At 72.6% G+C, this 450,573-nt stretch carries 408 protein-coding genes, 2 tRNA genes, 107 pseudogenes and 1 riboswitch (1 of these 518 running past the window's edge); of the genes and pseudogenes, 250 read left to right on the top strand and 267 right to left on the bottom strand.

Translation table 11 applies throughout. The features are described 5' to 3' along the window. The 31 genes and pseudogenes from MF408_RS22770 to MF408_RS22625 form a co-directional block, all read left to right on the top strand. A protein-coding gene (locus tag MF408_RS22770) for a hypothetical protein (RefSeq protein ID WP_345893798.1) crosses the window boundary here: on the top strand, positions 1–720 show its 3' portion. 528 nt of this gene lie to the left of the window's left edge; the window shows 720 of its 1,248 coding nt (coding positions 529–1,248); its start codon lies beyond the left edge, outside the window; the stop codon is at positions 718–720. A gap of 1 nt (position 721) precedes the next feature. Next, positions 722–2,436: pseudogene (locus tag MF408_RS22765) on the top strand (CTP synthase). Positions 2,437–2,473: 37 nt separating this feature from the next. Further along, on the top strand, positions 2,474–3,028 hold the full coding sequence (locus MF408_RS22760; RefSeq protein WP_240249522.1) for an NUDIX hydrolase: 555 nt from the start codon (positions 2,474–2,476) through the stop codon (positions 3,026–3,028). After that, positions 3,025–4,140, top strand: coding sequence for an alanine dehydrogenase (gene ald, locus MF408_RS22755; protein ID WP_240249521.1), 1,116 nt, complete (start codon positions 3,025–3,027; stop codon positions 4,138–4,140). The genes MF408_RS22760 and ald overlap by 4 nt, the downstream gene beginning before the upstream one ends. A 22-nt stretch (positions 4,141–4,162) precedes the next feature. Further along, entirely contained in the window at positions 4,163–5,086 is a 924-nt protein-coding gene (gene xerD / locus MF408_RS22750) for a site-specific tyrosine recombinase XerD (protein WP_240249520.1), read from the top strand. Next, positions 5,079–5,498 carry a DEAD/DEAH box helicase gene (locus tag MF408_RS27400; RefSeq protein ID WP_240249519.1) on the top strand — a complete coding sequence of 140 codons (420 nt, stop codon included), beginning with the start codon at positions 5,079–5,081 and terminating at the stop codon, positions 5,496–5,498. The genes xerD and MF408_RS27400 overlap by 8 nt, the downstream gene beginning before the upstream one ends. After that, complete coding sequence (locus MF408_RS27395; RefSeq protein ID WP_240249518.1) at positions 5,498–6,013, top strand: hypothetical protein; 516 nt, start codon at positions 5,498–5,500, stop codon at positions 6,011–6,013. Before MF408_RS27400 ends, MF408_RS27395 begins: the two co-directional genes overlap by 1 nt. Next, positions 5,959–7,044 (top strand): annotated as a pseudogene (locus MF408_RS27390) (DUF3516 domain-containing protein); the annotation flags it as partial. The gene MF408_RS27395 and the pseudogene MF408_RS27390, both read left to right, overlap by 55 nt. Before the next feature lie 221 nt (positions 7,045–7,265). Beyond that, the gene (locus tag MF408_RS27385) at positions 7,266–7,643 is read left to right on the top strand and encodes a DUF3516 domain-containing protein (protein WP_345893797.1); all 378 of its coding nucleotides are present in this window, start codon (positions 7,266–7,268) and stop codon (positions 7,641–7,643) included. Positions 7,644–7,992: 349 nt separating this feature from the next. After that, positions 7,993–8,808 carry a ParA family protein gene (locus MF408_RS22730; RefSeq protein ID WP_240252126.1) on the top strand — a complete coding sequence of 272 codons (816 nt, stop codon included), beginning with the start codon at positions 7,993–7,995 and terminating at the stop codon, positions 8,806–8,808. Further along, positions 8,805–9,149: a hypothetical protein gene (locus MF408_RS22725; RefSeq protein WP_240249517.1), complete on the top strand. Its 345-nt coding sequence runs from the start codon at positions 8,805–8,807 to the stop codon at positions 9,147–9,149. The genes MF408_RS22730 and MF408_RS22725 overlap by 4 nt, the downstream gene beginning before the upstream one ends. Before the next feature lie 10 nt (positions 9,150–9,159). Then, positions 9,160–10,055 (top strand): annotated as a pseudogene (locus MF408_RS22720) (ScpA family protein). Further along, a complete protein-coding gene (scpB, locus tag MF408_RS22715) occupies positions 10,052–10,714 on the top strand; it encodes an SMC-Scp complex subunit ScpB (protein ID WP_240249516.1) in 663 nt (220 codons plus the stop codon). Before MF408_RS22720 ends, scpB begins: the two are co-directional and overlap by 4 nt. Further along, positions 10,711–11,462 (top strand): annotated as a pseudogene (locus MF408_RS22710) (pseudouridine synthase). The gene scpB and the pseudogene MF408_RS22710 overlap by 4 nt, the downstream one beginning before the upstream one ends. Positions 11,463–11,477: 15 nt before the next feature. Further along, positions 11,478–12,734, top strand: a complete 1,257-nt coding sequence (locus MF408_RS22705) for a helix-turn-helix domain-containing protein (RefSeq protein ID WP_240249515.1) — start codon at positions 11,478–11,480, stop codon at positions 12,732–12,734. A 66-nt stretch (positions 12,735–12,800) separates the two neighbouring features. Beyond that, complete coding sequence (aroH, locus tag MF408_RS22700; protein ID WP_240249514.1) at positions 12,801–13,184, top strand: chorismate mutase; 384 nt, start codon at positions 12,801–12,803, stop codon at positions 13,182–13,184. Positions 13,185–13,230: 46 nt separating this feature from the next. Next, positions 13,231–13,914 (top strand): (d)CMP kinase, encoded by a 684-nt coding sequence (gene cmk, locus MF408_RS22695; protein WP_240249513.1) that lies wholly within the window; start codon positions 13,231–13,233, stop codon positions 13,912–13,914. After that, positions 13,911–14,675 carry a lysophospholipid acyltransferase family protein gene (locus MF408_RS22690; protein ID WP_240249512.1) on the top strand — a complete coding sequence of 255 codons (765 nt, stop codon included), beginning with the start codon at positions 13,911–13,913 and terminating at the stop codon, positions 14,673–14,675. Before cmk ends, MF408_RS22690 begins: the two co-directional genes overlap by 4 nt. After that, positions 14,668–16,065: a ribosome biogenesis GTPase Der gene (gene der / locus MF408_RS22685; protein ID WP_240249511.1), complete on the top strand. Its 1,398-nt coding sequence runs from the start codon at positions 14,668–14,670 to the stop codon at positions 16,063–16,065. Before MF408_RS22690 ends, der begins: the two co-directional genes overlap by 8 nt. A 272-nt stretch (positions 16,066–16,337) precedes the next feature. Further along, positions 16,338–17,144 (top strand): annotated as a pseudogene (locus MF408_RS27380) (hypothetical protein); the annotation flags it as partial. Between the two features lie 677 nt (positions 17,145–17,821). After that, positions 17,822–18,448, top strand: coding sequence for a hypothetical protein (locus MF408_RS22675; protein WP_240252199.1), 627 nt, complete (start codon positions 17,822–17,824; stop codon positions 18,446–18,448). A gap of 106 nt (positions 18,449–18,554) precedes the next feature. Next, the gene (locus tag MF408_RS22670; RefSeq protein WP_240252124.1) at positions 18,555–19,454 is read left to right on the top strand and encodes a phenylalanine 4-monooxygenase; all 900 of its coding nucleotides are present in this window, start codon (positions 18,555–18,557) and stop codon (positions 19,452–19,454) included. Between the two features lie 26 nt (positions 19,455–19,480). Then, the gene (locus tag MF408_RS22665; RefSeq protein ID WP_240249510.1) at positions 19,481–19,687 is read left to right on the top strand and encodes a hypothetical protein; all 207 of its coding nucleotides are present in this window, start codon (positions 19,481–19,483) and stop codon (positions 19,685–19,687) included. A 335-nt stretch (positions 19,688–20,022) separates the two neighbouring features. Further along, positions 20,023–20,334 (top strand): hypothetical protein, encoded by a 312-nt coding sequence (locus MF408_RS22660; protein ID WP_240249509.1) that lies wholly within the window; start codon positions 20,023–20,025, stop codon positions 20,332–20,334. Positions 20,335–20,461: 127 nt separating this feature from the next. After that, complete coding sequence (locus MF408_RS22655) at positions 20,462–21,013, top strand: hypothetical protein (RefSeq protein WP_240249508.1); 552 nt, start codon at positions 20,462–20,464, stop codon at positions 21,011–21,013. A 589-nt stretch (positions 21,014–21,602) separates the two neighbouring features. Next, positions 21,603–21,950 (top strand): hypothetical protein, encoded by a 348-nt coding sequence (locus MF408_RS22650; protein ID WP_240249507.1) that lies wholly within the window; start codon positions 21,603–21,605, stop codon positions 21,948–21,950. A gap of 48 nt (positions 21,951–21,998) precedes the next feature. Continuing rightward, positions 21,999–22,976: an alpha-L-rhamnosidase C-terminal domain-containing protein gene (locus MF408_RS22645; protein ID WP_240249506.1), complete on the top strand. Its 978-nt coding sequence runs from the start codon at positions 21,999–22,001 to the stop codon at positions 22,974–22,976. Position 22,977: 1 nt separating this feature from the next. Then, positions 22,978–23,127 (top strand): hypothetical protein, encoded by a 150-nt coding sequence (locus MF408_RS22640; protein ID WP_240249505.1) that lies wholly within the window; start codon positions 22,978–22,980, stop codon positions 23,125–23,127. Between the two features lie 113 nt (positions 23,128–23,240). After that, the gene (locus MF408_RS22635) at positions 23,241–23,378 is read left to right on the top strand and encodes a hypothetical protein (RefSeq protein ID WP_240249504.1); all 138 of its coding nucleotides are present in this window, start codon (positions 23,241–23,243) and stop codon (positions 23,376–23,378) included. Then, entirely contained in the window at positions 23,356–24,966 is a 1,611-nt protein-coding gene (locus MF408_RS22630) for a trehalase family glycosidase (RefSeq protein WP_240249503.1), read from the top strand. Before MF408_RS22635 ends, MF408_RS22630 begins: the two co-directional genes overlap by 23 nt. 718 nt (positions 24,967–25,684) lie before the next feature. Then, positions 25,685–26,110, top strand: coding sequence for a hypothetical protein (locus MF408_RS22625; RefSeq protein ID WP_240249502.1), 426 nt, complete (start codon positions 25,685–25,687; stop codon positions 26,108–26,110). 747 nt (positions 26,111–26,857) lie between these two features. Here MF408_RS22625 and MF408_RS22620 read toward each other — a convergent pair. Then, on the bottom strand, positions 26,858–27,034 hold the full coding sequence (locus MF408_RS22620; protein WP_240249501.1) for a hypothetical protein: 177 nt from the start codon (positions 27,032–27,034) through the stop codon (positions 26,858–26,860). 149 nt (positions 27,035–27,183) lie between these two features. Between MF408_RS22620 and MF408_RS26140 the strand changes: the two are divergent. The 9 genes and pseudogenes from MF408_RS26140 to MF408_RS27360 form a co-directional block, all read left to right on the top strand. Further along, a pseudogene (locus MF408_RS26140) lies at positions 27,184–27,363 on the top strand (family 16 glycoside hydrolase); the annotation flags it as partial. Positions 27,364–27,369: 6 nt separating this feature from the next. Continuing rightward, complete coding sequence (locus MF408_RS22615; protein ID WP_275693522.1) at positions 27,370–28,041, top strand: Ig-like domain-containing protein; 672 nt, start codon at positions 27,370–27,372, stop codon at positions 28,039–28,041. A gap of 399 nt (positions 28,042–28,440) precedes the next feature. Next, on the top strand, positions 28,441–28,905 hold the full coding sequence (locus MF408_RS22610; protein WP_240249500.1) for a hypothetical protein: 465 nt from the start codon (positions 28,441–28,443) through the stop codon (positions 28,903–28,905). Positions 28,906–28,957: 52 nt separating this feature from the next. Beyond that, positions 28,958–29,341: a hypothetical protein gene (locus tag MF408_RS22605; protein WP_240249499.1), complete on the top strand. Its 384-nt coding sequence runs from the start codon at positions 28,958–28,960 to the stop codon at positions 29,339–29,341. Further along, positions 29,271–30,287, top strand: coding sequence for a DUF222 domain-containing protein (locus MF408_RS22600; protein ID WP_240249498.1), 1,017 nt, complete (start codon positions 29,271–29,273; stop codon positions 30,285–30,287). The genes MF408_RS22605 and MF408_RS22600 overlap by 71 nt, the downstream gene beginning before the upstream one ends. Positions 30,288–30,296: 9 nt before the next feature. Beyond that, positions 30,297–30,800: pseudogene (locus MF408_RS27375) on the top strand (PHP domain-containing protein); the annotation flags it as partial. Between the two features lie 148 nt (positions 30,801–30,948). Then, entirely contained in the window at positions 30,949–31,851 is a 903-nt protein-coding gene (locus MF408_RS27370; RefSeq protein WP_345893973.1) for a hypothetical protein, read from the top strand. A 44-nt stretch (positions 31,852–31,895) separates the two neighbouring features. Next, positions 31,896–32,972 (top strand): annotated as a pseudogene (locus MF408_RS27365) (error-prone DNA polymerase); the annotation flags it as partial. An 85-nt stretch (positions 32,973–33,057) separates the two neighbouring features. Next, positions 33,058–33,447: pseudogene (locus MF408_RS27360) on the top strand (error-prone DNA polymerase); the annotation flags it as partial. Positions 33,448–33,570: 123 nt separating this feature from the next. Here MF408_RS27360 and MF408_RS22590 read toward each other — a convergent pair. Further along, a complete protein-coding gene (locus MF408_RS22590; RefSeq protein ID WP_240249497.1) occupies positions 33,571–34,038 on the bottom strand; it encodes a hypothetical protein in 468 nt (155 codons plus the stop codon). A 153-nt stretch (positions 34,039–34,191) separates the two neighbouring features. Here MF408_RS22590 and MF408_RS22585 point away from each other — a divergent pair. Next, positions 34,192–34,265: transfer RNA gene (locus MF408_RS22585), tRNA-Pro, on the top strand. Positions 34,266–34,539: 274 nt separating this feature from the next. Next, positions 34,540–35,679: pseudogene (locus MF408_RS22580) on the top strand (MFS transporter); the annotation flags it as partial. On the opposite strand, the gene MF408_RS22575 reads toward MF408_RS22580, so the two are convergent. Continuing rightward, a complete protein-coding gene (locus tag MF408_RS22575) occupies positions 35,676–36,125 on the bottom strand; it encodes a hypothetical protein (RefSeq protein ID WP_240249496.1) in 450 nt (149 codons plus the stop codon). The pseudogene MF408_RS22580 and the gene MF408_RS22575 overlap by 4 nt on opposite strands. Before the next feature lie 94 nt (positions 36,126–36,219). On the opposite strand from MF408_RS22575, the gene MF408_RS22570 reads away from it, so the two are divergent. Next, entirely contained in the window at positions 36,220–37,194 is a 975-nt protein-coding gene (locus MF408_RS22570; protein ID WP_240249495.1) for a hypothetical protein, read from the top strand. Here MF408_RS22570 and MF408_RS22565 read toward each other — a convergent pair. Genes MF408_RS22565 through MF408_RS22555 form a run of 3 tightly spaced genes read right to left on the bottom strand, consistent with a single transcriptional unit; the run spans position 37,191 to position 38,684 of the window. Continuing rightward, entirely contained in the window at positions 37,191–37,373 is a 183-nt protein-coding gene (locus MF408_RS22565) for a hypothetical protein (RefSeq protein ID WP_240249494.1), read from the bottom strand. The two genes, MF408_RS22570 and MF408_RS22565, sit on opposite strands and share 4 nt — an antisense overlap. Further along, complete coding sequence (locus tag MF408_RS22560) at positions 37,363–38,064, bottom strand: VOC family protein (protein ID WP_240249493.1); 702 nt, start codon at positions 38,062–38,064, stop codon at positions 37,363–37,365. Before MF408_RS22560 ends, MF408_RS22565 begins: the two co-directional genes overlap by 11 nt. 44 nt (positions 38,065–38,108) lie before the next feature. After that, positions 38,109–38,684, bottom strand: a complete 576-nt coding sequence (locus MF408_RS22555) for an NADPH-dependent F420 reductase (protein ID WP_240249492.1) — start codon at positions 38,682–38,684, stop codon at positions 38,109–38,111. A 99-nt stretch (positions 38,685–38,783) separates the two neighbouring features. Here MF408_RS22555 and MF408_RS22550 point away from each other — a divergent pair, with 99 nt between their 5' ends. The 17 genes and pseudogenes from MF408_RS22550 to MF408_RS22470 all read left to right on the top strand — a co-directional run bounded on the left by MF408_RS22550 (position 38,784) and on the right by MF408_RS22470 (position 54,658). Continuing rightward, a complete protein-coding gene (locus tag MF408_RS22550) occupies positions 38,784–39,311 on the top strand; it encodes a MarR family transcriptional regulator (RefSeq protein ID WP_240249491.1) in 528 nt (175 codons plus the stop codon). Between the two features lie 12 nt (positions 39,312–39,323). Beyond that, entirely contained in the window at positions 39,324–42,290 is a 2,967-nt protein-coding gene (locus MF408_RS22545; RefSeq protein WP_240249490.1) for an acetoacetate--CoA ligase, read from the top strand. Then, positions 42,235–42,852, top strand: a pseudogene (locus tag MF408_RS22540) (CNNM domain-containing protein); the annotation flags it as partial. The gene MF408_RS22545 and the pseudogene MF408_RS22540, both read left to right, overlap by 56 nt. 73 nt (positions 42,853–42,925) lie before the next feature. After that, positions 42,926–43,258 (top strand): annotated as a pseudogene (locus tag MF408_RS22535) (CBS domain-containing protein); the annotation flags it as partial. A gap of 220 nt (positions 43,259–43,478) precedes the next feature. After that, positions 43,479–43,658, top strand: coding sequence for a transporter associated domain-containing protein (locus MF408_RS22530; RefSeq protein WP_240249489.1), 180 nt, complete (start codon positions 43,479–43,481; stop codon positions 43,656–43,658). Then, entirely contained in the window at positions 43,651–44,742 is a 1,092-nt protein-coding gene (locus tag MF408_RS22525; protein ID WP_240249488.1) for a hemolysin family protein, read from the top strand. The genes MF408_RS22530 and MF408_RS22525 overlap by 8 nt, the downstream gene beginning before the upstream one ends. Position 44,743: 1 nt before the next feature. Then, positions 44,744–45,377, top strand: a pseudogene (locus MF408_RS22520) (CDP-alcohol phosphatidyltransferase family protein). Next, positions 45,370–46,236 (top strand): DUF881 domain-containing protein, encoded by an 867-nt coding sequence (locus MF408_RS22515; protein ID WP_240249487.1) that lies wholly within the window; start codon positions 45,370–45,372, stop codon positions 46,234–46,236. Before MF408_RS22520 ends, MF408_RS22515 begins: the two are co-directional and overlap by 8 nt. Next, positions 46,233–46,565, top strand: a complete 333-nt coding sequence (locus MF408_RS22510; RefSeq protein ID WP_240249486.1) for a small basic family protein — start codon at positions 46,233–46,235, stop codon at positions 46,563–46,565. The genes MF408_RS22515 and MF408_RS22510 overlap by 4 nt, the downstream gene beginning before the upstream one ends. Next, positions 46,558–47,304, top strand: a complete 747-nt coding sequence (locus tag MF408_RS22505) for a DUF881 domain-containing protein (RefSeq protein ID WP_240249485.1) — start codon at positions 46,558–46,560, stop codon at positions 47,302–47,304. Before MF408_RS22510 ends, MF408_RS22505 begins: the two co-directional genes overlap by 8 nt. 66 nt (positions 47,305–47,370) lie before the next feature. After that, positions 47,371–47,757 carry a glycine cleavage system protein GcvH gene (gcvH, locus tag MF408_RS22500; RefSeq protein ID WP_345893796.1) on the top strand — a complete coding sequence of 129 codons (387 nt, stop codon included), beginning with the start codon at positions 47,371–47,373 and terminating at the stop codon, positions 47,755–47,757. Positions 47,758–47,854: 97 nt separating this feature from the next. Next, positions 47,855–48,362: pseudogene (locus MF408_RS22495) on the top strand (FHA domain-containing protein). 4 nt (positions 48,363–48,366) lie between these two features. Continuing rightward, a complete protein-coding gene (locus MF408_RS22490) occupies positions 48,367–49,149 on the top strand; it encodes a MerR family transcriptional regulator (RefSeq protein WP_240249483.1) in 783 nt (260 codons plus the stop codon). Next, positions 49,131–49,598 (top strand): bifunctional nuclease family protein, encoded by a 468-nt coding sequence (locus MF408_RS22485; protein WP_240249482.1) that lies wholly within the window; start codon positions 49,131–49,133, stop codon positions 49,596–49,598. Before MF408_RS22490 ends, MF408_RS22485 begins: the two co-directional genes overlap by 19 nt. Before the next feature lie 153 nt (positions 49,599–49,751). Next, a complete protein-coding gene (locus tag MF408_RS22480) occupies positions 49,752–50,354 on the top strand; it encodes a MerR family transcriptional regulator (protein ID WP_275693269.1) in 603 nt (200 codons plus the stop codon). A 27-nt stretch (positions 50,355–50,381) separates the two neighbouring features. After that, a riboswitch (glycine riboswitch) is annotated at positions 50,382–50,472 on the top strand. 132 nt (positions 50,473–50,604) lie between these two features. Then, positions 50,605–53,375: pseudogene (gcvP, locus tag MF408_RS22475) on the top strand (aminomethyl-transferring glycine dehydrogenase). A gap of 20 nt (positions 53,376–53,395) precedes the next feature. After that, positions 53,396–54,658, top strand: coding sequence for a zinc-dependent alcohol dehydrogenase (locus MF408_RS22470; RefSeq protein WP_345893795.1), 1,263 nt, complete (start codon positions 53,396–53,398; stop codon positions 54,656–54,658). Positions 54,659–54,676: 18 nt separating this feature from the next. Here the strand turns inward: MF408_RS22470 and MF408_RS26135 are convergent, their stop codons facing one another. The 7 genes and pseudogenes from MF408_RS26135 to MF408_RS22440 form a co-directional block, all read right to left on the bottom strand. After that, a complete protein-coding gene (locus MF408_RS26135) occupies positions 54,677–55,030 on the bottom strand; it encodes a metallopeptidase TldD-related protein (protein ID WP_345893794.1) in 354 nt (117 codons plus the stop codon). 139 nt (positions 55,031–55,169) lie between these two features. Continuing rightward, positions 55,170–55,355: pseudogene (locus MF408_RS26130) on the bottom strand (TldD/PmbA family protein); the annotation flags it as partial. Between the two features lie 705 nt (positions 55,356–56,060). After that, a complete protein-coding gene (locus MF408_RS22460; protein ID WP_240249481.1) occupies positions 56,061–57,587 on the bottom strand; it encodes a TldD/PmbA family protein in 1,527 nt (508 codons plus the stop codon). A 13-nt stretch (positions 57,588–57,600) separates the two neighbouring features. Further along, on the bottom strand, positions 57,601–59,061 hold the full coding sequence (gene rmuC / locus MF408_RS22455; RefSeq protein ID WP_240249480.1) for a DNA recombination protein RmuC: 1,461 nt from the start codon (positions 59,059–59,061) through the stop codon (positions 57,601–57,603). Between the two features lie 67 nt (positions 59,062–59,128). Then, positions 59,129–59,308 (bottom strand): hypothetical protein, encoded by a 180-nt coding sequence (locus MF408_RS22450; RefSeq protein WP_240249479.1) that lies wholly within the window; start codon positions 59,306–59,308, stop codon positions 59,129–59,131. Between the two features lie 532 nt (positions 59,309–59,840). Beyond that, positions 59,841–61,589, bottom strand: a complete 1,749-nt coding sequence (locus MF408_RS22445) for a M1 family aminopeptidase (RefSeq protein WP_240249478.1) — start codon at positions 61,587–61,589, stop codon at positions 59,841–59,843. Then, on the bottom strand, positions 61,589–61,921 hold the full coding sequence (locus MF408_RS22440) for a peptidylprolyl isomerase (RefSeq protein WP_240249477.1): 333 nt from the start codon (positions 61,919–61,921) through the stop codon (positions 61,589–61,591). The genes MF408_RS22445 and MF408_RS22440 overlap by 1 nt, the downstream gene beginning before the upstream one ends. 62 nt (positions 61,922–61,983) lie before the next feature. Here MF408_RS22440 and MF408_RS22435 point away from each other — a divergent pair, with 62 nt between their 5' ends. Continuing rightward, entirely contained in the window at positions 61,984–62,121 is a 138-nt protein-coding gene (locus MF408_RS22435) for a hypothetical protein (RefSeq protein ID WP_240249476.1), read from the top strand. A 226-nt stretch (positions 62,122–62,347) separates the two neighbouring features. On the opposite strand, the gene MF408_RS22430 is transcribed toward MF408_RS22435, so the two are convergent. Genes MF408_RS22430 through MF408_RS22420 form a run of 3 tightly spaced genes read right to left on the bottom strand, consistent with a single transcriptional unit; the run spans position 62,348 to position 64,481 of the window. Next, positions 62,348–62,932 carry a DUF2231 domain-containing protein gene (locus MF408_RS22430; RefSeq protein ID WP_240249475.1) on the bottom strand — a complete coding sequence of 195 codons (585 nt, stop codon included), beginning with the start codon at positions 62,930–62,932 and terminating at the stop codon, positions 62,348–62,350. Next, positions 62,929–63,765, bottom strand: coding sequence for an MBL fold metallo-hydrolase (locus MF408_RS22425; RefSeq protein WP_240249474.1), 837 nt, complete (start codon positions 63,763–63,765; stop codon positions 62,929–62,931). The genes MF408_RS22430 and MF408_RS22425 overlap by 4 nt, the downstream gene beginning before the upstream one ends. Next, on the bottom strand, positions 63,765–64,481 hold the full coding sequence (locus MF408_RS22420; RefSeq protein WP_240249473.1) for a hemerythrin domain-containing protein: 717 nt from the start codon (positions 64,479–64,481) through the stop codon (positions 63,765–63,767). Before MF408_RS22420 ends, MF408_RS22425 begins: the two co-directional genes overlap by 1 nt. 527 nt (positions 64,482–65,008) lie before the next feature. On the opposite strand from MF408_RS22420, the gene MF408_RS22415 reads away from it, so the two are divergent. Further along, positions 65,009–66,316 (top strand): FAD-dependent monooxygenase, encoded by a 1,308-nt coding sequence (locus MF408_RS22415; protein WP_240249472.1) that lies wholly within the window; start codon positions 65,009–65,011, stop codon positions 66,314–66,316. Positions 66,317–67,226: 910 nt separating this feature from the next. Here MF408_RS22415 and MF408_RS22410 read toward each other — a convergent pair. From MF408_RS22410 to MF408_RS22390, 5 genes and pseudogenes are all read right to left on the bottom strand, one after another. Beyond that, positions 67,227–68,612, bottom strand: coding sequence for a glycoside hydrolase domain-containing protein (locus MF408_RS22410; protein ID WP_240249471.1), 1,386 nt, complete (start codon positions 68,610–68,612; stop codon positions 67,227–67,229). Positions 68,613–68,712: 100 nt separating this feature from the next. Further along, positions 68,713–71,097 (bottom strand): annotated as a pseudogene (locus MF408_RS22405) (excinuclease ABC subunit UvrA). Between the two features lie 128 nt (positions 71,098–71,225). Then, positions 71,226–71,681: a pyridoxamine 5'-phosphate oxidase family protein gene (locus MF408_RS22400; protein WP_240249470.1), complete on the bottom strand. Its 456-nt coding sequence runs from the start codon at positions 71,679–71,681 to the stop codon at positions 71,226–71,228. Positions 71,682–71,687: 6 nt separating this feature from the next. Then, on the bottom strand, positions 71,688–72,188 hold the full coding sequence (locus tag MF408_RS22395) for a VOC family protein (RefSeq protein ID WP_345893793.1): 501 nt from the start codon (positions 72,186–72,188) through the stop codon (positions 71,688–71,690). Further along, a pseudogene (locus MF408_RS22390) lies at positions 72,116–72,584 on the bottom strand (helix-turn-helix transcriptional regulator). Before MF408_RS22390 ends, MF408_RS22395 begins: the two are co-directional and overlap by 73 nt. 98 nt (positions 72,585–72,682) lie before the next feature. Here MF408_RS22390 and MF408_RS22385 point away from each other — a divergent pair. The 3 genes from MF408_RS22385 (at position 72,683) to MF408_RS22375 (ending at position 74,551) form a co-directional block, all read left to right on the top strand. Next, entirely contained in the window at positions 72,683–73,354 is a 672-nt protein-coding gene (locus tag MF408_RS22385; RefSeq protein ID WP_240249468.1) for an SRPBCC family protein, read from the top strand. Further along, positions 73,354–73,860 (top strand): metalloregulator ArsR/SmtB family transcription factor, encoded by a 507-nt coding sequence (locus tag MF408_RS22380; RefSeq protein WP_240249467.1) that lies wholly within the window; start codon positions 73,354–73,356, stop codon positions 73,858–73,860. The genes MF408_RS22385 and MF408_RS22380 overlap by 1 nt, the downstream gene beginning before the upstream one ends. 166 nt (positions 73,861–74,026) lie before the next feature. Then, the gene (locus MF408_RS22375; RefSeq protein WP_240249466.1) at positions 74,027–74,551 is read left to right on the top strand and encodes an META domain-containing protein; all 525 of its coding nucleotides are present in this window, start codon (positions 74,027–74,029) and stop codon (positions 74,549–74,551) included. Between the two features lie 5 nt (positions 74,552–74,556). Here MF408_RS22375 and MF408_RS22370 read toward each other — a convergent pair. Next, positions 74,557–75,574: pseudogene (locus MF408_RS22370) on the bottom strand (zinc-dependent alcohol dehydrogenase family protein). An 82-nt stretch (positions 75,575–75,656) separates the two neighbouring features. Here MF408_RS22370 and MF408_RS22365 point away from each other — a divergent pair. From MF408_RS22365 to MF408_RS22350, 5 genes and pseudogenes are all read left to right on the top strand, one after another. Beyond that, a pseudogene (locus tag MF408_RS22365) lies at positions 75,657–77,211 on the top strand (UDP-N-acetylglucosamine 1-carboxyvinyltransferase). A gap of 5 nt (positions 77,212–77,216) precedes the next feature. Beyond that, a pseudogene (locus tag MF408_RS27355) lies at positions 77,217–77,603 on the top strand (glycerophosphodiester phosphodiesterase family protein); the annotation flags it as partial. Positions 77,604–77,778: 175 nt separating this feature from the next. After that, entirely contained in the window at positions 77,779–77,997 is a 219-nt protein-coding gene (locus MF408_RS27350; protein WP_345893972.1) for a glycerophosphodiester phosphodiesterase family protein, read from the top strand. Then, positions 77,973–79,565, top strand: a complete 1,593-nt coding sequence (locus MF408_RS22355; protein WP_345893971.1) for an MFS transporter — start codon at positions 77,973–77,975, stop codon at positions 79,563–79,565. Before MF408_RS27350 ends, MF408_RS22355 begins: the two co-directional genes overlap by 25 nt. Positions 79,566–79,567: 2 nt before the next feature. Then, a complete protein-coding gene (locus MF408_RS22350) occupies positions 79,568–79,957 on the top strand; it encodes an RNA polymerase-binding protein RbpA (protein ID WP_240249464.1) in 390 nt (129 codons plus the stop codon). Between the two features lie 18 nt (positions 79,958–79,975). Here MF408_RS22350 and MF408_RS22345 read toward each other — a convergent pair whose 3' ends face one another. The 8 genes and pseudogenes from MF408_RS22345 to MF408_RS22315 all read right to left on the bottom strand — a co-directional run bounded on the left by MF408_RS22345 (position 79,976) and on the right by MF408_RS22315 (position 86,688). Then, positions 79,976–80,446, bottom strand: coding sequence for an FxsA family protein (locus MF408_RS22345; protein WP_240249463.1), 471 nt, complete (start codon positions 80,444–80,446; stop codon positions 79,976–79,978). 9 nt (positions 80,447–80,455) lie between these two features. Beyond that, positions 80,456–81,200, bottom strand: a pseudogene (locus MF408_RS22340) (polyprenol monophosphomannose synthase). A 207-nt stretch (positions 81,201–81,407) separates the two neighbouring features. After that, positions 81,408–82,772, bottom strand: a complete 1,365-nt coding sequence (locus tag MF408_RS22335; protein ID WP_240249462.1) for an apolipoprotein N-acyltransferase — start codon at positions 82,770–82,772, stop codon at positions 81,408–81,410. A 411-nt stretch (positions 82,773–83,183) separates the two neighbouring features. After that, a complete protein-coding gene (locus tag MF408_RS22330) occupies positions 83,184–83,570 on the bottom strand; it encodes a hotdog domain-containing protein (RefSeq protein ID WP_240249461.1) in 387 nt (128 codons plus the stop codon). Next, positions 83,567–84,313 (bottom strand): OAM dimerization domain-containing protein, encoded by a 747-nt coding sequence (locus tag MF408_RS22325; RefSeq protein ID WP_275693521.1) that lies wholly within the window; start codon positions 84,311–84,313, stop codon positions 83,567–83,569. Before MF408_RS22325 ends, MF408_RS22330 begins: the two co-directional genes overlap by 4 nt. Beyond that, positions 84,310–84,729, bottom strand: coding sequence for a lysine 5,6-aminomutase subunit alpha (locus MF408_RS26125; RefSeq protein WP_275693520.1), 420 nt, complete (start codon positions 84,727–84,729; stop codon positions 84,310–84,312). Before MF408_RS26125 ends, MF408_RS22325 begins: the two co-directional genes overlap by 4 nt. A gap of 76 nt (positions 84,730–84,805) precedes the next feature. After that, positions 84,806–85,840 (bottom strand): annotated as a pseudogene (locus MF408_RS22320) (lysine 5,6-aminomutase subunit alpha); the annotation flags it as partial. Positions 85,841–85,863: 23 nt separating this feature from the next. Beyond that, a complete protein-coding gene (locus MF408_RS22315) occupies positions 85,864–86,688 on the bottom strand; it encodes an L-erythro-3,5-diaminohexanoate dehydrogenase (RefSeq protein ID WP_240249460.1) in 825 nt (274 codons plus the stop codon). 345 nt (positions 86,689–87,033) lie between these two features. Between MF408_RS22315 and MF408_RS22310 the strand changes: the two genes are divergently transcribed. Together MF408_RS22310 and MF408_RS22305 are read left to right on the top strand one after the other, a co-directional pair. Then, positions 87,034–87,258: a hypothetical protein gene (locus MF408_RS22310; RefSeq protein WP_240249459.1), complete on the top strand. Its 225-nt coding sequence runs from the start codon at positions 87,034–87,036 to the stop codon at positions 87,256–87,258. Positions 87,259–87,879: 621 nt separating this feature from the next. Further along, positions 87,880–88,482 carry a hypothetical protein gene (locus MF408_RS22305; RefSeq protein ID WP_240249458.1) on the top strand — a complete coding sequence of 201 codons (603 nt, stop codon included), beginning with the start codon at positions 87,880–87,882 and terminating at the stop codon, positions 88,480–88,482. A gap of 25 nt (positions 88,483–88,507) precedes the next feature. On the opposite strand, the gene MF408_RS22300 is transcribed toward MF408_RS22305, so the two are convergent. Further along, a complete protein-coding gene (locus tag MF408_RS22300) occupies positions 88,508–88,972 on the bottom strand; it encodes an Lrp/AsnC family transcriptional regulator (RefSeq protein WP_275693267.1) in 465 nt (154 codons plus the stop codon). Positions 88,973–89,087: 115 nt separating this feature from the next. Between MF408_RS22300 and MF408_RS22295 the strand changes: the two genes are divergently transcribed. After that, on the top strand, positions 89,088–89,990 hold the full coding sequence (locus MF408_RS22295; protein ID WP_275693519.1) for a 5'-3' exonuclease: 903 nt from the start codon (positions 89,088–89,090) through the stop codon (positions 89,988–89,990). A 10-nt stretch (positions 89,991–90,000) separates the two neighbouring features. Here MF408_RS22295 and MF408_RS22290 read toward each other — a convergent pair whose 3' ends face one another. The 15 genes and pseudogenes from MF408_RS22290 to dop form a co-directional block, all read right to left on the bottom strand. Then, the gene (locus MF408_RS22290; protein WP_240249456.1) at positions 90,001–90,870 is read right to left on the bottom strand and encodes an alpha/beta hydrolase; all 870 of its coding nucleotides are present in this window, start codon (positions 90,868–90,870) and stop codon (positions 90,001–90,003) included. 66 nt (positions 90,871–90,936) lie between these two features. Beyond that, positions 90,937–93,716 (bottom strand): annotated as a pseudogene (locus tag MF408_RS22285) (DEAD/DEAH box helicase). Next, entirely contained in the window at positions 93,713–94,525 is an 813-nt protein-coding gene (locus tag MF408_RS22280; protein WP_240249455.1) for a diacylglycerol kinase, read from the bottom strand. The pseudogene MF408_RS22285 and the gene MF408_RS22280 overlap by 4 nt, the downstream one beginning before the upstream one ends. A gap of 77 nt (positions 94,526–94,602) precedes the next feature. Beyond that, positions 94,603–95,574: pseudogene (locus MF408_RS27345) on the bottom strand (twin-arginine translocase subunit TatC); the annotation flags it as partial. Positions 95,575–95,722: 148 nt separating this feature from the next. Continuing rightward, positions 95,723–95,797: pseudogene (locus MF408_RS27340) on the bottom strand (hypothetical protein); the annotation flags it as partial. Positions 95,798–96,030: 233 nt separating this feature from the next. Continuing rightward, positions 96,031–96,132, bottom strand: a pseudogene (locus tag MF408_RS27335) (twin-arginine translocase TatA/TatE family subunit); the annotation flags it as partial. Then, positions 96,129–96,914, bottom strand: coding sequence for a WYL domain-containing protein (locus MF408_RS22270; RefSeq protein WP_275693518.1), 786 nt, complete (start codon positions 96,912–96,914; stop codon positions 96,129–96,131). The gene MF408_RS22270 and the pseudogene MF408_RS27335, both read right to left, overlap by 4 nt. 97 nt (positions 96,915–97,011) lie before the next feature. Beyond that, positions 97,012–98,040, bottom strand: a pseudogene (locus tag MF408_RS22265) (WYL domain-containing protein); the annotation flags it as partial. Positions 98,041–98,220: 180 nt separating this feature from the next. Beyond that, positions 98,221–98,610 carry an FKBP-type peptidyl-prolyl cis-trans isomerase gene (locus MF408_RS22260; RefSeq protein WP_240249453.1) on the bottom strand — a complete coding sequence of 130 codons (390 nt, stop codon included), beginning with the start codon at positions 98,608–98,610 and terminating at the stop codon, positions 98,221–98,223. Between the two features lie 240 nt (positions 98,611–98,850). Next, positions 98,851–99,234, bottom strand: a complete 384-nt coding sequence (locus MF408_RS22255) for a hypothetical protein (protein ID WP_240249452.1) — start codon at positions 99,232–99,234, stop codon at positions 98,851–98,853. 42 nt (positions 99,235–99,276) lie between these two features. Further along, entirely contained in the window at positions 99,277–100,638 is a 1,362-nt protein-coding gene (gene pafA, locus MF408_RS22250; RefSeq protein WP_240249451.1) for a Pup--protein ligase, read from the bottom strand. Positions 100,639–102,154: 1,516 nt separating this feature from the next. Beyond that, positions 102,155–102,974 (bottom strand): annotated as a pseudogene (gene prcA / locus MF408_RS22245) (proteasome subunit alpha). Beyond that, positions 102,971–103,832, bottom strand: a pseudogene (gene prcB / locus MF408_RS22240) (proteasome subunit beta). Before prcB ends, prcA begins: the two co-directional pseudogenes overlap by 4 nt. 6 nt (positions 103,833–103,838) lie before the next feature. Beyond that, positions 103,839–104,042, bottom strand: coding sequence for a ubiquitin-like protein Pup (locus MF408_RS22235; RefSeq protein WP_240249450.1), 204 nt, complete (start codon positions 104,040–104,042; stop codon positions 103,839–103,841). A gap of 24 nt (positions 104,043–104,066) precedes the next feature. Next, positions 104,067–105,576, bottom strand: a pseudogene (gene dop, locus MF408_RS22230) (depupylase/deamidase Dop). Positions 105,577–105,636: 60 nt separating this feature from the next. Here dop and MF408_RS22225 point away from each other — a divergent pair. Both MF408_RS22225 and MF408_RS22220 read left to right on the top strand, forming a co-directional pair. Then, positions 105,637–106,158 carry a DUF1206 domain-containing protein gene (locus MF408_RS22225; RefSeq protein WP_240249449.1) on the top strand — a complete coding sequence of 174 codons (522 nt, stop codon included), beginning with the start codon at positions 105,637–105,639 and terminating at the stop codon, positions 106,156–106,158. Then, positions 106,092–106,457: a DUF1206 domain-containing protein gene (locus tag MF408_RS22220; RefSeq protein WP_240249448.1), complete on the top strand. Its 366-nt coding sequence runs from the start codon at positions 106,092–106,094 to the stop codon at positions 106,455–106,457. Before MF408_RS22225 ends, MF408_RS22220 begins: the two co-directional genes overlap by 67 nt. On the opposite strand, the gene MF408_RS22215 is transcribed toward MF408_RS22220, so the two are convergent. After that, the gene (locus MF408_RS22215) at positions 106,444–107,544 is read right to left on the bottom strand and encodes a hypothetical protein (RefSeq protein WP_240249447.1); all 1,101 of its coding nucleotides are present in this window, start codon (positions 107,542–107,544) and stop codon (positions 106,444–106,446) included. The two genes, MF408_RS22220 and MF408_RS22215, sit on opposite strands and share 14 nt — an antisense overlap. Before the next feature lie 85 nt (positions 107,545–107,629). On the opposite strand from MF408_RS22215, the gene MF408_RS22210 reads away from it, so the two are divergent. Then, the gene (locus MF408_RS22210) at positions 107,630–108,364 is read left to right on the top strand and encodes a hypothetical protein (RefSeq protein WP_240249446.1); all 735 of its coding nucleotides are present in this window, start codon (positions 107,630–107,632) and stop codon (positions 108,362–108,364) included. 362 nt (positions 108,365–108,726) lie between these two features. On the opposite strand, the gene MF408_RS26120 is transcribed toward MF408_RS22210, so the two are convergent. After that, positions 108,727–109,134 carry a BTAD domain-containing putative transcriptional regulator gene (locus tag MF408_RS26120; RefSeq protein WP_275693517.1) on the bottom strand — a complete coding sequence of 136 codons (408 nt, stop codon included), beginning with the start codon at positions 109,132–109,134 and terminating at the stop codon, positions 108,727–108,729. Positions 109,135–109,180: 46 nt separating this feature from the next. On the opposite strand from MF408_RS26120, the gene MF408_RS22200 reads away from it, so the two are divergent. Next, complete coding sequence (locus tag MF408_RS22200) at positions 109,181–109,540, top strand: hypothetical protein (protein WP_240249444.1); 360 nt, start codon at positions 109,181–109,183, stop codon at positions 109,538–109,540. Between the two features lie 39 nt (positions 109,541–109,579). On the opposite strand, the gene MF408_RS22195 is transcribed toward MF408_RS22200, so the two are convergent. Then, the gene (locus MF408_RS22195) at positions 109,580–110,320 is read right to left on the bottom strand and encodes a PIG-L family deacetylase (protein ID WP_240249443.1); all 741 of its coding nucleotides are present in this window, start codon (positions 110,318–110,320) and stop codon (positions 109,580–109,582) included. After that, positions 110,317–110,850 carry a hypothetical protein gene (locus MF408_RS22190; RefSeq protein WP_240249442.1) on the bottom strand — a complete coding sequence of 178 codons (534 nt, stop codon included), beginning with the start codon at positions 110,848–110,850 and terminating at the stop codon, positions 110,317–110,319. Before MF408_RS22190 ends, MF408_RS22195 begins: the two co-directional genes overlap by 4 nt. 461 nt (positions 110,851–111,311) lie before the next feature. Between MF408_RS22190 and MF408_RS22185 the strand changes: the two genes are divergently transcribed. Together MF408_RS22185 and MF408_RS22180 are read left to right on the top strand one after the other, a co-directional pair. Further along, positions 111,312–111,557, top strand: coding sequence for a hypothetical protein (locus tag MF408_RS22185; protein ID WP_240249441.1), 246 nt, complete (start codon positions 111,312–111,314; stop codon positions 111,555–111,557). 169 nt (positions 111,558–111,726) lie between these two features. After that, complete coding sequence (locus MF408_RS22180) at positions 111,727–112,359, top strand: class I SAM-dependent methyltransferase (protein WP_240249440.1); 633 nt, start codon at positions 111,727–111,729, stop codon at positions 112,357–112,359. Positions 112,360–112,380: 21 nt separating this feature from the next. Here MF408_RS22180 and arc read toward each other — a convergent pair. The 5 genes and pseudogenes from arc to MF408_RS22155 all read right to left on the bottom strand — a co-directional run bounded on the left by arc (position 112,381) and on the right by MF408_RS22155 (position 117,081). Next, positions 112,381–114,131: pseudogene (arc, locus tag MF408_RS22175) on the bottom strand (proteasome ATPase). A 74-nt stretch (positions 114,132–114,205) separates the two neighbouring features. Further along, positions 114,206–114,985: a glutamine amidotransferase gene (locus MF408_RS22170; protein ID WP_240249439.1), complete on the bottom strand. Its 780-nt coding sequence runs from the start codon at positions 114,983–114,985 to the stop codon at positions 114,206–114,208. Beyond that, positions 114,982–115,916 (bottom strand): annotated as a pseudogene (locus MF408_RS22165) (tRNA (adenine-N1)-methyltransferase). The gene MF408_RS22170 and the pseudogene MF408_RS22165 overlap by 4 nt, the downstream one beginning before the upstream one ends. A 10-nt stretch (positions 115,917–115,926) precedes the next feature. Next, positions 115,927–116,148 (bottom strand): hypothetical protein, encoded by a 222-nt coding sequence (locus MF408_RS22160; RefSeq protein ID WP_240249438.1) that lies wholly within the window; start codon positions 116,146–116,148, stop codon positions 115,927–115,929. A 6-nt stretch (positions 116,149–116,154) separates the two neighbouring features. After that, positions 116,155–117,081: a site-2 protease family protein gene (locus MF408_RS22155; RefSeq protein ID WP_240249437.1), complete on the bottom strand. Its 927-nt coding sequence runs from the start codon at positions 117,079–117,081 to the stop codon at positions 116,155–116,157. A gap of 63 nt (positions 117,082–117,144) precedes the next feature. Between MF408_RS22155 and MF408_RS27330 the strand changes: the two are divergent. Then, positions 117,145–117,402, top strand: a pseudogene (locus MF408_RS27330) (PD-(D/E)XK nuclease family protein); the annotation flags it as partial. Between the two features lie 136 nt (positions 117,403–117,538). Further along, positions 117,539–118,060: a PD-(D/E)XK nuclease family protein gene (locus MF408_RS22150; RefSeq protein ID WP_275693266.1), complete on the top strand. Its 522-nt coding sequence runs from the start codon at positions 117,539–117,541 to the stop codon at positions 118,058–118,060. On the opposite strand, the gene MF408_RS22145 is transcribed toward MF408_RS22150, so the two are convergent. Together MF408_RS22145 and MF408_RS22140 are read right to left on the bottom strand one after the other, a co-directional pair. Next, positions 118,029–118,733 (bottom strand): HAD family phosphatase, encoded by a 705-nt coding sequence (locus MF408_RS22145; protein WP_345893791.1) that lies wholly within the window; start codon positions 118,731–118,733, stop codon positions 118,029–118,031. The two genes, MF408_RS22150 and MF408_RS22145, sit on opposite strands and share 32 nt — an antisense overlap. A 48-nt stretch (positions 118,734–118,781) precedes the next feature. Beyond that, positions 118,782–119,639, bottom strand: a complete 858-nt coding sequence (locus MF408_RS22140) for a sigma-70 family RNA polymerase sigma factor (protein ID WP_240252111.1) — start codon at positions 119,637–119,639, stop codon at positions 118,782–118,784. A 92-nt stretch (positions 119,640–119,731) separates the two neighbouring features. Here MF408_RS22140 and MF408_RS22135 point away from each other — a divergent pair, with 92 nt between their 5' ends. Both MF408_RS22135 and MF408_RS22130 read left to right on the top strand, forming a co-directional pair. Continuing rightward, entirely contained in the window at positions 119,732–119,968 is a 237-nt protein-coding gene (locus MF408_RS22135) for a hypothetical protein (RefSeq protein ID WP_240249435.1), read from the top strand. A 12-nt stretch (positions 119,969–119,980) separates the two neighbouring features. Then, positions 119,981–120,445 (top strand): phage tail protein, encoded by a 465-nt coding sequence (locus MF408_RS22130; protein WP_240249434.1) that lies wholly within the window; start codon positions 119,981–119,983, stop codon positions 120,443–120,445. Between the two features lie 9 nt (positions 120,446–120,454). Here MF408_RS22130 and metH read toward each other — a convergent pair. After that, a pseudogene (gene metH, locus MF408_RS22125) lies at positions 120,455–124,200 on the bottom strand (methionine synthase). Positions 124,201–124,417: 217 nt separating this feature from the next. Here metH and MF408_RS22120 point away from each other — a divergent pair. Then, positions 124,418–125,269, top strand: a complete 852-nt coding sequence (locus MF408_RS22120; RefSeq protein WP_240249433.1) for a PAC2 family protein — start codon at positions 124,418–124,420, stop codon at positions 125,267–125,269. A gap of 9 nt (positions 125,270–125,278) precedes the next feature. Here MF408_RS22120 and mshC read toward each other — a convergent pair whose 3' ends face one another. From mshC to MF408_RS22100, 4 genes are read right to left on the bottom strand one after another with little or no spacing between them, the layout of a single operon-like run. Continuing rightward, entirely contained in the window at positions 125,279–126,517 is a 1,239-nt protein-coding gene (gene mshC, locus MF408_RS22115; protein WP_240249432.1) for a cysteine--1-D-myo-inosityl 2-amino-2-deoxy-alpha-D-glucopyranoside ligase, read from the bottom strand. Between the two features lie 31 nt (positions 126,518–126,548). After that, on the bottom strand, positions 126,549–127,292 hold the full coding sequence (locus MF408_RS22110) for an SCO1664 family protein (RefSeq protein WP_275693265.1): 744 nt from the start codon (positions 127,290–127,292) through the stop codon (positions 126,549–126,551). Positions 127,293–127,310: 18 nt separating this feature from the next. Further along, positions 127,311–127,901, bottom strand: coding sequence for a DUF3090 domain-containing protein (locus tag MF408_RS22105; RefSeq protein ID WP_240249431.1), 591 nt, complete (start codon positions 127,899–127,901; stop codon positions 127,311–127,313). Positions 127,902–127,934: 33 nt separating this feature from the next. Further along, positions 127,935–128,597 carry an MSMEG_4193 family putative phosphomutase gene (locus MF408_RS22100; RefSeq protein ID WP_240249430.1) on the bottom strand — a complete coding sequence of 221 codons (663 nt, stop codon included), beginning with the start codon at positions 128,595–128,597 and terminating at the stop codon, positions 127,935–127,937. A gap of 96 nt (positions 128,598–128,693) precedes the next feature. Here MF408_RS22100 and corA point away from each other — a divergent pair, with 96 nt between their 5' ends. Next, positions 128,694–129,674, top strand: coding sequence for a magnesium/cobalt transporter CorA (corA, locus tag MF408_RS22095; RefSeq protein ID WP_240249429.1), 981 nt, complete (start codon positions 128,694–128,696; stop codon positions 129,672–129,674). Between the two features lie 13 nt (positions 129,675–129,687). On the opposite strand, the gene MF408_RS22090 is transcribed toward corA, so the two are convergent. Continuing rightward, on the bottom strand, positions 129,688–130,530 hold the full coding sequence (locus tag MF408_RS22090; RefSeq protein WP_240249428.1) for an undecaprenyl-diphosphate phosphatase: 843 nt from the start codon (positions 130,528–130,530) through the stop codon (positions 129,688–129,690). Positions 130,531–130,665: 135 nt separating this feature from the next. Here MF408_RS22090 and MF408_RS22085 point away from each other — a divergent pair. Together MF408_RS22085 and MF408_RS22080 are read left to right on the top strand one after the other, a co-directional pair. Further along, positions 130,666–131,559, top strand: a pseudogene (locus MF408_RS22085) (aldo/keto reductase). After that, on the top strand, positions 131,556–131,759 hold the full coding sequence (locus MF408_RS22080) for a DUF5703 family protein (RefSeq protein ID WP_240249427.1): 204 nt from the start codon (positions 131,556–131,558) through the stop codon (positions 131,757–131,759). The pseudogene MF408_RS22085 and the gene MF408_RS22080 overlap by 4 nt, the downstream one beginning before the upstream one ends. A gap of 19 nt (positions 131,760–131,778) precedes the next feature. Here the strand turns inward: MF408_RS22080 and MF408_RS22075 are convergent, their stop codons facing one another. Genes MF408_RS22075 through MF408_RS22060 form a run of 4 tightly spaced genes read right to left on the bottom strand, consistent with a single transcriptional unit; the run spans position 131,779 to position 134,725 of the window. Continuing rightward, positions 131,779–133,098: a M20/M25/M40 family metallo-hydrolase gene (locus tag MF408_RS22075; protein ID WP_240249426.1), complete on the bottom strand. Its 1,320-nt coding sequence runs from the start codon at positions 133,096–133,098 to the stop codon at positions 131,779–131,781. Between the two features lie 40 nt (positions 133,099–133,138). After that, a complete protein-coding gene (locus MF408_RS22070) occupies positions 133,139–133,618 on the bottom strand; it encodes a YbaK/EbsC family protein (RefSeq protein WP_240249425.1) in 480 nt (159 codons plus the stop codon). Between the two features lie 4 nt (positions 133,619–133,622). Continuing rightward, positions 133,623–133,790 carry a hypothetical protein gene (locus MF408_RS22065; protein WP_240249424.1) on the bottom strand — a complete coding sequence of 56 codons (168 nt, stop codon included), beginning with the start codon at positions 133,788–133,790 and terminating at the stop codon, positions 133,623–133,625. Positions 133,791–133,831: 41 nt separating this feature from the next. Next, positions 133,832–134,725 carry a LysR family transcriptional regulator gene (locus tag MF408_RS22060; protein ID WP_240249423.1) on the bottom strand — a complete coding sequence of 298 codons (894 nt, stop codon included), beginning with the start codon at positions 134,723–134,725 and terminating at the stop codon, positions 133,832–133,834. A gap of 696 nt (positions 134,726–135,421) precedes the next feature. Between MF408_RS22060 and MF408_RS22055 the strand changes: the two genes are divergently transcribed. Then, a complete protein-coding gene (locus tag MF408_RS22055; protein ID WP_240249422.1) occupies positions 135,422–136,081 on the top strand; it encodes a nuclear transport factor 2 family protein in 660 nt (219 codons plus the stop codon). Between the two features lie 165 nt (positions 136,082–136,246). Then, positions 136,247–136,582: a hypothetical protein gene (locus MF408_RS22050; protein WP_240249421.1), complete on the top strand. Its 336-nt coding sequence runs from the start codon at positions 136,247–136,249 to the stop codon at positions 136,580–136,582. 79 nt (positions 136,583–136,661) lie between these two features. Here MF408_RS22050 and MF408_RS22045 read toward each other — a convergent pair. Continuing rightward, positions 136,662–136,747: transfer RNA gene (locus tag MF408_RS22045), tRNA-Leu, on the bottom strand. 280 nt (positions 136,748–137,027) lie between these two features. On the opposite strand from MF408_RS22045, the pseudogene MF408_RS27325 reads away from it, so the two are divergent. The 4 genes and pseudogenes from MF408_RS27325 to MF408_RS22030 all read left to right on the top strand — a co-directional run. Further along, positions 137,028–137,222: pseudogene (locus MF408_RS27325) on the top strand (BCCT family transporter); the annotation flags it as partial. 221 nt (positions 137,223–137,443) lie between these two features. Continuing rightward, positions 137,444–137,530, top strand: a pseudogene (locus tag MF408_RS26105) (BCCT family transporter); the annotation flags it as partial. Positions 137,531–137,615: 85 nt separating this feature from the next. Continuing rightward, entirely contained in the window at positions 137,616–138,695 is a 1,080-nt protein-coding gene (locus MF408_RS22035) for a BCCT family transporter (RefSeq protein WP_240249419.1), read from the top strand. A 73-nt stretch (positions 138,696–138,768) separates the two neighbouring features. Beyond that, positions 138,769–139,050 (top strand): Fe-S cluster assembly protein HesB, encoded by a 282-nt coding sequence (locus MF408_RS22030; RefSeq protein WP_240249418.1) that lies wholly within the window; start codon positions 138,769–138,771, stop codon positions 139,048–139,050. Between the two features lie 34 nt (positions 139,051–139,084). On the opposite strand, the gene MF408_RS22025 is transcribed toward MF408_RS22030, so the two are convergent. Next, a complete protein-coding gene (locus tag MF408_RS22025; RefSeq protein WP_240249417.1) occupies positions 139,085–139,546 on the bottom strand; it encodes an HNH endonuclease in 462 nt (153 codons plus the stop codon). 62 nt (positions 139,547–139,608) lie between these two features. Between MF408_RS22025 and MF408_RS22020 the strand changes: the two genes are divergently transcribed. Continuing rightward, entirely contained in the window at positions 139,609–140,202 is a 594-nt protein-coding gene (locus MF408_RS22020; protein ID WP_240249416.1) for a LysR family transcriptional regulator substrate-binding protein, read from the top strand. A gap of 14 nt (positions 140,203–140,216) precedes the next feature. On the opposite strand, the gene MF408_RS22015 is transcribed toward MF408_RS22020, so the two are convergent. Both MF408_RS22015 and MF408_RS22010 read right to left on the bottom strand, forming a co-directional pair. Continuing rightward, positions 140,217–140,744: a nucleosidase gene (locus tag MF408_RS22015; RefSeq protein WP_275693515.1), complete on the bottom strand. Its 528-nt coding sequence runs from the start codon at positions 140,742–140,744 to the stop codon at positions 140,217–140,219. Between the two features lie 23 nt (positions 140,745–140,767). Further along, positions 140,768–142,208: pseudogene (locus tag MF408_RS22010) on the bottom strand (GuaB1 family IMP dehydrogenase-related protein). Between the two features lie 17 nt (positions 142,209–142,225). Between MF408_RS22010 and MF408_RS22005 the strand changes: the two are divergent. After that, a complete protein-coding gene (locus MF408_RS22005; RefSeq protein WP_240249415.1) occupies positions 142,226–142,870 on the top strand; it encodes a galactokinase family protein in 645 nt (214 codons plus the stop codon). A 220-nt stretch (positions 142,871–143,090) separates the two neighbouring features. Here MF408_RS22005 and MF408_RS22000 read toward each other — a convergent pair whose 3' ends face one another. The 3 genes and pseudogenes from MF408_RS22000 to MF408_RS21985 all read right to left on the bottom strand — a co-directional run bounded on the left by MF408_RS22000 (position 143,091) and on the right by MF408_RS21985 (position 145,910). Next, on the bottom strand, positions 143,091–143,333 hold the full coding sequence (locus MF408_RS22000; protein ID WP_240249414.1) for a hypothetical protein: 243 nt from the start codon (positions 143,331–143,333) through the stop codon (positions 143,091–143,093). Then, positions 143,330–144,546: pseudogene (locus MF408_RS27320) on the bottom strand (acyl-CoA dehydrogenase family protein). Before MF408_RS27320 ends, MF408_RS22000 begins: the two are co-directional and overlap by 4 nt. Beyond that, complete coding sequence (locus MF408_RS21985) at positions 144,546–145,910, bottom strand: acyl-CoA dehydrogenase family protein (RefSeq protein ID WP_240249411.1); 1,365 nt, start codon at positions 145,908–145,910, stop codon at positions 144,546–144,548. Before MF408_RS21985 ends, MF408_RS27320 begins: the two are co-directional and overlap by 1 nt. An 85-nt stretch (positions 145,911–145,995) precedes the next feature. Here MF408_RS21985 and def point away from each other — a divergent pair, with 85 nt between their 5' ends. After that, positions 145,996–146,595 (top strand): peptide deformylase, encoded by a 600-nt coding sequence (gene def / locus MF408_RS21980; RefSeq protein WP_240249410.1) that lies wholly within the window; start codon positions 145,996–145,998, stop codon positions 146,593–146,595. Here the strand turns inward: def and MF408_RS21975 are convergent. The 3 genes and pseudogenes from MF408_RS21975 to MF408_RS21965 form a co-directional block, all read right to left on the bottom strand. Further along, positions 146,579–147,383 (bottom strand): annotated as a pseudogene (locus MF408_RS21975) (RNA methyltransferase). The gene def and the pseudogene MF408_RS21975 overlap by 17 nt on opposite strands. After that, positions 147,383–148,273, bottom strand: coding sequence for a uroporphyrinogen-III C-methyltransferase (gene cobA / locus MF408_RS21970; RefSeq protein WP_240249409.1), 891 nt, complete (start codon positions 148,271–148,273; stop codon positions 147,383–147,385). Before cobA ends, MF408_RS21975 begins: the two are co-directional and overlap by 1 nt. Then, entirely contained in the window at positions 148,188–148,643 is a 456-nt protein-coding gene (locus MF408_RS21965; protein WP_240249408.1) for an NAD(P)-dependent oxidoreductase, read from the bottom strand. The genes cobA and MF408_RS21965 overlap by 86 nt, the downstream gene beginning before the upstream one ends. 106 nt (positions 148,644–148,749) lie before the next feature. On the opposite strand from MF408_RS21965, the gene MF408_RS21960 reads away from it, so the two are divergent. From MF408_RS21960 to MF408_RS21950, 4 genes and pseudogenes are all read left to right on the top strand, one after another. Then, positions 148,750–149,277, top strand: a complete 528-nt coding sequence (locus MF408_RS21960) for a YbhB/YbcL family Raf kinase inhibitor-like protein (protein WP_240249407.1) — start codon at positions 148,750–148,752, stop codon at positions 149,275–149,277. 47 nt (positions 149,278–149,324) lie between these two features. Beyond that, a pseudogene (locus MF408_RS26100) lies at positions 149,325–149,552 on the top strand (GTP-binding protein); the annotation flags it as partial. Between the two features lie 73 nt (positions 149,553–149,625). After that, a complete protein-coding gene (locus MF408_RS21955) occupies positions 149,626–150,672 on the top strand; it encodes a GTP-binding protein (protein ID WP_275693264.1) in 1,047 nt (348 codons plus the stop codon). Next, positions 150,558–151,397 (top strand): hypothetical protein, encoded by an 840-nt coding sequence (locus MF408_RS21950; RefSeq protein ID WP_345893970.1) that lies wholly within the window; start codon positions 150,558–150,560, stop codon positions 151,395–151,397. Before MF408_RS21955 ends, MF408_RS21950 begins: the two co-directional genes overlap by 115 nt. On the opposite strand, the gene MF408_RS21945 is transcribed toward MF408_RS21950, so the two are convergent. After that, positions 151,346–152,272, bottom strand: coding sequence for a helix-turn-helix domain-containing protein (locus tag MF408_RS21945; RefSeq protein WP_240249406.1), 927 nt, complete (start codon positions 152,270–152,272; stop codon positions 151,346–151,348). The two genes, MF408_RS21950 and MF408_RS21945, sit on opposite strands and share 52 nt — an antisense overlap. Positions 152,273–152,300: 28 nt before the next feature. On the opposite strand from MF408_RS21945, the gene MF408_RS21940 reads away from it, so the two are divergent. Next, positions 152,301–152,579, top strand: coding sequence for a hypothetical protein (locus MF408_RS21940; protein WP_240249405.1), 279 nt, complete (start codon positions 152,301–152,303; stop codon positions 152,577–152,579). Between the two features lie 228 nt (positions 152,580–152,807). On the opposite strand, the gene MF408_RS21935 is transcribed toward MF408_RS21940, so the two are convergent. From MF408_RS21935 to MF408_RS26085, 10 genes and pseudogenes are all read right to left on the bottom strand, one after another. After that, positions 152,808–153,464 carry an FMN reductase gene (locus tag MF408_RS21935; RefSeq protein WP_240249404.1) on the bottom strand — a complete coding sequence of 219 codons (657 nt, stop codon included), beginning with the start codon at positions 153,462–153,464 and terminating at the stop codon, positions 152,808–152,810. Position 153,465: 1 nt separating this feature from the next. Next, a pseudogene (locus MF408_RS21930) lies at positions 153,466–154,607 on the bottom strand (LLM class flavin-dependent oxidoreductase). A gap of 89 nt (positions 154,608–154,696) precedes the next feature. Next, entirely contained in the window at positions 154,697–155,416 is a 720-nt protein-coding gene (locus MF408_RS21925; RefSeq protein WP_240249403.1) for a PP2C family protein-serine/threonine phosphatase, read from the bottom strand. A 10-nt stretch (positions 155,417–155,426) separates the two neighbouring features. After that, positions 155,427–155,972, bottom strand: a complete 546-nt coding sequence (locus MF408_RS26095) for a glycine cleavage T C-terminal barrel domain-containing protein (RefSeq protein ID WP_275693263.1) — start codon at positions 155,970–155,972, stop codon at positions 155,427–155,429. A 67-nt stretch (positions 155,973–156,039) separates the two neighbouring features. Next, positions 156,040–157,227: pseudogene (locus MF408_RS21915) on the bottom strand (FAD-dependent oxidoreductase); the annotation flags it as partial. Positions 157,228–157,318: 91 nt separating this feature from the next. After that, positions 157,319–157,453, bottom strand: a pseudogene (locus tag MF408_RS27315) (hypothetical protein); the annotation flags it as partial. 112 nt (positions 157,454–157,565) lie between these two features. Continuing rightward, a pseudogene (locus MF408_RS27310) lies at positions 157,566–157,781 on the bottom strand (FAD-dependent oxidoreductase); the annotation flags it as partial. Between the two features lie 147 nt (positions 157,782–157,928). Beyond that, positions 157,929–158,846: a phosphotransferase gene (locus MF408_RS21905; RefSeq protein WP_240249402.1), complete on the bottom strand. Its 918-nt coding sequence runs from the start codon at positions 158,844–158,846 to the stop codon at positions 157,929–157,931. Further along, a complete protein-coding gene (locus MF408_RS26090) occupies positions 158,847–159,377 on the bottom strand; it encodes an amino acid permease (RefSeq protein ID WP_275693262.1) in 531 nt (176 codons plus the stop codon). A 40-nt stretch (positions 159,378–159,417) separates the two neighbouring features. Then, positions 159,418–160,440 (bottom strand): annotated as a pseudogene (locus MF408_RS26085) (amino acid permease); the annotation flags it as partial. 153 nt (positions 160,441–160,593) lie between these two features. Between MF408_RS26085 and MF408_RS21895 the strand changes: the two are divergent. The 6 genes and pseudogenes from MF408_RS21895 to MF408_RS21870 all read left to right on the top strand — a co-directional run. Beyond that, positions 160,594–161,244, top strand: a pseudogene (locus MF408_RS21895) (GntR family transcriptional regulator); the annotation flags it as partial. A 104-nt stretch (positions 161,245–161,348) separates the two neighbouring features. Beyond that, the gene (locus MF408_RS21890; protein WP_275693261.1) at positions 161,349–162,734 is read left to right on the top strand and encodes a glutamine synthetase family protein; all 1,386 of its coding nucleotides are present in this window, start codon (positions 161,349–161,351) and stop codon (positions 162,732–162,734) included. Next, positions 162,731–163,075: pseudogene (locus MF408_RS21885) on the top strand (aldehyde dehydrogenase family protein); the annotation flags it as partial. The gene MF408_RS21890 and the pseudogene MF408_RS21885, both read left to right, overlap by 4 nt. A 58-nt stretch (positions 163,076–163,133) precedes the next feature. Beyond that, complete coding sequence (locus tag MF408_RS21880) at positions 163,134–164,090, top strand: aldehyde dehydrogenase family protein (RefSeq protein ID WP_240249401.1); 957 nt, start codon at positions 163,134–163,136, stop codon at positions 164,088–164,090. A 20-nt stretch (positions 164,091–164,110) separates the two neighbouring features. Then, positions 164,111–164,889 (top strand): annotated as a pseudogene (locus MF408_RS21875) (3-oxoacyl-ACP reductase). 7 nt (positions 164,890–164,896) lie between these two features. After that, positions 164,897–165,901: a gamma-glutamyl-gamma-aminobutyrate hydrolase family protein gene (locus MF408_RS21870; RefSeq protein ID WP_240249399.1), complete on the top strand. Its 1,005-nt coding sequence runs from the start codon at positions 164,897–164,899 to the stop codon at positions 165,899–165,901. Here the strand turns inward: MF408_RS21870 and MF408_RS21865 are convergent. The 7 genes from MF408_RS21865 to MF408_RS21835 all read right to left on the bottom strand — a co-directional run bounded on the left by MF408_RS21865 (position 165,817) and on the right by MF408_RS21835 (position 171,445). Continuing rightward, positions 165,817–166,098 (bottom strand): hypothetical protein, encoded by a 282-nt coding sequence (locus MF408_RS21865; RefSeq protein ID WP_240249398.1) that lies wholly within the window; start codon positions 166,096–166,098, stop codon positions 165,817–165,819. The two genes, MF408_RS21870 and MF408_RS21865, sit on opposite strands and share 85 nt — an antisense overlap. A 107-nt stretch (positions 166,099–166,205) precedes the next feature. Further along, positions 166,206–167,075: an IS3 family transposase gene (locus MF408_RS21860; protein ID WP_240249397.1), complete on the bottom strand. Its 870-nt coding sequence runs from the start codon at positions 167,073–167,075 to the stop codon at positions 166,206–166,208. Continuing rightward, the gene (locus MF408_RS21855) at positions 167,053–167,358 is read right to left on the bottom strand and encodes a transposase (protein WP_240249396.1); all 306 of its coding nucleotides are present in this window, start codon (positions 167,356–167,358) and stop codon (positions 167,053–167,055) included. The genes MF408_RS21860 and MF408_RS21855 overlap by 23 nt, the downstream gene beginning before the upstream one ends. Positions 167,359–167,416: 58 nt before the next feature. Continuing rightward, positions 167,417–167,611, bottom strand: coding sequence for a hypothetical protein (locus MF408_RS21850; RefSeq protein WP_240249395.1), 195 nt, complete (start codon positions 167,609–167,611; stop codon positions 167,417–167,419). A 128-nt stretch (positions 167,612–167,739) separates the two neighbouring features. After that, complete coding sequence (locus tag MF408_RS21845) at positions 167,740–169,362, bottom strand: hypothetical protein (protein ID WP_240249394.1); 1,623 nt, start codon at positions 169,360–169,362, stop codon at positions 167,740–167,742. A 105-nt stretch (positions 169,363–169,467) separates the two neighbouring features. Then, positions 169,468–169,968, bottom strand: a complete 501-nt coding sequence (locus tag MF408_RS21840) for a DinB family protein (RefSeq protein WP_240249393.1) — start codon at positions 169,966–169,968, stop codon at positions 169,468–169,470. Between the two features lie 34 nt (positions 169,969–170,002). Then, complete coding sequence (locus MF408_RS21835; RefSeq protein ID WP_240249392.1) at positions 170,003–171,445, bottom strand: MFS transporter; 1,443 nt, start codon at positions 171,443–171,445, stop codon at positions 170,003–170,005. On the opposite strand from MF408_RS21835, the gene MF408_RS21830 reads away from it, so the two are divergent. Continuing rightward, entirely contained in the window at positions 171,327–171,983 is a 657-nt protein-coding gene (locus MF408_RS21830) for a FadR/GntR family transcriptional regulator (protein WP_240252103.1), read from the top strand. The genes MF408_RS21835 and MF408_RS21830 overlap by 119 nt on opposite strands. A 15-nt stretch (positions 171,984–171,998) precedes the next feature. Here the strand turns inward: MF408_RS21830 and MF408_RS21825 are convergent, their stop codons facing one another. Beyond that, positions 171,999–172,415: a hypothetical protein gene (locus MF408_RS21825; RefSeq protein WP_240249391.1), complete on the bottom strand. Its 417-nt coding sequence runs from the start codon at positions 172,413–172,415 to the stop codon at positions 171,999–172,001. Between the two features lie 480 nt (positions 172,416–172,895). Between MF408_RS21825 and MF408_RS21820 the strand changes: the two are divergent. From MF408_RS21820 to MF408_RS21810, 3 genes and pseudogenes are all read left to right on the top strand, one after another. Next, a pseudogene (locus MF408_RS21820) lies at positions 172,896–172,964 on the top strand (hypothetical protein); the annotation flags it as partial. Between the two features lie 64 nt (positions 172,965–173,028). After that, positions 173,029–173,559 (top strand): hypothetical protein, encoded by a 531-nt coding sequence (locus MF408_RS21815; protein WP_240249390.1) that lies wholly within the window; start codon positions 173,029–173,031, stop codon positions 173,557–173,559. Between the two features lie 30 nt (positions 173,560–173,589). After that, positions 173,590–173,952 carry a DUF4267 domain-containing protein gene (locus tag MF408_RS21810; protein ID WP_240249389.1) on the top strand — a complete coding sequence of 121 codons (363 nt, stop codon included), beginning with the start codon at positions 173,590–173,592 and terminating at the stop codon, positions 173,950–173,952. Positions 173,953–173,956: 4 nt separating this feature from the next. Here MF408_RS21810 and MF408_RS21805 read toward each other — a convergent pair whose 3' ends face one another. From MF408_RS21805 to MF408_RS21785, 5 genes and pseudogenes are all read right to left on the bottom strand, one after another. After that, positions 173,957–174,439 carry a DUF4190 domain-containing protein gene (locus tag MF408_RS21805; protein ID WP_240249388.1) on the bottom strand — a complete coding sequence of 161 codons (483 nt, stop codon included), beginning with the start codon at positions 174,437–174,439 and terminating at the stop codon, positions 173,957–173,959. A 39-nt stretch (positions 174,440–174,478) separates the two neighbouring features. Then, positions 174,479–175,292, bottom strand: a pseudogene (locus MF408_RS21800) (sulfite exporter TauE/SafE family protein). Continuing rightward, entirely contained in the window at positions 175,289–176,368 is a 1,080-nt protein-coding gene (locus MF408_RS21795) for an SPFH domain-containing protein (RefSeq protein ID WP_240249387.1), read from the bottom strand. Before MF408_RS21795 ends, MF408_RS21800 begins: the two are co-directional and overlap by 4 nt. Positions 176,369–176,397: 29 nt before the next feature. Next, positions 176,398–176,865: an NfeD family protein gene (locus MF408_RS21790; protein ID WP_240249386.1), complete on the bottom strand. Its 468-nt coding sequence runs from the start codon at positions 176,863–176,865 to the stop codon at positions 176,398–176,400. A gap of 10 nt (positions 176,866–176,875) precedes the next feature. Next, positions 176,876–177,669, bottom strand: a pseudogene (locus MF408_RS21785) (ABC transporter ATP-binding protein). A 192-nt stretch (positions 177,670–177,861) separates the two neighbouring features. Between MF408_RS21785 and MF408_RS21780 the strand changes: the two are divergent. Both MF408_RS21780 and serB read left to right on the top strand, forming a co-directional pair. Next, entirely contained in the window at positions 177,862–178,404 is a 543-nt protein-coding gene (locus MF408_RS21780) for a hypothetical protein (protein WP_240249385.1), read from the top strand. 25 nt (positions 178,405–178,429) lie between these two features. Beyond that, the gene (gene serB, locus MF408_RS21775) at positions 178,430–179,794 is read left to right on the top strand and encodes a phosphoserine phosphatase SerB (protein ID WP_345893790.1); all 1,365 of its coding nucleotides are present in this window, start codon (positions 178,430–178,432) and stop codon (positions 179,792–179,794) included. A 123-nt stretch (positions 179,795–179,917) separates the two neighbouring features. Here the strand turns inward: serB and MF408_RS27305 are convergent. Beyond that, positions 179,918–180,151 (bottom strand): annotated as a pseudogene (locus MF408_RS27305) (histidine phosphatase family protein); the annotation flags it as partial. Positions 180,152–180,181: 30 nt separating this feature from the next. Here MF408_RS27305 and MF408_RS21765 point away from each other — a divergent pair. Continuing rightward, positions 180,182–180,601, top strand: coding sequence for a hypothetical protein (locus tag MF408_RS21765; protein WP_240249383.1), 420 nt, complete (start codon positions 180,182–180,184; stop codon positions 180,599–180,601). Further along, on the top strand, positions 180,577–180,894 hold the full coding sequence (locus MF408_RS21760) for a YwaF family protein (RefSeq protein WP_240249382.1): 318 nt from the start codon (positions 180,577–180,579) through the stop codon (positions 180,892–180,894). The genes MF408_RS21765 and MF408_RS21760 overlap by 25 nt, the downstream gene beginning before the upstream one ends. Here MF408_RS21760 and fabI read toward each other — a convergent pair. The 3 genes from fabI to MF408_RS21745 form a co-directional block, all read right to left on the bottom strand. After that, positions 180,839–181,633: an enoyl-ACP reductase FabI gene (gene fabI / locus MF408_RS21755; protein ID WP_240249381.1), complete on the bottom strand. Its 795-nt coding sequence runs from the start codon at positions 181,631–181,633 to the stop codon at positions 180,839–180,841. The genes MF408_RS21760 and fabI overlap by 56 nt on opposite strands. Position 181,634: 1 nt before the next feature. After that, a complete protein-coding gene (fabG, locus tag MF408_RS21750; RefSeq protein ID WP_240249380.1) occupies positions 181,635–182,345 on the bottom strand; it encodes a 3-oxoacyl-ACP reductase FabG in 711 nt (236 codons plus the stop codon). Positions 182,346–182,459: 114 nt separating this feature from the next. Then, positions 182,460–182,672 (bottom strand): dodecin, encoded by a 213-nt coding sequence (locus tag MF408_RS21745; protein WP_240249379.1) that lies wholly within the window; start codon positions 182,670–182,672, stop codon positions 182,460–182,462. Between the two features lie 167 nt (positions 182,673–182,839). On the opposite strand from MF408_RS21745, the gene MF408_RS21740 reads away from it, so the two are divergent. Together MF408_RS21740 and MF408_RS21735 are read left to right on the top strand one after the other, a co-directional pair. Beyond that, complete coding sequence (locus tag MF408_RS21740; RefSeq protein WP_240249378.1) at positions 182,840–183,070, top strand: DUF3099 domain-containing protein; 231 nt, start codon at positions 182,840–182,842, stop codon at positions 183,068–183,070. Beyond that, complete coding sequence (locus tag MF408_RS21735) at positions 183,060–183,269, top strand: acetone carboxylase (protein ID WP_240249377.1); 210 nt, start codon at positions 183,060–183,062, stop codon at positions 183,267–183,269. Before MF408_RS21740 ends, MF408_RS21735 begins: the two co-directional genes overlap by 11 nt. Before the next feature lie 223 nt (positions 183,270–183,492). Here the strand turns inward: MF408_RS21735 and moaA are convergent, their stop codons facing one another. Continuing rightward, positions 183,493–184,485, bottom strand: a complete 993-nt coding sequence (gene moaA, locus MF408_RS21730; RefSeq protein WP_240249376.1) for a GTP 3',8-cyclase MoaA — start codon at positions 184,483–184,485, stop codon at positions 183,493–183,495. 167 nt (positions 184,486–184,652) lie between these two features. Here moaA and MF408_RS21725 point away from each other — a divergent pair, with 167 nt between their 5' ends. After that, complete coding sequence (locus tag MF408_RS21725; RefSeq protein WP_240249375.1) at positions 184,653–185,333, top strand: SURF1 family protein; 681 nt, start codon at positions 184,653–184,655, stop codon at positions 185,331–185,333. On the opposite strand, the gene MF408_RS26080 is transcribed toward MF408_RS21725, so the two are convergent. The 7 genes and pseudogenes from MF408_RS26080 to glpK all read right to left on the bottom strand — a co-directional run bounded on the left by MF408_RS26080 (position 185,330) and on the right by glpK (position 190,646). Continuing rightward, a complete protein-coding gene (locus MF408_RS26080; RefSeq protein WP_275693260.1) occupies positions 185,330–185,566 on the bottom strand; it encodes an SDR family oxidoreductase in 237 nt (78 codons plus the stop codon). The genes MF408_RS21725 and MF408_RS26080 overlap by 4 nt on opposite strands. Beyond that, a complete protein-coding gene (locus MF408_RS21720) occupies positions 185,493–186,101 on the bottom strand; it encodes an SDR family NAD(P)-dependent oxidoreductase (protein WP_275693259.1) in 609 nt (202 codons plus the stop codon). The genes MF408_RS26080 and MF408_RS21720 overlap by 74 nt, the downstream gene beginning before the upstream one ends. Positions 186,102–186,111: 10 nt before the next feature. After that, entirely contained in the window at positions 186,112–186,666 is a 555-nt protein-coding gene (locus tag MF408_RS27300; protein WP_345893789.1) for a glycerol-3-phosphate dehydrogenase C-terminal domain-containing protein, read from the bottom strand. A gap of 106 nt (positions 186,667–186,772) precedes the next feature. Next, positions 186,773–187,216: pseudogene (locus MF408_RS27295) on the bottom strand (FAD-dependent oxidoreductase); the annotation flags it as partial. Continuing rightward, the gene (locus MF408_RS27290) at positions 187,140–187,862 is read right to left on the bottom strand and encodes an FAD-dependent oxidoreductase (RefSeq protein WP_345893788.1); all 723 of its coding nucleotides are present in this window, start codon (positions 187,860–187,862) and stop codon (positions 187,140–187,142) included. The gene MF408_RS27290 and the pseudogene MF408_RS27295, both read right to left, overlap by 77 nt. Positions 187,863–187,867: 5 nt before the next feature. Continuing rightward, positions 187,868–189,037: an ATP-binding protein gene (locus tag MF408_RS21710; protein ID WP_240249374.1), complete on the bottom strand. Its 1,170-nt coding sequence runs from the start codon at positions 189,035–189,037 to the stop codon at positions 187,868–187,870. A 78-nt stretch (positions 189,038–189,115) separates the two neighbouring features. Then, positions 189,116–190,646: pseudogene (gene glpK / locus MF408_RS21705) on the bottom strand (glycerol kinase GlpK). Between the two features lie 104 nt (positions 190,647–190,750). Between glpK and MF408_RS21700 the strand changes: the two are divergent. The 10 genes and pseudogenes from MF408_RS21700 to MF408_RS27280 all read left to right on the top strand — a co-directional run bounded on the left by MF408_RS21700 (position 190,751) and on the right by MF408_RS27280 (position 197,752). Further along, complete coding sequence (locus MF408_RS21700) at positions 190,751–191,329, top strand: hypothetical protein (RefSeq protein ID WP_240249373.1); 579 nt, start codon at positions 190,751–190,753, stop codon at positions 191,327–191,329. 132 nt (positions 191,330–191,461) lie between these two features. Next, entirely contained in the window at positions 191,462–191,902 is a 441-nt protein-coding gene (locus MF408_RS21695; protein ID WP_240249372.1) for a phage holin family protein, read from the top strand. Then, complete coding sequence (locus MF408_RS21690; protein WP_240249371.1) at positions 191,875–192,501, top strand: DUF3618 domain-containing protein; 627 nt, start codon at positions 191,875–191,877, stop codon at positions 192,499–192,501. The genes MF408_RS21695 and MF408_RS21690 overlap by 28 nt, the downstream gene beginning before the upstream one ends. Positions 192,502–192,561: 60 nt before the next feature. Then, positions 192,562–192,957: pseudogene (locus MF408_RS21685) on the top strand (SDR family oxidoreductase); the annotation flags it as partial. Between the two features lie 34 nt (positions 192,958–192,991). After that, on the top strand, positions 192,992–193,288 hold the full coding sequence (locus MF408_RS21680; protein ID WP_240252102.1) for an SDR family NAD(P)-dependent oxidoreductase: 297 nt from the start codon (positions 192,992–192,994) through the stop codon (positions 193,286–193,288). Between the two features lie 83 nt (positions 193,289–193,371). Then, positions 193,372–194,373 carry an S-adenosylmethionine:tRNA ribosyltransferase-isomerase gene (locus MF408_RS21675; protein WP_240249370.1) on the top strand — a complete coding sequence of 334 codons (1,002 nt, stop codon included), beginning with the start codon at positions 193,372–193,374 and terminating at the stop codon, positions 194,371–194,373. Between the two features lie 85 nt (positions 194,374–194,458). Beyond that, positions 194,459–195,206: pseudogene (locus tag MF408_RS21670) on the top strand (ABC transporter ATP-binding protein); the annotation flags it as partial. A gap of 52 nt (positions 195,207–195,258) precedes the next feature. Beyond that, positions 195,259–196,302, top strand: a pseudogene (locus tag MF408_RS21665) (FtsX-like permease family protein); the annotation flags it as partial. A gap of 106 nt (positions 196,303–196,408) precedes the next feature. Next, on the top strand, positions 196,409–197,155 hold the full coding sequence (locus MF408_RS27285; RefSeq protein WP_345893969.1) for an ABC transporter permease: 747 nt from the start codon (positions 196,409–196,411) through the stop codon (positions 197,153–197,155). Between the two features lie 213 nt (positions 197,156–197,368). Next, positions 197,369–197,752 carry an FtsX-like permease family protein gene (locus MF408_RS27280; protein ID WP_345893967.1) on the top strand — a complete coding sequence of 128 codons (384 nt, stop codon included), beginning with the start codon at positions 197,369–197,371 and terminating at the stop codon, positions 197,750–197,752. Between the two features lie 10 nt (positions 197,753–197,762). Here MF408_RS27280 and MF408_RS21655 read toward each other — a convergent pair whose 3' ends face one another. Further along, the gene (locus MF408_RS21655; protein ID WP_240249369.1) at positions 197,763–199,361 is read right to left on the bottom strand and encodes an ABC-F family ATP-binding cassette domain-containing protein; all 1,599 of its coding nucleotides are present in this window, start codon (positions 199,359–199,361) and stop codon (positions 197,763–197,765) included. A gap of 65 nt (positions 199,362–199,426) precedes the next feature. Between MF408_RS21655 and MF408_RS21650 the strand changes: the two genes are divergently transcribed. Beyond that, a complete protein-coding gene (locus MF408_RS21650) occupies positions 199,427–200,374 on the top strand; it encodes a neutral zinc metallopeptidase (protein WP_240249368.1) in 948 nt (315 codons plus the stop codon). 20 nt (positions 200,375–200,394) lie between these two features. On the opposite strand, the gene MF408_RS21645 is transcribed toward MF408_RS21650, so the two are convergent. Both MF408_RS21645 and MF408_RS21640 read right to left on the bottom strand, forming a co-directional pair. Then, positions 200,395–202,914, bottom strand: a complete 2,520-nt coding sequence (locus tag MF408_RS21645; protein WP_240249367.1) for a phosphotransferase — start codon at positions 202,912–202,914, stop codon at positions 200,395–200,397. After that, positions 202,911–203,812 (bottom strand): annotated as a pseudogene (locus MF408_RS21640) (ABC transporter ATP-binding protein). The gene MF408_RS21645 and the pseudogene MF408_RS21640 overlap by 4 nt, the downstream one beginning before the upstream one ends. 54 nt (positions 203,813–203,866) lie before the next feature. Between MF408_RS21640 and MF408_RS21635 the strand changes: the two are divergent. Next, on the top strand, positions 203,867–204,325 hold the full coding sequence (locus tag MF408_RS21635) for a GNAT family N-acetyltransferase (protein WP_240249366.1): 459 nt from the start codon (positions 203,867–203,869) through the stop codon (positions 204,323–204,325). A 90-nt stretch (positions 204,326–204,415) separates the two neighbouring features. Here the strand turns inward: MF408_RS21635 and MF408_RS21630 are convergent, their stop codons facing one another. Both MF408_RS21630 and MF408_RS21625 read right to left on the bottom strand, forming a co-directional pair. After that, positions 204,416–204,847, bottom strand: coding sequence for a hypothetical protein (locus tag MF408_RS21630; protein WP_240249365.1), 432 nt, complete (start codon positions 204,845–204,847; stop codon positions 204,416–204,418). Between the two features lie 351 nt (positions 204,848–205,198). Continuing rightward, positions 205,199–206,056, bottom strand: a complete 858-nt coding sequence (locus MF408_RS21625; protein ID WP_240249364.1) for a hypothetical protein — start codon at positions 206,054–206,056, stop codon at positions 205,199–205,201. A gap of 142 nt (positions 206,057–206,198) precedes the next feature. Between MF408_RS21625 and MF408_RS21620 the strand changes: the two genes are divergently transcribed. Beyond that, a complete protein-coding gene (locus MF408_RS21620; RefSeq protein WP_240249363.1) occupies positions 206,199–206,693 on the top strand; it encodes a hypothetical protein in 495 nt (164 codons plus the stop codon). 479 nt (positions 206,694–207,172) lie between these two features. Continuing rightward, positions 207,173–207,976, top strand: a complete 804-nt coding sequence (locus tag MF408_RS21615) for a GNAT family N-acetyltransferase (protein ID WP_240249362.1) — start codon at positions 207,173–207,175, stop codon at positions 207,974–207,976. A 59-nt stretch (positions 207,977–208,035) separates the two neighbouring features. Here MF408_RS21615 and MF408_RS21610 read toward each other — a convergent pair whose 3' ends face one another. From MF408_RS21610 to MF408_RS21515, 21 genes and pseudogenes are all read right to left on the bottom strand, one after another. Beyond that, positions 208,036–208,725 carry a haloacid dehalogenase type II gene (locus MF408_RS21610; protein ID WP_240249361.1) on the bottom strand — a complete coding sequence of 230 codons (690 nt, stop codon included), beginning with the start codon at positions 208,723–208,725 and terminating at the stop codon, positions 208,036–208,038. Between the two features lie 100 nt (positions 208,726–208,825). Continuing rightward, complete coding sequence (locus MF408_RS21605) at positions 208,826–209,431, bottom strand: acVLRF1 family peptidyl-tRNA hydrolase (protein ID WP_240249360.1); 606 nt, start codon at positions 209,429–209,431, stop codon at positions 208,826–208,828. Between the two features lie 27 nt (positions 209,432–209,458). Further along, positions 209,459–210,838: a nucleotide pyrophosphatase/phosphodiesterase family protein gene (locus MF408_RS21600; RefSeq protein WP_240249359.1), complete on the bottom strand. Its 1,380-nt coding sequence runs from the start codon at positions 210,836–210,838 to the stop codon at positions 209,459–209,461. Positions 210,839–210,859: 21 nt separating this feature from the next. After that, on the bottom strand, positions 210,860–212,026 hold the full coding sequence (eboE, locus tag MF408_RS21595) for a metabolite traffic protein EboE (RefSeq protein ID WP_240249358.1): 1,167 nt from the start codon (positions 212,024–212,026) through the stop codon (positions 210,860–210,862). Between the two features lie 87 nt (positions 212,027–212,113). After that, the gene (locus MF408_RS21590) at positions 212,114–212,899 is read right to left on the bottom strand and encodes a TatD family hydrolase (protein ID WP_240249357.1); all 786 of its coding nucleotides are present in this window, start codon (positions 212,897–212,899) and stop codon (positions 212,114–212,116) included. A gap of 1 nt (position 212,900) precedes the next feature. Further along, entirely contained in the window at positions 212,901–213,563 is a 663-nt protein-coding gene (locus MF408_RS21585; protein WP_240249356.1) for an EboA domain-containing protein, read from the bottom strand. After that, a complete protein-coding gene (locus MF408_RS27275; RefSeq protein ID WP_345893966.1) occupies positions 213,560–214,021 on the bottom strand; it encodes a TIM barrel protein in 462 nt (153 codons plus the stop codon). The genes MF408_RS21585 and MF408_RS27275 overlap by 4 nt, the downstream gene beginning before the upstream one ends. A gap of 91 nt (positions 214,022–214,112) precedes the next feature. Further along, positions 214,113–214,424 (bottom strand): annotated as a pseudogene (locus MF408_RS27270) (sugar phosphate isomerase/epimerase); the annotation flags it as partial. Continuing rightward, on the bottom strand, positions 214,421–215,281 hold the full coding sequence (locus tag MF408_RS21575; protein ID WP_240249355.1) for an SCO3242 family prenyltransferase: 861 nt from the start codon (positions 215,279–215,281) through the stop codon (positions 214,421–214,423). The pseudogene MF408_RS27270 and the gene MF408_RS21575, both read right to left, overlap by 4 nt. Next, the gene (locus tag MF408_RS21570; RefSeq protein WP_240249354.1) at positions 215,278–216,339 is read right to left on the bottom strand and encodes an inositol-3-phosphate synthase; all 1,062 of its coding nucleotides are present in this window, start codon (positions 216,337–216,339) and stop codon (positions 215,278–215,280) included. The genes MF408_RS21575 and MF408_RS21570 overlap by 4 nt, the downstream gene beginning before the upstream one ends. A gap of 240 nt (positions 216,340–216,579) precedes the next feature. Further along, the gene (locus tag MF408_RS21565) at positions 216,580–216,963 is read right to left on the bottom strand and encodes a metal-sulfur cluster assembly factor (RefSeq protein WP_275693257.1); all 384 of its coding nucleotides are present in this window, start codon (positions 216,961–216,963) and stop codon (positions 216,580–216,582) included. Continuing rightward, positions 216,956–217,425 (bottom strand): annotated as a pseudogene (gene sufU / locus MF408_RS21560) (Fe-S cluster assembly sulfur transfer protein SufU). The gene MF408_RS21565 and the pseudogene sufU overlap by 8 nt, the downstream one beginning before the upstream one ends. A gap of 2 nt (positions 217,426–217,427) precedes the next feature. Continuing rightward, a pseudogene (locus MF408_RS21555) lies at positions 217,428–218,683 on the bottom strand (cysteine desulfurase). 16 nt (positions 218,684–218,699) lie between these two features. Further along, a complete protein-coding gene (gene sufC / locus MF408_RS21550; protein WP_240249353.1) occupies positions 218,700–219,458 on the bottom strand; it encodes a Fe-S cluster assembly ATPase SufC in 759 nt (252 codons plus the stop codon). A gap of 38 nt (positions 219,459–219,496) precedes the next feature. Beyond that, positions 219,497–219,850: a Rieske 2Fe-2S domain-containing protein gene (locus MF408_RS21545; protein WP_240249352.1), complete on the bottom strand. Its 354-nt coding sequence runs from the start codon at positions 219,848–219,850 to the stop codon at positions 219,497–219,499. After that, positions 219,850–220,985, bottom strand: a pseudogene (gene sufD, locus MF408_RS21540) (Fe-S cluster assembly protein SufD). The gene MF408_RS21545 and the pseudogene sufD overlap by 1 nt, the downstream one beginning before the upstream one ends. A gap of 202 nt (positions 220,986–221,187) precedes the next feature. Beyond that, positions 221,188–222,556: pseudogene (sufB, locus tag MF408_RS21535) on the bottom strand (Fe-S cluster assembly protein SufB); the annotation flags it as partial. Between the two features lie 582 nt (positions 222,557–223,138). Continuing rightward, positions 223,139–223,306 carry a helix-turn-helix domain-containing protein gene (locus MF408_RS21530; protein WP_240249351.1) on the bottom strand — a complete coding sequence of 56 codons (168 nt, stop codon included), beginning with the start codon at positions 223,304–223,306 and terminating at the stop codon, positions 223,139–223,141. Positions 223,307–223,555: 249 nt separating this feature from the next. After that, positions 223,556–224,365 (bottom strand): carboxypeptidase-like regulatory domain-containing protein, encoded by an 810-nt coding sequence (locus MF408_RS21525; RefSeq protein WP_240249350.1) that lies wholly within the window; start codon positions 224,363–224,365, stop codon positions 223,556–223,558. Positions 224,366–224,436: 71 nt separating this feature from the next. Beyond that, the gene (locus MF408_RS21520; protein ID WP_240249349.1) at positions 224,437–224,889 is read right to left on the bottom strand and encodes a hypothetical protein; all 453 of its coding nucleotides are present in this window, start codon (positions 224,887–224,889) and stop codon (positions 224,437–224,439) included. Then, positions 224,882–225,244, bottom strand: coding sequence for a hypothetical protein (locus MF408_RS21515; protein WP_240249348.1), 363 nt, complete (start codon positions 225,242–225,244; stop codon positions 224,882–224,884). Before MF408_RS21515 ends, MF408_RS21520 begins: the two co-directional genes overlap by 8 nt. 80 nt (positions 225,245–225,324) lie before the next feature. Here MF408_RS21515 and MF408_RS21510 point away from each other — a divergent pair. From MF408_RS21510 to MF408_RS21495, 4 genes and pseudogenes are all read left to right on the top strand, one after another. Next, positions 225,325–225,663, top strand: a pseudogene (locus MF408_RS21510) (ATP-binding cassette domain-containing protein); the annotation flags it as partial. Positions 225,664–225,745: 82 nt separating this feature from the next. Continuing rightward, positions 225,746–226,222: an AAA family ATPase gene (locus MF408_RS21505; protein ID WP_240252197.1), complete on the top strand. Its 477-nt coding sequence runs from the start codon at positions 225,746–225,748 to the stop codon at positions 226,220–226,222. Continuing rightward, entirely contained in the window at positions 226,219–226,983 is a 765-nt protein-coding gene (locus MF408_RS21500) for an ABC transporter permease (protein ID WP_345893986.1), read from the top strand. The genes MF408_RS21505 and MF408_RS21500 overlap by 4 nt, the downstream gene beginning before the upstream one ends. Before the next feature lie 8 nt (positions 226,984–226,991). Then, a complete protein-coding gene (locus MF408_RS21495; protein WP_240249347.1) occupies positions 226,992–227,960 on the top strand; it encodes a COX15/CtaA family protein in 969 nt (322 codons plus the stop codon). On the opposite strand, the gene MF408_RS21490 is transcribed toward MF408_RS21495, so the two are convergent. Further along, positions 227,906–228,847 (bottom strand): heme o synthase, encoded by a 942-nt coding sequence (locus MF408_RS21490; RefSeq protein ID WP_240252099.1) that lies wholly within the window; start codon positions 228,845–228,847, stop codon positions 227,906–227,908. The genes MF408_RS21495 and MF408_RS21490 overlap by 55 nt on opposite strands. A 230-nt stretch (positions 228,848–229,077) precedes the next feature. Here MF408_RS21490 and tkt point away from each other — a divergent pair. The 4 genes and pseudogenes from tkt to MF408_RS21460 all read left to right on the top strand — a co-directional run bounded on the left by tkt (position 229,078) and on the right by MF408_RS21460 (position 234,540). After that, positions 229,078–231,151, top strand: a pseudogene (gene tkt / locus MF408_RS26075) (transketolase). A gap of 58 nt (positions 231,152–231,209) precedes the next feature. Beyond that, positions 231,210–232,313, top strand: a pseudogene (tal, locus tag MF408_RS21470) (transaldolase). A 6-nt stretch (positions 232,314–232,319) separates the two neighbouring features. Then, positions 232,320–234,004 (top strand): annotated as a pseudogene (gene pgi, locus MF408_RS21465) (glucose-6-phosphate isomerase). Continuing rightward, positions 234,001–234,540 (top strand): 6-phosphogluconolactonase, encoded by a 540-nt coding sequence (locus tag MF408_RS21460; protein ID WP_345893787.1) that lies wholly within the window; start codon positions 234,001–234,003, stop codon positions 234,538–234,540. The pseudogene pgi and the gene MF408_RS21460 overlap by 4 nt, the downstream one beginning before the upstream one ends. A gap of 670 nt (positions 234,541–235,210) precedes the next feature. On the opposite strand, the gene MF408_RS21455 is transcribed toward MF408_RS21460, so the two are convergent. From MF408_RS21455 to gap, 5 genes and pseudogenes are all read right to left on the bottom strand, one after another. Beyond that, positions 235,211–235,570, bottom strand: a complete 360-nt coding sequence (locus MF408_RS21455) for an RNA polymerase-binding protein RbpA (protein WP_275693256.1) — start codon at positions 235,568–235,570, stop codon at positions 235,211–235,213. Between the two features lie 64 nt (positions 235,571–235,634). Beyond that, positions 235,635–235,865, bottom strand: coding sequence for a preprotein translocase subunit SecG (gene secG / locus MF408_RS21450; RefSeq protein WP_240252096.1), 231 nt, complete (start codon positions 235,863–235,865; stop codon positions 235,635–235,637). An 80-nt stretch (positions 235,866–235,945) separates the two neighbouring features. Then, positions 235,946–236,740 carry a triose-phosphate isomerase gene (gene tpiA / locus MF408_RS21445; RefSeq protein ID WP_240249344.1) on the bottom strand — a complete coding sequence of 265 codons (795 nt, stop codon included), beginning with the start codon at positions 236,738–236,740 and terminating at the stop codon, positions 235,946–235,948. Beyond that, positions 236,741–237,941, bottom strand: a pseudogene (locus MF408_RS21440) (phosphoglycerate kinase). Positions 237,942–237,955: 14 nt separating this feature from the next. After that, positions 237,956–238,963 carry a type I glyceraldehyde-3-phosphate dehydrogenase gene (gene gap, locus MF408_RS21435; RefSeq protein ID WP_240249343.1) on the bottom strand — a complete coding sequence of 336 codons (1,008 nt, stop codon included), beginning with the start codon at positions 238,961–238,963 and terminating at the stop codon, positions 237,956–237,958. A 187-nt stretch (positions 238,964–239,150) separates the two neighbouring features. Here gap and MF408_RS21430 point away from each other — a divergent pair, with 187 nt between their 5' ends. Both MF408_RS21430 and MF408_RS21425 read left to right on the top strand, forming a co-directional pair. After that, positions 239,151–240,668 carry an ATP-binding cassette domain-containing protein gene (locus MF408_RS21430; protein ID WP_240249342.1) on the top strand — a complete coding sequence of 506 codons (1,518 nt, stop codon included), beginning with the start codon at positions 239,151–239,153 and terminating at the stop codon, positions 240,666–240,668. Positions 240,669–241,085: 417 nt separating this feature from the next. Next, positions 241,086–243,047 (top strand): hypothetical protein, encoded by a 1,962-nt coding sequence (locus tag MF408_RS21425; RefSeq protein ID WP_240249341.1) that lies wholly within the window; start codon positions 241,086–241,088, stop codon positions 243,045–243,047. 135 nt (positions 243,048–243,182) lie between these two features. Here the strand turns inward: MF408_RS21425 and MF408_RS21420 are convergent, their stop codons facing one another. After that, positions 243,183–243,704 (bottom strand): hypothetical protein, encoded by a 522-nt coding sequence (locus MF408_RS21420; protein ID WP_240249340.1) that lies wholly within the window; start codon positions 243,702–243,704, stop codon positions 243,183–243,185. Between MF408_RS21420 and MF408_RS27265 the strand changes: the two are divergent. Next, positions 243,694–244,068 (top strand): annotated as a pseudogene (locus tag MF408_RS27265) (FtsX-like permease family protein); the annotation flags it as partial. The gene MF408_RS21420 and the pseudogene MF408_RS27265 sit on opposite strands and share 11 nt — an antisense overlap. A gap of 1,888 nt (positions 244,069–245,956) precedes the next feature. Here the strand turns inward: MF408_RS27265 and whiA are convergent. From whiA to uvrC, 4 genes and pseudogenes are all read right to left on the bottom strand, one after another. Continuing rightward, the gene (gene whiA, locus MF408_RS21415) at positions 245,957–246,943 is read right to left on the bottom strand and encodes a DNA-binding protein WhiA (RefSeq protein ID WP_240249339.1); all 987 of its coding nucleotides are present in this window, start codon (positions 246,941–246,943) and stop codon (positions 245,957–245,959) included. A gap of 49 nt (positions 246,944–246,992) precedes the next feature. Further along, a pseudogene (gene yvcK / locus MF408_RS21410) lies at positions 246,993–247,984 on the bottom strand (uridine diphosphate-N-acetylglucosamine-binding protein YvcK). After that, positions 247,981–248,850 (bottom strand): annotated as a pseudogene (gene rapZ, locus MF408_RS21405) (RNase adapter RapZ). Before rapZ ends, yvcK begins: the two co-directional pseudogenes overlap by 4 nt. A gap of 22 nt (positions 248,851–248,872) precedes the next feature. Next, positions 248,873–250,823: pseudogene (uvrC, locus tag MF408_RS21400) on the bottom strand (excinuclease ABC subunit UvrC). Between the two features lie 165 nt (positions 250,824–250,988). Between uvrC and MF408_RS21395 the strand changes: the two are divergent. Continuing rightward, the gene (locus MF408_RS21395; protein ID WP_240249338.1) at positions 250,989–251,507 is read left to right on the top strand and encodes a hypothetical protein; all 519 of its coding nucleotides are present in this window, start codon (positions 250,989–250,991) and stop codon (positions 251,505–251,507) included. A 111-nt stretch (positions 251,508–251,618) separates the two neighbouring features. Continuing rightward, on the top strand, positions 251,619–252,323 hold the full coding sequence (locus tag MF408_RS21390; protein WP_240249337.1) for a hypothetical protein: 705 nt from the start codon (positions 251,619–251,621) through the stop codon (positions 252,321–252,323). On the opposite strand, the gene MF408_RS21385 is transcribed toward MF408_RS21390, so the two are convergent. The 4 genes and pseudogenes from MF408_RS21385 to uvrA all read right to left on the bottom strand — a co-directional run bounded on the left by MF408_RS21385 (position 252,289) and on the right by uvrA (position 256,241). Continuing rightward, positions 252,289–252,648 (bottom strand): Rieske (2Fe-2S) protein, encoded by a 360-nt coding sequence (locus MF408_RS21385; protein WP_240249336.1) that lies wholly within the window; start codon positions 252,646–252,648, stop codon positions 252,289–252,291. The genes MF408_RS21390 and MF408_RS21385 overlap by 35 nt on opposite strands. 258 nt (positions 252,649–252,906) lie before the next feature. Next, positions 252,907–252,956, bottom strand: a pseudogene (locus tag MF408_RS27260) (hypothetical protein); the annotation flags it as partial. Further along, positions 252,949–253,191: a hypothetical protein gene (locus MF408_RS21375; RefSeq protein WP_240249335.1), complete on the bottom strand. Its 243-nt coding sequence runs from the start codon at positions 253,189–253,191 to the stop codon at positions 252,949–252,951. The pseudogene MF408_RS27260 and the gene MF408_RS21375, both read right to left, overlap by 8 nt. A gap of 24 nt (positions 253,192–253,215) precedes the next feature. Beyond that, positions 253,216–256,241: pseudogene (gene uvrA, locus MF408_RS21370) on the bottom strand (excinuclease ABC subunit UvrA). A gap of 915 nt (positions 256,242–257,156) precedes the next feature. On the opposite strand from uvrA, the gene MF408_RS21365 reads away from it, so the two are divergent. From MF408_RS21365 to MF408_RS21345, 5 genes and pseudogenes are all read left to right on the top strand, one after another. Next, on the top strand, positions 257,157–257,903 hold the full coding sequence (locus MF408_RS21365) for a hypothetical protein (RefSeq protein ID WP_345893786.1): 747 nt from the start codon (positions 257,157–257,159) through the stop codon (positions 257,901–257,903). Positions 257,904–258,158: 255 nt separating this feature from the next. Then, positions 258,159–259,323 (top strand): annotated as a pseudogene (locus MF408_RS27255) (RtcB family protein). Between the two features lie 830 nt (positions 259,324–260,153). Further along, positions 260,154–260,717: an NYN domain-containing protein gene (locus tag MF408_RS21355; protein ID WP_240249334.1), complete on the top strand. Its 564-nt coding sequence runs from the start codon at positions 260,154–260,156 to the stop codon at positions 260,715–260,717. Positions 260,718–260,747: 30 nt separating this feature from the next. Further along, positions 260,748–261,740 (top strand): GMC family oxidoreductase N-terminal domain-containing protein, encoded by a 993-nt coding sequence (locus MF408_RS21350; RefSeq protein ID WP_240249333.1) that lies wholly within the window; start codon positions 260,748–260,750, stop codon positions 261,738–261,740. Continuing rightward, complete coding sequence (locus MF408_RS21345) at positions 261,653–262,690, top strand: GMC family oxidoreductase N-terminal domain-containing protein (protein ID WP_240249332.1); 1,038 nt, start codon at positions 261,653–261,655, stop codon at positions 262,688–262,690. The genes MF408_RS21350 and MF408_RS21345 overlap by 88 nt, the downstream gene beginning before the upstream one ends. Before the next feature lie 27 nt (positions 262,691–262,717). Here MF408_RS21345 and MF408_RS21340 read toward each other — a convergent pair whose 3' ends face one another. Next, entirely contained in the window at positions 262,718–262,921 is a 204-nt protein-coding gene (locus tag MF408_RS21340; protein ID WP_240249331.1) for a cold-shock protein, read from the bottom strand. A gap of 312 nt (positions 262,922–263,233) precedes the next feature. On the opposite strand from MF408_RS21340, the gene MF408_RS21335 reads away from it, so the two are divergent. Continuing rightward, complete coding sequence (locus tag MF408_RS21335) at positions 263,234–263,635, top strand: hypothetical protein (protein WP_240249330.1); 402 nt, start codon at positions 263,234–263,236, stop codon at positions 263,633–263,635. Between the two features lie 27 nt (positions 263,636–263,662). Here MF408_RS21335 and MF408_RS21330 read toward each other — a convergent pair. From MF408_RS21330 to MF408_RS26050, 4 genes and pseudogenes are all read right to left on the bottom strand, one after another. Continuing rightward, positions 263,663–264,683, bottom strand: a pseudogene (locus MF408_RS21330) (ferredoxin--NADP reductase). Positions 264,684–264,790: 107 nt separating this feature from the next. Further along, positions 264,791–265,093, bottom strand: coding sequence for a hypothetical protein (locus MF408_RS21325; RefSeq protein ID WP_240249329.1), 303 nt, complete (start codon positions 265,091–265,093; stop codon positions 264,791–264,793). Positions 265,094–265,099: 6 nt separating this feature from the next. Beyond that, a complete protein-coding gene (locus tag MF408_RS26055; RefSeq protein ID WP_345893965.1) occupies positions 265,100–266,035 on the bottom strand; it encodes a 3-ketosteroid-9-alpha-hydroxylase in 936 nt (311 codons plus the stop codon). Between the two features lie 70 nt (positions 266,036–266,105). Next, positions 266,106–266,252: pseudogene (locus tag MF408_RS26050) on the bottom strand (Rieske 2Fe-2S domain-containing protein); the annotation flags it as partial. 71 nt (positions 266,253–266,323) lie between these two features. Between MF408_RS26050 and MF408_RS21315 the strand changes: the two are divergent. The 3 genes and pseudogenes from MF408_RS21315 to MF408_RS21305 all read left to right on the top strand — a co-directional run bounded on the left by MF408_RS21315 (position 266,324) and on the right by MF408_RS21305 (position 268,628). Next, positions 266,324–267,511, top strand: coding sequence for an acyl-CoA dehydrogenase family protein (locus tag MF408_RS21315; protein ID WP_240249328.1), 1,188 nt, complete (start codon positions 266,324–266,326; stop codon positions 267,509–267,511). Between the two features lie 15 nt (positions 267,512–267,526). After that, positions 267,527–267,820, top strand: a pseudogene (locus tag MF408_RS21310) (acyl-CoA dehydrogenase family protein); the annotation flags it as partial. A 235-nt stretch (positions 267,821–268,055) separates the two neighbouring features. After that, positions 268,056–268,628, top strand: coding sequence for an acyl-CoA dehydrogenase family protein (locus MF408_RS21305; RefSeq protein ID WP_240249327.1), 573 nt, complete (start codon positions 268,056–268,058; stop codon positions 268,626–268,628). On the opposite strand, the gene MF408_RS21300 is transcribed toward MF408_RS21305, so the two are convergent. The 3 genes from MF408_RS21300 to MF408_RS21290 form a co-directional block, all read right to left on the bottom strand. Further along, positions 268,616–269,269 (bottom strand): SDR family NAD(P)-dependent oxidoreductase, encoded by a 654-nt coding sequence (locus tag MF408_RS21300; RefSeq protein ID WP_240249326.1) that lies wholly within the window; start codon positions 269,267–269,269, stop codon positions 268,616–268,618. The two genes, MF408_RS21305 and MF408_RS21300, sit on opposite strands and share 13 nt — an antisense overlap. A 42-nt stretch (positions 269,270–269,311) precedes the next feature. Further along, positions 269,312–270,010, bottom strand: coding sequence for a nitronate monooxygenase family protein (locus MF408_RS21295; RefSeq protein ID WP_240249325.1), 699 nt, complete (start codon positions 270,008–270,010; stop codon positions 269,312–269,314). 408 nt (positions 270,011–270,418) lie between these two features. Next, the gene (locus MF408_RS21290) at positions 270,419–272,098 is read right to left on the bottom strand and encodes an acyl-CoA synthetase (RefSeq protein WP_240249324.1); all 1,680 of its coding nucleotides are present in this window, start codon (positions 272,096–272,098) and stop codon (positions 270,419–270,421) included. A gap of 47 nt (positions 272,099–272,145) precedes the next feature. On the opposite strand from MF408_RS21290, the pseudogene MF408_RS26045 reads away from it, so the two are divergent. Both MF408_RS26045 and MF408_RS26040 read left to right on the top strand, forming a co-directional pair. After that, positions 272,146–272,556: pseudogene (locus MF408_RS26045) on the top strand (enoyl-CoA hydratase-related protein); the annotation flags it as partial. Between the two features lie 94 nt (positions 272,557–272,650). Next, positions 272,651–272,953 (top strand): enoyl-CoA hydratase-related protein, encoded by a 303-nt coding sequence (locus MF408_RS26040; protein WP_345893964.1) that lies wholly within the window; start codon positions 272,651–272,653, stop codon positions 272,951–272,953. A 141-nt stretch (positions 272,954–273,094) separates the two neighbouring features. On the opposite strand, the gene MF408_RS21280 is transcribed toward MF408_RS26040, so the two are convergent. Both MF408_RS21280 and fadD8 read right to left on the bottom strand, forming a co-directional pair. Then, positions 273,095–273,757, bottom strand: a complete 663-nt coding sequence (locus MF408_RS21280) for a cytochrome b/b6 domain-containing protein (protein WP_240249323.1) — start codon at positions 273,755–273,757, stop codon at positions 273,095–273,097. 213 nt (positions 273,758–273,970) lie between these two features. After that, positions 273,971–275,581, bottom strand: coding sequence for a fatty-acid--CoA ligase FadD8 (gene fadD8, locus MF408_RS21275; RefSeq protein WP_240249322.1), 1,611 nt, complete (start codon positions 275,579–275,581; stop codon positions 273,971–273,973). Between the two features lie 225 nt (positions 275,582–275,806). Here fadD8 and MF408_RS21270 point away from each other — a divergent pair, with 225 nt between their 5' ends. Then, positions 275,807–277,117 (top strand): PQQ-dependent sugar dehydrogenase, encoded by a 1,311-nt coding sequence (locus MF408_RS21270; protein WP_240249321.1) that lies wholly within the window; start codon positions 275,807–275,809, stop codon positions 277,115–277,117. After that, the gene (locus MF408_RS21265; protein WP_240249320.1) at positions 277,026–277,898 is read left to right on the top strand and encodes a PKD domain-containing protein; all 873 of its coding nucleotides are present in this window, start codon (positions 277,026–277,028) and stop codon (positions 277,896–277,898) included. Before MF408_RS21270 ends, MF408_RS21265 begins: the two co-directional genes overlap by 92 nt. Before the next feature lie 58 nt (positions 277,899–277,956). Here the strand turns inward: MF408_RS21265 and MF408_RS21260 are convergent, their stop codons facing one another. From MF408_RS21260 to MF408_RS26035, 7 genes and pseudogenes are all read right to left on the bottom strand, one after another. Continuing rightward, a complete protein-coding gene (locus tag MF408_RS21260) occupies positions 277,957–278,625 on the bottom strand; it encodes a HAMP domain-containing sensor histidine kinase (RefSeq protein ID WP_240249319.1) in 669 nt (222 codons plus the stop codon). A 10-nt stretch (positions 278,626–278,635) separates the two neighbouring features. Further along, positions 278,636–278,839 (bottom strand): hypothetical protein, encoded by a 204-nt coding sequence (locus MF408_RS21255; protein WP_240249318.1) that lies wholly within the window; start codon positions 278,837–278,839, stop codon positions 278,636–278,638. Between the two features lie 34 nt (positions 278,840–278,873). Then, positions 278,874–279,350 (bottom strand): cyclic nucleotide-binding domain-containing protein, encoded by a 477-nt coding sequence (locus tag MF408_RS21250; RefSeq protein WP_240249317.1) that lies wholly within the window; start codon positions 279,348–279,350, stop codon positions 278,874–278,876. Beyond that, positions 279,350–281,035 carry an FAD-dependent oxidoreductase gene (locus MF408_RS21245; protein ID WP_240249316.1) on the bottom strand — a complete coding sequence of 562 codons (1,686 nt, stop codon included), beginning with the start codon at positions 281,033–281,035 and terminating at the stop codon, positions 279,350–279,352. Before MF408_RS21245 ends, MF408_RS21250 begins: the two co-directional genes overlap by 1 nt. Positions 281,036–281,125: 90 nt before the next feature. After that, positions 281,126–281,509, bottom strand: coding sequence for a hypothetical protein (locus MF408_RS21240; RefSeq protein ID WP_240249315.1), 384 nt, complete (start codon positions 281,507–281,509; stop codon positions 281,126–281,128). Between the two features lie 27 nt (positions 281,510–281,536). Continuing rightward, on the bottom strand, positions 281,537–282,103 hold the full coding sequence (locus MF408_RS21235; protein WP_345893785.1) for an LLM class flavin-dependent oxidoreductase: 567 nt from the start codon (positions 282,101–282,103) through the stop codon (positions 281,537–281,539). A 110-nt stretch (positions 282,104–282,213) separates the two neighbouring features. Further along, a pseudogene (locus tag MF408_RS26035) lies at positions 282,214–282,441 on the bottom strand (LLM class flavin-dependent oxidoreductase); the annotation flags it as partial. Positions 282,442–282,633: 192 nt separating this feature from the next. Here MF408_RS26035 and MF408_RS21230 point away from each other — a divergent pair. The 4 genes from MF408_RS21230 to map are packed head-to-tail and all read left to right on the top strand — an operon-like array spanning position 282,634 to position 286,651. Beyond that, positions 282,634–283,611 (top strand): OB-fold nucleic acid binding domain-containing protein, encoded by a 978-nt coding sequence (locus tag MF408_RS21230; RefSeq protein WP_240249314.1) that lies wholly within the window; start codon positions 282,634–282,636, stop codon positions 283,609–283,611. 10 nt (positions 283,612–283,621) lie between these two features. Continuing rightward, complete coding sequence (locus MF408_RS21225) at positions 283,622–284,689, top strand: thiolase domain-containing protein (protein ID WP_240249313.1); 1,068 nt, start codon at positions 283,622–283,624, stop codon at positions 284,687–284,689. Continuing rightward, entirely contained in the window at positions 284,689–285,849 is a 1,161-nt protein-coding gene (locus tag MF408_RS21220; protein WP_240249312.1) for a thiolase domain-containing protein, read from the top strand. The genes MF408_RS21225 and MF408_RS21220 overlap by 1 nt, the downstream gene beginning before the upstream one ends. A gap of 34 nt (positions 285,850–285,883) precedes the next feature. Next, positions 285,884–286,651, top strand: coding sequence for a type I methionyl aminopeptidase (gene map / locus MF408_RS21215; RefSeq protein ID WP_240249311.1), 768 nt, complete (start codon positions 285,884–285,886; stop codon positions 286,649–286,651). A gap of 304 nt (positions 286,652–286,955) precedes the next feature. Here the strand turns inward: map and MF408_RS21210 are convergent, their stop codons facing one another. Beyond that, positions 286,956–288,194 carry a cytochrome P450 gene (locus tag MF408_RS21210; protein WP_240249310.1) on the bottom strand — a complete coding sequence of 413 codons (1,239 nt, stop codon included), beginning with the start codon at positions 288,192–288,194 and terminating at the stop codon, positions 286,956–286,958. A 156-nt stretch (positions 288,195–288,350) separates the two neighbouring features. Here MF408_RS21210 and MF408_RS21205 point away from each other — a divergent pair. Next, positions 288,351–289,061 (top strand): annotated as a pseudogene (locus MF408_RS21205) (steroid 3-ketoacyl-CoA thiolase); the annotation flags it as partial. 95 nt (positions 289,062–289,156) lie between these two features. Beyond that, entirely contained in the window at positions 289,157–289,513 is a 357-nt protein-coding gene (locus MF408_RS21200; protein WP_240252095.1) for a hypothetical protein, read from the top strand. Positions 289,514–289,521: 8 nt separating this feature from the next. Here MF408_RS21200 and MF408_RS21195 read toward each other — a convergent pair whose 3' ends face one another. Beyond that, positions 289,522–290,244 carry a helix-turn-helix domain-containing protein gene (locus tag MF408_RS21195; protein WP_240249309.1) on the bottom strand — a complete coding sequence of 241 codons (723 nt, stop codon included), beginning with the start codon at positions 290,242–290,244 and terminating at the stop codon, positions 289,522–289,524. Positions 290,245–290,309: 65 nt separating this feature from the next. On the opposite strand from MF408_RS21195, the gene MF408_RS21190 reads away from it, so the two are divergent. Continuing rightward, positions 290,310–290,945: an isochorismatase family protein gene (locus MF408_RS21190; protein WP_240249308.1), complete on the top strand. Its 636-nt coding sequence runs from the start codon at positions 290,310–290,312 to the stop codon at positions 290,943–290,945. Positions 290,946–290,954: 9 nt separating this feature from the next. Here the strand turns inward: MF408_RS21190 and MF408_RS21185 are convergent, their stop codons facing one another. Together MF408_RS21185 and MF408_RS21180 are read right to left on the bottom strand one after the other, a co-directional pair. Beyond that, the gene (locus MF408_RS21185; protein WP_240249307.1) at positions 290,955–291,839 is read right to left on the bottom strand and encodes an SDR family oxidoreductase; all 885 of its coding nucleotides are present in this window, start codon (positions 291,837–291,839) and stop codon (positions 290,955–290,957) included. Next, positions 291,836–292,612, bottom strand: a complete 777-nt coding sequence (locus MF408_RS21180) for an SDR family oxidoreductase (protein ID WP_240249306.1) — start codon at positions 292,610–292,612, stop codon at positions 291,836–291,838. Before MF408_RS21180 ends, MF408_RS21185 begins: the two co-directional genes overlap by 4 nt. A 41-nt stretch (positions 292,613–292,653) precedes the next feature. Between MF408_RS21180 and MF408_RS21175 the strand changes: the two genes are divergently transcribed. The 4 genes from MF408_RS21175 (at position 292,654) to MF408_RS21160 (ending at position 296,147) form a co-directional block, all read left to right on the top strand. Beyond that, positions 292,654–293,415 (top strand): enoyl-CoA hydratase family protein, encoded by a 762-nt coding sequence (locus tag MF408_RS21175; protein WP_240249305.1) that lies wholly within the window; start codon positions 292,654–292,656, stop codon positions 293,413–293,415. Positions 293,416–293,438: 23 nt separating this feature from the next. Next, positions 293,439–294,305 (top strand): CoA-transferase, encoded by an 867-nt coding sequence (locus tag MF408_RS21170; RefSeq protein ID WP_240249304.1) that lies wholly within the window; start codon positions 293,439–293,441, stop codon positions 294,303–294,305. Between the two features lie 405 nt (positions 294,306–294,710). Next, positions 294,711–295,070: a hypothetical protein gene (locus tag MF408_RS21165; RefSeq protein WP_240249303.1), complete on the top strand. Its 360-nt coding sequence runs from the start codon at positions 294,711–294,713 to the stop codon at positions 295,068–295,070. A 69-nt stretch (positions 295,071–295,139) separates the two neighbouring features. After that, positions 295,140–296,147 (top strand): nitronate monooxygenase, encoded by a 1,008-nt coding sequence (locus MF408_RS21160; RefSeq protein WP_240249302.1) that lies wholly within the window; start codon positions 295,140–295,142, stop codon positions 296,145–296,147. 22 nt (positions 296,148–296,169) lie between these two features. Here the strand turns inward: MF408_RS21160 and MF408_RS21155 are convergent, their stop codons facing one another. After that, positions 296,170–297,156, bottom strand: coding sequence for a GNAT family N-acetyltransferase (locus tag MF408_RS21155; protein ID WP_240249301.1), 987 nt, complete (start codon positions 297,154–297,156; stop codon positions 296,170–296,172). A 66-nt stretch (positions 297,157–297,222) separates the two neighbouring features. Here MF408_RS21155 and MF408_RS21150 point away from each other — a divergent pair, with 66 nt between their 5' ends. Then, a complete protein-coding gene (locus MF408_RS21150; RefSeq protein ID WP_240249300.1) occupies positions 297,223–297,573 on the top strand; it encodes a hypothetical protein in 351 nt (116 codons plus the stop codon). Positions 297,574–297,577: 4 nt separating this feature from the next. On the opposite strand, the gene MF408_RS21145 is transcribed toward MF408_RS21150, so the two are convergent. The 3 genes from MF408_RS21145 to MF408_RS21135 are packed head-to-tail and all read right to left on the bottom strand — an operon-like array spanning position 297,578 to position 299,790. Continuing rightward, positions 297,578–298,003: a hypothetical protein gene (locus tag MF408_RS21145; RefSeq protein ID WP_240249299.1), complete on the bottom strand. Its 426-nt coding sequence runs from the start codon at positions 298,001–298,003 to the stop codon at positions 297,578–297,580. 38 nt (positions 298,004–298,041) lie between these two features. Continuing rightward, a complete protein-coding gene (locus MF408_RS21140) occupies positions 298,042–298,986 on the bottom strand; it encodes a hypothetical protein (RefSeq protein WP_240249298.1) in 945 nt (314 codons plus the stop codon). A gap of 60 nt (positions 298,987–299,046) precedes the next feature. Next, on the bottom strand, positions 299,047–299,790 hold the full coding sequence (locus MF408_RS21135; RefSeq protein ID WP_240249297.1) for a hypothetical protein: 744 nt from the start codon (positions 299,788–299,790) through the stop codon (positions 299,047–299,049). Between the two features lie 1,003 nt (positions 299,791–300,793). Between MF408_RS21135 and MF408_RS21130 the strand changes: the two genes are divergently transcribed. From MF408_RS21130 to MF408_RS21115, 4 genes are all read left to right on the top strand, one after another. Beyond that, the gene (locus MF408_RS21130) at positions 300,794–301,369 is read left to right on the top strand and encodes a hypothetical protein (protein WP_240249296.1); all 576 of its coding nucleotides are present in this window, start codon (positions 300,794–300,796) and stop codon (positions 301,367–301,369) included. After that, a complete protein-coding gene (locus MF408_RS21125) occupies positions 301,366–301,788 on the top strand; it encodes an HNH endonuclease signature motif containing protein (RefSeq protein WP_240249295.1) in 423 nt (140 codons plus the stop codon). Before MF408_RS21130 ends, MF408_RS21125 begins: the two co-directional genes overlap by 4 nt. Before the next feature lie 358 nt (positions 301,789–302,146). After that, positions 302,147–302,656 (top strand): YfcE family phosphodiesterase, encoded by a 510-nt coding sequence (locus tag MF408_RS21120; protein WP_240249294.1) that lies wholly within the window; start codon positions 302,147–302,149, stop codon positions 302,654–302,656. An 11-nt stretch (positions 302,657–302,667) separates the two neighbouring features. Beyond that, positions 302,668–303,234, top strand: a complete 567-nt coding sequence (locus MF408_RS21115) for a hypothetical protein (protein ID WP_240249293.1) — start codon at positions 302,668–302,670, stop codon at positions 303,232–303,234. Here MF408_RS21115 and MF408_RS27250 read toward each other — a convergent pair. The 7 genes and pseudogenes from MF408_RS27250 to MF408_RS21080 form a co-directional block, all read right to left on the bottom strand. Next, positions 303,218–304,379 (bottom strand): annotated as a pseudogene (locus tag MF408_RS27250) (acetyl-CoA C-acetyltransferase). The gene MF408_RS21115 and the pseudogene MF408_RS27250 overlap by 17 nt on opposite strands. After that, positions 304,376–304,477 (bottom strand): hypothetical protein, encoded by a 102-nt coding sequence (locus MF408_RS21100; protein ID WP_240252094.1) that lies wholly within the window; start codon positions 304,475–304,477, stop codon positions 304,376–304,378. The pseudogene MF408_RS27250 and the gene MF408_RS21100 overlap by 4 nt, the downstream one beginning before the upstream one ends. A gap of 29 nt (positions 304,478–304,506) precedes the next feature. Further along, positions 304,507–304,980, bottom strand: coding sequence for a helix-turn-helix domain-containing protein (locus MF408_RS21095; protein ID WP_240249291.1), 474 nt, complete (start codon positions 304,978–304,980; stop codon positions 304,507–304,509). Beyond that, on the bottom strand, positions 304,973–305,290 hold the full coding sequence (locus MF408_RS26020; RefSeq protein ID WP_275693509.1) for an SDR family oxidoreductase: 318 nt from the start codon (positions 305,288–305,290) through the stop codon (positions 304,973–304,975). Before MF408_RS26020 ends, MF408_RS21095 begins: the two co-directional genes overlap by 8 nt. Before the next feature lie 97 nt (positions 305,291–305,387). Continuing rightward, positions 305,388–305,777 (bottom strand): annotated as a pseudogene (locus MF408_RS26015) (SDR family NAD(P)-dependent oxidoreductase); the annotation flags it as partial. Further along, complete coding sequence (locus MF408_RS21085; RefSeq protein WP_240249290.1) at positions 305,778–306,557, bottom strand: acyl-CoA dehydrogenase family protein; 780 nt, start codon at positions 306,555–306,557, stop codon at positions 305,778–305,780. A gap of 125 nt (positions 306,558–306,682) precedes the next feature. Beyond that, positions 306,683–306,949 (bottom strand): annotated as a pseudogene (locus MF408_RS21080) (acyl-CoA dehydrogenase family protein); the annotation flags it as partial. Between the two features lie 96 nt (positions 306,950–307,045). Between MF408_RS21080 and MF408_RS21075 the strand changes: the two are divergent. The 5 genes and pseudogenes from MF408_RS21075 (at position 307,046) to MF408_RS21055 (ending at position 311,620) form a co-directional block, all read left to right on the top strand. Next, a complete protein-coding gene (locus MF408_RS21075) occupies positions 307,046–308,548 on the top strand; it encodes a FadD3 family acyl-CoA ligase (protein ID WP_275693254.1) in 1,503 nt (500 codons plus the stop codon). Continuing rightward, a complete protein-coding gene (locus tag MF408_RS21070) occupies positions 308,548–309,696 on the top strand; it encodes an acyl-CoA dehydrogenase family protein (protein WP_240249289.1) in 1,149 nt (382 codons plus the stop codon). Before MF408_RS21075 ends, MF408_RS21070 begins: the two co-directional genes overlap by 1 nt. Further along, positions 309,693–309,884, top strand: a pseudogene (locus MF408_RS21065) (acyl-CoA dehydrogenase); the annotation flags it as partial. The gene MF408_RS21070 and the pseudogene MF408_RS21065, both read left to right, overlap by 4 nt. A 160-nt stretch (positions 309,885–310,044) precedes the next feature. After that, positions 310,045–310,632, top strand: a complete 588-nt coding sequence (locus MF408_RS21060; protein ID WP_240249288.1) for an acyl-CoA dehydrogenase family protein — start codon at positions 310,045–310,047, stop codon at positions 310,630–310,632. A gap of 1 nt (position 310,633) precedes the next feature. Then, complete coding sequence (locus MF408_RS21055) at positions 310,634–311,620, top strand: acyl-CoA dehydrogenase family protein (RefSeq protein WP_240249287.1); 987 nt, start codon at positions 310,634–310,636, stop codon at positions 311,618–311,620. A gap of 1,491 nt (positions 311,621–313,111) precedes the next feature. Here the strand turns inward: MF408_RS21055 and MF408_RS21050 are convergent. The 3 genes from MF408_RS21050 to MF408_RS21040 are packed head-to-tail and all read right to left on the bottom strand — an operon-like array spanning position 313,112 to position 314,391. Beyond that, positions 313,112–313,777 carry a flavin reductase family protein gene (locus MF408_RS21050; protein WP_275693253.1) on the bottom strand — a complete coding sequence of 222 codons (666 nt, stop codon included), beginning with the start codon at positions 313,775–313,777 and terminating at the stop codon, positions 313,112–313,114. A 21-nt stretch (positions 313,778–313,798) separates the two neighbouring features. Next, positions 313,799–313,954: a hypothetical protein gene (locus tag MF408_RS21045; RefSeq protein ID WP_240249286.1), complete on the bottom strand. Its 156-nt coding sequence runs from the start codon at positions 313,952–313,954 to the stop codon at positions 313,799–313,801. Beyond that, positions 313,951–314,391: a VOC family protein gene (locus MF408_RS21040; protein ID WP_240249285.1), complete on the bottom strand. Its 441-nt coding sequence runs from the start codon at positions 314,389–314,391 to the stop codon at positions 313,951–313,953. Before MF408_RS21040 ends, MF408_RS21045 begins: the two co-directional genes overlap by 4 nt. A 61-nt stretch (positions 314,392–314,452) precedes the next feature. Here MF408_RS21040 and MF408_RS21035 point away from each other — a divergent pair, with 61 nt between their 5' ends. Next, positions 314,453–314,719, top strand: coding sequence for a hypothetical protein (locus tag MF408_RS21035; RefSeq protein WP_240249284.1), 267 nt, complete (start codon positions 314,453–314,455; stop codon positions 314,717–314,719). Here MF408_RS21035 and hsaD read toward each other — a convergent pair. The 6 genes from hsaD to MF408_RS21005 are packed head-to-tail and all read right to left on the bottom strand — an operon-like array spanning position 314,695 to position 319,669. Then, the gene (hsaD, locus tag MF408_RS21030; protein ID WP_240249283.1) at positions 314,695–315,612 is read right to left on the bottom strand and encodes a 4,5:9,10-diseco-3-hydroxy-5,9,17-trioxoandrosta-1(10),2-diene-4-oate hydrolase; all 918 of its coding nucleotides are present in this window, start codon (positions 315,610–315,612) and stop codon (positions 314,695–314,697) included. The two genes, MF408_RS21035 and hsaD, sit on opposite strands and share 25 nt — an antisense overlap. Beyond that, positions 315,613–316,023, bottom strand: a complete 411-nt coding sequence (locus MF408_RS21025) for a hypothetical protein (RefSeq protein ID WP_240249282.1) — start codon at positions 316,021–316,023, stop codon at positions 315,613–315,615. Then, the gene (locus MF408_RS21020; RefSeq protein WP_240249281.1) at positions 315,906–316,793 is read right to left on the bottom strand and encodes an acyl-CoA dehydrogenase family protein; all 888 of its coding nucleotides are present in this window, start codon (positions 316,791–316,793) and stop codon (positions 315,906–315,908) included. Before MF408_RS21020 ends, MF408_RS21025 begins: the two co-directional genes overlap by 118 nt. A 52-nt stretch (positions 316,794–316,845) precedes the next feature. Next, positions 316,846–317,946, bottom strand: a complete 1,101-nt coding sequence (gene dmpG / locus MF408_RS21015; protein WP_240249280.1) for a 4-hydroxy-2-oxovalerate aldolase — start codon at positions 317,944–317,946, stop codon at positions 316,846–316,848. Beyond that, positions 317,943–318,860 (bottom strand): acetaldehyde dehydrogenase (acetylating), encoded by a 918-nt coding sequence (locus MF408_RS21010; RefSeq protein ID WP_240249279.1) that lies wholly within the window; start codon positions 318,858–318,860, stop codon positions 317,943–317,945. The genes dmpG and MF408_RS21010 overlap by 4 nt, the downstream gene beginning before the upstream one ends. A gap of 20 nt (positions 318,861–318,880) precedes the next feature. Further along, on the bottom strand, positions 318,881–319,669 hold the full coding sequence (locus MF408_RS21005; protein WP_240249278.1) for a 2-keto-4-pentenoate hydratase: 789 nt from the start codon (positions 319,667–319,669) through the stop codon (positions 318,881–318,883). Positions 319,670–319,703: 34 nt separating this feature from the next. Between MF408_RS21005 and kstD the strand changes: the two genes are divergently transcribed. The 4 genes from kstD to MF408_RS20985 all read left to right on the top strand — a co-directional run bounded on the left by kstD (position 319,704) and on the right by MF408_RS20985 (position 323,880). Continuing rightward, on the top strand, positions 319,704–321,389 hold the full coding sequence (gene kstD, locus MF408_RS21000) for a 3-oxosteroid 1-dehydrogenase (RefSeq protein WP_240249277.1): 1,686 nt from the start codon (positions 319,704–319,706) through the stop codon (positions 321,387–321,389). Continuing rightward, positions 321,389–322,267, top strand: a complete 879-nt coding sequence (locus MF408_RS20995; protein WP_240249276.1) for a MaoC/PaaZ C-terminal domain-containing protein — start codon at positions 321,389–321,391, stop codon at positions 322,265–322,267. The genes kstD and MF408_RS20995 overlap by 1 nt, the downstream gene beginning before the upstream one ends. Before the next feature lie 53 nt (positions 322,268–322,320). Then, complete coding sequence (locus MF408_RS20990) at positions 322,321–323,373, top strand: hypothetical protein (protein WP_240249275.1); 1,053 nt, start codon at positions 322,321–322,323, stop codon at positions 323,371–323,373. A 63-nt stretch (positions 323,374–323,436) separates the two neighbouring features. Next, complete coding sequence (locus MF408_RS20985; protein ID WP_240249274.1) at positions 323,437–323,880, top strand: OsmC family peroxiredoxin; 444 nt, start codon at positions 323,437–323,439, stop codon at positions 323,878–323,880. On the opposite strand, the gene MF408_RS20980 is transcribed toward MF408_RS20985, so the two are convergent. Both MF408_RS20980 and MF408_RS20975 read right to left on the bottom strand, forming a co-directional pair. Next, positions 323,852–324,142: a hypothetical protein gene (locus MF408_RS20980; RefSeq protein WP_240249273.1), complete on the bottom strand. Its 291-nt coding sequence runs from the start codon at positions 324,140–324,142 to the stop codon at positions 323,852–323,854. The two genes, MF408_RS20985 and MF408_RS20980, sit on opposite strands and share 29 nt — an antisense overlap. Positions 324,143–324,152: 10 nt before the next feature. Next, positions 324,153–325,922 (bottom strand): sodium:solute symporter family protein, encoded by a 1,770-nt coding sequence (locus MF408_RS20975; protein WP_240249272.1) that lies wholly within the window; start codon positions 325,920–325,922, stop codon positions 324,153–324,155. Positions 325,923–326,018: 96 nt separating this feature from the next. Here MF408_RS20975 and MF408_RS20970 point away from each other — a divergent pair, with 96 nt between their 5' ends. After that, positions 326,019–327,803, top strand: coding sequence for a DUF480 domain-containing protein (locus MF408_RS20970; protein ID WP_240249271.1), 1,785 nt, complete (start codon positions 326,019–326,021; stop codon positions 327,801–327,803). 282 nt (positions 327,804–328,085) lie between these two features. On the opposite strand, the gene MF408_RS20965 is transcribed toward MF408_RS20970, so the two are convergent. From MF408_RS20965 to MF408_RS20955, 3 genes and pseudogenes are all read right to left on the bottom strand, one after another. Continuing rightward, a complete protein-coding gene (locus MF408_RS20965; RefSeq protein WP_240249270.1) occupies positions 328,086–329,435 on the bottom strand; it encodes an HNH endonuclease signature motif containing protein in 1,350 nt (449 codons plus the stop codon). A 298-nt stretch (positions 329,436–329,733) separates the two neighbouring features. Next, a complete protein-coding gene (locus MF408_RS20960) occupies positions 329,734–330,282 on the bottom strand; it encodes a TetR/AcrR family transcriptional regulator (protein WP_240249269.1) in 549 nt (182 codons plus the stop codon). Positions 330,283–330,328: 46 nt separating this feature from the next. Then, a pseudogene (locus tag MF408_RS20955) lies at positions 330,329–331,325 on the bottom strand (PQQ-dependent sugar dehydrogenase). Positions 331,326–331,717: 392 nt separating this feature from the next. On the opposite strand from MF408_RS20955, the gene MF408_RS20950 reads away from it, so the two are divergent. After that, the gene (locus MF408_RS20950; RefSeq protein ID WP_240249268.1) at positions 331,718–332,209 is read left to right on the top strand and encodes a cupin domain-containing protein; all 492 of its coding nucleotides are present in this window, start codon (positions 331,718–331,720) and stop codon (positions 332,207–332,209) included. Between the two features lie 23 nt (positions 332,210–332,232). Here the strand turns inward: MF408_RS20950 and MF408_RS20945 are convergent. The 5 genes and pseudogenes from MF408_RS20945 to MF408_RS20925 all read right to left on the bottom strand — a co-directional run. Then, positions 332,233–333,387, bottom strand: a pseudogene (locus MF408_RS20945) (lipid-transfer protein); the annotation flags it as partial. A gap of 23 nt (positions 333,388–333,410) precedes the next feature. After that, a complete protein-coding gene (locus MF408_RS20940; protein ID WP_275693508.1) occupies positions 333,411–333,695 on the bottom strand; it encodes a MaoC/PaaZ C-terminal domain-containing protein in 285 nt (94 codons plus the stop codon). A gap of 99 nt (positions 333,696–333,794) precedes the next feature. Next, positions 333,795–334,190 (bottom strand): OB-fold domain-containing protein, encoded by a 396-nt coding sequence (locus MF408_RS20935; protein WP_240252092.1) that lies wholly within the window; start codon positions 334,188–334,190, stop codon positions 333,795–333,797. Positions 334,191–334,721: 531 nt separating this feature from the next. After that, complete coding sequence (locus MF408_RS20930) at positions 334,722–335,147, bottom strand: acyl-CoA dehydrogenase family protein (RefSeq protein WP_240252091.1); 426 nt, start codon at positions 335,145–335,147, stop codon at positions 334,722–334,724. Between the two features lie 253 nt (positions 335,148–335,400). Beyond that, a pseudogene (locus MF408_RS20925) lies at positions 335,401–336,834 on the bottom strand (acyl-CoA dehydrogenase); the annotation flags it as partial. 580 nt (positions 336,835–337,414) lie between these two features. On the opposite strand from MF408_RS20925, the gene MF408_RS20920 reads away from it, so the two are divergent. Together MF408_RS20920 and MF408_RS20915 are read left to right on the top strand one after the other, a co-directional pair. Next, positions 337,415–338,215 carry an alpha/beta hydrolase gene (locus MF408_RS20920; RefSeq protein ID WP_240249266.1) on the top strand — a complete coding sequence of 267 codons (801 nt, stop codon included), beginning with the start codon at positions 337,415–337,417 and terminating at the stop codon, positions 338,213–338,215. 21 nt (positions 338,216–338,236) lie between these two features. Next, positions 338,237–339,889, top strand: a complete 1,653-nt coding sequence (locus MF408_RS20915; protein ID WP_345893784.1) for a DHA2 family efflux MFS transporter permease subunit — start codon at positions 338,237–338,239, stop codon at positions 339,887–339,889. 61 nt (positions 339,890–339,950) lie between these two features. On the opposite strand, the gene MF408_RS20910 is transcribed toward MF408_RS20915, so the two are convergent. After that, a complete protein-coding gene (locus tag MF408_RS20910) occupies positions 339,951–341,948 on the bottom strand; it encodes an acyl-CoA dehydrogenase family protein (RefSeq protein WP_240249265.1) in 1,998 nt (665 codons plus the stop codon). Between the two features lie 53 nt (positions 341,949–342,001). On the opposite strand from MF408_RS20910, the gene MF408_RS20905 reads away from it, so the two are divergent. Next, positions 342,002–342,670, top strand: coding sequence for a class I SAM-dependent methyltransferase (locus MF408_RS20905; RefSeq protein WP_240249264.1), 669 nt, complete (start codon positions 342,002–342,004; stop codon positions 342,668–342,670). Here MF408_RS20905 and MF408_RS20900 read toward each other — a convergent pair. The 4 genes from MF408_RS20900 to MF408_RS20885 are packed head-to-tail and all read right to left on the bottom strand — an operon-like array spanning position 342,641 to position 345,788. Further along, entirely contained in the window at positions 342,641–343,786 is a 1,146-nt protein-coding gene (locus MF408_RS20900; protein ID WP_240249263.1) for a prenyltransferase, read from the bottom strand. The genes MF408_RS20905 and MF408_RS20900 overlap by 30 nt on opposite strands. Then, positions 343,779–344,549: a methyltransferase domain-containing protein gene (locus MF408_RS20895; RefSeq protein ID WP_240249262.1), complete on the bottom strand. Its 771-nt coding sequence runs from the start codon at positions 344,547–344,549 to the stop codon at positions 343,779–343,781. The genes MF408_RS20900 and MF408_RS20895 overlap by 8 nt, the downstream gene beginning before the upstream one ends. Next, positions 344,536–345,174, bottom strand: coding sequence for a glycosyltransferase (locus MF408_RS20890; RefSeq protein WP_240249261.1), 639 nt, complete (start codon positions 345,172–345,174; stop codon positions 344,536–344,538). Before MF408_RS20890 ends, MF408_RS20895 begins: the two co-directional genes overlap by 14 nt. Beyond that, on the bottom strand, positions 345,165–345,788 hold the full coding sequence (locus tag MF408_RS20885) for a glycosyltransferase family 4 protein (RefSeq protein ID WP_240249260.1): 624 nt from the start codon (positions 345,786–345,788) through the stop codon (positions 345,165–345,167). Before MF408_RS20885 ends, MF408_RS20890 begins: the two co-directional genes overlap by 10 nt. A 247-nt stretch (positions 345,789–346,035) precedes the next feature. On the opposite strand from MF408_RS20885, the gene MF408_RS20880 reads away from it, so the two are divergent. Then, positions 346,036–346,494: a TetR family transcriptional regulator gene (locus MF408_RS20880; RefSeq protein WP_240249259.1), complete on the top strand. Its 459-nt coding sequence runs from the start codon at positions 346,036–346,038 to the stop codon at positions 346,492–346,494. After that, positions 346,400–346,645, top strand: coding sequence for a hypothetical protein (locus MF408_RS20875; protein ID WP_240249258.1), 246 nt, complete (start codon positions 346,400–346,402; stop codon positions 346,643–346,645). Before MF408_RS20880 ends, MF408_RS20875 begins: the two co-directional genes overlap by 95 nt. 46 nt (positions 346,646–346,691) lie before the next feature. On the opposite strand, the gene MF408_RS20870 is transcribed toward MF408_RS20875, so the two are convergent. From MF408_RS20870 to MF408_RS20860, 3 genes are read right to left on the bottom strand one after another with little or no spacing between them, the layout of a single operon-like run. Further along, a complete protein-coding gene (locus MF408_RS20870) occupies positions 346,692–347,453 on the bottom strand; it encodes a hypothetical protein (protein ID WP_240249257.1) in 762 nt (253 codons plus the stop codon). Positions 347,454–347,511: 58 nt separating this feature from the next. After that, positions 347,512–347,829 carry a hypothetical protein gene (locus tag MF408_RS20865; RefSeq protein WP_240249256.1) on the bottom strand — a complete coding sequence of 106 codons (318 nt, stop codon included), beginning with the start codon at positions 347,827–347,829 and terminating at the stop codon, positions 347,512–347,514. Continuing rightward, complete coding sequence (locus MF408_RS20860; protein WP_275693507.1) at positions 347,819–348,304, bottom strand: sigma-70 family RNA polymerase sigma factor; 486 nt, start codon at positions 348,302–348,304, stop codon at positions 347,819–347,821. The genes MF408_RS20865 and MF408_RS20860 overlap by 11 nt, the downstream gene beginning before the upstream one ends. A gap of 282 nt (positions 348,305–348,586) precedes the next feature. Here MF408_RS20860 and MF408_RS20855 point away from each other — a divergent pair, with 282 nt between their 5' ends. Together MF408_RS20855 and MF408_RS20850 are read left to right on the top strand one after the other, a co-directional pair. Further along, positions 348,587–348,832 (top strand): hypothetical protein, encoded by a 246-nt coding sequence (locus MF408_RS20855; RefSeq protein WP_240249254.1) that lies wholly within the window; start codon positions 348,587–348,589, stop codon positions 348,830–348,832. Continuing rightward, positions 348,772–349,455, top strand: a pseudogene (locus MF408_RS20850) (TIGR03619 family F420-dependent LLM class oxidoreductase); the annotation flags it as partial. The gene MF408_RS20855 and the pseudogene MF408_RS20850, both read left to right, overlap by 61 nt. Here the strand turns inward: MF408_RS20850 and MF408_RS26010 are convergent. From MF408_RS26010 to MF408_RS20780, 15 genes and pseudogenes are all read right to left on the bottom strand, one after another. Next, positions 349,445–349,828 carry an SDR family oxidoreductase gene (locus MF408_RS26010; RefSeq protein ID WP_275693506.1) on the bottom strand — a complete coding sequence of 128 codons (384 nt, stop codon included), beginning with the start codon at positions 349,826–349,828 and terminating at the stop codon, positions 349,445–349,447. The pseudogene MF408_RS20850 and the gene MF408_RS26010 sit on opposite strands and share 11 nt — an antisense overlap. An 82-nt stretch (positions 349,829–349,910) precedes the next feature. Further along, a pseudogene (locus MF408_RS26005) lies at positions 349,911–350,231 on the bottom strand (SDR family NAD(P)-dependent oxidoreductase); the annotation flags it as partial. Between the two features lie 12 nt (positions 350,232–350,243). After that, positions 350,244–350,963, bottom strand: a complete 720-nt coding sequence (locus MF408_RS20840) for an SDR family oxidoreductase (RefSeq protein ID WP_240249253.1) — start codon at positions 350,961–350,963, stop codon at positions 350,244–350,246. 174 nt (positions 350,964–351,137) lie between these two features. Then, a complete protein-coding gene (locus MF408_RS20835; RefSeq protein ID WP_240249252.1) occupies positions 351,138–351,338 on the bottom strand; it encodes a ferredoxin in 201 nt (66 codons plus the stop codon). 23 nt (positions 351,339–351,361) lie between these two features. Beyond that, complete coding sequence (locus MF408_RS20830; RefSeq protein WP_240249251.1) at positions 351,362–351,829, bottom strand: pyridoxamine 5'-phosphate oxidase family protein; 468 nt, start codon at positions 351,827–351,829, stop codon at positions 351,362–351,364. Positions 351,830–351,832: 3 nt separating this feature from the next. After that, on the bottom strand, positions 351,833–352,810 hold the full coding sequence (locus tag MF408_RS20825) for an NAD(P)/FAD-dependent oxidoreductase (RefSeq protein WP_240249250.1): 978 nt from the start codon (positions 352,808–352,810) through the stop codon (positions 351,833–351,835). Positions 352,811–352,862: 52 nt separating this feature from the next. After that, entirely contained in the window at positions 352,863–353,384 is a 522-nt protein-coding gene (locus MF408_RS20820) for a hypothetical protein (RefSeq protein WP_240249249.1), read from the bottom strand. Positions 353,385–353,660: 276 nt separating this feature from the next. Beyond that, positions 353,661–354,323 (bottom strand): hypothetical protein, encoded by a 663-nt coding sequence (locus MF408_RS20815; RefSeq protein ID WP_240249248.1) that lies wholly within the window; start codon positions 354,321–354,323, stop codon positions 353,661–353,663. Next, the gene (locus MF408_RS20810; protein ID WP_240249247.1) at positions 354,320–354,526 is read right to left on the bottom strand and encodes a hypothetical protein; all 207 of its coding nucleotides are present in this window, start codon (positions 354,524–354,526) and stop codon (positions 354,320–354,322) included. The genes MF408_RS20815 and MF408_RS20810 overlap by 4 nt, the downstream gene beginning before the upstream one ends. Before the next feature lie 50 nt (positions 354,527–354,576). Beyond that, positions 354,577–358,173, bottom strand: coding sequence for an MCE family protein (locus MF408_RS20805; RefSeq protein ID WP_240249246.1), 3,597 nt, complete (start codon positions 358,171–358,173; stop codon positions 354,577–354,579). A 5-nt stretch (positions 358,174–358,178) separates the two neighbouring features. After that, the gene (locus MF408_RS20800; protein ID WP_240249245.1) at positions 358,179–359,156 is read right to left on the bottom strand and encodes an MlaD family protein; all 978 of its coding nucleotides are present in this window, start codon (positions 359,154–359,156) and stop codon (positions 358,179–358,181) included. Next, the gene (locus MF408_RS20795; RefSeq protein WP_240249244.1) at positions 359,156–360,277 is read right to left on the bottom strand and encodes an MCE family protein; all 1,122 of its coding nucleotides are present in this window, start codon (positions 360,275–360,277) and stop codon (positions 359,156–359,158) included. Before MF408_RS20795 ends, MF408_RS20800 begins: the two co-directional genes overlap by 1 nt. Beyond that, positions 360,274–361,596 carry an MCE family protein gene (locus MF408_RS20790; protein WP_240249243.1) on the bottom strand — a complete coding sequence of 441 codons (1,323 nt, stop codon included), beginning with the start codon at positions 361,594–361,596 and terminating at the stop codon, positions 360,274–360,276. Before MF408_RS20790 ends, MF408_RS20795 begins: the two co-directional genes overlap by 4 nt. Before the next feature lie 7 nt (positions 361,597–361,603). Next, positions 361,604–362,443: an ABC transporter permease gene (locus MF408_RS20785; protein WP_240249242.1), complete on the bottom strand. Its 840-nt coding sequence runs from the start codon at positions 362,441–362,443 to the stop codon at positions 361,604–361,606. A 1-nt stretch (position 362,444) separates the two neighbouring features. Further along, a pseudogene (locus MF408_RS20780) lies at positions 362,445–363,166 on the bottom strand (ABC transporter permease). A gap of 624 nt (positions 363,167–363,790) precedes the next feature. Between MF408_RS20780 and MF408_RS20775 the strand changes: the two are divergent. Further along, positions 363,791–364,090: an ion channel gene (locus tag MF408_RS20775; protein ID WP_240249241.1), complete on the top strand. Its 300-nt coding sequence runs from the start codon at positions 363,791–363,793 to the stop codon at positions 364,088–364,090. 18 nt (positions 364,091–364,108) lie between these two features. Here the strand turns inward: MF408_RS20775 and MF408_RS20770 are convergent, their stop codons facing one another. The 6 genes and pseudogenes from MF408_RS20770 to MF408_RS20745 form a co-directional block, all read right to left on the bottom strand. Continuing rightward, positions 364,109–365,398 (bottom strand): MFS transporter, encoded by a 1,290-nt coding sequence (locus tag MF408_RS20770; RefSeq protein ID WP_240249240.1) that lies wholly within the window; start codon positions 365,396–365,398, stop codon positions 364,109–364,111. Positions 365,399–365,421: 23 nt separating this feature from the next. After that, positions 365,422–367,561 (bottom strand): annotated as a pseudogene (gene uvrB, locus MF408_RS20765) (excinuclease ABC subunit UvrB). A 57-nt stretch (positions 367,562–367,618) separates the two neighbouring features. Beyond that, positions 367,619–368,188, bottom strand: coding sequence for a carboxymuconolactone decarboxylase family protein (locus MF408_RS20760; RefSeq protein WP_240249239.1), 570 nt, complete (start codon positions 368,186–368,188; stop codon positions 367,619–367,621). Beyond that, positions 368,185–369,075, bottom strand: coding sequence for an SDR family oxidoreductase (locus MF408_RS20755; RefSeq protein ID WP_240249238.1), 891 nt, complete (start codon positions 369,073–369,075; stop codon positions 368,185–368,187). Before MF408_RS20755 ends, MF408_RS20760 begins: the two co-directional genes overlap by 4 nt. A gap of 8 nt (positions 369,076–369,083) precedes the next feature. After that, positions 369,084–370,313: a phospholipase D-like domain-containing protein gene (locus MF408_RS20750; protein ID WP_240249237.1), complete on the bottom strand. Its 1,230-nt coding sequence runs from the start codon at positions 370,311–370,313 to the stop codon at positions 369,084–369,086. Between the two features lie 118 nt (positions 370,314–370,431). Next, positions 370,432–371,172: a DNA-3-methyladenine glycosylase 2 family protein gene (locus MF408_RS20745; protein WP_240249236.1), complete on the bottom strand. Its 741-nt coding sequence runs from the start codon at positions 371,170–371,172 to the stop codon at positions 370,432–370,434. 305 nt (positions 371,173–371,477) lie between these two features. On the opposite strand from MF408_RS20745, the gene MF408_RS20740 reads away from it, so the two are divergent. The 3 genes and pseudogenes from MF408_RS20740 to MF408_RS26000 form a co-directional block, all read left to right on the top strand. Continuing rightward, the gene (locus MF408_RS20740) at positions 371,478–372,071 is read left to right on the top strand and encodes a TetR/AcrR family transcriptional regulator (RefSeq protein ID WP_240249235.1); all 594 of its coding nucleotides are present in this window, start codon (positions 371,478–371,480) and stop codon (positions 372,069–372,071) included. Positions 372,072–372,312: 241 nt separating this feature from the next. Beyond that, positions 372,313–373,626 (top strand): ATP-dependent DNA ligase, encoded by a 1,314-nt coding sequence (locus tag MF408_RS20735; RefSeq protein WP_345893783.1) that lies wholly within the window; start codon positions 372,313–372,315, stop codon positions 373,624–373,626. A gap of 89 nt (positions 373,627–373,715) precedes the next feature. Continuing rightward, positions 373,716–373,865: pseudogene (locus tag MF408_RS26000) on the top strand (TetR/AcrR family transcriptional regulator); the annotation flags it as partial. Positions 373,866–374,948: 1,083 nt separating this feature from the next. Here the strand turns inward: MF408_RS26000 and MF408_RS27245 are convergent. Beyond that, positions 374,949–376,216 (bottom strand): annotated as a pseudogene (locus tag MF408_RS27245) (acetyl-CoA C-acetyltransferase); the annotation flags it as partial. A 97-nt stretch (positions 376,217–376,313) separates the two neighbouring features. Here MF408_RS27245 and MF408_RS20720 point away from each other — a divergent pair. After that, positions 376,314–377,660, top strand: a complete 1,347-nt coding sequence (locus tag MF408_RS20720; protein WP_240249233.1) for a 3-oxoacyl-ACP reductase — start codon at positions 376,314–376,316, stop codon at positions 377,658–377,660. Positions 377,661–377,670: 10 nt separating this feature from the next. After that, a complete protein-coding gene (locus tag MF408_RS20715; RefSeq protein ID WP_240249232.1) occupies positions 377,671–378,549 on the top strand; it encodes a MaoC/PaaZ C-terminal domain-containing protein in 879 nt (292 codons plus the stop codon). 29 nt (positions 378,550–378,578) lie between these two features. Here the strand turns inward: MF408_RS20715 and MF408_RS20710 are convergent, their stop codons facing one another. The 7 genes and pseudogenes from MF408_RS20710 to MF408_RS20685 form a co-directional block, all read right to left on the bottom strand. Continuing rightward, the gene (locus MF408_RS20710; protein WP_240249231.1) at positions 378,579–379,430 is read right to left on the bottom strand and encodes an acyl-CoA thioesterase II; all 852 of its coding nucleotides are present in this window, start codon (positions 379,428–379,430) and stop codon (positions 378,579–378,581) included. After that, positions 379,427–379,980, bottom strand: a pseudogene (locus tag MF408_RS27240) (PAC2 family protein); the annotation flags it as partial. The gene MF408_RS20710 and the pseudogene MF408_RS27240, both read right to left, overlap by 4 nt. A 73-nt stretch (positions 379,981–380,053) precedes the next feature. Then, positions 380,054–380,296, bottom strand: a pseudogene (locus tag MF408_RS27235) (PAC2 family protein); the annotation flags it as partial. Between the two features lie 148 nt (positions 380,297–380,444). Next, a complete protein-coding gene (locus tag MF408_RS20700) occupies positions 380,445–380,654 on the bottom strand; it encodes a hypothetical protein (RefSeq protein WP_240249229.1) in 210 nt (69 codons plus the stop codon). Between the two features lie 1,017 nt (positions 380,655–381,671). Further along, positions 381,672–383,592 (bottom strand): annotated as a pseudogene (gene dxs / locus MF408_RS20695) (1-deoxy-D-xylulose-5-phosphate synthase). Between the two features lie 18 nt (positions 383,593–383,610). Further along, the gene (locus MF408_RS20690) at positions 383,611–384,270 is read right to left on the bottom strand and encodes an SMP-30/gluconolactonase/LRE family protein (protein WP_240249228.1); all 660 of its coding nucleotides are present in this window, start codon (positions 384,268–384,270) and stop codon (positions 383,611–383,613) included. Beyond that, positions 384,252–384,977 (bottom strand): NUDIX hydrolase, encoded by a 726-nt coding sequence (locus MF408_RS20685; protein ID WP_240249227.1) that lies wholly within the window; start codon positions 384,975–384,977, stop codon positions 384,252–384,254. The genes MF408_RS20690 and MF408_RS20685 overlap by 19 nt, the downstream gene beginning before the upstream one ends. A gap of 189 nt (positions 384,978–385,166) precedes the next feature. Here MF408_RS20685 and MF408_RS20680 point away from each other — a divergent pair. Beyond that, positions 385,167–387,080, top strand: a pseudogene (locus MF408_RS20680) (AAA family ATPase); the annotation flags it as partial. A gap of 282 nt (positions 387,081–387,362) precedes the next feature. Next, positions 387,363–387,917, top strand: a complete 555-nt coding sequence (locus MF408_RS20675) for a LuxR C-terminal-related transcriptional regulator (RefSeq protein ID WP_275693252.1) — start codon at positions 387,363–387,365, stop codon at positions 387,915–387,917. A 28-nt stretch (positions 387,918–387,945) separates the two neighbouring features. Here the strand turns inward: MF408_RS20675 and MF408_RS20670 are convergent, their stop codons facing one another. Then, positions 387,946–388,350: a secondary thiamine-phosphate synthase enzyme YjbQ gene (locus MF408_RS20670; protein ID WP_240249225.1), complete on the bottom strand. Its 405-nt coding sequence runs from the start codon at positions 388,348–388,350 to the stop codon at positions 387,946–387,948. Between the two features lie 96 nt (positions 388,351–388,446). Here MF408_RS20670 and MF408_RS27230 point away from each other — a divergent pair. The 3 genes and pseudogenes from MF408_RS27230 to MF408_RS20655 all read left to right on the top strand — a co-directional run. Continuing rightward, positions 388,447–388,923: pseudogene (locus MF408_RS27230) on the top strand (rRNA adenine N-6-methyltransferase family protein); the annotation flags it as partial. 210 nt (positions 388,924–389,133) lie between these two features. Next, the gene (locus MF408_RS20660; protein ID WP_240252086.1) at positions 389,134–389,436 is read left to right on the top strand and encodes an MTH1187 family thiamine-binding protein; all 303 of its coding nucleotides are present in this window, start codon (positions 389,134–389,136) and stop codon (positions 389,434–389,436) included. A 134-nt stretch (positions 389,437–389,570) separates the two neighbouring features. After that, on the top strand, positions 389,571–390,209 hold the full coding sequence (locus tag MF408_RS20655) for a DUF3105 domain-containing protein (RefSeq protein WP_240249224.1): 639 nt from the start codon (positions 389,571–389,573) through the stop codon (positions 390,207–390,209). Between the two features lie 18 nt (positions 390,210–390,227). Here MF408_RS20655 and MF408_RS20650 read toward each other — a convergent pair whose 3' ends face one another. From MF408_RS20650 to MF408_RS20640, 3 genes and pseudogenes are all read right to left on the bottom strand, one after another. Next, positions 390,228–390,947 carry a hypothetical protein gene (locus MF408_RS20650; protein ID WP_240249223.1) on the bottom strand — a complete coding sequence of 240 codons (720 nt, stop codon included), beginning with the start codon at positions 390,945–390,947 and terminating at the stop codon, positions 390,228–390,230. A 35-nt stretch (positions 390,948–390,982) separates the two neighbouring features. After that, positions 390,983–393,555: pseudogene (locus MF408_RS20645) on the bottom strand (aconitate hydratase). Between the two features lie 444 nt (positions 393,556–393,999). Beyond that, entirely contained in the window at positions 394,000–395,718 is a 1,719-nt protein-coding gene (locus MF408_RS20640; RefSeq protein ID WP_345893782.1) for an ABC transporter ATP-binding protein, read from the bottom strand. A 326-nt stretch (positions 395,719–396,044) separates the two neighbouring features. On the opposite strand from MF408_RS20640, the gene MF408_RS20635 reads away from it, so the two are divergent. From MF408_RS20635 to MF408_RS20620, 4 genes are all read left to right on the top strand, one after another. After that, positions 396,045–396,854: an ABC-2 family transporter protein gene (locus tag MF408_RS20635; RefSeq protein ID WP_240249222.1), complete on the top strand. Its 810-nt coding sequence runs from the start codon at positions 396,045–396,047 to the stop codon at positions 396,852–396,854. A 108-nt stretch (positions 396,855–396,962) separates the two neighbouring features. Beyond that, the gene (locus MF408_RS20630) at positions 396,963–397,667 is read left to right on the top strand and encodes an ABC-2 family transporter protein (RefSeq protein WP_240249221.1); all 705 of its coding nucleotides are present in this window, start codon (positions 396,963–396,965) and stop codon (positions 397,665–397,667) included. Continuing rightward, a complete protein-coding gene (locus MF408_RS20625) occupies positions 397,664–398,620 on the top strand; it encodes an ATP-binding cassette domain-containing protein (protein WP_240249220.1) in 957 nt (318 codons plus the stop codon). Before MF408_RS20630 ends, MF408_RS20625 begins: the two co-directional genes overlap by 4 nt. Before the next feature lie 92 nt (positions 398,621–398,712). Further along, a complete protein-coding gene (locus MF408_RS20620) occupies positions 398,713–399,288 on the top strand; it encodes a dihydrofolate reductase family protein (RefSeq protein WP_240249219.1) in 576 nt (191 codons plus the stop codon). Positions 399,289–399,326: 38 nt separating this feature from the next. On the opposite strand, the pseudogene MF408_RS20615 reads toward MF408_RS20620, so the two are convergent. The 3 genes and pseudogenes from MF408_RS20615 to MF408_RS20605 all read right to left on the bottom strand — a co-directional run. After that, positions 399,327–399,617: pseudogene (locus tag MF408_RS20615) on the bottom strand (ATP-binding cassette domain-containing protein); the annotation flags it as partial. After that, a complete protein-coding gene (locus tag MF408_RS20610; RefSeq protein WP_240249217.1) occupies positions 399,506–399,886 on the bottom strand; it encodes an ATP-binding cassette domain-containing protein in 381 nt (126 codons plus the stop codon). The pseudogene MF408_RS20615 and the gene MF408_RS20610, both read right to left, overlap by 112 nt. Continuing rightward, the gene (locus tag MF408_RS20605) at positions 399,774–400,997 is read right to left on the bottom strand and encodes an ATP-binding cassette domain-containing protein (RefSeq protein ID WP_240249216.1); all 1,224 of its coding nucleotides are present in this window, start codon (positions 400,995–400,997) and stop codon (positions 399,774–399,776) included. The genes MF408_RS20610 and MF408_RS20605 overlap by 113 nt, the downstream gene beginning before the upstream one ends. A 381-nt stretch (positions 400,998–401,378) precedes the next feature. Here MF408_RS20605 and MF408_RS20600 point away from each other — a divergent pair, with 381 nt between their 5' ends. Genes MF408_RS20600 through MF408_RS20590 form a run of 3 tightly spaced genes read left to right on the top strand, consistent with a single transcriptional unit; the run spans position 401,379 to position 402,264 of the window. Continuing rightward, on the top strand, positions 401,379–401,741 hold the full coding sequence (locus MF408_RS20600; protein WP_240249215.1) for a hypothetical protein: 363 nt from the start codon (positions 401,379–401,381) through the stop codon (positions 401,739–401,741). Further along, positions 401,738–402,106, top strand: a complete 369-nt coding sequence (locus tag MF408_RS20595; RefSeq protein WP_240249214.1) for a family 16 glycosylhydrolase — start codon at positions 401,738–401,740, stop codon at positions 402,104–402,106. The genes MF408_RS20600 and MF408_RS20595 overlap by 4 nt, the downstream gene beginning before the upstream one ends. After that, positions 402,082–402,264 (top strand): hypothetical protein, encoded by a 183-nt coding sequence (locus MF408_RS20590; RefSeq protein ID WP_240249213.1) that lies wholly within the window; start codon positions 402,082–402,084, stop codon positions 402,262–402,264. Before MF408_RS20595 ends, MF408_RS20590 begins: the two co-directional genes overlap by 25 nt. On the opposite strand, the gene MF408_RS20585 is transcribed toward MF408_RS20590, so the two are convergent. Next, positions 402,234–402,602, bottom strand: coding sequence for a hypothetical protein (locus tag MF408_RS20585; RefSeq protein ID WP_240249212.1), 369 nt, complete (start codon positions 402,600–402,602; stop codon positions 402,234–402,236). The genes MF408_RS20590 and MF408_RS20585 overlap by 31 nt on opposite strands. A gap of 18 nt (positions 402,603–402,620) precedes the next feature. Further along, positions 402,621–402,899, bottom strand: coding sequence for a hypothetical protein (locus MF408_RS20580; protein ID WP_240249211.1), 279 nt, complete (start codon positions 402,897–402,899; stop codon positions 402,621–402,623). 1,106 nt (positions 402,900–404,005) lie between these two features. Here MF408_RS20580 and MF408_RS20575 point away from each other — a divergent pair. Further along, a complete protein-coding gene (locus MF408_RS20575) occupies positions 404,006–404,950 on the top strand; it encodes a peptidylprolyl isomerase (protein WP_240249210.1) in 945 nt (314 codons plus the stop codon). 542 nt (positions 404,951–405,492) lie between these two features. On the opposite strand, the gene MF408_RS20570 is transcribed toward MF408_RS20575, so the two are convergent. The 4 genes from MF408_RS20570 to mobF all read right to left on the bottom strand — a co-directional run bounded on the left by MF408_RS20570 (position 405,493) and on the right by mobF (position 409,020). Then, complete coding sequence (locus MF408_RS20570) at positions 405,493–406,713, bottom strand: hypothetical protein (RefSeq protein WP_240249209.1); 1,221 nt, start codon at positions 406,711–406,713, stop codon at positions 405,493–405,495. Between the two features lie 156 nt (positions 406,714–406,869). After that, a complete protein-coding gene (locus tag MF408_RS20565; protein WP_240249208.1) occupies positions 406,870–407,805 on the bottom strand; it encodes an AAA family ATPase in 936 nt (311 codons plus the stop codon). 143 nt (positions 407,806–407,948) lie between these two features. After that, positions 407,949–408,227 carry a relaxase domain-containing protein gene (locus tag MF408_RS25985; RefSeq protein ID WP_275693504.1) on the bottom strand — a complete coding sequence of 93 codons (279 nt, stop codon included), beginning with the start codon at positions 408,225–408,227 and terminating at the stop codon, positions 407,949–407,951. Beyond that, positions 408,211–409,020 (bottom strand): MobF family relaxase, encoded by an 810-nt coding sequence (gene mobF / locus MF408_RS20560; protein WP_275693251.1) that lies wholly within the window; start codon positions 409,018–409,020, stop codon positions 408,211–408,213. Before mobF ends, MF408_RS25985 begins: the two co-directional genes overlap by 17 nt. 777 nt (positions 409,021–409,797) lie before the next feature. On the opposite strand from mobF, the gene MF408_RS20555 reads away from it, so the two are divergent. From MF408_RS20555 to MF408_RS20485, 15 genes are all read left to right on the top strand, one after another. Next, on the top strand, positions 409,798–410,007 hold the full coding sequence (locus tag MF408_RS20555; RefSeq protein WP_240249207.1) for a hypothetical protein: 210 nt from the start codon (positions 409,798–409,800) through the stop codon (positions 410,005–410,007). Next, positions 409,992–410,954 (top strand): hypothetical protein, encoded by a 963-nt coding sequence (locus tag MF408_RS20550; protein ID WP_240249206.1) that lies wholly within the window; start codon positions 409,992–409,994, stop codon positions 410,952–410,954. The genes MF408_RS20555 and MF408_RS20550 overlap by 16 nt, the downstream gene beginning before the upstream one ends. A gap of 845 nt (positions 410,955–411,799) precedes the next feature. Continuing rightward, the gene (locus MF408_RS20545; protein WP_240249205.1) at positions 411,800–412,270 is read left to right on the top strand and encodes a hypothetical protein; all 471 of its coding nucleotides are present in this window, start codon (positions 411,800–411,802) and stop codon (positions 412,268–412,270) included. 150 nt (positions 412,271–412,420) lie between these two features. Next, positions 412,421–412,876 (top strand): hypothetical protein, encoded by a 456-nt coding sequence (locus tag MF408_RS20540; RefSeq protein WP_240249204.1) that lies wholly within the window; start codon positions 412,421–412,423, stop codon positions 412,874–412,876. Continuing rightward, positions 412,851–413,894 (top strand): CpaF/VirB11 family protein, encoded by a 1,044-nt coding sequence (locus tag MF408_RS20535; protein ID WP_240249203.1) that lies wholly within the window; start codon positions 412,851–412,853, stop codon positions 413,892–413,894. The genes MF408_RS20540 and MF408_RS20535 overlap by 26 nt, the downstream gene beginning before the upstream one ends. 143 nt (positions 413,895–414,037) lie before the next feature. Continuing rightward, on the top strand, positions 414,038–415,651 hold the full coding sequence (locus MF408_RS20530; protein WP_240249202.1) for a type II secretion system F family protein: 1,614 nt from the start codon (positions 414,038–414,040) through the stop codon (positions 415,649–415,651). Between the two features lie 29 nt (positions 415,652–415,680). Then, positions 415,681–415,875 carry a hypothetical protein gene (locus tag MF408_RS20525; RefSeq protein ID WP_240249201.1) on the top strand — a complete coding sequence of 65 codons (195 nt, stop codon included), beginning with the start codon at positions 415,681–415,683 and terminating at the stop codon, positions 415,873–415,875. Further along, positions 415,844–416,278, top strand: a complete 435-nt coding sequence (locus MF408_RS20520) for a TadE family protein (protein ID WP_240249200.1) — start codon at positions 415,844–415,846, stop codon at positions 416,276–416,278. Before MF408_RS20525 ends, MF408_RS20520 begins: the two co-directional genes overlap by 32 nt. Beyond that, positions 416,275–417,108, top strand: a complete 834-nt coding sequence (locus MF408_RS20515) for a TadE family protein (RefSeq protein ID WP_240249199.1) — start codon at positions 416,275–416,277, stop codon at positions 417,106–417,108. Before MF408_RS20520 ends, MF408_RS20515 begins: the two co-directional genes overlap by 4 nt. 6 nt (positions 417,109–417,114) lie before the next feature. After that, positions 417,115–418,299 (top strand): LysM peptidoglycan-binding domain-containing protein, encoded by a 1,185-nt coding sequence (locus MF408_RS20510; protein WP_240249198.1) that lies wholly within the window; start codon positions 417,115–417,117, stop codon positions 418,297–418,299. After that, the gene (locus MF408_RS20505; protein ID WP_240249197.1) at positions 418,296–419,714 is read left to right on the top strand and encodes a hypothetical protein; all 1,419 of its coding nucleotides are present in this window, start codon (positions 418,296–418,298) and stop codon (positions 419,712–419,714) included. The genes MF408_RS20510 and MF408_RS20505 overlap by 4 nt, the downstream gene beginning before the upstream one ends. 4 nt (positions 419,715–419,718) lie before the next feature. Next, the gene (locus MF408_RS20500; protein ID WP_240249196.1) at positions 419,719–420,153 is read left to right on the top strand and encodes a hypothetical protein; all 435 of its coding nucleotides are present in this window, start codon (positions 419,719–419,721) and stop codon (positions 420,151–420,153) included. A gap of 130 nt (positions 420,154–420,283) precedes the next feature. After that, positions 420,284–421,180 carry a hypothetical protein gene (locus tag MF408_RS20495; protein WP_240249195.1) on the top strand — a complete coding sequence of 299 codons (897 nt, stop codon included), beginning with the start codon at positions 420,284–420,286 and terminating at the stop codon, positions 421,178–421,180. Positions 421,181–421,793: 613 nt separating this feature from the next. Further along, complete coding sequence (locus MF408_RS20490; RefSeq protein ID WP_240249194.1) at positions 421,794–422,552, top strand: hypothetical protein; 759 nt, start codon at positions 421,794–421,796, stop codon at positions 422,550–422,552. Between the two features lie 167 nt (positions 422,553–422,719). Then, positions 422,720–423,151, top strand: a complete 432-nt coding sequence (locus tag MF408_RS20485; RefSeq protein ID WP_240249193.1) for a flagellar basal body-associated FliL family protein — start codon at positions 422,720–422,722, stop codon at positions 423,149–423,151. On the opposite strand, the gene MF408_RS20480 is transcribed toward MF408_RS20485, so the two are convergent. Together MF408_RS20480 and MF408_RS20475 are read right to left on the bottom strand one after the other, a co-directional pair. Next, the gene (locus MF408_RS20480) at positions 423,145–423,792 is read right to left on the bottom strand and encodes an isoprenylcysteine carboxylmethyltransferase family protein (RefSeq protein ID WP_240252084.1); all 648 of its coding nucleotides are present in this window, start codon (positions 423,790–423,792) and stop codon (positions 423,145–423,147) included. The two genes, MF408_RS20485 and MF408_RS20480, sit on opposite strands and share 7 nt — an antisense overlap. Before the next feature lie 64 nt (positions 423,793–423,856). Then, a complete protein-coding gene (locus MF408_RS20475; RefSeq protein ID WP_240249192.1) occupies positions 423,857–424,045 on the bottom strand; it encodes a hypothetical protein in 189 nt (62 codons plus the stop codon). Between the two features lie 357 nt (positions 424,046–424,402). On the opposite strand from MF408_RS20475, the gene MF408_RS20470 reads away from it, so the two are divergent. From MF408_RS20470 to MF408_RS20455, 4 genes are all read left to right on the top strand, one after another. Then, positions 424,403–424,885 (top strand): DUF3093 domain-containing protein, encoded by a 483-nt coding sequence (locus MF408_RS20470; RefSeq protein ID WP_240249191.1) that lies wholly within the window; start codon positions 424,403–424,405, stop codon positions 424,883–424,885. Beyond that, entirely contained in the window at positions 424,882–425,226 is a 345-nt protein-coding gene (locus MF408_RS20465; RefSeq protein WP_240249190.1) for a hypothetical protein, read from the top strand. Before MF408_RS20470 ends, MF408_RS20465 begins: the two co-directional genes overlap by 4 nt. Before the next feature lie 687 nt (positions 425,227–425,913). After that, positions 425,914–426,138 (top strand): hypothetical protein, encoded by a 225-nt coding sequence (locus MF408_RS20460; protein WP_240249189.1) that lies wholly within the window; start codon positions 425,914–425,916, stop codon positions 426,136–426,138. Between the two features lie 483 nt (positions 426,139–426,621). Next, on the top strand, positions 426,622–427,461 hold the full coding sequence (locus MF408_RS20455) for a hypothetical protein (protein ID WP_240249188.1): 840 nt from the start codon (positions 426,622–426,624) through the stop codon (positions 427,459–427,461). Between the two features lie 50 nt (positions 427,462–427,511). Here the strand turns inward: MF408_RS20455 and MF408_RS20450 are convergent, their stop codons facing one another. The 3 genes from MF408_RS20450 to MF408_RS20440 form a co-directional block, all read right to left on the bottom strand. Beyond that, positions 427,512–428,216, bottom strand: coding sequence for a DUF3152 domain-containing protein (locus MF408_RS20450; RefSeq protein ID WP_240249187.1), 705 nt, complete (start codon positions 428,214–428,216; stop codon positions 427,512–427,514). A 122-nt stretch (positions 428,217–428,338) separates the two neighbouring features. After that, entirely contained in the window at positions 428,339–429,823 is a 1,485-nt protein-coding gene (gene lnt, locus MF408_RS20445) for an apolipoprotein N-acyltransferase (protein ID WP_240249186.1), read from the bottom strand. Positions 429,824–429,941: 118 nt separating this feature from the next. Then, the gene (locus MF408_RS20440) at positions 429,942–430,502 is read right to left on the bottom strand and encodes a TlpA disulfide reductase family protein (RefSeq protein ID WP_240249185.1); all 561 of its coding nucleotides are present in this window, start codon (positions 430,500–430,502) and stop codon (positions 429,942–429,944) included. Positions 430,503–430,760: 258 nt separating this feature from the next. On the opposite strand from MF408_RS20440, the gene MF408_RS20435 reads away from it, so the two are divergent. The 10 genes and pseudogenes from MF408_RS20435 (at position 430,761) to MF408_RS20395 (ending at position 438,262) form a co-directional block, all read left to right on the top strand. Then, positions 430,761–431,300: a DUF3105 domain-containing protein gene (locus MF408_RS20435; RefSeq protein WP_240249184.1), complete on the top strand. Its 540-nt coding sequence runs from the start codon at positions 430,761–430,763 to the stop codon at positions 431,298–431,300. A gap of 51 nt (positions 431,301–431,351) precedes the next feature. Then, entirely contained in the window at positions 431,352–431,978 is a 627-nt protein-coding gene (locus MF408_RS20430; RefSeq protein ID WP_240249183.1) for a DUF305 domain-containing protein, read from the top strand. A gap of 110 nt (positions 431,979–432,088) precedes the next feature. After that, entirely contained in the window at positions 432,089–432,556 is a 468-nt protein-coding gene (locus MF408_RS20425) for a TlpA disulfide reductase family protein (protein ID WP_240249182.1), read from the top strand. Beyond that, positions 432,553–433,275, top strand: coding sequence for a cytochrome c biogenesis protein ResB (locus MF408_RS25980; protein ID WP_345893781.1), 723 nt, complete (start codon positions 432,553–432,555; stop codon positions 433,273–433,275). Before MF408_RS20425 ends, MF408_RS25980 begins: the two co-directional genes overlap by 4 nt. Continuing rightward, a pseudogene (locus MF408_RS25975) lies at positions 433,259–433,651 on the top strand (cytochrome c biogenesis protein ResB); the annotation flags it as partial. The gene MF408_RS25980 and the pseudogene MF408_RS25975, both read left to right, overlap by 17 nt. Continuing rightward, positions 433,635–434,162 (top strand): cytochrome c biogenesis protein ResB, encoded by a 528-nt coding sequence (locus tag MF408_RS20415; protein ID WP_240249181.1) that lies wholly within the window; start codon positions 433,635–433,637, stop codon positions 434,160–434,162. The pseudogene MF408_RS25975 and the gene MF408_RS20415, both read left to right, overlap by 17 nt. Before the next feature lie 5 nt (positions 434,163–434,167). After that, entirely contained in the window at positions 434,168–434,401 is a 234-nt protein-coding gene (locus MF408_RS20410) for a hypothetical protein (protein ID WP_240252195.1), read from the top strand. Then, positions 434,353–435,165, top strand: a complete 813-nt coding sequence (gene ccsB / locus MF408_RS20405) for a c-type cytochrome biogenesis protein CcsB (RefSeq protein ID WP_240249180.1) — start codon at positions 434,353–434,355, stop codon at positions 435,163–435,165. The genes MF408_RS20410 and ccsB overlap by 49 nt, the downstream gene beginning before the upstream one ends. Before the next feature lie 20 nt (positions 435,166–435,185). Next, on the top strand, positions 435,186–435,782 hold the full coding sequence (locus tag MF408_RS20400; protein WP_240249179.1) for a copper resistance CopC family protein: 597 nt from the start codon (positions 435,186–435,188) through the stop codon (positions 435,780–435,782). An 8-nt stretch (positions 435,783–435,790) separates the two neighbouring features. After that, the gene (locus MF408_RS20395) at positions 435,791–438,262 is read left to right on the top strand and encodes a cytochrome c oxidase assembly protein (protein WP_240249178.1); all 2,472 of its coding nucleotides are present in this window, start codon (positions 435,791–435,793) and stop codon (positions 438,260–438,262) included. Here the strand turns inward: MF408_RS20395 and MF408_RS20390 are convergent. The 6 genes from MF408_RS20390 to MF408_RS20365 all read right to left on the bottom strand — a co-directional run bounded on the left by MF408_RS20390 (position 438,195) and on the right by MF408_RS20365 (position 441,877). Next, complete coding sequence (locus MF408_RS20390) at positions 438,195–438,383, bottom strand: hypothetical protein (protein ID WP_240249177.1); 189 nt, start codon at positions 438,381–438,383, stop codon at positions 438,195–438,197. The genes MF408_RS20395 and MF408_RS20390 overlap by 68 nt on opposite strands. Before the next feature lie 45 nt (positions 438,384–438,428). Beyond that, on the bottom strand, positions 438,429–439,100 hold the full coding sequence (locus MF408_RS20385) for a M56 family metallopeptidase (protein ID WP_240249176.1): 672 nt from the start codon (positions 439,098–439,100) through the stop codon (positions 438,429–438,431). 337 nt (positions 439,101–439,437) lie between these two features. After that, entirely contained in the window at positions 439,438–440,334 is an 897-nt protein-coding gene (locus tag MF408_RS20380; RefSeq protein WP_240249175.1) for a cation diffusion facilitator family transporter, read from the bottom strand. After that, on the bottom strand, positions 440,334–441,086 hold the full coding sequence (locus tag MF408_RS20375) for a cation transporter (RefSeq protein WP_240249174.1): 753 nt from the start codon (positions 441,084–441,086) through the stop codon (positions 440,334–440,336). The genes MF408_RS20380 and MF408_RS20375 overlap by 1 nt, the downstream gene beginning before the upstream one ends. After that, the gene (locus tag MF408_RS20370) at positions 441,083–441,463 is read right to left on the bottom strand and encodes a metalloregulator ArsR/SmtB family transcription factor (protein ID WP_345893780.1); all 381 of its coding nucleotides are present in this window, start codon (positions 441,461–441,463) and stop codon (positions 441,083–441,085) included. The genes MF408_RS20375 and MF408_RS20370 overlap by 4 nt, the downstream gene beginning before the upstream one ends. Positions 441,464–441,520: 57 nt before the next feature. Continuing rightward, positions 441,521–441,877, bottom strand: a complete 357-nt coding sequence (locus MF408_RS20365) for a BlaI/MecI/CopY family transcriptional regulator (protein WP_240249173.1) — start codon at positions 441,875–441,877, stop codon at positions 441,521–441,523. A gap of 111 nt (positions 441,878–441,988) precedes the next feature. Here MF408_RS20365 and MF408_RS20360 point away from each other — a divergent pair. The 6 genes and pseudogenes from MF408_RS20360 to MF408_RS27225 all read left to right on the top strand — a co-directional run. Next, a pseudogene (locus tag MF408_RS20360) lies at positions 441,989–442,672 on the top strand (cytochrome c biogenesis protein CcdA); the annotation flags it as partial. A 268-nt stretch (positions 442,673–442,940) separates the two neighbouring features. Next, complete coding sequence (locus tag MF408_RS20355; protein ID WP_240249172.1) at positions 442,941–443,849, top strand: bifunctional DNA primase/polymerase; 909 nt, start codon at positions 442,941–442,943, stop codon at positions 443,847–443,849. Positions 443,850–444,291: 442 nt separating this feature from the next. Further along, positions 444,292–444,996 (top strand): serine/arginine repetitive matrix protein 2, encoded by a 705-nt coding sequence (locus MF408_RS20350; protein ID WP_240249171.1) that lies wholly within the window; start codon positions 444,292–444,294, stop codon positions 444,994–444,996. Positions 444,997–445,088: 92 nt separating this feature from the next. Continuing rightward, entirely contained in the window at positions 445,089–445,949 is an 861-nt protein-coding gene (locus MF408_RS20345) for a ParB N-terminal domain-containing protein (RefSeq protein ID WP_345893779.1), read from the top strand. Positions 445,950–445,995: 46 nt separating this feature from the next. After that, entirely contained in the window at positions 445,996–446,661 is a 666-nt protein-coding gene (locus MF408_RS20340; protein WP_240249169.1) for a hypothetical protein, read from the top strand. Positions 446,662–447,434: 773 nt separating this feature from the next. Beyond that, a pseudogene (locus tag MF408_RS27225) lies at positions 447,435–447,788 on the top strand (C40 family peptidase); the annotation flags it as partial. 9 nt (positions 447,789–447,797) lie between these two features. Here MF408_RS27225 and MF408_RS20330 read toward each other — a convergent pair. Beyond that, the gene (locus tag MF408_RS20330) at positions 447,798–448,793 is read right to left on the bottom strand and encodes a hypothetical protein (protein WP_240249167.1); all 996 of its coding nucleotides are present in this window, start codon (positions 448,791–448,793) and stop codon (positions 447,798–447,800) included. Between the two features lie 89 nt (positions 448,794–448,882). On the opposite strand from MF408_RS20330, the pseudogene MF408_RS20325 reads away from it, so the two are divergent. From MF408_RS20325 to MF408_RS20315, 3 genes and pseudogenes are all read left to right on the top strand, one after another. Beyond that, positions 448,883–449,059, top strand: a pseudogene (locus MF408_RS20325) (DUF6112 family protein); the annotation flags it as partial. A 147-nt stretch (positions 449,060–449,206) separates the two neighbouring features. Next, positions 449,207–449,512, top strand: a complete 306-nt coding sequence (locus MF408_RS20320; protein ID WP_240252082.1) for a DUF6112 family protein — start codon at positions 449,207–449,209, stop codon at positions 449,510–449,512. A 78-nt stretch (positions 449,513–449,590) separates the two neighbouring features. Continuing rightward, a complete protein-coding gene (locus tag MF408_RS20315) occupies positions 449,591–450,535 on the top strand; it encodes a type IV secretion system protein (RefSeq protein ID WP_240249166.1) in 945 nt (314 codons plus the stop codon). Positions 450,536–450,573: the final 38 nt, after the last annotated feature.

The raw sequence follows: 450,573 nt of genomic DNA, 5'->3' as shown, positions 1-450,573 counted from the left end.
GTGCTCCGCTCGAGGCTCGCCGACCTCGCCTCGGCGCTGACGGACGCCCGGTCGGAGGCCGCCGGGCGGCTCGCCGCCGCCGTCACCGACGAGCTCGGGCTGCTCGCGATGCCCGACGCCCGGCTCGAGGTGCGGGTGGCCCAGCGGGCGACGGCCGCACCCGGCGACCCGGCGCACCCGCCGCCCGACGCGCTCCTCGTCGGTGACCGCTGGCTGCGGTTCACCCGCCACGGCGTCGACGAGGTCGAGCTGCTGCTCGCCGCCAACACCGGCTCCGAGCCGCGGCCGTTGCACAAGGGCGCCTCCGGGGGCGAGCTGTCGCGGGTGATGCTGGCGGTCGAGGTGTGCCTGGCCGGCACCAACCCGGTGCCGACGTTCGTCTTCGACGAGGTCGACGCCGGCGTGGGCGGCGCCGCGGCCGTCGAGATCGGTCGCCGCCTGGCCGCCCTGGCCCGGCACGCCCAGGTGCTGGTCGTGACCCACCTGCCCCAGGTCGCCGCCTTCGCCGACCGGCACGTCGTGGTGCGGAAGGCCAGCGACGGGTCGGTGACCAGCTCCGGCCTGGCCACGCTCGACGACGCCGGCCGCGAGCAGGAGCTGTCCCGCATGCTGGCCGGCCTCGCCGGCTCCGACTCCGCGCTCGCCCACGCCCGCGAGCTGCTCGAGATGGCGCAGAACACGCAGCCGCCGATGGTGCCCGACCCCTCGACCGACCGATAGGGTGGAATCCCGTGAAGATGGCCCCCCGAGTGGAACGACCAAGCACCTGTTCGTGACCGGGGGCGTCGCCTCCTCGTTGGGGGAAGGGACTGACGGCCTCCAGCCTCGGTCGGCTGCTGCGCAGCCGCGGGCTGCGGGTGACGATGCAGAAGCTGGACCCCCTACCTCAACGTCGACCCGGGGACGATGAACCCGTTCCAGCACGGCGAGGTGTTCGTCACCAACGACGGGGCCGAGACCGACCTCGACATCGGGCACTACGAGCGGTTCCTCGACACCGACCTCAGCCAGATCGCCAACGTCACGACCGGCCAGGTGTACTCGCAGGTGATCGCCAAGGAGCGCAAGGGCGAGTACCTCGGTGACACGGTCCAGGTGATCCCGCACATCACCAACGAGATCAAGGACCGGATCCTGGCGATGGGCCGCGGCCCGGAGCCCGTCGACATCGTGATCACCGAGGTCGGCGGCACCGTCGGCGACATCGAGTCGCTGCCGTTCCTCGAGGCGGCCCGCCAGGTGCGCCACGACATCGGCCGCGACAACTGCTTCTTCCTCCACGTCTCGCTGGTGCCCTACATCGGCCCCTCCGGCGAGCTGAAGACGAAGCCGACCCAGCACTCCGTCGCCGCCCTGCGGCAGGTCGGCATCCAGCCCGACGCCGTGGTGTGCCGCGCGGACCGGGAGCTGCCGGAGTCGATCAAGCGCAAGATCTCGCTGATGTGCGACGTCGACCAGGAGGCCGTGGTCACCGCGGCCGACGCGCCGTCGATCTACGACATCCCCAAGGTGCTGCACAGCGAGGGGCTCGACGCCTACGTCGTCCGCCGGCTCAACCTGCCGTTCCGCGACGTGGACTGGACCGACTGGGACGACCTGCTCCGTCGCGTCCACCACCCGAAGGAGGAGGTCGTGGTCGCGCTGGTCGGCAAGTACGTCGACCTCCACGACGCCTACCTGTCGGTGGCGGAGGCGCTCCGGGCGGGCGGCTTCGCCCACGACACCATGGTCGACCTGCGCTGGATCCCGTCCGACGAGTGCCAGACGCCCGCTGGTGCCGCCCGGCACCTCCACGACGTCGACGCCGTCTGCGTGCCCGGGGGCTTCGGCGTGCGCGGCATCGAGGGCAAGCTGGGTGCCCTGCACTACGCGCGCACCCACGGCATCCCGACCCTCGGCCTCTGCCTGGGCCTGCAGTGCATGGTCATCGAGTACAGCCGCAACGTGCTCGGCCTCGAGTCGGCCGGCTCCACCGAGTTCGACCCGCAGACGCCGGAGCCGGTGATCGCGACCATGGCGGAGCAGAAGGACATCGTCGCGGGTGACGGTGACCTCGGCGGCACGATGCGGCTCGGTCTCTACCCGGCCCGGCTCGCCGACGGCTCGATCGTCGCCGAGGCCTACGGCTCGACCGCCATCGAGGAGCGGCACCGCCACCGCTACGAGGTCAACAACGCCTACCGCGACAAGCTCGCCGAGGCCGGCCTGGTGTTCTCGGGCCTCAACACCGAGCTCGACCTGGTCGAGTTCGTCGAGCTGCCCCGCGACGTCCATCCCTACTACGTCGCCACCCAGGCGCACCCCGAGCTCCGCTCGCGACCGACCCGCCCGCACCCGCTGTTCGCGGGGCTGGTGGGCGCCGCCCTCGACCGTCAGCGCGAGCTGCGGATCCCGCTCGACGAGTCGGTCCTCCACCCCGAGCCGGCCGAGCAGTGACCGACGAGCGGCTCGTCGACGCACCGGGGAGTGGCCGGTGGTCGGCTCCACCGACCTGCACCGCGACGACTGGGTGGTGGCGCTGCGCCGCGACCAGGTCCACCCGCCCGACGACGGCACCGAGCCGTTCGGGCGGCTGGTGCTGGAGCACCCGGGCGCGGCGCTTGTGCTCGCCCTGGAGGACCGGGACGGCGAGGAGCACGTCTGCCTGATCCGGCAGTACCGGCACGCCGCGGGCGGCACCTTCGTCGAGCTGCCCGCCGGGATCTGCGACGTGCCCGGGGAGGACCCGGTCGAGACCGCGAAGCGGGAGCTGCGCGAGGAGGTCGCCCTCGAGGCGGCCGAGTGGCAGCACCTGCTGACGGCGTACCCGTCGCCGGGGATCAGCAGCGAGGTCCACCACGTCTACGTCGCCCGCGGCCTGACCGCCGTCGACAACGACTTCGACCCCGAGCACGAGGAGGCACAGCTCGAGGTGCTCTGGGTGCCGTTCCGCGACCTGCTGGCCGCCGTGCTCGACGGCCGGGTCCGAGAGGCGCCGCTCGCGCTGGCCACGCTGCGGTACCACGCGGGTATATCGTCGCGCTCGTGAAGCTCGGCGTCCCGAAGGAAGTCAAGAACCACGAGTACCGCGTGGCGATCACCCCGATCGGGGTGCACGAGCTGGTGGCGCACGGGCACGAGGTGCTGATCGAGGCCGACGCGGGTGTGCCGTCGGGGATCCCCGACGAGGAGTACGTCGCCGCGGGCGCGCGGATGCTGACGTCGGCCGACGAGGTGTGGGGCGGCGCCGACCTGGTGCTGAAGGTGAAGGAGCCGGTCGCCGAGGAGTACCACCGGCTGCGCCCGGGGCTGGTGCTGTTCACCTTCCTGCACCTCGCGGCGGACAAGGAGCTGACCGAGGAGCTGGTCGCACGCGAGGTCACCGCCATCGCCTACGAGACCGTGCAGCTGCCCTCCGGCGGGTTGCCGCTGCTCTACCCGATGTCGGAGGTGGCGGGCTGCCTGGCACCGCAGGTGGGGGCGCACGCACTGCTCAAGGCCAACGGCGGCCGGGGAGTCCTCCTCGGCGGTGTCGGCGGGGTCGCCAACGCCAAGGTCGTCGTGATCGGCGCCGGGGTCGCCGGCCAGAACGCCGCCAACATCGCGCTCGGCATGGGCGCCGACGTCACCCTGCTCGACACCGACCTCGACAAGCTCCGGATGTCGTTCTGGCGCTACAACAACCGGGTGCACGGGCTGGCGTCGTCGAGGCTGGCGATCCAGGAGCAGGTCCGCGAGGCCGACCTGGTGATCGGGGCGGTGCTCATCCCGGGCGCCGCCGCACCCAAGCTGGTGAGCAACCAGCTGGTCTCGGAGATGAAGCCCGGCTCGGTGCTCGTCGACATCGCCGTCGACCAGGGCGGCTGCTTCGAGGACACCCGCCCGACCACCCACGCGGACCCGACGTTCGCGGTGCACGGCTCCACGTTCTACTGCGTCGCCAACATGCCCGGGGCGGTGCCCAACACCTCCACCTACGCTCTGACGAACGCGACCCTGCCCTACGTCGTCGCGCTGGCCGACAAGGGCTGGCAGCAGGCCTGCCGCGACGACCGCAGCCTCGCCCTCGGCCTCAACACCCACGCCGGCCGGCTCACCAGCGCCCCGGTCGGCGAGGCCGTCGGGATCGCGCCGGTGGCCCTCGACGAGGCGCTGGCCTGACCAGGTGCAGACTCCCGGCCCGTTGGACCGTGCGATCCGCACGTACCTCGACCACCTCTCCGTGGAGAAGGGCCTGGCCGCCAACACGCTCTCGTCCTACCGCCGCGACCTGCGCCGCTACCGGGAGCACCTCGCGGAGGCCGGGATCGACGCGCTCGACGCGGTGTCGGAGGCGACGGTGACCGACTTCCTGGTCCGGCTGCGGGAGGGCGACGCCCGGCACCCCGCGCTGAGCGCCTCGTCGGCGGCGCGCACCGTCGTCGCCGTCCGCGGCTTCCACCGGTTCGCGGTGGCCGACGGCCTGGCGACCGCCGACCCCGCCGCCGCCGTGCGGCCGCCCACCCCGGCCAAGCGGTTGCCGAAGGCGCTGCCCCTGGCCGACGTCGAGGCGATCCTCGAGGCCGCGGGCGCCCCCGGCACGACGCTCGCGCTGCGCGACCGCGCGCTGCTGGAGCTGCTCTACGGCACCGGCGCGCGCATCTCGGAGGCCGTGGGCCTCGACGTCGACGACGTCGACGTCGACGACGCCGAGGGGGTCGTGCTGCTGCGTGGCAAGGGCGGCAAGGAGCGGGTGGTGCCGGTCGGCTCCTACGCCCGCACCGCGCTGTCGGCGTACCTGGTCCGCGGCCGGCCCGCGTTGCTGGCCGAGGGACGGGGGACGCCGGCGCTGTTCCTCAACGCGCGCGGCGGCCGGCTGTCGCGGCAGTCGGCGTGGGCGGTGCTGGTCCGCGCCGCCGAGCGCGCCGGGGTCAGCAAGGACGTCTCGCCGCACACCTTGCGACACTCGTTCGCCACCCACCTGCTCGACGGTGGCGCCGACGTCCGTGTCGTGCAGGAGCTGCTCGGCCACGCGTCGGTGACGACGACCCAGGTCTACACCCTGGTGACGGTCGACAACCTGCGCGAGGTGTTCGCGACCGCCCACCCGAGGGCACGCCATGGCTGACGGCACGGTCGTCGACGGGGCCGACGCGGCCTACGAGCGGGTCCTCGCGCACGCCGAGGCGCGCGGCCTCGAGCTGTACCCGCACCAGGAGGAGGCGATCCTGGAGCTGCTCGCCGGCGACAACGTGGTGCTCGCGACGCCCACCGGCTCGGGCAAGTCCCTGGTCGCGCTGGCCGCCCACATGTTCGCGCTGGCCGAGGACCGGGTGTCTTTCTACACCGCGCCCATCAAGGCGCTGGTGAGCGAGAAGTTCTTCGACCTGTGCGAGGTCTTCGGCGCCGACGACGTCGGCATGCTGACCGGCGACGTGGCGGTCAACGCCGACGCGCCGATCATCTGCTGCACGGCGGAGGTGCTCGCCAACATCGCCCTGCGGGGAGGGGCACCCGCGCCGACGTCGGGCTGGTCGTGATGGACGAGTTCCACTTCTACGGCGAGCCGGGCCGCGGCTGGGCGTGGCAGGTGCCGCTGCTCGAGCTGCCCCAGGCCCAGTTCCTGCTGATGTCGGCCACGCTGGGCGACGTGACCGGGCTGGCCGCCGACCTCACCCGCCGCAACGGCCGGGCGACCGCCGTCGTCCACGACGCGGTGCGACCGGTGCCGCTGAGCTTCTCCTGGTCGCTCACACCGCTCGACGAGACCCTCGAGGAGCTGGTCACCACCGGCCAGGCGCCGGTCTACGTCGTGCACTTTCACCCAGGCGGCAGCCGTCGAGCACGCGACCGTGCTGCTCGCCCGCGGCCGGTTCCAGTCCCGGGCCGAGGCCCGCGAGGAGATCGCCGAGCGGCTGGCCGGCGTCCGGTTCGCGGCCGGCTTCGGGAAGACCCTGTCCAAGCTGCTGCGCAAGGGGGATCGGCGTCCACCACGCCGGCATGCTGCCGCGCTACCGGCGACTGGTCGAGCAGCTCGCACAGGCCGGCCTGCTGACCGTCATCTGCGGCACCGACACCCTCGGCGTCGGCGTCAACGTGCCGATCCGCACGGTGCTGTTCACCGGCCTGGCGAAGTTCGACGGCCAGCGGCAGCGGGTGCTCCGCGCGCGGGAGTTCCACCAGATCGCCGGCCGGGCCGGGAGGGCGGGGTTCGACACCGCCGGCTACGTCGTGGTCCAGGCGCCCGAGCACGTGATCGAGAACGAGAAGGCCAAGGCCAAGGCGGAGGCCCGCAACGCGGCCAACCCGAAGAAGAAGTCGAAGCCGCAGCTGAAGAAGCCGCCCGAGGGCACCGTGGTGTGGACCGAGCAGACCTTCGGGAAGTTGGTGGAGGGCAGGCCGGAGCCGCTGAAGTCGCAGATGAAGGTCGACAACGCGATGCTGGTCAACGTCGCGGCCCGCGAGGAGGACGCCTTCGGCGTCATGCGGCGGCTGATGACCGACAACCACGAGGACCGGCGCGGCCAGCTGCGGCTGGCCCGCCGGGCGGTGCGGCTGGCACGTACGCTCGTCGCCTCCGGCGTGCTCACCCGTCTCGACGAGGTCGACGAGCGGGGCCGGCGCTACGTGCTCACCGAGGCGCTGCCCGACACCTTCGCGCTCAACCAGCCGCTGTCGCACTTCGCGCTCGCGGTCCTCGACGTGCTCGACCCCGCGGTGCCGACGTACACCCTCGACGTCGTCTCCGTGGTCGAGGCCGTCCTCGAGGCGCCGCGGCCGCTGCTGATGGCGCAGCAGCACGCGGCGCGCGGCGAGGCGATCTCCGCGCTGAAGGCCGAGGGCGTGGAGTACGACGAGCGGATGGCGCTGATCGAGGACGTCACCTGGCCCGAGCCGCTCGCGGACCTGCTCGAGCCGCTCTACGAGACCTACCGCGAGCGCCAGCCGTGGCTCTCCCCGGACGCGCTGGTGCCGAAGTCGGTGGTCCGCCAGATGTGGGAGCAGGGCATGGGGTTCACCGACCTGGTCTCCCGCTACCAGGTCGCCCGCTCCGAGGGCCTGGTCCTGCGCTACCTCACCGACGCCTACCGGGCGCTGCGGCAGGTCGTGCCGGCCGCCCGCCGCACCGACGAGCTCGACCTGCTGGTGGGAGTGGCTGGACGAGACCGTGCGACAGGTCGACTCCTCCCTGCTCGACGAGTGGGAGGCGCTCTCCGACCCCGACCACGCCTCCCGCGCCGTCCGCGAGCACGCGCCGCCCCCGCCGCCGCGTCCCCCTGTCGCAGCAGGGCCGGGTGTTCGACGTCATGGTGCGCAACGCGCTGTGGCGCCGCGTGGAGCTGGTCGCCCGCGACGACCTCGACGGCCTGGTCGCCCTCGAGGCGGCCGCCGCCGAGTCCGCGGTGCACCCGCCCGAGACCCCCATGACGCGGGACCGGTGGGAGACCGCGCTCGACGGGTACTACGACGAGCACGACGAGGTCCTCACCGACGCCGACGCCCGCGGGCCGCAGCTGTTCACGTTCGAGGCGGCCGTCGACGGCGTCCGTCGCGCCACCCAGACGCTCCACGACCCCGCCGGCCACCACGACTGGGTCGTCGAGGCGGTCGTCGACCTCGCCGCGTCCGACGAGGTCGGCGAGGCGGTGGTGCTCGTCGACGCCATGCGCAGGCTGGGCGGCTGACCCGGACACCGAGGGTGGTCGCGACCGATCCCGACCGATCCCGACCGATCCCGATCGGCCCGGCGCGCCGCCGCAATGTCGCCGTGTCGACATTGTTGACTGGACGCATCAACTGGTCAGGGCTGTGGGGAAGCAGCCCGTGATGGGTCCGAGGTGGCATGCCGATGATGGGTGGGTTCTTCTAGGTTCGAGCGCGCCGGACATGCCGCCGCGAGCCAGGATCCCGGAAAAGAGCGACGTGACCGATCCCCTTCCCTTCCCTGCCGAGGGCCCGACCGCGACGACGGTCGCCGAGGAGCCCGCTCCGGCCGCCCCGGCCGAGGCGCGGCTCGGCCCGACCGGCCGGCCGATGCCCGAGCTGCCCGACCCCCGCCCGGTGACCGAGCACGGCCCGGCGCGGGTGATCTCGATGTGCAACCAGAAGGGCGGCGTCGGCAAGACGACGACCACGATCAACCTCGGTGCCGCCCTCGCCGAGTTCGGCCGCAAGGTGCTGCTCGTCGACTTCGACCCCCAGGGCTCGCTGTCGGTCGGTCTCGGCCTCAACCCGCACGAGATGGAGCTGACGGTCTACAACCTCCTCCTGGAGCGCGACGTGCGCATCGACGACGTGGTCGTGCCGTCCGGGGTGCCCGGCATGGACCTGCTGCCGTCGAACATCGACCTGTCGGCCGCGGAGGTGCAGCTGGTCCACGAGGTCGCCCGCGAGCAGACGCTGCAGCGGGTCCTGGCGCCGGCGATCGAGCACTACGACGTCATCCTCATCGACTGCCAGCCGTCCCTCGGCCTGCTCACGGTCAACGCGCTCACCGCGTCCGACGGCGTGATCGTGCCGCTGGAGTGCGAGTACTTCGCCCTCCGCGGGGTCGCGCTGCTCAAGAACACCATCGACAAGGTGCAGGAGCGGCTCAACCCCAAGCTCGAGATCGACGGCGTCCTCGGCACGATGTACGACGGCCGCACCCTGCACGGCCGCGAGGTGCTGGAGCGGCTGGTGCAGGCGTGGGGCGACAAGGTGTTCCACACCGTCATCCGCCGCACCGTGAAGTTCAGCGACTCCACCGTCGCCGGCGAGCCGATCACGTCGTACGCGTCGGGTTCCTCGGGGGCCGAGGCCTACCGCCAGCTCGCGAAGGAGGTGGCGCTGCGGTGCCTCGACGCGTGAGCCTGCCCACCGCCGACGACCTCTTCCGCCCCACCGCCGACCCCGGCACCGACCGCCCCGACCGCTCCGATCGCACCGTGCGGGCGGTGCCGGACGCCCCGGAGACCGACCGGTCGGGCACCAAGCGGCCGTCGGGCCGGATCCGGCACGACGAGAAGATGACGGTCTACGTCACCTCGGCGGAGCTGATGGAGATCGAGCAGGTGCGGCTGCGGCTGCGCGGCGAGCACGGCCTGGCGGTCGACCGCGGCCGGTTGGTCCGCGAGGCGCTGAGCCTGGTCCTGGCGGAGTTCGAGGTCAACGGGGAGGACTCCGCGCTGGTCAGGCGACTGCGTGAGTAATCATGCAGTCGTGACCGCAGCAGCCGACGAGACGCCCCGGGGCGGCTTCGAGGTGCGCCTCGACAACTTCGAGGGCCCGTTCGACCTGCTGCTCAACCTCATCTCCAAGCACAAGCTCGACGTCACCGAGATCGCGCTCTCGCAGGTCACCGACGAGTTCATCGCGCACGTGAAGCGCCTCCCCGAGGGCGACCTGGAGGAGACGACGTCGTTCCTGCTGGTCGCCGCGACGCTGCTCGACCCTCAAGGCGGCCCGGCTGCTGCCGCAGGGCGACGTGGAGGACGAGGAGGACCTGGCGCTGCTGGAGGCGCGCGACCTGCTGTTCGCCCGGCTCCTGCAGTACAAGGCCTACAAGCAGGTCGCGGCCGTCCTCGACCAGCGGCTCACCGCGGAGGCCCGGCGCCACCCGCGCGCGGTGGGGCTCGACGAGCGGTTCGCCGGTCTGCTGCCGGAGGTGTTGATCGGGATCGGGCTCGACCAGTTCGCCGCGCTCGCGGCGAAGGCGCTGGAGCCGAAGCCGGAGCCGGAGCTCACCCTCCACCACATCCACGCGCCGGCCGTGAGCGTGCGGGAGCAGGCGGCGATCGTGATGGACCGGCTGCAGCGCAGCGGCACCATGACGTTCCGCGCCCTCTGCGGCGACTCGCCCGACACCCTGACGACCGTCGCCCGGTTCCTGTCGTTGCTGGAGCTCTTCCGCGAGGGGGGCGGTCGCGTTCGACCAGGTGACCGCCCTGGGCGAGCTCACCGTGCGGTGGACCGGCGGCGACGACGTCGACGTGGACGAGATGATCACCGACGAGTTCGACGGCGAGCCGCTGCCGCTGGAGACCGAGCGGCCGGCCGACGACCCAGCCACAGGACCGGCCGACCCGGCCACCGAGGACCAGGAGGGCAGCGCATGACCGAGGAAGCACTCGCCGTACCCGTCGCCGACCTCCGTCCCGCGCTGGAGGCGGTGCTGATGGTCGCCGACGAGCCGCTCGACCAGCGCGCGCTCGCCTCGGCGGTCGGCTACCCGGAGGCCGAGGTGGCCGAGGCCCTGGCCGCGCTGGCGGCGGAGTACGACGAGCAGGGCCGCGGCTTCGAGCTGCGCAACGTGGCCGGCGGCTGGCGGTTCTACACCCGTGAGGAGCTGGCGCCGGTCGTCGAGGCGTTCGTGCTCGAGGGGCAGCAGGCGCGGCTCACCCAGGCCGCGCTCGAGACCCTCGCCGTGGTCGCCTACCAGCAGCCGGTGTCCCGGGCGCGGGTCTCGGCGATCCGGGGCGTGAACGTCGACGGCGTGATGCGGACCCTGCTCAACCGCGGGCTGGTGGAGGAGGCCGGGCAGGACGGCGAGCACGGCGCGACGCTCTACCGGACCACGTCGTACTTCCTCGAGCGGATCGGCGTCGTGTCCCTCGACGAGCTGCCCGAGCTGGCGCCCTACCTGCCCGAGATGGACGACCTCGACGACGAGCTGGAGCCGACGCCGGTCACGGAGGCCGAGCCTGAGCCGGAGCACACCGGGCCGGAGCAGACAGGGCCGGAGCACACCCCATCGCCCGCGGACGACCAACCGTGAGCCGCGACATCCAGACCGACGACGACGGGTTGGTCCGGCTCCAGAAGCTGCTGGCCCAGTCCGGCGTCGCCTCGCGGCGCAGGTGCGAGGAGCTGATGCTCGACGGCCAGGTCGAGGTCGACGGCGAGGTCGTCACCCGGCTCGGCACGAAGGTCGACCCCGCACCGCCGTGGTCAAGGTCGCGGGCCGGCGGCTGCCGCCGGTCTCGGAGCACGTCTACCTGGTGCTCAACAAGCCCCGCGGCGTCGTGTCGACGATGGCCGACCCGGAGGGGCGGCGGACGATCAGCGACCTCGTGGCCGACCGGCCCGAGCGGCTGTTCCACGTCGGCCGGCTCGACACCGACACCTCGGGCCTGCTGCTGCTCACCAACGACGGCGACTTCGCGCACCGGATGGCCCACCCGTCGTACAAGGTGGAGAAGACCTACGTCGCCGAGGTCAAGGGCCGGGTAGCCCGCGGCACCGTCGCCGACCTGATGGCCGGTGTCACGCTCGAGGACGGCCCGGTGCGGGTCCGGCGGGTTCGCGTGGTCGAGGCCGCCGCCGAGCGCTCGATCGTGGAGCTGGTCATCCACGAGGGACGCAACCGGATCGTCCGCCGGCTGCTCGACCAGGTCGGCCACCCGGTGCGGCAGCTCAGCCGCACCCGGTTCGGACCGGTCGAGCTCGGCACGCTCAAGGTCGGCGCCCTCCGCGAGCTGACCAACGACGAGCTCGGGGCGCTGCTGGAGCTGGTCGGTCTCTGACCGTAGGTTGGAGGGGTGGTCGCCCCGGTGCCCGCAGCCCTCCAGCCCTACGTCGTCGCGCGGATCGCCTACGACGTCGAGTTCGGCTCGCCCGGCGTCCACCGGGGCCTGCCCGGCACGACGCTGACCCTGGTGCTCCCGCTCGACGAGCCGCTTCGGGTGTCGTGGCCGCACGCGTCCGGCTCGACGCACAGCGGCTGGTCATCGGTGTCCGGTCTCCACCTGGCGCCCGCGGCCGTCCACCACGGCGGCGCCCAGCGCGGGGTCCAGCTCGCCCTGACCGCCGCCGGCGCGCGGGCGGTGCTCGGCCTGCCGGCCGCCGGCCTGGCGGGCGCGCTCACCGACCTCACCGAGGTCGACGACCTGCCGGCCGCTCTCCGCGACCTCCCCGAGCGGCTGCACGACGCGCCCGGCGACGCCGCCCGCGTCGCCCTCGTCGACCGCACCCTCGCGGGGCTCGTCGCCGCGTCCGAGGACCCCCGGCCGCGGGCCGAGGTCGGCCACGCCCTGGCCCGGCTCACCCGCGGCGAGCGGGTCGCCGCGGTCGCCGACGAGGTCGGCTACAGCCGGCGCCGGCTGAGCACGCTGGTGCGGGCCGAGACCGGGGTGACCCCGAAGGAGTACCAGCGGCTGGCACGCCTCGAGCGGGCTCGGCAGCTGCTCGGCCGGGCGCCGCTGGCGGAGGTGGCGGGCCGTTGCGGCTACGCCGACCAGGCGCACCTCACCCGCGAGTGGACGGCCCTCGCGGGTTGCACCCCCCACCGTCTGGCTGCGCGAGGAGTTCCCATTCGTCCAAGACCGGGACCCGGCGGAGGAGCCAGGATCGGTGGCATGAGCGAGACGACGACTGAGACGACAGGGACGACCGGGACGACAGGGACGACGGGGACGACAGCGGCCGCCGTCCGGGTCTGGCCCGCGTTCGCCTTCCGCGACGCCGACCGGATGATGGAGTGGCTGCGGGCGATCGGGTTCACCGAGCACGCGACGTACCGCGAGGACGACGGCCGGGTCGCCCATGCCGAGTGGCTGTGGCCAAGCGGCGGGGCGATCATGTTCGGCTCCCAGCGCGACGACAGCCCGCTCCACGAGCCGGGCAAGGCCGGCACCTACCTGGTCACCGACGACCCCGACGCGGTCTTCGACGCCGCGGTGCGGGCCGGGGCCACCGTGCAGCGGCCGATGCGCGAGGAGGACTACGGCGGCCGCGGCGGCAGCGTCCTCGACCCGGAGGGCAACCACTGGTCGTTCGGCTCCTACCAGCCCGGCTGAGCCCGACCCGGCGTCGAGCCGCTAACCTCGTGCCGCCGGTTCGGTGGAGCGAGGTGAGGAGCAGCGGTGGCGGTGCGGGCGGTGCGGGGTGCGACCCAGCTGGACGCGGACGACCGCGACCACATGCTCGAGCGGGTGACCGAGCTGGTCACCGACGTCATGGAGGCCAACGGGCTCGACGTCGACGACTTCATCTCCGTCATCTTCACCGCGACCTCCGACCTGGTCTCGGAGTTCCCGGCGTACGCCGCCCGCCGGCTGGGGTTCGGCGAGGTGCCGCTGATCTGCGCCCGCGAGCTGGAGATCGCCGGCTCGATGCCGCGGGTGGTCCGGCTGATGGCGCACGTCGAGACCGACCTGCCGCGCGCCGACATCACCCACGTCTACCTCCACGGTGCTGCGGCGCTGCGCAGCGACCTGACCCGGGTGAGCCGCACGCCCGACGAGTGAGGCGCACCGGTGGGCCACCGGTCGGCCACCGGTAGGGTGGTGGCTCGTGGACGCAGGTGACATCGGCTCGATCGTGGTGGCCGTCGACGGCACCTCGGGGTCGGGCAAGTCGAGCACCTGCCGCGCGGTCGCCGAGCGGCTCGGGCTGCGCTACCTCGACACCGGCGCGATGTACCGCGCCGTGACCTGGTGGATGCTGCAGCACGACGTCGACGTGCACGACGCGGAGGCGGTCGCCGCCCGGGCGGCGGAGCCGCGGCTCGAGTCCGGGACCGACCCGCGCCGGCCCACGATCAGCCTCGACGGCGTCGACGTCTCGGTGGAGATCCGCAGCGACGCCGTCAACGGCGCGGTGTCGCCGGTCAGCACGGTCCCGGCCGTCCGCGAGCGGCTGGTCGCCCTCCAGCGGGAGATCATCGGCGCCGGCGGCATCGTGGTCGAGGGCCGCGACATCGGCTCCGTGGTGTGGCCCGAGGCGGAGCTGAAGGTCTTCCTGACCGCCGACGCCGCAGCCCGCGCCGCCCGCCGCGCCGCGGAGGCCGGGAGCAGCGACGTCGCGGCCACCGAGGCCTCCCTCCTCAGCCGCGACCGGATCGACTCGGGGCGGGCGGTCGCCCCGCTGACCCGCGCCGACGGCGCCGTCCAGGTCGACTCCACCGACCTGACCCTCGACGAGGTCGTCGACCTGGTGGTGGGCCTCGCGACCGCTCCGGCCGACGCCGCACCATGACCCGGGCGTCCGCTCACGTCGAGCGGCCGCGCACCGACCAGGTCCCGCGACCGACGCGGTGGCTCCTCCACGGTGGACGCCCCGCGAGCCGGTGGCTGATCCGCCGCCGCTACGACGTCCACGTCCACCACGCCGAGCGCTTCCCCGCGCGCGGCCCGGTCGTCGTCGCTGGCAACCACGTCGGGTACGCCGACGGGCCGCTGATGGCGATCTTCTCGCCGCGGCCGGTGCACGCGCTGACCAAGGTGGAGATGTTCACCGGGCCGCTCGGCTGGTTCCTGCGGCTGGCGGGGCAGATCCCGATCGACCGGTTCCGCGTCGACCCGGGCGCGGTCCGCACCAGCCTGCGGGTGCTGCGCGACGGCGGTGCCGTGGGCGTCTTCCCCGAGGGCGCCCGCGGGGCCGGTGACCTCGACCGGTTCCACCGCGGGGCGGCGTACCTCGCCATGGTGACCGGCGCCACGGTCGTGCCGGTGACGTTCCTCGGCACCCGCGAGCCCGGTGGCCACACCGACTCGCTGCCGGCCAAGGGCGCGCGGATCGACATGGTCGTGGGGGAGCCGGTTCCCTTCGCCGCCGTACCCTGGCCCCGGGTGCGCGACGAGGTGACCGCCCGGTCGCAGGAGCTGCACCGCGCGATGCTGGCCGGGCTGAGCGCGGCGCTGGACGAGACCGGCCGCAGCCTGCCCGGGCCGCTGCCGCCCGGTGAGACCGAGCCGGACCCCGGCGACGACGTGACGGAGATGGAGCGACATGACTGAGAACGACGTCCCGGCGGAGCCGGCAGGTCCGGCAGAGGCGGGTGCGCCGGACGAGCACGGCGGGCGGGCGCTGGGGCCCGTGCCGGTGCTCGCGGTCGTCGGCCGGCCCAACGTCGGCAAGTCGACGCTGGTCAACCGGATCCTCGGGCGCCGGGAGGCGGTCGTCGAGGACGTTCCGGGTGTGACCCGCGACCGGGTCTCCTACGACGCGGAGTGGAACGGACGGGCGTTCACCCTCGTCGACACCGGCGGCTGGGACCCCGACGCTCGCGGCCTCGCCGAGCGGATCGCCGCGCAGGCGGAGGTGGCGGTCTCGCTGGCCGACGCGACCCTCTTCGTCGTCGACGCCACCGTCGGCATCACCGACGCCGACGAGGAGGTGGTCCGGGTGCTGCGCCGCTCGGGGAAGCCGGTGGTGCTGGCGGCCAACAAGGTCGACGACGAGCGCACCGAGGCCGAGGCCCACGGCCTGTGGAACCTCGGGCTCGGCGAGCCGCACGCGGTGTCGGCCCTGCACGGCCGGGGCTCCGGCGACCTGCTCGACGCGGTGCTCTCGGTGCTGCCCGAGCCGCCGCCGGTGACCGAGACGGAGGTGGGCGGCCCGCGGCGGGTGGCGATCGTCGGTCGCCCCAACGTCGGGAAGTCCTCGCTGCTCAACAAGCTCGCGGGCGAGGAGCGGGTCGTCGTCGACAACGTGGCCGGGACGACGGTCGACCCCGTCGACGAGCTGGTCGAGCTCGGCGGCCGGACGTGGCGGTTCATCGACACCGCGGGCATCCGCAAGCGGGTCAAGGAGGCGTCGGGCCACGAGTACTACGCCTGGCTGCGCACCTCGACCGCCATCGAGCGGGCCGAGGTGTGCGTGCTCGTCCTCGACGGCCAGCAGTCGATCGCCGAGCAGGACGTGCGGATCCTCCAGGCGGTGCGGGAGGCCGGCCGGGCGCTGGTCATCGCGTTCAACAAGTGGGACCTGGTCGACGAGGAGCGGCGCCACTACCTCGACCGCGAGATCGAGCGCGACCTGGTGCAGGTGCAGTGGGCGCCGCGGATCAACATCACCGCCCGCACGGGGTGGCACGTCGACCGGCTGGTGCCCGCGCTCGAGCGGGCGCTGGCGGGGTGGGAGACCCGGGTCTCCACCGGCGCCCTCAACTCCTTCCTCGGCCGGCTGGTGGCCGAGCACCCCCACCCGGTGCGCAGCGGCAAGCAGCCGAAGATCCTCTTCGGCACGCAGGCGCAGTCGGAGCCGCCGACGTTCGTGCTGTTCACCTCGGGCAAGCTCGACGCCGGCTACGAGCGGTTCATCGAGCGGCGGCTGCGCGAGGAGTTCGGGTTCGTCGGCACGCCGATCGTGCTCCAGCAGCGGCCGAGGGAGAAGCGCCGGCGCTGAGGTCGGCTTGATTCCTTCGAACATGTGTTCGAAGATGGCGGGGTGAGCGCGCAGCCCCTCGAGGTGGTCCGCGGGACCGACGGTCCCGCCGGGGTCGTCGCTGCGCTGCGCCAGCGGATCAGCGCCCTCGAGGGCGGGCCGGCCCGGCTCTCCGTGCCCGTGCACCCTGCGCTCGAGGGGCTGGTGCGGCTGCGCACGGGCGCGAGCTACACCGTCGACTCCGCCTCGCTCGCGCTCATGCTCGCCGCGGGCGCTTCGGCGGCGGGGAGTGGGTGGGGTTCGCCGGGTGGCCCGACTTCGGCGCCCAGGCCGCCAGCGACCTCGGGATCGAGCTGCGCCGCACCGTGCTGGTCCCCGACCCGGGCGACCTCTGGCTCGAGGTCGCCGCCGCGCTCGTCGACGTGCTCAAGGTGGTCGTGCTCAAGCCGGCCGGCCGGGTCGACCCCAAGTCCGCCTCGGTGCTCGACGCCCGCCTGCGGGCCAGGTCGGCGGTGCTCGTCGTGTGGGGCGACTGGCCGCGTCCGGAGGCGAGGCTGAGCGCGGAGCGGGTGGCGTGGCAGGGCCTCGACCGGGGGCAGGGGCCGGTTGCGGGCGCGCGACGTGCGGGTCGTCGTACGCCGTGGCGGCGGCGCCGCGGCCGCGAGGGAGGTGCGGTTCCCGGTGGCGGACGAGCGGCGGCCGGCGTGACGCGGGTGCTCGTCGCCTGGTGCCCGGACTGGTCGGTGGTGGCCGCCCTGGCCGAGGCGGCCGAGGCGGGTGCGACCGCCCTCAGCAGCGCCCAGCCCGCGGCGGTGCTGTCCAACAACGTCGTCGAGGTCTGCAACGGCCCGGCCCGGTCCGCGGGCGTGCGGCGCGGCCAGCGCCGGCGCGACGCCCAGGCCCGGTGCCCCGAGCTGGTGCTGCTGCCGGCCAACCCCGACCGCGACGCGCGCTACTTCGAGCCGGTGCTCGCCACGGTCGAGGAGCTCCGGCCGGGCGTGGCGCCGATCCGCCCCGGGCTGCTGGCCGTGCCCGCTCCGGGCCGCTACTTCGGCGGCGAGCCCCACGCCGCCGCCCTGGTCGCCGAGCACCTCGTGGCCGCCGGGGTGTGGGACTGCCGGTTCGGGGTGGCCGACGACCTGTTCACCGCCGAGCAGGCCGCCCGCCGGGCTGCGGTCCAGGACTGCGTCGTGGTGCCGCCGGGAGGCGCGGCGGAGTTCCTCCGCCCGCTGCCGGTGCAGGTGCTCGGCCACGCCTCCGACGGGGCCATCGGTGCCGCCGGGTCCGAGGCGGCCGAGGGCCGCGAGCTGGCCGACCTGCTCCGCCGGCTCGGCCTGCCGACCCTCGGCGACTTCGCCCGGCTCGGGGCCGCGGAGGTGAGCAACCGGTTCGGTGCCTACGGCCTGGGCGTCTGGCGGCGCCTCCACGGCAGTGCCGCCACCCCGCTCGGCTCCCGCACGCCGCCACCCGAGCTGGCGTGCGAGGTCGGTTTCGAGCCGCCCCTGGAGTCGGCGGAGGCGGTCTGCTTCAGCGTCCGCACGACCGCCGAGCGGTTCGTCCAGGGGCTCGCCGACCGCCAGCTGGTGGCCGTCGGGGTGCGGGTCGAGGCGGAGTTCAGCGACGTGGGCGGCGTCGGGGTCTCCTCCCGCACCTGGCTGCACCCGCGCTGCTTCACCTCCCGCGACCTGGTCGACCGGGTGCACTGGCAGCTGCAGGGGCGGGCGGAGCGCTCCGCAGCCGTCGCGACGCCGGGTCGGTCACGGCGCCGGTCGAGCGGGTGCGCTTCCTGCCCGAGGCGGTCGAGCCGGCCGCCGACCACGCCGATGCGCTGTGGGGCGGCGGGGCCGAGGAGCAGGTCACCCGTGGTGTGGCGCGGGTGCAGGCGATGGTCGGCTACGACGCGGTCCGGGTGCCGGTGCTCCAGGGCGGCCGCGGCGTCGCCGACCGGCAGGCCCAGGTGCCGTGGGGGCGACCGGTCGGCCTGCGGCCGCTCGACCGCCCGTGGCCGGGGCGGGTCCCCGGTCCCGCACCGGCCCGGGTGTTCGCCGAGGCGCTCCCGGCCGAGGTGGTCGACGCCGACGGACGGCCGGTCGGCGTCACCGAGCGGGGGGTGGTCAGCGGCGAGCCCGCCCGGTTCCGGGTCGACGCACGCGCCGACACGGCCCGCGACGCGCGCGCCGACACGGCCCGCGACGCGCGCGCCGACATGGCCCGCGACGCACGCGGCCGGCGGTGGTGGCCGGTCACGTCCTGGGCCGGCCCGTGGCCGGTCGACGAGGGGTGGTGGCTGGAGGAGGGCGACGGTGGACTCGCGGCCCGGTTCCAGGTCGTCGGCGTCGACGGGCGTGCCTGGCTGCTCGTGTGCCGCCGCAGCGGATGGGAGCTCGAGGCGGCCTACGACTGACGGCGGTTTTCCCGCCTGCGGGCCTCCTTGCCGGACATATTCCCCGGACGTAGCGTGGGAGCAGGGACGTCCACCGACGTACGTCGACCCACGGAGGCCACAAGCCATGTTCGAGGAAGCCCAGCTGTACTCCCCGGTCACCACCGGCGAGGACGGCAGCGTCACCGTCCACCTCGGTGACGACCACCCCGGGGTCAACGACCCCGCCTACCGCGCCCGCCGCAACGACATCGCGAGCGCCGCGCTCGCCTGGAGCCCGGGCCGGCCGGTGCCGCGCATCGACTACACCGACACCGAGCACGAGGTGTGGCGCACCGTGTGCGAGCACATCGCGCCGCTGCACGAGAAGTACGCCTGCCGCGCCTACCTCGACGCCGTCGCCGCGCTCGACCTGCCCCGCGACCGGGTGCCGCAGCTCGACGAGGTCACGGCCGGCCTGCAGCCGCTGACCGGCTTCTCCTACGTCCCGGCGGCCGGCATCGTGCCGCTGGAGGAGTTCTACGGCTCCCTCGAGGACGGCTTCTTCCACTCGACGCAGTACCTCCGCCACCACGCCGTCCCGCTCTACACGCCCGAGCCCGACCTGATCCACGAGGTGATCGGTCACGGCAACCTCCTCGCCGACCCGCAGGTCGCCGAGGTGAAGCGGCTCGCCGGCGCCGCCGCTCGCCGGATGCAGACCCGCGCGGGACTGCAGATGGTGGCCGACGTCTTCTGGTTCACCATCGAGTTCGGCGTGCTCCACGAGGGTGGGGAGCTGCGGGCCTACGGCGCGGGCATCCTGTCGTCGTACGGCGAGATCGAGGAGTTCCGCGGCATGCAGATCCGGCCGCTGGACTTCGCCGAGATGGCGACGATCGACTACGACATCACCCACTACCAGCAGGTGCTCTTCGCCGCGGAGTCCTTCGCGCACATGGTCGACACCGTCGGCGCGTTCTTCGCCGAGTGCGACGACGACACGCCGGCCCGGCTCGGCGTGCCCGAGAAGGCGAAGGCGCACTGACGGGCGGTCGACGCCACAATGGGCGGGTGATCCCGCACGTCGTGATGTGGCCGGTCGACGACTGGCCGGAGGCGGCCGCCGCGTGGCGGCGGGCCGAGGAGCTCGGCTTCGACACCGCGTGGGTCTACGACCACCTGGCGTGGGGCGGGCACACCCCCGTGGGACGACGCCTACGCCACCCTGGCCGCGGGTCGCCGCGACGACCACGACGATCCGGCTCGGCACGCTCGTGACCTCCGCCCAACTTCCGCATCGCCGGTGCCCACCGCCTCCGCGGTGCGGACGATCGACCGGATCTCCCAGGGCCGGCTCACCCCGGCATCGGCGCCGGCGGCATGGCGCACACCTCCGACGGCGACGTCCTCGACCGCGACTGGTCGCCGCGGGAGCGGGCCGACCGGTTCGTGGAGGGGTCGGCCAGCTCGACGCGCTGCTGACCGGGGGAGTCCGTCTCGGTGCGCGGCGACCACTGGTCGGCGCGCGACGTCACCATCGCGCCTCGGGCTGGTGCAGCAGCGGCCGCCGTTCTGGATCGCGGCCAACGGTCTGCGGGGCATGCGGCTGGCTGGTGCGCCACGGGCAGGGCTGGATCGCCAACCCGCAGACCGACGACCCGCTCGGCGAGGTGCGCGGCCAGGTCGACCGGCTCGGCGAGCTCTGCACGGAGGCCGGCCGCGACGTCGCCGGGATGCGCCGGCTGCTGCTGACCGGGTTCACCGACGAGCCGTGGCTCGCCTCGCCGGCGGCGTACGACGACCTCGCCGGCCGCTACGCCGGAGGCCGGGATCACCGACGTCGCCCTGCACCTGGCCGCGACCCGGCACCCGGTGGGAGTCGGACCCCCGACGTCCTCGCGGCGATCGCCGGCGCTGACCGCTGAGCCGGCGTTTCATACGGGTCGACCGGCGGCCGGATCCGGCCACCGTGGTTCCTTGCGGCGCGGGGCGAGGAGCGGATAGAAACTCTGGACCGGCCCATTGAATGGTTTCATCTCGGGAGGACCCTCGATGCCGTCACGCCGTCGTACCGCCATCGCCGCGGGATGCGCCGCGAGCGCTCTCGTCGCCGCCCTGCTCGGCACGGCCCCTGCCGCCAGCACCGCCGCCGCGGCCGCCGACGACGACGGGCCGATGCTCGGCCTGCCGTCGCCTCGGAGGCCCAGAAGTACGTCCTGGCGCCGCGCAGCCGAACGGTCCGCCCGCGGCGGGTCGCCGACGTCACCCGCCACAACCACGACTTCGTCACCGCGGCGTCGCGGACCTTTCGAGACCGCCGCCCACGGGCTGCGGTCCGGCACCAGCGACGTCGCTACCGTCGCCGGCGTCCCGGTGCGGCGGGCCGGGGCCGGCCGTCCGGGCGGCTGGTTCTCCTACGATGCTGCGGGTGCCGAAGCGGAAGGCGTTCCGCTGCGCGTCGAGGGAGGCCGGGAGCGCCGACGCGCGCTACGACGTGCTCGTCGAGGGGCGACGGGTGCACACGCGCCGGATGTCCTCTACGCCGCGCAGGCGCGCCCCATCGGCCTGACCCACTACGACGTCCAGGTGCCGGCGCGCTCGTGAGGTCGGGCCGGGTCACCGTGTCACCTTCCGCAACCGCCGCCAACCCCGGCGACGGTGCGCGGATCGCGAGCGTGTGGGCCAGTGGGGCGAAGGACGCCCGCCTCGCCCAGTACGGCGGCACCGTCCGCGCCCCGGCCGGCGCCTTCCGCGGAGTGAGCATCGACGCCCGGTCCGACTTCTTCGGACGGCCCTACGTGGTCTACGACTTCGGCCGCGAGGTCGGCGGCACGATCTCCCTCGACGTCCGCGACGTGAAGCGCCGGCCGCGCCTGGGGCTGGCGTTCAGCGAGTCCGACACCTTCCTCACCACGCAGTCCGACTTCAGCCAGGACCCCTCTCCGCATCGCCACCGAGACCCACTACTTCCGACCCACCAAGGCGGGCGAGCTGGAGGACCCGGTGATCCGCGGTGGCTTCCGCTACCTGATGGTGTTCCCTCGACGGCCGCGGCTCGCTGCGTCTCCGCCGACCTCGCCCTGGACTTCACCGCCGACCCGGCCAACCCCGCCCGGCGCGGTACGAGGGCGCCTTCCTCTCCAGCGACGACACCCTCAACCGGCTGTGGTACTCCGGCGCCTACACCACGCAGATGTCGACGATCCCGTCCGACACCGGTCGTCCCTACCCGGCGACGCCCGGCCCGGTCCGCAACGACGTGGTGGTCGCGCAGGGTGACGTCTTCCTCTCCGACGGCGCCAAGCGCGACCGCTACGACTGGGGCGGCGACAACGTCGTCTCCAACGTCGTCAGCTACCTCACGACCGGCCAGGACGGTGCCGGCCGAGAACGCCCTCGAGTGGTTCTCCGCCAACCCGAGCCCGGAGGGCCAGATCCCCGGCGTCTACCTGCCGGAGCCGAGCGGGTTCACCTACAACTGGGGCGAGTACGCCGCCTGGTGGATGCAGAACTACTGGAAGCACTACCTCTACACCGGTGACCGCGCGTTCCTCGAGGAGTGGTTCCCGGCGCTGCAGGACAACGTCGCGTGGGTGGAGTCCCCGCGTCGGCGACGACGGGCTGTGGGACGTGCCGGACGGGGCGTCGGGCCACTGGGGCTACGGCCAGGCCGGCAAGGGAGGCCTACGACAACATCGTCTACGTCCACACGCTGGCCTCGGCCGCCGACGCCGCCGAGGAGCTCGGCCACGACGACCTCGCCGAGGAGTGGCGCGGCTACGCCGACCGCACGGCGGACGCGGTGAACGAGACGCTGTGGGACGACGAGGCGGGTGCCTACGTCGCGATCGCCGGCTCGCCGGCCCACCCGCTGGACGCCAACGCGCTGGCCGTCGCCTCCGGCGTCGCCGGTCCGGACCGGGCCGAGCGGGTGCTCGACTTCATCCAGGGCGAGCTCGCACGCCGTACGGCGACGTCGCCACCGACACCACGGAGGGGGACCGCGGTCCCCCGACTACATCAGCCCGTTCGTCGCCGGCCACGAGCTGCAGGCGTTCGCCGCGGCGGGCGACACCGAGGGGGCGATGGACGTGCTCCGCCGCACCTGGGGCCACATGCTGCGGGGCGACAGCACCGGGACCTTCTGGGAGACCGTCTCGCCGGAGGGCGAGCTCGGCCTGGGGTCCCACACGAGCATGAGCCACGGCTGGGCGGCCGCGCCGACCAGCTTCCTGACCGAGCACACGCTCGGTGTGACGCCGACCGCAGCAGGCTACGAGTCCTTCGACGTCTCGCCGCAGCCCAGCGAGGGCCTGAGTGGGCGCAGGGCGCCGTGCCGACGCCGCAGGGCACCATCCGCACGGCCTGGCGGCGCACCGCCGACGGCGGCTTCCGCCTGGTCGTGGAGGCCCCGCCGGGGACCACCTACACCGCGACCGTGCCCGCAGCGGCCACCGCCGAGGTCCGGGTCGACGGCGAGAAGGCGGACCTGTCCCGCACGAGCGGACCGGCCACCCTCTCCGGACTGTCCCGCACGACGACCATCACCGTCGAGCCGAGGAGCTGACATGCACCGCACGACGTACCGTCTCCGTCTCGCCGCGGCGGCCTGCCACCGGCATCGCCGTCCTCGCCCCGCTGAGCGCCGGCGCCGTCCCGGGCGACGCCGCGAGCGCGGCGGCCGCCCCGACGGCGGTCACCGCCGCTGCGCCCTCTGAGCCCGCTGAGCCCGCTGAGCCCGCGCAGCGCTCGGCACCGTCGGCGCCCGGCAAGGGGGAACCCGTGGCGCGACCAGGGCTACCGGCCGGCCCGCGGGCAGTGGCAGGACTACGTGCTCGCGCCGGCCCGCCGCACCGTCCGCGCCGAGTCCGTCGAGCTGGCCCGCGCGCGGGGTGGGGGCATCGACGGCGCGGTCCGCGACGTGCTCCCGCGCCGACGGCGACACCGTGCGGATCACCAGCCCCGGTGACCGGACGCAGTCACCGATCGTGGTCGTCGACTTCGGCAAGGAGGTCTCCGGCCCGGTGCAGGTGCGGGTGACCGGCGCCTCGGAGGAGCGACCCGGGCTGCGCGTCTGCTACAGCGAGTCGCTGCAGTACCTCGCCCGCTTCCCCGGCCAGAACGACGGCCAGGCGGCGCACGCGCCCGGGTGCGACACCGCCAACATCTGGAACGGGTTCCCCGGCCAGCCCTACACCTACGACTCCGACAGCCACGCCCTGCCGCTCGCCGAGGCCGAGCTGCCTGCGCGGCTGACCGACCCGGTCCTCCGCGGCGGCTACCGCTACGCCACGTTGTTCCTCGACGGACCGGGCTGGGTCGAGGTCGACGAGGTCCGGATGCGGTTCACCGCCGCGCCGGGGCAGGGCGACCGCCTCCGCGACTACCGCGGTCACTTCCTCTCCAGCGACCACCTGCTCAACAAGATCTGGTACGCCGGCGCCTACACCGTGCAGATCAACACCGACCGGCCGGACACGGCCAAGAACTGGCCGTACGAGCCCGGCGAGCCGGACCACGCCGACGACGTCGTGCCGCACGCCGACCCCGACACCGACGTCATCTACGACGGCGGCAAGCGGGACCGGATCATCTGGCAGGGCGACCTCGCCGTCCAGGCGCCGGTGGTCTGGCTCTCGACCGGTGACGAGGCGGCGTTGAAGAACTCGCTGAGCTCGCTCGCCGCCCAGCAGCTCGACGACGGCTACGTCCCCGCGGCCAGCCTGGTCGGCCAGCACAACCAGAACGAGCTGCGCAACTACGGGGAGTACGTCACCTGGTTCGTCTCCAACATGGCCGAGCACCACCGCTGGACGGGCGACGAGCGCTACCTGCGCCGCTGGTGGCCGGCGATGGAGCGCGCGGTCGCGTGGTTGGAGGAGCAGCGCGACGACACCGGGCTGCTCTCGATGGAGGCGTCCGGGTCGTGCGGCCACTACGGCTACCGCAACTGCGGCCACGAGACCTACATCAACGCCCTCTACGCCAGGAACCTCGACCAGTTGGCCGCCCTCGCCCGGCCGGCGGGCGAGCGCGCCGCCGCGGCCGGGTACGCCGCCCGCGCCGACGAGGTGCGCCGGGCGATCAACGACCAGCTGTGGGACGCGGAGGCCGGCGCCTACCGGCTGTCGACCGAGATCCCCTCGGCCTACCCGCAGGACGGCAACGCGGCGGCGGTGCTGGCCGGGGTCGCGAACCGATCGAAGGCGCGCCGCGCGATGACCCACCTGCGGCGCAACTCGTGGGGCGACATCGGCTCGCTCACCGTGTCGCCGTCGACGCCGAACGCCTCGCTCAGCCCGTTCTACGCGCCGCTGCCGAGCTGGTTCGAGGTCGACGCCCGGCTGACCGCGCCCGGGAGCACGCCGCTGCAGCAGCAGAGCGCGTTCACGCTGATGAAGCGCTTTGGGGCTGGCAGCTGCGGCAGGACCCGGGCTCGACGTTCTGGGAGCACGTGCAGCCGAACGGCGACCCGAACCTCCAGCAGTTCTCCAGCCTCGCCCACGGGTGGGGCGCGGGGCCGACCGCGAGCCTGTCGACCCACGTGCTGGGCGTGAACCCGCTCGCTGACGGCTTCGCCCGGTTCCAGGTCGCGCCGCGGCCGGGCTCGCTGCGGTGGGCCGAGGGCACGGTGCCGACGCGGCACGGCAAGGTGCGGTTGGCCTGGACCAACCGCGGGCGGGTCTTCGACGCCCGGCTGCGGGTGCCGGCCGGCACCCGGCCGACGTTCGTCTCGCCGGTCGCCGGCAAGCGCGTGAAGGTGGTCGTCGACGGCCGCACCGTGTGGAACCGCGGGGAGCTGCGCGGGCGTGCGTCACTGGTCGACGGGAAGGTGGTCGTCAGCGGCCTCCGCCCGGGCCGGCACCGGATCACCGTGACCCGGCTGCGGACGCCGCGGCCCACCGCCGACGTGTCGCTGTCGCCGGCGAGCACGGTCGCGGAAGCAGGCGACGTGCTGGCCTTCGACGCGACGGTGACGGCGCGCGCACCGGGCAGGTTCACCGGCAGGCTGGTGTTCCAGGCGCCCGACGGCTGGGAGCTCAGCCGTGAGTCCGCCGCGGTCCGGCTCGACAGCAGGGGCCGGGTGACCGAGCGCAGCTACCGGTACTTTCGTGCAGGTGCCGGACGACGCGAGGTCCGGCACCAGCCGGGTGGGCGCACGGCTGAAGTGGCGTGGCGGCTCCGACTCCGACAGGTCGAGCGTGCGCCTGAGCCGCACCGAGACCATCTCGGACTTCGAGGGCGACACCGACGGCTGGGAGGCAGGGGGAGAACGTGCGGTCGGTCTCCAGCGTCGGCGCGTTCGCCAACGGCCCCGGCCGCCCGTACGCCGGCACCGGCGCGCTCGAGGCGGTCGCGGAGGCGGTGCCGGGGGAGGAGCCGCGGTGGGTCCACCTGGAGCCGGAGACGCCGCTCGACCTCGGCGACGCCCGGTCGCTGCTGGTGCGGTTCGACTCCTACGGAGGCGCCCCGGGTGCGTCGGGCTACGAGGTCGTCGTACGCCTGACCGGCGTGCAGGGCGAGCCGGTCGAGGAGTCGTTCGCGGTGTCCGCGGACACCTGGAACACCCTCGAGGTCGACCTGGCCGGCTGGGCGGGCAAGGACGCGGTCCGGCGGATCGACGTCGGCTTCCGCGCGGTGGGCAGCACGGTGCAGTGGCAGCCTCGGTTCCAGCTCGACCAGGTGGAGTGGGCCGGCTGACCGAGCGGCGGGTTCACACTCTTGAACTGACCCGTGGTTGTGTTCACGGTTCTGGACAGGGTTCTTGACTCTGTGTGACTGGCGCCATAGGTTCTGACGGCCAGCGCGGAGCCGAGCCGGCCTGCGCGCGCCGACCGAGCCGAGGAGCCCGATGAACCCCAGGTCCGCCCGAGGACGCACCACCGTGCGCCGCAGCTCACCCGCGCCGTCACCGCCGTCGCCGCCCTCGCGGTGGCGCTTCCCGCCCTCGCCGCTGCGACGGCGTCGCCGGCCACGGCGGCCCCCGGCGACGAGGTGATCGCCTGGGTCGAGGTGGAGGACGGCGTGATCAGCGGCGGCCCGGCCTTCAACTCCGGCGACCACGGCAACTACTCCGGCAGGGGCTCCTACACGTTCCGCGAGACCGGGATGATGTCGACGATGACGGTCACCGCCCCGGAGGCCGGCACCTACCCCATCTACGTCCGCTACGCGGCAGGTCCCCTGAGCCCCGGTGAGAACGTGACCCGCTCGATGGGCCTGCTCACCAACGGCGGCGACCGGCAGCAGCTGAGCTTCCCGATGACCAGCACGGCCGACTGGGAGGACTGGGACTTCCAGACGGGCCAGGTCACGCTCGAGGCGGGCACCAACACGATCGCCCTCGAGTGCGACCGGGCGATCGACTTCTGCCGGCTCAACTTCGACGCGATCCAGGTCGGCGGCCCGGCCCCCCGACCCGTGCGACGCGGTCGAGACCGAGGAGGGCTACACCAGCCTCTTCGACGGCACCTTCGCGTCCTTCGACGGCTGGCGCAAGGCCGGCGCCGGCGGCTTCGGCCGGCAGACCGATTGCACCATCGAGAGCGACCGGGGCCGCGGCGCGACCTGGTTCACCCAGCAGCAGGCGGCGCCGTACACGCTGCTCGTCGACTGGAAGCGCATGGGCGGCGACGACGACTCCGCCGTGCACGTGGCGTCCACCAGCCGCAGCGGCTCGGACCCGGTGGGCGGGGTGAGCGTCCGGATCGGCGCCGACACCGGCACCGGTCCGCACGGCCGCCGGCGTCGACCACGCCCCCGACGCGGCGGCCGTCGCGGCAGCCGAGAACCCGGCCGAGGAGTGGAACACCTTCCAGATCGAGGTCTCGACGACGCAGGTGGTCGTGCGGCTCAACGGCACCAAGGTCAACACCTACGAGGGTTCCGTCCCGGCGAACGGGTTCGTCGGCCTCGAGAACCGCAACCTCACCGACGAGGTCCGCTACCGGAGCATCCGGATGAAGTCCGGCATCGACCCGGAGGTCGTGCCCTCGACCACCACGCTGAGTGTCGACCCGGCCGCGGTGGCGGTGCGGCGCGGCACCGCGAACGTGTCGGTCGACGTCGCCTCGGAGGCTGGGACGCCCACCGGCGAGGTCGAGATCTACGTCGACAACGTCCTCGCCTCGACCGTCGAGCTCGCCGACGACGGCACGGCGACCGCCAGCGTCGGTCCGTTCCCCACCGTCGGCACCCGGTCGGTCAGCGCCCGCTACCTCGGCGACGCCACCACCGAGCCCAGCGCCAGCGAGGCCGCCACCGTGTCGGTCCGCAAGGCCACGGCGAAGGTCGCCGCCAAGGCCGCTCCGAAGAAGGTGAAGGCGGGCGTCACCAAGGCCCGGCTGGTCGTCGCGGTCCGCGCCCCCGGCTTCACGCCGACCGGCAAGGTGCGGGTCAAGATCAACAAGCTGATCGGCAAGAAGAACTACGTCGGCAAAGCTGCGCAACGGCAAGGTCACCATCCGGCTCGCCCGCTTCCAGAGGGCCGGCACCGCCAAGGCGACCGTGACCTACCTGGGCGACGCGCTCGCCACCAAGGGCTCCACCACCGTGCGGATCAAGGTGGTCAAGCGGGGTCGGCGGTAGGGATTCGTCCCAGGCTGCGCAGATTCATCAAGGTATGTCGGTGAACCGGCACTTCCCACGGTGGGTACGCCGTGGGAAGTGCGGTTCCGGCTGCATCCCTTGATGAACCTGCGGCAGGCGAGACGCGATCAGGCACGGCGCGGAGACTCCGGCGACACCTCGCGATCTGCCGCGTCGGGGCTTCACCACCGAGCTGACCCTCGACCGCGCCGGCCGCCGGGTCGCCTTCTCACCGTGCTGCCACCCGCGCCTGCCCACGCTGGTGGTCGCGGACGTGCGGAGCGGCAAGGTGCGGAAGCCGCTCGCCCGCCACCGCCGGATCGACTTCGTCGGCGGCATCGGCTGGTCGCCGGACGGCCGGCGGATCGCCTTCGAGGGGGACCACCGGGAGCTACCCCGATCGCTGGACCTGGCTGTGGACCATCCGCCCCGACGGCACGCGGTTGCGCCGCGTGCTGCGGCTGGGGCGGGTCGACGACGACACGATCATCAACGACGCCCTCGGCTGGACCCGGGCTGGAATCGTCTACTCCGACGGCCGGCACCTCCGGTCGGCGCGCAAGGGCCGGTCGCGGCTGGTCCTGCGAGGAGCGATCTCGGTCCGCATCTCCGGTGACGGCAGGCGCATCGTCACCGAGCGGTGGCTGGGCGGCCGCCGAGGATGGTGGATTGGCGATCCCGCTGGCACTCGTCAGCGGCGCCTCCCGGTGAGCGCCGCGGCCGGTCCTCGCGCCGCGGGGTACTACGACCTTACTCCCAACCACGACGGCACGGCACTGCTGGCCTGGCGCGCTGCGCCCGGCGACGACGGGGGAGACGCGGTCGTGACCTGGCCGGTCGGCGGCGACCCCGAGACGGACCACGTCGCGGCGCCGTTCGGGTACGCGCCGGTGGCAACGTGGAACTGAGCGACCGTCGCTCAGCCCTGTGTTCGAACACGCGTTCGACTAGAGTTGGTCCATGGACGCCACCCTTACCGCCGACAGCGTCCGGGGCCTGACCCGGAGCATCGCGGCGGGTGCGCGGCCGGACGACCCGGCCGAGCTCGTCGACCTGCTGGGCGCCCTGGAGGAGCTCAAGTCCGCGGCGTGCGCGGTGCAGGCGGAGACGGCGGTCGACTACGACGCGGCTCGCCGGCGGGCGGAGTCCGAGCAGGGCGTGCCCGCGCGTCGGCAGGGCCGCGGTGTCGCGGGGGAGGTGGCGCTGGCCCGGCGGGGAGTCGCCGCACCGGGGCCGGGTGCTGCTGGGGCTGGCCACGACGCTGTGCGGGGAGATGCCGCACACCCTGGCCCGGCTCAAGGACGGCACGCTCAACGAGTTCCGCGCCCTGCTGCTGGCCCGTGAGACGGCCTGCCTGACCGCGGAGCAGCGCGCCTTCGTCGACGACGAGGTGTGTGCCGACCCCGCCGCGCTCGACGGGCTCGGCACGCGCAAGCTGGTCGCGCGGGTCAAGCGGCTGGCCTACGAGATGGACCCGAAGAGCGTGGTGCGACGCTCGGCCAACGCCGAGTCCGACCGGCGCGTCACCGTGCGACCGGCGCCGGACACGATGACCTACGTGACCGGGCTGCTGCCGGTCGCCCAGGGAGTGGCGGTCCACTCCGCGCTCGGCCGTGACGCCGACGCGCTCCGTGCCCAGGGCGACCCGCGGTCCCGCGGGCAGCTGATGGCCGACCTGCTCGTCGCCCGGGTCACCGGAGCCGACCTGGTGCCCGACGCGCCGACCCCGGTGCCGGTCACCGTCAACCTGACCATGTCGGACGCGACACTGGCCGGTGGGCACGCCGCCGCCGAGGTCGGCGCCGACGGCGTGGTGCCGGAGGTGGTGCCCGCCGAGGTCGCCCGGCTGCTGGCCGCCCGCGCCCTGACCAACGGGCTCGCCTCCTGGATCCGCCGCCTCTACGTCGACCACACCGGCCGGCTCGTGGGGATGAGCAGCCGGCAGCGGTTCTACGCCGACGGACTGGCCGACTTCCTCGCCCAGCGTGACCTCGGCATCTGCCGCACCCCCTACTGCGACGCCCCCGTCCGCCACCGCGACCACGTCACGCCGACCGCCGAGGGCGGGGAGACCGCCGCCGACAACGGCCAGGGGCTCTGCGAGGCCTGCAACCACATCAAGCAGGCCACCGGCTGGCGACAACACACCGTCGCCGACGGGCTGCGCCACGAGGTCGTGACCATCACCCCCTCCGGCCACCGCTACCACAGCACCGCGCCACCACCACCCGGCTGGCGCGAACCCCGGTACGTCGAGACCCGCCCCGGGGTCTACTCACTCGTCGCCTGAGGCACCGCCATGGGATGGAGCAACCCCCCGGTCCCGTGGCGGGAGATCGAGCGCCGCCTGTCCGGCCGGACCCCCGGTGCCGAGGACGCGCCGGTGTCGCGCCGCAAGCGTGCCCGGCTCGACCCCGAGCCCGTGGAGCGGGCCGCGGCCGGCACGCCGTATGCCGAGCTCCACAGCCACAGCCACTTCAGCTTCCTCGACGGCGCCAGCTCGCCCGACGACCTGGTGCGGGAGGCCGCCCGCCTCGGGCTGAGCGCGATCGCCCTCACCGACCACGACAACTTCGCCGGCGCCCCGCTCTTCGCCGAGGCCGGCGCGGCGTACGGCATGCCGACCGTCTACGGCGCCGAGCTCTCCCTCGGCCTGACCGCGCCGCAGAACGGCGTCCCCGACCCCGAGGGCCGGCACCTGCTCCTGCTCGCCCGGGGCGTCGAGGGCTACCACCGGCTCGCCGCCGCGATGACCGACGCCCACCTGCGCGGCGACGAGAAGGGGCAGCCGGCCTACGACCTCGACGAGCTGACCGACCGCGGCCGCGGCCACTGGGTGGCGCTCACCGGCTGCCGCAAGGGGATGCGCACCCCGGAGGCGGTCGACGACCTGGTCGACCGGTTCGGACGCGACCACGTCGTCGTCGAGCTCTCCGGGGTCGGCAGGCCGGGTGACGACGAGGTCAACGACGCGCTGGCCGCTCTCGCTCGCGACCGCGGCCTGCCCACCGTCGCCACCGGCAACGTCCACCACGCCACGCCGGGCAAGCGGCGCCTGGCCGCGGCGATGGCGGCGATCCGGGCCCGCCGCAGCATCGCCGAGCTCGACGGGTGGCTCGACCTCTCCGGGTCCGCCCACCTGCGCAGCGGCGACGAGATGGCCCGGCTGTTCGCGCGGCACCCGGGAGCGGTGGCGCGGTCGGCGGAGCTGGCGGCGGAGCTGGCGTTCGACCTCCGCAGGGCCTCGCCCCCGGCTGCCCAAGCAGGGCATCCCCGACGGGCACACCCCCAGCAGCTGGCTGCGGGAGCTGACCGAGCAGGGCTTCCGGGAGCGGTACGCCGGCACCGACCACGAGCGGGCCGCCCGCGCGCGGGTCGACGCCGAGCTCGAGGTCATCTGCCGCAAGGACTTCGCCGGCTACTTCGTGATCGTCCACGACATCGTCGCCTTCGCCCGCAGCCGCGGCATCCTCTGCCAGGGGAGAGGGTCGGCGGCGAGCTCGGCGGTCTGCTTCGCGCTCGGGATCACCGCGATCGACGCGGTCTACTACCAGCTGCCGTTCGAGCGGTTCATCTCCGAGCACCGCGAGGAGGAGCCCGACATCGACGTGGACTTCGACTCCGACCGGCGCGAGGAGGTCATCCAGTGGGTCTACGACACCTACGGCCGTCACAACGCCGCCCAGGTGTGCAACATCGTGAGCTACCGCCCCCGGATGGCGGTCCGTGACGCCGCCAAGGCGCTCGGGTTCTCCACCGGCCAGCAGGACGCATGGTCCAAGACGGTCGACGGCTGGTCGAGCGTGGTCGAGGGGGGAGGGGATCCCCGACCAGGTGGTGACGCTCGCCGGTGAGCTGCTGTCGGCGCCCCCGCCACCTCGGGATCCACTCCGGCGGCATGGTGCTCACCGAGCGGCCGATCGGCGAGGTGTGCCCGATCGAACGGGCCCGGATGCCGGGCCGCACGGTGCTGCAGTGGGACAAGGACGGCTGCGAGTCGATGGGGCTGGTGAAGTTCGACCTCCTCGGCCTCGGCATGCTCGGCGCGCTCGACCACATGATGCGGCTGATCGAGGAGCACCTCGGCACCCGCTGGACCCTGGAGACGCTCCCCAAGGAGGAGCCCGAGGTCTACGACATGCTGTGCCGCGCCGACTCCATCGGCGTCTTCCAGGTCGAGAGCCGCGCCCAGATCGGCACCCTGCCCCGGCTCCAGCCGCGCACGTTCTACGACCTCGCGATCGAGATCGCGCTCATCCGCCCCGGCCCGATCCAGGGCGGCGCCGTCCACCCCTACATCCGCCGCGCCACCGGCAAGGATCCGGTGACCTACGACCACCCGTCGCTCGAGCCGGTCCTGGGGCGCACCCTCGGGGTCCCGCTCTTCCAGGAGCAGCTGATGGCGATGGCGGTCACGCTCGGCGACTGCACCCGTGACGACGCCGACCTGCTCCGCCGCGCGATGGGCTCCAAGCGCGGGGTCGAGCGGATCGAGAAGGTGAAGGAGAAGCTCTACGCCGGCATGGCCCGCCGCGGCATCGTCGGCGACCGGGCCGACGCCATCTACGTCAAGATCCTCTCCTTCGCCAACTTCGGCTTCGCCGAGTCCCACGCGCTCAGCTTCGCGCTGCTCGTCTACGCCTCGTCGTGGTTCAAGCTGCACTACCCGGCGGCGTTCCTCGCCGGCCTGCTCCGCAACCAGCCGATGGGCTTCTACTCCCCGCAGTCGCTGGTCGGCGACGCCCGGCGGCACGGCGTGACCGTGCTGCGCCCCGACATCCACCGGTCCGGCGCCCAGGCGGGTCTCGAGCCGTGCGAGCCGGCGGCGGACGACCCGCTGCGGTACGACGGCGCGCTCGCCGTCCGGCTCGGGCTCGACGAGGTGCGCGGCATCGGCAAGGAGCTCGCCGAGCGGATCGTCGCCGAGCGCGACCGGGCGCCGTACGCCGACATCCGCGACCTGTCCCGCCGCGCCGGCCTCACCTCCACCCAGCTCGAGGCGCTCGCCACCGCGGGGGGCGTTCGACGGCTTCGGGCTCGACCGGCGCGAGGCGCTGTGGATGGCCGGCTACGCCGAGCACGACGGCCAGCTGCCGGGCAGCACGCCCGCGCCGCCGCCGCCAACGCTGCCCGGGATGAGCGACGAGGAGCTCACCCTCGCCGACCTGTGGGCGACGAAGATCTCCCCGGAGCGGCACCCGCTGGAGCACCTGCGACCGGCGCTCGATGCGGTGGGCATCCTGCCGGTGACCCGGCTCTGGTCCACCGACGACGGACGCCGGGTGCGGGTCGCCGGCCTGGTGACCCACCGCCAGCGGCCCGGCACGGCGATGGGCATCACGTTCCTCAACCTCGAGGACGAGACCGGGATGCTCAACGTGGTCTGCTCCCAGGGCGTGATGGAGGCCGACGGCCGGGCCGCCCGCCACCGCAACGCGGTGATCATCCGCGGCAAGCTCGAGCGCAGCGACGGCGTCGTCAACCTGGTCGCCGACCGGGTCGAGCCGCTCGACGTGCTCGTCCCCGGCGCCGGCACCGCCCCTGCAGGCGCGGCAGACCTCCCGCGACTTCCGCTAGAGGTCGTCGGAGGTGAACGAGTCGCCACTCACCCGCCACGTGCCGTCGACGCGCATCAGCTCGTAGGTGACGCTGATGTTCGTCTCGACGTAGTCGGGGTCGGAGCCGAGCTCGGCGGTGGCCACGTCGCCCTCGACCACGATGTCGGTGACGGCGATGTCGTCGGCCTCGAAGGCCGGCTCGACGAAGAAGTCCTCGAGCTCGGTGCACGCCTCCGCGGGCGTCTCCGCGAGCAGCGCCCGCTCGACGAGGTAGTCGTCGGTCGCCAGGTCGCAGCGCGGCTCCAGCGTGAACGCCACCAGGGTGTCGCGGATCTCCGCCTCCTCACTGGTGGGCTCCGCCTCGTCCGGCGCTCCCTCCGCGGTCTCCCTCGCCGCCCCGGCGGGTTCGTCGCCGCCGTCGTCGCCGCACGCGGTCAGGACCAACGGCAGGGCCAGGACGGGGGCGAGCAGTCGCAGCTTCATGGGAGCAGTGAACTGGCTGCGGCCGTTGCGCGGGGGCCGAAGCATGAAGGTTCCCCCCGGAGGACGAGCGACTTCATCCCTCCGGGCGAGCCGGATTCGGGCCCGGCCGGGCGCTGCGGTAGTCTTCCGAGGCGCTCCGGGAGACCGGGGCATCGGGCTGTGGCGCAGCTTGGTAGCGCACTTGACTGGGGGTCAAGGGGTCGCAGGTTCAAATCCTGTCAGCCCGACCGAACGAAGCGGTGTCGGCGAGGAGCCGGCACCGCTTCGCCGTGAGTGGGTACCGACCCCTCATGACCGACACGGACGCTCCCTCACCACGAACCGTCCGCCGCGCGATCGCGGCCTCGGCGATCGGCAACGCGACCGAGTGGTTCGACTACGGCATCTACGCCTACGGCGTCGCCTACATCTCCGCCGCCCTGTTCCCCGGGGGAGGCCGCGGAGGCGACGTTCTTCGCGCTCGCCACCTTCGCCGTCTCCTTCCTCGTCCGGCCGCTCGGCGGCCTGGTCTGGGGGCCGCTCGGCGACCGGCTCGGGCGCAAGAGCGTGCTGGCGCTCACCATCCTGCTGATGTCGGCTGCGACGCTCGGCGTGGGCCTGATCCCGTCGTACGACTCGATCGGCATGCTGGCCCCGGCGCTGCTGGTGTTCCTGCGGATGGTGCAGGGGTTCTCCACCGGCGGCGAGTACGGCGGCGCCGCGACGTTCATGGCGGAGTACGCGCCCGACCAGCGCCGGGGCTTCCTCGGCAGCTTCCTGGAGGTCGGCACGCTGGCCGGCTACGCCTGCGGTGCGCTGCTCATGCTGACGTTCTCTCTCGTGCTCGGCGACGACGCGATGCACGACTGGGGCTGGCGGGTGCCGTTCCTCGTGGCCGCACCGCTGGGCATCGTGGGCCTCTACCTCCGCAGCCGGATGTCGGACACGCCGGTGTTCGAGGAGGCGTCCGCGACCGGGTCGACGGAGGACGAGACCGGGCAGCAGTTCCACGACCTGGTCGCGGGCTACTGGAAGCAGATCCTGCTGCTCGGCGGCCTGGTGCTCGCGCTCAACGTCTGCAACTACACGTTGCTCACCTACATGCCGACCTACCTCGACCAGCGGCTCGGCCTCACGACGAACGAGGCGCTGCTGGTGCCGGTGATCGGCATGCTGTCGATGATGGTGTTCCTCCCGTTCGCCGGCCACCTGTCCGACCGGGTCGGCCGCAAGCCGCTGTGGTGGACCTCGCTGACCGGGCTGTTCGTCATGGCGGTGCCGATGTTCCTGCTGATGGCCACCGGCCTCCCCGGCGCGATCGTCGGGTTCGCCGTCCTCGGCCTGCTCTTCACGCCCCAGCTGGCGACGATCTCGGCCACGTTCCCCGCGATGTTCCCCACCCAGGTGCGGTTCGCGGGGTTCGCCATCGCCTACAACGTGTCGACGTCGCTGTTCGGCGGCACGGCCCCGGCCGCCAACGACTGGCTGGTCGACCGGACCGGCCTCGACGTCGTGCCGGCCCTGTCGATGATGGTGGCGTGCCTCGCCGGCGCGGTGGCGATGCGGCACGTGGTCGAGACCTCCGGCAGCTCGCTGCGTGGCACCGAGCTGCCCGGCACCGAGGCCTCCGAGCGCGAGCTCGCCGAGCTCGACGCCCGCTAGTCGCCCTCGGCGAGCCGCTTGAGCGTGAGCAGCTGCTTGCGTGCCATCACCAGGTCGCCGACGGAGAACACCGGCGCCACCCATCGATTCGTCCGTGCCACCACCTTGAGGAGCAGGCGGGTCCCGGTCGGCCCCGGCCGCACGACGTACGACAGGTGGGCGCCGAGGATCGTGGCCGTGAGGTGCCGCTCCGGCTCCACGGCGAGGACCCGGCCGCGGTCGGCGCCGAGAGCGTGCGTGAAGGGGGAGCCGACCGTCGGTTCGGCCAGGTCGCGACGCTCCCGCGGCGAGCGTCTGCCGAGGTTGTCGACGAGGTCGTAGGAGTAGGGCGCGAGGCGGACCTGCCGGAGCCGCGCCCAGACGACCCGGGGGCTCGCGTCGACCGACACGCCGCGCCAGGCCTCGAGTGCCGGCTCACGGACGAAGTCGTCGCACGGGTAGTGCAAGCGCGTCTCCTCGTCCGTGACGCCCCACCGATCGCCGATCATGCAGCGATCATCCACCGCGACCGGTCGTGAGCGACCGGGATACGTTCGCAGCATGCCGCTCAAGGTCGCGCTCGTCGTGCTGCTCCTCGCCGTCGGCCTGGTCCCCCGCCGGCGGCGCGGGCCCCACCCCGCGCCGGTCGCCGCGAAGCCGGTGCCCGGCACGCGGTGCCCGGAGCTGCCTGCCGACAGCTGGTGGCACGCCGACGTCAGCGACCTCCCGGTCCACCGGCGCAGCGACGCCTGGATGACGCGCATGTCACCGGAGGCGAACCTCCACCCCGACTTCGGCCCGACGACCCGCTACGGGATCCCGGTGACCGTCGTGGGCCGAGACCACCCGCGGGTGCGGGTCCGGTTCCGCTACGCCGCCGAGAGCGACCGGGTCCGCTACCCGCTCGGGCGTCGTACCCGGATCGAGGGCGGCCGTCGCTCCGCGGGTGACCGGCACGCCGTGGTGGTCGACCGAGATCGCTGCCGGCTCTACGAGACGTGGCTGACCCGCAAGGTCGACGGGCGGTGGCGCGCCGGGTCAGGCGCGGTCTGGAGCCTGCGCTCGAACGACCTCCGGCCCGCCGGCTGGACGTCCGCGGACGCCGCCGGGCTGCCGATCCTCCCCGGGCTCCTGCGGTGGGACGAGGTGCGGACCGACCGCATCGACCACGCGATCCGCTTCACCACCGACGTCACCAGCCGCCACTACCTCTGGCCGGCACGGCACCATGCCGGGTCGCGGGCCTCGCTCCGGTTCCCGCCGATGGGCGCCCGGTTCCGGCTGGACCCGGCGTACCGGCCACGCGGGCTCGGGACGCTCGCCCGCCGTGTCGTGCGGGCCATGAAGACCTACGGCCTGGTGCTCGCGGACAACGGCTCCCCGTGGTACTTCCAGGGGGCCGCCAGCCGCCGCTGGCCGGAGCGGCTGGTCGAGGACCTGAAGCAGATCCCGGCCCGCCGGTTCGAGGCGGTCGACACCTCGTGCCTGATGGTCCACCGCGAATCCGCCGAGGCCGACCCGGCGCGGTGCCGCTAGGCAGCCCGTCCGCAGCCGGAGGTGACCGAGGTGGCGACCTCGTCCGCCCCGGGCACCGCGATCGTCCGGTCCTGGTCGCTCACCGGTCGGTAGGTGATCGTCATCTCGAGGGCGCGCGGCCCCCTGATCAGGAGCCGTACGCCGGCGCGGCGGACGGCGGCTGCGACGTCACCGCGCAACGCCTTGATGCCCTCGAGCCGGTCGTCGCGGAGGTCGACGGTGACCCTCGTCGGCGTGCGCGCCGCCTTCGGCGTGAGGGCGGTGCCGAGCCAGTGGTCCGGCACCATCGCGAGGAGGCTGCCCAGCGGGACGGTGGCCCCGCACCCGGGAACGGGTGCCGTCGGTGAACGCGCGGGTCAGCGCGCGCCCCTCGAGGGGGACGAGCTCGGCGGCGGTGCGGACGCCGGCCCAGCGGCGCACCTCGCTGGGGAGGTCGAGCCGGTCGATGGGGGCCGTGTTCTCGAATTCGCCCCACTGGGCCCTGGGCAGCATCCACATCACCTCGAACTCGTTGCCGTCGGGGTCCTGGCCGTAGACGCTCTTGGTCGCGCCGTGGCTCGACTCGCCGGTGTAGGCGCCGAGCTCGGCGAGGGTGTGGCGGGCCTCCTCGAGCTCCTCGATCGTGTCGACCTGCCAGGCGAGGTGGTAGAGGCCCAGGCTGCCGCGGGGGCGCGGCGGCTGCGCGCCCACCCCGAACAGACCGAGGTCGTGGTGGTTGCCCGAGCGCGGCAGCCGCAGGAACGCGGCGCTGGCGCGGGGCTCGCGCGCCATCACCGTCATGCCGAAGGCCTGGGAGTAGAACTCGATGCTCCGCTCCAGGTCGGCCACGAACAGGACGGCGTGGTTGAGGCGGACGGCGTGGACGGTCATGGTGCATTTCCTCCTGCGAGCTGGTGGGTGGGGGATGACAGGGGTCAGGCGACGACGCCGAAGCCGCCGGACCAGGCGACCTTCTCGCTGGCGGCGAGGGTGAGCTGCAGGAAGCCGACCGCCTCGAGCTCGCGGGCCCGCTTGAGGGAGCCGGCGTCGATGGCGGTCAGGCCGCCGGACGTGACGACGGCGGCCAGCTCCGACTTGGCGTCGACGTCGTCGCCGGCGATGAGCACGGTGGTGGCCAGCGGGCCGATCGTGCCCGTTGCGAGGGTGCCTGCGAAGTTGGTGTTGAACGCCTTCAGGACGCGGGAAGAGGGCAGGGCACGCGCGATCTCGGCGGCCGCGGACCCATCGGCGGGAACGACGAGGGAGTCGAAGGTCTCGAAGTCGAGCGGGTTCGTGATGTCGACGACGACCCTGCCGGCGAGCTGGTCACCACGCTGGGCGACGACGTCGGCGACGGCGGGGTAGGGGACGGCGAGGACGACGATGTCACCGGTGACCGGCGTGTCGACGTCACCGGAGCCGAGCTGCTGGACGGAGTGGCCGCCCTTGGCCGCGATGGCGGCGATGGCCTGGCCCATAGCGCCGGTGCCGAGGATCGAGAGGTTCGTCATGAGTGCTTCTCCTTCTGGGTTCGTGGCTATTGGTTGTTCTTTCAAGTAACACCCTATCGCAGATAGTTGTTCCTTCAAGTAATGCGCTACGCTGGATGCATGGACACCCAGTGGCTCGACCCGGAGGAGCGGGCGGCGTGGTTGCGGCTGGTCGCCGTGGTCGAGCTGCTGCCCGGCGCCCTCGACACCCAGCTGCGCGCCTCGGCCGCCCTGACGCACTTCGAGTACTTCGTGCTGGCGATGCTCTCGGAGGCGCCCGACCAGACCCTGCGAATGACGACGCTCGCCCAGCGCACGAACGCGACGCTGCCGCGGCTCTCCCACGTCGTGCGCCGGCTCGAGGAGCGAGGGCTGGTCCACCGGTTCCCGTGCCCCGAGGACGCCCGTGCCACCAACGCGGAGCTGACCGACGCCGGACGGGAGGCCATCGAGGCGGCCGCCCCGGGGCACGTCGCCACCGTGCGGAAGCTCGTCTTCGACCCCCTCGACCGCCAGCAGGTCGACCAGCTCCGCGCGATCGGGGAGGCGCTGCTGACCACGCTCGACCCCGACGGCCGGATGACCGCGATGTACGACCCCGCCCCCGAGCAGACCGACGGACCCGTGGCCGGTCACGGGCGCCCGTAGGTTGGAGACGTCATGAAGAAGATCGGTTTCCTGTCCTTCGGCCACTGGACCCCCTCGCCGCACTCGCAGACCCGCTCGGCCTCCGACGCGCTCCTGCAGTCGATCGACCTGGCCGTGGCCGCCGAGGAGCTGGGCGCCGACGGCGCCTACTTCCGCGTGCACCACTTCGCCCGGCAGCTGGCGTCGCCGTTCCCGCTGCTCGCGGCGATCGGCGCCCGCACCAGCCGGATCGAGATCGGCACCGGCGTGATCGACATGCGGTACGAGAACCCCCTCTACATGGCCGAGGACGCCGGCGCGGCCGACCTGATCGCCGGCGGCCGGCTCCAGCTCGGCATCAGCCGCGGCTCGCCGGAGCAGGTCGTCGACGGCTTCCGGTACTTCGGCTACGAGCCGGCCGACGGCGACCACGCCGCCATGGCGCGGGAGCACACCGAGCTGTTGCTCCAGGTGCTGACGGGGGAGGGATTCGCGGAGCCGAACCCGCGGCCGATGTTCCCCAACCCGCCCGGGCTGCTCCGGGTCGAGCCGCACTCGCCGGGGCTGCGCGACCGCATCTGGTGGGGCGCCGGGACCAGGGCGACGGCCGAGTGGACGGCGGAGCGCGGCATGAACCTGATGAGCTCCACGCTGCTCACCGAGGACACCGGCGTGCCGTTCCACCAGCTCCAGGCCGAGCAGATCCAACGGTTCCGGGACGCGTGGCGGGCGGCCGGGCACACCCGCGAGCCGCGGGTCTCGGTCAGCCGCAGCATCTTCCCGCTGGTGACCGACGAGGACCGGGCCTACTTCCTGCGCGAGACGCGCAGCGAGGACCAGGTCGGGTTTCTCGAGGGGCGGCGCGGCCCGGTTCGGGCGCTCCTACGCCGGGGAGCCGGACCGCCTGGTCGAGGAGCTGGCGGAGGACGAGGCCATCGCCGCCGCCGACACGCTCCTGCTGACGGTGCCCAACCAGCTCGGCGTCGACTACAACGCGCACGTGATCGAGAGCCTGCTCACGCACGTCGCGCCCGCACTGGGCTGGCGCTGACTAGGGTCTGCCCCATGGCAGCACCCGACTGGACACCGTCGCCGGGCGGCGACCGCCCGCACCGCATCGAGGAGTTCGCACGGCTGGCCGCGGAGCGCACCGGGCTCGCGCTCGCCGCCGCGACGACCGCCGACTACGACGACCTCCACCGGTGGTCGGTCGCCGACCTCGACACGTTCTGGCGCTGCGTCGCCGACTACCTCGGCTACGAGCTGCGCGGCCCCGCCCTCGCCGAGGAGCGGATGCCGGGCGCGGTGTGGTTCCCCGAGGCTCGGGTCAACTACGCCGCCGCGGTTCTCGACGGCCGGCCCGCCGACGAGGTGGCCGTCGTGGCGGTCACCGAGGCGGCCGCCGACGGGGAAGCGGTGGAGGTCACCTGGGGCGAGCTGCGGGCCCGGGTGGCCGGCCTCGCGGCGACGTTCCGCGAGCTCGGGGTCTCCGAGGGCGACCGCGTCGTCGGCTACCTGCCCAACACCCCCGACGCCGTCGTCGCCCTGCTCGCCGCCGCCAGCATCGGCGCGACGTGGTCGGTGTGCGGGATGGACTACGCGGCGTCGGCCGCGCTCGCCAGGTTCGGCCAGCTCCAGCCGAAGCTGCTCGTCCACGCGACGTCGTACGTCCACGGCGGCCGGCGGCACGACCGCACCGACGTCGTCGCCGAGCTGCGGTCGGCGCTGCCCTCGCTCGTCGGCACGCTGGAGACCGGGAGCCCGGCGTGGGAGGCGGCGACCAGCCGGCCGGCGGAGCTCGAGCCGGTGCCGCTGCCGTTCGACCACCCGCTGTGGGTGCTGTTCTCGTCGGGCACCACGGGCAAGCCGAAGGGGATCGTGCACGGGCACGGCGGGGCGATGCTCGAGCAGGGCAAGGTGGCGGCGCTGCACTTCGACCTCGGCCCGGGGGAGCGGCTGTTCTGGTTCACGACCCCGTCGTGGATGATGTGGAACTTCGTCGTCGGCGGCCTGCTCACCGGCGCCTCGATCGTCACGTACGACGGCAGCCCGGGCCACCCGGCCACCGACCAGCTGTGGGCACTCACGGCCGAGCACGGGGTGACCGCCACCGGCATGAGCCCCGCCTACGTCGCGGCCTGCCAGAAGGCCGGCGTCGGCCCCCGCGGCCACGACCTGTCCCGGCTGCGGCGGGTCGGCATCTCCGGCTCGACGTTCCCTGCCGTCAGCCACCGGGCCCTCGCCGCCGACCTGCCCGACGCCGTCCAGATCTGCTCGATCAGCGGTGGCACCGACGTGGTGAGCGCGTTCGTCGGACCCGCCCCCACGGTGCCGGTGTGGGCCGGTGAGCTGTCCCGCCCGTGCCTCGGCGTCGCCCTCGACGCCTACGACCCCTCGGGCGCACCCGTCCGCGGTGAGGTGGGCGAGCTCGTCGTCACCCGTCCGCTGCCGTCGATGCCGGTGGGGTTCTGGGACGACCCGGACGGCAGGCGCTACCACGACGCCTACTTCGACACCTTCCCCGGCGTCTGGCGGCACGGTGACTGGATCACCCTCACCGACCACGGCTCGGTCGTCATCCACGGGCGCTCGGACGCGACGCTCAACCGCAACGGCATCCGGATGGGCAGCGCCGACATCTACGAGCCGGTCGAGGCACTGCCGGAAGTGCGTGAGGCGCTGGTCATCGGCATGGAGGAGCCCGACGGCGGCTACTGGATGCCGCTGTTCGTGGTGCTCGCCGACGGCGTGACCCTCGACGACGCGCTCGAGCAGCGGATCAAGGACGCCGTCCGCCGCCACGCCTCGCCCCGGCACGTGCCGGACGCCGTGATCGCGGCTCCCGGCGTCCCGCACACCCGCACGGGCAAGAAGCTCGAGGTGCCGGTGAAGAAGGTGCTCGGCGGCCATGACCTGAGCGGTGCGCTCGACCCGGGCAGCGTGGATGCACCCGACCTGCTCGAGTGGTACGCGGAGGTCGGTAGGCTGCGACGACCATGACACCTGGTCGAAGACCATGACGACGTCCCTGCTCCTGCTCGCACTCGCCCTGGTGCTCGTGCTGGCCTGCGGGATGTTCGTCGCCGCAGAGTTCGCCTTCGTCACCGTCGACCGCAGCCAGGTCGAGCGGGCCGTCGCCGCCGGTGACGCCTCGGCCCAGGGCCTCCAACGTGCGCTGCGCACCCTGTCCACCCAGCTCTCCGGTGCGCAGGTCGGCATCACGGTCACCAACCTCGGGATCGGGTTCCTCGCCGAGCCGGCGATCGCCGACCTGCTCCGCGACCCGCTGACCGAGGCGGGGGTGGCCGCCGGCGCGGTCGGGCCGATCGCGGTGACCACCGGACTGGTGCTGAGCACGATCCTCACGATGCTGATCGGCGAGCTGGTGCCCAAGAACGTCGCGATCGCGCTCCCGCTGGCCACCGCCCGCGCCACGCAGCGGCCGATGCGGCTCTTCACCGGCGCGATGGCCTACCCGATCCGGCTCCTCAACAACACCGCCAACGCGATCGTCCGCTGGTTCGGCATCGAGCCGCAGGAGGAGCTGCGCTCGGCGCGCAGCTCCACCGAGCTCGCCTCCCTGATCCAGCGCAGCGCCGACGTCGGCACGCTCGACGCCGACACGGCGGGAGCTGATGGAGCGCTCGGTCGAGTTCGGCACCCGCACGGCGGCGGAGATCATGACGCCGCGGGTGCGGACCCGGACGCTGGAGGAGACCGACCGGGCCACGGCCGTCATCGAGCTCGCCCGGGAGACCGGGCACTCCCGGTTCCCGGTGCTCGACGACCAGGACCAGGTCGTCGGCACCGTCCACGTCAAGAACGCCGTCGCCCTGCCGGTGTCGGAGCGGGCGACGACCAAGGTCAAGCACCTGATGGTGCGGCCGATCATCGTGCCCGACACGCTGCGGCTCGACCCGCTGATGGCGCTGCTCCGGCGCAGCGGGTTCCAGATGGCCATCGTCCTCGACGAGTACGGCGGCCACGCCGGCATCGTGACCCTCGAGGACGTGGTCGAGGAGATCGTGGGCGACATCTCCGACGAGCACGACCGGCTCGGCACCCGCGGCCGGCTGCGCCGCGACGGCAGCTGGTCGCTGTCGGGCCTCCTGCGGCCCGACGAGGTCGAGGACCTCACCGGCATCCCGCTCCCCCGAGGGCGAGGACTACGACACGGTCGCCGGCCTCGTGCTCAAGGCCCTCGGACGGATCCCGCAGGCGGGGGACGAGGCGGTCGTGCCGCTGCCGCCGCCCGACCCCGAGGCGGAGGGGCAGCGGGTCGCCACGCTGACCGTCGAGCACATGGACGGCCTGCGCATCGACCGGCTCGCGCTGCGGGTCCGGGAGGAGGTGGCCTCCGATGAGTGACACCGCCGCCCTCGCGCTCGCCGTCGTGCTGCTGGCGGCCAACGCGTTCTTCGTCGGCGCCGAGTTCGCGCTGATCTCCGCCCGGCGCAGCCAGATCGAGCCGCGTGCCCTGGCCGGGTCGCGGATGGCGCGCACGACGCTGCGGGCGATGGAGCACGTGTCGCTGATGATGGCCGGCGCGCAGCTCGGCATCACGATCTGCTCCCTCGGCCTGGGCGCGGTCGGCGAGCCGGCCGTCGCCCACCTGATCGAGCCCGGCCTCGACCGGCTGGGCGTCCCGGACGGAGCGCTGCACCCGATCGCGTTCGTGATCGCGCTGACCGTGGTGGTCTACCTCCACGTCGTGCTCGGCGAGATGGTGCCCAAGAACATCGCCATCGCCGGCCCCGAGCGGGCGGCGCTGATCCTGGGTCCGCCGATGCTCGGCATCGTGACGGTGCTGCGCCCGCTGATCCTCGCGATCAACGCGATGGCCAACGGCATCCTCCGGCTCCTGCGGATCGAGCCCAAGGACGAGATCAGCAGCACCTTCACCCGCGAGGAGGTGGCGGCGCTGGTCGAGGAGTCCCGTGGCGAGGGGCTCCTCGCCGACGACGAGTACGACCGGCTGGCCGGCGCGCTCGGCTTCACCGAGAAGACGGTCGCCGAGGTGACGATGCGTCCCGAGACGCTGACGACGGTCCGTCGCGGCTCCTCGGCCGCCGACGTCGAGGCCGTGTGCGCCGCCACCGGGTTCAGCCGGTTCCCCGTCGTCGACGACGGGACCAACGGACCCGCCGGTCCCGAGGGCCCCGCTCTGGTCGGCTACCTGCACATCAAGGACGTCCTCGAGCCGGACGAGAGCCGGCGGAACCGGCCGATCGCGGACCGGTGGATCCGGCCGTTCGCGACGGTGCGCGAGGACGCCCTGCTGCACGACGTGCTGGAGACGCTCCAGCGCAGGGGCGCCCACATGGCGCGGGTGGTCGACCCGGAGGGCCGGACGATCGGCGTCGCGGCGCTCGAGGACGTCATCGAGGAGCTGGTCGGCGAGATCCGCGACGCCGCACACTCCGACGAGCCGGTGCAGGGTGGAGCCAACTAGGGTGTCCTCCGTGGCCGGCCCGACGACGCGCGACGTAGGGGGAGCGGGCGGGCGCGTCGTCACCGTGCCCAACGTGCTGAGCCTGTTGCGGCTCGCCGGCGTGCCGCTGTTCCTGTGGCTGGTGCTCGGCCCGGAGGCCGACGGCTGGGCGCTCCTCGTGCTCGCCGTGTCGGGCGTCACCGACTTCCTCGACGGCTGGCTGGCCCGCAAGCTCGACCAGCAGTCGGTCCTCGGCCAGATCCTCGACCCGGTGGCCGACCGGCTCTACATCCTCGCGGTCGTCGTGGGCCTCGCGCTGCGGGAGATCATCCCGTGGTGGCTCGCGCTGTCGCTGCCGCTGCGCGACCTGCTCCTCTGGGGCCTGGTGCCACTGCTGCGGACCCGCGGCTACAGCGCCCTCCCCGGTGCACTTCCTCGGCAAGGCCGCGACGTTCAACCTGCTCTACGCCTTCCCGCTCCTGCTGCTGGGCGACGGCGACAGCACCGCGGCCACGCTGGCCCAGGTGTTCGGGTGGGCGTTCGCGCTGTGGGGCATCGGTCTGTACTGGTGGGCGGGGCTCCTCTACGCCTGGCAGGTGCGCAAGCTGCTGGCGACCACCGAGCGTCGTCCGGGCCGGGCGGTGCCCGATGGCTGACACCGCCACCGACCCGGCCGAGCGCGTCCGCAAGCCGCTGCTGACCCTCATCACCGAGGAGTCGCTGGAGCGTGACTACCAGCTGGTGGCGCTGCGGCGCGCCACCAGCGGCGGCGAGGTCGGCGGCCACCGCCCGGTCGGCCGGCTGGGCGTGGTCGCGGTGGTGGCGGTGTTCGGGCTGATGGTGTCGCTCGCCGCGGTCCAGACCTCGCGCAACGCCGACACCGACAACGCCGGCCGGGCCACGCTGATCGACCGGATCGAGTCGCGCCGCGAGCGGGTGCAGGCCCTGCAGGCGCGGATCTCGGAGCAGCGCGAGGCCAACCAGAGGGCGGAGCGGATCCTGCTCGACCTCGGTGACCAGCTCAACGCGGTGGAGAGCGACCGCACGCTCCTCGAGACCGTGACCGGGTTCGTGCCCGTCACCGGCGAAGGGGTGCGGATCGAGCTCGACAACGCCGAGTTCGCCGATGCCTCCGAGCAGATCCGCGACTCCGACCTCGCCACCCTCGTCAACGCGCTGTTCACGGCGGGCGCCGAGGCGATCTCCATCAACGGCCAGCGGCTCACCGCCCGCAGCGCGATCCGGAACTCCGGGTCCGCGATCGAGGTCAACAGCGTCGGCATCGCGCCGCCGTACGTCGTGCTCGCCGTCGGCGACTCCGGCACGCTGGCCTCGCGGCTGCTCGACAGCGGCAGTGGGTTGGACTTCAGCGCGCTGGCCCAGCAGTTCGGCTTCGTCGTCGACGTGGAGAATGTCGACGAGCTGCGGCTGCCTGCTGCGCCGCCGCGGCTGCGGGAGCTACGGTCGGTCGCGCAACCGGTCGGAGGACGAGTGGAGGGAGATCTCACGCCGTGATCGCAGTCCTCGGCCTGCTGGTCGGCGTCGCTCTCGGGTTCTGGTTCCAGCCGGACATCCCGGTCGCCCTCGAGTACTACCTCCCGATCGCGGTGGTCGCCGCGCTCGACGCCGTGTTCGGCGCGCTGCGCGCCTACCTCGACGGCATCTTCGACGACAAGGTCTTCGTCGTCTCGTTCATCAGCAACGTCGTGATCGCCTCGGGGATCGTCTACCTCGGCGACCGGCTGGGGGTCGGCGGCCAGCTGTCGACCGGGGTGATCGTCGTCCTCGGGATCCGGATCTTCACCAACGTCGCCGCCATCCGGAGGCATGTGTTCCATGCCTGACACGCCGCCGGAGCGCGAGCCCGCCGACACCGGCCGCCGTCGGATCCGGTCGGCGCTGCTCAAGCCCTCCCGCAGCCAGGTCGTCGTCGCCGTGCTGCTGGCCCTGGTCGGCTTCGCGGCGGTGACGCAGGTGCGGGTCAACGAGGACGACGACCAGTACTCCGGGCAGCGCGAGCAGGACCTGATCGACATCTTCACCGCGCTGTCGGGCACGCGGCAGCGGGCCGAGGAGCAGCTCGCCGAGCTGCAGACGGTCCGCGACGACCTGCGCAGCACCACGAGCAGGCGGCAGGCGGCGCTCACCGAGGCGCAGGACGACGTCGACGAGCTCCGCATGCTGGCCGGGCTGGTGCCGGTCACCGGTCCCGGCATCCGGGTCACGATCACCGAGGAGACCGGTCGGGTCTCCCTGTCGTCGCTGCTCGACACGGTCCAGGAGCTCCGCACGGTCGGCGCCGAGGCGATGCAGCTCAACGCCGAGGCCCGGATCGTCGCCCAGACGTCCTTCGAGGAGACCGAGGGCGGCTTCCTCGTCGACGGCGAGCTGGTCGAGGCGCCGTACGTCCTCGACGTGATCGGCGACCCGTCCGTGCTGGCGTCGTCGCTGGAGTTCCTGCTCGGGCCGCGCAAGCAGCTGGAGGAGGACGGCGCCGCGCTCGACGTCGACGAGCTGGCGGCGCTCGACATCGAGGCGGTGCGCAAGCTCGACGAACCGGATTTCTCCGCACCCGACGAGTGAGGACAGTAGCCTTTCGGCCCACGGCGGGAGCCCCGCACGAGCCGCCCCACGAAACAGGAGATGGACGTGACCCCTGAGGACCTGAAGTACACCGTCGAGCACGAGTGGTTGCGCACGCCGGGAGACCAGCCGGGCTCGCTGCGGGTCGGCATCACCGACTACGCCCAGGACGCCCTCGGCGACATCGTCTACGTGTCGCTCCCCGAGGTCGGCACCGCGTTGACCGCGGGCAGCGCCTGCGGCGAGCTGGAGTCGACCAAGTCCGTCAGCGACATCTACGCACCGGTCAGCGGCGAGGTCGTCGCCCGCAACGAGGCGCTCGACGCGACGCCGGAGCTGGTCAACACCGATCCCTACGGCGCCGGCTGGCTGTTCGAGATCGTGCCGAACGACGCGGCGGAGGCCGACCAGCTGCTCGACGCGGCGTCGTACCAGGCGCAGCTCGACGGCTGAGGCCGCCCGCCCTGGGCTGGCTCCCCCGACGGCCGACTCTGTAGGTTCGAACCATCGACCTCGACCTCACGCTGAGGGAACTCCCTAAGGAGAACTGATGCCCTTCTGCACCGCTTGCGGGCGGCAGAACCCCGACGACGCGCGGTTCTGCTCGCAGTGCGGTACTCGTCTGGTCACGCCCGAACCGGCCGGCGAGCCCAGCGACGCCACCGCGACGATCCAGTTCAGCGGCGAGAAGGTGGAGACCTCGGACCGCCAGCTGAGCCCGATCGACGCCGCCGCCGTCGACGCGCTGCCGGTCGGCCACGCCCTGCTCGTCGTCCAGAAGGGCCCCGGCGCCGGCAGCCGGTTCCTGCTCGACCAGGACGTCGTCAACGCCGGACGGCACCCCCGAGAGCGAGATCTTCCTCGACGACGTGACGGTCTCGCGGCGGCACGCCGTGTTCAACCGCACGGCGGACGGGTTCACCGTCAGCGACGTCGGCAGCCTCAACGGCACCTACGTCAACCGCGACCGGATCGAGACGGTCGTGCTCAAGGACAGCGACGAGGTCCAGATCGGGAAGTACCGGCTGGTGTTCTTCGCCGGGCACGAGGGCCCCTGAGCCGGTGCCGGCCGCGTCCTCCGAGCGCCACGAGCAGGCGCTGCTCAACATCGGCCAGGTCGTCGAGCTGCTGCGGCCCGACCATCCCGACGTCACCATCAGCCGGATCCGGCACTGGGAGGACGAGGGGCTGGTCAAGCCGGAGCGGACGCCGGCGGGCTACCGCAAGTTCACCTACGCCGACGTCGACCGGCTCCGCTACGTGCTGCGGATGAAGCGCGACCACTACCTGCCGCTCAACGTGATCCGCGAGCACCTCGACGCCATCGACCGCGGCCTCGAGCCGCCGCAGCTCGACCCGGTCGTGCCGACGGTGCCGCGGGTGGCGCTCGCGGCCGACGGGCTGCCGGCGCCGGAGTCGTTCCGGCGCACCGACCGGTTCCGGCTCTCCCGCAAGGAGCTGCTCAAGATCGCCGAGGTCGACGAGGAGCTGCTGGGGGCAGCTCGAGGACTACGGCCTGGTGAGCCCCACGGCGACCGGCCACTACGACACCGACGCGCTGATCGTCGCGCAGACCGCCCGCGAGCTCGCCGGCTTCGGTCTCGAGCCGCGCCACCTGCGGGCCGTCAAGACCGCCGCCGACCGCGAGGTCGGCCTCGTGGAGCAGGTGGTCGCGCCCGTACGCCGCGGGCGCGACGCCGCCGCGGCGGCCCGGGCGGAGGAGGCCGTCAGCGAGATCGCGGCCCTCTCGGTGCGGCTCCACGCGACCCTCGTGAAGATCGGCCTGCGCGGGATCTGATCCTCCACCCCGGGAGTAGGGTTGGGGCATGCGCGAGGTGGACGTGATGGGGGTCAGGGTGGAGATGCCCTCCAACCAGCCGATCGTGCTGCTGAGGGAGGTGTCCGGCGAGCGCTACCTCCCGATCTGGATCGGGGCGGTGGAGGCGACCGCGATCGCGTTCGCGCAGCAGGGCGTGGTCCCGCCGCGTCCGCTGACCCACGACCTGATGAAGGACATCCTCGCGGCGACCGGCAACGAGCTCACCGAGGTCCGGATCACCGACGTCAAGGACGGGGTCTTCTACGCGACGCTCGTGTTCGGCTCCGGCGCCGAGGTCAGCGCCCGGCCGTCGGACTCGATCGCGCTGGCGCTCCGCACGGGCACCCAGATCTTCTGCTCCGAGGAGGTGCTCGACGAGGCCGGCCTCGCCGTGCCCGCCGAGCAGGAGGACGAGGTCGAGAAGTTCCGGGAGTTCCTCGACCACGTCTCGCCCGAGGACTTCGAGGCACACTGAGGGGCATTGGAGGGCATTGAAGGGAATGGAGGAGAGCACTGACCCTCGACCTGAGACTGAGGGTTTCGACACGCCGCCGATGTCTTTGACCCCCGCCGACGCGGGTCGTACCTTGAAGGCTCGACCCGTTCTGAGAGAGCTTCGGAGGACCGCGTGAACGAGCAGCAGCCTGACGCCGGCAGCCGGTCCGCCGACGTCGCCGCCGGCGTGGCCGAGGAGCAGGGCCTGCTCTTCACCGACGACGTGTCCCCGCTCCCGAGCGACATCGGCTACCGCGGGCCGACCGCGTGCAACGCCGCGGGCATCACCTACCGACAGCTCGACTACTGGGCCCGCACCGGCCTGATCGAGCCGAGCATCCGCGGCGCCAGCGGGTCGGGGTCGCAGCGGCTCTACTCCTTCCGTGACATCCTCATCCTCAAGGTCGTCAAGCGCCTCCTCGACGCCGGCATCTCGCTGCAGCAGATCCGCACCGCCGTCAGCCACCTCCGCGAGCGCGGCACCGACGACCTGACCCAGGTCACGCTGATGAGCGACGGCGCCTCGGTCTACGAGTGCACCAGCAACGACGAGGTCATCGACCTGCTCCAGGGCGGGCAGGGCGTGTTCGGCATCGCCATCGGCGGCGTGTGGCGCGAGATCGAGGGCACCCTCGCCGAGCTGCCGAGCGAGCACGCCGGTCCCGCCGCGCGCGACGCCGAGCCGGTGCCGGGCGACGAGCTGGCCGCCCGGCGCGCTGCCCGCAACGTGGGCTGACTGCTAGTCTGAACCTGCAGTTGCCGTAGATCCCGCACGGGAGAGTCAGGGCCCGACCCTGCGCCGAAGGGGCAATTCCTCCCCGGAACCTCTCAGGCGCCCGGACCGTGCGGACCAGGCGACTCTGGAGCCGCACCGACGCGGTGACAGAGGGGGAGGGGAACCGTGATCACCCCGATCCGAGGAGCCCCCGCTGTTCTCCGAATTCGTTTCCCGGCACATCGGCCCCGACGAGACCGCGGTCGCGGCGATGCTCGACCGCCTCGGCTACGCCTCGCTCGACGACCTGATGGAGGCCGCCGTCCCGGCCGGCATCCGCAGCAAGGCACCGCTCGACCTGCCCGCCGCGCTGGACGAGTCCGCGGTCGCGGGGGAGCTGCGCTCCCTGGCCACCGCCAACCGGCCGGGCGAGCCGATGATCGGCCTGGGCTACCACGCGACGATCACGCCGGCCGTCATCCGGCGCAACGTCCTCGAGGACCCGAGCTGGTACACCGCCTACACGCCGTACCAGCCCGAGATCTCGCAGGGCCGGCTCGAGGCGCTGCTCAACTTCCAGACCGTGGTCGCCGACCTCACCGGGCTCCCCACCGCCGGCTCCTCGCTGCTCGACGAGGGCACCGCCGCAGCGGAGGCGCTGGCCCTGGTGCACCGTGCCCGCCGCAACCTGACCGGCCCGTTCGTGATCGACGCGGACGCGCTGCCGCAGACCATCGACGTGGTGCGCACCCGCGCCGCGGCGATCGGCACGGAGGTGGTGGTCGCCGACCTCACGGACGGTCTCCCCCGACGGCGAGCTGGCCGGCGTGCTCGTGCAGTACCCCGGCGCGTCCGGTCGCGTGCGCAACCCGCGACCGGTGATCGAGGCGGTCCACGAGCGTGGCGGTCTCGCCGTCGTCGCCGCCGACCTGCTCGCGCTGACCCTGCTGGAGGCGCCCGGCGCGCTCGGCGCCGACGTCGTGGTCGGCTCGGCCCAGCGGTTCGGCGTCCCGCTCTTCTACGGCGGTCCGCACGCCGGCTTCATGAGCGTGACCTCGGGCCTCGAGCGGCAGCTGCCCGGGCGGCTGGTGGGCGTCTCGGTCGACGCCGAGGGCCGGCCGGCGTACCGCCTGGCCCTGCAGACCCGCGAGCAGCACATCCGCCGCGACAAGGCGACGTCCAACATCTGCACCGCCCAGGTGCTGCTGGCGGTGACCGCGGCCATGTACGCCGTCTACCACGGCCCCGACGGACTGCGGGAGATCGCGCGCCGGACCCACGAGCTGGCCGCCCGCGCCGCCGCGTCGCTCGCCGCGGCCGGGCACGAGGTGCTCACGGACGCGTTCTTCGACACCTTCCAGGTGCGGGTGCCCGGCCGCGCCGCCGACGTGGTCGCCGCTGCCCGGGTGCTCGGGATCCACCTGCGCCACGTCGACGAGGACACCGTGGGCCTGTCGTTCTCCGAGATGAGCAGCCCCTCGACCCTCCGGGCGCTGCACTCCGCGTTCGGCGTGACTCCCGCGCGGGTGGAGCCGGTCGACGCCCTTCCGGCCGGGCTGCGGCGCACCACCGCGTTCCTCACGCACCCGGTGTTCAACACCCACCACAACGAGACGTCAATGCTGCGCTACCTCCACAGGCTCAGCAACCGCGACTACGCGCTGGACCGCGGCATGATCCCGCTCGGCTCCTGCACGATGAAGCTCAACGCCACCACCGAGATGGAGCCGATCTCGCTTCCGGGGTTCGCCGACGTGCACCCGTTCGTGCCGGCCGACGACGCCGGCGGCTACCGCCAGCTCGTCGCCGAGCTCGAGGAGTGGCTGGCCGAGGTGACCGGCTACGACCGGGTCTCGGTGCAGCCCAACGCCGGGTCCCAGGGCGAGTTCGCGGGGCTGCTGGCGATCCGCGCCTACCACGTCGCGCGCGGCGAAGAGGCTCGTGACGTCTGTCTGATCCCGTCCTCCGCCCACGGCACCAACGCAGCGTCGGCCGTGATGGCCGGGATGAAGGTGGTGGTGGTCAAGGCCACCGACGACGGCACCGTCGACCTCGACGACCTGCGCGCCAAGTGCGAGCAGCACGCCGACACGCTGGCGGCGATCATGGTGACCTACCCGTCCACCCACGGGGTCTACGAGGAGACCATCTCCGAGCTGTGCGACATGGTCCACGCCCACGGCGGCCAGGTCTACGTCGACGGCGCGAACCTCAACGCGCTGCTCGGCTACGCCAAGCCGGGCGAGTTCGGCGGCGACGTCTCCCCATCTCAACCTGCACAAGACGTTCTGCATCCCGCACGGCGGTGGCGGGCCGGGCGTCGGGCCGGTGGCGGTGCGCGAGCACCTGGCGCCGTACCTCCCGTCGCACCCGCTGCACCCCGAGGACGCGAAGCGCGCCGGCGTGGGCCCGATCAGCGCGGCGCCGTACGGCTCCGCGGGCATCCTGCCGATCTCGTGGGCCTACATCCGGATGATGGGCGCCGAGGGCCTCACCCGGGCGACCGCGGTCGCGGTGCTGTCGGCCAACTACGTCGCCGCCCGCCTCGGCGAGCACTTCCCGGTGCTCTACCGCGGGGAGTCGGGCCTGGTCGCCCACGAGTGCATCCTCGACCTCCGCGAGATCACCAAGCGGACCGGCGTCACCGTCGACGACGTCGCCAAGCGCCTCATCGACCACGGCTTCCACGCGCCGACGATGTCGTTCCCCGTCGCCGGCACGCTGATGGTCGAGCCGACCGAGTCCGAGGACCTCGCCGAGCTCGACCGGTTCTGCGACGCGATGATCGCCATCAAGGCGGAGATCGACCGGGTCGAGACGGGGGAGTGGCCGCTCGAGGAGTCGCCGCTGCGCAACGCCCCGCACACCGGCCGGGCGTTGGTGGCGGACGACTGGCAGCGGCCGTACACCCGGGAGCAGGCGGTCTACCCCGCCGGCATCGACCCGGACAAGTACTGGCCGCCGGTCGCCCGCATCGACCAGGCCTACGGCGACCGCAACCTGGTCTGCGCGTGCCCGCCGATGGAGGCCTACGCGGAGTAGCGGATCCGGCTGCCGCGTGGATGGCCCAGCGGGGTGCGGGTACCTGCCGGAACGGCAGTGACACCGCGTACTCGACACGGAAGGCGGGCCGAGACATGAAGGCAGTGACCTGGCAGGGCGTCGGCGACATGCGCGTGGAGGAGGTCCCCGACCCGCGGATCGAGAAGCCCACCGACGCGATCATCCGGGTCACCTCGACCGGGTTGTGCGGCTCCGACCTGCACCTCTACGACCCGCTCGGCCCGTTCATGGAACCCGGTGACGTGGTGGGCCACGAGCCGATGGGCATCGTCGAGGAGGTCGGCGCCGAGGTCACCGGGCTCGCGGTGGGCGACCGGGTCGTGGTGCCGTTCAACGTGTCCTGCGGGTCGTGCTGGATGTGCGACCAGAAGCTCTACAGCCAGTGCGAGACCACCCAGAACCACGAGCACGGCACCGGCGCCAGCTTCCTCGGCTACAGCAAGCTCTACGGACAGGTGCCGGGCGGGCAGGCGGAGTACCTGCGGGTCCAGTTCGCCGACTTCCTGCCGGTCAAGGTGCCGCACGACCACCCCGACGACCGGTTCCTGTTCCTGTCCGACGTGCTGCCGACCGCCTGGCAGGCGCTGCAGTACGCCGCGGTGCCCGACGGCGGCACCGTGGCCGTGCTCGGTGCCGGGCCGATCGGCGACATGGCGGCCCGGATGGCGGTGCGGTCCGGGCACCGGGTGATCTCCGTCGACCGGGTCCCCGAGCGGCTCGCGCGGGTGGAGGCGTTCGGGGCGGAGGTGCTGAACCTCGACGAGGCCGAGCAGGTCGGCGGGGTGGGGGAGGTGCTGCGCGAGGCGACCGGCGGCCGCGGCCCGGACTCCGTCATCGACGCGGTCGGGCTCGAGGCGCACGGCTCGCCCGCCGCCACCGCGGCGCAGAAGGTGGTCGGGCTCCTGCCCGACGCCCTCGCCGAGCCGCTGATGAAGAACGCGGGGATCGACCGGCTCTCCGCGCTCCACACCGCCATCGACGCCGTCCGTCGCGGCGGCACCATCTCGATCTCCGGCGTCTACGGCGGTGCCGCCGACCCGATGCCGATGATGCAGCTGTTCGACAAGCAGGTGCAGCTCCGGATGGGCCAGGCCAACGTCCGTGCCTGGACCGACGAGCTGCTCGCGATGCTGGTCGACGGCGACCCGTTCGGCGTCGACACCTTCGCCACCCACCACCTGCCGCTGGAGGAGGCGCCCAGCGCCTACGAGCACTTCCAGAAGAAGGAGGAGGGGATGGTGAAGGTGGTGTTCCGGCCGTGAGCCGGGCTCACCGGGCTCTCACATGGCCTGCGACACGCTCGACATGTTGAAGTCCGGCACTCGCAGCGCCGGCGTGGCCGTCCGGCTGAAGTAGTCGTCGCCCCACTCGCGGCTGAAGCTCGGCACGGTCGCGCCGGCGTGGCTGAACCGCCGCAGCAGGTCGACCGGGCTCTCGTTCCAGCGGAAGTTGTTGACGGCGCCGGTGATCTCCCCGTCCTCGACGAGGTAGACGCCGTCACGGGTCAGCCCGGTCAGCAGCAGGCTCTGCGGGTCGACCGCGCGGATGTACCACAGACAGGTCAGCAGCAGCCCGCGCTCGGTGCCGGCGACCAGGTCGTCGACGGTGCCGGTGCCGCCGTCGACCGACAGCACCAGGTTGTCGACGTACGGCGTCACCGGCTGGTCGGTCATCGCCGCCGTCTGCCGCGTCTGGACGAGCGAGGTCAGCTCCCCCGTCGCGGATCCAGTCGGTGCGGTCGAGCGGCAGGCCGTTGTCGAACACCGAGCGCTCGGAGTCGGACGCGGCGACGACGGTGAACGGGCAGCAGGCGAGCGCCTCGTGCGCGGGGTCGGAATACAGGTGGACGCCGGTCCGGGCGATCCGGTCGCCGAGGCGGGTGCCGCTCGGGCGCCTGCTGTAGACGGACTGCCCCTCCCACGCGTCCCGCGCCCCGGCGTACCAGTACGCGTCGATCATCAGGTCGGCGACCGCCGTGGGCGGGAGGATGGTGTCGTAGCGCCCCGCCGGCAGGTCGACCCGCCGCGTGCTCCACGACAGCCGGCGGGCGAGCTCGTCGTCGAGCGCCAGTGGGTCGATGTCGGTGAAGTCGCGGGTGGCGACCCCGACCCAGGCACTGCGGGTCAGCGCGGCGTCCTTCGCGGTGCAGGCGAAGTGCCCGGTCGGCTGCACGTGGCGCAGCCGCAGGCCCGTGCTCGAGCCGAGGTAGAGGGTCGTGACGGCGTGGTCGACGAACCCGTAGAGAAGCCGGTCGTCGGCACCGGCCCGGCGGAACGCCTCGCCCAGCGCGGGCGCCACGGCGTCGTAGACGGTGATGTCGGTGGGCACCGCCGGCTCGTCCCAGTCGGGGGAGACCCGGTCGCGGACCAGCTCGGCCGCGTCCTCGGCGGGCTGCGCGGCGCGGGCGGCGGCATCCGCCGCGGTCACCAGGGCGACGACGTCGTCGCCCGTCGTCGCGCTGCCCGTCGTCGACGCCGCCGCGACCCCCGCCTCCCCGGGCGGCGAAGGACACGACGGTCACGTGCCGCCCGGTCATCTGGCCGTTGGTGGTGAGGGTGTTGCCGGCCCACCGCAGGTTGGCGCTCGTGGTGTCACGGACGATGACGACGCAGTCGTCGGCGGTCGAGGCGGCGAGCGCCTGCTCCACCAGGTCCTGGGGCGTGGTCACTGGCCACCCTCCTCGGCGGTGTTGAGAATCCGTACGTCGCGGAAGAGGGCCGTCGGGCAGCCGTGGCTCACCGCGGCGACCTGCCCGGGCTGGGCCTTGCCGCAGTTGAAGGCGCCGCCCAGCAGCCAGGTCTCGGGCCCGCCGACGGCTTCCATCGAGCCCCAGAAGTCGGTGGTCGTCGCCTGGTAGGCGACGTCGCGGAGCTGGCCGACGACCCTGCCGTCCTCGATCCGGAAGAACCGCTGCCCGGTGAACTGGAAGTTGAACCGCTGCATGTCGATCGACCACGACTTGTCGCCGACCACGTAGATGCCCCGCTCGACCCGGCCGATCAGCTCCTCGGTGGTCGGGCCGCCGGGATCGGGCTGGAGGGAGACGTTGGCCATCCGCTGGATGGGGATGTGGCCGGGGGAGTCGGCGTAGGCGCAGCCGTTGGAGCGGCCGTCCTCGCCACCGAGGTCGGGCATGAGGGCGGCCATCGGCCGGTCGAGCTGGAAGCCGACGAGCACGCCGTCGCGGACGATGTCCCACTGCCGGGTGGCGACCCCCTCGTCGTCGTAGCCGATCGTCGCCAGCCCGTGCTCGACGGTGCGGTCGCCGGTCACGTGCATGACCGGCGACCCGTAGCGCAGGCTGCCGAGCTGGTCGGGGGTGGCGAAGGACGTGCCGGCGTAGTTGGCCTCGTAGCCGAGCGCCCGGTCGAGCTCGGTCGCGTGGCCGATCGACTCGTGGATGGTGAGCCACAGGTTGGACGGGTGGACGACGAGGTCGTAGCGCCCGGCCTCGACGCTCGGCGCCTTCAGCTTGTCGGCGAGCAGGTCGGGGACCTCCGCCAGCTCGGCGTCCCAGTCCCAGGCGCCGTCGGCGGGCGTGCCGACGACGTACTCCCAGCCCCGCCCGACCGGCGGCGCGATGCTCGCCATCGAGTCGAAGACCTCCGAGGTCCCGCCCATCGCCTCGAACGCCGGCTGCAGCCGGACCCGCTGCTGGGTGGTGCGGGTGCCGGCGAGGTCGGCGTAGTACTTGTTCTCCTGCACCGCCAGCAGCGACGCGGTGGCGTGGTCGACCGCGGCGCCGCGGCGCAGCCGCTCGGTCCAGTCGGTCAGCACCGCGGTCTTGTCGGGGGTCGGGACGTCGAACGGGTTCACGGCGTACGACGACACCCAGGTGACGTCGTCGTGCACCGGCTCCGGCGCCAGCTCGACCGGCCGGGTGGTCATCGACGCCGCCACCTCCGCGACGGCGACCGCCGTCTCGGCGACCCGGCGGGCCTCCGCGTCGGTCAGCACCACCCCGGACGCGAACCCCCACGCCCCGCGGTGCACGACGCGGACGGCGAACCCGACGTCGTCGCCGTCGGCCGCTCCCTGGAGGGCGCCGTCGCGGACGAGGATCCGTTGCGAGCGGATCCGCTCGAACCGGAAGTCGGCATGGGTGGCGCCCAGTGCGGCGGCCCGGTCGAGGGCCACCTCGCCGAGCCGGCGGTGGGGGAGGGCGAGGAAGGCGGGGTCGATCCCGGGCATGCCGTGGAACGTATCAAGCGTGCTTGCGCTCGTCCTCCACGATCTCCGCCTCGACCGCCTCGACGGTGTGGCCGGGCAGCTCCAGGCCCAGGTCGAGCTCGTCGCGCTCGAGGTCGGCGATCACCTCGAAGTCACCGCTGGTGAGCGCACGGGGCGCCACGTCGTCGATCATCGCCGGCCGCGGGATCACGGCGGACTCGTCCATCTGGTCCAGCTTGCGGGCGGTCACCAGCACCCGGGTCTCGAGCGAGCCGGCGAAGGCGTTGTAGCTCTTGATCGTGCTCTCGAGCGAGCGACGCAGCTTGTCGGCGTGCTCGGCCATCGTCACGATCCGCCGGTAGAGCTCGCGCCCGAGGTCGAAGAGCTGCTTGGCGTCGTCGGTCAGGACGTCCTGGCGCCAGGTGAACGCCACGGTCTTGAGGATCGCCCAGAGGTTGGTGGGGGTCGCGAGCACCACGCCCTTGCCGAAGGCGTACTCCATCAGCGACGGGTCCGTCTCGAGCGCGGTGGCGAGCAGCTGCTCGTTGGGGATGAACGCGATGGTGAACTCGGGGCTGGCCTTGAGCCCGGTCCAGTAGCTCTTGCCCGCGAGCGCGTCGACGTGGGCGCGGACCTTCTTGGCGTGGTCGACCAGCAGCCGCTGCCGCTCGGCCGGGTCGATGCCGTCGCGGTGGGCGTCGATGAACGCGTTGTAGGGGACCTTCGCGTCGATCGCCATCTGCTTGCCGCCCGGCAGGTTGATGACCATGTCGGGGCGCCGGGAGCCGGAGTCGGCGGTGATCGTGTGCTGCAGCTCGAAGTCGACGCGGGAGAGCAGCCCGGCCGACTCCACGAGGGTGCGCAGCTGGGTCTCGCCCCACACCCCCCGCACCGCGTTGTTGGTGAGCGCGGCGGCGAGGGTGTCGGCGGCCTTCTTCGACTCCGCGACCGACTCCTGCGTGGACCGCAGCTGCTCGGCGAGCTGACCGTGCTGCACCGAGCGCTGCTTCTCCAGCTCGTCGACCCGGCGCCGCATCTCCTGCAGCGACTCCCGCACCGGCGTCAGCGTCTTGAGCACCTGGGTGTGCCCCGACTCGGTGCGCTCGCGCTCGGCCTGTCGCGCCCGCTGCTCCGCCACCAGCTCCCGGTGCTGCTCCCGTGCGGCGTCGAGCGCCTGCCGCAGCTCGTCCAGCGACGCCATCGCGGCGGCGAGCTCGGCCTGCACCTCGGCCCGCGCCTCGCGCTCCCGGCTCAGCAGGTCGGTGCGCTCCGCGGCCTGCTCGGCCTCGAGGCGGGTCAACTCGTGCTGGTGCTCGGCCTCGAGGCGGGTCAGCGCGTGCTGGTGCTCGGTCTCGAGCATGGTGAGCGCCTGCTGGTGCTCGGCCTCGAGGGTGGTGAGCGCCTGCGCCGCTGCCTGGGCGTGGTGGCGGGTTGCAACCACCCACGCCGTGACGGCGCCTGCCACCAGACCGACGACCAGCACTACGAGCTCCATGCCGCCAGTCAAACAGCCCTGCCCGACACAACCCCGCTGCCCACGCCGGGGGACGCCGGGACGTCCGTCACTGCTGCGGGTGGGCGGCCACGACCGCACGACGCCGGTCGAGCTCGTCGACCCGGTCGCGCAACCGGCGCAGCGCCGCCGGCGGCAGGTCGAGGTCGAGCGCCGTGTGCGCGGCGGCCGACGTGGCGTCGTCGAGGTGGGTGATCGGGAAGAACGCCTCGACCGCCACCGCCTGCACCCAGCCCCTGGTGGACGGAGACCACCTGCGGGAGCGCCTCGAAGTACGCCGCGACGTACGGCGCCGTCACCTCGCGCTGCTCCGGGCGCCACATCCCGATGCCGGCGGCCTCGATCTCGTAGTTGGCGACCGACACCCGGCCGGTCAGCCGGTCCCAGGCGAACGCCTTGGCCTCCGGCGTCGGCAGCGACGCGACCGCGCGGGCGTGCTCGACCCGGGCGTGGCCGGTCGGCTCGGCCTCGAGCGCCGCGTCGAGCTCGTCGCGGGTCGCCGCGCCGAGCTCGGCCCGCCGGCGCCTGCAGCCGCCAGCCGAGGTCGGCCTCGAGCTCGATCCCGTCGGGCAGCCCGGCGCCGGTCGACCAGCGGGCGAGCTGCTCGCCGTCGCTGCACGACGCGACCGCCGCGCGGAACGCCGAGAGCCGGAGCTCCGAGCCGGGCTCGGTGCGCTCGATCCTCGCCAGCAGGGCGAGGTGGAGGCGGTCCATCGTGCCCGGCGGCGCGAGCGGCACCGCGGTGTCGAGCACCCACGGCATCAGGTTCCGCACGCCGTCGGCGGTGTCCTCGACCGGCGGGGCCACGGCGAGCAGGTCGGCGACCGCAGCCGGGTCGACCATCGCGTTGTGGAGCCCGAGCCGGACGCTGTTCCACGTCGTCGCCCGCAGCTGCGGGTCGAGCGACGGCGCGAGGCGGGGAGCGCCGCCATCGTGACCAGGTCGGGCGGGGTGACCGCCCAGGTGGTCTCGTCGGCGTCGATCAGCACCGGCGTGTCGGCGGCGACCTCGAACGGGGTCTCCGGCCCGGCGAGCTCCAGCGGCAGGCGCTCCCAGCCGTCGTCGCCGTGGACCGCGACGTTGAGGCGGTGGTGCCGGTCGGCAGGGTGCTCGGCGGGCGGGGTGCGGCGGACGACGCCGGCCGCCCGGTCGAGCTCCAGCAGGTCCGGACCGGGGGTGCGCAGCCAGTCCCGGACGAAGCCGTCGAGGTCGCCGGCGCCGGCCCGGCTCCAGCTCTCGAACAGGTCGTGCATGGTGGCGTTGCCGAACGGGTGCCGGTCGAAGTGATCGCGGACGCCGGCCAGGAACACCTCGTCGCCGAGCCGGGTGGCGAGCTGGCGCAGCACGTTGGACCCGCGCGCGTAGGAGATCCCGTCGAAGTCCTGCAGCGCCGCCAGCGCGTCGACGGCGCCGTTGCCCGCCACCGGGTGGGTGGTCGGCCGCTGGTCGGCGGTGAGACCCCAGACGCGCCGCGAGTACGACTGGTCGACCCACGCGTCGTCGTACTCCGTCGCGTCGGCGGCGACCCGGTAGCCGACGTACTCCGCGAACGACTCGTTGAGCCACAGGTCGTCCCACCACTGCGGGGTGACCAGGTTGCCGAACCACTGGTGCGCCATCTCGTGGGCGATGAGCGCCGCGCGGTAGGAGCGGTCGGCCCGGGTGCTGGGCCGGTCGAAGAGCAGCGGGTCGCGGATGGTGACGCAGCCGGGGTTCTCCATCGCGCCGGCGTTGAACTCGGGGACGAACGCCTGGTGGTAGTCACCGAAGGCGTAGCGGCGCTCGAACAGGCGGTGCAGCTCGTCGAGGCTCTGCCGGGTGAGGGTGAACAGCTCGCCCGCCTCGCGCTCCAGGGTGCCGGCGAGGCTGGCCCGCGAGCTCAGCGAGAGCCGGATGCCGTCGTGGTCCTCGGCCAGGAAGTGGTAGGGCCCGGCGACCAGCGTGACGAAGTACGTCGACAGCGGCGGGGTCGGGCCCAGCCGCCACTGCCGCACGTCGCCCTCGGCCCCCACCTGCTCCGCCCGCGCGTTGCCGACGACGAGCCAGTCCGCCGGCGCCGTCACCGTCATCGTGTACGGCGCCTTGAGGTCGGGCTGGTCGAAGCACGCGAAGACCGTCGGAGCGGCGTCCATGAACGACATGCCGTAGACGTACGCCCGGCCGTCCGCCGGGTCGACGCTGCGGTGCAGCCCCTCGCCGTCGTTGCGGAACGGCATCGTGGCCTCGACGACCAGCTCATGCTCGCCGGCGGCGGGGGAGAGGGGCAGCCGGCCGCGGTCGAGGCCGGCGGGGTCGAGCTCCTGCCCGTCGAGCGTGGCGCGGTGCAGGGCCACCGGCTTGACGTCGACGAACGTGTCGCCGCCAGTGGTCGCGAAGCGGATGGTCGTCGTGGAGGAGAACGTCTCCTCGCTCGCAGCGAGGTCGAGCACGACGTCGTACGACGTCACCGTCAGCGCTCCGCCCCGCTGCGTCGCCTCGTCCCTGGTCAGGCTGCGCCACCGGTTGGTCATCAGCCGACGGTGACCGACTCGATGTCGACCTTGGTGTTGGGCGCGCCGTCGAGCTCGGGCGTCGTGCCGTCGGCGGCGACGTCGGTGATGGTCTGGACGGTGGCCTCGTCGACCGTGCCGAAGACCGTGTAGCTCGGCGGCAGCGGGCTGTCGTCGTAGACGATGAAGAACTGCGACCCGTTGGTGTCGGGGCCGGCGTTGGCCATCGCCAGCGTGCCGGGGCCGTAGGTCTCGGTGCCCTGCAGCTCGTCGGCGAAGGAGTACCCCGGGCCGCCCGCACCGGTGCCGGTCGGGTCGCCGCACTGGAGCACGTAGATGCCCTCGGTCGTCATCCGGTGGCAGGTGGTGCCGTCGAAGTAGCCCCTGCTCGGCGAGGGAGACGAAGGAGTTGACCGTGCACGGCGCGTTGTCGGCGTCGAGCGACAGGGTGAGGTCGCCGACCGACGTGCTGACGGTGGCCGGCACCTGGCCGGCGTGGGCGGCCTCGGTCGGCGGCGGCGTCGCGCTGGCCTCCGTCCCGTCGGGCTCGTAGCTGCAGGCGACGGGGTCGGCGGTGAGGGTCTGGGTGGCGCTCGTCGTGACCTCGGTCGACTCCGGGGACGACGACGTGTCGTCGCGCGCCTCGGTGTCGTCGGAGTCGTCCCCGCACGCCGCGAGGCCGAGAGCGAGGAGGAGGGCGGGGGCAGCGGTCAGCGCGCGCTTGAGCATGACCGGCATCGTAGACACCTCGTGGTCGGCCCCCGGCCGACGGTGCGTCGTCACCCGACGACGAACGCCGGGTGGTGGCTGCCGACCTTGCGGACCTGGGCGAGGTGGCCGCCGAGGTAGCCGCCCACGCCGACCAGCGCGGACGCGGCCCCGGCGAGCAGCGCGCCCCTGCGGTGGTGGCCGCGGCGCCGAGCGGCCCAGGAGCAGGTGTAGACGGCGAGGGCAGCGGCGTTGGCCGCGGCGTGGACGGCGCCGGTACGGCGGTCGCGCGGGGTGGCGTCGACCCACTCGGCGAGGCCGGTGACCGCGGAGGGGACAGCGGTCAGGACGCCGAGACCGGTGAGCGTGCACGCGGCCTCGCGGCCGGCGTCGTCGCCCAGGAGGTCGAGCACCGACGCGCTCGTCCAGGCGCCCAGCGGCACCATCACGAGGAGCGGGTGGAGGGCGTGGCCGAGCCACCGGCCCTGGAGCAGGTCGCGCACCGGCGGGGGACCGGCGACGGCGGCGGCCACCGGCTCCAGCGCGCGGACGGCCGGGTCGAGCGCCTCGTTCCGCTCCAGGGCGAGGGTCCAGCGGATGAGCGGGTTGCGGCGCTCGGCTCCGGCGGTGGAGTCGCCGGGATAGGTCGCGGTCATGTCGCTCCTCCGGTCGGGTCGTCGGTCGGCATCTCGGTCGGCTGGTCGGTCAGTGACACGCGCTCGCCCCGCTCCACCCGGCGTACCGACCCGATGCCGCGTCGCACGCACTCCGCCTCGAAGTCGGCGACCGGCGAGCGGAAGACGCCGTAGTCGTCGTGGTGGATCGGCACCGTCGCGTCGGCCGCGAGCAGCTCCGTCAGCCCGGCGCCCTGCTCGGCGTCCATCGTCACGAGGATGCCGAAGGCGCGGGTGCCGCCGAGGTGGAGCACGGCGGCGTCGAGGTGGCCGTGCCGCTCGGTGACCTCGCGCAGCCACGGGCGGAAGAGGGTGTCGCCGCTGATGTAGGTGCGGTGACGCACCGCGCCGGCCTCCCGCAGCTCCAGGACGGTGCCCATCACCGGCGGCATCACGTGCCGCATCGGACCCGGACCGTGGACGCCGGGCGCCGACGTCACCTGCAGCTGCCAGCCGTCGCGCTCGAGCACCCGTGACTCCCAGGTCCGCAGCCCCTCGGCAGCGCCGAAGCCCCAGCGGTCGAGCTTGCGGGCGGCCGCCGGCGTCGTCAGCACCGGCAGCGAACGGTCGAGCTGCTGCCGGGCGACCCGGTCGAAGTGGTCGCCGTGGAGGTGGGAGAGCACCACCGCGTCGAGCGAGGGAAGCTGCGCGGGCTGGAGCGACGGCTCGGTGAGGCGTCGTGAGAACAGGCCCTTGCCGAGGTAGACGAGCTGTCCGCGGTGGAGGAAGTTGGGGTCGGTCAGCAGGGTGAACGGTCCGAGCCGGAGGATCGTCGTCGCCGTGCCGACGAACTCCAGCGACGCGCTCGCGGTCATCAGGGCTCCGTCCCGGTCGACGGGTCCTCACCGCGGCGCAGCGGGCCGAACGTCTCGACGCGGCCGGCACCCCGGGCGAGCAAGGCGCTGGCGGTGCGGAACCGGTCGGCCGCCCCGCTGGGCACGCGGTCGGAGCGTGCGGCGGCATCGAGCCCGTCGCGGGCCCGGTCGAGGACCGTCAGGGGCAGTGCCGCGAGAGCGTTGCCCGGCGGCCGGCGCGACACCACCGGGTGCGGTCGGGTGGGGGCGGTGCGGCGCACGGCCTCCCAGGCGACGCCCAGCGCGCGCAGCCGTCGTACGTCGACCGCCTGCTGCAGGCGGGGGAGCAGCTGGTCCTCCTCGTCGCGCACGTCCTCGCGCAGCACCTCGACCAGGCGGCCGACGACCTGCTCGCGTTCCTCGCCGGTGAGGTCCGCCGACTCCAGCCGGGTCCACAGCTCGTTGACCTCCTGGTGCTCCTGCTCGACCTGGAGGGTGAGTGCCTCGCCGTCGGGGAGCGTGCGCCGCAGCTCGGGCCACAGCACCGACTCCTCGGCGAACGCGTGGGGGAACACCAGGCGCGCCACCCGGTGCAGGGCGGCGTCCTGCGCGGTGCCGCTCGTGGCGAGCACCTCCTCCAGCAGCCGGTCGAGCACGACGTGGTCGCGCTTCTGGCGCACCAGCACGCTCCACGGCCCGCCCAGCTCGTCCTCGGACTGGTCGGCGAGTGATCGCATTCGGGCTCCCTCCGTCGAGAGCGCGGTACCCCGACGGGCGTGGGACACGCGCCCCGTTCCGCGGCGATTCCGGACCGACGCGGTGGGTCTCGACCTGACCGGCACCGGCGCGTGAGGGGGAGTGTCCGCGAGCCGGTTCTGTGGAGGGCTACGGGGGCATGGAAGCGATTAACTTGACATAATGTCACTTATCGGCGACTTGGACGAGGGGTGAAAGCTCCTCGCGCCGGACGCCGCGCCAGGCCGGAGACGTCATACGAACCGTGGGTCATCGCCCACGGTTCGTATGACCTCCCGCGTGGTCGGCAGTCGGCCGCGCCGCGATCCCGACAACGTCATACGGACGGGGGCGCTATAGCCCACGATTCGCATGACGTCCCGCGCTGCCCGGCCCCCGAGAACGACGAAGGCAAGGAACCCGTCGGCCCCTTGCCCTCTCCAACGTATAGCGCACAGGGGGTCTTGCGGCAAGACCCCCGGTGGGGCGCAGACTGCTCGACCTTGCCCGTGCGAACGGAAGGTGGAGCATGACCGAGGTGATCGTCGTCGGGGCCGGCCCGACGGGACTGATGCTGGCCGGCGAGCTGGCGCTCGCAGGCGTCGACGTGACCGTTCTCGAACGCCGGACGAGTGCGGGTCTGGTCGGCACCCGGGCCCGCGGGTTCCATGCGCGGACGATCGAGCTCCTCGACCAGCGCGGGATCGCCGACCGGTTCCTCGCGGCCGGGCAGACCGTGCAGGCCCTTGCCTTCGACGGCACGCCGCTCCCGGTCGCCGACCTCCCGACGCGGCACCCCTACACGCTGGCCCTCGGGCAGAGCGGCGTCGAGGAGGTCCTGCTCGGCTGGGTCGAGGAGCTCGGCGTGCCGGTACGCCGAGGTGTCGAGGTCACCGGGTTCACCCAGGACGACGGGGGCGTCGACGTGCACGTCGCCGACGATGCGCCGCTGCGCACGGCGTACCTCGTCGGCGCCGACGGCGGGCGCAGCGTGGTGCGCAGGACGGCGGGCATCGAGCTGGTGGGCGCCGAGCCGACGCGGAGCCACCTGATCGCGGAGGTCGCCGTGACCGAGGAGGCGCCGCCGGGCATCCGGCTCGACGAGGTCGGCATCCACGCCGTCAACGCGGTGCCGGGTGCCCCGACCGTCGGCGTCGTGGTCACCGAGCAGGAGCTGCGGACCGGCGCCGAACCGTCGCTCGCGGACCTGCGGACCGCACTCGTGGCGGCGTTCGGCACCGACTTCGGTGCCCACGACCCGACCTGGATCTCCCGGTTCACCGATGCGGTCCGGCAGGCGAGCGCCTACCGCTCCGGTCGGGTGCTGATCGCCGGCGACGCCGCGCACGTGCACCCGCCGACCGGCGGCCAGGGCATCGGCCTGGGCGTGCAGGACGCGGTCAACCTCGGGTGGAAGCTCGCGCAGGTCGTGCGTGGCGACTCCCCCGACGCCCTGCTCGACACCTACCGGGCCGAGCGTCACCCGGCCACGGCGCGGGTGCTCGGCAACGTCACGGTGCAGGCGCTCCTGCAGCGCGGCGACGCCCGCACGGGCGCCGTGCGGGACACGTTCGCCGAGCTCCTCGCGTTCGACCAGCCGCGGCTCGCGCTCGCCGGTCTCCTCACCGGCCTCGACATCCACCTCGACCTCGGCGACGGCCACCCGCTGCTCGGCCGGCGCGTCCCGGACCTCGATCTCGTCACTCCCCGACGGCCCGACCCGCGTCTTCGAGCTCCTCCACGACGCCCGGCCGCTCCTGCTCGAGCTCGGCGCACCCGGCATCGACATCGCCCCCTGGGTCGACCGGGTGCGCCACGTTCGCGCCGCCCAGCGTGAGCAGGCTGTGACCTGGGAACTCCCCATTGTCGGCGCCGTCAGTCCCCCGGCCGCTCTCCTGGTCCGGCCCGACGGGCACGTGGCCTGGGTGGGCGACGGGACCACGACAGGCTTGGACGAGGCGCTGACGACCTGGTTCGGACCTCCTGTACGGTCGTACAGTACGAACGTATGAACCCGACCCCTGGAGGTAGAACGGTGGACAAACGGCGAGGAGGTATCGCCCTCGGCATCGGCATGATGCTCGTCGGGCTCGTGATGTACGTGATCTTCCGCGACACCGAGACTCCGGTGGTCGGTGTGCGCCAGGCCGGTGTGGTGATCGCCGTCCTGGGGAGCCGTCGAGCTCGCCGTCGTCTGGTGGGACGGCAGGCGCGCTCGGTAGGAGGCAGAGCCGATGACGAACGAGCGCCTCCTGACAGCGGTGTTGGACGTCCTGGCCGACCAGGGCGTCGCCGGGCTCAGCGTGCGGGCGGTGGCGCACGCGGCCGGAGTGTCGGCGGCGCAGGTCCAGTACTACTACCGCACGAAGCGGGACCTGGTCCGCGCCGCCTACGACCACGCCTGGACGGAGTTCGTCGGTGTCCTCGACGCGGATCAGCCGCAGACGCTGACCGACGTGGTCCTTCGCTGGCTGCCCCTGGACGACGCCCGCGAGCGGCGGGCGCGGGTGTGGCTCGCCTACGCCGAGATGGCCGTGCACAACCCTGCACTGGCGGCCGAGGCGGCGCGGCAGGACGCCGACCTGCGCGCGTGGTACGCCTCGACCGGCCTGCCGGACGAGCAGGCCGCCCAACTCTTCGCGGTCGTCGACGGCGTGACGGTCCAGTGCCTGGTGCTTCCCCTGGCGGAACGCCGCGCGCTCGTCGAGCGCACGGTGCTGCCCCTGGTCGATCGGATGCAGGCAGACCTACTCACCGCCGGATCGGCAGCGCCCTCCCCGGGCCAGCGCGTTCCACACCCGGTCGGTGACGACGCCCCTGTCGCCGATGCCCAGGCGCACCCGGTAGCGCTTCACCGCGCGGGCGGTCTCGCGGCCGAAGCTGCCGTCGACCCGCACGCCGGGGTCGCCCAGCGCCACGGCGAGCGAGCGCTGGAGCCGGCGCACGTGGTCGCCCCGGGCGCCACGCTCGAGCTCCGGGGTCGCGCCGCGGGAGAGCAGCGCCACCCAGGTGCGACGGTCGACCGCGCCGGTCACGGGCAGCCCGCGGCGCTGCTGGAAGGCGCGCACCGCGCGCGTCGTGCGGGCGTCGTACCGGCCGGTGGCCTTGGTCGGGTGGACGTCACCGGGCAGCAGGCACTGGACGGTGCGGACGGCGGCACCGCGGTGCCCCGGTCGTACGGCGTCCGGTCGCGCCCGGTCGGCCCGCTGGTCGCAGCCGACGGGGCGGTGCGGACGGCTGGTGGTGCCGAGGGCGACGAAGTTCCAGTCGATGTCCATCCCGATGCCGCCGAACTCGACGCGGGTGTCGAGGGCGTACTGGTGCACCCGGCTGTCGCGGTGGAAACCAGCGTCGGCGACGTGCTCACGCGGCAGGCTGCCCGGCCGGTCGATCCACGCGTACCAGACCGCGTCCGGCCGGGTGTACCCACGACCGGTACGGCTGAGGAGCGAGATGCCGGCGTTGACGTGGGAGTAGACGCCGGAGCGGTAGCCCTGCCGGTGCAGCTCCTGGGTCCACTCCTCGAGGAACGCGAGCGACGACTCCCGGCAGCGGGTCACGCCGGTGTCGAACGGCTCGATGTCGTAGAAGACCAGCGACCCGCGCGGCAGCCGGAGGTTCCGGGCGGCCGCGGCGGCCTGGCGGGCCTGCCGCACTCCCCCGACCCGCGCGGCGAGGTAGCGCTTCCGTGGGCCGGGCTTGCTCGCGATCCGGTGGTCGTAGCCGGTGCACGACGCCTGCGGGCCGACCCAGATGGGCAGCAGCTGCCAGCCGGCTCGGCGCTGGCGGGCGACCCACCGGGCGTCGAGGTGCCGCTGCTCGCACGCGCGGTGGATGCCGCCGAGGTAGATGCCGATCCCCGAGAACGGCGACGTGGTGCGCCAGCGGTCCATCACCCGCTGGCTCGGCGCCCGGCAGGCGTCGAACGCGTGGCCCGACCAGGTGGAGCCCGGCGGCGCCGCGGGCGGCGGTGGCGGCGGGGCGGCCGCCCGGCTGACGACGGCCTCGCGGACGGTGGGCGCCCGGGTCTCCGCCTCCGCGTCGGGCGGTGTCCCGCTCGGGTCGCCGACGACGGCGGCCGTCGAGAGGAGCAGGACCAGCAGTCCGAACGCGACGAGGACAGGGGCGGGCACGCGGCCACGGAGAGACATCAGCATCAACCAGGCGGAGGACAAGGTCCCACATGGTAGGCACAGTGTCCTGACCGGCGCATGTTCCCGAGAAGGGGCGCCCTCAACTGGCGGCGACCGGCTCGCCGACGTACTCCGCGAGGTGCCGACCCGTCAGCGTCGACCGCTGGGCGACCAGCTCGGCCGGCGGCCCCTCGAAGACGACCCGGCCGCCGTCGTGGCCGGCCCCCGGGCCGAGGTCGATGATCCAGTCGGCGTGCGCCATCACGGCCTGGTGGTGCTCGATGACGACCACCGACTTGCCGGCGTCGACCAGCCGGTCCAGCAGCCCGAGCAGGTTCTCGACGTCGGCCAGGTGCAGGCCGGAGGTCGGCTCGTCGAGGATGTAGACGCCGCCCCTTCTCCTGCAGGTGCATGGCGAGCTTGAGCCGCTGCCGCTCGCCTCCGGAGAGGGTGTTGAGCGGCTGGCCGAGCTTGACGTAGCCAAGGCCGACGTCGACGAGGGCGGCCAGGATCTTGGCGGCGGCGGGCGTCCGCGCCTCGCCCTCGGCGAAGAAGCCGTGCGCCTCGGCGACCGGCAGGTCGAGCACCTCGGCGATGTTGAGCCCGCCGAAGCGCAGCTCGAGCACGGCGGCCTGGTAGCGCTTGCCGCCGCAGACCTCGCACGGGGTGGACACGGTGTCCATGAACCCGAGCTCGGTGACGATGACGCCGGCGCCCTTGCAGGTCGGGCAGGCGCCCTCGGAGTTGGCGGAGAACAGCGCCGGCTTGACGCCGTTGGCCTTGGCGAACGCCTTGCGGATCGGCTCGAGGAGACCGGTGTACGTCGCCGGGTTGCTGCGCCGCGACCCCTTGATCGCGCTCTGGTCGACCGCCACCACGCCCTCGCGGCCGGCGACCGACCCGTGGATCAGCGAGCTCTTGCCGGACCCGGCGACGCCCGTCACCACGACCAGCACGCCGGTCGGGACGTCGACGTCGACGTCCTGCAGGTTGTGGGTGGCGGCGCCGCGCACCTCGATCACGCCGGTGCGCTCGCGGACGGAGTCCTTGAGCCGCGCGCGGTAGTCGAGGTGCTGCCCGGTGAGCGTGCCGCTCTTGCGCAGGCCGCCGACGGTGCCCTCGAACACGACCTCGCCGCCGCCGGACCCGGCCGCGGGCCCGAGGTCGACGACGTGGTCGGCGATGGCGATCGACTCGGGCTTGTGCTCGACGACGAGGACGGTGTTGCCCTTGTCGCGCAGGTCCTGGAGGAGGTTGTTCATCCGCTGGATGTCGTGCGGGTGGAGCCCGACGGTCGGCTCGTCGAAGACGTAGGTGACGTCGGTCAGCGGCGACCCGAGGTGGCGGATCATCTTGACGCGCTGCGCCTCCCCGCCCGACAGCGTGCCGGAGGGACGCTCGAGCGACAGGTAGCCGAGGCCGATGTCGACGAACGAGTCGCACAGGTGCAGGAGGTTGCGGATCAGCGGCGCGACGCCGGGCTCGTCGACGCCCCGCAGCCACGCGGCGAGGTCGGTGATCTGCATTCGGCAGACATCGCCGATGTGGAGGTCCTTGATCGTCGAGGAGCGCGCCGACTCGTTGAGCCGGGTGCCGTCGCAGGCGGCGCACGCCTTGAAGACGGCGGCCCGCTGCACGAACGCCCTGATGTGGGGCTGCAGCGAGTCCGGGTCCTTGCTGAACATGGACTTCCGGATCTTCGGGATCAGGCCCTCGTAGGTGATGTTGATGTTCTCGACCTTCACCTTGCGCGGCTCGGCGTACAGCAGCTCCTCGCGCTGGGCCTCGGTCAGCTTCCCGACGGGTACGTCGGGCGGCACGACGACCTTGTAGGGCGCCACCATCCACCCGTCCGCGGTGTAGCCCGGCACCAGGATCGCGCCCTCCACCAGCGACTTGCTCTCGTCGACGATGGCGGCCAGGTCGAGGTCGGACACGCTCCCCCCGGCCCTCGCACTCCGGGCACATGCCGCCGAGGTAGACCGCGTCGCGGACGACCGTCTTCTCCCCCGCCCTTGTCCGAGGTCATCACCCCGCTGGCGCGGGTGGTGGGGATGTTGAACGAGAACGCCGTCGGCGGCCCGATGAACGGCGTGCCGATCCTGCTGAAGAGCATCCGCAGCATCGCGTTGGCGTCGGTCACCGTGCCGACCGTCGACCGCGCGTTGGCGCCCATCCGCTCCTGGTCGACGATGATCGCGGCGGTGATGCCCTCGAGCAGGTCGACCTCCGGCCGGGCCAGCGACGGCATGAACCCCTGGACGAACGTCGAGTAGGTCTCGTTGATCAGCCGCTGCGACTCCGAGGCGATCGTGTCGAACACCAGCGAGCTCTTCCCCGACCCCGACACCCCGGTGAAGACGGTCAGCCGGCGCTTCGGGATGTCGACGCTGACGTCCTTGAGGTTGTTCTCGCGGGCACCGACGACGCGGATCAGCTCGTGGCTGTCAGCGGGGTGCGGTGACGTGCTGCCGGCCTGGCTCATGGATCTCCTCGGGAGGTGGGTCGGGCTGGTGGCCGCCGCTCATTATGGGGCCGGGCGCCGACACCGGGGCGGCGGCGGAACCGGCGGCGAGGTGCTCGCGCAGGCCCCTCATGCACATGGCGTCCTCCTCAGCCGAGCCAGGCGCCGTCGCGCATCAGCGTGCGCCCCGGGATCTCGTCGGCCTCGCGCCAGGCCTGCACGCGGCTGGGCCGGAGCACGACGAACACGTAGCCGGCGCTGCCCCGGGGGTCCCAGTCGGCCTGCGCGGCGTACCGCTCCCCCAGGTCGGCGTCCTCGTCGACGTCCACGGCCCGGTCGAGGACGGCGTCGATCATGACGACGTCCCGGGTCGGCCCGACGCCGAGCCGGGCGGTGCGCGTGGCCAGCAGGTTGCGTGCGGTGCGCGAGGTGCGGTCGAGCGCGATCACGACGTGCTCGTCCACCCACGCCAGCGACAGGGGCACGAGGTACGGCGTCCCTTCCGGCGAGGCGGTGGCGACCCAGACGTCGATCGCGGGGGTCGTCAGCGTCGCGAGCGCGTCGGTCCTGCGGGTGCCGCGGTCGCGCGGCGGTGCGGTGGTCATCCGGTCTCAGTCGACCTGCTGGATGCGGACCGTGTTGCCGGCGGGGTCGCGGAACGCGCAGTCGCGGCTGCCCCAGTCCTGGTCGGTGGGCTCCTGCATGACCTCGCCGACGCCGGCCGCCTGCACCCGGTCGAAGACCGCCTGCAGGTCCTTGGAGGCGAGCATGATGCTGGCGTAGGTGCCCTTGGCCATCATCTCGGCGATCATCTTCCCCTCGTCCTCGGTGATGCCGGGGTCGGCGGTCGGCGGGTACAGCACGACGTTGGTCTCGGGCTGGCGGGGCGGGCCGACGGTCAGCCAGCGCATCGTGCCCTGCCCGACGTCGTTGCGCACCTCGAACCCGAGCGCGTCGCGGTAGAAGGCGAGCGACGCGTCGGGGTCGGTGTGCGGGAGGAAGCTGGCGTGGATGGCGATGTCGATGTCGGTCATGCCGGTCACGTTAGAGGCGCCGCTGCGGCGCCGGCTTCTCGATTCCTGATCGGTCTGGTGACCCGCTTGGCGATGCACGGCGGCAGGTCGACCGGCGCGTCCGCCGCCCGTCGGCGGTAGCCGCTCGGCGACACGCCCACCAGCTCGCTGAACCGGGTGCTGAAGGTGCCGAGGGAGGAAAAAGCCGACCCGGAAGCAGACGTCGGTCACGCTCAGCTCGCTGTGCCGCAGCAGTGTCATTGCCCGCTCGATGCGGCGCGTCATGAGATAGCTGTACGGCGACTCGCCGTACGCCCGCTTGAACTCGCGGCTCAGGTGGCCCGCCGACAGGTGCACGCCCCGCGCGAGCGCCGGGACGTCGAGCGGCTGCGCGTACTCGCGGTCGATCCGGTCGCGCACCCGGCGCAGCAGCGCGAGGTCGCGCAGCCGCTCCGGCCGGACCGCGCTCTCCGCCGCCCCTGGTTCCTCCGCCATGGCGCCATCATCGCGCACCCTCGTGGCTCTTGCCCGGCGGCGGCGTCGCCGGCTACGGTGAAATATATAAGCCGCAACTTATGAGAGAGGCTCCGCCCATGTCCCTGATCTCCCATCCCGCCTCGCTCGCGGGCCTCGTCACCCGTGAGGTGCGCACCGGCAGCCGCGACGGCGTCGCGACCCGCGTCGCGGTCGCCCGCCGCACCTACCCGACGGACAGGGACGACCTCTGGGACGCGCTCACCAGCGCCGAGCGGCTGCCCCGCTGGTTCCTGCCCGTCAGCGGCGACCTGGAGGTCGGCGGCCGCTACCAGCTCGAGGGCAACGCCGGCGGGCTGGTCGAGCGCTGCGACCGACCGTCGTCGTTCGCGGTCACCTGGGAGTACGGCGAGATGGTCTCGTGGGTCGAGGTGCGCCTCCTCCCCGACGGTGACGGGACGGCCCTGGAGCTCCTCCACGAGGCGCCGGTGGACCCGGAGATGTGGGAGCAGTTCGGCCCGGGAGCGGTCGGCGTCGGGTGGGACCTCGCCCTCATGGGGCTCGGCGTGCACCTGGAGACGCGGGAGGCGGTCGACCCCGAGGCGGGCGCCTCGTTCGCGCTCACGCCGGAGGGCACCGAGTTCGTCCGGACGGCGGCGGCCGGTTGGAGCGAGGCGGCCGCCGCGGACGGCGACGACCCGGCGGTGGCCGCCGCTGCGGCCGAGCGGACGGTGGCCTTGTACACCACCGGGCCCGAGGGCGGCACTCCCGAGGACGGCGCCGACCGTTAGTGGACGCCTTCGACGCCCTCGGGGACCCGGTACGCCGGCTGATCCTGCTGGTGCTGTCGGCCGGCGAGCAGTCGGCGGGCGCCGTGGTGACCGCCGTGCGGGCGCACTCCCCGATCTCCCAGCCGGCGGTGTCGCAGCACCTGCGGGTGCTCCGCGAGGCCGGCCTGGTCGCGGTGCGGCCCGAGGGCGCCCGGCGGCTCTACCGGCTCGACGCCGACGGGCTCGAGGCAGCCCGCGCCTGGCTCGGCGGCCTGCTCGACCCCCTCGGCGGCCTCGGGCACGCGTTCGACGCGCTCGGCACCGAGGTGGCGCGCGGGAAGCGGGCCCGGGTCGCGGGGGTCGGCGGCGTCCGCAGCCGGCGCCACCGACGCGCGGACCGCCTGAGCGCGGGTCAGGCCCGCCCGTCCGGACGCTCGTCCGGGGTGGACGTCTGGTGGGACTCGTCGCCGGTCCGTTCGGGGTCCTCGGTGCGCTCGTCGGACTCGCGGAGGATCTGCTCGGCCTGACGCTCCTCGACCTCGCTGCCGGCTGCCTGCTCCTCGGGCAGCAGCTCGGAGCGGCTCTCGACGCGTTCGTCACCGGGGTGCTGGCTCATGCACCGCAGGTACCCCGCTCCTCGACGATGACCCGTCCGCGGCGGAACCGCGAGCGGGTCGCGCCCGTCCGACCGGCATGCCCCTCCCCCGCCGGCCCGTGCTCCCGGCCCTGCTGCTCCCGGCGGCGCTCCCGCTCTTGGCGGGTTGCGGCTCCGACACCGGCGCGGCCCGTGACGACCCGGCGGCGCTCACCCTCGACGCGCTCGACGGGCGCGCCTTCGAGGGCGACGACCTCGACAGCCCCGACCGCGCGCTCGTCCCCGGCACCACCGTGCGGCTGCGGTTCGACGGCGACGAGCTCTCCGCCGACACGGGCTGCAACCACCTGTTCGGGACGGCTGACGCCGACGACGGCTCCCTCGTCGTCACCGACATGGGCGGCACGGAGATGGGGTGCGACCCCGCCCGGCACGACCAGGACGCCTGGCTGACGGCGTTCCTCGGCTCCGGCCCGCGGGCCGTCCTCGACGAGGCGATCCTCACGCTGAGCGCCGACGGCACCACCCTGGTGCTGCGCGAGGCGCCGGTCGAGCACGGCGACGGCGACCCCGACCGGCCCACGAGCGACCAGGACGTCGGGTCCACCCGGTCCGCCGGGTAGTGCCGTCAGGGGCGGAGCAGCACCTTGATCGCACGCCGCTCGTCCATCGCCCGGTAGGCCTCGGCCGCTTCGTCGAGCGGCATCGTGGCGTCGAAGACCTTGCCCGGGTCGATCCGGCCGTCGAGCACCAGGTCGAGCAGCTCGGGCAGGTAGCGCCGGACCGGTGCCATCCCGCCGCGGAGGCCGACGTTGCGCTGGAACATCCGGCGCACCGGCAGCTCGACGCCGTGCGGCACCCCCGACGAAGCCGACCGTCGCACCGGGACGGGCGACGGAGAACGCCGTGTCCATCGCCTGGCCGGTGCCCACGCACTCCAGGACGGCGTCGGCGCCCACTCCCCCGGTGACCTCCATGACCTCCGCCACGCCCTCCTCACCCCGCGCGGCGACCAGGTGGGTGGCGCCGAAGTCCTTCGCGAGGACCTGTCGCGACTCGTGGCGCGACATCGCCACGATGGTCTCGGCACCCATCGCCGACGCGGCCAGGACGCCGCAGAGCCCGACCGCGCCGTCGCCGACGACCACCACCGAGCCGCCCTCGCGCACGCCGGCGCACACGGCGGCGTGCCACCCGGTCGGCATCACGTCGCTGAGCGTGAGCAGCGAGGGAAGCAGGGCGTCGTCGGGCACGCCGTCGGTGGCGACCAGGCTCCCGTCGGCCTGCGTGACCCGCGCGTACTCGGCCTGCCCGCTGACCGTCATGCCGAGGTTGGTGCACGCCGACTGCACGCCGGCCGCGCAGTGCGGGCAGGTGCCGTCGCAGTGGCAGAACGGCACGACCACGAAGTCGCCGGGCCGGAACCGGCGTACGTCGGCGCCGACCTCCTCGACCACGCCGACGCACTCGTGCCCGATCGTCGCGCCGGGCCGGATCCGGTTCTCGCCGCGGTAGGGCCACAGGTCGGAGCCGCAGACGCAGCCGGCGACGACCCGCACGACCGCGTCCGTCGGCTGCTCGACGCGGGGATCGGGGACGTCCTCGACCCGGATGTCGCGGGGGCCGTGGATCGTGGTGGCACGCATGGCGACCATCCTGCCGTACCCTGGTGACGCGCCGCGGGCCGCCCCGGCTTGCGATATCTCATATATGAGTTACCGTCGTAGCATGACGGTCACCAGCCACCTCGAGCACGGCGAAGTCGACTACAAGGGTCGGATCGGCAACCTCATCCGTGATGCCCGCAAGCACCGCGGCCTCACCCAGGCCCAGCTCGCCGGCCGGCTCGGCACCAGCCAGAGCGCGATCAACCGGATCGAGAAGGGGCACCAGAACCTGTCCCTGGAGATGATCGCCCGGATCGGCAGCGCGCTCGACTCCGAGATCGTCGCGCTCGGCGCCGGCCCGACCCACCTGCGGGTCAAGGGCCCGACGACGCTCTCGGGGAGCATCGACGTCAAGACGTCGAAGAACGCCGGGGTAGCGCTGCTGTGCGCCTCGCTGCTCAACCGCGGCCGTACGACGCTCCGAAAGGTCGCCCGGATCGAGGAGGTCAACCGGCTGCTCGAGGTGCTCGGCAGCCTCGGCGTCCAGACGCGCTGGATCAACGAGGACAACGACCTCGAGATCGTGCCCCCGCGCGAGCTCGACCTCACCCGGATCGACGAGGTCGCCGCGCGGCGTACCCGCTCGGTGCTGATGTTCCTCGGCCCGCTGCTCCACCGCTCGGACTCCTTCGAGCTGCCCTACGCCGGCGGCTGCAACCTCGGCACCCGCACCGTCGAGCCGCACATGTCCGCGCTCCGGCCGTTCGGCCTCGAGGTCAAGGCGAGCGACGGCTGGTACCACGGGCGCGTCGACCGGGCGATCGTGCCGGGCCGCCCGATCGTGCTCACCGAGCGCGGCGACACGGTCACCGAGAACGCGCTGATGGCCGCCGCCCTGCACCCCGGCACGACCGTCATCCGCAACGCCTCGTCCAACTACATGGTCCAGGACCTCTGCTTCTACCTCCAGGCGCTCGGCGTCCAGGTCGAGGGGGGTCGGCACCACCACGCTGACCGTCACCGGCAAGGAGTCCATCGACGTCGACGTGGACTACTCGCCCAGCGAGGACCCGATCGAGGCGATGTCGCTGCTCGCGGCCGCGATCGTCACCAAGTCGGAGATCACGATCCGGCGCGCCCCGATCGAGTTCCTGGAGATCGAGCTCGCTGTGCTGGAGGAGATGGGGTTCCGCTACGAGCTCTCCGAGGAGTACGTCGCCGCCAACGGCCGCACCCGCCTGGTCGACGTCCGCACGCTGCCCTCGGAGCTGGTCGCGCCCCGCGACAAGATCCACCCGATGCCGTTCCCCGGCCTCAACATCGACAACCTCCCGTTCTTCGCGGTCATCGCCGCCGTCGCCCACGGGCAGACCTACCTCCACGACTGGGTCTACGACAACCGGGCGATCTACCTCACCGACCTCAACAAGCTGGGCGGCCGGGTGAGCCTGCTCGACCCGCACCGGATCATGATCGAGGGCCCGACCTCGTGGACCGGCGCCGAGCTGATGTGCCCGCCGGCGCTCCGTCCGGCGGTCGTGGTCCTGCTGGCGATGCTGGCCAGCAAGGGCACGTCGGTGCTGCGCGGCACCTACGTCATCCACCGCGGCTACGAGGACCTCGCGGAGCGGCTCGGCTCGCTGGGCGCCGAGATCGAGACCTTCCGCGACATCTGAGCCGGATGTACCTCGAGCAGGGACGGATTCTCGCCTTCGCCCACCGTGGCGGGGCCTACCACCCCGAGATCGAGGGGCTGGAGAACACCCTGTCGGCGTTCCGCCACGCCGCCGCCCTCGGGTACGACTACCTGGAGACCGACGTCCACGTGACCCAGGACGGCGTCCTCCTGGCGTTCCACGACGCCGTGCTCGACCGGGTCACCGACCGGATGGGCGCCGTCGCCGAGCTCACGCTGGCCGAGATCCGCCGGGCGCGGATCGCGGGCCGCGAGGAGATCCCGACCCTCGCCGACATCGTGGACGCGTTCCCCGAGGCGCGCGTCAACATCGACATCAAGTCCGCCGGGGCGGTCGACGCCCTCGCGGCGTTCGTCCGGGAGCGCGACCTCTGGGACCGGGTGCTGGTCGGGTCCTTCTCCCCCGCCCGGGTCCGGCGGTTCCGCCGGCTCACCGGCGGCCGGGTCCCGACCGCCGCCCACCCCTGGGGAGATCCTCGCCTTCCGGCTGCTGCCGAGCGCCCGGCTCGCGGCCCGCCTGGCCGGTCGCGACTTCGCGGCCCTCCAGGTGCCGCACCGCCGGGGCCCGCTGCGGGTGGTCACCCCGGGGTTCGTACGACGGGCGCACGCGGCGGGCAAGCAGGTGCACGTGTGGACGGTCGACGACCCCGCCGAGATGGAGGAGCTGCTCGACCGCGGCGTCGACGGCCTGTTCACCGACCGCACCGACCTCCTGAAGGACGTGCTGGTCGCGCGCGGTCAATGGCGGGCCCGCCCCGCCCGGTAGGCCACACTGGTCGGCGACGGGAGGGAGCCCCGATGAGCACGCCACCGATCGCCGACCTCGGTCCGCTGGAGCGGGCCCGCGAGCAACGCGCCTGGTTCTTCTACGACTGGGCCAACTCGGCCTTCGCCACCACCATCGCCGGCGTCCTCTTCGCGCCTTACCTGATCACCGTCGCCGAGCGCGCGGCCTGCGGGTTCGTCAGCGACGACGACCGCGACTGCACCGGCAGCATCGACCTGCTCGGCCTCGCCATCTCCCCCGGCTCCCTGCCGTCGTACGTCATCACCTTCTCCACCATCCTCGGGGCGGTCCTCTACCCGCTGATCGGCGCGATGGCCGACCGCACGGCCCGCAAGACCGACCTGCTCGCCGGCTTCGCGTGGACCGGCGCCACGGCCGCCGCCCTGCTGTTCTTCCTCACCGGCGACAGCTGGGTCTTCGGCAGCGTCGTGTTCATCGTCGCCAACCTCTGCTTCGGGGCCTCGACGGTCGTCAACGACGCCCTGCTCAACCTCATCTCTGAGGAGCACGAGCGCGACCGGGTCTCCTCGGTCGGCTGGGCCTACGGGTACGCCGGCGGGGTGCTGCTGCTGGCCGTCAACTTCGGTGTCGTCACCTTCCACGACAGCCTCGGGATCAGCACCGAGATGGCGGTGCGGCTCAGCCTGCTGTCGGGCGCGGTGTGGTGGGCGGCGTTCACGTTCATCCCCTGGCGCGGCATCCGGCACCGGGCGCCCGTCGCCGTGGAGGAGGTCGAGGGCGGGCTGCTCGCCCGCTCGTTCGGGCAGCTGTGGGCGACGCTGCAGGACCTGCGCGGCTACCCGGTCGCGCTCACGTTCCTCCTCGCCTACCTGTTCTTCAACGACGGCATCCAGACCGTCATCGCGTCCGCCGCGATCTTCGGGGAGAAGGAGCTGGGGTTCAGCACGAGCACCGTCCTGGCGACCTACCTCCTCGTCCAGCTCGTCGCCGTCCTCGGCGCCCTCGCGTTCGGCAGGGTGGCGCGGTGGTACGGCGCCAAGCGGGTGATCCTCGGCGGCATCGGGCTGTGGATGGTGCTGGTCACGCTGGCGTGGTTCGTGCCGGAGAAGAGCCTGCTGCCGTTCCTCGCGCTCGGCGCCGGCATCGGGCTGGTCCTCGGCGGCACCCAGGCGCTGGCCCGGTCCTACTTCTCCCTGTTCATCCCGCGCGGCAAGGAGGCGGAGTACTTCAGCCTCTACCACGCCATGGACCGCGGCACCTCCTGGCTCGGCACCCTCGTCTTCGGCCTCGTCCACCAGTTCACCGACTCCTACCGGCCGGCCGTCTTCGCCCTGATTTTTCTTCTTCGCCGTCGGCGGCCTGCTGCTCCTCAAGGTCGACACCCGGCGCGGCATCCGGGAGGCGGGCAACCAGCAGCCCGCTGTGATCTGAGCCGCGATCTGCGGACGGTTGAAACCTTTCCGGCGCGGGTAGCGTTGAACAGATACAGGCGGTGCCGGGTCAGCACGGTCCGGGGAGATCCCCCGGCGGCCCCCACCGCCCTCGCCCCGGCACCCGCGGGGCAGGGACACGTGAGGCGGAGGTAATCATGGCTGAGCGCACGTTGCGAGGCGCACGACTGGGCGGGCAGTCCTTCGAGGACGAGCGCGGCATCGAGTTCGCGGCCCGGCAGCAGGTCGGCTACCGGTGCCCCCACGGGCACGAGTTCGAGATCACGATGTCCGTCGAGGCCGAGGTCCCGCCGGTGTGGGAGTGCCCCCGCTGTGGCGCCGAGGCCGACAGCACCGCCGGCATCGCCCGCGAGGAGAAGGTCGAGAAGCCGCAGCGCACCCACTGGGACATGCTGCTGGAGCGCCGCTCGGAGAAGGAGCTCGAGGAGATCCTCACCGAGCGGCTCGAGCTGCTGCGCGGCGGCGAGATCGGTCCCGCGCACCTGCACCGCGCCAACGCGCGCAAGCGCAAGGCCGCCAACGCCTGACGGCCCTCCCCCGCCGGCTCAGTCGTCGACCACCTCGCCGCGCACGACGTCGTCGCCGCGGCGGTGGTCGTTGCGTGCCCTCGCGGGGTGCCCGACGACCGCCGTCGTCACCCGGGAGCCGACGTACGCCGTGAGCAGCCGGCGGAACAGCGGACGGGTGAGCGGGAGGATCAGCAGGAGGCCGATCGCGTCGGTCGCGAACCCGGGCGCGAGCAGGAGCGCTCCGCCGACGAGGACGAGCGCACCGTCGGCGAGCTCGCGGGTCGGCGGCCGGTAGGCGCGCAGCGCGTCCTGGAGCGCCTGCCAGGCGCGCCGCCCCTCGCGCTTGACGACGACCGCCCCGACGACGCTGGCGACCACGAGCAGGAGGATCGTCCACCACGCGCCGATGACCTGCCCGACCTGGATGAGGACGTAGAGCTCGACGAGCGGCGCCACGACGAAGACCACGACCAGCAGCAGCGGCCACACCCGACGTCTCGTGCTCACGCACCGAGTCTAGGTCGGCGGCCGAGGCGGCCCAGCCGGCGGAGCAGGCGGCGCGCCTGCTCCCCACCGTTCGCGGAGACCCCACAGCGTGATCCGCTGGAGCGACTCGACGGCCACCGCGCCGCTCATCTTGGAGTCGCCGCGCTCGCGCTCGACGAACGCGATCGGCACCTCGCGCACCCGCAGGCCCGCGCGGAGGCAGCGGGTCACCAGGTCGGTCTGGAAGACGTAGCCGGTCGACCGCACCGAGCCGAGGTCGATCGTCTCCAGCGCCGTGCGCCGGAACACGCGGTAACCGGCGGTGGCGTCGCGGACGTCGATGCCCAGCAGCACCCGCACGTAGAGGTTGCCGCCTCGGGAGAGCGCGACCCGGAACCACGGCCAGTTCACGACGCTTCCGCCCGGGACCCAGCGCGACCCGATGACCAGGTCGGCGGCGGGGGAGGGCCTCGAGCAGCCGGTGCAGCTGCTCGGGCTGGTGGGAGCCGTCGGCGTCCATCTCGCCGACGACGTCGTAGCCGGCGTCGAGCGCCCAGGCGAAGCCGGCGAGGTAGGCGGCGCCGAGGCCGCCCTTGGCGGTCCGGTGGAGGACGTGGACCTGCGGGTCGGCGGCGGCCAGCTCGTCGGCCACCCGGCCGGTGCCGTCCGGCGAGTTGTCGTCGACCACCAGCACGTCGACCTGCGGCTGGGCCGCCCGGAGCCGCTGCACGACCGGCCCGACGTTGTCGACCTCGTTGAAGGTGGGCACGACCATGACGACCCGTCCCTGCTCAGGCAACGGGGGCCTCGCTCGGTGCCGGGGCCGTCGGAACCGCCGCCTCCTGGGCCTCGTCCGCTGCCCGGGCCCGGTTCCTCCCCCGCCGATGGGCGACCGCACCGAGCACCAGGCCGAGGACCGACAGGCCGGTCAGTGCCCGCCAGGACCAGGGCCCGATCCGAGTCGCGGGGGTGAGCCCGCTCATCAGGCCCACCCGCTCGACCAGCACCTCGGTGGTGCGAGGCTCCGCGGCGGCCACGACGGTGCCGTCGGGGGGCGACGACGCCGGAGACGCCGTTGGTGGCCGCCACGACCAGCCAGCGCCCGGACTCGATCGCCCGCAGCCGGGTCATGGCGAACTGCTGGTCGACCTGGTCGGTGAAGATGAACATCGCGTTGCTGGTCTGCACGGTCAGCAGGTCGGCGCCGCGCACGACTTGGTCGCGCAGGACGTCGTCGTAGGCGACGTCGAAGCAGATGGCGTCGGCCACCTCGATCCCCCGCCACCCGCAGCGGCTCCTCCCGCGTGCCGGCCTTCATGTCCCGGCGGATCTGCGCCAGGTCGCCGAAGCCCGGGTCCCAGTAGCGGCGGTAGGGGATGTACTCCCCGTAGGCCACCGGGTGCTTCTTCGTGTAGCGGTCGCCGGGCCCGGACACCGGGTCCCAGACGATCCCCTGGTTGAGCACGTGGTCGGGCCCGTCGTCGACCAGGCCGCCGACCACGACCGGGACGCCGATCGCGTCGACCGCCTCCCGGATCCCGCCGTTCACGTCGGCGTCGGAGAACGGGTCGACGGCCGTGGTGTTCTCCGGCCACAGCACGAAGTCCGGTTGCGGGGCCCGGCCGGCGGCGACGTCGTCGGCGAGGCCGGTGGTGGCCTCGACGTGGTTGCGGGTGACCCCCCGGTGGTCCCAGAGGATGTCGTCACCGGGGCCGGGCACGTCCCCCTGCACGGCCGCGACCACGGCGGAGCCGTCCTCGGCGAGCTCGTACGGCGCGACGGCGGGCACCAGCAGCAGCGCCGCGAGGACGACCGGCGGCGCGATCCGCACCAGGCCGCCGCGGTCGAGCACCGCCCGGGCCAGGAGGAACGACAGCAGCGCGAGCAGGAACGACAACCCGGTCATGCCGACGTACGCGAGCGCCGGGGCGAGCGGGGTGTCGGCGACGGCGAACGACAGCCGGCCCCACGGCATCCCGCTGAACGGCCAGGTGCTGCGGATGCCCTCCATCGCCGCCCACGTGGCCGCCAGCCAGACCGGCCACGCCGGCAGCCTGGTCAGGAGCGGCACGCAGAGCCCGACAGCACCGTAGAACAGCGCCTCCGCGGTCGACAGCGCCAACCACGCGTCCTGCCCGGGGGCGGTGCGCATCCAGTAGATGTGGGTGAAGTAGAACGCGACGCCGAAGGCCAGCCCCACCAGGCCCGCACGGGGCACCGACAGCCCGTGGGTGGCGAGCGCGAAGCACGCGGGCCCGACCAGGACCAGCGGGGCGAGCGTCAGCGGCTCGTACGCCGCGGTCAGCGCCAGTCCGCCGGCGATCGCGAGGAGGAGGCGCACCAGCACGGTCCGAGCGTAGTCAGCGGCCCCAGTGCGCCGGTGGTCGGGCAACGGAAGGGCCCCGGTCGCCTTCGGACCATCCCCACCACCGACTGGCGGCCGGCGCGGGGACGTTGTCTAGGGGGGACCGGGGCCCTTCCGTGTCGCTCTCGAGGGGCGAACCGACCTCCGCGAACCGTGACGGGCGGCATTGGCGCGACACCGCCGTCGTCGGCCACTCGGACGTCGGTCCGCCTTCCTCGACCTGCACGAGCGATCGGTCACGTACTCTGACGAGCCTCACCACGAGTGTCAACCACCGGCTGACCTGCGCAGACGCGCGTCGTCGCAGGTCAGGCCGGGGTGCGTCGGGCAGGAAAACCCGCGAAAATCTCAGACCGGTCCGGCGTGTCGCTTGCGGCACGCCGGAGCAACTGGTCATCCGGGGACGACGACGGTGCCGGTCGCCGTGGTCGCGACCAGCGGTGGGTCGAGGAGCGCGGCCGCGCCCGGCCGCTCCTCGGTCGCGCCGCCGCGCGCCACCACGACCAGCGCGAAGGCCATGACCCGCGAGCGGTTGCCCACCCGGATCAGCTCGGCCGTCGCCTCCACCACGTCGCCCGCCCGGACCGGCGCGAGGAACTGCACGTCGGAGTAGGAGGCGAAGAGCCCCTCGTCGCCGTCGGTGCGGATGCACAGCTCGGTGGCGACGTCGCCGAAGAGCGCCAGGCCGTAGGCGCCGTCGACGAGGTCGCCGGCGTAGTGAGCGTGGGAGTAGGGCACGTAGCGGCGCTGGGTCGCCCGGGCCCCCACCTCGGCGGTCACGACGCCATCCTCGCCGACCCCGCGATCCGGTGGACGAGATAGCTCGCCACCTCCCCCGGTGTCGTGCCCCGCCCGAAGATCCGGTCGACGCCGAGGTCCTCGGCCATCCCCTCGTCGAACCGCGGGCCGCCCACCACCAGCAGCGGACGCCGCTCCGGCGGGAAGGCCTCGCGGAACGCGGCGGCCATCTCGCGGGTGTTGAGCAGGTGGGCGTCGCGCTGGGTCACGACCTGGGAGACCAGCACGGCGTCGGCCCGCTCGGCCACGGCCCGGTCGACCAGGTGGGGCACCGACACCTGGGCGCCGAGGTTGACCACCTTGACCTCCCGGTAGTACTCGAGCCCCTTCTCCCCCGCGAACCCCTTGATGTTGAGGATCGCGTCGATGCCGACGGTGTGGGCGTCGGTCCCGATGCACGCGCCGATGACCACCAGCCGGCGCCGCAGCATGCGCTTGACGGCGGCGTTGACCTCCTTCGGCGTGAGCAGCGGGTAGTCACGCTCGACCACCTCGACCGCGTCCAGGTCGACGAGGTGGTTGACGCGCCCGTAGACCACGAAGAACGTGAAGTCCGGACCCATCGGCTTCGCGTGCACCACCAGCGCGGGGTCGATCCCCATCTTGGCCGCCAGCTGCTGGGCGGCGCCCTCGGCCCGCTTGGAGTGCGGGACCGGCAGCGTGAAGCTCACCTGCACCATCCCGTCGCCGGTCGTGTCGCCGTACGGGAGGACCAAGGTGCTCATGACTCCTCCAGGATCTCGGTGGCCGGGTTGTAGTAGGCATCGGACCTGCGGGCCACCCCGTCGAGGCCCTTGCCGCCGTCGGCGGGTCGTCGCATGAGGCCGAAGGTGCCGTCGGCGATGGCGTCGAGCAGTCCCTCGTCGGCGATCCGCTCGAGGAGGTCGACGGCCTCGCCGAGCACCTGGCGGGCGCGGGTCGCGATCAGGCCCTCGGGCGCGGGGTGGAAGTCCTCGCGCAGGCCGCCTGCGGCGTCGAGCACGTAGCGGACGTTCTGCAGCGCCAGGTCGCGGTCGGACAGCCACGGGGTGACGACCGCCTCGGTCATCATCCCGACCAGCAGGATCCCCTGGCCGGTCATCGCACCGGCGAGGTTGAAGAACCCGTCGAGCAGGTAGCCGCGGAACACGTCGCCCGTCATGTGCCGCGTCGGGGGGCATCCACTTCAGCGGCGCCTTGGGGAACAGCTCGCGCGCCAGGAGCGCGTGCGCCAGCTCCAGCCGGAACGACTCGGGCACGGCGGGGTCGATCTCGAACGCGTGGCCCAGCCCGAGCTGCCAGTCCTCGAGCCCTGCCTCCTTGGCGAAGTACTCGTTGAGCAGCTGGCTGGTGGTGACCGTGTGCGCGGCCTCGACCGCGTCGGCGGTGGTCAGGTAGTTGTCCTCGCCGGTGTTGATGATGATGCCGGCCCGGGCGTGCACCTGGCGGCTGAACCGCTGGTCGACGAAGGTGCGGACCGGGTTGATGTCGCGGAACAGGATCCCGTACATCGAGTCGTTGAGCATCATGTCGAGCCGCTCGAGGCCCGCGAGCGCCGCGATCTCGGGCATGCAGAGGCCGCTGGCGTAGTTGGTGAGCCGCACGTAGCGGCCGAGCTCCCGGCTCGACTCGTCGAGCGCGGCCCGCATCAGCCGGAAGTTCTCCTGGGTCGCGTAGGTCCCGGCGAAGCCCTCCCGGGTCGCTCCCTCGGGCACGAAGTCGAGCAGGCTCTGGCCGGTCGACCTGATCACGGCGATCACGTCGGCTCCCTCGCGTGCCGCCGCCTGGGCCTGCGGGATGTCCTCGTGGATGTCGCCGGTCGCGACGATGAGGTAGATCCAGGGCTGCCGGGGCGCGTCCCCGTGCCGCCGGATGAGGCGGTCGCGCTCCTTGCGCCGGCGGTCGACGGTGCGGATGCCCGCCCCGACGTCGCGGCGCGCTGCGCTGCGCGCGCGGGTGGCCTCGCGGCCCTCCGGGACCCGGAACCGCACCGACCCCGCCGACGCCTTCTGCGCGAGCGTGAGCAGGTCCTCGGCCTCCCTCCGCGCCAGCGCATCCCAGACGGGGAGCGTGACGCCGTGCGCCAGGTCGACGTCGGCCCGGACGGCGTCGAGCAGCCGGTTGACCCACGGCGTGCCCTCGGCGTCCGCGCCGCCGAGCCCGGCCAGGCGCAGGGTGGCGCGCTCGACCGAGACGGTCGTGTGCTGCTGCGCAAGCCGCACGATGGGCCGGCCCGCCCGGCGGGCGAGCGACCGGGCCTTCCGGACGGTCACGGGGTCGAGGTCGAGCTTGCGGTTCACGAGAGACGCTCCTCGAGGAGCCGGCGTACGCCGGGTTCGGTGCGGACCAGGTCGAGCGCCAGGTCGCTGTGGCCGGGCACGTAGCCGTTGCCGACGAGCATCGTCACGTCGGCGGCCAGGCCCTCCGCGCCGAGCGCGGCGGCCGGGAACGACGTCGCCATCGAGAAGAAGACCACCGTGCCGCCGTCGGCCGTCGCGAGGACCGCTCCGCCCTCGCACCCCGGCACGTCCACGCAGACCACCGTGACGTCTGCCGGGCCCCCGGCGGCCGCGACCGCGTCGCGCAGTCCGACCGGGTCGCGGGCGTCGGCCACCACCACCTCGTCCGCCAGGCCGGCCGCGCGCAGCCGGCGCGCCTCGGCGTCGACGGGCACCACGCCGATGGTCCGCCGGGCGCCCGCGCGCCGGGCGGCGGCGAGGCTGAGGCTGCCCGACTTGCCTGCTCCGCCCACCACGGCGACCACCGGGGCGTCGTGCTGCCGGACCACGCGGGAGGTCAGGGCGGGTGCGCCGCAGACGTCCATGACCGCGAGGCTCAGCGCGGTCGGGAGGTCGTCGGGCAGCACGGCCGCGATCGACCGGCCGAACAGCACGGCGTATCCCTCGCACGGCACCTGCTCGGAGCGCCCGTCCCACCGGGCCAGACCGTCGGTGACCACCAGCGGGGTGAGGGTCAGCGACACCAGGGTGGCCACGCGCTGGCCCACCCGGAGCCCGAGCGGCGAGTCGGGGCCCACCTCCTCGACCACCCCGACCAGCATGCCGCCGGAGCCGGTCACCGGGTTCTGCATCTTGCCCCGGGCGGCGACGATGTCGAGCACGGCCCGCCGGACGGCGGCGCCGTCGCCCCCCGTGGGCCTGCTCGAGCTGGCGGAACGACGCCGCGTCGAGGTTGAGCCGCTCGACCCGCACCCGCACCTCGTCGGGCCAGAGCTCCGGCCGGGTGTCGAGCCGCTCCGCGGCCTGGGGCAGGACCCGGTGCTCGTCGAGCACGCGGTGCAGGCCCGTCGGATCGCTGTGCTGGGTCACCGTCGACACACGGCCTCCATGTCAGTCGGCAGGAAATTCTCCGGTGTCGCAATCTTGCGACCGGATGATCTTCACGTAGTCTGGCACCGAGTCGGGATGTGACACAAACGACACCCCGGCGGGAGAGGAGTGCACCGATGACCGAGAACGCCGCCGTCGCGGCCGGCCAGCCCTACCCCTACCGGCAGGTCGAGCTGGTCGAGCCCGACTGGACCCGGTTCCCCGGGTGGCGCGACGTGACCGCCGCGGACTGGGCGTCGGTGCAGTGGCAGCGCGCCCACTGCGTGAAGAACCTCCGGCAGCTGCGCGGACCTCCTCGGCGACCTCGTCGACGACCGGTTCTTCACCGACCTCGAGCGTGACCAGGCGGAGCGGGCGACGATGTCGATGCTGGTGCCGCCGCAGATGCTCAACACGATGGTGCCGCACGTGCGTCCCTCCGGTCCCGGCTCGCTGACCGACGCCTTCTACGCCGACCCGATCCGCCGCTACATGCTGCCCGTGTTCTCCGACCGGCGCACCGACTGGCCCTCCCACCCCCCACGCCACCCGCGACTCGCTGCACGAGCACGACATGTGGGTGGCCGAGGGCCTCACGCACCGCTACCCGACCAAGGTGCTCGCCGAGCTGCTCCCGACGTGCCCGCAGTACTGCGGCCACTGCACCCGGATGGACCTCGTGGGCAACTCGACGCCGACGGTCGACAAGCTCAAGTTCGTCGCGAAGCCGGGCGACCGCCTCGAGTCGATGCTCGACTACCTGCGCCGCACCCCCACGGTGCGCGACGTGGTGGTCTCCGGTGGCGACGTCGCGAACATGCCGTGGCCGCGGCTGGAGGCGTTCCTGGAGTCGCTGCTGGCGATCGACAACATCCGCGACATCCGGCTCGCGACGAAGGCGCTGATCGGCCTGCCGCAGCACTGGTCGCAGCCCGACGTCGTCGAGGGCGTGGGGCGGGTGGCCGAGACCGCCCGCCGGCGGGGTGTCTCCCCTCGCGGTGCACACCCACGCCAACCACGCCAGCTCGGTGACCCCGTCGGTGGCGGCCGCGGCCGGCGCCCTCCTCGACGCGGGGCTGCGCGACGTGCGCAACCAGGGCGTGCTCCTCGACGGCGTCAACGCCGATCCGCACGCGCTGCTCGACCTGTGCTTCGCGCTGCTCGACGGCGCCCGGATCATGCCCTACTACTTCTACATGTGCGACCTGATCCCCTACAGCGAGCACTGGCGGATCTCGGTCGCCCAGGCGCAGCACCTCCAGCACCAGCTCATGGGCTACCTGCCCGGATTCGCCACGCCGCGGATCGTGTGTGACGTGCCGTTCGTCGGCAAGCGGTGGGTGCACCAGGTCGCCGAGTACGACACCGAGCGCGGGATCTCGTACTGGACGAAGAACTACCTGACCTCGATCGAGCAGGGCGACCCGGACGCGCTGGAGCGCCGCTACGAGTACTACGACCCGATCCACACGCTGCCGGCCGCGGGCCGGGAGTGGTGGGCCCGGCACGCCACCGACGACAGCGCGCTCCGTGCGGCCGAGGTCGCCGAGGCGTCGCGGCGCACGGCCGCCCTGCAGGCACACTGAGGCGCGCAGGGCCGCTCGGGGCGGGTCAGCCGGTGAGCGGACGGTTCTCGTAGTAGGTCTGCAGCACGATCGTGGTCCGCGTCGACACGTTGGCCGCCGCGCGGATCCGGGCCAGCAGCTCCTCGAGCTCCGAGGGCGCGCGTGTGCGGACCTTCAGCATGTAGGACTCCTCGCCGGCGACCGACCAGCAGGACTCGATCTCCGCGATGTCCTGGAGCCGCCGCGGGGCGTCGTCGGGCTGGGAGGGGTCGATGGGCCGGATCGCGATGAACGCCGTCAGCGGCAGGCCGATCTCGGCGTGGTTGACGGTCGCGCCGTAGCCGAGGATCAGGCCGCGCTGCTCCAGCCGCTTGACCCGCTGGTGGACCGCCGACGTCGACAGGCCGGTGGCCTTGCCGAGGTCGGTGTAGGACATCCGACCGTCCGTGGCGAGCAGCTCGAGGATCTGGCGGTCGATGGCCTCGACTGCGGGCGAACTGCTCTGGCTCACGCGGCAACCCTAGGGCATCGCCCGAGCCCGTCGCCGTGGCGAGCAAGGGCCGGACACCGACGCGGTGTACGTTCTGCGGCCATGAGCACGCTGAGCGACCGGTCCCCCGCGGCTGCTGCTCCTCGACACCGCCTCGATGTACTTCCGCGCCTACTACGGCGTCCCGGAGATCCTGGCGCCCGACGGCACCAACGTGAACGCGGTGCGCGGGCTCCTCGACTACATCGCCCGCCTCGTCGAGCAGTACCGCCCGACGCACCTGGCGTGCTGCTGGGACGAGGACTGGCGCCCGGCGTGGCGGGTCGAGCTGCTGCCGACGTACAAGGCGCACCGGGTGGTCGAGGAGGTCGAGGGCGCCGCCGACGTCGAGGTGGTGCCCGACCCGCTGGAGGTGCAGGTGCCGGTGATCCGCGAGGTGCTCGCCGCGTACGGCATCGCCGTGGTCGGCGCACCGGGCTACGAGGCGGACGACGTGATCGGGACCCTCGCCACCGACGCCGGGATGCCGGTCGACGTCGTCACCGGCGACCGCGACCTCTTCCAGCTCGTCGACGACGAGGCCGGCGTGCGGGTGCTCTACATCGGCAGGGGCGTCGGGCGCCACGAGCGGGTCGACGAGGCCTGGGTGCTGGAGAAGTACGGCGTCGCCGCCCGCCAGTACGCCGACTTCGCGACGCTGCGCGGCGACCCCTCCGACGGCCTGCCGGGGGTGCCGGGGGTCGGGGAGAAGACGGCCGCGTCGCTGCTGCGCAAGTACGACGACCTCGCCGGCGTCGTGGCGGCCGCCGCCGACCCGGACAGCGACCTCGGCGGCGGCCCTCGACTGAAGATCAAGCACGCCGCCGACTACCTCGCCGTCGCGCCGAGGGTGGTCGCGGTCGCCCGCGACCTCGACCTCCCGCGCGAGGGACTGGAGCTGCCCGCGGAGCCGGCCGACCCCGACGCCCTGGCGGCGTTGAGCGAGCGGTGGCGGCTCGACTCCCCCGTCGAGCGGCTCACCGCCGTCCTCGCCGGCTGACGCCGCCGCGTCAGCGGGCGGCGAGCACCTCCTTCAGCCGGGCGGCGAACGCGGCCGGGTCGTTGCCCGGTGACCACTCGTTGGCGACGAAGCCGCCGTGGTCGCCCGGGAACTCGACCGGTGCGACGCCGAGCAGCGCGGCGAGCGCCTCACTGCCCCGGCGCGGCAGCGCGGCGCCGCTCGTGGCCCCCACCGCGGGCACGATCCGCACGCCCGACGCGGCCAGCGCCGCGCCGTCGGGGTGGTAGGGCGCCATCCGCAGGTTGTGGCCCAGCAGCGGGTCGTCACGGCTGCCGTCGTCGTCGCTGGAGAAGCCGAGCTGCTCGGGCGGCGGCGCCGGCTGCTCCAGGAACTCCTCGGTGAAGACCCCGTCGTGCATCACGAACCGGACGAACTTCGCCATCGCCGGGCCGTGGCCGCTGCGCTCGTAGGTGGCCACGATGTCGTCGTTGACCCGCTGGACGACGTCGCGGTCTTCGAGCAGGGCGGTCAGGGGCGGCTCGTGGAGGACCGCCGTCGCGACCTCCGCGGGGTGGGCGAGGAGCCACGGCAGCGCGGCCACCGCCCCGCCGCTGGAGGCGAACACGTCGACCGGTCCGTGGCCGGCCGCCGCCACCACCCGGTGCACGTCGTCGCCGTGGATCTCGTAGGAGACCTCGCCACCCTCCTCGAGCTTGCTGCGCTCGGCCATCCGCGGGTCGTAGGTGATCACGGTGCGGTCGTCGAGGTGCGGCACCAGCTGGGCGAAGCCGGAGGCGCCCATCGGGGAGCCGAACACCACCAGCGGGCGGTGCGGGCCCGGTGTCGCGGGCTCGTGCACGTCGTAGGTCAGCACCGCCCCGGGGACGGAGAGCTGGTGGGTGGTCGTGGTCACGGTCATGGTCGCTCCTTCGTGTCGTCTCGCCTGCACCGACCGGCACGACGGCCGGAACTCATCGCCGCGGCGTCAGTCGGTCGACACGATCCCGCGACGCAGCAGGTCGACCGCCTTCCGCGCGGTCGCCCGCACCGCCGAGTCCCCCAGCAGCATCGGCGATCTGGCCGGCGAAGTCGACGAGCTGCTTCATCTGCCGGACGAAGTCCCCGGCGGTCAGGTCGGCGCGGGTGAGCACCTGGTCGAGGTCGTCGCCCTCCGCCCAGCGGTACGCCGTCCACGCGAAGCCGGCGTCCGGTGGGCGCAGGAACGCGAGCCGGTGGTCCTTCTCGAGCCGCTCGAGGCTCCCCCACAGCCGCACCATCTCGTCGATGGTCTCCGCGATCGCGCCGCCGGGGATCCGGGGGCGGTGCGTCCTCGGGCCGGCGCGCCTCGTAGACGAGCACCGACAGCACCGAGGCCAGCTGCGACGGGGAGAGCCCGTCCCACAGGCCGGCCCGGAGCGACTCGGCCGCGACCAGGTCGAGCTCGGAGTAGATCCGCATCAGGCCGCGGCCGCGGTCGGTGACCCGGTCCTCGTCGAGGTAGTCGAGGGCGTCGAGGACCTCGCAGACCCGGTCGAACTGGCGGGCGACGGTGTTGGTGCGTCGCTCGACCCGGCGGGCGAGGGTGTCGGTGTCGCGCTTGAGCTTGAAGTAGCGCTCGGTCCAGCGGGCGTGGTCCTCCCGGTCGGCGCAGCCGTGGCAGGGATGGGCGCGCATCTCGGTGCGCAACGCGCTGACCTCCGCCGCCACCGCCGGGTCGGTCCCCTTGTCGGCGCGCGGCCGGGTCACCGACGGTGGCAGGTCGGCGACCGCCTGGCGCACCGCCTCGGCGACCTGCTTGCGCTGCTGGGGGTTGCGGCCGTCGAACCGCTTCGGCAGCCGGATCCGGCCGACCGGCTCGACCGGCACCGGGAAGTCCATCATCGCCAGCCGCTTCGACTGCCGGGCCGCGGTCACGACGAGGGGGCGGTGGCCGTTGTCGGACAGGCCCGGGTCGACGACGACGGCGGGCCCGGAGAACTTGCCGGCGGGGACGACGATGACGTCGCCGGCGCGCAGCCGCTCCAGCGACAGCTGTGCGTCGTCGCGGCGGTCGGCGCGCCGCGCGCGGCTCGCCTCCTTCTCCAGCTCTCCGATCCGGCGGCGAAGGTCGGCGTAGGCCATGAAGTCGCCCAGGTGGCAGTGCGCCGCCTCGGCATAGCCGGCCAGCGCGTCCTCGGCCTTGCGCAGCTGGCGGGCGAGGCCGACGACGGCACGGTCGGCCTGGAACTGGGCGAACGACTGCTCGAGGAGCTCGCGGGAGCGGTGCCGGCCGAACTGGTTCACCAGGTTGACCGCCATGTTGTACGACGGCCGGAACGACGACCGGAGCGGGTAGGTCCGCGTCGATGCGAGGCCCGCGAGCTCGCGGGGGTTCATGCCCGGCTGCCAGAGCACCACCGCGTGGCCCTCGACGTCGAGCCCGCGCCGGCCGGCGCGCCCGGTGAGCTGGGTGTACTCCCCCGGCGTGATGTCGGCGTGCGTCTCGCCGTTCCACTTCGTCAGCTTCTCGAGGACGACGGTGCGGGCGGGCATGTTGATGCCGAGGGCGAGCGTCTCGGTGGCGAAGACCACCTTGACCAGGCCGCGCAGGTAGAGCGCCTCCACGCACTCCTTGAACGCGGGGAGCATGCCGGCGTGGTGGGCGGCGACGCCGCGGCTCAGGCCGTCGAGGAAGTCGGTGTAGCCCAGCACCTCGAGGTCGGCTCCCGGCAGGCTCCCGACGGTGTGCTCGACGTAGGAGATGACCTGGTCGCGCTCCTCGGGGGTGGTCAGCCGGAGGTTGGCGTCGAGGCACTGCTGCACCGCGGCGTCGCAGGCGGCCCGGCTGAAGATGAAGACGATCGCCGGCAGCAGCTGCTCGCGCTCCAGCCGGTCGATCACGTCGACCCGGCCCGGGATCCAGACCCGTCGGCCGTTGCCGACGGCGCGGGGGTTCTTCGACGAGCCCGGGCGGCCCTTGCGCGGCGACCGGCGGTCGCGCATCAGCCGGGTGCTGGCCCAGTCGTCGCGTGCGATCCGCATCAGCTCGTCGTTGACCGGCGCTCCCTCGCGCACGAACCCCGCCGCGGCGTCGACGTCGGAGGAGGCGAACAGGTCGAGCAGCCGCCGGCCCACCATGACGTGCTGGTAGAGCGGCACCGGCCGTCGCTCGGCCACGATCGTGCGGGTCGCGCCACGGACGGTCTCGAGCCACTCGCCGAACTCCTCCGCGTTGGAGACGGTCGCCGACAGCGAGACCACGGAGACCGACTCGGGGAGGTGGATGATGACCTCCTCCCACACCGCGCCGCGGGCCCGGTCGGCGAGGTAGTGGACCTCGTCCATCACGACGAAGCCCAGCCCGATCAGCGTCCGCGAGCCGGCGTAGAGCATGTTGCGGAGGACCTCGGTCGTCATCACGACGACCGGTGCCTCGCCGTTGATCGTGGTGTCGCCGGTGAGGAGCCCGACCTGCTCCGGGCCGTAGCGGGCGACGAGGTCGTGGTACTTCTGGTTAGAGAGGGCCTTGATCGGGGTCGTGTAGAAGCACTTGCGGCCGGTCTCGAGCGCGAGGTGGACCGCGAACTCCCCCACCAACGTCTTGCCGGCGCCGGTCGGCGCGGCGACGAGGACGCCGTTGCCGTCCTCGACCGCCTTGCAGGCCTCGACCTGGAAGTCGTCGAGCTCGAACTCGTAGCCGGCGACGAAGTCGCGGAAGACGGGATGCCCGCGGTCGCGCCGGTAGGACGCGTAGCGCTCGGCGGGCGACTGCTCCTCGGTGGTCACGTCAGCACCTCCAGTGCCTGCGGCACGCACTCGATGGTCAGCGGGAGCGCGCCGTACCGCTCGCCGTCGGCGTACCCGACGATGCCCGGGCAGGCGACGGTGACCCGCCGTACCCGGTGCCGGGCGAACTGCGGGTGGTGGACGTGGGTCCCTCGGAACAGCTTCGGATAGGTGCGCACCAGTTCCAGTTTGCTGACCGGGTGGATGACCACCACGTCGAGCAGCCCGTCGTCGGGCCGCGCGCCCTCCGCGATCCGGAGGCCGCCGCCGAACGACGCCGTGTTGCCGACCGCGACGAGCATGGCGTCGACCTGGCGCTGGTCGCCGTCGAGGTCGAGCACGTAGTGCAGCGGCTCGAAGGTGCGCAGCTCGGCGAGCGTGGCCAGGTTGTAGCGCATCTGGCCGCTCGGCCAACGCATCCGGTTGGCGCGCTCGTTGACGACCGCGTCGAAGCCGGCGGCGAGCACCGTGGCGAACCACCGGTCCCCCGCCCGCGCGAGGTCGACCCGCCGCGGCTGCCAGGCGAGGAGCCGAGCGGCGGCCGCCGCCGGGTCGCGCAGCGGCAGCCCGAGCTCGCGGGCGGCGTCGTTGCCGGTGCCGGCCGGCAGAATCCCGAGCGGTACGCCGCTGCCCGCCACCGCCTGCACGGCCAGGTGGACCAGGCCGTCGCCGCCGCAGACCACCAGGGCGTCGACCCCGTCCGCGACGGCCCCGCGGGCCAGGTCGAGCGCCTCGTCGGCGTCGCGGCCGACCAGCGACCGGGTGTGCCACCCCGCGCCGTGGAGACGCGGCAGCGCCTCGTCGCGCACGCGCCTGGCCCGTCCCCTCCCCCGCCACCGGGTTCGTCAGGACCGCGACGTCGCGGGTCACCGGCGTCCGCCCACGGTCAGCCTCCCCGGTCCCAGCCGGAACCGTCCCTCGCGACCCGCAGCCGCACCGCGAAGTGGTCCGGCGGCGCCCCCACGGCGCGGGCCAGCCGGGCCACCGCGTCGAGGACCCGCGGAGCGCCGAAGTCGACGCCGGGAGCGCCGAGGCTGAGCCGGCCGGCGCGGGCGACCAGGTGCACCTCGCCCCGTCGCCACGTCTCGTGTACGCGCACCCGCGTCTCCTGGTCGACGACGGGCACGGGGACGGCCACGTCGGCCGCCAGGAGGTCGCAGGGCAGCTGCGCACCGTCGCGGTCGCTGCTGAGCAGCCCAGGCACGATGCCGGCGGTCAGCCGGCCGACCGCCGACCAGGTCACCGGGTCGACGCCGAGCCACTCGGGCAGGTCGAACGGGTCGACCGGGGTCCACGCCCCTGGGTCCGCCATCAGATCGGGCTGATCTCGTCGGGGCTGAGCCCGGCGTTGACGCCCCGGCGCTCGCGGCGGCGGTCGTTGAGACGCGCGATCACCTCGGAGATGCCGAACAGGGAGCACCATGGGCACCGCCATGAAGGTCATCGTGAAGGGGTCACCGGAGGGGGTGGCGACGGCGGCGAACACGAACGAGCCGATGATGATCCACGGGCGGTGCGCACCCAGGCTGCGTCCCTTCAGGACACCGGCCAGGTTGAGCAGCACGACGAAGACCGGGATCTCGAACGCGATGCCGAAGACCAGCAGGGCGCGGGTGAAGAACGACAGGTAGTCGTTGAACTCGACCAGGTTGGTGAGGTCGGCGGGCGTGAACCCGATCAGGATCTCCAGGCCCAGCGGGAGCGTGACGTAGCCGAGCACCACCCCGGCCAGGAACAGCGGCCCGGCGATCGCGGCGAACACCGCCGTCCACCGCTTCTCGCTGCTGTGCAGGCCGGGCAGGATGAACGCCCAGATCTGGTAGAGCCACACCGGGCTCGAGCCGATCAGGGCCGCGAGACCGCAGAGCTTGAGGTAGAGCAGGAAGCCACCGGCCGCGCCGGCGGTGGTCGCCTCCGTGCGGCCGTCGGGCAGCTTCTCCTGGGCCTGGAGGTAGGGGTCGAGGGACCAGCTGGAAGAGCGGGTCGAAGAAGAAGAGGGCGACCACGAACGCCGCGACGATCGCGAGCGCCGCCTTGAGGACACGGGCGCGGAGCTCGCGCAGGTGGTCGGACAGCGCCATCCGCCCGTCGGGGCCGACGGGGTGGACCGGCTTGCCGACGAAGAGCTGGACGACTCCGGTGAGCGACAAGGGCGACCGGCGGTCAGGCGTTGCGCTTGTGCTCGTCGACGATCTCGCCCTCGGCGACCTCGTCGGCGGCACCGAGCCTCGCCCGCGGGGCCGCTCTTCGGCGCGTCGTCCTTGTCGTCGTCGCGCAGGCCCTTGGTCTCGGCCTTGAAGATCCGCAGCGACTGGCCGGTGGCGCGGGCGAGGTCGGGCAGCTTGGCGGCGCCGAACACGAGGATGACGATCGCCAGGATGACGAGCCACTCGGCACCCTGCGGGGTCCAGATCATCGGAGCCATTGCTTCACCAATCTCGAGTCGGCGGTTGAGACCTTCCGCCATCCTACGCCGCGGTCAGCGGTAGAGGGCGAGCGCCTCCCGCGCGCTGGCGGTGAAAGACTCGGTGAACTCCCGGGGGTGACACGACGCGCGCCCAGGGCGCGAGACGGAGCAGCAGGCGGAGCAGCCAGCGCGGGTCGGCGACGACGATGTCGACCTCGAGCGTGCCGTCGGCGTGCCGTCGTACGTCCCTCCACCGGGTAGTAGTGCGGGACCCAGTCGGCCTCGGGCTGCAGCACCAGCGTGGCCGTCGTGCCCTCCTCGGGTGCCTCGCCGCCCAGAAGACCGGTGGTGACCTCCCGCGGCGGGGCCGGCTCGGTGGCGACCGGCGAGTCGAGCGGATCGGCCCGGTCGATCCGGTCGAGGCGGAAGAACCGCATCGCGCCGGCGGAGTGGCACCACGCGTCGAGGTAGGCGAACCGACCGGAGGAGACCACGCCGCGAGGGTCGACGACCCGCTCCGACATCTCGTCGCGCGACGGCACGTAGTAGGTCAGGCGGACCTGTCGGCCCGCGTCCACCGCCGCCTGGAGCAGCGCGGCGAGCGCCGCCAGCCGCTCCTCGGTCGGCTCCTCGGCGATCGCCAGCGTCCGCTCCGCGACGGCGGTCGCCGCGGCCCGCTCCAGCTTGCCGAGCACGGAGTCGACGACCGCCCGTGTGGCCAGCGGCGAGGACTCCCGGAGAGCGTGCAGGGCGACGGTGAGCGCCGACGCCTCGTTGGGGCTCAGCCGCATCGGCCGCGCCAGGTAGTCGGCGTTGTCGATCCTGATCACCCCCGCCCGCCACGGGCCCGCCGTCCTCGGTCGCGATCGCGTCGAGGTCCACGTCGATCAGGTCGTCCGGGAGTCCGCCCGGCAGGCCGCACATGAAGAGCACCTTCAGGTCGTCGAGGACCTGCGCCGGGGTGGTGCCGAGCAGCTCGGCGGCGTCGTCGAGGCGCACCTCGTCGCGGTGGTGGAGGTAGGGCACCAGGGTCAGCAGCCGGGCGACCTGGTCGCGTGCACCCGGCGCGGCTCCCGCGGTCATCCGACGACCGCCCCGAGCCGCTCGACCAGCTCCGCGCGGGCAAGGAGCGGGCTCGACGAGGACGACGTCGGGCCCGTGGTAGAGCACCTCGTCGACCAGGCCGCGGGCCGGACGGTCCAGCTCGATCCGGTCCCAGTCGCAGGTCCCGTCGGGCCCCTCCGCCCCGGCGGTCACGCGGACGGCGCGGCGGCGGAAGCTGTGCCCGGCCTCCTTGCGGGCGAGGAGCACCGCCCGGTCGGCCGCCGGCTCCGGTGCCAGTCGCTGGACGACGGCGCGCAGGTCGGTGTCCGGGGGCACGGTGTAGGAGTGTGCCGGGCCCGTCAGCACGACGTCGCCGACCACCCGGTCGAGCCGGAACACCCGCTCGGCCCCGCGGTCGGAGTCGTGGCCCACGACGTACCACCGCCCGGCGGAGCGGACGACGCCCCAGGGCTGGACGTGGCGCAGCCGCGGCTCGGGCTCGTCGGGCCGGCGGTAGCGGAACTCGACCGGCCGGCGCTCGCACACCGCCTCCCAGGCCCGGGCGAACGCGGGCTCGTCGCTGAGCGCGGCGGGCGGTTGGGCGAGGTCGAGCGCGCCCAGGTCGACGTCGACGCCGGCCGCCGTCAGCTTGCGCACCGCGTCGGTCGAGGCCCGCGCGGTCGTGGCGTGCTGCCACAGCCGGGTCGCCAGCCCGACGACGGCCGCCTCCTCGGAGGTCAGCTCGACGTCGGGCAGCGCGAACTCCTCGGCCGGGATCCGGTAGCCGACCTCGTCGTCGAACAACGGGTCGACCTGCACGACCTCGACCGGCACGCCGAGGGCGCGCAGCTCCTCCTTGTCGCGCTCGAACATCTTCTCAAAGGCCTCGGGACGCGAGTCGGGGTAGAGCAGCTCGCGGATCCGGGACTTGGCGATCGGACGCCGCTGGACCAGCAGCATGATGAGGAGGTTGAGCAGTCGCTCGCTCTTCGGCGCGGGCATGGGCTCAGTCTCGCACCCCGACGGGGCTCACCGCCGGTGCGTTGTGGACGCTCAGGCGGCGGCGAGCACGTCGACGACGAAGTACATCGTGTCGGTGCCCTTGATGTCGCCGCTGCCCTGCTTGCCGTAGCCCAGCACCGGCGGGATCCGCAGGATCACCCGGCTGCCGACCGGCACGCCGACCAGGCCCTGGTCCCAGCCCTTCACGACGGCGCCGGCGCCGATCGGCACCTCGAACGGCTGCTTGCTGAACGACTCGTCGAACGGCTTGTCGCCGCCCCACACCTGGCCGAGGTAGTTGACGACGATCGTGTCGCCCTTCTCGACGGCCGGGCCGGTGCCCTCGATGAGGACCGCCTTCGCCAGCGCCTTCGCCTTCGGGTCGGGCTCCGGCAGGCCCTCGGTGTCGAGCGCGGTCGGGCCCGAGTCGTCCTTCACCACGCGCGGCGCCCAGGCCGGGGCCGGCTTCGGCGCACCCTGCGGGGGCGTCGAGCGGCACCGCCTCGAGGTCGGCCACCAGGACGAAGCCGTCCTCGTTGCCGATGCCGTACTGCACCAGGCCGAGCACGTGGTTGGCCAGCTGCTGGTCGCCGCCCCACTCCTCGTCGGCGTCGGCGGTCACCGCGATCCGGGTGCCGACGGTCGTCGTGCCGGGCTCGACCTGGTCGCGGATCAGGTTCATCAGCAGGTCGACCGGCGCCGGCGGCGCGAGGTCGGCTCGGCCGACAGGTCGATCGTGCTCGCAGGCGCGTCCTCGCCGTACGTCTCGCTGCCGATGGACTCGGTGTACTCGTCGGAGACGGCCCAGTTGACCAGGACCTTGTCGCCCTCCTCGATCACCGGGCCGTCGCCCTCGACGAGCACCTGGGCGTGCGGCTCCGAGGACTCGAGCATGGCGTTCCAGCTCACCTCGGGGACCTGGCCGAACTCGCCGGACACCTCCACGGCGTCGAAGCCCTCAGCCGTCTCCGTGGGCGCCTCCTCGTCACCGCAGGCGGCGAGGGTGGCGGCGAGGAAGAGGGGGGGCAGGACCAGGGCAGCGGGTCGGCGCAGGCGGTGAAGCACGCGCAAACCTTACAAGGGGTGCAAGGCCGCGGGAGACCCGCCTCACATGCCGTCGATGAGGCGCTGCACCCGCTCGTCGTGGGCGCGGAACGGGTCCTTGCAGAGGACGGTCCGCTGCGCCTGGTCGTTGAGCTTGAGGTGCACCCAGTCGACGGTGAAGTCGCGCCGCCGCTCCTGGGCCCGCCGGATGAACTCGCCGCGCAGCCGCGCGCGGGTGTTCTGCGGCGGCACCGACTTCGCCTCGAAGATCTTCAGGTCGCTGGTCACCCGGGCGACCGCGCCCCGCTTCTCCAGCAGGTAGTAGAGGCCTCGGCCGCGGTGGATGTCGTGGTAGGCGAGGTCGAGCTGAGCGACCCGCGGGTGGCTCAGCGGCAGGCCGTGCCGCGCGCGGTAGCGCTCGATCAGCTTCCACTTGATGACCCAGTCGATCTCGCGGTCGACGAGCCCGAGGTCGTCGGACTCGACGGCCTTCAGGCCGCGCTCCCAGAGGTCGAGCGCGCGCTCGATGACCGGGGTGCTGATCTCCCTCCGGTCGACGAAGTCGCGGGCCTTCTGGAGGTACTCGCCCTGGATGTCGAGGGCGCTGGCCTCGCGGCCGTTGGCGAGCCGCACCTTGCGCCGGCCGGAGACGTCGTGGGAGATCTCCCGGATCGCCCGGATCGGGTTCTCCATCGTGAGGTCGCGCATCACGACCCCCTCCTCGATCATCCGCAGCACCAGGTCGCACGACGCCACCTTGAGCAGCGTCGTGGTCTCGCTCATGTTGCTGTCGCCGACGATCACGTGCAGCCGGCGGTACTTCTCGGCGTCGGCGTGCGGCTCGTCGCGGGTGTTGATGATCGGCCGGCTGCGGGTGGTGGCGCTCGAGACGCCCTCCCAGATGTGCTCGGCGCGCTGGCTCACGGAGTACGACGTCCCGCGCGGGGTCTGCGTCACCTTGCCGGCGCCGCACACGATCTGCCGGGTCACGAGGAACGGGATCAGGACGTCGGCCAGCCGGCTGAACTCGCCGGCCCGGCTGACCAGGTAGTTCTCGTGGCAGCCGTAGGAGTTGCCGGCGGAGTCGGTGTTGTTCTTGAACAGGTAGATCTCGCCGGCGATCCCCTCGTCGTGGAGCCGCTGCTCGGCGTCGAGGAGCAGCCCCTCCAGCACCCGCTCCCCCGCCTTGTCGTGGGTGACCAGGTCGAGGACGTCGTCGCACTCGGGCGTCGCGTACTCCGGGTGGCTGCCGACGTCGAGGTAGAGCCGGGCGCCGTTGCGGAGGAAGACGTTGCTGGACCGGCCCCAGGACACGACCTTGCGGAACAGGTAGCGGGCCACCTCGTCGGGGCTGAGGCGCCGCTGCCCCTTGAACGTGCAGGTGACGCCGTACTCGTTCTCGATCCCGAAGATCCGGCGGTCCATGACCAAACCCTACGCGGTTCTGCCCACTCGGGGGTGGGTACCGCGCTGCCATGACGAGCGCGACCGACGACATGACGCCGCTCTGGCTCGACCGGCCCCGCGCGGAGCACCCGCGGCTCACCGGCAGGTCGACGTACGACGCCCTCGTGGTCGGCGCCGGGCTGACCGGGCTGATGACCGGGGTGCTGCTCGCCCGCGGCGGCTGCCGGGTGGCCGTGCTGGAGGCGCGCCGGGTCGGCGACGGCACCACCGGGCACACGACCGCGAAGGTGAGCCTGCTGCAGGGCACCCGGCTCAGCAAGATGGCCCGCACGAACCCGCCGTCGGTGGTCCGCGACTACGTGACCGCCAACCGGGAGGGGCAGGCCTGGCTGCGGCGCTTCTGCGACGACCACGACGTGCCCTACCAGGTGCGGCCCGCCTACACCTACGCGACCTCGCGCACCGGTGAGCTCCGGATCCGCGCCGAGCAGTCCGTCGCCGACCTCGCGGGCCTCGACGTCACCTGGGAGGACGCCACCGAGCTGCCCTACCCCGTGCGGGGAGCCGTCCGGCTCGCCGACCAGCTGCAGCTGCACCCGATGGACCTGCTCGACGCGCTCGTCGCCGAGCTGGTCGCCGAGGGCGGCGAGCTGTTCGAGGGTTCCCGGGTCGTCGACCTCGACCGCACCGCCGAGGGACTGCGCGTGCAGACCGAGGACGCCACCGCGGTCGCCGGCACCGTGGTGCTCGCGACGAACCAGCCGATCTTCCGTCGCCACGGGTTCTTTCGCGCGGGTCAAGCCGCAGCGGTCCTACGCCGCCGCGCTGCGCTCGCCGTGGGTCCCGACCGGCATGTACCTCTCGGCCGACAGCCCCACCCGGTCGGTGCGCTCGCACCCGGTGCCCGGCGAGAACGAGCTGCTGCTGGTCGGGGGGCAACGGCCACGTCACCGGCCGGCACCCGTCGCCGCAGGGCCAGGTCGACGACCTGGTCGCGTGGGCCCGCCGTACCTTCGGCGGGGAGGTCACCCACACCTGGTCGGCGCAGGACCACGCCACCGTCACCGGCCTCCCCTACGTCGGCCCGATGCTCCCCCGCGGCGAAGACGTCCTGGTCGCCACCGGCTTCGACAAGTGGGGCTTCGCCGCGATCCCCGCCGCCGCCCTGCTGGTCGCGAAGCGGGTCCTCCACCGGGACGCCGAGGACGACCCGCCGTGGCGCCGCGCCTTCACGGCGTGGACGCCGCGGGAGGCGGCCGGCGCCGTGCGGGCCGCCACCTTCAACGCCTCCGTCGGCATCGAGCTCACCAAGGACGTCGTCCGCCGCCAGTGGCGCCGGGCCGAGGAGTCCGATCCGCCAGCTGCGCGGCGTCTGCACCCACCTCGGCGGCCCGGTCCGCTGGAACGACGCCGAGCGCTCCTGGGACTGCCCCCTCCACGGCTCCCGCTTCGCCCCCCGACGGCGAGGTGCTCGAGGGCCCCGCCGTCTGCGGCCTGCGGCGGCTGGACGAGGGGGCGTGAGGGGCGCGGTCCGCTACAGCGGCGGCGCCACCGGCGGGTCCCCGCCCTCCCCGTCGCCGTCACCCGACGGTGTCGGCGGCTCGTCGGGGCCGTTGAGCGCCTGCGGGGCCGCCTGGGCGGGGCCGCGCTCGCCGAGGAGGGCCTCGAGGCGGGCGGGGAGGATCCGGGGCGAACTTGCGGGGCTGGACGCGGGTGCGGTCGAGCACCGCCACCTCGAGGTCGCCGGTCGGGATCACCCGGTCGGTGGTCTGCCCGCCCTCGGTGGCGTGGCCGAGCGCGGCGACGGCGACCCGCAGCGCCTCCTCGAGGGTGGCGCCCTCGGTGTAGTGCTCGCGGAGGTACGACGACACGGTCTCGGCGTCGCCGCCCATCACCGCGAAGCCGTGCTCGTCGCCGACCCGGCCCTCGTAGGTCAGCCGGTAGATCTGGTCGTCGGCCGGCACGTCGCCGATCTCGGCGACGAAGATCTCCACCTCGTAGGGCTTCTCGCCGCCGCTGGAGAAGATCGTGCCGAGCGTCTGGGCGTAGGCGTTGGCCAGCCCCCGGCCGGTGACGTCGCGCCGGTCGTAGGCGTAGCCGCGCATGTCGGCGAGCCGGACGCCGGCGATCCGCAGGTTCTCGAACTCGTTGTAGCGACCGACCGCCGCGAACGCGATCCGGTCGTAGATCTCGGCCACCTTGTGCAGCGCCTGCGACGGGTTCTCGGTCACGAACAGCACGCCGTCGACGTACTGGACGGCGACCAGGGACCGGCCGCGGCCGATGCCCTTGCGGGCGAAGTCGGCCCGGTCCTTCATCAGCTGCTCGGGCGAGACGTAGAACGGCATGCTCATCGGGACGCCTCCCCCTCGTCGGTTCCGGTGGTGAGCGGGGCGACCGGCCCGTCGGGCCGCAGCATCCGGCCGCCGACGACGCGGTCGGCGATCTCGGCCACCCCGCTCGTCGCCGAGCCGGCGACCACCGTCGGCGGTCACCACGTGCACGACCGGGAAGATCCGGCGGGTGAGGTCGGGACCGCCGGTGGCGGAGTCGTCGTCGGCGGCGTCGTAGAGCGCCTGCACCGCGAGCATCACGCACTCCTCCTCGGTGAGGTCGTCGCGGTAGAGCTTCTTCATCGCGCCCCGGGCGAACAGCGAGCCGGAGCCGACGGTGAAGAAGCTCAGCTCCTCGTGCCGGCCGCCGGTGAGGTCGTAGCCGAAGATCCGGCCGACGCCGCGGTCGAGGTCGTAGCCGGCGAACATCGGCACGACGGCGAGGCCCTGCATCGCCATGCCGAGGTTGGCCCGGATCAGCGCCGAGAGCCGGTTGGCCTTGCCGTCGAGGGAGAGGATGCTGCCCTCGATCTTCTCGTAGTGCTCGAGCTCGACCTGGAACAGCCGCACCATCTCGACCGCCAGGCCCGCGGTGCCCGCGATGCCGACGACGGAGAACTCGTCGGCGGGGAAGACCTTCTCGATGTCGCGCTGGGCGATCACGTTGCCCATGGTGGCGCGGCGGTCGCCGGCCATCACCAGGCCGCCGGGGAAGGTCGCCGCGACGATCGTCGTGCCGTGGGGCGCCAGCTCGCCGTAGCTGCCGGCGGGCAGCGAGCGGCGGGCCGGCAGGAGGTCGGGTGCGTTCTCGGCGATGAAGTCGGTGAAGGAGGAGGTCCCCGGGCGCAGGAAGGCGCCCGGGATGCGCGCGTCGCTCATCCGGGCCTACTCGCCGCCCTTCTGGATGAAGGACTTCACGAAGTCCTCGGCGTTGGTCTCGAGGACGTCGTCGATCTCGTCGAGGATCGCGTCGACGTCGTCGTCGAGCGCCTCCTTGCGCTCGGCGACGTCGGACTCGGGCGCGACCTCGGTCTCCTCGACCTCGGACTCCTCCGAGGTCTTGCGCGGTTGCTTGTGCTCCTGGGCCATGGCAAGAGCCTAGCCACCGCTCCGCTACCGCGTGAGTGCGTCCACCAGTGCCTCGGCCGTGTCGCAGGCGTCGATCAGCTCCCCCGACGTGCGCCCTGCTCCCCCGCAGCGGGTCGATGGTGGGCACCCGCTGCAGCGACTCCTTGCCGGGCAGGTCGAAGATCACCGAGTCCCACGACGCGGCGGCGACGTGGTCGGCGTACTTGTCCAGGCAGCGGCCGCGGAAGTAGGCCCGAGTCTGCTCCGGCGGCTCGTGCATCGCCCGCTCGACCTCCTCGTCGGTGAGCAGCCGCTGGATGCGGCCGGCCCCGGCGAGTCGGTGGTAGAGGCCCTTCTCGGGCCGGATGTCGGAGTACTGGTAGTCGATCAGCTGCAGCTTCGCGTCGTCCCAGGCGAGCCCGTCGCGGGAGCGGTACTGCTCCAGGAGCTTGAGCTTGGCCACCCAGTCGAGCTGGTCGGCCAGCGACATCGGGTCGCGCTCGAGCCGGTCGAGCACGTCCTCCCACCGGGCGAGCACGTCGAGGGTCTGCTCGTCGGCGTCGGCGCCCATCCGGTCCTCGACGTACTTGCGGGCGAGGTCGAGGTACTCCATCTGCAGCTGCACCCCGGTGAGCCGGCGCCCGTCGGCCAGGGTCACCGTCTGCTGCAGGGTGGGGTCGTGCGACACCGCGCGCAGCGCGGCGACCGGGGTGTCGACCGCGAGGTCGGCGGCGATGAACCGGTCCTCGATCATCGCGAGCACCAGCGCCGTCGTGCCGACCTTGAGGTACGTCGAGATCTCCGACAGGTTGGCGTCGCCGATGATGACGTGCAGCCGGCGGTACTTCTCGGGGTCGGCGTGCGGCTCGTCGCGGGTGTTGATGATCGGCCGCTTGAGCGTGGTCTCGAGACCGACCTCGACCTCGAAGAAGTCGGCCCGCTGGCTGATCTGGTAGCCGCTCTCCCGCCCGTCCTGGCCGCGGCCGACCCGACCGGCGCCGGTGACGACCTGCCGGCTGACGAAGAACGGCGTGAGGTGCCGGACGATGTCGGCGAACGGCGTGGAGCGCCGCATCAGGTAGTTCTCGTGGGCGCCGTAGGACGCGCCCTTGTTGTCGGTGTTGTTCTTGTAGAGCACGATCGACGGGTTGCCGGGCAGCTGCCGCGCCAGCCGCGACGCGTCGAGCATCACCAGCTCGCCGGCCTTGTCCCACAGCACCGCGTCGCGCGGCGTCACCACCTCGGGCGTCGAGTACTCCGGGTGGGCGTGGTCGACGTAGAGCCGCGCACCGTTGGTGAGGATCACGTTGGCCAGGCCGAGGTCCTCGTCGGTCAGCTGGCTGGGGTCGGCGACCTGGCGCGACATGTCGAAGCCGCGGGCGTCGCGGAGGGGCGACTCCTCCTCGAAGTCCCACCGGGCGCGCCGGGCGCGGACGGTCGCGGTGGCGTAGGCGTTGACCACCTGCGACGAGGCCACCATCGGGTTCGCGGTCGGCACCCCCTGGACCGAGATGCCGTACTCCACCTCGGTCCCCATCACCCGCCTCACGCTCATGCTCCGAGCCTACGCGCTTGGCCGCGGTGGTCGCGGGTACCTCGCAGGCGGAGGTGGGTGATGACGGTGGAGCAGCGCGCGCGGGACGCGGCCGAGGAGGCCCGGGACCACCCGGCGCTCGGATGGACGGCCCGGTTGGGGATGGTGGCGTACGGCGTCGTCTACGGCGTGATCGGCTGGCTGGCGGGCCACCTGGCGCTGGGCGAGCGCGCGGGCTCGGCGTCTGGCCAGGGAGCGTTGCACGAGCTGGCGCAGCAGCCGTTGGGTGCGGTCGCGCTGTGGGTGGCGGCGGTCGGGCTGGCCGCGCTCGTCGTGTTCGAGGTGTGCCAGGCCGCGGTCGGGCACCGCGACGTCGACGGCGGCGCCCGGCTCCGCGCCCGGCTGGGCTCGGCGGGCCGGGCGGTCGTGTTCGCCGTCCTGGCGGTCACCGCAGCGCAGATCGCCCTCGGCGACGGTGGTGGTGGCGGAGGCACCGACGGCTACACCGCGAAGGTGATGGGGCTCCCGTTCGGACCGTGGCTGGTCGCGGCAGCGGGCTCGCGGTCGTCGGCTACGGCGTCTACAGCGCCGCCAAGGGGCTGACCGACCGCTGGCGCCGCGAGGTCGACATCGGTGGCCGCACGGGTGACGTCGGACGGGTGATGTCGGTGCTGGCGCGGGTGGGGTTCGTCGCCCGTGGTGTCGCGTTCGGCGTCATCGGCGGACTGCTCGTGTGGGCGGCGTACACCCACGACCCCGAGAAGTCGGCCGGTCTCGACCAGGCGCTGGTGCGCCTGCGGGACGCGCCCGCCGGTCCGGTGCTGCTGATGGTGGTGGCCGTCGGCCTGGTGTGCTTCGGGGCGTTCAACGTGGGGAAGGCCTGGCACCTCAAGGAGGTGTGACCCGGGAGCCCTGTGCGGCCAGCTCCCGCAGCTCGGCCCGGGCCCGGTCCAGCACCTCCCCGGTGGTCAGCCGTTCCGCCTCGGCCCGGACGTCCGCCAGCTCGTCGGCGTCCACGACCTGCTCGGGCAGCACGAACACCCGCCCGCTGTGCCGCGCGATGGCCGGGCCGACCGCGGCCGCCCCCGGCTGGGCGTCGGCGACGACCAGCAGCAGCGCCGCCGTCCGCCGAAGCCCTGCCGCGACGAGCAGCCCGGCGGCGTTGCGGGCCGTGGTCCAGAGCTGGGTGGCGTGACCGGTGCGCTCCCAGAGCCCGAGCAGATCGGCGAAGCCGTCGGCCGCCCCCTCGACGTCGCCGAGCCGGGTCCGCGCCGACGCGAGCGCCACCCCGGCCACCCCCGCCACGAACATGGTGCCGGCGCTGCGGGCGGTGTCGATCGCGTCGAGGTAGAACGGCAGCGCCTCCTCCGGCGCCGCTGTCGCCCGCACCTCGCCCTCCACGTAGGAGAGGAACGCGGCGTGGGAGAGGCAGCCGCTGCCGCGGATCGCGGGCCCGGCGAGGTCGAGCAGCCGCCGCGCCTCCGCCGGGTCGCCGCCGTACGACGCCGCGAGCGCGGCCGAGGCGAACCACCCGCCGCTGATCACCCGGCGGCCCAGACCGGACCGGATCCACAGGTCGCGGGCGCTGGCGAAGTCGCCACGGAAGTGGGCGACCGAGCCGAGGGCACGGAGTCCGACGTGGACCTGCTCCGGCGGCGCGTCCTCGCCGGCGAGGGCCAGGGCCTGCTCGGCGAGCTCGACCGCCCGGTCGAGCTCGCCGGTCAGCCGGGCCGCCTCCGCGGCGGCCCCGAGCACACCGATGCGCTGCGGGTGGTCGTCGAGGCTCCGGTCGTCGGCCAGCTCGAGCGACCAGCTCCACAGCTCGCGGAGGTCGCGCCACAGCGCCGCCTCGTCGAGCGCGAGGGTCAGGCCGACCCGCACGTCCTGGCGACCCCGGAGCCCCGCCAGGTCGCGGGCGGCCCGGAGGTTGTCGAGCTCGGCCCGCAGCCGCCGGTCGGTCGCCACCTCCTCGGGGCCGATGATGCGCACCCCGATGTCCTCGGCGACCTCCAGGCACCGGTCGAGGAACCGCTCCTCCGCGGCGGCCAGCTCCCCCGCGTCGCACGAGCTCGTCGTGGAGGAACGCGCGCACGGTGAACAGCAGCCGGAACCGACCGCTCGCCGGCTCAGCGACGAGCAGCGAGGCGTCCACGAGCCGGTGCAGCACGTCGACCGGGTCGCCGGTGCACCCCACCGCCCCGGCCAGCGCCTCGGCCGTGCCCAGGTCCACGCCGCCGGGGAACGGGGCCAGCGCGCGGAGCAGCGCCTGGTCGTCGACGCCGAGGAGCCGGTAGGACGAGTCGATGGTGGCCCGCAGCGTGCGCTGGCGGTCGTCGTCGGTACGCCGCCCGGTCGCCAGGTCGAGCGCCCGGTCGAGCCGCTCCCGGACGGCACGCAGCGGCATCACCGCCACCTGCCGCGCGGCGAGCTCGATGCCGAGCGGGAGGCCGTCGAGGCGGTGCAGCACCTCGACCAGGTCGTCGGCGTCGGCGGCGGTCACCGCGAAGTCGGGACGCAGCCGACGGGCGTGCTCGGCGAACGCCCGCACCCCCGGCTGCCGCCGCAGCGCCCCTCGAGGTCGCCGGTCTCCCGCGGGACCGGCAACGGCTGCAACCGGACGACGTACTCCCCCGGCGCCTGGAGCGACGCCCGCGACGTGGCCAGCACGTCCACCCCGGGGCCGCCCGGCGCAGCGCCACCACGAGGTCGCGGCACGCGTCGACGACGTGCTCGCAGTTGTCGAGGACGAGGAGCAGCCGCGCATCGCCGAGCGCACCGGCCACGTCACCGGCGCCGACCGCGCCGGTGAGCCGCAGGCCGAGCGTGGACGCGACCGCCTGGCAGACCCGGGAGGCGAGGTCGACCGCCGCCAGGTCGACGACCGCCGTCGGCAGGCCGGGTGCGTGCGGCTCGGCCGCCACGTCGAGCGCGAGCCGGGTCTTGCCGACGCCGCCCGGCCCGGCGAGCGTCACCAGCCCGTGCGCGGCCAGCAGTCGCACGACCTCGGCGCGCTCGTGGCCGCGCCCGACCAGCGGGCCGTCGGGTCGCTCGGGGTGCGCCGGCACGGGTGGCGCGGGTCGGGCGGCCGACGGCGCCGGTTGCGAGGGGTGGGGGCGCACGAGGGAGCCGGTGGCCACCCGCTGCTCGAGCTCGCCGAGCGCCGGGCCCGGGTCAAGGCCGGTCTCCTCGGCCAGCCGGCGCCGGAACCCCTGGGCAGCGGCCATCGCGTCGGCGGGCCGGCCCTCGGCGGCCAGCGCGCGGACCTGGAGCAGCGCGGTGCGCTCGCGCAGCGGCGCGGCAGCCGCCGCCCGGGCCGCGTCGGCGGCGACGGCCCGGTCGCCCCTCGTCCAGGCGTGCCTCGAGCAGGTCGTCGGTCAGCCGCAGCCGCAGCTCCTCGACCGCCACCGCCTCGACCTCCAGGGCGGGCACCGCTCGGAACTCCTCGAGCGCCGGGCCGCGCCACAGCGCGAGCGCGGCCCGGACCGCCTCGGCTCCCCGCGGGAGCTGGGCGCCGTCCAGCTGCGCCGCCAGGCGGCGGGCCGCGTCGAGGTCGAGCTCGGCCGGCTCGAGCCGGAGCAGGTAGCCGCGCCCCCCGACGCTCCAGACGGTCGGCGAGCGGCCCGAGGTGGCCTCGCAGCCGGGACACGTGGTTGTAGAGCGCCTGCATCGCGTTGTCCGGCGGGTCGTCGGGCCACAGCTCGTCCACCAGCCGCTCCGCGCCCACCACCCGGCCCGCCTCCAGCGCGAGCAGCGCCAGCAGCGCACGCCGGCGAGCACCCGGCACCGCGACCTCCGCGCCCTGCACCCACAGCGTGAGCGGGCCGAGCACGTCGACCCGCAGCGGCAGCGCGGTGCGCTCGACCGGGAGGACCCGGTCGGCAGCCCGGTCCGCCTCGGCGCGCTGCGTGGTCACCCCACCAAGATGCCGCAGGACGGCGGGGGCGTCACCCGGATTGTCGGTCGTGGTCCCGCGTGCGGCCCCTAGGTCGCGCTCCACCGGCACCAGGTGCCGGCGCAGCGCACCTCAGGCCGGTTCCGCGAGCAGCTCCACCGCGACCCAGCGGCGGAACCGGTCCAGTCCGACGGCGCCGATCAGGCCGGCGGTCTGGGACTCCTGCCGGACGAGCGCGGCGACCTTCCGGTCGAGGAGCGGGCCGTCGAGGGTGAGGTGCACCCGCACGTCCCCGGGTGCCACGACGCGGGGGCGACCGAGCTCGTAGACGCCGAAGTCCTCGTCGAGGGCACGGTTGCGGCCCAGGGTCGCCTCGGTCTGCACGGGGTGCAGCACGAGCGGCGTCCCGTCCCAGGCGGCGAGCGCCTGGTCGACCCAGCGGCCCACCGCCTGGTGGTCGGGGTGGCCGGTGAACCCGTCGGGGCCGAACGTCACGACGGTGTCGGGCCGCACCTGGTCGAGGAGCTCGACCAGCCGGCCGACCGGTCCTGCGGCGTCGAGGCCGGCGCAGCCGCCGTCGGGATGGTCGAGCCAGTGGTGCTCGGTGACGCCGAGCAGCCCGAGCGCGGCGTCGAGCTCCACGGTGCGCAGTGCCGCGAGCGCCGCCCGCTCCGCGGCCGTGGCGTGCGGGTCGGCCGCCTCGCCGCGGGTGGCGGTGGCGCACACCGTCCGGTTGCCCGCGTCGGTGAGCGAGGCGAGCAGTGCGCCCGCGAGGTAGGTCTCGTCGTCGGGGTGCGCCCACACCGTCAGCACCGTCCCGAGCCGGGCGACGTCGGCGACGCCGAGCGGCGCCCGGGTCATCAGCCTGGTCATGCGGCGATCGTCACCGCACCGGCTGTCACGGTCCTGTCACCGCCGAGCGACGGTCCCCGACGGGATGACAGAGGCGTGGTACGCCGCTCCCCCACGGTGGTCGCACAGCGGCGCCACCCGGGCGCCACGGCACGAGAGGAACCTCCATGACCACCACCCTCCAGCAGGTCGACGGCGTCGCCGCCGCGCCCGACCCGACGGCCCTCGAGGCGTTCGCGATGCGCGTCGCCCTGGACCGGGCCGCCGCCTACAACGGCGTGCTCGTCTACCTCGGCGACCGGCTCGGCATCTGGCGCGCGCTCGCCGACGGCCCGGGGTCCCCCGCCGAGCTGGCCGAGCGCTGCGGCGTCGCCGAGCGCTACCTGCGGGAGTGGCTGTCGACGCAGGCCGCCGCCGGCTACGTCGCCTACGACGCGACCACCGGCACCTTCTCCCTCCCCGTCGAGCACGGCCTCGTGCTCGCCGACGAGAGCTCCCCCGGCGTCCGGCATCGCCGGCTTCGAGGTGATCGCCGCCGTCTGGGCGGCCACCGACCGGCTCGCCCACGCCTACGTGACCGGCGAGGGCGTCGGCTGGCACGAGCACGACCCGCGGCTCTACTCCGGGGTGGACCGGTTCTTCGGCACGCTCTACCGCAGCTCGCTCGTCCAGGAGTGGATCCCGGCGGTGGCCGGGCTCGAGCAGCGACTGGAGTCCGGCATCCGCGTCCTCGACGTCGGCTGCGGGCTGGGGACGGCCGACATCATCATGGCCGAGCGCTACCCGCGCTCGACGTTCAAGGGCGTCGACTACCACGTCGAGTCCGTCCGCCGGGCGATCGCCGCGGCCGAGGAGGCGGGCGTGTCCGACCGGGTCGTGTTCGAGCGCGACGACGCGACGTCGTACGACGGCACGTTCGATCTGGTCTGCTTCTTCGACGCCGTCCACGACATGGGCGACCCGGTCGGTGCGCTCAGGCACGCCCGGGGCCCGTCTCGCGCCGGGCGGGTCGGTGTTCGCCGTCGAGCCCTTCGCCCACGACGCGCTCGAGGCCGGGGTCGGCAGCCCGGTGGCGCAGACCTACTTCGCCGCCAGCTCCTGCCTGTGCGTCCCCCACAGCATCTCGCAGGGTGGCGAGGCGCTGGGCGCGCAGGCCGGGCCGGCCCGGCTGCTGCAGGCCTTCCGCGACGCCGGCTTCAGCGAAGCGCGGGTCGCCGCCGAGACGCCCTACAACCTGCTGATCGAGGCCCGGGCCTGAGCCCGGACGCGCGGAGGGGGTGGGCTGGTGCCCACCCCCCTCCGCGACCGGTCGCTCAGCGACCCTTGGCCACCTTCAGCGCAACGCCGACACCGGCGGCGACCAGGACGAGCAGCACGACCTTCTTCATGGGATCTCCTCGAGTGCGGATGTCGGTACCGTGGCCATCATGTCAGGCTGGTGGACCGATCGCGTGGTGCCACACCTCGCGGACAGGAGCCTTTCGAGCCCACAGGTCGCGCAGCTGCGGCGCGAGGTCTGCGCGGGGCTGACGGGCACCGTCCTCGAGCTCGGGGCCGGTAGCGGCCGCAACCTCCCGGAGCTCCCGGCGGCGGTGACCGCGGTCGACGTGGTCGAGCCGTCCGACGTCGGGTGGCGGATGTCGGAGCAGCGCCGCGACCGGGCGCCGTTCCCGGTGCGGCGGGTCGGGCTCGACGGGCAGCGGGTCGACGCCCCGGACGGGAGCTACGACCACGTGCTGTGCACGTTCACGCTCTGCACGATCCCCGACCCCGGCCGTGCCTTGTCGGAGGTACGACGAGTGCTCCGGCCGGGCGGCGGGTTCGCGTTCCTCGAGCACGGCCTCGCCCCGACCCCGCGGACGGCCGCCTGGCAGCGCCGGCTCGACCCGGTGCAGCGCCGGCTCGCCGGCGGTTGCCACCTGTCGCGCGACGTGCCTGCGCTGGTGCGCGACGCCGGGCTCGACCTGGTCGAGGTGCGCAGCGAGTACCTGCCGGGTCCCCGTACGCCGTGGACGTTCGGGCATCGCGGCCGGGCGGTGCGGCCGACGACGCCTCGATAGGCGCCGCCGCTCCGCACACCCTCAGAGGTACTGACCGGTGTTGGAGACCGTGTCGATCGACCGCCCGGGCTCGGTGCCCTGCTTGCCGGTGACCAGGGTGCGGATGAACACGATCCGCTCGCCCTTCTTGCCCGAGATCCGCGCCCAGTCGTCGGGGTTGGTCGTGTTGGGCAGGTCCTCGTTCTCCTTGAACTCGTCGACGCAGGCCTGGAGCAGGTGGGGAGACCCGGAGCCCCTTCTGGTCGTGCTCGAGGAAGTCCTTGATCGCCATCTTCTTGGCGCGGTCGACGATGTTCTGGATCATCGCGCCGGAGTTGAAGTCCTTGAAGTACAGGACCTCCCTTGTCGCCGTTGGCGTAGGTCACCTCGAGGAACCGGTTCTCCTCGGTCTCGGCGTACATCCGCTCCACGGTCGCGCGGATCATCCCGGCCACCGTCTCCTGCCGGTCGCCGCCGAACTCCGCGAGGTCGTCGGGGTGCAGCGGCAGGTCGGCGGTGAGGTACTTGCTGAAGATGTCGCGCGCCGACTCGGCGTCGGGGCGCTCGATCTTGATCTTCACGTCGAGCCGGCCGGGCCGCAGGATCGCGGGGTCGATCATGTCCTCGCGGTTGGAGGCGCCGATGACCAGCACGTTCTCGAGCAGCTCGACGCCGTCGATCTCCGAGAGCAGCTGCGGGACGATCGTGTTCTCGACGTCGGAGGAGACGCCCGAGCCGCGGGTGCGGAAGAGCGAGTCCATCTCGTCGAAGAACACGATGACCGGCGTGCCGGCGCTGGCCTTCTCACGCGCCCGCTGGAACACCAGCCGGATGTGGCGCTCGGTCTCGCCGACGTACTTGTTGAGGAGCTCGGGGCCCTTGATGTTCAAGAAGTAGGACTTGCCCTCGGCGCCGGTGCGGGCGGCCACCTTCTTGGCGAGCGAGTTGGCGACCGCCTTGGCGATCAGCGTCTTGCCGCAGCCCGGCGGGCCGTAGAGCAGGATGCCCTTGGGCGGGCGCAGCTGGTGCTCGGCGAACAGCTCCGGGTAGAGGTAGGGCAGCTCCACCGCGTCCTGGATCATCTCGATCTGGTTGCCGAGACCGCCGATCGACTCGTAGGCGATGTCGGGCACCTCCTCGAGGACGAGCTCCTCGACCTCCGACTTCGGCACCCGCTCGTAGACGTAGCCGGCGCGCGAGTCGAGCAGCAGCGAGTCGCCGGCCCGCAGCGTCTCGCCCCGCAGCGGCTCCGCGAGTCGTACGACGCGCTCCTCGTCGGCGTTGGCGATCACCAGCACCCGGTCGCCGTCGGCGAGCAGCTCCTTGAACATGACGACCTCGCCGACCGTCTCGTAGTCGAGCGCGGCGACGACGTTGAGCGCCTCGTTGAGCATGACCTCCTGGCCACGCCGGAGCTGGTCGAGGTCGACGTTGGGGCTGACGCTCACCCGCAGCTTGCGGCCGCCGGTGTGGACGTCGACCGAGTCGTCCTCGTTGCGCTGGAGGAAGGTGCCGAACCCGGCCGGCGGCTGGGCGAGCCGGTCGACCTCCTCCTTGAGCTTCATGATCTGGTCGCGGGCCTCCCGCAGGGTGCCGGCCAGCCGCTCGTTCTGCGCGGTGACCGCCGCCAGCGACCGCTGCGCGTCGGTGAGCCGCAGCTCGAGGGAGCGGGACCCGCCGGGTGACTCGGTCAGGCGGCGCCGCAGGTCGTTGACCTCGGCCTCGAGGTAACGGACCTGCTCCTCCAGCTCGTCGCGGCTCGGGCCGCCGCCGTGGACACCGGTGCTCGTCATCGGCACACCTCCTCGTCGACTCTGACACTACTCGGACGGGTGGAGCAGGACAGCCCTCCGCCGCGGAGCGTCGGTCACGATTGGGTTGCGTCCTCCCGCCCGGCGGCGCGGCAGATGGCGGCGAAGTTCCGCAGCACCCGCATCGGGTGGGTGACCCGGACGGCCGCGGCGGCGCGGCCGAGCGCGTCCTGCTCGGAGGGGTCGAAGTAGCCGTGGTGGGCGTAGACCGCGATCCGCGTCAGCAGCCCGTCGAGGTCGAGCTCGGGGTGGAACTGCGTGGCGTAGACGTTGCGGCCCACCCGGAACGCCTGCACCGGGCACGCGCTGGACGTCGCGAGCACCACGGCGTGGTCCGGCAGCCGGGAGATCGCCTCCTTGTGGCCGCCGTACGCTTCGAAGTGGGGCGGCAGTCCCGCCAGCAGCGGGTCGGCGGCGCCGGCCTCGGTGAGGGTCACCGACACCGGCCCGACCGGCTCGGGGAAGCTGCGGTCGACCACCGCGCCCTGGTGGCTGCCGAGGGTGCCGATGCCGTAGCAGGCGCCGAGGAAGGGGAAGTCGCGGGCGACGACGTCGTCCAGCAGGAGGACGAGGTCGGCCTCGGCCCGGAGCTGGGCGGGCGACTTCGCGTCGTCGGGGTCGGAGGCGGTGAAGGCGCCGCCGCCGAGGATGATCCCCGCCCAGTCGTCGAGGTCGATCGCCGGGAGCGGCCGGCTGCCGAGCTCCACCCGGTGCACCTCGTCGCGGCCGGCGCCGAGGAACCGCGCGAACGCGGCGTGCTCGTCGAGCGCCGCCCGCTCCTCGGCGCGGATCGAGAGCAGGAGGTAGGGCTTCGGCCGGCCGCCGCCGCTGGTCATTCCTCGTCCGCGTCCGGCTCGGGGACTCCCGGCGGCCGGGGTCCCGCGTAGTCGGGCCCGTAGGCGCCGGGCGCGGGCCGGCGCTTCTTGCGCGGCGCCCGCTCGCCGGGGGCCATCCGCCGGGCGGTGACGAGGAACGCCGTGTGGCCGATCATCTTGTGGCCGGGCCGCACCGCGAGCCCTCGACGTGCCAGTCGCGGACCAGCGACTCCCAGGCGTGCGGCTCGGTGAACCCGCCGTGGAGGCGCACCGTCTCCACGAACCGGGAGAGCTGGGTGGTCGTGGCGACGTAGGCGCAGAGGATCCCGCCCGGCAGCAGCGCGTCGGCGGCGGCGTCGAGGCAGTCCCACGGGGCGAGCATGTCGAGCACGATCCGGTCGCACCGCTCCCCCGCCGCCGGCAGCGCCTCGGCCAGGTCGCCGACGGTGAGGTCCCACGCGGGGTGGTCGCCGCCGAAGAACTGGGTGACGTTGCGGCGCGCGACGTCGGCGAACTCCTCGCGGCGCTCGTACGACGACACCCGGCCGTGCGGCCCGACCGCCCGCAGCAGCGAGCAGGTCAGCGCCCCCGACCCGACGCCTGCCTCGACGACGTGCGCGCCGGGGAAGACGTCGACCATGGCGATGATCTGCGCCGCGTCCTTGGGGTAGACGACCGCCGCGCCGCGCGGCATCGAGACGACGAACTCCGAGAGGAGGGGGCGGAAGACGAGGTACTCCCCGCCGGCGGAGGAGGTGACCGTGAAGCCCTCCTCGCGGCCGATCAGCTCGTCGTGCTCGAGGTGACCGCGGTTGGAGAAGAACCGCTTGCCGGGCTCGAGGCAGAAGTTGTGCTTGCGACCCTTGCCGTCGACCAGCCGCACCCACTCACCGGCACGGAGCGGCCCGCGGTGGACACCGGACCACGCCTCGGGGGTCACGTCTTCAGTCACGGGCGGGACCCTATCCAGCGCGGACCGCTCGCTCCACGTCGGCGGTGGCGAGCACGCCGTAGAGCCGGCCGTCGTCCTCCACCAGCAGGTACTCGTTGGCCGGCGTCCGCCGGATCGCATCGAGCAAGCTGCCGCCGTCGATCGACGCGGGCAGCCGCAGTCCCGGCTCCAGCGTGCGCGCCACCGCCGACACCGGCAGCCACGGTCGCCGCTCCAGCGGCGTGGCGCGCACGGCCGCCTAGTCGACGACGCCGACCGGCCGGCCGGCGTGGGTGACGGTGACGATGCTGCCCGCGCGCTGGTCGTTGGCCCGGCGGATCGCCTCGGCCAGCGGCAGGTCGTCGGGGACGGTGAGCGTACGCCGGGCCAGGTCGCGCGCGACGACGGTGGCCAGCCGGCCCCGCACCCGGCCGACGGCGATCGCCTGGCTCGCGCCCGACCACAGGAACATGCCGATGACCAGGAACAGGACGACGTCGAGCACGGTGGTCTCGACGCCGAACAGCGGCGCCTGGAGGAACGGCCAGCTGACCGCGACGACCGCCGTCACCCGACCGCCCCAGCCGGCGGCGACGATGCCGGTCTCGACCCGGCCGGTCACCCGCCACACCGCGGCCTTGAGCACCCGCCCGCCGTCCAGCGGCAGGCCGGGCACCAGGTTGAGCACGCCGATGACGAGGTTGGCGCCGGCCAGACCTCCGAGCGTCATGTGCAGCAGGCCGTCCGGGGTCACGAGCCACAGCGCCGCCGCCCCGGCCCCCACGGCGATGGAGGTGAACGGTCCGACCACGGCGATCCAGAACTCCTGGCGCGGCGTGCGGGCCTCGCCCTCGATCGCGGTGACCCCGCCCAGGAAGTGCAGCGTGATCGAGTGCACCCGGAACCCGTAGCGGCGCGCGGCGACCGCGTGGGAGGCCTCGTGGAGGAGGACCGCGAGGTAGAGGAGGACGGCGAAGACGAACCCGACGACGTACCTCCAGCCGCCCAGGCCGGGCACCTGCGAGTCGACGTACGGCGCCATCAGGAGCGCGATCAGGCCGGCGACGACGAACCACGACGACGACACGAGGACGTCGCTGCCGGCCACCGTGCCGATGCGGAACGTGCCCGGCGGACGCGGCGTGGGCCGGTCCTGCCGGTCGCTGGCCGGGTCGCTGGGTGACACACAGCGAGGCTACCCGCCGGCCGCCGCCGGGCAGTGTCGGAGGCCTGACCTAGGGTCGGCCTCATGAGCACCGGGACCGACACCGCCGCTGGCGGCGTCGCGCCCGCCGACCCCGCCGAGCGGGTCGGCACCGCCGTCGACGGCGTCGAGGTGCTGGGCGCGCTGTCGCCCTCCCGGGCCGGTGACTTCATGTCCTGCCCGCTGCTCTACCGGTTCCGCACGATCGACCGGCTGCCGGAGCCGCCGTCGGCCGACGCCGTCCGCGGCACCGTCGTCCACAAGGTCCTCGAGGACCTCTTCGACCTGCCCGCCGCCGACCGGACGCCCGAGCGGGCCGCCGCGATGGTGCTGCCCGCGTGGGAGGCGGTGCTCGAGGCCGAGCCCGGCCTGGCGGCGCTGTTCCCCGACCGCGACGAGGGGGGCGGCGGTCGGCGCCTGGCTGGCGTCGTGCCGCACCGTGCTCGCGCGGTACTTCTCGCTGGAGGACCCGCGCCGCCTCGAGCCGGCCGAGCGCGAGCTCTACGTCGAGACCCTCACCGACAGTCGGCTGCTGCTGCGCGGCGTGATCGACCGGGTCGACGTCGCCCCCGACGGCGCGATCCGGGTGGTCGACTACAAGTCGGGCAGCTCGGTGAGCGAGCGGTTCGAGGGCCGGGCGCTGTTCCAGCTGAAGTTCTACGCCCTGGTGCTGTGGCGCACCCGCGGCGTCGTCCCGGCGCGGCTCCAGATCGTCTACCTCGGCAACGGCGAGATCCTCACCTACGACCCCGACGAGCAGGACCTGCTGGCCACCGAGCGCAAGGTGCAGGCCGTCTGGCAGGCGATCCGGCGCGCCCAGGAGTCCGGCGACTGGCAGCCGAGCCGCGGCCCGCTCTGCAAGTGGTGCGCCCACCAGGCGCTGTGCCCGGCCTACGGCGGCACGCCGCCGCCGCTGCCGGAGCCGACCGTCAGGGACGGTGCGCAGGCGTCTCCGCCCTGATCGCGCCCAGGTCGGCGACGGTCAGGCCGGTGAGCGTGTCGACGAACGTACGCCGCGGCGCGGGCGGCACCTCGACGTGGTTGGGCACGACGAGGACGGCGCACCCCGCCGCCTCGGCCGACGTCGCGCCGGCGTCGGAGTCCTCGATCGCGACGCACTCCTCGGGGGCCACGCCGAGCGCGGCCGCCGCCGTCAGGTACGGCTCGGGGTGCGGCTTGCCGTTGTCGACCTGGTCGCCGGTCACGACCACCCGGAACGTCTCCGGCGGCAGGTGCTCGAGGATCGGGGCGACGAACCGCTGGTACGACATCGTCACCAGGGCGCACGGCACGCCCTCGTCGTGCAGCGCCTTCAGCAGCTCCCGCGCGCCCGGCCGCCACGGCACGGTGTCCTGCACGCGGCCCACGACGCCGTCGAGGAGCATCTCCACGATCTCCTCCGGGCTCTCGGCGAGACCCATCCGCTCCCGGATGTAGCGCCCGGAGTTGATCAGGCTGGTGCCGACCAGTCGCTCGGCGTCCTCGACCGTCCACGTGGCGCCGTTCGCCTCCGCGAGCGCGTGCTCCGTCTCCATCCAGTACGGCTCGGTGTCGACCAGGGTGCCGTCCATGTCCCAGAGGACGGCGGCCGGCAGTCTCCGACGAGAAGGCGCGGTGTTCAGGATGCCCTCCACAAGCTCCGTGCGACGTTCGATGCGACGACCCACCCTAGTTCGCGGGTCTCAGGGCCGGTCGCGCACCTCGGCGCCGTCGCGTCGTACGACGGCTTCGAGCACGTCGTCGGCCGCGCGGAAGGTGATGCTGGCGACCCGGCCTCCGGTGACCACGAAGTCGAAGGCGACGCGCGGCTGGCCGTGCTGGATCCAGGCAGCTCCCGGCCTGCCGTCGACGAAGACCGGGAAGGCCGCCTTGGCAGCGCCGTTGAAGAACTGGGCCACCTGCTCGGCGCCCTCGATGTGCGACGGCGTGCCCATCGTGACGGCTGCGGGGTCGGCACCGACGACGGCGCCGGGGGCGAGGAGCTCGAGGAGACGGCTGAAGTCGCCCTCGCGCGCGGCCAGCAGGAAGGCGTCGACCACCTCCCAGTCCGACAGGGCGTCGTCGGCAGGGGCGGCGACCTTGCCGCGGGCCCGGGAGGCCAGCTTGCGCGCAGCGGCCGGTGTCGTGCCCAGCATCGAGGCGATCATCGGGAAGTCGAAGCCGAAGCTGTCGTGGAGGACGAACGCGACGCGTTCGGACGGCGTCAGCCGGTCCAGCACCACCTGCAGCGCGATGCCGACGGTGTCGGCGAGGGCGAGGTCTTCGGCAGGGTCGGGGGCGGTGCCCGCATCGAGTGCCTCGATCGTCTCGACCGGTTCGGGCGTCCTGGCCCGCAGCTGGTCCAGGCACAGCCGCGACGTGACCGTGGTGAGCCAGCCCGGCAGGTTGTCGATCTCGGCATCGGTGCCGTGCAGCCGGAGCCACGCCTGTTGCACGACGTCCTCCGCCGCATCCGGCGCGCCCAGGATGCGCGTGGCGATCCGGACCAGCCGGGGCCGTTCGGCCTCGAACTGGGCGGTCAGCTGAGCTTCTTTCGGCATGGTGGTCACACTTTCGTCGTCTGGTCCGTCACCACGATGACGCACCCCACCACGGGGTGTGACCACAACGGACCAGAAGTGAGGAACCCGCCATGAAGACCATGACCTGCCAGGACCTCGGAGGCCCGTGCGACCTCACGCACGAGGGTGGCACCGCCGACCAGATCATCAAGCTGCAGGACAAGCACCTCAAGCAGGCCGTGAAGGCCGGCGACGACGCGCACGTCCCGGCCCGCGAGGCGATGAAGGGCCGGTGGCGCCGCCCCCGGCAGGCGATGGGCTGGTACACCGACGTCAAGCAGCGCTTCGCCGCGCTGCCCGAGGCCTGAGGGGAGCCGGCCATGACGTACCTCGTCGACTTCAAGGACGTCTCGACCACCGGTCTCGAGTCGTCGCCGGTCGCGGACGCGCTCGCCGGCCTGCGGGCCAACGAGGCCCGGTACTTCAAGAACAAGCACGACCTCGACTTCACGGTCGCGCCCGCCGCGGAGGTGCCGGATGTCGTCGACCGGGTCCACGACATCCTGAAGAACGAGCGCGACATCGTGATCGCCTCGAAGCCGCTGGAGGCCACCGAGCTCGAGGTCGACGGCGTCCGGTGGTCCTACGTGTTCTACGAGTCGGGCCTGTCGATCAACGTGCTCTACACGCTCGAGGACGGCGGCAAGCGTGCCGTGGGCTTCAAGCTCTCCGACGGGATGGAGGTGCCCGAGGAGCTGGCCGAGCGGTTCAAGTTCGTCCGGCAGCGGTCGAAGCTCGCCGGCACCATCCGGGGCAGCTACTTCGTGATCAAGGGCAGCTACTGACCGCGCGCATCAGTCCTCCGGGTCGTAGCCGAGGTTGGGCGAGAGCCACCGCTCGGCCTCGGCGAGCGTCCAGCCCTTGCGGTCGGCGTAGTCGGCGACCTGGTCGCGGCCGAGCCGGCCGACGACGAAGTACTGCGACTCCGGGTGGCTGTAGTAGAGGCCGGACACGGCGGCGCCGGGCCACATCGCCATCGACTCGGTGAGCTGGATCCCGGTGTTGGCCTCGACGTCGAGGAGCTCCCAGATGGTCTGCTTCTCGGTGTGGTCGGGGCAGGCCGGGTAGCCCGGGGCGGGCCGGATGCCGCGGTAGCGCTCGGCGATCAGGTCGTCGTTGCTGAGCTCCTCCTCGGCGTAGCCCCCAGAACTCGGTGCGCACCCGCTCGTGGAGCCGCTCGGCGAACGCCTCGGCGAGCCGGTCGGCCAGCGCCTCGAGCAGGATCGCGGAGTAGTCGTCGAGGGCCTCCCGGAACGCCTTGACCCGCTCGGGCAGTCCGATGCCGGCGGTGACGGCGAACGCCCCGACGTGGTCGGGCAGGCCGGAGCCGACCGGCGCGACGTAGTCGGCGAGCGACCGGTTGGGGATGCCCGAGCGGTGCTGCCCCTGCTGGCGCAGCTGGTGCAGCGTCGCCCGTACGTCGGCCCGGTCGTCGCCGCCGTAGACCAGGACGTCCTCGCCGGTCGAGGAGGCCGGGAACAGGCCGTAGACGCCGTGGGCCTTCACCCACTGCTCGGCGGTCATCCGGTCGAGCATCTCCTGGGCGTCGTCGTAGAGCTTGCGGGCCGCCTCGCCGGTGTGGGGGTTGTTGAGGATGTCAGGGAACTTGCCCTTCATCTCCCAGGCGTTGAAGAACGGCTGCCAGTCGATGTAGTCGCGCAGCTCGGCGAGGTCGTAGTCGCGGAGCACGTGCACGCCCGGCGTCCGGGGCTGCGGCGGCGTGTAGCCGGACCAGTCGACCGGCGTCGCGTTGGCCTGCGCGTCGGGGAACGTCAGCTGCGGGCGCTCGGTCTTCTGCGCGTGCCGGGCGCGGAGTGCGTCGTAGTCGTCCTTCACGTCGGCCAGCAGCCCGGGCCGCTGCCGGTCGTCGAGGAGGGCCGCCGCGGTCGGCACCGATCGGGAGGCGTCCTTGACCCAGACCACGGGGCCTTCGTAGCGCGGGTCGACCTTGACCGCCGTGTGCGCGCGGGAGGTGGTGGCGCCGCCGATGAGCAGGGGGGATCTCCAGGCCGAGCCGCTGCATCTCGGTGGCGAAGCCGACCATCTCGTCGAGGCTCGGGGTGATCAGCCCGGAGAGGCCGATCATGTCGGCGCCGACCTCCGCGGCGGTGTCGAGGATCTTCTGCGCCGGCACCATCACGCCGAGGTCGACGACCTCGTAGTTGTTGCACGACAGCACCACGCCGACGATGTTCTTGCCGATGTCGTGGACGTCGCCCTTGACCGTGGCGAGCACGATCGTGCCGTTGGTGTCCTTGGCGGTGGCCAGCTCGGGGTTGTCGAGCTTCTCCTGCTCGATGAACGGGATCAGGTAGGCCACGGCCTTCTTCATCACCCGGGCGCTCTTGACCACCTGCGGCAGGAACATCTTGCCCGCGCCGAAGAGGTCGCCGACGACGTTCATGCCGTCCATCAGCGGGCCCTCGATGACCTCGATCGGGCGGCCGCCGCGGGCGGCGATCTCGGCGCGCAGCTCCTCGGTGTCGCCCTCGACGTGGGCGTCGATGCCCTTGACCAGGGCGTGGGTGATCCGCTCCGCGACCGGCAGCAACCGCCACTCCTCCGCGGCCTCCTCGGCGGCCTTGTCGGTGCCCCGGTAGCGCTCGGCGATGCCGAGGAGCCGCTCGGTGGCGGCGACCGAGTCGTCCGTGCGGTCGAGCACGACGTCCTCGATGGCATCGCGCAGCTCGTCGTCGATCTCGCTGTAGGGAACCAGGGCTCCGGCGTTGACGATGCCCATGTCGAGCCCGGCCTCGACGGCGTGGAACAGGAACACGGCGTGGATCGCCTCGCGCACCGGGTTGTTGCCCCGGAAGCTGAACGACACGTTGGAGATGCCGCCGGAGACCTTGGCGCCCGGCAGGTTCTGCTTGATCCAGCGGGTCGCCTCGATGAAGTCGACGCCGTAGCCCGCGTGCTCCTCGATGCCGGTGGCGACGGCGAACACGTTGGGGTCGAAGATGATGTCCTCGGGCGGGAACCCGACCCGGTCGACGAGCACCCGGTAGGCCCGCTCGCAGATCGCCTTGCGTCGGTCGAGGTTGTCGGCCTGGCCGTCCTCGTCGAACGCCATCACGACCGCGGCGGCGCCGTACTTCTTGCACAGCCGGGCCTGCTCGACGAACTTCTCCTCGCCCTCCTTGAGCGAGATGGAGTTGACGATCGGCTTGCCCTGGACGTTCTTGAGGCCGGCCTCGATGACCTCCCCACTTCGAGGAGTCGACCATCACCGGCACCCGGCTGATGTCGGGCTCGGAGGCGACCAGCTTGAGGAACCGGTCCATCGCGGCGACGCCGTCGATCATCCCCTCGTCCATGTTGACGTCGATCACCTGCGCGCCGGCCTCGACCTGCTGGGCGGCGACCGACAGCGCGGTGTCGTAGTCGCCGTCCTTGATCAGGTTGCGGAAGCGGGCGGAGCCGGTGATGTTGGTGCGCTCCCCACGTTGACGAAGAGGCTGTCCTCGTCGACGGCGAACGGCTCCAGGCCGGAGAGCCGCAGCGCGGGCCGGACGACCGCCGGCTCGCGGTGCTTCTTGCCCTCGACGGCGCGGGCGATGGCAGCGACGTGCTCCGGGGTCGTGCCGCAGCAGCCGCCGACGATGTTGACGAAGCCGGCGTCGGCGAACTCGGCGACGACCGCCGCCGTCTCCGCGGCCGCCTCGTCGTACTCGCCGAACGCGTTGGGCAGGCCGGCGTTGGGGTACGCCGACACGAACGTGTCCGCGAGCCGGGCGAGCTCGGCGAGGTAGGGGCGCATCTCCTTGGCGCCGAGCGCGCAGTTGAGGCCGACGGCCAGCGGCCGGGCGTGCCGCACGGAGTTCCAGAACGCCTCGGTCGTCTGCCCGGACAGGGTGCGCCCGGAGGCATCGGTGATCGTGCCCGAGATCACCACGGGCCACCGCCGGCCGGTCTCGTCGAACAGCGTCTCGACCGCGAAGATCGCGGCCTTCGCGTTGAGGGTGTCGAAGATCGTCTCGACCACGAGCAGGTCGGCACCGCCGTCGACCAGGCCCCGGGCGGCCGTGAGGTACGCCGCGACCAGCTCGTCGAAGGACACGTTGCGGGCGCCGGGGTCGTTGACGTCCGGGCTGATCGACGCCGTGCGCGTGGTCGGGCCGAGCGCACCGGCGACGTACCGCGTGCGGCCGGTGGCGGCTGCGACCTCGTCGGCGACCCGGCGCGCCAGCCGGGCGGACTCGCTGTTGAGCTCGTAGGCGAGCTCCTGCATGCCGTAGTCGGCCATCGAGACCGCGTTGGCGTTGAACGTGTTGGTCTCGATGATGTCGGCGCCCGCGTCGAGGTACTCGCGGTGGATGCCGGCGATCAGGTCGGGCTGGGTGAGCGTGAGCAGGTCGTTGTTGCCCTGGACGTCGCTCGGCCAGTCGGCGAACCGCTCGCCGCGGTAGCCGGCCTCGTCGGGCCGGTCGCGCTGGATGGCGGTGCCCATGGCGCCGTCGAGGACCACGATCCGCTCCTGCAACAGCGCGGTGAGCTCGTCGGTCGCGTCCGGGCGCCAGTCGCGGTTGTCGCCTGCCATGCCCACTCCTTCCGTCACGGAAGGCGTCCTTGGAACCAGAAGGTCTCAGCCGAGCGTGGCGGACCACCCGGGTGCACGATCTCCAGGTGTCCGTTGCAACGCCTCTCGGCCCCTCGATCCTAACCGGCCGCACCGGTCGCACGACGATTTCCCGGATGGCGGATCCCCGTCGGCCCTGCGCCCGCGCCGGCACCGGCGCGCGGGCTAGGCTCGACGGGTGATGCAGATCGAGGACGCGCCCGACCTGGTCCGGCCGGTCGTCATCGCCGCGTTCGAGGGGTGGAACGACGCGGCCGAGGCCGCGTCGTCGGTCGTCGACCACCTGATGCGGGTGTGGGACGCCCGGGTCGTGGCCGCGATCGACCCGGAGGACTACTACGACTTCCAGGTCAACCGGCCGACCGTCGGCGTCGACGACAACGGGTTCCGCAAGCTGACCTGGCCGAGCACCCACGTGGCGGTGGCCTCCCCGCCCGGTCTCGACCGCGACGTCATCCTGCTCCGCGGGATCGAGCCCAACATGCGCTGGCGCGGGTTCTGCGCCGAACTGCTGGCGTCCGTCGACGACCTCGGCGGCGAGCTGGTGGTGACCCTCGGCGCGCTCCTGGCCGACACGCCCCACACCCGGCCGATCCCGGTGTCCGGCACCGCGACCGAGCCGGAGCTGGTCGACCGGCTCAAGCTGGAGCAGTCGAGCTACGAGGGCCCGACCGGCATCGTCGGCGTCCTGCAGGACGCCTGCGCCAAGCTCGACATCCCGGCGGCGTCGTACTGGGCCGCGGTGCCCCACTACGTCGCGCAGCCGCCGTGCCCGAAGGCCACCCTCGCCCTGATCGGCCGGCTGGAGGAGCTGCTGGAGACCAGCATCCCGCTCGGCGACCTCCCGGAGGACGCCCGGGCCTGGGAGCGCGGTGTCGACGAGCTCGCCGAGGAGGACGAGGACGTCGCCGACTACGTGCGGTCGCTTGAGGAGACCCGCGACACCGCCGACCTGCCCGAGGCGTCCGGGGAGGCGATCGCGCGGGAGTTCGAGCGGTACCTCAAGCGCCGCGGTGAGGGCTCGGCGTAGCGGTTCGCGCTAGACCAGGCTGAGCCCGAGCGCCGCGTCGAGCACCGGCAGCAGCGTCACCGCGGCCTCCCGGTCGCTGGTGTCGGCCAGGCCGTCGGTGCCGAGCGTCGCCGCCACCCAGCGGTCGACCGCGGCCGTCGCCCGCGGCGCGTCGAGGTCGTCGGCGAGCGCGGCGAGCACCTCCTCGACCACCGGCCCCGCCGGCGCGCCCGCGCCGAGCGAGAGCGCGCGGCGCCACTGCGCGAGGTCGTCGGCCGCCTGCCACAGCCCGTCGTCGGTCCACTCCCAGTCGGAGCGGTAGTGCTGGCGCAGCAACGCCAGCCGGATCGCCATCGGATCGATGTCGCTGTTGCGCAGTGCCGAGACGAAGACCAGGTTGCCGCGCGACTTCGACATCTTCTCGCCGTCGTAGCCGACCATGCCCGCGTGGACGTAGGCGCGGGCGAACGGCGCACCGGTGGCGACCTGCGCGTGCCCGGCGCACATCTCGTGGTGCGGGAACACCAGGTCGCTGCCGCCGCCCTGGACGTCGACGGTGGGACCGAGGTGGGTGAGCGCGATCGCGGCGCACTCGATGTGCCACCCGGGCCGGCCGCGGCCGAACGGGCTCTCCCACGAGGGCTCGCCCTCGCGCTCCCCGCGCCACACGACGGGGTCGAGCGGGTCCTTCTTCCCCGCCCGCTCCGGGTCGCCGCCGCGCTCCCCGAAGAGACGCAGCATGGTGTCGCGGTCGTAGCCCGACTCGTCGCCGAACGCGGGGTCGGCGGCGACGGAGTAGTAGAGGTCGTCCTCGACCCGGTAGACGGCGCCGGCCGCCTGCAGCCGCTCGATCATGTCGACCGCCAGCGGGATCGACTCCACGGCCCCGATGTAGGCGTCCGGCGCCAGCACCCGCAGCGCCTGCATGTCCTGGCGGAACAGCTCGGTCTCGCGCTCGGCCAGCTCCTCCCAGTCGACACCGACCTTCGTGGCGCGCTCGAGCAGCGGGTCGTCGACGTCGGTGACGTTCTGCACGTAGCGGACCTCGCGCCCGGCGTTGCGCCACGCGCGGTTGAGCAGGTCGAACCCGACGTACGTCGCCGCGTGGCCGAGGTGGGTGGCGTCGTAGGGGGTGATGCCGCAGACGTAGAGCAGCGCCGGCCCGTCGGAGGTGGTGGTCAGCGCCCGGCCGGAGGCGGTGTCGTGGACCGCCACCGGCGGTGCCACCACGGGCAGTGCCGGCATCTCCGGCGAGGTCCAGGCGCGCATGCGGCCGATGCTATCGGCGGGGTCCCACGGCTCAGAACGGCGGCCAGGGGATGGCGGGCCAGCCGTCGCTCGGGCCGGGCAGCACCCCGTCGGACAGCAGCCGGGCGGCGCGGCGCTCGAGTGCGTGCAGCTCGAGGTCGGTGAGGTGGGCCGACAGCTCCGCCCCCAGCTGGCCGCCCAGGGCGTCCAGCACCCGCTCGACCACCGCCCGCTCCTCGTCGAGCAGCGGGGACCCCGCCCACCCCCACAGCACGGTGCGCAGCTTGCCCTCGTGGTGGAAGGTGACGCCGTGGTCGACGCCGTAGCGGTGGCCGTCGGGCATCGCGAGCACGTGCCCGCCCTTGCGGTCGGCGTTGTTGGCCAGCACGTCGTAGACCGCGAGGCGGCGCAGCGTCGGCGAGTCCTCGTGGACCAGGGTGACGTCGCGGTCGCGGTCGTCGACGCCGTCGAAGACCGGGAGCCAGCCCTCGGGGGTGCGGCCGCTCAGCACCAGGGTGACCGCCTCGTCGTCGGGGTCGACCTGCTGCCACTCCTGCAGCATCCCCGGGCCGTGCGGGCCGTCGCCGAGCCAGGTGCGCGGCACCAGCCGCCAGCCGGTCGCCTCACTCAGCAGGTACGCCGCCACCTCCCGGCCGGCGAGAGTGCCGTCGGGGAAGTCCCAGAGCGGCCGCTCCCCCGCGATCGGCTTGTAGACCACCTCGCGGCCCTCGAGCTCGGCCAGGAACGTCGCGTTGGACGCGGGCATGATCCGCCCGCGCAGCTCGAGGCCGCTCACTCTCGGGTCACCGCCGGGTCACTCGGGCCGGCGGCGGAAGCCGTTGGCCCGGACGCAGAGGTGTCCGTCGGGGTCGATCGGCTGTCCGCAGAACGGGCAGTCGGGCCGACCGGCGCCGACGACCTTCGCCGCCCGCTGCACGAACGCCCGGGCGTGGGCGGCGTCGATCCGCACCACGAGCACCTCGGTGGGCTCCTCCTCGTCCTCCTGGTCGGGGGCGAGGTCCTCGGGATCGCCCTCCGACAGGCCGACCAGCTCCTCGCCGACCGGGAAGACCTCGATCACCACCCGCTCGCCGGCGGGGTCCCACGACAGCGTCATCGTCCCGGCGCGGAACTCCTCCTGGATCGGGAGGTCGAGCGGGTCCTCGTCGGTGAGCCCGAGCGGCGCGACCGCGGGGATGACGGTGCTGGTGCGCGCCTCGTTCATCACCTCGTCGAGGAGCTCGTCGATCCGCTCGGCCAGCGCCGCGACCTGCTGCTTCTCGAGGGCCACGGTGACGACCCGCGTGCCCTCGCGCGCCTGCAGGAAGAAGGTGCGGGCGCCCGGCTCGCCGACGGTGCCGGCGACGAAGCGCTCGGGCGGGTCGAAGGCGTGGACGATCGGCATGGGGCCAGCCTAGGAGCCCGGCCCAGCGAGCGCCTACGAGCCCTCGGTCACCGGGTCCGGCCCGGCTCCGCCGCCGACCGCGGCCCCGGTCTTCCGCGACCGCCGCCGCGTCGGCCGGGCCAGCCAGGAGAGGTCGCCGCCGCTGGTGTTGGTGGCGAGGACGTACGGCCGGTCGGGGGTGTACTGCACCACCGACACCGACGCCGGGTCGACGTTGATCCGCTGGAACAGGTCGAGGTGCATCCCCAGCGCGTCGGCCAGCACCGCCTTGATGATGTCGCCGTGGCTGACGGCCACCCAGACCGCGCCGGGGCCGTGCTCGGCCGTCACGGCCGCGTCGTGGCGGCGTACGGCTTCCACGGCCCGGTGCTGCATGGTCACCATGGCCTCGCCGCCCGGGAACACGGCGGCCGAGGGCTGGCGCTGCACGGTGGCCCACAGCTTCTCCTTGGCCAGCTCGCGCAGCGAGCGCCCCTGCCACTCGCCGTAGTCGCACTCGGCGAGGCCGCGCTCGGTGGCGGGCCGCACGTCGCCGGGCTGTGCCTTCGCGATGGCGCGGGCGGTCTGGCGACAGCGCTCCTGCGGGCTCGTGACGATCGCGGCGACCGGGACCGCCGCGACCCGTTCCGCGGTGAGCTGCACCTGGGTGTGCCCGGTGTCGTCGAGACGTACGCCGGGCAGCCGGCCGGCGAGCACCCCCGCCGGCGTTGGCCGTGGTGCGCCCGTGCCGCACGAGGATGACGGTCGCCATGCCGGCGAGCGTATCGGCCCGGGGCGCACTACCGTCGTGCTGTGATCGTCGCCAGCGCCGTCTACCGCCACGGCAAGCGGGTCCCGGTCGACTGCCCCTCCGACGACTTCGCGGCGCTGCGGGCGGCCGTCGCCGACGGGCAAGGCTTCGTCTGGGTCGGGCTCTACGAGCCCGGGCAGCAGGAGCTCTCCGGCGTCGCCGACGCGTTCGGCCTGCACCCGCTGGCGGTCGAGGACGCGGTGGTCGCCCACCAGCGGCCCAAGCTCGACGTCTACGAGGGCAGCCTGTTCCTGGCCCTCAAGACGCTCTGGTACGTCGACGAGGACGACGCGGTCGAGACCGGCGAGATCAACCTGTTCTGCGGCACGGACTTCGTCGTCACGGTCCGGCACGGCCGTGGCTCGGAGCTCAAGGACGCCCGGCACATGCTCGAGCACCAGGAGACGATCCTCAGCCACGGACCGTCCGCCGTGGTCTACGCCGTGTGCGACACCGTCGTCGACGGCTACCTCGCGGTCCTCGAGGAGCTGCAGACCGACGTCGACGAGGTCGAGGCCTCGGTGTTCTCCCAGCGGCGCACCAAGGACGCCAACCGGATCTACGTGCTCAAGCGGGAGATCGCCGAGGTCAGGCGGGCGGTGCTGCCGCTCCGCGAGCCGATGCGACGGTTCTCCGAGGGATCGGCACCCCACGTCACGCCCGAAGCCGCACCCTTCTTCAACGACGTCGCCGACCACCTCGCGGTGGCCGCCGAGGCGGTCGACACCCTCGACCAGCTGCTGTCGAGCGCCTTCGAGGCGCACCTCGCAGGGATCTCGGTGCAGCAGAACGACGACATGCGCCGGATCTCCGCCGGCGCCGCGCTGGTCGTCGTACCCACGCTGATCGCCGGGATCTACGGCATGAACTTCGAGCACATGCCCGAGCTCGGCTGGACCTTCGGCTACCCGTTCGCGCTGGTGCTGATGCTCGGCACGATGGCCGGGCTGTGGATCCTGTTCAAGCGGTCCGGCTGGTTCTGACCGACCTGACTCCTCAGGCGGTCAGCACGCCCGCGCCGAGCAGCACCAGGACCAGCCCGCCGAGCAGGACCCGGTAGACGACGAACGGCGTGTAGGAGTTGCGGCTGATGTAGCGCAGCAGCCAGGCGATCGCGGCGTACCCGACGACGAACGAGACGACGGTGGCGGTGAGCGTGGGTCCCCAGCCGTAGACGTTGTCGCCGTTCGGGATCTCCTTGAGCTCGAACAGCCCGGCGCCGACGACGGCGGGGATCGCCAGCAGGAACGCGAACCGGGTCGCCGCCTCCCGGTCGTAGCCGAGCAGCCGGCCCATCGAGAGCGTCGCGCCGGAGCGCGACACGCCCGGCACCAGCGCCATCGCCTGGGCGCCGCCCATGAGGGCCGCGTCGCGCAGGGTGAGCTGCTTGATCTGCTTCTCGGTGCCGCCGAGGCGGTCGGCGATCCCGAGGATGACGCCGAACACGACGAGGGTGGTGCCGATCAGCCAGAGGTTGCGGAAGTCGTCCTCGATTCGCGACTTGAACAGCACGCCGAGGATGACGATCGGCAGCGAGCCGATGATGACGAACCAGCCCATCCGTGCGTCGAGGTGGCCGCGGTACTCCGGCTTGAACAGCGACCGCAGCCAGGTCGAGGCGATCCGCCAGATGTCCTTGCGGAAGTACAGCAGCACGGCGACCTCCGTGCCGATCTGGATCACCGCGGTGAACGCCGCCCCGGGGTCGCAGGTCTCCGCGCCGTCGCACCAGCCGACGAGCTCGGGGAAGATCCGCAGGTGGGCGCTGCTGGAGATCGGGAGGAACTCGGTGAGGCCCTGGAGCACGCCGAGCACGAGGGCCTGCAGGTAGTCCGCCACGGGCAGGCATCCTACGGATCGGACACGCCTGGGCCGTACGCCGCCCCGGCGGCGCCGCCGACTAGGTTGGGGCCATGCAGCAGCGCCCCCGTCGGCAGCACCGGTCTGAAGGTGTCGCGCCTCGGGCTCGGCACGATGACCTGGGGGACGGCCACCGACGAGCACGAGGCCCGCGACCAGCTGCGCGCCTTCGTCGACGCCGGCGGCATCGTTCGTCGACACCGCCCACGTCTACGGTGCCGGCTCCTCGGAGGAGATGCTCGGCCGGCTCCTCGGCGAGGTCGTCCCGCGCGACGAGGTGGTGGTGGCGACCAAGGCCGGGTTCGGGCTCCCGCCGCGGCGAGCGGGTCTACGACACCTCCCGCGGCTACCTGCTGTCCTGCCTCGACCGGTCGCTGGAGCGGCTCGGCGTCGACCACGTCGACCTGTGGCAGATGCACGTCTGGGACGAGACGACCCCGCTGGACGAGACGCTCGCCGCCCTCGACACCGCCGTGGCGAGCGGCCGGGCGGCGTACGTCGGCATCTCCAACTACGCCGGCTGGCAGACCGCCCAGGCCGCGACCTGGCAGCGCGCGGTGCCCGGCCGGGCGCCGATCGCGTCCACCCAGGTGGAGTACTCCCTGGTCAACCGGGCCGTCGAGGACGAGGTGCTACCGGCGGCGCGGGCGACCGGGCTCGGCGTCCTCCCCTACTCCCCGCTCGGCAAGGGGGGTGCTCACCGGCAAGTACCGCACCGGCATCCCGGCCGACTCCCGGGGCGCCTCCGACGCGGCCGGGAAGATCGAGCAGTACCTCGACGAGCGCGGTCGCCGGGTCGTCGAGGCGGTGGTCCGCGCGGCCGACGGCCTGGGCTGGACCCCGCTGGAGGTGGCGCTGGTCTGGGTGCGGGACGCGCCCGGCGTGACCGCCCCGATCATCGGGCCCCGCACGGCCACGCAGCTCAAGGCCGCGCTCGACGCCGAGGACCGTGCGCTGCCGCCGGAGATCCGGCACGCGCTCGACGACGTCTCGGAGGGTGGTGCATGAGGCCGTCCCGCAACCCTGTGGAGTGGCAGTACGACAAGGTGACCTTCAACCGGGAGTTCCCGCGCGGCGTCGTGACCAAGCTGCTCGTCGAGCGCGCCGAGCAGGGCGGCTGGGAGCTCGACCGGGTGCGGATCACCCCTGACGGCACCCGCCGGGTGGTGCTGCGGCGCAAGATCATCCGCGCGGTGCGCACCGCCTGACCCGTCTCCGCGGGGACCGCTAGACCTGGTCGAGGAAGCGGTCCATCACCCGGCTGCCGAACTCGAGCGCGTCCACCGGCACCCGCTCGTCGACGCCGTGGAAGAGGGCGGTGAAGTCGAGGTCGTCCGGCAGCCGCAGCGGAGCGAAGCCGAAGCTGCGCATCCCGAGCCTGCGGAAGTGCTTGGCGTCGGTGCCGCCGCTCATCAGGAACGGCGCGACCAGCGCGTCCGGGTCCTCCGCCAGGAGGCTGCGGGTCATCGCGTCGACCAGCGCGCCCTCGTACGGCGTCTCCCACGGCTGCTGGTTGGAGACGTAGTCGATGCTCACGTCCTCGCCGCACAGCTCGGCGAGGGTGCGGAAGAACTCGTCCTCGTAGCCGGGCAGGAACCGGCCGTCGACGTACGCCGTCGCCTCGGTCGGCACGACGTTGACCTTGTAGCCGGCGTCGAGCATGGTCGGGTTCGTCGTGTTGCTGAGCACCGCGCCCAGCATCCGGGTGGCGCCGCCGAACTCCTCGACGAGGGTGCGGGCGTTGTCGGGGGTGACGTCGGTGCCGGCCAGCGCGCCGACGGTGCCGAGCAGCGTCCGCATCGTCGGCGTCAGCCGCACGGGCCACTCGTGGGCGCCGATCCGCGCGACGGCCTCGGCGACCCGGGTGACGGCGTTGTCGGGGTTGAGCATCGACCCGTGCCCCGCCCGGCCGCGGGCGGTGAGCCGCATCCAGGCCATGCCCTTCTCGGCGGCCTCGACCAGGTAGAGCCGGCGTCCGCGCACCGTGGTGCTGAAGCCGCCGACCTCGCCGACCGCCTCGGTGCACCCCTCGAGCTCCTCGGGGTGGTCGCGCACCAGCACCTCGGCGCCGAGGTGGCCGCCGGCCTCCTCGTCGGCGGTGAAGCAGAGCACGACCGGCCGGTCGGGCGCCCGCCCGGCCCGCTGGCGGGCCCGGACCACCGACAGCAGCATGGCGTCGAAGTCCTTCATGTCGACCGCACCCCGGCCCCAGACGTAGCCGTCCTGCACCTCGCCGCTGAAGGGGTGCACCTGCCAGTCCTCGGCCGCCGCGGGCACCACGTCGAGGTGGCCGTGCAGCAGCAGGGCGTCGGTGCGGTCGCCGCCGCCCCAGTGCGCGACGACCGAGGCCCGTCCCGGCTCGCTCTCGTAGAGGCGGGTCTCGATCCCGACCTCCTCCAGCAGCCCGGCGACGTACTCCGCCGCCTTCCGCTCCCCCGGGCCGTCGGACGACCCGTAGTTGGAGGTGTCCATCCGGATCAGGTCGCGGCAGATCTCGACCACCTCGCCCGCCGGGTCGGGCCCGCGCTCGCTCGTCACCTCGTCCATGGGCCCATCCTGGCACCCGGGCCCTGGGCCGCTCGGCGGGTCAGGCGGGATCGGTGACGTCCGCCCGGGTCGCGCCCAGCGCGGCGACGAGGGCGTCGGCGTCGACGGTGAGCGCGACGCCGTGCGCGCCGCCGCCGATCGAGATCGTCCCCGCGACGGCGAGGTCGGCCACGACCGGCAGCGTGGTGCGCGACCCGAGCGGGGTGATCGTGCCCCGCACGTAGCCCGTGACGTCGAACGCCGCCTCGGCCGACGGCATCGAGAGCCGGTTGACACCGAGGTGGGCGCGCAGCTTGGGCCAGGAGATCTCCCGGTCGCCGGGCACCAGCACGAACCGGTGGTCGCCCTCGGCGACCCGGACGACCATCGTCTTCACCACCTGGCGCGGCTCGACGCCGCGCGCGGCGGCGGCCTCCCCCAGTGACCGCACCGGCCCGTGCCGGGTCAGCTCATAGGACAGTCCGAGCCCGTCGGCGGCGGCGGTCGCCCGCGCGGACTGGTCGTGCTGCTCGTCGGGCACGACCTCAGCCGGCCTCGAGCCAGGAGCCCGTGCGCGAGACCGACACCCGCCGGTGCAGGTGGCACATCGGCGCGCCCGCGACCGGCTCGTGCTCACACCCGGGGAAGTCGCAGGCCGAGAGCCGCCACCGGGCGACGTCGGCACCACCTGCGGTCTGCGGTGAAGCGTCCATGGGTCCTCCCCTCCTCACCCTCTCGACGTCCCGAGCCCGGATCAGGTTGCACCGAGCTCCTCGACCAGCGCTGTGACAACACTCTCCACCAGGCCACCGACAGTCGGTGGGAGCGACGCCGGGCGCGTCACGTGGATCCCCCGTGTGGGCGGGTCGAGCAGGCGGACGACCGCGACGTCCGCCCGCAGGACGGGAACCAGCACCCCCGGCACCAGCGCAACCGCGTGGCCGGCGGCGACCATCGCGGTCTTGCCGGTGAGGTCCGGGGCGGCGTGGTCGACGTCCGGCTCGAAGCCCGCCCGGTGCGCGGCGGTCCTCAGCAGGGCAGCGGAGCCCTCGTCGTCCTCGACCCAGGTGGCGGTGGCGAACGCGGTGAGCGGCACCCGGTTCCCTACCGCCGTCGCGGGGTGGCCGGGCGGCACGACGACGCACATCTCGTCGACCCCGACCGGCTGGCGGACCAGGTGGGGCACCGGGCGCAGGCCGGGCGGGGCGTCGGTCACCACGGCCACGTCGAGCTCCCCCGCGAGCACGCGCTCCTCGAGTGTCGCCGTGAGACCGGTGTCGAGGGTCCACCGCAGGTCCGGACGGGAGCCGAGCACCCGCCGCACGGCGCCGGGCACGAGCCCGGCCGCGGTCGACGGCGTGGCGCCCACGGCCAGCCGCCGGGCGCCGGCGCCCGCCTCGCGTGCGGCGCGGACGGCTCGCGCGGCCTCGTTGACGACGACCCGCGCATGGTGCCGGAACGCCTCACCGGCGGGCGTCGGCACCACGCCGCGGGGGCGCCGCTCGAGGAGCGGTACGCCGGCCGCACGCTCCAGCGCCGCCACCTGCCGCGAGACCGCGGACTGGGTGTAGCCGAGCTCGGCTGCCGCGGCCGACAGGGACCCGAGCCGACAGACCTCGAGGAACGTCCGCCAAGCCGTCGGTGCCATGGATCCATGCTATGCGTGTGACGCATGGCGGCGCTGCGAGATCTGCGCTGGTCGACTGCCGGCTCCCGGGTCAGCATGGTTTCGTGACCAGCACCGACACCCCCGCCCGCTTCTCTCGTCCCTCGATCGCGGTCCTCGGCCTCGGCCGGATGGGAGCCGCCATCGCCCGGCGTCTCGCCGACACCGGTCACGACGTCGTCGGCTGGAGCCGGTCGGGCCGGGTCGTGGAGGGGGTCCGCCCGGCCCCCGATGCCGCGGCGGCCGTGGCCGGCGCCGACGTCGTGGTGCTGTGCCTCTTCGACGGCCCCGCCTGCCGCGAGGTCGTGGCCCAGGTCGGCGGCCGGGTCCAGCCCGGCGCCGTGGTCGTCTACACCAGCACCGTCGCGCCGGCCGAGGCGGACGCGCTCGCAGCCGCCGTCCGCACGGCGGGTGCCCGCTACCTGCACGCGCCGGTGATGGGCTCGGTGCCGGCCGCCCCGCGACGGCGGCCTCACCCTCCTCCTCGGCGGCGACCTCGCCGACGACGTACGAACCGTCCTCACCGACCTCGGCGACCCGCTGCCCTGCGGCTCGGTCGCCGACGCCGCCGCACTCAAGCTCCTGGCCAACGGCGCGCTCGGGAGCGCTCTCCTGTCGCTCCGCGACTGCCGGCGGCGGGCCGAGGAGCTCGGCGTCCCGGCTGCGGCCGCCTGGGACGTGCTGGAGCGGACCGCCCTGGGCGGCCTGGTCCGGATGAAGCGCGAGCGGCTCGAGGGCGCCGGCGGTGCGGCGGACTTCGCGGTCGCGGCGATGGCGAAGGACCTGGCCCTGCTGGCCGCGGAGGCGCCTTCGGCCGCCGGCCTGCGTGGCGCGCTGCTGGCGGCGTACGACGCCGGCGCGGTGGCCGCCGATGCCGACGTGGCCGAGCTCGTGGTGGTCGACGCTCCTGGCCGCGCGCTCTCGCCCGAGCACCGGTTGTCCCTCGCCCCCGGCGTCACGGCGCCGCCCGAGGTCCTCGAGCCGCTGTGCGCCTACGTCGCCGGGCACGCGACCGGCGACCCGGGCCACCACCGGGCGGCGTTCCTCCCGACCGCGCACGTCGAGGGCGTCCGCGACGGCCGGTTCGTGTCCTGGGGCCTGGACGACTTCTGCGCCCTCTTCACCGGCCGACCGGCCGACGACGAGGCCGACCGCCGGCGCACCGTCGACGAGGTGACCGTCCGCGGCACGGTGGCGACCGCCGCGATGACGCTCCACCACGGCCCCGACGTCTTCGGCGACCTGCTCCTGCTGGTCCGCACCGAGGACGGGTGGCGGATCGCCAACAAGGTCTACGACCGGCGTGCCGTCGAGGAGGACGCCGTCACCGTGGCATGACCTCGGAGGTCATCGACCCGGTCACCCCGAGCCGTGACGCTGTCGTGTACAGCCCGACGAGCAGAGGAGTGAGGACGATGACGACGACGAGGATGACGGGGACCACGGGGACCACGGGGACCACGATCAAGCAGGCCACCCGCGACCGGCGGTGGTTCGCGGCCGATGCGGTGGTCACCGCCGCCAACGCGCTCGCCTACCTGGCGGCGGCGAGCCTGCTGGTCGACGTGTTCGACGGCGACGCGACCACCTACCGATGGGTCGGCGGCTTCCCTCCTGGTCTACGGCGCCGCCGTCGCCGCCTACACCTGGGGCCCGGTACCGGCTCGCGCCGGCTGGGCGATCGTGGTGGCCAACGAGGGCTGGGTCGCCGCCTCCCTCGTCGTGGCCGCCGTCGGCGCCCTCGACCTCAACGGCATCGGCCGCACCTGGGTGGTCCTCCAGGCGGCCGTCGTCGGTGCGCTGGCGCTGCTGCAGGCTCGGTCGCTGCGGACGGGGTGAGCCTGCCCGGGGACGTCATACGGTCGGGGCCACCGGTGGCCCGGACCGTATGACGTCCGGCGCCCTTCGTCTTCTTCTGTGTCCGAGGGGGGACTTGAACCCCCACGCCCTAATACGGGCACTAGCACCTCAAGCTAGCGCGTCTGCCAATTCCGCCACCCGGACGAGTGCGGAGGAACCTTAGCAAAGGACTGCCGCACCTCCCGCATCCGGGGCGCGCTGACCGGGTACTGCCCCGGGGCCGGTTTGCGAGCGCTGCTCGTGGCTGGTTCGGTCGATGGTCGTTCGTGGACCCCGGACGCGCACCTCGGCGTGCGCGCAGACAGGAGTGACGTGACAGAAGGACTCGAGCAGGACCAGGCACGGGAGCGGACCCGACAGGTAGCCGACGCGGTCAGCGCGCCGGCCGGCGACGTCGTACCGCACCCGGCGCTCGACCAGCCCGGTGCCGGCGACGCCGTCAGGCCGCGCGGGGTGGACAAGACGGTGTTCGGGGGTGGCCGCCGCGGTGTCCGTCGCGTTCGTCGCGTGGGGCGTGGCCGACACCGGCAGCCTGGCGACGGCGTCGGGCAAGGCGCTGAGCTGGGTGCTCGACAACACCGGCTGGCTGTTCGTGCTCGCCGCGAGCGGCTTCGTCGTGTTCGTGATCTGGCTGGCGCTGAGCCGGTACGGCGCGATCCCGCTCGGCCGCGACGACGAGGGAGCCGGAGTTCCGCACGGTGTCGTGGGTCGCGATGATGTTCAGCGCCGGCATGGGCATCGGACTGATGTTCTACGGCGTGAGCGAGCCCATCCAGCACTTCACCGAGGCCCCGCCGAGTCACCGGGGGCGACGACGGCATCGGCGCTGCCGAGACGGCGATGGCGACGACGCTGTTCCACTGGACGCTGCACCCGTGGGCGATCTACGCCGTGGTCGGGCTCGCGATCGCCTACGGCGTCTACCGCAAGGGCCGGCTCCAGCTGATCTCCGCGGCGTTCACCCCCGGTGCTGGGGAGGCACGCCACCGGTCCGGGCGGCAAGGTCATCGACATGTTCGCGATCTTCGCGACCCTCTTCGGCTCCGCCACGTCGCTCGGCCTCGGCGCCCTGCAGATCCGCAGCGGGCTCGAGATCGTCGGCGGCATCGGCCCGCTGGGCAACGCGGCCCTGGTCGGCGTGATCGGCGTGCTGACCGCGGGTTTCGTGCTCTCGGCGGTGTCCGGCATCGCGAAGGGCATCCAGTGGCTGTCCAACATCAACATGGTGCTGGCGCTGGTGCTGGCCCTGTTCCTGTTCGTCGTCGGACCGACCGTGTTCATCCTCAACCTGGTGCCGACCTCGATCGGCAGCTACGTGCAGGACCTGGCGATGATGGGCGCGCGCACCGGCGCCGAGGGTGACCAGACCCAGGAGTGGCTCGGCACCTGGACGATCTTCTACTGGGCCTGGTGGCTATCGTGGACGCCGTTCGTCGGCATGTTCATCGCCCGGATCTCCCGAGGCCGCACGATCAGGCAGTTCGTCGCCGGCGTCCTGTTCGTGCCGAGCGTCGTCAGCCTGATCTGGTTCTGCATCCTCGGCGGCACCGCCATCGACCTGCAGGACGGCGGCACCGACATCGCCGGCGCCGGCGGGCTCGAGGCCCAGCTGTTCGAGACCCTCGACGCGTTCCCGTTGGCCACCGTCGCGAGCATCCTCGTCATGGTGCTGGTCGCGATCTTCTTCGTCTCCGGCGCCGACGCCGCGTCGATCGTGATGGGCAGCCTCTCCGAGCGCGGCACCACCGAGCCGACCCGGCCGATGGTCGTGTTCTGGGGCGTCGCGACCGGTGCCGTGGCCGCCGTGATGCTGCTGGTGGGCGGGGCCGAGGCCCTCACCGGCCTGCAGACGATCACGATCGTGGCGGCGCTGCCGTTCGCCGTGATCATGATCGGCCTCGTCGTCTCGCTGATGCGCGACCTGCGCAGCGACCCGATGGTGGTCCGGCGGCGGTACGCCGTCAACGCGGTCGAGCAGGCCGTGATCGCGGGCGTCACCGAGCACGGTGACGACTTCGCGCTGTCCGTCGAGCCCCGGGCCGACGACGACCCGGACGGCCCCGAACGCCCCCGCGCCGACGGCCGGCCTTGAGCAGCCGGCCTTGATCGCGGCGGGTCCGCCTGCAACGGTGGGAAGTCCTGACCTCGACGGGAAGGCAACTCCCATGCTCACGCTGACCGACAACGCGTGCACGATCGTCAAGCAGTTCACCGACCACCCCGACGTCCCCGCGGAGGCCGGCCTGCGGATCTCGAGCACGCCCGACGCGCAGCTCTCCGTGGCCGCTGCCGAGGCGCCGGCCGACGGGGACCAGGTCGTCGAGCAGGACGGCGCCAAGGTCTACCTCGACGCCGACGCGGCCGAGCAGCTGTCCGACATGGTGCTCGACGCCGGTCTCGACGAGACCGGCAACCTGCAGTTCGGCCTCATGGCGCAGGAGGCCTGAGACCCGTCCGGACCGCCGGCCCGGCCACCGCCGGTCAGCGCCGCCCCTCCCACCCGGCGAGCTGGATCCGAGTCGGCACCCAGGGCTCGAAGCGCAGCCGCATGCCCGCCTCGGCGGGCGTGCGGTTGCCCTTGCGGTTGTTGCAGCGGCTGCAGGCCGCGACGGTGTTGAGCCAGGTCCAGGTGCCGCCCCGTGATCGTGGCACCAGGTGGTCGACCGTGTCGGCTGGCCCGTCGCAATAGGCGCACCGGTGCCGGTCGCGTCGCAGCACCGCCTCGCGGCCGTACGCCGCCGGCCGGTACATCCAGGTCGCGACGACGTACCGCACCAGCCGGAGCACCTTCGGCCACGGGTGCGGTCCGATCCGCCGGTCGGCGTCGGCCTCGTGCACGACGGCCACCCCGCGGAACAGCATCTTGACCGCGTGGGGGAACGACACGACGTCGTGCGGCTCGTAGGTGGCGTTGAGGAGCACGACCGGACCGTGGCTGGCCATCGCATCGCCTCCTCGTGACGTTGCCGCACCCCCAGCATGACCCATCCCCTACAGTCGCGGCCATGGACCGGCTGCGGGTGGCGTTCGTGCCGGGGGTCACGCCGGACAAGTGGGCGCGCGTCTGGCGGGAGCGGCACCCCGGCATCCGGCTGGAGCTGCGGCCGGTCGAGGAGGCCGATCAGCGCGCCGTGCTCGACGCCGGCGCCGCCGACCTGACCCTCGCCCGGCTGCCCGTGGACCGCGAGCGGCCCACTCCCCTGCACTGCGTCGTCCTCTACGACGAGCGCCCGGTCGTCGTGGCCTCCCGCGAGCACTTCGTCGCGGCCGCGGACGAGGTCACGACCGCCGATCTCGCCGAGGAGCAGCTCGCGCTCCCCGAGCGGTCCGGGTGGCGGCCGGCGCCGCAGCTCGACTTCCCCCCGATGACCGAGCGCGAGGCCGTCGAGGTCGCCGCCTCCGGCACCGCGGTCGTCGTGCTGCCGATGTCGCTGGCGCGGCTGCACCACCGCAAGGACGTCGTCCAGGTGCCGGTCACCGACCTCCCGCCGACCCAGGTGGCCCTGGTGTGGCGGGTCGACGACGACGGCCCGGTTCACCAGGACTTCGTGGGCGTCACCCGCGGCCGTCGCGCCGGCAGCGGGCGCGGCCGGGGCTGACCGGTCCGCTCCGTCTAGAGGTGCTCGACGACCCAGTCGCCGAGCGCGCGGGCACTGCGGTCGACGAGGGTGGGCCAGTCCCGCGCGCCCTCGTCGGCGTGGTCGGAGACGTGCTTGACCAGCCGCACCGCCGCCCCGCACTGCTGGGCCGCGAAGGCGACGGCATAGCCCTCCATGTCCACGAGGTCGGCCTGCCGGGCCAGCCGGTCCCGCACGGCCGGGTCGGCGACGAACACGTCGCCGGTGGCGAGCACGACATCGCCGGCGCCGACGCGGAGCCGCTCGCGGGCGTCGTAGCCGAGCGACCGGATCGCGGCCGCGTCGATGTCGTGGTTGAGCACCACCCCGGGCTCGAACAGACCGGCGTGGTGGGCGTGCAGCGCGCCGGCCGTGCCCAGGTTGACGACGACCACGTCGGAGGGGTCGTCGTACGCCGCCAGCGCGCGGGCCACCGCGGTCGCTGCGGCGGTCTTCCCGATGCCGGTGACGAGCACGGGCAGGCTGCGCGGCACGTACGCCGCCTCGGCCTCGGTCGCCGCCACGACCAGGTGCCGGGGCACCCGCGTCACCAGCTCGTCGGCAGCGGGCGGCCCTCGTGGAAGCCCGCGGCCGACTGCACCCCGACCAAGGCCCGCTCGTGGAGCTCGGCGAGGGTGGTGGCGCCGGCGTACGTGCAGGCCGAGCGGACGCCGGCGCAGATCTGGTCGACCAGGTCCTCGACGCCGGGCCGGTCGGGGTCGAGGTACATCCGCGAGGACGAGATCCCCTCCTCGTAGAGCCCCCTTCCGGGCGCGGTCGAAGGCCGACTCGGCGGACGTGCGGCTGGCGACCGCACGCGCGGACGCCATGCCGAAGGAGACCTTGAACGGGCGGCCGTCCGCGTCCTCGAGCAGGTCGCCCGGCGACTCGTGGGTGCCGGCGAACCAGGAGCCGATCATCACCGCCGACGCCCCGGCCGCCAGCGCGAGCGCCACGTCGCGCGGGTGACGGACGCCGCCGTCGGCCCAGACGTGCGCGCCCAGCTCCCGGGCCGCGGCCGCGCAGTCGACGACGGCGGAGAACTGCGGCCGGCCGACGCCGGTCATCATCCGGGTGGTGCACATAGCACCGGGTCCCACGCCGACCTTGACGATGTCGGCGCCGGCCTCGACGAGGGCGCGGGTGCCGTCGGCGTCGACGACGTTGCCCGCCGCGACGGGGACGTCGGGGTCGAGCGACCGGACCTCGCGGAGCGCGTCGATCATCCGGTCCTGGTGGCCGTGGGCGGTGTCGACCACGAGGCAGTCGACGCCGGCGTCGAGCAGCGCCCGCGCCTTGGCCGCCACATCGCCGTTGACGCCGACGGCCGCCGCGATCCGCAGCCGGCCGCGGTCGTCGAGGGCGGGGCGGTAGAGCGTGGCGCGCAGGGCGCCGGTGCGGGTGAGCACGCCGACGAGCCGCCCGTCCCCGTCGACACCGACGGCGAGCGGCGCCCGGGCGTCCTCGAGCGCGTCGAACGCCTTCCGCGGCTCGGTGTCGGCCTCCACGGTGACCTCGACCGGACGCATCACCTGGTGCGCCTGCGCGAACCGGTCGACCTCGGCGCAGTCGTCGACCATCACCAGGCCGGCCGGACGGCCGTCCTCGTCGACCACGACCGCCCCGCGGTGCGAACGCTTCGGGATCAGCGAGAGCGCCTCGGCCACCGTCTGGTCCGGCCGGAGCTGGATCGGGGTGTCGAGCACCAGGTGACGCTGCTTGACGTAGGACACGACGTCGGCCACCACCGGTGCGGGGATGTCCTGGGGAACGACCGCGAGGCCACCGCGGCGCGCGACCGTCTCCGCCATCCGCTTCCCCGCGATCGCGGTCATGTTGGCGACGACCACCGGGATCGTCGTCCCCGTGCCGTCGGCGGTGGCGAGGTCGACGTCGTAGCGGCTGCCGACCGACGACCGGCGCGGCACCATGAACACGTCGTCGTAGGTGAGGTCGTGCGAGGGCACCCGGTCGTCGAGGTAGCGCATGGGTCCAGTATTGCCGGGTGACCACTGTGACCGCCCGCGCGCCCGGCCGGGTCAACCTCATCGGCGAGCACACCGACTACAACGGCGGGCTCTGCCTCCCGTTCGCCCTGCCGCTCACCACGACCGCGACGGTGCGGGCACGGGGCGACGACCGGGTGCGGCTGCGCAGCACCGCCGTGCGCGAGGTGTGGACCGGCCGGCTCTCCGACCTCGACCTCGACCTGCGGGAGGAGCTGCCCGGCTGGGCGCGGTACGCCGCCGGCGTGCTGTGGGCGGGGCTCCAGGAAGGCTGGCCGCTGCCGGGTGTCGACGTCGTCGTCGACAGCGACGTCCCGCTCGGGGCCGGGCTGTCCAGCTCCGCGGCCCTGGAGTGCTCCGTCGCCCTCGCGGCCGCACGGCTCGTCGACCGGCCGGTCGACCCGGGCAGCCGGATGGCGCTCGCCGAGCTGTGCCGCCGCGCGGAGACGGAGTTCGTCGGCGCCCCGACCGGCGGTCTCGACCAGCTCGCGTCGCTGCTGGCGCGGCGCGAGCATGCCGTGCTCATCGACTTCGCCGACACCAGCGTCAAGCAGGTGCCGCTGCCGCTGCAGGGCGCCGGGCTGGTGGTCCTGGTGACCGACACCGGCACGACCCACGAGCTGTCGGACGCCGAGGGCGGCTAGCGCCGCGCGGCGTGCGGAGTGCGAGGCGGCGGCACGGGCGCTCGGCCTCCCCCGCCTCGGCCTCGCCTGGCCCGACGACCTCGCCCAGATCGAGGACTCCACCCTGCAGGCGCGGGCCCGCCACGTCCTCTCGGAGAGCGACCGGGTCGAGGACGCCGTACGCGCCGTCACCGAGGGCGACTGGGGCGCGCTCGGCCGGCTGATGACCGCGTCGCACACGTCACTGCGCGGCGACTTCGCCGTCTCGACGTCCGAGCTCGACCTCGCCGTCGAGACGGCCCTCGGCGAGGGCGCCCTCGGCGCGCGGCTCACCGGCGGCGGCTTCGGCGGCTCGACGATCGCCCTCGTCCGCGAGGACCAGGTCGACGACGTACGGGAAGCCGTCGACGCGGCGTTCGACGTCTCCGGCCACCCCCCGGCCGACGCACCTGGTGGTGACGCCGGCCGAGGGCGCCGTGCTCACCTGAGCTCGGCGCTCGTCAGCCCGAGGACCCGACGGGCGACGATCAGCTGCTGGATCTGCTGGGTGCCCTCGAAGATGTCGAGGATCTTGGAGTCGCGGCCCCACTTCTCGAGCAGCTCGCCCTCGGAGTAGCCGACCGAGGAGCACAGCTCGACGCACGACAGCGTGACGTCGGAGCCCACCCGGCCGGCCTTCGCCTTGGCCATCGACGCCTCGAGCGAGTTGGGCTTGCGGTTGTCGGCCATCCACGCCGCCTGCATCATCAGCAGCCGCGCGCCCTCCCAGTCGGCCTCGAGCTGGAGGAACTTCGCGGCGGCCGCGTGCTGCAGGTGGGCGGGCCGGTCGTAGTCGACCTCGACACCGGCCTGGGCGAGCAGGTCGCGGGTCAGGTCGAGCGACGCCCGGGCGCACCCGACCGCCATCGCGGCCACCAGCGGGCGGGTGTTGTCGAAGGTCGCCATCGCGCCCGCGAAGCCCTGCTCGACGTTGATCTCCGGCGAGCCGAGGAGGTTCTCCTTCGGCACCCGGCAGTCGGTGAACGTGATCACGGCGGTGTCGGAGGCCCGGATGCCGAGCTTCTCCTCCAGCCGCTCGACCGTCATCCCCGGCGTGCCCTTCTCGACCACGAACGACTTGATCGCCGCGCGGCCGAGGACTTGTCCAGCGTCGCCCAGACGACGACGCAGTCGGACCGCTCACCGGAGGTGACGAAGATCTTCTCGCCGTTGATGACGTACTCGTCGCCGTCGAGCACGGCGGTGGTCGACACCGCCGCGGAGTCGGAGCCGAAGCCCGGCTCGGTGATCGCCATCGACGCCCACTTGCCGCGGAACCGCTCGAGCTGCTCCTCGTTGGCGACCGAGGCGATCGCGGAGTTGCCGAGCCCCTGCCGCGGCATCGAGAGCAGCAGCCCGACGTCGCCCCAGCACATCTCGGCGATGGACGTCACCGAGGCCATGTTGGAGCCGTTCCTGACCGCACCGTCGTCGGCGGCGCCGGCGTCACGGCGTACGCCGGCCGCACCGGCGCCCTCGCTCGCGCCGGACTCCGAGAGCCCGTCGATCATCGCCGCGAGCATGTCGAGCTCCTTGGGGTACTCGTGCTCGGCGACGTCGTACTTGCGGGAGATCGGCCGCAGCATGTTCATCGCGACCTGGTGCGCCTGCTCGATGAGCGGGCGGTGCTTCTTGGGAACCTCGAGGTTGATCGCCATCAGACCAGCACCGTCCCTTCCATGATCCCGATGGCCCGCAGGTCGCGGTACCACCGCTCGACCGGGTGCTCCTTCACGAAGCCGTGGCCGCCGAGCAGCTGGACGCCGTCGAGGCCAATCTGCATGCCCTTCTCGGCGCACAGCTTGCGGGCCAGCGCGACCTCCTTGGTGAAGTCCTTGCCGGCGGCGGCTCGAGCGGCCGCCCGGTAGGTCAGCAGCCGCATCGCCTGCAGCTCGATCGCGATGTTGGCGACCATGAACGCCACCGACTGGCGGTGGGCGATCGGCTCGCCGAACGCCTCCCGCTCCTTGACGTAGGGCGTGACGTAGTCGAGGACGGCCTGCGCGGTGCCGAGCGACAGCGCGCACCACGCCAGCCGGGAGAGGCGGACGCACTCGCGGTAGGTCGAGCCGTCGGTCTCGCCGAGGACCGCCTCGGCCGGCACCCGCACGTCGTCGAGGTGCAGCCGGGTCATCGACGCGGCCCGCACGCCCATCGCCGGGTCGCCCTCGATCGACAGGCCCGCGGTCGAGGACTCGACGAGGAACAGGGCCGGTCGGCCCTCGAGGGCCGCTCCGACGACGAACAGCTCCGCGCTGTCACCCCGGGCGACCAGGCTCTTGACGCCGTTGAGCACGTAGCCGTCACCCTGCCGGACGGCGGTGGTCGACGGGGTGAGCACGTCGAACAGCACCGCCGGCTCGTTGAGGGCGAGCGCCGCGGCGGGCACCGTGTCCCCGGTGAAGGCCGGCAGGTAGGTCTGCTGCTGCTGGTCGGTGCCCCACAGGCCGATGGCGGTGGCGACCGAGCCGGGCGCCAGCGTGGCGACCGCGAGCCCCATGTCGCCCTTCGCGAGCGCCTCCGCGACGAGCGTGCCGGCCATCGCGGAGCGCTCCTCGGAGATGCCGCCGAGCGACTCGGGCAGCCCGAGGATCGGCAGGCCGATCTCGAGGCCGGCCTTGAGCAGGTCGTCGGGGGCGGCGCACGCGGCGTCGGCCTCGGCGGCCGCGGGGCGCAGCACCTCGCCGGCCAGCTCGGACACGACGTCGACGAGCATCTGCTCGTCCTCGGTCGGGGTCAGGTCGAACGGGCCGGTGCCCGCGCTCGGAGCGGGACGGGCGCCCGGCTGGCCCTTCTTCCCCGCCCGGGCGAAGGTCCGGCTGGCGTTGGTCATCGTCTTGAACCCGGTGCGGGTCACCGAGAACACGACCTGCTCGGCCTGCTTGCGCAGGCCGATCCGGTCGACGAGGTCGCTCTGGGCGAGCCGGTTGAGGCCGGCGACGAGGTAGCCGATCGGATCACGGCTCTCCGTGCTCGGCACCCCGTTGCGGCCACCCGGCGTGAGGCTGCTGATCAAGGACATGAGGCAAATGTAACTGCGAGTTACACATCGCGCTACAGGCGACCGGCGTGCCGCGGGTCACAGCCGCTCCCCTAAGGTGCGGGCCATGTCCCCCACCGTGCACGCACCGTACGGACCGCTCCCCGAGGGTGGCCGGGTCCGCGCCATCACCCGTTGGGGCACGCCGGTCATGCACCGGCCGCAGCAGCAGGTGACGACGTACGACGACGACCTGCGGGCGCTCGCAGCCGACATGGTCGCCACCATGTACGCCGCCGACGGCGTCGGCCTGGCCGCCTGCCAGATCGGCGTCGACCTGGCGATGTTCGTGTTCGACTGCCCCGACGACGCCGGCGAGCGGTGGCTCGGCGTGGTCTGCAACCCCCGGGTCGCGCTGCCCGAGGGCCGCGAGCGGCGCCTCGACGACTCCGAGGAGGGCTGCCTCTCCTTCCCCGGCGCCTACGTCGCCTGCGCCCGCCCCGACCACGCGGTCGTCGAGGGCTTCGGCCTCGACGGCGAGCCCGTGCGGTTCGAGGGCGACGGCCTGCTCGCCCGCTGCCTCCAGCACGAGACCGACCACACCCTCGGCACCGTCTTCGGCGACCGGCTCTCCACCAAGGCCCGCAAGAAGCTCCAGAAGGCCCACGACCACGCGGCCGACGACTACCCCGACGACTGGCCCGCCACCGTCAGCGACGAGCGGTGACGTAGCAGGCGACGGCGGTGGCGGCGGCGACGTTGAGGGAATCGATGCCGGCGGACATCGGGATGACGGCGCGACGGTCGGCGGCCTGCTCCCAGCGGGGTGAGAGGCCGTGGCCCTCGGAGCCGAGGACGAGGGCGACCTTGTCGAGCCCGGCGACGGCGTCCTCGATCGGCACCGCGTCGGGAGCCAGGGTGAGGGCGACGGTGGTGAAGCCGGCGGCGGAGAGCGCCGGCAGGGCGCCGTGCCAGTCGGCCAGCCGGGTCCAGGGCAGGTGGAAGACCGCGCCCATGGCGACCTTGATCGATCGCCGGTAGAGCGGGTCGGCGCAGCGCGGCGCCAGCAGCACGGCGTCGAAGCCGAGGGCCGCACCGCTGCGGAAGATCGCGCCGACGTTGGTGTGGTCGACGACGTCCTCGAGCACGAGCACCGACCGGGCGCCGGCGAGCACCTCGTCGACCGGTGGGAGCGGCTGCCGGGCCAGCGACGCCAGCGCGCCGCGGTGCACGTGGAAGCCGGTGACCTCCTCGGCCAGGTCCTCGGCGACGACGTAGCAGGGCGCGTCCGTCGTGGCGAGCACGTCGGCCAGGCCGTCGAGCCAGCGGGGCGCCATCAGGAACGACCGCACCGGGTAGCCCGACGCCACCGCCCGCCGTACGACCTTCTCCCCCCTCGGCGAGGAAGAGCCCGTGCTCGGCCTCCAGGTGCTTGCGCAGCTGGACGTCGCGCAGGTCGCGGTAGTCGGCGAGCCGCGGGTCGCCGGCGGCGGAGACCTCGACGAGCCGGGCCATCAGTCGCTCGCGTCGGCCGACCGGCGGTCGGGTAAGACGGCCGGGAAGGCGTCCGGGAACGCGACGCGCACCACGTCGCCCACGACGATGACCGCGGGCGGCTTGACCGCCTCCTCGCGCAGCGTGGCGGCGAGGGTCCCGAGCGTGGCGAGGACGGTGCGCTCGGTCGGCATGGTGCCGTCGCAGACGACGGCGACCGGCGTCTCCGCGGCCCGGCCGCCGGCCACCAGCGCCGCCGCGATCGCCGGTGCGTTCTCGACCGCCATCATCAGCACCACCGTGCCCCGCATCCGCGCGAGGGCGTCGTAGTCGACGAGCGACTCCGGGTGCTCGGGAGGCAGGTGCCCGGAGACGACGGAGAACTCGTGGGTGACCCCGCGGTGGGTCACCGGGATGCCGGCGATGGCCGGGACGGCGACCGGGCTGGTGAGCCCGGGGACCACGGTCACCGGCACGCCCGCCTCGCGGCAGGCGATCACCTCCTCGTAGCCCCGGCCGAACACGAAGCTGTCACCGCCCTTGAAGCGCACGACCCGCTTGCCGGCGACCGCCCGCTCGACGATCAGGCGGTTGATCTCCTCCTGCTGGGCCGACCGGCCGCGAGGCAGCTTGGCGACGTCGACCAGCTCGACGTCGGCCGGCAGCTCGCCGAGCAGCTCACGCGGCGCGAGCCGGTCGGCGACGACGACGTCGGCCTCCATCAGCGCCTTGCGTCCCGCGACCGACATCAGCTCGGGGTCGCCGGGCCCGCCGCCGACCAGCACCACGCCGGGCTGCCGGTCGCGGTGGTGCGGTGCGGCGATGCTACCCTCCCGCAGGCCCTCGAGGACCTCGTCGCGCACGGCCGCCGAGCGGCGCGGGTCGCGGTTGCCGAGCACCGCCACCGTCACGCCGGCGTGCCGCCCGACCGCGGGGGTCCAGGCCGTGCCGAGGGCCGCGTCGTCGGAGCGGGACGCAGAAGACCCGCTGCTGCTCGGCGAGCGCGCTGACGCGGTCGTTGACGGCGGGGTCGTCGGTGACGGCCATCACGTACCAGGCGCCGTCGAGGTCGCCGTCCTCGAACGGTCGCCGGTGCCACACGACCTCGCCCGAGGCGACCAGTCCCTCGATCGCCGGCGTCACGTCGGGCGAGACCACCTCGACCGCCGCACCCGCGGCGATCAGCTGCGGCACCCGGCGCTGCGCCACGCCGCCACCGCCGACGACCAGCACACGGCGGCCGGCGAGCCGCAGGCCCGAGGGGTAGGGCGGGAACTCCATGCACCCATCATCGACGCGCGCGGCCGGCCTCCGTCGACGGCACTCACCTGCCGGACTAGATTCGCAGGCACACACCGGATGTGCTGTCACCCTCGAAGGAGCATCGATGACGCTGGACCGCCCGGTCGCCCCGGACCCCTACGAGTTGCTGCCCGCCGTGCCGTCGTTCGCCGTCACCAGCGACGACGTGACCGACGGCGAGCCGCTCGCCGACGCCCAGGTCGCCGCGAAGGGCGACACCTCCCCGCAGCTGTCGTGGGAGCCGGGCCCCGAGGGCACCAAGAGCTACGTCGTCACCTGCTTCGACCCCGACGCCCCGGTGGTCAGCGGCTTCTGGCACTGGGTCGTCGTCGACCTGCCCGCCGACGTGACCAGCCTCCCCGCGGGTGCGGGTGCGGGCGACGAGAGCCTCCCCGACGGCGCGTTCCACGTCCGCAACGACGGCGGCGGCCTCGGCTTCACCGGCGCCGCGCCCCCGGAGGGCGACCAGGTGCACCGCTACTACTTCGTCGTGCACGCGGTGAAGGAGGAGAAGCTCGGCGTCGACAGCAGCGTCACGCCGGCGGTCGTCGGGTTCAACCTCGCCTTCAAGACCCTCGCCCGCGGCATGGTGGTCGGCACCTACCAGCACTGACCCGGTTCCCTCTTGTGGTCTGCGTCACTTGAGAGTTACGTAGACCCATGGCGGACAAGCACGCGCGGAGGGCCGGCGACCAGGACCGGGCGGCGCCCGGGCCCGACCGGATCCGCAACGTCGTCCTGGTCGGGCCCACCCAGTCGGGCAAGACGACGCTGGTCGAGGCGCTCCTCGCCCGCACCGGCGCGGTCAACCGCCCCGGCTCGACCGCCGACGGCACGACGGTGTGCGACCACGAGGAGGCCGAGAAGGCCCACGGGCGGTCGGTGTCGCTCGCGGTGGCTCCCCGTCGTCCACGACGGCACCAAGGTCAACCTGGTCGACACGCCGGGGTACGCCGACTTCGTGGGCGAGGTGCGTGCCGGGCTGCGGGCGGCCGACTGCGCCCTGTTCGTGGTCGCGGCCAACGAGGGCGTCGACGACGGCACCCGGCAGCTGTGGCGCGAGTGCGCGGCGGTCGGCATGCCCCGTGCGGTGGTGGTGGCCAAGCTCGACCACGCCCGGGCCGACGCGGACGCGGTGGTGGCTGCCGCACAGGAGGCCTTCGGCGGGAAGGTGCTGCCGGTCCACGTCGCGACGGGCGGCGCCCTGACCAGCCTGCTCGACGGCGACACATCGGCCGACGACCCCCGCCGCGGCACGCTGATCGAGGCGATCATCGAGGAGTCCGAGGACGAGACCCTCATGGACCGCTACCTCGGCGGCGAGCGGATCGACGAGCGGCTGCTGGTCGATGACCTCGAGAAGGCGATCGCGCGGGCCGGCTTCTTCCCGGTGGTGCCGGTGTGCGCCGCGTCGGGCGTCGGCCTGGAGGAGCTGCTCGACCTCTGCGTCCGCGCCTTCCCGTCCCCGCCCGAGCACGTCCCGCCGGAGGTGTTCACGCCGGCGGGCCGTGCTGCCGACCCGGTCGTGTGCGACCCCGACGGCCCCCTGGTCGCCGAGGTGGTGAAGACGACGAGCGACCCCTACCTCGGCCGGGTGAGCCTGGTCCGCGTCTTCAGCGGCACCCTGCTCCCCCGACGCCGCGGTGCACGTGTCGGGCCACTTCGCCAGCTTCGGCGCCGCCGGTCACGAGGACCACGACGAGGACGAGCGGGTCGGCGCCCTCGGCTTCCCGTTCGGCGCCCAGCAGGTGACGGCGCCGAAGGTGCTGGCCGGCGACATCGCCGTGGTGGGCCGGCTCTCCCGCGCGGAGACGGGCGACACGCTCTCCGACCCCGAGTCGCCCCGCGTCCTCCGCCCCTGGGAGCTGCCCGACCCGCTGCTCCCCCGTCGCGATCGAGGCCGCCACCCGGTCCGACGAGGACAAGCTGTCCTCCGCGCTCGCCCGGCTGGCGGCGGAGGACCCCAGCCTGCGGGTCGAGCACCACGCCGAGACCGGCCAGCTCGTGATCTGGGTGATGGGCGAGGCGCACGCGGAGGTCGCGCTCGAGCGGCTCCAGCGCCGCTACGGCGTCGCCGTCGAGCAGCGGGAGGTCGTCATCCCGCTGCGCGAGTGCTTCACCACGCCGTCGAAGGGCCACGGGCGGCACGTCAAGCAGTCGGGCGGGCACGGCCAGTACGCCGTCTGCGACATCGTCGTCGAACCGCTCCCGGAGGGCTCCGGCTTCGAGTTCGTCGACAAGGTGGTCGGCGGCGCGGTGCCGCGGCAGTTCGTGCCGAGCGTCGAGAAGGGGGTCCGTGCCCAGATGGCGCGCGGCGTCCGTGCCGGGTACCCGCTGGTCGACGTCCGGGTCACCCTCACCGACGGCAAGGCGCACAGCGTCGACTCCTCCGACATGGCGTTCCAGACGGCCGCCGCGCTCGCGCTCCGCGACGCCGCGGACAACGCCGGCACCGCCCTGCTCGAGCCGTACGACGAGGTCCGGGTGCTGGTCGCCGACGACCTCGTCGGCCCCGTGATGAGTGACCTGTCCGCGCGACGCGGGCGCCTCCTCGGCACCGACCAGGTCGGCGACCGCTGCGTGGTGCGGGCGCACGTCCCGCAGCGCGAGCTGGTGCGCTACGCCGTCGACCTCCGCGCTGCGACCCACGGAGCCGGCACCTTCAGCCGCACCTTCGCCCACTACGAGCCGATGCCGGACGACCTCGCCCGCGAGGTCGCTCCCCGCGACTGACGGCCGGCGTAGGCCGCCGGGGCGACCCCCACCTGCGCGGTGAAGTCCCGGGTGAAGTGCGCCTGGTCGTACCACCCGAGCCGCGCGGCGAGCTCGGCGAGGTCGTCGCCCTCCCCGGCGTCGAGCATCGTCACCGCGTCGTGCAGCCGGTAGCGCTGGAGCACCCACTTGGGGCCGACGCCGACGTAGTCGCGGAACAGCCGCTGGAGGGTGCGCGGCGCGACGTCGAACCGCGCACAGACGTCGTCGACCGACACCAGCGTCGCGTCGGCGACCAGCCCGGCCACGATGGCGATCAGCCGCTCGTAGCGAGCGTCGGGCGCCGGCAGCCGCTCCGCGAGGGCCGCGTCGACCACGGCGGCCCGCCCGGCGTCGTCGGAGACGGCGAGCACCTCCCGCAGCAGCGCGGCGGCACCGGGGACGAGGTCGCCGGCCACCGCCACCCGGTCGACCCAGGTGGTCGCGTCGGCACCCAGGAACGCGGTGAAGCCGCCGGGACGGAACTTCACGCCGAAGACCCGGCCCTCGCCGGCGACGTCGAAGGTGAACCGGCTGGTGACCACCCCGTGCAGCAGCGCCGCGGGCATCGCGAACCCGTGGTGGTCGTGGCTGCCGGACTCGAAGGTCAGGTGGGCCGCCGGGTGCGGCACCACCTCGGAGCGGAACGGCTCGCCGTCGTCGACCTGCCACCGCACGGTCCAGTAGTGCTCCACCCACGGCTCCAGGGCGGGCGCGACCGGCAGCCGGTCGAGGACCACGCGCGTGGCGTGCTCGGCCGGCCGGAGGATCCCGGCGGTCGTCGAGGTCGCCGGGCGCCGGGCCTCGGGCGGCAGCGACCGGATCGCCCGGCGTGGCGGGTTCTTCCAAGACGACATGGCTGCAGGGGTAGGCACGATCGCCGACATGAGCACCGAGACGACAACCCAGGACAGCACCCAGCGACCCGGCGTGGCGCCGGTCCCGCCCGGCTACACGACCCTCACGCCGTTCTACTGCTGCAGCCCCGCGCGGGAGGCGATCGCGTTCTACACCGAGGTCCTCGGCGCCCGCGAGGTCTCGCGCAACGACGGCCCGGACGGCACCGTCGCGCACTGCGAGCTCGAGCTGCCGCAGGGCCGGATGCAGGTCGGCGACCCGGCACCCGACCACCACCTGGTCGCGCGCAGCGGGGCGACGACGTGAGCAGCTCGACGGTCGTCTACCTGCCCGACGTCGACGCGGCCCACGCCCGGGCGGTGGCGGCCGGCGCGAAGAGCTACGGCGACCCGGAGACGTTCGTCACCGGCGACCGGTACGCCGCGTTCCTCGACCCCCTTCGGGCACCGCTGGGCGGTGATGACGAGGGTCGAGGACGTGGACCCCGAGGAGGCCCAGCGCCGCGTCGACGCCTGGCTGGCCGAGCAGAACGGGTCAGCGGACTGAGTCGCCGCCGGCCTCGCGGAGCAGCTGCTCTAACGGCGTGACGTCGGCGACCGCGTCGTCGGCGTACGCCGGGCGGCGCGGCGCCGTCGGCGTTCCACCGCCGCCACCGGCGCCAGCGGCGACCAGCGCGGCGAGCTCGCCGGCGGCCCGGTCGACCCGCTTCTCCAGGGCGCCGTCGCCGCCGCCGAAGTCCTCGCTCGCCGCGAACACGCCCGTGGGCACGACGACGGCGCGCAGGTAGGCGAACAGCGGCCGCAGCGCGTGGTCGAGCACCAGCGAGTGGCGTGCCGTGCCGGCGGTGGCCGCGACGAGCACCGGCTTCCCGTCGAGCGTGCCGGGCTCCATCACGTCGAAGAAGGTCTTGAAGAGCCCGGAGTAGGAGGCCGAGAACACCGGCGTGACGACGACCAGCCCGTCCGCACGGGCGACCCGGTCGAGAGCGTCGGCGAGGTCGCCGGTCGGAAAGCCGGTCAGCAGGTGGTCGGCCAGGGCGTGGGCCAGCGGGCGCAGCTCGACGACGTCCACGGCGACCTCGGCTCCCCGGGCCTCGACCGCGCGCTCGGCGGCGTCACCGAGCAGGTCGGCGAGCAGCCGGGTCGACGACGGGACGCCCAGCCCGGCGGAGACGACGACGATGCGGACCATCTCAGACCTCCTCGCGGTCGCTGGTGCCCGTGGCCGCGTCGGCCTCGGCGTACACCGTGGAGTCCTTGGCGCCGCCGGCCTGCCGCGACCAGCGACGCGTGGGTGGGGGCGTCCGGCACGTGCGCCGGCCGGCCCTCGGCGAAGCCCTTGCGCATCTCCGGCAGGATCTCGCCGAGCAGGTCGAGCTGCTCGAGCACCGTCTTCAGCGGCAGTCCCGCGTGGTCGACCAGGAACAGCTGGCGCTGGTAGTGGCCGGCGTAGTCGCGGAACGACAGCGTGCGCTCCAGGACCTGCTGCGGCGAGCCGACGGTCAGCGGCGTCGAGGTCGAGAAGTCCTCCAGCGACGGGCCGTGGCCGTAGACGGGCGCGTTGTCGAAGTAGGGCCGGAACTCCTCGACGGCGTCCTGGCTGTTGCGGCGCATGAAGAACTGGCCGCCGAGCCCGACGATCGCCGTGTCCGCCGGTCCGTGGCCGTAGTGCTCGAACCGCTGCCGGTAGAGCCGCACCATCTGCGCGGTGTGCGACGCCGGCCAGAAGATGTGGTTGTGGAAGAAGCCGTCGCCGTAGTAGGCGGCCTGCTCGGCGATCTCGGGGCTGCGGATGGAGCCGTGCCAGACGAACGGCGGTACGCCGTCCAGGGGCCGCGGCGTGGAGGTGAAGCCCCTGAGCGGCGTGCGGAAGCGGCCCTCCCAGTCGACGACGTCCTCGCGCCACAGCCGGTGCAGCAGCGCGTAGTTCTCGATCGCCAGGTTGATGCCCTGGCGGATGTCCTTGCCGAACCACGGGTAGACGGGGCCGGTGTTGCCACGGCCCATCATCAGGTCGACGCGGCCGTCGGTGAGGTGCTGGAGCTTGGCGTAGTTCTCCGCGATCAGCACCGGGTCGGTGGTCGTGATCAGCGTGGTCGCCGTCGAGAGGATGATCCGCTCGGTCTGCGCCCCCGATGTAGGCCAGGGTGGTCGTCGGGGCGGACGCGATGAACGGCGGGTTGTGGTGCTCGCCGGTCGCGAAGACGTCGAGCCCGACCTCCTCGGCCTTCTTGGCGATCGCGATCGTCGCCTTGATGCGCTCGCGCTCCGTGGGTGTCCGCCCGGTCGTGGGGTCGGTCGTGACGTCACCGACGGTGAAGATGCCGATCTGCATGGCTCCGCTCCTGTCCCGTGCTGCCACCCCGGCGGGGCGCCGAGTAGTTGACATGGCAACCACATCGCACAACCGACCGGGTGAGCGGGCTATTCCCTGACGAGGACGAGCACCGCCCGGTCGTCGTCGCCGCGCTCGACCTGGTCGATGATCCGCCCCGGCGCGGCCGCGAAGCCCTCGGCGACGGCGTCCGCCGCGACCCGCTGCAGCCACGCGATCCCGGTGTCGATGTCGCTCCCGCGGGCCTCGACGACACCGTCGGTGTAGAACAGCAGCGCCTCGCCGCGGGCGAGCACGCCCTCGCTCACGTGCATCTCCGGCCGGTCGACGACGCCCAGCGCGGTGCCGCGCGCGGAGTCCACCACCCACTCCCCCGGTTCCCGCCGCCAGCGCAGCACCGGCGGGTGGCCGGCGCTGCGGACGACGTAGCGCCCGGTCGCGAAGTCGACGACGACCTGGACGGCGGTCGCGAACGACTCGGGGCACGGCAGGCGCAGCAGGAACTCGTTCGCCGCCGCCATCAGCCCGCTCTCCGGCACCGCGACCAGGAGCCCCTGGAGCGCTCCGGAGAGCTGGACCGCGTCGGGCACGGCGCCCTCGCCCTTCCCGCACACGTCGACCAGCACCATCTGCATCCCGGCCGCCCCGCTCGGGTGCGTGAGCAGGTCGGCGACGAAGAAGTCGCCGCCGTACTCGAAGCCGTACGCCGCCAGCATCGCCGACTCGCAGTGCCAGTCGGGCGGGAGCTGCGGGACCCTGCTCTGCGCCTGCAGGCGGTCGCGCAGACCGCTCAGCAGGTCCTCGTCCACGCCGGCAACCCTAGGGCAGCGGACGGCCGCCCGGTCGTGGTTCGGCGATCAGGCACGCGAGGCGTACGGCGCCCGCAGCGTGATCTCCGCCTCGTAGCGCTCCTCCCGCCACGTCGACCTCGAACCCGCCGGCTGCGAGGTCGTCCGCGCGCACCGGACCGTCGCTGCGCAGCAGCGCGAGCCCGACGCAGGAGCCCACCGTCGCGCCCCACGCGGCGCTGGTGACCTGACCGACCGGCGCACCGTGCCGCAGCACGAGCTCACCGCCCCACAGCATCGGCTCGGGCGAGCCGAGGGTCAGCGACACCACCCGCCGCCGCGGGCCGCCGCCCGCCAGCCGCTCCCGGTGCCGGCGCAGCGCGTCGCGGCCGAGGAAGTCCTTGCCGTCCTCGGTGCCCGCACCGCCGAGCGCGGTGGCGAACACCAGGCCCGCCTCGACCGGCGTCAGGTCCGGCGTCAGCTCGCGCCCGAAGGCCCGGTAGCCGGCCTCGAGCCGGCAGGAGTCGATCGTGTAGTAGCCGGCGTCGCGCACCCCAAGGTCGGCCCCCTCCGCCATCAGGGGCTTCGTGGACGCCCACGGCCAGCTCCACCGGCACCATCAGCTCCCATCCCAGCTCGCCGACGTAGGTCATCCGGGTGGCGCGCACGGTGCCGTCGCCGACGGCGAGCACCCGGCTGGTCGCGAAGGGGAACTCGTCGTCGGAGAGGTCGGCGTCGGTCAGCCGACCGAGCAGCTCGCGCGAGGCGGGGGCCCATCACCCCGAGCACGGCGTACGCCCCGCTGACGTCGTGCGCCCGGACACCGCCCCCCGCCGGCGCAGCCAGTCGAGGTCGCGCACGGTGGTCGCCGAGCCGGAGACGACGAGGAACTCGTCGGGGCCGGTGCGGGTCACGGTCACGTCCGCCTCGTAGGTGCCGCGCTCGTTGAGCCACGGGGTGTAGACCGCCCGGCCGACCGGCACGTCGACGTCGTTGGCGCACACCCACTGCAGCGCACGGACCGCGTCCTCGCCGCGGACGACGTACTTGGAGAACGACGTCTGGTCGAAGACCGCGACCGCCTCCCGGGTGGCGCGCTGCTCGGCCGCCGACCACTCCAGCCAGTCCGGCTTCCCCCAGGTGTAGCGCAACCGCGCCTCGTCGGCCGTCGGCGCGAAGACGTTGGGCCGCTCCCAGCCCATCTTGGAGCCGAACACCGCGCCGACCGTCGCCAACCGGTCGTGCAGCGGCGAGCGCCGGAACGGGCGGACAGTCTCCAGCTCTCGGTTGGGCCAGGGCACCGCGTAGTGCAGCCCGAGCACCTCGGTGACCCGGGCCCGCAGCCACCGGTTGTTGCCGTTGAACGGCGCGAACCGGCGGATGTCGACCGAGGTCAGGTCGGTCGTCGGCTCGCCCTCGACCACCCACTCGGCCAGCGCCCGACCGGCGCCGCCTGCCGAGGCGATGCCGACGGAGTTGAACCCGGCACCGACGAAGAACCCGTCGAGCTCCGGCGCCTGGCCGAGCAGGAACTGGTTGTCGGGGGTGAACGACTCCGGGCCGTTGTAGAACTTCCGGATCCCCGTCTCCGCCAGCGCCGGCACCCGGTGCAGCGCCTCGTCCATCAGCACCGAGAAGTGGTCCCAGTCCTCCTCGAGCAGCTGGAACTCGAACGGGTACGGCAGGTCGTCCGGCGATCGCCAGGGCTTCGCTTCGGGCTCGAACCCGCCGACGACGAGCCCGCCGACCTCCTCCTTGAAGTAGGTCCAGCCGTCGGGGTCGCGCATGATCGGCAGGTCCGGGTGGCAGCCCTCGACCTCCTCGGTGACCACGTAGAAGTGCTCGGCGGAGTGGAGGGGGGACGGTCACGCCCACGCGGTCGCCGATCGCCTTGGCCCACTGGCCCGCGCAGTTGACGACCACCTCGGCCTCGACGTCACCGTGGTCGGTCCGGACCCCGGTGGCGCGGCGGGCGGACCCGCGCACGGAGACCAGCACGTCGGTCACCCGGACGCCCTCGACCACCGTCGCGCCGCGGCTGCGGGCGCCCTTCGCCAGCGACTGAGTGAGGTCGCTCGGGTTGACCTTGCCGTCGCCGGGGAGCCAGAGGGGCGCCCAGCAGGTCGTCGACCTGCATCGCCGGCCACAGCTCGCGGGCCCGGGCCGGCGTCACCACCTCGCACTCCATGTCGTACGCCGCCGCGTTGGCCGCCGTGCGGCGGAGCTGGACCATCCGGTCCTCGGTGCGGGCGACGATCACGCCCCCGACATTGCGGTAGCCGGTCGCCAGGCCGGTCTCCGCCTCCAGGGCGGCGTAGAGCTCGGCGGAGTACTGCACCAGCCGGGTGCCGCTCTCGGACGCCCGCAGCGGGCCGACCAGCCCGGCGGCGTGCCAGGTCGTGCCGCTGGAGAGCCGCCCCTGCTCGAGGAGGGAGCACGTCGGTCCAGCCCAGGCGGGTCAGGTGGTAGGCCACGGAGGTCCCGATCACCCCGCCGCCGATGATCACGACGCGGGCACGGGTCGGCAGGTCGGTCACGGGGCGACGTCCTCCAGGAGCTGGCGGAGCCGGGGGCCGCGGAACGTCGCCTCGGCCTTCTCGAAGCGCTCCATCCCCCAGCCGGTGAAGTCGTGGTCGATCGGGCTGGTCGCGGCCTGGATGAAGCCCCACAGCGACCACCCGTACTCGCTGCAGAGCGCCTGCAGGCGCACCCGGGCCAGGTCGGCACGGCTCGGCGGCCGGTCCAGGTAGGCCTCGACCCACGCGTCGATCTGCTCCTCGGCGAAGCCGCACTCGGTCGCGGTGTTGCCGAGCTCGAAGAACGGGTCGTTGTTGCCGGAGTACTCGTAGTCGATCAGCCAGGTCCGGCGGCCGTCGTCGATGAAGTTGGCCGCGAGCAGGTCGTTGTTGCAGGGCACCGTGCGACCGCGGGCACCCAGCGCCGACCGCACCCGCGCCCACTGCGGCGCGTGGTCGTCGTACGTCGTCGGCAACCGGAATCCGTGCTCGCGCACGGTCGCGCGGTAGGCCGCCTGCCGCGCGAACATGTCGAAGTCACCGTGGAACCGCGGCCCGGCGTGCAGGCGGCGGCACGCCACCGCCGCTCGCCGCAGCACACCGGGGTCGGCGAAGTCGACGTTGGTGAGCGCGTGCCCGTGCAGGTAGGTGATGACCAGCATGCCGAGGTCGGGCCGGAACTCCACCACACCGGCGCCGACGCCGGCCTCGGCGGCGCGGGCCGTGTTGAGGTGCTCGGCCTCCCGGTCGATGCCCAGCAGCCCGGTGTCGCTGGTCGAGCAGCGCACCACCAGGTCGAGCGGCGGGCCGTCGTCGGTGGTGGTGACGCGGAGGTTGCGGTTGGTCAGCCCGCCGGGCAGCTCGGCCGTCCGCCAGGACCGCCCCGCCAGCACGGCGAGGCGGTCCAGGGCCGGAGCGGAGATCTCGGTGCCCACTCAGTCGTCGTACGCCTCGACGACCGCCTGGTCGATGGTGTGCTTCGGCCCGGTGAACCAGTTCTTGGCCGAGACGTTCCACCAGACCGTGAGCAGCAGCAGCGCGCCCAGGGTGACGATCGGCGCGTAGTTGACGTACTTCCACGCCAATTCGTCGCTGAACGGCACCGCGCCGGGGACGAACGGCATCATCAGGTAGATCGAGACGACGAGGATCTCGGCGACGGCGATCAGGTTCATCCACTTGTACTTGCTGCCGTTGTTCCACGTGCCGACCTCGAACCGGTCCCCGTGCTTCCAGCGCAGGAAGATGGGGATGGCGAACGACAGGTACAGCCCGATCACGGCGATCGAGGTGACCGCGTAGAACGCGACGGGCACAATCAGCGGCTCCGCCTCCGTGCCGAGGTTGACCTCGATCAGGGCGGGGAGCGTCACGATCGCCGCGACCACCGCGACCATCATCACCGCGTTGGCCGGCACCCGCTTGGCCGTGAGGCTGCGCAACCACGCCGACCCGGGGGATCGCACCGTCACGGCTGAACGCGAACGTCATGCGCGAGGCGGACGTCATGCACGCGGTGGCGCAGAAGAACTGAGCGGAGGCGGAGATGAACAGCACCAGCGTCGCCCAGTCCTGGCCCAGCGCCGCGTTGAAGATGTAGGCGACGCCGCCGGCGCCGACCCCTGCGTTGTCGGGGTTGCCGCTCGCGTCGTCCGGGATGGCGAAGACCACGCAGAGCAGCAGGATGTAGCCGCCGAGCACCGAGTAGAAGATCGAGCGCCAGATGCCCTTGGCGGCGGCCGTCGAGGCAGCGTCGGTTTCCTCGGACAGGTGGGCGCAGGCGTCGAACCCGGTGATCGTGTACTGCGTGAGCAGGAAGCCGAAGGGCACGATCGCGAACCAGAACCCGAGGCTCGACGTGCTGCCGTCGATGAAGCCGGAGTTGTTGAAGCGCTCCGTGAAGACGTAGCTGAAGCTCTGGTGCCGGTCCGGGACGAGGATCAGGATCAACACGATGATCGCGGCGCCGGCGACGTGCCACCAGACCGAGACGTTGTTCATGATCGCCATCAGGTGGCTGCTGAAGATGTTGAGCACCGACGCGAGCGCGAGCACCACGACGAAGATCAGGAACACCCGCGTGAGCGAGTAGTCGGCGGCGTAGTCCTCGGAGTAGGTGCTGATCGTGAGGTCGATGAACGTCGCGCACCCGTAGGAGACACCGGCGGTCACGGCGATCAGGCCGATCAGGTTGAGCCAGCCGGTGAAGAACCCGGCCGCCGGTCCTCCGAGCTTGGCCGCCCACCAGTAGATGCCGCCCGAGGTGGGGTACGCCGACACCAGCTCCGACATCGTGAACCCGATGATCAGGATGAAGATGCCGAGGATCGGCCACGACCACGAGATCGAGATCGGGCCGCCGTTGTTGAAGCCGGCGCCGAAGTTGGTGAAGCAGCCGGCGAGGATCGAGATGATCGAGAACGAGATGGCGAAGTTGGAGAAGCCGGACCAGGTCCGGTTCAGCTCCTGCTTGTAACCGAGCTTGGCGAGGTGGGCCTCGTCCTCGTTGTGGATCTGAGCGTCAGCCATGGCGCATCCTCCGTGGGAGCCAGTCGAGGGGCTTTCTGGAAGGTAGACCCGACGGAAGCGCGCTGTAAACAGTCTGGTATCGGATTGGCCTGATCTCAGACCTATACTCCTGCCACGATTGACAGCCGACCGACCCGCTCGGAGGATGGCGAAGTGACCGAGGCACAACACCCCCAGCTGCCGGAGGCGGTGCTGCGGCCGGTGCGGGGCCATCACGCGTTCGAGGCGTGCGTCGAGCAGCTCGCGACCGCGATCCGGCTCGGTGTCTACCCGCTGGGCTCGACCCTGCCCGCGGAGCGCGAGCTGGCCGAGCTGTTGGGCGTCTCGCGGGCGACCCTGCGCGAGGCGATGGCCGCCCTCCGTCAGGCCGGGTTGGTCGAGACCCGGCGCGGCCGCGGGGGCGGCACCGTCGTCACGCTCAAGCCGCGGACCCCGTCGGCGCGCAAGGCCGCCCGGGTGTCCGCCGCGGTGCGCCAGGACTGGCTCGACGTCCTGGAGTACCGCCGCATCACCGAGCCGGGCGCCGCCCACCTCGCGGCGCAGCGGCAGCTGGACCGCGAGCTGTCGGAGGAGCAGCGTGAGCAGCTGAGCACCGCCCTGGCCGAGGTCACCGACGCGCGCCGGCCCGCCCAGCACCGGCAGGCAGACTCCCGGTTCCACCTCACGATCGCCGCTCTCACCGGCTCGCCCCGGGTGGTCGCAGCGGTCACCGACGTGCAGCGGGTGCTGCACGAGATGTTGCTCGCGATCCCGGTGCTGGACGCCAACATCGCCCACTCCGACCGGCAGCACGCGGCCGTCGTACGGGCGGTCCTCGCCGGCAAGCCCGACCGGGCGCGCCGGGCCATGGAAGAACACTGCAGACGACACCGCCGCGCTGCTGCGCGGACTGGTGGGTTAGGAGACCGGTGCACCAGCAGCAGAGCGACGCACCGCTGCGCAACGACCGCCACCTCTCGGTGGCGCTGCTGCGAGCAGCCATCGACGCCGGCGAGGTCGACACCGTCGTCATCGCCTTCACCGACATGCAGGGCCGGCTCCAGGGCAAGCGGCTCCACGGACGCTTCTTCCTCGACCACGTCCTCGAGAACGGCGCCGAGGGCTGCAACTACCTGCTCGCCGTCGACGTCGACATGAACACGGTCGACGGCTACGCCATCTCGTCGTGGGACACCGGCTACGGCGACATGGAGTTCGTCCTCGACCTCCGCACGATCCGCCGGCTCACCCACCACCCGTCGACGGTGATGATCCAGTGCGACCTGGTCTGGCCCGACCACTCCCCCGTCCTGCAGTCGCCGCGGGGCATCCTGCGTCGCCAGCTCGACCGCTGCCAGGAGCACGGCTGGGTCGCCCTCGCCGGCACCGAGCTGGAGTTCATCGCGTTCGCCGACAGCTACGAGGCAGCCTCCGACGCCGGCTACCGCGACCTCACGCCGGTCAACCAGTACAACGTCGACTACTCCGTGCTCGGCACCAGCCGGATCGAGCCGCTGCTGCGCCGGATCCGCAACACCATGTACGACGCGGGTCTCGACGTCGAGGGCGCCAAGGGTGAGTGCAACCTCGGGCAGCACGAGATCGGCTTCGTCTACGCCGACGCGCTGACCACCGCCGACAACCACAGCGTCTACAAGACCGCCGCCAAGGAGATCGCCAGCCAGGAGGGCTGCTCGATCACCTTCATGGCGAAGTACGACGACCGCGAGGGCAGCTCCTGCCACATCCACCTGTCGCTGCGGGGCGAGGACGGGTCGCTCGTGTTCGCCGACGACGACGGCGGTCGCACGCCGCTCTACGACGCGTTCGTCGCCGGCGTGCTCGCGACCATGGCCGACTTCACGCTGCTCTACGCGCCCAACGTCAACTCCTACAAGCGGTTCGCCGACGGCTCGTTCGCTCCGACCGCGATCGCGTGGGGCCTCGACAACCGCACCTGCGCCCTGCGGCTGGTCGGCCGTGGCTCCGCGGCTCGGGTGGAGAACCGGGCGCCCGGCGCCGACGTCAACCCCTACCTCGCGCTCGCCGGGATGATCGCCGGCGGCCTCCACGGCATCGAGAACGGCCTCGAGGTGCCACCCGCCTTCGAGGGCAACGCCTACGCGTCGGACCTGCCGCGGGTGCCGTCGACGCTGCGCGCCGCGCGGGACGCGTTCGCCGGCTCCGCCGTCGCCCGGGCGGCGCTCGGCGACGAGGTCGTCGACCACTACGTCAACATGGCCGACGTGGAGCTGGCCGCCTTCGACGCGGCCGTCACCGACTGGGAGCTGCGGAGAGGGTTCGAGCGACTGTGAGTGGGACGCACGTCGTGGTCAACCCCGCCACCGAGGAGCCGGTGGCGGAGGTGTCGCTGGCCGGTGTCGACGAGACGGACGCCGCGATCGCCGCCGCGCACGAGGCGTTCCAGCGCTGGCGGACCGTCGCGCCCGGCAACCGCGCGGCGCTGCTGCGGCGGTTCGCCGCCGTCGTCGACGAGCACGTCGAGGAGCTGGCCGAGCTGGAGGTGCGCAACGCCGGCCACACGTGGGGCAACGCGCGCTGGGAGGCCGGCAACGTCCGCGACGTCCTCAACTACTACTCCGCGGCGCCCGAGCGGTTGCACGGCCGGCAGATCCCCGTCGCCGGCGGCGTCGACGTGACCTTCCACGAGCCGCTCGGCGTGGTCGGCGTCATCGTGCCCTGGAACTTCCCCCATGCCGATCGCCGGCTGGGGGTTCGCACCGGCGCTGGCCGCCGGCAACACCGTCGTGCTGAAGCCGGCCGAGCTGACCCCGCTCACGGCCGTCCGGATCGGCGAGCTGGCGCTCGAGGCAGGCCTGCCGGAGGACGTGCTGACCGTCGTCCCCGGCAAGGGCTCCGTGGTCGGCGAGCGGTTCGTCACCCACCCGCTGGTGCGCAAGGTCTGCTTCACCGGCTCGACCGAGGTCGGCAAGCGGATCATGGCCGGCTGCGCCGAGCAGGTGAAGCGGGTGACGCTCGAGCTGGGCGGCAAGAGCAGCAACATCGTGTTCGCGGACGCCGACCTCGAGGCGGCGGCCGCGGCGGCGCCGTACGCCGTCTTCGACAACGCGGGCCAGGACTGCTGCGCGCGGTCGCGGCTGCTGGTCGAACGGAGTGCCTACGACCGGTTCCTGTCCCTCCTCGAGCCGGCGGTCACCAGCATGCGGGTGCTCGACCCGGCCGACGAGGCGAGCGAGATGGGGCCGCTGATCTCCTCCGGGCAGCGCGACCACGTCACCGGCTTCCTCGGTGAGGCGCAGACGCTGTTCGCCGGCTCGGCCCCCGGCGGCGCCGGCTACTGGGTGCCGCCGACGGTGGTCTCGGTCGCCGACCCAGGCGAGCGGATCTGGCGGGAGGAGGTCTTCGGCCCGGTGGTCGCGGTGATGCCGTTCGACGACGAGGCGCACGCGGTCGAGCTCGCCAACGACTCCGAGTACGGCCTGTCCGGGTCGATCTTCACCAACGACCTCGGCAAGGGGCTGCGGGTCGCCCGCGGCGTCGAGGCGGGCAACCTCAGCGTCAACTCGAACTCCTCGGTGCGCTACTGGACGCCGTTCGGCGGCTACAAGCAGTCCGGCCTCGGCCGCGAGCTCGGTCCCGACGCGCCCTACGCGTTCACCGAGGAGAAGAACGTCTTCATCGCCCACTGAGTGGTCCGGACAGGAGAGAGATGGCAGGCAGGATCAGCGACCGGGTCGCGGTCGTGACGGGGGTTGCTCGGGCATCGGGCTCGCGACCGTGCAGCGGTTCGTGGCCGAGGGCGCCAAGGTCGTGATCGGCGACATCGACGACGAGCGCGGCAAGGCGCTGGTCGACGAGCTCGGAGGGGCCGACGTGGCGACGTACGTCCACGTCGACGTCACCGCCAAGGACGAGGTCGACGCCCTCTTCCGCACGGCGAAGGAGACGTACGGCGCGGTCGACATCGCGTTCAACAACGCCGGCATCTCCCCGCCCGACGACGACTCGATTCTCGACACCGACCTGGAGGCCTGGCGGCGGGTGCAGGAGGTCAACCTGACGTCGGTCTACCTGTGCTGCAAGGCTGCGCTCCCCCACATGCTGGAGCAGGGCCGCGGGTCGATCATCAACACCGCGTCGTTCGTCGCCGTGATGGGCGCCGCGACCTCGCAGATCTCCTACTCCGCCTCCAAGGGCGGGGTGTTGTCGATGAGCCGCGAGCTCGGCGTGCAGTTCGCGCGCCAGGGGGTGCGGGTCAACGCGCTCTGCCCGGGCCCGGTCAACACGCCGCTGCTGCAGGAGCTCTTCGCCAAGGACCCCGAGCGCGCCGCCCGGCGGCTGGTGCACGTGCCGGTCGGCCGGTTCGCGGAGCCGGAGGAGATCGCCTCAGCCGTGCTGTTCCTCGCCAGCGACGACGCGTCGTTCATCACCGCCAGCACGTTCCTCGTCGACGGCGGCATCAGCGGCGCGTACGTCACGCCGCTGTGAGGCCGCGATGACCCCCGTCGTCGGCCTCTCCACCTACCGCGAGGTGTCGCGGCACGGCGTGTGGACCGAGCTGTCCGACCTGCTGCCGAGCGAGTACGGCGACGCCGTCCGGCTCGCGGGCGGCGTCCCGGTGCTGCTTCCGGTCCCGGCCCCCGGGTGGCCCGACGTCGCGGCGGCGGCCGCGGCCGTCTGTGAGCGCCTCGACGGCCTGGTGGTCAGCGGCGGCGGCGACGTCTCCCCCGCGGCCTACGGCGCCGAGCCGCACCCCCGCACCGGCGGCGTGCTCGAGGCGCGCGACGCGTGGGAGCTCGCCCTCCTGGACGCCGCCGCCGCACGCGACATGCCGGTGCTCGGCATCTGCCGCGGCATGCAGGTGATGGCCGTCCACGCCGGCGGCTCGCTCCACCAGCACGTGCCGGACGTCGTCGGCCACGAGGAGCACAACCCCGGCGGCGACTCCTACGGCACCACCGAGGTCGAGGTCGCCGCCGGCACCCGGCTCGCCTCCCTGATCGGCCCCACCGCGAAGGCCAGCTGCCACCACCACCAGGCGGTCGCCGAGCACCCCGGCTTCGAGGCCGTCGCCCACGCCACGTCCGACGGGTCGCTGGAGGCCATGGAGGCCCCGGGCCCGCGGTTCTGCCTCGCGGTCCAGTGGCACCCGGAGACCTCGGACGAGGTGGGGCTGTTCACGGGGTTCGTGCGCGCGGCGCGGGATTCCGGGACGGCGGTCGGGGGTAGGGGCGCTTGGAGGGAGGGCGCTCAGGCCCAGGCGCTAGGCGCACGAGGTCCCAGCGCCACAGCGCGGTGCGAACGGGTCCGGGGAACCGCCTCCACCGTTGGAGGGCGGCCATGCGGAGGCATACCGGAGGCGGTTGAACAGCCTCTGCTTGGTGCCGGGCAGCTCCAACGACAGCGAGAGCGTGGTCAGTCGGCCAGGTGGGCGTACCGGCTCTCCTCGCGCAGGACCTGTGCGGCTTCCGGGGCTGCCGGCCAGAGCTCGACCAGGTAGTGCTCGAGCGGTTCCTCGTCCTCGGCGTCGTCCTCGTCGTCGCTGTCGGGATCCTCGTCCCGCGCGGCGCTCTCGGTGCGTTCGAGAGCGGCGAGCCGCATTCGGTAGGTCCCGTCGGGGCAGGCCAGGTCTTCCTCCGGCCCGTTGACGATCTCGCTGATCGTGACTCCGCCGCGAACTTCGACCGCGACCTCCACGACGTCCTCCCACCGGGTGTCCGGAGGTCCCGGGTCGGCATCGAGGAGCCGGACGACGACGCCGAACGGAGCCTGACCCGGTTCTCCGGACACGGTTGGTTGGGTGATCATGCCGCCGGGGTGGCGGTGGTGTGAAGGGCTTCGAACTCGACGGGGCTGAGCATGCCGAGGGAGGTGTGCCGGCGGCGCGGGTTGTACCAGGCCTCGATCCACTCAAAGATCGCTCCGCCGAGCTCGTCGATGGTCTGCCAGGACTGCTGGTCGAGCAGCTCGCGCTGCATGGTCGACCAAAACGACTCGATCATCGCGTTGTCCACCGAGGAGGCGACCCGGCCCATGGATCCGAGCAGTCCGGCGTCGCGGAGCCGGTGCCCAAAGACCCACGATGTGTACTGACTGCCCCGGTCGGAGTGGACGATGGTGCCCTCCGGACGGCGGCGCCAGGTCGCCATCTGCAGGGCATCGACGACCAGGTCAGATCGCATGTGGTCAGCGATCGACCAGCCCACCACGACGCGGCTGAACACGTCCAGGACCGCGCAGCAGTAGACCTTCCCGCCCCGGGTCGGGTGCTCGGTGATGTCGGTGCACCACAAACGATCCGGCCCCTCGGCAACGAACTTTCGTTGCACGAGGTCCTCATGGACCGCCGCAGCCGGCCGGTGCCGCTTCTTCGGCCGGTGGCTGATCCCGGCCACTCCTAGCATCCGCATCAGCCGCGCGACCCGCTTGCGGCCGACCTTGAGACCCATCCCGAGCCGTAGCTCGGCGTGGACCCGTGGCGAGCCATAAGAGCGGCGTGAGTCGGCGTGGATCGCCACGATCGTGTTCGCCAGGTAGGCGTCGGCGAGGTCACGCTCTGACGGCGGCCGCTTGACCCATTCGTAATAGCCCGACCTGGACACCCCGAGAACCCGGCAGGTCACCGCGACGTCGAACCCGTCGCCGGCGAGCTCACAGACCAGCCGGTACTTCATTTGGGAGCACGTTCTCCTTGGCGAACAACGCTGCGGCGCGCTTGGTGATCTCCAGCTCCATCTCCAAGCGCCGGTTCTCCCGACGCAGACGAACCAGTTCCTCACGCTCGTGGGTCGACAACCCTTCCTTGCGGCCGGCGTCGACATCGGCTTGGGCCATCCAACGACGCAAGCCGGACTCGCTGATCCCGAGATCCTTGGCGACCTGGGCAACCGACGCGCCCGGCTTGCGGGCCTGGTCGACCGCTCTGCGGCGGAACTCCGGTGGGTATGGTGCAGGCATCTACAGACTCCTCTCCTGCAGCGATCATCGCTACAGATCAGGTGTCCGGGCTACCGGGTCAGGCTCCGAACGGCCCCCACTGCGATCCGGTCTTGACCAGGAAGCCGTCGAGGTCGGGCTCGCTGTCGGGCCACCAGTCCAGCAGTGTGTTGACCGGCAGTGCAGGCGAGTCCGGACGCGCCGGCGCTGGCCCTTCGACCAGGAACCCGTGCTCGTCGGAGCCCAGCTCCACCGAGATCTCTCCCACGATCACGGGCTCAATCTAGGCGGACGCGTCGCGCGTCGGTGTAGATCTCGCCGATCACGGTGTGGTCGGGGCGGTCCGGTCCTCGTCGGTCAGCCTGCTCAGCAGGCGGCGGAAAAGCTCACCGAACGCCCACGTCAAGGGCGCGCGGACGAACGCGACAACGTCGATGTCGCACGTCGCTTCGACGTATTCACCCGCGGCTCGCTCTGCCCGACCCGCACCGTGCGGTGCTCGAGGCAGCGATCGCCGACGCGCAGTCGATGCAGGTGGTCGTCGAGAACGTGAGACGGCGCGGCGCAGCGCTCGCTAGGCGACGAGGTCGAGGTCGACCGGTCGCGTATCGGTGTAGATCTCGCCGATGATGGTGTGGTCGGGGCCGCGGATGGGTTCGAAGGTGGTGGTGCCGTGGGGGTGACGATGCGGCACAGGCCGTGGGGGGTGATCCAGCGGTAGGCGGCCAGGGCGAGCTGGTGGAGCTGGTAGCCGGTGTGGGTCTTGGCGCGGTGGTGGCGGCGGGTCAGGGGGGCGGCGTTGTGGTCGCCGGTCTGCCCGGGCGGGCCGTCGGGCTGGTAGGGGGTGGGGTGGTCGAGGTCGAGGCGTTTGGTGCCGCGGCTGGTGGAGTGGGGGAAGACGTCGCCGTGGGTGCGCAGCAGGGTGCGGCGTGCGATCCGGGCGGGGTGTTCGTAGCTGTTGACGGCCTCGATGGTGTTGAGGTCGATGACCGGTTGGAGGGTGATGTCGCGGTCGGGACCGAGCAGGTCCCTGAGCTCGCTGACCAGGACGGGGCCGTGGTCCTCCACGCGAGCCACACCCTTGCCGCAGCCGCACAGGGTCTCCGCGGCGAGGTGGACCACCAAGGTCGCCGGGTTCCGCTTCGGCCGCACCGGCGCCCCGGGCGCGGGCTCGGGCTCTTCCGCTACCGGGTCGGGGTCGGGAGCGGGGTTGAGGCCGTTGAGGAAGGCGATGGCGGTGTGGGGGTCGGTGGTGAGCATCTCGAAGGCCTGCAGCCGGGCCTCTTCCAGGCTCAGCTGGTCTCCGTCGGCCTCGGGGGTGGCGTGGGTGAGGAGGGCGTGGGCGAGGTCGTCGATGTTCTCCTGGCAGCGGATCGCGGTGCCGTTGGGCAGCTTGGCGGTGACCCGGCGGGTGGCCGGTTCGCCGGTGTCTTCCACGATCTCCCCGGGGCGGACCTTGGAGAGCCACACCCCGGTGCGCTGGGCGTCCTCGACCAGCTTGGCGTGGTGCAGGTCGGGGTCGGCCTCGATGATCTTGGCCTCCGCGATCCCCAGCAACCGGCCCGGGGCTTGGTGGCGGGCGTTGGTGACGGCCTCGTCCACCAACCCGACGTCGTCCTTGGAGAGTTTGCGGGAAAGGCGGGCGATCTTGCGGGCCAGCCAGCCCTCGACCTCCAGCGCCTGCACGGCGGTCCACAGCAGCGGGAGGCGGTGGCGCAGGTCGAGGCAGTCCGCGGCGTAGTTCTCCGTGGCCACCACGCCGGCCGCGCGGGCGATGGCGAGCTCGGTGAAGCACAGCTGCGCGACCGGCGGCGTACCTTCCCCGCCGAGCTGGAGCAGCCGGTCTCCACCCCGGGTCACCGGCACCGCACCGGGGAGGGTTTGAGGGTCGGTGGTGTGCAGGTCGCACCAGTGCAGCACCCGCTGCATCGCGCGGACCTCCACCGCACGGGCCAGGCGGACGTCGTCCTCCACACCGGCCAGCGTGGCCGCCGCGTCGAGGGTGGTGACGTCCTCTTCGAACATGTGTTCATCCAAACACACCCCACCGACACAACCCCGCGCGCGACCGGACCCGGCTGTGGAGATCTCGGTCGACACGCCGGCATCCCGGCGGCAGGTCGTGACCAGCTACTCCCGCGCCTGACCGTTCAGCACCTGCTCCCGCAGGATGTCGGCGTGCCCGCAGTGCTGCGCGAGCTCGCGGAGCACGTGCAGGTAGACCCAGCGCAGCGGCAGCGGCCCGCGCCGGTTGCCGTGCACGACGTCGTTCGGATCGAGGTCCGCGACGGCCCGGCGCGATGCCTCGCACGCCTCGCGATGGGCCCGGCGCACGGAGGCGATGGTGTCGGAGGGGTCGAGGTCGAAGGACTCGTCGGGTCCGGCGGGGATCCCGATCTCGTCCCGCGACCGGCAGGTGACGGCCTCGTCGAACCACACCTTCTCGACGAACACCGCGTGCTTGACCAGTCCGAGCAGTGTGGTCTTCGAGGGCACCAGCGACCGGCGTACCTGCTGCTCGGTGAGGCCGTCCAGGCAGTCGTTCAATGCCGCGCGGTGCTGGTCGAGGAACGTCTCGAGCTGGACCTTCTCCGGCGCGTCGATGACGTCCTCGGCGTTCGGAGGTGGCATCCGCCGATGGTCACAGATCGCCGGGGGCTCCGCCTCACGGCACGCCGACCCGCACGGGCTCCACCGCATCGTCGACGTAGCGAGGCCGGCAGGCGAACCAGCCGGCGACCACTCCGGGGATCGCGGTTGCGGCGAGCACGAGCAGCGGTGTCGTCCAGGAGCCGGTCGCTTCGCGCAGGAGCCCGAGGCTGACCGGGCCGGCGCAGGCGACACCGTAGCCGACGCCCTGCACGAAGCCCGAGACGGCCGAGGCGGTCTGCGGGCTCTTGGTCCGGCGGTTGATCAGCGTCAGGCACAGCGGGAACGTGCTGACCCCGATACCCAGCGCGCAGACCCAGAGCAGGGTGCCGTCCATCGGCGTGACGACCATGCCCAGGTAGCCGACGACCAGGAGCGCCGCACACGCGACCACGACGACGAACGGGTTGCCCAACCGGATGGCCAGCTGGGGAACGAGCAGGGCGGCGAGAACTCCCCATGCGGAGTACAGGCCGACCATCGAACCGCCCAGCGAGGTGCTGCCGCCGGCGTCGGTCAGCACCGCAGGCAGCCAGGTGATGATCCCGTAGTTGGACAGCGCCACCATCGCGAACAGGACGACCAGGCCCCAGGCGGTCGAGGACCGGCTCGGCCTCGACCGCGCATCGACCGCCGTCGCCGTGACAGGCGCATGGTGGTCGGCGGGCAGCCGGGCGGCCAGCACGAGCCAGACCACGGCGGCGAGGCCCGCCGGCAGCGCCCAGATCCCCACCGAGAGCCGCCAGGTCGTCGCGTCCGCCACCGGCACCGCCAGCAGGGGCGCGACGAACTGACCGGTCTGCAGCAGGAGCAGGTAGAACGAGGTCCACGAGGCGATGCGATCGGCGAACCAGGCCTTCACCAGGGGAACGATCACGACGTTCGCCGCCCCGATCCCGGCGAGGGCCAGCACGGTGGACAGCACGAGCACCGCGGACGCCGGCGAGATCGCGCGCAGCAGGAGCGAGAGCGCGGTCAGCCCCAGCGAAGCGGTGGCAGTGCGCTCGAGCCCGAACCTCCTCGTCACGACGGGCGCGAGGATGCCGAAGACGGCGAACGACGCCGCCGGCACGGTCCCGAGCAGCCCGGCCAGCGCCACCCCGAACCCGAGGTCCGCGCCGATGACCTCCAACAGCGGCGTGAAGCCGGTCACCGCCGTCCGCAGGTTGATCGCGGTCAGCGCGATGGCGACCCCGGCCCACAGCGTCAGTCGGCCGCGGCGCGCGGGGGCGAGGGAGGTCGGCGGGGTGGGCATGATGGACTCCGAGAGCGACAACTGATGGGATGATGGGATGAATCCTGAGCAGTCTGGCAGAGCGCGGCCGGTGCGTCGAGAGGGGCTGATCGACCAGGCTGCTGCCCGGTTCCAGGAGGAGATCGGCTCCGGCCGCTGGCCGGTCGGTGAGCGGATCCCGACCGAGGCCCAGCTGGTGGCGCAGTTCGGCGTCGGCCGCAACACGGTGCGCGAGGCGCTGCAGTCGCTGGTGCACGCGGGACTGCTCAGCCGTGAGCAGGGTCGCGGCACCTTCGTCATCTCCACCTCCGGCCTGACCGGATCGCTCGCCCGGGAGCTCGCCGGCGGCAGCCGTCGCGACTACCTCGAGCTGCGTCTCGCCCTCGACAGCACCGCGGCCTCGCTCGCGGCCGTGCGGCGGTCGGAGTCCGACGTCGAGCAGCTCCGGGAGCTGCGGGACCGGCGAGCGGCGAGCGGGTCGACGGGCGATGCGGACCTGAAGGCGAGCACCGACCTGGCCCTGCACCGGGCGATCGTCGCAGCGACGCACAACCCGCTGTACCTGCAGCTCTACTCCAGCATGATCGACGTGTTCGCCGGCCACATGCGCGACGAGGAGGAGGCCGACGAGGACCAGGCGCGCCGCCACCACCACGAGCTGGTCGAGGCGATCGCGGACGGGAACCCCGACCGGGCCGTCGCCGCGGTCGCCGCCATCTTCGAACCGTTCATGCAGGACCCGGGTCCGGGTGGCGCGAGGTGAGGCCGACCGGCCGGCTCACCGCACCCGGATCGGCACGGGCTCCATCCCGTCCGCGACCAACCGGGCGCGTCCCGGCCTCGCACCCTCGGGCACCCGGAAGGTCCACGTCACCCGGCCGAGCTCGTCGCCCGCCGTCCCTGCGTCGGCGACGCCCAGGTCCCAGGTGCGGTCGCGTTGGACGAGCTGGAGCCGGACATCCGCCATGGGCGTCGGAGGCGGCTCGTCGTGCTCGCACGCCCCGCATCCGACACCGCACCCCATGCTGTCCTGGCAGCCGTCGACGAACGACACGCCCTCCACGGTGAACGACGCCCCCGGCTGGAGGACGAGCCGCTCGACGCCCTCGAGGGAGGGCCCGGCGCACGAGGCGGTCGCCGGCGGCGGGGCGGACGGCACCACCGCGACGGCGAGCATCCCCGCGACCAGCAGCACCACCGATCGTCGTACCGTCCATCGCACCTGGAGTGGACGCGCAGCTCGCACCGGCGGTTCCCCACTGTCGGCGGCCATGGCCGAACGCTAGTGGGACCGAGCCGCCTCCGGAGGCCGGATCCGGCACACTGTCCCCCGTGACGGACGACATGACCGGCGACGTCGAGGACGTGAAGGCCGCGGTCGCGGAGGTCCACGACGTCCTGGGCGCACCGTGGCGGGCGGAGACGATCGACTGCGAGCCCGACGACGAGGGCGAGGTCGTCGCGACGCTCGTCAGCCGTCGCGCCGAGCCGACGACGGAGCGCGCGGTCCTGCACGTGCACGGCTTCGCCGACTACTTCTTCCAGCGCGAGTACGGCGAGTGGTGGCTCGACCGCGACCACGACGTCTACGCCCTCGACCTCCGCAAGTACGGCCGGTCGATCCGGGGAGCACCAGACGCCGACGTACGTCACCGACCTCGAGGAGTACTTCGAGGAGCTCGACGAGGCCTGGCACCGGATCACCGAGCGCGACGGCCACACCGACGTGGTGCTGTCGGCGCACTCGACCGGCGGCCTGGTGGTGGCCCTGTGGGCCGACAAGCGCCGACCTGCGCAGCTGGCGGGGGATGGTGCTGAACTCGCCGTGGCTCGACCTCCAGGGCGCGGCGTGGCAGCGGTCCCTTCCGGCCAACGCCCTGCTCGACCGGCTCGGCCGCACGCAGCCGATGCGGGAGATCCCGCGCGAGGTCAGCGGGCTCTATGCCCGCAGCCTCCACCGCGACCACGACGGCGAGTGGGACTTCGACCTCACGTGGAAGCCGCTCGCCTCCTTCCCCGTCCGCCTGGGCTGGCTCCGCGCCGTCCGCACCGGCCATGCCCGCCTCCAACGCGGGCTCTCCGTGCCCGCGCCGGTGCTGGTCCTCTCCTCCGACCGCAGCGCCTGGCCAGGCGAGATGGGCGAGGACGTGCACAGCGCCGACATCGTGCTCGACGTGAAGCAGATCCGCCGCTGGGCCACGGCGATCGGCACGCACGTCACCTACGTCGCCATCCCCGGAGCGCGCCACGACGTCGTGCTGTCGCGTGAGGAGCCGCGGCGACGGGCGTACGCCGAGATCGAGCGGTGGCTGCGGACGTACGTCGTGTCCGCGGGCTGAGCACAGCGGCCTACCGCTAGCCTCCCGCCCATGGATCCTGTGACCGGCCTCTCCCTCGGCCGCATCGCGATCGGCGTCGGCTCGATCGTCGCCCCCGCGCGGACTTCCCGCCTCTTCGGCCTCCACCCGGCGGCCAACCCCCAGCTGCCCTACTTCGCCCGGATGTTCGGCGTCCGCGAGATCGCGATCGGCGCGCTGACGCTGATGGCGAAGGGCGACGTGCGCCGCACCCTCGTCACTGCCGGGGTCGCCGTCGACGCCGGTGACGCGGCCACCGGGGCCATGGGCCTGGCGCGCAAGGACTTCCCGCTCCTCGCCGGCGGCATGCTGGTCGTGGCCGCGCTCGGTGCGGCGGCGACCGGTGCGGCGGCGCTGGGTTCCGGCGACGCCTGACGGCTCAGCAGAACGGGTAGTCCGGGTCGCCCGGCGAGCAGTTGGCGCCGTTCTCGGCGATCAGGATCACCACGACGAAGAACGCGATCGCCGCGAGCATCAGTCCGAACGCCACCCAGCCGACGATGATGCCGGCGAGCGCCATCCCGGCGCCGCCCTCGTTGTTCTCGCGGATCCTGCGCTTGGACACGTGGCCGAGGATCGCGCCGACCAGGCCGATGATGCCGCCGAGCCCGTAGCAGCACAGGCCGGCGATGCCGACGATGCTGGTGACCATCGAGGCCACGGCGAGCCCGTTGGTCGGCGGCGCGGGCTGGTACGGACCGCCGTAGGGGCTGCCGCCGTACGCGCCGCTGTAGGGGTTCGGCGTCCCGTAGGGCTGGTACGGCGGCGGGACCGGCTGGCCTGGCTGGTCCGGCTGGCCGGAGGGCTGCTGGTCCCCCGGCTTCTGGAAGGGGTCACCCTCACCCCATGGCGGTGTGCTCATCGTCCTTCTCCCCTCGCGGCGACGGCCGCATTGTTGCAGTCACGTCGCGAGCATCGACACGACGGCCACCAGGCCGACGACGATGATGACGGCGCGCAGCACCGGCGCGGGCAGCCGGCGCCCGACCGACGCACCGATGAAACCGCCGACCACGGCGCCCAGACCGATCACCAGCACGATGAGCCAGTCGATCTCCGCGCCGGTGTCGACGAGGTCGAGCTCGACGACGAGGACGAAGACGAGGCCGGCTACGGCGTTGACGCTGGCGGCGAGCACGTTCTTGACGCCGTTGAGGCGCTGCAGCGACTCGCTCACCCCGATGCCGAGCACGGCCATCAGCAGCACGCCCTGGGCGGCGCCGAAGTAGCCGCCGTAGACACCGGTCAGGAGCACCGCGGGCCAAATCCACCACGCGTCGGGCCGGCTGCCGCCGAGCTCCTCGCCGCGCCGCGCCGCCCGCCGCTCGGCCTGGGCGGCGACCGCCCTTGACAGCCGCGGCTGGAGGATGACCAGCACCACGCCGAGCAGGATCAGCACCGGTACGACGGCCTCGAAGGCCCCCGGCGGCAGCACCAGGAGCAGCCCGGCGCCGGCGAGTCCACCCACGAGCGACGCAGACAGCAGCCGGAGGACACGCCCCCCGCTGCCCGGCGAGCTCGCGCCGGTAACCCACGGCTCCCGCGGTCGACCCAGGGATCAGGCCGATGTTGTTGCTCATGTTGGCCGTCACCGGCGGCACGCCGATGGCGAGCAGGGTGGGGAACGTGATCAGGGTCCCCGAGCCGACGACGGTGTTGATGGTGCCGGCCCAGACGCCGGCGAGCAGGACGGCGACGACCTCGAGCGGACTCACTCCGCCTGCGGCGACGAGCCCGACTGCCCGGGCCGGGCTGCGCTCTCCGCCTCGGCGATGGCGTCACGGACCGCCTGGTCCGTGGCCCTCCGCTCGGTGTCGCCGGCGACGGACTGCGGCTCCGACGGGCCCATGTCGATGCGCGTGCGCGGCCCCTCGACCTCCTCCGGGATGCCCGGCAGCCGGTTGATCGTCGACCCGAGACCCTTCAGCGCCTCGCCGATCTCGCTCGGGACGATCCACAGCTTGTTGGCGTCGCCGTCCGCGATCCGCGGCAGCATCTGGAGGTACTGGTAGGCCAGCAGCGACTGGTCGGGCTGCCCGTCGTGGATCGCCTGGAAGACGGTCTGGATGGCCTGTCCCTCACCCTGGGCACGGAGGATGGCGGCCTCCCGCTCGGCCTGGGCGCGCAGGATCTGCGACTCGCGCTCGCCCTCGGCGTTGAGGATCGCCGACTGCTTGTTGCCCTCGGCCGTGAGGATCGCCGACTGGCGCTGGCCCTCCGCGGTGAGGATGAGCGCCCGCTTGTCACGGTCGGCGCGCATCTGCTTCTCCATCGCGTCCTTGATCGACGGCGGCGGGTCGATGCCCTTGATCTCCACCCGGTTGACGCGGATGCCCCACTTGCCGGTGGCCTCGTCGAGCACGCCGCGGAGGCCGGAGTTGATCTCCTCGCGGCTGGTCAGCGTCTGCTCGAGGTCCATGCCGCCGATGATGTTGCGCAACGTGGTCATCGTGAGCTGCTCGATCGCCTGGATGTAGTCGGCGATCTCGTAGGTCGCGGAGACCGGGTCGGTCACCTGGAAGTAGATGACGGTGTCGATGGAGACCACCAGGTTGTCCTCGGTGATCACCGGCTGCGGCGGGAAGCTCACCACCTGCTCGCGCAGATCGATCTGGTAGCGCACCTTGTCGACGAACGGCACCACGATGTTGAGGCCTGCGGACAGCGTCTGCTTGTACTTGCCGAACCGCTCGACCACGCCGGCGCGCGCCTGCGGCACGATCCGGACGGTCTTGGCGAGGGCCACGACGACCAGCAGGAACAGCAGGCCGAGCAGGATGAGCAGCTCCACGGGTTCTCCTTCGGTCTCCTGCCCGAGCGCTACTGCTCGAGCTCGGGCGGTGCGACGGGACGGACGTAGGCGGTGGCGCCCCGGATCTCGACGACCTCGACCGCCTGGCCGGGCGCGATCGGCTCGTCGGTCTCGTGGCCGGCGGCGCTCCAGATCTCCCCGGCGAGCCGGACCCGGCCCGGGCCGAGGCCGGTGATCTCCTGGGTCACGACGGCGCGCTGGCCGATCAGGCGGTCGGCGCCCAGCGTCAGCTCGGGGCCGCCGTGGAAGCGCTTGGCCAGCGACGGGCGGACGAACGCGAGCATGCCCACCGACACGGCCGCGGCGACGAGCGCCTGCACCCAGAAGGCGTCGGTCACGAACGCGGTCGCCATGCCGCCGAGGGCGCCGGCGGCGAGCATGACCAGGAACAGGTCGAGGCTGAACATCTCGGCGACGCCGAGCACGATCGCGACACCGAGCCAGGTCTCCCAGAGGTGGTCGCGCAGCCAGTCCATGGCACCGACCCTATCCTCGGTGCAAGCGTCGACGCGCGGCGTAGCGCCCGTCGTGGTGCTCCAGCACCAGCGGCATGCCGAACGTCGCCGACAGCGCCTCGGCGGTGAGCGTCTCCTCGATCGGCCCCGCGTCGACCACCGCCCCGTCGCGGAGCATGAGCACGTGCGTGAACCCCGGCGGGATCTCCTCGACGTGGTGCGACACCAGCACCGTCGCCGGCGACAGGGGGTCGTAGGCGAGCACCGACAGCGTGGAGACGAGGTCCTCCCGGCCGCCGAGGTCGAGGCCGGCGGCCGGCTCGTCGAGCAGCAGCAGCTCGGGGTCGACCATCAGGGCGCGGGCGATCTGCACCCGCTTGCGCTCCCCTCGCTGAGGGTGCCGAAGGTGCGGTCGGCCAGCCGGTCGGCCCGGACCTCGCGCAGCAGCGCCTCGGCGCGCGCGTGGTCGACCTCGTCGTAGTCCTCCCGCCAGCGGCCGACGACGGCGTACGACGCCGACACCACGACGTCGCGGACCTTCTCGTGCCGCGGGATCCGCTCGGCGAGCGCGGCGCTGGTGAGCCCGATGCGTGGCCGCAGCTCGAACACGTCGACGGTGCCGATCAGCTCGCCGAGCACGCCCACGGCGCCGGAGGTCGGGTGCATCTGGGCGGCGGCGACCTGCAGCAGCGTGGTCTTGCCGGCGCCGTTGGCGCCGAGCACCACCCAGCGCTCGCCGTCCTTGACCACCCAGGTCACCCGGTCGAGCAACGTCGCCTGCCCGCGGCGCACGGTGACCTCGGCGAGCTCGAGCACGGCGGACATGCGTGCAACCCTATCCACCCGTGGAGACAGAACTTCCGGTAGCCGGTCGGGTCGCCTGGTGGGCCACCGCCTGCCTGCGCGGCCGGGTGCCGCCCGACGACTACGTCACCGCCGCCACCGGCCGGCACGGCGTGCCCACCGGACTGCTCGACCTGCTGGCGGCCTGCCGGTCGGTGGGGGCGACCGCGGTGGGTGCGGCGTTCCCCCGCCCCAGGCGACCCGGTCGGGGTCGCCGGACCGCCGCCGCTGACCGGCGCCGCCGCCGACGCCGGGCAGGCGGTGCTCGCGCTCGGCTCGCCGCTCGAGCCCGGCCGCGCGTGGGTCCCGCAGGAGGTCGGCCGGGCCGTCGAGTGGATGCCGTACGACGCCCGGCGGCGGCCGCCTCCGGACGTGGGCGAGGCCGACCGCCGGCTCCGCGCCGCGCTGCTGTCGGGCGTCGACGCGCTGGCCCGGCTCGACGTCGCCCGGTGGCGCCCGGAGGTCGCCGACGCGCTGCACGACCTGCGTGCCGGCGAGCCGCTGCCCGCGCCGCCGGGGGTGCCGGCCCGGTGCGCCGACCTCGCCCGGCGGGCGGTGCACCTGCTCGCGGTCGTCGACCTGGCCCTCGACGACGAGGGCGGGGCGGTGAGCCTCGGCGAGGTCACGGCCCGGCGGGAGGCGCTGCTGCCCCTCGGCGCGGCCGCCCGGCACGCGCTCACGGCCGCCTGCTCCCCGGACGGCTGGCCGGAGGAGTGACCCGATCCCCTAACCTCGTCGCGAGATGACCGCCACCCAGGACACGCTGCTGATCACCCTCACGGGCAAGGACCGACCGGGGGTGACGTCCGCGGTCTTCACCGCGCTGGCGCAGTCCGGGGTGTCCGTCATCGACGTCGAGCAGATCCTGCTCCGTCGCCGGCTGCTGCTCGGCGTGCTCGTCAACGCACCGCGCGACCCCAAGAAGCTGCGCCGCGCCGTCGAGCAGGTCGCCGCCGAGCTGGAGATGTCGGTGGAGGTCGAGACCGGCACCGGCGACAACCGGACCCGGCGCGCCGGCCGCTCCCACGTGACGATCATCGGCGCACCGCTGCGCGCGTCCGCGATGGCGGCGATCGCGGGCCGGATCGCCGACTGCGGCGCCAACATCGACCGGATCGAGCGGATGGCGCGCTACCCGGTCACGGCGATCGAGCTCGACGTCTCCGGTGCCGACCCGCTGCGGCTGCGCACGATGCTCGCCCGCGAGGCGGCGGCCCGCAACGTCGACGTCGCCGTGCAGCCGGCCTCGCTGCTGCGGCACGCGGTGCGGCTGATCGTGATGGACGTCGACTCCACCCTGATCCAGGGCGAGGTCATCGAGATGCTCGCGGCCCACGCCGGGTTCGAGGCCGAGGTCGCGGCCGTCACCGAGGCCGCGATGCGCGGCGACATCGACTTCGAGGAGTCGCTGCGACAGCGGGTGCGGCTGCTCGCCGGGCTCGACGAGAGCGTGCTCGGCGAGGTCTACGACGCCATCGTCGTCAACCCGGGCGCGCGCACCATGGTCCGCACGCTCGGCCGGCTCGGCTACCGGTTCGCGATCGTGTCCGGCGGGTTCACCCAGATCACCAACCGGCTCGCCGCCGACCTCGGCATCCACTTCTCCCGGGCCAACACCCTGGAGATCGTCGACGGGCGGCTGACCGGCGAGCTGGTCGGCGAGGTCGTCGACCGGGCCGGCAAGGCGCGCGCCCTGCGCGAGTTCGCCGCTCGGGCCGGCGTACCGGAGGCGGCCACGATCGCGATCGGCGACGGCGCCAACGACCTCGACATGCTCGAGGCGGCCGGTCTCGGCATCGCCTACAACGCCCGCCCCGTCGTGCGGGAGGCGGCCGACACGGCAGTCAACGTGCCCTACCTCGACGCGATCATGTACCTGCTCGGCATCAGCCGGGAGGGAGATCGAGGCGGCGGACGCCGAGGCGGGGATCGTCACGCCCGCTCCCCCGGTCTAGCCCCGGCCGACGTCCATCAGCGCCAGCCGGCCGCTGCCCCGGCCCACCCCCGCCCAGCCGACGGGCAGGTCGAAGACCGCCACCGCGCTGGTGGAATAGCCCTGCAGCAGGCGGGTGGTGGCGGCCGGGTCGCCGTCACCGTCGTCGAGTAGGTGCGCCAGGCTGCCCATGGTGGGGTTGTGGCCGACCACCACCAGGGTGCCGACCGACTCCTCCGTCTCGCCCACCAGGTCGAGCACCGTGTCCTCGTCGGCCGAGTAGAGCGACTGCTCCACCTGCGGCTCCGTCGTCCAGCCGGCCGCGTCGGCCAGCACCTGCCAGGTCTGGCGGGTGCGGGTGGCGGGCGAGACCAGCGCTGCGTCCGCGGACACGCCGGCGGCTGCGAGCAGCCGGCCGGCGGCTGCTGCGTCGGCACGCCCCTGCTCGGTCAGCGCGCGCTCGACGTCGGAGGGCGCGACCGGCTCGGCCTTCGCGTGCCTGATGACGACCAGGCGGTGCGCAGTGACCATTCGCGCAGCCTAGTGCGGGATCCTGGACCCGTGCCGTCGTACGGGCTCACCCACCTGGTGCCGCTGGCGATCTTCGCCGCCGGCCTGGTCACCGTCGTCGTCGTCGGCGGCCGGCACCGCGCCGCCGAGGGCCCGACGACCTCCAGCCGGGTCGCCGCGCTGCTGATCCCGGCGGTCACGGTGCCGTTCCAGGTCTACGACGTCCTCGTCAACTTCGACATCGACGTGACGCTGCCCCCTGCACCTGTGCGACCTGGCGTGGGTGGCGGCGGCCTGGGCGCTCTGGACGCACCGCCCGGTCCCCGTGGCGCTGACGTTCTTCTGGGGGCTGACGCTGACCGTCCAGGGCGTCGTCACGCCGTCGCTGGGCGAGGACTTCCCCCCACCCGCGCTACTTCGCCTACTGGGCGCTGCACCTGCTCGTCGTGTGGTCGGCGGCCTACCTCGTGATCGGCCTGCGCAAGCCGCCCCGGTGGCGCGACTACGGCGCTGCGCTCGCGGCGACGCTCGCCTGGGCGGTCACGGCGTACGCCTTCAACGTGGTCGCCGACACCAACTACGGCTACCTGGTGCGCAAGCCGAGCGGCTCGGTCCTCGACTACTTCGGGCCGTGGCCGTGGTACGTGCTGCAGGAGGTCCTGGTGGTCGCGGCGGGGTGGGCGCTGCTCACCTGGGCGACGCAGCGGGCTATGCGCCCATCGCGTGGAAGCCGCCGTCCACGTGCACGATCTCGCCTGACGTAGCGGGGAACAGGTCGGAGAGCAGCGCGCAGACCGCGCGTGCGGTCGGCTCGGTGTCGGTCTGGTCCCAGCCGAGCGGCGCGCGGGTGTCCCAGAGCGACTCGAGCTCCTCGAACCCGGGGATCGCCTTGGCGGCGAGGGTGCGCAGCGGGCCGGCGGAGACCAGGTTGACCCGGATCCGGTCGGGTCCCAGGTCGCGGGCCAGGTAGCGCGCGGTGGACTCCAGCGCCGCCTTGGCGACACCCATCCAGTCGTACGCCGGCCACGCCACCGTGGCGTCGAAGGTGAGGCCGACGACCGACCCGCCGCCGGTCATCATCGGCCGGCAGGCGCCGGCCAGCGCCTTCAGCGAGTACGCCGACACCTGCACGGCCTGCGCGACGTCGTCCCACGGGCCGTCGAGGAACTTCCCGCCGAGCAGGGTCTCGGGGTTGCCGTAGGCGATGGAGTGCACGACGCCGTCGAGCGTCGCACCCTCGCCGAGGTGCTCGGCGACCTTCGCGGGGAGCGCCGCGAGGTGGGACTCGTCGGTGACGTCGAGCTCGAGCACCGGCGGCGTCTCCGGGAGCCGCTTGGCGATCCGCTCGGTCAGCCGGAGCGCCCGACCGAAGTTGGAGATGAGCACGGTCGCACCCTGCTCCTGGGCGAACCGGGCGATCCCGAAGCCGATGGAGGTGTCGTGGGTGACCCCGGTGACCAGGATCCGCTTGCCGTCGAGGAGCGAGGACTTGTCCAGCGCCATGTCAGTGCCCCATCCCGAGACCGCCGTCGACAGGGATCACGGCCCCCGTCACGTAGGCCGCTCCGTCACTCGCCAACCAGGTCACCGCGCTCGCCACCTCCGCCGGGTCGGCGTACCGCCCCAGCGGGATCCGGCCGCGGATCCCCTCCTTCAGGTCCTCGTCCAGCACCGCGGTCATGTCGGTGTCGACGTAGCCGGGCGCGACCACGTTGGCCGTGATCGACCGGGACCCGAGCTCGCGCGCCAGCGACCGGGCCATGCCGATCAGGCCGGCCTTGGACGCGGCGTAGTTGACCTGGCCCGGGGAGCCGAGCGTCGCGACCACGCTGGACACGAGGATGATCCGGCCTCGGCGCAGCCGGAGCATGCCCTTCGCCGCCCGCTTCGCGAGCCGGAACGAGCCGGTGAGGTTGGTGTCGAGCACCGACGACCAGTCGTCGTCCGACATCCGCAGCAGGAGCGTGTCGGCCGTGATGCCCGCGTTGGCGACCAGCACCTCGACCGGGCCGTGGGCCTCCTCGGCGGCCTTGAACGCCGCGTCGACCGCGGCGGCATCGGTCACGTCGGCCTTGAGCTCGAGCGCGCCGTCGGGCGCTCCCCCGCTCCGGGTGGTGACGGCGACCTTGTCGCCCTGGGCCAGGAACGCCTCGGCGATCGCGCGGCCGATGCCGCGGTTGCCGCCGGTGACGAGGACGGATCGGGAGTCGCTCACGTCCCACGACGCTAGTGGGCGGCGCCGCCGCCTCTCGCCGCCGACGCGCAGCAAACTCGCGCGGATTCTTTGTGGGGTCCGCACAAAGAACCGGGCCGGCCGCTCAGGCCGCGGTCACTCGTCCTCGAGCCGGAAGCCCACCTTCATCCCGACCTGGAAGTGCTCGACCTGGCCGTCCTTGATCTGGCCCCGCACCTGCGTCACCTCGAACCAGTCGAGGTGACGGAGGGTCTGCGAGGCCCGCTCGAGCCCGTTGCGGACGGCCTGGTCGATGCCGTCGGGCGAGGTGCCGACGATCTCGGTGACGCGGTAGGTGCGGTTGCTCATGGGGTCAGGGTAGACCGGGCGCGAGGGCGCGGGGGGCGAGCGACGGTCGCACCACGGGAGGGGGGCGTAGGCTGACCCCATGTCCGACGCGCCGATCCGGATCACCACGGTCGGGTCCACTCCCCCAGGCCGACCTGGCCCGGCGCCAGCGTCGCTACATCATCTCGATGTCGATCCGGACGCTCTGCTTCATCGCCGCCGTGATCGCCGGCGTCGCTGGCCTCAACTGGCTGTGGCCGTTCTTCATCCTGGCCGCGGTCGTCCTGCCCTACGTGGCGGTCGTCAACGCCAACGCCGCCAACACCCGCACCGACGCCCTGCCGCTGACCGGCGGCGGCCGTGCCGACCGCCAGCTCGGCGCCGGCAGCCGCGCTGACGAGGAGACCGGTGAGCGCTGACCCCGGCGGTGGCCCCGACCTCTGCTCGGCGAAGGGCTGCCGCACCCCGGCCGGCTGGCAGCTGCGCTGGAACAACCCCAAGATCCACACGCCCGACCGGCGGAAGGTCTGGCTGGCCTGCGACGAGCACCGGGAGTCGCTCGAGAAGTTCCTCGGAGCCCGCGGGTTCCTGAAGGAGACCGTCGCGCACGAGGAGTGAGGGGCGGAGCGCCCCCCGCCGGGCCCACCGCCCCACCGCCCGACTCATGTGCCGCTGCCCGCCCCACCTACCGCAGATTCATCAAGGGATGCAGGCGAGCTCGCACATCCCACGCCGTACCCACCATGGGAAGCGACGACTGACCGACATACCTTGATGAATCTGCGCCCACCGGGACGAGCAACCGCCCACCGGGACGACCCCGCCCACCGCGCCGCCCCCCTCAGCCCCCGATCGCCGACATCGGCCGGTCCGGCTGGAGGAACGTCGGGTCGTCGATGCCGTGGCCGGCGGCCTTGCCGCGCATGGCGGTGAGCCAGCGGTCGGCGAGGTCGGCGTCGGTGGCGCCGGCGCGCATCGCGTGGCGCAGGTCGGACTCATGGCGGGCGAAGAGGCAGTTGCGGACCTGGCCGTCGGCGGTGAGGCGCACCCGGTCGCAGTCGCCGCAGAACGGGCGGGTGACGGAGGCGATCACGCCGACGGTGGCGGGGCCGCCGTCGACGAGGAACAGCTCGGCGGGGGCGCTGCCGCGGGGCTCGGTGGCGGGCGTGAGGTCGTAGGCGCGGTCGAGCGCGGCGAAGATCTCGTCGGCGGTGACCATCTCCTCCCGCGACCAGCCGTGCTGGGCGTCGAGCGGCATCTGCTCGATGAACCGCAGCTGGTAGCCGCGGTCGAGGCACCAGGCCAGCAGCTCGGGCGCCTGGTCGTCGTTGACGCCGCGCAGCAGCACCGCGTTGACCTTCACCGGGCCCAGCCCGGCAGCGTCGGCGGCTGCGAGGCCCTCCACCACGTCCGCGAACCGGTCGCGCCGGGTGATCTCGAGGAACGTGTCGGGGCGCACCGTGTCGAGGCTGACGTTGACCCGGTCGAGGCCGGCGCCGGCGAGGGCGCCGGCGGTGCGGGCGAGGCCGATGCCGTTGGTGGTGATCGACAGCTCCACACCGGCGTCGAGGGCACGGGTACGACGCACGATGTCGACCAGCCCGCGTCGTACGAGCGGCTCCCCGCCGGTGAACCGGACCTCCCGCACCCCGAGCCGGGTGACCGCGACGCCGATCAGCCGCACCACCTCGTCGTCGGTGAGCTGGTCGTCGCGCGGCAGCCAGTCGAGGCCCTCGGGCGGCATGCAGTAGGTGCAGCGCAGGTTGCAGCGGTCGGTCAGCGAGACCCGGAGATCGGTCGCGACCCGGCCGTAGCGGTCGATGAGCGGCTGCACCCCGCCAGCATAGGCCGGGTCCGGGTTGGCGACCGGCTGGTCATACGGTGGTGCCGTGCGTGAGTGGCTGGACCGGACCCTCGGTCCGTGGCGGTTCCTGGTGAGCCGCCGGTGGCTTCTCTTCTTCCTGTCGATCATCCTCATCGGGGTCGGCACCTGGTGGCTCGGTGAGTGGCAATTCGGCCGGCTCGACGAGCGGCGGGACAAGAACGCCGTCGTCGAGGCCAACGCCGACCGCGACCCGGTGCCGGTCGAGGAGGTGCTGGCGCCGGGCGACCCGGTCGCCGCCGACGAGGAGTGGACGGTCGTCACCGCCACCGGGGGAGTACGACGCCGCCGACTCTGTCGTCGTCCGCTACCGCACCCGCGACGGCGTCGGCGGGGTCGACGCGGTGGTCCCGCTGGTGACCGCCGACGGGACCGCGCTCCTCGTCGACCGCGGCTGGATGGCGACCGACAACCGGGCGGTCGAGCCGGAGGAGCTGCCGGCTCCCCCGGCCGGCGAGGTGACGGTCACCGGCTGGGTGCGCGCCGACGGCACCGGCGACAGCACCGAGGTGGTCGACCGGGGGACGCGGGCGATCTCGAGCGTGGCGATCGGCGAGGCGCTCGGCCGCGAGGTGTTCGGCGGGTTCGTCGACCTGCGGTCGGAGGACCCGCCGCCCGCCGAGCCGCTCGAGGCCGCCGAGCCGCCGGACCTCGGCGAGGGGCCGCACTTCTTCTACGGCCTGCAGTGGTGGTTCTTCGGCGTCCTCGCGCTCGGAGGCTTCGGCTACCTCGCCTGGGACGAGCGCCGGAACGGGCCCCGCGGCGAGCGGCGCCGGCGTACTGCCGCGACCGACGCCTAGAGGGCGCGGGTCATCCCGCCGTCGACCGGCACCATCGCGCCGGTGACGAACGATGCGGCCGGGGAGAGCAGGAACGCCGCCACTCGCCCGAACTCGGCCGGCGCGCCGTAGCGACGCAGCGGGATCCGCTCGCTCCACGCGGCCCGTGCCTGGTCCGCGTCACCGGTGGCGGCGTCGAGCTCGGCGACCCGCTCGGTGCCGACCCGGCCCGGGAGCAGCCCGTTGACCCGCACGCCCCGCGGGCCGAGCTCGTCGGCCAGGGTCTTGGCGACCATCGCCAGCCCGGGCCGCAGGCCGTTGGAGATGGCCAGGTTGGCCAACGGCTCCCCGCACGCTGGTCGAGAGGACCAGGGCGAGCGCGCCGTCGGCGCCCAGCTCGGTGCCGATGTCACGCGCCAGCCGGACCCCGCCCAGGAACACCGACTCGAAGGCACCCGTCCACTGCTCGTCGGTCGACCCGAGCACCGGCCCCCACGGCGGACCGCCCACGCTGATCAGCGCACCGTCGAGCCGGCCCCAGTGGTCACGCGCGGCGGCGACCAGCCGGCCCGGCGTCGCGGGGTCGGCGTTGTCGGCGACGACGCCGACCGCGCAGTCGCGCCCGTCGACCTGGCGGAGCGTCGTCACGGCGGCGTCGACACTGTCCTGGCTGCGCCCGGAGACCACGACGCAGGCGCCGCCGGCGACCAGCTCGTCGGCGGTCGCCCGGCCCAGGCCGCGGGTGCCGCCGGTGACGATGAAGACTCGGTCGTGCAGGTGGAGGTCCATGCCGTCGAGATTACGGCGCGCCCTCGATCGCCTCGGCGACGTGGGACACCGGGACGACGTCGGGCGCACCCTTGCGCGCGGCGTCGGCGGTCTGGTCGTCGGGCTGCCGCTGGCTCTCCCGCTCGGCCTCCACCCGCTTGAGGTAGTGGTCGATCTCCCGGTCGCGCTGCGCGGCGTCCCAGCCCAGGTGGCCGCGCACCAGGTCGGCGACGTGGGGCGCCGCCGCCACCCCGCGGTCGAACGTCTCGATCGAGACCCGCAGCCGCCGGGTGAGGATGTCGTCGAGGTGGCGCGCGCCCTCGTGGGTGACGGCGTAGACCGCCTCCACCCGCAGGTAGTCCTCGGCCCCCGGCAGCGGCTCGCCGAGCTCCGGCTCGGCCGCGACGATGTCGAGCACCTCCAGCACCAGCGACCCGTAGCGGTCGAGCAGGTGGTCCACCCGGTTGACCGCCAGCCCGGACCGCGCGGCCAGGGTCCGCCGCTGGTTGCGCAGCGCCTGGTAGCCGTCGGCGCCGACCAGCGGGACGTCCTCGGTCACGCACGGCCCGGGCTTGCGCCCGAGCACGCTCGAGCCCGTGCACCGCCTCGTCGACGGCGTCCTTCGCCATCACCCGGTACGTCGTGTACTTGCCGCCCGCGACGACCACCAGGCCCGGCACGGAGTGGGCGACCGCGTGCTCCCGGGAGAGCTTGGAGGTCGCGGCGTCCTCCCCCGCCAGCAGCGGCCGGAGGCCGGCGTAGACGCCTTCGACGTCGTCGCGGGTGAGCGGCACCGCGAGCGCCTCGTTGACCTGGCCGAGCAGGTAGTCGATGTCGCGCGAGCTGGCGGCCGGGTGGTCCTTCGACAGCTGCCAGTCGGTGTCGGTGGTGCCGATGATCCAGTGCCGCTTCCAGGGGATCACGAACAGCACGGAGGTCTCCGTGCGCAGGATCAGACCGGTCTCGCCGCGGATCCGGTCGCGCGGCACGACCAGGTGGATGCCCTTGCTCGCGCGCACCCGGAACTGGCCGCGCTCGCGGGCCATCGCCTGCGTCTCGTCAGTCCACACGCCGGTCGCGTTGATCACCTGGGCGGCGCGGACGGCGAACCGGTGGCCGGTCTCGAGGTCGACCACGTCGGCTCCGACGACCCGCTCGCTCTCCTTGAGCAGGCCGAGGACGCGGGTGCGGGGAGGCGACGTGGGCGCCGTACGTCGCCGCGGTGCGGGCGAGGAACATCGTGTGCCGCGCGTCGTCGACCTGGGCGTCGTAGTAGCGGATCGCCCCCACCAGTGCGTCCTTGCGCAGCGACGGGAACGCCTTGCGGGCGCCGTGGCGGGTCAGGTGCCGGTGCAGCGGCGTGCGGTCGCCGAAGCCGCCGGCACGCGACATCGCGTCGTAGAGGGCGACCCCGGAGCCGGCGTACCACCGCTCCCAGCCGCGCCGCTTGAGCGGGTAGAGGAACGGCACCGGCCGCACCAGGTGCGGCGCCAGCCGCTGCATCAGCAGGCCGCGCTCCCGCAGCGCCTCGGCGACCAGACGGAAGTCGAGCATCTCGAGGTAGCGCAGGCCGCCGTGCACCAGCTTGGAGCTGCGGCTGGAGGTCCCGGACGCGAAGTCCCGGGCCTCGACCAGCCCCACCTCGAGACCTCTAGTGGCGGCGTCGAGGGCCGCACCGCAGCCCACCACGCCGCCGCCGATCACCAGCACGTCGAGCTCGCGGTCCGCGAGGCGTCGGAGGGCGGCGCTGCGGGCCCGGGGCGAGAGGGCGGCCGGCTTCATGGAGGTCAGTCTTGCCGATCCTGGTCGAGGATCCACCTGCCCATGCCCGGGGTGATGAAGTGGAGCGCTCCCCCGGCCTCGCGGTAGATCGTCCCCTTGCGGAGCAGCCGGGCCCGCAGGTAGGACACGCTGGTGACCGGTACGCCGAGCTCGGCGGCGACGGCGCCACCCTTCGGCACCTCGCCCCTCGCGGCGACGGCGGCCATCGCCTGCAGGTACTCCTGCTCGCGTGGGCTGGCGTCGTCCCAGCGGCTCCGGAACAGGTGGGCGAGGTCGGCCTCGATCCGCGGCACGGCCTGCCGCGCGTGGTCGACGCCGATCGAGCGGCTGCCGTGGGAGGCCCGCCAGGCGAAGTGGCCCGCGACCTGCAGGGCGTAGGGATAGCCGCCCGCGTGGCCGAGCAGCAGGTCCGCGGCGTCGGGCGTCATCGGGCGGCCGGCCTGCTGGGCGGGACCGACGAGCGCCTCACGGGCCTCGGTGGGCGGCAGGGTGTCGAGGTCGTGCCACTCCGCCCGCTCGAGGTAGGTCGGCAGCCGCCGCCGACCCCGGTTGTTGCGCAGGGTCGGGAGCGCCGCGAGGGCGAGGACCACCGGCCACCCCTGCGGCACGTGCTCCTGGAACGTGCCGCACAGCAGCGCGAGCTCCTCGGGAGCGGCGTTGTGCACCTCGTCGACCGTGATCACCAGCCCGGCACCGGCGTCGACGGCTGCGGCCATCGTCGTCCGGAGCACCGCGTCCAGCCCGTCGTCCGACCGCGCGTCCGCGGCTGCCTCGAGCTGCACCTCGCCGCCGATGCCGAACGCGTGCGCCTCGACCTTCCCGCCGGTGACCCGGGGCCGGCGCCGCGGCTCCCGCGGCTCGGTCCCGGCGAGCAGCTGGGCAGCGTCCCGCAGCCGCGACCCCAGCTCGACGAGCATCCGGCCGCCGACCTTGACCTCGACGTGCACCGCCGGCCACGAGTGGCGTTCGGCAGCGAGCTCGGCGATCTCGCCGAGGGTGACGGTCTTGCCCACGCCCCGCGGACCGAGCAGGATCAGCGGCCGCGGTGTGCGGCCGTCGTACGCCGCGATCTCCAGCGCCTCCGCCGCCCCGTCGAGCACGTCGGAGCGGCCCGCGAAGACGACCGGCGGCTGGTTGAACCCGGGCCGGTAGGGGTTCGGCTGACGATCGGCCACGACGGTCTCCTCCGGCTCTGGCACGTTGGAGCAACTATAGCCAACCCCTCCGCTTTATAGCGCGTTATAGCAGGAGGTTCAGTCCTCCAGCTCGGCCCAGCCCAGCGTCCGCTCGACCGCCTTCTTCCAGCGCCGGTAGCCGTCCTCGCGGCGCGCCTCGTCCCACCGGGGCTCCCAGCGGCGGTCCTCCGACCAGTTGCGGCGCAGCTCGTCGGTGTCGCTCCAGAACCCCACCGAGAGCCCGGCGGCGTACGCCGCTCCGAGCGCGGTGGTCTCCGAGACCACCGGCCGGCTCACCGGCACGCCCAGCACGTCGGCCTGGATCTGCATGCAGAGCTCGTTGGCGGTGACCCCGCCGTCGACCTTGAGCACCTCCAGCTCCACACCGGAGTCCGCGCACATCGCCTCCGCCACGTCGCGCGACTGGTAGCAGATCGCCTCCAGCGTCGCCCGCGCCAGGTGCGCGTTGGTGTTGTAGCGCGACAGCCCCACGATCGCGCCGCGGGCGTCGGAGCGCCAGTAGGGCGCGAACAGGCCCGAGAAAGCGGGCACGAAGTAGACGCCGCCGTTGTCGTCGACCTGACGGGCCAGGCTCTCGGACTCGCTCGCCCCGCTGATGATCCCGAGCTGGTCGCGCAGCCACTGCACCGCCGAGCCCGTGACGGCGATCGACCCCTCGAGCGCGTAGACGCAGGGCTGGTCGCCGAGCTGGTAGGCCGGCGTCGTCAGCAGGCCCGACCTCGAGCGGACGATCTCGGTGCCGGTGTTGAGCAGCATGAAGTTGCCGGTGCCGTAGGTGTTCTTGCCCTCCCCCGGCGCGAAGCAGACCTGACCCACGGTGGCCGCCTGCTGGTCGCCGAGGATGCCGGCCAGCGGCACTTCGCCGCCGAACGGCCCGCGGGTGCGGGTGAGGCCGTGCGGTCCGCTCGCGGTCGACGCCGAGGACTCCCCGGATCGCCGGCAGCATCGCCCGGGGCACGTCGAAGAAGCCGAGCAGCTCCTCGTCCCAGTCGAGGGTCTCCAGGTCCATCATCATGGTGCGGCTGGCGTTGGTGACGTCGGTGACGTGCACCCCGCCGTCGGTGCCGCCGGTGAGGTGCCACAGCAGCCAGGTGTCGGCCGTGCCGAAGAGCGCGTCGCCCCGCTCGGCCGCGTCGCGCACGCCGTCGACGTTCTCCAGGATCCACTGCAGCTTGCCGCCAGCGAAGTACGTCGCCGGCGGCAGGCCGGCGCGCTGCCGGATCACGTCGCCGCGGCCGTCGCGGTCGAGCGCGGCGGCGATCGCGTCGGTGCGGGTGTCCTGCCACACGATCGCGTTGTGGAGCGGCCGCCCGGTGCGGCGGTCCCAGACGAAGGTCGTCTCGCGCTGGTTGGTGATGCCGACGGCCACCAGGTCGTCGGCCGACAGCCGGGCCTTCCCGAGCGCGGTCTGCACCACCGCCGAGGTCCGCTCCCAGATCTCGACCGGGTTGTGCTCCACCCACCCGGCTCGCGGCAGCACCTGCTCGTGCTCGAGCTGGTGGCGGGCGACCTCGGCGCCGTCGTGGTCGAACACCATGAACCGGGTGCTGGTCGTGCCCTGGTCGATCGCTCCGACGAACTCCGCCATGGGGGCCACTCTGGCAGATCGCGGGCGGGCGCCGGCGGTTCCGGTGTGGCAGGGGGGATGCGGGGGGTACCGGACCACTTTCCCACCCCCGAGCTGGAGGCAACATGACCACGAGCGACTACGGGGCGGCCGGCTCCGACAGCGGCGTCACCGACAAGGCACAACAGGCAGCGAGCACAGCCACCGAGCAGGGCAAGCACGTGGCGGGCGTGGCCAAGGAGGAGGCGCAGGGCGTCGCCGCCGAGGCGGCCGAGCACGCGTCCGACCTGTTCCAGGAGGCCCGCTCGCAGATCGAGGAGCAGTCGCGCACCCAGCTGGACCGGTTGGTCGGCACCTTGCAGTCGCTGGCCGACGACCTCGAGCAGATGGCCCGGGGAGACGGCGCGGGCGCCGGCATGGCGCAGACCCTCGTGACCGAGGTCAGCGACCGGGCGCGGACGCTCGGCTCCCAGATGGAGGGCCGCCAGCCCGGCGAGGTGCTCGACCAGGTCCGCGACTTCGCGCGGCGGCGCCCCGGCACGTTCCTGCTGGGCGCCCTCGCCGCCGGGGTCGTCGCCGGACGGCTCACCCGGGCGGCGAAGGACGGCGGCGGGTCCAGCGGCACCGGCGGCACCGGGAGCACCGGCGGCACCGGCAGCACGGCCGGTGGGACCACCGGCGCGCCCCCTCACCGCCCCCGGTGACCTGCCCAGCTCCGGCCCGGGCCTGACCGACCCGGTGCAGCAGACCGGCACCGCGGCCGACGACCCGCTGAGCGGCACCGGCGCCCCGCCGACCGACGTGGTCTACCCCGAGGGCAGCGGCAGGGGGACGGCATGACCGCAACGCCGTCGGGACCGCCGCCGGACGGGGCCGGCGTCGGCGATCCGGGTGCAGCCGGCGACCGGTCGCTCGGCGAGATCGTCGGCGCCGTCGCCGACGACCTGACCACGCTCGTCAAGCAGGAGCTGGAGCTGGCCAAGTCCGAGGCGAAGGCCGAGGCGGCCAAGGCGGGGAAGGGCGCCGGCCTGCTCGGCGGCGCCGGGGCGGCGGGCTACCTGGCCCTGCTGTTCACCTCGCTGGCGCTGATGTTCCTGCTCGACAGCTGGATGCCCGTCGGGTGGGCGGCGCTCATCGTCGGCGCCCTCTGGGGCGTGGCAGCGGCGGTGATGGCCATGAGCGGGCGCAAGGAGCTCAAGTCGATGAACAAGCTCGAGTCGACGCAGCAGACGATCAAGGAGGACGTGGCATGGGCCAAGCAGCTGAAGAACGGATGACGGAGGAGATCGCGACCACGCGGGAGAGCCTCACCCGCGACGTGGACGCGCTCTACGACAAGGTGAGCCCCGGCCGGGTGGTCGAGCGCCGCAAGGCGGCGGCCCGCGACCGCGTCTCGTCACTGAAGGACCGGGTGATGGGCACCGCCCGGAGCGCCCAGGACTCCGCCCAGGGTGCGGCCGGATCGGTGACCGGCTCCGCGTCCGACGCGGTGTCGAACGTCGGCGGCACCGCCCAGCAGGCGGCCGGCGCGGTGCACCGCCAGACCGTGGGATCACCACTGGCTGCCGGCCTCGTCGCGTTCGGCGCGGGCATGGTCATCTCGGCGCTCATCCCCGCCAGCGAGAAGGAGTCGCAGGCGGCCCAGCGCCTGGTCGACACCGCCAAGGAGCACGGGCAGCCGGTCGTCGACGAGGCCAAGGCGGTCGGACAGGACGTCGGCCAGAGCCTCAAGGACAAGGCCACCGAGGCGGCCGAGGACCTGGAAGTCGTCGGCGCAGGAGTCGGCGAGGAACGTCGGCCAGGAAGGCCAGTCCGCCGCCGGCACCGTCAAGGAAGAGGCCCGGCCCGGCAGCTGATCGCCTGCCGCTTGACATGAAGTTAACTTGAAAATTGACCATGGGTGGGTCAACCCGATCTCCACCGGAAGGACCCACCCATGGTCAACGTCGCACTCGTCACCGGCGGCAGCGCAGGCCTCGGCCGCGCCCTCGTCGCAGGCCTCACCGCCCGCGGCTGGCAGGTGATCACCGACGCCCGGGACGCCGACCGCCTCGCCACCCTGTCCGACCTCCCCCGCGCCGACCTCGTCACCGCGGTCGCCGGCGACGTCACCGACGCCGATCACCGGGAGGCGCTGCGGGCGGCGGTGCAGGCGCACGGGCGGCTCGACCTCCTGGTGCACAACGCCGGGACGCTCGGCCCGGCGACCGGCGACTCGGCGTACCGCCTGCTGTCCGACGTCCGGCCCGAGGACCTGCAGCACGTCCTCCGCAGCAACGTCGGCGCACCGCTGGTGCTGACCTCGCTGCTCCTCCCCCAGCTCACCGCGTCCGGCGGCGTGCTGATGTCGATCTCGTCCGACGCCGCTGTCGACCACTACCCCGGGTGGGGGGCTCTACAGCGCCTCGAAGGCGGCGCTCGACCACGTCACGCTCACCTTCGCCGCGGAGAACGAGGCGATCACGGCGTACGCCGTCGACCCGGGCGACATGCGCACCGACATGCACCAGCGGTGGTTCCCGGGCGAGGACATCTCCGACCGACCGCTGCCCGAGACCGTGGTGCCCAGGCTGCTCGGCCTGCTCGAGCGCCGGCCACCGTCGGGCCGGTACCGCGCAGCCGACGTGCCCGCCGTCCGTGACGACGTCGAGGCGGGTGTCTGACGTGCCGCTGCTCGCCGAGCGCCCGACGACCACGTTCACCGCCCCGCAGCGCCGGTTCGCGCCGGCCCCGCCCGAGCGACGCGGTGTCGCGCGCGACGGCGTGCGGCTGCTCGTCGCCGGCGGGCGGGGGGCTCACACACACGACCTTCGCCCATCTCGGCGACCACCTGCGCGCGGGCGACGTCGTCGTGGTCAACGACTCCGCCACCGTGGCCGGACAGCTCGACGCGACGTCGACCCGGCACGGGCCGGTCGTCGTGCACCTCGCCACTCCCCTCGACGACGGGACCTGGGTGGTCGAGCTGCGCACCGCGCCGGACGCCGACCGTGCGGTCCTGGACGCCCGTGCCGGCGACCGGATCGACATCGCCGCCGGGACGGCGTCGCTGCGCCTCTCGGCGCCCTACCCCGAGCCGGGTTCGTCGCCGACCGGCCGGGGCGACCGGCTCTGGCGCGCCGAGACCGAGTACGACCTCGCGGCGGTCGCGGCGCGCTACGGCCGTCCGATCTCCTACGGCTACCTGGCGGACCGCTACCCGCTGGCCGACTACCTGACCGTCTTCGGGCGCCGGCCGGGCAGCGCCGAGATGCCGTCCGCCGGGCGCCCGTTCACCACCGAGCTGGTCACCGGGCTGGTCGCCCGGGGCGTGCACGTCGTGCCGGTCACGCTCCACACGGGGGTCTCCTCCCAGGAGGCGGGCGAGGCTCCGCAACCGGAGCGGTTCGAGGTGACCGCAGCGAGTGCGGCGGTCGTCAACGCCGCGCGGGCCGACGGGGGGCGGGTCGTGGCCGTGGGCACCACGGTGACGCGGGCCCTGGAGTCGGCGGTGGAACCGGCCGACGGCGGCGGTGGCTCCCCGCGGATGGTCGCGCGCCGCGGCTGGACGACGCGGGTCGTGACACCGGCCGACCCGCCGCAGGTCGTCGACGGGCTGGTCACCGGGTGGCACGACCCGGAGGCGTCGCACCTGCTGCTGGTCGAGGCCGTCGCCGGCGCCGACCTCACCCGGCGGGCCTACGCCGCGGCGGTCGAGGAGGGATACCTGTGGCACGAGTTCGGCGACTCCTGCCTCCTCCTTCCGTAGGGGGTGGCCTCGGGGAGATTCCCGATGGCACCTTGTCGGTGCGTTCGGGCAGGCTGGTCGCATGACGACGGCTACTTCTGCCCCGGCCGCGGCCCGGGCGGTCGACCTCCGCAAGACCTACGGCGCCGGCGACTCCGCCGTGCACGCGCTCGACGGCGTGACCGTCGAGCTCGCGAGCGGGCAGTTCACCGCCATCATGGGCCCGTCGGGCTCGGGCAAGTCGACGTTGATGCACTGCCTCGCGGGCCTCGACTCCCCCGACCTCGGGCGAGGTCTTCGTCGGCGAGACCGCGCTCGGCCACCTCGGCGACAAGGAGCTCACCCGGCTGCGCCGCGAGCAGGTCGGCTTCGTCTTCCAGGCGTTCAACCTGATCCCCACGCTGACCGCCCGCGAGAACATCGTGCTCCCGCTGAGCCTGGCCGGTCGCAAGCCCGACCCTGCGTGGTTCGACACCGTGATCGACGCCGTCGGGCTGCGCGACCGGCTCGGGCACCGCCCCAACGAGATGTCGGGCGGCCAGCAGCAGCGCGTCGCCTGCGCACGCGCGCTCGTCACGCGACCGTCGATCGTGTTCGCCGACGAGCCCACCGGCAACCTCGACAGCACGTCCGGCGCCGAGGTGCTGTCGTTCCTGCGGCGCAGCGTCGACGACTTCGGGCAGACGATCGTGATGGTCACCCACGACGCCGTCGCGGCGTCGTACTGCGACCGCGTGGTGTTCCTGGCCGACGGCCGGGTGGTCGACGAGATCACCTCCCCCGAGCGGGAGCAGATCCTCGAGCACATGACCTCCCTCCAGGCCGCCGCGGCTGCGCGCTCCGGGGCGGTCTGACGTGCTCCGACTGACCCTGCGCAACCTGTTCGCGCGCAAGCTGCGCCTGCTCATGAGCGGGCTCGCCGTCGTGCTCGGGGTGGCGTTCCTGTCGGGCGTCCTCGTCTTCAGCAACGGCCTGTCCAGCACGTTCGACGGCATCATCAACGGCTCGACGCCCGACGGGATCGTCCGCTCGGAGGTGTCGCAGGAGCTCGCCGAGTCGGCGCTCTCCACCAGCGCGGCCACGCTGTCGCCCGAGCTGGTCGACGAGCTCGAGACGCTGCCCGAGGTCGAGCGCGCCGACGGCGACGTCGTCGGCTTCGGCATGAGCCTGCTCGCCGACGACGGCACGGTCGTCGGCGGCACCGGCGCCCCGACGTTGGCCTTCAACTACCACGACGCCCCCAACATGGCGGGCGAGCCGATCCTCGAGCTCGAGAGCGGCCGGTGGCCCGAGGCGCCGGGCGAGGTGGTGCTCGACTCCGGGGCGGCCCACAACGGCGGCTACGAGCTCGGCGACGAGGTCGGGCTGCTGGCCCCGTTCGGCGACCCGCAGCGGAGCGCGACCCTCGTCGGCACGGCGGAGTTCAACGGCGGCGGCACCGCCGGCGCGACGCTCCTGATCTTCGACACCGAGGGCGCGCAGGACCTGTTCCTCCAGGGCGAGGACCAGTTCAACCAGATCACGCTGACCGCCGCCGACGGCGTCAGCCAGCGCGAGCTGGCCGATGCCGCCGCGGCCGTGGTGCCGGCCGGCTTCGAGGCGGTCACCGGCGACAAGGTGGCCGACGAGCAGCAGGACGCGTTCGGCGTCTTCCTCGACGTCATCGAGATCTTCCTGCTGGTGTTCGCGATCATCGCCGTCATCGTCGGCGGGTTCATCATCGTCAACACCTTCTCGATCCTCGTCGCGCAGCGCACCCGTGAGTCCGCGCTCCTGCGGGCACTCGGCGCGTCACGGGGACAGGTCACCCGGTCCGTCATGGTCGAGGCGCTCGTCCTGTCGGTGCTCGCGTCGACGCTCGGGATCGCGCTCGGCCTGCTGCTCGCCCGCGCCCTCGCCGCGACCTTCCGCGCCGTGGGCCTCGACATCGCCGGCGACGCCCTGCAGCTCACCACCGGAGCGGTGGTCACCAGCTACGTCGTCGGCATCCTGGTCACCGTGGTCGCCGCCTTTCGTGCCGGCCCGGCGGGCCGGCCGGGTCGCGCCCGTCGCCGCGATGCGGATGGACTCCGCGACGACCCGCGGCTCGATGCGGAGGCGCACCCTGATCGGAGCCGTGGTCCTCGTGATCGGCGCCGGCCTCGTGGCGGTCGGGCTCGGCGACGCCCCCAGCTCCGACGCCGCCTGGATCGGCGCCGGCGCCGTGCTGTGGATCCTGACCATCGCGGTGATCAGCCCCGTGGTGGGGCGCCCCGTCGTCGTCGCCTGCCGCGCGCTCTTCTCGCGGGCGTTCGGCGCACCGGGCCGGCTCGCCGGCGAGAACGCCCTCCGCGACCCGCGCCGCACCGGGGCGACGGCCTCGGCACTGATGATCGGCCTCGCGCTGGTGTCGACGATCGGCGTGCTCGCCGCCTCCCTGAACAAGTCGGTGACCGACCTGGTGGACGAGCAGTTCACCGCCGACTTCCTCGTCCAGACCACGACGTTCACGCCGTTCACGACCGAGATCGGCGACTCCTTCGAGGACGTCGAGGGCGTCGAGGTCGTCAGCCGGCAGCAGAGCCTCGGTGCCCAGCTCGACGGCGACGGGGTGAGTGTGGTCGGCAACGACGAGTCGTTCGCCGAGATCTACGACCTCGACGTCGTCGAGGGCCGGGCCGTGCCGCGGGGGCCGAGGCCGTCCTCGACGACTGGTTCGCCGAGGACAACGACCTCGCCGTCGGCGACCGGCTCGACCTCCGGCTCGCGGCAGCGGGTCGGCTCGACGTCGAGGTGGTCGGCATCGTGGGGTCCAGCGAGGTGACCGGCCCGATCACCGTGCCGCTCGACCAGCTCACGAAGGCCGGCGTGCCGCGCCAGGACTCCGCGATCAGCATCACGGTCGAGCCGGGTGCCGACGTCGACGCGGTCGGCGAGGCGCTCGACGACGCCGCGGCGTCGGTGCCGATCGTCGGCGTCTACGACAAGGGAGGAGTTCGGCGACGAGATCCGCGGGCAGGTCAACCAGCTGCTCTACATGATCTACGGCCTGTTGGCGCTGGCGATCGTGATCGCCGTCATCGGCATCGTGAACACGCTCGGCCTCAGCGTGATCGAGCGCACCCGCGAGATCGGCCTGCTCCGTGCGATCGGCATGAGCCGGGCCGCGCTGCGCCGAATGATCACCCTCGAGTCGGTGGTGATCGCGGTGCTCGGCGCCGTGCTCGGCCTGGTGCTCGGCCTGCTGATCGGGGTCCTGCTGCGCGAGTCGCTCAAGGACGACCTCACCAGCCTCGGGCTCCCGCTCACCCAGCTCGTGCTGTTCCTCGCCGTCGCCGTGGTCGTGGGCGTGCTCGCGGCGGTGGTGCCCGCGATCCGTGCCTCCCGGCTCAACGTGCTGGAGGCGATCGGCACCGAGTAGCGGTCTCGCGTCAGGCGAGCGCGACCAAGTCGGCGTACTCCACGTTCCAGAGGTCCTCGACGCCGTCGGGCAGGATCAGCACCCGGTCGGGCTCGAGCGCGTGCACGGCGCCCTCGTCGTGGGTGACCAGCACGATCGCGCCTTCGTAGGAGCGGATCGCGGCGAGCACCTCCTCGCGCGAGGCGGGGTCGAGGTTGTTGGTGGGCTCGTCGAGCAGCAGCACGTTGGCCGAGGACACGACGAGCGCCGCGAGTGCGAGCCGCGTCTTCTCACCGCCCGAGAGGACCCCTGCCGGCTTGTGCACGTCGTCGCCGCTGAACAGGAACGACCCGAGCACCGAGCGGGCCTCGGTGTCGGTGAGGTCCGGGGCCGACGACCGCATGTTCTCGAGCACCGTGCGCCCGACGTCGAGCGTCTCGTGCTCCTGCGCGTAGTAGCCGAGCTTGAGGCCGTGGCCGGGCACGACGCGGCCGGTGTCGGGCTGCTCCAGCCCGGAGAGGATGCGCAGCAGCGTGGTCTTGCCCGCGCCGTTGAGGCCGAGGACGACCACCCGGGTCCCCCGGTCGATGGCCAGGTCGACGTCGGTGAACACCTCGAGCGAGCCGTAGGACTTCGACAGCTCCTCGGCCGTCAGCGGCGTCCGGCCGCACGGTGCCGGCTTGGGGAACGCGATCCGCGCGACCCGGTCGCTCTGCCGCTCCGCCTCGACCCCCGCGAGCATCCGCTCCGCCCGCTTGAGCATCGACTGCGCCGCCTGCGCCTTGGTGGCCTTGGCGCGCATCTTGTTGGCCTGGTCGGTGAGCGACTTGGCCTTCGCCTCGGCGTTCGCCCGCTCCCGCTTCCGGCGCTTCTCGTCGGTCTCGCGCTGCTGGAGGTAGGCCGTCCAGCCCATGTTGTAGGCGTCGATCACCGCGCGGTTGGCGTCGAGGTGGAGCACCCGGTTGACGGTGGCGTCGAGCAGGTCGGTGTCGTGGCTGATCACGACCAGGCCCCCCGAGAACGCCTTGAGGAAGTCGCGCAGCCACACGATGGAGTCGGCGTCGAGGTGGTTGGTCGGCTCGTCCAGCAGCAGCGTCTCGGCGTCGGAGAACAGGATCCGCGCCAGCTCGACCCGCCGGCGCTGGCCACCCGAGAGCGTGCGCAGCGGCTGGCCCAGCAGCCGGTCGGTGATGCCGAGGCTGTGCGCGATCGTCGCGGCCTCGGCCTCGGCGGCGTACCCGCCTCCGGCGTGCAGCTCCGCGTCGGCCCGCTCGTAGCGGCGCATCGCGCGCTCACGGGTGGTCGGGTCGTCGCTGCCCATCTCGACCTCGGCCGCACGCAGGCGGCGTACGACGTCGTCGAGCCCGCGCGCGGACAGGATCCGCTCGCGGGCGAGCTGGTCGGGGTCGCCGGAGCGGGGGTCCTGCGGGAGGTAGCCCACCTCCCCCGTCGACGTGACCGAGCCACCGGCGGGCAACGCCTCGCCGGCGAGGATCTTGGTGAGGGTCGTCTTCCCCGCGCCGTTGCGACCGACCAGGCCGACCTTGTCGCCGGCGGCCACACGGAAGGTGACGTTCTCCATCAGGAGCCGGGCACCGGCCCGGACCTCGAGCTGGTGGACCGTGATCATGACCGCACCAGTCTCCCACGGGCGTCGGTCCCGCCCGAAAAACGCCGGTTGTCTAGGCTCCGAGCATGGTGCGGTTCAACCCGAGGGCCCGGCTCGACCGGTCACGTGTCCGGGACACCGGCTCCCGCGGCGGCGGGTACGGCGGCCGGGGCATGCGGCTGCCGATCCCGGGCGGAGCGGGCGCCAAGGGTGGCCTCGGCGGGATCGTGCTCGTGATCGCGTTCGTCGTGCTCGCCCAGGTCACCGGCATCAACCCGTTCGCCGGCGCGGCGTACGACCCGAGCCGGCTCGCCGACGCCGACGACACCGGTCGCTACGACCACTGCGAGACCGGTGAGGACGCCAACGCCGACCACGACTGCGCCCGGGTGGCCGTCGAGAACTCGCTCACCGACTTCTGGGAGGGAGCCCTCGGCGGCGACTTCCGGCCGATCGAGAGCCTGACCACGTTCGGTGGGTCGGTCGGCACGCAGTGCGGCGGCGCCGACTCCTCGGTCGGGCCGTTCTACTGCCCGGCGGACGAGTCGGTCTACCTCGACACCACGTTCTTCGACCAGGTCCTCGAGCGCCAGCTCGGCGGGCCCGACGGCGGGTTCGTCGAGTTCTACGTGCTCGCCCACGAGTACGGCCACCACATCTCGAACCTGCTCGGCTTCATGGGGCAGGTGCGCACCCAGGAGACCGGCCCCACCTCGCCGGGCGTCCGGCTCGAGCTGCAGGCCGACTGCTACGCCGGCCTCTGGACGCAGCACGCGACCACCACCGAGGACGCCGCCGGCGAGGTGCTGCTCGTCGACCTCAGCGAGCGCGACATCGACCTCGCCATCAAGGCCGCCGAGGCGGTGGGCGACGACTCCATCCAGCGCAAGACCCAGGGCCAGGTGACCGAGGAGTCGTGGACACACGGGTCCGCCGCCCAGCGCAAGCACTGGTTCCTCGTGGGCTACGAGCAGGGCGACGTGCAGGCGTGCGACACGTTCGCCGCGTCCGAGGCCGAGGTGCTGGGGCGGTAGCGCTCCCGCGCCGCCCCCCGCTATAGCTCGAGCAGCGCCTCGATGTGGGGGAACTGCCGCTGCAGCGCCCGCAGGTGCGGCGCCACCGACGGGTGGCGGTACTTGGCCGCGAGCGCACCCTCCCCCGCGGCCGCGCGGGCGAGTGCCCACTCGGCGCGGCTGAGCGCGGTGTAGACGGCGACCACCCTCGCCCCGAGCACCACCTCGTCGCGGCCGGCCGCGTCGTCGGGCAGGCCGAGCAGGAAGGCGTCGAGCAGCGGCTCGAACTCCTCCCGCGCCGACAGCGACAGGTAGCCGAGGTCGCCGCCGACCGGCCCGGTCCCGAGCGTCCCCCAGTCGATCGCCACCGCCTCGTCGCCCTCGCGTCCGGGGATGTTCGTGGCCGTGGGGTCGCCGTGCTGCGGCACCTGCGGGAGGCCGTCGAGCAGGTCGAGCATCGTGCCGCGGTGACGCCACAGGTGGTCGGCCACGTCGGCGACGCTCGTGCGAGCCAGCGTCGGCCAGCCGCCGCGGTCGGCCACCCGCTGCAGCCGGTCGCGGAGCAGGTGGCGGGCGAGGAACCGCGGCCGGGGCAGGTCGGCACCGGCGAACCGGCCGAGGGACACCGCGAGGAACAGGCCGCTCGCGGCGGCGTCCTCCACCCAGTCCCGCACGATCGTGATGCCGTGCGGGTCCTCCTCGACGGACGCGCGGGCGCCGCGCAGCCCGGGCGTCGCGTCCACGAGCCCGGTGGAGACCACGTCGGCCTCCCGCCGCCAGTAGCCGACGTGCTCGGGGTCGGACAGGGCTGCCGGGTCGCCGGGCTCGGGCGCCGCCAGCCGCTTGACGACCACCGGCCGGCCGCCGAGCGCCGTGCGCCAGACGCCCACGGTGGACGTCCCGGTGCCTCCCGGGAGCGCCACCCAGCCGGGCTCGGGCTGCCACATGGTCAGCGAAACTAGCCGATGTCGCGCCGGCGGAACGCCATTTGGCCCGCCACGGAGAGGCCTGCGGCGACCGCGGCGACCGTCGCCACGGGCACCGGGTCGACGTCCTCGGCCGGCACCAACGGCATCCACTCGAACGGCGACAGGTCGCGCAGCCACCCCGGCAGCTGCAGCGCCTCCCCCGAAGACCAGGACGACCACGGCGAGCACGAGGGGAAGCCAGGCGAGCAGCAGCAGCCGCGGGAGAAGCCCGTGGAGCAGCCGGGCAGCCGCGCTGAGCACGAGGACGGGCACGACGTACGCGAGTGCCGGGAGGCCGAGCCGCACGACGGCGCCACCGTCGCCGGTGACGAGCGCGTAGCCGGCGCCCAGGCCGAGGCCGGCACCCGCGAGCACGACGACGGTGCCGAGCACGGTCACGACGACGTGGCCGGCCAACCAGGCGGTCCGCGGGAGCGCGGTCGCGAGCAGCACCTCGGCGTGGCCCGCTTCCTCCTCGGCCCGGGGACGGAGGGCCGAGGACACGGCGAAGCCGGCGCTGATCAGGGCGAGCATCACCAGTGCCGTGGCGTAGAACCCGTCGACGAGCCCGCCGGTGCCCCCGCCGGCCATCACGTCGCGGGCCAGTCCGCCGTCACCGAGGACGTCCTCGACGCTGTCGCCGATCGAGCCGTAGCCGAGCCCCAGCACCAGCAGGCCCAGCGTCCAGCCGGCGACCGACCCGCGTTGGAGCCGCCACGCCAGGCCGAGCCCCGACCGGAGGTCGCGTCCCGCGGTGGCGGGGCCGGGACGGGCGGCGAGGACACCGGACCCGACGTCGCGGCGCCCGAACAGGAGGTACGCCGCGGCAGCCGCCGCCACCGTCGCGGCCAGCAGGAGGAGGAGCGGCCACCAGCGCAGACCGGAGTAGGCCTGCATGGCCTGGTACCAGCCGATCGGCGAGAGCCAGCTCAGGACGCCGTTGCCCACGTCGCCCACGGCACGCAGCCCGTAGGCCACCCCGAGCACGGCGCCGGCGATGCCGTACATCGCGCGCGTGCTCTGGGTGAGCTGGGCAGCCACCAGGGCGGTGCCGCTGAACGCCCAGCCGCAGGCGGTCAGGCCAAGGCCGGTCGCCAGGCTGTCGGCGACGGGCAGCGGCATGCCTGCGAGCGGCGACTCCTGGCGGAGGGTGAGCAGGCTCAGCGCGGTGAGGAGGCCGAGCAGGAGGTTGGCGAGGAGCGAGACCAGCAGCGCGGCGGTCAGCGGCGCGTGGCGACCGATCGCCGTGCTGCGGACCAGCTCGTCGCGCCCCGACTCCTCCTCGGCCCTGGTGTGGCGGCCGACGAGGAACATGCTCATCAGCCCCGCGACCACGGCGCCGAACGCGCTGACCTGCCAGAAGACCTGGCCGCCGACGGTGTCGAGCGCCCGGGTCGGGCCGAGCATCGCGACGAACGCGGCGTTGGCGCCCATGCTGGCGGCCGCCCGGTCGAGCTCGTCCTGGGTGGCGTACAACCCGGCGAGGCTGGCGCCCTGCGACCAGTAGAGAAGCGTGCCGCCGAGGCACCACCAGAGGATCATCCAGCGGTCGCGGCGCAGGTGGCCGCGCAGCAGCGTCGCGACGCCGGTCATCCCTCGACCCGGTCGCCGTAGTGCCGCAGGAACAGCTCCTCGAGGGTCGGCGGCTGGGCGACCAGGCTCCTGATGCCGACCCGGTGCAGGGCTCCGACCGCCTCGTCGATCCGGTCGGTCTCGACCTGGAACCGGACCCGGTGTCCCTCGACCGCGAGGTCGTGCACGCCGGCGAGCCGGGCCAACCCGTCGGGCGGGGCGACGAGCTCGGCGTCGACCGAGGTCCGGGTCAGGTGCCGCAAGTCCGCGAGCGTCCCCGCCTCGACCACCCGGCCGGCGCGGATGATGCTCACCCGGTCGCACTAGCTTCTCCACCTCGGCCAGGATGTGGCTCGACAGCAGCACTGTGCCGCCGCGCTCGCGGAACCGGCCGACGTACTCCTGGAAGGTCTCCTCCATCAGCGGGTCGAGGCCGCTGGTCGGCTCGTCGAGGAGGAGCAGCTCGACGTCGGAGGCCAGCGCCGCCACGAGGGCGACCTTCTGCCGGTTGCCCTTGGAGTAGGTGCGACCCCCGCTTGGTCGGGTCGAGCTCGAAGCGGTCCAGCAGCTCGGCCCGGCGGCGCGGGTCGAGCCCTCCCCGCAGCCGGCCGAGCAGGTCGATCGCCTCGCCGCCGGTCAGGTTGGGCCACAGGCTGACGTCGCCCGGCACGTAGGCGAGACGACGGTGCAGCTCCGCCGCGTCGCCCCACGGGTCGCCGCCCAGCATCCGGACCGTGCCCGAGGTCCGGCGCAGCAGGCCGAGGAGGACCCGGATCGTCGTGGACTTGCCGGCGCCGTTGGGACCGAGGAAGCCGTGCACCTCCCCCGGCGCGACCGTGAGGTCGAGGCCGTCGAGGGCGCGGAACGAGCCGAACTCCTTGACCAGGTCGTGGATCTCGATGACGGGTTCGTTCGTCACTCGAGCGACGGTACAGCCCGGGGCAGGTCCGCGGCGGCTGGCAGGATTCGGCGCGTGCGGATCCAGGTCGACGACCCGCGGCGCGCCGACGTGCTCGCCCTGCTCGAGGAGCACCTCGCCGACATGCGGGCCACCTCGCCACCGGAGAGCATCCACGCCCTCGACCCCGACGCACTGGCGGTGCCGGCGATCTCGTTCTGGACGCTCCGTGACGACGGCGCCGTCCTCGGCACCGCGGCCCTGAAGGAGCTCTCCCCCACCCACGGCGAGATCAAGTCGATGCGCACGGCGTCGGGCGCCCGTCGCCGCGGCGTCGCCGCGCGCCTCCTCGACCACGTGCTCGCGGAGGCTGTGGCGCGTGGCTACGAGCGGCTCAGCCTGGAGACCGGCTCCCAGGACTTCTTCGCGCCGGCCCGGGCGCTGTACGCGTCGCGGGGCTTTGCTCCCTGCGGGCCGTTCGGGGAGTACGTGCTGGATCCGAACAGTGTGTTCATGACGGTGGAGCTGGGGTAGGTCGGCTTTCCGGACCAGGGCCGCGGTGGACGGGCGAGAGAGTCGAACCGGTCGGCCGACGCCGACGACCTACCGCCGCAAGGCCAACGGTCACGCGGGCGCGTCAGCGGCAGACCTTCCGCACACTCGCGCGGCATGCCCGCTGCTGTTGAAACCGGCGCGGAGCGCGATGCGCTCCGCACGGTCCATGTGCTCGTCGGCCTCGAGGAATCCGAACGTGCCATCGCTCAGTGCGAGAGCTGCCTTGTTGAGCGCCACCATGACGTCGACCGCGGTTCGGCAGGCGTGCAGCGACTTCTTGTTGTCCCCGTTCTCCCGTTGGAGGTCAGCGTTGTCCCGGTTGAGGGCCTCGGTGTCTTCCTTCGCGTGGTCAAGGTCTCCTTGGAGCGCCGCTGCTTCAGCACGCGCTTCGTCCCGTTCGTCCTCAAGATGAGCCTTGGTACTCGATCCGATCACAACCAGGACGCCGATAGCCACCAAGGCGAGCAGGAGCGCGACGGCAAGCGAGGCCTTGAGAACCACCTGTGGACGGTGTCGCTGGACGGGCTTCGGCGTCCACGAAGGCGGTGGGTTAGACGGCTGGGTCGTGTCGCTGCTCATTGAAAATCACTCCTGATCGGTTCGACGCTTTGCCTCGCAAGTGTTGGCAAGTGCGTGTCACACCGCCTGGCGATTGGTCGAAGCCGGTCCGAACAGCTAAGGCAACGGAGTATCCGTAGTCAGAACGGACTAGGCGAGAACCTCTGCCCCGACGATGCCGTGCTGTTGCGCTCTTCAACGTGCGGCATTCAGTGATGCACCCGAACCAGCAACCGGGTCTGTCGTACTTCGAGGGCATCAAGCTCCGCGGAGCATCTCCACAGCCGGGTCGGCTCACCCTCGGGTTGTGTCGGTGGGTTGTGTTTGTATGAACACATGTTCGAAGAGGACGTCACCACCCTCGACGCGGCGGCCACGCTGGCCGGTGTGGAGGACGACGTCCGCCTGGCCCGTGCGGTGGAGGTCCGCGCGATGCAGCGGGTGCTGCACTGGTGCGACCTGCACACCACCGACCCTCAAACCCTCCCCGGTGCGGTGCCGGTGACCCGGGGTGGAGACCGGCTGCTCCAGCTCGGCGGGGAAGGTACGCCGCCGGTCGCGCAGCTGTGCTTCACCGAGCTCGCCATCGCCCGCGCGGCCGGCGTGGTGGCCACGGAGAACTACGCCGCGGACTGCCTCGACCTGCGCCACCGCCTCCCGCTGCTGTGGACCGCGGTGCAGGCGCTGGAGGTCGAGGGCTGGCTGGCCCGCAAGATCGCCCGCCTTTCCCGCAAACTCTCCAAGGACGACGTCGGGTTGGTCGATGAGGCCGTCACCAACGCCCGCCACCAAGCCCCGGGCCGGTTGCTGGGGATCGCGGAGGCCAAGATCATCGAGGCCGACCCCGACCTGCACCACGCCAAGCTGGTCGAGGACGCCCAGCGCACCGGGGTGTGGCTCTCCAAGGTCCGCCCCGGGGAGATCGTGGAAGACACCGGCGAACCGGCCACCCGCCGGGTCACCGCCAAGCTGCCCAACGGCACCGCGATCCGCTGCCAGGAGAACATCGACGACCTCGCCCACGCCCTCCTCACCCACGCCACCCCCGAGGCCGACGGAGACCAGCTGAGCCTGGAAGAGGCCCGGCTGCAGGCCTTCGAGATGCTCACCACCGACCCCTACACCGCCATCGCCTTCCTCAACGGCCTCCAACCCCGCTCCCGACCCCGACCCGGTAGCGGAAGAGCCCGAGCCCGCGCCCGGGGCGCCGGTGCGGCCGAAGCGGAACCCGGCGACCTTGGTGGTCCACCTCGCCGCGGAGACCCTGTGCGGCTGCGGGAAGGGTGTGGCTCGCGTGGAGGACCACGGCCCCGTCCTGGTCAGCGAGCTCAGGGACCTGCTCGGTCCCGACCGCGACATCACCCTCCAACCGGTCATCGACCTCAACACCATCGAGGCCGTCAACAGCTACGAACACCCCGCCCGGATCGCACGCCGCACCCTGCTGCGCACCCACGGCGACGTCTTCCCCCACTCCACCAGCCGCGGCACCAAACGCCTCGACCTCGACCACCCCACCCCCTACCAGCCCGACGGCCCGCCCGGGCAGACCGGCGACCACAACGCCGCCCCCCTGACCCGCCGCCACCACCGCGCCAAGACCCACACCGGCTACCAGCTCCACCAGCTCGCCCTGGCCGCCTACCGCTGGATCACCCCCCACGGCCTGTGCCGCATCGTCACCCCCCACGGCACCACCACCTTCGAACCCATCCGCGGCCCCGACCACACCATCATCGGCGAGATCTACACCGACGCGCGCCTGGTCGACCTCGACCTCGTCGCCTAGCGAGCGCTGCGCGCGGCAGCTCATCCGATGGTCGTGAACCGCCGGGTCCGGGGTACCAGTCCGTGGTGAACCCGTCCTACCCCCTTCGATCCCGACCTGCACCCGCCCGGATCGGTGGCTGCCCGAGGACGATGCTCGTGGCACGAAGAGGGATGCGGGAGCGAAGCGGTTGTGTCCTTCGAGGACCATCACGGCCAGTGGCAGTCCGGTTGCCAGCAGGCTCTGGACGAGCTCGTGTCGCGCCAGGAGATCCAGCCGCTCGGCCAGGGCGCATGAGCACGCCGACGCCGGCGGGCTCGGAACCGAACGAGCTCGAGCTCTTCGACAGGCTGCCGGACAGCCTCCCGGACGGGCTGCTCGCCTGCCGCGTGTGCGGAGCACTCGTCCCAGGTCAGGGTGAGTACGCGCGCGCCCACTGGGACTGGCACGAGGCCTCCAACGGCGCGTGACGCCGAAGCCCGCCACTATGCTCCGGCACCGTGGAGATCCGCTCGCTCGCGTTCCGCACGGACCTGGCCCTGCTGCGGCTCGCAGGCTCGACCGTCGAGGACCGCGGGCAGTACGTCGCCGTGCGCACGCAGGCCAACCCGACCTTCCGCTGGGGCAACTTCGACCTGCTCGCCGTGCCGCCGGCGGCCGACGAGGTCGCGGACGTGCTGGCGCGCTACGACGCTGACCTGCCCGACGGCGACTTCCGGACTTTCGGGGTGGACGGCACCACTGACCAGGCCGCGGCGCTGGCACCGATGCTCGAGGCAGGGCTTCGGATCGACGCAGCGACGGTGATGACGGCGACGTCGGTGCACGCCCCGCCGCGCCCGAACCGGTCCGTGCAGTGCCGGACCCTGGCGACCGACGACGACTGGGCGCAGCGGGTCGAGCTGTCGGTCGCGGTCGACGCCGCCGACCCCGACGGCTCCGAAGGCGCGGGCTACCGCACCTTCGCCGAGCGACGCGCGGACGCCGATCGGGCGCTGTGCGAAGCCGGCCACGGCACGTGGTGGGGCGCCTTCGCCGGCGACCGCCTCGTCGCCTCGATGGGGCTGGTCGACGCGGGCAGCGGGCTGGCGCGCTTCCAGAGCGTCGAGACCCACCCCGACCACCGCGGACAGGGAATCGCCGGGACGCTCGTGCACCGGGTGGCGGCCCACGGGTTCGACGAGGTCGGCGCGCACACGTTGGTGATGGTCGCCGACCCCGACTATCTCGCGATCCGGGTCTACCGCTCGGTCGGCTTCACCGACACCGAGACACAGACGCAACTGGAGCAGCGTTCCCGCTGACCTCCGTGGGTCCGCGAGAACGGCGACCTGGAGCCGGTCTCGCCGCGAGAGTGCCGCGGCTATGCGTCCAGCGCCTCCGCGAGTGCGAGCAGATTCTCGAAGTGCCCGTCGAAGGCGTCGGAGTCGACGGGCGGATCACCGACCGGTCGCTGCACGTAGGCGGTCCTCATGCCGAGCGCCTGTGCTCCACGGAGATCCCAGGCGTGCGCGGCGACCATCAGGATCCGGTCTGGCGGGCACCCAGCTGCGTCGACGGCTAGTTGGTAGACCTCAGGCGCGGGCTTGTAAGCCCCGGCGTCCTCGGCTGACAGGACGAGATGCCAGCGGAGCCCGGCGTGGGCGTCGAGACGGAGGAGCGTCGCTCGACTGGCGTTCGAGAGGCCCACCACTGGGAACGCTCGACCGATCCGTTCGAGCCCCGCGACCGAGTCCTCCCACGGCTCCATGCGCTCGGCCGCGGTCGACAGTCGGTCGAGGGCGGCCGGATCAACCAGACCGATCTGGGCCGCCGCGTGTCCGGCCGCTTCGCGATCGATGACCACCGTGCTCGCGAACGGCCGATCGCCCGCTGCGATGCGTCGCTGCTCCTCGCGGACATGCGCCTGCCACACGCCGAGCATCTGGTCGACTACGGCGTCGTCGGCGCCGGGCCTCGCGTCACGGAAGGCCGCCCGTAGCCCGGCCGGCTCGTCGACCATCGTCCCGAGCACGTCGAACACGACGACGTCGATGCTGGTGGCTTCGAGCATTCGCTCTCCTCATCAAGTGGTGGCCGGAACCGGGCGCTGATGTGCCGGGTCCCAGGAGGCCTGCAAGTGTTTCCTCGTCAACATCTTCTGCACGTGTCCGTCACACGTTCTCGACGACCACCCGCACCGACTGCGCGTCCGCGATCGCCGCCTCGAGCACCGCACGCCGCGGGTCGGGGACCGCGAGCCACGGGCCGACGACCGTCACGCCCGCCAGCCGCGGATCGGCGAGCACCTCGGCGACGGCGGACCGGTTGCCGCCCGTCACCACCACCGGTGCACCCTCGAGGACCCGGGCCGCGTGGTCGGCTGCCGCGCGGTAGGCGTCGCGCGCCTGGTTGCCGCGGCGACGGGCGAACCGCTGCTGCGACTGGCCACCGGCCTTCGTGCGGCCCTGGACGTGCCGCTGCCCCACCTTCGACCCCACCAGACGGTCGCCGGCGAGGCGGGCGACGGCGAAGCCGCCCTTGCGCACCAGCAGCACCCCCCAGGCCGGGGGCGGCGCGGCGGTCGCGGCGAAGGCAGCGACGTCGGGCGGGCCGTCGTACGCCGCGTCGAACGGGAGGCCGGCCGCGAACCACGATCCGTCGGCCGCGCTCCCCCGCAGCCGGCCGTCCACCACCGTCAGCTCCGTCGCGCCGTGCCGCCAGGTGAAGTTGTCCACCCACCGTGCCCACCGCGGGACGGGCACGAGGACGTCAGGCACGGGCCGACGGTAGCCGGTCGGCGCCGCTCAGCCGTCGACCCCCACCAGCCCCAGCAGCAGGTCGCGCACGTCGGTGGCGGCGACCCGGTCGCCGAACGCCCCCGGCCGGTCGCAGAGGATCACCGGGGCGTCCTCGTCGCGGGCAGGGAGCCGGCCGTGGGTGCCGCGCACGGGCGCCGGGTCGAGCGGCACCACCTTCATCGCGTAGCGCAGGCCCGCCATCTTCCGGGCCAGGGTGAGCGCGGCCTTCACCTTCACCGCGCGGTCCTCCGGGTCGAAGAACAGCTCCGCCGGGTCGTAGCCGGGCTTGCGGTGGATCTCGACACCGCGCGCGAAGTCCGGCGCCCGGTCGTCGTCGTCCCAGTAGTAGTAGGTGAACCAGGCCGTCGGCTCCGCCACCAGCACCAGCTCGCCGGACCGCTCGTGGTCGAGGCCGTACGCCGCCTGGCCCTCGCGGTCGAGCACCTCGGCCACCCCGGAGAGCCCGGCGCACAGCTTGCGCACCTGCTCGAGGTCGGCGGGGTCGTCGACGTAGACGTGGGCGACCTGGTGGTCGGCGACGGCGAACGCGCGCGACGTCCACGGGTCGAGGTACTCCATGCCGTCCTGCGTGTACACCTCCAGCAGGCCCTCCGCGCGCAGGGCGCGGTTGACGTCGACCGGCGTGTCGGCGGCGGTGATGCCGTACTCCGACAGCACGACGACTGTCGCGCCGGCGGCCTTCGCGTCGTCGAGCAGCGGGGCGAGCGCGGCGTCGACCTCGGCGGCGGCACGGCGCGCCTCCGGTGCATCGGGGCCGAACCGCTGCAGGTCGTAGTCGAGGTGCGGGAGGTAGACCATCGTCAGGTCCGCCCGCGGCAGCAGCCTACGAGCCGCGCCGACGATCCACTCGCTGGACTTGATCGAGGCCGTCGGGCCCCAGTACTGGAACAGCGGGAACTCACCCAGCTCGCCCACGAGCTCGTCGTGCAGTGCCGGCGGGCGGGTGTAGCAGTCGGGCGCCTTCTTGCCGTCGGCGTAGTAGATCGGGCGCGGGGTGACCGTCCAGTCGGTCGTCGCGCCCATCGCGTACCACCAGCAGACGTTGGCCACCTTGTAGTCCGGCCGTGACCTGCGGATCGTCTCCCACACCTTCTCGCCCTGCACCAGCTTGTTGTGCTGACGCCAGAGGAAGACCTCGCCGAGGTCGCGGAAGTACCACCCGTTGCCGACGATGCCGTGCTCGGCCGGCGTGGTCCCGGTGAGGATCGTCGACTGCACCGAGCAGGTGACGGCGGGCAGCACCGTCTCGAGCACGGCCTGCGAGCCGGCCTGCGCGAGGCCGCGCAGGCGGGGCATGTGCTGGAGCAGGTCGGGGGTGAGGCCGACGACGTCGACCAGCAGCAGCTTGGGGGTGGGAGCGGGCACGGTTCCTCCTCGTGGCGGTGCTCAGCAGGGGGTCAGGCCGAGGGCCACGAGCTCGTCGCGGACCCAGGCGAGCTCGGCGGCCAGGCCGGCGGCCAGGGCGTCGTCGTCGGCCGGTGCGCCGTCGGGCAGCACCGACCAGGTGTAGGTCTCGACCTCGAGGTGCCGCACCCGCGCGGTCGCGCCGCCGAGCAGCGCCCGCAGCGACGCACGCAGGTCGTCGCGGCTGTTGGTCAGCGGCTCCTGCGGGTCGGCGTGCACCGGCACGTGGAAGTGCACCCGCCACGGCGACGTCGGCCGCAGCGGGCGGACGCCGTCGAGCGCGTCCGGCAGGTCGTCGCGGGCCATCAGCCGGCCGCGCCCCTGCTGGCGCACCTGGTGGAGGAACCGGTCCTCGGAGTACGCCGCCAGCGCGGCGCGAGCGGCCGGGTCGGCCGGGTCGTCGACCACCAGCGCCGCGGCCGGCTGTGCCTTGACGACCGCCAGCCCGGCGTCGTCGAGCCGGCGGAGGGCGTCGGCGGCGTCCTCGAAGCCCACGGCCAGGTGGCACAGGTCGAGGCAGACGCCGATCCGGTCGCGGTCGACCTCGGCCAGCCGGCGTACGGCGTCGTCGATCGTCTCGATCGCGCAGCCCGGCTCGGGCTCCATGCCGACGACCACCCGGCGGCCGGTCGCGGCCTCGAGCTTCTCGAGGCCGTCTGCCAGCTCGGTCAGGTGCTCCATCGCGGTCCGTTGCCGGTCGCCGAGCCAGGAGGCGTGCCAGGCCAGCGGCAGCGTCGAGATGCTGCCCTCCGCGGCGTCGTCGGGCAGCAACCCGGCGAGGACCCGGGCGGCGGCGAGCGTGTAGTCCAGCCTCGACCGCTCCGCCCAGGTCGGGAGGTAGACCGCCTTCTTGACCGGACCGCTCTGGAAGTCGGCGTAGGGGAAGGCGTTGAGGGTGACGATCTCGACGCCGTGCGCCGCCAGCCTCTCGCGCACCTGCGCGACCGCCGCGGGGTCCGCGTCGAGCCGGTGCGCCGCCTCCGCCGGCAGCCACAGGCCCAGGCCGACGCGGTCGACGCCGAGGTGCGCGCGGAGCCGGTCGCCGAAGCCGGTCGCCTGCGCCACCAGGCCGTCGACGTCCTCGGCGGGGAGCGCGTTGGTGCCGTAGCCGAGGTGGACGGTGCTGCCGTCCGGGTGCCGGAACCGCACCTGCTCAGGCCCGCGCGCCGCGAAGGATCGAGTTGCCCTCGAACGTCGCCCCGGCGTCCGGCGCCGCCTCGGCGGCCTCGTCGATCATCAGCCGGCCGGACTGGCCGAAGAACTCGACCGGGTTGCGCCACAGGACCCGGTCGACGTCGTCCTCGGTGAACCCGGCCTCGAGCATGGCCCGGCCCGTCTTGGCGGTCTTGAGGGGGGTCGCTGCGACCCCAGTCGGCGGCGGAGTTGACCAGCACCCGGTCGAGGCCGCGGTCCTGGAGGATGCGAACCATCCGGTGCTCGTCCATCTTGGTGTCGGGGTAGATCGAGAACCCCATCCAGCAGCCGCTGTCGTCGACCTGGCCGACGGTCACCTCGTTGAGGTGGTCGACGACCACCATCCCCGGCGCCAGACCGGAGGCCTCGACCAGCTCGAGGGTGCGCCGGGTGCCGGCCTCCCTTGTCGCGGTGGGGCGTGTGGACCATCGCCGGGAGCCCGAACTCGACCGCCAGCTCGAGCTGGCGCGAGAACGCCTTCTCCTCGGCCTCGGTCATGGAGTCGAAGCCGACCTCGCCGACCGCCACGACGCCGTCCTTGTCGAGGTAGCGCGGCAGCAGGTCGAGCACCTCGACGCAGCGCGGGTCGTTGGCCTCCTTGGGGTTCAGCGCGATCGTGCAGTGGTGCGCGATGCCGAACTGCGCGGCCCGGAACCGCTCCCAGCCCACGAGCGAGTCGAAGTAGTCGAGGAACGAGCCGACGTTGGTGCGCGGCTGGCCCAGCCAGAACGCCGGCTCGACCAGCGCCCGGACTCCGGCGGCGTGCATGGCCTCGTAGTCGTCCGTGGTGCGCGACGTCATGTGGATGTGCGGGTCGAAGATGCGCATCTCAGGCCTCCGTGGGCTGGTGCTGGGGCTGCTCGTGCTGGGGCTGGGGACAGGCGGCGATCACGGTCGCGACGTCCGCAGGGACCTCGCGGCCGGCCGCGCGCCGTTCGCGGGCGTAACGCTCCGCCATCGCGCCGAGCTCGGCGTCGGCGCGGTCGGCCAGGCCGGCGACGTGGTCGACCGGGACCCCCGTGAAGAGGCACTTGAGCACCCCGTGGCGCCACTGGTCGATCGGCAGCCGCCGGGCGTGCTCGCCCATCGCCGCGGCGACCAGCCGGGTGTCGTTGGTGCGGAGCGCGTCGAGCAGCAGCTCCGTGCCGTCGACGCCGGCGTCGGCGGGCAGCCGGCCCAGCGCGAGCAGCACGGCCCGCTTCTCGTCGCTGTCGCCGAACCGGTAGAGCGCCGCCAGCTCGGTGCCCAGGCGGTCGGCGTCGAGCTGCTGCGCGGCGGCCGCGACCAGCTCGACCCGCACGGCGTCCTCGACGAGCACCTCGTCGCCGGGCAGCGGGCCGCGGGCGGTACGCCGGGCAGCGCCGGCGAACAGCCGGCCGATCCTGGCCGGGTCGGCGGCGACCTCGGCGAGCATGGCGTCGAGGACGTCGGCGGCCGGGCCGAGGTGACGGCGTACGTCGTCCGGGGGCGCGAGCGGACGGATCTCGGTCATCGTGCTCCTAGGGACTGGTCGAGGCGGCTGAGGGAGGCTTGCAGGGCGGCCATGCTCGACCGGGCGACCGCCGGCGCGGCGTGGGAGTGCCGCGGAAGCTCGACGCTCGCGAGCCCGGTGTAACCGGTCGCGAGGAGCGCGGCGAGCACGGCGTCGAGGTCGAGCTCGCCGGTGCCGAGCTCGAGGTGCTCGTGCACGTCGCGGACCATGTCGTCGACCTGCACGTTGCCGATCAGGGTGCCGGCCGCCGCCACCGTGTCGGCGGGCGACCGCGGCTCGTTGCACACCAGGTGCCCGAGGTCGAGCGTGATCCGCAGGTGCTCGGGCTCGCCGAGCCGCCGCCGCAGCTCGAGGGCGTCGTCGAGGGTGGCGACGAACATCCCGGGCTCCGGCTCGAAGCAGACGGTCGTGCCGAGCCCGGCAGCGAGGTCGAGGACCGGGCCGAGGCCGTCGACCACCCGGCGCCACCCCCTCGTCGGGGGCGGTGCCGGCAGGAAGGGTGCCGGACCAACACGACATCGCCTCGGCCCCGAGTTCGTGCGCGATCCGCACGGCGCGGCTCAGCAGCTCGACGCGCCGCTCGCGACCGGCGTCGCTGACCAGCGTCGGCTCGTGCTTGTGCCACGGGTCGAGGACGTAGCGGGAGCCGGTCTCGACCACCACGGCCAGCCGGTGCTCGGCGAGCGCCCGGCCGGCGCGCTCGACCTGAGCGGCGACGTCGTCGGCGAACGGGTCGAGGTGCGGCTGGTCGAGCGTGAGCGCGACGCCGTCGTAGCCCAGGCCGGCGACGACGGCGCACGCGTCGTGGAGCCGGTGACCGGCGAAGCCGTTGAGGCCGTAACCCAGCCGGAGGGCGCTCATGTCGCGCTGACCTTGCGGGTGGCGCGGCGCAGCAGCGGCCCGGCGGCGGCGACGGCGGCACCGAGGAGCGGGCGCCCGCGTTGGGCCAGCCACGCAGCCTGCAGCAGCGGGAGACCGCCGATGCCGATGCCGGTCGCCGACCGGACGGTGCCGGCGTCGGGCGACGTGACCGCCCGCGCCTGGGCACGGACGACGACGGCGGCGTAGGCGCCGTGCAGCGCCGCGGCCGCGACCCGGTCCCGGGCCCGACCGCCACGGTCGAGCGCCGCGGCCGCGATGCCCGCGGCGGCCACGGCGCAGGTGGTGGCGACGACGGCGCGCGCGACCGACGGGCTGGTGCCGTGGACCTCGCCGCGGCTGAGCGCGGTCACACCGACGGTGTGGGCGGTCATCGCCGCCGCCGGGGCCAGCGCGCCGCCCGGAGCGGCCGCGGCGCCGAGGAGCACGTCGAGGCCGCGGGTCGAGCCCATCACGAGCGGCCCGACCACGGCGTCCTTGGCCACGGTGTCGTAGGTGACGACGAGGGCGGCGAGCGGCACGCTCACGCGGAGCGCCGGCCGGCCGCCCACGACGGCGGACGCGGCCACGCCGGCGCCGAGCAGGCCGGTCGCGACGCCCAGGGCGGCCGCGGCCGGGACCCGCCCGGACGGGACAGGGCGCTCGGGCCGCTCGACGGCGTCGACCTCGCGGTCGGACCAGTCGTTGAGCGCCATGCCACCCCAGTAGAGGAGCACCGACGAGACGGGCGCGGCCCACGAGCGGCCGCCCGCGACCGACGCGGCACCGGCCCAGGCGTCACCCGGGACGGTCAGCGCGGCGGGGAGCCGCACCAGCTCGGCGAGGTCGGCCGCCCTCACGACCTGGCCCGCTCCGCACAGCGGGCCGACCAGGCGGTCAGCGCCTCCCACTGCTGCGCGAGGCGGTGCTCGTCGGAGTCGAGCGGGGACTTGAAGAAGAAGCCGAGGGCGTCGAGCACGCCCGACTCCCCCACGTCCTGGGCACGGCCGACCAGCCGGGCCAGGTCGAGCACCAGCGGAGCGGCGAGCGTGGAGTCGCAGCCCTGCCAGGTGAACTGGAGGGTCATCCGGGTGCCGAGGAAGCCGTCGAAGCGGACGTGGTCCCAGGCGGTCTTCCAGTCGCCGAGGTCGTCGACGTAGTCGATGTGCATCGGGCCGTCGACCGGGTGGCCGATCATCGCGTCGAGCCCGCTGCGCTTGGCCTGGGTCTTGGAGCTCGCCGCGGCCGGGTCGGCGAGGGTCGCGCCGTCGCCGCCGCCGAGGAGGTTGATCGAGGTCCACGACCGGACGGCGAGCGCCCGGGTGGCGAACATGGGCGCCAGCGCCGACTTGACCAGCGTCTCGCCGGTCTTGCCGTCGCGGCCGGCGTAGGGCAGGCCGCGGCGGTCGGCGAGCTCGCGCAGCGCCGGTACGTCGATCCCCGGGCTCGGTGTGAAGGCGACGTAGCCGCAGCCGGCGAGCAGCGCGGCGCAGGCGTAGACGGAGCTCGCCGCTAGCGGCGCGCGGCCGGCGTCCCACGCCGCCTCGAGCGCGGCGTACGACGCCCCGTCGGCGCCGGCGTCGTGCGGCTGCTCGGTGCTGGAGACGTCGACCACGACGACCCGGTCGACGCCGGCGGCGAACTCCTCGATGTCACGCACCAGGCGCTCGACGTCGGCCCGCTGGCCGCCCGCGGCGGGGCCGTCGGACCCTCGGGTGCCGAGGCCGGGACGCAGCCGCTGCTCGGTGCGGTCGAGCTCGGCCCGCACCGGCTCCAGGAGGGCCGCCGGCACCACCCCGCCCGCGACGAGGTCCTCGGCCCGCTTGGCCAGTGGCGTGTCGACCACGTCGTGACCGCCGACGACGATCGCGTCGAACGGCGCCAGGCCGGTGCTGTCGAGGTCGGGGAGCTCGGTCACGCAGCCGGTCGGGGCCGTGAGCCGGGCAGCAGAGCGCCGAGACCGATCGTCGCCGTGGTGGCGAGCGACCCGCGCGCGCCGATGAACCAGATGCCGAGCCGCGCCATGGGTGTCCAACGCCTCCGAATCACATGTGACGGCGGTTACCGTCAGGTGGAAACCTAGGCCTCTTCCGGACGACTTTCAACGGCTTGACGTCATACTTTCGGCGGATTGTGGGCAGAAGTCCGCCGACGCGTCTCAGACGTTGAAGCCGAGCGCCCGCAGCTGGTCGCGGCCGTCCGGGGTGATCTTGTCCGGCCCCCAGGGCGGCATCCAGACCCAGTTGATGGCCACGTCGTTGACGAGGCCCTCGAGAGCCGTCTCGGTCTGGTCGGTGATGACGTCGGTCAGCGGGCACGCCGCCGAGGTCAGGGTCATGTCGAGCACCGCGTTGCTGTGCTCGTCGACGTGCACGCCGTAGACGAGGCCGAGGTCGACCACGTTGATGCCGAGCTCGGGGTCGACGACGTCCTTCATCGCCTCGGTGATGTCGTCGACGGTCGCCGTGGCCGTGCCTCCACCGGCGGCCTGCGCCTCCGGCACCTCGGGCAGGTCGCTGTGGTCGGTCTGCTGGTCAGTCATCGTTTCCTCCGGCTTGAACGGTGGCGTCCTTCCAGGCCATCCACGACAGGAGCGCGCACTTGACGCGCGCCGGGAACCGGGCGACGCCCGCGAAGGCGATCCCGTCCTCGAGCACGTCCTCGTCGGGCTCGACGGCGCCCTGCCCTGCATGAGCGTCAGGAACTCCTGGTGGATGCGCATCGCCTCGTCGACGGGCTTGCCGACGACGAGGTCGTGCAGCACCGAGGCCGACGCCTGGGAGATCGAGCAGCCGAGCGCGTCGTACGACACGTCGCTGACGACGGTCCCGGTGGCGTCCTCGGTCAGGTGGACCCGCAGCGTGACCTCGTCGCCGCAGGTCGGGTTGACGTGGTGCACCTCGGCCTCGTGCGGCTCCCGCAGGCCCTTGCCGTGCGGGTTCTTGTAGTGGTCGAGGATGATCTCCTGGTACAGAGCATCCAGGTCGGGGGTCTGTGCGCTCATCATCACCCCAACTTGAAGTACGAGCGGGTGTATTCCAGTCCGTCGACCAGCGCGTCGATCTCGGCCGGCGTCGTGTAGAGGTACGACGACATCCGGGTCGAGCTCTGCACGCCGAAGCGGGCGTGGGCGGGCTTGGCGCAGTGGTGACCGGCCCGCACCGCGACCCCGCGGGAGTCGAGCACCTGCGCGACGTCGTGGGGGTGGACGCCCTCGATCTCGAAGGCGATCGCGCCGCCGCGGGACGCGGCGTCGGTGGGACCGAGCACGGTCAGGCCCGGCACCGAAGCCAGGCCCTCGAGGGCGTACGCCGTGATCGCCTGCTCGTGGGCGTGGACCGCGTCCATGCCGAGGTGACCGAGGTACTCGACGGCGGCACCGAGCCCGACCGCCTCGACGATCGGCGGCGTGCCGGCCTCGAACTTGTGCGGGATCGGCGCGAACGTGGACCGCTCCATCCGCACCGTCTCGATCATCTCGCCGCCGCCGAGGAACGGCGGCAGCTGGTCGAGCACGGCGCGGCGGCCCCAGAGGACGCCGATGCCGGTCGGCCCGACGACCTTGTGGCCGGTGAACGCCATCAGGTCCGGCCGCTCCTCCTCCGGCATCGACGCCAGGTCGATCGCCAGCTGCGGCGCGGCCTGCGAGGCGTCGACGACGACGAGCGCACCGACCTGGTGGGCGCGGCGGGCGATCTCGGCGACCGGGTTGATCGTGCCGAGCATGTTCGACACCCAGGTGAGGGACACCACCTTCGTGCGCTCGGTGATCAGCTCGTCCACGGCGGACAGGTCGAGCCGGCCGTCGTCGGTGAGCCCGAACCAGCGCAGCGTCGCGCCCGTGCGCTCGGTCAGCAGCTGCCACGGCACGATGTTGGAGTGGTGCTCCATCTCGGTGATGACGACCTCGTCGCCGGCACCGACCTGCCGCTCCCCTGCCAGGCGAGCGTGTTGGCCACCAGGTTGAGCGCCTCGGAGGCGTTCTTGGTGAAGATCACCTCGTCGCGCTCGGGCGCACCGATGAAGGTGGCGACCTTGTCGCGGGCACCCTCGAACGCCTCCGTCGACTCCGCGCCCAGCTGGTGCATGGCACGGGCGATGTTGGCGTTGTGGCGCTCGAGGTGGTCGACCATCGCGTCGATGACCACCTGCGGCTTCTGGGAGGTGTTGGCGCTGTCGAGGTAGACCAGCGGCACGTCGCCCGCGAGCAGGCGCTCGAGGATCGGGAAGTCCTTGCGGACCACCTCGAGCTCGGGGAGCAGGCCGGGGAGCGTCATGTCAGACCGCTGCGCCGAGGTACTTCTCGTAGCCGTTGGCCTCGAGCTCCTCGGCGAGCTCCGGGCCGCCGGACTCGGCCACCCGGCCCGCGACGAAGACGTGGACGTGGTCGGGCTGGATGTAGCGCAGGATCCGGGTGTAGTGCGTGATCAGCAGCACGCCCTTGCCCTCGCGGGAGCGGAACCGGTTGACGCCGTCGGAGATCACCTTGAGCGCGTCGATGTCGAGACCGGAGTCGGTCTCGTCGAGGATCGCGACCTTGGGGTCGAGCAGCTCGAGCTGGGCGATCTCGTGGCGCTTCTTCTCACCGCCGGAGAAGCCCTCGTTGACCGACCGCTGCGCGAACGACGCGTCGAGGTCGAGCTCCTGCAGCGCGGTGTTGACGTCCTTGACCCAGGTGCGCAGCTTCGGCGCCTCGCCGTCGACGGCGGTCTTGGCGGTGCGCAGGAAGTTGGCGACCGAGACGCCGGGCACCTCGACGGGGTACTGCATGGCGAGGAACAGGCCCGCCCGGGCCCGCTCGTCGACCGACATCGCCAGCACGTCCTCGCCGTCGAGGGTCACCGTGCCGCCGGTGATCTCGTAGCGCGGGTGGCCGGCGACGGAGTACGCCAGCGTGGACTTGCCGGAGCCGTTGGGGCCCATGATCGCGTGCGTCTCGCCGTCCTTGATGGTCAGCGTGACGCCCTTGAGGATCTCCTTCGGGCCGTCCTCGGTCGACACCTGGACCTTGAGGTCCTTGATCTCCAGGGTGGTCATCTCTCGTCTCTCCAGTCTCGGAATCCAGAAGTTCGTGGTCACTGCGGGGTGACGCCGTTGAGGGTGCGCCCGGTGTCGACCCAGACCTCGGTGCCGGCGGCGCCGTCACGGACCTCGACCGGGAAGGTCGCCACCGGCTCGGTGGCCGGGAGGCCGGTCGGCTTGCCGGTGCGCAGGTCGAAGCGGGAGCCGTGCAGCCAGCACTCGACCGTGCAGTCGGCGACCTCCCCCTCCGACAGCGGGACCGCGGCGTGGGTGCAGAGGTCCTGCACCGCGAACACCTCGTCGCCGTCGCGGGCGATCGCGACGTCGTACTCGCCGACGGTCACGCCGAGCGCCTCGTCGGTCGGGACCTCGTCGAGCGCGCACGCCCGCTCGTAGGAGTCCGTCATCAGTCGAGCTCCGCCAGGACGTGCCGCTTGAGCTCCTCCTCGACCTGGCCGCTCAGCTTCTCGGCCAGCTCGGGGACGGTGACCTTGCGGATCAGGTCGTCGAAGAACCCGCGGACGACCAGCTTGCGCGCCTCGGCCTCCGGCACGCCGCGCGAGCGGAGGTAGAACAGCTGCTCGTCGTCGAAGCGGCCGACCGCCGACGCGTGGCCCGCGCCCCTCGATCTCGCCGGTCTCGATCTCCAGGTTGGGCACCGAGTCGGCCTGGCAGCCGTCGGTGAGCACCAGGTTGCGGTTCTCCTCGTAGGTCTCGATGCCCTCGGCGACCTTGCGGATCAGCACGTTGCCGATCCACACCGTGTGCGCGCCCTCGCCCTGCAACGCGCCCTTGTAGACGACGTTGGACGTCGTCTTGGGCGCGTTGTGGTCGACGAAGAGCCGGTGCTCGAAGTGCTGGCCGGCGTCGGCGAAGTAGAGGCCGAACAGCTCGGCCGTGCCGCCGGGGCCGGCGTAGTCGACGTTGGTGCTGGTGCGCACCAGGTCGCCGCCGAGGGTGAACTCGAACTGGCGCAGCGTCGCGTCGCGGCCGACCCGCACGTTGATCTGCTCGGCGTGCACGGCGTCGTCCGCCCAGTCGTTGACGTGCACCAGGTCGACCTGGGCGCCGTCGCCGACGAGCACCGAGGTGAACGCGTCGTACGTCGTGCTGCCGGTGTGCTCGACGAGCACGACGGCGCGGGGCGTGCCGCCCGACCCGGACCACGACGTGGCCCCACACGACGTCGTCGACCGACGAGCCGTGCAGCTGGACGCGCACCGGCCCGTCGAGCTCGGCGTCGGCCGGGACGTCGACGAGGATCGCGCCGGCGGCGTTCTCGACCGCGAGCGCGCCCAGCCGGTCGAACGCCGCCGTCACGCCGAGCGCCTTGGCCTCGTCGGTGGAGATCGTCGACACGGTCACCCCGGCCGGCAGCTCCTCCCTGACGTCGAGGTGGGCGTCGGAGGGCGCGCCGTCGAGGAGGCCACGGAGCCGCTTCAGCGGCGTGAACCGCCAGATCTCCTCACGCCCGGTCGGCTTGGGGTGCGCCGCGACGTCGTAGGTCGGCTCGGGGTGGAGGTGGCTCTCGACATGGTCCATCTCCACCGCAGAGCGGGCGCTTTCAGTCAATGTCACGATTCCTTGCTTTCGTCTTTCGTACGTCTACGTGGAGGCCCTGACCACGGAACGACATCTGGCGCACCTGATGGTCAAGGGGGCCCGCGTGGCGGAGCGCAGCGACGACACGCGAGTCCTCGTGGGCCGGCGTGGCGGAGCGCAGCGACGACACGTCAGCCCACGGCCCCTCCATCTGGAGTTCGATGAGGCGGTTGAGCTCGAGGGCGTACTCCATCGGCAGCTCCTTGGCGATCGGCTCGACGAAGCCGCGCACGATCATCGCCATCGCCTCGTCCTCCTCCATGCCGCGGGACATGAGGTAGAAGAGCTGGTCGTCGGAGACCTTCGAGACCGAGGCCTCGTGGCCCATCGAGACGTCGTCCTCGCGGATGTCGACGTAGGGGTAGGTGTCGGAGCGGCTGATCTGGTCGACCAGCAGCGCGTCGCAAAGGACGTTGCTCTTGGAGCCGTGGGCGCCCTCGTTGACCTGGATCAGGCCGCGGTACGACGTCCGGCCACCGCCGCGGGCGACGGACTTGCTCAGGATCGAGCTCGACGTGTGGGGGCGCCGCGTGCACCATCTTGGCGCCGGCGTCCTGATGCTGGCCCTCGCCGGCGAACGCGATCGACAGGGTCTCGCCCTTGGCGTGCTCGCCCATGAGGTAGACGGCGGGGTACTTCATCGTCACCTTGGAGCCGATGTTGCCGTCGACCCACTCCATGGTGGCGCCGGCCTCGCAGACCGCGCGCTTGGTCACCAGGTTGTAGACGTTGTTGGACCAGTTCTGGATGGTCGTGTAGCGGCAGCGGCCGCCCTTCTTGACGATGATCTCGACGACCGCGGAGTGCAGCGAGTCGGAGCTGTAGATCGGCGCGGTGCAGCCCTCGACGTAGTGCACGTAGGCGTCCTCGTCGACGATGATCAGCGTCCGCTCGAACTGGCCCATGTTCTCGGTGTTGATCCGGAAGTAGGCCTGCAGCGGGATGTCGACGTGCACGCCCTTCGGCACGTAGATGAACGAGCCGCCCGACCACACCGCGGTGTTGAGCGCGGCGAACTTGTTGTCGCCGACGGGGATCACCGTGCCGAAGTACTCCTGGAAGATCTCCGGGTGCTCCTTGAGCGCGGTGTCGGTGTCGAGGAACAGCACGCCCTGCGCCTCGAGGTCCTCGCGGATCGAGTGGTAGACCACCTCGGACTCGTACTGCGCGGCGACGCCCGCCACGAGGCGCTGCTTCTCCGCCTCCGGGATGCCGAGCTTGTCGTAGGTGTTGCGGATGTCCTCGGGCAGGTCCTCCCAGGAGGCGGCCTGCTTCTCGCTGGAGCGCACGAAGTACTTGATGTTGTCGAAGTCGATCGCCGACAGGTCCGAGCCCCACGTGGGCATTGGCTTGCGGTGGAAGAGCTTGAGGCCCTTCAGCCGCAGGTCGAGCATCCACTGCGGCTCGTCCTTCTTGGCGGAGATGTCGCGCACGACGGCCTCGTTGAGGCCGCGCTGGGCCTGGGCACCGGCGACGTCGGGGTCGGCCCAGCCGAACTCGTAGCGGCCGATCCCCCTTCAGCTCGGGGTTGAGGTCTTCGATGGAGGTCATGGAGTGACCTGCTCCTTCTTCTCGTGGATCGGGCCTGGGGTGCTGCTTGCGTCGGCGATCGGGATGCGGGAGATGTCGGGGGATCGCGGTGGTGCACACGCCGTCGCCGTGGGCGATCGTGGCGAGCCGCTGGACGTGGCGGCGGAGGACCCGGCTGATCGCCTCGGTCTCGGCCTCGCACAGCTGGGGGGAACTCGTGGGCGACGTGGGAGACCGGGCAGTGCTGCTGGCACAGCTGCTCCCCCACCGGCACGTCCCGCACGGTGGCGGCGTAGCCCTCGGCGGTGAAGACCATCGCCAGCACCTCGGCCGGCGAGGCCTCCGGGTGTGCCTTCGCCACCTCGGCGAACCGGTCGCCGATGAACGACGCCCGGCGCTCGGCGAACGCGCGTACGCCGTCCTCGCCGGCGGTCTCGGCGAGGAACCGCAGCGCCTCGCTGGCGAGGTCGTCGTACTGCTGGTCGAAGCCGTCGCGCCCTCGCTCGGTCAGCGCGAAGACCTTGGCCGGCCGCCCCCGGCCGCGGGTGCCGACGTGGCGCGGCTCACGGACCTCGACGGCTCCCCTCCTCGACCAGGTGGTCGAGGTGCCGGCGGACCGCCGCCGGCGTGAGGTCGAGCCGCTCGGCCAGTGCCGCCGCCGTGGACGGGCCGTCGACCAGGATCGACCGCGCGACGCGCTGCCGCGTCGGCTGGTCGGTGTCGATGCCCATGCTTTCCACAACAACAGTGTTGCGTTAATGATTCCGGGGGTTCAAGCAAGGCCAGCCTTAGTTGCCGCCGGCGCGAGACCCGGGTCACAACCCGGGTGCGAACGGCGGGTCAGCGCCGGCGCGCGGGCGTCCGGAACCGCGGCGACCACGGGGGAGAACGGGCTCCATCCTGCCTCGTTCCGCGCCCGCACCCGGCACCGGTACGCCGTCCGCGGGCGGAGCCTGGTCACCACGACCGGCGACGACCGGTCACGCGCGCCGCGCAGGGCGGCGCCGCGGTGCCGGCACTGCGCCTGGAACGCCGTCGGGGCACCGCCGGCCGCCGGTCGCTGGAACCGCACCACTGCACGGCGGGGACCGACCGAGCGAACGACCTTCATCCGCGGTCGACTCGGCCGGTGCGCCCGCGGGTCGGCTTTGCGGACCGGCCGGGGCGAGCGTCCAGTCCCAGGTCTGCGGCCCCGGTGCCGGAAGGTCGACATCCCGGTCGAGGACCCTGAAGCCGTCCGCCTCGACCTGCACGCGGAAGGTGGCGCCAGGAAGCAACCGCACTCGGTACTGCCCGGCGTCGTCCGTCACCAGGCTTCCCTCCTTGCGAACCTCCAGGTCGGCGAAGGCGACGGTCGCGCCGGGCACCGGGTTGCCCGAGGGGTCGCTCACGGTGCCGGAGACCTCGGCGAGCTCGGGGACCACGAGGTCCATGTCGTGGACCGCCCCCGGCCGGTACGGCGCTCCGTCCCCCACCAGGTTCGCGCCGTAGTAGTGCAGGTCGCCCAGCAGGCCGACGCCGAGGTAGACCGGGCCGTCCTGGTCGTCCTCATCGTCCAGGTCGAGCTCCACGCGGTAGTCGCCGTGGTCGTCGGCGCGGCCGACCTCCACCCAGCGTCCGGCGGAGAGCTCGGCGAGGATCGCGACGTCGGGCACCGGCGTGCCGGCGCGGTCGACGACCCGGCCGGTCACGACGACCGGCTCCTGCCCACCCGTCGCGTGAGCGGGCGCGACCGCGAGCATGGCGGCAGCGACGAGCAGCGCGACGAGAGCGCGCGCGACGGTGAGCAACCTGTTTCCCCCTGGAGCATGGCGTTCCCCCCAGAACGCCCTGGCATGCAACCACGGGAGGGCGTAGTCCGTTACGGCTCCGGCGTCGCGGTGTGATCGGTTCCGGTAGCAGCGTCGTCCGTCAGCACCCCGCTGCGGGTGTGCCAGAGCCAGGCGAGGCCGGCGAAGGGGAGCACCAGCGGCAGGAAGCCGTAGCCCTGGCCGAAGTGCGACCACACCGTCTTGTCGGGGAACAGGTCGGTGGCGACGAGGCTCAGCGTCCCGACCGACAGCACTCCCACCAGCTCGACGGTGACGGCGAGTGCGGCGAGGCGCCAGCCGGTGCGGCCGCCGAGGAGCAGGCAGGTGGTGGCGACGAGGTAGACGACCGCAGCGAACAGCGACAGCGAGTACGCCAGCGGGGCGCGGCCGGCGTCGGCGCCGAGCTGGACGAGGGAGCGGCCGGTGGCCGCCACGGCGAACACGCCGTAGGTGAACACCAGGGCCCGGCCCCAGCCGGACGAGAGCTCGGCGGGCTCAGTCACCGGCACCCCAGACGTCCCAGAGCCGCACCTCGAGGCCGGCGACCGTGGCGACGGCCAGCAGCAGGATCGTGGTGCCGACCCGTGACCGCTCGGCGAGGGAGAAGAACGCGCCGACGACGGGTACCAGCGCCACCGTGACCAGGTAGCCGACGAAGGTGACGCCGTCGACGTCGCGGTCGGTGCGGGCGAGCGCGACCGAGCCGGCCACCAGCTGGACGAGCACGACGAGCTCGAGCGCGGCGAGGGCGACGAAGTGGGAGTCCTGGGCCGCGCGGTCGCGCACCAGGTCGACGACGAGGACGACGGCGGCCGCTGCGCAGAGCACCAGGACGGCGCCGTAGACCCACGGACTCACGCGCGACAGCGTAGTGAGAGACTTTCGAGGTGCCTGCACAGCGTCACCCGTCGGCCGCCGTGCGCGTCGACGGACTGGTGATGCGGTACGGCGACAAGACCGCTGTCGACGGTCTGTCGCTGGAGGTCGAGGAGCACACGATCACCGCCGTGCTGGGGCCCAACGGCGCCGGCAAGACCACCACCCTCGAGACCTGCGAGGGCTACCGCCGGCCGCAGGCCGGATCGGTGCGCGTGCTGGGCCTCGACCCGGTGCGCGACCGGCGGGGGCTCCTCCCCCGCATCGGCGTGATGCTGCAGTCCGGCGGCGCCTGGAGCGGGGCCCGCGCCGAGGAGATGCTCACCCACCTGGCCCGGCTGCACGCCCACCCGCTCGACACCGGGCTGCTCATGGAGCGGCTCGCGCTGCACGAGTGCGGCCGCACGCCGTACCGCCGGCTCTCTGGCGGCCAGCAGCAGCGCCTCGGGCTGGCGATGGCCCCTCGTCGGGCGCCCCGAGCTGGTGTTCGTCGACGAGCCGACCGCCGGTCTGGACCCGCAGATCCGGCGCACCGTGTGGGAGCTGCTGGAGGAGCTGCGCGGCGACGGCGTGACCGTGGTGCTCACCACCCACTACCTCGAGGAGGCCGAGCGGCTGGCCGACCGGGTGCACATCCTCGACCACGGCCGGTTGGTCGCCAGCGGGTCGCCGCTCGAGCTGACCCGCGGCGGCACCGTCGCCACGATCCGGCTCGTCGTCACCCAGCCGTTCCCGCCCGGCTCCCCGCAGGCGCTGGCGCGGGCGCTCGGGCCGGCGACCGAGCTGCGGGTGCTCGACGAGCTCAGCCTGCAGGTGTCCGGCCCGGCCGACGGCTCGACGCTGTCCGTGGTCTCCCGGTGGTGCGAGGACCACTCCGTGCTGCCGGAGTCGCTCGTGCTCGGCCAGCGCAACCTCGAGGACGTCTTCCTCGAGCTCACCGGGCGGGAGCGGGCGTCGTGAGCACCGGCACCTTCGCACCCGCCCCGGGAGCGGCGCCGGTGGCCCGCCAGGTCGCGGCCCAGGCCGCGATGGAGGCCCGCCTGCTCCTGCGCAACGGCGAGCAGCTGCTGCTCGCCGTGGTGATCCCGCTGATCGTGCTGGTCGGGGCCGTGCAGGCGGCCGACCGGTTCGGCCTCGACTTCGACGACCCCACCGTGGACGTGCTGACACCCGGCGTGCTGGCGCTCGCGGTGATGTCGACGGCGTTCACGTCGCTGGCGATCGCCACCGGCTTCGAGCGCCGGTACGGCGTCCTCAAGCGGCTGGGCTCGGCCCCCTCTCCCGCGGCGCGCTGCTGGCCGGCAAGGTCGGTGCGCTGCTCCTCGTCGAGCTCCTCCAGCTCGCGGTCATCGGGGCCGCCGGGCTGGCCCTCGGCTGGTCCCCCGTCGCTGTCGGTGCCGGGCATCCTGCTCGCGGTCCTGCTCGGCACGGCGGCGTTCGCCGGCCTCGGGATGCTGCTGGCAGGCACGCTGCGCGCCGAGGCGACGCTGGCGGCGGCCAACCTGGTCTACCTCCTGCTGCTGGCGGGCGGTGCGGTCGTCGTGCCGGCGTCGGCGTACGGCGGCCTCGGCGAGGTCGTGCGCTGGCTCCCCTCGGGGGCGCTCGGGGAGGCGATGCGGGCGGCGTCCTCCGGCGACGTCGCGCTGGTGGAGCTCGTGGTGCTGGCGGCGTGGGCGGTCCTCGGCGGGCTCGCGACGGCCCGGTGGTTCAAGTGGGAGTGAAGGAACAGATGGACAACGCGGCGAAGCGGCTCCTGGTGCCGCTCGCGATCGCCAACCTGGTGGTCAACATCGGGATCGTGGTGACCGGCGGGGCCGTGCGGCTCACCGGTTCCGGTCTCGGCTGCCCGACCTGGCCTCGCTGCACCGACGAGTCCTACGTGCCCCACGGCGAGCTCGGGATGCACGGCGCGATCGAGTTCGGCAACCGGTTGCTGACGTTCGCCGTCGCGGCCGTGGCGCTGCTCACGTTCCTCGCCGCCTGGCGCAGTGGCGACCGGCGCGCCCGCCTGCTGGCGCTGCTCGTCGGGCTCTACATCCCCGCGCAGGCGGTCATCGGCGGCATCACCGTGCTGACCGACCTGAACCCCTGGGTCGTGTCGCTCCACTTCCTGTCGTCGATGGTCATCATCGGCCTCTGCGTCGTGCTGCTCGACCACCTCCGCGGCCCCGTGCGCACCGCCGCGGCGCCGCGGGCGCGGCAGCTCGCGTGGGGGGCGTTCGCGCTCGGGTGGGTGGTGCTCTACCTCGGCACCGTCGTCACCGGGTCGGGCCCCCACTCCGGCGACCTCGACTCCCGCCGCACCGGCCTCGACCCGCAGGTGATGTCCCACGTCCACGCCTGGGTCGTCTACGCACTGGTGGCGGTGACGCTGGCGCTGGTCGTGGTCGCCGTCCGCGGCGGGCACCGCCACCTGCTCCACGCCACCCTCGCCCTGCTGGCCGTGGAGGTCGCGCAGGGCGTGATCGGGTTCGTCCAGTACTTCAACGACCTGCCGGAGTGGCTGGTGCTGCTGCACATGCTCGGCGCGGCGCTGACGGCGGCGGTGATCGCCTGGGTCGTCCTCGCGGCCCGCGCCCGGCGCCCGAGTCGGGCAGGTCGACCGGGCGGAGCCGGTCGACCAGGTCGTCTGAGCGGGGCGGCTCAGCCCCAGATCAGCGCGTCGACGGCGACCGCGACGAACAGCAGCGAGAGGTAGAGGTTGCTGCTGTGGAACAGGTGCATCGGACGGATCACCGCGAGGTCCTCGGTGCCGCGGGCGCGACGCTCCAGCTGGTGGGCCTGTACCAGGAACACCGCGCCGAGCACGGCGGCGGCGGCCGGGTAGAGCACACCGGTGCCGGCCACGGGCCACAGCAGCAGGCTGGTGGCCACCATCACCCAGCTGTAGGCGACGATCTGGCGGGCGACGGTGCGGGCCGGCTTCACGACCGGCAGCATCGGGACGTCGACGTGCGCGTAGTCCTCGCGGTAGCGCAGCGCCAGCGCCCACGTGTGCGGCGGGGTCCAGAAGAACACGACGCCGAACAGCACGACCGGCGCCCAGGCCAGCTCGCCGGTGACGGCCGTCCAGCCGATCAGGGCCGGGAAGCAGCCGGCGATGCCGCCCCAGACGATGTTCTGGGTGGTGCGCCGCTTGAGGAGCATCGTGTAGCCGAACACGTAGAACGCGTTGGCCGACACCGACAGGACCGCGGACAGCGGGTTGACCCACAGGTAGAGGACCACGGTCGACAGCACGCCCAGCACCAGCCCGAACAGCAGGGCGGCCCGCGGGGTGATGATGTGCCGCGGGAGCGCCCGGCGCCGGGTGCGGCGCATCTGCTCGTCGATGTCGCGGTCGTAGACGCAGTTGAAGACCGACGCCGAGCCCGCCGACAGCGCGCCGCCGACGACGGTGGCGGCCACCAGGCCGAGGCCGGGCACGCCGCGGGCGGCGAAGAACATCACCGGCACCGTGGTCAGCAGCAACAGCTCGATGACCCGCGGCTTGGTCAGGCCGACGTACGCCAGGACGACGTCCTTGACCGAGGCGCGGGGCTGGTCGGCGCCGCGCTCGACCACTCCGTTGACCCCCACGACCAGCCGGGCTGCGGTGCGGTCAGGGTCGACGTACGTCACAGGTTCCCCAGGCTGGTCGAGGTCGCGGAGCGAGCCGGGCGGTCAGAACGGAGCCGAGTCTATCGGTGCGGGCGCCCGCTCGTGGCATCGCCTCCCCCGCGGTGAGTAGGCTCGACCGAGTGACGACAAGGATCCCTGACCTGGACTGGACCGACCTCGACCGGAAGGCCGTCGACACCGTCCGAGTGCTGGCGATGGACGCCGTGCAGAAGGTCGGCAACGGCCACCCGGGCACGGCGATGAGCCTCGCCCCCGCGGCGTACCTCCTGTTCCAGAAGGTGATGAGGCACGACCCCGCCGACCCGGACTGGATCGCCCGCGACCGGTTCGTGCTCTCCTGCGGTCACACGTCACTGACGCTCTACCTCCAGCTCTACCTCGGCGGCTGGGGCCTCGAGCTCGAGGACATCAAGGCGCTGCGCACCTGGGGCAGCAAGACCCCCGGCCACCCCGAGCACGGCCACACCGCCGGCGTCGAGACGACCACCGGCCCCCTCGGCCAGGGCATCGGCAACGCGGTCGGGATGGCGATGGCGGCGCGCCGCGAGCGCGGCCTGCTCGACCCCCGACACCGCCGCGGGCGAGTCGATCTTCGACCACCACGTCTACTGCCTGGCCTCCGACGGCGACATCGAGGAGGGGGTCAGCGCCGAGGCCTCGGCGATCGCCGGCGTGCAGCAGCTCGGCAACCTGACCCTGATCTACGACGACAACCAGATCTCGATCGAGGGCGAGACCGACATCGCGCTCGGCGAGGACGTCGCCAAGCGCTACGAGGCCTACGGCTGGCACGTCCAGACCGTCGACTGGCGCGGGGGGAGCAAGGACGACGGCCAGTACGACGAGGACGTGCCCGCGCTGCACGAGGCGCTCCGGGCCGCCGAGGCCGTGACCGACCGGCCGAGCCTGATCGTCCTGCGCACGATCATCGCGTGGCCGGCGCCCAACGCGCAGGGCACCGGCAAGGCGCACGGCGCCGCCCTCGGCGAGGAGGAGGTCGCGGCCACCAAGGAGATCCTCGGGTTCGACCCCGAGAAGAGCTTCGAGGTGCCCGACGAGGTGATCGCCCACACCCGCAAGCTGCTCGAGCGTGGTGCCGCCGCCGGCAAGGCGTGGGACGCGGAGTACGCCGCGTGGGCGGAGGCCGAGCCCGAGCGCGCCGAGCTGCTGCACCGGCTGCGCGCCCGCGAGCTGCCGCAGGGCTGGGACGCCGACCTGCCGGTCTTCGACGCCGACCCCAAGGGCGTGGCGACCCGCAAGGCGTCGGGGGCCACGATCAACGCGATCGCCCCGCGGGTGCCCGAGCTGTGGGGCGGCTCGGCCGACCTGGCGGAGTCCAACAACACCACCATCGAGGACGCCCCCCTCGTTCATCCCGGCCGACCGGTCGACCAAGCAGTGGCAGGGCGACCCGCTCGCCGGCCGGGTCCTCCACTTCGGCATCCGCGAGCACGCGATGGGCTCGATCATGAACGGCATCGCCCTCCACGGCGGCACCCGGGTGTTCGGCGGCACCTTCCTCACCTTCTCCGACTACATGCGACCCGCCGTGCGGCTGGCCGCGCTGATGAAGCTGCCGGTCACCTACGTGTGGACCCACGACTCCATCGGCCTCGGCGAGGACGGCCCGACCCACCAGCCGGTCGAGCACCTCGCCGCCCTGCGGGCGATCCCCGGCCTCGACGTGGTCCGGCCAGGCGACGCCAACGAGGTCGCGGCCTGCTGGGCGCACGTCCTGCGGAAGGCCGACGCCCCCCGCCGGCCTGTGCCTCTCGCGGCAGAACCTCCCCGTCTTCCCCCGCGGCACCGACGACGACGGCGAGACCTGGGGCCCGGCCGAGGACGCGGCCCGGGGCGGCTACGTGCTGCTCGACGCCGACCGCAGCGAGGGCGGGCTGCCCCGACGTGGTGCTCGTCGCCACCGGGTCGGAGGTCCAGATGGCCGTCGCCGCGCGCACGCTCCTCGCCGAGGAGGGCGTCCGGGCCCGGGTGGTGTCGATGCCGTGCCGCGAGTGGTTCGACGCCCAGGACGAGTCCTACCGCGACTCGGTGCTCCCGCCCAGCGTCAAGGCGCGGGTGGCCGTCGAGGCCGGCATCGCCCAGGGCTGGCGGGAGGTCGTCGGAGACCACGGACGGATCGTCTCCATCGAGACGTTCGGCGCCTCCGCCGCCTACCAGCGGATCTTCGAGGAGTACGGCATGACCGCCGAGGCGGTCGCCCAGGCCGCCCGGGACAGCCTGGAGAAGGCGGCCGCGGCCGCCGGCTGAGCGCCACCCACGCGACCGCGGCGCCGACCGGCCCGCGGCAGACCCCCAAGGAGGACTCATGAGTGACCGACTGAAGGCCCTCGCCGACGCGGGGGTGTCGATCTGGCTCGACGACCTGTCGCGCGAGCGGATCGAGACCGGCAACCTCGCGGAGCTGGTCAAGGAGAAGTCCGTGGTCGGCGTGACCACGAACCCGACCATCTTCGCCTCGGCGATCGCCGACGGCGAGCGGTACGACGAGCAGGTGCGGCGCCTCGTCGCCGACGACGCCGACACCGCGCGGGTGATCTTCGAGCTCACCACGGACGACGTACGCAACGCCTGCGACGTGCTGGCGCCCGTCTACCAGGGGAAGCCCGCGGACGGGCGGGTGTCGATCGAGGTGGAGCCCGCACTCGCCCACGACACCGACGGGACCGTCGAGTCCGCCCGTGCCCTGTGGGCAGCGGTCGACCGGCCCAACGCGCTGATCAAGATCCCCGCCACCGTCAAGGGCCTGCCCGCGATCGAGACCGCCATCTCCGAGGGCATCAGCGTCAACGTCACCCTGATCTTCGGCATCGAGCGCTACCGCGGCGTCATGGAGGCCTACATCGCCGGGCTCGAGAAGGCGAAGGAGGCCGGCCGCGACCTGTCGGAGATCCACTCGGTGGCGTCGTTCTTCGTCTCCCGCGTCGACAGCGAGATCGACAAGCGGCTCGAGGCGATCGGCAGCGACGAGGCGCTCGCGCTCCGGGGCAAGGCGGCCGTCGCCAACGCCCGGCTCGCCTACGCCGCCTACGAGGAGGTCTTCTCCGGCGAGCGCTGGGAGGCCCTGCGGGCGGCGGGGAGCCCAGACGCAGCGGCCGCTCTGGGCGTCGACGGGCGTGAAGAACCCCGACTACCCCGACACCCTCTACGTGACCGACCTGGTCGTCGCCGACACGGTGAACACGATGCCGGAGAAGACGCTGGCGGCCTTCGCCGACCACGGCGAGGTCGAGGGCGACCAGGTGACCGGCCGCGCCGCGAGGCGCAGCAGGTGTTCGACCGGCTCGCCGCGGTCGGGGTCGACTTCGACGACGTGCTGGCGGTGCTCGAGCGCGAGGGCGTCGAGAAGTTCTCGGCCTCGTGGGACGAGCTCGTCGAGACGGTCGAGGGCCAGATGGCCCGCGCCCGGTAGCCGCCGATGGAGGCCGCCGCGACCGCCCCGGTCGACCCGACGACGACCGAGGCCTGGCGCCGCCTGGGCGAGCTCGCCGCGTCGTACGAGCCCGACCTGCGCGGCTGGTTCGCCGCCGACCCCGGCCGGGCCGAACGGCTCACCTTCGACGCCGCCGACCTCCACGTCGACCTGTCGAAGAACCTGGTCGACGACGCCGTGCTCGAGGCGCTGCTGCAGCTCGCCGAGCAGGTCGGTGTTACGGCCCGCCGCGACGCGATGCTGGCCGGTGAGCGCATCAACGTCAGCCGAGGACCGCGCCGTCCTCCACACCGCGCTGCGGCTGCCGGCCGACGCGACCCTGGAGGTCGACGGCCACGACGTGGTGCCCGACGTCCACGACGTCCTGCGGCGGGTCTACGCCTTCGCCGAGAAGGTCCGCTCGGGAGCCTGGACCGGGGTGAGCGGGCAGCCGATCCGCACGGTGGTCAACATCGGGATCGGCGGCTCCGACCTGGGGCCGGTGATGGCCTACGAGGCGCTCCAGCCCTACGTCCAGGACGGGCTGGAGTGCCGGTTCATCAGCAACATCGACCCGACCGACGCGGCCCAGGAGCTGGCCGGGCTCGACCCGGAGTCGACGCTGTTCATCGTGTCCAGCAAGACGTTCGGGACCTTGGAGACGCTCACCAACGCCCGGCTGTGCCGGGCCTGGCTGCTCGACGCGCTCCGCGACCGGGGCGTGCTCGGCGACGACGGCGAGGCCGAGGCGGTCTCCCCGGCACTTCGTCGCCGTCTCCACCGCCCTGGACAAGGTGGCGGCGTTCGGGATCGACCCCGACAACGCCTTCGGGTTCTGGGACTGGGTCGGCGGTCGCTACTCCGTCGACTCCGCGATCGGCACCTCGCTGGTGATCGCCGTCGGGCCGGAGCGGTTCGCCGAGCTCCTCGCAGGCTTCCACGCCGTCGACGAGCACTTCCGCACCGCGCCGCCGGAGGCCAACGTCCCGCTGCTGATGGGCCTGCTCAACGTCTGGTACGTCAACTTCCTCGACGCCCGCACGCACGCCGTGCTCCCCTACGCCCAGCTGCTCCACCGGTTCCCCGCCTACCTCCAACAGCTGACGATGGAGTCCAACGGCAAGGGCGTGCGCTGGGACGGCAGCCCCGTCGGCACCGCGACCGGCGAGGTCTTCTGGGGCGAGCCTGGCACCAACGGGCAGCACGCCTTCTACCAGCTCATCCACCAGGGCACCCAGCTGGTCCCGGCCGACTTCATCGCCGTCGCCAACCCCGCCCACCCGCTGCGTGACGGCGACACCGACGTCCACGAGGTGTTCCTGGCGAACTTCTTCGCCCAGACCAAGGCGCTCGCGTTCGGCAAGACCGCCGACGAGGTGCGCGCCGAGGGCACCGACGAGGCGATCGTCCCGGCCCGGGTGTTCACCGGCAACCGGCCGACGACGTCCATCATGGCGCCGGAGCTCTCCCCGTCGGTGCTCGGCCAGCTCATCGCCCTCTACGAGCACATCACGTTCGTGCAGGGCGCGGTGTGGGGCATCGACAGCTTCGACCAGTGGGGCGTCGAGCTCGGCAAGCAGCTCGCGCAGCAGATCGCCCCCGCCGTCACGGGCGACGAGGACGCGCTCGCAGCGCAGGACCCGTCCACCCGCTCCCTGATCGACTACTACCGGAGGCACCGACGCCCGTGATCGAGCCCCTGATCGAGGTCCACGACGACGACCGCGCACTCGCCACGGCGGTCGCCGGCGAGCTGCTCAACCGGCTCGCCGACGCCCAGGCGGCCGGCCGGGTGCCGCACATCAGCCTCACGGGCGGCACGATCGCGGTGAAGGTCCACGAGGAGGTCGCCCGGCTGGCGCCCTCCTCCGGGGTCGACTGGGACGCCGTCCACGTCTGGTTCGGCGACGAGCGGTTCGTCGCCCGCGACTCCGCCGACCGCAACGCCGGGCAGGCCCGGGCGGCGTTCCTCGACGCGGTCGGCGTACCGGACGCCAACATCCACGAGGTCCCGGCGACCGGCGAGGCCGCCGACGTCGACGCCGCGGCCGCCGCCTACGCGGCCGAGCTCGAGGCCCACTGGCCCGGGCGGTTCGACGTGATGATGCTCGGCGTCGGCCCCGACGGCCACGTCAACTCGCTGTTCCCCCGGCCTCCCCCAGCTGCACGCCACCGGTCTCACCGCCGGAGTCACCGGCTCCCCCAAGCCCCCCGCCGGAGCGCGTGACCCTGACCTTCGAGACCACCCTGCGCCGCCGCCTCGGTCTGGTTCCTCGTCAGCGGCGACGGCAAGGCCGACGCCGTCCGCCGGGCACTCGCCGACGACGGCACCATCGACGAGACCCCCGCCCGCGGCGCCTTCGGCCTCGAGGAGACGGTCTGGTTCCTCGACCACGACGCGGCGTCGAGGATCTGAGGGGGCCGGCGCCGGAGGTCGAGCTTGCGAGGCCCCGGGCGGACGGTCTCGGCGGTAGGGCTTGGGAAGTGTCGATCACGGTGCGGGCGGCGGGTCCTGCGTGGTTGCGACCGCAAGGGCAGCGACGAGGGAGGTGGGCGTCGGTGCCGGGTGATCGGTCGGGCTGCAGGCGCCGGTTGCTGATCGATCGGCGCTACCTCGGTGTTCGGGGCACTCCCTCGGCGCTGTGACTGGCAAGAGCACCCTGGTAGCAGCAGCAACACCGAGGTAGTCGCGGCGGAGACCGCTACCTCGGTCTGCGTGCTGTTCGACCCTCGCGGCGACCGTAGGGCCGAGGCCCGAGAGCGCGCAGATTCATCACGGTATGCAGACGAACCAACGCCTCCCACGACGGGTACGCCATGGGGAGCGCCAACTCACCGACATACCTTGATGAATCTGCGGCGCCCGAGGCGCAGCGTCTGCGACACGCTCGGGCAGACTAGAAGATGATCTCGCCGCTCTTCCGCCGCGACCGCAGCAGCTGGATGGCCTCGTCGAGGATCAGCTCGGCCTCCTTGTCGGAGCGCCGCTCCTTCACGTAGGCGAGGTGGGTCTTGTAGGGCTCGATCTTCGGGGCCGGCGGGGCGTTCTCGGAGTCGAGGCCGGCGGGGAGGCCGCACTTGGGGCAGTCCCAGGAGTCGGGGATCGCGGCCTCGGTCGAGAACGTGATCACCGACCGGTGCCCGTGGGCGCAGAAGTAGGTGACCGCCTGGCGCGGTGCGGCCTCGCCCCGCTCGGCCTCGCCCATCGGGCCTGCACCGACGCGACTGCCGCGGATCGCGTTCCCACCACCAGCCAACGCAACTCTCCTCAGCTCAGACCGGCCGTGGTGACCGGGGTCAAGATCGAATCAGGGAACGGGTCTAGTAGGCGAGCAGCAGCCCGAGCGCGATGACGCAGGCGAACCAGATCACGCCCATGCCGATCGTGAACCGGTCGAGGTTGCGCTCCGCCACCGACGATCCGCCGAGAGAGCTGGAGACGCCGCCGCCGAACATGTCCGAGAGTCCGCCGCCGCGCCCCTTGTGGAGGAGGACGAGGAGGATCAGGATCAGGCTCGTCAGCACGAGCAGGACGGTGAACAGGGTTTCCAGCACGGTCGGAATCCTACGTCAGCGGCGGCGGTACGCCGCACCCGGTGCGGCGCCGTGGACGAGCGCGTTGCCCGTGCGGGTCACAGGACCGGCATGTCGTAGTAGCGGCAGATGCCTCCGAACTCGTCGGCCTGGAGGCTGGCGCCGCCCACGAGGCAGCCGTCGATGTCGGGCTGGGCCATGATCCCGGCGACGTTGGCCGCCTTGACGGAGCCGCCGTACTGGATCCGCACGGCGTCGGCGGCCGCGTCGCCGTAGGACTCGCGGACCTGCGCGCGGATCGCCCCGCACACCTCCTGCGCGTCCTCGGGGGTGGCGACCTCGCCGGTGCCGATGGCCCACACCGGCTCGTAGGCGATGACCAGCCCGGCGACCTGCTCGGCGGTCAGCCCGGCGAGCGAGCCGACGACCTGCGAGGTGCAGTGGGGCACGTGGGTGCCCTCCTGCCGGACCTCCAGCCCCTCGCCCACGCAGACGATCGGGGTGATCCCGGCACCGAGTGCCGCCTTGGCCTTGCGGGCGACCAGCTCGTCGGTCTCGCCGTGGTGCTGCCGGCGCTCGGAGTGGCCGACCGCCACGTAGGAGCAGCCGAGCTTGGCGAGCATGCCGGCGGAGATCTCGCCGGTGTAGGCGCCGGAGGCGTGCACCGAGACGTCCTGCGCGCCGTACTTGATCGGCAGCCGGTCACCGTCGACGAGGGTCTGCACCGACCGGATGTCGGTGTAGGGCGGGAGGACCGCCACCTCGACCTTGCCGTGGTCGTGCTTCTTGTCCGACAGCGTCCAGGCGAGCTTCTGGACCAGCACCACCGCTTCCTGGTGGTTGAGGTTCATCTTCCAGTTGCCCGCCATCAGCGGGACCCGTGTGTTGCCCATTCATCCCTCCAGGACCGTGATGCCGGGGAGCTCCTTGCCCTCGAGGTACTCGAGGCTGGCGCCGCCGCCGGTGGAGATGTGGCCGAACGCGGCCTCGTCGAACCCGAGCGACCGGACCGCCGCGGCGGAGTCGCCGCCGCCCACGACCGAGAGCCCGTCGACCTCGGTCAGGGCCGCCGCGACCGCGCGGGTGCCGCCGGCGAAGGCGGCGACCTCGAACACGCCCATCGGCCCGTTCCAGAAGACGGTGCGGGCACCGGCGAGCGCGGCGGCGAACGCAGCACCCGACTCGGGACCGATGTCGAGGCCGAGCGCGTCGGCCGGGATCTCGGAGGCGGCCACGACGGACGGCTGCGGCTCGCGGTCGCCGGACGGGAACGCGGTGTCGACCACGATGTCGGTCGGCAGCACGATCTCGACGCCGGTCTCGCGGGCGCGGTCGAGGTAGGCGCGGCAGGTGTCGAGCTGGTCCTCCTCGAGGAGGCTCTTGCCGACCTCGTGGCCCTGGGCCTTGAGGAAGGTGAAGACCATGCCGCCGCCGATGAGCAGCTTGTCGGCCTTGCCGAGCAGGTTGTCGATCACCCCGAGCTTGTCCGACACCTTCGACCCGCCGAGCACCACGACGTAGGGGCGCTCGGGGTCGACGGTGAGCCGGCGGAGCACGTCGATCTCGGCGGCGACGAGGCCGCCCATCGCGTGCGGCAGCCGCTTCGCGACGTCGTAGACGCTGGCCTGCTTGCGGTGCACCACCCCGAACCCGTCGGACACGAAGGCGTCGGCGAGGCCCGCCAGCTGGTCGGCGAACGCGCCGCGCTCGTCGTCGTCCTTGCTCGTCTCCCCCGCGTTGAACCGGACGTTCTCGAGCACGGCGACCTGCCCGTCCCCCGAGCGCCGCCACGGTCTCCTGCGCGGCCGGGCCGACGGTGTCGGTCGCGAACGCCACGTCCCGGCCCAGCAGCTCGCCGAGCCGGGCGGCCACCGGCGCCAGGGAGTACGCCGGGTCCGGCGCGCCCTTCGGCCGGCCGAGGTGGGCGGTGACGACGACCCGGGCGCCGGCGTCGGCGAGCGCCGCGATGGTCGGGACCGACGCGCGGATCCGCCCGTCGTCGGTGATCGTCGTGCCGTCGAGCGGCACGTTGAGGTCGGACCGGACGAGGACGCGCTTGCCGGCGACCTCGCCCAGCCCCTGGTAGTCAGCCAACTCCCGGCCCCGGCTCAGAGCGAGGCGCCGACGTGGACGATCAGGTCGGCGAGGCGGTTGGAGTAGCCCCACTCGTTGTCGTACCAGCCGGCCACCTTGACCTGGTTGCCGATCACCTTGGTGAGCGGCGCGTCGAAGATGCAGGAGGCCGGGTCGGTCACGATGTCGGTCGACACGATCGGGTCCGTCGAGTAGCGCAGGATCCGGCCGTCGGCGGCCGCCTTCACGATCTCGTTGACCTCCTCGACGCTGGTCTCGCGACCGGCCTCGAAGGACAGGTCGGTCAGCGAGCCGGTCGGCGTGGGCACGCGGAGGGCGTAGCCGTCGAGCTTGCCCTTCAGCTCGGGCAGCACCAGCCCGATCGCCTTCGCGGCGCCGGTCGAGGTCGGCACGATGTTGAGCGCGGCGGCGCGGGCGCGGCGCGGGTCCTTGTGGATGTTGTCCTGCAGGTTCTGGTCCGCGGTGTAGGCGTGCACCGTCGTCATCAGGCCCTTGTTGATGCCGAGGCCGTCGTTGAGGGCCTTCGCCATCGGCGCGAGGCAGTTGGTGGTGCACGAGGCGTTGGAGATGACGGTGTGCTGCTCGGGGTCGTAGAGCTCGTGGTTGACGCCCATGACGACGGTGAGGTCGTCGTTCTTGGCGGGCGCGGAGATGATCACCTTCTTGGCGCCGGCGTCGACGTGCGCGCGGGCCTTGGTGGCGTCGGTGAAGAAGCCGGTGGACTCGACGACCACGTCGACACCGAGGTCGCCCCACTTGAGGGCGGCCGGGTCGCGCTCGGCGAACGCCCGGATCTCCTTGCCGTCGACGATGATCGCGTCCTCGGTGGAGGAGACGTCCGCGTCGAGGCGGCCGAGGATCGAGTCGAACTTGAGCAGGTGGGCGAGCGAGGCGTTGTCGGTGAGGTCGTTGACACCGACGATCTCGATGTCGGCGCCGCCGTCGGCCGACAGGGCGCGGACGGCGCGGAAGAAGTTGCGGCCGATCCGGCCGAATCCGTTGATACCTACGCGAACGGTCACTGCATCGCTCCTGCGGGTTGGGACGAGAGGGTCGGACTCAAACGCCTCCGACCCTACCGCTGCGGTGGTGCCGGCCCCGTGCGGTGTCCCGCCGTACGTCCAGGTAACAAAACGGGGCAGGCCGGGCGTCGACGGGACGGCCAGCAGGCATGATGGGCGCCCGACACCGCACGAGGGAGGAGACGCGATGAGGGACGCCGGCGGGATCGGTGTCCGCTGCTCCGGTGTGGTGCACCTCTACCGGACCTTCGAGGGCCACGACGTGGTCGCGCTGCAGGGCGTCGACCTCGAGATCCAGGCCGGGGAGCGGGTGGCGTTCCTCGGCCCCAGCGGCTCCGGCAAGTCCACTCTCCTCGCCCTGCTCGGCGGCATCCAGCGGCCGAGCGCGGGGCGGATCCTGCTGGGCGAGGACGACATCTCCCGGATGAGCGAGCGGCACCTGGCGCGGCTCCGCGCGCGGCGGGTGGCCACGATGCTCCAGGGCGCCACCCGCAACCTGCTCCCCTACACGACCGCCCGCCGCAACATCGCGTTCGCCCGGGTCGGGATGCCGGCCGACGAGGTCGCCGACGCGCCGACCGCGATCGAGCTGCTGGACCGGGTCGGGCTCGCCGACCAGGCCGACCAGGTCGTGACCACCCTCTCCGGCGGGCAGCGGCAGCGCCTGGCCCTGGCGTGCGCCGTCGCGACGCAGCCCCAGCTGCTGCTCGCGGACGAGCCGACGAGCCAGCTCTCCCACGCCGACCGCGACGCGGTGGTGGCCCTGCTCCACGAGCTCAACCGCGACTTCGGCACCACGGTCGTCGTCGTCACCCACCAGCCGGAGGTCGCGGCCACGTTCCCCCGCACGGTCACGATGAAGGGCGGCCGGGTGGGGTCGGAGGGGCCGCGACGGGGCGGAGTACGCCGTGATCGGCGCCGAGGGGGTGCTTCACCTCCCGACGCACCTGGTGCCGCAGTGGCCACCCGGCACCCTGGTCCGGATCGACGCCGAGGCCCGCCGGATCGTCGTCAGCCATCCCGCCGACGAGGTCGGCATCCCCCAGGACGAGGTCCGATGACGGGCCCGCTGCCCGACCTGGTCCTCGACCGGGTCTGCTACCGGCCGGGGCCGCTCCTCCTCGACGACGTCTCGCTGACCTTCCCTGCGGGCCGGGTGACCGCGGTCGCCGGGCCCAGCGGCTCCGGCAAGACCACCCTGCTCTCGGTCGCCGGTGGGCTGGTGCCGCCCACGACCGGCACGGCGACGTACGCCGGCGCCGCGACCTGGCAGGGCAACGGCGACCCGCGGCCCGAGATCGCCTTCGTGCTCCAGGTCTACGGCCTGGTGCCGATCCTCTCCGCCCGGGAGAACGTGGCGATCGCGCTGCGCGCCCGCGGGACGGCCTGGAGCGAGGCCAACGACCGGGCCGAGTCGGCGCTGGCCCGGTTCGACATCGCCGACCTCGGCGACCGCCAGGTCGAGGAGCTGTCGGGCGGCCAGATGCAGCGGGTGGCCTGTGCCCGGGCGCTGGTCGTCGACGCCCCCGTCGTCCTGGCCGACGAGCCGACCAGCGAGCTCGACCAGGTCAACGTGCAGGTCGTGCTCGACGCGCTCCGGCAGGAGGCCGAGCGGGGAGCCGTCGTCGTGATCGCGACCCACGACGCCGCGATCGTCGACGCCGCCGACCACCACGTCGTGATCGACGAGGGCCGACTCGGATGAGGTCCCGGCTGCTGGCCGGGTTGTGGGAGCGCCGCGGGACGCACCTCGCGCTGGCCGCCGCAGTCGCGGTCGTCACCTCCGGCGCCGTGGTGGTGACCGGTGAGGACGTCGACCTGGCGCTGCTGGTCCCGCTCCTCGCCCTCGCCGCCGGCGTGGTCCCGTCGGCCGGCCTCGCGCTCGGCGCCGTACGCCGTCGGGAGGCGGCGCTGCTGCGACTGCGCGGCCGGCACGGCGCCGGGTGGGTGTCGCCGCTGCTGGTGGAGCCGCTGGTCAGCCTGGTCGCCGGCGGGGCGGCCGGGGCCGCGGCGGCGCTGGCCGTGGGACCCGGTCGGTGGCCGGTCGTGGCGACGGTGTGGCTGGGCGCCACCGTCGTCGTGCTCGGCGCGATGGTGACCGCCCTGCGCACCCCCTCTCCCGGTGCTCCTGCGCGACCGCTCTGCCCGTTTGGCGCCGGGCGCCGCGACGACGTTCGTGCAGGTGCTCGTGCTGGTCGCGGCCGGCGTCGCTCTCACCCGCACCGGCGCGGACGAGCCCGACTGGGTGGCCTTCGCCGGGCCCACGGCGGTCGGGCTCGCCGCCAGGCTCGGCGCCGCCTGGCTGCTGCTCGGGTGCGGTCGCTGGCTGGCCGGCCGGGACGACCTCGCCTCGTTCCTCGCGGGCCGTCGGCTCGGCCTGCGGCGGGCGACGAGCGGGCTCCCGCTCGTGGTCGCGGCAGGTGCCCTGCTCGGGCTGGCGCTCAACACGATGCTGGCCGCACAGGACTGGGAGGCGGACACCACGGCCGTGACGACCGGCACGCCGCTGGTGGTTCCCGTCGAGGGCGACGCCGCCGCCGTCCTCACCGCCACCCACGAGGCCGACCCGGACGGCCGCTGGCTGATGGCCGCCGTGCGGGTGCTCGGCGACGACCGGCCGGGCTCCCGACGGGTTTTCGTCGACAGCGAGCGCTTCGCCCGGGTGGTCGGCGACGGTCTCGCCGGCACCCCGGCCGCCGAGGGGTCGGCGGCCGTCGACGACCTCGCCGCGGCGGCTGCCGACTGGCGTCCCGAGCCGACCGCGACCGGCGGCCGGCTGACCGCCCGCGTCGCCACCGACGCCGACCGTGCGGCGTTGGTCGAGATCGCCGTGGAGACCATCGGGCCCGACGGCGCGGGGCTCCAGTCCGTCCTCCTGCGGGTCCCGCCGGGCGGCTCGAGCACGGCGAGCGCCGACCTCACCCGGTGCGGGAGCGGCTGCCAGGTGGTCGGGCTCGACGTCGCCGTCGGCCGCCCCTGCGCCTCTCGGTACTGGGCGCAGCCATCGTGCCGCCGCCCGCGGCTCGACGTCGACCGCCTGGACCTGGGCGGCCTCGACCTCCTCGACCGCGGCTGGACGCTCGACGAGGGCGATGAACGGCCGCCGGGCGAGCTCCGCGCGACACCCGACCGGCTGCGCATCCGGCCCAGCTCCGCGGGCCGGAGCTACCTGGCCGTCGACCGCAGCCCATGGGCGGTCCCGGTGCTCAGCACCCGCTCGGTCGACCGGGAGTCCGCCGCCGCCGCGCCCACGACCAGCGGTCTCGACCGACCGGCCGACGTGCTGGGCCGCTACGACGCGCTCCCTCTCGTGGGCACCGGCGGGACCCTGCTCGACCTCCGCACCGGGCTCGTCCGCGGCTCGCACACGGTCGCCTCCGCCGACGCCTGGGTGCTCGCCCGCGCGGACACGCCGGCCGACGTGCTGGCGGCCGTGGGCCGCCCGACGACCGCGGAGCAGCTGGTCGCACCCGCCCTCGAGGAGGCCGGCAGCGACGTCGCGGGCGTGCTGGTCGTCGTGGCGGCCGGCGGGGTCGCCCCTCGGGCTCGTCGGGATCCTGCTGCCCGCCGCCCGGGAACGTCGCCGACGTGCCCAGGAGCGGGCCGCGCTCCGGCTGGTCGGCGTCCCGGCGGGCGTCCAGCGGCGCGCCGGACGGCTGCAGGTCCTCCTCGTCGCGGGCGCCGCCGCGCTGGCGACCCTCGCAGCCACGGTGGTCACCGTGCTGGCGTTCGGGGACGCCGTACCGGTGCTGGCGCCGCAGCCGTCCCAGCTGCCGCTCGACGTGGGCCTGCGCGCCCTGCCGCTGGTCGTGGCCCCGACCCTCGCCCTGCTCGCCGTCGGGGCGGTGGGCGGATGGGTCGAGCGTCCGTCCGAGCCGGACAGCCGCCCGGCGGCGCTGCGCGAGGAGGAGACCTGATGCTGCGGCTCGCCCTCGACGGCCTGCGCTCCCGTGCCCTGCTGTCGGCCGGCACCCTCCTCCTGCTCGTGGTCGCGGTCGGGTCCGCGGTGCTGGGGCCGGCGTTCACTGCGGCCGTCGGCGACAGCTATGCCGTCACCCGGCTCGCCGAGGCTCGAACCCGCTGACCGGACGCACCTGGGAGTTCCGTCCCGACGGATCCCGCAGCGACCCGGCCGAGGTGCTCGCGGACGCGACCGCCGCCGTCGACCTGCCACCCGGGCAGGCGGACGTCTCGGTGCAGCTCGAGACGTTGCGGGTCCTCACCCCGGGCACGCTCGGGGGAGGTGCAGCTGGTCGCGCGGGAAGGCGCCTGCAGCCACCTGACGGTCACCGGGCGGTGCCCGCGCCAGCCGGGCGAGGTCGCGCTCCTGGCCGGCGACGCCGAGGAGGACGGGCTGGCGCCGGGCGACCGGATCGACCTGCCGGCGCCCCTGGGACCGCTGACCGTGGTCGGCACCTACAGCTACCCCACCGGTCCGGAGGTCGACGACGACCGGCGCGAGGAGCTCGAGGACTTCTGGTTCGAGGTGCGCCGCCTCGCCTCGCTCCCGCCCCAGGTGCTGGGCGACGACCCGCTCCCCCGCCGCCCCGCCCCCTTCCTGGTGACCGTCGACCACTTCGCCACGGTGCCGAGCGACCTGTGGCTGGCGCGGGTGGACAGCCGGGTCGACGCACGCCCCGACCTGTCGGCCGAGGAGCTCGAGGAGCTCGGCGACCGGGGCGCGGCCGACCCGGCGCCGCAGCAGGCCCCCGACCGGGACCCTCGCGGAGGTGTCGATCAACGACCTGGGCGGCGTGGTCGACGACGTCCGGTCCGAGCAGCGCGCGGCGGTCGCGTCGGTGACGCCCGCCGTGGCGTCGCTGGTGCTCGTGGCGCTCGTGCTGCTGAGCCGCCTCACCGCGGCGGCCGGCGACCTCCGGCTCCCCGACCTCGCGCTGGCCTCGCTCCGCGGCGCCGGACGGCGCCGGGTCTGGCTGCTCGCCCTGAGCGAGCCGCTGCTCCTCGTCCTGCTGGCGGTGCCGCTCGGCGTCGCGGGTGGGCTGGCGCTCACGGCGGTGCTGGTCCGGGCGTGGCTCGAGCCGGGACTGCCGCTGCCGTTCCCGGCGTCGGCGTTCGTCGCCGCGGCCGTCGTGACCGCAAGCGCCGTCGGCGTGTGCGTGGCGACGACCCGCACCACCCTCGCGCGCACCCTCGCCGACCAGCTCGCCGGGCAGGGGCGGCCGCGCGGTGCCGGCCGGCTCGCCCGGCTCGGGCTGCTGGCCCTGGGGGCGCTGACCGTGGTGCTGGTGACCGCGGCGGTCACCCGGCCGGCCGGCGGGGCGACCGACGTGGGCGACCTGGTGCTGCCGGCGCTGGCCGCGGCCACGCTCGGTGCGGCCGCCACGGCCACCACCCGCTCGGCGACGGCCCGGCTGGCCCGGCGACGGGCCCGCGGGCTGGTCGGCTTCCTCGCCGTGCGGGCCGTCGCCCGCCGGGCGGTCGGCACCCTCGTCGTCCTGCCGCTGACGGTCGCCGTCGCGGTGTGCACGTTCGGCCTCGGCATCGCCGACGCTGCCGCCACCTGGCGGTCCAGCGTGGCCGCCACGCAAGCGCCGGCGGACACGGTGTGGACGACCGAGCTGCCGATGGTGGAGGCGGTCGCGCTCACCCACGAGCTGGACCCCGACGGACGGTGGCTGATGGCGGCCGCCACCCTCACCACCCAGGAGCACCGGGTCGCGGTGGTCGACGCGCCGCGCCTCGCCAGGGTCGCCCGGTGGCCGGGCACGTGGACCCCCGGCACCGGGCCCGACGAGGTCGCCGCCGTCCTCGCGGCGCGGCCGCTGCCGACGGTGACCGGCCGCCGGCTCGAGCTCACCGCCACCGTCCCTGACGGCTCCGCCGACGTCACCGTCGAGGTGCAGCTGCGCGACGCCCGCGGCCGCGTCGGCGCCTCCTACCTGGGGCCGTTCGGCCCGGGGACGTCGAGCAGCGGCGAGCGGGTGCCGTGCGCCGCCGGGTGCACCGTCGAGGGCCTCGCCGTCGCCGGTGCCGCCGGGCTCCCCACCGAGCTCGACGGCGACTACGCGTTGGGCCCGCTGACGGCGGACGGGACCGATGCGACGGCCGTGCTCGGCGACGAGGGCTGGCGGCTGTCGTCGGGCGCGGACCTGCAGCAGGTCGCCGAGCTGGTCGAGACCGGCGCGGACGGGATGACGGTCACCGCGTCGGGGCCGGGCATCGCCGGCCTGACGGCGGGCGGCATCCCGCCCGAGCGCCCGGTGGTGGCCGGCCGCGAGGCGGTCGGCACCCTCGACCGGTACGACCTCGGCGCCGCCCGGTCGTCGGCCGGCGGACCGCCCGAGGTCACCGCCGCCCTGGTCTCCGAGAGCGTGCCGTTCCTCGGTCCGCGGGCCTACCTGATCGACCACACGATGATGACGGCCAACCGGAGCGTCTTCGAGGAGGGCACCGAGGTCCGGGTGCTCTCCCGCGGCGACACCCCCCGCCGGCGTGACCGACGCCCTGGCCGCGGCGGGCCTCGCCGTGACCACGACGTACGCGCAGGAGCGCGACCGGCTCGACGAGACGGCGTACGCGCTCGCGCTGCGGCTCTACGTGGTCGCGGCCGCGCTGGTGCTGCTGATGGCGATCGCCGGGCTCGCGGTCACCACCGCCGTGCAACTGCCGTCCCGCCGGGCCGACGCCGCGTCCCTGAGCGTCGTGGGGGTGCCGCGCCGCACGGTGCTGGCGGCGGTCGCGCTCGAGCAGGCGGTCGTGCTCGGCGCCGCCGCGCTCGCGGGCCTGTCGGCGGGCGCCGGCACCCAGCTGGTCGTGCTGCGGAGGATCACGCTCGGCGCCGCGGAGGGGTCGTCGTGGCCGCGGGTGACCGCTCGCGTCGACCCGGCGCTCCTCGCCGGGGTGGCAGCGTCCGTCGCGCTGGTGCTGGCCAGCGTCGCCGTGGTCAGCGCCTGGCTGGCGGTCCGCCGGGCCCGCGGGGCGTCGCTGCGGGAGCGGGGCCGCTGACCGTCCGGACGGGTGGGGGCGCGGCCGTCAGGCGTCGCCGGCGAGCATCTCGGGGGTCAGCACCGCTTCGGTGTCGGGGATCCCCAGCTCCTCGGCACGCTTGTCGGCCATCGCCAGCAACCGGCGGATCCGGCCCGCGATCGCGTCCTTGGTGAGCACCGGGTCGTGCAGCTGGCCGAGCTCCTCCAGCGACGCCTGCTTGTGCTCGAGCCGCAGCTGGCCCGCCAGCCGCAGGTGGTCGGGCACGTCGTCGCCGAGGATCTCCATCGCGCGCTCCACGCGGGCGCCGGCGGTGACCGCCGCGCGGGCCGAGCGGCGCAGGTTGGCGTCGTCGAAGTTCGCCAGCCGGTTGGCGGTCGCACGCACCTCGCGGCGCATCCGCCGCTCCTCCCAGGCCATCAGCGTCTCGTGCGCGCCGAGGCGGGTGAGCAGCTGGCCGATCGCGTCTCCGTCGCGGATCACCACGCGGTCGACGCCGCGGACCTCGCGGGCCTTCGCCTGGATGCCGAGCCGGCGGGCGACGCCGACCAGCGCGAGGGCCGCCTCCGACCCGGGGCAGGTGACCTCGAGCGACGACGAGCGGCCGGGCTCGGTGAGCGAGCCATGGGCGAGGAAGGCACCGCGCCAGGCCGCCACCGCGTCGCAGCCGCCGCCGGAGACGACCGCCGGCGGCAGGCCCCGCACCGGCCGGCCACGCTGGTCGAGCAGCCCGGTCTGGCGGGCGAGCGCCTCGCCGTCCTTCACCACCCGGACGATGTAGCGGCTGCCCTTGCGCAGACCGTTGCCCTGGACGACGACCACGTCGGAGCCCTGGCCGTACATGTCCTGGATGTCCTTGCGCAGCCGCCGGGCGGCGGCCCCGGTGTCGAGCTCGGCCTCGACGACGATCCGCCCGCCGACGATGTGCAGCCCACCGGCGAACCGGAGGGTCGAGGCGACCTCGGCCTTGCGGCAGCACGCCTTGGTGACCGGGGTGCTGGCCAGTTCCGCCTTGACCTGAGCCGTCATCGCCATGGGCCGATCCTGCCACGGAGGTCAATCACCCGCGGAACCTCCGCAGGCATCAGGAGTCCTGCATCACACGGGCGTACGTCGCGGCCAGCCGCACCGGGTCGTGGCGCGGCGTGCCGTCGCCGAGGGCCACGTCGTCGACCACCAGCCGGGCGCCCAGCGCGGCGACCACCTGCTCCAGCTCCTCGACGTCGTCGCCGACGCTCTCGCGGTCGGCGACGACCGTGTGCACGGCCAGGTCGGGCGCGTGCTCGGCAAGGGCGGCGAGGTGGTCGGCCGGCCCGAAGCCGCCGGTCTCGCCCTGCTGCTCGGCCAGGTTGAGCACGACGATCACGCGGGCGTCGGTGCGCACCAGGGCCTCGCGCAGCTGGGGCACCATCACGTGCGGGATGACCGAGGTGAACCAGGACCCCGGCCCGAGCACGGCCCAGTCGGCCTCGGCGATCGCCCCGAGCACGGCCGGGCTGACCTCGGGATCGGGCGGGTCGAGCGCGATGGACGCGATCACGCCCTCGGTCGTCGCGACCTCGACCTGTCCGCGGACGGTGACCAGCTCGCCGGGGTCGTCGGGGTGCTCGCCGATGCCCCGCACCTCGGCGGTGATGTCCATCGGCGTCATCGCCATCGGCAGGACCCTCCCCTTGGCGCCCAGCAGGCGGCCGACCCAGTCGAGGGCGTCGACGTGGTCACCGAGCAGCTCCCAGAGCCCCACGATCAGCAGGTTGCCGACCACGTGGCCGCGCATGTCGCCGTCACCGGCGAACCGGTGCTGCAGCACCTTCGCCCAGGTGTCACCCCACTCGTCGTCGCCGCAGAGCGCGGCCAGCGCCATCCTCAGGTCGCCGGGCGGCAGGACGCCGAACTGGCCCCCGCAACCGCCCCCGACGAGCCGCCGTTGTCGGCGACGGTGACGATCGCGGTCAGCTCGTCGACGGTCAGGTCGTCGACCAGGAGGCGGAGGGCGGTGAGCGAGGCGTGCAGGCCGTGGCCGCCCCCCAGCGCCACGACGGCCTGCGCGCGGTCGCGCGCCGAGAGGGGCGTCACTCCCGCCCCAGGTCGCGGTGGAGGGCGCGCGCGACGTAGCCCTGCTCCTGCATCCGGCGCGCGACCTCCTCGCTCATCGCGACGCTACGGTGCTTGCCGCCGGTGCAGCCGACGGCGACCCGCATGAACCGCTTGCCCTCGCGGAGGTAGCCCTCCGCGACCCCGGAGAGCAGCGGCACGAACTGGTCGAGGAACTCCGTGGCCCCGGGCCGGCCGAGCACGTAGTCGGCGACGTCGGCGTCGCGCCCGGTGTGGGGGCGCAGCTCCGGCACCCAGTGCGGGTTGGGGGAGGAACCGCATGTCGGCGACGTAGTCGGCGTCGACCGGGATGCCGTACTTGAACCCGAAGCTGATCACCGTCACCCGCAGCCGGGTCGCCTCGGGCGTCCCGAACGCCTCGGCGATCCGGTCGGTGAGCTGGTGGACGTTGAGGTTGGAGGTGTCGATCACGAGGTCGGCGTCGCCGCGCAGGTCGGCCAGCACCACCCGCTCCCGCTGGAGGCCGTCGAGCAGGCGGCCGCCCTCCTGGAGCGGGTGGGGGACGGCGGGCGGCCTCCTGCCGGCGGACGAGGACCTCGTCGACGGCGTCGAGGAACACCAGCGTCGTGTTGCGGCCGGTGACGCCGTGGGCGAGGGCGCTGCGGGAGGCCGTGGAAGAACGAGCCCGAGCGCACGTCGACCACCACCGCCATCGGCTGCGACCGGCCCTGGCTCTCGTCGACCAGCCGGACGACGTCGGGCAGCAGGCTGGGCGGCAGGTTGTCGACGACGTAGAAGCCGAGGTCCTCCAGCTCCTTCGCGGCGGTGCTCCGGCCGGCGCCGGTCATCCCGGTCACGACGACCAGCTCGCCGGGTTGCTGCGTCATGCCACGACCCCCTGGAAGCGCCTCATGGGGCCGTAGTCTTCCGGTCGACGGGGTCGGCGGCCACCGCCTCCTTGATCACCGCCGCCGTGCGCGGACCGATGCCGGGCACCGCCGCGATCTCCTCCACGGTGGCCTGCCGCAGCTTGCGCAGCGAGCCGAAGTGACGGAGCAGGGTGCGCCGGCGCACCTCACCGAGGCCCGGGACGTCGTCGAGCAGGCTCTCGACCATCGACTTCGACCGGCGGCCGCGGTGGTGGGTGATCGCGAACCGGTGGGCCTCGTCGCGCACCCGCTGCAGCAGGTAGAGGCCCTCGGAGGTGCGGGGGCAGGATCACCGGGTCCTCCTCCCCCGGCAGCCACACCTCCTCGAGCCGCTTGGCGAGACCGCACACGGGGATGTCGTCGATGCCGAGCTCGTCGAGCGCGCGCTGCGCCGCGGCGACCTGTGGCGGACCGCCGTCGACCACCACCAGGCCCGGTGCGTAGGCGAACTTCCGCGGCCGGCCGGTGTCGGGATCGACGAGCATCGGCCCGGACTCCCCGTCGCCGGGCCGCAGCTCGCTGCGCGCCTGCTCGTCGAGCAGCCGGCGGAACCGGCGGGTGATCACCTCGTGCATGGAGGCGACGTCGTCCTGGCCGCTGACCCCCTTGATGACGAACCGCCGGTACTCGCTCTTGCGGGCGAGGCCGTCCTCGAAGACGACCATCGACGCGACCACCTCGGTGCCCTGGAGGTTGGAGACGTCGTAGCACTCGATGCGCAGCGGCGCGTCGTCGAGGTCGAGCGCCTCGGCGATCTCGGCCAGCGCCCGGTTGCGGGTGGTGAGGTCGCTCGCGCGCTTGGTCTTGTGGAGCGCCAGGGCCTCGACGGCGTTGCGGGCGACGTTGGCCTGGAGCGCCTTCTTGTCGCCGCGCTGGGGCACCCGGATCGAGACCCGGGTGCCGCGCAGGTCGCTCAGCAGCCGCTCGAAGGTCTCGGTGTCCGGCGGCAGCTCGGGCACCAGGATCTCGCGGGGCACCGCGTCGCGCGCCTCGTCGGCGTCGAGGCCGCCGTAGAGCTGGAGCAGGAAGTCCTCGACCAGCTCGGGAGTGCCGCCGTCGTCGGTGCGGTCGGCCACCCACCCGCGCTGACCGCGGATCCGGCCGCCGCGCACGTAGAAGATCTGGACGGCGACCTCGAGCGGGTCCTCGGCCAGGGCGATCACGTCGGCGTCGGCGCCGTCGCCGAGCACGACGGCCTGCTTCTCGAGCGCCTTCTGCATGGCGCCGAGGTCGTCGCGCAACCGGGCGGCCTTCTCGAAGTCGAGCGCGTCGGAGGCGGCGTACATCTCCTGCTCGATCCGCCGCATGAACGGCCGGGTGCGGCCGGCCATGAACTCGCAGAAGTCGTCGACGATCCGGCGGTGCTCGTCGGCGGAGACGTTGCCGACGCAGGGAGCGACGCACTTGTCGATGTAGCCGAGCAGGCAGGGCCGCCCGATCTGGCTGGACCGCTTGAACACGCCGTTGCTGCACGACCGCATCGGGAACACCCGGAGCAGGATGTCGACGGTCTCGCGGATCGCCCAGGCGTGGCTGTAGGGCCCGAAGTAGCGGGTGCCGCGTCGCTTGGCGCCGCGCCCGACCATCACCCGGGGGAACTCCTCGCCGTAGGTGACCGCCAGCCACGGGTAGGACTTGTCGTCGCGGTACTTCACGTTGAACCGCGGGTCGAACTCCTTGATCCAGGAGTACTCCAGCTGGAGCGCCTCGACCTCGGTGCCGACCACCGTCCACTCCACCGACGTCGCGGTGGTGACCATCGTGGCGGTGCGCTGGTGCAGGTTGGAGACGTCCTGGAAGTACGACGACAGGCGCGCGCGGAGGTTCTTGGCCTTGCCGACGTAGATCACCCGGCCCTGCTTGTCGCGGAAGCGGTAGACGCCCGGCTCGGTGGGGATCGACCCCGGCTTCGGGCGGTAGCTCAGCGACACGCCCCCAACCCTACGGAGCGCTGCCGACAGGTCGTGACGGGGCGGGCCAGGTACCTCTTCCGCGACCGAAATCGGTTCCCATCGCGCCGGAGGGCGCGCACACTCGACGGGGACACACGGTCGACGTGCTTCGGCACGAGCAATCTGGAGTGGTCTACTAGAGAAATGGGCTGTCGGGACGACTACGGCTACCCGCTGACCGCGTCGGACGACGCGGCAGCGGCGTACGTCGGCGGGGTGCGCGACCTGCTCCGGCTCCGCGCGGGCGCCCAGGTGGGGATCGCCGCCGCCCTCGCGCACGACCCCACGTTCGCCGTCGCCCACGCCGACCTGGCGCTCCTCGGGCACGAGATGTGCGTGGACGTCGACACCGGCGCCCGCCTGGCCGACGCCCGGCGGCACGCGGAGCGGGCCACCGACCGGGAGCGCAGCCACGTGCACGCCGTGGAGCGCCACCTCCGGGGCGACGACGCCCCGCTCCTCGCGCACCTGGCCGCCTACCCCCGCGACGCCGTGCTGCTCTCGGTCGCGATGCCGACGATCGCGTTCGCCGGCGTCACCGACGTGCCGGCCGAGGCCTGGGCGATCGTGGAGCGGGCCGCGCCGGCGTACGGCGACGACTGGTGGTTCACCGGGCTGCTCGCCTTCGTCCGCCAGGGGAGCAGCGGCGCTTCGACGAGGTGATGGAGCTCTCCCTGTCGGTCGCTGACGCTCGAACCCGCAGCCGGCCACTCGGCGCACGCCCGGGCGCACGCGCACTACGAGACCGGCGACCACGCGGCCGGCCTCACGTGGATGGACGCCTGGGTCGTCGGCGACGGCGCCCGCACCGAGAGCCTCACCCACTTCTCCTGGCACGCGGCACTCCACGAGCTGTCGCTGGGCGACCTCGACGCGGTCCGCCGGCGCTACCTCCAGCAGCTCCAGCCGCGGCACGCCGTCGGCTGCCGGGCCCTCGTCGACACCGGCTCGCTGCTGTTCCGGTGGGCCCTGACGCCCGACGCCGAGGACGTGCCGTCCCTGGACGAGGTGGTCGGCATCAGCGGGCGGGACACGCTCGAACGACCGGCGACGCCGTTCCTCGCGCTGCACGCCGCGGTCGCGCTGCTCGCGACCGGCGACCGGGGCGGGCTCGACCGGCTCGCGGCCTGGTGCGACCGGCACGACCACCCGACCCACCGCGAGGTCTCGGCGCCGCTCGCCCGCGCCCTCTCGCTGCTCGCCGCCGGTCGGGCGTCGGTCGCCGCCGACCGGCTCTCCCAGCTCGCGCCGGTCTGCTGGCGGCTCGGCGGCTCCGACGCGCAACGCGAGATCCTCGAGGAGGCGCGGATCGCGGCGCTGCTGCGGGCCGGGAGGTACGACGACGCCGTGCTGGTCCTCGACCGGCGTCTCGACCGGCGGCCCTCGCCCCGGGACCGCCGCTGGCGCGACCGGGCCGCCCAGCAGCCGGTCGCCGCCGCTGCCGTCAGACCGCCAGGATCCGGTCGTCCTCGACCGTGACCTCCACCGGCGCCAGCGCCGCGGGGGCCGGGCCCTGCACGGGCTCACCGCTGTCGGCGTCGTAGACGCTGCCGTGGTTGGCGCAGTGGATCTGCCCGTCGGCGACCGAGGTGACCAGCAGGCTCTGGTGCGTGCAGACCGCGGTGAAGGCCCGGAACTCCCCCTCGGTCGGCTGGGTGAGCACGATCTTCTCGTCGGAGAGGATCAGCCCGCCCCCGACCGGGACGTCGGCGGTGGACGCGAGCTCGGTGCCGGCGTCGACCGCCGGTCCGCCCCCGTCGCCGCCGTTGCCGTCGTCCCCACCCCCGCAGCCCGCGAGCGCCACGGCGACACCGAGGGCGCCGAGGCCCCGTGGAACACGATCCGGCGCGACGCGCGCACCTCGCCGAGGCCGCTCACCGGAGCACGATCCGATCGCCCTGCACGGTGACCTCCACCGACGCGAGCGGCGTCGAGGCCGGCCCCGCGGTGGGGGCCCCGTCGGTGATCGAGAACCGGCTGCCGTGGCACGGGCACTGGATCTCGCCGTCGGCGACCCGCCCCCACCAGGCACCGCTGGTGGGTGCAGAGGGCCGAGAACGCCCGGAAGTCGCCCTCCTCGGGCTGGGTGACGACGACCTCCTGCTCACCCACGACCAGGCCACCGCCGACCGGCACGTCGGCGACGGCGATCCCGCCGGCCGGCGGTGCGGCAGTCGTGGAGCCGGACGTCGCGGACGAGGTCGGGGACGAGGTCGGCGTCCCGGGCGCGGAGGTCGACGGGTCGCTCCCCCGTGGAGCCGCCGTCGTCGCCGCACGCGACCAGCACCGGGGCCCCGAGACCGGCGGCCGCCGCACCGAGCGCCCGCCGCCTGCTGATGGTTGACATGTAAATCAGCGTACGGCGTCGGCGTCAGCGCCGCGCGGTGCTCTTCGCCGTGGCGCGGGCCTTTCCGTTGCGCGGCGCCGCGGCCGCCGCCCGCTTGCGCTTCGCCGGCGGCTTGGCCGGCTTCTTCGGCTGGCTGGCCTCCCGGCCGTCGAGCAGCGGCCGGAGGAACTCGCCGGTGAAGCTGCCGGGCGTGGCCGCGACGTCCTCGGGCGTGCCCTCGGCGATCACGGTGCCGCCGCGGGAGCCGCCCTCGGGCCCCCATGTCGATGATCCAGTCGGCCGTCTTGATCACGTCGAGGTTGTGCTCGATCACCAGCACCGAGTTGCCCTTGTCGACCAGCGAGGACAGCACGCCGAGCAGCTTGCGGATGTCCTCGAAGTGCAGGCCGGTGGTGGGCTCGTCGAGGACGTAGATCGTGCGACCGGTCGAGCGCTTCTGCAGCTCCGTGGCCAGCTTGACCCGCTGCGCCTCGCCTCCGGAGAGCGTCGTCGCCGGCTGGCCGAGCCGCACGTAGCCGAGGCCGACCTCGACCAGCGTCTTCATGTGCCGCGCGATCGCGGGCACGGCGGCGAAGAAGTCGAGCGCCTCCTCGATCGGCATGTCGAGGACCTCGGCGATGGTCTTGCCCTTGTAGTGCACCTCGAGCGTCTCGCGGTTGTAGCGCGCCCCGTGGCACACCTCGCACGGCACGTAGACGTCGGGGAGGAAGTTCATCTCGATCTTGAGCGTGCCGTCGCCGGCGCACGCCTCGCAGCGGCCGCCCTTGACGTTGAACGAGAACCGCCCCTGCTGGTAGCCGCGGATCTTCGCCTCCGGCGTCGACGCGAACAGCTTGCGGACGTGGTCGAAGACGCCGGTGTAGGTGGCCGGGTTGGACCGCGGCGTGCGCCCGATCGGCCCCTGGTCGACGTGGATCACCTTGTCGACCTGGTCGAGGCCGGTGATCTTCTGGTGCCGCCCCCGGGATCGTGCGGGCGCGGTGCAGCTCCTTGGCGAGCGAGGTGTAGAGGATGTCGTTGACCAGGGTCGACTTCCCGGACCCGGAGACGCCGGTGACCGCGACGAACTGGCCGAGCGGGAAGGTCACGTCGATGTTCTTGAGGTTGTTCTCGCGAGCACCGTGGACCTTCAGCTCGCGGCCCTTGGTGCGCGGACGGCGTACGGGCGGCACCGGGATCTCACGACGGCCGGAGAGGTACTCGCCGGTGATCGAGTCGGCGTGGGCCAGCAGGTCGGCCACGGTGCCGGAGTGCACCACCTGGCCACCGTGCTCGCCGGCCCCGGGGCCGATGTCGACGACCCAGTCGGCGACCTTGATCGTGTCCTCGTCGTGCTCGACCACGATCAGGGTGTTGCCGAGGTCCTGAGCCGGACCAGCGTCTCGATCAGCTTCTGGTTGTCGCGCTGGTGGAGGCCGATGGACGGCTCGTCGAGCACGTAGAGGACGCCGACGAGGCCGGCGCCGATCTGGGTGGCCAGCCGGATCCGCTGCGCCTCACCGCCGGACAGCGAGCCCGAGGGCCGGTCGAGCGAGAGGTAGTCGAGCCCGACGTCGAGGAGGAACTGCAGCCGCTCCTCGATCTCCCTCAGCACCCGCTCGGCGATCTGCCGCTCCCGGCTGGAGAGGTCGAGGTTGCGGAGGTAGTCGGCCGCCTCGTTGATCGGCAGCGAGCAGACCTCGGCGATGTTCTTGCCGCCGCGGTCGCGCGGACCGAGCGTCACCGCCATCGACACCGGCTTGAGCCGGGTGCCCTGGCAGACCGGGCACGGGACCTCACGCATGAAGCCCTCGAACCGCTCGCGGCTCACGTCGCTCTCGGCCTCGCGGTGGCGGCGCTCGACGTAGGTGCGCACACCCTCGAACTCGGCGTAGTAGGACCGCTGGCGGCCGTAGCGGTTGCGGGTGACGACGTGGACCTTGGTCGGGTGGCCGTCGAGGATCGCCTTCTGCGCCTTCTTCGGAAGGTCCTGCCACGGGGTGTCGACGTCGAAGCCCAGCTCCTCCCCCAGCGCCTGCAGCAGCTTGCCGAAGTAGTCGGCCACGTGCGCGTGGCTCCACGGCTGGAGCGCGCCCTCGGCGAGGGTGGCGGTCGGGTCGGGGACGACCAGCTCGGGGTCGACCTCCATCCGGGTGCCGAGGCCGGTGCACGCCGGGCAGGCGCCGAACGGCGAGTTGAACGAGAAGGAACGCGGCTCGAGCTCGTCGGTGTCGATGGCGTGGTCGTTGGGGCACGACATCTTCTCGCTGAACCGCAGCTCGCGGTGCGGGTCGCCCTCGGGGAGGTCGACGAAGTCGAGCAGCACCAGGCCACTCGCCAGCCCGAGCGCGGTCCCGACCGAGTCGGTCAGCCGCCGCTTGGCCGACTCCTTGACCGACAGCCGGTCGACGACCACCTCGATCGTGTGCTTGATCTTCTTGTCGAGCTTGGGCGGGTCGTCGAGCGAGTGGGTCCGCCCGTCGACGCGTGCCCGGCTGAAGCCCTGGGTCTGCAACTGCCGGAACAGCTCGACGTACTCACCCTTGCGGCCGCGGACGACCGGGGCGAGGACCTGGAACCGGCGGCCCTCCTCGAGCGTGAGGACGCGGTCGACGATCTGCTGCGGCGTCTGCCGCTCGATCGGGGGCGCCGCAGGTCGGGCAGTGCGGGCGACCGGCGCGGGCGTAGAGCAGACGGAGGTAGTCGTAGACCTCGGTGATCGTGCCGACGGTGGAGCGCGGGTTCTTCGAGGTGGACTTCTGGTCGATCGACACCGCCGGCGAGAGGCCCTCGATGAAGTCGACGTCGGGCTTGTCCATCTGCCCGAGGAACTGACGGGCGTAGGCCGACAGCGACTCGACGTAGCGCCGTTGGCCCTCGGCGAAGATCGTGTCGAACGCGAGGCTGGACTTCCCGGAGCCGGAGAGGCCGGTGAAGACGATGAGGGAGTCGCGCGGGAGGTCGAGGGAGACGTCCTTGAGGTTGTGCTCGCGGGCGCCGCGGATGATGAGCTGGTCGGCCACTGGGGTCCTAGGGTGCGTCCTGTCGGGGTTCGAACTGGTGTTCGCCATCGTACGGCGCGCGCGCAAGGCCGCGCCGTCGGAAGGCGTCACCCGCCAGACTCTCACGCGCCACCGACAACGGCCGTCTCGGCGATGATGGGACGGTGACCACACCGCTGCTCCCCCGACCTCCCCCGACCTCCCCAGCCGGGTCGCCGCCGCGACCGAGCGGCTGCTCGCGACCGCCGACGCCCTCCCCGACGACGCGTGGACCGCCCCCAGCGTGTGCGCCGGCTGGGACCGGGCCCACGTGCTCGCCCACCTCGCGCTCAACGCGGACGGACTCGCCGGCGTGGTGCGCGGGCTGGCGGCCGGCGAACCCCGCCCCGATGTACCGCTCCGACGCCGCGCGCGACGCCGACATCGAGGACCTCGCGGCGCAGGCACCGGCCGTCGTACGGGAGCGGCTCCGCTCGTCCGCGGCGTCGCTCGCCGAGGCGCTCCCGCGGCTGCGGACGGTCGCCGCCGACGCGGAGTTCGACCGCACGCCCGGCGGCCGGGTGATGCCGGCGTCGCTGGTGCCGATGCTGCGGCTGCGCGAGGTCGAGATCCACCACGCCGACCTGGAGGCGGGGTACTCCCACCGCGACTGGCCGGAGGAGACGGTCGTCGCGTTCCTCGACATGGACGCCGGGCGGCACCTGGGCGGCCCCCTACACCGGCGAGGCCACCGACCTGGGCCGCACGTGGCGGTTCGGAGAGCCCGGGCCCGGCGACCCCGTAGTGTCGGGACCGGGCTCCGCCCTCGCCTGGCTCGAGACCGGCCGCGACCCGGGCGACGCCCTCACCAGCTCGACCGGCCGGCTGCCCACCGTGGAGGGACGATGACCGACACCTACACCGGAGCCGTCACCGTCGGCGGCGGCCCCGACGTCCGCGAGCTCGAAGCACCTCACGATCACCAAGGTCGCCGTCGACGAGCAGATGTCCAACAACGCCTACCTGCTCCGCTGCCGGCACACCGGCGAGCAGCTCCTCGTCGACGCCGCCGCCGAGCCCGACACCCTGCTCCCCTGGCCGGTGACGCCGGGCTCGCCACGGTCGTCACCACCCACCAGCACTGGGACCACCACCGAGCCCCTGTCCGCCGTGGTCGTCGCGACCGGCGCCGCCGTGCTCGCCGGCGGCCCCGACGCCGACGCGATCACCGAGCAGACCGGCGTCGAGGTGACCCGGCGCCTCGACGAGGGCGACACCGTCGCCGTCGGCGACTGCTCCCCTCGAGGTCATCCGCCTCACCGGCCACACCCCCGGCTCGATCGCCCTGCTCTACGACGACCGGCCCGCCGGCGGCGTACCCCACCTCTTCACCGGCGACAGCCTCTTCCCCGGCGGCATCGGCAACACCTTCGGCGACGCCGAGGCCTTCCAGCAGCTCTACGCCGACGTCGTGGCCAAGGTCTTCGACCGCCTCCCCGACGACACCTGGTTCTACCCCGGCCACGGCGACGACTCGACCCTCGGCGCCGAGCGGCCGCACCTGGAGGAGTGGCGCGACCGGGGTTGGTGAAGGGGGCCGGCTGGCGCGCACCAGACTCTCGGGTGCGCTCCACCGGCACCAGGTGCCGGCCCAGCGAACCCCAACGCCCCTTTCGCTCCTCCGAACCCGCTCCACGACGACTTCTTCTCGACCCCGACCACAGGGGTCGACCCGAGACCACCCGGCATTGACCCGCGGACCGCAACCAGGTGCCTCGACCCCGGCGGCGAGCGCCCACGCCCGTCCGTTCGTCCCCACCACGACCCGACGACGACCCGGCGCCCCCCGACGACAGCGACCCCAGGCCACCAGACGCCTAACGTGCGCTCCACCGGCACCAGGTGCCGGCCCAGCGCACCCTTGAACCCGGCCGCCCCGCAGGTGCTAGACCCCGTCCAGCCCGGGTACCGGACCCGGACACAAACCGGACGCGCCGAGGTGGACACATGGAGCAGATCAGCGAGCGGCTGTTGAGCTGGGCCTCGATCCTGGACGAGCAGACGCGGGCGCAGGCGGTGAAGACGAGCTCGATGCCGTTCGTGAAGCCGCACGTCGCGCTGATGCCCGATGCCCACCTCGGCAGGGGGTGCGACGGTCGGCAGCGTGATTCCCACGCGGGAGGCGATCATCCCGGCTGCCGTGGGGGTGGACATCGGCTGCGGGATGATGGCGGTGCGCACCACCCACCGGGTCGACGACCTGCCGGCCGACCGGAAGGCCCTGCACGCGGCGATCAGTCGCAGCGTCCCGCTGTCGGCGGGGGCGGTACAACAAGACGCTGTACTCGGAGGCGACCCGGGAGCGCGTCGCCGAGCTCGAGGCGACCGACGGCTACCAGCAGGCAGAGGCGGTCGCGCCGAACTGGCGGATGCAGCTGGGGTCGCTCGGCTCCGGGAACCACTTCATCGAGGTCAGCCTCGACGAGGACGACCACGTGTGGCTGTTCCTGCACTCCGGCTCGCGAGGTGTGGGCAACAAGCTGGCCATGAAGCACATCCGCGTCGCACAGCGGCAGTGCGAGAAGCGCCGGACCGACCTCCCCGACAGGGACCTGGCCTACCTCGTCGAGGGCGAGCCGGAGTTCTGGTCCTACCTGGAGGCGCTGCGGTGGGCTCAGCGCTTCGCCTACCTCAACCGCGAGGAGATGATGCAGCGGGTCGTCGACCGGTTCGAAGAGTGGGCCGGGCCGATCGAGCGGGTCGAGGAGATCAACTGCCACCACAACTACACCGCTCGCGAGGAGCACTTCGGCGAGGACGTGTGGCTCTCCCGCAAAGGGTGCCATCGACGCCGCCGAAGGGGTCCGCGGGCTGATCCCCGGCTCGATGGGCGCGAAGTCGTACGTCGTGACGGGCAAGGGGAACCGCCTGGCCCTGCGCTCCGCGCCCCCACGGCGCGGGGCGCAACCACTCGCGCACCGCGGCGAAGCGGCTGTTCACGCGGGACGACCTCGACGCCCGGATGGCCGGGATCGCGTGGGGCGACTCCGACGCGTTCCTCGACGAGCACCCCGACGCCTACAAGGACATCGACGTCGTGATGGCCGACGCCGCAGACCTGGTGAGCATCGACCACACGCTGCGCCAGGTCGTCAACGTCAAGGGCGACTAGTCCCTTCGATGAGTTCCGGCCGATGAGTTCCCGGCCGTCCCGGGGTCTGTCGTCCTGACACGTCCCGACGTCCTGACACGTCCCGACCACCACCGGAGGCACCCTTGCGGCTCTTGCTCACGTCAGGCGGCGTCACCAACCCGACCATCCGGGCGGCGCTCGAGGAGCTCCTCGGCAAGCCGGTGGACGAGTCCAGCGCGCTGGTCGTCCCGACCGCGCAGTGGGGCCATCCGCTGTGCGGGCCGGCGTCGGTGCGAGGCCTGGTGGCGGCCGAGCCCGACTTCCGGCACTTCTCGGGCCTGGGCTGGGGCTCGCTCGGCGTCCTCGAGCTCACCGCGCTCCCCACGATCGGCGCCGAGCGCTGGGTGCCCTGGGTCGAGGCGGCCGACGTGCTCCTCGTGGACGGCGGCGACGCGACGTACCTGGCCCACTGGGTGCGGGAGTCCGGCCTGGCCGACCTGCTGCCGTCGCTACCCGACCTGGTCTGGGTGGGGGGTGAGCGCCGGGAGCATGGTGATGACGCCCCGGATCGGCGCGCACTTCGTCGAGTGGAGGTCCGCGCCCGACGACCGCACCCCTGGGGTTCGTCGACTTCTCGATCTTCCCGCACCTCGACGCCTTCCCGACCAACACCCTGGCCGAGGCGGAGCGGTGGGCCGCCGACATTGGAGGCCCCGCCTACGCCATCGACGAGCAGACGGCCATCACGGTCGTCGACGGCTCCGTCGAGGTGGTCTCCGAAGGTCGGTGGACGCGGTTCGGGTAGGCGCCCCGGGAACGGCGCCGTCGCGACCCGGTGCAATTGCGCCGTTTCGCCGTACGCTCCTCCTATGGGCGACGCCTCCCGCACCACCTACGTGCTCGTCGACGGCGAGAACATCGACGCCACGCTCGGTACGTCGATCCTGGGGCGGCGGCCCCGGCCCGAGGAGCGGCCGCGGTGGGAGCGGTTGCTGCAGTTCGCGCGGGAGCGGTGGGGGCAGCCGGCCTCCGGGTTGTTCTTCCTGGCGGCCAACAGCGAGCTGCCGATGGCGTTCATCCAGGCGCTGCTGGCGATCGGCTACAAGCCGGTGCCCCTGTCCGGCGGCCCCGGCCAGAAGGTCGTCGACATCGCGATCCAGCGCACCCTCGTGGCGCTGGGCGAGCGCCCCGACGACGTGCTGCTCGTCAGCAACGACGGTGACTTCGTCGAGCAGGTCGGCGGCCTCCTCGACGGCCGGCGCCGGGTCGGCGTCGTGGGCTTCGTCGAGTTCCGCAACCACGCGTTCGTCCAGCTCGCGGAGCAGGGTCTGGAGTCCTTCGACCTCGAGCACGACGTGAAGGCGTTCAACGAGCGGCTCCCCCGCGTGCGGATCATCCCGATCGAGGAGTTCGACCCCGCGCAGTTCCTCTGAGGCCGGCGCCGGCACCACTAGCCTCTGCCCATGACGTTCACCGACCGGCAACGGCGGGCGATGCGACTGATCGCCGACACCTTCGCACCGGGCGGCGACGGCGTACCGTCCGCGCACGAGGCGGGGGCGGTCGACCTGGCGCTCGAGATCGTGGCCGGCAACCCCCGCCGGGCGGAGGCGACCCAGGTGCGGCGGCTGCTGGACGTCTGGGACACACGCGGCTTCGCGCTCGCCGTGACCGGCCGGGGCCGGCGGTTCTCCGAGCTCGACCGCGCCGGACGTGAGCGGTTCCTGCTCGGACTGGCCGGGTCGGGCATCGCCCAGAAGCGGGTGCTGTTCGCGGCGCTGAAGACGGCGTCGGTCTTCCCCTACTACATGGCCGGTGGCCCCCGGCTGTGGGAGAGCATCGGCTACCCCGGCCCGCTCGGCGTCCGGGACGACCCGCCCGAGCCGGTGATCCGGCCGCTGCGGGCGACGAGCGACACGGAGGTCGACTGCGACGTGGTCGTCGTCGGCTCCGGGGCCGGCGGCGGGACCGCCGCGGGCGTGCTCGCCGCGGCCGGCCTCGACGTCGTCGTGCTCGAGGCGGGCGACCTCCACGACGAGCGCCACTTCGACGGTAGCGAGCGCACCGGCTTCCTCGAGCTCTACGCCCTGGCCCCGCAGGCGACGGCCGACGGGCAGGTGTCGCTGCTCGCCGGTCGTGGCCTGGGCGGCGGCACGGTCGTCAACTACTCGACGTCGTTCCGCACGCCCGACCACGTCCGGCAGGAGTGGGCGGCCCACGGCGCCCGCCAGGTCGCCACCGACGAGTACACCGCGTCGATGGACGCCGTCTGCCAGCGGCTCGGCGTCAACACCGACCACGACAAGGCCGCGCCGCGCGACGCGATCCTCGAGCGCGGCGCGCGGGCGCTCGGTGGGACGTGGCCGCCATGCCGCGCAACGTCCTCGGGTGCGACCAGGACGTCGAGTGCGGGCGCTGCGGGCTGGGCTGCCGGCTCGGGGCCAAGCAGTCGGTGACCAAGACCTGGCTCGAGGACGCGTACGCCGCCGGCGCCCGCATCTACACCGGCGTCACGGCGCGTCGGGTGACCTCGGCCCGCGGCCGGGCCACCGGTGTCGAGGCGGTGTCGGCGGAGGGCCACCGCGTCGTCGTACGGTCGCGGGCGGTGGTGGCCGCGGCGGGCGCCCTCCAGACACCGGCGCTGCTCAAGCGCAGCGGCCTCGCCAACCCCAACATCGGGCGTCACCTGCGGCTGCACCCGGCGACCGCCGTCCTGGGCCTGATGGACGAGCCGGTCGACGGCTGGGTGGGCTCGATGCAGAGCCGGTACGTCGACGCGCTCGCCGACCTGGACGGCGACGGCTACGGCGTGCTCCTCGAGACCGCGCCGGTCACCCCGGCGTTCGGCGCCAACTTCGTGCCCTGGGAAGGGGCTGCGCCGTTCCACCGCCGGATGGCCGACCTGCGCCGCTCGCTCGGGGTGGTCGTGCTCGTCCGCGACCGCGACTCCGTCGGCACGGTCGACGTCGACCGCACCGGTGAGCCGGTCGTGCGGTACCGGTTGTCGGCCCACGACACCGAGCACCTGGTGCAGGGCCTCGTGGGCGCCGCCCGGGTCGCCGAGGCCGCGGGCGCCCGTCGGGTCGAGACGACCCACCACCTGCCGCTCGGCTTCGAGCCGGGCGTGCGCGGGTCGGTCGCTTCGTACGAGGCCGACATCCGGGCTCGGGGCCTCGGCCCTGGGCGGCTCGCGCTCGCCTCGCTCCACCTCATGGGGTCCGCGCGGATGGGCGGCTCACCCGTCACGTCGGCGGTCGACCCGGACGGCCAGGCGTGGGACCTGCCGGGGCTCTACGTCGCCGACGGTTCGTGCTTCCCGACCGCGTCGGGGGTCAACCCGATGATCTCGATCGGGTCCATCACGCACCTGACGGCCAGCCGGCTCGCCTCGCGGCTCGCCGACTGACCGTCAGTCGTTCAGTGTGCTCCGCGCTCAGATGGCGCGGACGTTCTCCGCCTGCAGGCCCTTCGGGCCGCGGGTGACGTCGAACTCGACCTTCTGGTCCTCGGCGAGAGACTTGAAGCCCGAGCCGGCGATGCCGGTGTGGTGCACGAAGACGTCGCTGTCGCCGCCGTCCTGCGCGATGAAGCCGAAGCCCTTGGTGTCGTTGAACCACTTGACGGTGCCAGTAGCCATTGCTGTCTTTCCTTTGTCCTGACGGGTCCGCGTCGACACCGCGCCGACGCGGGCTGAAACCACACTGCACCGCGCCTCTGGACTGACCGGAAGTACAACTACAACAGTGAACCGCGACCCTCGCGGGCCCCGGGAGAAACCGGTGCGTGACCGGATCTCTTCAACGGCTCCACCCTACGCCTCCCGGGGCCCGAGGGCACCATCGCCGACGCCGGATCTCTGTTCCGTTCATGTAACGCGGCGTCCCGCCGACGACAGGTAGGGGTGTACGCACGCACCGGCCGCGAGGCCACCACGTTCAGGAGGAACCGCATGAACCGGATCCGCACCACCGCGGCGGCGTTCGCCGTCTCCCTCGGCGCCGCCACGCTCGCCGTACCCACCCTCGCTGCCGCGGCGGCGGACGAGCCGACCGGCCCCTGCGCCGTGCGTCAGGCCCAGGTCGACCGGGCCGAGGACGCGCTCGCGCGGGTCACCGCCGTCTTCGAGCGGCAGCAGGACCGGGTGGCGAAGGCGAAGAAGCGAGTCGCGAAGGCCGACACCCGCGCCGAGAAGCGGTCGGCCAAGGCGGTCCTCGCCCGCGCGAAGGACAAGAAGTCCGACGTCGCGAAGGACCGGAAGGCCCAGAAGATGCGGCTCACCAAGGCCCTCGAGCGCCTCGAGGACTGCCTCGCCGCGCCCACCGAGCCGACGGAGCCGGCCCCGGCCGAGTAGAACCGCGCCGGACCGGCACGGTGGGGGTCAGCTGTAGGTGACCTTCACCGTGTCGGTCGCGGGGAGCGACTGGCAACCGAGCCGGATGCCGTCGGCGAGGTCCTCGTCGTCGAGGACGTCGTTGTGCAGCATCCGCACCTCGCCCTCGAGCAGGCGCACCGCACACGCCGAGCACTCCCCCCTCGCGGCAGGAGTACGGCGCCCGGACGCCCTTGCTCTCCAGGAAGTCGAGCAGCTTGGTGCGCGGGTCCCAGTCGTCGAAGGTGTGCTCCTGGCCGTCGAGCTCCACCTCGACCTTGACCGGCCCGACCGGGCCCTCCGCGAACACGTCGGCCGCCGCCCCGTCGTCGTCGGCCTCGGCGGCAGCGATCTCACGCTCGGTCTCCTGCAGCTCGGCCAGGTCACCGAACGGGTTGCCGCCCAGGGAGACGAACTTCTCCTGGTGCCGGCGGTTGCGCGGGAAGTCGAGCTCCTTGAGGGCCGCGACCGTCAGCTTCATGAACGGCGCCGGCCCGCAGACGAAGGCGTCGTGGGAGAGGTACTGCTCGGCGAAGGCACGCACCTGCTCCTGCGTCGGCAGGCCCTGCACCGACTCGAGCCAGTGCACGACCTGGAGCCGGTCCGGGTTCTCCGCCGCGAGCCGCGCGAGCTCGGAGGCGAAGATGACCGACCGCTCGTCCCGGTTGGCGTAGAACAGCACGATCCGCCCCTTGCCCTCGGCGAGCGCGGTGCGGGTGATGGACATGACCGGCGTGATCCCGGAGCCGCCGGCCAGGAGCAGGAGGTCGGCGTCGAGCGACGCCGGTGTGAAGATCCCCGACGGCGGCAGCACCCGCAGGGTGTCGCCGACCGCCAGGTTGTCGCAGATCCAGCCCGAGGCGTACCCGCCCGGGGTCCGCTTGACAGTGACCGTCAACGGCCCGCCGTCGTGCGGGCTGCTGGACAGCGAGTAGCACCGTGCCACGATGCCCGTGCGGTCGCTCGGGACCGCCACTGTCAGGAACTGACCGGGCTTGTAGGCGAACTTCTCCTCCGCTCCCGCGGGCACGGCGAAGCTGATCGACCGGGCGTCGGCCGTCTCCTCGACGACGTCCACGACGTCCAGCAGGAAGGACTCGATGTCCAAGGTCTCCCCTTCGGGGTCGGGCGGGCGGCTCAGTAGCCGTCGTGGGCGCCGACCGGGACGTCACCGGCCCGGACGGCGGCGTCGATGCTAGCCATCAGCCGCGGGCAGGCCCGGTGCACGTCCCGCCTACCGGCCGACGGGTCGTGCCCGCAGAGCTCGGGGCAGGCTCGGAGCGCCGCGGAGCTCCACTGCACGGACGTGTGGTGCTCGCTGTTCTTCTTCACGCCCACCGTGGCCGTGCAGTCCAGGCACGCGACCTCGACCAGGCGCGCCTCGGTGTAGAGGCGCTGGTCCTCGAGGGTCTCCGGGCGGGTGGGGACGAAGGACGACATGGCGGCTCAGGTGCCCGACATGATCTGCGGGTCGCCGGCCGGGGCGTCGCCCTGGTCGCCCTCCTCGGCCATCCGCCTGAGGTTGTCGGCCACCTCGGCCTGCCAGAACTCGTTGGCCTTGGTGGTGTCGACCTCGAACTCGAAGCGGTCCCGCATCTCCGGCCTGACGTCGGCGACGTCGACGTAGAACTGCTCGTACCAGCGGCGCAGCTGGTAGACCGGGCCGTCCTCCTCGCACAGCAGCGGGTTCTGCACCGGCACCTTGTTCTTCCAGATGTGCACGTCCTGGAGGAAGCCCTCGCCGAACATCGTGGCGTACTTCTTCGCGATGTAGTCGGCCGTCTTGTCGTCGAGTCCCTCGGGCTTCTTGACGGTGATGCCGTACTGCAGCAGGAACGAGTCCGGCCCGGTCGGGACGTGGCAGTTGACCAGCACCACCTCGGTGCGGAAGCCCTTGTAGTCGGTGTCGAGCCAGTTGATCATGTACGCCGGGCCGTAGTAGGTGGCCTCGGACTTGAGGAACAGCTCGGCGTCGCCGTAGCCACCCGCCTTGTCGGGCCGGCCCTTGGACTCCATGAACTGCGTGGCCGTGTGGTCCTCGAACACGTTGCGGAAGCTGGTCGGGAACGCGAAGTGCACGTAGTAGAAGTGCGCCATGTCGACGACGTTGTCGATCAGCTCGCGGCAGTGGGAGCCGTCGATGTGCTCCGCGTTCCAGACCCAACGGGTGTACTCGCCCTCGGCCAGGCCCGGCAGCTGCGGCGGGAGGATGTCGCGGTCGGCGGCGGACCCCTCGGGGTCGTGCCAGACCAGCAGCTGGTCGTTGACGATCGCGGTCTCGTAGCGCTGGGTGCGCGCCCGCAGCGGGACCCGCCGGGCGTAGGGGATCTGCTTGCAGCGGCCGTCGCCGCCCCAGCGCCAGTCGTGGAACGGGCAGGCGATCTGGTCGCCCCTTCACCTCGCCCTGGGTGAGGTCGCCGCCCATGTGGCGGCAGTAGCCGTCGAGCACGTTGAGCTCGCCCTGGGTGTCCGCCCACACCACGAGCTGGGTGCCGAAGCACCGCACCGCGTGCGGCTTGCCGTCCCGGAAGTCGTCGGCGAGCCCGAGGCAGTGCCAGCCGCGCGCGAAGCGCGTGGGGATGGTCCCCTGGTCGAGCATCCGCGTGTCGCTCATGTAGAACACGTTATAGTTTTGCCTCGCCGCAGACAAGCCGACCCCCGGGAGCACACGTGCACATCGACCTCGAGCCGCACCAGGTCGCCCTGCGGGAGGAGCTCCGCGAGTACTTCACCGCACTGGTCACCCCCGAGGTGCGGGCCGGACTCGCCGCCGCCACCGGCGAGTTCGGGGAGGCGGGCGTCTACAAGGACGTGATCCGTCGGATCGGCCGGGACGGGTGGCTGGGGATCGGCTGGCCGAAGGAGTACGGCGGCCAGGACCGCTCGATGGTCGAGCAGCTGATCTTCACCGACGCGGCCGCCGTGGCCGGCGTACCGATCCCGTACCTGACGCTCAACACGGTCGGACCCACGATCATGCGGTTCGGGACGCCCGAGCAGAAGGAGCACTTCCTGCCGCGGATCCTGGCCGGCGAGCTGCACTTCTCGATCGGCTACTCCGAGCCCGGGTCCGGCACCGACCTGGCCTCGCTGCGGACGAAGGCCGTGCTCGAGGGCGACGAGTGGGTGATCAACGGGCAGAAGATGTGGACCTCGCTCGTCCAGTACGCCGACTGGATCTGGCTCGCCTGCCGCACCGAGCCCGACCAGCCCCGGCACAAGGGCCTCTCCATGATCCTCGTGCCCGCCGACGCCGAGGGCTTCTCCTACACACCGGTGCACACCGTGGCCGGCGTCCACACCTCGGCCACCTACTACGCCGACGTGCGGGTGCCGGCCGGCAACCTGGTCGGCGAGCGCGGCGGCGGCTGGGCCCTGATGACCAACCAGCTCAACCACGAGCGGGTCGCGCTCACCTCCGCCGCGCCGCTGACCCACTCGTTGCAGCTCGTCCGCGACTGGGCGGCCGAAACCCGCCAGCCGGACGGCCGGCGGGTGATCGACGCCGAGTGGGTGCAGGCAGCGCTCGGCCGCGCGCACGCCCGGGTGGAGGCGCTGAGCCTGGTGAACTGGAAGCTCGCCGCCGACGCCGACCACGGCGTACCGCTCTCCCCCGCCGAGGCGTCGGCCACCAAGGTCTACGGCTCCGAGCTCGCCACCGAGGTCTACCGGACGCTGATGGAGGTGGTGGGGCCGCACGCCGGCATCACCGGCGACTCCCCCGGCGCCGTGCTCGCCGGTCGGCTCGAGCGGTACCACCGGTCCTCGCTGGTGATGACCTTCGGCGGCGGCACCAACGAGATCCAGCGCGACATCATCGGCTACGTCGGCCTCGGCCTCCCGGCCGCGAAGCGCTGACCAGGAGGACGACCCATGGACTTCTTGTTCACCCCCGAGCAGGACGAGGCAGCCGAGCTCGCGGCACGCATCGTCACCGACAAGGCGACCAGCGAGCGGCTGCAGCCCCTCGAGCGCGGCGAAGGAGACCGGTTCGACGAGGAGCTCTGGGCCGAGCTCGGCGCCGCCGGGCTGCTGTCCCTCGCCGTACCGGAGGAGCACGGTGGCGCGGGTCTCGGGCTCGTCGAGCTGGCCCGGGTGCTGGTGGAGGTCGGCCGCCGGGTCGCCGCCGTGCCGCTGGCCGTGCACGGCCCGGCCGCGCTGCTCCTGGCCGAGCACGCCGACGAGGCGCTCCGGCGCGCGTGGTTGCCCGGGGCGGCGGCCGGGGACCGGCTGCTGACGGCGGCCGTCGCCGAGGAGCGGGCGCACCTGCCGGCCACGCCGTCCGTCACGGCGTCGGGGTCGGCCGCGACGTGGACCCTCAGCGGCACGAAGACGCTGGTGCGGGCGGGCATGCGGGCCGATGCCTTCCTCGTCACCGCCACCACCCCCCGACGGCACCGGCGTGTTCCTGGCGGAGGCCGCCACCACCGGGGTGGAGCGCCTGGCCCAGCACACCAGCGACGGCGACGTCACGGCGCTGGTGACGTTCACCGACGCACCGGCGACGCCTGTCGGAGAGCCGGGCGAGCCGGCCGAGCGGCTGGCCCTGCTGCTGACCGCCTGCGCCGCCGCCGAGCAGCTCGGGGTGACCGAGGGCGCCCTCGACCTCACCGCGTCGTACGCGAAGGAGCGGGAGCAGTTCGGCCGGCCGATCGGCACCTTCCAGGCGGTCTCCCAGCGGCTGGCCGACGGGTTCATCGACGTGCTGGCCCAGCGGCTGACCCTGTGGCAGGCCGTGTGGCGACTGAGCGAGGAACTCCCCGCCGCCACCGAGGTCGCCGTGGCGAAGCTGTGGGCGGCCGATGCCGGGCACCGGCTGGCGCACACCGCGGTGCACGTCCACGGCGGGGTGGGGATCGACCTCGACGGCGAGGCGCACCGCTACTTCACGGCCGCCAAGCGGTTCGAGTTCCACCTCGGCGGCGCCACCGAGCAGGCGCTGGCGATCGGCCGGGCGCTGGCTCAGCCGGCGTAGGGCACCTCGGTCCGCCAGGCCGCCTCGTCCTGGTCGATCGCGGCTCGCAGCGCCTCCGCCACCCGGGCGGGCGCGAACGGCCCGTCCGCGGCGAGCGTGCCCCGGACGGTGACCGACACCGCCCGGATGCCGTCGCCGCGCAGCACCGCGTCGAGGCTCTGCACCAGGTTGCGGATGCCCGCCTTCTGCACGCCGAGCGAGGCCGCGCCGTACCACGGCTTGTCGGCCGCCATGCTGCCGGTGACGCTCACCCGGCCGCCGGCGCCGAGGAACGGCCGGGCCGCCTGCACGACCGTGAGCAGGGCGCCGACACCGAGCCGGACGTCCTCGAGCAGCTCGTCGGGGGTCAGGGTGAGCGGGTCCTTCTCGCGGTAGGCGCTGGGGTTGAAGTGCACGAGGTCGAGGCTGCCGAGCTCCTCGCCGACCGCGGCGACCGTACGCCGGGTCGCGGCGTCGTCGGTGAGGTCGACGACCGCGGTGCGCGCCGAGCCGCCCGCCTCCGCGACCTCCTCGGCGAGCCGGGCCAGGACCTCCTCGTCGACGCCGAGCAGCGCGACCCGGCAGCCTTCACGAGCGAGCAGCCGGGCCAGGGAACCGCTCACGCCCGGCCCGGCGCCCGCGATCAGCACGTTGCGCGACATGGCGACAACGTACCGTCCGCGGGCAGGCGAGCAGCGGCTCGCCTAGATCCCGGCGATGCCGTCGAGCTTCTTCACCGTCGCCTCGAACTCCGCGACCAGGTCGGCCATCACCTCGGCCACCGGGCGCACCTCGTTCATCCGGCCGACGATCTGGCCCACGGGCATCGAGATCACGTCGGGGTCGCCGCTGGCGTTGATCCGGTTGTGGGCGTCGGCGACGAGGAGGTTCTGCAGCGGCATCGGCAGCGGCTGCGGCGCACCCTCCTCCTCCCAGGCCTGGGTCCACCGGGTCTTCAGCAGCCGGGCCGGCTTGCCGGTGTAGATCCGGGTGCGCACGGTGTCGGAGGACGTCGCGCGGAGGAAGGCCGTCTCCCAGCCCTGGTTGCCGGCCAGGTTGCGGTACTCCTCGGTGCCGAGCCAGATCGACCCGGTCCACACGCCTTGAGCGCCGAGCGCGAGCGAGGCCGCGACCTGGCGGCCGGAGCCGATGCCGCCGGCGCCGAGCACCGGCACGTCCGGTCCGACGGCGTCGACGATGTCGGGCGTGAGCACCATGCTCGCGATCTCGCCGGTGTGGCCGCCGGCCTCGTAGCCCTGGGCGACGATGATGTCCACGCCGTTGGCCACGTGGCTGAGCGCGTGCTTGGGCGCTCCGGCGAGGGCGGCCACCTTGAGGCCGGCCTCGTGGCACTGCTCGATGACGTCGACCGGCGGCGACCCGAGCGCGTTGGCGATGAGCACCGGCCGGTGCTGGAGCGCGACGTCGACGTGGGAGCGGGCGACGGAGTGCAGCCAGCCGAGGACGCCCTCCCGGCCCTCGCCCTCGGGGGAGCGGCGGCACGCCGAGCTTGCGCAGGGTCTCGTCGACGAACGTCTTGTGCTCGTCGGGGATGTACGACGACAGGTCGGTCGAGGTGCCCTCGGTGGGGATCTTCATCGGCATGACGACGTCGACGCCGTAGGGCCGGCCGTCGGTGTTGTCGTCCATCCAGGTCAGCACGCGGTCGAGCTCGTCGGCGTCGTTGAAGCGCACGCAGCCGAGGACGCCGAGGCCGCCCGCGCGGGAGACCGCGGCCGCCACGTGCTCGGAGGGGGTGAACGCGAAGACCGGGTGGTCGATCCCGAAGGCGTCGCAGAGGGAGGTGCGCATCAGGCGGGGGCTCCGTCCTGGACGTGGGTCGGGGTGCTCGTCTGGGCGGTGCCCGCGATCTGCGCGCTGAGCGCGAGCTCCTTGGCACGGGGGTACTGGGCCTTGCCGGTGGCGTTGCGCGGGATCTCGTCGACGATCGTCAGCACGCGCGGCAGCTTGTAGCCGGAGAGGTGGGCACGGAGGAAGGTCCGCAGCTCCTCGAGGTCGACCTCGTGCCCCTCGCGCGGCTGCACGACGGCGGCCACGGTCTGGCCGTAGCGCTCGTCGGGCAGGCCGACCACGAGGACGTCGTAGACGGCCGGGTGGGCCTTGATCGCCTGCTCGACCTCTTCGGGGTAGACCTTCTCGCCGCCGGTGTTGACGCAGTTGGACCCCCGGCCGAGCAGCGTCACCCGGTTGCCCTCCTCGATGCGGGCGTAGTCGCCGGGCACGGAGTAGCGCACGCCGTCGATCTCGAGGAACGTGCGCGCGGACTTCTCGGGGTCCTTGTAGTAGCCGACGGGCACGTTGCCCGCCCGGGCGGTGCGGCCGACCTTGCCGACGTCGGCGGCGGGGTCGAGCACCCGGTTGTCGTCGTCGATGAGCACCGTGCTGGGCCCGATCGACACCACCGGCCCGTCGGTCGACAGGGCGCTGGCGTCCTGCAGGCCGGTGCCCTGGAAGCCGGTCTCCGAGGAACCGATCGAGTCGGTGAAGATCGCGTTGGGGAACGCCTTCATCCAGCGCTCCTTGACCGACTTGCTGAAGATCGCGGCACTGGAGGCGATCGCGAACAGCGACTGGCCGCTGAACCCGCCCGCCTCGTAGGCCTCGATGAGCGGGCGGGCCATCGCGTCGCCGGTCATGAACATCAGCACGACCTGCTCACGGTCGACGATCTCCCAGGTGCGCACCGGGTCGAACTTCGGCTCGAGGATCGTCAGGTGGCCGGCGAACAGGTGCATCAGCAGGCTCGCCTGGGCGCCGCCGTGCATGAGCGGGCTGAGCGGGAACGTCACCAGCCGGTCGTCCTGCTTGGCCTGCTCGGACTGGTCGTGCTCCGCCAGCTGCTGGCCGGTCATGAAGTCGATCCCGCCGCCGAGCACCCGCCAGAAGTCCTCGTGGCGCCACATCACGCCCTTCGGGTACCCGGTGGTGCCACCCGTGTAGATGATGTGGATGTCGTCGGCGCTGCGCTCGCCGAAGTCGCGAGCGTCGCTCTGCTCGGCGACGGCGTCGGCGAGCGCCACCCCGCCGTACGTCGCCATGGCTGCGGTGTCCTCGTCGGTCTCCGGCTCGAGCGGGTCGGGCAGCACCACGAAGGTCTCCAGCCGAGGGTGCCGCGGCGCCACCTCGGCGACGAGGCGGCTGTAGGACCGGTCGTGCACGACGCCCTTGAGGTCGGCGTTGTCGAAGATGTAGTCGAGCTCGCCGGCGACGTACCGGTAGTTGACATTGATCGCCACCGCCCGCACCTTCAGCACCGCCAGCAGCGCGACCACGTGCTCGACGCTGTTCTTGGCGTAGAGCCCGACGTGGTCGCCGGTGCCGATGCCGCGCGAGCTCAGGAAGTGCGCGAGCCGGTTGCTCTCGGTCTCGAGGTCGGCGTAGGTGACCACCCGGTCCCCCACCTTGACGGCTGGTTTCTCCGGTGCGGCGTCGACGGCGTGCTCGAACAAGTCGGCGATGTTGAGGGCCACGCCCGGCAGACTAGAACACGTTCTCGTTTCGCGCTACCGTCCGCGCCATGACCTCCAACGGCGTCGCCACCGAGCCCCACTGCCTCGTCGAGCAGGACGGGCACAAGCTGATCGTCACCATGAACCGGCCGGAGAAGCGGAACGCGCTCTCCGGGGAGATGCTGCGGATCATGGAGGCGGCGTGGGACCGGGTCGACGAGGACCCCGAGATCCGCGTGTGCATCCTCACCGGCGCCGGCGGCTACTTCTGCGCCGGGATGGACCTCCAGGCGGCCGACGACAAGCCGCCCGCCGAGAGCCTCGAGTCGGGGGCGTTCGACCCGTCGGTGATCAAGGGGCTGCTCAAGGGCTTCCGGCTCACGAAGCCGCTCGTCGCCGCGGTCGAGGGACCGGCCATCGCCGGCGGCACCGAGATCCTGCAGGGCACCGACATCCGGGTCGCCGGCGCCTCGGCGAGGTTCGGCGTCGCCGAGGCCCGGTGGGGCCTCTACCCGCTCGGCGGGTCCGCCGTCCGGCTCCCCCCGGCAGGTCCCCTACACCGTCGCCGCCGAGCTGCTGCTCACCGGCCGCACGCTCGACGCCGCCGAGGCCAAGGAGATCGGCCTCGTCGGCCACGTGGTGCCGGACGGGCAGGCGCTCGCGAAGGCGCACGAGCTCGCCGACATGGTCGCCGCCAACGGCCCGCTCGCCGTGCAGGCCATCCTGCGCACCGTCCGCGACTCCGAGGGCCGGCACGAGGAGGACTGCTGGAAGGACGACGCCCGCGTCGGCGCCGCCGTCTTCTCCTCCGCCGACGCCAAGGAGGGCCCGCGGGCGTTCCTCGAGAAGCGCAAGCCGGTGTTCAACGGCCGCTGACCCGTCGAATCGGGTGTCGTGGTGGGTCGAATCGGGTCTCGTGGTTGGTCGAATCGGGTCTCGTGGTGGGTCGAATCGGGTGTCGTGGTTGGTCGAATCGGGCCTCGTGGCGCGTTCGTTCCGGCCTCGTGGCGCCGGTGTTCAACGGCCGCTGACGCGCGGCGGCCCTCCCCACGGCAACATCCGCGGGAGCAGCCGACGGCCGAGCACCATGCTGAGATGCGCCGCCAGCGCGACGAAGAACGCGACGTGGGTGGCCACGTGGACGGCGACCAGGTCGTCGGCGCCCACGACGAGGAGGAGACCGGACAGCGGGATCGCGAACAGCAGGGCGAGGAGGGCCACCTCCGTCGCGTGCACGATCCGCTGGTCGCGGGTCGTCAACCGCGGGTCCCACGGCGGCAGCGGGGTGGTACGCCGCCACAGCACGCGCGCGACACCGAGGGCGAGCACGAGCAGTCCGAGGAGGACGTGCGCCTCTGCGAGCCCGAGTCCGCCGTCGGCCAGGCCACCGGACCACAGGCCGTCCCACGCGGCGCCGACGAGGTCGTCGTACTCCTCCTCGACCCGGTCGACGTCCGCCTCGCACCGCTCCTCCATCCGGTCGAGCCGCTCCTCCTCGGCGTCGGATGTGTCACCGCCGCTGCTTCGCTCGCCGGGAGGGTCGCAGTCGACGTCGGGCCCGTCGCGCTCGGTCGCCATCGTGTAGCCGACGACCAGCTGGCCGGCCAGCACGAGGACCGTCAGCCAGTGCAGGGTCTTGGTGACGACCCCGTAGCCGTGCTCGCCGTTGCGGAGGCGCATGCCGCGGTTCTACCAGCCGGGCGCCACGAGGCCGGACTCGACGCACCACGAGGGCCGATTCGGCCAACCACGACACCCGATTCGACCAACCACGAGGGCCGATTCGACCAACCACGACACCCGATTCGACCAACCACGAGGGCCGATTCGACCAACCACGACACCCGATTCGACCGACCACGAGGCCCGATTCGACCAACCACGACACCCGATTCAACCCACGGTGCGGTCGAGCCCGTCCCAGTACTGCGCGCGGAGAGCCTTCTTGTCGGGCTTGCCGAGGGCGGTGAGCGGGAGGGCGTCGGTGGCGACGACCTGCTTGGGGACGTGCACGGAGCCCTTGCGGTCCTTGACGAGCCGCTGGATGTCGGCGACGAGGTCGTCGGTGAGCTCGCCGCCGTCGCGCAGGACGACGACCGCGGTGACCGCCTCCCCGAACTTCTCGTGGGGCGTGCCGATCACGCCGACCTGCGCCACCGCCGGGTGCTCGGCGACCACGTCCTCGACCTCGCGGGGGAAGACGTTGAAGCCGCCGGTCACGATCATGTCCTTGGTGCGGTCGACGATGTACCAGAACCCGTCCTCGTCCTCCCGCGCGACGTCGCCGGTGTGCAGCCACCCGCCTCGGAACGTCTCGGCGGTCGCGTCGGGGAGCTGCCAGTAGCCGCCGGCGAGCAGCGGCCCGGCGACGCAGATCTCGCCCGGCTCGCCCGGGGGCACCGGCCGCCCGTCCTCGCCGAGCAGCGCGGTGCGCACGTACGCCGACGGGCGGCCGCACGACGTCAGCCGCCGCTCGACCGGCCTGCCGTCGGCGTCTACGTGGTCGCCCTTCGGGAAGTAGCTGATCACCATCGGCGCCTCGGACTGGCCGTAGTACTGGGCGAAGATCGGGCCGAACCGCTCGATCGCCTCCTTCAGCCGGACCGGGTTGATCGCCGAGGCGCCGTAGTAGACCGTCTCGAGCGACGACAGGTCGCGGGTGCGCGAGTCGGGGTGGTCGAGCAGGGCGTAGAGCATCGTCGGCACGACCATCAGCGAGTTGATGCGCTCCTCCTCGATCGTCCGCAGCACCTCCGCCGGGTCGAACCGCGCCGACACGAAGAGCGTGCCGCCCTTGATGACGACCGGCACGAAGAACGCCGCGCCCGCGTGCGACAGCGGCGTGCACATCAGGAACCGCGGCTGCTCGGGCCACTCCCACTCCGCCAGCTGCACCTGCGCCATCGTCGAGAACGAGCGCACCAACCCGACCACGCCCTTCGGCTTCCCGGTCGTGCCGCCGGTGTAGGTGACGGAGGTGATGTGGTCCGGCTCGAGCAGGGCGGCCTCGAGCGGGCGCGGCGCGAACGACGCGGCGACCTCGGTCAGGTCGCGGCCGACGTCGGCGAGCTCGTCGGGCACCGGGCCGATCGTCAGCACCTGCTCGAGTCCCGGGCACCTCTCCAGCAGCTCGACGGCGCGGCCCGCGAAGTACGGGTCAATCGTGATCGTCGTGATCCCCGCGTCGTTGATGACGTAGGCGTGGTCGTCGGCCGAGCCGAGCGGGTGCAGCGACGTACGACGGTAGCCCTGTGTCTGTCCGGCGCCGAGGACGAACAGCACCTCCGGCCGGTTCAGCGCGAGGAGCGCGCCGGCCGTGCCGCGCCCGGCCCCCAGGGACTCGTAGGCCTGCGCGTACTGCGAGATCCGGTCGGCGGTCTCCCGGCCGGTGAGGGTGACTCCACCCAGGTGCACGATCGGCCGGTCGGAGTGCCGCTTGAGCGCGGCGACCATGAGGTGCCCGTTGTGGGCGCCGATCCGGAGGGTGTCGTCGCGCTCGGCCATGGGCGTCACACTAGAACGTGTTCTAGTCACGGGGCAACCGAGGTGCAGTCGGCGACCCGGTCCGGATTTGCAGAAGTGTGAGGCAGCCGGTTCCTTGACGTGACCGCGGTCACATTCATACGTTCCGCCCATTCTCGCCCCCCACCGACTGCGAGAAGAAGGGAACGGATCGTGCGCAGAATCGCTCTCGGGAGCGCAGCGGCCAGCCTCGTCGCGGGGCTCCTCGTGTCGCCCCTGAACCCACCCGGCCAGGCAGTCGCCAGGCCGGACCACGGCGGCTCCGAGCCGCCCCCGGACCGGGCCTTCCAGAAGGTCACCCTCAACGACCGGCCCGGCGAGCCGATGGACCTCGCCGTGCTGCCCAACAACGACGTCCTCCACACCACCCGCGAGGGTGCGATCTGGCTCAACGACGCCTCGACCGGCGTCAACCGGCAGGTCGGCCAGATCGACGTCTACCAGCACGACGAGGAGGGCCTGCAGAGCATCGCCCTCGACCCGCGCTTCGACGGCAGGAAGAACCGCTGGGTCTACCTCTACTACTCGCCGCCGTTGAACACGCCCGTCGACGACCCGACCACGCCGGACGTCAACGAGGGCGACGCGCCGTTCACCGGCACCCCTGCCGACTTCGAGCCGTTCAAGGGCCTGATCCGGCTCTCCCGGTTCCAGTACAACCGCGGTGAGATCGACACCAGCACCGAGCAGCAGATCCTCGACGTCCCCGTCGACCGCGGCATCTGCTGCCACGTCGGCGGCGACATCGTCTTCGACTCCAAGGGCAACCTGCTGCTCGCGACCGGCGACGACACCAACCCGTTCGAGTCCGACGGCTACGCCCCGCTCGACGACCGGGCGGACCGCAACCCCGCCTTCGACGCCCGCCGCACCTCCGGCAACTCCAACGACCCGCGCGGCAAGATCCTGCGGATCAAGCCCAAGCCGGGCGGCGGCTACGCGATCCCCCGGGGCAACATGTTCAGGCCCGGCACCCCGGGCACCCGCCCCGAGATCTACTCGATGGGCTGGCGCAACCCGTTCCGGATCGAGATCGACCCCCGGACCGACCACCTGTACGTCGCGGACTACTCCCCCGACGCCAACGCGCCGGACCCGGAGCGGGGCCCGGCCGGTCACGGGAAGTGGACCGTCGTGACCGAGCCCGGCAATTACGGCTGGCCCCTACTGCGCGACGGCGGAGCTGCCCTACCAGGACTACGACTTCGCCACCGAGACCTCGGCCGGGGCCTTCGACTGCGCCGCGCCCACCAACGACTCGGCGCACAACACCGGGCTCACCGAGCTGCCGCCGACGGTGCAGCCCGACGTCTGGTACAGCTACGAGGAGTCCGAGGAGTTCCCCGAGCTCGGCACCGGCGGGATCGGTCCGATGGCCGGGCCGGCGTACGACTTCGACTTCCGCAACCTGTTCACGCCGCGTCGGGTGGCCTGGCCGAAGCACTACGACGGCGTCCCGCTGCTGGCGGAGTGGACCCGCGACTGGGTCAGGGCGATGCACCTGGACCGGCGCGGTGACGACGTCGAGCGGATCGACCCCGTGCTCGAGTCGCTGGTTTTCGACAACCCGATGGACCTCGAGTTCGGTCCGGACGGAGCGCTCTACGTGCTGGAGTACGGCGACGGCTACTTCGCCGAGAACCCGGACGCCCAGCTGAGCCGCTTCGACTACATCGGCGTGCACGGCAACCGCAGCCCGGTGCCCGTGGTCAGCGCGGAGCCGACTGCCGGCACCGAGCCGCTGACCGTCACCTTCTCGAGCGAGGGCACCGCCGATCCCGAGGGTGACCGGCTGAAGTACCGCTGGGACTTCGAGGGCGACGGCGTCTTCGACTCCTCGAGGCGCAACCCGACCTTCACCTACACGGAGCCGGGGGCCTACCGGGCCACGCTGACCGTCACCGACAAGGGCGGCTGGGGCCGCGGCCGGCACGCCTCGGCCGACGTCGACGTCGTGGTGGGCAACGAGCGGCCGCAGGTGACGCTGGTCCAGCCGACGGAGGACCTGTCGTTCACCTTCGGCGACACCGTGACCTACGAGGTCGAGGTGACCGACGACCAGCCGGTCGACTGCAACCGGGTGACGGTGACCTACGTGCTCGGCCACGACACCCACGGCCACCCGCAGACCACGGCCACCGGCTGCACGGGCTCGATCACGACCACCGTCCCCGGCGGTCACGACCCCGAGACCGACGACCTGCACGCGGTCTTCGTCGCGGAGTACACCGATCCCGGCGAGGAGGGCGTGCCCGAGCTCACCGGGTCCGCCGAGGTGGTGATCGAACCGGCCCAGTGACCCGCTCGTGACCACCCCGCGGGGGTGCGCCGGTCCGCCGGCGCGCCCCCGTGGCGCGTCAGGGCGCCGGGGTCGACGAGCAGGGCAGGCGGACCCGGAACACGGTCTCGCCACCCGAGCGCTCGACATCGATCGAGCCACCGTGCCGGTCGACCACGATGCGTCGCGAGATGTCGAGGCCCAGGCCGGTCCCGTGCCCGACCTCCTTCGTCGTGAAGAACGGTTCGAACACCCGAGGCAGCACGTCGGCCGGGATTCCCGGGCCCGTGTCGGCGACCTCGACCACCACCGCGCCGTCGGCAGACTGCGCCGCGACCCGCAGGGTGCCCGAATCGCCCATGGCGTCGGCGGCGTTGGAGATCAGGTTCGTCCACACCTGGTTCAGCTCTCCCGCGACGGCCTCGATCCGCGGCAGGTCGGGCTCGTAGTCGCGGACGACGGTGATCCCGCGCAAGGCGTGGCCCAGCACCATCAGCGTGCTCTCCAGGCCGTCGGTGACGTCGGTGCTCTGCATGGAGGCCCGGTCGAGCTGGGAGTACGACTTCACCGCGGCGACCAGTGACGACACACGTCCCGTCGCCTCCTTGACCTCGGCGAGGAGCGCGTCGGTGGCGAGCGAATTGGCGACCCAGTGCAACGCGGGATCGAGCGCGGCCGCGCCGGCGATCCCGAAGACCTGCTCGCACCACGCGAGGTCGGCGCCAGCCGCGGCCAGCACCGGCGCCACCTGCCACTCCTCACCGACGTCGCGCTCGGCGAGCCAGTCGGCCAGCTTCTCCTCCCGGTCCGCCAGCAGCAGCGGCGTCCCGTCCCCCGAACGACGGCCGGAGCTCCCGGCGGAGGGCGTCGAGCTCGACGAACTGGTGCGCCGAGATGCCTACCTCAGCGAGCCGGCGGAGCGACGACATCAGGCTCTCGCACGTCTGGTGGAGTCCGTCCACGGCCCGCGTCGCGGCGGACGCGGGGTTGTTGATCTCATGGGCGAGTCCAGCGGCGAGGGTTCCCCAGGGCGACAAGCGCCTCCCGCTGCCGAGCGGTCGCCTCGACCTTGCGGACCGTGTTCATGAGGCCCTGGATCAGGTGCACCCCGAGCGGGAACCACGACCGCGCCATCTCACCGAGCGACTCGGCCGGCACCCGGAGCAGCCGCCCGGGCGATTCGGTCCGCCCCGTCGCCATGTAGACCCCCTCCGGGTCCCAGGCCCGGAACCCGCCCGCCCACTGCCCCGGGGTCGTCATCCTGCCGACGACCACGTCTTCCTGGCCGACGTGGCGGACCAGCTCGACCCCGCCCTCGAGCAGGATCCACCACACGTCGGCCGGCTCACCGGCACGGAACAGCACCGTGCCGGGGGTGAAGGACATCTCGTCGGCCGCGGTCAACAGCTCACCGAGCTGCTCGGTGTCCAGCCCGTCGAGGAGGCCCAGGCCGCGGAGCTCGTCGATTGACATCAGACGGTCGCCAGGTAGCGGTGGACGAGGTAGACGGCCATGGCGCCCTCGCCGACGGCCGAGGCGACGCGCTTCATCGAGTCCAGCCGCACGTCCCCCGCTGCGAAGACGCCGGGCACGCTCGTCTCGAGGGCATACGGCGAGCGGGTCAGCGGCCAGCGGCCGCCGTCGCGCCGAGCGGCCATCTCCTGGCCCGTGACGAGGAAGCCGTTCGGGTCGCGGACCACCGCGCCCTCCAGCCAGTCGGTCCGCGGAGAGGCGCCGATGAAGACGAACAGCCAGTTGGTGGCGACCTCCTCCACGTCGCCGGTGGCCGTGTCGCACAGCTCGAGGCGCTCGAGGTGGTCGTCGCCGTGCGCGCCCACCACCTGGGTCCGCACTCGCACCTCGATGTTCTCGGCGGCCTCGATCCGGGCGACGAGGTACTGCGACATGGTGTCGGCCAGCCCCGGCCCGCGGACGAGGAGCACGACCTTCCTGGCGAACCGAGCGAGGTTGAGGGCCGCCTGGCCGGCCGAGTTGGCCGCACCCACGACGTACACGTCCGCGCCCACGCACTGGCTCGCCTCGCTGGCCGTGGCGCCGTAGTGGACGCCGCGAGCGCCGAGCGACCCGAGTCCCCGCGCGTCGAGGCGGCGGTAGGACACGCCGGTCGAGACGAGGACCGAGCGGGCCTCGACCTCGTTGCCGTCGGCGAGCCTGACCGCCCGGACCGGACCGCGCTCCTCCAAGCCCGTCACCTCGCACGCCAGCACCATCTCGGCGCCGAACCGCGACGCCTGGGCGACCGCGCGGTGGGTGAGGTCGGCTCCGGAGAGCCCGCGCGGGAAGCCCAGGTAGTTCTCGATCGAGGCACTCTGGCCCGCCTGCCCGCCCGGGGCGTCCCGCTCGACGACGACGGTCCCCGCAGGCCCTCCGACGCGGCGTAGACCGCGGCCGCCAGGCCGGCCGGCCCCCGCGCCGACGATGCAGAGGTCGTACAGCGGCTGCTCGGCCCGGGTCCGGAGGCCGAGGGCCGCGGCGAGCTCGACCGCGGAGGGCGCCCGCAGGTCACGGTCGTCCGGGAGCAGGACGAGTGGCAGCTCCTCGACGCCCGCTCCTGCCGCCTCCACCAGGAGACGCGCCTCCTCGTCGCGCTCGACATCGAGCCATCGATACGGCACGTGGTTGCGCGCCAGGAACGTCTTGGCCTCCAGCGTCGCGTCCGACCACCGGTGCCCGACGACGCGGACCTCGGTCGACCGGTCGGGGTGCTGGTCCTGCCAGTCACCGAGCAGGTCGTCGACGACCGGGTACAGCCGGTCGACCGGCGGGTCCCACGGCTTGAGCATGTAGTAGTCGAGCCCGATGTCGTTGATCGCCCTGATCGCCACATCGGTGTCCGCGTAGGCGGTCAGCAGCAGCAGCTTGGTGTCCGGCGACCGTTTGCGTACCTCCGCGAGGAGCTCGATGCCAGTCATGCCCGGCATCCGTTGGTCGGACGCCACCAGGGCGACCGCGCGGCCGCGCAGGACCAGCTCCGCGAGGGTCTCCAGCGCTTGCGCGCCGGAGTCGGTGCTGACGACCCGGAACTCCCGTCCGTAGCGGGTCCGGAGGTCGCGGGTGATCGCTCGGGCGACGGCCGGGTCGTCGTCCACAGTCAGGATCGTCGGCCGGGCGCTCGCCGGTCCGTCCTGTCCCGTCACCCGTCCACCGTGCTCGGGGCGGCGCGTCCCGGGGCGCCGGGACGGCGGATTTCCTCGAATTCCGGGCAATCCAGGCGACGGCCGCCGGCGTCAGCCGTCGACCTCGACCGGCACCTGCAGCGGGCGTACGCCGCCCAACCGGCGGTGGTAGCGGACGTCGGCGCCGTGCCGATCGAGGGCGGACCAGAGCGTCGCGTGCGCTGCCCACGGCAGGGGCTCGTCGCCGTGGTACCAGCTCTCGCCGAAGCTGATCCACACCGGGACCCAGCTCGCGGCGACGTCCCATGCGCCGCGCTCGCGCATCACCAGCCGGCGGCGCAGCTGGAACGCCGTGCGCGGCCCGTCGACGCAGATCGGCGCGGTGGCGACCGGCCACACCCGCAGGTCGAGCTCCATCAGCTCGAGCTCGAGGTCGGCGAGCACCGTCGGGTCCACCAGGACCGTCGCGACGTTCTCGTGCCGGGGGCGCCTCATGCAGGCACGGTAGCCGCCGGTGCCGACTCAGGCGAGGAGCTCGGCGACGCTCCGGACCTCCTCGGGCGACCGGCAGCTGAGCAGCAGCGTCGTCACGCCGGTCTCCGCCCACTGCGCGACCCGGTCCACCACCTCGGGCGCGGTGCCGATGATGTGCATGTCGTCGACGAGCTCGTCGGGGACCAGCGCGGTGGCCTGGTCCTTGCGCCCGGACAGGTAGAGCTCCTGCACCTGCGCCGCCAGGTCGGCGTACCCCATCCGCTCGAAGACCTGCTTGTGGAAGTTCTGCTCCTTGGCGCCCATGCCGCCCATGTAGAGCGCCACGACCGGCTTCATCGCCTCGACGACCCGGCGCTTCTCGTCGGCGTCGGCGACGACCTGGAGGTGGCAGGTCGCGGCGATCTCGAAGTCGGCACGCGTACGGCGGGCGCCCGGGCGGGCGAAGCCCTCGTCGAGCCACGGCTGGTACATGCCGGCACTCCTGGGCGTGTAGAAGATCGGGATCCAGCCGTCGGCGATCTCGGCGGTCTGGGCGACGTTCTTGGGTCCCTCTGCGCCGAGCCAGATCGGCAGGTCGGGGCGCAGCGGGTGCACGATCGGCTGAGCGGCTTGCCGAGGCCGACCGACCCGGGGCCGGCGTAGGGCAGCGGGTGGTGCGGCCCGTCGTTGGTGACCGGCCCCTCGCGGGCGAGCACCTGGCGGATGATCGACACGACCTCCCGGGTGCGGGCGAGCGGCTTGGCGAACGGCTGGCCGTACCACCCCTCGACGACCTGCGGCCCGCTGACGCCCATGCCGAGCACCACCCGGCCGCCGGTGAGGTGGTCGAGGGTGAGCGCGTGCATCGCGATCGACGTCGGGGAACGTCCCGACATCTGCACGATCGACGTGCCGAGCCGGACCCGGCTCGTCCCGCGGCCCCACCAGGCCAGGGGCGTGAACGCGTCGCTCCCCAGGCCTCGGCGGTGAAGACGGCGTCGAAGCCGGCCTCCTCGGCGGCGGCGACGAGCTCCGCGGTGCCCTGCGGGGCTGGGCGCCCCAGTACCCGAGCTGCAGTCCCAACTTCATGCGCTCATCCTGCCCTGCCTTGAACACCAAGACTAGAACGTGTTTCACTTTCGGCCATGAGCCGCACCCTGCAGGCACCGGTGACGGTGGCCTTCGACTACACCCGCTCCGTCGGTCCGGTGCTCGGCCGGTTCTTCACCGGCCTCCAGGAGCGACGCATCGTCGGCGCCCGGCTCTCCGACGGCCGGGTGGTGGCACCGCCGCCGGAGTTCGACCCGGTGACCCACGCCCCCACGACCGACTTCGTCGACCTGGGCGACACCGGCACGGTGACCTCGTGGACCTGGGTGAGCGAGCCGGTCGCGGGCCAGCCGTTCGACCGGCCGTTCGCGTTCGCGCTCGTCACCCCCGAGGGAGCGACCGAGCCGATGCTGCACGCGCTCGACGTCGCGTCCCCCGAGGAGGTCGCGACCGGGCTGCGGGTGCGCGCCCGGTGGGCGGAGGAGCCGAAGGGCGGGATCACCGACCTGGTCTGCTGGGAACCGGCAGCGAGCGGTCCGGACGCGCCCCGGTCCGGTGCCGCTGACCGGGCGGTCGGTGGCACGGAGGACGCGGGCGTGACCGGGATCGTCACACCGGTCAGCCTCGACTACACCTACGCCGCGTCGCCAGAGGAGTCGTCGTTCTTCCGCGCGCTCGCCGAGGGGCGCATCATCGGCCAGCGCTGTCCCGCGTGCGGCAAGGTCTACGTCCCGCCGCGCCCGGCCTGCCCGGTCGACGGCGTGCCCACCGAGGAGGAGGTCGAGCTCTCCGACACCGGCACCGTGACCACGTTCTGCGTCGTCAACGTGCCGTTCCTCGGGCAGAGGATCACGCCGCCCTACGTGTCGGCGTACGTCCTCCTCGACGGCGCCGACATCGCGATCCAGCACCTGATCCTCGACATCCCGGCCGAGGAGGTCCGGATGGGGCTGCGGGTCCGGGCGGTGTGGAAGCCGCGCGCGGAGTGGGGCACCACGATCGAGAACATCAGCCACTTCGCCCCGACAGGTGAGCCCGACGCCGACTACGAGACCTACCAGCACCACCTCTGAGGAGCGGTTCATGAGAGACGTCGCCGTCGTCGGCTTCGCCCAGCGGCAGATGCAGGACTACGACGGGTCGCCGCAGTGCGCCGAGCTGCTGGTCCCGGTCTTCGCCGAGTGCTACGAGCAGACCGGCTGGACCAAGAAGGACGTCGGGTTCTGGTGCTCCGGCTCCTCAGACTACCTCGCCGGCCGCGCGTTCTCGTTCGTCTCGGCGATCGACTCGATCGGGGTGCTGCCTCCGGTCAACGAGTCGCACGTCGAGATGGACGCCGCCTGGGCGCTCTACGAGGCCTGGCTGAAGATCCAGACCGGCGAGGTGGACACCGCCGTCGTGTTCGGGTTCGGCAAGTCCTCGGCCGGCGTGCTGCGCCGGACGCTCGCGCTCCAGCTCGACCCGTACACGATGACACCCCTGTGGCCCGACACCGTGTCGCTGGCGGCGCTGCAGGCCCGGCTCGGCATCGACCGCGGGCTGTGGGACGAGGCCGCGATGGCCGAGGTCGCCAACCGGTCGCTGACCGACGCCGAGAAGAACGAGTACGCCGTCCGCGCGGGCGGCTCGTCCGTGGCCGACCTGCTCGCCCGCCCGGTGTTCGCCGACCCGCTGCGCAAGCACGACTGCGCGCCGGTCACCGACGGTGCCGCGGCGCTGGTGCTCGCGGCCGGCGACCGGGCCCGCGAGGTGCGGGAGCGGCCGGCGTGGATCACCGGGATCGCGACGTTCGCCGACGGGCTGCACCTCGGCACCCGCGACCTGACCCGCTCGGTCTCGGCCGCGCGCTCGGCCGCCGCGGTCGGGGGGCTCGACGGCGTGGAGGTCGCCGAGCTGCACGCGCCGTTCAGCCACCAGGAGCTGGTGCTGCGCTCCGAGCTCGGGCTCGCCGACGACGTACGGGTCAACCCCTCCGGCGGACCGCTGACCGGCAACCCGATGTTCACCGGCGGCGCGATCCGGATCGGCGAGGCGGCCCGGCGGGTCTGGGACGGCACCGCCGACCGGGTGGCTGCGCACGCCACCAGCGGCCCCGCGCTGCAGCAGAACCTCGTGTGCGTCATGGAGGGCCGGGAGAAGGGGCAGAGCTGATGGCGAAGATTCCTGCAGCGGTGATCGGCGTGGGCCAGACCCACTACCGCGCCAAGCGCGAGGACGTCTCGATGGCGGGCCTGTGCCGCGAGGCGATGGACCGGGCGCTCGAGGACGCGGGGCTCGGCCTCGACGAGGTCGACGCGATCGTCGTCGGGAAGGCGCCCGACCTGTTCGAGGGCGTGATGATGCCCGAGCTCTACCTCGCCGAGGCGCTCGGCGCCGCCGGCAAGCCGCTGCTGCGGGTGCACACGGCCGGCTCGGTGGGCGGCTCGACCGCGATCGTCGCCGCGTCGCTGGTGCAGGCCGGCGTGCACCGCAAGGTGCTCACGGTGTCGTTCGAGAAGCAGTCGGAGTCCAACGCGATGTGGGCGCTGTCGGTGCCCGTGCCGTTCGTCATGCCGGTGCACGCCGGCGCGGGCGGCTACTTCGCGCCCCACGTGCGGTCCTACATCCGCCGGTCGGGCGCGCCGACGCACATCGGGGCGATGGTCGCGGCCAAGGACCGCACCAACGCGCTCCGCAACCCCTACGCGCACCTGCGGGAGGAGAAGACCGTCGAGCAGGTGCTGTCGTCGACGATGCTGTGGGACCCGATCCGCTACGACGAGACCTGCCCGTCCTCCGACGGCGCGTGCGCGCTCGTGATCGCGTCCGACGACGTGGCACAGGGCTCGGCCGACCCCGCGTGGATCCACGGCACCGTGATGCGTTCGGAGCCGACGACCGCCGCGGAGCGCGACCAGGTCAACCCGCAGGCCGGGCGCGACGCCGCGGCGGCACTGTGGAAGCAGGCCGGCATCACCGACCCCGCCGCCGAGATCGACGCGGCGGAGATCTACGTCCCCTTCTCGTGGTTCGAGCCGATGTGGCTGGAGAACCTCGGGTTCGCCGACGAGGGCGAGGGCTGGCGGCTCACCGAGGCCGGCGAGACCGGCATCGACGGCCGGATCCCGGTGAACTGCTCGGGCGGCGTGCTCTCGTCGAACCCGATCGGTGCGTCCGGGATGATCCGGTTCGGGGAGGCCGCGCTCCAGGTGCGCGGCGCCGCCGGCGACCACCAGGTGGACGGCGTACGCCGTGCCCTCGGGCACGCGTACGGCGGCGGGTCGCAGTTCTTCTCGATGTGGGTCCTCGGGGTGGACCGGCCCGCGAACTGAGGGGTGGGCCGGGTCACGCCGTACCCTTGACCTCGTGATCGAGCTCCGCACCCCGACCCAGATCGAGCAGATGCGTCCCGCCGGACGCTTCGTGGCCTCGGTGATCAGCGCCCTCGCCGAGAAGGCCGACGTCGGGGTCAACCTGCTGGAGCTCGACGAGCTGGCGCACCGGATGATCAAGGACGCCGGGGCGGAGTCGTGCTACATCGACTACCACCCCTCGTTCGGCGCGATGCCGTTCGGGAAGGTGCTGTGCACGTCGGTCAACGACGCGGTGCTGCACGGCCTGCCGTTCGACTACACGCTGCAGGACGGCGACCTGCTGAGCGTCGACTTCGCGGCCGCTGTCGACGGCTGGGTCGCCGACTCGGCGCTGTCGGTCGTGGTCGGCACCCCGCGGCAGGAGGACCTGTGGCTGATCGACGTGGCGCAGCGTGCCCTCGACGCCGGCATCGACGCCGCGCGGGCCGGCAACCGGCTCGGCGACATCTCGCACGCGATCGGCTCGGTCGCCCGCGGCGAGGGCCTGTCGGTCAACCTGCAGTTCGGCGGGCACGGGGTCGGCCGGACCATGCACGGCGACCCGCACGTGGCCAACGACGGCCAGCCGGGCCGGGGGCTGAAGCTGCGCCCGGGCCTGGTGATCGCGATCGAGCCGTGGTTCCTCCACAGCACCGACGAGATCCGGTTCGACCCGGACGGCTGGACCATCCGCAGCGCCGACGGCTCCCGCGGGGCCCACGTCGAGCACACGGTCGCGATCACCGACGGCGACCCGCTCGTGCTGACGGCGCGCGCCTGAACCCGCGCCCGCTGAGCCCGCTCGAGCCCGCTGGGGACTACTGGGCGAGCCCCCCAGAAGAACCCGAAGAGCCCGGCGGCCACGCCGATACCGACGATCAGCCACAGCGAGATCCACGCCAGCGTGTGCATCGTGTGCTGGTAGCGGTTCTCGGAGAACCCCTGGAACTGCTCGGCGTCGGTGTGGCTCATCGGATCGGATCTCCTCCTGCCCGGGACGGCTCTGCTCGACAGGGATCGGTCGACAGACTGGCGTCCCGAAGACTAGAGCACCCGGTCGCGGTCTCGGCGGGCCGACCCGGAGGTCACTGGTAGGTGACCTGCATCTCCTTGATCGCGTTGAGCCATCCCGAGCGCAGCCGCCGCGGCTCCCCGGCCTGGCTGATGCCCGGCGCGATGTCGGCGAGCGCCTCGAAGATCAGCTTGACCTCCATCCGGGCGAGGTTGGCGCCGATGCAGTAGTGGGCGCCGTGCCCGCCGAAGGCGACGTGCGGGTTGGGGTCTCGGCGGATGTCGAACCGGAACGGGTCGTCGAAGACGCTCTCGTCGAAGTTCGCCGACGCGTAGAACAGCCCGACCCGGTCGCCCTTGGCGATCGCCTGCCCGGCCAGCTCGGTGTCACGCTTGGCGGTGCGCTGGAACACCGTCACCGGCGTCGCCCACCGGATCACCTCGTCGACCATGGTCTCCGGCCGCTCGGTCCTCCACAGCTCCCACTGGTCGGGGTTCTGGAAGAACGCGTGCATGCCGTGGCTGATCGCGTTGCGGGTGGTCTCGTTGCCGGCGACCGTCAGCAGGATCACGAAGAAGCCGAACTCGTCGTTGGTCAGCGCGCCGTGGTCGTCGTCCTGGCCCACGCTGACTAGCTTGGTGACGATGTCGTCGCGGGGGTTCTCCCGGCGGTCGTTGGCCAGCGCGTCGAAGTAGCCGAGGATCTCCATCGACGCGACCGCCGGGTCGACGTCGAAGTCGGGGTCGTCGTAGGCCATCATCTGGTTGGACCACTCGAAGAGCTTCTTGCGGTCCTCCTGCGGCACCCCGAGGAAGTCGGCGATCGCCTGCAGCGGCAGCTCCGCCGCCAGGTCCTCGACGAAGTCCCCGCTGCCCTTGGCCACCGCGTCCTCGACGATCCGGTGGGCACGCTCCCGCAGCGCGTCCTTGAGCGACGCGATGGCCCGCGGGGTGAACCCCCGGGAGACGATGCCCCGCATCTTGGTGTGGTCGGGCGGGTCGTGGTGGATCAGCATCGCCCGCTGCACCTCGACCTGGTCGCGCGTCATGTCCGGGGCGAACCGGATGATGACGCCGTTCTCCGCCGTCGACCAGTCGTCGTTGTTCTTGGAGACCTCGCGGACCTCCTGGTGGCGGCTCACCGCCCAGTAGCCGCTGCCGAAGAACCCGGCGCGGGCCTCGGGCACCTGCTCGACCCAGTGGATCGGCGCGTTGGCGCGGAGCGCCCGGAACTCGTCGTGCGGGAACGACTTCTCGTTGATGTCCGGGTCGGTGGGGTCGAACCCCGGCGGGAGCAGGTCGAGGTTGGTCACGTCGGAGGAGCCTTTCGGTCGCCCAGGGCGGCGGCACGCCTGGATGGAACACGTTCTACAGCGAGACTACAGACCCTCCCTGGAACATGAAAGGCTTTCGTGCGGCGATTCGGGAGCAAACAAGAACGTGTTCTAGTTCGGTGCTAGATTGCCGCCATGGGCACTCCCGTGATCGTCGACGCCGTCCGCACGCCGCTCGGGAAGCGGAAGGGATGGCTCGCCGGCGTCCATCCCGCCGTGCTGCTCGGTCTCGTGCAGGCCGAGGTGCTGCGCCGCGCAGGGATCGACCCCACGCTCGTCGAGCAGGTCGTCGGCGGCTGCGTGACCCAGGCCGGCGAGCAGTCCAACGACATGGTGCGGCGGGCGTGGCTGCACGCCGGGCTCCCCCAGCACACCGGCGGCACCGTCATCGACGCCCAGTGCGGGTCGGGGCAGCAGGCCGCGCACCTGGTCAACGACATGGTCGCCGCGGGCACGATCGCGGTCGGGATCGCGTGCGGCGTCGAGGCGATGTCACGGGTGCCGCTCGGGGCCAACGTGCCGCCGGGGCTCGGCAGCCCACGCCCGGCCGACTGGACCATCGACATGCCCGACCAGTTCGAGGCGGCCGACCGGATCGCCCGTCACCGGGGCTTCGGGCGCCGCGACCTCGAGGAGCTCGGAGCCACGTCGCAGGCCAGGGCGAGGATCGCGACCGACGAGGGCCGCTTCAAGCGCGAGATCGTGCCGGTCGAGGCGCCCGTCCTCGACGAGGAGGGCGGCCCGACCGGGGCCACCCGGGTCGTCGACACCGACCAGGGGCTGCGCGAGACGAACCTCGAGGGGCTCGCCGGGTTGCGGCCCGTGCTCCCCGACGGCCTGCACACGGCAGGCACGTCCTCGCAGGTCTCCGACGGCGCCGCGGCCCTCCTCGTCATGGACGAGGACCGGGCGCGGTCCCTCGGGCTGACCCCCGGGCGCGGATCCGGTTCCACTGCCTGGTCGGCTCCGACCCCTCCTTCCACCTCGACGGCCCGGTCGACGCCACCCAGCGGGTGCTCGACAGGACCGGCATGGCGATCAGCGACTTCGACCTGTTCGAGGTCAACGAGGCGTTCGCCTCGGTCGTTCTCTCCTGGGCCGGCGCGCACCGCGTCGACATGGAGCGGGTCAACGTCAACGGCGGTGCGATCGCGCTCGGCCACCCCGTCGGCGCGACCGGCGTGCGGCTGATCACCACCGCCCTGCACGAGCTCGAGCGGCGCGACGCCACGACCGCGCTGATCTCGATGTGCGCCGGCGGCGCGATGGCCACCGGAACGGTGCTCGAGCGGATCTGACCCGTCCGTCACGTCCCGGCGAGGGAGAACCGCTGGCGGTACGACGTCGGCGTGGTCGCGTACGCGCTGACGAAGTTCTGGCGGAAGGTCACGGCGCTGCTGAACCCGCAGGCCTCCGCGATCCGGGCGACCGGCCAGGTCGTCGACTCCAGCAGCCGGCGCGCCTCGTCCAGGCGCCGCGCGAGCACCCAGCGCGCCGGGCTGGTGCCGGTGACCTCGGCGAACCTGCGGATGAAGTGGCGCCGGCTCATCCGCGCGTGCGCGGCGAGCGCGTCGACCGCGAGCGGCCCGCCGAGGTTGTGCAGCGCCCAGTCGATGGTGGGGCCGAGGTGCCCCGCGCCTCCCGGGTCCCCGACCGGCCGGTCGACGTACTGAGCCTGGTCGCCCTCGCGGTGCGGTGCGACCACCAGGTGGCGGGCCACGGTCGCGGCCGCCGAGGAGCCGAGGTGCGAGCGGACGATGTGCAGGCACGCGTCGATCGCCGAGGCCGTGCCGGCCGAGGTCAGCACGTCGCCGTGGTCGACATAGAGCGCGGCGGCGTCGACGCGGGTGCCGGGGTGCCGGCGGTGGAGCTCGTCGACCGCGGCCCAGTGCGTGACGACCTCCCGCCCCTCGAGGACGCCGCTGTCGACGACCGGGAAGGCGCCGAGGCACAGCCCGGCGACCTGGCCGCCGCGGGCCCGGGTCGCGCGCAGCCGCCTCGCCAACGCCTCGTCCTGCGTGCCACTCACCGTAGCGGAGCCCGACCCGCCAGAGTGGTGCTCGTCTCCGCCCCGTCCGACCACAGGAGCAGATCATGACCGCACCGCGCCGCGCACTCGTCGTCGTCGACGTCCAGCAGGAGTACTTCTCCGGGATCCTCCAGGTCCAAGCGCCCGACCGGGAGCGGTCGCTCGCCAACGTCGTCGCGGCCCTCGACGTGGCGGAGCAGCACGACCTCCCCGTCGTCGTCCTGCAGCACCAGTTCCCCGAGGGGGCGCCGGTCTTCGCCGTCGGCAGCGAGAGCTGGGCGCTCCACCCCGAGGTCGAGCGGCGGCTGCGGCCGTCGTGGAAGCTGGCCACCAAGGACAAGGCGAGCGTCTTCGCGGGCACCGACGTCGCCGCCTGGCTGGCCGAGCACGACGTCGACACGATCACGATCGTGGGCTACATGACCAACAACTGCGACCTCGCGACGGCGGCCGCCGCGGAGGAGCTGGGGCTCGCTGCCGAGATCCTCTCCGACGCGACCGGCGCCATCCACCTGGCCAACGACGCGGGGAAGGTCTCCGCCGAGCAGCTGCACGAGACCCTCCTCGTGCTCCTGCACTCCAACTTCGCGGCCGTGGCCACCACCGAGGCCTGGACGGCGGCGGTCACCGCGGGCGAGCCGCTGCCGAAGGGCGACCTCGGCAGCTCCGCGATGCAGGGCCGGGCGGCGTTCGCCGGGTGACCCCGGGGCTCAGCCGGCGCCGTAGACCGGCTCGGGCGCGGGCGCCCGGGCGATCAGCGCACGGAGGGCGGCGCCGACGTCGGCGGCCGCCCACCGGGAGCCGTTGTCGTGGGCGGGGCCGTGGGTCCAGCCGTTCTCGACGGTGATCGTGCTGCCATCGATCTCGACCACCCGGCCGGTGACGTCGCCGGCCTCCTCCGACGCCAGCCACGCCACCACGGGCGAGTTGTCCTCCGGCAGCGGCATGGCGGAGGTGTCGAAGGCACCCTCGGTCATCCGGGTGCGGGCGACCGGTGCAATCGCGTTGACGGTGACGCCGTACCTGCCCAGCTCCGCAGCGGCGACCAGCGTCAGCGCCGCGATGCCTGCCTTCGCGGCGGAGTAGGTCGCCTGCCCGATCGAGCCCTGCAGGCCGGCGCCGGAGGAGGTGTTGACGACCCGGGCCGCGCGCTGCCGGCCCTCCTTCGCCTCGCTGCGCCAGTACGCCGCCGCGTGCCGGAGCGGCGCGAAGTGGCCCTTGAGGTGCACCCGGACGACGGCGTCCCACTCCTCCTCCGAGGTGTTGACGAGCATCCGGTCGCGGACGAAACCGGCGTTGTTGACGAGCACGTCGAGCCCGCCGAACGTGTCGACCGCCTGCCGGACCATCGCGGCGGCCGCGTCGAAGTCGGCCACGTCGGCGTCGTTGGCCACGGCCTCGCCGCCCAGGGCGCGGATCTCCGCGACCACCTCCTCGGCGGGCGACTCGCCCGTGCCCTCCCCCGCGAGGGAGACCCCGCGGTCGTTGACCACGACGCGGGCGCCGTGCCGGGCCAGCTCCAACGCGTGCGCGCGGCCGATCCCCCGGCCCGCGCCGGTGACGATGGCGACCCTGCCCTCCAGCAGTCGACTCACGGTGCGTGCTCCTTCATCCGTTGCTGCGCGATGTAGAGGAAGACCGGCTGCTCCCCGCCCCCGTGGCACGCGACCCGGGCGCCCGAGACGTAGGACGCCAGGTCGCTGGCCAGGAACGCGACGACCCGCCCGACCTCGGCGGGTTCGGCCATCCGTCCCAACGGGATGGTGCGCTCGATCTCGGCGACCGTGGCGTCGCTGCCGTAGTGGTCGGCGGCGTCGGCCGTGCGCACCATGCCGACCTCGACCGCGTTGACCCGCACCCGCGGCCCCCACTCCTGGGCGAGCGAGGTCGTGAGCGAGTCCAGCCCGGCCTTCGCCGCGCCGTAGGCGGCCGTGCCGGGTGACGGGCGGGTGCCGGAGAGCGAGGAGATGTTGACGATGCTGCCGCCGCCGTCCTGGCGCTGCATGACGGCGTTGGCGGCCCGGGCGCAGCCGAGCGCGGCCGTCAGGTTGAGCCCGACCACCTTCTCATGGAACCGCGACGACGCCTCGGCGGCCGGGACGTACGGCGCCCCGCCGGCGTTGTTGACGAGGAGGTCGAGCCGACCGTGCCGCGCGACCACGCCCGCGACCATCGCCGTCACCGCGTCGGCGTCGCGAACGTCGCACACGACGTGCTCGACAGGGCCCTCCGGCGCGGCCTCCGACCGGGCGCAGGTGACCACGGTCGCCCCCGCGGCCGCGAGCACCTCTGCGATGCCGCGCCCGATGCCGCGGGAGCCGCCGGTGACCAGGGCGACGCGGCCGGCGAGGTCGACGGACAGAGCCATGCAAGCACCCTACCAAGCATTTGCTTGGTAAGGTGCCGGGCATGACAGTGCGCAGCGAGCTGCGACCCGACGGGATCCGCGTCGTCACCATGGACGCCCCGCCGGTCAACGCGCTCACCGTCCAGGGCTGGTTCGACGTGGCCGCCGCGCTCGACGAGGCGGGCCGCGACCAGGGGACGCACGTGGTGGTGCTCCGGGCGGAAGGCCGCGGGTTCAACGCCGGCGTCGACATCAAGGAGATGCAGCGGACCTCCGGCTTCGAGGCGCTGCTCGGCGCCAACAGGGGCTGCTACGCCGCGTTCAAGGCCGTCTACGAGTGCGCGGTGCCGGTCGTCGCGGCGGTCCACGGGTTCTGCCTCGGCGGCGGCGTCGGCCTGGTCGGCAACGCCGACGTCGTGGTCGCCGGCGACGACGCCTACTTCGGGGTGCCGGAGGTCGACCAGGGGGCGCTCGGCGCGGCCACGCACATGGCGCGACTGGTCCCGCAACACCTGATGCGCACCCTCTACCTCACCGGACGCACCGTCCCGGCGGCCGACCTGGTGCGGTTCGGCTCCGTGCTCGAGGTGGTGCCGCGGGACCGGCTCGACGAGGCCGCGCTCGCCGTCGCCGGCGAGATCGCCGCCAAGGACACGCGGGTCGTCCGTGCGGCCAAGGAGGCCCTCAACGGGATCGACCCGGTCGACGTCAACAAGAGCTACCGGTTCGAGCAGGGGTTCACGTTCGAGCTCAACCTGATGGGCGTGAGCGACGAGCTGCGCGACCGGTTCGCCGGCACCAGCAAGAGCGAGGGAGCGAAGTGAGCCGCAGGCCGCGTGACAAGCGGATGTCCGTCGACGAGGTGGTCGCCGGGCTCGAGAGCGGGATGACGGTCGGCATCGGCGGCTGGGGCTCGCGCCGCAAGCCGATGGCGCTCGTGCGGGCGCTCTACCGCTCCGACCTCACCGACCTCACCGTCGTCAGCTGGGGCGGCGCCGACGTCGGGCTGCTCGCCCGCGCCGGGAAGATCCGCAAGCTCGTCTTCGCGTTCGTGTCGCTCGACTCCGTCCCGCTCGAACCGAGCTTCCAGCGCGCCCGGCAGGAGGGGACGATCCCCGAGGTGGTCGAGCTCGACGAGGGCATGTTCCAGACCGGGCTCCGCGCGGCCGCGCAACGGCTGCCGTTCCTCCCGACCCGCGCCGGGCTGGGCTCCGACGTGATGGTCAACAACCCGTGGCTGCGCACCGTCACCAGCCCGTACGACGGCCCCGACGGCGTCCCCGAGGAGCTGGTCGCCGTCCCCGCCCTGCGGCTCGACGTCGCCCTCGTCCACCTCAACCGGGCCGACGCGCACGGCAACGCGGCGTACCTCGGACCCGACCCGTACTTCGACGACCTCTTCTGCCTGGCGGCCGACCGTGCCTACGTGAGCGTGGAGCAGGTCGTCGACACGGCAGGGCTGACGGTCGACACCGCCGTCCAGCGGGTGCTGCTGAGCCGGATGATGGTCGACGGGGTGGTCGAGACCCCCCACGGCGCGCACTTCACGACCTGCACGCCCGACTACGAGCGCGACGAGCGGTTCCAGAAGGCCTACGCCGCCGCCGCGGGCGGCACCGAGGAGGCGTGGCGGGCGTTCCACGACCGGTTCCTCGCCGGGGACGAGGACGACTACCAGGCCGCGGTGCGGGCCTTCCACGAGGAGCAGTCATGACCGACGTCACCCGCGCCGACGTCTGCGCGGCCGCGATCGCCGACGCCTTCAGCGAGGACGGTGAGGTCTTCGCCAGCCCGATGGGGCTGCTGCCCACGCTGGGGGTGCGACTGGCGAAGCTCACGTCCAACCCCGACCTGGTGATCAGCGACGGAGAGGCACTGTTTTTCGGCGGCGTGCCTCCGCTCGGGGGCACCGACGTCGTGGAGGGGTGGATCCCGTTCCGCCGGGTGTTCGACGTCATCGCGTGGGGCCGGCGGCACGTGATGATGGGCGCCACCCAGATCGACCGCGACGGCAACCAGAACATCTCCGCGATCGGCGAGTGGGCGCAGCCGCGACGAGCAGCTGCTGGGCTCGCGGGGCGCCCCCGGCAACACCGTCAACAACCGGACGTCGTACTGGGTGCCGCGGCACTCCCCACGGGTCTTCGTGGAGCAGGTCGACGTCGTCTCCGGCGTGGGGCCGAGGCGGGCGCGGGCGGCCGGCGCCGCGGCGGCGCGGTTCAACGACATCCACCGCGTGGTCACCAACCTCGCGGTGCTCGACCTCGGCGGTCCCGACGGGACGATGCGGTTGCGCAGCGTCCACCCCGGCGTGACCGTCGACGACGTCGTCGCCGCGACCGGCTTCGGGCTGGCGCCGCCCGACGAGGTGCCGACGACGCGGGAGCCGACGTTCGAGGAGCTGGTGCTGATCAGGGACCTGCTCGACCCGAAGGGGCTGCGGTTCCGCGAGGTGCCGGTGCCGGAGGACGCGCGGTGATCGAGCAGCGGATCCGCACCCCCGTTCACCGACCTGGTCGGCGTCCGGCACCCCGTCGTCCAGACCGGCATGGGGTGGGTCTCCGGGCCGCGACTCGTGTCGGCGACCGCCGAGGCCGGCGGCCTCGGGATCCTCGCGTCGGCGACGATGACGTTCGCGGAGCTCGAGCAGGCGATCGTCGAGGTCAAGAGCCGCACCCGGCAGCCGTTCGGGGTGAACCTCCGGGCCGACGCCGGCGACGCCGCCGCACGGTGCGACCTCCTCGTCGAGCACGGCGTGAAGGTGGCGTCGTTCGCGCTCGCCCCCAAGCCGGAGCTGATCGCCCGGCTGAAGGACCACGACGTCGTCGTCATCCCGTCGGTCGGCGCGGCCAAGCACGCGCGGAAGGTGGCGTCGTGGGGCGCCGACGCGGTCATGGTGCAGGGCGGTGAGGGCGGTGGCCACACCGGGCAGGTGCCGACCACGCTGCTGCTGCCGACGGTGCTCGATGCCGTCGACGTGCCGGTCGTCGCTGCCGGCGGCTTCTACGACGGCCGGGGCCTCGCCGCCGCCCTGTCCTACGGGGCGGCGGCCGTCGGGATGGGCACCCGGTTTCTCCTCACCAGCGACTCCGCGGTGCCCGATGCGGTCAAGCAGCTCTACCTGTCCCAGGGCCTGACCGACACCGTCGTCACCACCAAGGTCGACGGCATGCCGCACCGGATGCTGCGCACCGACCTCGTCGCTGAGCTCGAGGAGTCGAGCCCGGTCCGCAGGGTCGGCCCGACCGTGCGCCGCACCCTCGACTTCAAGCGTGAGGCGGGGATGTCGTGGGCGCAGCTGGCCCGCGACGGACGCGCGATGCGCAAGCAGCAGGGCCGCAGCCTCGCCCAGACCGCGCTCGCCGCCAACACGCCGATGATGCTGAAGGCCGGCCTCGTCGACGGTGACACCTCCGCCGGCGTGCTCGCCAGCGGGCAGGTCGTCGGCGTCATCGACGACCTGCCGTCGTGCGAGGAGCTGATCGACCGGGTCGTCGAGCAGGCGGTGCGCGAGCTGCGGCGGGGCGCGTCGTACGTCGTCGACCGGCTCCTCTAGCTGCTCCCCTGACGCCGACGGCTCACAGCGTGCGCTGGAAGGCCAGCTCCCGCCCCATCACCCGGTAGCCGAGCAGCTCGTTGACGCCGATCATGTGGTCGTTGGACTCGGCGTTGAACGTGTCGATCTCCTCGAGCTGCGGCTCGGCCTCGGCCAGCCACCGCAGAAGCTCGACCTTGAGCAGCAGCCCGAGGCGGTGGCCGCGGTGGGCGCGGACGACCGACGTGTCGTGCTGGTCGCCGCGGGTGGGGTGCTCCGACTGCACGACGACCACGGTCTGGCCCGCCAACTGCCCCGTCGGCAGGTGCCGAGCCACCACCCGGTAGCCGCGTTCGCGCCGGAACGCACAGGCGGCCTCGTAGCTGCGCATCCGCTCGGCGCTGAACACCTCGTCCTCGATGTCGAGGTCGTCGGTGGGCGCGTCGTTGATCGCCGACGCCATCTCGGCCAGGTCGTCGAGGCGGTCGTCGGGGGTCGGCAGCGACCAGCGCTCGAGCGCGTAGTCGGCCGCCCGCGGCAACGCCTCGTCGTACCTCCGGTCGAGCTCGGCGCGGTCGACGTCGGCGAGGTGCTGCCGCCGGTTGATCGCCTGGTGCGCCCTGGCGTAGCCGTGCCTCGCGGCGAACGCGACGCAGGCCTCGGACTCCCAACCGCCCATGCCCACCGTCGTGCGCCCCATCGCCGCGACCTCGCCCTCGAGGTGCGCCAGGATCGCGGAGCCGTGGCCGCGGCGGCGGTGGTCGGGGTGGACCTGGAGTCCGAGCCAGGCGAGGTGGAGGTTGTCGTACTCGCTCACGGCGATGGTGCCCCCGCCGACGACCTCGTCGTCGACCCGGGCGAGGTAGGGCACGGCCGGCTCGCCGTCCCAGCCGTGACGGAAGCGCGCCTCGGCGCGGAGGAGGGTCGGCTCGTGCTCCCAGGGCGAGTCGGCGAGGCGTACGGCGTCCTCCAGCGCGACCCACTCCTTGAGCTCGGCTGCGTCGTCCGGCCCGAACCGTGTGATCTGCATGACGAACAAGCATCGTCCTGCTCCGAGGGCACCGCCACCGAGTTTCCGCGCCGGTAGGCTGGCTGCATGAGCCAGGAGCCGGTGACGACCCGCCGTCGGCACCTCATCGACCCCACCCAGCCGCGCAAGCAGCCGACCGCCGAGGACCTCGCGCGGCTGCACCGGGTGCAGCGGCGGGTGGCCTCCGTGCTCATCCTCACCACGATCTTCCACCTCACCGTCGGGTTCGTCGTTGCGGCGAAGTTCGACGTCGCCGGCGACCGCGCCGACGCCAAGGTCGCGCTGGTCCTCCTGGGTGCCGCGTTCTTCGCCTGCGGCATCGCCGCGTCGCGCGCCCTCAACCGCCGGCCGCTCCTCACCTGGTGGTTGGCCACCGCGCTGATCCCGGCAGTGGTGGGCACCTGGTGGGTGCTCTGAGCCCTCAGCAGAGGCCGCACGCGAGGAACGTCGAGCCCGCGACCCGCCACCGGCCCTGCGCCCGGTCGAGCGCGAAGTAGGCCCGGCGCCGCTCGCCGGCGCGCACCAGGTCGACGTAGACGACCGGCTTCTCCGCGAACTGCTCGGTGACGAGGGGCCGGCGGGCCGCCCAGCCTCGGGCCTCCGCCCACCGGCGTACGGCGGCTAGCGCGGCCGGCGGGACGGTCGGGGTTTGCGCGGCGGTGGCGGCCGGGGCGGTCGTGGTGACGGCGGCGGGGCTGCCGCGCTCGGCCGGGCCGGTCGCGGTGACTGACGAAACGGAGCTGGCGGCGTCCTGCGCCGCGCACGAGGTGACGGTGAGGAGGAGCGCGACCAGGAACGTGGCGGCCAGGCCGCCGGCCGCGCCGGAGCGGTCGTTTCGGAGCGTCATCGCAGGTCCTTTCCCGAGACACCTGGTGCTCCACGACGCTAGGGATCCTCGGCCGGCGCCGCCACCGTCAGCCGGCTGCCTGTGGAGAACTCGCGGCGAGGAGCACCCGCTCCCCCCGCCGGCGCGAAGCCGACCCGGGCCAGCCGCTCGAGCGCGTCGGCGTCCACGGCCGGCGCGAGGGCGAGCACCGTCGCTGCCTCCTCGGCCGCCGCCGCGCAGGCGGCGGCGAGCAGGTCGCCCTCGGCCGCCGGGTCGCCGGACGGGGAGTACGTCAGCCCGATCCTCGTCATCCCTGCGACCACGGGCGTCCGCGAGCACATCGCGACCGGCTCCTCCCCCACCTCCCACAGGAGCACCGCACCGTGCGCCAGCGGGTCGTCGACGACGAACGCGAGGTCGCTCGGGTCCTCCGGGTGGGCCCGCCGGAACCGCCCGAACCAGTCGGCGAGCAGCTCCCGGTCAGCAGCGGTCGCGACCCGCGGCCGGCCGGCCGTCGCCGGCGGGTGAGCGACCAGGCCGGCGAGCCGGAGGACACGGATCCGTGCCCGCGGCGCGAGGTCGTGCCCGGCCGCGCCCCACGCGGCGACCGCGCGGTCGACGTACCGGCCGTCGACGCCGATCGCCGGCGGACGCGGCAGCACGGCCGGCAGGGAGCGGAGCGCGGCCTCCGGCGCCGGCGAGACGAGCGGCGCGTGGCGCGGCGCCTGCAGGAACGCCGCGGTCACGGCGCCTGCCTCGTCCGTCCACCAGCCGTAGCGCTGCTCGGCGCGCGGCTCCGGGTGCCGGCGCAGGTACGTCGCCTCGGTCAGCAGGACCGTGCCGGCCACCGGGTCGGCCGCCAGGAAGCCGAGGGCACGGTCGCAGAAGGTCGTCACGTCGGTGGTCGTGTGCCAGGTGCGCGATGCAGCCGCCCCGGAGCGACCCGCGGCTACCTCGCCGACCGCCGCCCGACCTGGCTCGGAGGCCTCGGGGTCGCGGGGCACGGCGGGCTCCTCGGGGCGGGATGCCCATTGTCGCACCGCGCGCTGGTTCGCACCTCGAGCTCAGCCGGGTGGCGGGGGCGTCCAGACCAGACCGGTCGTGGACTTGTCCTCGAAGTCGCTACCCCAGACGAACAGCGTCTCACCAGCCCACACCGCAAGGTCCGGTCGGGCCGAGCGACGCCGCAGGGCCGGGCACGGAGGCAGTGGCCTGGTGTCGTCGAGGGCAGCGGAGACGAGCTCACCCCCTCCGCCCGACAACCAATCCGGTCCGGGGCCGGCGGCAGGGGGCTGGCACGTGACGTCCTCGCGCGACGGCAGCGCGGCCCACGTGCCGGTGGCCGGGTCGTAGGCGCGGCTCGAGCCAAGGCGCTCACCGACCGCCACGACGAGGCGCTCGCCGTGCCACCACAGATCCTGCTCGTACGTGACGGGCGGCGTCTCCTCCTCGACGACCCGCCACCTGCCGTTCTCGAGGACCGCCAACCGCGAAGGCGCCCCCTCGTACGCCGCGCCGTGGTTCTCGACCGCCATCGACAACAGCCAGAGCCGTTGTCCGTCCCATGCCATGCTGCGGTCGTAGGACTCGCCGAACGGGTCTCGGGGCAGCGCGGACCACTGGCCGGTGTCGGGGTCGAGCAACCAGTCGACCGGCTTCCTCCCCGGGTGCTGCTGGTACGCGACGAACACAGGACCGTCGTCCGTGGCGATCAGGAAGTCACCGACGCCGGGGCTGGGCTCCAGGTGCCGCCAAGCGCCGGTGTCCGGGTCGAGAGCGAACGTGTGCCGGCCGCCGACGACGACCACCTCGTCGCCTGTCCACCAAGCCCGAGCACCGACGAGGGCGGCGGGCGCGTCGGGGGAGGTCCCGCCACCTGTCGGCCACCGGGTCGTAGGCCACGACCTGTGCACTCGGTCGGGGGTGGTAGGCGCAGTCGGCGCCCGGCGGACACGGGGGGCCGGGTGTCACCCCCGACGATGACGACCTCGCTCCCGGTCCACGCGGCTGCAGCGCCGTGCCGAGGGGTGATCGGTGCAGGCGCCACTCGCGCCCAGCCGGAGCTGCCGCCGGGCGCGGACGGAGCAGCACGAGATTCGCTTCCCTGCCCGCCCTCGCGGTCGTCGCCCACTCCGCAAGCCATGAGGGACGCGACCAGCAGTACGGCAGCTCCCGCGACCATCGACCTCACAGAAGGATGACGGCCTCGGCGCAGAGGAGGTTCCGTGCCCGTCGAATCCGCGGTGGTTCGGCGGTCTGCTCGATCGCGGCGAGGGTCCGCGGGATTCGGGTTGCTCTCGTGCCGCTGCCGACGCGGGATGAGCCACTTGTCGTCCACAGGCTGATTTTCCGGTGCGAGTTGTCCACAACCCCCGTGGTTGAGCGGGATTCTCGACGGGGTGGTGTCGGTGGCGGGTGCTTCGATAGGAGCATGTTCGAAGACCCGCCCGGCACCGGTGCTCCCTCGGGGATGCACCCGATCCAGGCGTGCGCCCGCCAGGTGGGTGCGGCGCTCGACCGGGTGGCCGGGGTGGAGGCGACGTTCATGCCCACCGGCGCGAAGGCGGCGGCGATCAGCGAGCTGCACCGGGCCGAGCAGCGGCTCAAGGCGCTGCGGCTGAAGGTCATGGCCGCCTCCAGTGACGTCGCGGCCGAGAACGCCGCCGCGGACGTGGGGTCGTGGTTGGCGCACGAAGTCCGGGCTGACCTGCGCGACGCCCGGGCCGACCAACGCCTGGCGAAGGCGTTGGACGACCGGTTCCCCGTCGTGGCGGCGGCGTTCGCCGCCGGCCGGGTCTCGGAGGAGCAGGCGTGGGTGATCGTCCGCGCCGTCGACGCCCTCCCCAGACGGGTCGGAACCCAGGTCAAGGCCGACGCCGAGGAGACCCTCGTCGACTGCGCCGCCCAGTTCACCCCCACCCAGCTCCGCATCCTCGGCCGCCACATCCTGCACGTCGTCGCACCCGAGATCGCCGACGCCGAGGACGCCAAAAGCTCGCCGAGGAAGAAGCCACCGCCGAGGAACGGTCCCGGCTCTCGATCCGCGACCTCGGCGACGGCACCTCGCGGATCTCCGGCATCATCCCCACCCCCGCGGCGAATCGACTCGACACCTACCTCGACGCCCTCACCAGCCCCCGCCACCGCGACCCCGACACCGTCGAGGACGAGAACCAGACGACCGAAACCGGCGATGCGGAGCCGTTGGAGCCGACCACCACCGAGCTGCCCGACGGGACCGAGATCCTCGGGTGTCACGACGAGGGTGACCGGATCCCCCTACCCCAAGAAGCGCGCCCTGGCGTTCTGCGCCCTGCTGGAGCGGCTCGACCCCCACCGGCTCCCCGAGCACGGCGGGGGACGCCACCACCGTCCTCGTCACGGTGACTCTGGAGGACCTGCGCTCCGACCTCGGTGTCGCCGGCCTCGTCGAACCCGACCTCGAGCACGGCCCCAACCTGACCGCCGCCGAGGCCCGCCGCCTGGCCTGCAACGCCGCCATCATCCCCATCGTCCTCGGCAGCGACAGCGAGGTCCTCGACCTCGGCCGCACGAGACGCCTCTTCACCCCAGCCCAGCGGAAGCTGATCCGAGTCCGCGACAAACGATGCCGCGCCAAAGGCTGTCGAGTGAAACCCCAGTGGTGCGAGATCCACCACCTCCACCCCTGGCGCAACGGCGGATCCACCGACCCCGACAACGGGATCTGCCTGTGCGCCTACCACCACCGCCTCATCGAGAACCCGGCCTATGAGCACCGACGCCTGCCCGACGGCGACCTCCACATCACCAAACGACGAACCTGACCCCCGCCCCGCGAAGCGCCAGGGCGCCGGAACCTAGAAATCACCTTCTCCTCCCGGACCGCAACCACAAGGGTCGACCCGACACAACCCGGCAGCGACCCGCGGACCGCAACCAGGTGCCTCGACCCCCGCGGCGAGCGCCCACGCCTGGCCGTTCGTCCCCACCGCAACCCACCGGCGACCCGCCGCGCCCCCCGACAACGGCGACCCCAGGCCACCAGGTGCCTAGCGTGCGCTCCAACGGCACCAGGTGCCAGCCCAGCGCACCCCAACAGCGACCCGGCGGCCCCCGCGGGATCTGCAGGCGCGGCAGCCGGGTCGCCTTGTCCGCCACCCCTCCCGCCGGTTCACTGGCGGCATGCCGACCACGCTGCTGCTCACCGCCGACACGCACGTGCCGAAGCGGGCCCGGGACCTGCCGGCCCAGGTGTGGGCGGCGGTGGAGGCGGCGGACGTCGTGGTGCACGCGGGTGACTGGGTGGACGTGGCGCTGCTCGACCGGTTCGAGGAGCGGGCCCGGCGGCTGGTTGCCGTCTACGGCAACAACGACCACGGTGAGCTCCGGCGGCGGCTGCGCGAGGAGGAGCGGGTGGAGCTCGACGGTGTCCGCATCGGGGTCGTCCACGAGACCGGCTCCGCCAAGGGCCGGGAGGAGCGGTGCAGCGCGCGCTACCCCGACCTCGACGTGCTGGTGTTCGGGCACAGCCACATCCCGTGGGACACCACGACCGACACGGGCCTCCGGCTGCTCAACCCCGGCTCCCCCACCGATCGCCGACGGCAGCCGCACTGCACCTACCTGACCGCGGTCGCCAACGGCGGGGAGCTCCGTGACGTCGAGCTCCACAGGGTGGTCAGGGAGCAGTAGGGTCGCGGCCCATGGCCATCCTGCACGCCGCGACCATCACGCCGACCAAGCCGGAGCTCCTGGCGTCGTGGCTCGGCGGTCCGGTCGAGGTGGTCGCCTCCTACCGCTTCGACGACCCCGCGGGCGAGGTGGGCGTCGAGGCGTTCGTGGTGCGGTACGACGACCGGCTCCGCCACGTCGTCCTGACCTACCGCGGCGCCCCGCTTCCGGAGACCGGGCCCGGCGCCGACGACGCCCGGATGGTCGGCGCCATGGAGCACTCGGTGCTCGGCCGGCGGTGGGTCTACGACGGCACGACCGACCCGGTCGCCGTCGACTGCTTCCGCCGCGCGGTGCTCGGCGACCAGCACCAGGCGGTGCTGGAGGTGTGGAAGGACGGTGAGCTGGTCGCGACCCGCGAGCCGACCGCGCGGCTCCACAGCACCGCGCCGACCGCCACCACGCCACCCGTCCCCGCCGACGCGACCCTCCGGATCGTCCGCGACCTGGGTGAGCCGCTCCCCGACCCGGCGCTCGTGGTGGCGTGGGACGGCGGCGAGGCGGCGGTCGCGACCCTCGGGGTCAGAGCCGCTCGATGATGGTGACGTTGGCCTGGCCGCCGCCCTCGCACATCGTCTGCAGGCCGTAGCGGCCGCCGGTGCGCTCCAGCTCGTTGAGGAGCGTCGCCATGATGCGGGTGCCGGTGGCGCCGATCGGGTGGCCGAGGGCGATACCGCCGCCGTTGACGTTGACCTTGTCGTGCGGCACGCCGATCTCCTGCATCCAGGCCAGGACGACGGAGGCGAACGCCTCGTTGCACTCGAAGAGGTCGATGTCGTCGACGGTCAGCCCGGTCCGCTCCAGCGCGTGCCTCGTCGCACCGATCGGGCCGGTCAGCATCCACACCGGGTCGTCGCCACGGACGGACAGGTGGTGCACCCGGGCACGCGGCGTGAGGCCGTGCTCGGTGACCGCCCGCTCGGAGGCGATCAGCATCGCCGACGACGCGTCGCAGATCTGCGAGGCCACCGCGGCGGTGATCCGGCCGCCCGGAGCGAGCGGGTCGAGGCCGGCCATCTTCTCCAGCGACGTCTCCCGCGGGCACTGGTCGACCGTCAGCGACGCACCGTCCGGCAGCGGCACCGGCACCACCTCGCGGTCGAACCGCCCCTCGGCGATGGCCGTGTGGGCGCGCTCGTGGGAGGCCAGCGCGAAGGCCTCCATCGCCTCGCGGGAGATGTCCCACCGCTCGGCGATCATCTCGGCAGGCGGAACTGGCTCACCTCCTGGTCGCCGTACCGCTTCTGCCAGCCGGGCGACTCCGCGAACGGCGTGGAGAAGCCGTACTGCTGCCCGACGACCATCGCGGCGGAGATCGGGATCGCGCTCATGTTCTGCACGCCGCCGGCGACCACGAGGTCCTGGGTGCCCGACATGACACCCTGGGCGGCGAAGTGGACGGCCTGCTGCGACGACCCGCACTGCCGGTCGATCGTCACGCCGGGCACGTGGTCGGGGAGCCCGGCCACCAGCCAGGCGGTGCGCGCGACGTCGCCGGCCTGGGAGCCGATCGTGTCGCAGCAGCCGAGGATCACGTCGTCGACGGCGCCCGGGTCGACGCCGGTCCGGTCGACCAGCGCGGCGATGGTGTGCGCCGCGAGGTCGGCAGGTGGACGCCGGCGAGGGCGCCGCCGCGCTTGCCGACCGGGGTGCGGACGGCGTCGATGATGTAGGCGTCGGTCATGAGCTGATCCCGTCGAGGAGGATGCGGACGTACTGGTCGGCGACCTCGGTGTGGGTCAGGCCGCGGCCCGGGCGGTACCACCGGACGGCGACCCACACGGTGTCGCGGATGAAGCGGTAGGTCAGCGTCACGTCGAGGTCGGGCCGGAGGCACGCCGGAGCGCACGCCCTCCTCCAGCAGGGTCACCCACACCTGGCGCGACTGCCGGTTGCGGTCGGCCAGGTAGCCGAACCGCTCGAACCCGCCGAGGTAGTCGGCCTCGTTCTGGTAGATCGCGACCTCGTGCGGGTGCTTGTCGATCGCGTCGAACGACACCCGTACGGCGCGCTCCAGCTTGGTGCGCGCGTCGTCGTCGCTGCCGAGGATCTCGTCGTACTGCCCGAACAACTCGGCCTGGAAAGTCGACAGGATCTCGTCGATCATCGACTCCTTGGAGTCGAGAGTGGTGGTAGAGGCTGCCCGACAGGATGCCGGCGGCGTCGGCGATGTCGCGGACCGTCGTGTTCTTGAAGCCCTTCTCGGCGAAGAGCCGGGCGGCGATCGCGAGCAGCTCGCCACGCCGGGTGCCCTCGCCGGCGGTGCCCCCGCTGGGCCTAGGCATGCTGGCTGCTCACCGAGACCACCTCGCCGGTCAGGTACGACGAGTAGTCGCTCGCCAGGAACACCATCACGTTGGCGACCTCCCACGGAGCCGCGGCGCGACCGAACGCCTCCCGCTGCTTCAGCTCCTCGAGCAGCTCGGGCGAGGTCACCTTCTCCAGGAAGGGGTGCATCGCCAGGCTCGGGGAGACCGCGTTGACACGGATCCCGTGCGGCGCCAGGTCGCTCGCGGCGCAGCGGGTCAGCGCCATCACGCCGGCCTTCGCCGCCGCGTAGTGCGCCTGCCCCTCCTGGGCCCGCCATCCGACCACGGACGCGTTGTTGACGACCACGCCCCGCTTCCCCCGCCGCCACCATCCGCTGCCCGGCGGCGCGCACGCACCGGAAGGTGCCGGTGAGCGTGATGTCGAGGACCTTCGCCCACTGCTCGTCGGTCATCTCGAGGATGCCGGCGGTGCCGCCCAGGCCGGCGTTGTTGACCATCACGTCGACCCCACCGGCCTCGTCCGCGGTGTCGAGCAGGGCCTGCACCTGGGCCTCGTCGGTCACGTCGCAGAGCCGGCTCCGCACCCGGTCGGCGCCGAACTCCGCGGCGAGGCCCTCCTCCGCCTCGGCCACCCGGCGCTCGTGGGTGTCGCTGAGCACCACGGTCCGGGCGCCCTCCTCGAGCGCCCGCCTGGCGACCGCGGCGCCGATGCCGGCACCGGCGGCGGCGGTCACCACGACCACCTTGTCGGCGAGCAGGTCGTGGCCGGGCACGTAGGCGGGCACCGGCTGCTCGGGTCGGGTCGCGGTCATTCAGGGTCCTTTCGGCTCTCGGGGCAATTCGAGCACCCGCTCGGCGAGGATGTTGCGTTGGACCTCGTCGCTCCCGCCGTAGATGGTGTCGGCGCGCGAGAACAGGAACAGTCGCTGGTGCTCGTCGAGGTCGTAGCCGCCGTCCGGGCCGCCGTAGCCGCGGGTGACCAGACCCTCCGCCCCCGCGACGTCCATCGCCACCTCTCCGAGCCGCCGGTGCCAGCCGGCCCACGCCAGCTTGAAGATCGAGCCCGCTCCCCCGCCGGCCGCCGAGTCCTGACCGCCCTCCACCAGGGCCAGCGCCCGCAGCGCGAAGCTGCGGATCGCGCTCAGCTCCACCTTGAGCCGCGCCAACCGGTCGCGGACGACCGGGTCGTCGATGCTGCCGTTGGCCCGTGCCCGCGCGACGACGCCGTCGAGCTCGCGCCCGAAGCCCACGGTCTGGCCGAGCGTGGAGACGCCGCGCTCGAACCCGAGCAGCCCCATCGCCACGGCCCAGCCGCGCCCCGGCTCGCCCACCACCAGGTCGGCCCCGGTGCGCGCGCCGGTGAGGAAGACCTCGTTGAACTCCGACCCGCCCGTCAGCTGCTCGATCGGGCGGACCTCGACGCCCTCCTGGTCGAGCGGCACCAGCAGGAACGACAGTCCGTGGTGGCGCTGCGAGCCGGGCTCGGTGCGCGCGAGCACGAACACCCAGTCGGACAGGTGGGCGTTGGACGTCCACACCTTCTGCCCGTCGACGACCCACTCCTCGCCGTCGAGCCGGGCGCGGGTCTGCACGTTCGCGAGGTCGGAGCCGGCACCGGGCTCGGGTAGCCCTGGGCCCACAGCTCGTCGACCGCGCGGATCGGCGGCAGGAACCGCTCCCGCTGCGCGTCGGTGCCGAAAGCGAGGAGCGTCGGCCCCAGCAGGGTCTCGCCCAGGTGGTTGACCGTCGCAGGGGCGCCCGCCCGCGCGTACTCCTCGTGGAAGACCACCTGCTGCCACAGCGACAGCCCGCGGCCGCCGTGCTCCTCCGGCCAGCCCACGCAGGTCCAGCCGTGCTCGGCGAGCAGCCGGTTCCACGCCCGGCGCTCCTCGAACGCCTCGTGGTCGCGGCCGGGGCCCCCGCGACCCCGGATCGCACGCCACTCCCCGACCAGGTGGTCGCCGAGCCACTCCCGCACCTCCATGCGGAACGCGCGGTCGGCTGCGCTCTCGGTCAGGTCCACGTCCCGACCATACCAAGCAAATGCTTGGTAGGGTGCCCGGAGGCGACGACTCCGGAGGTGAGATGGACACGATCCCGGCGGTGCTGCGCGACGCCGCGCGACGGCTACGGCGACCGGCCGGCGTACGTCGAGGGTGGCCGGTCGGTCTCCTTCGCGCAGCTCCTCGACCTGGTCCGCGCCACCGCCCGCGGCTACGTCGCCGCCGGCTTCGCGCCGGGCGACCGGCTCTGCCTCTGGGCGCCCAACAGCATCGACTGGGTGGTCGCCGCCCTCGCCGCGTCGTACGCCGGCGGCACGCTGGTGCCGGTCAACTCCCGCTACACCGGGCACGAGGCGGCCGACCTCGTCGACCGCACCGGCGCGAGCCTGGTCGTGGTCGCCGACGGGTTCCTCGGCCGCACCCAGGTGGCCGACCTGCGCGCCGCCTCCCCGCTCGACCGGGTGCGCGAGATCGTCGACGTCGCCGACCTGCCGGGGCTCGCCGACCGCGGGGCGGGCGTCGACCCCGACGCCGTCGAGCGGCGCGCGGACCAGGTGTCCCCCGACGACGTCGCCGACATCCTGTTCACCTCCGGGACGACCGGCCGCCCGAAGGGTGCGATGAGCGTTCACCGGCAGACGGTGGGTGCCGCCCGGGTGTGGGGCGACCTGGGTGGGGTGACGGCCGACGACCGTTACCTCGTGGTCAACCCGTTCTTCCACTCGTTCGGCTACAAGGTCGGCCTCGTCACCGGCCTCACCGCCGGCTGCACGCTCTACCCGATGGCGACGTTCGACGTGAGCGCCCTGATGCGGCTGGTTCAGGACGAGCGGATCACCGTCCTCCCCGGGGCGCCGGCGATCTACCAGTCCGTGCTGGCCGCGCCGGAGCGGGCCGACCTCGACCTGTCGTCCCTCCGGCTCGCCGTCACCGGCGCCGCGGTCGTGCCCGTCGTGCTGATCGAGCGGATGCGCGACGAGCTGGCGATCGACACCGTGGTCACCGCGTTCGGCATGACCGAGGCGGTCGTCGTGACCATGTGCCGTGACGGCGACCCCGCCGAGCTGGTCGCGCGCACCTGCGGCCGGGCCGTCCCCGGCATGGAGACCCGGGTCCTCGATCCCGACGAGACCGGTGCCGGCGAGCTGCTGGTCCGCGGCGACCTGGTGATGCTCGGCTACCTCGACGACCCGCAGGCCACCCGGGCCGCGATCGACGACGACGGCTGGCTGCACACCGGCGACGTCGGGGTGCTCGACGAGCAGGGCAACCTCCGGATCACCGACCGGCTCAAGGACATGTACATCTCCGGCGGCTTCAACGTCTACCCCGCCGAGGTGGAGCAGGCGCTGCTCCGGTTGGACGGCGTGCAGGACGTCGCGGTCGTCGGGGTGCCCGACGAGCGGCTCGGCGAGGTCGGCAAGGCGTTCGTGGTCGGTACGGCGAGCGCCGACGAGGTGGTCGCGTTCGCCCGGGAGCGGCTCGCCAACTTCAAGGTGCCGCGCCAGGTCGAGGTCGTCGACGCCCTGCCCCGCAACCTGTCCGGCAAGGTGCTGAAGACCGAGCTGAGAGGCACGTGATGGACCTGGATCTCTCCCCCGGTGAGCTGGCGTTCCGCGACGAGGCTCGGGCGTGGCTGGCCGCGAACGTGCCCGCCGAGCCGCTGCCGTCGATGGACACCCCCGAGGGCTGGGCCGCCCACCAGGAGTGGGAGGCCCGGCTCGCCGCCGACCGCTGGTCGGTGGTCTCCTGGCCCCCGGAGTACGGCGGCCGCGGCGCCTCGCTCGTGGAGTGGGTGCTCTTCGAGGAGGAGTACTACCGCGCCGGCGCACCGGGCCGGGTCTCCCAGAACGGCATCTTCCTGCTCGCCCCGATCCTGTTCGAGCACGGCACGAAGGAGCAGCAGGACCGCTTCCTGCCGACGATGGCGACCGGTGAGCGGGTCTGGGCCCAGTGCTGGAGCGAGCCCGAGGCCGGCTCCGACCTTGCCTCGCTGAGGTCCGCCGCGCGGCGGGACGACGAGCGCGGCGGCTGGGTGCTGACCGGGCAGAAGATCTGGTGCTCCCGCGCGGCGCTGGCCCACTGGGGCTTCGGCCTGTTCCGCAGCGACCCGGCCGCCGAGCGGCACCGTGGGCTGACCTACTTCCTGTTCCCGCTCGACGCCGCGGGCGTCACGGTCCGGCCGATCGCCCAGCTCGACGGCGAGGCGGGGTTCGCCGAGGTGTTCCTCGACGACGTGTTCGTCTCCGACTCCGACGTGCTCGGCGCACCCGGCGACGGCTGGCGGGTCGCGATGAGCACGGCCGGCAACGAGCGCGGCCTCTCGCTGCGCTCGCCGGGCCGGTTCACCGCCGCCGCCGACCGGCTGGTGCGGCTCTACGCCGAGCGGCCCGACGACGCCCGGCGCGAGGCGGTGGCCGACGCGTGGATCAAGGCCGAGGCCTACCGGCTCTACACGTGGGGCACCGTGTCGACGCTCGCTGCCGGCGGCGACCTCGGCCCGGCCGGCTCGGTCAACAAGGTCTGGTGGAGCGATCTCGACGTCGCGCTCCACGAGACCGCGCTCGACCTGCTCGGCCCGGACGCGGAGCTGGAGTCGGCCTGGCTCGACGGCTACACGTTCTCGCTGTCCGGCCCGATCTACGCCGGCACCAACGAGATCCAGCGCAACATCGTCGCGGAGCGGATCCTCGGTCTGCCCCGGGAGCCGAGAGGAGAACGGCGGTGAGGTTCGCCCTCTCGGAGGAGCAGCGCGCGTTCGGGAAGGCGCTCGACGCGCTGGTCGCGGGCAGCGACCCGGTCGCCGTCGCCCGCGCCTGGCCGGAGGGCGACCCGGCGCCCGGCCTGCGGCTGTGGTCGCGGCTGGCCGAGCAGGGCGTCCCCGCGCTGCTGGTTCCCGAGGACGCCGGCGGGCTCGGCGCCACCCCGGTCGAGGTGGTGGTGGCGTTCGAGGTGCTCGGGCGGCACGCGGTGCCGGGCCCGTGGGTGGAGTCGGCCGCCTACCTGCCAGTGGCGCTCGGCCGGGAGGTGGCGGGCGTCGCCACCGTGGCCGTGCCGCCCCCACGTCCCGCACGCGGTGGACGCCGACGCGGCCGACCAGGTCTACGTGGCGACCGACGACGGGCTCCAGGAGGCGGCGGTGGTCGCCGGCCCGAGGTCGTCGGTGGACCCGGCACGACGGCTGTTCGACGTGGCCGCCGTCCGGCCGGCGACGACGGACCGCACCGCCGCCCGCCCCGCGTTCGACCACGCCGCCCTGGCGGCCGCGGCGTACCTCCTCGGCGCCGGCGAGAGGGTGCTCGCCGACACGGTGGCCTACGCCGGCCAGCGCCGGCAGTTCGGCCGCGAGATCGGCTCCTACCAGGCGGTCAAGCACCGGCTGGCCGACGTACGGATCGCCCTCGACTTCGCCCGTCCGCTCGTCCACGGCGCCGCGCTCGACGTCACGCCGCGCTCGGTGTCGGCGGCGAAGGTGCTGGCCGGCGACGCCGCCTACCTGGCCGCCCGCACCGGCCTGCAGGTGCACGGGGCGATCGGCTACACGCGGGAGCTCGACCTCAGCATCTGGCTGACCCGGATCCGGGCCCTGGTCGGCGCCTGGGGCACGCCGTCGTTCCACCGGGCGCGGGTCCTGGAGTCGCTGCTCGAGCCGGCGGAGGCCTGAGGTGGAGTTCGCGCTCAGCGAGGAGCAGGCCGAGCTGGCGGCCACCGTCCGCGCGGTCTTGGCCAAGCAGGCGGACTCGGCGGCGGTGCGGGCGGCGGCGGCCTCCGACCGCGGGTACGACGACCGGCTGTGGGCCACGCTCTGCGACCAGGTCGGCGTGGCCGCGCTGGCCGTTCCCGAGGAGCACGGCGGCGCCGGCGCCACGTTCTTCGAGACCGCCGTCGTGCTGGAGGAGCTGGGGCGCTCCCTGGCGCCCGCGCCGCTGCTCGCGACCGTCGTGGCCGCCGAGGCGCTGCTGGCCGGCGGGACCGAGGAGGCGAGGCAGCGGTTGCTTCCCCGGATCGCCGCAGGCCAGGTCGCGACGATCGTGCTCGACGCCGGCCGGCCGGTCCTCGACGCCGCCGGCGCGGAGGTCGTGCTGACGGTCACCGGCGACGACCTGGTCGAGGTGGAGCGGCCGCGCACCGAGCCGGTGGGGACGATGGACCAGACGCTCCGGATGGCCCGCGTCGACCTCGCCGGAGCGCGGACGACCGTCGTCGGCGACGGCACCGTTGCCCGCGCCCGGGCCGAGCTGGTGGGCAGCGCCGCGGTGGCCGCGATGGCGGTCGGCCTCTGCGACCGGGCGCTGCGGATGACGGTCGACCACAGCAGGCAGCGGGTGCAGTTCGGTCGCGCGATCGGCTCCTTCCAGGCGCTCAAGCACCGGATGGCCGACCTGCTCGCGGAGCTCGAGATCGCCCGGTCGGCGTCGTGGGCGGCGTCCTACGCCCTCGCCACCGGCGCGCCGGACGCCGAGCAGCTCGTGCACACGGCCGCGGCCTACGCGCTCGAGGCCGCCGCCCACCACGCCGCCGAGTGCGTCCAGCTCCACGGCGGGATCGCCATCACCTGGGAGCACGACGCCCAGCTCGTGCTCAAGCGGGCCCACGCCCTCGGCCGGCTCTTCGGTCCACCGCACCGGCACCGGGCCGCCGTCGCGCTCTGAGCGCCCTCAGCTGCGGACGCTCGCGTACCCCAGCGCCGCCGCGAGCCCGAGCGCGCTGCGGGGGGCTCGTACGCCGCCCGCCACAGGCCGCCGTGCACGGCGGCGTACGCCTCGTCCTGCCACGGGTGGTCGTGCCGCGGCTGCTCGGTGCTGAGGTCGTGGACGAGCAGGGCCGCCATCAGCGTGTTGGCGGTGTCGGGCTCGAAGACCTCGACGCCGAACCGGTGCGCGCCGGCGAAGGCCGCGGCGAGCGCCCGGCTCTTGACGACCGATCGGGTGCGGGTCGACGGCGCGACGTGGAACGAGACCAGCCGGCCGTCGCGGCGGGCCGCGGTGGCCCGCCACCGCTGGATGCGCTTGGCCAGCGCGTAGTTGGGACCCTGCACCGGCACGATGCTGTCGTTGATGCCGGGGTCGGCATCGGGCGGGTAGGCGCGGTGGAGCAGCCGGCCCCGGGACGCCCACCGCAGCGGGCGGCCCACGACCTTCGCTGTCGCCGAGCGCTCGCGGTAGGCACGGGTGGAGTGCTCGACCGCCTCGTGCGGCACGGCGAACGCGTCGGTCGGCGTCGCCAGGAAGGCGAGCGCCGCGTCGGGTCGCGCCGCCGCCAGCCGTACGGCGAGCACGTCGGCCGCCGCGGCCACGCGGACGTGGGTGCCGCCGTCGGCGTAGAGGTAGTTGCCGAGCACCAGGTCGCCGTCGAGCCCCGTCAGCCAGTCGGCGACCTCGGGCACCTCGGCGAGCAGGTCGGCTCCGGCGCCGCGGACCGCTTCATCGCCGCTGTCGGCACCGTCGGCACCGTCACGGACGGGCAGCAGGAGCCGTCCGGCGCCGGCGCGCGCGGTGGCCGCCACGCGCTCCCAGAGCGCGGGACGCGGGAGGTCGACGGCGGCGACGGTGGCGCCCCACCGCAGCAGCGGGCCGAGCGGGCCCATCTCGGCCCCGGCACCGAGGGCGACGACGGTGCGGCCGTCCAGCCGGAGCCACTCGGGGTGGTCGGCCACGCGGCCGACGGCGTCGGCCGCGGAGGGCTCCATCACGCCGCGCCGGACCCACTCCGCGAGCTGGCCGACCAGGTCGCGACCGTGGAGCGTGCGGCCGCGGTAGGGCAGCCGGAGCTCGGCCTCCGCCGCCCCGAGTCCCTTCACCTCGAGCGTTTGCAAGGCCGCCTGCGCGGGCGCCGTGGTCAAGGAGCCGAGCGGGCGGTCGCCCCCGTCGGGGCCATCCGGGCCGGCGACGACGAGGGTGCGGTGGACGGCCTCCAGGCCGGCGTCCGCGATGGCGTGCCAGTCGTCGGGCCGGGCGACCCCGGCTTCGACGAGGCGGCGGAAGTGGAGCAGGTAGCGGCTGCGCCATGCGGTCTCCTGCTCGGCTCCGAGCGCGCCGGCGGGGTCGACGGACCGCAGGGCGTCGGCGACGATGGTGCGCCCGGCGCGGGTGGTGCTGCGCCGGCCGTCGGGCGTGGCGGCGAACGAGACTCCGTGCGTCATCTCAGGCGTCGGTCGTGCGGTAGCGGCCGCGGAAGTAGAGCAGCGGCTCGGTCACGTCGCGCTCGGTGGTCGCGAGGTGCTCGACGCGGCCGATGACGACGTAGTGGTCGCCCGCCTCGTGGACCGCGTGGATCGTGCAGTCGAGGTGGGCGAGCGACCCCTCGACCACGGGTGAGCCGGTCACCTCCGCCGGGTGCCAGTCGATGCCGGCGAACTTGTCGGCGCCCTTGCTCGCCATCTGTGCCGACACGTGCTCCTGGTCGGCTGCGAGCACGTTGACGCAGAACCTCCCGGTGCGCTGGATCAGGGGCCAGGCGCGCGAGGTCCGCGCCGGGACGAAGAGCACCAGCGGCGGTTCCAGCGAGACGCTCGAGAACGACTGACAGGTCATGCCCACCGGTTCGCCGCCGCTGATGGTGGTGACGACCGTGATCCCGGAGGCGAAGCAGCCGAGCACGTCGCGGAACCGGCGGGCCGCGGCCTGCGCCTCCGGGTCGTCGTGGACGTGGACGTCCTCGCCGGGCCGGAACTCGAAGTCGACCTCGGCGTCGCCGAGCCAGGAGTCGATCAGGGTGGGGCTGGGCCAGGTCTCCCGCGCGTCGGAGCTCACGCCCTCCAGCAGCTTGTCGCCATGGGGTCGGGGCTCGGGGCTCTGTGGCGCAGGCATGCTGGCCAAGGTACCCACTCCTCAGCTTCCACCACTGAAGTCGTGCCCCCAGTAGGAGACCGCGGTCGACTCGCGCGCGACCCACTTGGCGTCGTCGACCCGCAGGCCCTCGGTGCCGAACTCGACGTCGAACCCGCCCGGCGAGCGCACGTAGAACGAGATCATCTCGTCGTTCATGTGCCGGCCCAGGGTCGCCGACAGGGGGCGCCGTGCTTCTTGACCCGCTCGAGCGCCCGGCCCACGTGGTCGAGCTCGTCGACCTCGAACATGATGTGCACGCACTTGCTGGGGTTGGGCATCGGCAGGAACGCCAGCGAGTGGTGTCGCGGGTTGACGCCGAGGAACCGGAGCCACACCTTGCTCCCCGGCTCCTTGCCGACGAACTCGCCGGGCATGCTCATCGAGTCGCGCAGCCGGAAGCCGAGCACCTCGGTGTAGAACCGCAGCGCCTCGACGTCGTCGAGCACGGGCAGCACGATGTGGCCCATGCCCTGGTCGCCGGTGACGAACCGGGCGGCGTACGGCGTCACCACGGGGCGCGACTCGTAGGTGATGCCGTGGAACAGCTCGAAGACGTTGTCCCACGGGTCGCGGAACCGGACCAGCTCCTGCACACGGCGCTCGTCGACCTCCCTCGCGGGTGCCCTCCTCGAACTCGACCCCGGCCTTCTGCAGGTGCTCGCGCGCCTCCTGCAGCGCCTGGTGGTCGGCGACCTCCCAGCCGGAGCAGTCGAGGTGGTCGGCGTCGGAGGGGACGACCACCAGGCGGGCCGACACCTCGTCGATCCGCCAGTACTGGTGGTCCGGGTGGGGTCCCCGGCCCTCGGCGAGGCCGAGCACCTTGCCGGCGAAGGTGCGCCAGGCGTCGAGGTCGGTGCTGGCGACGCGCACGTACCCCATGGACTTGATGTCGATCGTCATCGGCTGCTCCTCGGCTGGTGACGGTTGAGGAAGGCGACCGCGACCTCGCGGAACTCGTCGGCGGCCTCGATCTGCGCCCAGTGGCCGCAGCGCGGGAACACGTGCAGCTGCGCCCGCGGGATCAGCTTGAGCGCCGCGACGGCGCCGTCGAGGGGGTTGACCCGGTCCTCGCGGCCCCACGTGAGCAGGGTGTGGTGGCGCAGCCGGTGCGCCTCGCGCCACAGCATCCCGTCCTCGGCGGTCTCCGGGTCGTAGAACGACCAGCCCATCGACGCCATCGCCTCGCGGGCGCCGGGCGCGGTCGCGTCGGCGTACCGCTCCTCGACGAGCTCGTCGGTGACCAGCGCCTGGTCGACGACCATCGTCGAGATGAACGCCCGCAGTGCCTCGCGGCTCGGGTCGGCGGCGAAGTCCATCAGCCGCTGGACGCCCTCGGTCGGGTCGGCGTGGAAGAGGTTGAGGGAGAGGCCGCCGGGGCCCATCAGGACGAGCCGGCCGACCCGGTCGGGGTACGACAGGGCCAGCCGCATCGCGGTGCCGCCGCCGAGGCTGTTGCCGAGCAGGTGGACCTGCGGGATGCCGAGGTGGTCGAGCAGCGCCACGACGGCGTCGGCGGCGAAGCGGTAGTAGTTGCCCACCACCGCGGGCTTGTCGGAGCCGCCGAAGCCCGGCTGGTCGACCAGCAGGGTGCGGTACTCCGCGGCGAACCCGGGCAGCGCCGGCCCGAAGTTGGACCACGAGGACGCGCCGGGACCGCCGCCGTGGAGCATCACCAACGGCAGTCGGTCACCGGACGCGCCTCCCTCGCCGCCCCCTTCGTGGTAGCTCAGGGTGATCTCGCCGGCCGCCTCGGTCTTCACCTGGGCGGTGCGGCGGGTGGCTTCCCTCGAGAAGACCTGGTCGTCGTTCGTCACTCAGTACATCCCCGGGTCGACCTTGTGCCCGAACTGCTGGGCGCCGTACATCTGGAGCGCGCGCTCGGGGTCGTTGGCCGCGTGCACCCGGCCGGCGTGGGCGTCGCGCCAGGCCCGCTGCAGGTAGGTGCCCTCGGCGAGGGCGCGGCCACCGGAGGCCTCGAAGAGCGTGTCGATCGCCTCGATCGCCCGGGCGGTGCCGAGCACCTGGTCGCGGCGCACGCGCAGCCGCAGCTCGAGCGGGATCGTCTCGCCGCGGGCGACGTGCTCCTGCTCCTCGCGGATGTTGCTCATCAGCAGCGCCCAGGCGGCGTCGATGTCGGAGGAGGCGCGGGCGATCCGCACCGCGGCGAACGGGTCGAGCGACGCCTTCTCGCCGAGGTACGCCGCCCGCACCCGCTTCTGCTGCATCTCGACGTGCTCGGCGTAGGCCCCCTCGCCATGCCGATGATCGGGGTGGCGATGGTGCTGGTGAAGATCGAGTGGAACGGCAGCCGGTAGAGCGGCGCGTCGTTGACGGCCTGACCGGGGCCGCGGCACTGGCCGGTCTCCCCCATCGACAGGGTGAACGCCTCGGGGACGAACGTCTCCTCGACCACGATGTCGTTGGATCCGGTGCCGCGCAGACCGACGACGTTCCAGACGTCGACGACCTGGTACTTCTCCCGCGGCAGCAGGAAGGTGCGGAAGTCGACGACGTTGCCGGCCTCGTCGAAGACCAGCCCGCCCAGCAGCACCCACTGGCAGTGGTCGCAGCCGGAGGAGAAGCTCCACTTGCCCGACAGCCGGAAGCCGCCCTCGGCGAGGACCGCCTTGCCGGTGGGCGCGTACGACGAGCTCAGGCGGACGCCCGTGTCGCTGCCCCAGACGGCCTCCTGGGCCTCCTCGGCGAAGAGCGCCACCTGCCACGGGTGCACGCCCACCACGCTCGACACCCAGCCCGTCGACCCATCGGCCGCGGCGATGTCGCGGACCGCGGTGTAGAAGTCGACCGGGTCGGCCTCGACGCCGTCGTACCGCCGCGGCTGCAGCAGCCGGAAGAACCCGGTCTCCTCGAGCTCCTTCACCGACGCCTCCGGGACGACGCGCAACCGCTCGGCCTCGTCCGCCCGCTCGCGGAAGGTCGGCAGCAGGTCGCGGACGCCGTCCAGGACGGCCTGGACCTCGGGCGGACGGTTCATGTGGGAGCTCCTGTCGGGACGATCACTGCTCCATACTAGAACACGTTCTAGTTCAATGCACGGATCGGGCGCCCGGACCGACCGCCTCGTCCGCCCTCAGCTGCAGCGCGATGTCGATCAGCTGGTCCTCCTGACCCCCGATCAAGCCGCGGCGGCCCGCCTCGAGCAGGATCTGCGCGCCGGAGACGCCGTAGCGGTCGGCGGCGTTACCGGCGTGCTTGAGGAAGGACGAGTAGACGCCGGCGTAGCCCATCATCAGCGTCATCCGGTCGAGCCGGCACTCCTCGGGCATCGCCGGCCTGATGACGTCCTCGGACGCGTCGACGATCCGGAGGAAGTCGACGCCGGTGGTCCAGCCGAGCTTGTCGCACACACCGATGAACGCCTCCAACGGCGTGTTGCCGGCGCCCGCGCCGAACCGGCGGACCGACCCGTCGATCTGGGTCGCGCCGGCGCGAGCGGCGATGATCGTGTTGGCGACGCCGAGGCCGAGGTTCTCGTGGCCGTGGAAGCCGACGTCGGCCTGGTGACCGATCTCGGCGACGAGCGCGGCGACCCGGTCTGCTGTCTGCTCCATGATCAGCGCACCGGCGGAGTCGACGACGTAGACGCACTGGCAGCCCGCGTCGACCATGATCCGGGCCTGCTGCGCGAGCACCTCGGGCGGCTGGGTGTGGCTCATCATCAGGAAGCCGACCGTCTCGAGGCCGAGCTCGCGGGCGAGGCCGAAGTGCTGCACCGACACGTCGGCCTCGGTGCAGTGGGTGGCGATCCGGCAGATCTGGCCGCCGTTGTCCTGCGCGGCGCGGATGTCGTCCTTGGTGCCGACGCCGGGCAGCATCAGGAACGCGATCTGCGCCCGGCGGGCGGTCTTCGCCGCGATGCTGATCAGCTCCTGCTCGGGCGTCCGCGAGAAGCCGTAGTTGAAGCTGCTGCCGCCGAGCCCGTCACCGTGGGTCACCTCGATGACGGGGATCCCGGACTCGTCGAGGGCGCGGACGACGTCCTCGACCTCCTGCGTCGTGAACTGGTGCCGCTTGTGGTGCGACCCGTCGCGCAGGCAGGTGTCGGTCAGCCGGAGGTCCAGGTGGCCCCACGGCTCGTCGCCGTGGGTGCCGGACCACGTGCGCTGCAGGGTGTCGATCTCGGTCATCGGTTGCTCCCCACGAGTGAACGGGCGATGCCCTCGCCGACTCTGGCGGCCGCGGCGGTCATGATGTCGAGGTTCCCGGAGTACGGCGGCAGGTAGTCGCCCGCGCCCTCGACCTCGACGAAGATCGAGACGCGCACCTGCCCGAGCGTCGCGTCGGACGGGCCGTCGTACTGCGGCTCCTGGAGCAGCCGGTAGCCGGGGACGTACTCCTGCACCGCCTGCGCCATCCGGTGGACCGACGCGGTGACGGCGTCGGTGTCGGTGTCGGGCGGCACGGCGCAGAAGATCGTGTCGCGCATGATCATCGGCGGCTCGGCCGGGTTGAGGATGATGATCGCCTTGCCCCGCTCGGCGCCGCCGATCGTCTCCACCCCGCGCGCCGTCGTGCGCGTGAACTCGTCGATGTTGGCGCGGGTGCCCGGCCCGGCGCTCACGCTCGCGACCGACGCCACGATCTCGGCGTAGGACACCGGCGCCACCCGGGAAACCGCGGCCACCATCGGGATGGTGGCCTGGCCGCCGCAGGTGATCATGTTGACGTTGGGTGCGTCGAGGTGATCCTCGCCGTTGACCGGCGGGATGACGGCCGGCCCGACCGCGGCGGGGGTGAGGTCGACGGCCCGGATCCCGGCCTCCTCGTAGCGGGCGGCGTACTCCCGGTGCACGTAGGCGGAGGTCGCCTCGAAGACGAGGTCGGGCAGCTCGTCCTGCTCGAGCAGCCAGTCGACGCCCTCGTGGCTCGTCTCCAGCCCGTGGGCGGCGGCGACCCGCAAACCCTCGCTCGTCGGGTCGACGCCGACCATCCAGCGCGGCTCGACCGCGCCGCCACCGTCGCGGAGGCGCAGCAGCTTGTGCAGCAGGTCGGTGCCGATGTTGCCGGGGCCGACGATGGCGGCGGTGGCCGTGCGGGTCACTGGGGGCTCCCTCGTGGTGCTCAGTCGGTGAAGGACAGGTGGACGGAGCCGAGCCCGTCGAACGTCGCGGTGAAGTCGTCGCCGGGCGTGGCGTCCACGGCGCGGTGGACGCTCCCGGGGAGGACCACGTGACCGGCCTCGAGCGTGACCCCGAACGACGCGAACTTGCGCGCGAGCCACGCGACGGCGGTGACCGGGTTGCCGAGCACGGCGTCGGACCGGCCGGACGCGACCTGCTCGCCGTTGCGCACCAGGCGGGCCTCGATGCTGCGCAGGTCCACGTCGGCCGGCTTCACCCGGTCGGGCCCCAGCACGTAGCCGGCCGAGCTGGCGTTGTCGGCGATGGTGTCGCCGATCCGGATGTCCCAGTCGGCGATCCGGCTGTCGATCAGCTCGATCGCCGGGGCGACCGCCTCGGTGGCGGCCAGCACGTCGTCCTCGGTGCAGCCCTCACCGGGCAAGGGGCTGCCGAGCACGAACGCGACCTCGACCTCCACCCGCGGCGAGCAGTACTCCCCCACCCGGACCGGCACGTCCTCCTTGACCTGCATGTCCGACAGCAGGTGGCCGTAGTCCGGCTCGTCGACGCCCATCATCTCCTGCATCGCCCGCGAGGACAGGCCGACCTTGTGGCCGTGGATCGTCGCCCCCGCCGCGAGCCGCCGACGCACGTTGAGGAGCTGGATCTCGTAGGCGTCGACCACGTCGAGCCCCGGGTAGGTCTCCCGCAGGGGCGGGACCGGCCGGCGGTCGCGCTCGGCCGCGGCGAGGGCCGCGGCGGCGTCTCGTCGTACGTCGTCGGAGAGCATGCCACCATGCTAGAACCTGTTACAGTTTTGTGCCATGAGGGCTGACACGACGGGCGCCCTGCCCGCCGCCGCGGACGTCGTCGTCGTGGGTGCCGGGGGCGCCGGGATGAGCGCCGCGCTCGCCGCCGCCGCGCGGGGCCTCGACACCGTCCTCGTCGAGAAGAGCGGCTACTTCGGCGGCTCGACCGCCCGGAGCGGGGGCGGCGTCTGGGTGCCGGGCAACTACGCCCTGCGCGCGGCCGGCCAGGTCGACGACGGCGACGACGACCGGGCCCGCACGTACCTCGACGCGATCGTCGGCGACGACGCGCCCAAGGCCAACCGCGACACCTACCTCGACCGCGGTCCGGAGGTGATGGAGTTCCTCCGCGACCACACGCCGGTCCGGTTCCGCTGGGTCCCCGACTACGCCGACTACCACCCCGAGGCGCCGGGCGGTCGCGCCGGAGGCCGCAGCGTCGAGCCGGTGCCGATGGACGCACGGTTCCTCGGCGACGAGCTGGAGCGGCTGCACCCGCGGTACTCGAAGACGCCCGCCAACCTGATCGTCACCCAGAAGGACTTCCGGAGGATCAGCCTCGGCACGCGCACGGTCAAGGGACCGGTCACCATGGCGCTCGTCATGCTGCGGCGGCTGCTCGCGGTCGCGCTCGGTCGCCGGATGTTCGCGATGGGCAACGCGATCGCGATCGGCCTCCGCAAGGGGCTGGTCGACGCCGGCGTACCGGTCCACTACGACACCGAGCTGACCGGTCTGGTGATCGAGGACGGTCGGGTCGCGGGCGTCCGCGTGACGCGCGACGGGCAGGAGCACGTCGTGCGCGCCCGTCGCGGGGTGGTGCTCGGGTCCGGCGGCTTCGAGCGCAACCTCGAGCTGCGCGAGAAGTACCAGCCTCAGCCCACCTCGGTGGAGTGGACCACCGGCTCCCAGTTCAACACCGGCGGCGGCATCCTCGCCGGGATCGCCGCCGGCGCGGAGACGGCGCTGATGGACGACGCGTGGTGGGGGCCGACCATCCCGCTGCCCCGCGGGCCGTGGTTCTGCCTCGCCGAGCGCAACCTCCCCGGCTCGATCATCGTCAACCAGGCCGGACGGCGGTTCATGAACGAGGCGCTCCCCTACGTCGAGGCGACCCACGCCATCTACGCGGGCGAGGCGACCGGCGTCGGCCACGTGCCGAGCTGGATGATCATCGACCAGCGCTACCGCAACCGCTACCTCTTCGCCGGGCTCGGGCCGCGGCAGCCGTTCCCCGGTGGCTGGCTCAAGGCGGGCGTCGTCCGCAAGGCGTCGACGCTCCGCGAACTCGCCGACCGGATCGACGTACCCGCCGACGCCCTGGAGGCGACCGTGACCCGCTTCAACGGCTTCGCCGTCACCGGGGTCGACGAGGACTTCCACCGCGGCGAGTCGGCCTACGACCAGTACTACTCCGACCCGACGGTGAAGCCCAACCCGTCGCTCCACGCGATCGACAAGGCGCCGTTCTACGCCGTCAAGATCGTGCCTGGCGACCTCGGCACCAAGGGCGGCCTGCTGACCGACGAGCGGGCGCGGGTCCTGCGCCCCGACGGCTCGCCGATCCCCGGCCTCTACGCCGCCGGCAACGCGTCGGCAGCCGTGATGGGCCGCACGTACGCCGGCCCCGGGGCCACCATCGGACCCGCCCTCGTCTTCGGCTACCTTGCCGCCGAGGACCTCGCGGACGGACCGGCCTGATGCCCATCGACCCCGCCGTCGCTGTCGGAGCCCACGTCGGCTCCACGACGTTCAGCTGGACCGAGAGCGACGTCCTGCTCTACCACCTGGCGATCGGCGCCGGCCGCCGACCCGGCGACCACCTCTCCCCCGTTGCGCTCCGCTACACCCTCGACGGGCCGTCGCTGCAGGTGCTGCCCTCGTTCGGCGTCGTCGCCCCGACGTTCCACGCGACCGACCCGCCGCCGCTCGACCTGCCCGGCTGCGACATCGACCTCGCGCAGGTCGTCCACGGGTCCCAGTCGATCTCGCTCAGCGCCCCGCTGCCCACGTGTGGCACCGCCACCGTGTCCACGACCCTCACGGACGTGTGGGACAAGGGCAAGGCCGCGGTCATCTGGCAGGAGGGCGTCGCGACGACCGGCTCCGGGGAGGAGCTGTGGCGGGTGCGCTCGTCGATCTTCGTCCGCGGCGAGGGCGGCTTCGGCGGCGACCGCGGCACGTCGACCACGGTCGACCTCCCCGACCGGGCGCCCGACCTGGAGACGACGTACGCCGTCACCGAGCAGCAGGCGCTGCTCTACCGGCTGTGCGGCGACCGCAACCCGCTGCACGCCGACCCCGGTTTCGCGAAGGCGGCCGGGTTCCCTGCGCCGATCCTGCACGGCCTCTGCTCCTACGGCGTCGTGCTGCGCGAGCTGACCGACGGCCTGCTCGGCGCCGACGCGACCGCGGTGCGCGGTTTCGGCGCCCGGTTCGCCGGTGTGGTGTTCATGGGCGAGACGATCCGGGTCCGCGGCTGGCGCGAGGACGGACGCGTGGTCGCGTCCGCCACCATCGCCGGTGGCGACCGGGACGGGTCGCCGGTCCTCGGCGACTGCGTGCTGACCACCGCCTGACCTGGAGTCCCGGCGTGCCGGTGATCCCGGGCGGCGCGGGGTACCGGTCCGGCGTGAGCACCCTCCGGCTTCGCATCGACGACCTCGTCGGACGGCACCCGACGGTGCCGCTGGCGCTCCGCGCGGCGGTCGCTGCCCTGGTGGCCTGGCTGGTGGTGTCGCGGATGGGCGGCCTGGCCCAGGACTACCCCTACTACGCACCACTCGGAGCGGTGGTGTCGGTGTCGACGACCGTGCTCGCCTCCCTGCGGGCCGCGGCGCAGGTCACGCTCGCCCTGCTGGCGGGATCCGCCCTCTCGGTCGCCGCGCTCCTCAGCCCGTTGCCCGTGCCTCTCGCCCTCGTGCTGGTCGTCGGGATCGGCACCGTCGTCGCCGCTTGGCGATGGCTCGGGTCGGCCGGCAGCTGGGTGCCGGTCTCGGCCATCTTCATGCTCGTCCTCGGCCACCAGGACGGCAGCCGGTTCGTCGTCGGCTACCTCGCCCTCACCTGCCTCGGTGCTGCCATCGGGGCGGCGATCAACCTCGCCCTGCCGCCCGTGCGGTTCGCCGCCGTCCACCGGGCGCAGGACGAGCTGCGCTCCGTCGTCGTCGACCAGCTGCGGATGCTGGCCGACGGTCTCGAGCAGGACCCGTTGCCGAGCGCGGAGGACTGGAGCGGCCGGCGGCGCGACCTCGAGCCGCGGGCCCGGGCCGTCCACCAGCTGGTCGGTGACGCCACCGGCGGCCCCCAGGTCAACTGGCGGGTACGCCGCCTGCCCGACCGGAGCGACCGGGTGCGGGCGCACGGCCGGGCGCTCGCCGACCTGGCCTACCTCGTCGGTGAGCAGGCCGACCTGCTGCGGCTCGAGCGGGCCGAGCACGAGGAGGTGCCGCTCGGCCCGGGGCTGCGGCCGGCTGCGGCGCGCGCCCTCCGTGCCCTGGCCGTCGCCCTCGACTCCGTCGAGGTGTCCACCGCCCGCCCGGACGACCTCGACCGGGCGTGGCGCGAGCTCGACCGCCTGGCCGAGGCGGTCCGCGAGCGGCGGCGACGTACGGACGAGGACCTGTTCGAGGCCGGCACCGTGGTCGCCGGCATCCGGCGCACGTTGCTGACGGTCAGCCCCTGACGACCCCACCACGCCGCCGCTACCGTGAGACCCGTACCCCGCCCCGACGGACAAGGACATCGCATGCCCACTCGCACAGCACGCACCGCATGGAACGGCGGACTCCAGGACGGGTCCGGCCAGGTCGAGCTCACCTCCTCGGGGGTCGGCACCTTCGACGTGTCCTTCCCGAAGCGCGCGGCCGACGACGCCGGCGGCACCACCAGCCCCGAGGAGCTCGTCGCTGCCGCGCACTCGTCCTGCTACTCGATGGCGCTGTCGAAGATCGTCGCGGACGCCGGCGGGACCCCGGTCGCGTTCGACGTGAAGGCCGACGTCACCCTGGGCGCCGACCCGGCCGGCGGCAACCGGATCACCGCCATCAAGCTCACCGTGCGCGGCGAGGTCGAGGGCCTCGACGACGCGGCGTTCAAGGAGTGCGCCGAGAAGGCGAAGGCCGGCTGCCCGATCAGCAAGGCGCTCGCCGGCGTCGACGACATCACTCTCGACGCTGCTCTGGAGAGCTGACCGGCTCCTCCGGCACCACGATCGGGCGCAACCGCGCCCACAGCACGAACGCAGCGGCGGCGGCGAGCAGCCCGAGACCGGCCCACAGGTTGGCGTCGAGGTCCCCGGTCTGCTCGCCGGTGTCGTCGCTGACCAGGTCGAGCACGACCAGCACGATCCCGTAGAGGCCCAGCAGCGCCCCGATGACGTTGCGGATGTCGAACGCGCCTGCTGTGTGCCGGTGGCGCCGCTCGGCGTCGGGGTCGGGCACTTCGTGGCTCATCACCGGCTCCTTAGAAGATCACGTTGAGGACGACGACGATCACCAGCGCGACGCCGGCGAGCGGCACCGTGCGCTGGTACCAGGGGTAGGACGACTCCTTCGGGTCGGTGCGCATCTCCGCAGGCGTCTCGGAGTACACCAGCCCGACCAGCTGCTCGGCCGGCTTCGGCCGCGTCACCAGCGACACGAGCACGCTGAGGACGATGTCGACGACGAACGCCGTCGACGCCGACACGAACGCCGCCCCCTGGCCGCTCAGCGGCAGCACGCCGAGGCTCCACGACCCGAACGCGTCCTCGCTGAGGAACGCGACCAGCACGGCCGACGCCGTGCCGGCGACGAGACCCAGCCAGCCGGCGGTCGGTGTCATCCTCCGCCAGAACATGCCGAGGATGAACGTGGCGAACAGCGGCGCGTTGAAGAAGCCGAACAGCGTCTGCAGGTAGTCCATCACGTTCGTGAAGCTCGCTGCGAGCGTGGCGGTCAGGATCGCGATCAGGGCCGCCGCCACCGTGGCGATCCGGCCGACCCAGAGGTAGTAGCGGTCGGACCGGTCCTTGACGACGTAGTCGCCCCACAGGTCGTAGCTGAAGACCGTGTTGAACGCCGAGATGTTCGCGGCCATACCGGCCATGAACGACGCCAGCAGGCCGGTGATCGCGATGCCGAGCAGGCCGTTGGGCAGCAGGTCGCGCATCAGGAACAGCAGCGAGTCGTTGTAGGTGATCTCGTCGCCGGTCGCGGTGCCGGTCGGCGTCCCGCCGCCCTTGAGGTCGGCGATCTCGACCACCAGGACCGCCGCGATCATGCCCGGGACGATCGTGATGAACGGGATGAACATCTTCGGGAACGCGCCGATCACCGGCGTCTTGCGCGCCGAGGAGATCGAGTCCGACGCCATCGCCCGCTGCACCTCGACGAAGTTGGTCGTCCAGTAGCCGAAGGACAGCACGAAGCCGAGGCCGAAGACGATGCCGACGACCGACAGCAACGACGAGTCGAACCCCGTGAGCGCCTGCCCCGGCCACGACTCGGTCTGCTGCCCGGGCGTCGCCGTGGTCGCGCCGTCGGCGACCGTCGGCTGGACCTTGTCCATCAGGCCGTCCCAGCCGCCCACCTGGTAGAGACCGATGATCGTCAGCGGCAGCAGCCCCGCCACGATGACGAAGAACTGCAGCACCTCGTTGTAGATGGCCGCCGACAGCCCGCCGAGCGTGATGTAGGACAGGACCACCGCAGCTGCGACGACGAGCGACACCCACAGCGGCCAGCCGAGGAGCGCCCGGATGATCGTCCCGAGCAGGAACAGGTTGACGCCCGCGATGAGCAGCTGCGCCACGGCGAACGAGATGGCGTTGACGAGATGGGCGCCGGGACCGAAGCGGCGGAGCATGAACTCCGGCACCGACCGCACCTTGGAGCCGTAGTAGAACGGCATCATCACGAGGCCGAGGAACAGCATCGCCGGGATCGCGCCGACCCAGAAGTAGTGCACCGTCGGCAGGCCGATCTCGGCCCCGTTGGCCGACATGCCCATGATCTCGACCGCGCCGAGGTTGGCGGAGATGAACGCCAGCCCGGTCACCCACGCCGGCAGCGCCCGCCCCGACAGGAAGAAGTCGACGGAGTCCGACACCTGCCGCTTGGCGAGCCACCCGATGCCGAGGACGAACAGGAAGTACGTCGCCAGGATCACGTAGTCGACGACGCTGGCGTCGATGATCGTGTCCGAGGCGAGGGGCGTGAGGCCCGGCGCGAGTCCGGCAGACCCTGCGAACATCGCCACTCGCTTTCTGTCGGGGATGAGCACCGGTTGACTACCCACATGGGAGGAGTGCAACCGGTTCTCCCCCGCCGGCCCCACTACGCTCGGCGCGTGACCCAGCTGCCTGTGCTGAGCGCCGTCGACCAGCGGATCCTGGGCTCGCTCCTCGAGAAGGAGCGGACCGTGCCGGCGTCGTACCCGCTCACGCTCAACGCCCTCCGGACGGCCTGCAACCAGTCGTCGAGCCGCGATCCCGTGGTCTCCTACGACGACGCGCTCGTCGAGCAGACGTGCCGCGACCTCAAGGAGCGCGGCCTGCTGCGGATCGTGTGGGCCGACCGCGGACCGCGGACCCTGAAGTACCACCAGGTGGTCGCCGAGCTGCTCGACCTCGCCGAGGACGAGCGCGCGTTGCTGACCGTGCTGCTGCTCCGGGGCCCGCAGGCCGCCGGCGAGCTGCGCACCCGCTCCGAGCGGCTGCACCCCTTCGCCGACCGCGGCGACGTCGAGACCTGTCTCGAGCGGATGGCGTCGGCGTCGCCGCCGCTGGTGCGGCAGCTGCCGCGCCGGGCCGGCGAGCGCGACCCCCGCTGGGTCCACCTCCTCGGTGAGACACCGGGCTCCACCGCGGGCGAGTCGGCCACGCCCGCGGTCGACATCGACCCGGCGCGGCGCGACGAGCAGGTGCGGACGGCGTACGCCGACGCCGCCGTCGCCTACGCCGACGCCCTCGTCGACGAGCTGGACGCGCTGCCCATGGAGCGGTGGCTGCTCGACCGCGTGGTCGGGCTCGCCGACGGCGCCCCGATGGTCGAGGTCGGCTGCGGCCCCGGCCACGTCACGGCGTACCTCGCCGGCCGGGGAGCGACGGCGACCGGCCTCGACCTGGTGCCGGCGATGGTCGAGGAGGCACGGCGACGGTTCCCGCACGCGACGTACGACGTGGGCGACCTGCGCCGCCTGATGCGGCCGCCGGCCGCGGACGGCTGGGGTGCGGTGCTCGCGTGGTACTCCCTCGTGCACACGCCCCCGGCCGAGCTGCCCGAGACGCTCGCGGCGCTGGTGCGGCCGCTGCGGCCGGGCGGCTGGCTGGTCTACGCCGGTCACGCGGGCCGCGAGGTGCAGCACCACGACGAGCTGTTCGGCGTGGACGTCGACCTCGACGTCGTGCACCACGAGCCGGCGGACGTCGCCGCGCTGTTCGCGCAGGCCGGCCTCGCCGACGTCGAGTGGTATCGCCGCAGCCCGGTCGCCGCTCGCGGCGAGTCGACCGAGCGCGGCTACGTGCTCGGCCGGCTCCCCCTCCTGAACCACCTCGTCACCGACCGCGATCGTCCCGCCCTCGAGCACCCGGAACACGGTGCCGCCGCGGCGCCGCAGCGCCTCCTGCGCGCCGGCTCCGATGGTGTCGTCGAGCAGCTTGCACAGAGCCGCCACCCGCACGACCTCGAGCAGCACGTCGCCGATCCGGAGCCGGGTCCCGGGGTCGCGCGGCACCGATCCGTGGCTGAGCGTCACGTTGCGTCGCGTCAGGTGGCTCGGCACCTCCGCCCCGAACACCGCCGCGGCCTCGTCGAGGTCCTCCCGGCTCTGCACGGTGACGTGGCGGTGCTTCGTCCCGTGGTAGCGGTCCCCCCACGATCCCCTTCCCCGCCTCGACGTTCACCCGCTCCTTCGCCTGCATCGGCAGCCGCCGCCCCTTCGCGACGTGGATGGCGACGACGGTCGGGGACACGAGAGGAGTATCCCCGAGCGGTGGTCGCGGCGGCTGGCCGATGGCTCCGACCGGGTGCCCGGTCGCTTGCGGTCGACGTTCGGTGGCCGGGGCAGGAGCGAGGGGTTGTGCGGTTGATCGCGTCACTCGGTGACGGTGATCCACCGCTACCTGTCGTCTAGCGGAAAGCGGCGGGTCGGTCATTGGCTTCGTTGGCACCGGTCCCAGTCGCGATCCGATCGATCTTGAACTCGGGGAACTCGACACGATCGCCGTCGCGCCTTCCGCGGGGCGTCACGGCGCCTCCGTCATGATCTGACCGAGTGACCGCTCATCGCTACCCGTTCCGTTGACGAGGACCGGCGCCTTGCCGCCAATCTTGGACGCACCCAGTTAGGCCGCCGAGGCGGTGCCTGGGCATGCCGTTGGCCCCGCCGGTTGGGGCGGGGTGCGGGGCACGGGCGCTACAGCTCGGGTGGGTCGGCGCCGGGCTCGCCGTCGTCGGGATCGAGTGCCCGGGTGCCGGCGGCGGTGACGAGGTAGCGGTGCTGGGAGGGGCTGGTCCACAGGTAGACCGTCGGGGCGAGGCGTTCGTAGCTCCAGCCGGCATGGGTCTTGGCCCGATGATGACCGCGGCACAGGGCGGCTTCGTTGCACGGACACGTCACCCCGCCCTGGGCGTGGGGGACGATGTGGTCGACGTCGCAGCGTTCGGCGCGCTTGGTGCAGCCGGGGAACACGCAGTGGTGGTCGCGCTGCACGACGATCCTGCGGTGGCGGTCGGGGACCTCGTAGGCCTCGATCGGCTCACAACCGGCGAGGTCGAGGACCGGGCGGACGATGATCCGCCCCGCCGCACCACACCAGGCACGGATCTGCTCGACGGTGATCGGGACCTGCAGGTTCTGCAGTCGGCCGACGCAGGCACCCTCGTCGGCGACCGCGTCATCGGTCAGGGCGGTGTCGGTGAGGTGGACGAACAGCTCGACCCCACGTCCCGTGCTCGCGCTCGGTCGGCCCGTCTCTTCCTCGTCGGAGTCCAGGGTGGTGAGGTCGAGGGTGAGCTGGTCGCGGGCGATCTCGCCCACGGCCTTCGCCCGACGCACGTCGAGGGAGTCCTCATCACCCAGGCCGGCGAGCTCCCTGGCCTTGGTGCTGACCGCGCGTTCGAGGTCGAGGGCGTCGGCGGTGTCGAGGACCCCGTCAACGGCCACGACGCCGTCGGTGCCGGCGTGGTCGAGGTCGATGTCGAACCGTCGCGTCTCCTCCGCGCGCCGGCGGCGGGCTTCGGCGAGGTCGGGCTGGAACCGGGTGATCGCCTCCTCGACGAGCCGGTCGATCTGCGCCCACGAACACCCCGCCACGAACGGAGCGAGGTGGTGGTCCACGAACCCGACCGCTTCGTGGTTGAGGAGGCGGGTCTGGTCGGCGATCCGCAGCGCCTTCCACACCGGGACCAGCCCTTCCTCGGCCTTGGCCCAGATGTTCGGCAGGCGGTGGCTCAGCTCCACGACGCAGCCCACGTAGGAGCGGGCGGAGTCCAGGGAGCGGCCGAGGATCGGGGCGAGCTCGATGATCGCGAAGTCACTGATCAACGGCGCCCCCTCACCCGCGACAGGGAGGCCGGTGTCGAGCCCGCGCTCGGTCAACGTCGCCGCGCCCTCAGCGGAGCTGATGGTGTTGAGGTTGGCCCAGTGCGCGACCTGCTGGACCTTGGCCAGCTCCAGCTCCGCGAGGGTGTGGTGGGTCTCGGCGATGCCGTCGAGGAGCTCGTGCGTGAGCGTCCTCTCCGGTGCGTCGATCCCGAGTTCCATGAGACCTAGTCAACACGTCGCCACCGACAACGCCCGATGTCCAGAACCCGCCTGTGGACAAGGAATCAGCTCATCCGGCGCTGTGGACGGCAAGTGGGCCGAGCACCTCTCTGCCACCCTCGGCGTCGCCGGCCGACCGTGGCGCGCAACCCCTCGTCCTACCCCTCTCGACGGCGACCACAGAACGACGACCCCAAGCGGCTTGGCAACCGGTCGGAGCAACCAGCCAACCGCCGCGACCACCGCGGCGAGCAACTGCGTCTCCTCGTCCCTCCTCAGCCGCCGCTCGAACAGGCCGTCAGGGCCGGGGACGGGCGCCGTCGAGCGCGTGGTCGACCAGGCGCTCGACGATCGACTCGTCGAACGGCACCCGCAGGACGAGCAGCCGGTGGTAGCACGCGCCCCAGAGCTGGTCGACGATCACGTCGAGGTCGGCGTCGTCGCGGAGCTCGCCGTTGTCCCGGGCGATCCGGAGCCGCTCGCGAGCGAGCTCGCGGCGGGGAAGGCCGTAGCTCTGCGACCACGCCTCGGCGACGCTCGGGTCGAGCTGCGCGGCGCCGATCAGCTCGGCGACCGGCTTCTCGGCCCCCTCCTCCTTCAGCCACCGGACGAACGAGCGGAGCTGGGTGACCAGGTCGGCGCGCAGGTCGCCGGTGTCGGGGAATTCCAGGACACGCCGGCTCTGCGCGAAGTACGCCTCGGCTGCGAGGGCGCCCGGCGACGGCCACCACTTGTAGAGGGTGGTCTTGCTGACGCCGGCCTGCGCGGAGACCCGGTCGAACGTCACCGCCGACAAGCCGTCGTGGAGCAGGATGCGTCCCGTCGCCGCCAGTGCGTCGGCCCGCACCTCGTCCGCGGGTCGCCGGCCCCTGCCGCGGCGGGGGTGCTCTCGGTCATGGCTGGACGACCTCGACGCGCAGGATGCGGTCGTCCTCGGGCCGGGCGTCGGTGCCGCCCCAGGTGGCGCCGTCGGTGTTGGAGGTGACGAGCCAGAGGGCACCGTCCGGGGCGACCTCGACGGTGCGGATCCGGCCGTACTCCCCCACCAGGTGGTCGACGGGGTCGGCGGTGGCGGCGCCGCCCTCCACGGGGAGCTGCCACAGCCGCTGACCGCCGAGTGCACCGATCCACAGCGACCCCGCGGCGTAGGCGACGCCCGACGGGCTGGCCTCGTCGGGGTGGATGGTGGCGATGGGGGGCTCGCCCGTCGAGCCCGCGATGCCCTCGGTCTCGGGCCAGCCGTAGTCGGCGCCGGCCCGGAGCACGTTGACCTCGTCCCACGTGCGGTGGCCGAGCTCGGAGGCGTACGCCGTGCCGTCGGGTCCAAAGGCGATGCCCTGGACGTTGCGGTGCCCGCTGGAGTAGATCGGCGAGTCGCCGGGGTTGTCCTCGGGCACCGACCCGTCGAGGGCGATGCGGAGGATCTTGCCGTTGAGGGAGTCGTCGGTCGCGGCGTTCTCCGGCTCGAACGCGTCGCCCGTGCCGATCCAGAGGTGGCCGTCAGGGCCGATCGCGAGGCGACCGCCGTGGTGCCGGTCCGCGGTCTGGATGCCGTCGAGCAGCACCCGGTCGACGGTGAGGGGAGCCGAGGTCGTCGGCGATGGTGAGCGCCACGACGCGATTCTGGTCCTCGCCCGAGACGGACGCGAACACGGTCCGGTCGGTGGCGAACTCGGGTGACGCGACGATGCCCAGCAGACCGCCCTCCGAGCTGACGGCGACGTCGGGCACCTCCCCCACGACGGTCGCGTCGCCACCCTCGGCGGGAACCCGGAGGATCCGGCCCGTCAGGCGCTCGGAGACCAGGGCCGACCCGTCCGGGAGGAAGGTCAGCCCCCAGGGCGAGGTCAGCCCGGTCGTGAGCTCGACCGGTTCGCCCAGGGCCGCCATCGGCCCGGCCGGTGCATCACCCGCGTGCGGACCGGTCGTCGGTGTCGCCCGGTGGGTCGTCGCCTCCGGTCGGTCCGCCTCGCTCGAGCAGGCGGCCAGGACCAGCGCGAGCGAGATCGCCGGCGCTGCGCCTCGCATCATCGGGCCACCCCTGCGTCGACCTGGATGACCGGGCGGTGACCCGGCGGCCTGACGTCGTCCATGACACCCACCTCCGAATATGAACTGCTCGTCCACTTCCACCGTACGTCGAAGTGCACGCGATGTCCATATCCCCAGGCGGGTCGGCCAGCGTGATCCAGCGGAAGCCGGCGCCGCCACGCTCGCCGAGGTCGGTGGCGCCGGCGGCGACGAGGCGGTCGGCCTCGCGCCCGGGCGTCGTACGGTGAGGCATGTCCTACCCGCCCCCGCTCTACGACGGCGACCGCGGCGAGGTGTCGGCGACCATCAAGCCGGCCGGCGCCGAGCCCGACCTCGTCTACCCCAACGGCAACCGCGTCACCTACCTGGCCACCGGTCACGGCACCGGCGGCCTGTTCGGCCTCTACCGCTGGGAGTTCTCCGAAGCCGTCAGCGGGCCCGGCGCGCACTTCCACCGCACGATCTCGGAGTCGTTCTACATCCTCACCGGCGAGGTGAGCGTCTACGACGGCCGCGCCTGGGTGACCACCCGGCCCGGCGACTTCCTGCACGTGCCGCCCGGCGGCCTGCACGGGTTCCGCAACGAGTCCGGCGCGCCGGCGTCGATGCTGCTGCACTTCGCGCCCGGCGCGCCGCGGGAGGCCTACTTCGAGGGGCTGGCCGCCCGCGCCGAGGGCGAGGAGTGGTCGCAGGAGCAGTACGACGCGTTCATGGCCGAGCACGACAACCACTGGGTCGACTGACCCCGGCTGCGGTCGGGCACGGCTCAGGCGTCGGCGGCGAGCACCAGCCCGCTGGTCGGCACGCCGGTGCCCGCGGTGACCAGCACGTGGTGGGCGTCCGGCACCTGGTTGACCGACACGCCGCGGATCTGGCGCACCGCCTCGGCGACGCCGTTCATGCCATGGATGTAGGCCTCGCCGAGCTGACCGCCGTGGGTGTTGAGGGGCAGCCGCCCGCCGATCTCGATCGCGCCGTCCTTGACGAAGTCCGGCGCCTCGCCGCGCCCGCAGAAGCCGAGCTCCTCCAGCTGCATCAGCACGTACGGCGTGAAGTGGTCGTAGAGCACGGCCGTCGGGATGTCGGCCGGGCCGAGCCCCGACTGGCGCCACAGCTCGCGGGCGACGACGCCCATCTCCGGGATGCCGATGTCGTCGCGGTAGTAGGAGGTCATCACGAACTGGTCGCGCCCGGAGCCCTGCGCGGCCGCGGCGACGTACGCCGGCAGCTGGGCCAGGTCGCGCGCCCGTTCCGGGGACGTCACGACGAGCGCCACCGCCCCGTCGCTCTCCTGGCAGCAGTCGAGCAGGTGGAGGGGGTCGACGATCATGCGTGAGGCCTGGTGGTCCTTGAGCGAGATCGGCCTGCCGTAGAAGAACGCGGCCGGGTTGGTCGCGGCGTGCCGTCGGTCGGCGACGGCGACGCGCCCGAAGTCCTCCGAGGTGGCGCCGTGGTCGTGCATGTAGCGGCGGGCCTGCATCGCGACGGTCGCGGCGGGGGTACCGAGCCCCATCGGGTAGGTCCAGGCGTTGTCGAGGCCGTTGGTGTTGACCTGCGTGGCGGCGGCGACGGAGACCTGCCCGAAGCGGGAGCCGGAGCGCTCGTTGAACCCGCGGTAGGCGACGACGACGTCGGCGACCCCGGTGGCGACCGCCATCGCTGCCTGCTGCACGGTGGCGCAGGCGGCGCCGCCCCCGTAGTTGATGCGGCTGAAGAACCGCAGCTCCGGGATGCCGAGCTCGCGGGCGACCGCGATCTCCGAGGACGTGTCCATCGTGAACGTCGTCAGCCCGTCGACGTCGGCGGGCGTCAGGCCGCAGTCGGCCAGCGCGTGCTGCACGGCCTCGACCGACAGCTGCAGCTCGGACCGGCCGGACTCCTTGGAGAACTCGGTCGCGCCGATGCCGACGATCGCCGCCTTCCCGCTGAGCCCGCTCACGCCGTTCACACCGCCACCCGCACCGTGCCGGTCACGTGGGCACCGAGCGACACCGTCCCGACGACCTCGATCGTCGCCACGTCGTCGGCGACGTCGGTGACGGTGCCGGTGAATGTGAGCGTGTCGTAGGGGTACGCCGGCGCGCCGAGCCGGATCGCGATGCCCCGGAGCCGGCAGTCGTGCCCGACCCAGTCGCTGACGAACTTCTCGACCAGCCCGTTGGTCGTGAGGATGTTCATGAAGACGTCCTTCGACCCCGCCGCCTGCGCGGCGTCGCGGTCGTGGTGCACGTCCTGCCAGTCCCGCGTCGCGATCGCGCTGCTGACGATCGTCGTGGGGGGTCAACGGCAGGCTCCACGCGGGCACCTGCTGCCCGGCCGCCAAGGTCCTCATGCTCGCCTCCACACCGGAAGGGTCAGCTCGTCGTCGACCCTGTCGAAGTCGACCCGCAGCCGCATCCCGATCTCGATCGCCACGTCGTCCTGGTCCGCGACCCCGGCCACCTCGCCCACCATCCGCACTCCTTCGTCGAGGTCGACCAGCGCGATGACGATCGGCAGGTCCTTTCCCGGCACCGGTGGATGGCGGTGGACGACGTAGGAGAAGACGGTGCCGAGCCCCGAGGCGACGACGTAGCCCCGGTCGAGCGCGCCGCAGTCGGGGCAGGCCGGTCCGGGCGGGTGCCGCAGCACTCCGCACGCGTTGCAGGTCTGGACCCGCAGCTCGCCCTTCTGCGTGCCCTCCCAGAAGTACGCCGAGTCGCGGTTGACCACCGGCCGGATCATCGGCGCTCCCCGGGACGAACTTGAGGACGCGGAAGAGCATGGTCGCCACCAGCTCGCTCGTGCCGTCGGCGTGGTCGACGTACCAGCGGTTGCGGGACGTGACGAAGTAGCCCACGCCCATCGCGGTCCGCTTCGGTCCGACGACCGCGTCGAGCGCGGTGGTGACCCGCGGGTGCTCGCCGACCCGGAGGTAGCGCTCGTAGGTCTGCTCGCAGTTGGTGCCGAGCACCGCGGTGAAGCCCTCGTGCGTGAGGACCTCCATCATCGCGTGCAGCGGGTCGTCGTCCGGTCGTCGCCGGCCGAGGCCGGGCATGGTCCACACCTGCGCCATCGAGGGCGGCGCCTCGCCGTTGCGGAAGCGTTCGTTGTCGTAGCCGATCGCGTCCAGCCAGGTTCCGATCGTCGGCTGGTTGACGGGGTACGGCGCGACCGTCTCCGACGCCTCGCCGAGCGCGCTGATCCGCTCGGCCTCGGCCATGATGCGCGCGTGCCGCTCGGCCTCGACGAGCTCGACCACGGGGTCCGCCGCGCTCACCGCGGCACCCTCGGCAGGCCGAGGCCGAACATCGCGATCAGCTCGCGCTGGACCTCCTGGACCCCGCCGCCGAAGGTGAGGACGAGGTTGCGCTTGGCCTGGGCGTCGAGGTAGTCGAGCAGCTCCTTGGTCGCCGGCTCCCCCGGGTCGCCGTGGCGGTGCACGAGCGCGATCAGGTCGGCCAGCAGGTGCTGCACCTGGTCGGAGGCGAACACCTTGGTCGACGAGGCGTCGGCGACGTCGAGGTCGCCCGCCGCGCCGGCGCGCGCGACCGCCCAGTTGAGGAGCTCGTTGACCCGGACGACGGCGGTCGCCCGGCCGAGCAGGCCGCGGACGTCCGGCTCGTCGCGCACGCCGGCCGCGTCGGCCCACCGCACGACGCGGTCGCGCAGGCCCTCGATGCGGCCGGCCGGCCCGAGCATCACCCGCTCGTGGTTGAGCTGCGTGGTGATCAGCCGCCACCCCTGGTTCTCCTCGCCGACGAGCATGTCGACCGGCACCCGCACGTCGTTGAAGTACGTCGCGTTGACGTGGTGCGAGCCGTCGGCGGTGATGATCGGTGTCCAGCTGTAGCCGGGGTCGGTGGTGTCGACGATCAGGATCGAGATCCCCCTTGTGCTTGGGGGCGTCGGGGTCGGTGCGGCAGGCCAGCCACACGTAGTCGGCCTGGTGGCCGCCGGTGGTCCACAGCTTCTGGCCGTTCACGACGTAGTGGTCGCCGTCGCGCCGCGCCGTGGTGCGCAGCGAGGCGAGGTCGGTGCCGGCGTCGGGCTCGCTGTAGCCGATCGCGAAGTGCACGTCGCCGGCGAGGATGCGTGGGAGGAACATCGCCTTCTGCTTCTCGGTCCCGTGCCGGATGAGCGTCGGTCCGACGGTCTGCAGCGTGACGGCGGGCAGGTGCACGTCGGCGTACTGCGCCTCGTTGGCGAAGATCGTCTGCTCCACCTCGCCGAGCCCGTGGCCGCCGTACTCCGTCGGCCAGCCGACGCCCATCCAGCCGTCGTCGCCGAGCCGCTTGACGAGCTTCTGGTACGTCGGGCCGTGCCGGTCCCAGGCACCGGTCGGGTCGGGGTCGGCGATGTCGTGGAACTCCTCGGCCACGCCGCCGAAGTAGTCGCGCAGCCGCGCCTTGAGCGCCCGCTGGTCCTCGGTCAGCTCGAGGTTCTTCGACGCAGGGTCCTCGACCGGCACCTGCGCGGCCGTCGTGTCGAGCGCGTGCGCGAGGTCGGTGCCCCAGGTGGTGTAGCCGACGAGCGGGTAGGTCACGTCGACGCCCATCCCGCCGTGCAGGTGGTGGCAGGTGCGGAAGGCGACCGGAGCGACCTGGCTGGCCCAGTACGCCGCGACCGCGAGGTCGTCGGTCGCCGGGAGGCCACCGGCGACGCGCCACACGGCGTTGTCGGCGGCGAGGTCGAGGGTCCGGCTGACGACGTAGACGTCGGCCATCTGCAGGGACACGGCCTGGAACTCCGCGAGAGCGCGGCCGAACTGACGGCGCTCCTTGACGTAGCCGGCGGTGAGGTCGCGGGCGCCGGCGAGCACGCCGGCCGCCGTGACGGCGAGACCGGCCCGGGCGACGTCGGCCAGGTGGGCGGCGGCGCCGTCCTCGAGCGGCTCGGCCGGGGCGCCGTCGAGCACCACGGTGAAGATGGGCGTGTTCGACGCCGAGCTGGCCGGCAGCAGCGTCACGCCGGGGCCGTGCGGGTCGACGACGGCGACGACCTCGCGGTCGCCGGCGCGGGCGGTGACGAGGAGCCGGGCGGCGGTGTCGGCGTAGGAGACCGCGGTCTTGCAGCCGCTCACGGCGCCGTCGGACCACGTCGTGGCCGCACCGCGCACGTCGCGCAGCGCGGGCGTGAGCACGGCGCCGTCGACGACGGCCGGCAGGAGCTCGTTGCGCTGGGCCTCCGTGCCGTGCGCGGCGAGCGTGAGGGCGGCGCAGCAGAGGGTCTCCCAGGCCGGCAGCCGGGCGGCCCGGCGGCCGGCCTCGCGCAGCAGCACGGCGACCGCCTCGAGGCCGAGCCCGTCGCCACCGAGGTCCTCGGGAACGGGCAGCGCCGTCAGCCCGGCTGCCTGCCACGCCTCCCAGTCGCCCCCTCGGTCGAGCACCTCGGTGACGACCGACCGCACCGCGCTGATCGTGTCCGCGTCCACGCCCAGAACTGTAACGTGTTCTAGAACGGACCGCAGCGGGCGCGTCGGTGGCTGGTCGTTAGCCTTCGTCGCATGGGCAAGGGCTTCCTCGCACGCCAGGCCGTGACCGCGGCGCTGACCGCCAACGCGATCCGGCCGCTCAACGGTCCGCGGAGCGGCATCCCGGCGTTCGTCGCCGGGTGGCTGACCGGCGAGCTGGCGCCGCAGGTCCTCGGCCTCACGGTCGCCGACGCCGCGGCCCACGCGGTCGGCCGGCGGCGCGACGTGCCCGGACTCGCGCTGGCGGGACTGAGCATCGCCGGCCTCGGCTACTTGGTCGCGCAGAGCCGCCGGGCGGTCGACGTGGCCGAGCGGAGCCTGGTCGAGGGCCTCGGCGTCGACTACGTCGAGCAGCTCGACGCCAAGCCGACGCCGGCCGACCTCGCCGTGCCGCTGCGCAGCGTCGCGAACCCGTTCGCCTTCCGCCGCTCGGCCCGCCGGCTGGGGGTGACCGTGCGCAAGGACATCTCCCTACGCGCCCTGGGGCAGGCGCGGCATGCTCGACGTCTACACCTCCGACCGGACGCCCACCTCAGGCGCGCCGGTCCTGCTCCAGGTGCACGGCGGCGCCTGGGTGACCAGCAGGAAGGAGGAGCAGGGCCTCCCCTCATGCAGCACCTGGCCGCCAAGGGGCTGGGTCTGCGTCGCCGTCAACTACCGGCTCGCACCGCGCGATCCCTGGCCGGCGCAGATCGAGGACGTCAAGCGGGCGATCGCCTGGGTCAAGGACAACATCGCCGACCACGGCGGCGACCCCGACTACCTCGCGATCACCGGCGGCTCCGCCGGCGGCCACCTCGCCGCCCTCGCCGCGCTGACTCCGAACGACCCGGCTCTCCAGCCCGGGTTCGAGGACGCGGACACCTCCGTCCAGGTCGCCGTCCCGCACTACGGCGTCTACGACCTCGCGGGCGCCAGCGGCATCCGCCACGTCGAGGTCATGCGGGACACCCTGCTCGCCAAGCACGTCATGCAGGTGCCGTACGCCGAGGCGCCCGAGGTCTACGAGGCGGCGTCGCCGCTGCTGCGGGTCACCGCCGACGCGCCCGACTTCTTCGTCGTCCACGGCGCGGTCGACACCCTCGTCGGCGTCGACCAGGCCCGGCAGCTGGTCGCCCGGCTGCGCGAGGTCTCGAAGCGGACGGTGGTCTACGCCGAGCTGCCCGGCACGCAGCACGCGTTCGACGTCTTCCCGTCGATCCGGTCGCAGCACGTCGTCCACGCGATCGACCGCTACCTGCACTGGCACTGGAACACCTGGCGGCGCGAGCAGACGAGCACGCCTGCCTCCTCCTGACCGCCGCCCGCGGCGCGGCAGGTGATCGAGAGCACACCTCGTTCCGACGAAAGTCGGATGCCCGGCGTCGGTGGCCTTCACTACCGTTGCCCGGTGACTTCGGCGCCTCCTCATCCCGACTCCCCCGCGACCCCCGACAAGCTCGACAAGGGCGTCCTGCTGACCGCAGGCGTGGTCGTGCTCGGCGCGATCATGTCCATCCTCGACATCACCGTGGTGTCCGTCGCCCTGGAGACCTTCCAGCGCGAGTTCGACGCCACCTCCGCCGAGGTGGCCTGGACCATGACCGGCTACACGCTCGCGCTGGCGACGGTGATCCCGTTGACCGGCTGGGCTGCCGACCGGTTCGGCACCAAGCGGCTCTACCTGCTCGCGGTGCTGCTGTTCGCGGTCGGCTCCGCCTTGTGCGCGGTCGCCGACAGCCTGGCGACGCTCGTGGCCTTCCGGGTCGTGCAGGGCCTCGGCGGCGGCATGCTGATGCCGCTCGGCATGACGATCCTCACCCGGGCCGCCGGCCCCGAGCGGGTCGGCCGGGTGATGGCCGTGATGGGCATCCCCATGCTGCTCGGCCCGATCTTCGGCCCCATCCTGGGCGGCTGGCTGATCGACGCCGCCAGCTGGCACTGGATCTTCCTCATCAACCTGCCGATCGGCCTGGCGGCGATCGTCTACGCCGCCGTGGTGCTGCCGCGCGACCACGTCGAGCCGTCGGAGACCTTCGACTGGCTGGGCGTCCTGCTGCTCTCGCCCGGTCTCGCGGCGTTCCTCTACGGCATCTCCTCCATCCCGGCCGCCGAGGAGGAGCACGGCACCTGGTGGACCACCGAGGTCGTGCTGCCGGCCGTGCTCGGCCTGCTGCTGGTGGCGGCGTTCGTGCCGTGGGCGCTCAGCGGGCGCAACCGGCACCCGCTGGTCGACCTGCGCCTGTTCCGCAACCGCACGATGACCGTGGCGGTGGTGGCGATGTCGCTGTTCGCGATCGCCTTCTTCGGCGCCGGCCTGCTGTTCCCGCTCTACTTCCAGCAGGTCCGGGGCGAGGACGCGCTCGCCGCCGGCGCGCTGCTGGCCCCGCAGGGCATCGGCGCGATGCTGACGATGCCGGTGGCAGGCGCGCTCGTCGACCGGATCGGGCCGGGCAAGATCGTGCTGGTCGGCATCGCCGTGATCACCGCCGGCCTGGGCCTGTTCTCGACGCTCGACCACGAGACGTCGTACCCGTTCCTGCTCGGCGCCCTGTTCATCATGGGTCTCGGCATGGGCTGCACGATGATGCCGATCATGACCGCGGCGCTCGCCACGCTCCGCGAGCACACGATCGCGCGCGGCTCGACGCTGATGAACATCGTCCAGCAGGTCGCGGCCTCGATCGGCACGGCGGTGTTCGCAGTGCTCCTGACCAACGGCATCAAGGACCGGGTGGACCCGGCGGCGCAGGCGCTCGCGGCGGCCGGCGACGACCCGGAGGCGCAGGCAGCGGTGCTGGCCGAGCTCGGCATCACCCCCGAGCAGGCGGCCGAGCTGGTCTCCCAGGTGCCGGTCGACTCGGCGATCGCCTACGGCGACGTGTTCCTCGTGGCGACGGTGATGACGGCGGTCGTGCTGGTGCCCGCGCTGTTCCTGCCGCGGACCAAGCAGGTGCACGCGGCCGGCGCCCCGGTCGTCCCGACCCACTGACCCGGCCCACTGACCCGGCGCTCCGACCGAGCGTTGGCCGGCCCCGCACCCGCGGGGCCGGTCAGCGCGGCAGGCCGAGGATCCTCTCCCCTGCGACGTTGCGCAGGATCTGGGTGGTGCCGCCGGCGATCGAGAGGCAGCGGGTGTTGAGCAGCTCCCACACGTCGGCGGCGACGCCCTCGTCGTCGCGGTCGGGCGCGCCGGCCGTCGCGATCGCGTCGCCCTGGAGCTCGACGACGAGCTCGGCGGCCGACTGACGGCTCCGGACGCCGAGCAGCTTGGCCACGCTCGACTCCGCGCCGGGACCGTGGCCGCCGAGCGCGCGCAGCGTGGTCCGCACGCCCAGGAGGCTGCAGACGGTCGAGAGGGGCGACCGCGTGGCCGACCCGTGCCGCCACCACCGGCTCGAGGCCGGCTGCGGCGAGGGCGACCGCGCGTTCGACGCTCTTGCCGAGCCGCGCGCTCGCCATTGCCACCCGTTCGTTGGCCAGGGTCGTGCGGGCGAGCCGCCAGCCGTCACCGGGCCGACCGACGACGCAGTCGTCGGGCACGAGGACGTCGTCGAGGAACACCTCGTTGAAGAGCGCCTCCCCGTGATCTCGCGCAACGGCCGCACCTCGATGCCGGGCGAGCGCATGTCGACGAGGAAGTAGGTGATCCCCTGGTGCTGCGGGACGTCGGGGTCGGTGCGGGCGAGGCAGATCGCCCAGTCGGCACGCTCGGCCATCGACGTCCAGACCTTCTGCCCCGACAACGACCAGCCGCCGTCGACCCGGGTCGCCCGGGTGCGCAGCGACGCCAGGTCGGAGCCCGAGCCGGGCTCGGAGAAGAGCTGGCACCACAACAGCTCCCCGAGCAGCGACGGCCGCACGAAGCGCTCGCGCTGCGCGTCGGTGCCGTGCTGCAGGATCGTCGGCAGCGCCCAGCCCGCGATGACGAGGTCGGGCCGCTCGATCCCGGCGCGGGCGAGCTCCTGGTCGATGACCAGCTGGGTCACCGGGTCCGCGCCGAGACCGTGGGGCGCGGGCCAGTGCGGCGCCAGGTAGCCGGCCTCGGCCAGCGCCGCGCGGCGCGCCTCGTCGGGCAGCGCCGCCACCCGCTCGACCGTGGCCCGGACCTGCGGGCGCACGTGCTCGTCGTGCCCGCCGAGGTCGACCTCGACCCGGCGGCGTACGCCGGCGACGGCCGCCGCGGTCAGCCGGGCGGCCGCCACGTCGGAGGGTCCGACCAGCGACCGCAGCGACAGGGCGCGCCGCAGGTAGAGGTGGGCGTCGTGCTCGAACGTGAAGCCGATGCCCCCGAGGACCTGGATGCACGACTTCGCGACCTCGACGGCACCGTCGAAGCAGACCGCCTGCGCGACGTCGACGGCGTAGGACCACTGCTCGGTGTGCCCGTCGGCCGCGCACGCCGCGTCCCAGGCGGCCGCGGTGACGGCCTCGGCGGTCTCGAGCATCTCCGCGCACAGGTGCTTGACCGCCTGGAACGACCCGATCGGCCGGCCGAACTGCTCCCGGACCCTGGCATGCTCCACGGCGGTGTCGAGACACCACCGCGCCACGCCGGACGCCTCGGCGGCCGCGAGCGTCACGGCCGTGAGCCGCACCCGGTCCGCCTCGCCGCCGGACGAGCCCGGGCCGACGGTGGCGGCGGTCGCTGCGGCGTCGGCGTCGGCGTGCCGCGCGCTCAGGTCGATCCCCAGCGTCCCGCCGCCGTCCCACACCGCACCACCGGGGCGCACCTGCACGGCGTGCCGTCCGGGGACGCCGCGGACCAGGGAGCCCACGGCCGCGCCGAGCAGCCCCCCGGGCAGCAGCTCGTGGGCGCAGGCCTCGAGCGCGACCGCCTGGTCGAGCACCGTGCCCCCGCCGCCCCCGGCGGCCTCGGGCACGCCGATCGCGTGGACCCCCATCTCCTCGATCGCGCCCCACACGTCGTCGAACCGGGCGTCCGGGTCGCCCTCCGCCGCGCGCACCGCCGTGAGCGGCGCGAGGCTGGCCGCCCACTTGCGGGTGCTGGCGGCGAGCTCGACGTGCTCGTCGGTGATCCCGATGGACATCGCGCTCCTCGGTCGAGAACTAGAACGTGTTCTAAGACTACTAGAGTCGACGGGTGACCGACACGATGCCGGACGACCTGCTCGCGCACGCCCTCGCGGCCAAGGGGTTCATGCCGCCGGACGAGGGCGCGCTGCTCCACCGCGTCGCGCGCGAGCGGCTGCCGTTCGGCCCGGCGCTCGAGGTCGGCACCTACTGCGGCAAGTCCGCGATCTACCTCGGCGCCGCCGCCCGTGAGGTCGGCGGCCCGCACGGCACCGTCTTCACCGTCGACCACCACCGCGGCTCGGAGGAGAACCAGGCGGGGTGGGAGCACCACGACCCGTCCGTCGTCGACCCCGAGCTCGGGCTGATGGACACACTGCCGACGTTCCGGCGCACGATCGCGCGCGCCGGCCTCGAGGACCGGGTCGTCGCCGTCGTCGGCCGGTCGACGACCGTGGCGGCCCACTGGCGGACGCCGCTCTCCCTGCTCTTCATCGACGGCGGGCACGGCGAGCAGCCGGCGCGCGACGACTACGAGTCCTGGGCGCACTGGGTCGTGCGGGACGGGCTGCTCGCCGTCCACGACGTCTTCCCCGACCCCGCGGACGGCGGCCGGCCGCCGTACGAGCAGATCTACCTGCCGGCGCTGGCGAGCGGTGCGTTCGAGGAGGTCGACGCGGTGGGCTCGATGCGGGTGCTGCGGCGGGTGTCAGGCGCCGCGGGCGACCGACTCGGCTGAGCACGCGCACTCCAGCGCGAGCTCCTCGAAGTGCGGGGCCAGCGACGTGCCGCGCATGATGCCCGACCCCGGCGTGCTGTGGCCGAACGTCTCCCCCAGCGCGTCGACGGCCAGCACGACCGCGGCGGCGGTGTACGTCGTGTGCTCGTTCGGCCAGTAGACGTCGCGCGCCTCGCCCTCGGGCCGGGGCCGCGCGGGATCGTCGTAGACCCAGCCGGTCCAGTACCTGCCGCCGTCGCCACGCAGGTGCTGCACGTCCGCGAGCAGCCGGCGCGCGCGCCGGTGGTCACCGATGGCGTCGAGCGCCATGACGAGCTCGCAGGTCTCCGCGCCGGTGACCCAGGGGTTGGTGTCGACGCAGTGGATGCCGAGCCCCGGGACGACGAAGTCGTCCCAGCGCGACTCCAGCAGCTCGAACGCGTCGCGGCCGCGCACCGGGCCGCCGAGCACCGGGTAGTACCAGTCCATGGAGAACGTGCTCTTGTCGGCGAACAGGTCGCGGTGGACCCGCACCGCGTGGCCGAGCCGGCCACCGGCCAGCTCCCACTCCGGCTGCGGGTCGCCCATCAGGTCGGCGAGGGCGACGCCGGCCCGCAGCGAGTGGTAGATGCTCGCGTTGCCGGTGAGCAGGCAGAAGTCGTCGACCGGCGTCCACCGGATGCCGCCGAACGGCTCCTGCAGCGACACCACCCAGTCGAGGGCCGCGCGCACGGTCGGCCAGAAGCGCTGGACGAACGCGAGGTCGCGCTGCACCAGCCAGTGGTGCCAGAGGCCGACGGCGAAGTACGCCGACATGTTGACCTCGCCGCGGTCGTCCTCGACCGCGCCGTCGACGATCTTCATCGGGAACGACCCGTCCGCCCGCTGCATCGTCGGGATCCACGCGTAGGCCCGCTCGGCCGCGGCGACCTGGCCGCCCACGAGCATCGCCATCGCGGCCTCGACGTGGTTCCAGATGTCGACGTGCTCGCCGACGGTCCACGGCACGGCGCCGCACGGCTCCTGCATGGCGGCGATCGAGGCCGCGGTCTCGGCGACGTCGACCGCGGTCAGCACGCCGTCGACGTACGGCAGCCGCGCGAGTGGCACCTCGCAGGCCTCGGCCACGTCAGGCACTCTGCGCCGTCTCCTCGGCGGCGTGGGGCTTGCGGAAGTACAGGACCATGCTCTTGCCGATCAGCGGGTCGAGCACCTTGCCGGCGAGCCGGAGCGGGAGCGGGTTCTTGACGATCTCCCACACCAGCAGCCGGTGGTAGGCCTTCGCCAGCGGATGACCGTCGTTGTCGACGCCGACGGCGCACTTGATCCACCAGTACGGCGAGTGCAGGCCGTGGGCGTGGTCCTTGCCCTCGAAGATCATCGCGTCGCCCGGCGTGCCGTCGTTGGGCCGGCCGCCCTTGGTGACCTTGTCGACCAGCTCGTGGTCGGTGTAGATGCGGATGTGACCGCCCTCGGCGTTGTGGTAGTCGGCCGAGAGCTTCCAGTTGATGACCTCGGGGAGCCAGCGGGGCACCGAGATCGCGAGGGTCCCGCCGGGACGCAGCACCCGGACCAGCTCGCGGATCGCGTCGACGTCGTGCGGGATGTGCTCGAGCACCTCTGCCGCGACGACGCGGTCGAACTCACCGTCGCCGAACGGGAGCGCGAGCGCGTCGCCCTGCTTGACGTCGGCCTCCGCCCCGGCGGGTACCTCGCCCGCCTCCCTCATCGCCGCGAACAGGTCGCTCACCTTGGCGAGCTCGTCGGCATCCATGTCGAACGCCACCACGTCGGCGCCGCGGCGGTAGAGCTCGAAGCTGTGGCGACCGGCGCCGGCGCCCATGTCGAGCACCCGGTCGCCCGGCCGCAGCCCGAGCCGGTCGAAGTCAACGGTCAGCACGGGCGCGCTCCTCCTCGAAGTCGTCGATGACACTCTGGTAGGCCGCCGCGACCTTCTGGGCGACGGCCCGCCAGCTGAACAGCTCCTCGACCCGCCTGCGTCCGGCGGCGCCCATCCGGGCTCGTCGCTCCGGGTCGTCCAGCATCCGCTCGAGCGCGGCGTAGAGCTCGCCGACGTCTCCCGGCGTGACCTGGTCGGCGCACTCGCCGTCGGGACCGACCACCTCGGGGATCGCGCCGGCGCGGGAGACGACCAGGGGCGTGGCGCAGGCCATCAGCTCGGCGGTGGGCAGCGAGAAGCCCTCGTAGAGCGACGGGACGCAAGCGACCTCGGCGGACCCCATCAGCGCGACCAGCTCGTCGTCGGTCAGCCCGCTGGCGAACCGGACGGAGTCGGCGATGCCGAGCTTGTCGATGAGCTTCTCGGTGCGACCGCCCCGCTTGGGGCTGGTGACCAGCACCAGCTCGACGTCGCGCTCGACACGGAGCTTGGCGAACGCCTCGAGCAGGGTGCCGATGCCCTTCATCGGCGCGTCGGCACTCGCCATCGCCATGATCCGGCCCGGGACGCGCGGTTGGGTGGGTGGCACGAAGTTGTCGTCGACGCCGAGGAGGATCACCTGCACGCGCGCGGGTCCACCCCGAAGTCGCGCACCATGTCGCGCTTCGAGGCCTCCGACGGCGTCAGGATCCAGCGCGCCTTGCGCGCGACGTGCTTCTGCATCCGGAGGAAGCCGTACCAGCGGCGCAGGGTCAGCTTGCGCCACGGGTTGCGGGTCTGGGCCAGGTCGATCCGGCGGTCGAAGGTGATCGGGTGGTGGATCGTGGTCAGCATCGGCAGGCCCAGCTTCTCGATCTCGAGCATGCCGTGGCCGAGGACCTGGTTGTCGTGGACGACGTCGAAGTCGTCGACCCGGTCGCGCAGGAGGCGGGCGACGCGTCGGCTGAACGTGCGCGGCTCCGGGAACCCGGCCGTGCACATGATCGCGAACTCCTGGACGTCGATCAGGTCGCGGAACTCGCGCAGCCCCGGCACCCGGAACGGGTCGGGCTCCCGGTAGAGGTCGAGGCTGGGCACCTTCGTGAGCCGCACGCCCTCGTCGAGCTCGGGGTAGGGCTGGCCGGAGAACACCTCGACCGTGTGGCCCAGCCGCGCCAGCTCCCGGCTCAGGTGACGCAGGTAGACGCCCTGGCCCCCGACGTGCGGCTTGCTGCGGTAGGACAGCAGTGCGATCCGCATGCCCCCACTCCTCTCCCTCATCCCGGCGCTGGCTCGTGGCGCTGAGTCGCGGCGCCGAGCTCCGAGGCGGAGCGCGGCAGGTCGAACTGGAACGTGTTCCTATCATGGTCGACGTCCCAGTAGCCTATAGAGGGCGGCCCCACCACCACCGACCGGTGAGCCGTCCGACCCCACCAGCGGGCTCGGGTGCGCATTCCAGCGACGTGACGCCCACTCCGACCGCGAAACCCGTCGTACAGGAGAGGTAGTGACCACCCCTCAATCGCTGACGACCGACGAGCCCGGGAGCGCCGCACAGCGCGACCGCCGCAAGCGGATCCTCGACGCCACCTACCAGCTCGCCAAGGAAGGCGGCTTCGACGCCGTGCAGATGCGCGCGGTCGCCGAGCAGGCCGACGTCGCACTCGGGACGCTCTACCGCTACTTCCCGTCCAAGATCCACCTGCTCGTCTCCGCCCTGGCCCGCCAGCTCGGCGAGGCGCAGCAGCGGCTGCAGAGCCGCGAGATCCCCGGCGACACGTCGGCCGACCGGGTGCTCTACGTGCTCAAGCGTCTCACCCGCGGCATGCAGGGCGACCCCCCGGCTGACGGAGGCGCTCACCCGCGCGTTCATGTTCGCCGACAGCACCGTCGCCGCCGAGATCCACACCGTCGGGATGTCGATGACGTCGATCGTCACCCACGCCATGCACGGCACAGCGGCTGACGACGACGCGATCACCGACGAGGACGTGGTGCTCGCCCGCGTGATCGGCGACGTCTGGCTCTCCGCCCTCGTCGCGTGGGTGACCGGCCGCTCCACGGCTCCCGAGACGGCGCAGCACATGGAGACCGCGGTCCGGCTGATCCTGCGCTGAGCTCGGCGCTGGCGATGCGCCACGTTGCGGCACCCGCGGGGCTCGCTCAGCGCGTCGGCACGACGTCGTCCGGCCCGAGCCCGGCCGCGACCTCACAGCTGAGGGTGCGGACGTGGCAGCGCACCCAGGCCCGCCGCCCGGCGTCGTCGGTCGCGTCGACGAGGACGGTGGTGCGCTCCTCCCCCACGACACCGTGGACGCGGAGGCCGGCGGGCAGCTCGAGCTCGGCGGACTGACCGGTGGGCGCACGCCACGCATGTCCGACGCCGTCGTACCGGACACGGGTCCTGAGCACGACCAGCCGCCCGCCCGGCTCGACGGCCACGACCGCCGGCAGAGTGAGCCAGACCCGCTCGGCCGTGACCCGCTCCTGCTCGCGGTAGCGGACCGGAGCGTCGCTGCCCGGGTCGCGCGGCCCGCCGACGTACCCCCAGCCCCAGCGACCGCCCGGGTGCTCGACGAGGACCTCGGACCCCGAGCCGGTCGCGACCAGCCTGCCGCGCAGTCCGCCGACCGGCCACACCCACTCGTCGGTGTCAGGCGGCGGCGCGACCGATCCCTCGCGGCCCTCGTACGTGTCCCACAACCAGGCGCCGTCGGCACCGGCGACGAGGACGTCCGGATCCATGTCCACGTCGACCCCCACCACCTCGGCGTCGTCGCAGCACCCGGCCGGGAGCGGCTGGCGCTGCTGCCGGCGGCCGGTGCCGCGCACGACCTCCTCGCCCTCGAGCCAGGTGGTCGTGCTGTCCGTCACCGGCGGTCCGGTCGCGTCCGCGGCGACCAGGACCACGCCGTCGGCGCGCACCCGGTGGATCGCACCCGTGTCGGCGTCCCAGACCAGGTTGCCGTGGATCGCCTCGACGTCATCCTCGAGCTCGATCGCGCGGTCCCCCCTCGACGACGGACGTGCCGCCAGCGGCGTACGGGACCCGCGGCGGCGGACCCGTCGGCAGGCCCGCGAACGGCGGCGCCGGCCGCTCGACAGGCCGGTCCGCGTCGTCGCCGAGCACGGCAGGGACGACCACGGCGGCCGCCACCGCCGCCGCGGCGACGGCGACGACTCCCGCCCGCCGGCGGGCGCCGTGCGCCGGCCGAGGCAGCTCGGGGACGGGAGGGACGTCGGTCACACGGGCGACCCGGCGCAGCGTCTCCCTCACCTCCCGCTCCAGCTCAGCGGTCACGGCTCTCCCCCTTCCCGACCGGAGCGGCGGCGAGCGCCTGCCGCAGCTTGGCCATCGCAGCGGCACCCTGCGACTTCACCGTGCCAGGACGGCACCCGAGGACCGCGGCGATCTCGCGCTCGGACAGGTCCTCGTAGAAGCGCAGCACCACCACGGCCCGCTGGCGAGGTGGGAGTGCCGCGACCAGCGGCCAGAGCTCACCGCGAGAGTCGACGTCGAGCGTCGGGTCGTGCGCGTGGTCGGTGCCGTCGGCCCGCTGCTCCCGCCGGCGCCGGGCCGCGCGGGCCGCCTCGTCCACCGCCGTGGTGGTGACGATGCGGCGCAGGTAGGCCACCGGCGCGTCCGCTGCCAGCACGGCGCGGTGCGACCTGACCGCCCTCAGCAGCGCCGCCTGGAGCACGTCGTCCGCGGTGGTGTCCGCCCCGGCGAGCAGCCGTGCCAGGCGGTACAGCGCGTCCCACTGTGCCGCCACCAGGCGCTCGAGCTCGTCCAGGGCCCACCTCCACCTCAGTCCCTACACCCTTCCTGACCGGTTCGCGGCGATTCCGGTTCGTCCGGCAGCCGCTCCTCGTCCGATCCTCCGACGTCGACTCGCTCACGGACTCGGTCTGGCACACCCCGAGGGCGCCCGGGAACGTCATGCGTTCCGAGGGCGATCGCCCACGGGACGTATGACGTCCTCAGCTCCTCGCGCGTGCCGCGTGCGCACCACCTCGCGCGTTTCTAGAACACGTTCTACACTGACGACGCCCCTCCGGTGACCGAAAGGCTCGGCATGCGCAACGGGATCGTCCTCTTCACCTCCGACCGCGGCATCCGGCCGGCCGCGCTCGCGAAGGCGGCGGAGGAGCGCGGGTTCGACACGTTCTACGTGCCGGAGCACACGCACATCCCCGTGCGCCGCGACGCGCTGCACCCGACCGGTGGGGAGCAGTTGCCGGACGACCGCTACCTGCGCACCCCCTCGACCCGTGGGTCGCGCTCGGCACCTGCGCCGCCGTGACCGAGCGGATCGGACTGGCGACCGCCGTCGCACTGCCGGTCGAGTCCGACCCGATCACGCTGGCCAAGACCCTCGCCACGCTCGACTTCCTCTCCGGCGGGCGGCTGACGATCGGCGCCGGGTTCGGCTGGAACACCGACGAGCTCGCCGACCACCACGTCCCGGCCGACCGGCGGCGCACCGTGCTCAGGGAGTACCTCGAGGCGATGCGCGCGCTGTGGACGCAGGAGGAGGCGGCGTACGACGGCGAGTTCGTGTCGTTCGGTCCGAGCTGGGCCTACCCCAAGCCGCCGCAGGGCCCGATTCCCGTGATCGTCGGCGCCGGCGGTGGTCCGCGGACGATGCGCTGGATCGCACGGCACGCGGACGGGTGGATGACCACGCCGACCGAGACGGGCGTCGCCGCCAAGGCCGACCTGCTCCGCAAGGAGTGGGCCGACGCCGGCCGCGAGGGCGACCCGGACATCCGGGTGCTGGTGGCGAGGCGGCCGACGGAGGACGACCTGGCCGACTGGACGGCCGCCGGGGCGAGCGAGCTGATCTGGGGCGTGCCCGACGCCGACGAGAGCACCGTGCTCGGCCACCTCGACAAGCTCGCCGCGCGGCTGGGCCTCACCACCTGAGCGGACGGGGAGACCGTCTCAGGCCCCGAACGCGTGGGTCGACGTCACCCCGCCGTCGACGGCGATCTCCCGCACCGTTGACGTAGGACGACTCGTCGCTGGCGAGGAACACGTACACCGGCGCGATGTCAGCGGGGAGGCCCACCCTGCCCAGCGGCACCTTCGTGGCGCCGTACTCCATCACCGCGTCGCCGCCGTGCACCCGGGTCATCGGGGTGTCGATCATGCCGGGGTGGACCGAGTTGACCCGGATGCCCTTCGGTCCCAGCTCCATCGCCGCGCACTTGGTCATGCCGCGGATCGCCCACTTCGTCGCGGCGTACGCCGTGCACGACGGCATGCCGGCGAGACCCTCGACCGAGGACGCGTTGATGATCGAGCCCCCCGCCGTTCTCGCGCATGGTGCGGGTGACCGCCTGCATGCCGAGGAAGCACCCGAGCTGGTTGACCCGCCACACGAGCTCCACCTCCTCGGCAGGCATCCGCTCGATGTCGCCGAACCGGAGGATCCCGGCGTTGTTGGCGAGCACGTCGACCGGCCCGAACCGGACGGTGGTGTCCTCCACCAAGGCGGCCCACGACGCGTCGTCGCTGACGTCGTGGTGGGCGAAGTGGGCGGCCGGCCCGAGCTCGTCGGCCAGCGCCTGCCCCGGGTCCTTGGCGACGTCGGCGACGACCACCGAGGCGCCCTCGGCGACGTAGGCGCGGGCGATCTCGGCGCCCTGTCCCTGCGCGCCGCCGGTGACGATCGCGACCTTGTTGTCCAGTCGGCCCATGGGGGTGCTCCTTCAGACCTGCAGCTGCATGATCGAGTCGGCGGCGAAGCCGACGGCCGGGTCCCGCTCGGCGAAGAAGCCGCCGAGCTGCTTGTCGAGGTCGTCGGCGGTCCACAGGTCGCCCGCCGCGTCGAACCGCTGCTCCACGACCGGGGCGGCGACGACCGCGACCATCCCGCCGTAGACCACGAACACCTGCCCGGTGATCCGCTCCGCGGCGGGCGACGCGAGGTAGGCCACCAGCGGCGCGACGTGGTCGGGCGAGTAGGGGTCGACGGCCCGGCCGGAGGTGTCGTCGCCGAAGACCTCCGCCGTCATCGCGGTGCGGGCGCGAGGGCAGATCGCGTTGGCGCGGACCCCGGTCCGTGCCATCGCACGGGCGGTCGACATCGTCAGCGCCGCGATGCCGGCCTTGGCCGCGGCGTAGTTGGGCTGCCCGGGCGAGCCGCCGAGGAACGCCTCCGAGGCGGTGTTGACGACGCTGCCGTAGACCGGGCCGCCGGCCTCCTTCGACCGGGCCCGCCAGTACGACGCGGCGTTGCGGCTGAGGAGGAAGTGGCCGCGCAGGTGCACGGCGACCACCGCGTCCCACTCCTCGTCGGACATGTTGAAGAGCATCCGGTCGCGGGTCATCCCGGCGTTGTTGACGACGACGTCGAGACCGCCGAAGCCGTCGACCGCCGCCGCCAGCATCGCGTCGGCCGTCGCACGTTCGCTGACGTCGCCGGCCACCACGACGGCCTCGCCGCCCCGGGACCGGATCTCCTCCGCCGCGTCGTCCCCCTGCTCCGGGCAGGTCGTTGAGCACCACCCGGGCGCCGGCGTCGGCCAGGGCGAGGGCCTCGGCCCGCCCGAGCCCGGCCCCGGCGCCGGTGACGATCGCGACCCGGCCGTCGAGGCTGGTGCTCACGCGTCGTCCTCCAGGAGCGAGATCGCGGCCCGCGGGCAAGCGGCGACCGCCTGCCGCACCCGTTGCTCGTTCTCGGGGGTCACCTGGTCGGTCTTGAGCTGGAGGAAGTCGTCGTCGTCGATCTCGAACACGTCGGGGGCGAGCGCCTCGCACATCGCGTTCGACTCACAGAGGTCGAAGTCCACCTTGATCAACACGTGCGTCCTCCTCGTTCACTCGTTCAGACGAGCTTGCTGTGGTCCCAAGTGGCGACCTTGTCGGGGTGGATCACCACGCCGACCCGCTTGGCCACCTGCTTCTCGACCCGGTCGCGGCCGAAGTCGCCCAGCGCCTCGAACGACTCCGCGGCCAGCATCCGGGTCACGACCGCGCTGCCGATCTGGCGGATCGTGTCGGCGTCGCGGACGATCTCGGCGCGGCCGTTGACCGACATTCCGCGGAGCTCGAAGTAGTCGAGCCCGTCCTCCACGAGCGCGCTGACCCGGGGGTCGCGCTCGAGGTTGCGGACCTTCTGGCTCTTGCCGTAGGTCCAGAACGCGATCAGCCCGTCGCGCACGACGTAGAACAGCGTCGAGAGGTGCGGGCTGCCGTCGGCGTTGATGCTCGCGACCTGCACCTTCAGGTTGGCGGCGAGCAGCGCCGCCGTCTCGGCGTCGCTCATCCGCACCGCGTCGCGGTTGCCTGCCACCGGTCAGCTCCCCTCGGAGGAGTGTCCGGGGAAGACGTGGGCGGTCGGGTCGATCACGACCGCGGCGTTGTTGACGGCGGTGGCCGCCTCGCCGAACCCGACGGCGATCAGCCGCACCTTGCCCGGGTAGTCGGTGATGTCGCCCGCGGCGAACACGCGCTCGAGGTTGGTACGCATGGCCGGGTCGACCACGAGGTGCCGCTTGTGGGTCTCGATCCCCCACTGCTGCAGAGGACCGAGGTCGGCGATGAACCCGAGCGCGGCCACGACCGCCTGCGCCTTGCGCGGGACGGGCTCGCCGCCGACGGTGATCTCGACCTCGGCCAACGGCCCGGTGCTGCCGCCGTCGGCGTCGCGCAGGGCCGTCACCTCGGCCTTGGTGACGATCTCGACGGAGGAGGCGCGCACCTGCTCGACCGTGCGGGCGTGGGCGCGGAACGCGTCGCGCCGGTGGACCAGGGTCACCGAGCGCGCCACCGGCTCCAGGTGGAGCGCCCAGTCGAAGGCGCTGTCGCCGCCGCCCACGATGACGACGTCCTTGCCGGCGTACGGCTCGAAGGTCGGCACGAAGAACTCCAGCCCGCGGCCGAGCCAGCCCTCGCCCGCCGGAAGCGGCCGTGGGCTGAACTTGCCGATGCCGGCGGTGATCAGCATGACCTTCGCCTCGACGACCGTGCCGTCGTCGAGACCCAGGGAGATCCCGTCGTCGCGGTGATCGAGCGTGGACGCCGTGCGGTCGAGGAGGTACGTCGGCTCGGCGGTCGCCGCCTGCTCGACCAGCCCCGCCACCAGGTCGCGCCCCTTCACGTTCGGAAAGCCGGCGACGTCGAGGATCGCCTTCTCCGGGTACATCGCGGTGATCTGCCCGCCGAGCTCGGGCAGCGAGTCGACGACCGCGACCCGCAGCCCGCGGAAGCCCGCGTAGTAGGCGCCGAACAGCCCGGTCGGGCCGGCACCCACGATGACGAGGTCACACTCCACGGAAGGAACTGTAACGTGTTCTACTTGCTGAGAGTCCATGCCTCGCCGCCGTTCACTTCGTCTGGACGTCGTCCACGAACCAGCCCTGGTCCGTGTGGACCATCGTGAGCATCGCGCGGTAGGGCGTGATGACGGTCTTCGCGTCCTTGCCGTTGCCCCGGAAGATGTACTGGTTGAGGAAGATCAGCGCCTCGAGCTCGGAGTCGTTGGCCCGCACGACGCCCTGCGCCACCACCTGGACCTCGACCCGGGTCTTCTTCGCGACGAACTCCTGCTTCACGTCGTCGGTGGTGGCCCGGTACTCCTCGGCGAACGCGGCGGTCATCAGGTCCGTCGCCTCGCCGACACCGTGGTCGTAGGTCTCCCAGTCGCGCGCGAACATCGTCGTCGCCGCCTTCGCGGCGGCCTCGACGCCGTCCTGCACGGCGAGCTGGTCGAGCACGACCGGGCTGCCGTCCGGCACCGTGATCGAGTCGCCGCTGCCGCGCCCGTCCGCACTGGCGGTGTCGACCGCGACGGTCTCGTCGTCGCGGACCGTGTCGGCCACGAACCACACGACCTGCCCGAGGAGCACCGCCCCCGACCACCCCCGACCAGCACGATGAGGACGCCCGCGACCAGCGGGCCGCGCGGCCGCCCGCTGTCAGGCGCGGCCGCGGCCGGCGGCGGCTCGCTCGGCGGTCGCGGCCCGGAGGGCTTCTTCTCCAGGGCGACCTTCGCCGTCCGCGAGCTCTCGGGACCGGGCTTCCGGGTGTCGGGCTTCTCGGCGTCGGGACGGCCGGCGATCCGGCGGGGACGGGGCGTCGTCGTGCGCGACGGGCGGCGGGGGGCGGGACGGCTCATCGGGTCCTCACTCCACGAACTGCAGGTCGTTGACCAGCCACTGGCCGTCGACCAGCGTCAGGTCGGACTGGATCCGGTAGCTGCGCGCGCGGGCCTCGAAGTCGGTCGCCTTGTTGGCGACGGTCCCGGAGGCGGCGAGGATGACCCGGGCGCTGTCGGTGTCGCCGAAGACGAGACCCGCCCAGAGGATCTCCGTCTTCTGGGTCGCGCGCGCCCGCTTGGCCAGCCGCGCCATGTCGCCGGCGACCTTCTCGATCTGCTTGCGGAACGCCCCCGTCGACAGCTCCTTCACCGCCTCCAGCGCCGCGTCGGCGTTGTCGTGGGAGATGTTGAGGAAGGTGGTGGTGATCTTGGTGGCGGCCTCGATCTGCGCGGCGGTGCGGTCCTGCTCCTCCTGGGCGGCCGTGCCGAGCGCCTGGACGGTGCCGGGGCCGACGTCCTCGCCGGCGCGGCTCTCGGCCCCCGCACCGCGGCCGCGGAACAGCACCACGTCGAGCGCGTCGTCGACGAAGCCGCCGGAGAGGTCGCCCCCCGCGTCCGTGTGCCGGTCGCCCATGTGGTCGGCCGCGAGCCATGCGGCGGCGCCGCAGACGAGGAGGATCACCGCGAGCACGACGTTGAGCCGCACCCAGCTGCGCTCGTCCCGACCGTCACCCTTCCGGTCGTTCACCGGGTCGCCGGCCCTGCCAGCAGCCACTTCCACGCGTCCTCTCCCATCACCGACAGGTTCCCCGGCTGCCGCAGCTCCACCTGCCGTCCCTCCTCGTCGACCACGCCCGGGACGATGCCGGAGGCGGGGTCGTAGGTGCCACTGTAGACGCGCGGAGCGGAGGCGTTGGCGCGCCGTGCCGGGACGTACTTGGGTCCGCGCATGACGTACGGCGGCCCCTCGTCGCACTGCGCGGGGAAGTACGGCTTGTCGGTCAGGTCGTGCGGCGAGCGCCACTGGTCGCGCGGGAGGTAGCCCCTGGTGCATGGCGGGACGCTGTAGTCGAACTGCAGGTTGATGTGGCCCCCACCCGTCCCGGGTGCTGCCGGTCGGGCCGCCCGCGATCAGGGTCGGGTAGAGCACGAGCAGCTGCTCGACGCCCGCGAGGTTGGCCAGCACGATCTGGTCGACGGTGATCAGGTCGCCGAGCAGCACGGGGAGCGTCGGCTCGAGGTCCTCGAGCAGCGCCTGCAGCTCGCCGGCCGCACCGGGGGTGCTGCTGAGCACCCGGCGGAGGTCGCGGTCGCTGCCCCGGAGTGCCCCCTGTCAGCCGGGCGAGGTCGCGGGCGAAGGAGCGGATGTTCTCCTTCTGGCCCTGCTGGGTGCGCAGCACCGTCAGTCCGTTCTCCAGCAGCGCCACGGTCTCGTCGGTGTGGGCGGACGCCTCCTCGATGAACACGCGGCCGTGGTCGAGCATCGCCTGCAGCTCGCGACCGGTGTCGCCGAACATCACGCCGAGCTCCTTGACCACCACCTGGAGGTTGCGCTTGTCGACCGAGCCCACGAAGTCGTCGATGTCGACGAGCAGGTCGCCCTCGTCGACGGGGAGCGAGGAGCCGTCGCCGCGGAACACCGTGCCGTCCTCGGCGTACGGCCCCTCGTCCTCGGCCGGCTGGAAGTCGAGGTACTGCTCCCCCACCGCGGACAGGTTGTGGACGTACATCGCCGAGTCGACCGGGAGCCGGGTGTCGTGCTCGAGGCTGAGCTCGAGGACGATGCCGTCCTCGGTGGGCTCCATCGAGGTGACCTTGCCGATCTTGACGCCGCGGTAGGTGACCTCGCTCCCCTCGAACAGGCCGCCCGACCCGGGCAGCGTCGCCGTCACGGTGATGCCGCGGCCGGTGATCCGGTCGACCAGCCCGAGGTAGGTGGCGGTGATGTATGTGATGCCGACCGCGCTGAGCGCGACGAACGCGATCAGCCGGATCCGGACGCCGCGGCTCACGCGAGACCTCCCACGACGGTGTCGGTGCCCGGCGGCGGGGGTGGTGCGCCCACCAGGCTCTCGCGCAGCCCGTTGACCCCGTCGGTCAGCCCGTTGAGCTTGTCGGTCAGGAGTCCCCGCTCCAGGAGGTTCGCGAGGTCGAGGTCCGGCAGAGCGGTCAGCAGCCGGCACACCGGGCTGTTGCGGATGTCGGGCTTGCTGGCACTGACGCTGGAGGTCGGCCACCAGGTTGACGTCGCGGAGCACCTTGATGCACGCGGAGCTGACCAGGCTCCCGCTGCGGAGGCAGCGCTGTACCTGGTCGAGGATCTCGCCCGGGTCGGGGAGGTTGATCTCGGGGAGGCCGAGGTTCTTGAAGAGGTTGGCGAAGTCGACGTCGATCTGGCCGATGCTGTCGGCGTAGTCGCCCTGGACGATCGAGTTGGCCGCCTTGGGGAACGGGAAGCTGACCAGGAGGTTGACGCCCGGTCCCAGCTTGTGGTCGGCCTCCCGCAGCTTGGTCAGCACCGGGTGGAGGTGCTCGAGCATGGCGAGCATGTCCTCCTTGCTGGCGTTGATCACCCGGGTGCCGACCCTGCCCAGCCGGTCGAGGGCGCCGAGCATGTCGATCAGCTCGTCGTGCTGGTCGGCCAGGACGTCCACCGCCGGGCCGATGGCGTCGAGCGCGTCGCCGATCGTGTCCTTCTCGGCGTTGAGGGTAGCGGCGAGGTTGTTGAGCGAGTCGAGCGCGTTGATGATGTCTGCCTTCTGCTGGTCCAGCGTGCCGACGACGCCCTCCAGCGAGCCGAGGAGCGCCTTGAGCCGGTCCTCGCGGCCGGACATGACCAGGTTGGCCTCGCGGGTGATCGTCCCGAGCTGGGCGACGCCGCCCCCGGAGAGCAGGAACGACAAGGCGCCCAGCACCTCCTCGACCTCGGGGTTGCGCCCCGTGACGGCGAGGTCGATGTGCTCCCCCTGCTCCAGCCGGCCGATCGGCTCCTGCTCGGTCGGCTCCTCGAGGGCGACGTACTTCTCCCCCAGCAGCGAGACCTGACGGATGTCGGCGATCGCGTTGTCGGGCAGCACCACGTCGTCGCGGATCCGGAGCGTGACCTCGGCGTGCCACCCGACCCGCTCGACCTCGGTGACCTCGCCGACCACGACGTCGTCGACCATGACCGGCGAGCGCGGGACGACGTTGAGGACGTCCTCGAACGCCGCGGTCACCTCGTAGGCGTCGTCGGCGTCGACCGGCGAGCCCGGCAGCGGCAGGTCGTAGGCGCCGTCGAAGTCGCAGCCGCTGAGGAGCACGGCGCCTGCCGCAGCCGCGACCGAACAGGTGCGCCACCTCGTCCACCGGCTCACGACGCACCTCCCAGCAACCCGGCCATCGACGGCTCGTCGACGGTGCCGTAGGACACGCTCTCCGGCGACGGCACGGTGACCGTCCCCCTCCTGCTCGTCCAGCGACGGCTTCGGGAGGAACTGGTCGTACTCCGGCGGGATGAACGGCAGGTTGTCCACCAGCGGCGCGACCAGCTGGGCGATCAGGTCGCAGGCGAGGTCCTTCAGCGGCCGCGGCATCGCCGGGTGCTGCTGGATGATGCCGCACAGGAGGGCGTCGGCCGACCAGATCATCCCCGCGACACCCAACCGGGAGTTCTGCGTGCCCGACGTGTGGTCGAAGCCCAGGTGGAGGGTGTCGAGGGCGGTCGGGCCGATCTCGAGCGCCTTGCGGATGTTGTCCTTCTCCGAGGCGATGGCGCGGACGACGGTCGTCAGCTGCCGGACGTCCCGCGAGAGCGCCTTGCGGTTGTCGCGGACGAACGACTCGACGCTGCCCACCGCACGGGCCACCGCGGCGACCGCCCGCTGCAGCTCGTCACTCTCGGCGGCCAGGGTGCGCGACACCCCGGCGAGGTCCTTCATGAACGCCCGGACCAGGGTGTCGTTCTGTGCCAGCGTGCCCGTGAACTCGGCCAGGTGGGTGACGGTGCGGAAGAGCGGCCCGGCCCCCTCGCCGAAGGTCTCGGCGGCCAGCGCGAGCTCGCGGATCATCTCGTTGCCGGCCGCACCCTGGCCCTCGAGCGCCTCCGTGCCCGCCTCCAGCAGGTTGTCGAGGGAGCCGTCCTTGTTGACGCCGTTGGGCCCGAGCGCCCGGGTGAGTGCCTGCAGGCTGCCGTAGATCCGGTCGAGCTCGACCGGCACGCCGGTGTCGGGGAGCGCGATCTCGGCGCCGTCGGCGAGCACCGGACCGCCCTGGTAGACCGGCGTGAGCTGGACGAACCGGTCCGCCACCAGCGTCGGGGTGACGATGACCGCCTTGGCGTCGGCCGGGACGTCGTAGCCGGCGTCGTACTCCATCTCCACCCGCACCGAGTTGCCGGCCGGGACCACCGACGTCACCTCGCCGACGTTGACGCCGAGGATCCGCACGTCGGTGCCCTCGTAGACGCTCACCGCCCGCGGGAAGTGCGCGACGACCGTCCGGTGCTCGGCCGGCGTGCTCGCCACGTTGAGCACCGCGGCCGCCGCGACCAGCACCACGACGAGCGCCACGACCCGCCGGTCGATGCGGTCCCACACCTGGGTCAGCTTCGTCGTCATGGCGCTCACTCCGCGAACCCGGGGACGAACTCGCCGGTCGGGATGGTGGCGATGTTGACGGCGACGGCGTCGAACCACGGTCCGGTGCCGATGATGTTGCTGAGGATCTCGACGTAGGGACCGAGCTCGTGGAGGGTCGCCGTCAGCTGGTCCTTGCGCTCGACGAGCATCGTGAGCAGCTCGTCGACCTCGGCCAGCGCGGGACCGATCTGCGCCTCGTTGTCCTTCGCGAGGCCGCGCAGCTCGTCGGCGAGCACCGTCGCATTGACGAGGAGGCGGTGCACGGCGGCCTTGCGCTTCTGCAGCTCGCGGAACACCAGGTCGCTGTGCTCCATCAGCTCCACGATGTCGTCGCCGCGCCGCTCCAGGACGCGGCTGACCTGCTGGGAGCTCTCCAGCAGGGTCTGGATCTGCTCGTCGCGCTGGGAGACGCTGCGCGACAGCCGGGCGATGCCGTCGAAGGCCGCGGAGATCTCCGGGGCCGCCCCGTCGAGCGTCCCGGAGACGACGTCGAGCGCCTCGGACAGCTGGCGGGTGTCGATCTCCTCGGTGGTCTCGGTGAGGTCGCCGAAGACGCCGACGATGTCGTACGCCGATTCGGTGCGGTCGAGGGGGATGGTCGCGCCGCTCGCGAGCTGGCCGTCGCCGGCCGGCTGGAGCTCGAGGTACTTCTCGCCGAGCAGGTTGAGCACCTCGATGGAGGCGGCGCTCTCGGGGCCGAACTCGACACCGCCGTCGACCTCGAACTCCACCCGCACCCGGTCCTCGGCGAGGGTCACGTCGGTGACCCGCCCGACGCGGATGCCGCCGACCTGGACGATGTTGCCCTTGTGGATGCCGCTCGCGTCACTGAACTCGGCGTAGTAGGTCGTGCCGCGGAAGCCGGGGAACTTTCCGAGGTTGAACGTGGCGGCCGACACCAGCGCCAGCACCACCAGCGTGATGGCGCCCAGGCGCAGGACCCGCGCGTCGCTCGCCCGCATCAGTCGTTGCACCTCGGAGCGGTCGACCGGAACTCGAACTTCTCGATGTAGTCCTGGATCTGCTCGACGATCGGCCAGTCACCGATGAGCGGCAGCTTGATCCGGGCGGAGAACCCGCAGAAGTAGTACTGGTACCAGGAGCCGTAGGTGCCGGTGCGGATCTGGTCGGACATGACCTCCGGCATCCGCTCGAGGAGGTCGATGAACTCGCGGCGCTGGTCGGGCGAGTTGATCAGCTTCGCCAGCTCGCGCAGCGCGGCGAGGTCGCGCTTGAGCAGCGGACGGCTGCGCCGCAGCAGGTCGGCCACCGTGACGGTCAGGTCGGAGATGTTGTCGAGCGAGGACCCGATGGTGGTACGGTCGCGGGCCAGGTCGCGCATCCAGTCCTTCAGCTCGACCACCAGCGTGCTGAGCTGCTCGTGCCGCTGGTTGACGGTGTCGAGGGTCTCGCTCAGGTTGGTCACCACGTCGCCGATCAGCTGGTCGCGGTCGGCGAGCGCCGTCGTGAGCGACGCGGTGTGCTCGAGGAGTCCCCGCACGGTGCCGCCCTCCCCCTGGAGCACCTGTACCAGGTTGAGGCTCAGCTCGTTGACCTGCTCCGGCGTCAGCGCCTGGAAGAGCGGCTTGAACCCGTCGAAGAGCACGGTGAGGTCGAGCGAGGGCTTGGTCTGCTCGACGGGGATCCGGTCTCCCTCGTCGAGCGGCTCCGCCCCGCCGCCGCCGCGGCCGCGCTCGAGGGCGAGGTAGCGGTCGCCCACCAGGTTGAGGAACCGGATCTCGGCGGTCGAGGCGGTCGTCAGCTCGACGTCGGCGTCGATGCGGAACCTGACCAGCGCCATCGTCCGGTCGAAGTGCTCCACCTCCTTGACCTCGCCGACGCTCACGCCGGCGACCCGGACGTCGTCGCCGTCCTCGAGCATGGTGGCGCTGGTGAACACCGCCTCGTAGTGCCTGCCCGGCCCGAGCCCGATGTTGCCCATGATCACCGCCAGCAGGCCGGTGACCAGCAGCGAGATGACGGAGAAGACACCGAGCTTGATGCCGGCGGCCAGCGTCACCGCGTTGCGGCGGTGGCGGAGCCGGGCGATGGACGGCGACTCCTCGGGCACGACGATGGTCACTCGGCCGGCCTCCCCTCGCGGACGACCGGGCCGTAGAGGAGCGGGCCGAGCGCACCGTAGTCGTCGGGGGTGGCGCCGTTGTTGGCGGCAAGGAGGGTGTTGACGACCTCCTGGTCGCCCTCGCTGCCCGCGAACCCGCTGGTGATGTCGAGCTGGTGGGGGTCGAACAGGCCCAGGTTCGGGATCGGGCTCCGCGGCGGGTTCTCGTCGATGTCGCTGCCGTTCCTGAGCGGGAACGACGGCGCGGGCACGCTCAGCTTGGGAAGACCGTTGGGGCACCACGGCCCGTGCCCGACCTCGCCGTACTCCATGAAGTCGCGCTCGTCGAAGTGCCGGAACTGCGCGTTGCCGAGCTCGAAGATCTGCTTGACGACGTTGCCCTCGAACGTGCGGGAGAGGATCGGCGCGTAGTTGGCGGCGCCCTTGATGAGGCAGGGGAACTCCGGCGAGTACTCCGCGAGCAGCGCCAGCACCGGCTCGGTGACCTGACCGAAGCGCACCAGGTTCTCCTCGTTGGCCGCCAACAAGCGGGTGGAGGTGTCGGCCAGGCCGGCGAGGTCGGAGAAGAACACGTCGAGGTCGCGCGCCTTCTGCCGGATCGTCTTGCTGGTGACGGTGACGTTGTCGAGCACGTCGAGCAGGTCGGGCGCAGCCAGGTCGTAGGCGTCGGCGACGTCGGCCAGCGCGACCAGGTCCTGGCGCAGGGTGGGCAGGTGGTCGTCGATCACGCCGAGGTACTGGCCGAGGTCGTCCATGGTCTCGCCGATCAGGTCGCCCCGTCCGTCGAGCGCGGTCGCCAGGGCGCTCAGCGTCGCGTTGAGGTCGGCCGGCCGGACCGCGCGGAGGAGCGGGAACAGGTCGGCGAGGATCTGGCTCAGCTCCACGTTGGTGTCCACCCGGTCGGACGGGATCACGTCGCCGTCCTCGAGGTGGTCGCGGGCGGGCGCCTCCGGACGCACGAACTGGATGAACTTCTGGCCGAACAGGGTGGTCGGCAGGATCTCGACGTTCACGTTGGCCGGGATGGCCTTCGCCGCGTCCGGCTCGAGGGCGATCCTGATCTCGGCCTGCTCGCCGTTCTGCGACACCTCGCGGACCTGGCCGACGAGCGCGCCGTTGACCCGGACGTCGCCGAACTTGGCCAGCTGGAGGCCGGCTCGGTCGGCCTGGACGGTCACCGTCGTCACCCGGTCGAACTGCTTGTTGTAGATCGCGACCGAGAGCCAGATCAGCAGCGCGAGCACCAGCAGGAACGCCACGCCGGCCACGAGGAGCCGGTTGTGCTCACGCGCCGAGTCGTGGTGGATGTTGACCAGCATCAGGCGCTCACCCCGTGATCCTGACCGTGGTCGTGGAGCCCCAGATCGCGAAGCTGAGGAAGAAGTCGGCCACGACGATCGTCACGATCGAGGTGCGGATCGCCCGCCCGACCGCACGGCCGACGCCGGCCGGCCCGCCGGACGCGGTGTAGCCGTAGTAGCAGTGGATGAGGATGACGGCGACCGCCAGGAACAGCAGCTTGAAGAACGACCACAGCATGTCGATCGGTGGCAGGAACTGCAGGAAGTAGTGGTCGTAGGTGCCGGCGGACTGGCCGTAGATGAGGGTGACGATCAGCCGCGGGGAGAGGTAGGAGGCGAAGAGGGCGACGATGTAGAGCGGGATCACCGCGATGAACGCGGCGATCATCCGGGTGGTCACGAGGAACGGCAGCGACGGCACGGCCATCACCTCGAGCGCGTCGATCTCCTCCGAGATCCGCATCGCGCCCAGCCGGGCGGTGTAGCCGCAGCCGACGGTCGCAGCGAGCGCGATCGCCGAGACCAGCGGCGCGACCTCGCGGGTGTTGAAGTACGCCGAGATGAACGCGCTGAACTTCGCGACGCCGATCTGGCTGAGCGACGCGTACCCCTGGATCCCGACCTCGGTGCCCGCGAAGAACGCCATGAACGCGATCACGCCGGCCGAGCCCGCGATGAGGGTGAGCCCGCCGACGCCGAAGGCCACCTCCGCCAGCGTGTTCCAGATCTCCCGGGGGTAGCGCTTGATCGCCTGGGGCACCCACAGCAGCGCCTTGACGTAGAACAGCGCCTGGTCGCCGTACTGCTCCAGCGACTGCCGCCGCGCCCGTACGGCGTCGGTGAGGAGCTCGCCCACGGCCGCCATGTCAGAGGCCCACCGGAGGAGCGACCTGGAAGTAGATGGCCGTGATCACCGCGTTCAGGAAGAACAGCAGCATGAAGGCGATGATCACCGACTCGTTGACCGCCCGGCCGACGCCGCTCGGGCCGCCACCGGCGCCGAGCCCCTTGTAGGCGCCGACGATGGCGGCGAGCCAGCCGAAGAGGGCCGCCTTGATCATGGAGATGTAGAGGTCGGGCAGCGACGCCAGCGCCGTGAACGAGGAGAGGAAGGCGCCGGCCGACCCGTCCTGCACGATGACGGTGAAGAAGTAGCCGCCGCCGATCCCGGCGCCGATGACGATCCCGTTGATCATCACCGCGACGAACATCGTGGCGACCACGCGGGGGCGACCAGGCGCTCGAGCGGGTCGATGCCCAGCACCTCCATCGCGTCGATCTCCTCGCGGATCTTGCGCGCCCCGAGGTCGGAGCAGATCGCCGAGCCGGCCGCGCCGGCGATGATCATCGCCGCGGCCATCGGCGCCGCCTCCCGCACCGTCGCCAGCACAGCGGTCGCCCCGGCGAACGACTGCGCGCCGAGCTGGCCGGTGAGGTTGCCGACCTGGAGCGAGATGACCGCGCCGAACGGGATCGACACCAGGATCGTCGGCATCAGCGTCACGCTGGTGACGAACCAGGCCTGCTCGAGGAACTCCCGGAACTGGAACGGACGGGTGAAGATCCGCTTGGTGACCTCGACGACCATGAGCGCGATCTCGCCGGGTCCCCGGACGACCGAGGCAGCGCTGAGCGCCAATCCGGACACCTCCCCCTCGCTCGCGACGGCCGCCATACTAGAACGTGTTCTCGTTATGGCAAACGAGACACGGCCCGCGGTGTTACAAATCGGTCAACGAGGCGCGCCGCGCAGCGGTCACGGTCGCGAAACCTGACCTGATACGCGGCCGGCCGTCGGGGTGCCGGGACGGGCTGGCCGTAGCATCCGCTTCGTGGAGCACCGCCCCCCTCCGGACCCTCGTGCAGCACCCGTCCGCGGTGCTGCTCGTCGGTCAGCTGACGGTCGTGCTGCTCTACCCGTTCCTCGACGCCACCGTGCCGGGCAAGGCCGTGCTCGGGGTGGTCCAGATGGCGGTCGTGCTGGTCGCCGTGTGGGCGGTGCGGCACACCCCGGCCCTGTCGTGGGTGGCGGTCGTCCTCGGTGGGCCGGCCATGGTGCTGACGATCGGCGAGGCGGTCTGGCCCGACACCGACTGGGTGGTCCTCGCCTCGGCCGCCTTCCACGTGCCGTTCTACCTGTTCGTCTCCTACGCGATGGTCCGCTACCTCTTCGAGGACGAGTGGGTCACGCGGGACGAGCTGTTCGCCGCCGGTGCGGCGTTCACGGTCGTCGCCTGGGCGTTCGCCTACCTCTACGCCGCCACCCAGGTGCTGTGGCCGGGCTCCTTCGAGTCACCCGGCTACCCGGCGACGGGGGGCAGACCCCGAGCCGCTGCCCTGGTTCCACCTGCTCTTCCTGTCGTTCACCAACCTGACGAGCGTCGGCCTCTCCGACATCTACGCGGTCAAGGACAACGCGCGGTCGCTGGTGATGATCGAGCAGCTGGCGGGCGTGCTCTACATCGCGTTGATCGTCGCCCGGCTCGTCGGCCTCACCCGGCGCCGCCGCTGACCGCGCCCCGCGGGTCCCTCAACCGATCATCGTCGAGCCGCGCTCGACGACCTCGCGCGGGACCTGCCGCCGGACCCGGTTGCGCCAGCGGAGGATCTGCACCGCCCCGAGGGTCCAGAGCACGTACTGCACCGACATCGCGGCCCGGAACGCGTCGGGCGTGTAGTCGGTCGACCCCGGGGCCGTCATCAGGTCGAGGACCGCGCCGACGGCGAGCACGGTGATGAGGGCCGCGACGAAGCCGCCCTGGTTGATGATGCCGCTGGCGCTGGCCATCCGCACCGGCGGGTTGCTGGTGCGGCCGACGTCGAAGCCGATCATCGCGACCGGCCCGGCACAGCCGCAGACGGTCACCAGCAGCACCAGCAGCCAGAGCGGGGCGTCGCCGGGCCACGCGAGCACGGCCGTCCACACCGCGACGGTCACGGCGACCGTGGCCAGGGCGACGGTCGAGCGGTGCCACGGGTGCCGGCCGACCATCCAGCCGAGCACCGGGCCGGTGGCGATCGACGCGACCACGACCAGGCTGAGCAGGGTGCCGGCCGCCGTCGCGGAGAGGCCCTCGCTCAGCACGAGGAACGGAAAGCCCCAGACCAGCGACAGCATGTGCGCGCTGAACGGCGCGGTGAAGTGCACCCAGAAGCCGAGTCGGGTGCCCGGCTGGGCCCACGACTCGCGGAGCGTCGCGACGAGCACCTGCCGCGACATGGGGTGCCCGCGCTGGTGGCGCTGCTCCGGGGTGTCGCGGACGACGGCGAGGAGCAGCGCCAGCAGCACCGGTCCCGCGGCCGCGGCCACCAGGTAGGCGCGGGTCCAGCCCAGCCCGGACAGTGCCCAGGTCATCGGCACCGCCGCCACGATGGCGCCGATCTGCCCGGTGCTGCCGGTGAGCTGCGTGACCAGCGGCACCCGGCGGTCCGGGAACCACGACGCGACCAGCCGGAGCACGCAGATGAACGTCATGGCGTCGCCGGTGCCGACCAGGAGCCGGGCGACCAGGGCGGTGGGGTACGTCGTCGCGAGGGCGAACCCGGTCTGCGCCACGGTCATCGTGACCAGGCCGACCGTCAGCACCGTGCGCGGCCCGAACCGGTCGATGAGCAGCCCCACGGGGACCTGCATGCCGGCGTAGACCAGGAGCTGGAGCATCGTGAACGAGCCCAGCTGGCTCGCGGACAGGCCGAACCGCTCGGTCGCGTCCAGGCCGGCCACCGCCAGGCTGCTGCGGTGGAAGACCGCCAGCACGTAGACCAGCAGCGCCGCCGCCCACACCACCCACGCGCGGGGCAGGGTGCGGGGCGGTGTCACGTCCGGATTCTACGGAGCGCCGCTCACTTGGTCGCCTCCACCATCTGCCGCAGCTCCTTGCGCAGCTCGGAGATCTCGTCGCGCAGCCGCGCGGCCAGCTCGAACTGCAGCTCGGCGGCGGCCGACTTCATCTGGTCGGTGAGGTCCTGGATGAGGGCGGCCAGGTCGGAGCTCGGCAGGCCGGCCAGCCCCTCCTCGCGGAGGGTGCGGCCGCCGGCCTGGGCCTCCCCCAGCCGCGGCACCGGCTGGCCCTTCGGCTTCACGCCACCGGCCCGGCCGGCCTGGCCGACGTCGGCCCAGGTCTGCAGCAGCGCCTGCGTGGTCTCGTCCTCGCGGGCCAGCATCTCGGTGATGTCGGCGATCTTCTTCCGCAGCGGCTGCGGGTCGACGCCGTTGGCGCGGTTGTAGGCCACCTGCTTCTCGCGCCGGCGGTTGGTCTCCTCGATCGCCGACGCCATCGACGGCGTGACCTTGTCGGCGTACATGTGCACCTGGCCGGAGACGTTGCGGGCGGCACGGCCGATCGTCTGGATGAGCGACTTGTCGGACCGCAGGAAGCCCTCCTTGTCGGCGTCGAGGATCGACACCAGCGACACCTCGGGCAGGTCGAGGCCCTCACGGAGCAGGTTGATGCCGACCAGCACGTCGTAGGCGCCCAGCCGCAGGTCGCGGAGCAGCTCGACCCGCTTGAGCGTGTCGACCTCGGAGTGGAGGTAGCGGGTGCGGATGCCGGCGTCGAGCAGGTAGTCGGTGAGGTCCTCCGACATCTTCTTCGTGAGCGTGGTGACGAGCACCCGCTCGTTGCGCTCGGTGCGCAGCCGGATCTCGTGGATGAGGTCGTCGATCTGGCCCCTTGGTGGGCTTGACCACGACCTCGGGGTCGACCAGGCCGGTCGGGCGGATGATCTGCTCGACCACGTCGCCCTGGACCTTGTCGAGCTCGTAGTCGCCGGGGGTGGCGGAGAGGTAGATCGTCTGCCCGATCCGCTCGAGGAACTCCTCCCACCGCAGCGGCCGGTTGTCCATCGCGCTCGGCAGGCGGAACCCGTGCTCGACCAGGTTGCGCTTGCGGGACATGTCGCCCTCGTACATGCCGCCGATCTGGGGCACGGTGACGTGGGACTCGTCGACCACCAGGACGAAGTCCTCGGGGAAGTAGTCGAGCAGGCAGTTGGGCGCGCTGCCGGGGCTGCGGCCGTCGATGTGCATCGAGTAGTTCTCGATGCCCGAGCAGGTGCCGATCTGGCGCATCATCTCGATGTCGTACGTCGTCCGCATCCGCAGTCGCTGCGCCTCGAGCATCTTCCCCTGCCGCTCGAACGTCGCAAGCTGCTCGGTGAGCTCGTGCTCGATCCCGGCGATCGCCCGCTCCATGCGCTCCGGGCCGGCGACGTAGTGGCTGGCAGGGAAGATGTAGAGCTCCTGGTCCTCGGTCAGCACCTCGCCGGTGACCGGGTGGAGCGTCATCAGCCGCTCGATCTCGTCGCCGAAGAACTCGATCCGGACCGCCATCTCCTCGTAGACGGGGAAGATCTCCAGGGTGTCGCCGCGAACCCGGAACGTGCCGCGGGTGAACGACAGGTCGTTGCGGGCGTACTGGATGTCGACCAGGCGCCGCAGCACCGTGTCGCGGTCGTGCTCCTCCCCCACCCGCAGCCGCACCATCCGGTCGACGTACTCCTGCGGCGTGCCGAGGCCGTAGATGCAGGACACGGTCGAGACCACGATCACGTCGCGGCGCGTGAGCAGGCTGTTGGTGGCCGAGTGGCGCAGCCGCTCGACCTCCTCGTTGATCGAGGAGTCCTTCTCGATGTAGGTGTCGGTCTGCGGGACGTAGGCCTCGGGCTGGTAGTAGTCGTAGTAGGAGACGAAGTACTCGACGGCGTTGTGCGGGAAGATCTGGCGCAGCTCGTTGGCGAACTGGGCGGCGAGCGTCTTGTTGGGCTGGAGCACGAGCACCGGCCGCTGCACCTGCTCGGCCACCCAGGCCACGGTCGCCGTCTTGCCGGTGCCGGTGGCGCCGAGCAGCACGACGTCCTGCGTGCCGCCCTGCAGCCGGCGGGTGATCTCCTCGATCGCCGCCGGCTGGTCGCCGGCGGGCTGGAAGTCGGACTCCACCTTGAACGGGTGGACGCGACGCTCGAGGTCGGTGATCGGACGCATGGGATCGAGCGTACGGGCGGGCGCCGACAACGCCCCAGCGCGGACCTCCCGCCCCGGTCAGCGGGGCCGGTCGGGACGCACCCGTAGCGCCCGGAGGGCGGTCGCGAGCATCCGGTAGTGGCCGACCAGCAGCACCGCCTCGATCGCCTCGCGCTCGTCGAGCGACGCCCGGAGCCGCTGCCATCCCTCCTCCGACAGGTCCTCCCGGTCGAGCAGCTCGCCGGCGGCCGCGAGCAGGGCGTGCTCCCGGGGGCTCCAGCCCTCGAGCGTGCCCGCCTCGGCCCGGGCGACCTCCTCGGCGGTCAGCCCCGCCCGCCGCCCGAGGCGCCGGTGCTGGGTCAGCTCGTAGTCCGACCCGGTCCAGGCGGCGACCCGGAGGACGACCAGCTCGGTCTCCCGCCGACGGAGCCGCCCGCCCGGCATCAGCCGGCCGGCGAAGTGCAGCCAGCCCCAGAACAGCCGGCGGTGCCGGCCCAGGGTGAGGAAGACGGCGGGCGGCTCGGTGCCGGCCACCCGCCCGAACACCCGGGCGAGGCCGGCGACCAACGGCCCGACGTCGCGCCGGCGACCGGGGGCGACCCGCGCTGCCCGGGTGCCGTCGTCGGGCGGCCGCTCGCCGGCGGTCACCCCGCCGTCCCGGTGCCGTCGCGGAGGTCGGAGCGTCGCGCCTGCTCGACCGCGGGCAGGGCGCCGTTGGCACCGGCGTTCAGCGCGCGCATCGCCAGCACGTAGGCCGGCGGGAGGCAGCGTTGCAGCCAGTGCAGCAGCCGGATGTCGGAGGAGGTGTAGACCCAGTAGCGGTTGCGGCGGACGCCGCGCCAGATCGCCTCGGCCGCCCGCTCCGGCGACACCGCCCGCCGCCGGAAGTGGTCGCGGGCGCGCTCGAACGCCCGGCTCCGCTCGTCGACGCCCGCGACCCGGACCGTGTCGACCAGGCCGGTGTCGACGCCGCCGGGGCAGACGAGCGACACCCCGATCCGGTGCCGCCGCAGGTCGAAGCGCAGCACCTCGGACACGCCGCGGAGGCCGAACTTGCTCGCGCTGTAGGCCGCGTGCCACGGCATCCCGATGATGCCCGCCGCCGACGAGACGTTGACGAGCTGGCCGCCCCGGCCGGCCTCGATCATCGGCGGCAGCAGCTCCTCGATGACGTGGACCGGTCCCATCAGGTTGACCTCGACCATGCTGCGCCAGTGCTCGTGCTCCAGCCCGCGCACCGTGCCCCAGGCGGAGATGCCGGCGACGTTGAGGACGACGTCCATCGCGCCCGACGTCGCGGTGACCCGGCCGGCCAGCCGTCGTACGGCGTCGCGGTCGGTCAGGTCGGCCGGCTCGGCCACCGCGACCCTCCCGCCGAGCGACCGGACCTCCTCCGCGACGGCGGCGAGCGGCTCGGGCCGGACGTCGGTGAGGTGCAGCACCGCCCCCTCCCGCGCGGCCTGCAGCGCGACGGCGCGCCCGATGCCGCCCGCGGCGCCCGTGACGAACACGTGGCGGCCCCGGAGGTCGGGCACCGGCGGCCTCACAGCAACGGCCGCAGCGGCCCGAGCACGGCCTCGGTGAACTTGCGGTGCAGGTCGCGCGCCTCCCACTCCTCGCTGATCAGCTCGAGGCAGTGGGACTGGTCGACGAGGAAGATCTCCTCGAGCTCGCGGGCGAGGCCGGGGTCGATCGCCTCGAGGTTGATCTCGTAGTTGCCCTGGAGGCTGAGCCGGTCGATGTTGGCGGTGCCGACGGTGCACCAGGTGCCGTCGACGGTCGCCGTCTTGGCGTGGACCATCGCGTCGCGGTAGCGGAGGATCCGCACGCCGGCGTCGAGCAGCTGGCTGAAGTAGCCGCGCGAGATCCAGTCGGCCACGATGTGGTTGGACTTCAGCGGCAGCAGCAGCCGGACGTCCACGCCCCGGCGGGCGGCGTCCTTGAGGGCGTCGACGAAGTCCTGGTCGGGGAGGAAGTAGGCCTGGGTGATCCACACGTTGCGGCTGGCGCGGTTGATCGCCTCCAGGTACATCCCGCGGATCGGGTACATCATCAGCCGCGGGACGTTGCGCTGCACCCGCACGGTCGGCTCCCACGTGGAGGCGGTCTCCAGCAGCAGCGGACGCTCGGAGGCGCGGAGGCGGCGGCGCCGGTTGAGGTTCCAGAAGTCCGCGAACGCGCGCTTGAGGTCCCACACGGCGGGGCCGGTCACCCGCACGTGGGTGTCACGCCACTCGGTCTCGTAGGCGGAGCCCACGTTGTAGCCGCCGATGAAGCCGACGTGGTCGTCGACCACCAGGAGCTTGCGGTGGTCGCGGCCGTAGCGGCGCAGGTCGAAGAAGCGCCAGCCCGCCGCGTAGACGGGATAGCGCAGCACCTTCATCCCCGGCGGGAACCGCTTGAAGGTCGGGGGGACGACCAGGTTGGCGAAGCCGTCGTAGATGCAGTAGACCTCGACGCCGCGGTCGGCGGCCGCGGCGAGCGCCCGCTTGAACCGCTCCCCCGTCGCGTCGCCCTTCCAGATGTAGGTCTCGAACAGGACCTGCTTCTGCGCGCCCTCGATGGCGGCCAGCATGTCGGCGTAGAGGTCGCGACCGAAGGTGTACGTCGTGATCTCGCCGTCGCCGACCGGCACCGTGTGCGGGTCGCGCGTCGGGAACGGCTTGGGCCGCTTGCCGCGGCGGCGGTAGGAGTCGACCAGCGACATCCCGACCGCGAGCCCGAGCTGGAGGCCGAACACCGTCAGCAGGACCCGTCGGAGCAGGGTGGCCACCGCTGCCGCCCGCTGCTGCCCACGTGGTCCCCACGGGCATCAATCTATAAGGGCGCCTGCGCCAGCCGGCTGTCCCACACCGGCCCCCGGGCCCGATCCCTCCGGCGAGCGCCTGCCGTCACGCCCCCGGGTAGTGGCGCGGCAGCGACATCCGCGGCCCCCGCCGTGGGCGGCGTACCCCCGCCGCGAGCAGGAGGAACGGCACCCGGCCCCGGTGCGGCCGCCAGGGCTCGAGCAGCTCGGCGAGCTCGAGGTCGTCGACCTCCCGGCCGAGCAGGGCCCACCCGACGTCCTTCGCGACGTGGAAGTCGCCGAACGAGACGGCGTCGGGGTCGCCGAGCGCCCGCTGCCGCACCTCGGCGCTGGTCCAGATGCCGAGGCCGGGCAGGCTCCTGATCGCCCGGTCGAGCGCGGGCGCCGCGTCCGCGCCGCCGCTACCCACCCGCTCCAACGACCGGGCGTGCCGTGCGGCGGTCACCACGGCGCGGGACCGGGCCGGGTCGACGTGGAGGCCCAGCCACGCCCAGCTCGGCACCTGGGCCAGCGTCTCCGGCTCCGGCTGGAGCCACAGGTCGACCTCCTCGCCGACCGCCGGCGCGGGCTCACCGTACCTCCTGACCAGCGAGCGGAAGCCGGCGAACGCCTCCTTGCCCGTGACCTTCTGCTCGATGATCGACGGGACCAGCGACTCCACGACCCGGCCGGTGCGCCCGAGCCGCGCGTGCGGCCGGTGCCGCCAGGCCTCGGTCACGACGGGGTGCAGCGGCTCGAAGCCCGACCAGTCGTCGGCGGCACCGAGCAGCTCGGGCAGCTGGTCGAGGGCCCACGCCGCGCCCGGGCCCCAGGCGGCCGCGCTCACCTCACCGGCGCGCGCCGAGGAGAGGACCGACAGCGCGACCGGGCCGTCGGGGGGTACGGCTGGCCCGCCAGTGGGGGGCCGCGCTCCCCCGGCGCCAGCCGAAGCGTCGGGTCGCCCGCGCCGCGGCGCTGCTGGAGCAGCACGTGCCGCACCGGGCACGGCCACTCCGGCCGCCACACGCGGGTCGCGTCCGGGCTCCTCACGAGCAAGCAGACTAGGCTGTGCAGCCGCACGAAAGTGATTCGTCAGAGCACGAGAGACCTCCGGGAGGGCCGGTGACCGCAGTGCCCGAGGCGACGGGTCCCGTGGCGAGGACCTCCGAGACCGCGCGCCGTGCCCGCCTCGACCAGGAGGCCGTGCTGCAGGCGGCCGAGGCGCTCGTCGACCGGGAGGGCTACGACGCGCTCACCATGACGCTGCTCGCAGCCGAGCTCGACGCGCGGGTCTCCTCGCTCTACAACCACGTCGCCAACCTCGAGGACCTCCGCGCCTCGATCCAGGTGCGGGCGATGCGGCTGCTCGGCGACCACGTGCGGCGCGCGGCGATGGGCCACGCCGGTGCCGACGGGCTGCGGGTCCTCAGCCACGAGCTGCGGGCGTTCGCCCGCGCGCACCCGCAGCGGTACGCCGCGATCACCCGGCCGCCGATCGACCGCGAGGCGTTCTTCGCCGCCGCGGCCGACACGATCGAGGCGCTCGCGGTGATGGTGCGCTCCGCCGGCCTGCCCGAGGAGCGGCTCCTGCCGACCGGGATGGCGGTCTTCGCCGCGCTCCACGGCTTCGTGTCGCTCGAGGTCGCCGGCTACTTCGGCGGCGTCGAGGACGACCTCGACGGCGTCTACGAGACGGTGGTCCGGGGCGCCGTCACGGCGGCCGTGCTCGAGGCCACGCATGACTGAGCGCGCGGCCCGAGCGGCCTGAACGGGGCGACGGTGCTGCTGCAGGAGGTCGTGACGGTGTCGGCGGCGGTCGCCGCGACCCGCTCGCGCAAGGACAAGACCGCGCTGATCGCCGGTCTCCTGGCCCGCGCCGAGCCCGCCCAGCGGGAGCTGGCGGCGTGGTACCTCAGGGGCCGGCTCCGGCAGCGGCGCACCGGCCTGGGCTGGCGCAGCCTCGGCTCCCCTGCCTCCCGCCGCCGGCGTGCCGACACTGACCGTCGCCGAGGTCGACGCGGCGCTCGACGACGTCGCGAGGCTGTCCGGTGCCGGGTCGGCGGCGGCCCGCGCGACCGCGGTCGCCGACCTGTTCGGCCGCGCGACCCACGAGGAGCAGCAGTGGCTGCGGGCGGTGGTCCTGGGCGAGGTCCGCCAGGGGGCGCTGGAGGCGGTGATGACCGAGGGGCTCGCCGCCGCGGCCGAGGTGCCGGTCGCGGACGTGCGGCGCGCCGCGATGCTCGCGGGCGGGGCGACGTACGTCGTCGACGCCGCCTTCGCCGGTCGCGAGGCGCTCGCGGCGGTCGGGCTCACCGTCGGGCGCCCCGTGCTGCCGATGCTCGCGTCGTCGGCGCCGGACCTGCCGGCCGCCCTGGCCAAGCTCGCCGGCGGCGAGCTGGCGGTGGACGCGAAGCTCGACGGGATCCGGGTGCAGGTCCACCGCGACGGCGACCGGGTGCTGGTCGCGACCCGCAGCCTCGACGACATCACCCACCGGCTGCCGGAGGTCGTCGAGGCGGTGCGGTCGCTGCCCGCGGAGCGGCTGGTCCTCGACGGCGAGGCGATCGCCCTCGACGAGGACGGGCGCCCGCGACCGTTCCAGGAGACGGCCGCGCGCACCGCCACCGAGGCCGCCGGCGGCGCGGGCGCCGCCGTGACGCCGTTCTTCTTCGACCTGCTGCACCTCGACGGCCGTGACCTGCTCGACCTGCCGGCTCGCGACCGGTGGACGGCACTGGAGGAGCTCGTGCCGGAGCACCACCGGGTGCCCCGCTGGCGCGGAAGCGACCCGGAGCAGGCGCAGGCGTTCGCCGACCGCGTGCTCGCCGACGGCCACGAGGGCGTCGTCGTCAAGGCCGCCGACGCGGCGTACGCCGCCGGCCGCCGCGGCGCGGCATGGGTGAAGGTCAAGCCGGTCCACACCCTCGACCTCGTGGTGCTCGCCGTCGAGTGGGGCTCCGGCCGCCGCAGCGGCTGGCTCTCCAACATCCACCTCGGCGCCCGCGACCCGGAGCGGCCGGGTGGGTTCGTGATGCTGGGGAAGACGTTCAAGGGGATGACCGACGAGATGCTGCGGTGGCAGACCGAGCGGTTCCTCGGCCTGGAGACGCACCGCGAGGGGCACGTGGTCCACGTGCGGCCGGAGCAGGTCGTCGAGATCGCGTTCGACGGGCTGCAGCGCTCGACCCGGTATCCCGGCGGGCTCGCGCTCCGCTTCGCGCGGGTGGTGCGCTACCGCGACGACAAGACCGCCGACGAGGCGGACACGATGGAGACGGTGCGGGAGGCGGCGGGCCGGTAGCGGCTGCCGCTGCGGTGGTGTCCGCGGCCCTGTGCGGAACGCGTCACAGATGTTGCAACACGGAGTTGCACGTCCCGTACAGTACCGCCATGGCGACCAGGGCACCGCAGATCGACGGCCGCCGCAAGGCGGCCGCGGCGCGCCGGCGCGAGCGCAAGGCGAAGATCATCGCCGCCACCCGCGACATCTTCGACTCCAAGGGCGTCCGCGACGTCCAGATCGAGGAGATCGCCAGCGCCGTCGGCATCAACCGCGCGATCGTCTACCGGCACTTCACCGGCAAGGAGGAGCTGTTCGCGCTCACCCTCGTCGGCTACCTCGACGAGCTGCACGACGCCATGCAGCAGGCGGCCGAGCTCGAGGGCGCGGCGACCGACCGGCTCGCCGCCGTCGTCGGCGCCTTCGTCGACTACGGCGTCGCGCACCCGGCGTTCGTCGACTGCGCCCAGGCACTGATGATCCGCCCCGGCCACGAGCTCCTCGACGAGCTCTCCGAGAGCGCGCTGTTCCGCCTCGGGCGGGGCATCACCTCGTGCCTCACCATCCTCTCCGACACCCTCGCCGGCGGTGTCGAGGGCGGTGAGTTCCAGGTCGGCGAGGACCCGGTGCTGCTCGCCAACATGCTCTACGCCAGCGGACTCGGCGCGCTCCAGCTCGCCCGGCTCGGCATCCTCGTCACCGAGTCCGCCCCCCGGCGTCCCCACGGTCGGCCAGATCTCGCCCGACCAGGTCCGGCGCTACCTCGTCACCTCGGCGCTCGCGCTGGTCACGCCCGGCACACACGCGTAGGCGGGTGCCGCCGGGCTCGTGCGGCCGGGCACGCGGCTCGGGTCGGGGTCGCGGGGGACTCGTGCGTCGCAGCCGGCGCAGATTCATCAAGGTATGCAGCCCAACCCGCACCTCCCACGGCGTACCCACCCCGGGAAGTGCCAATTCACCGACATCCCTTGATGAACCTGCGACCGCAGCGCAACCGCCGCCCCGCGACACCACCCCAGCCCCAGCCGGCGCAGATTCATCAAGGTATGCAGCCCAACCCGCACCTCCCACGGCGTACCCACCCCGGGAAGCGCCATTCACCGACATCCCTTGATGAACCTGCGACCGCAGCGCAGCCACCGCCCCGCGACACCACCCCAGCCCCAGCCGGCGCAGACTCATCACGGTATGCAGCCCAACCCCGCACCTCCCACGGCGTACCCACCCCGGGAAGCGCCAATTCACCGACATCCCTTGATGAACCTGCGACCGCAGCGCAACCGCCGCCCCGCGGCGGTCCCCCGCGCCGGAGACCGCCGCGCGCCCTCAGCGCTCCAGGATCGCGACGACGCCCCCTGGCCGCCGGCGGCGCAGACGGAGATCAGCGCGCGGCCGGAGCCCCTTCCGGGCGAGGAGCTTCGCGGCATTGGCGACGATCCGGCCGCCGGTGGCGGCGAACGGGTGGCCGGCGGCGAGCGAGGAGCCCTTGACGTTGAGCTTGTCGCGGTCGATCGGGCCGAGCGGGGCGTCGAGGCCGAGGCGCTCCTTGCAGAACACCGGGCTCTCCCACGCGGCCAGGGTCGAGAGGACCTGCGAGGCGAAGGCCTCGTGGATCTCGTAGTAGTCGAAGTCCTGCAGGGTCAGGCCGTGGCGGGCGAGCAGCCGCGGGACGGCGTACGCCGGCGCCATCAGCAGGCCCTCGTGGCCGTGGACGAAGTCGACGGCGCCGAGCTCGGAGTCGACGAAGTAGGCGAGCGGCTCGAGGCCGTGCGCCTCGGCCCACTCCTCCGAGGCGAGCAGCACCGCTGACGCGCCGTCGGTGAGCGGCGTGGAGTTGCCGGCGGTCATGGTGGCCGCGTCGCCCTTGCCGAACACCGGCTTGAGCTTGGCGAGCTTCTCCACCGACGAGTCGGGACGGAGGTTGTTGTCGCGCTCGAGTCCGCGGAACGGGGGTGACCAGGTCGTCCTGCCAGCCCTCCTCGTACGCCGCGGCGAGGTTGTGGTGCGACGTGGCGGCGAGCTGGTCCTGCGCCTCGCGGGTGATCTGCCACTCGAGCGCGGTCAGCGCCTGGTGGTCGCCCATCGAGAGCCGGGTGCGGGGCTCGCCGTTGGACGGGATGGCGAGGCCGATGTCGCCCGGTCGGAGGGTGGCGAGGATGCCGAGCCGCTCCTTGTTGCTGCGGGCGTTGTTGAGCTTGATCAGCTTCTTGCGCAGCTTCTCCGAGATCGCGATAGGGGCGTCGGAGGTCGTGTCGGTGCCGCCGCCGATGCCCGCGTCGATCTGGCCGAGCTTGATCTTGTTCGCGATGTAGTTGACGGCCTGGAGACCCGTGCCGCAGGCCTGCTGGAGGTCGACGGCGGGCGTCTCGGGCGCCAGCCTGCTGCCGAGCACCGACTCGCGGACCAGGTTGAAGTCACGTGCGTGCTTGAGCACGGCACCTCCCGCGACCTCTCCCAGCCGCTCGCCCTCGAGGCCGAACCGGGCCACCAGACCGTCGAGCGCGGCGGTCAGCATCTCCTGGTTGGACGCGGTGGCGTAGGCACCGTTGGACCGGGCGAACGGGATCCGGTTGCCACCGATGACGGCGGCTCGGCGAACAGTGGTTTCCATGCTTCCATCCTCACCGGGAAGGCCCCGCGAGAGAACCATTTGAGGGGCAGATCACGAAATATGGACTCAGAGTTACACATCTAGTTACATAGAGTGCATGAGCGACAAGTACCAGGGGTTCGTCTCGACCCCGATCGGCAGGCTGCTGGTCAAGAACCTCGGGCTCCCCGACCCGGCAAGGCTGGAGCGGTACGCCGAGGGCGCGCCCCTCGTGGACGGCACCGTGCTCGTCGGCGGCACCGGCCGGCTGGCCGAGTCGCTTCCCGGCCTCCTCGACCTGCTCGGGATCGCCGCGACCACCACGGCCGGCGAGGGCCAGCGCTTCAAGGGCCTGGTCTTCGACGCGACCGGCCTGACCAGCTCCGCGGACCTGGTCGCGCTCCGCGACTTCTTCACCCCGCTCCTGCGCAGCCTGGAGAGCTGCCCGCGGGTGGTCGTGCTCGGCACGCCGCCGGAGCAGGTGTCGGGCGCCGAGCGGGTCGCACAGCGCGCGCTGGAGGGCTTCACCCGCAGCCTCGGCAAGGAGATCGGCCGTGGCGGCACCGTCCAGCTGGTCTACGTCGCCGAGGGCGCGGAGACCGGGGTGACGAGCACCCTGGGCTTCCTGCTGTCGCCGAAGTCGGCGTACGTCTCCGGCCAGGTCGTGCGGATCGGCGCCCACGGCGAGGCCGCCGTGCCCGAGGTCACCGACTGGACCCGTCCGCTCGCCGGCAAGGTCGCGCTCGTCACCGGCGCCAGCCGCGGCATCGGCGAGGCGATCGCCCGGGTGCTCCACCGCGACGGAGCCACGGTGGTCGGCGTCGACGTGCCCCAGGCGGCCAGCGACCTGCAGTCGCTGATGAAGGTGCTCGACGGCGACTGGCTCACCCTCGACATCACGGCGCCCGACGCGCCGCAGCGGATCGCGCACCACCTGCAGGAGAAGCACGGCGGCGTCGACGTCGTCGTCCACAACGCCGGCATCACCCGCGACCGCAAGCTCGCCAACATGGCGCCGAGCGAGAAGGGTGACCGCTGGGAGCAGGTCCTCGCCGTCAACCTCACCGCGCCCGAGCTGATCACCCGCGAGCTGCTCGACCGGAAGGTCCTCAACCCCGGGGCGTCCGTCGTCGGCGTCGCGAGCATCGCCGGCATCGCCGGCAACGTGGGGCAGACCAACTACGCCGCCTCGAAGGCCGGCGTCATCGGCCTCGTGGACTCCCTGGCCGACGAGCTCAGCGACGGGATCACGATCAACGCGGTCGCACCGGGCTTCATCATCACCCAGATGACCGCGGCCGTGCCGTTCGCCACCCGGGAGGTCGGTCAGCGCCTCAACGCGATGGCGCAGGGCGGCCTGCCGGTCGACGTCGCCGAGACGATCGCCTGGTACGCCAACCCCGCCTCCCGGCTGGTCAACGGAAACGTCATGCGGGTCTGCGGCCAGATGATGCTGGGGGCCTGACGTGGGCAAGATGGCCGGGGACGTGCGGGTCGTGCAGCCCGGCGGCGGCACCGCCACGATGCTGAAGGCCGCGCTCCCGGTCGTCCCCGGCGTCAACCAGCTGCCGGGGGTCCGGAAGGCCGGCGGCGACCTGCCCGACCTCACGCTCCGTCGCGAGGGCGTGCGGGTCGAGCGCGGTCAGGTCGACCGGTACGCCGCGGTGTGCGGGTTCCCCAGCAAGGACGTCGCGCCGGTGCCCTACCTGCACATGCTGGCGTTCCCGCTGCACATGGCGCTGATGACCGACCCGTCCTTCCCGTTCCCCGCGATCGGCACCGTCCACCTCGAGAACGCGATCACGCAGCACCGACCGGTCGCGGTCGGCGAGACGGTCTCGCTCGAGCTCCGGGCCCGCAACCTCCGCGCCAGCACCAAGGGCCGCGCCTTCGACATGGCGGTGACCGCCACCGTCGGCGACGAGGTCGTGTGGGAGTCCGTCTCGACCTACCTCCGCCTCGGCGGCGGCGACAAGGAGCACGGCGACCCCGGCACGTCCTTCCCGGCGGTCGAGGCGACCGCGCCGGAGTGGCGGCTGCCGGGCGACCTCGGTCGCAGGTACGCCGCGGTGTCGGGCGACCACAACCCGATCCACCTCTACCCGCTGACCGCGAAGGCGTTCGGGTTCCCCCGTCACATCGCGCACGGGATGTGGACCAAGGCGCGCTGCATCGCGGCGCTGGAGAACCGGCTCCCCGACGCCGTCCGGGTCGAGGTCGGCTTCAAGAAGCCGGTCTTCCTTCCCGGCAAGGTGCGGTTCGGCGCCGAGCGGACCGACGCGGGGTGGGCCTTCGCGCTGACGAGCCCGAGGTCGAGCGCACCGCACCTGCTCGGCCGGACAACGAGCCCGTAGCGCCGGCCGTCCGCCCCTCCGGCCGGGGGCTACCGCGTCCTCGGCCGGATCAGGCCCTCCTGCGCCACGGTCGCGACCAGCGTGCCGTCCTGGGTGAACACCCGCCCGAGCGACAGACCCCTGCCGCCGCCGGCCGAGGGCGACCACTGGTCGTAGAGCCACCACTCGTCGGCACGGAACGGGCGGTGGAACCAGATCGTGTGGTCGAGCGAGGCCATCTGCACCCGCGTGGGGTCGGTGTCGTGGGCGGCAAGCGAGGCCCCCAGCAGCGAGACGTCGCTGGCGTAGGTGAACGTGGCGAGGTGCTCCAGCGGGTCGTCGGAGAGCCGCCCGGCGATCCGCAGCCACAGCTGCGTCTGGGAGGGCCGCACCGGGTCGAGCTCGATGCCGCCGTACTGCGAGCTGCCGAGCCACCGGACGTCGAGCGCCTCCCACTCCTTGCTGAGGCCGTCGTCGGCGCCGCGCTCGCGCATCAGCTCGAACAGGTCCAGGCCCTCCTCGGGGCCCTTGACCTCCGGCATCGCGTCCTGGTGCTCGAACCCGTCCTCGGTGCGCTGGAAGTTGATCGACTGGTAGTAGATCGGGCGGCCGTGCTGACGGGCCAGCACCCGGCGGGTGGCGAACGACCGGCCGTCGCGGATCCGCTCGACGTCGTAGACGATCGGGACCTGGTAGTCACCGGGCAGCAGGAAGTAGGAGTGCAGCGAGTGCACGTGGTAGCCGGGCTCGACCGCCCGATGGCCGGCGATCAGGGCCTGGGCGGCGACCTGCCCGCCGTAGACCCGTTGCCGGACGGTCTCGGGCTGCCGGCCGCGGAACAGGTCGGTGTCGATCTCCTCGAGGTCGAGCAGCGACACCAGGCGGCGCGCGGCGTCGTTCACGACCCACCTCCGGTCTCGTCCGGCCGTTCGAGACCGGCGAGGAACTGCTCGAACTGCTGCCCGATCTCCTCGCCGGTCGGCAGCGGCTGGTCCTCGGCGAGCAGGCTCGAGCCGCTCTCCTCGGCGCGCGCGAACGCGTCGTACTGCTGCTCGAGCGCCGCGACGACCTCGCCCACCTCGGCGTTGGCCGCGAGGTAGCGGGCGATCTCGTCGTCGCGGTCCTCGGCCGCCCGGTCGAGGTCGCTGAGGTCGATGGTCAGCCGCGCGGCGAGCTCGACCTGCCCGAGCAGCGCGATGGCCGCCCGCGGGTAGTCGAGCTGGGCGAGGTAGTGCGGCACGTGCGCGACGAAGCCCTGGGCGTCCTGCCCCCACTCCCCCATCCGCAGCTCGAGCAGCGCCTGGGCGCTGCTCGGGACCCGCAGCTCCCGCGCCACGGACTGGTGCCGGTCAGCAGCTCGGGGTTGTTGGCGTGGTGGGTGATCGCGATCGGCCGGGTGTGCGGCACGGCCATCGGCACCGCGCCCATGCCGACGAGCAGGGTGACGCCGAAGCGGTCGACGACCTCCTTGACGGCGCGGGCAGAACCCCTCCCACCGGATGTCGGGCTCCGGTCCGTGGAGCAGGAGGTACGGCGTCCCGCCGACGTCGCGCAGCAGCCGCACCACGAGCCGGGGCGCGTCGTAGGCCTCGTAGTGGTCCCGGACGAACGACATCGGCGGACGGCGGGCTCGGTAGTCGTGGAGCTGGTCGACGTCGAACGTCGCGACGACCACGCCGCCGCCGTCGGCGCCGTGGGCGACGAGGTGGCGGGACGCGATGGCGCCGGCGTTGCCGGCGTCGAGGAAGCCCTCGAGCGCGACGACCATGACCAGCGACTCGACCCCGGAGAGCTCAGGGACATCGTCGACGATGTGCACCAGGCGGGGGAATCTGTCACGTGGACAGGGTATTCCCCCTCGCGTTCGCGGCTGCCGAGGCGGCTGCGCCGACGGCCGAGAGGGAGCGGGACGGGCGCTACCCGTAGGTCCGCTGCATCAGTCCTGTGCCTTCGGCGGCCAGCCGGGCAGGGGTGGTCCCGAGCAGCGCCGGGACGGCCTCCTCCTCGTCCCGGCCCTCGGCGAGGGCGTCGAGCAGCGACCAGAGGGCCGGCTCGCCGTAGGTCGCCGCGACGTGCTCGCAGACCCACCACGCGACGGCGTACCACGCCTCGGCGTCGGGGCCCACGAGCTGCTCGTCCCCCGGCAGGCCGTCGGCGTCGGCGGCGACGACGAGCGCGTCGCTCGGGGAGGCTGCGCTCCGGCTGTCCCTCCGAGCGCACCGAGACGTACTCCGCGACGCCCTCGGAGATCCACAGCGGCGCGCCGCGCGCCCGGTCGCCGAGGGCGACGTGGGTCAGCTCGTGCCGGACCAGCCGGTCGAGGGCCGGTCCGGGCTCGGCGAGCGCCCGGGGGTGCACCAGCACGCGGTGGGAGGCCGTGGGTCCGTCGCGGTCGGCCGGGTCGCGCGGCACCGGGATCGTGACGGCGTCGAGCCGGTCCGGGTCGTCCACGGGCAGCCCCGGCACGGTGCCGAGGTAGGCGTCGTCGGCCAGCGCGTAGACCACCGCGCCGTGGGGTCGCGCCTGGGGCACCACGGCAGCGACGTCGTCGCGCCCCCTCCGGAACGAGTCGAGCAGCTCGTCGGCGTGGACGACGGTGCCGGAGTCGAACACGCCCAGCACGCCGGGTTCCTCCCTCACCTCCACCGCACCGAGGTCCCACGGCTGCGGCTGGGGGGCGGTGCTCGGCCTCCCACGCCCGGTCGGTGGTCGAGGTGACCAGCCAGCGCCGGCCGTCGCGGGCTGGCGCGAACCGGTAGCGGTCGCGGGTCACGACCGGCGCGACGTCGTACCCCTCCAGCTGCAGCCGCACCTCGACCTCGGCCCAGACCGCGTCGCCGTCCTCCTCGAGCGAGTCGGTGTCCAGGTCGAGCCGCAGCGTCGCCAACGGCAGCTGCGCGAGGTTGTCGAAGTACGTCGCCTGCGCGGCGGCGAAGCGTGGCCGCTGGTGGGCGACCGTGCGCCGGAACCGTCGCTCGTCGCCGGTGCGCAGCGCCCGGGCGCGCTGGCCCAGGGTGCGGGAGATCGCCGTGACGGCCTCGGCCGCGGGGTCCGGCTCGGGCACGGGGTCGTCGCCGCAGGCGGCGACCGTGGGGCCCAGGAGCAGGAGCAGTACGGCGAGCGGACGGTGCCTGCGACGGGCGTCAGCGCGTCCCGTCGACATCGAGCAGCGTCCGGTCGTCCGCCGCCGCATCCGCCGCCTTCCCGGTCACCTCGTGCACCACCTCGAGCGCGATCGCCTGCGCCGAGAGCCCGATCCGCTCGAGGATCACGCCACGCTTGGCGTGGTCGAGGAACTCCTGCGGGATGCCGTGCAACCGCACCGGCGTGCGGACACCCGCCTGGGCCAGCGTCTGGAGCAGCACCGCGCCGACGCCGCCGACCACCCCGTTGTCCTCGATCGTCACGACCAGCTCGTGCTCGGCCGCGAGCTCGACCAGCGCCGGGTCGACCGGCTTCACCCAGCGCGGGTCGACGACGGTGACGCCGATGCCCTGCGCGGCGAGCCGCTCGGCCACACCCACGGCGACCTGCGCCATCGCACCGACGGAGACCACCAGCACCTCGCGCCGGCCGTCGCGGACCAGCACGTCGCACCCGCCGGCACGGCCGACGGCCGCGACGTCCTCCGGCGGCGGCCCCTTGGGGAACCGGACCACCGTCGGCGCGTCGGCGACCTCGACCGCCTCGTCGAGCAGCTCCCGCATGCGGGTGACGTCGCGGGGCGCGGCGAGCCGCAGGCCGGGGACGACCTGGAGGATCGACATGTCCCACATGCCGTTGTGGCTCGCGCCGTCGTCGCCGGTCACGCCAGACCGGTCGAGCACGAACGTCACGCCGCAGCGGTGCAGCGCGACGTCCATCAGGACCTGGTCGAACGCCCGGTTGAGGAACGTCGCGTAGACGGCGACGACCGGGTGCAGGCCGCCCATCGCGAGCCCGGCCGCGGAGGTCGTCGCGTGCTGCTCGGCGATGCCGACGTCGAAGGTGCGCTCGGGAAACCGGGACTCGAACTTGTCGAGGCCGACCGGGTGCATCATCGCGGCGGTGATCGCCACCACGTCGGGGCGCCGGGCGCCGATCTCGACGATGTGGTCGGCGAAGTGGTCGGTCCAGATCCGGCCCTTGGGCTTCTCGGCCCCGGTCTGCACGTCGAACGGCCCGGGAGCGTGGAACTGGTCGGCCTCGTGCCGCTCGGCAGGGTCGTAGCCGAACCCCTTGCGGGTCATCGTGTGCACGATGACCGGCCCGCCGAACCGCTTGGCCTGCTCGAGCGCCTGCTCGACGGCGGTCCGGTCGTGACCGTCGATCGGACCGACGTACTTGAGCCCGAGGTCCTCGAAGAGCCCCTGCGGCGCGAGGGCGTCCTTGAGGCCCTTCTTCACCGCGTGGAGCGCGTCGTAGGCCGTCGGTCCCACGCCGGGGACGGCGTTGAGGCGCTTCTTGACCAGGTCGAGCACCTGCTCGTAGCGCGGGTTGGTGCGGAGCCCGGCGAGCGCGGTCGCGAGACCGCCGATCGTGGGCGTGTAGGAGCGCCCGTTGTCGTTGACGACGATGACGAGGCGGGGAGTCCTTGGCGATCGCGATGTTGTTGAGCGCCTCCCAGGCCATGCCGCCGGTGAGGGCGCCGTCGCCGATCACGGCCACCACGTGGCGGTCCTCGCCTCGGATCCGGTAGGCCTTCGCCAGGCCGTCGGCGTAGGACAGCGCGGTCGACGCGTGCGAGTTCTCGACCAGGTCGTGCTCGGACTCCGCCTGGCTCGGGTAGCCACTGATGCCGCCCTCGCGCCGGAGCGTGCCGAAGTCCTGGTGCCGGCCGGTCACGAGCTTGTGGACGTAGGACTGGTGGCCGGTGTCGAAGACCACCTTGTCGGTGGGCGAGTCGAAGACCCGGTGGATGGCCAGCGTGAGCTCGACGACCCCCAGGTTGGGACCGAGGTGGCCGCTGTTGGTGGCGACGGTCCGGATCAGGACGTCGCGGATCTCTGCCGCGAGGGCGGTCAGCTCGTCCTCGGACAGCCCGCGGAGGTCGCGGGGCGCGGTGATCTGGTCGAGGACGGACATGCCGACGAGTTTAGGTGGTCAGAGGGCGTAGACCGCGATCGCGGGCTCGTGCAGGCTGCCCATCCAGACCCTTCCGTCGAACTCCCGCACCCCGGTCACCATGTGGTAGCCGGCACCGCCGTGGTCGTCGGGCCGGACGTCGACGTCGTGCACGAGCGCGCCGGTGTCGTCGTACGCCTGCACCCGCACGGTCCGCTTCGGCTTCGGCTGCAGGCGCGCCGGGACCCGGGTCACCGCACGGCGCAGCGCCATCGGCGCGCGCTGCAGCCGCTCGACCACCGGGTCGGTGGGGCTGGCGATGGTGACCCAGATCAGGCCGTCGCTGCCCCGGGCGATGTTGTCGGGGTAGCCGGGCAGGTCGGTGCACAGCTTGTCGCGCATCCCGCGCCGCTCCTCGGTGAGCCAGTGGCGCACCACGGTGCGCGCCCCGGTCTCGGCGACCGCGACGTAGGACTCGTCCGCGGCCAGCGCCACCCCGTTGGCGAAGGCGAGGCCGGTCAGCACCACCGAGACGGTGCCGTCGGGGTCGAGACGCAGCAGCCGGCCGGTGCGGGTGTCCTGGACGAAGTCGTCCTTCCACCGGTCGATGCCGTAGCGGGTCGAGGAGTCGCTGAACCAGACCGTGCCGTCGCGGGCGATCGCGGCGTTGTTGCAGAACTTCATCGGGTCGCCGGCCACGCTGTCGGCGATCGCCTCGACCCCGCCGCGGCGGGGGATCGACCCAGAGCAGGCCGCGCCGCGCGTCGCAGACGAGGAGCCGGCCGTCGGGGGGCGACCTCGATGCCGAGCGGCCGGCCGCCGGTGTGGGCGACCCGGTCGATCCGGCGCCCGTCGTGGGAGACCCGGAACACGGACCCGTCGGCGGTGCCGGTGAACACGGCGCCCGCGTCCGGCCCGTCGGTGGCGACGACGACGTCCTCGGCGCCGTCGGCGGGCACGGGGTGGACGGCGAAGCTCACGACACCAGCTCCCCGGTAGCGGTCGGAGGCGAGGAAGCGCGGCAGGATCTGGCCGGCCGCCTGCGTGAGCGGCAGGTCGGTGGCCCGGTCGGGGTCGACGAAGACGATCTGCCGGCCCTCGCCGACCACGACGTCGTCGTCGCCGAGGTCGGTCGGGGCGACGTAGACCCGGACGGAGTCGTGGGTGCCGTAGGCGGCGTGGAACACCCGGAACTCCTGCCACAGCGGCAGCGCCGGCGGCGCCAGCCGGATGCCGGTCTCCTCCTCGAGCTCCCGGTAGGCCGCGTCGTCGGGGTCCTCCCCCGCGTCGACGTGGCCGCCGACGAAGCCCCAGCGCCCCGGGTCGATCAGCGGGTGCTCGTCACGCTCCTGGAGCAGGAGCCGCCCCTCCGGGTCCACGAGCAGGACCGATGCGAAGCGGTGCATCCGGTCACCGTAGCGGAGCCGGCCGGGTACGCCGTCCCGCAAGACTCCACGGCAGGCGCCGCGGGTGCCACGATGGGGCCATGCCCGACCTGATCGGCCGCGACGAGGAGCTGGCGGTGCTGGAGGAGCAGCTCGCCGGCGCCGAGGACACCGGGCGCCGGGTCGTGCTGGTCGCCGGGGGAGGCCGGGCTCGGGAAGACCGCCCTCGTGGACCGCTTCGCCCTCCGCCTGCGCGACCGGCCGGCGCGCGTCGGCGTCGTCCGTGGCCTCTGCGTGCCGATGGGCGAGTCAGGTCTGCCGTTCGCGCCGGTGCTCGGGGTGCTGCGGTCGCTGGAGGACCTGCACGGCGGCGACGCCCTGGCCGCGTGGGCAGCGGGCGGCCGTGACGCCCTCGCCACGCTCCTGCCCGAGCTGCGGGACCCGGCGGGCGCCGCACCCGCCGGCGACCTGCAGCTGCAGCTGTTCGAGGCGGTCGTCCGGGTGCTGCGGGGTGCCGCCGGGGTGCGGCCGCTGGTGGTCGTCGTCGAGGACGTCCACTGGGCCGACGGGTCCAGCCGCTCGCTCCTCCAGTTCGCCGCCCGCACCCTCGGTGATGCGCCGGTGCTGCTGGTGCTCACGTTCCGCCCCGACGAGGCCAGCGGCGCACGGCAGCTCCGCGGGATGGTCGACGACCTCGCGCGACTGCCCGGCGCCGTCCGGCTGCCGCTGCGCCGGCTCGACCGTCGCGAGGTGGCTGCGCTGCTCGCGGCGCTGGACGGCCGGGCGCCCGGCGCCGCCCGCATCGACGACGTACGACGGCGGAGCGACGGGGTCCCGCTCTACGTCGAGGAGCTCGCGGCGATCGCACCGGGGCGGCGGGAGCTGCCGGCGTCGCTGCGGGGCGCGCTCGAGGCACGCACCGGCCTCCTCCCGGAGGAGGCTCGTCCCACGTTGGCCCTCGCCGCCGTGGCGGGACCGAGGGTGCCGCACGCGTTGCTGGTCGAGGCCACCGCCGAGCCGACCGCCGTGGACGACCACCTGCGCGCCGCCGTCGACGTGGGGCTGCTGCGGGTCGACGACGACAGCCTCGCCTTCCGCCACGCCCTCTTCGCCGAGGCGGTGTACGCCGACCTGCTCCCGGGCGAGCGGACCCTGCTGCACGCGCGGCTCGCCGACGCGCTGGAGCGCCGCCCCGACCTGGCCCGCGGCACCGCCGACCACGCGGTCGCGTTGCACCGCCTCGCCGCCGGCGACGCCGACCGGGCGTTCGGGGCGGCGGTGCGCGCGATGCGGTCGACGACCGTGGCCCACGCCGAGACGCTGGCGATGCACGAGCGGGTCCTGGAGCTGTGGAACGGCGTCGAGGACCCGGAGGGAGCGGCCGGGCCCCGGGTGGAGGTGCTGACCGGAGCGGCGCGCAGCGCCCGCCACGCGGGCGACTACGACCGGGCGCTCGAGCTGGTGGGCGAGGCGCTCGAGGTCGGTGGTGCCGACGACGCCGCCGGCCGGGCCGACCGCCTCCTCCTCCGTGCCCTGCTGCTGCTCGACTCCCTGCGCCCCGGCGCCGAGGCCGACCTCGCACTGGCCGAGGAGCTGCTCCCCCGGGTGGCCGACCCGGCCACGCGGGCGGAGCTCCTCGAACGGGCGGCGCGGATGCGGCTCAACCTCGGCGCCGACCCGCTGCCCGCGGCGCGCCGGGCGGTCGCGGCCGCCCGTGCCGCCGGCGCGCGGGCGACCGAGGCCGACGCACAGGTCACCCTCGGCAGCGCCCTGGTGGCGGAGTGCGAGGACGTGGCGGGCATCGCCGAGCTCGAGGCCGCCGTGGGCGCGGAGGCCGCCGGCGTCCACACCCGTCTCCGCGCGCAGCTCAACCTCTCCGACTCACTGCACCTCACCGGGCGCTACCAGGAGGCGGTCGACGTCGCCCCTCGCCGGCCACCGCGAGGCCGCGGCGCACGGGGTCGAGCGGTCGTTCGGCACCTACCTCGCCGGCAACGCCGCGGAGTCGATGCTCGCCACCGGCAACTGGTCACGCGCCGCCGACCTGCTCGCCGAGGCGGTGGCCCCTCGACCCGCCGTCCAGCCACCGCACCCACCTCGAGCTGCTCCTCGCCTGGCTGCTGACCTACCGCGACGAGCTCGACGCAGCCGAGGAGGTCCTGGACGAGCACCGGCACCTCATCGCGCTCGGCAAGCCGGCACCACAGTTCGTCGCCCAGGTGATGCGCGTCGACGCCGAGAACGCGGTCCTGACCGGGCGGCCGCAACGGGCGTGGCGCGACGTCGAGGTCTACCTCGCGCACCCGGCGTACTTCGACCCGCCGCGGATCTGGCCGCTGCTCCCGGTCGCGGCCGCGGCCGCCGCCGCCCTCGACGCATCGCGACCCCGCCGGCCGCACCAGCATCGTGCGCGAGCTGCTGACCACGACGAAGGCGAACCGGATGGGAGTGGTGTGGCGGACGCTGGCCGAGGCCGAGCTGGTCGACGACCGCGACGCGTGGACGTCCGCGGTCGGGCTGCTGACCGACGCTCCCGCGCCGGTCCACCTGGCGCCGTACGCCCAACTGCGGCTGGCCGGGCACGTCTCGGCGGCCCGGGACCGGCAGGCGCTCCGCGACCTGGTCGCCGGGGCGGGCGAGGCGGCCCGGGCGATCGGGGCGCGGCTGCTCGTCCGCCGACTCGCGGCGCTCGCCCAGCGGGCCGGGGTCGCGCCGGCCGACGGCGCGTCCGTCGACCGGACGCCGCTCGCAGCGCTGACCGCTCGCGAGACGGAGGTGCTGCGCCTGGTCAGCCGCGGTCTGTCCAACAGGGAGATCGGCGGCGAGCTGTTCATCAGCACCAAGACGGCGAGCGTCCACGTCTCCAACATCCTCGCCAAGCTCGGCGCAGCCGGCCGCGCCGAGGCGGCGGCGATCGCCGTCCGGCACGGACTCCTCGCCGACGCCGACCCGGTGCCCTGAGCCGTGTGGGGGCCACGGCGACCTGGGGTCAGCCCGGCAGGAAGCTGAGCCGGACTTCGCGGTCGTGGTTGTCGACGTTGAGGTCGACCAGGCACACGCTCTGCCACGTCCCGAGGGCCAGTCGGCCGCCGAGCACCGGAACCGTCGCGTACGGCGGCACCAGCGCGGGCATCACGTGGGACCGGCCGTGCCCGGGCGACCCGTGCCGGTGCCGCCAGCGGTCGTCGGCCGGCAGCAGGTCCGCCAGCGCCGACAGCAGGTCGTCGTCGCTGCCCGCTCCTGTCTCGATGATCGCGATGCCGGCCGTCGCGTGCGGCACGAACACGTGCAGCAGTCCGTCGCCCTCCCCCGCCACGAACGCCTCGCAGTCGCGGGTGATGTCGAGCACGACGTCCTCGCCGCCCGTCCGGAAGTGCTGGGTCTCCGATCTCATGGGGTCGATCGTGTCAGCGGCGGGGGCCGACGGCACGGCGTCGACGTCGGCCGGTGCCAGCCACCAGCCGCCTAGCGTGCGCTCCACCGGCACCAGGTGCCGGCCCAGCGCACCCCAACGCCCCGTCCCCCACTCCCGGCACGCCGAAATCCAGGTGCGCCGACCGCGGCGGACGACCTACGGTCGGCGCATGACTACGTACTTCGTGATGGTGCGTCGTGTCCGGGCAGCGGACGCGGCGGGAGTGGGGCTGGCACCCGCTTCGTGCTGAGTGGGCCGAGCGGGTCGTCCGGGGACGCGGGCGTCCGGCCCGGTGACCTGGTGCTCGACATCGGGGCCGGTCGGGGTGCGCTCACGAGGCCGTTGCTCGAGGCCGGTGCGCGCGTCGTCGCCGTCGAGCTGCACCCGGGGCGGGCGGCCGAGCTGAGGTCGCGGTTCTCGGAGCAGGGCGTGCGCGTCGTGCGCTGCGACCTGCGCGAGCTGCGGCTCCCGAGGCGTCCGTTCCGGGTGGTGGCGAGCCCGCCGTACTCGGCGACGACCGACGTGCTCCGGCTGCTGCTCCGCACGGACCGGCTGCTCGCGGCGCACCTGGTGCTGCAGCGTGCGGCGGCGCGGCGGCTGCTCGAGCGGCCGCCGGGCGGGCGGCACGCGCACCGTTACGTCCTCGCGCTCGGCCGTCCGGTCCCCCCGGACGGCGTTCCGGCCGGCGCCGCGGGTCGACTCGGTCGTCCTGCGCGTCGGGCGCCGCTCCGGCGGGTGAGACGGACCATCTACGGTGACCCCATGCTCGTCGCCTTCTCGATCTCCCCGTCCGGTGCTGCCGACGAGTCCGGCAGCGTGTCCGAGGCGGTCGCCGCCGCGGTGCGTGTGGTCCGCGAGTCCGGGCTGCCCAACGAGACCAACGCGATGTTCACCAACATCGAGGGCGAGTGGGACGAGGTGATGGACGTCGTGAAGCGGGCGGTCGACGCCGTGGCCGCCGTGTCGCCACGGGTCGGGCTGGTGCTGAAGGCCGACATCCGCCCCGGCTACACCGGACAGCTCACCGCCAAGGTCGAGCGGGTGGAGCGGGCGCTGGAAGCCTGATGTCCTACCCCCCGCCACCGCCGCCACCGCCCGGTGGGTTCCCACCCCAGGGCCCGCCGCCCGGGCCGCCTCCGGGCCTCCCGCCGCAAGGACCGCCGCCGTACCCGCCGTACGGCCCGCCGTCGATGCCGTCCATGCCGCCGCCTGCCGCACCGCCGCGCCGGCGCCGCGGCGCGCTGCCGGTGGTCGTCGCGGTCGTCGCGGCCCTCGTGGTGGTGGCAGGTGCGGTCGTCGTGCCGCTGGTGGTGCTCGGCGACGACGACGACCGCCCCAGCGACCGGTCCCCGTCCGCGTCCGGCTCGGACGAGGAGGAGGTCGACACCAGCAACCTCGACCTGGTCGAGGAGTACGACGACCTCGACCCGTCGCACGTGACCGAGGACGTCGACTACCCGCAGGTGCCGCCGGTCGGCGGACCGCACTGGGCGGAGTGGCTGGAGTGCGGGGTCTACGACCACCCGGTGCCCGACGAGAACGCCGTGCACGACCTCGAGCACGGCACGGTGTGGATCACCTACCGCGACGACCTGGTCGACGACGCCGGCGTGGAGGCGCTCGGCGAGCAGCTGCCGACCAACGGCATCCTCTCGCCGCACCCGGACCAGGAGGCGCCGGTCGTGGTCACGGTCTGGGGCCGTCAGCTCGCGCTGCTCGGTCCGGACGACCCGCGGCTGGCGCTGTTCGTCGAGGAGTACGGCGCCGGCGAGACCGCTCCGGAGCCGTGGGCGTCATGCGCCGGCGGGACGGCCGCCGCCGACGGCGTCGTGGTCTGAGCGTCGACGGCGCCCGGGTCAGAAGACCTGGTACTCCCCCGGCGTGAGGAAGAACCCGGTGCGGGCCCCGGTGTCGACGCAGGTGACGCCGGCCTGCTCGACCGCGCAGCGCGCCGAGCCCGACTCGACCACGGTGCCCGGCCGGGCCACCCGGGCGCCGGGCTCGCGGATGGTGTCGGTGTTGCAGACCGGCTGCGCCCGGCCGTCGAGCGTCTCGATCCGGCCGACGCCGTTGGTGGCGCCGCCCCCGCAGTAGGACTCCTCCTCGACGAAGCCGGTGCGCAGCTCGCACGACGGGCCGATGACCGCGTCGTCGAGGAGGCAGTAGACGAGGTCGCGCGGCGTGGCGAACCGCGGCGCCGACACCGGCGCGGCAGAGACCGCGACCCGCTCGATCCGCGCGACCGCCTCGACGTACGTCGTCGGGCCGGTGCCCTGCTCCGGCTGGGCGGTGCGGGTCCCGGTCGGCGACGCGGGCGCGTCGGTGGTGGTGCCCGTCGTCGGCGGAGCGGTCGTCGTCGGCGTCGTCGGCGCCGTGGAGGTCGCCGTCGACGACTCCGTGGCGCCCGACGTGGAGGGCGTCGGCTCGTCGGCCGGCGACTCGTCCGCGGAGGCCGACGGGAGGGTGGTCACCGTCGGGACCTCGCTCGCCGACCCGCCGTCGGACCCGCACCCGGCGAGGGCCGGGGCGAGTCCGACGGCGAGGGCGACGGTTGCCAGCAGCGTCCTGGGGCTCATGCGGTCATGGTCCCAAGCCACCGCCGGGGAGCGGCTCAGCCGCGCCGCAGGTTCCGCAGGACGTACTGCATGATGCCGCCGTTGCGGTAGTAGCCGGCCTCACCGGGGGTGTCGATCCGGACCACGGCGTCGAACTCGACGGTGCCGCCGTCGGCCTTGGTCGCGGTGACCTTCACCGTCCGCGGCGTGGTGCCGTCGTTGAGGGCGGTGATGCCGGCGATCGCGAACGTCTCCTCACCGGTGAGCCCGAGCGAGTCGGCGTTCTCCCCCTCGGGGAACTGCAGCGGGATGACGCCCATGCCGATCAGGTTCGAGCGGTGGATGCGCTCGTAGGACTCGGCGATGACGGCCTTCACGCCCAGCAGCGACGTGCCCTTGGCGGCCCAGTCGCGCGACGAGCCGGAGCCGTACTCCTTGCCGGCCAGCACGACCAGCGGCACACCCTGCTCCTGGTAACGCTCCGATGCCTCGTAGACGGTGGTCACCGGCGCGTCGTCCTGCGTGAAGTCGCGGGTGAAGCCGCCCTCGGTGCCGGGCGCGATCTGGTTGCGCAGACGGATGTTGGCGAAGGTGCCGCGGATCATCACCTCGTGGTTGCCGCGCCGCGAGCCGTAGGAGTTGAAGTCCCGCTGCTCGACGCCGTGCTCGAGGAGGTACTTGCCGGCGGGCGAGTCCTTCTTGATGGCACCGGCCGGGCTGATGTGGTCGGTGGTCACCGAGTCGCCTAGCTGAGCAGCACCCGGGCGCCCTCGATGTCGCTGACCGGCTCCGGCTCCTCCGGCATGCCGTCGAAGTACGGCGGCCGGCGGACGTAGGTCGACTCCGGGTCCCACTCGAACGTGTCGCCCTCGGGGTCGGCAGCGACTGCCACCGCTCGTCGCCCGCGAACACGTCGGAGTAGCTGGAGCCGAACATCTCCGCGGTGATCGCCTCGGCGATGACGGCCTCGACCTCGGCCGGCGACGGCCAGATGTCCTTGAGGAACACGTCGTTGCCGTCCTGGTCCTGGCCCAGCGGGTCGTTGAACAGGTCGACGTCCATCGAGCCGGCGAGCGCGTAGGCCACGACGAGCGGCGGCGACGCGAGGTAGTTCATCTTCACGTCGGGGTTGATCCGGCCCTCGAAGTTGCGGTTGCCGGAGAGCACCGAGACGACCGCGAGGTCGTGCTCCTGCACGGCCGCCGACACCTCGGGGATGAGCGGGCCGGAGTTGCCGATGCAGGTGGTGCAGCCGTAGCCGACGAGGTTGAACCCGAGCTTGTCGAGGTACGGCGTCAGCTCGGCCTTCTCGTAGTAGTCGCTGACGACCTGGGAGCCGGGCGCGAGGGGTGGTCTTGACCCACGGCTTGCGCTCCAGGCCCTTCTCGACCGCCTTCTTGGCCAGCAGCGCGGCGCCGATCATCACCGACGGGTTGGAGGTGTTGGTGCACGACGTGATGGCCGCGATGGTCACCGCGCCGTGGTCGAGGGTGAACGTGGTGCCGTCCTCGAGGGTCACCTCCACCGGCTGGCGCGGGCGGTCGTCGGTGGCGGTCTCGCCGTGCTGGTGCTCCAGCGGCCGGTCCTCCGGCGAGTCGCCGTTGTAGATGGCCGGGCTGTCGCTGGCGGGGAAGGACTCCCTGGAGGCCTCGTCCGCGCGGCCCTTGGGAATGGCGTACGCGTCGTCGACGTAGTCGAGCAGGGCGGTGCGGAAGCACGACTTCGCCTCGCTGACCGCGACCCGGTCCTGCGGCCGCTTGGGGCCGGCCAGCGACGGGACGACCGTGGCCAGATCGAGCTCGAGCTTCTCGGAGTAGCGCGGCTCGGCGTCCGGGTCGTGCCACAGGCCCTGGGCCTTGGCGTAGGCCTCGACCAGGGCCAGCTGCTCGTCGGAGCGGCCGGTGAGGCGCAGGTAGTTGACGGTCTCGTCGTCGATCGGGAACACGGCGATCGTGGAGCCGAACTCCGGCGACATGTTGCCGATCGTGGCGCGGTTGGCCAGCGGCAGCGCGGAGACGCCGGGCCCGTAGAACTCGACGAACTTCCCGACGACGCCGTGCTCGCGCAGCATCTCGGTGATCGTCAGCACCAGGTCGGTGGCGGTGGAGCCCTCGGGCAGGTCTCCGGACAGCTTGAACCCGACGACGCGCGGGATCAGCATCGACACCGGCTGGCCGAGCATCGCGGCCTCGGCCTCGATGCCGCCGACGCCCCAGCCGACCACGCCGATGCCGTTGACCATCGTGGTGTGCGAGTCGGTGCCGACGCACGTGTCGGGGTAGGCCTGCAGGACCCCGCCGACCTCGCGGGTGAAGACGGTGCGGGCCAGGTGCTCGATGTTGACCTGGTGCACGATGCCGGTGCCCGGCGGGACGACCTTGAAGTCGGAGAACGCGGTCTGGCCCCAGCGGAGGAACTGGTAGCGCTCGCGGTTGCGCTCGTACTCGATCTCGACGTTGCGCTCGAACGCCTCCGGGGTGCCGAACACGTCGGCGATGACGGAGTGGTCGATCACCATCTCGGCGGGCGCGAGCGGGTTGATCCGCGACGGGTCGCCGCCGATCTCGGCCATCGCCTCCCGCATGGTGGCGAGGTCGACGACGCACGGGACGCCGGTGAAGTCCTGCATGATCACCCGCGCGGGGGTGAACTGGATCTCCTTGTCGGGCTGGGCGTTTCTCGTCCCACCCGGCGAGGGCCTCGATGTCCTCGGCCGTGATGTCGGCGCCGTCCTCGGTGCGCAGGAGGTTCTCCAGCAGCACCTTCAGGGAGAACGGCAGCGACGCCTGGTCGAGGCCCTCCCCTGGACCGCGTCGAGGCGGAAGATCTCGTACGCCTTGCCATTGACGTCCAGGGTGCTCCTGGCGCCGAAGCTGTCCCGGCTCTTGGGGCTCTCGGGGCTGGTCATCCGCGTCTCCGTCCTCTTCGACTGCTCGGGGTCTCACGACCGGTCCGTCACCCTCATCCTGCCGCCGCGGTGGTCGCGGCGCCCAGTGAGGCAGTCCTAAGTCGGACTCCCGAATCTCTTGATATCAAGATACACGGTGTCGAGGTGGTTCTCCACCCGACCCGCTCACGCCACGACGGTGTCCTCGGCGAACTGCGTCCGGTACAGCTCCTCGTAGCGGCCGCCGGCGGCGAGCAGCTCGCCGTGCGTGCCGCGCTCGACGACCCGGCCGTCCTCGACGACGAGGATCTGGTCGGCGGCGCGGACGGTCGACAGCCGGTGCGCGATGACGAGCGCCGTGCGCCCGGCCAGCACCTCGGCGAGGGCGGCCTGCACGGCGGCCTCCGACGTCGAGTCGAGCGACGCCGTGGCCTCGTCGAGGACGACCACCCGCGGCCGCTTGAGCAGCAGCCGGGCGATCGTCAGCCGCTGCCGCTCGCCGCCGGACAGGCGGTAGCCGCGCTCCCCCACGACCGTCTCGATCCCGTCGGGCAGCGACCGCACGAGGTCGGCGAGGCGCGCCCGTTCGAGGGCGTCCCACACCTCCTCGTCGCTCGCCCCCGGCCGCGCGAGCAGCAGGTTGCCGCGGATCGTGTCGTGGAAGAGGTGTCCGTCCTGGGTCACCATGCCCACCGCGCCCCGGATCGCCGCGGCCGACAGCTCGCGGACGTCGACCCCGGCGAGCCGGACGGCGCCGGTGTCGACGTCGTAGAGCCGGGAGACCAGCTGGGCGATCGTCGACTTGCCGGCGCCCGAGGACCCGACGAGGGCCACCACCTGGCCCGGCTCCGCGCGCAGCGACACCCCGTGGAGGACCTCCTCGCCCCCGCGGGCGTCGAGGGTGGCCACCGACTCCAGCGAGGCGAGCGAGACCTGCTCGGCCGAGGGGTAGGAGAAGCGGACGTCGTCCAGCTCGACCGCCACCGGGCCGCCGGGCAGCTCGCGGGCGTCGGGCCGGTCCTCGATCAGCGGCTCCAGGTCGAGGACCTCGAAGACCCGCTCGAAGCTCACGAGGGCCGCCATCACCTCGACCCGGGCGGTCGCGAGGGCCGTCAGCGGCGCGTAGAGGCGGGTGAGCAGCAGCGACAGCGCGACCACGTCGCCGGCGTCGAGCCGGCCCGCCAGCGCGTAGTAGCCGCCCAGTCCGTAGACCAGCGCCACCGCGAGGGCGGAGACGAGCGTCAGCGCGGTGACGAACGTCGTCTGCACCATCGCGGTCCGTACGCCGATCTGGGCGACCCGCCGCGCCCGCGCGGCGAACTCGGCCGACTCCTGCTCCGGGCGTCCGAACAGCTTGACCAGCGTCGCACCGGGCGCCGAGAACCGCTCGGTCATCTGGTTGCCCATGGCGGCGTTGTGGTCGGCCGCCTCGCGCTGGATGCCCGCGAGCCGGTTGCCCATCCGACGCGCCGGCACCACGAAGACCGGCAGCAGCACCAGCGCGAGTAGGGTCACCCGCCACGAGATGCCGAGCATCACCACGAGCGTGAGCACCAGCATCACGAGGTTGCCCACCACGCCCGACAGCGTGGTGCTGAACGCGCGCTGGGCGCCGATCACGTCGTTGTTGAGCCGGCTCACGAGCGCGCCGGTGCGGGTGCGGGTGAAGAACGCGACCGGCATCCGCTGGACGTGGTCGAAGACCGCCGTCCGGAGGTCGAGGATCAGGCCCTCCCCGATGCTCGCCGAGAGCCAGCGCGTGACGAGGCCGATGCCGGCGTCGACGACCGCGACGCCCGCGATGACGAGCGCGAGGGTGACGACGACGCCCGACTGCTCCCCCCGCGACGATCGCGTCGACCACCCGGCCGGCGAGGACGGGCGTGGCCACGGCCAGCGCCGCACCGGCGACGCTCAGCACGAGGAAACCGACCAGCTTGCGCCGGTGCGGCCGGGCGAAGCCGAGGATCCGCCGGGCGGTCGCGGCGCTGAACGCACGCCGCTCGTCGGGCGCACTCATCCGCCGGTAGACCTGGTTCCAGGCGATCGACTCCATGCTCATGCCCGCGCTCCGTCCCGTCCGTGTCCTCGACCGCGGCACCGCCACCGGCGCCGGCTCCGTCGACAGTAGGACTTCAAGTCGGCTTGAAGACAACTTGTTCCCCTCTGGCCCAGCTCCTCGCCCATCTTCTTGGCCAGGCGTGTCGCGCGGCCTTAGGTTGCTGTCCCTCATGCGTGCGACGGTCCGGGTGTACTGGCGGCTCCTGGTCGCCGGGTTCCGCCGCCAGTCGGCGTACCTGCTCGCCGCGTTCGGAGGCCTGGTCGCCAACACCACCTTCGGCCTGCTCAAGGTGGCGATCCTGTTCGCCACGGTCGAGGCGGCGGGCGGCGAGCTGCAGGGGTACGACGTCGCGCTGATGAGCACCTACATCTGGGTGTCGCAGGGCCTGCTGGGCTCGGTCAACCTGCACGGCGGCACCGAGATCGCCGAGCGGATCAAGACCGGCGACGTGGCTGTCGACTTCCTCCGCCCGCTCGACGTGCAGGCGGCGTCGGTCGTGACCGAGGTCGGCCGCTCGCTGTTCTCCCTGATCCCCCGCGGCATCCCCTCGGTCCTCATCGGCGCCCTCGTCGTCGGCATGGCGGCGCCGGCGAGCCCGCTCGCCTACCCGCTCGGTGCGCTGAGCGTCCTCCTCGGCATCACGCTGTCGGCCGCGACCGTCTACCTGCTGGTCGCGGCTCCCGGGTTCTGGCTGGTCGAGACCCGCGGCCTGCAGGTCCTCTACATGGTGGTGTCGGGCTTCCTCGCGGGGCTCTTCGTCCCGGTGTGGCTGTTCCCCGGCTGGCTGCAGACGGTCGCGGAGGCGACGCCGTTCCCCGCGATGCTGATGTACCCGGTCGACATCCTGTCCGGCCGCGCCGACGTCACCGCCGCGCTGGCCCTGCTCGCCGGCCAGGCCGCCTGGCTGGCAGGCGTGCTCCTCCTCGGGCAGGCGCTCACCCGCGCGGGCCGGCGGCGGCTGGAGGTGCAGGGTGGCTGACACCGCGGCGCTCCGGTCTCGCCTGCGCCCCTACCGCACGGTCCTGGCCTCGCGGGCCCGGGCCCAGCGGTCCTACCGGGCCAGCTTGCGCTCGACCTGCTCAGCTCGGTGCTGGTCGGCGTGGTCGAGCTGGCCGAGGTGTGGGTGCTGTTCCACAACGTGGTCGAGCTCGGCGGCCTGGAGTTCACCCAGATCCTGCTGGTCTTCGGGCTGGCCGACCTGTGCTTCTCCCTCGCCGACCTGTCCTTCGGCCACTGCGACCGGCTGCCGACGTACCTGCGCAACGGCGCCCTCGACGTCTTCTACCTGCGCCCCCAGCCGCTGCTCCTCCAGCTCATCACCAGCGACGTCTCGCTCCGCCGGCTGGCCCGCGCCGCGGTCGGCGCCACGGCCCTGGTGGCCGCGCTCGTGCTCAACGACATCGACTGGAGCGCCGCCCACGTGCTGCTGCTGGTGCTCGCCCTGGTCAGCGGCTACGCCACGTTCGCCGGGATGTTCGTGTGGGCGGGTGGCGCGCAGTTCTTCCTCATCGAGGGAGCCGAGACCACCAACGCCTTCGTCTACGGCGGCCGCTACGCCGCCAGCCAGCCGGCGTCGGTGTGGAACCGTCCGCTCTGGGCGGTCTTCGGGTTCTTCTTCCCGATGGCGTTCACCGGCTTCCTGCCGGCGCTGACTCTGCTCGGCCTCGACGGCCCCGGGTGGCTGCCTGGCTGGCTGGGCTGGTGTGCGCCGCTCGCCGCGGCGTGGACGTGGCTGCTGGCGCTGCTCAGCTGGCGGTTCGGGGTCAGGCACTACCAGGGAGGCGGCGGATGAGCGACCCGATCATCAGGACCCACGGCCTGACGCGCGACTTCCGGGTCCGCGACGGCCTGCGGCGACGCACGGTGCGCGCGGTCGACGACCTGAGCGTCGAGGTCGCCGCCGGCGAGGCGGTCGGCTACATCGGCGCCAACGGCGCCGGCAAGTCGACGACGATCAAGATGCTCACCGGCATCCTCGTGCCGACCAGCGGGTCGGTCCTCACCTGCGGGCTGCGCCCGGTGGCGGACCGGCGCCGGCTCGCGCGCGAGGTCGGCGTCGTCTTCGGGCAGCGCTCGCAGCTGTGGTGGGACCTCCCGGTCCGCGAGTCGTTCCGGATCCTGGCCGCGATCCACGACCTGTCCACGGAGGCGGAGCGGCGGCGGACCGACGAGCTGGTCGACCGGCTGGAGATGGCGGAGTTCCTCGGCACGCCGGTGCGTCAGCTCTCGCTCGGGCAGCGGATGCGCGCGGAGGTGGCGGCCGCGCTCCTGCACTCTCCGCGGCTGATCATCCTCGACGAGCCGACCATCGGCCTCGACGTGCTGTCGAAGCAGCGGCTGCGCGAGTTCCTCGTCGCCGAGCGCGCCAGCCACGGCACCACCCTGCTGCTCACCACCCACGACATGGGCGACGTCGAGCGGCTCTGCGGCCGGGTGCTGGTCGTCGACCGCGGCCGGCTGGCGTACGACGGCGACCTGCGGGGCCTCTCCCGCACCGTCGGGGCGGAGCGGGTGCTGGTCGTCGACCTCGCCGCGTCCACCGGCGACCTGACGGGCATCCCCGGCACCCGCCACCTCGCGTCCGAGGCCAACGGCCTGCGCCAGCGGCTCGCGTTCGACGCCGAGGCGACCACCGCCGCGCGCGTGCTCGCCGCGGTGTCCGAGCGCGCCGAGGTGCTCGACCTGACCGTCGAGGAGCCCGACATCGAGGACGTCGTCCGGCGGATCTACGCCTCCCGCCGGTGAGACCGCGAGAAGAATCTTCCGGTCCGGTGTCGTGCCGTGCCGGTCCCGTTCGTGGACAGGTCAGACAACAACCTCTGCCGAAGGAGAATCCGATGCGCACCCTGATCTACACCGCTTTCGTCTCGATCGACGGCGTCGTCGAGGGACCGGGCGGCGAGCCCGGCTACCGCAACAGCGGCTGGACCTTCGAGGGCATCGACTTCCTGCCGGAGGCCTACGAGCTCAAGGGCCGCGAGCAGGAGGAGGCCGGCGCGCTGATGCTCGGCCGGGTCAGCTACGAGGCGTTCTCGCCCGTGTGGCCGACGATGACCCAGGAGTTCCCGCTCTACAACGCGATGCCGAAGTACGTCGTGTCGACCACGCTCCGCGAGGACGACCTCGTCGACGGCTGGGGCGAGACCACCATCCTGCGGTCGCTGGACGACGTGGCGGCTCTCAAGGAGACCGACGGCGGCCCGATCTCGGTGCACGGCAGCGCGACCCTGGCCCGCGACCTCGCCGACGCCGGCCTCGTCGACCGCTACCATCTGCTCGTCTTCCCCGTCGTCCTCGGCGCCGGCAAGCGGATGTGGAGCGACACCGACAAGGACAAGCAGCCGCTCCGCGTCCTCGAGAGCGAGACCTACGCCAACGGCATCCAGAAGCTCGTCTACGAGGTCGTGCGCTGAGGCCGCCGACCCGGGGGGTGACCGGTCGGAGAGCGTCCTCATCCGCCCATCCTCGATCCGGGTTCGGCCGTGATCTCCAGCCGGGGCCAGTCGTGCAGGTCGCGCAGGAGCTGACGGTCGTGGGTGGCCACGACCACCGCGGCCTCGGTCCGGCGCACGGCGTCAGTGACCTCGTCGACCAGTCCCATCGACAGATGGTTGGTCGGCTCGTCGAGGATCAGCAGGTTGGGCCGGGCGGCCAGCTGCAGGGCCAGGTCGAGACGGCGTCGCTGTCCCTCCGACATCCGACCCACCGGCGTACGACGGGCCTCGGGGTCCAGCAGTCCGGTCGCGCCCAGCGGCACCAGGTCGCGCTCCCCGCTTCTCCCGCCATGGCGAGGCGCCCGACGTGTGTCTCGTACAGCTGCTCGGCGCGGCTGTCCGCCGGCCAGGCAGGCACCTCCTGCAGCAGTGCCGCCAGCCGCAGGCCGGAGAGGTGCCGGACCTCACCGGCATCGGGGGCGACCGCGCCGGCGAGGATGCCGAGGAGGGTGGACTTCCCGGCACCGTTCGCGCCGGTGACCAGCAGCCGGTCGCCGCCGGCCAGGTCCAGGGACACCGGCCCTGCGAGCCGGCCGGTGAGGCTCACGTCCTGGGCGCGCAGCAGCGGGACGCCGGCCCGGACACGGAGATCGGGCCAGCGCAGCCGCGGCGGCGGAACCGGGACGTTCACCCGGTTGGCGTCGAGGTCGTCCAGGGTGCGGTTGAAGGCGCGCACCAGGCCCGGTGCCCGGGACTGGCGCTGGTGCTTCCCGGTGCCCTTTGTCGGGCCGCCAACCGGTACTGAGCCGGTCGCGGGCCTGTCGCGCCGCCTCCTCGAGTCGCCGCTCCTCAGCGCGCTGCTCGGCGAAGTCCTGCTCCCAGCGGGTCCGCATCCGCTCCCGCGCTTCCCGCCACGCGTCGTACCCACCGGAGTGGAGGTGGGCTCGCCCGTCCTCGGCCGGGTCCAGGTCGAGGAACTCCCGGGCGACGTCGCGCAGCAACGCCCGGTCGTGGCTGACCACCACCACTCCACCGGGGTGGGCTCGCAACCGTTCGGTGAGGAACTCGAGCCCTGCCGCGTCGAGGTGGTTGGTCGGCTCGTCGAGCAGCAGGACGTCGTGCTGCGCGCCGAGCACGCACGCCAACCGGACCCGGTACCGCTGCCCCACGGAGAGCTGAAGCAGGGGCCGGTCGCGGTCGGTGCAGGCACCGAGCGCGGCCAGGGCGACGTCGACGCGCCGGTCAGCGTCCCAGGCGTCCAGGGCGGTGGCCGTCTCCAGAGCGGCGGCGTACACGTCGTCCGAGCCGGGTGCCCCGGCGACCATGAGCTCGGTGGCGTGGTCGAGCGCCCGCAGGGCCTCGTGTGAGGCGCGCAGCGCCTCGGCGACCAGGTCGCCAACGGTCTCGCTGCTGGCGGCTGCCATGGCCTGGCGGGCGAGGCCGAACGTCCCCACGCGGTGCACGCTGCCTTCGTCGGGCTGGAGGATGCCCGCGAGCACGTGCAGCAACGTCGTCTTCCCGCGGCCGTTCTCGCCGACGATCGCGAGCCGCGAGCGCGCGGTCACGGTCACGTCGAGGTCGGCGAACAGGGCGCGCCCGCCACGAGCGGCGGCCAGCGCGTCGCCCCTGATCTGGGCGTTCGCCCCGGCCGGGAGCGCGTTCCCCTGGTCATGGAGGACGGAGGGCACGGCGCCGCTGGAGGCGGTGTCAGCAGTGGGGTGGGATCGATGAGGAAAGGGGTGGACAAGGTGATGCTCCCAGCTCGAGTACGGAGCCGGGCGTGCGACGACGCCGCCCGGCGGAGGAGACCGGTACGGCGGGCAGGGGAGGACGAGGTCGGACTCGGTGCGCCGCCGTCAGCGGGCGGTGCGGAGCCTCATCGAAGCGACGCCGAAGAACGTCGCGGCTGCTGAGTGCATGCCTCCACCGTACGGGGGTCCGCGGAGCGCCGCTGCTCCTTTTCCGAGCACCCGCCTTCTCGGTCCGGGCCGGCGACGTCAGCGCGATTGGCTACCGTGACGAGACACCGATCACCGGCCGAGCCCGCCGACCCGCGAAGTGAGGAGCCCGTGACCGCCCGCCGCGCCTCGCTCCTCGCCCCCCTCGTGGCCGTCGCTCTGCTCGCCGCCGCGACCCCCGCGACGCCGTCCTCGACGAGTGCGGCGGGCCCGGACATCGGGGAGCTCGAGGCTGCGTCGACCAGCTCGCCGACCGTACGGCGGGTGGTCCAACCGGTCGGGGTGCCGGGCCGGTGGCGCCTGGTCTTCCGCGACGAGTTCGACGGCACGCGCCTCGACCTGGACAAGTGGCGGCCGAACTGGCTGGCCGGCTCGGACCGGGCGGTCACCAAGCCGGTCAACGACGCCGAGCTGTCGGCGTACGCCCCCGCCAGGTGCGCGTCGCCGACGGGACCCTGCGGCTGCGCGTCGTGAAGCGCGACATCCGGGACAACCGCGGCAGGAGGTACCGCTACGCGTCGGGGCTGGTGCAGAGCGCCCACGACTACCGGTTCCGTTACGGCTACGCCGAGGCGCGCCTGCACCTCGAGGCGAACACCGACCCGGAGCTCGGGAAGGTGGGCAGCTGCGGCCCCAACTGGCCCGCCTTCTGGCTCAACGGCGACGACAACCCCGAGGACGGCGAGATCGACGTGATGGAGTGCCTCGGCGCCGATGTCGGGTGGCACTACCACTGGTCCGAGGGCACCGGCGCCGGCTACCCGAGCGCTGGCGCGGCCGGATGCCGGGCGGAGGCGGCTGGCACACCTTCGGCGTGGACTGGCGGCCGGGCCGAGTGACGTTCTACTACGACGGCCGCAAGGTCGGCACGCACCGTCGCGGCGTCACCGGGTCGCCGCACTACCTCGTCCTCAACCACGCGATCAGCGGCACCAAGCGCAAGGTCCCCTCGACGCTCCAGGTCGCCTACGTGCGCGTCTGGAAGCGCGCGGCGTAGCCGGACGTCCGTGGTGCGTTCTGTGCGGGCTCGCCACCCTCGTTCCTTCCCAGCGTCGCGAGTCGCTGCCCGACGAGCTCGAAGGGGTCCGGGACGAGCGCGCAGAGGAGCGCGCGATCCCGGTAGTGACGCTCCGGCCCTGGCAGTGCGGTCGCCGCCGCCTTGCCGACGATCGCTGCCAGCAAGATGGGCCGCGGGATCGTGCCGCGGCGACCTGCGTGCACGACAGTGATCCCCTCCGCCCGACTCAGCGCCTGCGTGCCGCCGGGCACTTCGATGGTGCGGCCGGGCGGCGTCGTCGTCAGATCGGCCCGCTCCCCCCAGCCCTTCCGGTGCAAGGACGTCGATGACCACGGTCATGCGCGGGACCGTTCGCTTTGCCAGGCCGACAGCAGTTCCGCCAGACGCGCGGCACCCGCGGCGACGGCACGAGGCTCCACGCTCTCGAGAAGGTCGGCCGCGAGCACGGCGTCACCCACCCCGCCAGGCGCCAAGGCTCCGTCCCCCGCGAACGGCCAGACCTCCTTCGGGACACGGATCCTGAGATTGGGATCCGCCCCTTCGCGCAGAGCGAGTGACCGCGACAGCTCGGGCCAATGCGATTCCTCGACATAGAACTCGGGGATCGGATCCATCAGAGCAACGACGTCGAATCCGCGGCTCGCTACTTCATCCAGCCCAACAGCGCGAACTCCATCCGCTCGCTGGAGGCGCTGAACAGCTGCCGGGTGCGCGACGACGTCGAGGACGTTGCTGCGTCCGCGAAGGGCGGCACGCCAGCCGTCCGGTCCGGGATCGACCCGGGCAGCGAGATAACGCCGCACCTGCGAGCGCGCCGAGTCCGACAGCCAGCCCGCCTGCCCGCCATCGAGGAGGTCGAGCGCGGCCCACGCCCGCTTCGGCGCCAGCGGTCGACCCCCGGACGCGCCTGCTGCTCCAGCCGAGCTAGATCCTGAGACGAGACGAGCCAGGAGTTGCCCAAGCGGCGACCCCGCAGGCCCCCGAACGAAGCAGTTGCCTGACGCGAGATTCGTTGACCCCGAGTCGGCGTGACGCTTCCCTGACGCTGATCGCCATCGGTCTCATCTCCTTTAGAGAAGTATACCGTTAGCGGCATAGTTCCCGAAAGTCGCCCACGGCCTCTCGTGAAGGCCTCGGTGCGATTCGAAAAGCCCCAACCGAGCCGACGCTGAGCCTTCAGGCCGGGATATCAGAGGGCGGAGCCAAGGCCCCCGAATGCATCACCGCAGGTCAGAGGCGCTTTGCGTCAGTAGCGCAACGCACTCCACGTGGTGCGTCATGGGGGAAAACGCCGAGGGCCCTGAGCGTGAGCGCGGTCGTTTGCGGTTGACGGCGTTCATGAGAGGAAACAAGCCGCTGACCTGCGGGTTCATCGGCAGCGCCTCTGATCGCGTCGGGTCCTCTCTGCGACGCTCCGCGACTAATAGCGCGCCCAAAACGCGCTATCGACAGGGCCGATCCGAGGTTCACAAAGTGGCCCGCCTATGGCTCGACGCGATCACCCTGCAGGGCGTGGTGGCGAACTGGCAGACGTCCGTATGAGCGCCACCCACCCGCTCGCGAACTCTGTCCGATCCGCCGGACCGCCTGCATGCCACGCAGTTTCGGCTCGAGTGATGGGCGAGCGCGCGAACCGTCGGCTGATCGTTAGGGTGGCGCCCGAGTCTGGAACGTGCGGGGCACGTCGCGGAGTAGGCAGCGAGCGCCCGAAGGAGGGGATTTGAGCAGCAACAAGCAACGGAAGGCCCGCCGGAAGGCTGAGCGCGAGCATTGGGAGCGCGAACAGGCGCGGGTGGCCGAGCGACGTCGCCGGGTGCGTCTGGTTGGCGTCTTCGCCAGCGTCGGTGCGGTGGTAGTGGGCGTGGGGCTCGTGGTCGCGCTCACCGCTGGCGATGACTCCGACCAGAGCGCGGAGGACCAGGCAATCGAGGACACAGACCTTCTGGCCTCCGAGGCTGCCGCCGACGCACATGCCTCCGCGGCAGCCGAGGCCACGGCGGCCGGCGAGGTCCTGGCCGACGACTTCACCGTCGAGCCGGGCACACCGGTGGACAGCGGCCGCAAGCCGGCGCTAGACGACCGTCCCGTGGCCTGCGGGGGGAAGGTACCGGCCAACGCCGCTGCGACTCGGCCTCGCTATCCCGGTGGTCCGGCCGAGATGCTCGAGGAGGGCGTCGACTATGTCGCGGTGATAGAGACCTCCTGCGGCCCGATCACCATCGACCTGCTGGAGAAGGACGCGCCGGTGACGGTCAACTCATTCGTGTTCCTCGCCAGAGAGGGCTTCTACGACGGTCTCGAAGTGTTCCGCGACTTCGGGGGGATCACCGCGGTACAGACCGGGAGTGGCGACAACAGCGTTGGCTGGGATGTCGGATACCGGCTCCCCGACGAGCTGGAACGTGCTGAGCGCGAGGGCTATCCGATCGGGACAGTGACCACGGCCGGCGAGGGACCCTACACCGCAGGAAGCCAGTTCTACATCGCATACGGGACCTGGTTAGACGACGGCTTCCGGGACAACCGCATCCACACTACGTTCGGGCGGGTGCTGAGTGGCATGGAGGTCATCGACACCATGACGGCGATGGAGCGCGTGGGAATGGGCGGCGAGGCGTTCGCCGAGCGGCTGTTCATGGAATCGGTGACCATTCAGCAGCGCTGATCTACGTGAACACACCGTCGTCCTTGACCAGCCTGCGCCGGTTCAGAGGCCCCGTGATCGTGACGGTGCACGCCGCCGCGCATGACTATTGGTAGGGTCGGCTGACCGTGAGAGTGCAAGCTCCTTTAGCGAGGCCGACGCGACGCAACGGGCCGAGGTCGCACACGCCGTGACAGCGAACTTGATCGCATCCCACGCGAGCAACAGAACGACTACGTTGAGCCAGCCTGAGGCGCCGGCCTCGACCGCCAGGGTGAAGCGTCAGTACCAGGAAGGCGCACCCCACTGCAAGCGCGCCGACCACCACCGCCATGCGAAGCGTCGGCCTCGAGCCCCGGACGCGACGGATGAGGACGTTGGACGGCGCGTAGGCGTGCAGCAGCGCATGCCCCACGGTAACCAAGACGACGGCGGGGACCGCGATGAGCTGGAGCAACATGCACACCTCCTGGGCAGGCTGACACTCAAGCCGGTATCAGGCAGACCGTGAGTCCCACCCAACCGAGCCCCGCCTCTTGTGGATCGAGGCCGCGATGACGCGCCTATAGTGCGGAAACGGCGAGACCGTCGGCAGTTTGCCAGTGCCCGACCGGTAGCTCCGCTGCTGCGCCGTCCGCGGCACCTCGCGCGGCGTGCTGGGCACGTCGACGATCGGCCCGTTGGGCGTCGGTCGCCGCTCCTCCTCCGAGGGGCAAATCCGAACTGACCTTGTACCGGTCGCGATAGGCAGCCACCGCGACTACATCGGCCCGCCACGCGATCATGGCGGGTGGGTGAGCAGGCGACTCGCCCAATCGGCGCAGCCACACGGCGCCGTCCGAACTCGCAGCATCGACCAGCGCGGCAGCGCGCGCCTCGATGAGGTGCTTGCGCTCATCGATCGCCCGGCGGTTCTCGGCGGACATCGCCCCCAACGGCTCCGGGATGAGCCCTGCGATCAAGCGCGGGCGCAGCCGGCAGTTCCGGGCCGAGGACGCCGCTGCCTGTTCGAGCCGGTACCTAAGTATTGCGGCGACGTCGTCAGCATCGTCCAGTCCGTGCTGCCCAATCACACGCGGCACCAGCTTCTCGAGGTCGTGGTGGTAGGCCTCAGCCCTACGAAGAGACGTGGTGAGTGGCCCGAAGGCGCTCGACCGGACAACGGCATCGTGCTGCTCAGGCGTGAGACCGGACCGCCGGAGGAGTTCCACGAACCGGTGGCGTTGGGCGTCTGCCGCAATGGTCTCGAGTTCGGCGGCGAGGCGGTCGATGCCGCCATGGATCGCGTACTCGGCCTCCATCGTCTCGTGCGCGGACATGCTTGCGCCGCTGTGCTGGAGCACGCCGAAGAGCACAGTGCGAGCAGTGACGTCATCGGGCTCCGGAGTTGAGTGGCTATCGTCCGGCTGGTCGAGAGCCACATAGGCGATGTTCGACTCGCGGCCGCGGCTCATCGACACGTAGAAGTTCTCCCGGGTCGTTGAGGGTGTGACGACGACGTGGGAGGTGTCGACGGTGATGCCCTGGGCCCTGTGGGCGGTGACGGCGTAGCCGAGGTCTACGTACTCGGCGACGTACTCCGCGGGCAGTACTGCTTTGCCTCGACGTCGTGGATCGAGCCGGTCGACGAGCATCGAACCGTCGTGCCGGATGTCGACCACCCGCCAGCGGTCGCCGTTCTTGACCCAGCCGCCGCGAGAGGTCCGCAGGGTTCGCTCGTTGCGTCGGGTGATGACCACATCTCCGACCGAGACGCTGTTGCCGGCGGCCAGTGGGGATCTCACGACCGTCGACGGCGCCGTCGAGCAGCAGCCGTTCGGCGCGGGCCCGCTCGTTCAGGGCTCTCACGGCATGCGACGACTCGGTCACGAGGATGCTGGCCTTGCCGGCCCTGCAGTCTGCACGCCATGCCTCGTAGGCTCGGTCGAGCATCTCGTCGGTCAGCCCTTCGCGGACCCGCTTTGGCGGACGTACGTGGAGATGACCTCGACCTCACCTCGACGAAGGGCGAGGGAAGCGTGCTTCTCCCACTCGTTCACGAAGCGATGGATGTCGGTCAGCTTAGGGGCGTCGGTGCGGCGGTCGACAAGGAGGGCGAAGGCGCCCCCTGCTTCGACAGACTGAAGTTGATGCGGGTCACCGACGAGCAGGACCTTGGCCCCTGCGGCCGCTGCGATGCCGCTGATGCGGTCGAGCGTTGTCGTTCCCGCGAGCGTGGCCTCGTCGATGATCACCAACTGCCCGGCACGGAGATCCGTGCGTCCGTGGTCGTAGTCATGCAGCCACTTCGCCGTGTTGTCACAGGCGACCCCTAGGTCATCGGCCAGGGCCTGCGCAGCTGTCGCGGAGGGCGCCAGACCGATAACACTCCCCTGCCGGTGCTCGACGATCCACGCGGAGCGAAGGACGCGCATCGTTGTGGTCTTGCCTGCGCCTGCGGGACCGACCAGCAGGTCCACCTGACGACCGGACGAGGTGATGCCCTCGAGCGCGGTCCGCTGTTGAGTGCTGAATCGACCGTTCGAATGCCTCACCACGCGCGCCAGCGTGCTGCGGCGTACGGTCGGCGCGTCCGTCGCATCCGCCCGTTCCAGGAGACGTGCTTCTGCACCGATGATCGAGGTCGAGGAGTACTTGGCCGAGTGTCGCGGCCGAAAGACGCTCGTGCCGTCCTCTCGCTGGAAGCGGATCGGACTGCTCGCGAGCTCCGGCGGAGTCAGCGACACCGAATGACGCTGAGTCGCGTCGACCACCATCGCGACGACCTCCTCGCGGTCCGCGGTAGTCGCGAACCGGAGGTCCATCGTCTGCTTCGATGCCTCGGCCATGAGGTTCCAGTGGGTCCAGACCGCCCTCTTGACCTCGACAGCGGCCACGACGTCAGCGGCGATCGCCTCGATCGCGGCCAGAGGAACGTCGTGGACGGTGAGCGGAGCGCCAGCAGCACCAAGGATCGTTGCGGCCCACGCGGTTGCATCCCCACCTAGCCGCTCGGACGCGCGGCCTCGCCACTCGGCGGTCAGGTCAGCGAGCGACCGCAGCTCCTGGGTGGGCGGGTCGCCAGGGTCGCCTGGGCGCGCAACTCCACGATGGTCTTGGGCGACGGCATCCGACCGTGCCTTGCGACGTACTCAGAGATGAGCTCGTCCTTCTTGAACTCGATCTCGCGGCTCCGGCTCGAGAACTCTGCGATGAGCTCATCGCTGATGCCGGCGATCTCCCATTGCGGATTGCGGTCGGCGCCGCGTTGGCGGAGCTCCCACTCGACGCCGACGTCTCGGCTAAGCCGGTCGGCCAGCAGGGCGTTGTAGTGCGCCGACAGTCCCGTGACGGAGGGAGAACACCGGGCGGCCGTCGAGGCTGCGCCACCGACCGTCTATCACGGTCAGCACCTTGTTGGACACCACCACGTGGGTGTGGAGCTGTGGGTCTCCTGCGCGTGAATCGAAGTGGTCGTAGGCGACGGCGGCGACCCCCGCGACGCTGATCTGCGCCACGGCACCATCGCTGTCCGAGATGCCGGCCCTCGTCGCGGCCACCTCCCGCTCGAAGAAGGCGATGACGTCGGCGACGGCCGCATGATGCGCGTCTGCGATCCGGTCCTGCGTGGCCGCGTCCGCGACTGCCCACAGCACCGATACCGACTTGGGAACGCTGAAGGTGAGATCGAAGCCCGCCACGGCCTGGCGCATACCGGCAGCGGTCTCCTCGGCTTCGATCCGACTCGTTTCGGCCGCGCAGTCCTCCTCCGTCACCGCCGGATCGAGAGCCGCCACTCGCTCGTCGATCCGGTCCGCCAGGCGCTTATACGTCGGATACGCACGTCCGAGCTGCTCCCCAGTGATCGGGTCCCGCCCCATGCCGATCAGCAGCGCGAGCTGCTCCTCGGTCACCTGCATCCCCGCGGCCAGCTGACCGCTCCCCAGCGCACGGACTCCGGAGCCGAGCCAGCGGCCTGGCGGCGTACCGACCTCCGAGTAGTACCGGGTGAGCGGCGTCGACAGGGCCCTGCTGCCGTCATCGGCGGCGACGCTGCGCAGCAGGTACTGGTAGCCGCTGCCCGCGGACATCCGCCGCAGCGACACCGTCACGGCCGTTTCCGTTCCACAGCCTTCAGGTGCGCTTCTTCATCCACAGCCCCCTCGATCTGCAAACCGTGTGAAGGCGAGAAGGGCTGGGGTGAATGAGGTGGAGCCGGAATGCGATGAGCGGGACGGACGACGGCGGTAGTGGAGAGGTGGCAGTGACGAGGTGGAGGAGGACAAGGACGAGGTGGAGTTGTCCGGAGAGGTTGGAAGTTGGCGAGCACCTGAGCGATGGCTCGGAACGAAAGAACAGACGAGCCGAAACCGAGAATCGGGTTTACGATGAGGTCCAGACGATGCACGCACCGCCAGCGGGGTGTCGTCTGCGCCTCGAGCCGAAAGGCGAGAGGATGCGAGCAAGCGCCATGAAGATTCGACTCGGGTTGATCTCCTCGGCGACCGGCATGCTGATGTTGGCCGCTGTCTCTGCTTGCGGCGGCAGCGACACCGATCCCCCCGGCTACCGCCGAGCCGTCGGCGGCGTCGGCGACAACGAGTTCGCCGACGACTACCCCCTCGCCGAGTTCTCCCTCCGACGCGGCGAGCGCCGACGCCACCGCGGCCGTACGGAGCTACTTCACGGTCGTCGACCAGCTCCGCAGCGATCCTGCGGCCGACCTCAAGAAGCTGAGGTCTGTCACGACGAGCGCGCAGCTCACCGCCATCACCACCCTCGTCGAGCGATCGCGCGAGCAGGGCCAGCGGCAGACCGGCACGACAGCCATCAACCAGCTGGAGGTTCAGTCGGTCAATCTCGACAATTCTGATCCGAAGGCAGGCAAGGTGCCGACGGTCGTCATCGACGTCTGCTGGGACGTCACCAAGGTCGACGTGCTCGACAAGAGCGGAAAGTCGATCGTCTCCCCTGATCGCCCGGACACCGGGTGGACGCGTTACACCGTCGCGAACTACAAGTACGCCGCTGACCCGACCGGCGGCTGGCGTGTGGCGACTGGCCAGGATCTCAAGCAGGCGCCATGCGCGGCGTACTGACTCGCCTCCTGCTGATAGGCCTCGCCACCGCCGGCCTGACTGTCCTCGCGCACCCGTCGTCGTACGCCGACGGCACCGACTGCGCGCAAACAGATCCCGCGACCGGTGAGTGCTTGCTCTGGATCGACGTGCCCGGCAATCCGGGCGACCCGGGGACGCCGGGTGACGACGGACCGAAAGACACCGGAAGCGGTGCAGCCTGCTACTGGGACGGCACAAGCCAGGGCATCATGAAACCCCCTCCCGGGCCCGTACCGTGCACATCACCGGCTGGTTACTGGTCCAACGCCTACAACTGCTACATCAAACCGGTAGAGCCACAACCGCCCGCAGGCGATCCTGCCTGGCAGGGGCACGAGCCCGGCGATGGCGCGGTCTACCAGTGCTATCAACCGCAGACCGGCGTGCTCATCACCATCTGGGCACAGGACCCGCCGCCGAACTCCGGCACCGGGCCGACGCCACGCGAGGTGGCCCAGCTCGCCATCGACCAGATGCGCCTGTCTGCCATCAACATCGGCATCGCTCCACAATCCGGTCCGGACAGCGTCGGCCTCGTCGGAATGCCGGTCTGGATGTGGGCGCAGGATCCGAACGAGCACACGTTCGGGCCGATCACCGCCAGCGCCTCGGCCGGGGGCATCACGATCACGGCAACCGCCAAGGTCCTCCACGTCAACTGGGACATGGGCGACGGCACCGAGGTCGTTTGCGACTCGGCGGGCACCCCGTACAAGCCGTCGTACGGGAGGAAGGACTCCCCCGACTGCGGCCACATCTATACGAAGTCGAGCGCGCATGAGGCCGATGACGTCTACACCGTCACGGCAACCTCCAGCTGGGTCGTCACGTGGTCGGGAGCCGGTCAGACGGGAACGATCCGACTCGACGGCCTCAACCGCTCGACACAGATCCGGATCGGCGAGGCGCAGGTGCTCGTGAACTGACGAGCTGCGCGGGAGGTACGACGAAGTGTCCACAACTGCCCGAGAGGACCGGAGGACCGGCCCGGGCCCCGCCGCGCAGGAGACCACCGCGAGCATCACTCCCCCGCCCAAGCTGCGGAGACGCCCTGCGCTGGTCGTGGCCGCGGTCATCGTGACCGCGCTCGGCTGCCTGATCGGCGCGTGGGCCTGGAGCGCGACGACCAACAGCCAGGAAGTGCTCGCAGCCCGGGACACGATCCACCGCGGCGAGGTGATCGAGGCCGAGGACATCCAGAGGATCCGGATCAGCGCTGACCCGGCGCTGTCTCCACTGCCTGCCTCAGCGTTCGAAGACGTCATCGGGCAGCGAGCAGCGCTCGACATCGCGGCTGGCGGCCTACTCACCAGCGAGTCGACGACCGAGGGGCCCCTTCCACCGCTGGGCCAATCGATCGTCGGGATCTCCCTGACACCCGCACAGGTCCCCGGAATGCCTCTCTACGGCGGCGACAAGGTCCGCATCATCGTCACGCCGGGCGACGACGGAGAAGCACCCGCGAACTCCCCCGCAGTTCACGGTCGCCGAGGTCGTCGACACCTATCTGGACGAGACGACCGGCAACACGGTCGTCAACGTCCTCGTGCCTCATGCCGATGCCGGCGTCCTTGCCGCGCGAGCCGCCACCGGGAACGTCGCCCTCGTACTCGACTCCGGAGCCGAATGATGGCCGTCATCTGCCTGACCTCTGCATCCGGCTCGCCCGGCGTCACCACGACCGCCGTGGGCCTCGCGTTCTGCTGGCCGCGCCCTGTGCTGCTCGTCGAGGCGGACCCCCACCGGAGGCTCCGGCATCCTCGCCGGATTCATGAAGGGCACGACGCCGTACGACGCCGGGCTCGTCGAGCTGGCGCTCTCGCCGCTGAGCGCGGCAGACGCCCTACGGGACGTCGTCCTACCGCTGAGCCCGAACGTCTCCCTCGTCGCGGGAACGCGAACCCATGCCCAAGCACCCGCACTGCGCGACGTGTGGGAGCCGCTCGGCTCGGCCTTGCGCGAACTCGAAGCGAGCGGGCAGGACGTCATCGTCGATGCCGGCAGGCTCGGGCTGACAGGGTCGCCGCAGCAGCTCATGGACTCGGCTGACGCGACCCTTCTGGTCACTCGCGCCAACCTGCCGGCGATCTCCGCGGCACGCTCGTGGGCCGAGACCGTCCGCGCGCCCGGGACCGGATGGAGACACCCGGGCCTGCTCCTGATCGGCGAAGGACAGCCGTACCGTGACACCGAGGTCTCCAAGGTGCTCGGCATGCCCGTGGTCGCCGACCTCCCCCGATGACGCGGCGGCGGCGGCCGTCTACCACCGTGGCGCGCACCCGCCCCGTCACTTCGAGACAGGCTCCTTCGTCCGGGGCCTCCAGGCAGCAGCCCAGTCGGTCCAGGCGCACGTCGCACGCGGTCGGTTCGCCATCGTCGAGGAGGCCAGCCGATGACTGAGGCCTCCCGCTACCTGAGCGAGTACGGCGACCTGTCGCGCCTGCCTCTGTTCAGCCAGCCGACCAATGGGTCTACGCCAGCAGCCGCCAAGCTCGGCGCTCCGGTCACCGCCGCTCCGCCGTCTGGCCCCGATGTCGACTGGTCGGTCGTGTCGGAACTGCGCGCTCGAGCGTCCGAGCAGCTGAGCCAGGCCGTCGCCTCAGACCGCAGCCGCCTCGACAAGGCAGCTCAGCAGGAGCTCGGCCGTTCGATCGTGCTGGACCTCATCGAGTCCGCCATGGCCGACGACGTCGACGCCGGCCGCGGCGCATGGAGCCCCGGGCGCCAGCAGACCACAGCGCAGGCCGTCTTCGACTCGCTCTTCCGCCTGGGCCGACTGCAGCCGCTGGTCGACGACGACGACATCGAAAAACATTGTGATCGTGGGCCACGACAACGTCCTTCTTGAGCTGGTCGACGGAACCCTGATCGATGGCCCACCGGTCGCGGACTCCGACCAGGAGCTCATCGACTTCCTGGTCTTCCTTGCCTCGCGCAGCGAGGTCAACGCTCGCTCCTTCTCCGAGGCCCAGCCGAGACTCCATCTGCGACTGGACGGCGGCTCCCGCCTGGCCGCCGCGGCCTGGGTCACGCCCCGTCCATCAGTCGTGATCCGACGGCACCGGCTGATGCAAGTCACCCTCGACGACCTCGTCGCCCGAGAGATGATGACGCCGACCGCGGCATCGTTCCTGCGCGCCGCCGTCCGGGCACGACGCTCGATCGTCGTGGCCGGCGCCCAGGGAGCGGGCAAGACAACCCTCGTCCGCGCGCTCTGCGCCGAGATCGACGCCATGGAGGCGATCGGCACCTTCGAGACCGAGTACGAGCTCCACCTCCACGAGCTCGGCCGCCACAAGGTCGTCCACGCCTGGGAGGCACGGCCCGGGTCCGGAGAGCGCGGACCCGATGGCCGCCAGGCTGGTGAGTTCACCCTCGACGAGGCACTCGTCGACTCCTTCCGGTTCAACCTATCCCGCCAGATCGTCGGCGAGGTCCGGGGCAAGGAGATCTGGGCGATGATCAAGGCGATGGAGTCCGGCACCGGCTCCATCTCGACGACCCACGCGGCCGACGCCGCGTCGGCGGTCCGCAAACTCGTCACGTGCGCGATGGAGGCCGGCCCTCACGTCACCCAGGGGCTCGCGACAAGCAAGCTCGCGGCCACGGTGGACCTCATCGTCCAGCTCAGCATGGAGACCAGGATCCATCCCCGCGGCGCGCAGCGGACGAGAAGGGTCGCCGAGATCATCGCCCTCGCTCCCGGCGAGAAGGAGGTCGGTTACGCGACCACCCATGTCTTCCGAGCCGATGCATCAGGTGTCGCCGTACCGGATGTACTTCCTGACGAATACCGGGCGCTCGCCCACCACGGCTTCGACCTCGGGGCGTACCTCTCGACCCAGCCGTACGGAGCCCAGCCATGACACCGCTGCTTCCCGCGCTGGCAGGTGGACTGGTCGCTGTCGGCATCCTCGGGATCGTTCTCGGTCTGCGACCGACAGCAGAACCACCTCGCGAGAAGCCCAGAGCCCGAGGCCGGCGTGTCGCCCTGACGTCGCGCATCCGGATGCTCATCATGGTCGGCGTCGGACTGGGCATTCTCGGCTGGATCATCACCGGATGGGTACTTGCGCTGGTCATCGCGCCGGTTGCGGTCATCGGTCTGCCGGCACTGCTGGGCGCGCCGCCCGCCGCCACCCAGATCAACCGGCTCGCAGCGATGGAGGAATGGACGCGCTCCCTCTCCGGCGTCCTCACCGTCGGGATCGGCCTCGAGCAGGCGTTGGTCGCAACGCTGCGCTCCACCCCGGCGCCGATCAGCCCTGAAGTCAGCCGGCTCGTCGCTCGCCTTCGCGCCCGGTGGGACACCGAAACCGCGCTCCGGGCCTTCGCTGACGAGCTCGACGATGCGACCGGCGACCTGATCGCCGCGAACCTCATCCTCGGAGCACGCCGCCGCGGCGCCGGGCTCGCGAGCGTTCTCGAAGGTCTCGCGGAGTCGGTCGCGGCCGACGTACGGGCACGCCGTCAGGTGGAGGCCGACCGCGCCAAGCCTCGCGCGACCGCTCGATGGGTGACACTCATCAGCACCAGCGTCCTGGTCGTCCTGGCCCTGTCCGGCAAGTACGTCGAGCCGTACGCGACCGCCATCGGCCAGGTGATCCTCGTCGTACTTCTCTCGGCATACGTCGGCACCCTGATCTGGATGCGGCGCATGGCCACCGGCAGACCGCTGCCGCGCTTCCTCGAGACCCGCCCCCGATGCGGTGGCGACGCCATGATCACGGGTCTCCAGATGGCTGTCCTGTCCGGCGGCCTCATCGGCCTCGGACTCGCTCTGGTCGTCGCGCGACTCCTGCCCGCCGAACCGGACCTCGCGGACGCGCTGGAGAGGGTCTCCTCCACGCGAAATCGCGTGAACACCAACGCTGCGGCAGCGAGGACCGGCAAGGAACGACTCGGACTCTGGGGCATGCGCGTACTGCCACCGGGACTCTGGGTGCGAACGCCGATCCGCGAGCTTGCGCTTCTGCGGATCTCAGTCGCGCAGTTCTACGGCGAGAAGCTGACCTTCGCCGGACTCGGCCTTCTCATCCCCCCCGGGCTCACCCTGCTCTTCAACTCACTCGGCCTCGGTCTTCCGCTCCAGATCCCCGCGATCGCGTCGATCGGGCTCGCTGTCGTCATGTTCTTCATCCCGAATTACAACGCGCTCGACGAGGCCCGGAAGGCACGCGTCGAGTTCGCCCGCGCCCTCGGCGCCTACATCGACCTGGTCGCCCTGGAGCGTCACAACGGCATCGGCGTCCGACAGGCCATGGAAGCGGCCGCGGAGGTCGGCGACTCCTGGGTCTTCACCCGGCTCTCGGAAGAACTGACGCGATCGCGGTGGTCGGGCCTCCCACCTTGGGACGCGTTGCACACCTTGGCAGGTGAGCTCGGACTCCCCGAGCTCGATGACTTCGCCGACATCATGCGGCTCTCCGGCGAGGAGGGAGCGAGCGTCTACGCAACCCTCCGTGCCCGGTCCGCCGCCATGCGGACGGCGATGCTCAACGAAGAGCTCGCCCAGGCGAACGCCGTCGGCGAGCGCATGACCATCCCCGGCTCACTGCTCGGCGTCATCTTCATGGCCCTGCTCGTAGCACCCTCATTGCTTCGCATGTTCACGGCCTCGTGACACGGAAGGACAGATCCAGGGAGGAACTCATGTTGAAAGTCTTGATCCTGCTTCAACTGGCGGTCTTGACCTCGGTCGACGACCTCCGAGCCGTCCGGCGGGACGAGCGCGGCTCGGTGACCACGGAGCACGTCCTCTGGGCTGTCGCCGTGATCGCCATCACCGGCATCGTGGTCGCGGCCGTGACGACCTATGTCAAAAGCCAGGCCGGCAACATCAAGTAGCCGCCGCCGGCGGCGCGACGACCGGGGCTCGGTCTCGATCGAGCTCGTCATCCTGCTGCCCGCGCTCTTCGCGGTCATGTTCCTTGGGATGCAGGCCGCGCTCTTCTATCACGCCCGGACGGTGGCCATCGCCGCAGCGCAGGAGGGCGCGCGAGCGGCCGGAGCCGAACACGGCCGAGAGGCCGACGGCGTCGGAGCAGCCAACGACTTCCTCTCCGAAGCTGGTGGCGACGACGTGATCACCGGGACCTCGGCCACCGCCAACCGCACGACCACAACCGCAACGGTCACTGTCACGGGCTACAGCCTGAGTGTCATCCCAGGATGGAAGGTCCGGATCACGCAGAGCGCGTCGGTCCCCGTCGAGCGGCTCACCGCACCCAACGCGGCGGGAACACCATGAGGCGGCGGGACGAGCGCGGATCGGCGGCGATCGAGGCGGCGATCGGCGTACCTGCCTTCGCGCTGTTCGTCGGCCTGATCATCTTCGGTGGGCGTACGGCGACCACCCACGAGGCGCTTCAGTCGGCCGCCGCCGACGGCGCAAGATCAGCCTCGCTGGCGCGGGACGCGCAGACCGCACGCGCCGACGCCCGCGCGGCAGCCGTAGCGAGCATCTCGAACCAGAAGATCGGCTGCTCCGACGTCGAAGTCAGCGTCGACACCGACGACTTCAACAAGCAACCGGGTGTGCCCGGCTCGGTCGACGTCACGGTCTCCTGCCGCCTGAATCTCTCCGATCTGGCGGTCCCGGGTGTCCCCCGGATCGCGGGTCATGAACGCGACCATGTTCAGCCCCATCGACACCTGGCGGGAACGATGAGCCCTCGGCGCGACGAGCGCGGCTCGATCACCGTCTGGCTGGCCCTGGCCAGCTTCGTGATGATCTTCCTCGTCGGGCTGGCCGTCGACCTCGGCGGCCGGGTGCATGCCCACGAACGAGCCCACGATGTGGCAGCCCAAGCGGCTCGCGCCGGCGGCGAAGAGGTCGATGGCAGTGCGGCCATCCAGGGGGCGCGAGCTCACCATCAGCCCCGCTGCGGCTCGTGCTGCAGCTCAGCGCTACCTCGACTCGGCGGGCGTCACCGGGACGGTCGAGGTCACCAATGGAGACACCATCACGGTCACCGTCCACGACTCGTACGAGCCGCAATTCCTGGGCTTGATCGGCTTCCATCGGCTGGACGTGTCGGGCACCGCGACGGCTCGTCTGATCCGCACCTTCGGAGGTAGCCAGCAATGAGCGCTCTCACCTCTCGCACCCGTGGCCTGGCAGCCACGCTTGCCCTTGTCGCTTTCGTGCTCGGCGTACCGACCGTCCTGATCGCGATCGACGCGGTTCCGGACCTTGCGCAGTTCGCGTGGTCGCGACTCACTGCACCCGACGACGGGACGCTCGTGGTCGAGCTGATAACCGCGGTCTGCTGGATCGCCTGGGCCGTGTTCTCCTGCCAGGTCGTTGCCTCGATCGTCGCGCAGATCAGGGGCATCCGCACGCCACGGTTCCCGGGACTGGGCGTGCCCCAGGTCGCGGCCGATCAACTCGTCGCGGCAGCTGCCTTGCTCTTCGTCGCCGTGCCTTCGGCGACCGCGTTCCTGCCACAGCCGAGGGCCGAGGCGGCCGCGACAGCCGCACCGTTGCCCGACGACTCCCGAGTCACGGTCGAGCCCGCCGCCGCTGCACCTGCGCCAGCGGTCGAGCATCATCAGGAGAGAGAGTCAGAGGTCGAGCGGTACACGGTCAAGCGTGGCGACAGCCTCTGGAAGATCGCCGAAGAGCGCCTTGGCGACGGCACACGGTACGTCGAGCTCGTGGCGCTCAACAAAGCCGTCCTCGACGGGCGTCCCGACTTCCTCCTGCCGGGCACCATCCTGCGGGTCCCGGTCACCGCGGCCGCTCCGGCGGACGCCTACGTCGTCCGGCCCGGCGACACCCTCTCGGACATCGCAGAGGACGAACTCGGCGACGCCGACGCCTATCCCACGATCTACGAGGCCTCCAGGAACACCGTCCAGCCCAACGGTGACCGCCTTACCGATCCCGACCTGATCCTGCCCGGGTGGAAGCTGACCATCCCCGGACAGAAGCCGACGCAGGACTCAACGGAACCGAAGCACGCTAAGCCGCCGGAAGAGGTGCCCGATACGACCCCACCTCCGACGGAGGTCACGCCCACTGAACCGGTCGGCGAAGTGGAGCCTGACGCCGACGAGTCGGGCCAGGGTTCGGATGACAGCGTCGTGCCCGGCTGGCTCGTTCCCGGGCTCGCCGGGGCTGGAGCGGTCCTCGGCGGCGCGCTCTGGGTCGCCCTGCGCGCGCAACGACGAACTCAACTGCGCCATCGACGACCTGGAACAGTCATCCTCCCCCGCCCGCCGAGCTCCATCCAGTCGAGAAGACGGCACGAGCCACCGCATCTGTGATCGTGCCCCGGATCGACGCCCTCGACGCGGCACTGCGATCTCTGCCGCCGCTGCGCCTGGTCACGGCGACGCTCTCGGCCGACGAGATCTCCCTCGCTCTCCGCGAGCCAGCCCAACTGCCAGCGCCGTGGTCCGGGGCAGGCACCGAATGGCGGATTGATCTGGCCGCGGTGCCCGAGCGCCCCGAGGACTCGTTCCCGCCGTACCCACTCCTGGTGAGCGTCGGCCAAGGCGACCACGGCACCTTCCTCTTCCTCAACCTCGAGGAGCTCCGCACGCTTACCGTCACCGGAGACAGCCACGGGAAGGCCTCCTTCGCACGCCACGTGGCAGCTGAGCTGGCCGTCAACCCGTGGTCAGTCGTGACGACGGTGGAGGTCCTCGGTCTCGGCTCAGACCTCTCGTCCTTCAACCTCGGCCGCGTGCGCACGCACCCTCCCGGAGACACCGGCTTCATCGCCGAGCTCACGCGCAACCTGTCGTCCATCAACGTGCCGATCGACCCCGACGACTTCCACGCGGTGATCATTGCTTCGGCGGACAGTGCCGCAGCGGGTCTCGATGCGCTCGCAGATGCGATCGAAGCGGTCCCCGGTCGCTCGGCGGCAGCGCTGGTGGATCTCGACGGGGAGCCCCGCCCCTCGAGCGCTCACCTTCTGCTCACCGGCGACGGGCGTCTCCAGTCGCGCAGCCTGGGAGTCGATGTTCTCGCGGCGGGACTGAGTGCGGATGAGGCCCGTGCCTGTGCCCTGCTCCTGGATCTCACGCTCGCCGATACCGTCATTCCCGTCCCACACCGGGAGGAGGACAACTCAGTCTCCGACCTCGGGGGTGCGCTGGTTGGCCAACTGACCGAGCCGCGCTCCGGCGGGACGGTCGGTGAGGCGTCCCTGCTGCCGCTCGATGCACTCGTATACGCCGACTCCGCCGCGACGACCGTGGACGACGTCGAGATCCTCGCGCCGAAGGCGACACCCGAGGCTCGCGCTTCTGTCGAAGCCGCAGACCCGACCCTGGATGAAGACCTCGCCCGCTGGGAGTCACCGGCCCTGTCATCGCCCAAGCTGATGCTGCTCGGACCCGTCGCGGCTAGGACGACCGGGGACACGAAGGCGACAGCGCACCGAAGGCCGTTCTACGTTGAACTGTTGGCATTTCTCGCGCTCCATCCCCAGGGGGTCACCGCACATGACGTCGCCGACGCGTTCGGAATCCGCCCGGAGCGTGTGCGGGTCGACATGAGCCAGCTGCGCCGATGGCTGGGTACCAACCCGCGAACCGGCGAGCCGTACCTGCCGAAAGCTGCTCCGGGCGGAGATCCCGACGCACCGGCCCGCTACAAGGTCGACGGCGTCCTCTGCGACCTCGATCTGTTCCGCCGTCTCCCGCACGCGCGGACAGAGCCGCGGGGCTGACGGCATGGACGACCTCATCGCGGCGCTACGACTGGTCAGCGGTGAGCCATTCACCGAGCTGCGCAAGGACCACTGGAACTGGCTTCTCGACGGCGACCGATGGGACCACATCATGACCAGCGCGATCGTTGATGTCGGGCACATCGTCACGGCGCACGCGCTCGCCACGGGCGACAAGAGCCTCGCGCTGTGGGCAGCTCAAGTCGCCTACGCCGCCGCGACGTACGACGAGGTCGCGCAGCTGGACATGATCCAGGCAGAGAAAGCCAACGGCGATGACGGCGCCGCGGACCAGCACCTGAACGAAAAAGGTCTTCGACCGCCGCGACGACGACCTGCCACCCGTCGACCTTCCGCCGCGCACTGCCGGCATCGTTCGCGACAAGGACTGGGCAACCCGCGGCGGGCGCCGTCGGCACACTGGCTGAGATCTCCATGATCTCCTATCTCACATAGTAGCGAGGATTAGGGCTCCACCCGCGACTGTGATGTAGTCATTCGCCATGCGCGGACTCCCCTGATCGGAGATCCGCGCATCGACCATGACAGCGACAGTAAGGAATCAGCGCGTGGCGACCCACAGCCACAAGCGGGAAACCGCACGACGCAAGCCCCGCGCCGCACTCATCGCGGCACCCATCGCCGTTCTAGCAACGGGCGCAGCAGTGACAGCTGGCGTCCTTGGCTCCGAACCCCCATCCGACCTCCTGGCTGTCGATCAATCGGCAGCCGGTGATATCGCCGACCGTAGCCCTGTCATTTCTCGAGGCGATGGCAGTCGGGGCGACCCCAGCCGCCCCGCCGGACCTTCTGCACGCGACCTCGAGGCCGCCGCGGCGCCGCAGTTGAGCCCGGCCGACGAGGCGATGCTTCCCAAGGCCGTGGCGGCAGCAGTCCGGAACGCCGACACCCAGCTGTGGACGACCACCGAGCTCAACATCTGGACTCGGCCGGACAAGCAGGCTAGGCAGCTCGGAGTGCTCGATGCCGTCAAGAAGGTGTCCGTCACCGGCCGGGAGATGCTCGGCCGCCAGGAGATCGTGCTGGATGGAGAAGCTCGCTGGGTGACCTCGGGCTACCTCAGCGAGGAGAAGCCCGACCTAGGGCCGACGCTCGGCGGGGAGTGTACGAACGGCACCTCCGTACCCTCCAGCGTCAGCCCGAACATCCAGGCGATCCACGAGGCCGTCTGTGCGAACTTTCCCGAGATCACCACCTACGGCACGTTGCGCAGTGACGGCGAGCATGCACAGGGCATCGCCATGGACATCATGGTCGCCGGCGACCGGGCGTGGCAGGTGGCGGAGTTCCTGCGGGAGTACTACTCCGAATTCGGCGTCAATTACGTGATCCACGCCCAGCGCATCTGGTCCGTGCAGCGGTCGTCTGAGGGCTGGCGGCCGATGGAGGACCGTGGCTCTGTGACGGCCAACCACTACGACCACGTCCATGTCACGACGTACTGACGACACCGCCCACCGGCGGCGTGCACGGTTGCCGCTGGCCGGATGATCGAGGCACACGGACTCGGCGGCCAGAGCGACCTGCCCATCCCGCTCTCCCTGACGGTCGGCGGCGCGGTCGCAGCACTCGTCGTCTCCTTCGCGGTGTTGATCCTCGCGTGGCGGACACCACGATTCGATACCGAGGGCCAGTCGGCCGACCGGCCGATTCCGTGCGTGGCCTCTCGGGCCTTGCTCTCGCGTCCGGTCCAGGTTGGTCTTCGTGCACTCGGCTTCGGCCTCTTCCTCTTCACGGTCACCTGCGCGCTCCTGGGCAAGGAGCAGTTGACGAATCCGTTCTTCGGCATCGTGTACGTCTGGTGGTGGGTGGGGCTTTGTCTTCGCCTCGCTGCTCTTCGGCCCCGTTTGGCGGGCCATCAGTCCGGTCCGCACGATCAACAGCGTTCTCGGCACCCTCACCGGCGACGGAGGGACCGGCATTCGCGAATACCCGTCGTGGCTCGGGCACTGGCCCGCGGCGTTCGGCCTATTCGCGTTCGTCTGGCTCGAGCTCGTCTACGAGAACAGCAGCGAGCTGGCGGACGTGCGCCTCTGGTGTGCGGTGTACGTAGCGATCATGTTGGTCGGCGGGGCGATCTTCGGCTCCCGCTTCTACGAGATGGCCGACCCCTTCGAGGTCTATTCCACGCTCGTTTCGCGTCTTTCCCCGTGGTCGCTCGTCGGAGACAACGGTGACCAACGCGTCGTCATGCGCAACCCACTGGCAAATCTCGCTGCGACTCCGCCCCAACCTGGACTGGTCGCCGTCGTGGCAGTCCTCTTCGGCAGCACCGCATACGACTCGTTCGGCGAGTCACCGTTCTGGATCCAGACGGTCTACGGAAGCTCGCTGACCGCAAACACCCTGAACAACCTCGCCCTGATCGCCTTCTGCGTCGGGACCGGTCTCGTGTTCTCCGTCGGCTGCATGCTCACCGGCGTCGGCCCCGACACCAGAAGGCTTGATCTACCACGACTGCTCGCGCATGCCATCACGCCGATCATCGTCGGATACATCGTGGCGCACTACTTGACGTTGTTCGTGGACTACGGCTGGCAGACCCTGGCCCTCGCGAGCGACCCGCTGGGACGAGGCTGGAACCTGTTCGGCACGGCGAGCCTGTCGCCGTCGTACTGGTTCGCCTACCACCCCACCCTCCTTGCCACCATCAAGGTTCTGGCCGTCGTCGCCGGACATGTGACGTCGGCGGTGGCGGTTCACGACAGGGCGATCCGCCTCCTGCCCCGGCAGCACCAGGTAACGGGCCAACTCCCGCTGCTGGTCACGATGGTCGGGTTCACCGCCGGCGGCCTGTACCTCCTGTTCGCCGCCTGAGGCTGCCCTGGGCGGCCGGACACTGCGGGTGCCCGGGGTGGGGAAGTCCGAGCACCCGCAGCGGGTGGGGTCGAGCCCACTCCTACTATGCAACATCGTAGAAGGGTTCATGTGCCGACATGCGCTGCCGATTGATGAGCAGAATCTCCTGAAGGGAACCATCGGCAATGAGTACGACGACAAGCCCCGCGTCCCCGACCGACGGCACCCGGCGCGGGCGCCCCCGGATCTTCATCCTGGCGACCCTGGCGCTCGCGAGCGTCGCGGCCGCCGGCTACTGGTTCGTACTGCGCCCGGCTGCCAATCCAGCACCGCCCGAGCCGGGCGAAGTCCTTCCACTCGAGCCGATCCAGGTCAACCTCGCGGCCGGCCACTACCTGCGGATCGGAATCGCTCTTCAACTCACCGCAGACGCGGCTGAGCCTGACGGCAGCCGGGCACTCGACGCCACCATCGGGGCGTTCAGCGGCCTGCCGCTATCCAAGGTCGACGAGGACGCCGAACGGTCCGAGACGAAGAAGCAGCTGACGGCGGACATCGTCGAGATGTACGACGGCGAGGTAATGGACCTGTACTTCGTCGAGTTCGTGACTCAGTAGGTTGACGCCCGAGGAGACCCGGCGTCGCGGCGGCCAGGCTGCAATCCGACAGCGGGCAGGAATCGGCCCACGCTCGCCAGATAGCCCCGGTAGTCGTCGCCGTGGTGACGGAGGAGGTAGGGCTCTTCCACGACCCGCACCTGGAGCTCGATGGCCACCACGAGCACGATCCAGCCGAGCAGGGCAATCACGTTGGGGACGATCAGGGCGATCCCTGCGCCGGTCACGATCATCGCCGTGAAGATCGGGTTGCGCACGAGCGCGAACGGACCGTGCGTGACCAGGGCCGTATGTTCATCCTCGTCCACACCCACCCGCCAGTTGTCGCCCATGCTGAGCTGGGTCAGGAACGTGCCGACGATGCCCAGCAGAGTCAGCCCGATGCCGAGCACAGCGACTCGCGGATCGGCGAGCGGGCCGACCGCTTCCAGTCCCAGGAGTCCCGCACCCGGACCGAGCACAGCGGTCAGCAGCGCTGCGGCGAACAGGATTCCCGCCCACCATTCCGCAGTGCCCGGCGACCCGCTCAGGCCCCGGAAGCCACTGTCGCCCGTACGACGAACCTGAACCACCGTCCTGATGCCGAACCCGACCAGGACATAAAGGGCGAGCAAGCCGAGCGCGGCTACTTCCATCCCCATCACCGCATCACCTCAGCCACATTATTATCGTCATGTAGCGATGTGATCGCTGAGTGACGTCCTGTCAACGAGCATCCGGGCGATCGCGTCCATCGCCACACAGACCGTCCCCCTGGTCACCCTCATCGGCGCGTGCGTCCGCCCGCCGTCGGACAATGACCACGACACCCAGGACGATGAACGGGCCGAAGGCGAGGAGCAGGGTCGCGATCTGTTCGGCAGGATGCAGGGTGCCGAGGTGCATCGGAGTCACACCCGATTGTCTACTAGCCTGCATAGGACCCAGGGAGCCGGACCAGATCCGGGACAGCAGCAGAGGAGCGCAGGTGGACGAGGCACGGTACGGAAGGCAGCCTCGATGGCGCGCTGTGGCGCTCGGACTCCCTCCTGCGCTCTGCATGATCCTGATTGGCGGCTACTGGACGCTGGAGTCCTGGGGCGTGTTCGGCAGCGGCCGTTCCTCGGGCACGCTGGAGGTCGTCGGCCCCATCGTCGCTGGCTTCGGAGTGTCCTTGGGATACGTCTGCCTGCGGCGAAGGTGAGGCTCGCTACTATCCTCGTTAGGAGACAGTTCGACGAGGCGCAGACCGCGCGTGGCGAGGAGGCGGCTGTGCGTGCTTCCACGAGTGCCTACAGCGAGCGGCTGCACGTTCCCGTTCGCTGGTGGCTGACGTGGCTGACGTTCGTAGCCACGTTCTGGGTCGCGATGGTCGTGGCCCTGCCTCCCGCGTGGACGTGGGGCTTCACCGCCGGGCTCGTTGCGATCGTGGTAGCTGCCCTCAGCGCGTACGGCACCGCCCGCATCCGAGTCGCCGACGGCTTGCTCGAGGCCGGACGTGCTCGGATCGAGCTCCCGTACCTGGGGGCGGTGGAGGTTCTCGACCGAGCGCGCATGCGGGACGTCGCCGGGCCAGAGGCAGATGCTCGCGCCTTTCTGCTGCTCCGCCCCTACGTACGCGGAGGCGTGCGGGTCATGCTCGCCGACCCCGCCGATCCGACGCCGTACTGGCTGCTGAGCTCCCGCAATCCCCAGCGACTTGCCAGTGCGTTGAGTTCGGCCATGTCGACCACCGTCGAGGTTGGTCGTTCATGACCGTGCCGATCGGCCCGGACGATCCGGCAGACGCTCCACTGCAGGCATCACCGGCGTCGCCGCTGCTCTGGCTGCGCGCGACGACGGTCGCGTCGATCACCTCGACCCTCGGCGTCGTGGCACACGTGAGCGCCGGCGGACTGCTCCCGCAGCCGGTGTTCCTGATCGTCCTGACAGTGGCACTGACATCCCTCGTGACGCCTCTCCTCCTTCGCCCCGCTGGATATCGGACGCTGCTCCTGATCATCGGAGCAGGGCAAGCGGTAGTGCACGCCGTCCTCACCGCGACGGCCGGCCACGCCGTGCAGTCACACGCCACCCCCATCCGTGAGCGGCGCTGACGCAACGACTCCCCGATCGACCGGAGCACCTCACCTCCTCGCGATCGCCCCAGACACGGCGGAGACCGGACCGAGGCCTGGGCCCCACTGGGTCTCGCACCTGCTGGCAGACCTGTCCGGGACGAACGCGCTGATGTCCTTGGCGCATCTGGCGGCCGCCGCAGGCGTGGCGTTCTGGTTGTGGCGGGGAGAGCAGGCGCTGTGGACCCTGATCAGCCTTCTCGCGCGGCGCCTGGCGGCACGCCCTGAGACCACGCGACTCCTGCCGGTGAGGATCAGCCGAACCCCTCCGGCGGTCGATTGGTCTCGTCGGATGCCCCTCGCCACGTCGGCGGATCGGCGCGTCCATCACGCGTCGCGGGCCGCCGCGGATCCCCTGCTCTTCAAGTTCTCAGGTGGCGACCCGTCTGTCATGAGGCGACGGGAGTGCCGCCTGGCCTCCCCTACCGCCCTCTTGAACGGAGACACCTATAACCAAGCGTGGTTTCACCCTGCCTGCCGCCGCCTTGATTGCCGGGCTAGTCCTCAGCGCATGCGCCGGCCCGGCTGAGAACGGGACCGACTCCAGCCCGACCCCAGCGCCGACCGCACCAACATCGTCGACGACGGCCGAGCCCCCCGACGTCTGCCCCGCCGACCGAGGAGCCGTCCGGCCCGACCCTCGCCGTCACCATCAGCGGCACCGACGTGGGGCCGAACGCCGAGCAGATCACTGTCTCTGCCGGCGATCCCATCACCATCACCCTCGAGACTGACCGCGCCGGCGAGCTCCACGTCCACTCCAAGCCGGAGCAGTACGTCGAGTTCGAGGCCGGCCGGTCGACCAAGGAACTGACGATCCGGACTCCCGGAACGGTGGAGATCGAGGAGCACGACTCCGAGGCGGTCGTCGCCGTCGTCGAGGTGCGGTAGACGTGCTCTCGGCCCACGGTCTAGGGGGCGGCAGCGACCTGCCGATCTCCGCCTCGAGTGCCGTGATCGGCGGATCCGCCGCGCTGACGGTCTCGTTCACGGTGCTGCTGCTCGCCTGGCGCGCGCCCCGATTCGAGAGCACGGACGGCCCTCGCGTTCTCGCCCTGGCGATCACGCGCATCATCGACGCCCGGCCGACACGATTCGCCTTGCGGGTCTTCGGTCTGCTCGTTCTCGGCTTCGCGGCGTGGGCCGCGCTCGCCGGGCAGGATGACCCGGCCAGCAACCCCGTGTTCGGCATCGCCTACGTGCTTCTGTGGGTCGGGCTGGTCCCGGCCTCGCTGGCGCTCGGCCCCGCGATCAAGGCGATCAGTCCCGCCAGGAGTATCGCGTTCGTGGTCGCGTCGGCGTTGCGCATTGACCCCCGACGGGGAGTACGGGGGACTGCCGGCGTGGCTGGGATACTGGCCAGCGGCGGGGGCTTTGCTCACCTTCACCTGGATCGAACTGGTCTCTCCCGACGGCACGACGCTCGCAGTGGTGTCAATGTGGTTCCTCGCCTACCTCGCAATCGCGGTCGTGGGTGGGATCGTGTTCGGTGCCCCGTGGTTCGAGCAGGCCGACCCCTTCGAGGTGTACTCCACGTTGGTGTCCCGGCTCTCGATATGGCGTCGCAACGACGCGGGGGCGATCGAGGCGGTCAGCCCGCTGCGAAACCTCGCGGGCACGCCGGTGAAGCCGGGGCTGCTCGCGGTGACTGCGGTGTTGCTCGGCTCGACCGCGTTCGACAGCTTCGCGGCGTCTACGACGTGGCTCCGGTTCACCCAGTCCAGCTCGCTGGACATCACCGCGGTCGAGACTGCGCTGTTGGTGGGCGTGTGTGCCGTGGTCGGCGTGTTGTTCTGGCTGGCGACAGCGCTACCGTCCGGGTCGGCGCGGGTAGCGGGGCGCGAGATGCCCGGTCGGCTCGCACATTCCCTGGTGCCGATCATCGTGGGCTACATGGTGGCCCACTACCTGACTCTCCTCGTCGAGACCGGACAGTTCACGCTCATCCAGGCCAGCGACCCGCTGGGCACCGGGATGAACCTGTTCGGCACGGCCGATCGCCAGGTCGACCTGTGGCTGTCGCTGCATCCCACCCTGCTGGCCACGATCAAGGTCCTCGCGATCGTGACGGGCCACGTCCTGGGCGTCATCGCCGCACACGACCGAGCGATCAGCCTGCTTCCCTCCCGGGATCACGCCACCGCACAGCTTCCGCTGCTGTTCGTCATGGTCGGCTACACCTTCGCCGGGCTCTACCTGCTGTTCGGTCTGTAGCTACGCGTAGCGGTGCATCCACTGTGGATGTGCTCCGTGGCCGTTCCTCCTCAGGGGAACGGCCACGGGTTCGGCCGGCACCCCTCGAGGCTCTTGGTCTGCTGGACCATGACGGGGGCTGGATCACCTGGGTTCGGGCAGTACTCATGGTCGTTGCCCAGGGCGTGGCCGAACTCGTGGTTAACGAGGTAGCGGCGATAGTCGTCAAGGTCGTCGTACGTCGCAGCGCCGTTCACCCATCGCCAGGCATTGAGCACGACGAGGCCGCCGTTGCGGCACGAGAGTCGGCCGCCAGTGTCCAAGGGGGCACACAGCGCATCAGTGGTTCCCGGTGTGGCCAGGAGCACCCGGACGTCAGCATCGCCTGCGACGCGTTGCAGCGCGCGCGTGTCGCCCGCGGTCCAGCCCCGCGGATCGGTAAGTGTCGCGTCCACGATGCCCGCTGCCTTCCGCGCAGCCAACGGAACTCCGACCTCCACCTCGACGGTGTAGGTCACGAGCTGGCCCGCGCCAGTGGAACCTGTCGACCCTGGCGCGATCTCGAACCTCCCGGGGCCCTCCTCCGGCACGCGGACGCCGGCTTCGGCCGAGCTGGGCCTCCGCTTCCGCCGGTCCGGCCGGCCGTCGGCCTGAGCGCTCGCCCGTGGCGAGGGCTTGGCTGTGCGAAGCGGCACGCCTGACAGTGTCGGTGTCGCGGTGGGTGTCGCTGGACCGGTCTCCGCGTCGATCCGGCTGGGATCGGCCGCGGATGTCATCACGTATGCGCATACGACCGTGCCGAGGACGCCCGCCGCCCCAGCGAGAACAGCGGGCGTACGCCGCCGCCGCGGCTTCCTCCGCCGACCGGCCCGAACCGGTTCGGCGCGATGGCGCCCGGTCATCGCGCCCCGCCTGCGCATCGGCTCCGCGCTAGGAGCGCCCCGGCCAGAACCGCCCCGGCACCGACGAGGCACAGACCCGTTCGGATCATCGCCCCATACCGCGTCGCTAGCGTCTGCCGCTCAACGAGCGGGACGCTGGCAAGTGCCACCGCGGTTGTTCGCAGCGGGAGGCGTTCGACCACCTGACCGTCGGGGCCGATCACCCCGCTGATGCCGTTGGTGGAGGCGACAACGACGGCGCGTCCGGTCTCCAGGGCCCGCAGCCGGGTGATCGCGAACTGCTGCTCCAGCTGCGCGGTGCCGGTGAAGGACGCGTTGCTGGTCTGCACGCTGATCATCTGCGCGCCGTTGCGGACCTGACCGATCAGGCTGTCGTCGTAGGCGACGTCGAAGCAGATGAGGTCGGCGACACGAACCCCGGAGATGTCGAGGGGCTCGGTCCTGGTGCCCGGCACCATGTCGCGCGGAACCATGTCGAGACGGCCGATCTGGAGTCCGGCCAGTTGGTCCCGGAAGGGCACGTACTCGCCGAACGGAACGGGGTGATGCTTCGTGTATCGCTCCCCGACCGACCCATCCGGATCCCACACCAGCCCCTGGTTGAGAACCTCGTCGGGCCGATCACCGTCCACGATGGCCCCCACCAGCACGGGTACTCCGATGGCGGCGGCGGCAGCGTCGATCCCCGTCGTGGTGTCGGAGTCCTTGAACGGGTCGACCGCGGTCGAGTTCTCCGGCCAGACCACGAAATCCGGCTTGTCAGCTTCTCCCCGCTCAACACGTCGTGCGAGGTCGATCGTCGCGTCGACATGATTCCGAGTGACCTCGCGGTGGACGGCGACGACGTCGTTCCCTTCCCCGGGCACGTCGCCCTGCACCGCGGCGACCCCCGCGGTCGGGACGCCCTCTTGCCAGCCCTGCCCCATCGAGGCCGGCTGGACCACGGCCGGGAGCGCGAGACCAGCTGCGACAACCGCGACAGCACGCACGGCCGCACGCCTACGCTCGGTGACGAGGAGAGCCCCCAGCGCAGCCCCGCATACGACAACGAGGAAGCTGACCCCGGATGCGCCGACCCACGGAAGCCACGTCGCAAAGGGCGTGTCGAGGGTCGACCACGCCAGGCGCGTCCACGGAAACCCGCCGAGCGGCCACGCGGACATGGCGGTTTCCACCGCAACCCACCACGCAGCCACCCACAGCGGCCATCCCGGCAGGCGCGTCAGGAGCGCGACGCCAGCACCGAGAAGCGCGTAATAGGAAGCGACAACAGCACTGACGAGGAGCCAGGCGTCGAACCCGATCACCCGCATCCACGCCACCAGCGCGAGGGTGTAGCCGAGTCCGAACGCGTAGCCAAGGATTCCCCCGCGCCAGGCATCGACCCTGTGCAGCGCGCAGACCACGGCGCCGACGCCCAGCGGAAGCAGCCAACGCAGCTCGAGCGGGGCACCCGCAGCCGCGCAGGCGAGCCCGGCCAATAGAGCGAGCGGAAACCTCCACCACGATGCCCGTCGCCGCATCGCGCGGTCTCCCGCATCCTTCGACGGGGGCGAGGGGCGCAGCGGCGCTCGCGACCATGACGAGGTCCGACATCCCCTAGCCACCGACCGATGCGATCAGGTCCGCCAACTCCTCCGCGGAGGCCTCTCCGACAATGCGCCCCACGACGGCTCCGTCGGCGTCGACGCCCAACGTGACGGGCAGCCCCGGGACCCGAGTGCTGTCGAGCACGGCACCGTCGACGTCGACGAGCTGCGGGTAGCGGACGTCGCCACCGGCGAGGAAAGAAGCCGCGAACTCGGGATCGTCCTGCGTGTTGATGCCGACGAACCCGACGCTCTTGGTCTCCCGGGAGGCCTCCGCCAGACGCGGCATCTCCTCACGGCACGGCCCACACCAGGATGCCCAGAGGTTGACCACCATCGGCCGGCCATCGCCGAGTCGGGTCAGGTCGACCGAGCGGTCCTCTGTCAGACACGGCAGGCTGACCTCTGGCAGCCGCTCCTCACTGTCCGACGACGGCGGCGTGCCCTGCGCGAGCCTCCCGCAGCCCTCGATGCCGGGAACCGCCACAGGTTCGACGTGGATCGTTGCGCGTTCGCTCGACGGCACACCGGAGGGCGCCGCGCACCCCGCCACCAAGACAAGCACGGACACCAGGAGGCACCACGGAGCCCATCGTGCGCCCCCCGCGCCCGTCCGCCTTGCGCATCCCACCGCCCCTACCGTCTCGTCGCCCAACCCCGGATCGCGAATCCCTTCACTACTACGTACAGTAGTACTCCGACTCGCCGAGTCACCTACTGGCGACGACCCACCGCCCCGCACCCGAACGACAGGACGATGACCGTGGCACCAGCGTGGATGACCACCCGCACCTCCCGTCAGGCCTCCGGCCGTCACCCTCGAGCGCGAGTGGCTGCGCTGGCCCTGCTGGTTCTCGGCCCGGCGACGCTCAGCGGGTGCGGCAGCTCGGCTGACGACCAGGCGCCGGACCCGGTGGACGAATCGGCTGCCGGCGCGGGCGTGGAAGGCATCGTCGAGTACGACGACCTGACCAGGAACCATGTCGAGGGCACCGTCGACTACCCGCAAAATCCCCCGGTCGGCGGCGATCACGCCCCGGTGTGGATGAACTGTGGCGCCTACGCCGAGCCGATCACGCCGGAGATGGCCGTCCACTCCCTTGAGCACGGCGCAGTGTGGATCGCCTACGACCCCTCTCTCGAGACCGAGCAGGTCGAACTGCTGTCCGCCGCGGCCGACAGCAACGGCTACGTGCTCGTCTCCCCCGTTGCCGAAATGGACTCGCCGGTCGTCGCGACCGCCTGGGGTGTCCAGCTGCCACTCGACACCGCCGACGACGAGCGCCTCAACCAGTTCATCACCAGCTACGCGCAGGGCCCGCAGACGCCGGAGCCGGGTGCGCCGTGCACCGGCGGGATGGGCGGATGACCGATTCCACCAGTGCGCCTTTTCCGGGCCGGTCCCGCGATCGTCGTCTTCGTGGTCGTCGCTGCCGTCGCGCTGGCTGGCGCCGGCGTCATCGCCGGCATGATGATCGACGACGATCCCGAGCCGGTCGGAGTCTCCGCAGTCGACGTCGGCTTCCTGCAAGACATGCAGGCGCACCACGCCCAAGCCGTCGAGATGGCGGTGCTCATCCGCGACCGCACCGAGGACGAGGAGATCCGGAACCTCGCCCTCGACATCGAACTGACCCAGCAGCATCAGATCGGGCAGATGTACGGTCTGCTGGCCAGCTGGGGGCAGTCGCAGACCAACTCCGAGCCGATGGCGTGGATGGAGCCATCCAATAGCCCAGCCGACGACCCGCACGCCCAGATGGACGGCATGGGCACAGACTCGCCCACCGCCATGAGCATGCCCGGGATGGCCAGTCAAGCCGACCTCGACCAGTTGCGCGGGTTGCGCGGACGCCCGGCTGAGCGACTCTTCCTCGACCTGATGATCGACCACCATCGCGGCGGCTTGCCCATGGCCGAGGATGCGTCCGCGAATGCCGATGACCCGTGGGTCCGGACGCTGGCCGCGCGCATCGTCGAGGCGCAGAGCGCAGAGCTCCAGCTGTTGCTGCGGCTTCTCGACGACCGCGGCGGTCCCCTGGAATGACCAGGGACAGCCAGCGTCGCGGCTTCAGGGTACTCCTGCTGTCCACTGTCGCCCTTCTTTCGGCCTGTGGGGCCAATGCGGGCGGTTCCCCGACCGCAACGGACAGCGTCGTGGACGAGATCGCCATAACGGACCGGCAGGAGATCAAACCGATATCCGGGACCCTGCTCGACGGCACCTCGTTCGACAGCCGCGAATTTGCCGGACAGGTGACCGTCTACAACGTGTGGGGCTCCTGGTGCGCACCATGCCGGACCGAGGCACCCGTGTTACGTCGCGTCGCCGAGGAGACCAGCGAACTGGGAGTCCGGTTCATCGGAATCAACGTCCGCGACAACGATGCTGCAGCCCGCGCCTTCGAGGAACGGTACGAGATCGAATACCCGAGCCTCACCACCGGCACCTCCGGTGCGGCGCTGCTGGCGTTCGGCCCGGCCCTGCCGCCGAGCGCCGTGCCGAGCACCATGGTCGTCGACGCTGAGGGCCGGCTGGCGGCGCGGGTCATCGGGCCCGTCGATGAGACCACGCTGACGACACTCATCACCGACACGCTGAACGGCTCGGGGGCGCCACGATGATCGACCAGGATCTCGACCGCCCGGAATCGAGTGCAGCCGACCAGAGGCCCCGTACCGTCTCCTGGGGTTGGCTCCGTTGGGCCTGGCGGACACTGACGTCGATGCGGACGGCGCTGATCCTGCTCGCGCTCCTCGCACTCGCCGCCATTCCCGGATCACTGTTCCCTCAACGCAACGTCGCCACGGACCCCGCCGCCGTCCAGCAGTACTTCCAGAAACACCCCGACCTCGCGCCGTGGCTGGACCGGATCGGGTTCTTCGACGTCTATGCCTCCGCATGGTTCGCCGCCGTCTATGTCCTGCTCCTGATCTCGATGACCGGGTGCGTGCTTCCGCGATCGCTGCGCCTGTGGCGTTCCGTGCGGAGCGCGCCCCCACCTGCTCCACGCAACCTCGCGCGCATGGAGGATCACCACGCCTGGCAAGCCGGGACCGAGCACGCCGAGATCCTCGACCGAGCGGCACGCCACCTGCGAACGCGCCGGTTCCGGGTCGTCGTCACCGGCACCGAGGTCCGGGCCGAGCGGGGCTACCTGCGGGAGGTCGGCAACCTGTCGTTCCACCTCTCCCTGCTCGTGCTGCTCGTGGGCATCGCCGCCGGCAAGCTCATGGGATTCGAGGGCCGCGTGGCGGTGGCAGAGGGCGGGACGTTCGTCAACGACCGCTCCCCAGTACGACGTCTTCACGCCGTCCGCGTGGACCGACGTCGACGACCTTGAGCGACTGGCCTTCACGCTGGAGGACTTCAACGTCGAGTACCAGACAGCCGGTCCGAACGTCGGGCAGCCCAAGGAGTTCGTCGCGCGCCTGTCCTACCAGCAGGGCGACGATCCGACCGAACGACAGGCCACGGTGCAGCCAAACCACCCTCTGGACGTGAACGAGACGAAGTTCTTCCTCACGGGGAACGGCTACGCACCGCTCGTGACAGTCCGCGACGGGCATGGTGAGGTCGTGTTCACGGGGCCGGTCTTGTTCCTCCCCCTCGATGCCAACAACAGCTCCGACGGCGTGATCAAGGTGCCCGACGCCCAGCCCACCCAACTCGCCTTCGAGGGCCTCTTCCTGCCCACGGCGGATGTCGGTCCGGAGGGCCCGTACTCGATGTTCCCCCGACGCGCTCGACCCACAACTGTTCCTGACCGCCTACACCGGCGACCTCGGCATGGACGACGGCGTTCCGCAATCGGTCTTCACCCTCGACCGGGACGGTCTCACCCAGGTCAGGCGCGACGGCCAGCCGTTCAGCCAGGCGCTCTCGGTCGGAGAGACGATGAGACTGCCCGACGGGCAGGGCAGCCTGACCTTCGACGGGGTCTCCCGGTTCGCGAACTTCCAGGTCGCCTACGACCCCGGCAAGGAGATCACCCTGGTCGCGGCGATCGTGATCCTCCTCGGCCTCACGACATCGATGGTCATCCGTCGGCGTCGAATCTGGGTGCGGGTCTCCCCCGGCGCATCCGTTGGCTCCGATTCTCGCGTCGAGGTCGCCGGATACTCGCTGACGCGACGACGGCCACCGCCCGGCGAGGTCCGCGCACTCGTCGATGCCATCCGCGGTGTCGACCGCCACCAATCCCCGGCCCCCGACAACGACCACAGGTGACGACAATGGACACAGGCACGCTGGCCCAGGTCTCCAACAACCTGGTCTACGCCTCCATCGCGGTCTACGCGCTCGCCATGCTGGCGTACGCCGCCGAGACGGCCGGCGCCGTGACCGTTCGCCGTCGAGCCCCCGAGCACCTGACCCGGCCGAGGTCGCCGGGGCCGCAGGGGCGACTGCGCCGGCTGCCGTGGCGACGGCACCTCAGGTCCACGCGGGGAGCTCCCGACTTCGCCTGATCGGCGCAATCGGTACGTCGTTCACCGTTCTCGCGTTCCTGCTGAACGTCGCGGGCGCGGCAACTCGAGGCGTAGCGGCCGGACGCGTCCCGTGGGGCAACATGTACGAGTTCGTGCTCGTGTGCGCCATCGCGGCCGGCGGCGCCTACCTCGCCTTCCTCACCAGGGAACCCGTGCGCGCGTTCGGCGTGTGGATCGTGGGCATCGTGCTGCTCGCACTGGGTCTCGCCGTCACCGTGCTCTACGTCCCGGCCGGCGACCTCGTGCCCGTCCTGGACTCGTACTGGCTGGTGATCCATGTCGCGGCGGCGATCGCCGCCGGTGGTGTCTTCACGCTCGGCGCTGTCGCCTCGGCACTGTTCCTGCTCCGGCATCGCGCCGAGCGTCGCAACTCTGCCTCCCGCAACGAGGACAGCCCCACTTCCCGGCCACGCTACGCCGCGATCCTGCCAGCCAGCGAGAGGCTGGAGCAGGTGGCCCATGCCGCGCACATCTTCGCCTTCCCCGTCTGGACGTTCGCCGTGATCGCCGGCGCCATCTGGGCCGAGAACTCCTGGGGGCGCTATTGGGGCTGGGACCCCAAGGAGACATGGGCCTTCATCACCTGGGTGCTCTACGCCGCTCATCTCCATGCGCAGGCGACCGCCGGCTGGCGCGGGGTCCGGGCTTCCTGGCTCGCCCTGGCCGGTTACGCCGCGTTCCTGTTCAACTTCTTCGGCGTCAACCTGTGGATCACCGGCCTCCACTCCTACGCCGGAGTCTGAGACAAGGTGCGATCCCGACCATGAAGACGCGTACTTCGACCGCCGCGCGAGCACTCGCCGCGCTCGCCCCGCTGATCCTCATCGGCCTCACGCTCACCTGGCAGGCTGCACCCGCCGCGGCTCACAGCGAACTCGTGTCGTCGACGCCGGTCGACGGAGCGAGCCTGCGCGCTATGCCCGCGGAGGTCGAGCTTCAGTTCAACCAGGACATCGCTGCTCAGTTCGCGACCGTCACGCTGACTGCCTTGGGCACCCAGACCGATCCGATCACATTGGATCCTGCCGTCAGCGGCGCACGGGTCACGGCCGACGTGCCCAACGAGCTCGACCGAGCACGGTCGTGGCGGCTCGCCTACCGGGTGACATCCGCCGACGGACACCCGATCGAGGGCGCCGTCGACTTCGACGTACCGTCGGACGATCCGTCGGTCGAGGAGCGCCCACAGACCGACCAGACCGACGCCGGCGCAACGCCGCCCAGGGAGCACCAGAGCGGCCCGGACACATCTGACACCCGCGACTCACCATGGTCCTCGACGGTCATGATCGGCCTGATCGCGGCCGCCGGCACTGCCGCGGCCATCGTGCTCCTGCGGCGCGCGGCCCGGGAGGAGTGATCGACACGGTGTCCGCACTCGGCCGCGTTCGCTGGGCCGATTCGGTGGTCCTCGTCCTCGTTGTGGTCGTGGCTCCGGTGGCGGCCGTCGGAACGCTGCTGGCGACGGGCAGCATCGGAGGTGCACCTCCGACGGGGCTGCCCGACCCGGGTGCACTCACCCAGTGGGGGCTCCCGGTCAGCCGCGGCGTCCGGGATGCAGCGACGGCGGTGACGGTCGGAGCGCTCGTCCTGGCCACTGTCGCGGTGCCGGCGAAGGAGTCCGGGCTGTTGAGTCGGCCCCAACGACGGTTGGCCCGACTTGCTGCAATGGCCGCAGCGCTCTGGCTGACCGGCGTCGCCTGCGAGTTCGTCCTCACCTACGCCGACGCGGCCGGACAAGGCCCGTTCGAAGCATCGCCCGCGCAACTGCAGTTCTTCGCCACCGAGATGGCCATCGGTCAGCAGCTGGCCTGGAACGCACTCCTGGCCGGCATGACCACCTTCGCGGCACTCGCTGCACGTACTGTCACTGGGCTCGCGCTGGGCGGCGCGCTCGGCGTCGTCGGGCTGTGGGCGATGGCACTGACCGGCCATGCCGCGAGCGATGCCAACCACGATCTCGCCGTCAACGCGCAGTTCCTGCACCTGCTGGGTGTCGCAGTCTGGGTCGGCGGACTCGTCGCCCTCGTCTGGATCCACCGCCACCCCGACGTTGACCTCCGGGTCATCGCCGGACGGTACTCACGGATCGCGGGCTTGTGCTATGCCGCCACCGCGGCGTCCGGGCTAGCCGGCGGCGTGCTGAGGATCCCCGCGGTCACAGACGTCCTCAGCGACTACGGAGCCGCTCTCGGCCTCAAGTCGGCCTTGTTCGTGATGCTCGGCGTTCTCGGGTGGCGTCAGCGTCGTCTGGTCGTCCGACGACTCTCCAGCGAGTTCGACCCGCCGCGCAGATGGTCGTTCCTCCAGCTCACCGTCGCCGAGCTGGTCCTCATGGCAGTCGCCACGGGCGCTGGCGTCGCGCTGGCTCGCACTCCGCCTCCACAGGCCGCTGACTCCGCCGTACCGGTGCCGGCCGAGGAGCTCCTCGGGCGCCCAATGCCTCCTCGACTCGGCCTGCCCGAGTGGTTCACTCAGTGGCAGATCGACACCCTCTGGACGCCGGTCGCGATCGGCTTCGCTGCCGCCTACCTTGCCGGAGTCCGCCGCCTGCACCGTCGAAGCGAGACCTGGCCGCGCGGACGGACGCTGGCGTGGCTGGCCGGCTGCGCGGGGCTCGTGTGGGCAACCAGCGGGGCACCGGGCGCCTACGGCGACGTGCTGTTCAGCATGCACATGGTGCAGCACACGGCGATCATCGCCTTGGTTCCGGTGTGCTTCGCGGTTGCGGCGCCGATCACCCTGGCGCTACGCGCCCTGGGCCGTCGGGCCGACGGATCCCACGGGCCCCGTGAGTGGCTCTCGCACGTCGCGTACTCGTTGCCGGTGCAGCTGGTGGGCCACGGGATGGTCGCCGCTCCGCTGTTCGTGATCAGCGTGGTCGGATTCTACTCATCGTCGGCATTCGAGGCGTCCTTGCGCGGCCACACCATGCACCTTGTGATGACAGGGAGTGCACTGTTGGTGGGCTACCTGTTCGCCAACGCCGTCTGTGGCATCGACCCGACCATGCGCAGACCCAGCACCCGAACCCGCCTGCTGCTTGTCGGGGCCACCACGGCGTCCCTGGTGGCCTTCATGCTCGGCCTGATCGGATCCGACGACCTCCGCGCAGCAGACTGGTTCACGGTCCTGGACCGGCCGTGGGGCGCCAGCCCCGTCGAGGACCAGCAGCTCGGCGGCCTGCTCGGGCTCGCTCTGTTGCTCTGCCACGGCCTCGCGCTCTCCCTGTTGACCATCTCGGGAGATACGCGGGGACGCAGGGGGATCCCGAGGAGCTGTCCTTCCCCCCGAATCAGCCGCAGCCGTTGCCCACTCGGCCGAAGCACCAACCGGGAGTCAGGTCGTGTAGCGATCCGGCTGCGCCGAGAATGCGGCGGCGCACTCCAGGGAGCAGAAGCAATGGTGGCGGCCGTCATGCCGCAGGTGCCCGGCGCCGCCCGCGTGCGGGACCCACATCCGGCATACCGGATCGACCCCACCCCTGGGCCGGACGAGGCCGAGGTCGATGTCGAAGAGCTCGGGGGCATCGATGAGGTTGCGAAGCTCGACGGCACCCATCGACACCACACTGCGGCCTCGCTCCCGTGCGGCATCGGCCACCTCTGCTGTCGCGAGGGTCTGTCCACCCGACGCCTGTCCGGCGATCCGGGCGGCAAGATTGACCGCCGTGCCGAACATGTCGCCGTCGCGCTCCGCCGCAGGACCGTGGTGCAGCCCAGCGCGCGCCACCGGAAACCCCTCGAGCCCGGCGCAGGCGGTCAGCAGACGTTCAACGAGAGCGATACCCGTAGCAGGGGGACGGCGTGGCCAGGAGGACCGCGTCGCCGATCGTCTTGATGAGACGATCGCCGGTGTCGAGTTGCTCCTCCGCGAGGCGCGCGAACTTCGTCGCGAGGTCGGCAGCGTGCTCGTCGCCGTGCGTCTCGGTCAGGGCGGTGTAGCCGGCGAGGTCGACCATCGCGAAGGTCCACGCGCGAGTCGGTGGGGGCATGATCCGGCGATCTCAGGCGTGGAACGCCGCGGCACAGTAGTCGAGGAGCGCGGTCTCGAGCGCGGGCGCCGCCGCGATCAGGACCGGCGCCGCGACAAGTGCGGCCGCGATCCCGTGGATCGACCAGCGTTGACCGAGAGGCAAGCCAGGCGCGGTGACAACGAGGCGGTGCACGCGCTGCATCGCCGCGCCACCGTTGACCGCGAGTGCGCCGGCGGGAGACGTTCCCTCGGCGAGCGCGACCAGTGCCGCTGCGAGGTCCCGTCGACCTCCGGCGGCCGTTGCTCGATCGTCGGCGTGCATCTCCACCAGGGTCGCGATCTCGGTCTCGGCGATTGCGAAGAACCGGCTGCGTGGCATCGCCCGCCGCAACGCTGCTGCGACGGTGAGCGCGACGTGGTGGCGGCCACCGAGATGCGCTCGCTCGTGGGCGAGAGCGAGGGCCCGCTGGCGGGGCGTGAGGACGGCAAGGGCCCCTGTGGTCACCACGATCTGGTCCCTGCGCCCGGGGATGCAGAACACGGACGGACGGGGTTCATCGACGATCCACGCCCCGTCGACCGCGTCGGGGCGGCCGACCAGTGCGACTCGGGCGCGCTGCCGCTGCCGATCGCGCCGAACCGCCAGAAACTCGGTGACGACGCTCCAACCCAGGCGAAGGAGGAGTCCTGCGGCCCCGAGCACGCCGAGGACGTGGACCAACGCTCCCCCGGGCGTCTCATAGTGCTGCCGAACGAGGAACTCACATGCCCCGAGGAGACCCGCGATGTCGTCTGTGGCCGATGGCACCGTCGGGAGCGCGAGGGCGGCTCCAGCGAGCAGCAGTGATGCCGGGACGGTGACCGTCACGACTTGCCAGGCGACAACGCCTTGCCGCGGAGCTCGACGCATCCACGCAGCTCCGGGCAGCACCCGTTGGGCGGTGACGACCACGGTTGCGGCGAACAGGACGAGGCCGAGTGCGGCGATCATGGACGCTCCCCGTGGGCGTCGACCATGGGGGCGCATCGCGTTGACTGGTTCACCATGACACCTCGTTGCAGGCGGTAGCGTCCGACTCTATCTGCAACGTCGCGTGCTCGACGCCGTACCGGTTGCGGAGGGCGGCCTGTGCGGAGGTCAGGACCGCGGCCGGGTCGGCGCTCGGTGAGGCGACCAGGTGCGCCGTCGCGACGTTCATCCCGGAGGTGAGCGTCCACAGGTGGAGGTCGTGGACCTCCTCGACGCCGTCGAGGCCGTCGAGCGCCGCTTCGACCTCCGCTGGGGTCATGCCGGCAGGGGCGTGCTGGCCGAGGACCGTCAGGACCTCGCGTCCGAGCATGACGGCACGGACGATGACGAACAGCGCGATCGCCATCGCGATACCGGTGTCCCACCACGCGCTTCCGGTGAGAGCGACCATGGCGCCGGCGGCGATCACACCGACAGAGCCGACGGTGTCAGCGACAACTTCGAGGTAGGCGCCCTTGACGTTGATGCTCTCGCCCGCGCCACCCTTCAGCAACAGGAGGGCAGCCACGTTGATCAGCAGGCCGATCACACCGACGACCATCACCGCGCCGCTCTCCAGGTGAACGGCCTCCCCGATACGGGAAATGCCCTCGAATGCGACGTAGGCACCTGCCCCCAGCATGAGCAGGACGGTGAGGCCGGAGGCGAACACTTCGGCTCGATACGAGCCGAAGGTCTTGCGGCCGGTGCGGTCCTTCATGGTGGCAATCCGGGTCGCGGCGAGCGCCGCACCCAGGGCGACGACGTCCGCGGCCATGTGGCCGGCATCGGAGAGCAGGGCCAGCGATCCGGACCACCAGCCGACAGCGAGTTCGACGCCGAAGAACGACGCGACGAGTCCGAACGCGACAGCGAGCCTCCACCTGTGGCGGCCTCCCGCATGTCCGTGTCCGTGTCCGACTCCCATCACGACCCCTTCGCGGCGTCGGCACTGGGGACTGGCAGTTCGCTCTGGCAGCAGCCGGAGCCGCACCCGTCGTCACCTGCGACGGTGTCACCGGCCGATGTCGCCGCATCGGCCAGGTGGGGAGCGCACGAGCAGCCTTCGCCCCGCCACGCCTCGACGCCTTCGCGCACGGCGACCGCGGCGATCACCAGGCCGGCGATCGGGTCGGCCCACGACCAGCCGAGCGTCGAGTTCAGCAGGAGCCCGGCCAACAGCACCGCAGAGAGGTACGTGCACAGCAGTGTCTGAGTGGAGTCGGCGACAACGGCTCCGGAGCCGAGCTCCCGACCCGTCCGCCGCTGCATCCAGGAGAGGAAGGGCATGATCGCCAGCGACGCGGCAGCGAGACCGATTCCTACCGGCGAGTCATCCGGGTCATGGCTGCCGCTGAGCGCGCGCATCGACTCGAAGGTGACGTAGGCGGCGAGCGCGAAGAACGACAGAGCCATCAGCCGAAGCGCCTGCTGCTCCCGGGACTCTGGGAGGTGGTGCCGGAACTGCCACAGGATGATCAGACCGCTGCTCACCTCCACGACCGAGTCCAGACCGAATCCGACCAACGCAACCGATCCGGCGAGGAGACCGGCCGTGATCGCGATGACCGCCTCGATGACGTTGTAGGCAACCGATGTCGCCGCCAGCAGCTGTGCGCGCCGCATGAGCCGGCGCCGCCGCGTCGGATCCGCGAGGGTCCACGCTGTCGCGGCCGTCATCGCGAGGATCCCAAACCCGAGTTCGGGCACAGGATGACGGCGTCGCCAGTTGCTGCCAGCAGCTCCTCTGCGGCTGCGAACACTTTCAGGACCGCAGCGGGCTGAGTCAGGGTGAAGACCGAGGCCCGACCCACCGGTCGGGACTCCACCAGACCGCATTCGCGAAGGCAGGCCAGATGCTTGGAGACGGTGGACTGAGCCAGGCCGAGATGTGCGGTCAACTCCGTCACCTTGTGCTCCCCCAGCAACAGGTGCCGCAGGATGGCGACCCGCGACGGATCCCCCATGCCACGGAAGAGACACGCGGCCGCGACCGCGGCCTCTGTCTCGTCGACCGAACCTGTCGCGGTTTCGACACCCTGGGCTTTCATCGTCATATGGCGATGATAACGCCGGGCGTGCCCATCCAGTCAACCGGGGCGGTCGTCACACGCTCACTCCGGGTGCCGGTCGAGCAACGCCCGCAGCTGGGCGGCCTCCTCCGCGGGAAGCTGCTCGACGAAATGCATCAGCGCCGCGGTTCGGTCGCCGCTTGCACCGAGGGCATCCCCCATCAGGTCCGCGACATGTTCCTCTCGGGACCGTGTCGGTCGGTAGTTCCAGGCGCGGCCAAGACGCTCGCGCTCGACGAAGCCCTTGCGGTGAAGGTTGTCGAGAACGGTCATGACCGTGGTGTAGGCCCGATTGCGCTCGTGAGGAAGAGCCTCCAGAACCTGACGAACCGACTGGGGTGCGTCCGTGGCCCACAGAAGGTTCATCACCTGCGCCTCGAGCTCTCCCAGCCCCTTCATTCTCGGCATGCTCCTCACCCGCCTGCTTCCCCGACTCCGCCGGTATCCTACCTTTGATAGTAGATGCGCCGTCCCCAGAGCGTCGCCAGACATGATTGAGCACCCAGACGCATGAATGCCACCGACCTGGTGATGGAGGGACCCCTCATCGTCGCCGCAGCGCTCGCCGTCGCGGCTGGCCTGGTCTCGTTCCTCTCGCCATGCTGCCTGCCACTCGTGCCCGGGTACCTGTCCTACGTCGCGGGCATGGCCGGCGCCGAGCACCGCACACCGGTCGCGGTCGGTTCCGGCCAGGCTGAGCCAACAGCCCGTGCCCCGTTCGAGGCGCGGCGCAGACATGACCGGCGGGTCGTCCTCGGTTCGGTGCTCTTTGTCCTCGGCTTCGCAGCTGTGTTCACGAGCTACGGCGTGCTGTTCGGGGCGCTGGGCAGCCTGCTCATCAGCCATCAGGAGACGGTCGTTCGGTTCCTCGGCATCGTCACCATCGTCTTCGGACTGATGTTCAGTGGGTTGTTGTCGCGCATGCCGCTGGCGAGCCGTTCCATCCGGTTGTCGTACCGACCGAGGGCCGGGCTGGCCGGGGCCCCCGTCCTCGGCGTGATGTTCGGCCTCGGCTGGACACCGTGCATCGGCCCGACTCTGGCCGCAGTCCTGACCCTCGCCACGACGAGCGCCGGTGCCGGCCGCGGCGCCTTGCTCTCGTTCGCCTACAGCGTCGGTCTCGGCATCCCCTTCATCGTGGCTGCGTTCTCGATCTCAAGGTTCATGGCGCGGATGCAGTGGGCACGACGTCACGCCCCGCGAGTGATGATCGTCGGCGGCCTCGTCATGGTCGTGCTCGGAGTGCTTCAGGTGACCGGGCTGTGGCTTGATCTGATGACTCGGCTCCAGGGGTGTCGTCGCCAACTGGCAGACCCCCGATCTGAGGCTGCGAGTCTCGCATGCCCCATATCGGATGATCTCTTAGGGAACGCGGCTGCCCTGCGCAAACGCAACGTTCCCCCTCCCCGTTCCCCCTCCTTGTTACCGGATTCCGGTAACGCTGCGCCTCCAGTCTCGAGGCATGTTCGACCCGGCAAACCCGAAGCCCGACTGGACCACCTCGACAATGCAGCGCGTTGCCGGCGAGCCCACCCTGGGTGCTGCCGCGATCCGCTACGCGAATCTCGGCATCCCAGTGTTCCCCTGCGTGCCGGGCGGCAAGCAGCCACTCACGCCGAACGGCTTCCACGATGCGACGTCCTCCGCTCGCGTCGTGCACCGCTGGTGGGAGCGCACGCCCGAAGCGAACATCGGGCTGCCTACGGGCGCCCGCACCGGCATCCTCGTCGTTGACATCGACGTCCACGCGGGCGGCAGTGGATTCGCGGCGTTCGAGCGTGCTCGCTCTGATGGGCTCGCCACGCATTGGGGCTGGCTCGTCCGCACGCCGTCGGGCGGGGTCCACGCCTACTACCCGAGCGTGCCCGACCGGGAGCAGCGGTCGTGGCAGGTCCCGTCCGCGCACGTCGACTTCCGGGGCGATGGTGGCTACGTCATTGCTCCCCCGTCGCGGCTCGAGGTGGACGGCGTGATCAGGGCGTACGAGGTCATCGCGGTCACGACCCAGCCGGCGGAGCCGCTGGACGCGGTCGGGCTTCGCCCGTTCCTGGAGCCGCCCCGGCCGCGACCGGTAGCACCACCGTCAGGGCTCTCTCCGAAGGGCTGCCACCCTGAGGCGCTGGCCAGAGTGGTGGCGCTGACGCCCGAAGGCGGTCGCAATCGCGCCCTCTTCTGGGCGTCATGTCGCATGGCCGAGGACGGCCAGAGCCGCGCGAACACCGTCAGCTATCTGATGCCCGCCGCCCAGTACGCCGGCCTTCCCGATCGGGAAATCGAGTCGACCATCGACTCCGCCTTCCGGATCGCGTCCCGGCTCGGCCCCGGGAGCCGCCTGGGCCCTACTCAGAGGAATGAGGCGATCCAGCTGTGAACACCCACGCCGAGTACCGCCGTCACAGCTACCGTCCGCACGAGCCGTCTGTGCAGAGCACCGAGGCGACCGCGAGCGCCCTCGCTCGCCACCGTGATCCGTCGATGCGCGCGGTTGAAGCGCAGACACCGGCGAACGCACCCAAGGGCATCGCCTGGGTTCGGCCGACCGAGCTCTCGTCGTACCTCAGCCCGACAGTCGCGCGCGGCATCGACCTCCAAGCCGAGTTGATTCGTCGCACACGGCGTACTCCTGTCGTTGCGCGGCGTGCCCTCCAGCGAGATGTCCACTCCCCCGCGCCGACACCGGCAGCAAACCGGACGGAGGGGATGTCGCTGTGAAGCACTCATTCGAAACCGCGACTGGGCTCCGCCGGCTTCTCGTCCGACTGCGGGTGTCCGGACCGAACGCGTGGGAGCACGACGCCGAGGCCCACGACCTCATGCTGTACGCCGCGCGGAAGTACGAGGCGCTCGCGATCAAGCACCGCTGCGACCCGACCGCAGGAGCCGCGGCAGCCTCTGAGGCCATGCGGACCTACGCCGTCCGCACCGCTGACGACCCGTGGGCCGTCGTCACTATGGCGGTCAAGGTCACGCTCATTGCCGAGGAGCGCGCCGACGGACTCCTGTGCTCCGTCGACCAGGCCAGGCGGCCGGAGATCTCCAGGCACCACGACGTACGCCGGTTCTGCGACACGGAAGCCGACCTGCCCAACTTCCTTCCCGCGCTCGCCGTCGAACCGTTCGACCCGGAAGAGACTCCGCCGACTGGCGCCTACGAAGCTGTCGACGCGACGATCGACCTCTTCACCGCGCTGGGCTGGCCGCGGGACACGGCCACGTGCACGCTCGACTACATCTCCGCCCGCCTCGTCGAATCCGGATCACGTCCCAAGGCGCACGCGGCCCTGCGGCGCGACCAGACCGCGCGGGCACTCCTCGACATCGAGCAAGAGGCATGGTCGACGGTCCTGCGGATCGTGCTGGGCAATCCGAACCCCGACGAGGCATGTACGTCGGACGGGCACGGCGTACTCCTGCGACTTCTCATCGGCCACCCGGTCGCCGAACTGTTGGACGACGACCTGCTGGTCTTCGAGATCAGCGCGGCCGCTCCCCGACCGAAGGCTCGGATCCATGTCTGACACGCGGAGTCACATCGAACTGGATCGAGCGCTCGACTCGATCACCGTCGGCGTCCGCCACCGCAAGGATCCCGGCGACCTCAAGCCCCCTCATGGAGTCGATCGAACGGCTCGGCCTGCTGCAGCCCATCACCATCACCCCCGAGGGTCTCCTCGTGTGCGGGTCGCGGCGCCTGGAGGCCGTACGCCGGCTCGGCTGGCGCACCGTGAAGGTCTGGGTGCGCTCCGGGATCTCCGACAAGCTCTCGCTGCTGCTCGCCGAGCAGGATGAGAACCAGCTGCACAAGCCGCTCAACGAACTCGAGAAGGCCGCGCTCTACCGAGAGCTGAAGGCGCTTAGAGCCGAGGACGCGGAGCGGCGGATGCAGGCGACCCAGTTCGGGGGTTCCGGGTCCGCACCCGGTGCGGAGCCGGGCGAGACCGGTGATGCCCGGTCACACGCAGCCATGGCGATCACCGGCAAGGCGTCGTACAACACCCACGAGCGGGTCTGCGCGCTCATGGATTGGGCCTCCCGAAAGGCCACGCCGCCGGAGATCCGCGCGATGGCTAACGACGCGCTGAAGAGGATCGAGCAGGGCGAGCCGGTGAAGCCGCTCTACCTCCAGGTCAAGGAAGCCTTCGACCAGGCGCAACAGCCTCAGCCGGAGGAGGAGACGGATCTCGCTCGGCTGGCGCGCGAGGCACGGGAGCGTGCCGAGCGCGAGGCGCGTGAGAAGGGCCGCAAGAACCTCAAGCGCAGCCACGGACCGAGCAGCCACTTCAGAAGCATCCGCTCCTTCAATCTGACCTGGACCGAGCTCGACGGGTGGACGGAGCTCTACGACGTCGACGCCCTGGCGGCCGAGCTCAGCCGCGCCGACTGGGAGCGGTTCGACCGCGTCGTGACAGCGACGATCGCGTTCCGCGACCAGCTCGTTGCCGCGCGTCGGCACGCTGCGACATCGGCATAGTCGGCGCACCTATCGGACGTCCCTGACCCCGTCGCTCGGAGCTCCGATGCCCAACCTGACCGGCCGCCAGATCATGCTTCTCCTCGGATGCGCCCTCGCTCTCATCACGGCCGCCGTCGGGATCTACGGGCTCGTGCGAGGACCGGGCGGAACGGCCGCAGAGTCATCCCATGCCAGACCGCCAAAGGTCCAGGCCGTTGCCAATCCGACCGACGATGCCGTCACCCTGGAGAACCGGACCCTCCCGCACACGACCGATCCAGTCGCCTACGCACGTGCCGTGGCGGTCGCACTGTTCGACTGGGACACAACGGCAGGTTTCCTTCCGACCGACTACACCTCGGCAGTCCTGGCCGACGCCGATCCCTCCGGCGAGGAGACGCCCGGCCTGCTGGCAGATGTCGCGACGTACCTCCCTAGCGTGGAGCAATGGCTCGACCTCGGTGCGATGGAGGTGGAACAGACCATCGGGATCGACGAGGCGTACGTTCCCGACTCCTGGTCCGACGCCGTCGAGCAAGCACACGGACATCTGCGCCCAGGGACGACAGCCGTGACCATCACGGGCACCCCGTCACCGCACCGGAGTTTGGAACGGCGAAGTGGCCGAGTCATCGTATCCGGTCTCCTTCACGGTCTTCGTCGCCTGCCAGCCGTCCTTCGAACGGTGCCGCGTCCTGCGCCTCTCCGAGCTCGACAATCCGCTGAGTGAGCGCGGATGGGCATGAAGGTCCTCGCCGTCGGCGCCGCGGCCGCAGTCCTGTTCGCACCTGGAGCCGCGGTCCTAGGCGTGGCAACACTCGTGAGTCCGGCGGCGGCAGGATCGGGCAGCTGCATGTGGGACGGCCAGGCGACCTCGAGCCTCGGCGTTGCTGGCCCCTGTCCCGGAGGGGCTTTCCGCCACCAACACGCACGGCGAGACAGTCATCCTCAACAAGCAGCAGCTAACGCGGGCAGCGACGATCATCGCCGTCGGCAACCAGCAACAGATCCCGGCGCGCGGTCAGCTCATCGCGATCATGACCGCCCTGACGGAGTCCTCTCTCCGACTTCTGTCGAACACGAGCGCTTACCCCCATTCGGCGAACATCCCCAACGACGGTGACGGCAGCGACCACGACTCCGTCGGCATGTTCCAACAGAGACCGGCCGCAGGCTGGGGCACCGTCGAGAAGCTCATGGACCCGGTCTGGTCGTCCCGTGCCTTCTACGGCGGGCCGAACGGACCCAACCATGGGTCGCCGCGGGGGGCTCCTCGACATCGACGGCTGGCAATCGATGGATCCCGGAGCGGCAGCGCAGGCGGTGCAGGTCTCCGCGTATCCGGATCGCTACGCGGTCAACCAGCCGATCGCCGAGAAGGTCCTGAGCGCACTCAGTGGTGTCTCCCTCAGCAGCAGCCTGGACTGTGCTCAGCCCGCCAGCGAGCTTCCCGCGAACCTCCCACCCGGTTTCCCTGGAGCGTTCGTCACGGCGGCGGCCACTCAGCTCGGCAAGCCGTACGTCTGGGGCGGAGGCAACTTCGACGGACCCACCGGCGGAGGATTCGACTGCTCCGGCCTCGTGCTCTATGCCGCCTACCAAGCCTCTGGGGGCCGCATTCGACTCCCCCACTACAGCGGCTCGCAGATCCGCGCCGGCCAAGGCATCGCGTGGAGCGCCAAGCAACCTGGTGACCTGATCTTCTTCAGCTATCCCGGCGCCGGCGGGCCGCACCACGTCGCGATCTATGTCGGCGGGGACAGGATCCTGCACGCGCCACGGACCGGCGACGTCGTCCGCTACGGGACGATCGGCGAGTTCGCCGGCGAGGTCATGACGGTTCGCCGGCTCGGCTGACTCCGCAAGTCAGTCGCCGCTCATCTGCATCTGACCATCGTCGGCTTCGTATTCCTCCCAGATGCCCGGGACCTCGATACGAACCTCCGCTGACGTGCCTCGCTGGCCATCCTGGAGCGTGACGCAGGTCCCTACGCCCTGACGGTCAGGATGCGAGCCGCGATAGTTCGGGTGGGGATCGATCGGCTCACCTGCCTGTTCACGGATGGCTGCCATGCTTCTCAGGTCGCCTGGAAATGGCAGGTGAGAGAATCCATACGTCAGCGCGCCGAGTTCCAGTCCTGACGCCGACTGATCGGCAGACATCTCAAGCCAATCCGTGATCTCAAGTAGACCGGGCTTGACGGGTCCCTCGACCAGCCAGAAGCCGAACGGTCGACCGTACGCGCTGGAGTGCCAGGTGGTTGATTGACTGGGCCCGATTCGAACAGCGACCTGGATCCCCATCACGCCGACGAGCGGTCCCGCGCAGATCGAGAGAAAGAGTCGCGGGAAGTCATCAGGGACCTTCTGCGCGTCGAACTGCCGCACCAAAGCCGCGGCAACCGGATGCCATACAGGGGCCTGATCGCCCTTCACCGTGCTGAGCAGGGTCGCTGCCAGCCCGTACCGAGCGAAACGGCCCGGCTTGAAGTCCCCGGTCAGGGTCATGTGGAGAACCGACTCGTCGGTGACTGCATCCGCCATGGCAGTGGCCTCCAGGCCGCCTTCACACTCCATGGCCATTCGGACTGGAAGCGCCCACTTCTGGTACTCCGGTACCAGTTCCCTGCCCTGCCAGTTGTTGCAGTGCGCGCAAAGCGCGTACCAGCCCGATCCCCGCTGCTGCACCGGACCGGCCATTCGAGTGCCGAACGCAGACGGCGAACGCACAAAGTCGCTCCACTCCCGCATGACGACAGGCAACCTGTTGCCGACAGCCTTCGGCGGGAAATGCTCAAACGTCAGCGGGCCGAAGACCCGGCACAGCGCGCAGCGGCCTCGCTCTCGCGTTCGCTTCGCCATGCGCGGGACTCTACGGGTGGGTACCGACAGGCGCGTCCTGGATTTGGTAGTCCTCGACGCTCCCGACAGGTTGCACGCACCTGAGCGTCATGAGATCCAGCGTTCTTGTCCGTAGCAATGTCGGCCCAGACTTCGGAGCTGTCGGAGGCACCGACGATCTGCGTGCCATCGTCGGCGCGCTTCTGACCTATGGCCTGATCATCGCCGTACTCATGCTCGTCATCTCAGCTACGACGTGGGCCATCGCCTCCAGTTCGGGCAGCTGGCACACCGCGCAGAAGGCGAAGCTCGGGTGCTTCGTCGCGATCGGCGGCGCCGCCCCTCACGGGCGGAGCACTCGCTTGGGCGAACTGGCTGCTGGACGTCGGCGCACACCTTTAAGGCGTCCGCCCGCCAGACGTCAGGAGCCTCCGATGGACCTACTCACAGCAGCACTCCTGCTCCCCCTCGACATCCAGATCGACCCAAACTCCAACGGCCTACCGGGGATCGGTCAGCTCAAGAAGATCGTCGGAGCCTCGATGACGGTCGGACTCGTCCTTGCCGTACTGGCGCTGATCATCTCGGCCATCGTCTGGGCGCTGGGCGCCAACTCATCCAACCCACACCTCGCCGGTCGTGGCAAGCTCGGCGTCCTCGTCGCCCTCGGCGCCGCGATCGTCTGCGGCGCTTCGGTGACGCTGGTGAACTTCTTCTGGAACGTCGGCCAGCAGGTCTGAGGACTGGTCATGGGTGTCTGCGACGTACCGGTTATCCACGAGGTCTGCAACGCCGCAGGAGACGCTGCCGGCGCTGTCGTGACCGCTCCCTTCGACTGGCTCGCTCAGGGCATGGGCGGCGCCGCCGAGTGGATGTTTACGTCCGTCTGGAAGGTCATCGACACCACGACGTACGTCGACGTGACCAGCGGCGAGTACACGAAGGTCTACAACATCATGTTCGGCGTCGGCGTCTTCGTGATGCTCGGCTTCTTCATGCTCCAGGTCATCGGCGGCATGATCCGTCGCGAACCCGCTGCGCTCTCCAGAGCCGCGCTCGGACTCGCGAAATCGATCCTGGGATCCTTCGTCGCCCTCGCCCTCCTCGCTACAGCGCTCGAGATCACCGACCAGCTCTGCATCGGCATCGTGAACGCCGCCGGGACGAACATGAACGAGATGGGCGACAAGGTCGCCGTGCTCGCCGCCGGACTCGGCGCCATCAACCTCAACGCACCCGGCGCCGGCGCGATCCTGACGATCTTCCTCTCCAGCCTCGCCATCGTCGGCGCGATGGTCGTCTGGATCAGCCTCCTGATCCGCAAGGCCTTGCTTCTGATCGCGATCGTCTTCGCACCGATTGCGCTCGCGGGTGCCAGCTGGGACCACACTCGGACGTGGCTGAGCCGCTGGGCGACGTTCGTGATCGCGATGATCCTCTCGAAGGTCGTCCTCGTGGTGATTTTTCCTGCTCGCCACCGCCCAGGTCTCGGCGCCGATCGATGCCGACCTGGAGTCCGTGAGCCAGCCGATGGCCGGCGTCGTCCTGATGCTCATGGCCGGCTTCGCGCCGTACCTGACCTACAAGGCGATCGCGTTCATGGGCTTCGACATGTACCACGCGATGTCAGCCGAACAGGAGGCCAAGGCCTCGCTCAACCGGCCGATGCCGATCCCGCTCTCGCGCCGCACCGGCAGCGAGCCCACCAAGATCCTCGGGGACGGCGGTGGAGGTACGACGACGGGCGGGTCCCCCTGCGGTGACACCCGCTGCGGGCGGCGGCGGACCGAGTGCGACCTCC

It is taken from the genome of Nocardioides sp. TF02-7, from assembly GCF_022437945.1.
Taxonomy (GTDB): domain Bacteria; phylum Actinomycetota; class Actinomycetes; order Propionibacteriales; family Nocardioidaceae; genus Nocardioides.
The sequence above is the reverse complement of the archived record's forward strand: the minus strand, read 5'-3'. Positions and strand labels throughout refer to the sequence as shown.

Excerpts from the sequence above, each read along its gene's own strand:
- MF408_RS27400 (WP_240249519.1), top strand. The coding sequence starts at position 5,079 with ATGGCTGACGGCACGGTCGTCGACGGGGCCGACGCGGCCTACGAGCGG.
- MF408_RS27395 (WP_240249518.1), top strand. The coding sequence starts at position 5,498 with ATGGACGAGTTCCACTTCTACGGCGAGCCGGGCCGCGGCTGGGCGTGG.
- MF408_RS27385 (WP_345893797.1), top strand. The coding sequence starts at position 7,266 with ATGGTGCGCAACGCGCTGTGGCGCCGCGTGGAGCTGGTCGCCCGCGAC.
- MF408_RS22730 (WP_240252126.1), top strand. The coding sequence starts at position 7,993 with ATGCCCGAGCTGCCCGACCCCCGCCCGGTGACCGAGCACGGCCCGGCG.
- scpB (WP_240249516.1), top strand. The coding sequence starts at position 10,052 with ATGACCGAGGAAGCACTCGCCGTACCCGTCGCCGACCTCCGTCCCGCG.
- MF408_RS22690 (WP_240249512.1), top strand. The coding sequence starts at position 13,911 with ATGACCCGGGCGTCCGCTCACGTCGAGCGGCCGCGCACCGACCAGGTC.
- der (WP_240249511.1), top strand. The coding sequence starts at position 14,668 with ATGACTGAGAACGACGTCCCGGCGGAGCCGGCAGGTCCGGCAGAGGCG.
- MF408_RS22670 (WP_240252124.1), top strand. The coding sequence starts at position 18,555 with ATGTTCGAGGAAGCCCAGCTGTACTCCCCGGTCACCACCGGCGAGGAC.
- MF408_RS22655 (WP_240249508.1), top strand. The coding sequence starts at position 20,462 with ATGCCGTCACGCCGTCGTACCGCCATCGCCGCGGGATGCGCCGCGAGC.
- MF408_RS22650 (WP_240249507.1), top strand. The coding sequence starts at position 21,603 with ATGTCGACGATCCCGTCCGACACCGGTCGTCCCTACCCGGCGACGCCC.
- MF408_RS22640 (WP_240249505.1), top strand. The coding sequence starts at position 22,978 with ATGCACCGCACGACGTACCGTCTCCGTCTCGCCGCGGCGGCCTGCCAC.
- MF408_RS22620 (WP_240249501.1), bottom strand. The coding sequence starts at position 27,034 with ATGCGCTTCCAGTCGACGAGCAGCGTGTACGGCGCCGCCTGCTGCTGG.
- MF408_RS22615 (WP_275693522.1), top strand. The coding sequence starts at position 27,370 with ATGAAGTCCGGCATCGACCCGGAGGTCGTGCCCTCGACCACCACGCTG.
- MF408_RS22605 (WP_240249499.1), top strand. The coding sequence starts at position 28,958 with ATGGACGCCACCCTTACCGCCGACAGCGTCCGGGGCCTGACCCGGAGC.
- MF408_RS22600 (WP_240249498.1), top strand. The coding sequence starts at position 29,271 with ATGCCGCACACCCTGGCCCGGCTCAAGGACGGCACGCTCAACGAGTTC.
- MF408_RS22590 (WP_240249497.1), bottom strand. The coding sequence starts at position 34,038 with ATGAAGCTGCGACTGCTCGCCCCCGTCCTGGCCCTGCCGTTGGTCCTG.
- MF408_RS22570 (WP_240249495.1), top strand. The coding sequence starts at position 36,220 with ATGCCGCTCAAGGTCGCGCTCGTCGTGCTGCTCCTCGCCGTCGGCCTG.
- MF408_RS22560 (WP_240249493.1), bottom strand. The coding sequence starts at position 38,064 with ATGACCGTCCACGCCGTCCGCCTCAACCACGCCGTCCTGTTCGTGGCC.
- MF408_RS22555 (WP_240249492.1), bottom strand. The coding sequence starts at position 38,684 with ATGACGAACCTCTCGATCCTCGGCACCGGCGCTATGGGCCAGGCCATC.
- MF408_RS22550 (WP_240249491.1), top strand. The coding sequence starts at position 38,784 with ATGGACACCCAGTGGCTCGACCCGGAGGAGCGGGCGGCGTGGTTGCGG.
- MF408_RS22545 (WP_240249490.1), top strand. The coding sequence starts at position 39,324 with ATGAAGAAGATCGGTTTCCTGTCCTTCGGCCACTGGACCCCCTCGCCG.
- MF408_RS22525 (WP_240249488.1), top strand. The coding sequence starts at position 43,651 with ATGAGTGACACCGCCGCCCTCGCGCTCGCCGTCGTGCTGCTGGCGGCC.
- MF408_RS22515 (WP_240249487.1), top strand. The coding sequence starts at position 45,370 with ATGGCTGACACCGCCACCGACCCGGCCGAGCGCGTCCGCAAGCCGCTG.
- MF408_RS22505 (WP_240249485.1), top strand. The coding sequence starts at position 46,558 with ATGCCTGACACGCCGCCGGAGCGCGAGCCCGCCGACACCGGCCGCCGT.
- MF408_RS22485 (WP_240249482.1), top strand. The coding sequence starts at position 49,131 with ATGCGCGAGGTGGACGTGATGGGGGTCAGGGTGGAGATGCCCTCCAAC.
- MF408_RS22470 (WP_345893795.1), top strand. The coding sequence starts at position 53,396 with ATGGCCCAGCGGGGTGCGGGTACCTGCCGGAACGGCAGTGACACCGCG.
- MF408_RS22460 (WP_240249481.1), bottom strand. The coding sequence starts at position 57,587 with ATGCCCGGGATCGACCCCGCCTTCCTCGCCCTCCCCCACCGCCGGCTC.
- rmuC (WP_240249480.1), bottom strand. The coding sequence starts at position 59,061 with ATGGAGCTCGTAGTGCTGGTCGTCGGTCTGGTGGCAGGCGCCGTCACG.
- MF408_RS22445 (WP_240249478.1), bottom strand. The coding sequence starts at position 61,589 with ATGACCAACCGGTGGCGCAGCCTGACCAGGGACGAGGCGACGCAGCGG.
- MF408_RS22440 (WP_240249477.1), bottom strand. The coding sequence starts at position 61,921 with ATGACGACCGAGGGCATCTACGTGCTCCAGTGCGGCGACCCGACCGGC.
- MF408_RS22430 (WP_240249475.1), bottom strand. The coding sequence starts at position 62,932 with ATGACCGCGACCTATCCCGGCGACTCCACCGCCGGAGCCGAGCGCCGC.
- MF408_RS22425 (WP_240249474.1), bottom strand. The coding sequence starts at position 63,765 with ATGACCGCGAGCGCGTCGCTGGAGTTCGTCGGCACGGCGACGACGATC.
- MF408_RS22420 (WP_240249473.1), bottom strand. The coding sequence starts at position 64,481 with ATGCGATCACTCGCCGACCAGTCCGAGGACGAGCTGGGCGGGCCGTGG.
- MF408_RS22415 (WP_240249472.1), top strand. The coding sequence starts at position 65,009 with ATGACCGAGGTGATCGTCGTCGGGGCCGGCCCGACGGGACTGATGCTG.
- MF408_RS22400 (WP_240249470.1), bottom strand. The coding sequence starts at position 71,681 with ATGACCACCGCACCGCCGCGCGACCGCGGCACCCGCAGGACCGACGCG.
- MF408_RS22385 (WP_240249468.1), top strand. The coding sequence starts at position 72,683 with ATGTCCCTGATCTCCCATCCCGCCTCGCTCGCGGGCCTCGTCACCCGT.
- MF408_RS22375 (WP_240249466.1), top strand. The coding sequence starts at position 74,027 with ATGCCCCTCCCCCGCCGGCCCGTGCTCCCGGCCCTGCTGCTCCCGGCG.
- MF408_RS22355 (WP_345893971.1), top strand. The coding sequence starts at position 77,973 with ATGGCGGGCCCGCCCCGCCCGGTAGGCCACACTGGTCGGCGACGGGAG.
- MF408_RS22350 (WP_240249464.1), top strand. The coding sequence starts at position 79,568 with ATGGCTGAGCGCACGTTGCGAGGCGCACGACTGGGCGGGCAGTCCTTC.
- MF408_RS22325 (WP_275693521.1), bottom strand. The coding sequence starts at position 84,313 with ATGAGCACCTTGGTCCTCCCGTACGGCGACACGACCGGCGACGGGATG.
- MF408_RS26125 (WP_275693520.1), bottom strand. The coding sequence starts at position 84,729 with ATGACGGGCGACGTGTTCCGCGGCTACCTGCTCGACGGGTTCTTCAAC.
- MF408_RS22310 (WP_240249459.1), top strand. The coding sequence starts at position 87,034 with ATGACCGAGAACGCCGCCGTCGCGGCCGGCCAGCCCTACCCCTACCGG.
- MF408_RS22290 (WP_240249456.1), bottom strand. The coding sequence starts at position 90,870 with ATGACCGTGACCACGACCACCCACCAGCTCTCCGTCCCCGGGGCGGTG.
- MF408_RS22270 (WP_275693518.1), bottom strand. The coding sequence starts at position 96,914 with ATGCGGCTGAGCCCCAACGAGGCGTCGGCGCTCACCGTCGCCCTGCAC.
- pafA (WP_240249451.1), bottom strand. The coding sequence starts at position 100,638 with ATGGACCGCCGGATCTTCGGGATCGAGAACGAGTACGGCGTCACCTGC.
- MF408_RS22235 (WP_240249450.1), bottom strand. The coding sequence starts at position 104,042 with ATGGCCCAGGAGCACAAGCAACCGCGCAAGACCTCGGAGGAGTCCGAG.
- MF408_RS22225 (WP_240249449.1), top strand. The coding sequence starts at position 105,637 with ATGACGGTGGAGCAGCGCGCGCGGGACGCGGCCGAGGAGGCCCGGGAC.
- MF408_RS22195 (WP_240249443.1), bottom strand. The coding sequence starts at position 110,320 with ATGACCAGGCTGATGACCCGGGCGCCGCTCGGCGTCGCCGACGTCGCC.
- MF408_RS22180 (WP_240249440.1), top strand. The coding sequence starts at position 111,727 with ATGTCAGGCTGGTGGACCGATCGCGTGGTGCCACACCTCGCGGACAGG.
- MF408_RS22170 (WP_240249439.1), bottom strand. The coding sequence starts at position 114,985 with ATGACCAGCGGCGGCGGCCGGCCGAAGCCCTACCTCCTGCTCTCGATC.
- MF408_RS22140 (WP_240252111.1), bottom strand. The coding sequence starts at position 119,639 with ATGCCGAAAGAAGCTCAGCTGACCGCCCAGTTCGAGGCCGAACGGCCC.
- MF408_RS22135 (WP_240249435.1), top strand. The coding sequence starts at position 119,732 with ATGAAGACCATGACCTGCCAGGACCTCGGAGGCCCGTGCGACCTCACG.
- MF408_RS22130 (WP_240249434.1), top strand. The coding sequence starts at position 119,981 with ATGACGTACCTCGTCGACTTCAAGGACGTCTCGACCACCGGTCTCGAG.
- mshC (WP_240249432.1), bottom strand. The coding sequence starts at position 126,517 with ATGCGCGCCTGGACCTCGCCGGAGATGCCGGCACTGCCCGTGGTGGCA.
- MF408_RS22105 (WP_240249431.1), bottom strand. The coding sequence starts at position 127,901 with ATGCCGATCGTCCACGCCTTCGACCCGCCCGAGCGCTTCGTCGCCGGC.
- MF408_RS22080 (WP_240249427.1), top strand. The coding sequence starts at position 131,556 with ATGAGGCCGTCCCGCAACCCTGTGGAGTGGCAGTACGACAAGGTGACC.
- MF408_RS22075 (WP_240249426.1), bottom strand. The coding sequence starts at position 133,098 with ATGGACGAGGTGACGAGCGAGCGCGGGCCCGACCCGGCGGGCGAGGTG.
- MF408_RS22065 (WP_240249424.1), bottom strand. The coding sequence starts at position 133,790 with ATGGACGCTTCACCGCAGACCGCAGGTGGTGCCGACGTCGCCCGGTGG.
- MF408_RS22060 (WP_240249423.1), bottom strand. The coding sequence starts at position 134,725 with ATGGCACCGACGGCTTGGCGGACGTTCCTCGAGGTCTGTCGGCTCGGG.
- MF408_RS22050 (WP_240249421.1), top strand. The coding sequence starts at position 136,247 with ATGCGGTGGTCACCGCCGCCAACGCGCTCGCCTACCTGGCGGCGGCGA.
- MF408_RS22035 (WP_240249419.1), top strand. The coding sequence starts at position 137,616 with ATGTTCGCGATCTTCGCGACCCTCTTCGGCTCCGCCACGTCGCTCGGC.
- MF408_RS22030 (WP_240249418.1), top strand. The coding sequence starts at position 138,769 with ATGCTCACGCTGACCGACAACGCGTGCACGATCGTCAAGCAGTTCACC.
- MF408_RS22025 (WP_240249417.1), bottom strand. The coding sequence starts at position 139,546 with ATGGCCAGCCACGGTCCGGTCGTGCTCCTCAACGCCACCTACGAGCCG.
- MF408_RS22020 (WP_240249416.1), top strand. The coding sequence starts at position 139,609 with ATGGACCGGCTGCGGGTGGCGTTCGTGCCGGGGGTCACGCCGGACAAG.
- MF408_RS21985 (WP_240249411.1), bottom strand. The coding sequence starts at position 145,910 with ATGTCCTTGATCAGCAGCCTCACGCCGGGTGGCCGCAACGGGGTGCCG.
- def (WP_240249410.1), top strand. The coding sequence starts at position 145,996 with ATGTCCCCCACCGTGCACGCACCGTACGGACCGCTCCCCGAGGGTGGC.
- MF408_RS21965 (WP_240249408.1), bottom strand. The coding sequence starts at position 148,643 with ATGGAGTTCCCGCCCTACCCCTCGGGCCTGCGGCTCGCCGGCCGCCGT.
- MF408_RS21960 (WP_240249407.1), top strand. The coding sequence starts at position 148,750 with ATGACGCTGGACCGCCCGGTCGCCCCGGACCCCTACGAGTTGCTGCCC.
- MF408_RS21945 (WP_240249406.1), bottom strand. The coding sequence starts at position 152,272 with ATGTCGTCTTGGAAGAACCCGCCACGCCGGGCGATCCGGTCGCTGCCG.
- MF408_RS21940 (WP_240249405.1), top strand. The coding sequence starts at position 152,301 with ATGAGCACCGAGACGACAACCCAGGACAGCACCCAGCGACCCGGCGTG.
- MF408_RS21935 (WP_240249404.1), bottom strand. The coding sequence starts at position 153,464 with ATGGTCCGCATCGTCGTCGTCTCCGCCGGGCTGGGCGTCCCGTCGTCG.
- MF408_RS26095 (WP_275693263.1), bottom strand. The coding sequence starts at position 155,972 with ATGGCGGAGGGGGCCGACCTTGGGGTGCGCGACGCCGGCTACTACACG.
- MF408_RS21880 (WP_240249401.1), top strand. The coding sequence starts at position 163,134 with ATGCCGATCGCCGGCTGGGGGTTCGCACCGGCGCTGGCCGCCGGCAAC.
- MF408_RS21870 (WP_240249399.1), top strand. The coding sequence starts at position 164,897 with ATGACCCCCGTCGTCGGCCTCTCCACCTACCGCGAGGTGTCGCGGCAC.
- MF408_RS21860 (WP_240249397.1), bottom strand. The coding sequence starts at position 167,075 with ATGAAGTACCGGCTGGTCTGTGAGCTCGCCGGCGACGGGTTCGACGTC.
- MF408_RS21855 (WP_240249396.1), bottom strand. The coding sequence starts at position 167,358 with ATGCCTGCACCATACCCACCGGAGTTCCGCCGCAGAGCGGTCGACCAG.
- MF408_RS21845 (WP_240249394.1), bottom strand. The coding sequence starts at position 169,362 with ATGTTCGAAGAGGACGTCACCACCCTCGACGCGGCGGCCACGCTGGCC.
- MF408_RS21840 (WP_240249393.1), bottom strand. The coding sequence starts at position 169,968 with ATGCCACCTCCGAACGCCGAGGACGTCATCGACGCGCCGGAGAAGGTC.
- MF408_RS21815 (WP_240249390.1), top strand. The coding sequence starts at position 173,029 with ATGGTGCTGAACTCGCCGTGGCTCGACCTCCAGGGCGCGGCGTGGCAG.
- MF408_RS21810 (WP_240249389.1), top strand. The coding sequence starts at position 173,590 with ATGGATCCTGTGACCGGCCTCTCCCTCGGCCGCATCGCGATCGGCGTC.
- MF408_RS21805 (WP_240249388.1), bottom strand. The coding sequence starts at position 174,439 with ATGAGCACACCGCCATGGGGTGAGGGTGACCCCTTCCAGAAGCCGGGG.
- MF408_RS21790 (WP_240249386.1), bottom strand. The coding sequence starts at position 176,865 with ATGGACTGGCTGCGCGACCACCTCTGGGAGACCTGGCTCGGTGTCGCG.
- serB (WP_345893790.1), top strand. The coding sequence starts at position 178,430 with ATGACCGCCACCCAGGACACGCTGCTGATCACCCTCACGGGCAAGGAC.
- fabI (WP_240249381.1), bottom strand. The coding sequence starts at position 181,633 with ATGGCGCTGGACAAGTCCTCGCTCCTCGACGGCAAGCGGATCCTGGTC.
- MF408_RS21745 (WP_240249379.1), bottom strand. The coding sequence starts at position 182,672 with ATGAGCAACCGCACCTACCGCGTCACCGAGATCGTCGGCACCTCGCCC.
- MF408_RS21740 (WP_240249378.1), top strand. The coding sequence starts at position 182,840 with ATGTCGATCCGGACGCTCTGCTTCATCGCCGCCGTGATCGCCGGCGTC.
- MF408_RS21720 (WP_275693259.1), bottom strand. The coding sequence starts at position 186,101 with ATGGACCTCCACCTGCACGACCGAGTCTTCATCGTCACCGGCGGCACC.
- MF408_RS27290 (WP_345893788.1), bottom strand. The coding sequence starts at position 187,862 with ATGAAGCCGGCCGCCCTCTCGCCCCGGGCCCGCAGCGCCGCCCTCCGA.
- MF408_RS21700 (WP_240249373.1), top strand. The coding sequence starts at position 190,751 with ATGACCACGAGCGACTACGGGGCGGCCGGCTCCGACAGCGGCGTCACC.
- MF408_RS21695 (WP_240249372.1), top strand. The coding sequence starts at position 191,462 with ATGACCGCAACGCCGTCGGGACCGCCGCCGGACGGGGCCGGCGTCGGC.
- MF408_RS21690 (WP_240249371.1), top strand. The coding sequence starts at position 191,875 with ATGGGCCAAGCAGCTGAAGAACGGATGACGGAGGAGATCGCGACCACG.
- MF408_RS27285 (WP_345893969.1), top strand. The coding sequence starts at position 196,409 with ATGCGGATGGACTCCGCGACGACCCGCGGCTCGATGCGGAGGCGCACC.
- MF408_RS27280 (WP_345893967.1), top strand. The coding sequence starts at position 197,369 with ATGATCTACGGCCTGTTGGCGCTGGCGATCGTGATCGCCGTCATCGGC.
- MF408_RS21655 (WP_240249369.1), bottom strand. The coding sequence starts at position 199,361 with ATGATCACGGTCCACCAGCTCGAGGTCCGGGCCGGTGCCCGGCTCCTG.
- MF408_RS21650 (WP_240249368.1), top strand. The coding sequence starts at position 199,427 with ATGGTGCGGTTCAACCCGAGGGCCCGGCTCGACCGGTCACGTGTCCGG.
- MF408_RS21645 (WP_240249367.1), bottom strand. The coding sequence starts at position 202,914 with ATGACCGGCGTCGCGACGCTGCTGCGCGGCCACCTGCGCCGCGACCGC.
- MF408_RS21610 (WP_240249361.1), bottom strand. The coding sequence starts at position 208,725 with ATGCTCGAAGCCACCAGCATCGACGTCGTCGTGTTCGACGTGCTCGGG.
- MF408_RS21590 (WP_240249357.1), bottom strand. The coding sequence starts at position 212,899 with ATGCGCATCTTCGACCCGCACATCCACATGACGTCGCGCACCACGGAC.
- MF408_RS21585 (WP_240249356.1), bottom strand. The coding sequence starts at position 213,563 with ATGACCGAGATCCGTCCGCTCGCGCCCCCGGACGACGTACGCCGTCAC.
- MF408_RS21565 (WP_275693257.1), bottom strand. The coding sequence starts at position 216,963 with ATGACTGACCAGCAGACCGACCACAGCGACCTGCCCGAGGTGCCGGAG.
- sufC (WP_240249353.1), bottom strand. The coding sequence starts at position 219,458 with ATGACCACCCTGGAGATCAAGGACCTCAAGGTCCAGGTGTCGACCGAG.
- MF408_RS21545 (WP_240249352.1), bottom strand. The coding sequence starts at position 219,850 with ATGACGGACTCCTACGAGCGGGCGTGCGCGCTCGACGAGGTCCCGACC.
- MF408_RS21530 (WP_240249351.1), bottom strand. The coding sequence starts at position 223,306 with ATGGGCATCGACACCGACCAGCCGACGCGGCAGCGCGTCGCGCGGTCG.
- MF408_RS21495 (WP_240249347.1), top strand. The coding sequence starts at position 226,992 with ATGGACAACGCGGCGAAGCGGCTCCTGGTGCCGCTCGCGATCGCCAAC.
- tpiA (WP_240249344.1), bottom strand. The coding sequence starts at position 236,740 with ATGGGCAACACACGGGTCCCGCTGATGGCGGGCAACTGGAAGATGAAC.
- MF408_RS21430 (WP_240249342.1), top strand. The coding sequence starts at position 239,151 with ATGAGGGACGCCGGCGGGATCGGTGTCCGCTGCTCCGGTGTGGTGCAC.
- whiA (WP_240249339.1), bottom strand. The coding sequence starts at position 246,943 with ATGGCGATGACGGCTCAGGTCAAGGCGGAACTGGCCAGCACCCCGGTC.
- MF408_RS21395 (WP_240249338.1), top strand. The coding sequence starts at position 250,989 with ATGGGCTGTCGGGACGACTACGGCTACCCGCTGACCGCGTCGGACGAC.
- MF408_RS21390 (WP_240249337.1), top strand. The coding sequence starts at position 251,619 with ATGGACGCCTGGGTCGTCGGCGACGGCGCCCGCACCGAGAGCCTCACC.
- MF408_RS21375 (WP_240249335.1), bottom strand. The coding sequence starts at position 253,191 with ATGTCAACCATCAGCAGGCGGCGGGCGCTCGGTGCGGCGGCCGCCGGT.
- MF408_RS21365 (WP_345893786.1), top strand. The coding sequence starts at position 257,157 with ATGTCCAACAACGCCTACCTGCTCCGCTGCCGGCACACCGGCGAGCAG.
- MF408_RS21355 (WP_240249334.1), top strand. The coding sequence starts at position 260,154 with ATGGGCGACGCCTCCCGCACCACCTACGTGCTCGTCGACGGCGAGAAC.
- MF408_RS21350 (WP_240249333.1), top strand. The coding sequence starts at position 260,748 with ATGACGTTCACCGACCGGCAACGGCGGGCGATGCGACTGATCGCCGAC.
- MF408_RS21345 (WP_240249332.1), top strand. The coding sequence starts at position 261,653 with ATGCCGCGCAACGTCCTCGGGTGCGACCAGGACGTCGAGTGCGGGCGC.
- MF408_RS21340 (WP_240249331.1), bottom strand. The coding sequence starts at position 262,921 with ATGGCTACTGGCACCGTCAAGTGGTTCAACGACACCAAGGGCTTCGGC.
- MF408_RS21335 (WP_240249330.1), top strand. The coding sequence starts at position 263,234 with ATGAACCGGATCCGCACCACCGCGGCGGCGTTCGCCGTCTCCCTCGGC.
- MF408_RS21325 (WP_240249329.1), bottom strand. The coding sequence starts at position 265,093 with ATGTCGTCCTTCGTCCCCACCCGCCCGGAGACCCTCGAGGACCAGCGC.
- MF408_RS21300 (WP_240249326.1), bottom strand. The coding sequence starts at position 269,269 with ATGTCGCGCAACGTGCTGATCGCGGGCGCCGGGCCGGGCGTGAGCGGT.
- MF408_RS21280 (WP_240249323.1), bottom strand. The coding sequence starts at position 273,757 with ATGCGCCTCCGCAACGGCGAGCACGGCTACGGGGTCGTCACCAAGACC.
- fadD8 (WP_240249322.1), bottom strand. The coding sequence starts at position 275,581 with ATGGCCGAGCGCGACGACACCCTCCGGATCGGCGCCCACAACGGGCAC.
- MF408_RS21250 (WP_240249317.1), bottom strand. The coding sequence starts at position 279,350 with ATGTCAATCGACGAGCTCCGCGGCCTGGGCCTCCTCGACGGGCTGGAC.
- MF408_RS21240 (WP_240249315.1), bottom strand. The coding sequence starts at position 281,509 with ATGAGGCGCCCCCGGCACGAGAACGTCGCGACGGTCCTGGTGGACCCG.
- MF408_RS21230 (WP_240249314.1), top strand. The coding sequence starts at position 282,634 with ATGAGCCGCACCCTGCAGGCACCGGTGACGGTGGCCTTCGACTACACC.
- MF408_RS21225 (WP_240249313.1), top strand. The coding sequence starts at position 283,622 with ATGAGAGACGTCGCCGTCGTCGGCTTCGCCCAGCGGCAGATGCAGGAC.
- MF408_RS21220 (WP_240249312.1), top strand. The coding sequence starts at position 284,689 with ATGGCGAAGATTCCTGCAGCGGTGATCGGCGTGGGCCAGACCCACTAC.
- MF408_RS21190 (WP_240249308.1), top strand. The coding sequence starts at position 290,310 with ATGACCGCACCGCGCCGCGCACTCGTCGTCGTCGACGTCCAGCAGGAG.
- MF408_RS21180 (WP_240249306.1), bottom strand. The coding sequence starts at position 292,612 with ATGGCTCTGTCCGTCGACCTCGCCGGCCGCGTCGCCCTGGTCACCGGC.
- MF408_RS21175 (WP_240249305.1), top strand. The coding sequence starts at position 292,654 with ATGACAGTGCGCAGCGAGCTGCGACCCGACGGGATCCGCGTCGTCACC.
- MF408_RS21170 (WP_240249304.1), top strand. The coding sequence starts at position 293,439 with ATGTCCGTCGACGAGGTGGTCGCCGGGCTCGAGAGCGGGATGACGGTC.
- MF408_RS21160 (WP_240249302.1), top strand. The coding sequence starts at position 295,140 with ATGGGGTGGGTCTCCGGGCCGCGACTCGTGTCGGCGACCGCCGAGGCC.
- MF408_RS21155 (WP_240249301.1), bottom strand. The coding sequence starts at position 297,156 with ATGCAGATCACACGGTTCGGGCCGGACGACGCAGCCGAGCTCAAGGAG.
- MF408_RS21150 (WP_240249300.1), top strand. The coding sequence starts at position 297,223 with ATGAGCCAGGAGCCGGTGACGACCCGCCGTCGGCACCTCATCGACCCC.
- MF408_RS21145 (WP_240249299.1), bottom strand. The coding sequence starts at position 298,003 with ATGACGCTCCGAAACGACCGCTCCGGCGCGGCCGGCGGCCTGGCCGCC.
- MF408_RS21120 (WP_240249294.1), top strand. The coding sequence starts at position 302,147 with ATGCCGACCACGCTGCTGCTCACCGCCGACACGCACGTGCCGAAGCGG.
- MF408_RS21115 (WP_240249293.1), top strand. The coding sequence starts at position 302,668 with ATGGCCATCCTGCACGCCGCGACCATCACGCCGACCAAGCCGGAGCTC.
- MF408_RS21095 (WP_240249291.1), bottom strand. The coding sequence starts at position 304,980 with ATGCCTAGGCCCAGCGGGGGCACCGCCGGCGAGGGCACCCGGCGTGGC.
- MF408_RS21070 (WP_240249289.1), top strand. The coding sequence starts at position 308,548 with ATGGACCTGGATCTCTCCCCCGGTGAGCTGGCGTTCCGCGACGAGGCT.
- MF408_RS21050 (WP_275693253.1), bottom strand. The coding sequence starts at position 313,777 with ATGCCTGCGCCACAGAGCCCCGAGCCCCGACCCCATGGCGACAAGCTG.
- MF408_RS21045 (WP_240249286.1), bottom strand. The coding sequence starts at position 313,954 with ATGAACGACGAGATGATCTCGTTCTACGTGCGCTCGCCGGGCGGGTTC.
- MF408_RS21025 (WP_240249282.1), bottom strand. The coding sequence starts at position 316,023 with ATGCAGCAGAAGCGGGTGCGGGCGGCGTACCTCGGCGAGAAGGCGTCG.
- MF408_RS21020 (WP_240249281.1), bottom strand. The coding sequence starts at position 316,793 with ATGAACCGTCCGCCCGAGGTCCAGGCCGTCCTGGACGGCGTCCGCGAC.
- dmpG (WP_240249280.1), bottom strand. The coding sequence starts at position 317,946 with ATGACCGAGATCGACACCCTGCAGCGCACGTGGTCCGGCACCCACGGC.
- MF408_RS21005 (WP_240249278.1), bottom strand. The coding sequence starts at position 319,669 with ATGCTCTCCGACGACGTACGACGAGACGCCGCCGCGGCCCTCGCCGCG.
- kstD (WP_240249277.1), top strand. The coding sequence starts at position 319,704 with ATGAGGGCTGACACGACGGGCGCCCTGCCCGCCGCCGCGGACGTCGTC.
- MF408_RS20995 (WP_240249276.1), top strand. The coding sequence starts at position 321,389 with ATGCCCATCGACCCCGCCGTCGCTGTCGGAGCCCACGTCGGCTCCACG.
- MF408_RS20985 (WP_240249274.1), top strand. The coding sequence starts at position 323,437 with ATGCCCACTCGCACAGCACGCACCGCATGGAACGGCGGACTCCAGGAC.
- MF408_RS20980 (WP_240249273.1), bottom strand. The coding sequence starts at position 324,142 with ATGAGCCACGAAGTGCCCGACCCCGACGCCGAGCGGCGCCACCGGCAC.
- MF408_RS20975 (WP_240249272.1), bottom strand. The coding sequence starts at position 325,922 with ATGTTCGCAGGGTCTGCCGGACTCGCGCCGGGCCTCACGCCCCTCGCC.
- MF408_RS20965 (WP_240249270.1), bottom strand. The coding sequence starts at position 329,435 with ATGGAACTCGGGATCGACGCACCGGAGAGGACGCTCACGCACGAGCTC.
- MF408_RS20950 (WP_240249268.1), top strand. The coding sequence starts at position 331,718 with ATGTCCTACCCGCCCCCGCTCTACGACGGCGACCGCGGCGAGGTGTCG.
- MF408_RS20935 (WP_240252092.1), bottom strand. The coding sequence starts at position 334,190 with ATGATCCGGCCGGTGGTCAACCGCGACTCGGCGTACTTCTGGGAGGGC.
- MF408_RS20930 (WP_240252091.1), bottom strand. The coding sequence starts at position 335,147 with ATGCTCGGGCCGGCCGGCCGCATCGAGGGCCTGCGCGACCGCGTCGTG.
- MF408_RS20920 (WP_240249266.1), top strand. The coding sequence starts at position 337,415 with ATGCTCGACGTCTACACCTCCGACCGGACGCCCACCTCAGGCGCGCCG.
- MF408_RS20910 (WP_240249265.1), bottom strand. The coding sequence starts at position 341,948 with ATGTCCATCGGGATCACCGACGAGCACGTCGAGCTCGCCGCCAGCACC.
- MF408_RS20885 (WP_240249260.1), bottom strand. The coding sequence starts at position 345,788 with ATGCGGATCGCACTGCTGTCCTACCGCAGCAAGCCGCACGTCGGGGGC.
- MF408_RS20875 (WP_240249258.1), top strand. The coding sequence starts at position 346,400 with ATGTTCGCCGACAGCACCGTCGCCGCCGAGATCCACACCGTCGGGATG.
- MF408_RS20810 (WP_240249247.1), bottom strand. The coding sequence starts at position 354,526 with ATGCGCGGACCCAAGTACGTCCCGGCACGGCGCGCCAACGCCTCCGCT.
- MF408_RS20805 (WP_240249246.1), bottom strand. The coding sequence starts at position 358,173 with ATGACGACGAAGCTGACCCAGGTGTGGGACCGCATCGACCGGCGGGTC.
- MF408_RS20800 (WP_240249245.1), bottom strand. The coding sequence starts at position 359,156 with ATGCGGGCGAGCGACGCGCGGGTCCTGCGCCTGGGCGCCATCACGCTG.
- MF408_RS20790 (WP_240249243.1), bottom strand. The coding sequence starts at position 361,596 with ATGCTGGTCAACATCCACCACGACTCGGCGCGTGAGCACAACCGGCTC.
- MF408_RS20785 (WP_240249242.1), bottom strand. The coding sequence starts at position 362,443 with ATGGCGGCCGTGGGCGAGCTCCTCACCGACGCCGTACGGGCGCGGCGG.
- MF408_RS20720 (WP_240249233.1), top strand. The coding sequence starts at position 376,314 with ATGAGCGACAAGTACCAGGGGTTCGTCTCGACCCCGATCGGCAGGCTG.
- MF408_RS20715 (WP_240249232.1), top strand. The coding sequence starts at position 377,671 with ATGGCCGGGGACGTGCGGGTCGTGCAGCCCGGCGGCGGCACCGCCACG.
- MF408_RS20685 (WP_240249227.1), bottom strand. The coding sequence starts at position 384,977 with ATGCACCGCTTCGCATCGGTCCTGCTCGTGGACCCGGAGGGGCGGCTC.
- MF408_RS20670 (WP_240249225.1), bottom strand. The coding sequence starts at position 388,350 with ATGAGATCGGAGACCCAGCACTTCCGGACGGGCGGCGAGGACGTCGTG.
- MF408_RS20660 (WP_240252086.1), top strand. The coding sequence starts at position 389,134 with ATGCTCGTCGCCTTCTCGATCTCCCCGTCCGGTGCTGCCGACGAGTCC.
- MF408_RS20655 (WP_240249224.1), top strand. The coding sequence starts at position 389,571 with ATGCCGCCGCCTGCCGCACCGCCGCGCCGGCGCCGCGGCGCGCTGCCG.
- MF408_RS20650 (WP_240249223.1), bottom strand. The coding sequence starts at position 390,947 with ATGAGCCCCAGGACGCTGCTGGCAACCGTCGCCCTCGCCGTCGGACTC.
- MF408_RS20635 (WP_240249222.1), top strand. The coding sequence starts at position 396,045 with ATGCGTGCGACGGTCCGGGTGTACTGGCGGCTCCTGGTCGCCGGGTTC.
- MF408_RS20625 (WP_240249220.1), top strand. The coding sequence starts at position 397,664 with ATGAGCGACCCGATCATCAGGACCCACGGCCTGACGCGCGACTTCCGG.
- MF408_RS20620 (WP_240249219.1), top strand. The coding sequence starts at position 398,713 with ATGCGCACCCTGATCTACACCGCTTTCGTCTCGATCGACGGCGTCGTC.
- MF408_RS20580 (WP_240249211.1), bottom strand. The coding sequence starts at position 402,899 with ATGGATCCGATCCCCGAGTTCTATGTCGAGGAATCGCATTGGCCCGAG.
- MF408_RS20550 (WP_240249206.1), top strand. The coding sequence starts at position 409,992 with ATGCGCGGCGTACTGACTCGCCTCCTGCTGATAGGCCTCGCCACCGCC.
- MF408_RS20545 (WP_240249205.1), top strand. The coding sequence starts at position 411,800 with ATGAAGGGCACGACGCCGTACGACGCCGGGCTCGTCGAGCTGGCGCTC.
- MF408_RS20540 (WP_240249204.1), top strand. The coding sequence starts at position 412,421 with ATGACTGAGGCCTCCCGCTACCTGAGCGAGTACGGCGACCTGTCGCGC.
- MF408_RS20530 (WP_240249202.1), top strand. The coding sequence starts at position 414,038 with ATGCTCATCATGGTCGGCGTCGGACTGGGCATTCTCGGCTGGATCATC.
- MF408_RS20525 (WP_240249201.1), top strand. The coding sequence starts at position 415,681 with ATGTTGAAAGTCTTGATCCTGCTTCAACTGGCGGTCTTGACCTCGGTC.
- MF408_RS20520 (WP_240249200.1), top strand. The coding sequence starts at position 415,844 with ATGTCAAAAGCCAGGCCGGCAACATCAAGTAGCCGCCGCCGGCGGCGC.
- MF408_RS20515 (WP_240249199.1), top strand. The coding sequence starts at position 416,275 with ATGAGGCGGCGGGACGAGCGCGGATCGGCGGCGATCGAGGCGGCGATC.
- MF408_RS20510 (WP_240249198.1), top strand. The coding sequence starts at position 417,115 with ATGAGCGCTCTCACCTCTCGCACCCGTGGCCTGGCAGCCACGCTTGCC.
- MF408_RS20500 (WP_240249196.1), top strand. The coding sequence starts at position 419,719 with ATGGACGACCTCATCGCGGCGCTACGACTGGTCAGCGGTGAGCCATTC.
- MF408_RS20490 (WP_240249194.1), top strand. The coding sequence starts at position 421,794 with ATGTTGGTCGGCGGGGCGATCTTCGGCTCCCGCTTCTACGAGATGGCC.
- MF408_RS20485 (WP_240249193.1), top strand. The coding sequence starts at position 422,720 with ATGAGTACGACGACAAGCCCCGCGTCCCCGACCGACGGCACCCGGCGC.
- MF408_RS20480 (WP_240252084.1), bottom strand. The coding sequence starts at position 423,792 with ATGGGGATGGAAGTAGCCGCGCTCGGCTTGCTCGCCCTTTATGTCCTG.
- MF408_RS20465 (WP_240249190.1), top strand. The coding sequence starts at position 424,882 with ATGACCGTGCCGATCGGCCCGGACGATCCGGCAGACGCTCCACTGCAG.
- MF408_RS20450 (WP_240249187.1), bottom strand. The coding sequence starts at position 428,216 with ATGACATCCGCGGCCGATCCCAGCCGGATCGACGCGGAGACCGGTCCA.
- MF408_RS25980 (WP_345893781.1), top strand. The coding sequence starts at position 432,553 with ATGATCGACCAGGATCTCGACCGCCCGGAATCGAGTGCAGCCGACCAG.
- MF408_RS20415 (WP_240249181.1), top strand. The coding sequence starts at position 433,635 with ATGTCGGTCCGGAGGGCCCGTACTCGATGTTCCCCCGACGCGCTCGAC.
- MF408_RS20410 (WP_240252195.1), top strand. The coding sequence starts at position 434,168 with ATGGACACAGGCACGCTGGCCCAGGTCTCCAACAACCTGGTCTACGCC.
- MF408_RS20400 (WP_240249179.1), top strand. The coding sequence starts at position 435,186 with ATGAAGACGCGTACTTCGACCGCCGCGCGAGCACTCGCCGCGCTCGCC.
- MF408_RS20390 (WP_240249177.1), bottom strand. The coding sequence starts at position 438,383 with ATGGTCGACCTCGCCGGCTACACCGCCCTGACCGAGACGCACGGCGAC.
- MF408_RS20380 (WP_240249175.1), bottom strand. The coding sequence starts at position 440,334 with ATGGGAGTCGGACACGGACACGGACATGCGGGAGGCCGCCACAGGTGG.
- MF408_RS20375 (WP_240249174.1), bottom strand. The coding sequence starts at position 441,086 with ATGACGGCCGCGACAGCGTGGACCCTCGCGGATCCGACGCGGCGGCGC.
- MF408_RS20370 (WP_345893780.1), bottom strand. The coding sequence starts at position 441,463 with ATGACGATGAAAGCCCAGGGTGTCGAAACCGCGACAGGTTCGGTCGAC.
- MF408_RS20365 (WP_240249173.1), bottom strand. The coding sequence starts at position 441,877 with ATGAAGGGGCTGGGAGAGCTCGAGGCGCAGGTGATGAACCTTCTGTGG.
- MF408_RS20355 (WP_240249172.1), top strand. The coding sequence starts at position 442,941 with ATGTTCGACCCGGCAAACCCGAAGCCCGACTGGACCACCTCGACAATG.
- MF408_RS20350 (WP_240249171.1), top strand. The coding sequence starts at position 444,292 with ATGCTGTACGCCGCGCGGAAGTACGAGGCGCTCGCGATCAAGCACCGC.
- MF408_RS20345 (WP_345893779.1), top strand. The coding sequence starts at position 445,089 with ATGGAGTCGATCGAACGGCTCGGCCTGCTGCAGCCCATCACCATCACC.
- MF408_RS20340 (WP_240249169.1), top strand. The coding sequence starts at position 445,996 with ATGCCCAACCTGACCGGCCGCCAGATCATGCTTCTCCTCGGATGCGCC.
- MF408_RS20330 (WP_240249167.1), bottom strand. The coding sequence starts at position 448,793 with ATGGCGAAGCGAACGCGAGAGCGAGGCCGCTGCGCGCTGTGCCGGGTC.
- MF408_RS20320 (WP_240252082.1), top strand. The coding sequence starts at position 449,207 with ATGGACCTACTCACAGCAGCACTCCTGCTCCCCCTCGACATCCAGATC.